430 protein-coding genes, 4 tRNA genes, 4 pseudogenes and 1 riboswitch (1 of these 439 only partly in view) are annotated in these 461,373 nt (G+C 68.6%); of the genes and pseudogenes, 285 read left to right on the top strand and 153 right to left on the bottom strand.

Annotated features, from left to right (window positions below; translation table 11 throughout):
- The 3 genes from J2X34_RS02190 to J2X34_RS02180 all read left to right on the top strand — a co-directional run.
- Positions 1-247, top strand: partial view of an acetate kinase gene (locus tag J2X34_RS02190; protein WP_174912878.1) — the end only. 944 nt of this gene lie to the left of the window's left edge; 247 of the gene's 1,191 nt are visible here — the last part of the coding sequence; its start codon lies beyond the left edge, outside the window; its stop codon occupies positions 245-247.
- 86 nt (positions 248-333) lie between these two features.
- The gene (gene ctaD / locus J2X34_RS02185) at positions 334-2,103 is read left to right on the top strand and encodes an aa3-type cytochrome oxidase subunit I (protein WP_429516017.1); all 1,770 of its coding nucleotides are present in this window, start codon (positions 334-336) and stop codon (positions 2,101-2,103) included.
- A 2-nt stretch (positions 2,104-2,105) separates the two neighbouring features.
- Positions 2,106-2,399 (top strand): hypothetical protein, encoded by a 294-nt coding sequence (locus tag J2X34_RS02180; protein ID WP_114721716.1) that lies wholly within the window; start codon positions 2,106-2,108, stop codon positions 2,397-2,399.
- Here J2X34_RS02180 and J2X34_RS02175 read toward each other — a convergent pair.
- Genes J2X34_RS02175 through J2X34_RS02165 form a run of 3 tightly spaced genes read right to left on the bottom strand, consistent with a single transcriptional unit; the run spans position 2,332 to position 6,935 of the window.
- A complete protein-coding gene (locus J2X34_RS02175; protein ID WP_429516016.1) occupies positions 2,332-4,581 on the bottom strand; it encodes a tetratricopeptide repeat protein in 2,250 nt (749 codons plus the stop codon). The genes J2X34_RS02180 and J2X34_RS02175 overlap by 68 nt on opposite strands.
- A 24-nt stretch (positions 4,582-4,605) precedes the next feature.
- Complete coding sequence (locus tag J2X34_RS02170) at positions 4,606-5,586, bottom strand: glutamate ABC transporter substrate-binding protein (RefSeq protein ID WP_114721720.1); 981 nt, start codon at positions 5,584-5,586, stop codon at positions 4,606-4,608.
- Entirely contained in the window at positions 5,586-6,935 is a 1,350-nt protein-coding gene (locus tag J2X34_RS02165) for a hypothetical protein (RefSeq protein ID WP_181818766.1), read from the bottom strand. Before J2X34_RS02165 ends, J2X34_RS02170 begins: the two co-directional genes overlap by 1 nt.
- Positions 6,936-7,092: 157 nt before the next feature.
- Here J2X34_RS02165 and J2X34_RS02160 point away from each other — a divergent pair, with 157 nt between their 5' ends.
- Positions 7,093-7,932, top strand: coding sequence for an NUDIX hydrolase (locus J2X34_RS02160; RefSeq protein WP_114721722.1), 840 nt, complete (start codon positions 7,093-7,095; stop codon positions 7,930-7,932).
- Between the two features lie 24 nt (positions 7,933-7,956).
- Here J2X34_RS02160 and J2X34_RS02155 read toward each other — a convergent pair whose 3' ends face one another.
- The 3 genes from J2X34_RS02155 to J2X34_RS02145 form a co-directional block, all read right to left on the bottom strand.
- The gene (locus J2X34_RS02155; protein ID WP_114721724.1) at positions 7,957-8,367 is read right to left on the bottom strand and encodes a pyridoxamine 5'-phosphate oxidase family protein; all 411 of its coding nucleotides are present in this window, start codon (positions 8,365-8,367) and stop codon (positions 7,957-7,959) included.
- An 87-nt stretch (positions 8,368-8,454) separates the two neighbouring features.
- On the bottom strand, positions 8,455-9,198 hold the full coding sequence (locus J2X34_RS02150) for an acyl-CoA thioesterase (RefSeq protein ID WP_114721726.1): 744 nt from the start codon (positions 9,196-9,198) through the stop codon (positions 8,455-8,457).
- Positions 9,195-10,583: an MFS transporter gene (locus J2X34_RS02145; protein WP_429516015.1), complete on the bottom strand. Its 1,389-nt coding sequence runs from the start codon at positions 10,581-10,583 to the stop codon at positions 9,195-9,197. Before J2X34_RS02145 ends, J2X34_RS02150 begins: the two co-directional genes overlap by 4 nt.
- Positions 10,584-10,641: 58 nt before the next feature.
- Between J2X34_RS02145 and J2X34_RS02140 the strand changes: the two genes are divergently transcribed.
- Positions 10,642-11,163 (top strand): winged helix-turn-helix transcriptional regulator, encoded by a 522-nt coding sequence (locus J2X34_RS02140; RefSeq protein ID WP_429516014.1) that lies wholly within the window; start codon positions 10,642-10,644, stop codon positions 11,161-11,163.
- A 9-nt stretch (positions 11,164-11,172) separates the two neighbouring features.
- Here the strand turns inward: J2X34_RS02140 and J2X34_RS02135 are convergent, their stop codons facing one another.
- Entirely contained in the window at positions 11,173-11,562 is a 390-nt protein-coding gene (locus J2X34_RS02135; RefSeq protein ID WP_114721732.1) for a phage holin family protein, read from the bottom strand.
- A gap of 207 nt (positions 11,563-11,769) precedes the next feature.
- Here J2X34_RS02135 and J2X34_RS02130 point away from each other — a divergent pair, with 207 nt between their 5' ends.
- Positions 11,770-13,017 carry a glycosyltransferase 87 family protein gene (locus J2X34_RS02130; RefSeq protein WP_429516013.1) on the top strand — a complete coding sequence of 416 codons (1,248 nt, stop codon included), beginning with the start codon at positions 11,770-11,772 and terminating at the stop codon, positions 13,015-13,017.
- Between the two features lie 16 nt (positions 13,018-13,033).
- Complete coding sequence (locus tag J2X34_RS02125) at positions 13,034-13,468, top strand: hypothetical protein (protein ID WP_114721830.1); 435 nt, start codon at positions 13,034-13,036, stop codon at positions 13,466-13,468.
- Positions 13,469-13,487: 19 nt separating this feature from the next.
- Here J2X34_RS02125 and thiE read toward each other — a convergent pair whose 3' ends face one another.
- Positions 13,488-14,180, bottom strand: coding sequence for a thiamine phosphate synthase (thiE, locus tag J2X34_RS02120; RefSeq protein WP_114721736.1), 693 nt, complete (start codon positions 14,178-14,180; stop codon positions 13,488-13,490).
- Between the two features lie 26 nt (positions 14,181-14,206).
- Positions 14,207-14,328, top strand: a riboswitch (TPP riboswitch).
- Between thiE and thiO the strand changes: the two genes are divergently transcribed.
- From thiO to J2X34_RS02075, 9 genes are all read left to right on the top strand, one after another.
- Positions 14,328-15,404, top strand: a complete 1,077-nt coding sequence (gene thiO, locus J2X34_RS02115; protein WP_429516012.1) for a glycine oxidase ThiO — start codon at positions 14,328-14,330, stop codon at positions 15,402-15,404. It overlaps the preceding riboswitch by 1 nt.
- Positions 15,405-15,415: 11 nt before the next feature.
- Positions 15,416-15,625 carry a sulfur carrier protein ThiS gene (gene thiS / locus J2X34_RS02110; RefSeq protein WP_114721831.1) on the top strand — a complete coding sequence of 70 codons (210 nt, stop codon included), beginning with the start codon at positions 15,416-15,418 and terminating at the stop codon, positions 15,623-15,625.
- 1 nt (position 15,626) lies between these two features.
- Positions 15,627-16,376 carry a thiazole synthase gene (locus J2X34_RS02105; protein ID WP_302675465.1) on the top strand — a complete coding sequence of 250 codons (750 nt, stop codon included), beginning with the start codon at positions 15,627-15,629 and terminating at the stop codon, positions 16,374-16,376.
- 184 nt (positions 16,377-16,560) lie between these two features.
- Positions 16,561-17,025: a pentapeptide repeat-containing protein gene (locus J2X34_RS02100; protein WP_254622633.1), complete on the top strand. Its 465-nt coding sequence runs from the start codon at positions 16,561-16,563 to the stop codon at positions 17,023-17,025.
- Positions 17,026-17,135: 110 nt separating this feature from the next.
- Positions 17,136-18,101, top strand: a complete 966-nt coding sequence (locus tag J2X34_RS02095) for an ABC transporter ATP-binding protein (RefSeq protein ID WP_429516011.1) — start codon at positions 17,136-17,138, stop codon at positions 18,099-18,101.
- Positions 18,098-18,850: an ABC transporter permease gene (locus J2X34_RS02090; RefSeq protein WP_429516010.1), complete on the top strand. Its 753-nt coding sequence runs from the start codon at positions 18,098-18,100 to the stop codon at positions 18,848-18,850. Before J2X34_RS02095 ends, J2X34_RS02090 begins: the two co-directional genes overlap by 4 nt.
- A 98-nt stretch (positions 18,851-18,948) precedes the next feature.
- Positions 18,949-20,406, top strand: a complete 1,458-nt coding sequence (locus J2X34_RS02085; protein ID WP_429516009.1) for a M20/M25/M40 family metallo-hydrolase — start codon at positions 18,949-18,951, stop codon at positions 20,404-20,406.
- A gap of 64 nt (positions 20,407-20,470) precedes the next feature.
- Positions 20,471-21,340 (top strand): adenylate/guanylate cyclase domain-containing protein, encoded by an 870-nt coding sequence (locus J2X34_RS02080; protein WP_429516008.1) that lies wholly within the window; start codon positions 20,471-20,473, stop codon positions 21,338-21,340.
- 74 nt (positions 21,341-21,414) lie between these two features.
- On the top strand, positions 21,415-21,600 hold the full coding sequence (locus J2X34_RS02075; RefSeq protein ID WP_429516007.1) for a hypothetical protein: 186 nt from the start codon (positions 21,415-21,417) through the stop codon (positions 21,598-21,600).
- On the opposite strand, the gene thiD is transcribed toward J2X34_RS02075, so the two are convergent.
- The 3 genes from thiD to J2X34_RS02060 form a co-directional block, all read right to left on the bottom strand.
- Positions 21,601-22,452, bottom strand: coding sequence for a bifunctional hydroxymethylpyrimidine kinase/phosphomethylpyrimidine kinase (gene thiD / locus J2X34_RS02070; RefSeq protein ID WP_114718589.1), 852 nt, complete (start codon positions 22,450-22,452; stop codon positions 21,601-21,603).
- A gap of 381 nt (positions 22,453-22,833) precedes the next feature.
- Positions 22,834-23,817, bottom strand: a complete 984-nt coding sequence (gene pip, locus J2X34_RS02065; protein ID WP_429516006.1) for a prolyl aminopeptidase — start codon at positions 23,815-23,817, stop codon at positions 22,834-22,836.
- Positions 23,818-23,864: 47 nt separating this feature from the next.
- Positions 23,865-24,821 (bottom strand): alpha/beta hydrolase, encoded by a 957-nt coding sequence (locus J2X34_RS02060; RefSeq protein ID WP_174912830.1) that lies wholly within the window; start codon positions 24,819-24,821, stop codon positions 23,865-23,867.
- Between the two features lie 190 nt (positions 24,822-25,011).
- Here J2X34_RS02060 and J2X34_RS02055 point away from each other — a divergent pair, with 190 nt between their 5' ends.
- Both J2X34_RS02055 and J2X34_RS02050 read left to right on the top strand, forming a co-directional pair.
- A complete protein-coding gene (locus tag J2X34_RS02055; protein WP_429516005.1) occupies positions 25,012-25,371 on the top strand; it encodes a GNAT family N-acetyltransferase in 360 nt (119 codons plus the stop codon).
- A gap of 91 nt (positions 25,372-25,462) precedes the next feature.
- A complete protein-coding gene (locus tag J2X34_RS02050) occupies positions 25,463-25,816 on the top strand; it encodes a GNAT family N-acetyltransferase (protein ID WP_114718592.1) in 354 nt (117 codons plus the stop codon).
- Here J2X34_RS02050 and J2X34_RS02045 read toward each other — a convergent pair whose 3' ends face one another.
- From J2X34_RS02045 to J2X34_RS02035, 3 genes are read right to left on the bottom strand one after another with little or no spacing between them, the layout of a single operon-like run.
- Entirely contained in the window at positions 25,817-26,617 is an 801-nt protein-coding gene (locus J2X34_RS02045) for an exodeoxyribonuclease III (protein ID WP_429516004.1), read from the bottom strand.
- 14 nt (positions 26,618-26,631) lie between these two features.
- Positions 26,632-26,892, bottom strand: coding sequence for a GNAT family acetyltransferase (locus J2X34_RS02040; protein WP_174912824.1), 261 nt, complete (start codon positions 26,890-26,892; stop codon positions 26,632-26,634).
- Positions 26,879-27,484 (bottom strand): peptide deformylase, encoded by a 606-nt coding sequence (locus J2X34_RS02035; protein ID WP_114718595.1) that lies wholly within the window; start codon positions 27,482-27,484, stop codon positions 26,879-26,881. Before J2X34_RS02035 ends, J2X34_RS02040 begins: the two co-directional genes overlap by 14 nt.
- Before the next feature lie 223 nt (positions 27,485-27,707).
- On the opposite strand from J2X34_RS02035, the gene J2X34_RS02030 reads away from it, so the two are divergent.
- The 5 genes from J2X34_RS02030 to J2X34_RS02010 all read left to right on the top strand — a co-directional run bounded on the left by J2X34_RS02030 (position 27,708) and on the right by J2X34_RS02010 (position 32,041).
- On the top strand, positions 27,708-28,034 hold the full coding sequence (locus J2X34_RS02030; RefSeq protein ID WP_114718596.1) for a DUF3263 domain-containing protein: 327 nt from the start codon (positions 27,708-27,710) through the stop codon (positions 28,032-28,034).
- Positions 28,035-28,106: 72 nt separating this feature from the next.
- Positions 28,107-28,694 carry a LytR C-terminal domain-containing protein gene (locus tag J2X34_RS02025; RefSeq protein WP_429516003.1) on the top strand — a complete coding sequence of 196 codons (588 nt, stop codon included), beginning with the start codon at positions 28,107-28,109 and terminating at the stop codon, positions 28,692-28,694.
- Positions 28,695-28,756: 62 nt separating this feature from the next.
- On the top strand, positions 28,757-29,467 hold the full coding sequence (sodC, locus tag J2X34_RS02020) for a superoxide dismutase[Cu-Zn] (protein ID WP_174912812.1): 711 nt from the start codon (positions 28,757-28,759) through the stop codon (positions 29,465-29,467).
- Positions 29,468-29,566: 99 nt separating this feature from the next.
- Positions 29,567-30,685 carry a glutamate--cysteine ligase gene (locus J2X34_RS02015; protein ID WP_114718599.1) on the top strand — a complete coding sequence of 373 codons (1,119 nt, stop codon included), beginning with the start codon at positions 29,567-29,569 and terminating at the stop codon, positions 30,683-30,685.
- 24 nt (positions 30,686-30,709) lie between these two features.
- Entirely contained in the window at positions 30,710-32,041 is a 1,332-nt protein-coding gene (locus J2X34_RS02010; protein ID WP_429516002.1) for a DUF5933 domain-containing protein, read from the top strand.
- A gap of 16 nt (positions 32,042-32,057) precedes the next feature.
- Here J2X34_RS02010 and mnhG read toward each other — a convergent pair whose 3' ends face one another.
- The 6 genes from mnhG to J2X34_RS01980 are packed head-to-tail and all read right to left on the bottom strand — an operon-like array spanning position 32,058 to position 38,217.
- Positions 32,058-32,396, bottom strand: a complete 339-nt coding sequence (gene mnhG, locus J2X34_RS02005; RefSeq protein WP_114718601.1) for a monovalent cation/H(+) antiporter subunit G — start codon at positions 32,394-32,396, stop codon at positions 32,058-32,060.
- Positions 32,393-32,653, bottom strand: coding sequence for a monovalent cation/H+ antiporter complex subunit F (locus tag J2X34_RS02000; protein ID WP_114718602.1), 261 nt, complete (start codon positions 32,651-32,653; stop codon positions 32,393-32,395). Before J2X34_RS02000 ends, mnhG begins: the two co-directional genes overlap by 4 nt.
- A complete protein-coding gene (locus J2X34_RS01995; protein WP_114718603.1) occupies positions 32,650-33,222 on the bottom strand; it encodes a Na+/H+ antiporter subunit E in 573 nt (190 codons plus the stop codon). Before J2X34_RS01995 ends, J2X34_RS02000 begins: the two co-directional genes overlap by 4 nt.
- Positions 33,219-34,820, bottom strand: a complete 1,602-nt coding sequence (locus tag J2X34_RS01990; RefSeq protein ID WP_114718604.1) for a Na+/H+ antiporter subunit D — start codon at positions 34,818-34,820, stop codon at positions 33,219-33,221. The genes J2X34_RS01995 and J2X34_RS01990 overlap by 4 nt, the downstream gene beginning before the upstream one ends.
- Positions 34,817-35,383, bottom strand: a complete 567-nt coding sequence (locus J2X34_RS01985; RefSeq protein ID WP_114718605.1) for a Na(+)/H(+) antiporter subunit C — start codon at positions 35,381-35,383, stop codon at positions 34,817-34,819. The genes J2X34_RS01990 and J2X34_RS01985 overlap by 4 nt, the downstream gene beginning before the upstream one ends.
- A complete protein-coding gene (locus J2X34_RS01980) occupies positions 35,380-38,217 on the bottom strand; it encodes a Na+/H+ antiporter subunit A (RefSeq protein WP_429516001.1) in 2,838 nt (945 codons plus the stop codon). The genes J2X34_RS01985 and J2X34_RS01980 overlap by 4 nt, the downstream gene beginning before the upstream one ends.
- A 260-nt stretch (positions 38,218-38,477) precedes the next feature.
- Here J2X34_RS01980 and J2X34_RS01975 point away from each other — a divergent pair, with 260 nt between their 5' ends.
- Positions 38,478-38,837 carry an NUDIX hydrolase gene (locus J2X34_RS01975; protein WP_429516174.1) on the top strand — a complete coding sequence of 120 codons (360 nt, stop codon included), beginning with the start codon at positions 38,478-38,480 and terminating at the stop codon, positions 38,835-38,837.
- Here the strand turns inward: J2X34_RS01975 and J2X34_RS01970 are convergent.
- The 3 genes from J2X34_RS01970 to J2X34_RS01960 all read right to left on the bottom strand — a co-directional run bounded on the left by J2X34_RS01970 (position 38,790) and on the right by J2X34_RS01960 (position 43,786).
- Positions 38,790-40,172: a hypothetical protein gene (locus J2X34_RS01970; RefSeq protein WP_114718607.1), complete on the bottom strand. Its 1,383-nt coding sequence runs from the start codon at positions 40,170-40,172 to the stop codon at positions 38,790-38,792. The two genes, J2X34_RS01975 and J2X34_RS01970, sit on opposite strands and share 48 nt — an antisense overlap.
- 96 nt (positions 40,173-40,268) lie before the next feature.
- A complete protein-coding gene (locus J2X34_RS01965; protein WP_429516000.1) occupies positions 40,269-41,582 on the bottom strand; it encodes a hypothetical protein in 1,314 nt (437 codons plus the stop codon).
- A gap of 17 nt (positions 41,583-41,599) precedes the next feature.
- Positions 41,600-43,786, bottom strand: a complete 2,187-nt coding sequence (locus J2X34_RS01960; RefSeq protein WP_114718609.1) for an AAA family ATPase — start codon at positions 43,784-43,786, stop codon at positions 41,600-41,602.
- Between the two features lie 175 nt (positions 43,787-43,961).
- On the opposite strand from J2X34_RS01960, the gene J2X34_RS01955 reads away from it, so the two are divergent.
- Positions 43,962-44,831 (top strand): endonuclease domain-containing protein, encoded by an 870-nt coding sequence (locus J2X34_RS01955; protein ID WP_114718610.1) that lies wholly within the window; start codon positions 43,962-43,964, stop codon positions 44,829-44,831.
- 76 nt (positions 44,832-44,907) lie between these two features.
- Here J2X34_RS01955 and J2X34_RS01950 read toward each other — a convergent pair whose 3' ends face one another.
- The 3 genes from J2X34_RS01950 to J2X34_RS01940 form a co-directional block, all read right to left on the bottom strand.
- Positions 44,908-45,696: a CDP-alcohol phosphatidyltransferase family protein gene (locus J2X34_RS01950; protein ID WP_114718611.1), complete on the bottom strand. Its 789-nt coding sequence runs from the start codon at positions 45,694-45,696 to the stop codon at positions 44,908-44,910.
- A 47-nt stretch (positions 45,697-45,743) separates the two neighbouring features.
- The gene (locus J2X34_RS01945; protein ID WP_429515999.1) at positions 45,744-46,457 is read right to left on the bottom strand and encodes a phosphatidylserine decarboxylase; all 714 of its coding nucleotides are present in this window, start codon (positions 46,455-46,457) and stop codon (positions 45,744-45,746) included.
- Between the two features lie 91 nt (positions 46,458-46,548).
- Positions 46,549-47,016: an SRPBCC family protein gene (locus J2X34_RS01940; protein WP_429515998.1), complete on the bottom strand. Its 468-nt coding sequence runs from the start codon at positions 47,014-47,016 to the stop codon at positions 46,549-46,551.
- Between the two features lie 155 nt (positions 47,017-47,171).
- Here J2X34_RS01940 and J2X34_RS01935 point away from each other — a divergent pair, with 155 nt between their 5' ends.
- The 3 genes from J2X34_RS01935 to groL all read left to right on the top strand — a co-directional run bounded on the left by J2X34_RS01935 (position 47,172) and on the right by groL (position 50,489).
- Positions 47,172-47,951, top strand: coding sequence for an HAD-IIA family hydrolase (locus J2X34_RS01935; RefSeq protein WP_114718614.1), 780 nt, complete (start codon positions 47,172-47,174; stop codon positions 47,949-47,951).
- Positions 47,952-48,083: 132 nt separating this feature from the next.
- On the top strand, positions 48,084-48,605 hold the full coding sequence (locus tag J2X34_RS01930; protein WP_114718615.1) for a DUF6764 family protein: 522 nt from the start codon (positions 48,084-48,086) through the stop codon (positions 48,603-48,605).
- Between the two features lie 258 nt (positions 48,606-48,863).
- The gene (gene groL / locus J2X34_RS01925) at positions 48,864-50,489 is read left to right on the top strand and encodes a chaperonin GroEL (protein ID WP_114718616.1); all 1,626 of its coding nucleotides are present in this window, start codon (positions 48,864-48,866) and stop codon (positions 50,487-50,489) included.
- Between the two features lie 85 nt (positions 50,490-50,574).
- Here groL and J2X34_RS01920 read toward each other — a convergent pair whose 3' ends face one another.
- Positions 50,575-50,775: a PspC domain-containing protein gene (locus J2X34_RS01920; protein WP_114718617.1), complete on the bottom strand. Its 201-nt coding sequence runs from the start codon at positions 50,773-50,775 to the stop codon at positions 50,575-50,577.
- Between the two features lie 79 nt (positions 50,776-50,854).
- Positions 50,855-51,805, bottom strand: a complete 951-nt coding sequence (locus tag J2X34_RS01915; RefSeq protein ID WP_114718618.1) for an LLM class F420-dependent oxidoreductase — start codon at positions 51,803-51,805, stop codon at positions 50,855-50,857.
- Positions 51,806-51,925: 120 nt separating this feature from the next.
- On the opposite strand from J2X34_RS01915, the gene J2X34_RS01910 reads away from it, so the two are divergent.
- Together J2X34_RS01910 and J2X34_RS01905 are read left to right on the top strand one after the other, a co-directional pair.
- Complete coding sequence (locus J2X34_RS01910) at positions 51,926-52,738, top strand: alpha/beta hydrolase family protein (RefSeq protein WP_114718952.1); 813 nt, start codon at positions 51,926-51,928, stop codon at positions 52,736-52,738.
- Between the two features lie 126 nt (positions 52,739-52,864).
- Positions 52,865-53,008, top strand: a complete 144-nt coding sequence (locus tag J2X34_RS01905) for a hypothetical protein (protein WP_174912773.1) — start codon at positions 52,865-52,867, stop codon at positions 53,006-53,008.
- 83 nt (positions 53,009-53,091) lie between these two features.
- On the opposite strand, the gene J2X34_RS01900 is transcribed toward J2X34_RS01905, so the two are convergent.
- On the bottom strand, positions 53,092-54,144 hold the full coding sequence (locus J2X34_RS01900) for an alpha/beta hydrolase (protein WP_429515997.1): 1,053 nt from the start codon (positions 54,142-54,144) through the stop codon (positions 53,092-53,094).
- Between the two features lie 67 nt (positions 54,145-54,211).
- Complete coding sequence (locus J2X34_RS01895; protein WP_429515996.1) at positions 54,212-56,254, bottom strand: prolyl oligopeptidase family serine peptidase; 2,043 nt, start codon at positions 56,252-56,254, stop codon at positions 54,212-54,214.
- Positions 56,255-56,992: 738 nt separating this feature from the next.
- On the opposite strand from J2X34_RS01895, the gene J2X34_RS01890 reads away from it, so the two are divergent.
- Positions 56,993-57,145, top strand: a complete 153-nt coding sequence (locus J2X34_RS01890) for a hypothetical protein (protein WP_174912764.1) — start codon at positions 56,993-56,995, stop codon at positions 57,143-57,145.
- Between the two features lie 141 nt (positions 57,146-57,286).
- Complete coding sequence (lpdA, locus tag J2X34_RS01885; RefSeq protein WP_174912762.1) at positions 57,287-58,690, top strand: dihydrolipoyl dehydrogenase; 1,404 nt, start codon at positions 57,287-57,289, stop codon at positions 58,688-58,690.
- 20 nt (positions 58,691-58,710) lie between these two features.
- Here lpdA and J2X34_RS01880 read toward each other — a convergent pair whose 3' ends face one another.
- Together J2X34_RS01880 and J2X34_RS01875 are read right to left on the bottom strand one after the other, a co-directional pair.
- Entirely contained in the window at positions 58,711-59,595 is an 885-nt protein-coding gene (locus J2X34_RS01880; RefSeq protein WP_429515995.1) for an alpha/beta hydrolase fold domain-containing protein, read from the bottom strand.
- 36 nt (positions 59,596-59,631) lie between these two features.
- Positions 59,632-60,021, bottom strand: coding sequence for a winged helix-turn-helix transcriptional regulator (locus J2X34_RS01875; RefSeq protein ID WP_114718623.1), 390 nt, complete (start codon positions 60,019-60,021; stop codon positions 59,632-59,634).
- Positions 60,022-60,139: 118 nt separating this feature from the next.
- Here J2X34_RS01875 and J2X34_RS01870 point away from each other — a divergent pair, with 118 nt between their 5' ends.
- Positions 60,140-60,997 carry an SDR family oxidoreductase gene (locus J2X34_RS01870; RefSeq protein ID WP_429515994.1) on the top strand — a complete coding sequence of 286 codons (858 nt, stop codon included), beginning with the start codon at positions 60,140-60,142 and terminating at the stop codon, positions 60,995-60,997.
- 79 nt (positions 60,998-61,076) lie between these two features.
- Here J2X34_RS01870 and J2X34_RS01865 read toward each other — a convergent pair whose 3' ends face one another.
- A complete protein-coding gene (locus J2X34_RS01865) occupies positions 61,077-62,696 on the bottom strand; it encodes an MFS transporter (RefSeq protein WP_429515993.1) in 1,620 nt (539 codons plus the stop codon).
- 207 nt (positions 62,697-62,903) lie between these two features.
- Between J2X34_RS01865 and J2X34_RS01860 the strand changes: the two genes are divergently transcribed.
- Positions 62,904-63,464, top strand: a complete 561-nt coding sequence (locus J2X34_RS01860) for a sugar O-acetyltransferase (protein ID WP_114718626.1) — start codon at positions 62,904-62,906, stop codon at positions 63,462-63,464.
- Positions 63,465-63,472: 8 nt separating this feature from the next.
- Here J2X34_RS01860 and J2X34_RS01855 read toward each other — a convergent pair whose 3' ends face one another.
- From J2X34_RS01855 to J2X34_RS01845, 3 genes are read right to left on the bottom strand one after another with little or no spacing between them, the layout of a single operon-like run.
- Positions 63,473-64,174 (bottom strand): GTP pyrophosphokinase, encoded by a 702-nt coding sequence (locus J2X34_RS01855; protein ID WP_114718953.1) that lies wholly within the window; start codon positions 64,172-64,174, stop codon positions 63,473-63,475.
- A 28-nt stretch (positions 64,175-64,202) separates the two neighbouring features.
- A complete protein-coding gene (locus tag J2X34_RS01850) occupies positions 64,203-64,772 on the bottom strand; it encodes a carboxymuconolactone decarboxylase family protein (protein ID WP_429515992.1) in 570 nt (189 codons plus the stop codon).
- The gene (locus tag J2X34_RS01845) at positions 64,769-65,653 is read right to left on the bottom strand and encodes an SDR family NAD(P)-dependent oxidoreductase (RefSeq protein ID WP_114718628.1); all 885 of its coding nucleotides are present in this window, start codon (positions 65,651-65,653) and stop codon (positions 64,769-64,771) included. Before J2X34_RS01845 ends, J2X34_RS01850 begins: the two co-directional genes overlap by 4 nt.
- Before the next feature lie 169 nt (positions 65,654-65,822).
- Between J2X34_RS01845 and J2X34_RS01840 the strand changes: the two genes are divergently transcribed.
- From J2X34_RS01840 to J2X34_RS01810, 7 genes are all read left to right on the top strand, one after another.
- On the top strand, positions 65,823-66,623 hold the full coding sequence (locus J2X34_RS01840) for a TetR/AcrR family transcriptional regulator (RefSeq protein ID WP_114718629.1): 801 nt from the start codon (positions 65,823-65,825) through the stop codon (positions 66,621-66,623).
- A gap of 140 nt (positions 66,624-66,763) precedes the next feature.
- On the top strand, positions 66,764-67,957 hold the full coding sequence (locus tag J2X34_RS01835; protein ID WP_429515991.1) for an ABC transporter substrate-binding protein: 1,194 nt from the start codon (positions 66,764-66,766) through the stop codon (positions 67,955-67,957).
- 16 nt (positions 67,958-67,973) lie between these two features.
- Complete coding sequence (locus J2X34_RS01830) at positions 67,974-68,849, top strand: branched-chain amino acid ABC transporter permease (protein ID WP_429515990.1); 876 nt, start codon at positions 67,974-67,976, stop codon at positions 68,847-68,849.
- On the top strand, positions 68,849-69,895 hold the full coding sequence (locus J2X34_RS01825; protein WP_429515989.1) for a branched-chain amino acid ABC transporter permease: 1,047 nt from the start codon (positions 68,849-68,851) through the stop codon (positions 69,893-69,895). Before J2X34_RS01830 ends, J2X34_RS01825 begins: the two co-directional genes overlap by 1 nt.
- Positions 69,892-70,668: an ABC transporter ATP-binding protein gene (locus tag J2X34_RS01820; RefSeq protein WP_429515988.1), complete on the top strand. Its 777-nt coding sequence runs from the start codon at positions 69,892-69,894 to the stop codon at positions 70,666-70,668. The genes J2X34_RS01825 and J2X34_RS01820 overlap by 4 nt, the downstream gene beginning before the upstream one ends.
- A complete protein-coding gene (locus tag J2X34_RS01815) occupies positions 70,665-71,378 on the top strand; it encodes an ABC transporter ATP-binding protein (protein ID WP_429515987.1) in 714 nt (237 codons plus the stop codon). The genes J2X34_RS01820 and J2X34_RS01815 overlap by 4 nt, the downstream gene beginning before the upstream one ends.
- A gap of 5 nt (positions 71,379-71,383) precedes the next feature.
- Complete coding sequence (locus J2X34_RS01810; RefSeq protein ID WP_429515986.1) at positions 71,384-73,030, top strand: class I adenylate-forming enzyme family protein; 1,647 nt, start codon at positions 71,384-71,386, stop codon at positions 73,028-73,030.
- Here the strand turns inward: J2X34_RS01810 and uca are convergent.
- From uca to ramB, 7 genes are all read right to left on the bottom strand, one after another.
- The gene (gene uca, locus J2X34_RS01805) at positions 73,020-76,607 is read right to left on the bottom strand and encodes an urea carboxylase (RefSeq protein WP_429515985.1); all 3,588 of its coding nucleotides are present in this window, start codon (positions 76,605-76,607) and stop codon (positions 73,020-73,022) included. The two genes, J2X34_RS01810 and uca, sit on opposite strands and share 11 nt — an antisense overlap.
- Before the next feature lie 48 nt (positions 76,608-76,655).
- On the bottom strand, positions 76,656-77,348 hold the full coding sequence (urtE, locus tag J2X34_RS01800) for an urea ABC transporter ATP-binding subunit UrtE (protein ID WP_429515984.1): 693 nt from the start codon (positions 77,346-77,348) through the stop codon (positions 76,656-76,658).
- 2 nt (positions 77,349-77,350) lie between these two features.
- Complete coding sequence (gene urtD, locus J2X34_RS01795) at positions 77,351-78,178, bottom strand: urea ABC transporter ATP-binding protein UrtD (protein WP_114718637.1); 828 nt, start codon at positions 78,176-78,178, stop codon at positions 77,351-77,353.
- Positions 78,175-79,272, bottom strand: a complete 1,098-nt coding sequence (urtC, locus tag J2X34_RS01790; protein WP_429515983.1) for an urea ABC transporter permease subunit UrtC — start codon at positions 79,270-79,272, stop codon at positions 78,175-78,177. Before urtC ends, urtD begins: the two co-directional genes overlap by 4 nt.
- Entirely contained in the window at positions 79,269-80,153 is an 885-nt protein-coding gene (gene urtB / locus J2X34_RS01785) for an urea ABC transporter permease subunit UrtB (RefSeq protein WP_429515982.1), read from the bottom strand. The genes urtC and urtB overlap by 4 nt, the downstream gene beginning before the upstream one ends.
- Positions 80,154-80,192: 39 nt before the next feature.
- On the bottom strand, positions 80,193-81,461 hold the full coding sequence (urtA, locus tag J2X34_RS01780) for an urea ABC transporter substrate-binding protein (protein ID WP_429515981.1): 1,269 nt from the start codon (positions 81,459-81,461) through the stop codon (positions 80,193-80,195).
- A gap of 209 nt (positions 81,462-81,670) precedes the next feature.
- Complete coding sequence (gene ramB / locus J2X34_RS01775) at positions 81,671-83,080, bottom strand: acetate metabolism transcriptional regulator RamB (RefSeq protein ID WP_114718641.1); 1,410 nt, start codon at positions 83,078-83,080, stop codon at positions 81,671-81,673.
- Positions 83,081-83,209: 129 nt separating this feature from the next.
- Here ramB and J2X34_RS01770 point away from each other — a divergent pair, with 129 nt between their 5' ends.
- From J2X34_RS01770 to metE, 5 genes are all read left to right on the top strand, one after another.
- Positions 83,210-83,779 (top strand): DUF6188 family protein, encoded by a 570-nt coding sequence (locus J2X34_RS01770; RefSeq protein WP_429515980.1) that lies wholly within the window; start codon positions 83,210-83,212, stop codon positions 83,777-83,779.
- Positions 83,780-84,098: 319 nt separating this feature from the next.
- Complete coding sequence (locus J2X34_RS01765) at positions 84,099-84,938, top strand: hypothetical protein (protein ID WP_114718645.1); 840 nt, start codon at positions 84,099-84,101, stop codon at positions 84,936-84,938.
- Between the two features lie 469 nt (positions 84,939-85,407).
- The gene (gene aceA / locus J2X34_RS01760; RefSeq protein WP_114718956.1) at positions 85,408-86,697 is read left to right on the top strand and encodes an isocitrate lyase; all 1,290 of its coding nucleotides are present in this window, start codon (positions 85,408-85,410) and stop codon (positions 86,695-86,697) included.
- Between the two features lie 90 nt (positions 86,698-86,787).
- Positions 86,788-87,684, top strand: coding sequence for a 3-hydroxybutyryl-CoA dehydrogenase (locus J2X34_RS01755; RefSeq protein WP_114718647.1), 897 nt, complete (start codon positions 86,788-86,790; stop codon positions 87,682-87,684).
- A 115-nt stretch (positions 87,685-87,799) separates the two neighbouring features.
- The gene (gene metE, locus J2X34_RS01750; RefSeq protein ID WP_114718648.1) at positions 87,800-90,088 is read left to right on the top strand and encodes a 5-methyltetrahydropteroyltriglutamate--homocysteine S-methyltransferase; all 2,289 of its coding nucleotides are present in this window, start codon (positions 87,800-87,802) and stop codon (positions 90,086-90,088) included.
- 84 nt (positions 90,089-90,172) lie between these two features.
- Here metE and J2X34_RS01745 read toward each other — a convergent pair whose 3' ends face one another.
- Entirely contained in the window at positions 90,173-91,705 is a 1,533-nt protein-coding gene (locus tag J2X34_RS01745) for a cellulase family glycosylhydrolase (RefSeq protein ID WP_429515979.1), read from the bottom strand.
- Between the two features lie 197 nt (positions 91,706-91,902).
- Between J2X34_RS01745 and J2X34_RS01740 the strand changes: the two genes are divergently transcribed.
- Positions 91,903-92,943, top strand: a complete 1,041-nt coding sequence (locus J2X34_RS01740; protein ID WP_429515978.1) for an NAD(P)-dependent alcohol dehydrogenase — start codon at positions 91,903-91,905, stop codon at positions 92,941-92,943.
- Between the two features lie 86 nt (positions 92,944-93,029).
- Positions 93,030-93,251: a hypothetical protein gene (locus J2X34_RS01735; RefSeq protein ID WP_114718651.1), complete on the top strand. Its 222-nt coding sequence runs from the start codon at positions 93,030-93,032 to the stop codon at positions 93,249-93,251.
- A gap of 7 nt (positions 93,252-93,258) precedes the next feature.
- Here the strand turns inward: J2X34_RS01735 and J2X34_RS01730 are convergent, their stop codons facing one another.
- The 10 genes from J2X34_RS01730 to J2X34_RS01685 all read right to left on the bottom strand — a co-directional run bounded on the left by J2X34_RS01730 (position 93,259) and on the right by J2X34_RS01685 (position 103,802).
- A complete protein-coding gene (locus J2X34_RS01730) occupies positions 93,259-94,122 on the bottom strand; it encodes a polyphosphate kinase 2 family protein (RefSeq protein WP_429516173.1) in 864 nt (287 codons plus the stop codon).
- Between the two features lie 35 nt (positions 94,123-94,157).
- The gene (locus tag J2X34_RS01725) at positions 94,158-94,718 is read right to left on the bottom strand and encodes a histidine phosphatase family protein (protein WP_174912692.1); all 561 of its coding nucleotides are present in this window, start codon (positions 94,716-94,718) and stop codon (positions 94,158-94,160) included.
- The gene (locus J2X34_RS01720; protein WP_174912689.1) at positions 94,715-95,821 is read right to left on the bottom strand and encodes an ABC transporter ATP-binding protein; all 1,107 of its coding nucleotides are present in this window, start codon (positions 95,819-95,821) and stop codon (positions 94,715-94,717) included. Before J2X34_RS01720 ends, J2X34_RS01725 begins: the two co-directional genes overlap by 4 nt.
- A 32-nt stretch (positions 95,822-95,853) precedes the next feature.
- A complete protein-coding gene (locus tag J2X34_RS01715; RefSeq protein WP_114718654.1) occupies positions 95,854-97,518 on the bottom strand; it encodes an ABC transporter permease in 1,665 nt (554 codons plus the stop codon).
- The gene (locus J2X34_RS01710; RefSeq protein ID WP_114718655.1) at positions 97,502-98,530 is read right to left on the bottom strand and encodes an ABC transporter substrate-binding protein; all 1,029 of its coding nucleotides are present in this window, start codon (positions 98,528-98,530) and stop codon (positions 97,502-97,504) included. Before J2X34_RS01710 ends, J2X34_RS01715 begins: the two co-directional genes overlap by 17 nt.
- Positions 98,527-100,095 (bottom strand): tyrosine-protein phosphatase, encoded by a 1,569-nt coding sequence (locus tag J2X34_RS01705; RefSeq protein ID WP_429515977.1) that lies wholly within the window; start codon positions 100,093-100,095, stop codon positions 98,527-98,529. The genes J2X34_RS01710 and J2X34_RS01705 overlap by 4 nt, the downstream gene beginning before the upstream one ends.
- Before the next feature lie 122 nt (positions 100,096-100,217).
- Positions 100,218-101,078, bottom strand: a complete 861-nt coding sequence (locus tag J2X34_RS01700) for a MurR/RpiR family transcriptional regulator (protein ID WP_217487154.1) — start codon at positions 101,076-101,078, stop codon at positions 100,218-100,220.
- Between the two features lie 131 nt (positions 101,079-101,209).
- Positions 101,210-102,583 carry an ABC1 kinase family protein gene (locus tag J2X34_RS01695; protein WP_429515976.1) on the bottom strand — a complete coding sequence of 458 codons (1,374 nt, stop codon included), beginning with the start codon at positions 102,581-102,583 and terminating at the stop codon, positions 101,210-101,212.
- 77 nt (positions 102,584-102,660) lie between these two features.
- The gene (locus J2X34_RS01690; protein WP_114718658.1) at positions 102,661-103,014 is read right to left on the bottom strand and encodes a DUF4873 domain-containing protein; all 354 of its coding nucleotides are present in this window, start codon (positions 103,012-103,014) and stop codon (positions 102,661-102,663) included.
- A 41-nt stretch (positions 103,015-103,055) separates the two neighbouring features.
- On the bottom strand, positions 103,056-103,802 hold the full coding sequence (locus J2X34_RS01685) for a TetR/AcrR family transcriptional regulator (RefSeq protein WP_114718659.1): 747 nt from the start codon (positions 103,800-103,802) through the stop codon (positions 103,056-103,058).
- A gap of 234 nt (positions 103,803-104,036) precedes the next feature.
- Between J2X34_RS01685 and J2X34_RS01680 the strand changes: the two genes are divergently transcribed.
- The 3 genes from J2X34_RS01680 (at position 104,037) to J2X34_RS01670 (ending at position 106,707) form a co-directional block, all read left to right on the top strand.
- Positions 104,037-105,248, top strand: coding sequence for a DUF445 domain-containing protein (locus J2X34_RS01680; RefSeq protein ID WP_429516172.1), 1,212 nt, complete (start codon positions 104,037-104,039; stop codon positions 105,246-105,248).
- 105 nt (positions 105,249-105,353) lie between these two features.
- A complete protein-coding gene (locus J2X34_RS01675) occupies positions 105,354-105,836 on the top strand; it encodes a helix-turn-helix domain-containing protein (protein ID WP_254622631.1) in 483 nt (160 codons plus the stop codon).
- On the top strand, positions 105,829-106,707 hold the full coding sequence (locus J2X34_RS01670; RefSeq protein WP_114718660.1) for a heparin-binding hemagglutinin: 879 nt from the start codon (positions 105,829-105,831) through the stop codon (positions 106,705-106,707). Before J2X34_RS01675 ends, J2X34_RS01670 begins: the two co-directional genes overlap by 8 nt.
- Positions 106,708-106,788: 81 nt before the next feature.
- Here J2X34_RS01670 and J2X34_RS01665 read toward each other — a convergent pair whose 3' ends face one another.
- On the bottom strand, positions 106,789-108,186 hold the full coding sequence (locus J2X34_RS01665; protein WP_429515975.1) for a flavin-containing monooxygenase: 1,398 nt from the start codon (positions 108,184-108,186) through the stop codon (positions 106,789-106,791).
- A 155-nt stretch (positions 108,187-108,341) separates the two neighbouring features.
- Here J2X34_RS01665 and J2X34_RS01660 point away from each other — a divergent pair, with 155 nt between their 5' ends.
- The 4 genes from J2X34_RS01660 to J2X34_RS01645 all read left to right on the top strand — a co-directional run bounded on the left by J2X34_RS01660 (position 108,342) and on the right by J2X34_RS01645 (position 111,649).
- On the top strand, positions 108,342-108,635 hold the full coding sequence (locus J2X34_RS01660) for a DUF2516 family protein (protein ID WP_114718662.1): 294 nt from the start codon (positions 108,342-108,344) through the stop codon (positions 108,633-108,635).
- A gap of 180 nt (positions 108,636-108,815) precedes the next feature.
- Positions 108,816-109,751 carry an AurF N-oxygenase family protein gene (locus J2X34_RS01655; RefSeq protein WP_429515974.1) on the top strand — a complete coding sequence of 312 codons (936 nt, stop codon included), beginning with the start codon at positions 108,816-108,818 and terminating at the stop codon, positions 109,749-109,751.
- Positions 109,752-109,840: 89 nt separating this feature from the next.
- Positions 109,841-110,602 carry a MerR family transcriptional regulator gene (locus tag J2X34_RS01650; RefSeq protein WP_114718960.1) on the top strand — a complete coding sequence of 254 codons (762 nt, stop codon included), beginning with the start codon at positions 109,841-109,843 and terminating at the stop codon, positions 110,600-110,602.
- A gap of 12 nt (positions 110,603-110,614) precedes the next feature.
- Complete coding sequence (locus J2X34_RS01645; protein WP_114718664.1) at positions 110,615-111,649, top strand: alpha/beta fold hydrolase; 1,035 nt, start codon at positions 110,615-110,617, stop codon at positions 111,647-111,649.
- 22 nt (positions 111,650-111,671) lie between these two features.
- Here the strand turns inward: J2X34_RS01645 and purU are convergent, their stop codons facing one another.
- Both purU and J2X34_RS01635 read right to left on the bottom strand, forming a co-directional pair.
- Positions 111,672-112,559 carry a formyltetrahydrofolate deformylase gene (gene purU / locus J2X34_RS01640; protein ID WP_114718665.1) on the bottom strand — a complete coding sequence of 296 codons (888 nt, stop codon included), beginning with the start codon at positions 112,557-112,559 and terminating at the stop codon, positions 111,672-111,674.
- A 17-nt stretch (positions 112,560-112,576) separates the two neighbouring features.
- Positions 112,577-113,419: a class I SAM-dependent methyltransferase gene (locus J2X34_RS01635; RefSeq protein ID WP_114718666.1), complete on the bottom strand. Its 843-nt coding sequence runs from the start codon at positions 113,417-113,419 to the stop codon at positions 112,577-112,579.
- A 37-nt stretch (positions 113,420-113,456) separates the two neighbouring features.
- Here J2X34_RS01635 and deoC point away from each other — a divergent pair, with 37 nt between their 5' ends.
- The gene (gene deoC, locus J2X34_RS01630) at positions 113,457-114,137 is read left to right on the top strand and encodes a deoxyribose-phosphate aldolase (RefSeq protein ID WP_429515973.1); all 681 of its coding nucleotides are present in this window, start codon (positions 113,457-113,459) and stop codon (positions 114,135-114,137) included.
- Positions 114,138-114,144: 7 nt separating this feature from the next.
- Here the strand turns inward: deoC and J2X34_RS01625 are convergent, their stop codons facing one another.
- The gene (locus tag J2X34_RS01625) at positions 114,145-114,888 is read right to left on the bottom strand and encodes an LmeA family phospholipid-binding protein (protein ID WP_429516171.1); all 744 of its coding nucleotides are present in this window, start codon (positions 114,886-114,888) and stop codon (positions 114,145-114,147) included.
- Between the two features lie 140 nt (positions 114,889-115,028).
- Between J2X34_RS01625 and J2X34_RS01620 the strand changes: the two genes are divergently transcribed.
- Complete coding sequence (locus J2X34_RS01620) at positions 115,029-115,640, top strand: type IV toxin-antitoxin system AbiEi family antitoxin domain-containing protein (RefSeq protein WP_174912665.1); 612 nt, start codon at positions 115,029-115,031, stop codon at positions 115,638-115,640.
- 89 nt (positions 115,641-115,729) lie between these two features.
- Here the strand turns inward: J2X34_RS01620 and J2X34_RS01615 are convergent, their stop codons facing one another.
- Genes J2X34_RS01615 through J2X34_RS01605 form a run of 3 tightly spaced genes read right to left on the bottom strand, consistent with a single transcriptional unit; the run spans position 115,730 to position 117,570 of the window.
- The gene (locus tag J2X34_RS01615) at positions 115,730-116,509 is read right to left on the bottom strand and encodes a class I SAM-dependent methyltransferase (RefSeq protein ID WP_114718669.1); all 780 of its coding nucleotides are present in this window, start codon (positions 116,507-116,509) and stop codon (positions 115,730-115,732) included.
- A gap of 5 nt (positions 116,510-116,514) precedes the next feature.
- Positions 116,515-117,021 carry a DUF2505 domain-containing protein gene (locus J2X34_RS01610; protein ID WP_114718670.1) on the bottom strand — a complete coding sequence of 169 codons (507 nt, stop codon included), beginning with the start codon at positions 117,019-117,021 and terminating at the stop codon, positions 116,515-116,517.
- Positions 117,022-117,066: 45 nt separating this feature from the next.
- Positions 117,067-117,570, bottom strand: a complete 504-nt coding sequence (locus tag J2X34_RS01605; RefSeq protein ID WP_429515972.1) for a DUF2505 domain-containing protein — start codon at positions 117,568-117,570, stop codon at positions 117,067-117,069.
- A 23-nt stretch (positions 117,571-117,593) separates the two neighbouring features.
- On the opposite strand from J2X34_RS01605, the gene J2X34_RS01600 reads away from it, so the two are divergent.
- The 8 genes from J2X34_RS01600 (at position 117,594) to J2X34_RS01565 (ending at position 123,776) form a co-directional block, all read left to right on the top strand.
- Positions 117,594-118,697, top strand: a complete 1,104-nt coding sequence (locus tag J2X34_RS01600; protein ID WP_114718672.1) for a UDP-N-acetylmuramate dehydrogenase — start codon at positions 117,594-117,596, stop codon at positions 118,695-118,697.
- A gap of 52 nt (positions 118,698-118,749) precedes the next feature.
- A complete protein-coding gene (locus tag J2X34_RS01595) occupies positions 118,750-119,934 on the top strand; it encodes a L,D-transpeptidase (protein WP_114718673.1) in 1,185 nt (394 codons plus the stop codon).
- Positions 119,935-120,036: 102 nt separating this feature from the next.
- Entirely contained in the window at positions 120,037-120,849 is an 813-nt protein-coding gene (locus tag J2X34_RS01590; protein WP_429515971.1) for an alpha/beta fold hydrolase, read from the top strand.
- Positions 120,850-121,015: 166 nt separating this feature from the next.
- Positions 121,016-121,807, top strand: coding sequence for an ESX secretion-associated protein EspG (locus J2X34_RS01585; protein ID WP_114718675.1), 792 nt, complete (start codon positions 121,016-121,018; stop codon positions 121,805-121,807).
- A gap of 78 nt (positions 121,808-121,885) precedes the next feature.
- Positions 121,886-122,425: a YbaB/EbfC family nucleoid-associated protein gene (locus tag J2X34_RS01580; protein WP_114718676.1), complete on the top strand. Its 540-nt coding sequence runs from the start codon at positions 121,886-121,888 to the stop codon at positions 122,423-122,425.
- Positions 122,418-122,732, top strand: a complete 315-nt coding sequence (locus J2X34_RS01575; RefSeq protein ID WP_258557614.1) for a WXG100 family type VII secretion target — start codon at positions 122,418-122,420, stop codon at positions 122,730-122,732. The genes J2X34_RS01580 and J2X34_RS01575 overlap by 8 nt, the downstream gene beginning before the upstream one ends.
- Positions 122,732-123,559 (top strand): hypothetical protein, encoded by an 828-nt coding sequence (locus J2X34_RS01570; RefSeq protein WP_114718677.1) that lies wholly within the window; start codon positions 122,732-122,734, stop codon positions 123,557-123,559. The genes J2X34_RS01575 and J2X34_RS01570 overlap by 1 nt, the downstream gene beginning before the upstream one ends.
- Positions 123,560-123,569: 10 nt before the next feature.
- Positions 123,570-123,776 (top strand): hypothetical protein, encoded by a 207-nt coding sequence (locus tag J2X34_RS01565; protein ID WP_114718678.1) that lies wholly within the window; start codon positions 123,570-123,572, stop codon positions 123,774-123,776.
- Between the two features lie 10 nt (positions 123,777-123,786).
- Here J2X34_RS01565 and J2X34_RS01560 read toward each other — a convergent pair whose 3' ends face one another.
- Positions 123,787-124,806: a DUF2804 domain-containing protein gene (locus tag J2X34_RS01560; RefSeq protein ID WP_429515970.1), complete on the bottom strand. Its 1,020-nt coding sequence runs from the start codon at positions 124,804-124,806 to the stop codon at positions 123,787-123,789.
- An 18-nt stretch (positions 124,807-124,824) separates the two neighbouring features.
- Positions 124,825-125,574, bottom strand: coding sequence for an SDR family NAD(P)-dependent oxidoreductase (locus tag J2X34_RS01555; RefSeq protein WP_114718680.1), 750 nt, complete (start codon positions 125,572-125,574; stop codon positions 124,825-124,827).
- A gap of 322 nt (positions 125,575-125,896) precedes the next feature.
- Here J2X34_RS01555 and J2X34_RS01550 point away from each other — a divergent pair, with 322 nt between their 5' ends.
- Positions 125,897-127,201 carry an ROK family protein gene (locus tag J2X34_RS01550; RefSeq protein ID WP_114718681.1) on the top strand — a complete coding sequence of 435 codons (1,305 nt, stop codon included), beginning with the start codon at positions 125,897-125,899 and terminating at the stop codon, positions 127,199-127,201.
- Between the two features lie 61 nt (positions 127,202-127,262).
- On the opposite strand, the gene J2X34_RS01545 is transcribed toward J2X34_RS01550, so the two are convergent.
- The 3 genes from J2X34_RS01545 to J2X34_RS01535 all read right to left on the bottom strand — a co-directional run bounded on the left by J2X34_RS01545 (position 127,263) and on the right by J2X34_RS01535 (position 130,457).
- A complete protein-coding gene (locus tag J2X34_RS01545) occupies positions 127,263-128,576 on the bottom strand; it encodes a lipase family protein (RefSeq protein ID WP_114718682.1) in 1,314 nt (437 codons plus the stop codon).
- 32 nt (positions 128,577-128,608) lie between these two features.
- Positions 128,609-129,616 carry a tocopherol cyclase family protein gene (locus J2X34_RS01540; protein WP_114718683.1) on the bottom strand — a complete coding sequence of 336 codons (1,008 nt, stop codon included), beginning with the start codon at positions 129,614-129,616 and terminating at the stop codon, positions 128,609-128,611.
- Positions 129,617-129,683: 67 nt separating this feature from the next.
- Positions 129,684-130,457, bottom strand: coding sequence for a PIG-L family deacetylase (locus tag J2X34_RS01535; protein ID WP_114718684.1), 774 nt, complete (start codon positions 130,455-130,457; stop codon positions 129,684-129,686).
- A gap of 94 nt (positions 130,458-130,551) precedes the next feature.
- Here J2X34_RS01535 and J2X34_RS01530 point away from each other — a divergent pair, with 94 nt between their 5' ends.
- The 9 genes and pseudogenes from J2X34_RS01530 to J2X34_RS01490 all read left to right on the top strand — a co-directional run bounded on the left by J2X34_RS01530 (position 130,552) and on the right by J2X34_RS01490 (position 139,471).
- Positions 130,552-131,730, top strand: coding sequence for an MFS transporter (locus tag J2X34_RS01530; RefSeq protein WP_114718685.1), 1,179 nt, complete (start codon positions 130,552-130,554; stop codon positions 131,728-131,730).
- Positions 131,731-131,752: 22 nt separating this feature from the next.
- Entirely contained in the window at positions 131,753-132,661 is a 909-nt protein-coding gene (locus tag J2X34_RS01525) for an alpha/beta fold hydrolase (RefSeq protein WP_429515968.1), read from the top strand.
- Between the two features lie 25 nt (positions 132,662-132,686).
- Positions 132,687-134,024, top strand: a complete 1,338-nt coding sequence (gene mshA / locus J2X34_RS01520; protein WP_429515966.1) for a D-inositol-3-phosphate glycosyltransferase — start codon at positions 132,687-132,689, stop codon at positions 134,022-134,024.
- On the top strand, positions 134,021-134,563 hold the full coding sequence (locus tag J2X34_RS01515) for a YbjN domain-containing protein (RefSeq protein WP_114718688.1): 543 nt from the start codon (positions 134,021-134,023) through the stop codon (positions 134,561-134,563). The genes mshA and J2X34_RS01515 overlap by 4 nt, the downstream gene beginning before the upstream one ends.
- Positions 134,564-134,987: 424 nt before the next feature.
- Positions 134,988-135,317, top strand: coding sequence for a transglycosylase family protein (locus J2X34_RS01510; protein ID WP_114718689.1), 330 nt, complete (start codon positions 134,988-134,990; stop codon positions 135,315-135,317).
- 152 nt (positions 135,318-135,469) lie between these two features.
- Positions 135,470-136,465 (top strand): annotated as a pseudogene (locus J2X34_RS01505) (AMP-binding protein); the annotation flags it as partial.
- A gap of 150 nt (positions 136,466-136,615) precedes the next feature.
- Positions 136,616-137,371, top strand: coding sequence for a phosphoglyceromutase (locus J2X34_RS01500; RefSeq protein ID WP_174914940.1), 756 nt, complete (start codon positions 136,616-136,618; stop codon positions 137,369-137,371).
- A gap of 173 nt (positions 137,372-137,544) precedes the next feature.
- Positions 137,545-138,750 (top strand): sensor histidine kinase, encoded by a 1,206-nt coding sequence (locus J2X34_RS01495; RefSeq protein ID WP_114718691.1) that lies wholly within the window; start codon positions 137,545-137,547, stop codon positions 138,748-138,750.
- A gap of 31 nt (positions 138,751-138,781) precedes the next feature.
- On the top strand, positions 138,782-139,471 hold the full coding sequence (locus J2X34_RS01490) for a response regulator transcription factor (protein ID WP_174912641.1): 690 nt from the start codon (positions 138,782-138,784) through the stop codon (positions 139,469-139,471).
- An 85-nt stretch (positions 139,472-139,556) separates the two neighbouring features.
- Here J2X34_RS01490 and J2X34_RS01485 read toward each other — a convergent pair whose 3' ends face one another.
- Positions 139,557-140,339, bottom strand: a complete 783-nt coding sequence (locus tag J2X34_RS01485) for a hypothetical protein (protein WP_174914936.1) — start codon at positions 140,337-140,339, stop codon at positions 139,557-139,559.
- A gap of 66 nt (positions 140,340-140,405) precedes the next feature.
- Here J2X34_RS01485 and J2X34_RS01480 point away from each other — a divergent pair, with 66 nt between their 5' ends.
- The 3 genes from J2X34_RS01480 to J2X34_RS01470 are packed head-to-tail and all read left to right on the top strand — an operon-like array spanning position 140,406 to position 143,374.
- Complete coding sequence (locus J2X34_RS01480) at positions 140,406-141,359, top strand: Ppx/GppA phosphatase family protein (protein ID WP_114718693.1); 954 nt, start codon at positions 140,406-140,408, stop codon at positions 141,357-141,359.
- Positions 141,356-142,489 (top strand): hypothetical protein, encoded by a 1,134-nt coding sequence (locus J2X34_RS01475; RefSeq protein WP_429515963.1) that lies wholly within the window; start codon positions 141,356-141,358, stop codon positions 142,487-142,489. Before J2X34_RS01480 ends, J2X34_RS01475 begins: the two co-directional genes overlap by 4 nt.
- A gap of 39 nt (positions 142,490-142,528) precedes the next feature.
- Positions 142,529-143,374, top strand: a complete 846-nt coding sequence (locus J2X34_RS01470) for a sugar phosphate isomerase/epimerase family protein (RefSeq protein WP_114718695.1) — start codon at positions 142,529-142,531, stop codon at positions 143,372-143,374.
- A gap of 13 nt (positions 143,375-143,387) precedes the next feature.
- Here the strand turns inward: J2X34_RS01470 and J2X34_RS01465 are convergent, their stop codons facing one another.
- Positions 143,388-143,804, bottom strand: coding sequence for a hypothetical protein (locus J2X34_RS01465; protein WP_114718696.1), 417 nt, complete (start codon positions 143,802-143,804; stop codon positions 143,388-143,390).
- A 122-nt stretch (positions 143,805-143,926) separates the two neighbouring features.
- On the opposite strand from J2X34_RS01465, the gene J2X34_RS01460 reads away from it, so the two are divergent.
- The 7 genes from J2X34_RS01460 to J2X34_RS01430 all read left to right on the top strand — a co-directional run bounded on the left by J2X34_RS01460 (position 143,927) and on the right by J2X34_RS01430 (position 149,408).
- Positions 143,927-144,586, top strand: coding sequence for a MerR family transcriptional regulator (locus tag J2X34_RS01460; protein ID WP_114718697.1), 660 nt, complete (start codon positions 143,927-143,929; stop codon positions 144,584-144,586).
- 14 nt (positions 144,587-144,600) lie between these two features.
- A complete protein-coding gene (locus J2X34_RS01455; RefSeq protein ID WP_114718964.1) occupies positions 144,601-145,467 on the top strand; it encodes a thioesterase family protein in 867 nt (288 codons plus the stop codon).
- A gap of 81 nt (positions 145,468-145,548) precedes the next feature.
- Positions 145,549-146,364, top strand: coding sequence for a pyrroline-5-carboxylate reductase (gene proC, locus J2X34_RS01450; RefSeq protein WP_114718698.1), 816 nt, complete (start codon positions 145,549-145,551; stop codon positions 146,362-146,364).
- A gap of 137 nt (positions 146,365-146,501) precedes the next feature.
- Positions 146,502-146,762, top strand: a complete 261-nt coding sequence (locus J2X34_RS01445) for a helix-turn-helix domain-containing protein (protein WP_114718699.1) — start codon at positions 146,502-146,504, stop codon at positions 146,760-146,762.
- A gap of 210 nt (positions 146,763-146,972) precedes the next feature.
- On the top strand, positions 146,973-147,074 hold the full coding sequence (locus tag J2X34_RS01440) for a 30S ribosomal protein bS22 (protein WP_003402602.1): 102 nt from the start codon (positions 146,973-146,975) through the stop codon (positions 147,072-147,074).
- Between the two features lie 193 nt (positions 147,075-147,267).
- Positions 147,268-148,329: an NAD-dependent epimerase/dehydratase family protein gene (locus J2X34_RS01435; RefSeq protein ID WP_397484246.1), complete on the top strand. Its 1,062-nt coding sequence runs from the start codon at positions 147,268-147,270 to the stop codon at positions 148,327-148,329.
- Between the two features lie 29 nt (positions 148,330-148,358).
- On the top strand, positions 148,359-149,408 hold the full coding sequence (locus J2X34_RS01430) for a lysophospholipid acyltransferase family protein (RefSeq protein WP_114718701.1): 1,050 nt from the start codon (positions 148,359-148,361) through the stop codon (positions 149,406-149,408).
- Here the strand turns inward: J2X34_RS01430 and J2X34_RS01425 are convergent.
- Positions 149,366-150,511: an HAD family hydrolase gene (locus tag J2X34_RS01425; protein ID WP_429515956.1), complete on the bottom strand. Its 1,146-nt coding sequence runs from the start codon at positions 150,509-150,511 to the stop codon at positions 149,366-149,368. The two genes, J2X34_RS01430 and J2X34_RS01425, sit on opposite strands and share 43 nt — an antisense overlap.
- A gap of 180 nt (positions 150,512-150,691) precedes the next feature.
- Here J2X34_RS01425 and J2X34_RS01420 point away from each other — a divergent pair, with 180 nt between their 5' ends.
- From J2X34_RS01420 to J2X34_RS01360, 13 genes are all read left to right on the top strand, one after another.
- On the top strand, positions 150,692-150,955 hold the full coding sequence (locus tag J2X34_RS01420) for a glutaredoxin family protein (RefSeq protein WP_429515954.1): 264 nt from the start codon (positions 150,692-150,694) through the stop codon (positions 150,953-150,955).
- 208 nt (positions 150,956-151,163) lie between these two features.
- Positions 151,164-151,961, top strand: a complete 798-nt coding sequence (locus J2X34_RS01415; RefSeq protein WP_174912621.1) for a redox-sensing transcriptional repressor Rex — start codon at positions 151,164-151,166, stop codon at positions 151,959-151,961.
- A complete protein-coding gene (locus tag J2X34_RS01410) occupies positions 151,958-153,331 on the top strand; it encodes a glutamyl-tRNA reductase (protein ID WP_114718704.1) in 1,374 nt (457 codons plus the stop codon). The genes J2X34_RS01415 and J2X34_RS01410 overlap by 4 nt, the downstream gene beginning before the upstream one ends.
- A complete protein-coding gene (hemC, locus tag J2X34_RS01405) occupies positions 153,328-154,344 on the top strand; it encodes a hydroxymethylbilane synthase (protein WP_254622626.1) in 1,017 nt (338 codons plus the stop codon). Before J2X34_RS01410 ends, hemC begins: the two co-directional genes overlap by 4 nt.
- An 84-nt stretch (positions 154,345-154,428) precedes the next feature.
- Positions 154,429-155,994, top strand: a complete 1,566-nt coding sequence (locus J2X34_RS01400) for a uroporphyrinogen-III synthase (protein ID WP_114718705.1) — start codon at positions 154,429-154,431, stop codon at positions 155,992-155,994.
- A 29-nt stretch (positions 155,995-156,023) separates the two neighbouring features.
- Positions 156,024-157,049 (top strand): porphobilinogen synthase, encoded by a 1,026-nt coding sequence (hemB, locus tag J2X34_RS01395; RefSeq protein ID WP_429515952.1) that lies wholly within the window; start codon positions 156,024-156,026, stop codon positions 157,047-157,049.
- Positions 157,046-157,630, top strand: a complete 585-nt coding sequence (locus J2X34_RS01390) for a hypothetical protein (RefSeq protein ID WP_429515950.1) — start codon at positions 157,046-157,048, stop codon at positions 157,628-157,630. The genes hemB and J2X34_RS01390 overlap by 4 nt, the downstream gene beginning before the upstream one ends.
- Positions 157,631-157,679: 49 nt before the next feature.
- Entirely contained in the window at positions 157,680-158,096 is a 417-nt protein-coding gene (locus J2X34_RS01385; protein ID WP_114718967.1) for a hypothetical protein, read from the top strand.
- A 4-nt stretch (positions 158,097-158,100) separates the two neighbouring features.
- Positions 158,101-158,619: a hypothetical protein gene (locus J2X34_RS01380; protein ID WP_397484293.1), complete on the top strand. Its 519-nt coding sequence runs from the start codon at positions 158,101-158,103 to the stop codon at positions 158,617-158,619.
- Positions 158,616-158,870, top strand: a complete 255-nt coding sequence (locus J2X34_RS01375) for a hypothetical protein (protein ID WP_429515948.1) — start codon at positions 158,616-158,618, stop codon at positions 158,868-158,870. Before J2X34_RS01380 ends, J2X34_RS01375 begins: the two co-directional genes overlap by 4 nt.
- 5 nt (positions 158,871-158,875) lie before the next feature.
- Positions 158,876-159,157 (top strand): metal-sensitive transcriptional regulator, encoded by a 282-nt coding sequence (locus J2X34_RS01370; protein WP_031940195.1) that lies wholly within the window; start codon positions 158,876-158,878, stop codon positions 159,155-159,157.
- A gap of 37 nt (positions 159,158-159,194) precedes the next feature.
- Positions 159,195-159,398: a heavy-metal-associated domain-containing protein gene (locus J2X34_RS01365; protein ID WP_114718708.1), complete on the top strand. Its 204-nt coding sequence runs from the start codon at positions 159,195-159,197 to the stop codon at positions 159,396-159,398.
- Positions 159,395-161,557, top strand: coding sequence for a heavy metal translocating P-type ATPase (locus J2X34_RS01360; RefSeq protein ID WP_429515946.1), 2,163 nt, complete (start codon positions 159,395-159,397; stop codon positions 161,555-161,557). Before J2X34_RS01365 ends, J2X34_RS01360 begins: the two co-directional genes overlap by 4 nt.
- A gap of 22 nt (positions 161,558-161,579) precedes the next feature.
- Here the strand turns inward: J2X34_RS01360 and J2X34_RS01355 are convergent, their stop codons facing one another.
- Positions 161,580-162,569, bottom strand: coding sequence for a LolA family protein (locus J2X34_RS01355; protein WP_429515944.1), 990 nt, complete (start codon positions 162,567-162,569; stop codon positions 161,580-161,582).
- 107 nt (positions 162,570-162,676) lie between these two features.
- Between J2X34_RS01355 and J2X34_RS01350 the strand changes: the two genes are divergently transcribed.
- Entirely contained in the window at positions 162,677-163,075 is a 399-nt protein-coding gene (locus tag J2X34_RS01350; RefSeq protein WP_114718710.1) for a nitroreductase family deazaflavin-dependent oxidoreductase, read from the top strand.
- Positions 163,076-163,084: 9 nt separating this feature from the next.
- On the top strand, positions 163,085-164,233 hold the full coding sequence (locus J2X34_RS01345) for a PQQ-dependent sugar dehydrogenase (protein WP_429515942.1): 1,149 nt from the start codon (positions 163,085-163,087) through the stop codon (positions 164,231-164,233).
- Between the two features lie 34 nt (positions 164,234-164,267).
- Here the strand turns inward: J2X34_RS01345 and J2X34_RS01340 are convergent, their stop codons facing one another.
- Complete coding sequence (locus tag J2X34_RS01340) at positions 164,268-164,780, bottom strand: SRPBCC family protein (RefSeq protein WP_429515940.1); 513 nt, start codon at positions 164,778-164,780, stop codon at positions 164,268-164,270.
- A gap of 189 nt (positions 164,781-164,969) precedes the next feature.
- Between J2X34_RS01340 and J2X34_RS01335 the strand changes: the two genes are divergently transcribed.
- The gene (locus J2X34_RS01335; protein WP_114718713.1) at positions 164,970-165,776 is read left to right on the top strand and encodes a putative protein N(5)-glutamine methyltransferase; all 807 of its coding nucleotides are present in this window, start codon (positions 164,970-164,972) and stop codon (positions 165,774-165,776) included.
- Here J2X34_RS01335 and J2X34_RS01330 read toward each other — a convergent pair.
- Positions 165,770-167,698 carry an acyl-CoA dehydrogenase gene (locus J2X34_RS01330; RefSeq protein WP_429515938.1) on the bottom strand — a complete coding sequence of 643 codons (1,929 nt, stop codon included), beginning with the start codon at positions 167,696-167,698 and terminating at the stop codon, positions 165,770-165,772. The two genes, J2X34_RS01335 and J2X34_RS01330, sit on opposite strands and share 7 nt — an antisense overlap.
- Before the next feature lie 159 nt (positions 167,699-167,857).
- Between J2X34_RS01330 and hemL the strand changes: the two genes are divergently transcribed.
- The 6 genes from hemL to ccsB are packed head-to-tail and all read left to right on the top strand — an operon-like array spanning position 167,858 to position 174,059.
- Complete coding sequence (gene hemL, locus J2X34_RS01325) at positions 167,858-169,180, top strand: glutamate-1-semialdehyde 2,1-aminomutase (RefSeq protein ID WP_114718715.1); 1,323 nt, start codon at positions 167,858-167,860, stop codon at positions 169,178-169,180.
- Between the two features lie 56 nt (positions 169,181-169,236).
- Positions 169,237-169,917: a histidine phosphatase family protein gene (locus J2X34_RS01320; protein ID WP_254622624.1), complete on the top strand. Its 681-nt coding sequence runs from the start codon at positions 169,237-169,239 to the stop codon at positions 169,915-169,917.
- Positions 169,914-170,528 carry a TlpA disulfide reductase family protein gene (locus J2X34_RS01315; RefSeq protein WP_174912597.1) on the top strand — a complete coding sequence of 205 codons (615 nt, stop codon included), beginning with the start codon at positions 169,914-169,916 and terminating at the stop codon, positions 170,526-170,528. The genes J2X34_RS01320 and J2X34_RS01315 overlap by 4 nt, the downstream gene beginning before the upstream one ends.
- On the top strand, positions 170,525-171,352 hold the full coding sequence (locus J2X34_RS01310) for a cytochrome c biogenesis CcdA family protein (RefSeq protein WP_114718717.1): 828 nt from the start codon (positions 170,525-170,527) through the stop codon (positions 171,350-171,352). The genes J2X34_RS01315 and J2X34_RS01310 overlap by 4 nt, the downstream gene beginning before the upstream one ends.
- Positions 171,349-173,094, top strand: coding sequence for a cytochrome c biogenesis protein ResB (gene resB / locus J2X34_RS01305; protein ID WP_429515935.1), 1,746 nt, complete (start codon positions 171,349-171,351; stop codon positions 173,092-173,094). Before J2X34_RS01310 ends, resB begins: the two co-directional genes overlap by 4 nt.
- A complete protein-coding gene (gene ccsB / locus J2X34_RS01300) occupies positions 173,091-174,059 on the top strand; it encodes a c-type cytochrome biogenesis protein CcsB (RefSeq protein WP_114718719.1) in 969 nt (322 codons plus the stop codon). The genes resB and ccsB overlap by 4 nt, the downstream gene beginning before the upstream one ends.
- Before the next feature lie 208 nt (positions 174,060-174,267).
- On the opposite strand, the gene J2X34_RS01295 is transcribed toward ccsB, so the two are convergent.
- Together J2X34_RS01295 and J2X34_RS01290 are read right to left on the bottom strand one after the other, a co-directional pair.
- Entirely contained in the window at positions 174,268-174,504 is a 237-nt protein-coding gene (locus tag J2X34_RS01295; protein ID WP_114718720.1) for a hypothetical protein, read from the bottom strand.
- A gap of 69 nt (positions 174,505-174,573) precedes the next feature.
- Positions 174,574-174,786: a BldC family transcriptional regulator gene (locus tag J2X34_RS01290; RefSeq protein WP_114718721.1), complete on the bottom strand. Its 213-nt coding sequence runs from the start codon at positions 174,784-174,786 to the stop codon at positions 174,574-174,576.
- Positions 174,787-175,091: 305 nt separating this feature from the next.
- Here J2X34_RS01290 and J2X34_RS01285 point away from each other — a divergent pair, with 305 nt between their 5' ends.
- The 3 genes from J2X34_RS01285 to J2X34_RS01275 all read left to right on the top strand — a co-directional run bounded on the left by J2X34_RS01285 (position 175,092) and on the right by J2X34_RS01275 (position 176,789).
- Positions 175,092-175,238, top strand: a complete 147-nt coding sequence (locus J2X34_RS01285) for a hypothetical protein (RefSeq protein WP_429515933.1) — start codon at positions 175,092-175,094, stop codon at positions 175,236-175,238.
- A gap of 106 nt (positions 175,239-175,344) precedes the next feature.
- Complete coding sequence (locus J2X34_RS01280) at positions 175,345-175,701, top strand: DUF4229 domain-containing protein (RefSeq protein WP_114718722.1); 357 nt, start codon at positions 175,345-175,347, stop codon at positions 175,699-175,701.
- Complete coding sequence (locus tag J2X34_RS01275) at positions 175,698-176,789, top strand: PLP-dependent cysteine synthase family protein (protein WP_429515931.1); 1,092 nt, start codon at positions 175,698-175,700, stop codon at positions 176,787-176,789. Before J2X34_RS01280 ends, J2X34_RS01275 begins: the two co-directional genes overlap by 4 nt.
- Here the strand turns inward: J2X34_RS01275 and J2X34_RS01270 are convergent.
- Both J2X34_RS01270 and J2X34_RS01265 read right to left on the bottom strand, forming a co-directional pair.
- Entirely contained in the window at positions 176,758-177,306 is a 549-nt protein-coding gene (locus tag J2X34_RS01270; RefSeq protein ID WP_174912586.1) for a GNAT family N-acetyltransferase, read from the bottom strand. The two genes, J2X34_RS01275 and J2X34_RS01270, sit on opposite strands and share 32 nt — an antisense overlap.
- A 3-nt stretch (positions 177,307-177,309) precedes the next feature.
- On the bottom strand, positions 177,310-177,609 hold the full coding sequence (locus tag J2X34_RS01265) for a hypothetical protein (protein WP_114718725.1): 300 nt from the start codon (positions 177,607-177,609) through the stop codon (positions 177,310-177,312).
- Between the two features lie 226 nt (positions 177,610-177,835).
- On the opposite strand from J2X34_RS01265, the gene J2X34_RS01260 reads away from it, so the two are divergent.
- The 3 genes and pseudogenes from J2X34_RS01260 (at position 177,836) to J2X34_RS01250 (ending at position 179,891) form a co-directional block, all read left to right on the top strand.
- Complete coding sequence (locus tag J2X34_RS01260; RefSeq protein WP_429515928.1) at positions 177,836-178,675, top strand: SDR family NAD(P)-dependent oxidoreductase; 840 nt, start codon at positions 177,836-177,838, stop codon at positions 178,673-178,675.
- A gap of 85 nt (positions 178,676-178,760) precedes the next feature.
- A pseudogene (locus J2X34_RS01255) lies at positions 178,761-179,009 on the top strand (LLM class flavin-dependent oxidoreductase); the annotation flags it as partial.
- Positions 179,010-179,141: 132 nt separating this feature from the next.
- The gene (locus J2X34_RS01250; RefSeq protein WP_174912584.1) at positions 179,142-179,891 is read left to right on the top strand and encodes a lysophospholipid acyltransferase family protein; all 750 of its coding nucleotides are present in this window, start codon (positions 179,142-179,144) and stop codon (positions 179,889-179,891) included.
- On the opposite strand, the gene J2X34_RS01245 is transcribed toward J2X34_RS01250, so the two are convergent.
- Complete coding sequence (locus tag J2X34_RS01245) at positions 179,870-180,199, bottom strand: succinate dehydrogenase (RefSeq protein WP_114718727.1); 330 nt, start codon at positions 180,197-180,199, stop codon at positions 179,870-179,872. The genes J2X34_RS01250 and J2X34_RS01245 overlap by 22 nt on opposite strands.
- Before the next feature lie 70 nt (positions 180,200-180,269).
- Between J2X34_RS01245 and J2X34_RS01240 the strand changes: the two genes are divergently transcribed.
- From J2X34_RS01240 to J2X34_RS01230, 3 genes are read left to right on the top strand one after another with little or no spacing between them, the layout of a single operon-like run.
- Positions 180,270-180,623, top strand: a complete 354-nt coding sequence (locus J2X34_RS01240; RefSeq protein ID WP_114718728.1) for an inorganic pyrophosphatase — start codon at positions 180,270-180,272, stop codon at positions 180,621-180,623.
- 52 nt (positions 180,624-180,675) lie between these two features.
- Positions 180,676-181,056: a phage holin family protein gene (locus tag J2X34_RS01235; protein WP_429515926.1), complete on the top strand. Its 381-nt coding sequence runs from the start codon at positions 180,676-180,678 to the stop codon at positions 181,054-181,056.
- 1 nt (position 181,057) lies between these two features.
- Positions 181,058-181,417: a VOC family protein gene (locus J2X34_RS01230; protein ID WP_429515924.1), complete on the top strand. Its 360-nt coding sequence runs from the start codon at positions 181,058-181,060 to the stop codon at positions 181,415-181,417.
- 11 nt (positions 181,418-181,428) lie between these two features.
- Here J2X34_RS01230 and J2X34_RS01225 read toward each other — a convergent pair whose 3' ends face one another.
- Entirely contained in the window at positions 181,429-182,298 is an 870-nt protein-coding gene (locus J2X34_RS01225) for a 1,4-dihydroxy-2-naphthoate polyprenyltransferase (protein ID WP_429515922.1), read from the bottom strand.
- A gap of 69 nt (positions 182,299-182,367) precedes the next feature.
- On the opposite strand from J2X34_RS01225, the gene J2X34_RS01220 reads away from it, so the two are divergent.
- Positions 182,368-185,718, top strand: coding sequence for a BTAD domain-containing putative transcriptional regulator (locus J2X34_RS01220; protein WP_429515920.1), 3,351 nt, complete (start codon positions 182,368-182,370; stop codon positions 185,716-185,718).
- Positions 185,719-185,722: 4 nt separating this feature from the next.
- Here J2X34_RS01220 and J2X34_RS01215 read toward each other — a convergent pair whose 3' ends face one another.
- From J2X34_RS01215 to J2X34_RS01170, 10 genes are all read right to left on the bottom strand, one after another.
- Positions 185,723-186,553: an ABC transporter permease gene (locus J2X34_RS01215; RefSeq protein WP_114718731.1), complete on the bottom strand. Its 831-nt coding sequence runs from the start codon at positions 186,551-186,553 to the stop codon at positions 185,723-185,725.
- On the bottom strand, positions 186,550-187,524 hold the full coding sequence (locus J2X34_RS01210) for an ATP-binding cassette domain-containing protein (protein ID WP_114718732.1): 975 nt from the start codon (positions 187,522-187,524) through the stop codon (positions 186,550-186,552). The genes J2X34_RS01215 and J2X34_RS01210 overlap by 4 nt, the downstream gene beginning before the upstream one ends.
- 113 nt (positions 187,525-187,637) lie before the next feature.
- Positions 187,638-188,162: a hypothetical protein gene (locus tag J2X34_RS01205; protein WP_114718733.1), complete on the bottom strand. Its 525-nt coding sequence runs from the start codon at positions 188,160-188,162 to the stop codon at positions 187,638-187,640.
- A 146-nt stretch (positions 188,163-188,308) separates the two neighbouring features.
- On the bottom strand, positions 188,309-188,863 hold the full coding sequence (locus tag J2X34_RS01200; RefSeq protein WP_429515917.1) for a hypothetical protein: 555 nt from the start codon (positions 188,861-188,863) through the stop codon (positions 188,309-188,311).
- 368 nt (positions 188,864-189,231) lie between these two features.
- Complete coding sequence (locus J2X34_RS01195; protein ID WP_147283449.1) at positions 189,232-189,765, bottom strand: hypothetical protein; 534 nt, start codon at positions 189,763-189,765, stop codon at positions 189,232-189,234.
- A gap of 257 nt (positions 189,766-190,022) precedes the next feature.
- On the bottom strand, positions 190,023-191,198 hold the full coding sequence (gene menE / locus J2X34_RS01190; protein ID WP_114718736.1) for an o-succinylbenzoate--CoA ligase: 1,176 nt from the start codon (positions 191,196-191,198) through the stop codon (positions 190,023-190,025).
- A gap of 41 nt (positions 191,199-191,239) precedes the next feature.
- Complete coding sequence (locus J2X34_RS01185) at positions 191,240-191,542, bottom strand: DUF3349 domain-containing protein (RefSeq protein ID WP_429515915.1); 303 nt, start codon at positions 191,540-191,542, stop codon at positions 191,240-191,242.
- A gap of 22 nt (positions 191,543-191,564) precedes the next feature.
- Positions 191,565-191,840, bottom strand: a complete 276-nt coding sequence (locus tag J2X34_RS01180) for a DUF3349 domain-containing protein (protein WP_254623033.1) — start codon at positions 191,838-191,840, stop codon at positions 191,565-191,567.
- A 237-nt stretch (positions 191,841-192,077) separates the two neighbouring features.
- Entirely contained in the window at positions 192,078-192,344 is a 267-nt protein-coding gene (locus tag J2X34_RS01175; protein WP_114718738.1) for a hypothetical protein, read from the bottom strand.
- A gap of 13 nt (positions 192,345-192,357) precedes the next feature.
- Positions 192,358-193,593: an inorganic phosphate transporter gene (locus J2X34_RS01170; protein WP_254622623.1), complete on the bottom strand. Its 1,236-nt coding sequence runs from the start codon at positions 193,591-193,593 to the stop codon at positions 192,358-192,360.
- A gap of 452 nt (positions 193,594-194,045) precedes the next feature.
- On the opposite strand from J2X34_RS01170, the gene J2X34_RS01165 reads away from it, so the two are divergent.
- From J2X34_RS01165 to J2X34_RS01145, 5 genes are all read left to right on the top strand, one after another.
- Entirely contained in the window at positions 194,046-195,458 is a 1,413-nt protein-coding gene (locus tag J2X34_RS01165) for an ABC transporter substrate-binding protein (RefSeq protein ID WP_114718739.1), read from the top strand.
- Between the two features lie 145 nt (positions 195,459-195,603).
- Positions 195,604-197,895 carry an ABC transporter permease gene (locus J2X34_RS01160; RefSeq protein ID WP_114718740.1) on the top strand — a complete coding sequence of 764 codons (2,292 nt, stop codon included), beginning with the start codon at positions 195,604-195,606 and terminating at the stop codon, positions 197,893-197,895.
- Complete coding sequence (locus J2X34_RS01155) at positions 197,888-198,631, top strand: ABC transporter ATP-binding protein (protein ID WP_114718741.1); 744 nt, start codon at positions 197,888-197,890, stop codon at positions 198,629-198,631. Before J2X34_RS01160 ends, J2X34_RS01155 begins: the two co-directional genes overlap by 8 nt.
- An 8-nt stretch (positions 198,632-198,639) precedes the next feature.
- Positions 198,640-199,392 carry an ABC transporter ATP-binding protein gene (locus J2X34_RS01150; RefSeq protein ID WP_114718973.1) on the top strand — a complete coding sequence of 251 codons (753 nt, stop codon included), beginning with the start codon at positions 198,640-198,642 and terminating at the stop codon, positions 199,390-199,392.
- 2 nt (positions 199,393-199,394) lie between these two features.
- A complete protein-coding gene (locus J2X34_RS01145; protein WP_114718974.1) occupies positions 199,395-199,748 on the top strand; it encodes a hypothetical protein in 354 nt (117 codons plus the stop codon).
- Between the two features lie 46 nt (positions 199,749-199,794).
- Here the strand turns inward: J2X34_RS01145 and J2X34_RS01140 are convergent, their stop codons facing one another.
- The 4 genes from J2X34_RS01140 to J2X34_RS01125 form a co-directional block, all read right to left on the bottom strand.
- The gene (locus J2X34_RS01140; protein WP_114718975.1) at positions 199,795-200,175 is read right to left on the bottom strand and encodes a VOC family protein; all 381 of its coding nucleotides are present in this window, start codon (positions 200,173-200,175) and stop codon (positions 199,795-199,797) included.
- Between the two features lie 43 nt (positions 200,176-200,218).
- Positions 200,219-200,668, bottom strand: coding sequence for a hypothetical protein (locus tag J2X34_RS01135; protein ID WP_429515911.1), 450 nt, complete (start codon positions 200,666-200,668; stop codon positions 200,219-200,221).
- 41 nt (positions 200,669-200,709) lie between these two features.
- Entirely contained in the window at positions 200,710-201,333 is a 624-nt protein-coding gene (locus J2X34_RS01130; RefSeq protein WP_114718742.1) for a dienelactone hydrolase family protein, read from the bottom strand.
- 121 nt (positions 201,334-201,454) lie between these two features.
- Complete coding sequence (locus J2X34_RS01125) at positions 201,455-202,348, bottom strand: 1,4-dihydroxy-2-naphthoyl-CoA synthase (protein WP_114718743.1); 894 nt, start codon at positions 202,346-202,348, stop codon at positions 201,455-201,457.
- Positions 202,349-202,432: 84 nt separating this feature from the next.
- Between J2X34_RS01125 and J2X34_RS01120 the strand changes: the two genes are divergently transcribed.
- The 3 genes from J2X34_RS01120 to J2X34_RS01110 are packed head-to-tail and all read left to right on the top strand — an operon-like array spanning position 202,433 to position 204,571.
- Positions 202,433-203,080, top strand: a complete 648-nt coding sequence (locus J2X34_RS01120; protein ID WP_114718744.1) for a PaaI family thioesterase — start codon at positions 202,433-202,435, stop codon at positions 203,078-203,080.
- A complete protein-coding gene (locus J2X34_RS01115) occupies positions 203,080-204,078 on the top strand; it encodes an o-succinylbenzoate synthase (protein ID WP_429516170.1) in 999 nt (332 codons plus the stop codon). The genes J2X34_RS01120 and J2X34_RS01115 overlap by 1 nt, the downstream gene beginning before the upstream one ends.
- A 46-nt stretch (positions 204,079-204,124) precedes the next feature.
- Positions 204,125-204,571 carry a DUF6918 family protein gene (locus J2X34_RS01110; RefSeq protein ID WP_114718745.1) on the top strand — a complete coding sequence of 149 codons (447 nt, stop codon included), beginning with the start codon at positions 204,125-204,127 and terminating at the stop codon, positions 204,569-204,571.
- A gap of 62 nt (positions 204,572-204,633) precedes the next feature.
- On the opposite strand, the gene J2X34_RS01105 is transcribed toward J2X34_RS01110, so the two are convergent.
- Both J2X34_RS01105 and J2X34_RS01100 read right to left on the bottom strand, forming a co-directional pair.
- On the bottom strand, positions 204,634-205,476 hold the full coding sequence (locus tag J2X34_RS01105; protein WP_174912541.1) for a siderophore-interacting protein: 843 nt from the start codon (positions 205,474-205,476) through the stop codon (positions 204,634-204,636).
- Positions 205,477-205,540: 64 nt separating this feature from the next.
- The gene (locus J2X34_RS01100) at positions 205,541-206,137 is read right to left on the bottom strand and encodes a flavin reductase family protein (RefSeq protein WP_429516169.1); all 597 of its coding nucleotides are present in this window, start codon (positions 206,135-206,137) and stop codon (positions 205,541-205,543) included.
- Between the two features lie 77 nt (positions 206,138-206,214).
- On the opposite strand from J2X34_RS01100, the gene menD reads away from it, so the two are divergent.
- The 4 genes from menD to J2X34_RS01080 are packed head-to-tail and all read left to right on the top strand — an operon-like array spanning position 206,215 to position 209,714.
- The gene (gene menD, locus J2X34_RS01095) at positions 206,215-207,831 is read left to right on the top strand and encodes a 2-succinyl-5-enolpyruvyl-6-hydroxy-3-cyclohexene-1-carboxylic-acid synthase (protein ID WP_429515908.1); all 1,617 of its coding nucleotides are present in this window, start codon (positions 206,215-206,217) and stop codon (positions 207,829-207,831) included.
- Positions 207,832-207,838: 7 nt separating this feature from the next.
- The gene (locus tag J2X34_RS01090) at positions 207,839-208,261 is read left to right on the top strand and encodes a DUF3592 domain-containing protein (protein WP_114718748.1); all 423 of its coding nucleotides are present in this window, start codon (positions 207,839-207,841) and stop codon (positions 208,259-208,261) included.
- Positions 208,262-208,296: 35 nt separating this feature from the next.
- Positions 208,297-208,992, top strand: coding sequence for a phosphatase PAP2 family protein (locus J2X34_RS01085; protein ID WP_254622622.1), 696 nt, complete (start codon positions 208,297-208,299; stop codon positions 208,990-208,992).
- A 23-nt stretch (positions 208,993-209,015) separates the two neighbouring features.
- Positions 209,016-209,714 carry a demethylmenaquinone methyltransferase gene (locus J2X34_RS01080; RefSeq protein ID WP_429515906.1) on the top strand — a complete coding sequence of 233 codons (699 nt, stop codon included), beginning with the start codon at positions 209,016-209,018 and terminating at the stop codon, positions 209,712-209,714.
- A gap of 54 nt (positions 209,715-209,768) precedes the next feature.
- Here the strand turns inward: J2X34_RS01080 and J2X34_RS01075 are convergent, their stop codons facing one another.
- Positions 209,769-211,019, bottom strand: a complete 1,251-nt coding sequence (locus J2X34_RS01075) for a geranylgeranyl reductase family protein (RefSeq protein ID WP_429516168.1) — start codon at positions 211,017-211,019, stop codon at positions 209,769-209,771.
- A 161-nt stretch (positions 211,020-211,180) separates the two neighbouring features.
- Here J2X34_RS01075 and J2X34_RS01070 point away from each other — a divergent pair, with 161 nt between their 5' ends.
- Both J2X34_RS01070 and htpX read left to right on the top strand, forming a co-directional pair.
- Positions 211,181-212,227, top strand: a complete 1,047-nt coding sequence (locus J2X34_RS01070) for a polyprenyl synthetase family protein (RefSeq protein ID WP_174912536.1) — start codon at positions 211,181-211,183, stop codon at positions 212,225-212,227.
- Positions 212,228-212,342: 115 nt separating this feature from the next.
- A complete protein-coding gene (gene htpX, locus J2X34_RS01065) occupies positions 212,343-213,248 on the top strand; it encodes a zinc metalloprotease HtpX (RefSeq protein WP_114718752.1) in 906 nt (301 codons plus the stop codon).
- A 132-nt stretch (positions 213,249-213,380) separates the two neighbouring features.
- Here the strand turns inward: htpX and J2X34_RS01060 are convergent, their stop codons facing one another.
- Complete coding sequence (locus J2X34_RS01060) at positions 213,381-213,872, bottom strand: YajQ family cyclic di-GMP-binding protein (protein WP_114718753.1); 492 nt, start codon at positions 213,870-213,872, stop codon at positions 213,381-213,383.
- A gap of 167 nt (positions 213,873-214,039) precedes the next feature.
- On the opposite strand from J2X34_RS01060, the gene J2X34_RS01055 reads away from it, so the two are divergent.
- The 12 genes from J2X34_RS01055 (at position 214,040) to rplA (ending at position 220,623) form a co-directional block, all read left to right on the top strand.
- Positions 214,040-214,122: transfer RNA gene (locus J2X34_RS01055), tRNA-Tyr, on the top strand.
- A 217-nt stretch (positions 214,123-214,339) separates the two neighbouring features.
- Entirely contained in the window at positions 214,340-215,845 is a 1,506-nt protein-coding gene (locus J2X34_RS01050) for an aldehyde dehydrogenase (protein ID WP_114718980.1), read from the top strand.
- Between the two features lie 242 nt (positions 215,846-216,087).
- Positions 216,088-216,160, top strand: a tRNA-Thr gene (locus J2X34_RS01045).
- Positions 216,161-216,205: 45 nt separating this feature from the next.
- Positions 216,206-216,278: transfer RNA gene (locus J2X34_RS01040), tRNA-Met, on the top strand.
- Positions 216,279-216,341: 63 nt separating this feature from the next.
- Positions 216,342-216,509 carry a 50S ribosomal protein L33 gene (gene rpmG, locus J2X34_RS01035; RefSeq protein ID WP_031937658.1) on the top strand — a complete coding sequence of 56 codons (168 nt, stop codon included), beginning with the start codon at positions 216,342-216,344 and terminating at the stop codon, positions 216,507-216,509.
- A gap of 153 nt (positions 216,510-216,662) precedes the next feature.
- Positions 216,663-217,148, top strand: a complete 486-nt coding sequence (gene hadA, locus J2X34_RS01030) for a (3R)-hydroxyacyl-ACP dehydratase subunit HadA (RefSeq protein ID WP_254623030.1) — start codon at positions 216,663-216,665, stop codon at positions 217,146-217,148.
- Entirely contained in the window at positions 217,135-217,560 is a 426-nt protein-coding gene (hadB, locus tag J2X34_RS01025) for a (3R)-hydroxyacyl-ACP dehydratase subunit HadB (protein WP_114718755.1), read from the top strand. Before hadA ends, hadB begins: the two co-directional genes overlap by 14 nt.
- A 186-nt stretch (positions 217,561-217,746) precedes the next feature.
- A tRNA-Trp gene (locus J2X34_RS01020) sits at positions 217,747-217,819 on the top strand.
- A gap of 34 nt (positions 217,820-217,853) precedes the next feature.
- Positions 217,854-218,384, top strand: coding sequence for a preprotein translocase subunit SecE (secE, locus tag J2X34_RS01015; RefSeq protein WP_147283450.1), 531 nt, complete (start codon positions 217,854-217,856; stop codon positions 218,382-218,384).
- A gap of 59 nt (positions 218,385-218,443) precedes the next feature.
- A complete protein-coding gene (gene nusG / locus J2X34_RS01010; RefSeq protein WP_114718757.1) occupies positions 218,444-219,247 on the top strand; it encodes a transcription termination/antitermination protein NusG in 804 nt (267 codons plus the stop codon).
- A gap of 98 nt (positions 219,248-219,345) precedes the next feature.
- On the top strand, positions 219,346-219,780 hold the full coding sequence (gene rplK, locus J2X34_RS01005) for a 50S ribosomal protein L11 (protein WP_031937663.1): 435 nt from the start codon (positions 219,346-219,348) through the stop codon (positions 219,778-219,780).
- Positions 219,781-219,909: 129 nt separating this feature from the next.
- Positions 219,910-220,623 (top strand): 50S ribosomal protein L1, encoded by a 714-nt coding sequence (rplA, locus tag J2X34_RS01000; protein ID WP_114718758.1) that lies wholly within the window; start codon positions 219,910-219,912, stop codon positions 220,621-220,623.
- 219 nt (positions 220,624-220,842) lie between these two features.
- Here the strand turns inward: rplA and J2X34_RS00995 are convergent.
- Positions 220,843-221,123: pseudogene (locus J2X34_RS00995) on the bottom strand (MFS transporter); the annotation flags it as partial.
- A 403-nt stretch (positions 221,124-221,526) separates the two neighbouring features.
- Here J2X34_RS00995 and rplJ point away from each other — a divergent pair.
- The 16 genes from rplJ (at position 221,527) to J2X34_RS00915 (ending at position 242,446) form a co-directional block, all read left to right on the top strand.
- A complete protein-coding gene (rplJ, locus tag J2X34_RS00990) occupies positions 221,527-222,084 on the top strand; it encodes a 50S ribosomal protein L10 (RefSeq protein WP_114718759.1) in 558 nt (185 codons plus the stop codon).
- A gap of 85 nt (positions 222,085-222,169) precedes the next feature.
- Complete coding sequence (rplL, locus tag J2X34_RS00985; RefSeq protein WP_114718760.1) at positions 222,170-222,556, top strand: 50S ribosomal protein L7/L12; 387 nt, start codon at positions 222,170-222,172, stop codon at positions 222,554-222,556.
- Positions 222,557-222,786: 230 nt separating this feature from the next.
- Entirely contained in the window at positions 222,787-223,836 is a 1,050-nt protein-coding gene (locus tag J2X34_RS00980; RefSeq protein ID WP_429516167.1) for an ABC transporter ATP-binding protein, read from the top strand.
- 11 nt (positions 223,837-223,847) lie between these two features.
- Positions 223,848-224,642, top strand: coding sequence for an MlaE family ABC transporter permease (locus tag J2X34_RS00975; protein WP_114718762.1), 795 nt, complete (start codon positions 223,848-223,850; stop codon positions 224,640-224,642).
- Positions 224,643-224,646: 4 nt separating this feature from the next.
- Positions 224,647-225,507 carry an MlaE family ABC transporter permease gene (locus J2X34_RS00970; protein WP_114718763.1) on the top strand — a complete coding sequence of 287 codons (861 nt, stop codon included), beginning with the start codon at positions 224,647-224,649 and terminating at the stop codon, positions 225,505-225,507.
- Positions 225,504-226,841 carry an MCE family protein gene (locus J2X34_RS00965; protein ID WP_114718764.1) on the top strand — a complete coding sequence of 446 codons (1,338 nt, stop codon included), beginning with the start codon at positions 225,504-225,506 and terminating at the stop codon, positions 226,839-226,841. Before J2X34_RS00970 ends, J2X34_RS00965 begins: the two co-directional genes overlap by 4 nt.
- Before the next feature lie 8 nt (positions 226,842-226,849).
- A complete protein-coding gene (locus J2X34_RS00960; protein ID WP_429516166.1) occupies positions 226,850-227,914 on the top strand; it encodes an MCE family protein in 1,065 nt (354 codons plus the stop codon).
- Positions 227,911-228,918, top strand: coding sequence for an MCE family protein (locus tag J2X34_RS00955; RefSeq protein WP_114718765.1), 1,008 nt, complete (start codon positions 227,911-227,913; stop codon positions 228,916-228,918). The genes J2X34_RS00960 and J2X34_RS00955 overlap by 4 nt, the downstream gene beginning before the upstream one ends.
- A 1-nt stretch (position 228,919) precedes the next feature.
- A complete protein-coding gene (locus J2X34_RS00950) occupies positions 228,920-230,167 on the top strand; it encodes an MCE family protein (RefSeq protein WP_429515899.1) in 1,248 nt (415 codons plus the stop codon).
- Between the two features lie 11 nt (positions 230,168-230,178).
- Positions 230,179-231,417, top strand: a complete 1,239-nt coding sequence (locus J2X34_RS00945; protein ID WP_114718767.1) for an MCE family protein — start codon at positions 230,179-230,181, stop codon at positions 231,415-231,417.
- A complete protein-coding gene (locus J2X34_RS00940; RefSeq protein WP_429515897.1) occupies positions 231,417-232,667 on the top strand; it encodes an MlaD family protein in 1,251 nt (416 codons plus the stop codon). The genes J2X34_RS00945 and J2X34_RS00940 overlap by 1 nt, the downstream gene beginning before the upstream one ends.
- Before the next feature lie 40 nt (positions 232,668-232,707).
- Entirely contained in the window at positions 232,708-233,340 is a 633-nt protein-coding gene (locus J2X34_RS00935; RefSeq protein WP_429515895.1) for a mammalian cell entry protein, read from the top strand.
- Between the two features lie 57 nt (positions 233,341-233,397).
- Positions 233,398-234,195: a mammalian cell entry protein gene (locus tag J2X34_RS00930; RefSeq protein WP_429515894.1), complete on the top strand. Its 798-nt coding sequence runs from the start codon at positions 233,398-233,400 to the stop codon at positions 234,193-234,195.
- A 342-nt stretch (positions 234,196-234,537) separates the two neighbouring features.
- Positions 234,538-238,044 (top strand): DNA-directed RNA polymerase subunit beta, encoded by a 3,507-nt coding sequence (gene rpoB, locus J2X34_RS00925; protein WP_114718771.1) that lies wholly within the window; start codon positions 234,538-234,540, stop codon positions 238,042-238,044.
- Positions 238,045-238,165: 121 nt separating this feature from the next.
- Positions 238,166-242,125, top strand: a complete 3,960-nt coding sequence (locus J2X34_RS00920; protein WP_114718772.1) for a DNA-directed RNA polymerase subunit beta' — start codon at positions 238,166-238,168, stop codon at positions 242,123-242,125.
- 120 nt (positions 242,126-242,245) lie between these two features.
- Positions 242,246-242,446 carry a hypothetical protein gene (locus tag J2X34_RS00915; protein ID WP_174912506.1) on the top strand — a complete coding sequence of 67 codons (201 nt, stop codon included), beginning with the start codon at positions 242,246-242,248 and terminating at the stop codon, positions 242,444-242,446.
- On the opposite strand, the gene J2X34_RS00910 is transcribed toward J2X34_RS00915, so the two are convergent.
- Positions 242,447-243,235 carry an acyl-[acyl-carrier-protein] thioesterase gene (locus tag J2X34_RS00910; protein ID WP_397484294.1) on the bottom strand — a complete coding sequence of 263 codons (789 nt, stop codon included), beginning with the start codon at positions 243,233-243,235 and terminating at the stop codon, positions 242,447-242,449.
- 224 nt (positions 243,236-243,459) lie between these two features.
- Between J2X34_RS00910 and J2X34_RS00905 the strand changes: the two genes are divergently transcribed.
- From J2X34_RS00905 to J2X34_RS00850, 12 genes are all read left to right on the top strand, one after another.
- Positions 243,460-245,154 (top strand): FAD-dependent oxidoreductase, encoded by a 1,695-nt coding sequence (locus J2X34_RS00905; protein ID WP_429515892.1) that lies wholly within the window; start codon positions 243,460-243,462, stop codon positions 245,152-245,154.
- A gap of 83 nt (positions 245,155-245,237) precedes the next feature.
- A complete protein-coding gene (locus tag J2X34_RS00900; RefSeq protein ID WP_114718776.1) occupies positions 245,238-246,203 on the top strand; it encodes an NADPH:quinone oxidoreductase family protein in 966 nt (321 codons plus the stop codon).
- 152 nt (positions 246,204-246,355) lie between these two features.
- The gene (locus tag J2X34_RS00895; RefSeq protein ID WP_254622620.1) at positions 246,356-246,826 is read left to right on the top strand and encodes a MarR family winged helix-turn-helix transcriptional regulator; all 471 of its coding nucleotides are present in this window, start codon (positions 246,356-246,358) and stop codon (positions 246,824-246,826) included.
- Positions 246,823-248,334 carry a DHA2 family efflux MFS transporter permease subunit gene (locus J2X34_RS00890; RefSeq protein ID WP_429515891.1) on the top strand — a complete coding sequence of 504 codons (1,512 nt, stop codon included), beginning with the start codon at positions 246,823-246,825 and terminating at the stop codon, positions 248,332-248,334. The genes J2X34_RS00895 and J2X34_RS00890 overlap by 4 nt, the downstream gene beginning before the upstream one ends.
- A 161-nt stretch (positions 248,335-248,495) precedes the next feature.
- Positions 248,496-248,852, top strand: coding sequence for a hypothetical protein (locus tag J2X34_RS00885; protein ID WP_114718778.1), 357 nt, complete (start codon positions 248,496-248,498; stop codon positions 248,850-248,852).
- Between the two features lie 110 nt (positions 248,853-248,962).
- Entirely contained in the window at positions 248,963-249,772 is an 810-nt protein-coding gene (locus tag J2X34_RS00880; RefSeq protein ID WP_429515890.1) for a TIGR03084 family metal-binding protein, read from the top strand.
- Positions 249,769-251,508, top strand: coding sequence for an acyclic terpene utilization AtuA family protein (locus J2X34_RS00875; RefSeq protein WP_429515888.1), 1,740 nt, complete (start codon positions 249,769-249,771; stop codon positions 251,506-251,508). The genes J2X34_RS00880 and J2X34_RS00875 overlap by 4 nt, the downstream gene beginning before the upstream one ends.
- Positions 251,505-252,653, top strand: a complete 1,149-nt coding sequence (locus J2X34_RS00870) for an acyl-CoA dehydrogenase family protein (RefSeq protein WP_429515887.1) — start codon at positions 251,505-251,507, stop codon at positions 252,651-252,653. Before J2X34_RS00875 ends, J2X34_RS00870 begins: the two co-directional genes overlap by 4 nt.
- Positions 252,650-254,248 (top strand): acyl-CoA carboxylase subunit beta, encoded by a 1,599-nt coding sequence (locus J2X34_RS00865; RefSeq protein ID WP_429515886.1) that lies wholly within the window; start codon positions 252,650-252,652, stop codon positions 254,246-254,248. The genes J2X34_RS00870 and J2X34_RS00865 overlap by 4 nt, the downstream gene beginning before the upstream one ends.
- A 26-nt stretch (positions 254,249-254,274) precedes the next feature.
- Positions 254,275-256,263 carry an acetyl/propionyl/methylcrotonyl-CoA carboxylase subunit alpha gene (locus J2X34_RS00860; protein ID WP_114718783.1) on the top strand — a complete coding sequence of 663 codons (1,989 nt, stop codon included), beginning with the start codon at positions 254,275-254,277 and terminating at the stop codon, positions 256,261-256,263.
- Positions 256,260-257,423 carry an acyl-CoA dehydrogenase family protein gene (locus tag J2X34_RS00855; protein WP_114718784.1) on the top strand — a complete coding sequence of 388 codons (1,164 nt, stop codon included), beginning with the start codon at positions 256,260-256,262 and terminating at the stop codon, positions 257,421-257,423. Before J2X34_RS00860 ends, J2X34_RS00855 begins: the two co-directional genes overlap by 4 nt.
- Positions 257,424-257,433: 10 nt before the next feature.
- On the top strand, positions 257,434-258,228 hold the full coding sequence (locus J2X34_RS00850) for an enoyl-CoA hydratase family protein (protein ID WP_429515884.1): 795 nt from the start codon (positions 257,434-257,436) through the stop codon (positions 258,226-258,228).
- Positions 258,229-258,286: 58 nt separating this feature from the next.
- Here J2X34_RS00850 and J2X34_RS00845 read toward each other — a convergent pair whose 3' ends face one another.
- Positions 258,287-258,415 carry a hypothetical protein gene (locus tag J2X34_RS00845; protein WP_258557615.1) on the bottom strand — a complete coding sequence of 43 codons (129 nt, stop codon included), beginning with the start codon at positions 258,413-258,415 and terminating at the stop codon, positions 258,287-258,289.
- Between the two features lie 175 nt (positions 258,416-258,590).
- Between J2X34_RS00845 and J2X34_RS00840 the strand changes: the two genes are divergently transcribed.
- From J2X34_RS00840 to J2X34_RS00805, 8 genes are all read left to right on the top strand, one after another.
- Positions 258,591-259,229: a TetR/AcrR family transcriptional regulator gene (locus tag J2X34_RS00840; RefSeq protein ID WP_429515883.1), complete on the top strand. Its 639-nt coding sequence runs from the start codon at positions 258,591-258,593 to the stop codon at positions 259,227-259,229.
- Between the two features lie 18 nt (positions 259,230-259,247).
- The gene (locus J2X34_RS00835; RefSeq protein WP_114718787.1) at positions 259,248-259,775 is read left to right on the top strand and encodes a DUF3558 domain-containing protein; all 528 of its coding nucleotides are present in this window, start codon (positions 259,248-259,250) and stop codon (positions 259,773-259,775) included.
- A 2-nt stretch (positions 259,776-259,777) separates the two neighbouring features.
- Positions 259,778-260,320 (top strand): DUF3558 domain-containing protein, encoded by a 543-nt coding sequence (locus J2X34_RS00830; RefSeq protein WP_114718983.1) that lies wholly within the window; start codon positions 259,778-259,780, stop codon positions 260,318-260,320.
- Between the two features lie 402 nt (positions 260,321-260,722).
- Positions 260,723-261,097 (top strand): 30S ribosomal protein S12, encoded by a 375-nt coding sequence (gene rpsL, locus J2X34_RS00825; protein WP_107982750.1) that lies wholly within the window; start codon positions 260,723-260,725, stop codon positions 261,095-261,097.
- The gene (gene rpsG, locus J2X34_RS00820) at positions 261,097-261,567 is read left to right on the top strand and encodes a 30S ribosomal protein S7 (RefSeq protein ID WP_114718789.1); all 471 of its coding nucleotides are present in this window, start codon (positions 261,097-261,099) and stop codon (positions 261,565-261,567) included. Before rpsL ends, rpsG begins: the two co-directional genes overlap by 1 nt.
- A 151-nt stretch (positions 261,568-261,718) precedes the next feature.
- Positions 261,719-263,821, top strand: a complete 2,103-nt coding sequence (fusA, locus tag J2X34_RS00815) for an elongation factor G (protein WP_114718790.1) — start codon at positions 261,719-261,721, stop codon at positions 263,819-263,821.
- Positions 263,822-263,910: 89 nt separating this feature from the next.
- The gene (gene tuf / locus J2X34_RS00810; RefSeq protein WP_114718791.1) at positions 263,911-265,101 is read left to right on the top strand and encodes an elongation factor Tu; all 1,191 of its coding nucleotides are present in this window, start codon (positions 263,911-263,913) and stop codon (positions 265,099-265,101) included.
- A gap of 261 nt (positions 265,102-265,362) precedes the next feature.
- Entirely contained in the window at positions 265,363-265,809 is a 447-nt protein-coding gene (locus tag J2X34_RS00805) for an FAD-dependent monooxygenase (RefSeq protein WP_429515881.1), read from the top strand.
- Between the two features lie 110 nt (positions 265,810-265,919).
- Here J2X34_RS00805 and J2X34_RS00800 read toward each other — a convergent pair whose 3' ends face one another.
- Both J2X34_RS00800 and J2X34_RS00795 read right to left on the bottom strand, forming a co-directional pair.
- Positions 265,920-266,387, bottom strand: a complete 468-nt coding sequence (locus J2X34_RS00800; protein WP_429516165.1) for an ester cyclase — start codon at positions 266,385-266,387, stop codon at positions 265,920-265,922.
- A 78-nt stretch (positions 266,388-266,465) separates the two neighbouring features.
- A complete protein-coding gene (locus J2X34_RS00795) occupies positions 266,466-267,347 on the bottom strand; it encodes a LysR family transcriptional regulator (RefSeq protein ID WP_174912475.1) in 882 nt (293 codons plus the stop codon).
- 99 nt (positions 267,348-267,446) lie between these two features.
- Between J2X34_RS00795 and J2X34_RS00790 the strand changes: the two genes are divergently transcribed.
- Positions 267,447-267,857: a YybH family protein gene (locus tag J2X34_RS00790; RefSeq protein ID WP_429515879.1), complete on the top strand. Its 411-nt coding sequence runs from the start codon at positions 267,447-267,449 to the stop codon at positions 267,855-267,857.
- 4 nt (positions 267,858-267,861) lie between these two features.
- Here J2X34_RS00790 and J2X34_RS00785 read toward each other — a convergent pair whose 3' ends face one another.
- From J2X34_RS00785 to J2X34_RS00760, 6 genes are read right to left on the bottom strand one after another with little or no spacing between them, the layout of a single operon-like run.
- On the bottom strand, positions 267,862-268,506 hold the full coding sequence (locus J2X34_RS00785) for a pentapeptide repeat-containing protein (RefSeq protein ID WP_429515877.1): 645 nt from the start codon (positions 268,504-268,506) through the stop codon (positions 267,862-267,864).
- Between the two features lie 4 nt (positions 268,507-268,510).
- On the bottom strand, positions 268,511-269,137 hold the full coding sequence (locus tag J2X34_RS00780) for a hypothetical protein (protein WP_174912467.1): 627 nt from the start codon (positions 269,135-269,137) through the stop codon (positions 268,511-268,513).
- Complete coding sequence (locus J2X34_RS00775; protein ID WP_429515874.1) at positions 269,134-270,123, bottom strand: DUF6286 domain-containing Asp23/Gls24 family envelope stress response protein; 990 nt, start codon at positions 270,121-270,123, stop codon at positions 269,134-269,136. Before J2X34_RS00775 ends, J2X34_RS00780 begins: the two co-directional genes overlap by 4 nt.
- Entirely contained in the window at positions 270,116-270,295 is a 180-nt protein-coding gene (locus J2X34_RS00770; protein WP_114718796.1) for a DUF2273 domain-containing protein, read from the bottom strand. The genes J2X34_RS00775 and J2X34_RS00770 overlap by 8 nt, the downstream gene beginning before the upstream one ends.
- Entirely contained in the window at positions 270,292-270,609 is a 318-nt protein-coding gene (locus J2X34_RS00765; RefSeq protein WP_429515872.1) for a hypothetical protein, read from the bottom strand. Before J2X34_RS00765 ends, J2X34_RS00770 begins: the two co-directional genes overlap by 4 nt.
- Positions 270,606-271,082 carry an Asp23/Gls24 family envelope stress response protein gene (locus J2X34_RS00760; protein ID WP_114718798.1) on the bottom strand — a complete coding sequence of 159 codons (477 nt, stop codon included), beginning with the start codon at positions 271,080-271,082 and terminating at the stop codon, positions 270,606-270,608. Before J2X34_RS00760 ends, J2X34_RS00765 begins: the two co-directional genes overlap by 4 nt.
- A gap of 155 nt (positions 271,083-271,237) precedes the next feature.
- Here J2X34_RS00760 and J2X34_RS00755 point away from each other — a divergent pair, with 155 nt between their 5' ends.
- From J2X34_RS00755 to J2X34_RS00745, 3 genes are all read left to right on the top strand, one after another.
- Positions 271,238-271,936: an SDR family NAD(P)-dependent oxidoreductase gene (locus tag J2X34_RS00755; protein ID WP_429515870.1), complete on the top strand. Its 699-nt coding sequence runs from the start codon at positions 271,238-271,240 to the stop codon at positions 271,934-271,936.
- Between the two features lie 101 nt (positions 271,937-272,037).
- Positions 272,038-273,240 (top strand): NAD(P)/FAD-dependent oxidoreductase, encoded by a 1,203-nt coding sequence (locus tag J2X34_RS00750; protein ID WP_429515869.1) that lies wholly within the window; start codon positions 272,038-272,040, stop codon positions 273,238-273,240.
- Between the two features lie 18 nt (positions 273,241-273,258).
- Entirely contained in the window at positions 273,259-274,026 is a 768-nt protein-coding gene (locus tag J2X34_RS00745; RefSeq protein ID WP_114718800.1) for a glutamate racemase, read from the top strand.
- A gap of 10 nt (positions 274,027-274,036) precedes the next feature.
- Here J2X34_RS00745 and J2X34_RS00740 read toward each other — a convergent pair whose 3' ends face one another.
- The 5 genes from J2X34_RS00740 to mftR form a co-directional block, all read right to left on the bottom strand.
- Positions 274,037-274,645 carry a TetR/AcrR family transcriptional regulator gene (locus J2X34_RS00740; RefSeq protein ID WP_114718801.1) on the bottom strand — a complete coding sequence of 203 codons (609 nt, stop codon included), beginning with the start codon at positions 274,643-274,645 and terminating at the stop codon, positions 274,037-274,039.
- 155 nt (positions 274,646-274,800) lie between these two features.
- Positions 274,801-275,163, bottom strand: a complete 363-nt coding sequence (locus J2X34_RS00735; protein ID WP_429515867.1) for an SPW repeat protein — start codon at positions 275,161-275,163, stop codon at positions 274,801-274,803.
- Positions 275,164-275,428: 265 nt separating this feature from the next.
- Positions 275,429-276,484 (bottom strand): ferredoxin--NADP reductase, encoded by a 1,056-nt coding sequence (locus J2X34_RS00730; protein WP_114718803.1) that lies wholly within the window; start codon positions 276,482-276,484, stop codon positions 275,429-275,431.
- A gap of 151 nt (positions 276,485-276,635) precedes the next feature.
- Positions 276,636-277,439, bottom strand: a complete 804-nt coding sequence (gene mftM, locus J2X34_RS00725; RefSeq protein ID WP_429515865.1) for a mycofactocin oligosaccharide methyltransferase MftM — start codon at positions 277,437-277,439, stop codon at positions 276,636-276,638.
- Entirely contained in the window at positions 277,429-278,070 is a 642-nt protein-coding gene (gene mftR, locus J2X34_RS00720) for a mycofactocin system transcriptional regulator (RefSeq protein ID WP_174912438.1), read from the bottom strand. The genes mftM and mftR overlap by 11 nt, the downstream gene beginning before the upstream one ends.
- Before the next feature lie 124 nt (positions 278,071-278,194).
- Here mftR and mftA point away from each other — a divergent pair, with 124 nt between their 5' ends.
- From mftA to J2X34_RS00660, 12 genes are all read left to right on the top strand, one after another.
- On the top strand, positions 278,195-278,296 hold the full coding sequence (gene mftA / locus J2X34_RS00715) for a mycofactocin precursor MftA (protein WP_103143061.1): 102 nt from the start codon (positions 278,195-278,197) through the stop codon (positions 278,294-278,296).
- Positions 278,281-278,601, top strand: a complete 321-nt coding sequence (gene mftB / locus J2X34_RS00710; protein WP_397484269.1) for a mycofactocin biosynthesis chaperone MftB — start codon at positions 278,281-278,283, stop codon at positions 278,599-278,601. Before mftA ends, mftB begins: the two co-directional genes overlap by 16 nt.
- A 61-nt stretch (positions 278,602-278,662) precedes the next feature.
- A complete protein-coding gene (gene mftC, locus J2X34_RS00705) occupies positions 278,663-279,883 on the top strand; it encodes a mycofactocin radical SAM maturase (RefSeq protein WP_174912435.1) in 1,221 nt (406 codons plus the stop codon).
- A gap of 35 nt (positions 279,884-279,918) precedes the next feature.
- Positions 279,919-281,097, top strand: coding sequence for a pre-mycofactocin synthase MftD (gene mftD / locus J2X34_RS00700; RefSeq protein ID WP_429515864.1), 1,179 nt, complete (start codon positions 279,919-279,921; stop codon positions 281,095-281,097).
- A gap of 24 nt (positions 281,098-281,121) precedes the next feature.
- Positions 281,122-283,062, top strand: a complete 1,941-nt coding sequence (locus J2X34_RS00695) for a mycofactocin system FadH/OYE family oxidoreductase 1 (RefSeq protein WP_114718808.1) — start codon at positions 281,122-281,124, stop codon at positions 283,060-283,062.
- Between the two features lie 9 nt (positions 283,063-283,071).
- The gene (locus tag J2X34_RS00690) at positions 283,072-283,884 is read left to right on the top strand and encodes a mycofactocin-coupled SDR family oxidoreductase (protein WP_114718809.1); all 813 of its coding nucleotides are present in this window, start codon (positions 283,072-283,074) and stop codon (positions 283,882-283,884) included.
- A gap of 14 nt (positions 283,885-283,898) precedes the next feature.
- The gene (locus J2X34_RS00685) at positions 283,899-285,845 is read left to right on the top strand and encodes a mycofactocin system FadH/OYE family oxidoreductase 2 (protein ID WP_114718810.1); all 1,947 of its coding nucleotides are present in this window, start codon (positions 283,899-283,901) and stop codon (positions 285,843-285,845) included.
- Between the two features lie 569 nt (positions 285,846-286,414).
- Positions 286,415-286,906: a hypothetical protein gene (locus tag J2X34_RS00680; RefSeq protein WP_429515862.1), complete on the top strand. Its 492-nt coding sequence runs from the start codon at positions 286,415-286,417 to the stop codon at positions 286,904-286,906.
- Between the two features lie 290 nt (positions 286,907-287,196).
- Entirely contained in the window at positions 287,197-287,877 is a 681-nt protein-coding gene (gene mftE / locus J2X34_RS00675; RefSeq protein ID WP_114718813.1) for a mycofactocin biosynthesis peptidyl-dipeptidase MftE, read from the top strand.
- A 73-nt stretch (positions 287,878-287,950) separates the two neighbouring features.
- Positions 287,951-289,348 (top strand): mycofactocin biosynthesis glycosyltransferase MftF, encoded by a 1,398-nt coding sequence (gene mftF / locus J2X34_RS00670; protein ID WP_174912421.1) that lies wholly within the window; start codon positions 287,951-287,953, stop codon positions 289,346-289,348.
- A gap of 2 nt (positions 289,349-289,350) precedes the next feature.
- Complete coding sequence (gene mftG / locus J2X34_RS00665; RefSeq protein ID WP_258557617.1) at positions 289,351-290,841, top strand: mycofactocin dehydrogenase MftG; 1,491 nt, start codon at positions 289,351-289,353, stop codon at positions 290,839-290,841.
- Positions 290,842-290,881: 40 nt separating this feature from the next.
- Complete coding sequence (locus J2X34_RS00660; protein ID WP_114718815.1) at positions 290,882-292,201, top strand: GAF domain-containing protein; 1,320 nt, start codon at positions 290,882-290,884, stop codon at positions 292,199-292,201.
- Here J2X34_RS00660 and J2X34_RS00655 read toward each other — a convergent pair.
- Entirely contained in the window at positions 292,198-293,826 is a 1,629-nt protein-coding gene (locus J2X34_RS00655) for an AMP-binding protein (protein ID WP_429515861.1), read from the bottom strand. The genes J2X34_RS00660 and J2X34_RS00655 overlap by 4 nt on opposite strands.
- A 259-nt stretch (positions 293,827-294,085) precedes the next feature.
- On the opposite strand from J2X34_RS00655, the gene exaC reads away from it, so the two are divergent.
- The 13 genes from exaC to J2X34_RS00590 all read left to right on the top strand — a co-directional run bounded on the left by exaC (position 294,086) and on the right by J2X34_RS00590 (position 308,791).
- Positions 294,086-295,609 (top strand): acetaldehyde dehydrogenase ExaC, encoded by a 1,524-nt coding sequence (gene exaC / locus J2X34_RS00650; RefSeq protein WP_429515860.1) that lies wholly within the window; start codon positions 294,086-294,088, stop codon positions 295,607-295,609.
- An 85-nt stretch (positions 295,610-295,694) separates the two neighbouring features.
- On the top strand, positions 295,695-296,720 hold the full coding sequence (gene adhP / locus J2X34_RS00645; RefSeq protein ID WP_429515859.1) for an alcohol dehydrogenase AdhP: 1,026 nt from the start codon (positions 295,695-295,697) through the stop codon (positions 296,718-296,720).
- Positions 296,717-297,229, top strand: a complete 513-nt coding sequence (locus tag J2X34_RS00640) for a DUF779 domain-containing protein (RefSeq protein WP_114718818.1) — start codon at positions 296,717-296,719, stop codon at positions 297,227-297,229. Before adhP ends, J2X34_RS00640 begins: the two co-directional genes overlap by 4 nt.
- A 59-nt stretch (positions 297,230-297,288) precedes the next feature.
- Positions 297,289-298,638: an ethanolamine ammonia-lyase subunit EutB gene (locus J2X34_RS00635; RefSeq protein WP_429516164.1), complete on the top strand. Its 1,350-nt coding sequence runs from the start codon at positions 297,289-297,291 to the stop codon at positions 298,636-298,638.
- The gene (eutC, locus tag J2X34_RS00630) at positions 298,635-299,387 is read left to right on the top strand and encodes an ethanolamine ammonia-lyase subunit EutC (protein WP_429515857.1); all 753 of its coding nucleotides are present in this window, start codon (positions 298,635-298,637) and stop codon (positions 299,385-299,387) included. Before J2X34_RS00635 ends, eutC begins: the two co-directional genes overlap by 4 nt.
- 38 nt (positions 299,388-299,425) lie before the next feature.
- Complete coding sequence (locus tag J2X34_RS00625; protein WP_114718821.1) at positions 299,426-299,986, top strand: hypothetical protein; 561 nt, start codon at positions 299,426-299,428, stop codon at positions 299,984-299,986.
- Between the two features lie 72 nt (positions 299,987-300,058).
- Entirely contained in the window at positions 300,059-300,715 is a 657-nt protein-coding gene (locus J2X34_RS00620) for a YoaK family protein (protein ID WP_114718822.1), read from the top strand.
- A 116-nt stretch (positions 300,716-300,831) separates the two neighbouring features.
- Positions 300,832-302,157 (top strand): MFS transporter, encoded by a 1,326-nt coding sequence (locus J2X34_RS00615; protein WP_114718823.1) that lies wholly within the window; start codon positions 300,832-300,834, stop codon positions 302,155-302,157.
- Positions 302,158-302,326: 169 nt separating this feature from the next.
- Positions 302,327-303,979: an AMP-binding protein gene (locus tag J2X34_RS00610; protein ID WP_429515856.1), complete on the top strand. Its 1,653-nt coding sequence runs from the start codon at positions 302,327-302,329 to the stop codon at positions 303,977-303,979.
- An 18-nt stretch (positions 303,980-303,997) separates the two neighbouring features.
- Positions 303,998-305,647, top strand: coding sequence for a sigma-54-dependent Fis family transcriptional regulator (locus J2X34_RS00605; RefSeq protein ID WP_114718989.1), 1,650 nt, complete (start codon positions 303,998-304,000; stop codon positions 305,645-305,647).
- A gap of 106 nt (positions 305,648-305,753) precedes the next feature.
- Positions 305,754-307,253: an aldehyde dehydrogenase family protein gene (locus tag J2X34_RS00600; RefSeq protein WP_174912394.1), complete on the top strand. Its 1,500-nt coding sequence runs from the start codon at positions 305,754-305,756 to the stop codon at positions 307,251-307,253.
- A gap of 47 nt (positions 307,254-307,300) precedes the next feature.
- Entirely contained in the window at positions 307,301-308,413 is a 1,113-nt protein-coding gene (locus tag J2X34_RS00595; RefSeq protein WP_114718826.1) for an NDMA-dependent alcohol dehydrogenase, read from the top strand.
- A 117-nt stretch (positions 308,414-308,530) separates the two neighbouring features.
- Complete coding sequence (locus J2X34_RS00590) at positions 308,531-308,791, top strand: GlsB/YeaQ/YmgE family stress response membrane protein (protein WP_114718827.1); 261 nt, start codon at positions 308,531-308,533, stop codon at positions 308,789-308,791.
- Positions 308,792-308,806: 15 nt separating this feature from the next.
- Here the strand turns inward: J2X34_RS00590 and J2X34_RS00585 are convergent, their stop codons facing one another.
- On the bottom strand, positions 308,807-309,439 hold the full coding sequence (locus J2X34_RS00585; protein WP_114718828.1) for an SACE_7040 family transcriptional regulator: 633 nt from the start codon (positions 309,437-309,439) through the stop codon (positions 308,807-308,809).
- 118 nt (positions 309,440-309,557) lie between these two features.
- Between J2X34_RS00585 and J2X34_RS00580 the strand changes: the two genes are divergently transcribed.
- The 14 genes from J2X34_RS00580 to J2X34_RS00515 all read left to right on the top strand — a co-directional run bounded on the left by J2X34_RS00580 (position 309,558) and on the right by J2X34_RS00515 (position 371,235).
- On the top strand, positions 309,558-311,129 hold the full coding sequence (locus tag J2X34_RS00580; RefSeq protein ID WP_114718829.1) for a carboxyl transferase domain-containing protein: 1,572 nt from the start codon (positions 309,558-309,560) through the stop codon (positions 311,127-311,129).
- A gap of 8 nt (positions 311,130-311,137) precedes the next feature.
- A complete protein-coding gene (locus tag J2X34_RS00575) occupies positions 311,138-313,183 on the top strand; it encodes an acetyl/propionyl/methylcrotonyl-CoA carboxylase subunit alpha (protein ID WP_114718830.1) in 2,046 nt (681 codons plus the stop codon).
- Positions 313,180-314,343, top strand: coding sequence for an acyl-CoA dehydrogenase family protein (locus tag J2X34_RS00570; RefSeq protein ID WP_114718831.1), 1,164 nt, complete (start codon positions 313,180-313,182; stop codon positions 314,341-314,343). Before J2X34_RS00575 ends, J2X34_RS00570 begins: the two co-directional genes overlap by 4 nt.
- Before the next feature lie 38 nt (positions 314,344-314,381).
- A complete protein-coding gene (locus J2X34_RS00565; protein WP_114718990.1) occupies positions 314,382-314,849 on the top strand; it encodes a MaoC family dehydratase in 468 nt (155 codons plus the stop codon).
- Positions 314,846-315,700 (top strand): HpcH/HpaI aldolase/citrate lyase family protein, encoded by an 855-nt coding sequence (locus J2X34_RS00560; RefSeq protein ID WP_114718832.1) that lies wholly within the window; start codon positions 314,846-314,848, stop codon positions 315,698-315,700. Before J2X34_RS00565 ends, J2X34_RS00560 begins: the two co-directional genes overlap by 4 nt.
- Positions 315,701-315,704: 4 nt before the next feature.
- Positions 315,705-317,657: an acetoacetate--CoA ligase gene (locus J2X34_RS00555; RefSeq protein WP_429515854.1), complete on the top strand. Its 1,953-nt coding sequence runs from the start codon at positions 315,705-315,707 to the stop codon at positions 317,655-317,657.
- Positions 317,658-317,820: 163 nt separating this feature from the next.
- Entirely contained in the window at positions 317,821-319,044 is a 1,224-nt protein-coding gene (locus J2X34_RS00550; RefSeq protein WP_429515853.1) for an ABC transporter substrate-binding protein, read from the top strand.
- Between the two features lie 26 nt (positions 319,045-319,070).
- Positions 319,071-321,794, top strand: coding sequence for a branched-chain amino acid ABC transporter permease/ATP-binding protein (locus J2X34_RS00545; protein WP_114718835.1), 2,724 nt, complete (start codon positions 319,071-319,073; stop codon positions 321,792-321,794).
- Positions 321,791-322,552 carry an ABC transporter ATP-binding protein gene (locus J2X34_RS00540; RefSeq protein ID WP_114718836.1) on the top strand — a complete coding sequence of 254 codons (762 nt, stop codon included), beginning with the start codon at positions 321,791-321,793 and terminating at the stop codon, positions 322,550-322,552. Before J2X34_RS00545 ends, J2X34_RS00540 begins: the two co-directional genes overlap by 4 nt.
- A 69-nt stretch (positions 322,553-322,621) precedes the next feature.
- Positions 322,622-323,377, top strand: a complete 756-nt coding sequence (locus J2X34_RS00535; RefSeq protein ID WP_114718837.1) for a FadR/GntR family transcriptional regulator — start codon at positions 322,622-322,624, stop codon at positions 323,375-323,377.
- A gap of 61 nt (positions 323,378-323,438) precedes the next feature.
- Positions 323,439-323,855, top strand: a complete 417-nt coding sequence (locus J2X34_RS00530; RefSeq protein ID WP_429516163.1) for a PPOX class F420-dependent oxidoreductase — start codon at positions 323,439-323,441, stop codon at positions 323,853-323,855.
- A gap of 379 nt (positions 323,856-324,234) precedes the next feature.
- Positions 324,235-344,934 (top strand): non-ribosomal peptide synthase/polyketide synthase, encoded by a 20,700-nt coding sequence (locus tag J2X34_RS00525; RefSeq protein ID WP_429515851.1) that lies wholly within the window; start codon positions 324,235-324,237, stop codon positions 344,932-344,934.
- Positions 344,935-345,026: 92 nt separating this feature from the next.
- On the top strand, positions 345,027-355,721 hold the full coding sequence (locus tag J2X34_RS00520; RefSeq protein WP_429515849.1) for an amino acid adenylation domain-containing protein: 10,695 nt from the start codon (positions 345,027-345,029) through the stop codon (positions 355,719-355,721).
- 130 nt (positions 355,722-355,851) lie between these two features.
- Entirely contained in the window at positions 355,852-371,235 is a 15,384-nt protein-coding gene (locus J2X34_RS00515) for a non-ribosomal peptide synthase/polyketide synthase (protein WP_429515847.1), read from the top strand.
- Positions 371,236-371,328: 93 nt separating this feature from the next.
- On the opposite strand, the gene J2X34_RS00510 is transcribed toward J2X34_RS00515, so the two are convergent.
- The 6 genes from J2X34_RS00510 to J2X34_RS00485 all read right to left on the bottom strand — a co-directional run bounded on the left by J2X34_RS00510 (position 371,329) and on the right by J2X34_RS00485 (position 376,755).
- Positions 371,329-372,294: an esterase/lipase family protein gene (locus tag J2X34_RS00510; protein WP_429515845.1), complete on the bottom strand. Its 966-nt coding sequence runs from the start codon at positions 372,292-372,294 to the stop codon at positions 371,329-371,331.
- Positions 372,295-372,487: 193 nt separating this feature from the next.
- Positions 372,488-373,375 carry an ABC transporter permease gene (locus tag J2X34_RS00505; RefSeq protein WP_114718841.1) on the bottom strand — a complete coding sequence of 296 codons (888 nt, stop codon included), beginning with the start codon at positions 373,373-373,375 and terminating at the stop codon, positions 372,488-372,490.
- Positions 373,372-374,235 carry an ABC transporter permease gene (locus J2X34_RS00500; protein WP_114718842.1) on the bottom strand — a complete coding sequence of 288 codons (864 nt, stop codon included), beginning with the start codon at positions 374,233-374,235 and terminating at the stop codon, positions 373,372-373,374. The genes J2X34_RS00505 and J2X34_RS00500 overlap by 4 nt, the downstream gene beginning before the upstream one ends.
- Entirely contained in the window at positions 374,232-375,203 is a 972-nt protein-coding gene (locus J2X34_RS00495; RefSeq protein ID WP_114718993.1) for an ATP-binding cassette domain-containing protein, read from the bottom strand. The genes J2X34_RS00500 and J2X34_RS00495 overlap by 4 nt, the downstream gene beginning before the upstream one ends.
- Before the next feature lie 195 nt (positions 375,204-375,398).
- A complete protein-coding gene (locus tag J2X34_RS00490; protein WP_429515843.1) occupies positions 375,399-376,094 on the bottom strand; it encodes a GntR family transcriptional regulator in 696 nt (231 codons plus the stop codon).
- A gap of 184 nt (positions 376,095-376,278) precedes the next feature.
- Positions 376,279-376,755: a hotdog fold domain-containing protein gene (locus tag J2X34_RS00485; RefSeq protein WP_429515841.1), complete on the bottom strand. Its 477-nt coding sequence runs from the start codon at positions 376,753-376,755 to the stop codon at positions 376,279-376,281.
- 510 nt (positions 376,756-377,265) lie between these two features.
- On the opposite strand from J2X34_RS00485, the gene rpsJ reads away from it, so the two are divergent.
- From rpsJ to map, 24 genes are all read left to right on the top strand, one after another.
- Complete coding sequence (rpsJ, locus tag J2X34_RS00480; protein WP_003938093.1) at positions 377,266-377,571, top strand: 30S ribosomal protein S10; 306 nt, start codon at positions 377,266-377,268, stop codon at positions 377,569-377,571.
- Positions 377,572-377,599: 28 nt separating this feature from the next.
- Positions 377,600-378,253: a 50S ribosomal protein L3 gene (rplC, locus tag J2X34_RS00475; RefSeq protein WP_114718844.1), complete on the top strand. Its 654-nt coding sequence runs from the start codon at positions 377,600-377,602 to the stop codon at positions 378,251-378,253.
- A complete protein-coding gene (gene rplD / locus J2X34_RS00470; protein ID WP_114718845.1) occupies positions 378,250-378,915 on the top strand; it encodes a 50S ribosomal protein L4 in 666 nt (221 codons plus the stop codon). Before rplC ends, rplD begins: the two co-directional genes overlap by 4 nt.
- A complete protein-coding gene (rplW, locus tag J2X34_RS00465) occupies positions 378,912-379,217 on the top strand; it encodes a 50S ribosomal protein L23 (protein ID WP_005518367.1) in 306 nt (101 codons plus the stop codon). The genes rplD and rplW overlap by 4 nt, the downstream gene beginning before the upstream one ends.
- A 40-nt stretch (positions 379,218-379,257) precedes the next feature.
- Positions 379,258-380,091, top strand: coding sequence for a 50S ribosomal protein L2 (rplB, locus tag J2X34_RS00460; protein WP_114718846.1), 834 nt, complete (start codon positions 379,258-379,260; stop codon positions 380,089-380,091).
- Between the two features lie 18 nt (positions 380,092-380,109).
- On the top strand, positions 380,110-380,391 hold the full coding sequence (gene rpsS, locus J2X34_RS00455; protein ID WP_005518370.1) for a 30S ribosomal protein S19: 282 nt from the start codon (positions 380,110-380,112) through the stop codon (positions 380,389-380,391).
- Positions 380,388-380,792: a 50S ribosomal protein L22 gene (gene rplV / locus J2X34_RS00450; RefSeq protein WP_114718847.1), complete on the top strand. Its 405-nt coding sequence runs from the start codon at positions 380,388-380,390 to the stop codon at positions 380,790-380,792. Before rpsS ends, rplV begins: the two co-directional genes overlap by 4 nt.
- Positions 380,792-381,595, top strand: coding sequence for a 30S ribosomal protein S3 (rpsC, locus tag J2X34_RS00445; RefSeq protein WP_114718848.1), 804 nt, complete (start codon positions 380,792-380,794; stop codon positions 381,593-381,595). Before rplV ends, rpsC begins: the two co-directional genes overlap by 1 nt.
- A gap of 3 nt (positions 381,596-381,598) precedes the next feature.
- Entirely contained in the window at positions 381,599-382,015 is a 417-nt protein-coding gene (rplP, locus tag J2X34_RS00440; RefSeq protein WP_114718849.1) for a 50S ribosomal protein L16, read from the top strand.
- Positions 382,015-382,251: a 50S ribosomal protein L29 gene (gene rpmC, locus J2X34_RS00435; RefSeq protein ID WP_114718850.1), complete on the top strand. Its 237-nt coding sequence runs from the start codon at positions 382,015-382,017 to the stop codon at positions 382,249-382,251. Before rplP ends, rpmC begins: the two co-directional genes overlap by 1 nt.
- Positions 382,248-382,538, top strand: a complete 291-nt coding sequence (gene rpsQ, locus J2X34_RS00430) for a 30S ribosomal protein S17 (protein ID WP_114718851.1) — start codon at positions 382,248-382,250, stop codon at positions 382,536-382,538. The genes rpmC and rpsQ overlap by 4 nt, the downstream gene beginning before the upstream one ends.
- 171 nt (positions 382,539-382,709) lie before the next feature.
- Positions 382,710-383,078 (top strand): 50S ribosomal protein L14, encoded by a 369-nt coding sequence (gene rplN / locus J2X34_RS00425; RefSeq protein WP_114718852.1) that lies wholly within the window; start codon positions 382,710-382,712, stop codon positions 383,076-383,078.
- Positions 383,078-383,395, top strand: coding sequence for a 50S ribosomal protein L24 (gene rplX / locus J2X34_RS00420; RefSeq protein WP_114718853.1), 318 nt, complete (start codon positions 383,078-383,080; stop codon positions 383,393-383,395). The genes rplN and rplX overlap by 1 nt, the downstream gene beginning before the upstream one ends.
- Position 383,396: 1 nt before the next feature.
- On the top strand, positions 383,397-383,963 hold the full coding sequence (gene rplE, locus J2X34_RS00415) for a 50S ribosomal protein L5 (protein ID WP_114718854.1): 567 nt from the start codon (positions 383,397-383,399) through the stop codon (positions 383,961-383,963).
- Positions 383,964-383,967: 4 nt separating this feature from the next.
- Complete coding sequence (locus J2X34_RS00410; RefSeq protein WP_107982812.1) at positions 383,968-384,153, top strand: type Z 30S ribosomal protein S14; 186 nt, start codon at positions 383,968-383,970, stop codon at positions 384,151-384,153.
- Positions 384,154-384,327: 174 nt separating this feature from the next.
- Complete coding sequence (gene rpsH, locus J2X34_RS00405) at positions 384,328-384,726, top strand: 30S ribosomal protein S8 (RefSeq protein WP_031937772.1); 399 nt, start codon at positions 384,328-384,330, stop codon at positions 384,724-384,726.
- 14 nt (positions 384,727-384,740) lie between these two features.
- On the top strand, positions 384,741-385,277 hold the full coding sequence (gene rplF / locus J2X34_RS00400) for a 50S ribosomal protein L6 (protein WP_114718855.1): 537 nt from the start codon (positions 384,741-384,743) through the stop codon (positions 385,275-385,277).
- A 1-nt stretch (position 385,278) separates the two neighbouring features.
- On the top strand, positions 385,279-385,686 hold the full coding sequence (rplR, locus tag J2X34_RS00395; protein ID WP_114718856.1) for a 50S ribosomal protein L18: 408 nt from the start codon (positions 385,279-385,281) through the stop codon (positions 385,684-385,686).
- A gap of 31 nt (positions 385,687-385,717) precedes the next feature.
- On the top strand, positions 385,718-386,365 hold the full coding sequence (gene rpsE, locus J2X34_RS00390; protein WP_114718857.1) for a 30S ribosomal protein S5: 648 nt from the start codon (positions 385,718-385,720) through the stop codon (positions 386,363-386,365).
- On the top strand, positions 386,365-386,544 hold the full coding sequence (gene rpmD / locus J2X34_RS00385; RefSeq protein ID WP_114718858.1) for a 50S ribosomal protein L30: 180 nt from the start codon (positions 386,365-386,367) through the stop codon (positions 386,542-386,544). The genes rpsE and rpmD overlap by 1 nt, the downstream gene beginning before the upstream one ends.
- A gap of 2 nt (positions 386,545-386,546) precedes the next feature.
- Positions 386,547-386,987 carry a 50S ribosomal protein L15 gene (rplO, locus tag J2X34_RS00380; protein WP_114718859.1) on the top strand — a complete coding sequence of 147 codons (441 nt, stop codon included), beginning with the start codon at positions 386,547-386,549 and terminating at the stop codon, positions 386,985-386,987.
- A 221-nt stretch (positions 386,988-387,208) separates the two neighbouring features.
- Entirely contained in the window at positions 387,209-388,531 is a 1,323-nt protein-coding gene (gene secY, locus J2X34_RS00375; protein ID WP_429515835.1) for a preprotein translocase subunit SecY, read from the top strand.
- Positions 388,528-389,073 (top strand): adenylate kinase, encoded by a 546-nt coding sequence (locus J2X34_RS00370; RefSeq protein ID WP_114718861.1) that lies wholly within the window; start codon positions 388,528-388,530, stop codon positions 389,071-389,073. Before secY ends, J2X34_RS00370 begins: the two co-directional genes overlap by 4 nt.
- Positions 389,073-389,876: a type I methionyl aminopeptidase gene (gene map, locus J2X34_RS00365; RefSeq protein ID WP_429515834.1), complete on the top strand. Its 804-nt coding sequence runs from the start codon at positions 389,073-389,075 to the stop codon at positions 389,874-389,876. Before J2X34_RS00370 ends, map begins: the two co-directional genes overlap by 1 nt.
- A gap of 81 nt (positions 389,877-389,957) precedes the next feature.
- Here the strand turns inward: map and dtd are convergent, their stop codons facing one another.
- Positions 389,958-390,395 (bottom strand): D-aminoacyl-tRNA deacylase, encoded by a 438-nt coding sequence (dtd, locus tag J2X34_RS00360; RefSeq protein ID WP_114718863.1) that lies wholly within the window; start codon positions 390,393-390,395, stop codon positions 389,958-389,960.
- Between the two features lie 282 nt (positions 390,396-390,677).
- Here dtd and infA point away from each other — a divergent pair, with 282 nt between their 5' ends.
- The 8 genes from infA to truA all read left to right on the top strand — a co-directional run bounded on the left by infA (position 390,678) and on the right by truA (position 395,384).
- The gene (gene infA / locus J2X34_RS00355) at positions 390,678-390,899 is read left to right on the top strand and encodes a translation initiation factor IF-1 (protein WP_003418601.1); all 222 of its coding nucleotides are present in this window, start codon (positions 390,678-390,680) and stop codon (positions 390,897-390,899) included.
- Between the two features lie 78 nt (positions 390,900-390,977).
- On the top strand, positions 390,978-391,091 hold the full coding sequence (gene rpmJ, locus J2X34_RS00350) for a 50S ribosomal protein L36 (protein ID WP_003938068.1): 114 nt from the start codon (positions 390,978-390,980) through the stop codon (positions 391,089-391,091).
- 215 nt (positions 391,092-391,306) lie between these two features.
- Positions 391,307-391,675 (top strand): 30S ribosomal protein S13, encoded by a 369-nt coding sequence (gene rpsM, locus J2X34_RS00345; RefSeq protein WP_114718864.1) that lies wholly within the window; start codon positions 391,307-391,309, stop codon positions 391,673-391,675.
- On the top strand, positions 391,675-392,088 hold the full coding sequence (gene rpsK / locus J2X34_RS00340) for a 30S ribosomal protein S11 (protein WP_005239680.1): 414 nt from the start codon (positions 391,675-391,677) through the stop codon (positions 392,086-392,088). Before rpsM ends, rpsK begins: the two co-directional genes overlap by 1 nt.
- A gap of 26 nt (positions 392,089-392,114) precedes the next feature.
- Positions 392,115-392,720 (top strand): 30S ribosomal protein S4, encoded by a 606-nt coding sequence (gene rpsD / locus J2X34_RS00335; RefSeq protein WP_114718865.1) that lies wholly within the window; start codon positions 392,115-392,117, stop codon positions 392,718-392,720.
- 102 nt (positions 392,721-392,822) lie between these two features.
- Positions 392,823-393,887 carry a DNA-directed RNA polymerase subunit alpha gene (locus tag J2X34_RS00330; RefSeq protein ID WP_114718866.1) on the top strand — a complete coding sequence of 355 codons (1,065 nt, stop codon included), beginning with the start codon at positions 392,823-392,825 and terminating at the stop codon, positions 393,885-393,887.
- A gap of 55 nt (positions 393,888-393,942) precedes the next feature.
- A complete protein-coding gene (gene rplQ / locus J2X34_RS00325) occupies positions 393,943-394,488 on the top strand; it encodes a 50S ribosomal protein L17 (RefSeq protein ID WP_114718867.1) in 546 nt (181 codons plus the stop codon).
- A gap of 5 nt (positions 394,489-394,493) precedes the next feature.
- The gene (gene truA, locus J2X34_RS00320; protein ID WP_429515826.1) at positions 394,494-395,384 is read left to right on the top strand and encodes a tRNA pseudouridine(38-40) synthase TruA; all 891 of its coding nucleotides are present in this window, start codon (positions 394,494-394,496) and stop codon (positions 395,382-395,384) included.
- A gap of 3 nt (positions 395,385-395,387) precedes the next feature.
- On the opposite strand, the gene J2X34_RS00315 is transcribed toward truA, so the two are convergent.
- On the bottom strand, positions 395,388-396,530 hold the full coding sequence (locus J2X34_RS00315) for an acyl-CoA dehydrogenase family protein (RefSeq protein WP_429515824.1): 1,143 nt from the start codon (positions 396,528-396,530) through the stop codon (positions 395,388-395,390).
- Positions 396,531-396,600: 70 nt separating this feature from the next.
- On the opposite strand from J2X34_RS00315, the gene J2X34_RS00310 reads away from it, so the two are divergent.
- Together J2X34_RS00310 and J2X34_RS00305 are read left to right on the top strand one after the other, a co-directional pair.
- Complete coding sequence (locus tag J2X34_RS00310; RefSeq protein WP_114718870.1) at positions 396,601-397,170, top strand: TetR/AcrR family transcriptional regulator; 570 nt, start codon at positions 396,601-396,603, stop codon at positions 397,168-397,170.
- Between the two features lie 39 nt (positions 397,171-397,209).
- Entirely contained in the window at positions 397,210-397,767 is a 558-nt protein-coding gene (locus J2X34_RS00305) for an NADPH-dependent FMN reductase (protein WP_114718871.1), read from the top strand.
- A gap of 3 nt (positions 397,768-397,770) precedes the next feature.
- Here the strand turns inward: J2X34_RS00305 and eccE are convergent, their stop codons facing one another.
- Entirely contained in the window at positions 397,771-399,411 is a 1,641-nt protein-coding gene (gene eccE / locus J2X34_RS00300) for a type VII secretion protein EccE (protein ID WP_429515822.1), read from the bottom strand.
- Between the two features lie 112 nt (positions 399,412-399,523).
- Here eccE and eccB point away from each other — a divergent pair, with 112 nt between their 5' ends.
- Positions 399,524-400,999, top strand: coding sequence for a type VII secretion protein EccB (eccB, locus tag J2X34_RS00295; protein ID WP_114718873.1), 1,476 nt, complete (start codon positions 399,524-399,526; stop codon positions 400,997-400,999).
- A gap of 72 nt (positions 401,000-401,071) precedes the next feature.
- On the opposite strand, the gene mycP is transcribed toward eccB, so the two are convergent.
- Positions 401,072-402,406 carry a type VII secretion-associated serine protease mycosin gene (gene mycP, locus J2X34_RS00290; RefSeq protein ID WP_429515821.1) on the bottom strand — a complete coding sequence of 445 codons (1,335 nt, stop codon included), beginning with the start codon at positions 402,404-402,406 and terminating at the stop codon, positions 401,072-401,074.
- Positions 402,407-402,465: 59 nt separating this feature from the next.
- Positions 402,466-403,947, bottom strand: a complete 1,482-nt coding sequence (gene eccD, locus J2X34_RS00285) for a type VII secretion integral membrane protein EccD (protein WP_429515819.1) — start codon at positions 403,945-403,947, stop codon at positions 402,466-402,468.
- Positions 403,948-404,157: 210 nt separating this feature from the next.
- Here eccD and eccCa point away from each other — a divergent pair, with 210 nt between their 5' ends.
- The 10 genes from eccCa to J2X34_RS00235 all read left to right on the top strand — a co-directional run bounded on the left by eccCa (position 404,158) and on the right by J2X34_RS00235 (position 416,287).
- A complete protein-coding gene (gene eccCa, locus J2X34_RS00280; RefSeq protein WP_429515817.1) occupies positions 404,158-408,180 on the top strand; it encodes a type VII secretion protein EccCa in 4,023 nt (1,340 codons plus the stop codon).
- On the top strand, positions 408,177-409,493 hold the full coding sequence (locus tag J2X34_RS00275; protein WP_429515816.1) for a type VII secretion-associated protein: 1,317 nt from the start codon (positions 408,177-408,179) through the stop codon (positions 409,491-409,493). Before eccCa ends, J2X34_RS00275 begins: the two co-directional genes overlap by 4 nt.
- Positions 409,494-409,678: 185 nt before the next feature.
- Positions 409,679-410,002, top strand: coding sequence for a WXG100 family type VII secretion target (locus tag J2X34_RS00270; protein ID WP_254622616.1), 324 nt, complete (start codon positions 409,679-409,681; stop codon positions 410,000-410,002).
- A gap of 47 nt (positions 410,003-410,049) precedes the next feature.
- Positions 410,050-410,340 (top strand): WXG100 family type VII secretion target, encoded by a 291-nt coding sequence (locus J2X34_RS00265; protein WP_114718877.1) that lies wholly within the window; start codon positions 410,050-410,052, stop codon positions 410,338-410,340.
- Positions 410,341-410,493: 153 nt separating this feature from the next.
- Positions 410,494-411,738, top strand: a complete 1,245-nt coding sequence (gene rocD, locus J2X34_RS00260) for an ornithine--oxo-acid transaminase (protein ID WP_429515814.1) — start codon at positions 410,494-410,496, stop codon at positions 411,736-411,738.
- A gap of 171 nt (positions 411,739-411,909) precedes the next feature.
- Complete coding sequence (gene rplM, locus J2X34_RS00255) at positions 411,910-412,353, top strand: 50S ribosomal protein L13 (RefSeq protein ID WP_114718879.1); 444 nt, start codon at positions 411,910-411,912, stop codon at positions 412,351-412,353.
- The gene (gene rpsI, locus J2X34_RS00250; RefSeq protein WP_114718880.1) at positions 412,350-412,865 is read left to right on the top strand and encodes a 30S ribosomal protein S9; all 516 of its coding nucleotides are present in this window, start codon (positions 412,350-412,352) and stop codon (positions 412,863-412,865) included. The genes rplM and rpsI overlap by 4 nt, the downstream gene beginning before the upstream one ends.
- Positions 412,866-413,018: 153 nt before the next feature.
- On the top strand, positions 413,019-414,356 hold the full coding sequence (gene glmM / locus J2X34_RS00245) for a phosphoglucosamine mutase (RefSeq protein ID WP_429515812.1): 1,338 nt from the start codon (positions 413,019-413,021) through the stop codon (positions 414,354-414,356).
- 114 nt (positions 414,357-414,470) lie between these two features.
- Complete coding sequence (locus tag J2X34_RS00240; protein WP_429515810.1) at positions 414,471-414,773, top strand: N-acyl-D-amino-acid deacylase; 303 nt, start codon at positions 414,471-414,473, stop codon at positions 414,771-414,773.
- Positions 414,773-416,287, top strand: coding sequence for a hypothetical protein (locus J2X34_RS00235; protein ID WP_429515808.1), 1,515 nt, complete (start codon positions 414,773-414,775; stop codon positions 416,285-416,287). The genes J2X34_RS00240 and J2X34_RS00235 overlap by 1 nt, the downstream gene beginning before the upstream one ends.
- A gap of 1 nt (position 416,288) precedes the next feature.
- Here J2X34_RS00235 and J2X34_RS00230 read toward each other — a convergent pair whose 3' ends face one another.
- Entirely contained in the window at positions 416,289-417,164 is an 876-nt protein-coding gene (locus tag J2X34_RS00230) for a dienelactone hydrolase family protein (protein ID WP_429515806.1), read from the bottom strand.
- Between the two features lie 98 nt (positions 417,165-417,262).
- Here J2X34_RS00230 and glmS point away from each other — a divergent pair, with 98 nt between their 5' ends.
- The gene (gene glmS, locus J2X34_RS00225) at positions 417,263-419,125 is read left to right on the top strand and encodes a glutamine--fructose-6-phosphate transaminase (isomerizing) (RefSeq protein WP_429515804.1); all 1,863 of its coding nucleotides are present in this window, start codon (positions 417,263-417,265) and stop codon (positions 419,123-419,125) included.
- Between the two features lie 28 nt (positions 419,126-419,153).
- Here glmS and J2X34_RS00220 read toward each other — a convergent pair whose 3' ends face one another.
- Positions 419,154-419,504, bottom strand: coding sequence for a cupredoxin domain-containing protein (locus tag J2X34_RS00220; protein ID WP_429515803.1), 351 nt, complete (start codon positions 419,502-419,504; stop codon positions 419,154-419,156).
- 73 nt (positions 419,505-419,577) lie between these two features.
- Between J2X34_RS00220 and J2X34_RS00215 the strand changes: the two genes are divergently transcribed.
- From J2X34_RS00215 to tsaD, 8 genes are all read left to right on the top strand, one after another.
- Positions 419,578-420,357: a VOC family protein gene (locus J2X34_RS00215; RefSeq protein ID WP_429515802.1), complete on the top strand. Its 780-nt coding sequence runs from the start codon at positions 419,578-419,580 to the stop codon at positions 420,355-420,357.
- A 2-nt stretch (positions 420,358-420,359) separates the two neighbouring features.
- Positions 420,360-421,811, top strand: a complete 1,452-nt coding sequence (locus J2X34_RS00210; RefSeq protein WP_429515800.1) for an NAD(P)H-hydrate dehydratase — start codon at positions 420,360-420,362, stop codon at positions 421,809-421,811.
- 100 nt (positions 421,812-421,911) lie between these two features.
- Positions 421,912-423,090, top strand: coding sequence for an alanine racemase (gene alr, locus J2X34_RS00205; RefSeq protein WP_254623025.1), 1,179 nt, complete (start codon positions 421,912-421,914; stop codon positions 423,088-423,090).
- A complete protein-coding gene (locus tag J2X34_RS00200) occupies positions 423,087-424,181 on the top strand; it encodes an alpha/beta fold hydrolase (protein WP_429515799.1) in 1,095 nt (364 codons plus the stop codon). The genes alr and J2X34_RS00200 overlap by 4 nt, the downstream gene beginning before the upstream one ends.
- A complete protein-coding gene (gene tsaE / locus J2X34_RS00195; protein WP_114718998.1) occupies positions 424,171-424,671 on the top strand; it encodes a tRNA (adenosine(37)-N6)-threonylcarbamoyltransferase complex ATPase subunit type 1 TsaE in 501 nt (166 codons plus the stop codon). Before J2X34_RS00200 ends, tsaE begins: the two co-directional genes overlap by 11 nt.
- 26 nt (positions 424,672-424,697) lie before the next feature.
- Positions 424,698-425,354 (top strand): tRNA (adenosine(37)-N6)-threonylcarbamoyltransferase complex dimerization subunit type 1 TsaB, encoded by a 657-nt coding sequence (gene tsaB / locus J2X34_RS00190; RefSeq protein ID WP_174912275.1) that lies wholly within the window; start codon positions 424,698-424,700, stop codon positions 425,352-425,354.
- Positions 425,351-425,848: a ribosomal protein S18-alanine N-acetyltransferase gene (gene rimI / locus J2X34_RS00185; protein ID WP_114718891.1), complete on the top strand. Its 498-nt coding sequence runs from the start codon at positions 425,351-425,353 to the stop codon at positions 425,846-425,848. The genes tsaB and rimI overlap by 4 nt, the downstream gene beginning before the upstream one ends.
- 5 nt (positions 425,849-425,853) lie before the next feature.
- On the top strand, positions 425,854-426,894 hold the full coding sequence (tsaD, locus tag J2X34_RS00180) for a tRNA (adenosine(37)-N6)-threonylcarbamoyltransferase complex transferase subunit TsaD (RefSeq protein ID WP_174912272.1): 1,041 nt from the start codon (positions 425,854-425,856) through the stop codon (positions 426,892-426,894).
- Here the strand turns inward: tsaD and J2X34_RS00175 are convergent.
- On the bottom strand, positions 426,839-428,236 hold the full coding sequence (locus J2X34_RS00175) for an exopolyphosphatase (RefSeq protein WP_114718892.1): 1,398 nt from the start codon (positions 428,234-428,236) through the stop codon (positions 426,839-426,841). The two genes, tsaD and J2X34_RS00175, sit on opposite strands and share 56 nt — an antisense overlap.
- A 207-nt stretch (positions 428,237-428,443) precedes the next feature.
- Between J2X34_RS00175 and J2X34_RS00170 the strand changes: the two genes are divergently transcribed.
- A complete protein-coding gene (locus J2X34_RS00170) occupies positions 428,444-429,025 on the top strand; it encodes a potassium channel family protein (RefSeq protein WP_114718893.1) in 582 nt (193 codons plus the stop codon).
- On the opposite strand, the gene J2X34_RS00165 is transcribed toward J2X34_RS00170, so the two are convergent.
- Both J2X34_RS00165 and J2X34_RS00160 read right to left on the bottom strand, forming a co-directional pair.
- Positions 429,022-430,755, bottom strand: a complete 1,734-nt coding sequence (locus tag J2X34_RS00165) for a TIGR03767 family metallophosphoesterase (protein WP_429516162.1) — start codon at positions 430,753-430,755, stop codon at positions 429,022-429,024. The genes J2X34_RS00170 and J2X34_RS00165 overlap by 4 nt on opposite strands.
- Positions 430,756-430,837: 82 nt before the next feature.
- The gene (locus J2X34_RS00160; RefSeq protein ID WP_429515796.1) at positions 430,838-431,437 is read right to left on the bottom strand and encodes a helix-turn-helix domain-containing protein; all 600 of its coding nucleotides are present in this window, start codon (positions 431,435-431,437) and stop codon (positions 430,838-430,840) included.
- 199 nt (positions 431,438-431,636) lie between these two features.
- Between J2X34_RS00160 and J2X34_RS00155 the strand changes: the two genes are divergently transcribed.
- From J2X34_RS00155 to J2X34_RS00145, 3 genes are all read left to right on the top strand, one after another.
- The gene (locus J2X34_RS00155; protein ID WP_114718895.1) at positions 431,637-432,443 is read left to right on the top strand and encodes an IclR family transcriptional regulator; all 807 of its coding nucleotides are present in this window, start codon (positions 431,637-431,639) and stop codon (positions 432,441-432,443) included.
- A 63-nt stretch (positions 432,444-432,506) separates the two neighbouring features.
- Entirely contained in the window at positions 432,507-433,439 is a 933-nt protein-coding gene (locus tag J2X34_RS00150; RefSeq protein ID WP_429515794.1) for a 3-carboxyethylcatechol 2,3-dioxygenase, read from the top strand.
- An 86-nt stretch (positions 433,440-433,525) separates the two neighbouring features.
- Positions 433,526-434,344: an alpha/beta fold hydrolase gene (locus J2X34_RS00145; RefSeq protein ID WP_429515793.1), complete on the top strand. Its 819-nt coding sequence runs from the start codon at positions 433,526-433,528 to the stop codon at positions 434,342-434,344.
- A 4-nt stretch (positions 434,345-434,348) separates the two neighbouring features.
- On the opposite strand, the gene J2X34_RS00140 is transcribed toward J2X34_RS00145, so the two are convergent.
- Both J2X34_RS00140 and J2X34_RS00135 read right to left on the bottom strand, forming a co-directional pair.
- Positions 434,349-434,507, bottom strand: a complete 159-nt coding sequence (locus J2X34_RS00140; RefSeq protein ID WP_174912260.1) for a hypothetical protein — start codon at positions 434,505-434,507, stop codon at positions 434,349-434,351.
- A 72-nt stretch (positions 434,508-434,579) separates the two neighbouring features.
- Positions 434,580-434,963: a hypothetical protein gene (locus J2X34_RS00135; protein ID WP_429515791.1), complete on the bottom strand. Its 384-nt coding sequence runs from the start codon at positions 434,961-434,963 to the stop codon at positions 434,580-434,582.
- A gap of 158 nt (positions 434,964-435,121) precedes the next feature.
- Between J2X34_RS00135 and J2X34_RS00130 the strand changes: the two genes are divergently transcribed.
- Positions 435,122-435,331 carry a hypothetical protein gene (locus J2X34_RS00130; RefSeq protein WP_114718899.1) on the top strand — a complete coding sequence of 70 codons (210 nt, stop codon included), beginning with the start codon at positions 435,122-435,124 and terminating at the stop codon, positions 435,329-435,331.
- 38 nt (positions 435,332-435,369) lie between these two features.
- Complete coding sequence (locus tag J2X34_RS00125) at positions 435,370-437,079, top strand: DUF222 domain-containing protein (RefSeq protein WP_429515789.1); 1,710 nt, start codon at positions 435,370-435,372, stop codon at positions 437,077-437,079.
- A 16-nt stretch (positions 437,080-437,095) separates the two neighbouring features.
- Here J2X34_RS00125 and J2X34_RS00120 read toward each other — a convergent pair whose 3' ends face one another.
- From J2X34_RS00120 to J2X34_RS00065, 12 genes and pseudogenes are all read right to left on the bottom strand, one after another.
- Positions 437,096-438,079, bottom strand: coding sequence for an endonuclease/exonuclease/phosphatase family protein (locus tag J2X34_RS00120; protein ID WP_429515787.1), 984 nt, complete (start codon positions 438,077-438,079; stop codon positions 437,096-437,098).
- Positions 438,080-438,198: 119 nt separating this feature from the next.
- A complete protein-coding gene (locus J2X34_RS00115) occupies positions 438,199-439,677 on the bottom strand; it encodes an aldehyde dehydrogenase (RefSeq protein WP_114718902.1) in 1,479 nt (492 codons plus the stop codon).
- Positions 439,674-440,321 (bottom strand): HD domain-containing protein, encoded by a 648-nt coding sequence (locus J2X34_RS00110; RefSeq protein WP_114718903.1) that lies wholly within the window; start codon positions 440,319-440,321, stop codon positions 439,674-439,676. Before J2X34_RS00110 ends, J2X34_RS00115 begins: the two co-directional genes overlap by 4 nt.
- Before the next feature lie 6 nt (positions 440,322-440,327).
- A complete protein-coding gene (locus J2X34_RS00105; RefSeq protein WP_114718904.1) occupies positions 440,328-441,635 on the bottom strand; it encodes an NAD(P)/FAD-dependent oxidoreductase in 1,308 nt (435 codons plus the stop codon).
- Between the two features lie 2 nt (positions 441,636-441,637).
- Positions 441,638-441,958: a 2Fe-2S iron-sulfur cluster-binding protein gene (locus J2X34_RS00100; RefSeq protein WP_114718905.1), complete on the bottom strand. Its 321-nt coding sequence runs from the start codon at positions 441,956-441,958 to the stop codon at positions 441,638-441,640.
- 11 nt (positions 441,959-441,969) lie between these two features.
- A complete protein-coding gene (locus J2X34_RS00095; protein ID WP_114718906.1) occupies positions 441,970-442,707 on the bottom strand; it encodes an SDR family NAD(P)-dependent oxidoreductase in 738 nt (245 codons plus the stop codon).
- A gap of 1 nt (position 442,708) precedes the next feature.
- Positions 442,709-444,523: a PEP-utilizing enzyme gene (locus J2X34_RS00090; protein WP_429515784.1), complete on the bottom strand. Its 1,815-nt coding sequence runs from the start codon at positions 444,521-444,523 to the stop codon at positions 442,709-442,711.
- 68 nt (positions 444,524-444,591) lie between these two features.
- Positions 444,592-445,665: a PEP/pyruvate-binding domain-containing protein gene (locus J2X34_RS00085; protein ID WP_114719001.1), complete on the bottom strand. Its 1,074-nt coding sequence runs from the start codon at positions 445,663-445,665 to the stop codon at positions 444,592-444,594.
- Between the two features lie 57 nt (positions 445,666-445,722).
- Positions 445,723-446,991, bottom strand: a pseudogene (locus J2X34_RS00080) (cytochrome P450); the annotation flags it as partial.
- 2 nt (positions 446,992-446,993) lie between these two features.
- Positions 446,994-447,761, bottom strand: coding sequence for an HD domain-containing protein (locus tag J2X34_RS00075; RefSeq protein WP_114718908.1), 768 nt, complete (start codon positions 447,759-447,761; stop codon positions 446,994-446,996).
- A gap of 76 nt (positions 447,762-447,837) precedes the next feature.
- Positions 447,838-448,590 carry an IclR family transcriptional regulator gene (locus J2X34_RS00070; RefSeq protein ID WP_254622615.1) on the bottom strand — a complete coding sequence of 251 codons (753 nt, stop codon included), beginning with the start codon at positions 448,588-448,590 and terminating at the stop codon, positions 447,838-447,840.
- Positions 448,591-449,055: 465 nt separating this feature from the next.
- Positions 449,056-449,505 carry a hypothetical protein gene (locus tag J2X34_RS00065; protein ID WP_429515783.1) on the bottom strand — a complete coding sequence of 150 codons (450 nt, stop codon included), beginning with the start codon at positions 449,503-449,505 and terminating at the stop codon, positions 449,056-449,058.
- A 237-nt stretch (positions 449,506-449,742) separates the two neighbouring features.
- Here J2X34_RS00065 and J2X34_RS00060 point away from each other — a divergent pair, with 237 nt between their 5' ends.
- Positions 449,743-451,038, top strand: a complete 1,296-nt coding sequence (locus tag J2X34_RS00060) for a helix-turn-helix transcriptional regulator (RefSeq protein ID WP_114718911.1) — start codon at positions 449,743-449,745, stop codon at positions 451,036-451,038.
- Positions 451,039-451,577: 539 nt separating this feature from the next.
- Here J2X34_RS00060 and J2X34_RS00055 read toward each other — a convergent pair.
- From J2X34_RS00055 to J2X34_RS00015, 9 genes are all read right to left on the bottom strand, one after another.
- The gene (locus J2X34_RS00055) at positions 451,578-451,976 is read right to left on the bottom strand and encodes a hypothetical protein (protein ID WP_114718912.1); all 399 of its coding nucleotides are present in this window, start codon (positions 451,974-451,976) and stop codon (positions 451,578-451,580) included.
- Positions 451,973-453,574 carry an acyl-CoA synthetase gene (locus J2X34_RS00050; protein ID WP_114718913.1) on the bottom strand — a complete coding sequence of 534 codons (1,602 nt, stop codon included), beginning with the start codon at positions 453,572-453,574 and terminating at the stop codon, positions 451,973-451,975. The genes J2X34_RS00055 and J2X34_RS00050 overlap by 4 nt, the downstream gene beginning before the upstream one ends.
- Positions 453,571-454,407, bottom strand: coding sequence for a 3-(cis-5,6-dihydroxycyclohexa-1,3-dien-1-yl)propanoate dehydrogenase (gene hcaB, locus J2X34_RS00045; protein WP_114718914.1), 837 nt, complete (start codon positions 454,405-454,407; stop codon positions 453,571-453,573). Before hcaB ends, J2X34_RS00050 begins: the two co-directional genes overlap by 4 nt.
- Positions 454,404-455,285, bottom strand: coding sequence for an alpha/beta fold hydrolase (locus tag J2X34_RS00040; protein ID WP_114718915.1), 882 nt, complete (start codon positions 455,283-455,285; stop codon positions 454,404-454,406). The genes hcaB and J2X34_RS00040 overlap by 4 nt, the downstream gene beginning before the upstream one ends.
- 64 nt (positions 455,286-455,349) lie before the next feature.
- Positions 455,350-455,922, bottom strand: a complete 573-nt coding sequence (locus J2X34_RS00035) for an aromatic-ring-hydroxylating dioxygenase subunit beta (protein ID WP_114718916.1) — start codon at positions 455,920-455,922, stop codon at positions 455,350-455,352.
- Between the two features lie 7 nt (positions 455,923-455,929).
- Entirely contained in the window at positions 455,930-457,159 is a 1,230-nt protein-coding gene (locus J2X34_RS00030) for an NAD(P)/FAD-dependent oxidoreductase (protein WP_114718917.1), read from the bottom strand.
- Entirely contained in the window at positions 457,156-457,506 is a 351-nt protein-coding gene (locus tag J2X34_RS00025; RefSeq protein ID WP_114718918.1) for a bifunctional 3-phenylpropionate/cinnamic acid dioxygenase ferredoxin subunit, read from the bottom strand. The genes J2X34_RS00030 and J2X34_RS00025 overlap by 4 nt, the downstream gene beginning before the upstream one ends.
- Positions 457,503-458,840, bottom strand: a complete 1,338-nt coding sequence (locus J2X34_RS00020; RefSeq protein WP_114718919.1) for an aromatic ring-hydroxylating dioxygenase subunit alpha — start codon at positions 458,838-458,840, stop codon at positions 457,503-457,505. Before J2X34_RS00020 ends, J2X34_RS00025 begins: the two co-directional genes overlap by 4 nt.
- Positions 458,841-458,858: 18 nt before the next feature.
- Positions 458,859-459,674, bottom strand: a complete 816-nt coding sequence (locus J2X34_RS00015; RefSeq protein ID WP_429515780.1) for a 2-keto-4-pentenoate hydratase — start codon at positions 459,672-459,674, stop codon at positions 458,859-458,861.
- Between the two features lie 162 nt (positions 459,675-459,836).
- On the opposite strand from J2X34_RS00015, the gene J2X34_RS00010 reads away from it, so the two are divergent.
- Positions 459,837-460,808: a zinc-binding dehydrogenase gene (locus J2X34_RS00010; protein ID WP_429515779.1), complete on the top strand. Its 972-nt coding sequence runs from the start codon at positions 459,837-459,839 to the stop codon at positions 460,806-460,808.
- Positions 460,805-461,239, top strand: a complete 435-nt coding sequence (locus J2X34_RS00005) for a PaaI family thioesterase (RefSeq protein ID WP_429515777.1) — start codon at positions 460,805-460,807, stop codon at positions 461,237-461,239. The genes J2X34_RS00010 and J2X34_RS00005 overlap by 4 nt, the downstream gene beginning before the upstream one ends.
- Positions 461,240-461,373: the final 134 nt, after the last annotated feature.

The following is a 461,373-nucleotide window of genomic DNA, read 5'->3' as shown; positions in this document are numbered from 1 at the left end:
CCTCGTCGAACTCGGCGGCGTCGACGTCATCACGTTCACCGGTGGGGTGGGGGAGAACAACGTCGACGTCCGGCGCGACGCCCTTGCGGGTCTCGACCGTCTCGGTATCGTGGTCGACGAGACCCTCAACCAGTCGCCCGATCGGGGCGAGCGCCGCATCAGCACAGAGGGTTCCTCGGTCGAGGTGCTCGTCGTTCCCACCAACGAGGAGCTCGCGATTGCACGGAAGGCGATCGCGTTGACCTGAATCGGGAAGATCGGTGTCCGTCGGCGGGAACTGTCGGGACCTTCGACCCTCGTGGCGGAACCCTCGGACGTCCGACTATGTCCGGTATGGTTGCCAACCCCGAGATCGACACAGCTCCACCACGCACGCTGACACCGTCGCGGCCGACGACGGCAGGTCGTGCGGCAACAGGTTCCAAGGGGTCGTTCATCTACAAGATGATCACGACCACCGATCCCAAGGTGCTCGGGATCATGTACCTCGTCACCGCGTTCGCGTTCTTCCTCATCGGTGGCCTCATGGCGCTGCTGATGCGGAGCGAGTTGGCGATCCCGGGTCTGCAGTTCCTGTCGAACGAGCAGTTCAACCAGCTGTTCACGATGCACGGCACGATCATGCTGCTGCTGTACGCGACCCCGGTCGTGTTCGGCTTCGCCAACTACATCGTTCCGCTGCAGATCGGCGCGCCGGATGTCAGCTTCCCGCGCCTGAACGCGCTGAGCTACTGGTTCTACCTGTTCGGTGGCCTGATCGCGACGGCCGGTTTCATCACCCCGGGTGGTGCCGCCGACTTCGGCTGGACGGCCTACGTGCCGCTGTCGAATGCGGTGCACACACCGGGGGTCGGCGCGGACCTGTGGATCATCGGATTGGCGCTCGGTGGTGTCGGCACCATCCTCGGTGGCGTCAACTTCATCACCACCATCGTGTGCCTGCGTGCCCCCGGTATGACCATGTTCCGGATGCCGATCTTCACGTGGAACATCCTCATCACGTCGCTGCTGATCCTGCTGGTGTTCCCGCTGCTCGCTGCCGCGCTGATCGGTCTGTGGGTGGATCGTCACCTCGGTGCGCACCTGTTCGACCCGGCGACCGGCGGAGTGATGTTGTGGCAGCACCTGTTCTGGTTCTTCGGTCACCCCGAGGTGTACGTGATCGCGCTGCCGTTCTTCGGCATCGTCTCGGAGATCTTCCCGGTCTTCTCGCGTAAGCCGATCTTCGGTTACAGCGGCCTGGTGTACGCGACCATGGGCATCGCGGCCCTGTCGATCGCGGTGTGGGCGCACCACATGTACGCCACCGGTGCGGTGCTGCTGCCGTTCTTCTCCTTCATGACGTTCCTCATCGCGGTCCCGACCGGTGTGAAGTTCTTCAACTGGATCGGCACCATGTGGCGTGGACAGCTCACGTTCGAGTCGCCGATGCTGTTCTCGGTCGGCTTCCTCGTGACCTTCCTCTTCGGCGGCCTGTCGGGCGTCCTGCTGGCGAGCCCGCCGCTCGACTTCCACGTCACCGACACGTATTTCGTCGTCGCGCACTTCCACTACGTGCTCTTCGGCACCATCGTGTTCGCGACCTATGCCGGCATCTACTTCTGGTTCCCGAAGATGACCGGCCGCATGATGGACGAGCGCCTCGCGAAGTGGCACTTCTGGACCACGCTGGTCGGCTTTCACCTCACCTTCCTGGTCCAGCACTGGCTCGGTGCGTCGGGCATGCCGCGTCGCTACGCGGACTACCTGCCCACCGACGGCTTCACCACGCTGAACACGATCTCGACGGTCGGCTCGTTCATCCTCGGTGCCTCGACGCTGCCGTTCCTGTGGAACGTCTTCAAGAGCTACCGCTACGGGCAGATAGTCACCGTCGACGACCCGTGGGGCTACGGCAACTCGCTCGAGTGGGCCACCACCTGCCCGCCGCCGCGCCACAACTTCACCGAGCTGCCCCGGATCCGTTCGGAGCGTCCGGCGTTCGAGCTGCACTACCCGCACATGGTCGACCGCATGCGCGACGAGGCCCACGTGGGACTGGGGCACGGCAAGGACAAGAACGCGGACACGGTCGCCGAACTGCAGCACGAGGCGAGGGTCTGACGGTGGACGACGGCACGAGGTACCGCAACTGGATGGTCGAGCCGGCTCCGGCCGAGACGCGGCCCGAACCGCGCCGACTGCTGGCACCGCTGCTCACCGTGGTGCTGGCGCTGGCGACTCCGCTCGTCCTGCCGATCCCCGTCGCCGTCGTCCTCGTCCTCGCGGCGCTGTCCTGGTTCGGTGCGCGAATCCAGGAGTCCGGCAGTTCGAGCCGGGCCGACGGGGCGCTCAGAACAGGCTTCGCGGACGGACGGCGTTCGCAAGATCCACGAGCGTATAGCGGTGAGTGGGCGTAGGCGCACTGCGCGCCATCGCTCGCAGTGAGGACTCCGTCCCCGCGCGCAGGCCGCGTTCGGTGAAGGGAACACCGAGCAGCGGCTCGCGCGCGGTGGTGGGGGTGTGCCCCTCGAGGAGCCATTGGAGCGCGGTGCCGAGCACCACGGTCCGCATCTGCGGCCCGCGGCTCTCGGCCCGCGGCAGGGCCTGCACGCGCCGAGCCGATTCTCGCAACGTGGCTTCGGTGATCTTGCGGATCGGCCGCACCGCGAGGTACGTCAGGACCGCCGTCATCCGGGCGAGGCCGTAGCTGCGCGAGCCGGTCGGCACCTGGTCGAGGGCGGTGACCGCGCCGTGGACGTCGCCGTCGGCGGCGCGGCGTCGGGCCGATCCGAAGGCGGCACTGACGACGTTGCGATCGATCCGCCACACCGTCTCGTAGTAGGAGACGGCCGGAATCCGCCAGCGGTCGACTCCCTCCTCGTCGCTGTGATCGAGCAGCAGCTCGGCGGTCGCACCGAGGGCGAGTTTGGGCGCCACCTCGCCGGGCAGTGCCGAGTACACGGCGTCGAAAGATGCGTAGGCGGAGGTCAGTTCGTTCGACAACAACGACGCGAGCCCTCGGTACCACTCGATGCGCCAGTCGTGCGGGTGCGTCAGGGCCAGCGGCCGCAGCAGTTGCCGGGCCCGGCTCGCCTCGCCGAGATCGAGGTACGAGCGCACCTCCGCGAGCGGCAGTTCCACCGACTTCAGCACCTCGCCGGAGCGGCCTTCCCGGGCCCGATCGAGGACGTCCAGCATCAACTGCGGATCGCTGTGCGCCGCGGCGTTGACCAGTGCGGCACCGGGATCGTCGGAGTCCACCAGCGGCACCGCGAGAGCCTGGGCAACCTTGTGGGCGTCGAGTTTTCGTGCGCGCTCGACGCCGTCGACGAACACGTCGGTCTGTTCCACGAACCCGTCCGCGCCGAACGTCGCGCGTTGGCGGCTGAAGACGGTGGACAGGGCGGGATGCTCCTGGTCGTCCTGGCGGGAGACGATCTCTCGCAGGACCCCGGTGAGCTGAGCGGACAACTCGCGGGCGGAACCGAATCGACGGTCCGGGTCGGGATCGATCGCGCGCAGCAGCAGCCGTCGGTACGAGTCGTACTCGGCGAGCAGCGGGGCCCGCTCGGGGGACGGCAGTCCGTCCACGTAGCGGCCGTTCTCGGACGGCAGATCGAGCGTGAGTGCGGCGAGAGTGCGGCCGACGGTGTAGATGTCGGACGCGACGGTGGGCCCGGTCTCGGTGATCTCGGGTGCCTGGAAACCGGGGGTGCCGTACAGGTAGCCGTAGCTCTCGAGGGGTGCGACGGCGCCCAGGTCGATCAGCTTGACCTGTTCGTCGGTGACCATGACGTTGTCTGGCTTGAGGTCGTTGTACGCCAGGCCGATGGAGTGCAGGTACTCGAGGGCAGGCAGGATCTCGAGGATGTACGCGACGGCCTGATCGACGGGCAACCGGTCGGGTCGCCGGTAGGTGGACAGGATGTCGCGCAACGAGTTACCGCCCACGTACTCCATCACCAGGTATCCGGCCGGCGGGGAGCCTTCCTTCTGGAATTCGACGAAGTTGTAGATCTTGACGATGCTCGGGTGCTCCACCTCGGCGAGGAACTGTCGTTCGGATGCGGCGACGGCGCGGGACTCGGCGTCGCCGAGTTGGAGAAGACCCTTGAGGACCACCCACCGGTCGTCGACGTTGCGGTCGATCGCGAGGTAGATCCACCCGAGGCCGCCGTGGGCGATACACCCCTGCACCTCGTACTGGCCGGCGATCACCATGCCGGGGGCGAGTAGTGGCGCGAACTCGAAGCGGGACCCGCAGTTGGCGCAGATACCGGACGTCGGGCCCGGTTCGCCGTCGGTGGACCGTCCCACCGGCTTGTTGCATTTCCAGCAGAACCGTTTGCGCTCCGGGACGTGCGGATCGGTGAGGACTGCGGACGCGGGACCGCGCAGCGGGACCGGTGGCACCTCCACCAGTCCGTCTCCGAGTCGACGTCGTGAGACCGTCCGGGTGCGTTGCGTGCGGGCCCGGCGCCCGGTGGTGGGTGCGCTCTCCTGGGTCGACATCGGCTCGTCCGCGTGCTGTGTGGCGCGCGTCTGCGCGATCTCGCCCGTGTCGACCGTATGCTCTTCTGCCGCATCCTTTCCCGCCATCTATCCTCCGTTCTCGCTGCCTCGTCAGTCCCGGTAGGTGGGGGGTGGTGGTCCCGGTGAGGGGCCCAGTCCGGAGAGCCATCTCTGATAGATCCTCTCCCACGTGCCGTCGTTGCGGATCCTTTCCAGTGTGCCGTTGACGAATCGCACCAGATCATCATTGCCCTTGGTGATTCCGATGCCGTAGGGTTCCGGCCCCAGACTCGGTCCGACCATCCGCAGATACGGATCCTGCGTCGACATCCCGGCCAGCAGCGTGTCGTCGGTGCTGATCGCGTCGACCTGGCGTTGCTGCAGCATCACCAGGCAGTCCGACCACGTCGGGACCGTGACGACGGTGGCGTCGGGTTGCGCCCGGACGATGCGTTCGAGGGAGCGGGTGCCGGCGACCGCGCACACCCGTTTGCCGGCGAGGTCCGCGACGTCGGTGACGGGGGAGCCCGCCATCACCAGGATCCGCTGCTGCGCTTGGTAGTACACCGTGGAGAAGTCCACCCGCTGCCGCCGGTCGCACGTGATGCTCATCGTCCGGGCGACGATATCGACTCTCGAATCCTTCAGGGCCTGTTCACGTTCGGATGAGGTGAGGATGCGGAACTCCACCTTGTCGGGGCTGCCCAGCAGGTCGCGGGCGATCTCCCGAGCGACGTCGACGTCGAAGCCCTCGATGTCCCCGGTCGCGGGATTGCGGAAGCTCATCAGGTTGCTGCCGGTGTCCAGCCCGACGACGAGCCGACCGCGTTCGCGGATGGCGTCGAGCGACGCGCTGGGCGGTATCTCGCCGGCCGGGAACGGTCGCAGGCTGGCGGTCGGGTCTCCGCAGTCCACCGGCGGTGTCGGGGTCGGCGCCGAGGTCACGATCGACGCCCCCTCCGGTAGCGGCGCAACGCTGTACGTCTCGGTGGGCGGGAGGGTGTACGGGTCGGGTGGCGTCGAGCACCCGGCGGCGATCGCGGCCACCACCCCGACGACCACGACGGTTGTCGCAAGGTGCCGAAGCGGCATCACTGGTATTCCCGCAGGCGGGGCCACAGGCCCACCGGTATACCGATGGCCGCGACCACCGTGAGCACCAGCGCGCCGGGCCCGAGAGCCGACAGCACCGTCGACGAACGGGAGATGTCGCCTCTCAGTTCGGCGCGGGCGGCCTCGGCGCCGTCCGACAGAGCGGCGTCGACGATGTCGAACTGCGAGGCCGCCGTCGCGGGATCGGTACCGACCGTCGTCATGGCGGCGGCCGTCCAGTCGCCCACCGTGAGCGCGTCGATCATGCGTTGGTGCGACGCGGTCCAGCCGTCCAGCGCCTGCACCGCCCGGTCGGCGTCGTCGCGTCCGACGTCCACCGAGTAGTTGTCCAGCAGATTGCGCAGTTGGTCGGTGTCGTCGACGAACACCTGCGCGTGCTCGGCCTTCTCGTCGCGGCGGACCAGTTGCAGGATCTCCTGGGTGCGGGCCTGCTGCGCGAGGATGCGCGCCGCCGCGAACGTCGAGAGCGGCTCGGAGCCCTGCCGGACCGCTTCGTGCGCCGACACCGCGGAGATGATCCCCGCGACCAGCATCCACACCAGCAGCGCAGCCATGGCCGTGGTCGTCAACAGGAGCCCGGCGTTGAACGTGCGCCTGGTCCGCCTCGACAGCACCACCTGCGTCGCCACCAGCGCGGCCAGCAATGCCACGAGCAGCCCGATCGCGAACCACGGCGGGCGGGCGAACCCGGACTGCGGCGCCAGCGATGCGGCCGCACGTTCGGTGTGCAGGGCCTGTGCCAACGGCAGCAGGTCCGTCTGCATCAGCGCCGACGCCTCCGCCAGGTACGCGGTGCCGACCGGGTTGCCGGCGCGGTTGTTGGTGCGTGCGGTCTCGACCAGCCCCGTGTACACCGGGAGCTTCGTCGCGATCTCGGTGAGCAGCCGTCGGCCCTGGTCGTCGCCCGGCAGCCCGTCCGACGTCGCGACCAACTCCGCGGCCGCGGTCCCGATGGCCTGCGAATAGCGGTCCCTGTCCTCGCTCGGTTCCACGCCACCGGACAGGAAGGCGGTGGCCGCGGCGGCATCGGCGACCGACAGCGACGCGTACAGGTTCTGTGACGATCGGGCCAGCGGCTCGGTGGTGGACAACAGGGTGTCGATGTCCTGCTTGCGCTCGCCGGCCACCATGGAGGCGATCAGACCCGCCGCCACGGTGCCGAGCAGCAGTGCGACGCCGACGGCGAGCAGGCGGGCGGGTGTCGATCGCAGCAGGTCACGCGCGGCGTGTGGGCGCACGTGGACGCGGGCGGCGCGGTTCGGCGGCGCGTCCTCCCACCTCGCGTCCGCCGCGTGCGTCGACTCCGTCGTCGTCTCCGGCACTGCCACGGCTCATACCTCGGTTCGCCGTCCGTTTGGTTCGCCGTTCCGTAGTGCCGAGCATATAAGCAGCACCGGCAGGTTGTTCCGCCGATTCGTGATGCGGCGGGGAATACTGTGGGGACAGGTGAGCGGCTCGGCGGACAGGGCAGGTGAGAGGCACTCCATGCGCGGTGACGGAGACGGTTGGGCGACGACCCCCGACGGGGTACGGCATTGGGGCCGGCACGGTGCGGCGGGGCTGTTGCTGCGTGCCCCGTTGGCCGACGGTTCGGCCGGGGTGCTGTTGCAACACCGTGCCGCGTGGAGTCACCAGGGCGGGACGTGGGCGCTGCCGGGCGGCGCGCGGGACAGCCACGAGACTACGATCCACGCCGCGGTGCGCGAGGCGCAGGAGGAGACCGGTATCGACGTCGGTGCGGTCCATGTGCGCACCGAGCGGGTGACGGCGAGTGTCGCCGGCGGCTGGACGTACACGACGGTGATCGCCGACGCCGACAAGACGCTGGCACTGGTCCCGAACGGGGAGAGCACCGAGCTGCGCTGGGTGCCCGAGGCCCAGGTGGAGCACATGCCGCTGCATCCGGGTTTCGCCACCGCGTGGCCGGGCCTGCGGACCACCGAGGTGCGGGTGCTGCTCGACACCGCGAACGTGCTCGGATCCCGGCCCACCGGTTGGTGGCGCGATCGGCCGGGCGCCACGACGGAGTTGCTGGACCGGATCGCCCAGGTCCTGCCCCGCACGATCGAACTGCCCGACGGCGGATTCGGGTGGCTGCCGCGCATCGAGGCGGTGCTCGAGGGGCAGGCCCGCGCCGCCGGCTACGTCGACACGCGGATCCCGGTGCACACCGCCGCCGGCAGCGGCGACGACGAACTGGCGCGGCTCGCGGCCGGCGGCGGGGCACTCACCGCCGTCGTGACCGCCGACCGCGGACTGCGCGACCGGCTGCCCGAGTCGGTGCTCGCACTGTCGCCGTCGGCCGTGCTGAACTGGCTGGACTGACGGCCGGCCGCGGCCCGGCCTGCCTCAGCCGCGGTCGAGCACGAAACGGCGGCCGTGGATCTCCGTCGGACGGATCTCGACGAAGTTGTACTTCGCGGTCGGCACCCACGACTGCAGAGCGAACTCCTCGGCGGCGTTGATCTCGTCGAACCGCACGAGGGTGCGCGCGATGCCGTGGACCACGATGCTCCACGCCGACGTCGCGTCGGCGTGATCGACCTGGAACGTGGTCATCGGCTTGAGTGTGAGCTCGGTGAGCTTGTCGCCCTCGGCGGTACGGAAGTAGATCTTGCCGTCGTGCACCACGTAGTTGACCGGGTAAACATCCGGCCGGTCGTCGGTGACGAGGATGAGCCGACCGAGGCGTTCGGTGGACAACAGGTCCAGCGCGTCCTGTTCGGTGAGAGCGGCGACGGGGTTTGTCCGGTCCTGCATGTCTGCTCCGATCCTCGGTGAGCCTTCACCCTCGACTCTGCCCGCTGCGGCACGCTCGTGCCACCAGGTCCGGGTGTGAGCTGTGCATCACCGTGAGGTGTCCAGAATGCGGCGCAGCTGTCGCGCCTGGGCGGCGAGTTCGCCGTCGGTGGTGAACAGTTCGGTTTCGTCGACGCACTCGTCGGATGTCCACCACACCGTGCGGTGGCGCAGTCGATGCCACGGTCCGGTGGCAGACCCGGCGGCGGGAGCGAAGTGCGCCGTCAACTCGACGGTCGGGATCGGTGCCGGCGCAGTGCGTATCGCGAACAGTCCCGGAGGAAGCGCGTCGAGCAGGATCGCGGCGCGCTCGACACCGGTGAACTCCAACCCCGGGCGCAGCCGGATCCACACGTCGAACTCCGGGTCCGGTCCGCCCGCGAAGGGACGTGCGGCGTTGATCGGACGGATGTCGAGGTGCTGCGAGAAAGGCACGAAGTCGATCGGGATATCCAGTCCCGCAAGACTGTCCGGGTCGACGGCCGTCTCTATCGACGGTGCGTGCCGGGCGGCAGCAGCACCTCGCGACAGACGGACCAGTGCCGTCGCGGCGGTGCCGGCGCGCACCTGCACGCCCGGTGACCGGCCTGCCGGTCCTCGCTGCACCGTCATGTCGATCGGGCCGGGGCGCACCGGGGCGTAGAAGTGCGCGGTGGCGGCGGCGGGGACGGCGCCGGTCTCGACGGAAGCGGCCCGCAGCATCGCCGCGAGCACCATGCCGCCGTGGATGCCGTCGAAAGCGCGCCAGGTGTCGTCGAATCGGGTGGGGAAAGGATCGAAGGTCGTGGTCATGACGAGAACTCCTGTGCGGTAACGGTTTGCGGGGGAATCTGTGCGGTCGGCCGGGGCGACATCGCGAGCGCGGTGACGGCCCCGAGCGCGGCGAGGGCGGCGATGGTCCACCACGCGGCGGTGAAGTCGGACGCCGCGAGAACGGCGACGAGGATCGCGATACCCAGGACGCTGCCGAGTTGGCGGCTGGTATTGACGACCGCGCTGCCGGTGGCGCCCTGGGCGGGCGGCAGCGTCGCGGTGGCGGTCGAGAGAATCGTCGGCAGGGCGAGTCCGACACCGGCGCCGGCGATCAGCCACCCGGGAAGCAGGCCCGTCGCGTAGTTCGGTTCGGTGTGGACGCTCGCGAGGATGAGCACGGTGCCGGCGCCCCACAGTGCACTGCCGAGACCGGCGACGACGCCGGATGGCAGGCGCCGGCCGAGGACCTGGCCGACGATCGCGAAGACCGGGACCAGCAGCGGGCCGGGCGCCACCGCGAGACCGGTGCGCAGTGCCGAGTAGCCCCACTCGGTCTGCATCCACAGGATGTTCGCGAGCAGGCCGGCGGCGAACGACGCGCTGAACGCGACCGCGGTGACGTTGGACCACGCGAACGGGCGCACCCGCAGCAACGCCGGGTCGACCAACGGATTGCGGTGACGCACCGTGCGCCGAGCGAACCAGGCCAGCGCGAGGACTCCGACGGCGGCGGCGACCAGGGTGCCGGCGTGCGTCCATCCCCAGTCGGGGCCCTGTACCAACGCCAGCGACACCGCGCCGAGACCGGCCGCGAGCAGACCCGCGCCGGGAAGGTCGACATCGGTGGGGTGCGGATCGCGGGACTCGGGCACGATGCGCGCGGCCGCCCACAGCAGCACCACGCCGATCGGCACGTTGATCAGGAAGATCCAGCGCCACGACGCGGACACCAGCAGTCCGCCGAGTACGGGGCCGAGGGCCGACGCGGCGGCGCCGGTCGCGGCCCACAGGCGCACCCCGAGCGCGCGTCGGGCATCGGGCAGGGCCGCGATGAGCAGGCCCAGGCTGGCAGGGGTGAGCGCGGCGGCGCCCGCGGCCTGCGCCAGGCGGAACAGGACGAGCAGCCACAGTGACGGGGCGAGGGCGCACGCGGCGCTCGCGATCGTGAACAGCGCCAGGCCTGCCAGGAACGCGCGTCGGCGTCCGACGCGGTCGGCCCAGCGGCCGGCCGGGATCAGCAGGGCCGCGTAGACGATCGCGTAGGCGCTGAGGACCCAGCTGAGCTGGGAGAGCGATGTGCCGGCGAAGTCGGTGGCGATGTCGTCGAGGGCGACGTTGACGACGAACAGGTCCAGGGCCGCGACGAACGGCGCCCCGGACAGGATGGCGATGAGCGCACCCGGATTCTGACTTTTGTTTTGCATAGTCAGGGAGTGTGGACCCTGGCTATGGATTTAGCAAGCCAGGGGGTAATCTGGGTGCATGGAGACGGCACGGCTCGACGGGTTTCTCGCGGACCGCGACGCGTGGCGGGCCACGCAGTGTTCGATCGCGAAGGCGATGGACGTGATCGGTACGCGCTCGGCGATGCTGATCTTGCGCGAGGCGTACTACGGCACAACCCGTTTCGACCACTTCGCGGAACGTGTCGGGATCACCGAGGCGGTGGCGGCCGCACGGTTGCGGGAACTCACCGCCGAGGGACTGTTCGAGCGGCAGCCCTACAAGGAGCCGGGGCAGCGCACCCGGCACGAGTACGTCCTGACCGAGAAGGGGCGGGATGTGCTGCCCGCTGTGCTGGCGCTGATGCAGTGGGGGGACAAGTACCTGCAGGGCGAGCGCGGTGGGCCGCTGGACCTCGCGGACGACACCTCCGGCGAACCCGTCCACGTCGAGGTGCGCAGCGAATCCGGGCGTCGGGTCCCACTGGGCGAGCTGCGGGTGGTCCCGAACGTCACCGCCGAACAGGCGCGGAGGGCGATGGAACGGGACAGGGAGCGGTAGGGCGGGGCGTCAGCCCTCGGCCTTCTTCTCTTCCCGCCGGTTGCGGAGGAAGACCAGCGGCAGAACGAGCGTGGCGAGGGCGGTCACCAGCCACACGACGAGCGTCGCGAGAACCCACGTGCGCCAACCGGAGATCGACAGGCCGCCGAAGGCGGACGCGATCACCAGGGCGACGAAGGTCGACACCAGTCCGATCCCGCCCAGGAATGCGGGTGCATTCTTGGCCGCGATCTTCGTGATGAACGGTGACAGCACGCTCTGCGCGATCGCGAAGAGCACGACGGCGGTCACGAACCCGGCGGCGCTGACCGACACCTCGGGCAGCAACCACACGGCGGCCAGGATCCCGACCGCGGCCGAGCCCAGGAAGAACGCACACCTGATCAGAAGGCGAATCATGTTCCGGCCCTTTCGTGTAGTTCGGGCGAGTGTATCGATCAGCGGCGCCGTGCGGCGGGTAACGTGGCCGAACGTCCGTGGCGACCTCTCAGGGGAGGGGGGTGGCCGGTAAGAACGGATGCGGGATCGAGACGCTTCATTGCTTAGGCTTGGTATGTAGATCAATCCGGGCAGATCGGTGAGGGGGCCAGGCGGGTGTTGCGGAGAATGTGGCCCGAGGCAGGTGAACTACCGCGTCGGCGGGGCCATCTCGCGGTGCTCGTCCTGTGGGCGATCGCGTCGGTGGTGTTGGTGTTCACGACCGTGCGTCCGTGGATGCCGACGATCGGAATCTTCGCCGGCGGAGCCGACCTGGACGTTTACCGCGACGGCGCGCGGCACGTCATGGAGGATCTGCCGCTCTACACCGAACCGGTGATCCACGGCCTGCTCTACACGTACACGCCGTTCTCGACGCTGATGTTCATCCCGTTCGGACTGTTGCCGGGCGGGATCGACAAGTACATCTGGATGGGGGCCAACCTAGTCCTGCTGGTTGCCATCGTCGCGCTGTGCTGGCGGATGCTCGGGTATCGGATCACGCCGTACCTGGTGGGTGTCTCGGCGCTGCTGGCGGTGGCGTGTACGTTCCTCGAACCGGTCCGCACGACCCTGTTCTACGGCCAGATCAACCTGGTCCTGATGGCACTGGTGCTGTGGGACGTCTCGCGCGGCGAGAACAGCAAGCTCAAGGGCGTCGGTGTCGGTATCGCCGCCGGGATCAAGCTGACGCCGGCGTACTTCGTCCTCTACTACCTGGTGCTGCGGCAGTGGCGGGCCGCGGCCGTGGCCGTGGGGACCATCGCGGCCACCATCGGCGTGAGTTGGCTGGTGCTCCCGAACGATTCGTGGCAGTACTGGACCAAGACGTTCTTCGAGTCCACCCGCATCGCGCAGGACGAGCACCCGTCGAACCAGTCGATCCGCGGCGTGATCGCGCACCTGACCGGGAAGCCCGCGCCGACGGTGCTGTGGGTGGTGCTCGCGGCGATCGTCGTGGTGGTCAGCATGTGGATCGTGCTGCGTCTGCACCGCGGCGGCGAGCATCTCCTCGCGGTCACGGTCGCGGGGCTGAGCGCCGCGGCAGTCTCGCCGTTCTCGTGGAGCCACCACTGGGTGTGGTTCGTGCCGCTGCTCGTCTACATCGTGCACCGGGCACTGACGAACTGGTGGTGGTGGCTCGCGGCGCTCGTGATCGCGGTCGCGACCGGGGCCTGGCCCTACCGGTGGGACGAGTACGTCGTGGTGGTGGGGCTGTTCCTGTTCCCGCCGTGGTGGACCGTCGCCGACGTCCTGATGAACATCTACATCCTCCTCTACGTCGGAGTGTTGATCGGGGCCGGCATCGTCGCGGCCCGATGCACACCCGACGGAGTGCACGACCATGTACCGGCCGCCGATGCGAACCGGACATAGTGTCACCATGTCGGGCATGCGTATTCGACATGTGATCGCCCTCGTCCCCGCCGCACTGCTGCTCCTGACGGGTTGCAGTGACAGCGAGGAGACCTCCGCGTCCGGCCCGTCGGCGACCACCTCCGTGCAGGGGACGGCCGCTCAGGACGACTCTGCCGCGCTCGACGCCGCGGTCAAGGAGATGTGCAGCCAGGTGACCGCCTTCCTCGACAGTTCCGAGGCCCAGGCGAAGGGGACGGGCGAGTCGTTCGACCGTGCGGCCCAGGGGCAGGCGTTCCTCGATCAGCTGAAGGCGAACTCGGCCGTCTGGGTCGCCTCCTACAACATGCAGGCCGAAGCGGTGGGCGCGCCGCCGCTCGACCCGAGTACCGCCACCTGGGAGGACATGCCCGAGGCGAGCCGCGCAATGATCGAGGACTCGGTCGACGGGGCCGTCTCCGGAACCTGCTGACCGAGGCGCCGAGCGGTGGTCAGCCGCGCAGCGCGTCGGACAGCGCCCGCGCGGCGGCCTCCGGGTCGTCGGCGGCAGTGATGGCGCGCACGACGACGATCCGGGTGGCGCCGGCTTCGAGGATCTGCGGCAGCCGCTCCTGGTCGACGCCGCCGATGGCGAACCACGGCCGCGTCGGAGCGGCGTCGGCGGTGCTGCGGACCAGTTCGATGCCGGACGCCGTCCGGCCCGGCTTGGTGGGGGTGGCCCACACCGGCCCGGTGCAGAAGTAGTCGACGTCCTCTTCGATCGCGGCGAGGCTGGCCTGCGCGCGGTTGTTGGTGGAGCGTCCGATCACGACGTCGGGGCCGACGATCCGGCGCGCGTAGTGCACCGGCAGGTCGTTCTGGCCCAGGTGCAGGACGTCGGCGCCCGCGGCGAGCGCGAGGTCGGCGCGGTCGTTGACGGCGAGCAGCGCGCCGTGCCGGCGGGCCGCGGCACCGATCACCGCGAGCGCGGCCAGCTCCTCCTTGACCTCCATCGGCCCGAGTTCGCGTTCGCCCGCCGAGCCCTTGTCGCGGAGCTGGACGATGTCGACGCCGCCGGCGAGTGCCGCTTCGACGAAGTGGGCCAGATCGCCCTTGTCGCGGCGGGCGTCGGTGCAGAGATAGAGGCGCGCGTCTGCGAGTCGCTCGCGGGGCGTCAGGCGCTTGACGGACTGGGAGGCATGCACACCTGGAACGGTAGTCTCTAATGCGGACGAATCAACACGGGAGTCCCAGGAGCGCAGACTGTGCGCGGGGCTGAGAGGGGGCCTGCCGGCCCCGACCGTCATACCTGACCCGGATCATGCCGGCGCAGGGAGTGAGGTGGAGAAAAGTTGACCCGATCGGTTTCCGTCGTGGGTGGCGGTGTCATCGGCCTGTCGATCGCCTGGCGTGCGGCGCAGCGCGGCTGGACGGTGAAGCTGTACGACCCGGCACCGGGAAGCGGTGCGTCGTGGGTGGCCGGCGGCATGCTGGCCCCGCTGTCGGAGGGCTGGCCCGGTGAGGAGAAGGCGCTGGCGCTGGGGGCGTCGTCGCTGCAGCGGTGGCCGGACTTCGGCGCCGAACTGGAAGCCGTCGCGGGGGTGACACTGTTCACGTCCGACGACTCGCTGACCGTCGCGCTGGACGCCGCCGACGCCGCGGACCTGCACACCATCGCCGAGTGGGTGGCAACGCAGGGGCACGAGCTGAAGATCTTGAACCGCGCGCAGATCCGGGAGTTGGAGCCGTCGCTGGGCCGCGGCATCCGCCTGGCGCTGCAGGCGCCCACCGAGTTGGCCGTCGACAACCGGCTACTGGTGCAGGCGCTGCGGACGGCCGCCGTCGCGGCCGGTGTGGAGCTGATCGAGCAGTCGGTGACCGACCTGGAAACGCTCACCACCGATCAGGTGGTGCTGTCGGCGGGATCGAACTCGGCGCAGCTGTGGCCGGATCTGCCGGTGCGTCCGGTGAAGGGCGAGATCCTGCGTCTTCGGTCCCGGCCGGGCGTGACGCCGGCGCCCCGGCGCACCATCCGCGGCAGTGTGCACGGCCGGCCGTCGTACCTGGTGCCGCGCGCCGACGGCATCGTCGTCGGTGCGACGCAGTACGAGTCGGGCCACGACACCCAGGTCACCGTCGCCGGGGTGCGGGACCTCATCGCCGATGCGGAGGCACTGATGCCCGCGATCGGCGAGTACGAGCTGTACGAGGCGAAAGCCGGTCTGCGCCCGATGAGTCCGGACAACATGCCGATCATCGGCCGCGTCTCGGATCGGGTGGTGCTCGCGACCGGGCACGGGCGCAACGGCATCCTGATGACCCCGGTCACCGCGGACGCGACCGTCGCGATTCTCGACGGCAACCCCCTGGCGGAGGCGGAAAGTGCCGCCGCCGAACGATTTTCACAGCAGACGTATGAGCGGGCATGAGTGAGGTTTGGATGAGTGAGTTGATCGGTATCACCGTCAACGGTGAGGACCACGAATTCGACGGGCCGCTGACGGTGGCCGAGTTGCTGGATCGGCTGGAACTGCCGCAGCGCGGCATCGCGGTCGCGGTGGACGGTGCGGTGTTCCCGCGCGGCCGGTGGACCGAGTCGGTGGGCCGCGGCTGGGAGATCGAGATCCTCACGGCGGTGCAGGGTGGCTGAGATGGGCAAGCTGACGATCGCCGACCGCACGTTCGGCTCCCGCCTGATCATGGGCACCGGCGGCGCCGCGAACCTCGCGGTGCTCGAGGAGGCGTTGGTGGCGTCGGGCACGGAACTGACCACCGTCGCGATGCGCCGCGTCGATGCCGCGGGCGGCACCGGGGTGCTGGACCTGCTGCGCCGCCTCGACATCGCGCTACTGCCGAACACCGCCGGCTGCCGCGGCGCGGCCGAGGCCGTGCTCACCGCGCAGCTCGCGCGCGAGGCGCTCGAGACCGATTGGGTGAAGCTCGAGGTGATCGCCGACGAGCGCACACTGCTGCCCGACGCTATCGAGTTGGTCAGCGCGGCAGAGCAATTGGTGGACGATGGCTTCACCGTGCTGCCGTACACCACGGACGACCCGGTGCTCGCGAAGCGCCTCGAGGACGTGGGCTGTGCCGCGGTGATGCCGCTGGGCTCGCCGATCGGCACCGGTCTGGGCATCTCGAACCCGCACAACATCGAGATGATCGTCGATGCCGCGAACGTGCCGGTGATCCTGGACGCCGGCATCGGCACCGCGAGCGACGCGGTGCTCGCGATGGAGCTGGGCTGTGACGCGGTGCTGCTCGCGACGGCCGTCACGCGCGCGAAGGACCCGGCGCTGATGGCGTCGGCGATGCGCGGCGCGGTCACCGCCGGCTACGAGGCCCGGCACGCCGGCCGCATTCCGAAGCGGTTCTGGGCGCAGGCGTCGTCGCCGATGTAGGGAGACACGCGGATCACGGATTGGTCGAAATACCTGGCCGAACGCGCGCGGGCGACATAGGCTCGGCAGCGACTGCTCCGTTGGTTCCAGTGCCGGGATAGGACATGCCATGTCGACGCTGAATGCAGATCTTCTTCAACTCCTCCGTTCGGATGTCGTGGCGTGGAACGCCCGACGTGACAAAATGCCCGACGCTCCGGACCTTCACGGGATGGACCTGTCGGGTGCCGACCTCGCCGGTGCCAACCTGACGGGCGCCAACATGGCGGGTATCGACCTGTCGGGAGCGGACCTCACGTCCGCGGAACTCGGCGGCGCCAACCTGACGGGAGCCAATCTCGCCGGCGCCGTCGCCGCGGACGCCGACTTCAGCAAGGCGTATCTGACGAACGCCAACCTGTCGGGTGCGGTGCTGACGCTCTCGTTCCTCACGTCGACGTACCTGGCGCACGCGATCCTCGCCGGGGCGGACCTCTCGGGCGCGTACATGACGGGGGCGCACCTCGAGGACGCCGACCTGACGGGAGCCAGATTGGCGGGCGCGTACCTCGCGCACGCGGATCTGACCGGCGCGGTGCTCGCCACGGCCGACGTGAGTGGCGCAGATCTCACCGACGTGACGATGCCGGACGGCGCCGTCCGGGCCTGATCCGGGTGGTCCCCGACTCTGTCTCAGGGTTCGTGTCATCCCTGGGTATGACACGGATGTAGACCTGCGACCGATGCGCGGAGGTCCCCTCATCGGGCATTGTGGTCCCCATGATTGAAGTGAGGGGACTGACGAAGACCTACGGGTCGACGAAAGCGGTGGACGATCTCACGTTCTCCGTGAAGCCGGGCATCGTCACCGGCTTCCTCGGCCCGAACGGTGCCGGCAAGTCGACGACCATGCGGATGATCCTGGGCCTCGACACGCCGACGTCGGGCACCGCACTGATCGAGGGGGTGCCGTACCACCAGCTGAAGCAGCCGCTGCGCACCGTCGGCGCGCTGCTCGACGCCAAGTGGGTGCACCCCAACCGGTCGGCCAAGGCACACCTGCAGTGGATGGCGGCGGCCAACTCGCTGCCCGCGTCGCGCGTCGACGAGGTGCTGCGCCTGGTGGGCCTGAGCGAGGTCGCGAACAAGAAGGCCGGCGGATTCTCGCTCGGCATGTCGCAGCGGCTCGGCCTGGCCGGCGCGCTGCTGGGCGACCCGAAGGTGCTGCTGTTCGACGAGCCGGTCAACGGTCTCGACCCCGAGGGCATCGTGTGGATCCGCAAGTTCATGCAGAGCCTCGCGGCGGAGGGGCGCACCGTTCTGGTGTCGAGCCACCTGCTGTCCGAGATGTCGCTCACCGCAGAGCATCTGGTGGTGATCGGCCGCGGACGGCTGATCGCGGACACCAGCGTCCGGGACTTCGTCGACCGCTCGTCGGATGCGTCCGTGCGGGTGCGCAGCCCGCAGCTCGACGCGCTGCGCAGCCTGCTCACCGCGCAGGGGTTCGCGGTCCGCGAGGACGCCGGTCTCGATCACCAGCCGGCACTGCTGGTGTCGGGCGTCAAGACCGACGACATCGGTGTGCTCGCCGGCTCCAACGGAATCGTCCTGCACGAGCTGTCGTCTCAGCAGGGCTCGCTCGAGGACGCGTTCATGAAGCTCACCGGTGACGACGTGCAGTACCACGCTCAGGTCGCCGGACAGCCCGTCGACGCTGCGCAGAACATGGGAGGTGCGCTCCGATGAGCGTGTTGAATGCAGAACGCATCAAGCTGACGACCACGAAGTCACCGATGTGGTGCAGCCTCATCGCGGTCGTCGTCAGTGTCGGGTTCGCGGCCATCATGGGCACGGCGTACAAGTCGCTGGTCTCGTCGGGCGACACGTCGATGGGCGAGTTCACGGTCGCGTACACGCAGGCCGGCGCTGCCCAGTTCGGCGCCATGCTGGTGATGATCATGGCGGCGCTCGCGGTCACCACCGAGTACCGCTTCGGTGTCATCCGCACCACGTTCCAGGCGATCCCTAACCGGACGCAGGTGATCGGTGGCAAGGCGCTGCTGCTGGCGATCGTCGCCGCGGTACTGGGTCTGATCATCTCGCTGGTGTCGTTCTACCTGGGACAGGCGACCTCGGGCGTGAGCCTGTCGATCGGTTCGGGTGACAACGCCCGCGAACTGTTCGGCATCCCGATCTACTACGCGCTGTTGGCGGTGCTCGCGGTCGGCGTGGGCACATTGATCCGTCAGTCGGCGGGTGCCATCTCGCTGCTGCTGCTGTGGCCGCTGGTGATCGAGAGCCTCGCGACCATGATCCCCAAGGTCGGCAAGTACATCGGCGAGTTCGGCCCGTTCAACAACATCTCCTACTTCCTCGGAAGCGGTGCCAACTTCGACTTCCACTGGGGTCCGTGGGGTGCACTGCTCTACTTCGCGGCGTTCGTCGCGATCGTGTTCGGCGCGGCCCTGTTCCTGGTGAACAAGCGCGACGCCTGACCGTTCCCGCCTACGAGGAGGGTCCCGCACCGATACCGGTGCGGGACCCTCCTCGCGTTCAGCGGCACGGGGCTGCCGCGGCGGTTACGCTTCGCCGCATGCGAATGAGGGCGGCGTTCGTGACGGGCCTGGCCGGTGTGCTGATGCTGTCGGGGTGCAGCGATCCCGACGACCTGAGCCCTCCGATCGACGGCCCCGGGCTGGCGGCAGCGATCGACACCGACGCGGTGATCGGCGACCTCGAACAGCTCGAGCTCATCGCCACCGAGAACGGCGGCAACCGCGCGGCCGGCACACCCGGCTACGACGCGAGCGTCGACTACGTGGTGGGGCAGCTCGAGCAGGCCGGATTAGATGTGGAGACATCGGAATTCGACGTCGACATCTTTCAGGTGACCACGCAGACACTGCAGGTGTCGGGCCGGGACGTGCCGGTGAAGGCGCTGACGTACTCGCCGGCCACCCCGCCCGGGGGACTGCAGGCCCGGCTGGTGCCGGTGCCGTCGGACGACACCCCGGGCTGTGAGGCCACCGACTACGACGGCCTCGATGTCACGGGCGCGGTGGCGCTGGTGGATCGCGGGTCGTGCCCGTTCGCGCAGAAGCAGCAGGTGGCGGCCGATCGGGGTGCGGCGGCGATCCTGGTGGTCAACAACGAGGACGGCCCGCTGACCGGTGGCACGTTGGGCGACAAGGACGCCGCGCGGATCCCCGCCGGTGGCATCGACAAGGCCGACGGGGCGGCAGTGCGTCAGGGCGGCGACGCGACGCTGACGATCGACGCCACCGTCGAATCCTCCAAGTCCCGCAACGTGATTGCGCAGACGAAGACCGGCGCCGACGACAACGTCGTCATGGTGGGGGCGCACCTGGACAGCGTCCGGGAGGGGCCGGGTGTCAACGACAACGGTTCGGGCGTCGCGGCGCTGCTCGAGACGGCGCGGCAGCTCGGCGCGACGCCGAACGTCGACAACGCGGTGCGGTTCGCGTTCTGGGGCGGTGAGGAGATCGGACTGCTCGGCTCGGAGGCGTACGTGAACGGTCTCGACGCCGCCGCACGCGGCGACATCGCGATGTACTTGAACTTCGACATGGTCGGCTCGCACAATGCCGGCTACCTCGCGTACGACGGCGACAACTCCGACAAGGCGGGCGAGGGCCCGGGGCCGGAGGGGTCGGCGGGCATCGAGCGCACGTTCGACGCGATCCTGCTGCAACTGGGCATCTCGCCGGACGGCACCGACTTCGACGGCCGCTCCGACTACGGGCCGTTCATCGCTGTCGGAATCCCGGCGGGCGGGTTGTTCACGGGCGCCGACGAGAACAAGACCACAACTCAGGCCGAGAAGTGGGGCGGTGAGGCCGACACTATGTTCGACCCGAACTACCATACGTCACAGGACACGCTCGCGAACGTCGATCGTCGGGCGCTGGCCCTCAACGCCGAGGCCGTGGGGTACGGCGTCGGGCACTACGCACAGTCGATCGACGGTCCGAACGGGGTGCCGGCGGCCGGTGACGCGCGGACGGCGGCCCGTGCCGATGCCGGGAAGTAGGCGCCGAAAGCGGCGTCACGCGGCAGTTCTGCGAGATGACCGGCCCGCGATTATTCTTGCCGGGGTGAGTGACGACCCGCAGGGAGACGGCGCCACACCGGAACCGGTCGAGACCGATTCCGGCGCCGTGAGTGGGCATGCCAACGTGACGGGCTCGGTCGCGAAATGGGTCCGTGACGCCGACCGGCAGCCCCAGCTGGTCGATGCCGTCCGGCGGATCCGGCAGGCGCTTCCCGGGGATCCCGCGTTCGGTGATCCGCTGTCGACGGCCGGTCCGGGCGGGGCCCGGGCGGCGGCCCGCATGATCGACACCGGGCCGGGTGCGTCCCGCGAGGTGAGCATGGCGGCACTCCAGGTGCTGCAGGCGATGCTCGAGAAGGCATGGGGCGGTCCGGCGAACGGCGAGGTCACGATCGTCTTCACGGATCTGGTGGGGTTCTCGAGCTGGTCGCTGGGCGCCGGTGACGGCGCCACCCTGGGTCTGCTGCGGGAAGTGGCGGCGACGGTGGAGCCGCCGATGATCGAACGCGGCGGCCAGGTGGTCAAGCGGCTCGGCGACGGGCTGATGGTGGTGTTCGACCATCCGGACAAGGCGATGGAGGCGGTGTTCGCGGCCCGCGCGGCGCTCGCGACGCTGGACCACCACGGTTACCGCCCGCGCATGCGCGTCGGCCTGCACACCGGGCTGCCGCAGCCCATCGGCGCGGACTGGTTCGGCGTGGACGTCAATGTCGCAGCCCGGATGATGGAGCTCGGCGGCAACGGGAACGTCGTGATGTCCGGAAACACGTACGACGCGATCGGGGAGGAGCGGCTCGCCGAGCTGGGCCTGGTGGCCAAGCGGTACCGCCGCGGTCTGCTGGCGGCGCCGCAGCGTGGGGTGCCGGAGGACCTGCGGGTGTTCGTGCTGCGACCGGCGCCCGCACCGCGGTGACGCCGCAGCCGGACGATTCCGACGAGTTCGGGAAACGGTTGCCGCCCCCGTCACCCGGCGCGCACACTGAGGACGTGGCCGAGTCCGAGCATCCACAGCGAACACCCTTCTACGGGGTGCTGATGATCATCGCGGCGTTAGCGGCGGCGATCGCGGTGAGCTACTACGGGCCCACGTGGTTCCGGATTGCCGTCTACATCCTCGCGGTGCCGGTGGTGGCGGTCGGTTTCGTCATGACTTTGCGCGACTATTCGCGCTGATCAGGCGTTTTCTGGATCCAGTCGCCACAGCGGCGAGACCGGACCGTGTCCGGCGCCGAGGTCGTACGACGCCTCGAGGCACTTGGTGACCCACTCCTTGCCGAATGCGACCGCGTCGGGCATCGCGTAGCCGTTGGCGAGCGCGCACGCGACGGCCGCGGCGAGGGTGTCGCCGCCACCGTGGTCGTTGCCGGTATCGATCCGCGGGCTGGTGAACTCGTGGAAGGTGTCGCCGTCGAACAGCAGGTCGGTGCTCGACGTCGACGAGCGCAGGTGCCCGCCCTTGACCATCGACCACTGCGCGCCGAGCGCGTGCAGGGCCTCGGCGGCGCGGCGGGCGCTGGCGTCGTCGACCACCTCGATGCCGGTGATGAGGCGCACCTCGTCGAGATTCGGTGTCACGAGCGACGCGATGGGGATGAGGGTGTTGCGGACGGCGTCGAGCGCCTCGGCGTGCAGCAGCGGATCGCCGTGCATGGACGCGCACACCGGGTCCACCACCAGCGGGATGGAGCCGTCGCGGCCGATGCCGACCTCGGCGCACACCTGCGCGACGGCCTCGATGATCGCGGTGGACGCGAGCATGCCGGTCTTGGCGGCGGAGACGCCGATGTCCTCGACGACGCAGCGCACCTGCGCGGCCACCGTCTCGGGCGGGATCTCGTGAAATCCGCTGACGCCCACCGAGTTCTGCACCGTGACCGCGGCGACCGCGACGCACGCGTGTACCCCGCACATCGCCATGGTGCGCGAATCGGCCTGGATGCCCGCGCCGCCGCCGGAGTCGGTGCCGGCGATGGTGAGGGCGCGGATCGGGGTCTGGCCGGTCGGCGTCAGGGGCAGGTAGTTCACGGCCTCGAGCCTACCCATGTGACCGGGTGCGACGGACGGTGGTGTGAGGGGCGCGGTGAAGCTCGAGTGCTGGGACGTCCACGACGTGACTCGTCCCGGTGCCGGAGGGATGCCGGCACCGGGACGAGGTCAGCGGTGGATCAGATGATGCGGGTGGATCAGGGTTCGACCAGCTCCCAGCCGGCCACGTTGTAGACGGCGCTCGTGGTGGACAGGGAGTTGCCCGTACCAGCGGAGGGCAGACCCGCCCGCAGGTTGACGGCCCAGTTCAGCGAGCCGAGCGGTCCGCAACCGGTGGCGCCGGGAACGGCGAAGTCGGTGATGGTTTCGGCGGGGATTTGGGGTCGCTCGGGTCAGGCTCAAAAATGAACTGCAGTACAACTATTGGAGCGGATCGGCATACGTGTGTGCCCGGGCGAATCGGTCCGTGCCGGCCACGGCCAGGTCTGTCATGCCCGGATCGCCGGAGAAGTGGCCGGCCTCGTCCACGAGATGCAACTCGGCATCGGGCCACGCTGCGGCCAGCGCGCGGACGCTGTCCGCGGGGCAGCTGATATCGCGCATGCCGTGCACCAGGACGCCGGGGATGCCGTGCAGTCGGTGCGCGTCGCGCAGGATCTGCCCGTCGGGGAGAAACGCCGCATTGCTCCAGTAGTGGGTGACCAGGCGCGCGAAGCACATTCGGAACGTCGGGTCGTCGTAGCGCGGGTCGGCGCGGTGCTCGGGACGCACCCGCACATGGGCATCCTCCCACGCGCACCAGTCCCGTGCCGCCTGCTCGCGCACGGCCGGATCGGAGCTCTCGAGCAGCCGGCTGTAGGCGGCGGCGAGGTCGCCGTCACGCCACTCGGCGGGCACGCCGTCGCGATAGCGCGCCCACTGCTCCGGAAAGTGCACGCCTACACCGCGGGTGACCCATTCGACCTCCGTGTGCGAGGTGGTGGCGACGGCACCGAGGACGATCGCACGGACATGTCCGGGGTGACTCTGGGCGTACGTCAATCCCAGCGTCGAACCCCACGACCAGCCGAACACCAGCCAGCGGTCGATGCCGAGGTGGGTCCGCAACCGCTCGATATCGGCGATCAGATGCTGGGTCGTGTTGCCGTGCAGACTCGTTGCGGGGTCGCTCGCGTGCGGAAGGCTGCGGCCGCAACCTCGCTGGTCGAACAACACGATCCGGTAGGCCGACGGATCGAAGAAGCGCCGCCACCCCGGTGCACATCCCGAACCGGGGCCGCCGTGCAGGACCACCGCCGGAATGCCGTCCGGATTGCCGCAGCACTCCCAGTAGATCCGGTTGCCGTCACCGACCTCGAGCATGCCGTGCACGTACGGTTCGATCCGTGGATACAGGGCCGTCATGCCTCTGAAGGTACAGGGCCACTGCGTGTTCGGGACTCCGTGTTTCTTCAGGCGCCGTAGAGGGCACGCTCGAGAGCCGTGGTCGCGAGTAGCAGTGCGGTCCGCGCGGCGTGGGTGTCGGCGAGGGCGTTGAGCATCATGAAGTCGTGGATCATCCCCTGGAACCGCACCGCGGTCACCGGGACGCCCGCGGCGCGTAGCTTGTTCGCGTACGCCTCGCCCTCGTCGCGCAGCACGTCGGCCTCGCCGTTGATCACCAGAGCCGGGGGCAGCCCCGCCAACTGCTCGGTGGTGGCCCGCAGCGGCGAGCAGGTGATCTCGGCCCGATGCGCCGGGTCGGTGGTGTACTGATCCCAGAACCAGCGCATCGCCTCCACGGTGAGGAAGTAGCCGTGCGCGAACTGGCGGTACGAGTCGGTGTCGAACTCGGCGTTGGTGACCGGATAGAACAGCACCTGGTGGCGGAACTGCGGGCCGCCGCGCTGCTTGGCCAGCAGCGTCAGCGCGATCGTCATGTTCCCACCCACGCTGTCGCCGGCCACCGCGATCCGCGTCGGGTCCAGGTCGGCGTCCGTGCCGTGGTCCGCGATCCAGATCGAGGTGGCGTAGAGCTCCTCGATCGCCGTCGGATACTTCGCCTCCGGTGAGCGGGTGAAACTCGGAAACACCACGGCTGCATTGGATCCCACGGCCAGCTCGCGGATCAGCCGGTCGTAGATGTCGGCATCGCCGAACACCCACCCGGCCCCGTGGTTGTACTGGATCACCGGCAGCGGGCCGGCCGCGGCGCGCGGGCGCACGATCCGGATCGGGATCTGCCCGGACGGACCGCCGTCCACCACCCGGTCCTCGATCTCCACGGACGGCTTGGCGATGTCGCCGGACTGCACCTCGTCGAACTGGGCCCGGCCCTCCTCGACCGGGAGCTCGTACAGGAACGGGGGTTCGGCGGTGGCGTCGGCGAACTCCTGCGCGGCGGGTTCGAGGACCGGTTCGAGCGGCATCGGAACATCCCTTCCGGCGTGCAACGCGGTGTCCCTCGATTGTCTGCCCGGGCGCACCGGCGGCCAACGGCATTTGCCGGGAATCCGATCGCAAAACATTCGGTCAAACGCCTGACAGGTGGGCCCGGCCGCCTGTACTAATAGTGGCGTGGATCACATTATTGCACCGAAAGCGTCCCGAGGAGGTGTCGTGTTCGCGGATTCGCCCCGTGCCGACGTGACCGACAATGCCGACCAGAACCGTTTCGAGCTGTGGCTCAACGGGGATCTGGTGGGAATCGTCGGCTACTACGACACCTCGCCGGTCGCCAAGAAACGCGCCGGCGGACGCCGCGCCATCTCCCCGGTCGTGTCGTTCATGCACACCGTCGTCGTGGAGGACTTCGGTCACCGCGGCCTCGCCGCCGTCATGGTCCGGCGCGCGCTCGACCAGGCGCGGAACTACGGCTGGCAGGTCCGGCCGGTGTGCACGTACGTGCAGAGGTTCGTCGAGGCCAACCCCGAGTATCGGGACCTCATGGTTCCGCTCGACTCGATCTCCCTCAACTGATCGACCTCCGGCCACGGCGCGGTCAAGGAACTGCATCGAACCGCCACACCCGTCCCGAAACGGACCCGGTGCCGGCGGTTCGGCCGGTTTCATGGGGAACGTGAACACCGAATCCCCACGAACTGCGGGTGCCGTCGCCGACGCCGTCCGCATCGTCGACAGCCCGCCACACGAGCGCTACGAGCTGTGGGTGCGCGACGACCTCGTCGGCATCCTCGGCTATCACCGCGACAGTGCCGGGCCGTCCGGTGACGTGCTCACCCTGCTGCACACCGTCGTCCGAGAGGATCGAAGCGGTCGCGGCTGGGCGGCGGTACTGGTGCGGGCCGTGCTCGACCGGGCCCGCAGTGAGGGCACCCGGATCCGACCGGTGTGCACCTACGTCACGCGGTTCCTCGGCACCCACACCGAGTACCTGGACCTGCTCGACGAGCGGCCAGCCTGATCAGTCCAGGTCGACCACGACCGGCGCGTGATCGCTCGCGCCCTTGCCCTTGCGCTCGTCCCGATCGATGTGCGCGCCGGTGACCCGCGCCGCGAACGCCGGCGAACCCAGCACGTAGTCGATGCGCATGCCCTGACGCTTCGGGAACCGCAACTGCGTGTAATCCCAGTACGTGTAGACGCCCGGACCGGGCGCGTGCGGGCGCACCACATCCGCGAACCCGGCCTCGTCGAACGCGTCGAACGCGTCCCGCTCCGGCTGCGACGTGTGCGTCTTGCCCTCGAAGAACGCCGGGTCCCACACGTCCTCGTCGGTGGGCGCGACATTCCAGTCGCCGACCAGGGCGATCTGCGCGTCCGGGTTGCCGGCCAGCCAGCCTTCCGCGTCCGCGCGCAGCTTCGCCAGCCACTCCAGCTTGTAGACGTAGTGCGGATCCGTCAGCTCACGGCCGTTGGGCACGTACAGGCTCCACACCCGCACCCCGCCCACCGTCGCACCGATCGCGCGCGCCTCCTGCGCGGCCTCCGCCTCCGGATCCTTGTTGAACCCGGGCTGGTCCGCGAACCCGATCTGCACGTCCTCGAGCCCGATGCGCGACGCGATCGCGACGCCGTTCCACTGGCTCAACCCGACGTGCGCCACCTCGTAGCCGGCCTCGGTGAACCGCTCGTACGGGAACTGCTCGTCCTTGCACTTGGTTTCCTGCATCGCCAACACGTCGGTGTCGGTGCGGGCCAGCCAGTCCACGATCCGGTCGGTTCGGGCACGGACCGAGTTCACATTCCACGTCGCGAGTCGCACACCCGTGAGGGTAGTCAGCTGCCCCGACAGTCGTCGGACCCGGTCCCGGACCGGCGCACCGGCTTGGGGCCGAGGGCCTTCAGGCGCACCACATCGCCCCGATCCACCTCGACGACCCGGTCGTCGGCGGTGCGGACCACCACCGTCGGCTCGAGCTGCTCGAGGGTGCCGATCACGTCGGTGAGCGGGTGGGTGCCACCGGGTGGCAGGCGATACCGCACCACCACCCGGCCTCCGAGCGTCGGCTGACCCCGAGGTGGGTCAGTCCTCGTCATCGTCCTCGTCGTGACCGAACGGGTCGTCCACCGTGCCCGGCGTCCAGCTCAGGTCCGGCACACCCCAGCCCGCGCGCTTGATCGTCTTCTTCGCGGCCCGGGCGTTGCGGCCGATCAGCACGTCCACGTACAGGAAGCCGTCCAGGTGTCCGGTCTCGTGCTGCAGCATGCGCGCGAAGAAACCGTGGCCCTCGATCTCGATGGGGTTGCCCTCGGCGTCCGTGCCGGTGACCTTCGCCCAGTCGGCGCGGCCCGTCGGGAACTGCTCGCCGGGCACCGACAGACAGCCCTCGACGTCGTCGTCCTCGTCCGGCATGGTCTCCGGAATCTCCGACGTCTCGAGCACCGGGTTGATCACCTCGCCGCGGCGGCGGATCGCCTTGCCGGTCGCGTCGACGTCGGGGCAGTCGTAGACGAACAGGCGCAGAGGCACACCCACCTGGTTCGCGGCCAGGCCGACGCCGTTGGCGGCGTCCATCGTGTCGTACATGTCGCCGATGAGTTCGGCGAGTTCGGCCGGCGACTGGGTCACCGGCTTGGTCGGCTCGTGCAGTACCGGGTCGCCGACGATCCGGATCGGAAGAATTGCCATGGTCACCAAGGATAATGGGCGTGCGAATAGCGGCGCGCCCCGGCGGAACCCGGCCGCCGCCGCCGCGATCGTGGTTCAATGACCAGGAAGAACATCGGTGTAATTCGTGATCGGGGGGTCGTTCGGCCGAGCGCCCGAACACGACGTTCGGCCTGATCCGATCGGGCCCACCAGGGGGCACGAGGTTCGCCGAGGCCGGGCGAGACAGCAGTCGAGGAGTGAGATGGACGGCGCAGCAGCCCGGAACCAGTCTGAACGCAGCGACGGCGCGTCGAGCAACGAGGTCGGCGAGGACGGCCTCACCCGACGCGAGCACGACATTCTCTCCTTCGAGCGGCAGTGGTGGAAGTACGCCGGCGCCAAAGAAGAAGCCATCAAGGAGCTCTTCTCCATGTCGGCCACTCGCTACTACCAGGTGCTCAACGCGCTCGTCGATCGTCCCGAGGCTCTCGCGGCCGACCCGATGCTGGTCAAGCGCCTGCGTCGCCTGCGGGCCAGCCGACAGAAGGCCCGCGCCGCCCGCCGCCTGGGCTTCGACATCTCCACGTAAGCCGCCATTCAACCCCCGGTCGTCGTCACCTCGTTACGAGAACAGTCCGACGTGCCGATTAAGGTCGGAACAGTGACCACCCCGAACCCAGAGTCGTCAGGCCCCCCGCTGCGAGCCCTCGCGATGGTGCTGATCGCCCTCGCGATCCTCTTCGCCGGGCTGGGCGCCGCCTCCCTGGGTGGCTCGGACTCCGACGAGGCCGCACCCGAGACCGCGGCCACCACGACCTCTGCGCCCGCCGCGGCCCCCGCCGCCGCGCGCACCACCACCGCCGCGCCCCCCACCACCTCGGCGGCCGAGGCCACGACGACGACGGCCACCAGTTCCGCGCCGTCCGGGTCCGCCACCACCTCCGCGTCGGCCGCCACGTCCGCCCGCGTCGACAAGTCGATTCCGGTGCGGGTGTTCAACAACAGCACCGTCTCCGGTCTCGCCGGCCAGACCGCGAGCGAACTCACATCGAGCGGCTGGAACGTCTCCGAGACCGGCAACTACAGCTACGGCCTGATCCAGAACACCACCGTCTACTACGGCGACACCGCCGCCGAGAAGCAGGCCGCACAGGCCATCGCGGCGGAACTGGGTGTCACCGCGGAACCGCGTTTCGCCGGCATCTCCAGCGCCTCGCCCGGCGTGATCGTGATCGTCACCTCCAACTAGCCCGCGAAAACCCGCTGGTTATGATCATCGGCAGATTTCAACCATCTCGAAGGAGCGGTTCGATGGCCTCGCATTCCACCCGTCGCAAGTCCTGGCGCGTCGTGACCCCGTTGGTCGCGATCGCCGCTCTGGGGCTGACCGCGTGCTCCAACAACGAGGAGCCCACCGACGTCCCCGGCACCACCCCGCCGGTGTGGACCGGTTCCGCTGCCCCCAGCGGCTCGCACGCCGAGAGCGGCTCCGAGAACACCTCCGGCCCCGCCGTGTCCGACACCGTCTCGGTGCAGCTCAAGGACGCGAAGGGCACCTCGGTCGGCACCGCCACCCTCGCGGAGACCGCCGGCTACGTCGAGATCACCGTCGACGCGCAGGGCCTCGAGCCCGGCTTCCACGGCCTGCACGTGCACTCGGTCGGCAAGTGCGAGCCCAACTCCGTCGCCCCCACCGGCGGCGAGCCCGGCAACTTCCTGTCCGCCGGCGGCCACTTCCAGGTCGAGGGCCACACCGGGCACCCGGCCAGCGGCGATCTCACCTCCCTCGAGGTCCGCGAGGACGGCAAGGGCTACCTCGTCACCACCACCAACGCCTTCACCCTCGCGGACCTGAAGAACGGCGGCAAGGGCACCGCGCTGATGATCCACGCGGGCGCCGACAACTTCGCCAACATCCCCACCCGCTACACGCTGCCCGACAACGCTCCGGTGCCGGACCAGGCCACCCTGGCGACCGGCGACGCCGGCGGCCGCGTCGCCTGCGGCGTCATCGGCGGCTGATCACGTCCGACCGACGCGAGAACTGACAACGGCGGGGCCATCACGGCCCCGCCGTTTCGCGTCCTGCGGGCGCTCGGACGCTGTGGTTGGATCGGTGATGTGGGAGTCCCTTTCGCCGGTTCGCCGCGTCCGACCCTCGGGGTGGAATGGGAAATCGCGCTGGTCGACCGGACCACTCGCGATCTGTCCAACACCGCCGCAGCCGTCCTCGACGGCGTCGGTGAACTCGCCGAGAAACCTCGGGTCACCAAGGAGTTGCTGCGCAACACCGTCGAGTTCGTGACCGGCATCTGCGACAACGTCGGCGAGGCCATGGACGACCTGTCCGAGACCATGTCGCTGGTGCGCCGGGCCGCTGATCCGCTCGGGGTCGACCTGATGTGCGCAGGCACCCATCCGTTCGCACAGTGGTCCACGCAGTTGCTCACCCGCACCCCCCACTACGACGAGCTGATCGAACGCACGCAGTGGTGGGGCCGGCAGATGCTCATCTGGGGTGTGCACGTGCACGTCGGGATCTCGACGAAGGAGAAGGTTTTCCCCATCCTCAACGCGCTGCTGCTGAAATATCCTCACCTGCTTGCTCTTTCGTCGTCGTCGCCGATGTGGACCGGCGTCGACACCGGCTACGCCAGCAACCGCGCGCTGATGTTCCAGCAGCTGCCCACCGCCGGCCTGCCGTTCCAGTTCGACGACTGGACGCAGTTCGAGGGCTACGTCCACGACCAGCTCACCACCGGCGTCATCGAGAACCTCGGCGGCCTGCACTGGGACATCCGGCCCGCGCCGCGCTGGGGCACCATCGAGGTCCGCGTGTGCGACGGCGTCTCCTCCCGCACCGAACTGAGCGCCCTCGTCGCGCTCATCCACTGCCTCATCGTCGATCTCGACACCCGTCTCGAGGCGGGGGAGACGCTGCCGTCGATGCCGCCGTGGCACGTGCAGGAGAACAAGTGGCGCGCAGCCCGATACGGCCTCGACGCCGAAGTGATCCTCGGCGCCGACAACCGTGAACGGCTCGTCACCGACGACCTCGACGACCTGCTCGAGCAACTCACCCCCACCGCGGTGAGGCTCGGCTGCGCCGACGAACTGGCCCGCGTCGCCGACATCCCGCGCCGCGGGGCGTCGTACCAGCGGCAGCGCAAGGTGGCCGCCGCGACCGGTGGCGACCTGCGCGCCGTGGTCCGCTCGCTCGTCGAGGAACTGGACACGTAAGCGCGAATTCACCCGCCGTTTACTATGAACGGCGTGTTAGTGGACGGTGGCGCGCGGACGGAGCCGAGACGGCTCGACGGACGAACCCGAAGTCTCCTGCTCGGCGGCGTCGTTGCGGCAGGTCTCGCCATCCTGATCGCGCTGCAGATCTTCGCGTCGTCACGCGGCTTCGAGGGGCCGCTGACGAGCCTCTTCAACGATTTTGCGGGCACCCCCAAGTCGGCGTCCGTGCCGTGGGCCGGGCTCGCCCTCGCGATGGTGGGGCTGACCAACCGGCAGCGGGTGCTGGCGCTGTCGAGCGCCGTGGCTCTCGACGTCGTGATCGCCGCGATCCGCTACCTCGCCGGCGGGCCCCTCACCGTCGGCAACGGCGCGGTGATCGTGCTGACCGCGATCGGCGTGTACGCCGGTGCGAAGTGGCAGGGCGAACAGCGCCGCAGCGCTCTCATGGGCGTCGGCCTCGGCGCACTGCTGATCGTCGCCACCAAGTTCGGCGACGTGTGGCTGCACATCACCATCCTCGCCGGACCTCAGGTCCTCGACCAGTACGTCCAGCTCGCCGACCACGCCCTCGGCAACCCGTCCTGGGTGATGGGTGAGGTGGTCGACGCCCTCGGCTCCGTCGGCTACGGCGTCCTGCACTGGGTGTACATCGAACTGCCCGTCGCCGCGATCGTCGTCGCGCTGTACCAGCTGCGCAAGGGCTGGCCGTCACACCACCTGGTCCGGACGTTCCTGCTGATCGGACTCGTCGGGCCGGTCTTCTACATCCTGTTCCCCGTCGTCGGACCGATCTTCGCGTTCGGCGCCGACGGCAACGGCTTCCAGGTCGGCGATTTCTGGCCGTCCGTCGTCCCGTTCGACCTGACGCCGTCGGCGATGCCGTTCGACGACGCCACCCCGCGCAACTGCATGCCCAGCCTGCACACCGCGTGGGCGCTCGCCATCTTCCTGCACTCCCGGCAGGGCCCGTGGTGGCTGCGCTGGGGCGGCATGTTCTGGCTGCTGTGCACCCTCACCGCGACCCTCGGCTTCGGCTACCACTACGGCGTCGACCTCATCGCCGGCGCCGTCCTGACCCTCACCCTCGAATCCGCGCTGCGCGCCCCCGAACGCGGCTGGGGCTGGTTCCGGCTGCGGCTCGTCGCGTCCGGCGCCGTCCTGATCGCCGCCCTGCTGCTCAGCTACCGATTCCTGGCCGTGGAGATCGCGGAGTACCCGGCCGTCTCGGCGCCGCTGCTCCTCGGCGTCCCCGCGCTCTTCGCCTACGGCTACTGGCGCACGTTCTACCGGGACCCCTCCTCCCCGCGTTCTGCGCACTTGTCGCTGTCGGAGGACGGCCCGTCCGCGCGATAAGTGCGCAAAACGCGAGCTAGCGGAAGGTGCCCGGATCCTCGTCGCGGTTGATCAGCAGCCCGTCGCGCCCGCGCTGTTCGCGGTAGGCGACACGGCCGACACTGTGCGCGATCACCGGGGCCGTCAGCAGCGTGAACAGGCCGATGAGCACGAGCATCCAGATGTCGACGTTGCCGTGCAGCCGGATCACCGCGCCGACGAGCACCAGCACCAGGCCGACGACCTGCGGTTTGGTGGCCGCGTGCATGCGGGAGAGGGTGTCGGGGAAGCGGACGATGCCGATCGCGGCGGTGAGCGCCAGGAACGATCCGGTGAGGATGCAGATCGCCGCGAGGACGTCGAGGAAGGTGTTCACGAGTCGTCACTCACCCGGAATCGGGCCACGCTGACCGAGCCGACGAAGCCGACCAGGGCGAGCGCGACGATGGCGGGCACGATCGTGGTGTCGCCGCTGTAGGCCGCCCACACCGACAGCCCGCAGATCGCGGTGGCGATGAGGGTGTCCATCGCGACCAGGCGGTCGAGGCTGCCGGGCCCGGCGAGCAGTCGGTAGGTGGTGAGCAACGCCGCCACCACCAGCATCACTCCGGCGATGATCATCACGGCTGTCATGCTCGATCCTCCCTGCCCTCTTCGTGGTACTCGTAGTCCCGCAGGTGCCACGGAGCCGGCTGCCATTCCGAATCACGCTCGAACGACGCGATGAACAACCGCTCGAGCTCCCGCACCGATCGGTAGAACTGGTCGACGGCCTTGGTGGTGCCGACGTCGAGCACGTGCACGTACACCGCGCGCCGGGCCTGGTCCACCTCGAGCACCATCGTGCCGGGGATCAGGTTGAGCACGTCGACGCACAGCGTCAGCACCAGGTCGGACTTGATGCCGAGCTTGCAGCGCAGCACGCCGGTCACCGGCGGCGGCCCCGGCCGGATCGCCAGCCATGCCACCTGCGCGCTCGACTGCGCGGCATAGAAGATGATCATCCAGACCAGCTTGATCATCGACAGCAGATGCACCCGGCCCTCGACGGGTACCCGGGGAAGCGGCAGCAGCCACATGATCAGCAGCCCCACCACGAGCCCGCCGAGCACGTTCGCGATGCTGAACGTGCCCCACAGCAGGATCCACACCACCGTCAGCCACGCGAGGACGCCGACGCGGAGTACGCGTTCGCGGGTCATCGGTCACCTCCCTCGCCCAGTACGGCGGTGATGTAGACATCCCGATTCTGCAGGTCCTGCGCCGCGCGGTCACTGATCCCGATCATCGGGCCGGCGAAGAGCGTCAGCGCCAGACCGACGCAGACCAGTCCGATCGTCGGCACCAGCATGAACACCGGCATCCGGCCCACGTCCTCGCGGTCGACGAACGCGATGTCCTCCTCGGACTCGTCGATCAGTGCCGACGGGCTCACGTCGGCGAGCTCGCCCTCGGGGGCGTCGGCGCGGGCCCGCCAGAACGCCTTGGTCCACACGCGGCCCACGACGTACAGCGTCAGGAGGCTGGTGACCGTGCCACCGGCGACCAGCAGCCACGACAGCACACTCGGGTGCGCGACACCGGCCTGCAGCAGCGCGATCTTGCCGATGAACCCGGAGAACGGCGGGATGCCGCCGAGGTTCAGCGCCGGCACCAGGAACACGATCGCGAGCACCGGGCTGGCGGCGGCGAGACCGCCGAGGCGGCGCAGCGACGACGACCCGGCCTGTCGTTCGATCAGACCCACCACCAGGAACAGCGTGGTCTGCACGATGATGTGGTGCGCCACGTAGTACACCGCCCCGGACAGACCCGACTGGGTGGACAGCGCGACACCGAAGATCATGTAACCGATGTGGCTGACCAGGGTGAACGAGAGCAGACGTTTGATGTCGCTCTGCGCGATGGCGCCGAGGATGCCGACGATCATCGTCAACAGGCCGCACACCATCAGGACCTTGTCGAGCTCGCCCTGCGGGAACAGCAGCGTGTGCGCGCGGATGATCGCGTACACACCGACCTTGGTGAGCAGGCCCGCGAACACCGCGGTGACCGGGGCCGGGGCGGTGGGGTAGGAGTCGGGCAGCCACGTCGACAGCGGGAACACCGCCGCCTTGATGCCGAACGCCACCAGCAGCACACCGAAGATCGCCATCCGGGTGCCGGCGGGGATGTCGTCGAACCGCAACGCCATCTGCGCGAGGTTGAGGGTGCCCGTCGCGGCGTACGCGAACGCGATACCGCACAGGAAGATCAGCGACGACACCATCGACACCATGACGTACGAGACGCCCGCCCGGACGCGGTCGGCGCTGGCACCGAGCGTCAGCAGCACGAAACTCGCGGCCAGCAGCACCTCGAATCCGACGTACAGATTGAACAGGTCGCCCGCGAGGAACGCGTTGCACACACCGGCCGTCAGCGCCAGGTACGTGGGCAGGAAGATCGACACCGGCTGGTGTTCGTGCCCGTCCCGGATGCCCTGACCGATCGAATAGATCATGACGGCGAGCAGCACGATCGACGACACCAGCAGCATCAGCGCCGACAACCGGTCCACGACCAGCGTGATACCGATCGGGGTGTCCCAGCCGCCCACCTGGATCGCGGTGGTGCCGTGCCGGTCGGCGAGATACAGCAGCATCGCCGAGACGCCGGTGACCGCGGTGAGCGCGGCCAGGGTGACCCAGCGCTGCGCGGTGGGCCGGCGGCCGAGGATGAGCGTGACCGCCGCGGCGATCATCGGGATGAGGACCGGCAGTGGGGCGAGGGTGCCGATGAGTGCGGGGGAGAGCGTCATCGCCGACCTCCCGGCGTCTCGGCGTCCACGGTCTCGGCGTCGCCGTCCCCTTCGAGAAGGTCCTCGAACGACTCGTAGTCCTCGGGATCCTCGAGCTGGTCGACGGGGATCGGGTTGCCTTCCGAGTCGAAGGCGTCGCCGCTCTTGCTGGGCGCGCCGGTGATCGGGTCGTCGGAGCGGTCGCGGTCCGGCGCCTCGGCCGGGGTGCGCCGCTTGGAGACCTTGGTGTCCTCGGGGTCGTCCTCGACCCGGTCCGCGGTATTGATCTTGAACGATCGGTAGGCGAGGGCCAGCACGAACGCGGCGATGCCCATCGTGATGACGATCGCGGTCAGGATCATCGCCTGCGCCAGCGGGTCGGCCATCTCCTCGTGCACCGACTCGCGACCCACGATCGGCGGGTTGCCGGAGCGTCCGCCGACCGTGAGGATCAGCAGGTTGACGGCGTTGCCGACCAGCAGCAGACCCAGCAGCATCCGCATGATGCTGCGTTCGATCAGCAGGTACACACCGGCGGCGGTCAGCACGCCGATGACGATCAGGGTGGCGAGGTCGGCGCTCATCGGGCGTTCACCTCGACCTGTGCGTCGAGTCGGGCTCCGAGGCTGCGGAGCACGTCGAGCACGAGACCCACCACGATCAGGTACACCCCCAGGTCGAAGAACAGTGCGGTGACGATTTTGATGTGGCCGAGCAGCGGCAGCGTCACCTCGAACACTGCCGACGACAGCGGCGGCGCGCCCAGGAACAGCGACGTCAGCGCGGTACCGGCGGCGAGCGCGAGGCCCAGGCCGAGGATCTTGCCGGCGTCGATGGGCATGGTCTCACCGAGTTCGTAGCGGCCGCCGGCGAGATAACGCAGCACCAGCGCCAGGCCCGCGGTCAGACCGCCCGCGAACCCGCCGCCGGGGGCGTTGTGGCCGGAGAAGAAGAAGTACACCGACAGCACCATGATCGTCGGGAAGATCAGGCGCGTGGTCACCTCGAGCACCAGCGAACGGTGTCGCGGATCGATGAGGTCGCCGCCGCGCAGCCACGTCGTCTCCGTGCTCGCCGACGCGGCGTCGAGCACGATGGACGGGGCGTCGGCGACCCGCGGTGCGGTACCGAACCGGCGGTGCCGGAACACCAGGCTCGCGACGCCGGTTGCCGCGACCAGCAGCACCGAGATCTCGCCCAGGGTGTCCCACGCGCGGATGTCGACGAGCAGCACGTTGACCACGTTGCGGCCGTTGCCGAGCAGGTACGCGGCGTCGGGCAGTTGGTGGTAGATCGGCACCGAATTCCGGGCGTTCATCGCGTACGCGGCGATGGTGGTGACCGCGGCGCCGACGCCCACCGCGAGGATCGCGCGCGGCAGCTTGAAGCCGATGGCCTGCCGCTCGTCCACCTCGGCGGGCAGCTTGCGCAGCACCAGCACGAAGATCACCAGGGTGAGGGTCTCGACGAGGAACTGGGTGAGCGCGAGGTCGGGGGCGCCGTGCAGCGCGAAGATGACGCCGCAGCCGTAGCCGCTGAGCCCGACGAGGATCACCGCGGCCAGGCGGTTGCGCAGCACGGTGGCGGCCAGCGCGGCCGCCATCATCATCAGGCCGACGGTGAGCTGCAGCGGCGATTCCCACAGCCGGATGTCCGCCCACACATCGGTGCGCAGGGCCAGCAGGATCACCGGCAGCAGCACCAGCGTCGCGAGGATCGTCGACTGCGTCAGCGGCAGCGAACCGCGCTGGGTGAAACCGGTCAGACGCATCGACAGCGTGTCCATGCCACGCAGGGTGGCGTCGTACACGCGGTCGGCGTTGCCGAGCGGCGGATGCTGGAACCGCAGCCGCGCGACGGCCCAGCGGTGCGCCACGAACAGCAGGGCACCGACCACGATCACGACACACGTCAGCAGCAGCGGCAGGTTGAAGCCGTGCCACAGCGCGAGGTGGTAGTCGGCGTGCGGGCCGGCGGGCAGCGTCGTCGAGTACGGCGTGAGCAGCTTCTCGAGCTGCGGCGACAGCGGACCGGCGGCCAGACCCGCGACCGCGAGCAGCGCGGGCGGCGCCAGGAACAGGGCGCCCGGGGCGTGCATGTTCGCGACCGCGGCGCTGGGCTTGCGCAGCCGCTTGCGACCGAACGCGCCCCACACGAATCGGATGCTGTACGCGACGGTGAGGATCGAGCCGAGCACCATCGCGACCACGATCGTGGTGCTTGCCCACGGCTCGAGCACGCTCGCGTCGAGGATCGATTCGAGGGCGGCTTCCTTGCCGACGAAGCCGAGGAACGGTGGCAGGCCGGCCATCGACGCCGCCGCCAGCGCCGCGATCGTCGCCAGCCACGGCGCGCTGGGGCCGAGCCGGGCGAGCTTGCGGATGTCGCGGGTGCCGGTGGTGTGGTCGATGATGCCGACCACCATGAACAGTGCGGCCTTGAACATCGCGTGCGCGACGACCATCGTCATGCCGGCCAGCGCGGCGTCGCGGGAGCCGACGCCGACGAGCACCATGAGGAAGCCGAGCTGGCTGACGGTGCCGAACGCGAGCACGAGTTTGAGGTCGAACGAGCGGAGCGCGCGCCAGCCGGCGAGCAGCATCGACGCCAGCCCGAGCGTGATGATCGTGACCCGCCACGGCGGCGAGTCCGCGTAGCCGGGGGCCAGGCGGGCCACCAGGTAGATGCCGGCCTTGACCATCGCGGCCGCGTGCAAGTACCCGCTGACCGGGGTGGGTGCGGCCATCGCACCGGGCAGCCAGAAGTGCAGCGGCAAGATCGCCGACTTCGACAGCGCGCCGATCAGCACCAGCACGATCGCGACGCTCGCAAGCCAGCCGCTCGCCGGGTTCGCGACCACGTCGGACAGGTTGTAGCTGCCCACCTGCTGGCCGAGCATGATGATGCCGACCAGCATCGCCAGTCCGCCCGCCGTGGTCACCAGCAGCGCCTGGGTCGCCGCGCGGCGACTGGTGGCGCGCTCGGCGTAGTGGCCGACGAGCAGGAACGACAGGACCGTCGTCAGTTCCCAGAACGTGTAGAGGATCAGCATGTTGTCGCTGGTCACGAGGCCGAACATGGCGCCGGCGAAGGCGACCATCTCCGCGGCGAAGATGCCGAGGCGGGGTTCGTCGTCCTTGAAGTACCGCGCGCAGTAGACCAGGATCAGTGCGCCGACACCCAGGACCAGCACCGACATGATGGCGGCCAGCGAATCGAACCGCATGTCGATGTCCATGGACAGGCCGGGCGCCCACTGGATGTGCAGGGACTGCTCGGTGCCCCAGTTCGCGATGACCCAGCCGAGGCTCGCGAGCGGTACCAGCGCGAGCGGGAAGAACGCGTTGCGTCCTATTGATCGCACGACGAGCGGAGCCAGAACGGCGGCTATCGCGTGGGCGATCAATACGACTAGCAAATGGCACTCCGTCGGGTTGTCGGGCGGCGGGGTGACGAATCGGTAGAACCGAGAGTCGGGTAGACCGTTCGCTTAGCTAGCGAAGGGGACTACGGGGTCTATCTTACTAAGTGTCCAAATCGAAGTTTCAATCGGTACAAAGCGGACAAACCGTGGTAGATGGGTGGTCGAACCCAGACGGGGGTACGTTGCGACAGGTGTCCGACGAGAACCCCACCGTGATCCGAACCGCCGCTCTCGCGCATATCCGGGACCGCCGCATGCTGCAGGCCAGATCCGCCGGCAAGACCGCCTTCTACATGGCCGGCGGCAAGATCGACCCGGGTGAGACCCCGGAACAGGCCCTGCACCGGGAGGTCCGTGAGGAACTCGACGCGGGGATCGTGGACGGGACGCTCATTCGGTTGGGTGTGTTCGAGGCGGAGGCCTTCGGGCACCAGCCCGGTACCCGCCTGCACATGACGTGCTTCCTCGCCGACCTCGCCGACGAGCCGCAGGCCACCAGCGAGGTCGCCGAGATCCGCTGGTTCACGGAGGCCGAGTACGCCGCGATGCCCGAGACCGCGCCCGGTTCACGGCTCGTCTTCGCGCGGCTCCGGGAACTGGACCTGGTCGACTAGTCGTGCCCGGAGTCCCCGAATCGCGAGCGCGCAGAACACCACGACCAGCAGCAGCGCGACGCCGGCGCCGCGGTCGAAAGTGACGTTCGACGGCCACGGATCGCTGTCGACGAAAATCTCGATTGCCTCCGACGTGGACAACCCGTTGGGCATGTTGAACGGGACGTCCGGCAGCGGCTCGTAGCTTCCGCTGTAGACCACGAACGAGGTCGTGACGCCCACCAGCGTCGTGAACACCAGCGACAGCAGCGGCACGACCAGGCCCAGCGCGGCGACGGCTCCGCCGTCGGGCAGGGTCGAGCCGAGGGCGAGTCCGATCCCGACACCGAGGACCGCGAGTTCGACGAGGAACCACGCTCGGCTGTCGGTCGCCGTCGGGTCGACGGCGGTCCACAGCGGGATCACCGCGAGCAGGCATAGGCCGATCAGCGGCGACGGTCGGCGCAGCGCGATCGCGACGCCCGCGGCCACCGCCGTGACTCCGACGGCTACTGGCAGCCAGGGCTGCAGCCGGAGATGATCGTCGGCGAGGAGCGTCGTGACCATCGGTGCGGTCGCCGCGACGGCGGTGGCGGCGAGCAGGAACGGCGAGTCGAGGCGCCGCGCCCAGAACTCGGTGAGCGCGACGACCAGCACGAGGCACAGCCCGACGACGATCCACAGCCGGAACCGTGACCCGCTCTGGCCGTCGATCCACGCGCTGAGGAGGCGGTGCCCGACGGCGAGCGTCGACACCGCCGCGATCGCCTCGCGCACAGTCCCGGCGTCGGCGCGTGCGGGTGTGTCGGTGTCGACCGCCGCGCACACGGCCGCGAGGACGATCGCGGGAACCAGCACCCACCAGAACGGCTCGCCGAGCATCGACGTGCTCGGTGTCCAGTCGGAGTGCGCGGTGTGGGCGACGACGAACGTCGCGGCGACGGCGATCGTGAGGGCAAGCCGGGGGAGGGCCCGCGACCACGCCGCGGCCACGACGGCACCCAGCAGGACGCCGCCGGCCACGCACTTGGTGTAGTACAGCACCGTCAGCTGGTCGAGATCGCTCACGCCCGACACCGCCAGGCGCGCCGCGATCAGGACAGCCGTCGCCACGACCGCCGTGATCCACGGGGGTCGAGCCGAACCGGCGCGCTGGAGCGCCCCGTACGCGAGTACGGCGACGACGCAGCCGACGGCGACACCGGTCGGCAGGGCGGCGTTCCAGTCGTCCAACTGGCGCTCGGACGCACTGAACAGCGGTCCCCACTGGGGGCGGCTGATGAGGACGAACGTCCCCAGCACTCCCGCGAACGCGGTGGCGACGGCCGTCAGCGACAAGCGGGCGTTCGTGGTCATCGGCCCGACGTTACCTGCAGCTCAGCGGTTCTCGGTGCAGGCCTTCGGGTGCCCACCCGGTCCGGCGGCGACCGCCTCGTGGACTGACGCGCGGCGTCATTCCGCTCGGGAGGCGGGACGGGTGCGCAGCCTGCGGATCGCGACGGCGCAGTAGAGCACGACGATCAGGAGCGCGACTCCGGCGAGGTGGCTGACGGGCGCGTAGGGCTCGACGGCTCCGAACAGGCCGCCCTCGGTGTGCGGGGGCCGTTCGTGCGTGCCGCTGTAGATCGCGATCGCGCCGTCGGACTGTGCGACGTACGTGAACACCAGCGACAGGAGCGGCACCGCGAGACCGAGCGATGCGAGGGCACCGTCGTCGGGCAGGGTCGAGCCGAGGGTGAGGCCGATGCCGAGTCCGAGAACCGCAAGTCGTGCCAGGAGCCAGGCGCGGCCGTCGCCGACGTCCGGATCGATCGCGGTCGAGAGCGGGATCAGCGCGAGCAGCGCGAACCCGAGTGGGGGCGACGAACGTCGCACCGCGACCGCCAACCCGCCGGCTACCGCTGCGACGCCGACCGAGACCATCAGCCACGGTTCGAGCGTGAACTGTCGAGCAATCTGCGGTGTGACCAGCGCGGCGGCCGCGGCCACCGCGGTCGCCGCGAGCAGGAACGGGCTGTCGACGCGTCGTGCCCAGAATTCGGTGAGGGCCGTCACCAGCACGAGGCAGACACCGATGAAGACCCACACCAGCAGTTCGGAGTTGGTGGTCTGACCGTCGATCCATGCCCCGAGCGTTCGGTGGGCGAACGCGAGGGTGGTGGCGGCGGCGATCGCCTGGATCATGATCCGGTCGGTCCCGGCGGTCGTTACGTGGGCCGTATCGATCACCACGCACACCGCGGCGAGGACGAGCGCCGGGATGAGCAACCACCAGAACGGCGGACCCAGTGTCGACACGCTGGGTTCATTGGTGGCGTGCGCGGTGTGTGCGACGACGAGTGTCGAGGCGACCGCGGTGGCGAGGACGAATCGTGCGAAGGGGCGCATCCACACTGCGGCGACGGCCGCACCGAGCAGCAGCCCAGCGGCTACGCACTTGGCGTAGTGCAGGGTCGTCACCTCGACCAACCCGCGTACGCCCGGGACCGCGATCCGGGCCGCGATCAGCATGCTCGCTGCTACGACGGCCGCGGCCCAGGCCGGCCGCAGCGAATGCGCGCGTCGCAGGGCCACGTATGCCGGTACCGCGAGGGCCGCGCCGATCACGGATCCGGTGGGCAGGGCGTCGAGCCACCACTCCAGCTGGCGGCCGGTCACGTTGATCGTCCCGCGCCACTCGGGCGGGTTTGCGAGCACGAACGTGGCCAGGGTGCCCGCGAACCATGCGGCTACGGCGGGCACCCACACGCGGACGGTCGGGGCCACGCCTCGACGCTAGCCCCTCACCGGTTCTCCGCGTAGGCCTTGAGGTGCGCGACCTGATCGGGATCGAGGGACGGCCGCACCTTCTCCCGCGCCGCCGCGACGTCGTCGGCGGTCACGTCGGCGGCATCGACACTGCGTCGCATGGCCGCGAGGGCGGCCTCGCGCAGTAGCGCCGCACAGTCGGCGGCCGAGTAGCCGTCGAGGTCCTGTGCCAGCGCGTCCAGGTCGACATCGTCCGCGAGCGGCACCGACTTGCCCGACGTCCGCAGAATCTCCTTGCGCGCGTCCGCGTCCGGCGGCGGCACGAACACCAGCCGCTCGAGCCGGCCGGGGCGAAGCAGGGCGGGGTCGATCAGGTCGGGACGGTTGGTGGCACCGAGCACCACGACGTCGCGGAGCGGTTCGACGCCGTCGAGTTCGGTGAGCAGCGCGGCCACGACCCGGTCGGAGACACCCGAGTCGGAACTCTGCCCGCGGCGTGGGGCGAGGGCGTCCACCTCGTCGAGGAAGATCAGCGACGGCGCCGAATCGCGTGCGCGCTGGAACAATTCGCGCACCGCCTTCTCCGACGAGCCCACCCACTTGTCCATCAGCTCGGCGCCCTTGACGGCGTGAACGCTGAGTTGACCCGAACTGGCAAGGGCGCGAACGAGATACGTCTTGCCGCAGCCGGGCGGCCCGTACAGCAGGACGCCGCGCGGCGGGTCGACGCCCAGGCGTGCGAACGAATCCGGGTGCTGCAGCGGCCACAGCACAGCCTCGGTGAGGGCCTGCTTGGTCTCGACCATGTCGCCGACGTCGTCGAGGGTGACGCTGCCGATCGCGAGTTCCTCGGTGCCCGAGCGCGACAGCGGCCGGATCACCTCGAGGGCGCCCACCAGGTCGTCCTGCGTCAGCCGGGGCTCGGCCTTGGCGCTGCTCGCCCGCGACGCCGCGCGCAGTGCCGCCTCCCGACACAGGGCGGCCAGATCCGCGACGACGAAACCTGGAGTGCGTGATGCTATCTCGGTGAGATCGAGATCGGCGGTGGGAACCTTGCGGAGCAGCAGTTCCAGCAGTTGCCGGCGCCCGGCACCGTCGGGCAGTGACAGCGACAGCTCGCGGTCGCACAGGTCCGGTCCGCGCAGTCGGTCGTCGAGGCTCTCGGGGTGTGCGGTGGTGGCGACGAACGCGACCGACTCGGTGTCGACGGCGCGGCGCAGTTGGTCGATGATCATCGTCGAGACCGGTTCGCGCACGGCGGGCAGCAGCGCATCGATGTCGGTGATGAGCAGCACGCCACCGGACCGGACGGTGTCGACTGCCGCCGTGACCTGCTGGAGCCGCGACTGCGCTTCGGCCGCACCGGCTCCCGGACCGTCGAGTTCCACGACCCGACGCGACGCCAGCACCGAGCGGGCCAACATCGACTTGCCGACCCCGGCCGGTCCGGTGACGAGGACCCCGAGGTGCGGTGAGGCGCCGAGGGTGTGGAGAAGTTCGGGCTCGTCGAGTGCGAGTCCCAGCCACTCGGTGAGCTTCGCGGCCTGGGCGTGGGCGCCCACCAGGTCCTCGACGGGGACCGTCGAGCCGGTCCGCGGTTCGGTGACGGTCGGCGCCGCGGTCGGCGTGCCCGAGACCGGCGCCGGTGTCGCGTCCGGCACCCCGGAGCCCCAGCTCACCGCCGAATTCGGTTGCACGCTCACCGGTCCGCCCGACGGGTCGACGCCGGTGACCGTCAGCAGCTCCGACGTCCACGTCACCGCGAACGTGCGCGACAGCGCCTGTGTCGCCGACGCGGTGCTGGTGCCGGGGCCCAGGTCGCGCGGCAGCAGCGACACGGCGTCACCCACGGTGAGGACCTTGCCGAGCAGCGCCTGTCGCAGTGTGGTGTCGGAGACGGAATGCTGCGCCATCGAGGAACCGCTGACGGTGACCGTCCGTGCGCCGTACACCGTGACGGGGGTGACCACCACCGTCGCGTTCTCGCGTAGCCCGACGTTGGAGAGCGTGACGTCGTCGAGTAACGCGGTGCCGGTGGGTGTTCCGGCCGGTGCTCGTCCCGCGACCGCGGCCGTGCGCCGGGCCCCGACGAGGGCGATCGCGTCCCACTCCCGCAGCCCCAGCGCCGCGAGGGCCTCGGGGTGCAGTCGCACCACACCGCGTCGGGCGTCCGCGGCGGACGTGTTGAGTCGGACCGTGAGCGTCAGTTCGGGGGAGGTCACGTCTGCCAGCCTAGTGCGGCCCGACGCGTCCCCTCCCTCCCCGCGATTTGCGCACTTATCGGTGCCGGCGGGGCCCCGGGAACACCGATAAGTGCGCGAATCGCGGGACGGCGGTTGTGGATAAGTCGGTGCGAGGACGGATTCGGGCCCGGTCGGTCCGGCAGGGTGTCCGAACATGAGGAGACCGGAACTGCCCGAGGTGTTCCTGGGTGTGGACGCGGTCCGCGACGGGGCACTGACGGCGATGGAGCTTCGCGGCCCGCGCGTGCGGCGGCTGTTTCGCGGCGTGTACTGCCCGAGCGTCGTCCGCGACAGCCACGAGCTCCGGTGCCGGGCGGCCGCGCTCACCGGGGAGGGGGCGCTGGTGCTGACCGGACGGTCCGCTGCGGTCGTGCGGGGCGTGCCGCTCGCCTCGACGTGGGACCCGGTGGAGGTGATCGCGCTGCCGGGGCACCGTGTCAACCGGCGTCCGGGGCTGCAGGTGCGCCGCGTCGCCATCGATCCGTCCGACCACGAACCGTGGGATCGCATCGCGATCGCCCGGCCCGAGCGGATGACGTTCGACGTCCTCGCGACCGGTGCGCTGGTCCGTGCGGTGGCGGACGCGGACCGGATCCTGGGCGCCGGGCTGACGTCCCGCACGGGCATGGAGCGCTACCTGGACGGCCGACGCGACCACGGCGTCGTCCGAGCGCGTGAGGCGCTGGCCCTCACCGACCCGCGCGCCGAGTCGCCCAAGGAATCGGAGTTGCGGGTCCGCCTGTGTCTGGCCGGTCTGACACCGACTCCGCAGGTGGAGATCCACGTCGACGGGCGGTTCGTCGCGCGTGTCGATCTCGGCTTCGAGGAGGAGCGGGTGGCCGTCGAGTACGACGGGCGCTGGCACGGTGAGAAGTTCGCCCTCGCCCGGGATCGCGACCGTCAGAACCGGCTGCGCGCGGCCGGATGGGAGATCGTGTTCGTCACCGCCGAGATGCTCGTGGATCCGGTCGCGGTCGTCGACCTCGTCGACGGCGCCCTGCGTCGTGCACGTCGGCGGCACTGACGGCCTACGTTTTGCGCACTTATCGGTCTTCCCGGGGCCTGCCCGAGACCGATAAGTGCGCAAAACGCGGAGGCGACTACCGCGGCCGGCGCAGGCCCAGGCGGGCGGCGGAGCGGCGGTTGCCGCCGGGGGCGCGGCGGATGGCGCGGCGCTCGGACGGCTTGATGTCCCAGGTTTCGGGGCGCGCGGCGACCCAGCGCTTGGACCGGACCGCGAAGGGGATGTGCACGAGGTAGACGGCGACGAGGACCATCAGCAGCATGTACGGGTAGGTGACCAGGGCGGCCGCGGCGAGGGCGACGAGCGCGAGCAGTCCGGCGGCCATGCGGCCCGGCACCGATACGGACTTCATCGCCAGGGTGGGGATGCGGCTGACGATCAGGGCCGCCGACAACAGGGTCCACACCGTGACGACACCGATCGACGACCACCAGCCGTCGCCCCACTGGATGTAGGCGGCGAGGGGGGTGAGGGCGATCAGCGCACCGGCCGGTGCGGGGACGCCGACGAAGAAGTCCTTCGTGTACGCGGGCACGGTGTCGTCGTCGAGCAGGGTGTTGAACCGTGCCAGGCGCAGCACGATGCTCACCGCGTACAGCAGCGCGATGATCCAGCCGAAGTTGTTGCCGTCGAGCAGCGTCACGTACAGCACCAGGGCGGGGGCGACGCCGAAGGAGATGGCGTCGGCCAGCGAGTCCAGTTCGGCGCCGATCTTGCTGGTGGCGTCGAGCATCCGGGCGATGCGTCCGTCGAGCGAGTCGAGGACGGCGGCCGCCCCGATCATCGCGAGCGCGGTGCCGAGTTCGCCGTCGAGCGCGAACTTGACCGCGGACAATCCGCTGCAGAGCGCGAGGATCGTGATCATGCTCGGCAGTAATCGGACCGCGTTCCGTCCGCTGGGGCGGGGCGGTCTCACGACAGTTGCGCGAGGACGGTCTCGGCGCCCACGGTGCGCTGGCCGCGCTCGACGAGCAGCGCGGTGCCGGCCGGGAAGTACGTGTCGACCCGCGAACCGAAACGGATGAGTCCGTACGTGTCGCCGATGGTGAGCTTGTCGCCTTCCTTGGCGTCGCACACGATGCGGCGGGCGAGCAGGCCGGCGATCTGCACGACGGCGACGTCGTGGCCGTCGGCGGTCCCGAGGAGCATGCTGTTGCGCTCGTTGACCTCGCTGGCGTCGGCCAGGTCCGCGGACAGGAACTGTCCGGGCTGGTGGACGACCTTCTTCACGAGTCCGGCGACGGGCGTGCGCTGGACGTGGACGTCGAGCACCGACAGGAAGATGCTGACGCGGGGCAGCGGCTGGTCACCCATGCCGAGTTCGGCGGGCGGAACCGCGCTGTCGACGAGCGCGACCTCACCGTCGGCGGGGGCGACGACGACACCGGGCCGGTTGGGCGGCACTCGGTGCGGGTGACGGAAGAACGTGGCGCACGCTGCCGCGGAGGCGAGGCCGGCGCGGCGCACCCACTTGCGGTTGCGTCCCACCGCTGCGACCGCGAGCGGGGCGAGCACGAACGGCAGGCCGGCGGGGTGCAGCGGCGGGACGGCAGCCTTGACGAGGCCGATGACGTGGCCGACGCCGGTGGGCTGGGGGGTACCAGGGGGTGTCGGTCGACGTGCCACGAGCTCCTCTTACCTGTTCGGGTGATGCGGCGTTCGCCGCACGTGCTGGTACAGGCTACGTGAGTGCCGCGAACCGGTGGGTCGCGATGTGCTAGCGGGGCCCGACGGCGATTGCCTCGGCCTCGCTCTTGATGCGCGCGAGCGTGGTGTTCATGCCGACGATCATGTCGGCCTCGAAGGCCTCCGCGCCGCCGAGGACGGTCTTGATCAGGAACTGCGACAGCTGGCTCGTGCCGGTGGGGGCTTCGCGGCGCTCGACGACGCGGGTGCCGGTCTCGGTGGCCTCGAGGGTGTACGACCAGATGGTGCGGTTCTCGGCGATCCGGAACGCGATGGCCTTGTTGGGCTCGAACCGGATGACCTTGGCGGTGGTGGGCCACACCAGGAAGCCCTTGCGGTTGAGGTTGAACGTCTTGGTGCCCTCGCGGACCTCGCCGGAGACGCGCATCTTGCAGCACTGCGGGCTCCACTCGCCCATGCGCTTCAGGTCGGAGACGATCGTCCACACGTCCTGCGGGGTGGCGGCGATCTCGATGGTTGCTTCGAGGGTGTTCGTCACGGTCCGGCTCTCCAGTTCGAATTAGGTGGTACAGGAGGTCACGCGTACCCGTGGATCCTAGGCCCTGACACCGGCGGTGTGTGCGGCAGGTCACTCACGGGCCTGGATTTCGCATCCCCGGCGCGGCCCGGCGCTCGGCCGATACCCTCGAATCCATGAGCCGTGTCGAGGGCGTCCTGTTCGACATCGACGGTGTGCTCGTCACCTCGTGGCAACCGGTGCCCGGTGCCGTCGAGGCGCTCGACGAGCTGCGTCGCCGCGGAGGTGTTCGTGCCTTCCTCACGAACACCACGTCGAGGACGTGCGACGAGATCGCGTCCGAGCTCGCGACCGCGGGGTTCGACGTGCGGCCCGACGAGATCGTGACCGCGGTCCGGCTCACGACGGAGTACCTGCGGTCGACCTATCCGGGTGCCCGCGTGATGCTGCTCAATCACGGCGACATCCGTGCCGACATGGAAGGCGTCGAGTTCGACGACGTCGATCCCGAGGTGATCGTCCTCGGCGGGGCCGGAGCCGAATTCACGCACGAGGCCCTCAGTCGGGTGCTGGACTTCATGGTCGCGGGCGTGCCGGTCGTGGCGATGCATCGCGCGCTGATGTGGTCGGAGTCCGACGGCCTGCGGCTGGACACGGGCGCGTATCTGCCGGGGCTGGAGGAGGCGTCGGGCTCGCGGATCGTGGCGGTCGGCAAGCCGTCGCTCACGGGCTTCCTCACCGCGGCGGAACTGATGGGTGCGGATCCGGCGGCGACGGTGATGGTCGGTGACGACTTCCGCGGCGACGTGCTGCCGGCGCAGCGGGTGGGCATGGCTGGGGTGTTGGTGCGGACGGGGAAGTTTCGGCAGCCGGTCCTCGATCTGGCGGTCGATCGGCCCGACCATGTGATCGATTCGGTGGCCGATCTGCCGGCGCTGCTGACCGAATTCGGGTGACGCGCCGACCTACTTCGGTTCGCTATCGAAATCCCTGGCATCCGGGACGTGAACGGGTACTGTCTCGGGCACGCCCGGCGGCACTCCCGGAGCCTGCCCGGCGCTCCCTTTTCCGTTCGTGAAGGAGTCTCGATGTCGACCGTTTCCCGCCTGCGTGCAATTTCCGATCTCGGTCGCCGGATGACCCGGGCTGCGGTGATCGCTGCAGCGGGAATCGGTGTGGCAGTGGGTGTTTCGATGATCGGCACGGGTACGGCTGCGGCGGCGCCGGTGGCATGCCTGTCGCCGGGCACGCCCAACGACATCCAGGTCTCGGACTACGCGAGCTGTGGCGCCCAGGCGTTCGAGCAGGGCGTGGCCCGCTCCGCCGCGATGGACAGCGGCACGGCGGTCTCCGTCGCGCAGGACCTCGGTTCGTCGAACAGCCTCGCGACCGGTTTCGGCACCGCGCTCAGCGCCTCGCGCGGCAACGGTCAGTCGCTTGCGCTGGCGATCGGCGGCGGCATCGCGCACTCGTGGGCCGACGACGGCTACGCGACCTTCGCGGTCGCCGGTTGGGGCTCGGGCGCGACGGCCGAACAGGGCGGCGTCAACTGCGTCGGACCGCTGTCGTTCGCGTGGAATCTGAAGACCGGCCAGACCTGCCTGGGGTAGACGCGGCGCAGGGGTGACGGGCGGGTGGTGTTCGCCGTCGGCGGAGACCTCCCCGCGACGTTGCACTCACCCCCCTCGAGTGCTAAGAATGCACTTGGCACTCGCGACTCGTGAGTGCCAGGTCGGGACGGTGAGACCGGGAACCTAGACACCCCTGGTCGTCCGTCGCGGGCACCGAGCCTGGCCGGAAGCGTAAATAGGGCGATCCGACGAGCGATCGTCCTGTGTGTCACCCCCAATCCGGAGGATCACTTCGCAATGGCCAAGATCATCGCGTTCGACGAAGAGGCACGTCGCGGCCTCGAGCGTGGCCTGAACAGCCTCGCTGACGCCGTCAAGGTGACGCTGGGACCCAAGGGTCGCAACGTCGTGCTCGAGAAGAAGTGGGGCGCCCCCACGATCACCAACGACGGTGTTTCCATCGCCAAGGAGATCGAGCTCGAGGACCCCTACGAGAAGATCGGCGCCGAGCTGGTCAAGGAGGTCGCCAAGAAGACCGACGACGTCGCTGGCGACGGCACCACCACCGCCACCGTCCTCGCTCAGGCGCTCGTCCGTGAGGGTCTGCGCAACGTCGCTGCCGGCGCCAACCCGCTGGGTCTGAAGCGCGGCATCGAGAAGGCCGTCGAGGCCGTCACCGCCAAGCTGCTCGACACCGCCAAGGAGGTCGAGACCAAGGAGCAGATCGCTGCCACCGCCGGTATCTCGGCTGGCGACTCCACCATCGGTGAGCTCATCGCCGAGGCCATGGACAAGGTCGGCAAGGAAGGCGTCATCACGGTCGAGGAGTCCAACTCCTTCGGCCTGCAGCTCGAGCTCACCGAGGGTATGCGCTTCGACAAGGGCTACATCTCGCTGTACTTCGCGACCGACGCCGAGCGTCAGGAAGCGGTCCTCGAGGATCCGTACATCCTGCTGGTCAGCTCCAAGATCTCCACGGTCAAGGACCTGCTGCCGCTGCTGGAGAAGGTCATCCAGGCCGGTAAGCCGCTGCTGATCATCGCCGAGGACGTCGAGGGCGAGGCCCTGTCGACCCTGGTCGTCAACAAGATCCGTGGCACCTTCAAGTCCGTCGCCGTCAAGGCTCCGGGCTTCGGTGACCGCCGCAAGGCGCAGCTCGCCGACATCGCCATCCTCACCGGTGGCGAGGTCGTCAGCGAAGAGGTCGGCCTGTCCCTGGAGACCGCCGGCATCGAGCTGCTGGGCCGCGCCCGCAAGGTCGTCGTCACCAAGGACGAGACCACCATCGTCGAGGGTGCCGGCGACGCCGACGCCATCGCCGGTCGCGTCAACCAGATCCGCGCCGAGATCGAGGCGTCGGATTCGGATTACGACCGCGAGAAGCTGCAGGAGCGCCTGGCCAAGCTGGCCGGTGGCGTTGCAGTCATCAAGGCCGGCGCTGCGACCGAGGTCGAGCTCAAGGAGCGCAAGCACCGCATCGAGGACGCCGTCCGCAACGCGAAGGCTGCTGTCGAGGAGGGCATCGTCGCCGGTGGTGGCGTGGCTCTGCTGCAGTCCGCTCCGGTCCTGGACGACCTGAAGCTGGAGGGCGACGAGGCCACCGGTGCCAACATCGTCAAGGTTGCCCTCGAGGCTCCGCTCAAGCAGATCGCGTTCAACGCCGGCCTCGAGCCCGGCGTCGTCGCGGAGAAGGTCCGCAACCTGCCCGCCGGCAGCGGCCTGAACGCCGCCACCGGTGAGTACGAGGACCTGCTCGCTGCGGGCATCAACGACCCGGTCAAGGTCACCCGCTCGGCGCTGCAGAACGCTGCGTCGATCGCGGCTCTGTTCCTGACCACCGAGGCTGTCGTCGCCGACAAGCCGGAGAAGGCCGCTGCTCCCATGGGCGACCCGACCGGTGGCATGGGCGGCATGGACTTCTGATCTGACGATCGGAAAGCCTGAGCTCAGGTAAGACGAAGAGGCCCGGGACACCTTCACGGTGTCCCGGGCTTCTCGCATTTCTCGATCACTCGCTCGGCATGAGCATCCACGCCGCGAGGTAGATCAGGGCGACGGTGCCGAACGAGATGAACGCGCCGACGACGGCGGCAACGCGGACGAGGTTGACGTCGATGCCGAAGTACTCGGCAACGCCGCCGCACACGCCGGAGAGCATGCGCTGGCTGCTGGAACGGACGAACTGTCGGGGCGAGTCGCTGTAGGTCATGACATCGAGTCTGGTTCGCGCAGGCGCCGGAAACCATCGGGATTCCCCCGGATCTGCACCCTGATCTTTGCTCTCGGGGTCACCCCCGGTGGGCCCGGATCGCGGCGATGACCGGTGCGAACGTGTCGGCGTGGGGTTCGTGGACGGTGAAGTGGGTGAAGCCGTAGCGGTCGCGGTTCGCCGCGACCTGCCGGGCCATCTCGTCGACGGTCCCCAGCAGGACGAACGGCGTCTCGAGGATGTCCTCCACCGCCATGACGTCACCGAACCTCCGGGCGAGTTCGGCTGCGGCCGAGGCCCGGTCGTCGGTCTCGATCACCGCCTGCACCAGGATCTGCCATTCGATCCGGGCAGCCCGGTCGCCGGCGCATCCACGCGCGTAGCGGACGCGCTCGTCGGTCTCGGCGGCGGTCGCGATCCGGAACGTGCCGGGTGGTTGCCCGGCGATCTGGAAGGCCCCGGCGACCCCGACGACGTCGGCCTGCTGCGCCGCCAGGCGCAAGACACGATCGCCGGTACCTCCGACGATCAGCGGTGGCCCGGAGCCGTCGAATCCGCGGCGCTGCACGGGCCGCAGCACGGGCATGCCGAAGTTCGCCCGCATCGCGGCCTGCTGCTCGAAGCCGTCGGACCGGAACCGGCGACGCAGTTCCTCGACCGTGCCGGCCAGCCGTTCGGTGCGGACTCCGAACGGCTCCCACGCGATGCCAGCCTCGTCGAACTCCCACTTCATGTGCCCGGCCCCGAGCCCCACCTCGAGCCGGCCACCGGTGAGGATGTCGGTGGTCGCGATCTCGCGTGCGAGCAACGTGGGATTCCAGAAGCCGACATTGAGCACGAGGGTGCCCACCCGGAGCCGGTCGGTGGCGGCAGCGGCGGCGACCAGGAGCGGGAACGGTGACGGCGCCCCCAGATGGTCCGCGGCGAAGATGGCGTCGTAGCCGTTGTGCTCGGCGCGCCGGCACGTGGCCACGAACTCGTCCCGTGAAGCGATGCCGAAGACGTTGTGCGAAAACCGAAACCCGGTCATCTCGTCAGGATGCCAGCGCGCGGTCGTTCGCGGGCCGGACCCGCGGGAGATCCGTTTGCCGGGCCCCGCGGGCCAAGGGGGCATAGGCTCGGACTCGTGGCGGAGACCGTGCCGATCCAGATGCCCGATGGGACGACGACGCCGGTGCGGCTGTTTCCCGGACCGGAGGGCGCGCCGGTGGTGGTGATCGTGCCGGGTCTCGGCATTCCCGGCGCGTTCTACGACCGGTTTGCGAATTCTCTGGTGGAGCAGGGCTTCTGCGCCGCGACGTGCGAGCTGCGGGGTCAGGGCGACAGTCGGCCGCGGCCGAGCGCGTCGAGCACGTTCGGTTACCAGGAATTGGTGGCGGTCGATCTGCCGGCGATGTTCGAGGTGGTGCGCGAGCGGTTCGACGAGAGCACGCCGTTCCTGTTGGGCCACAGCATGGGCGGGCAGCTCGGGGTGATGTATGCGGCGCGGATACGGGGACGCCTCGGCGGGCTGATCCTCGTGGCGTCCGGTTCGCCCTACTATCGGGGATTTCCCGGAACCCGGTCGCCGGGTGTGCTGCTGGGGTCGACGGCCATGTCCCTCACCGCGAGCGTGGCCGGGTTCTGGCCCGGCGACCGCTTGGACGTCGGCGGGTTCGGGCGGCAGTCGCGGGTGCTGATCTCGGACTGGTCACGCTTCGCGCGCACCGGACGAATCGAACCGTCGGGGTCGGATATCGACTACGAGGAACGTATCGGACGATTGAAGCTGCCGGTGCTGTCCATTTCGATCGAGGGTGACGAACTGGCGCCGCGCAGTTCCTCGAAGAACCTGTTGGACAAACTGTCCGGCTCCGACGTCACGACCTGGCACCAGCCGGAAGAACTGGGACATAACGGGTGGATTCGGACGCCGGACAGCACTTCCGAGCGGATCGCGCGGTGGATTCGGGATCACTCTTGATTTCACCCTCATATTTCATCCCGGGTATGTGTCAATGTGGTGCTGTTGCCGTGTCCCGACCGTTATATTGACCGCAGCGCTTTCGCTCCGGGGGCGCCACACCACAAGAACCGCAGGGAGTTTTCCATGGGCTCGACTGAGATCCTCACCGTCCTCAATGCCGTCACCTCGATCGTGAAGGCTCTGAACTCGCTCGGCACGGCCAGCTCCTCTGGCACCGGCGCCTCCGGCTCGCTCGACACCGCCTCGCTCAGCTCGCTCAGCGCCTGAGTTTCGCTCTCGAACGTCGAGAAGGCGGCGACGGTGCATACGCATCGTCGCCGCCTTCTTCGTGTTCGGAGTGTCGCGGCGGCTCAGACCCCGAGCGAGGCCGCGAGCGTCGGCCACGACTTGGGTAGTTCGTCGCGCCAGTACGCCCAGGTGTGGACTCCCACCGGGTTGTAGACGAAGGTGGCCGGGATCCCGAGGGAACGCAGCCGGTCGTCGAGTTGGTGGGTACAGAAGTTGGTGACCGCCTCGATCGGTCCGCCCTGTGTGACGAGCGGGATCAGGTCGGGGTTGCCCAGGTTCTCGTTGGGGCCGGGCAGCCCGGTGGCCGTCGAGACGTACATCGTGGTGCCACGCAGCTTCTCGGCATTGATGACGACGTCGTGCTCGGCCCACTTCGGATCGGTGAACGGGCCCCACATGTTCGTGATGTCGCCGCCGTAGCTGGAGACGACGAGCCTCATCTGGGTCTGGCCGAGATCACCGGTGGTCTCGTAGCAACCGCTGTAGGCGGCCACTCCGCGGTACAGGCCGGGCGATCGCATCGCGAGCATCATCGCGGACTGCGCACCCATCGACAGTCCGGCGATGGACTGGATGCCGTTGCCGTCGAACCGATCGTCGATCAGTGGGGGAAGTTCCTCGGTCAGGAACGTCTCCCACTTGTAGTTGCCGAGGGCGGGGTCGGGCCGGTCCCAGTCGGTGAAGTAGCTGGCGCGGCCGCCGGTGGTCAGGACGACGTTCACCGGCTTGTCCTCGAAGAACTCGACCGCGTTGCCCTGTGTGGTCCAGTTGCTCGTTCCGGGTGCGGCGGACCGTCCGTCGAGCATGTACAGGGTGGGCCGGGACGCGGAGGTATCGCGGGGCAACAGCACCTGCACCTCCTGCTCGGACTGCATCGCCGGGGAGTACACGAACACCCGCACCCAGCGATCGGTGATGTTCTCGATGCGGGTGATGTAGGCGCCGTCGGACCGATCGGCGGACGATGGATCCGTCTGCGCCGCAGCCGGATTCGGAATGCCTCCGGCCGTCGCGGTCGGCGCGACGCCCAGCAGTGCGCCCACGACCGTAGCGGTGACGAGGGCCCCTGCTCCCAGTTGCCGCAGCGACGGGCGTGTGATCGCGTCGGATCTCATGTGGCAGCTCACTTCCGGTTGTTCGATTCCGGGCGCATGGTAGCCGAGGAAGGGAAACGTTCGGAGGTCATCGGGCAAGCTTGTCCCACAGGAACGTGTACGTGAGGGCCGACTTGAATGCGGCCTGCGCGTTGTCGGCGGCGCCGCCGTGTCCGCCCTCGATGTTCTCGTAGTAGTGGACGTCGTGGCCCTCCGCCTCGAGTCGGGCCGTCATCTTGCGGGCGTGCCCGGGATGGACGCGGTCGTCGCGGGTGGAGGTGGCGATGAGGGTCGGCGGGTACGACCGGTCGGCGTCGGTGTTCTGGTACGGCGAGTAGTCGGAGATGAAGGCCCAGTCGTCCGGGTTGTCGGGGTCGCCGTACTCGGCCATCCACGACGCGCCCGCGAGCAGCAGGTGGTAGCGCTTCATGTCCAGCAGCGGCACCTGGCAGACGATGGCGCCGAACAGCTCCGGGTACTTGGTGAGCATGATGCCCATCAGTAGTCCGCCGTTGCTGCCGCCCTGCGCGCCGAGCCGGTCGGCGGTGGTGATGCCCCGAGCGACGAGGTCGCGGGCCACCGCGGCGAAGTCCTCGTGCACCTTGTGCCGGCCGTCGCGCACCGCCTGGGTGTGCCACTGCGGTCCGTACTCGCCGCCGCCGCGAATGTTCGCGACCACGTATGTCCCACCGCGCTGGAGCCACGCGGTGCCGTTGATGCCGCTGTAGCCGGGTGTCATGGAGTTCTCGAAGCCGCCGTAGCCGTACAGCAGTGTCGGGCCGGCGGGCGTCCCGTCGCGGCGCACCACGAAGTAGGGGATGCGGGTGCCGTCGGCGGACTCGGCGAAGTGCTGCGCGACAGTCAGTCCGGTGGGGTCGAAGAACGCGGGCGCCGACTTGAGAGCCTCGAGCGGGCCGCCGACGGTGCCGGAGAACAGGGTGGCGGGGGTGAGATAGCCGCTGGAGTTGAGGAAGAAGTCGTCACTCTCGCGCGGGTCGGTGTCGATGATCTCAGTGGACGTGAGCTCCGGGAGACCTTCGAGCGGGGTGTTCACCCAACCGCTCTCGCCCGGGGTGAGCACGTACACGTGCGACTGGACGTCGGAGAGCGTCACCATCAGCAGGTGGTGCCGCGTCCATGCGTACTGCTCGAGCGACGTGTGGTCGTCGGGCAGGAACAGCGTGGTGAGCTCACGCGAGCCGGCGAGATAGTCGTCGTACTTCGCGGCCAGTAGTGCGCCGGCCGGGTAGGTGACATCGCCGACGGTCCACTCGGAGCGGGTACGGATCAGCAGCCACTCCCGGTACGCCGAGATCCGCGCGTCCTCGGGGGTGTCGATGCGGACGAGGGTGTCGTCGCCGCGCACCTGGAAGCGCTGCGACGTGTAGAAGTCGATCGCCCGCTCGACGAAGCTGCGCTCGAATCCCGGCGTGCTGTCGTGCCACGCGGAGACCGCGACGTCGGACTGCTCACCCTCGAAGATCGTGACGGCGTCGGCCAGGGGGGTGCCGCGGTGCCACCGCTTCGCGAGGCGGGGGTAGCCGGAATCGGTGAGGGTTCCGTCACCGAAGTCGGTTCCGACGTAGACGCGCTCGGCGTCGATCCACCCGATGTCGGTCTTGGCCTCCTCCACCCGGAATCCGTCGGCGGTGTCGAAGGCGAGGGTGGTGAGGTCGAATTCGCGGACGACGACGGCGTCGGCGCCGCCGCGGGACAGACTGATCAGTGCCAGGTTCTGTTCGGGCCGCAGCACCTGCGCACCGGACCACACCCAGTTCTCACCCTCTCGCTCGGCGAGTTCGTCGACATCGACGAGGATCTCCCATTCCGTTGTGTCGCTGCGGTATCGGTCCATCGTCGTGCGGCGCCACAGGCCACGGACGTGTTCGGCGTCGCGCCAGAAGTTGTAGAGGTACTCGCCGCGTCGGCGGGAATACGGAATGCGCGCATCGGTGTCGAGAATTGATCGAATGTTTGATTCGAGTTGCTCGAATTCGGTGGTGCCGGAGAATTCGGCGACGGTCTTGTCGTTGTGTTCGCGGACCCACGAGAGTGCGTCGTCGCCGGTGACGTCCTCGAGCCACAGGTTGGGGTCGTCGGCCGGCTCGGGCGTGGAGGGGGAGTGCGTCATGGGTCCATTGTGATCGGTACTGCGACGTGCTCTGCGCGACGACGAGCGGTCGCTCCCGAAGTGCCTGCCACCGGCCTTGTCGGTGGACCGGTGGCGGGTCGGACGGCGGCTCGGAGCTGGTCGGATTACGACGTGACCGCAGCTGGCGGACGTCCTGGACCTGGCACGCCCGGGGGGTGACCGTGGGGGGTGAATTTTCAGACATCCTGGACGGCTGACCAGATGAGGTAACGAAAACGCGTACAGAACGATGCCTCCTAGTTTATCTTTCGATCACGGTCGAATAAAAGCGATCGTCTTCCCGGCCAGACGCCAGGAGGGGCGGCACACCACGGCCGCGCCACCGACGGAGTCGCAATGGGCGGGTTGTCTTGGGAGTTCGAACGTCCGGGGTAGCGGGGTCCTCCGGAGCCGGCGAAGTCCCAGCCCGGGCTGAACAAGATCACATGGCAATAACACCGCACGACCAAACTCCCTCGAAAGGCAGTGCAATGAACGCTGACGCCATCATCGCCGCTCTCATCGGCGTGATCGGAAACCTGATCAACTTCGGTAGCGTCACCGAGATCAGCTAGTTCGTCTCACCTGTCACAAATCCACCACGAAAGTAAGGAAACACAATGAACCTCGATGCAATCATCGCCGCCCTGATCGGTGTCATCGGCAACGTCGTCAACTTCGGTTCGGTCACCGAGCTCTCCTGATCCGGAACACGAAGTAGTAGGAAAGGCGACTGCAATGAATCTGGACGCAATCGACCTCGGCTCGCTGGCCGGGGCGGCAACGGGTTCCATGTCGGGCCTGCTCGACGTTCTCCTCAGCCTCAGCCGGGGCAGTGTCTTCGGCGGAAGCACGATCGGGGACCTCGGGAGCGCTATCTCGTTCAGCTGAGCATTCGCATCTTCGACCCCAGTCGCCACCGGCGGCTGGGGTCGCAGGTGTGTTCGGGGTCATCCCTGCAGATTGTGAACTTACTTCGGAGTAAGCACCATTCCGGGACACGGATTCGGGGCGGGACTAGGCTAGGGCCTCGTGACCTCACACTATGACGTCGTTGTCCTCGGAGCCGGTCCCGGTGGGTACGTCGCTGCTATCCGCGCGGCACAACTGGGCCTCAAGACCGCCATCATCGAAGAGAAGTACTGGGGCGGTGTCTGCCTGAACGTGGGCTGCATCCCGTCCAAGGCGCTCCTCCGCAACGCGGAGCTGGCACACATCTTCCATAACGATGCCAAGACCTTCGGCATCTCGGGAGACGTGACCTTCGACTTCGGCGCTGCGTTCGACCGCAGCCGCCAGGTCGCGGACGGCCGCGTCAAGGGCGTTCACTTCCTGATGAAGAAGAACAAGATCACCGAGTACGAGGGTCGCGGCAGCTTCACCGACGCCAAGACCATCGTGGTGAGCAAGGCCGACGGGTCCACCGACACCGTCACCTTCGACAACGTCATCATCGCCACCGGCACCAAGACCCGGCTGCTGCCGGGCACCTCGCTCAGCGAGAACGTCGTCACCTACGAAGAGCAGATCCTCACCAAGGACCTGCCGGGCTCGATCCTCATCGTCGGTGCCGGCGCCATCGGCATGGAGTTCGCCTACGTCCTGCACAACTACGGCGTCAAGGTGACCATCGTCGAGTTCCTCGACCGGGCCCTGCCCAACGAGGACGAGGACGTCTCCAAGGAGATCGCCAAGCGCTACAAGAAGTACGGGATCGACATCAAGACCTCCACCGGGGTCCAGACGATCACCGACAACGGCGCCGCCGGCGTCACCGTCACCATGGCCAAGAACGGCAGCGACCAGGTCGAGACCGTCGTCGTCGACAAGGTCCTGCAGGCCATCGGCTTCGCCCCGCAGATCGAGGGCTTCGGCCTCGAGAACACCGGCGTCCAGCTCGAGCGCGGTGCCATCGCGATCGACGAGCGCATGCGCACCAACGTCCCCGGCGTCTACGCCATCGGTGACGTCACCGCCAAGCTGCAGCTCGCGCACGTCGCCGAGGCGCAGGGCGTCGTCGCCGCCGAGACCATCGGCAACGCCGAGACGATGGAACTGGGCGACTACCGGATGATGCCGCGCGCCACGTTCTGCCAGCCGCAGGTCGCCAGCTTCGGTCTCACCGAGGCGCAGGCCAAGGCCGAGGGCTACGACGTCAAGGTCGCCACCTTCCCGTTCACCGCGAACGGCAAGGCGCACGGCCTGGCCGATCCCAACGGCTTCGTCAAGCTGATCGCCGACAAGAAGTACGGCGAGCTGCTCGGCGGCCACCTCATCGGCCCCGACGTCTCCGAGCTGCTGCCCGAGCTGACCCTGGCCCAGAAGTGGGACCTCACGGTCAACGAGCTCGCGCGCAACGTGCACACGCACCCCACGCTCAGCGAGGCGCTGCAGGAGGCCATCCACGGCCTCGCCGGCCACATGATCAACTTCTGACGGTTCACCCGCCGCAGAAGCTAGTCCGCGAGAAGCCCGCACAGGATTGTGCGGGCTTTCTTGCCCTCCGGGATCGGGAGCAGCGGGTAGACGTGGATCATCTCCGGCTCCTCGTGGAAGTCCAGTGACAGCCCGGCGCTCGCAGCGAGCGGGGCGAAGCGTCGCGCGTCGACGTTGAGGATGTCGCGGGTGCCGGTGAACAGCGTGATCGGGCCGAGCCCGGTGAGGTCCCCGCCCAGCGGGCTCACCCACGGATGCTCGCGGTCGAGGTCGCCGCGGTAGGCGTCGGCGGCAACGGTGAGCCCGCTCGGATGCAGCCACGGGTCCCGCGGCGCCACCTCGAGGATCGCCGGGTGGGCGCCGGTGGCGTCGAGCCACGGGGAGATCAGCGCGGTGTGGGCGGGGAAATCCACGCCGCGGTCGCGCAGCGCGAGGGCCACCGCCAACGTGAGTCCGCCGCCCGCCGAGTCGCCGGCCACGATCACCGGCTCGCCCCGCGCCGCGAGCAGTTCGGCCAGGTCCGCCGACGCCGACACCACGTGCTCCGCTGTCCCCCGCGGCGCGAGCGGGTAGATCGGCACCGTCACCGACGCACCCGCGGACGCCAACTGTCCCACCAGTTTCCAGTGGTGCCGGGTGATCTCCCGGATGTAGGCGCCGCCGTGCAGATACAGCACCCGCGCCGACGGCGCCCGGCCGCGCGGCGCCACCGTGAACATCGGCCAGCCCGCCATCGAGGTGGAGGCGGCGACGTCGAGTGTGCGTCCCAGCGACGACGGGGGCGCGAACGGCTTCGGCTGGGCCTGCAGCGCCGCGATCTCCCGGCGGATGTCGTCGGCGCTCGGGCGACGTCGGCCCAGCAGCGCGATCGCCAGCGGCATGGCCCTGCTGGTCAGGCTGGGCATCGGCCACCCCTTGGTCTCGAGCTCAGTGTCGTCGAATCAGCGCGCGTCGTACCGATTCTGGGCCGCGGTGATGTCCGGCAAGTGCGATTCGAGCAGATCGATGAGGCCGGTGAGGCGTTCGGCGATCTGCTCGCCCAGGGGGGTGAGGCTGTATTCGACGTTCGGGGGGATGGTTTCGCGTACCTCCCGGTGCACCAGGCCGTCGCGCTCGAGCTGTTGCAGCGTCTGCGCCAGCATCCGTTCGCTCACCCCGTCCACCCGGCGGCGCAGGGCCCCGAACCGGTACGGACCCTCCGCGAGCGCGGCCAGCGCGAGCGTTCCCCACCGCCCGGTGACGTTGAGCAGTGCGCCGCGCGAATGGCAGCCGCGCGCGAAGACGTCGGCCTCGAGGGTCGGGTCGTCGAAGGGCTGGTCGGCGGTACTCACGACGTCGAGGTTACTACCAGCCCGAACATCAGTGCTGACGTAAACGCTTGCACTTACGAAAAATAAGTGCATCATGGTGGGTGAACGAATTATTGAAGGTTCAACCCTGGGAGTTCGCATGACCATTGCCGTCACAGGCGCCACCGGACACCTCGGCCGGCTGACCATCGACGCCCTTCTGCGCCGCGGCGTCCCGGCGTCCGACGTCGTCGCCGTCGTCCGTAATCCGGCCAAGGCCGCCGAAATCGCCGGACAGGGAGTGCAGGTCCGGACCGCCGACTACGCCGACCGTGCCGCGCTCGAGACCGCACTCGCCGGCGTCGACAAGCTGCTGATGATCTCGGGCAGCGAGGTGGGCAGCCGCGTGCCTCAACACATCAACATCATCGACGCGGCGAAGGCCGCCGGTGTCGGCCTCGTCGCGTACACCTCCATCCCGGACGCGCCGAACAACACGCTCCAGCTGGCGCAGGAGCATCAGGTCACCGAGCGTCTGCTCGCCGAGTCGGGTCTGAACCACGTGCTGCTCCGCAACGGCTGGTACTGGGAGAACTACACCAACGATCTCGCCGGCACCGCCGAGCGCGGTGTCCTCGCCGGCAGCGCGGGAGACGGCCGGGTGGCGGGTGCCGCGCGTGCCGACTATGCCGACGCCGCCGCGGCCATCCTCACGTCCGACGAGAACCAGGCCGGCAAGGTGTACGAGCTGGGCGGCGACGAGCACCTGACGTATCCCGAACTGGCCCGGGCCATCTCGGACGTCACCGGCAAGCCCGTCGAGTACCGGGACCTGCCTGTGGAGCAGTACCGGGGGATCCTCGAGTCGGCCGGGCTGCCCGCACCCGTCGCGGCGGTCCTCGCCGACGCCGACGCCGGCGTCGCGACCGGTGTCCTCGATGTCACCGGCGGCGACCTGCAGCGGCTCATCGGCCGCGCCTCCACCCCGCTCGAGACCGTGCTGCGCGCGGCGCTCTGAGCCGCCCGCTCAACGGCTGAAGCGTCCCTTCACGCGCCGGCGGCGCGTGAAGGGACCCTTCAGCTTCGGGGCGGGGAGGTCAGTGCATCCCGACGGCGCCCTCGGTGGGCAGGTCGCCCTTCTTGGCGCGCACCAGGATCACGACCAGCGGGCTGATGATCGCGATCAGCACAGCGGCCCAGCCGAAGGCGTGCGCGTAGCCCGACACCTCGGTGCCGAACACCCAGTCGATCACCTTGCCGACGAAGTCCTGCGCGGGCTGCGGCAGGGCCGCGATCTGCTCGGGCGTGAGCGGCGTCGCGTTCGACAGGTCCGTCGGGATCGCGTCGGCCGGGAAGCCGGGCGGCGGAGTGGGTGCCGGGTTGTCGGCCTGGAACGCACTCTTCGCCGACGCGTACACCGTGGTGAACAGGGCCGTGCCCAGCGCGCCACCCACCTGCAGCGTCGCGTTCGCCAGGGCGCTGGCGGCACCGGCGTCGTGGTTGGGGACGCCGAGCAGCGCCAGGTTCTGCATCGGCACCATCAGCAGGCCCAGGCCGAAGCCGAAGATCGCCAGACCGGGGAACACGTGGGTCCAGTACGAGGTGTGCACCTCGATCTGGGTGAGCATCAGCAGGCCGACAGCCGCGACCAGCGGGCCGACGGTCATCAGCGGCTTGGGGCCGATGCGGGTGGTGAGCTGAGCCGCAATGGTGGACGCGATGACGATGAAGACGGCCATCGGCAGCGAGCCGACACCTGCCATCACCGGACTCAGACCCATCACGATCTGCAGGTAGAACGTGAGGTACAGCGTGCCGCCGAGGAGTGCAGACCCCACCAGCGCCGATCCGATGAACGCGGCGCCGCGGTCCCGGTGCCACGGAACACTCAGCGGCAGCAGCGGATTCGCGGTGCGCCGCTCGACCAGTACGAACGCGACGAGCGCGACCAGGCCGATGCCGATGAACAGCAGGGTCTGGGTCTCGAGCCAGCCGTGCTCGGCCTTGGTGAAGCCGTACACCAGCGAGCCCAGGCCGATCGCGACCAGGACGGTGCCCGGCAGGTCGTAGCTGGTGTCGCCGTGCGCCTTGGTCTCCTTGACGATCGGCAGCGTGACCGCGATCGCGAAGAGCGCGACGGGCACGTTCACCAGCAGGCACCAGCGCCAGTCGACGTACTGGGTGAGCACGCCGCCGAGCAGCAGGCCGATCGCGGCGCCGCCGCCGGAGATGGCACCGAACACCGCGAACGCCTTGGCGCGTTCCTTCTCCCCGACGAACGTCGTGGTGAGGATCGCCAGCGCGGCCGGCGCGAGGAGAGCCGCGAAGACTCCCTGACCGGCGCGCGCGGCGAACAGCTGCATCCCGTTCTGCGCGAAACCGCCGACGGCCGACGCCACCGCGAAGCCGGCCATGCCGACCATGAACGAACGCTTGCGACCCCAGTAGTCGGCGATGCGTCCGCCGAGGAGCAGCAGCGCGCCGAACGCGAGCGCGTAGCCGGTGACGACCCACTGCCGGTCGAGGTTGCTGATGCCCAGTTCCTTCTGGGCGTCGGGCAGTGCGATGCTGACGATCGTGCCGTCGAGGACGACGGTCAGCTGCGCCAGCGCGACGATGCACAGCACGAGCCAACGGCGCTCGTGATTGGGGTTGTCAGTCGGATTGCTGCTGAGGGGTGCGTCGGGACTCGAGGTCACCTGGACGTCTTGGGACATGCGGTTCCTACCGGATCGGGGCACGGACGACTGTCACGGCCGAACGGGGCGACGTTACCGGCGTCCGCGGGCCGGCGGCAATCGAGTTCGCGACCATCGTCGGAATCATCACAACGAGAGGTCAGCGGCTTGCCGCGGCCGCGGATCTGTGAGCCCGACGGGAGTTTCGTCCGCCGGTCGCAGTCGCGATCGGTACCGTCGGCCACCATGAGCGAACAGCGTGAACGAATGCTGCGGGGAGACCTGTACCGGGACAACGACATCGACCTGGTCGAGAGCCGCAAGTCCTGTCAACGACTCCTCGATCGGTTCAACGCGACCCTGGCGGACGACGACGTGGTGCGTCGTGACCTGTTGGACGAGCTCCTCGGGGGACTGGGCGAGGGATCGTGGATCATGCCGCGGTTCCAGTGCGACTACGGGACCTACATCCGCATCGGATCGAACAGCTTCCTCAACTACGACGCGATTCTGATGGACTGCGCACCGATCACGATCGGCGACGACGTCTCGATCGGTCCCCGCGCGCAGCTCCTGACCGCGCTGCACCCGATGGCCGACCATGAGGCGCGTCGACAGCGTTGGGAGACCGCGGCACCCATCACGATCGGCAACAACGTCTGGATGGGAGGCGGTGTCATCGTGTGTCCCGGTGTGACGATCGGCGACAACACGGTGATCGGCGCCGGGAGTGTCGTGACCAAGGACGTGCCGGCACACGTCTTCGCCGCCGGGAACCCCTGTCGAGTCGTACGGCCGCTGCCGTAGGGCGGACGCTAGTTCTGCAGTCGCAGATCGAGTGCGTCGAGCAACTGTGGTGGCACGGTCAGCTCCGGGGGCTCGTCGGCGACACCCTGCTGGGCCCGGAGGTTGGCGAACTCGTCGTTGAGCCGTTCCATCTTCACGTCGAGCCGGTGCGCGGTCTCGGCGGCCTCGGTGAGCTCGGCGAGCAGTTCGGCCGGCACCTCGCGGTTGAACTTGTAGTAGATCTTGTGCTCGAGGCTGGCCCAGAAATCCATCGCGATCGTCCGGATCTGAAGTTCGATCGGAACCGTCTGCACCCGGTCGCTCAGATACACCGGCACCTCGACGATGAGATGCAGGCTCTTGTAGCCGTTGGGCTTGGGGTTGGCGATGTAGTCCTCGACCTCGCGCACCTCGATGTCCGGCTGGCTCGTGATCATGTCGGCGATCCGGTAGGTGTCGGAGATGAAGCTGCACGTGATCCGCACCCCCGCGATGTCGAGGATGTTCGCGCGGACGTCGTCGAGGGTGAGCGGGCACTCGATGCGCTGCGCCTTGCGGATGATGCTCTCCGGCGTCTTGACGCGGGACGTGACGTGCTCGATGGGGTTGTATCGATTGATGTGGGTGAACTCGTCCTCGAGAACCTTGACCCTCGTCATCAGCTGAGCGATACCGAATCGGTACGACATCATGAAGCGGGAGAAATCGGTCCGTAGTTGCTCAGGGTCCACGGACACCAGTGTGCCACCGGTCGGGTGGTCAGAAGTCTGGTTGGATCCGCAGGGCGTCGATCGTGGTGGCCAGGCCGTCGTACTGCGTCACGAGCAGACAGAACTCGACGAGCCGGCGGTCGTCGAGGTGCGCGGCCAGCGCCGCCCAGGTCGGCTCGTCCAGGTTCCTGCTGGTCAGGAGCTGATCTGTGGCCGCGAGCATTGCTCGGTACCGCGGCGACCAGTCCGGGTCGGTGGGGCCGACGAGGATGCGGTCGAGGATCTGCGGGGTGATCCCGGCCTTGCGGCCGAGCCGGATGTGGTGATCCATCTCGTACCGGGACTCCCGCAGGTGTGCGACGCGCAGCACCACCAACTCGATCTCGAACCGCGACAGTTTGGTGCCGGGCAGCAGCATCAGGACACCCGAGTAGTGCAGCCAGCCGCGGAACAGCCCGCCGGTTCGGCCGAGGGTGCTGAAGAGCTTGGCGTCCTTCGTGCCGGAGCCGAGCGACAGGACTCGCCACACCGCCCAGTTGGCCGGCCCGAGTTCCCGGAACCGTCCCGGCGGTACCCGCGGTGCGGTGTTCTTGCCCGTCTTCTCGTCGTATGCGGTCACTCGGCCTCCCCGGCTCGGTCCGGTAGTTCGGTGGTCAGCCGTGCGTGCTCGGTGCGGGCCACGTCCAGGGCCTGCGCGATCCGCGGCTGGGGGCGCAGTTCGATCAATCTCTGGACGAGCATACGAAGCCGCATCGTCGTCGCCACCCAACGCGGCGCGTAGACGCGGCGGCGACGCCCGGCGATGCCGCGCTCGAACGCGTCGACCGCCACCGACAGAGGCACCACGCGGGTGAACGGACCCAGCTGTCCGACGCTGCGGGCGGCCTCGGTGCCGAACCCGATCGCCGTCATGTCGGTGTCGATCTCGGCGAGATACGCGACGCCGACCCGCATCCCGAGGTGTCGCGTCTCGATCCGCAGCGTGTTGCCGAGCGCCTCCACCGCCGCCTTCGAGGCCGCGTACGCGCCCATCATCGGCAGTTGCACGCCGGCGGCGGCGGACGCGACCAACAGGGCATACCCGCCGGGATGCGCGACGTGCGGGCCGGCGGCACGCACCGTGTTGTACGCGCCCAGCAGATTGACCTCGACGGTCCGGTCCATGACGGCGGGATCGCCGCCGAGCAGGGGGAGTTGCGCCGCGACACCGGCGTTGACGACGACGACGTCCAGTCCGCCCAGCTCGTCGACGAGCGCGGCGACGGACGCCTCCATCTGCTCGCGGTCGCGGACGTCGCAGACCCGCCACGGCGCCCCGCCGCACATGGTCGCGACCTGTTCGAGGAGTTCGGGTTCCAGGCCCAGGAGTGCGACGCGGGCGCCGCGCCCGTGCAGCCGCCGGGCCAGGGACGCCCCGATGCCGCGGGCCGCGCCGGTGATGAGCACCCGACGACCCGTCAGCTGCTCTTCCAGTCCCCGCCGCTCACCTGCACTGATCATCGTGACCGCCCAACCCCACCCTCGGTTACTGCTCGGTAGGAAAAAGCTAACATCGCCGGTCGGATCTGTTCGGCAATACGACCGGCCGTGTACCATACCGGCGTCAAGCAAGCGTTCGATCGGTGTCGGATGAAGACTGCATCCGTGCCGCGAAGAGGGGAGACGTCAGGTGGCATCGACCCGACGGGAAGAGATTCTGTTCCACGCGGCGAAGCTGTTCAGCGAGCGTGGCGTCGCGGGAACCACCGTACGGGACATCGCCGACGAGGTCGGCATCCTCTCCGGCAGCCTCTACCACTACTTCGGCTCCAAGGACGCGATCGTCTTCGAGATCGTGATCGCGTTCGTCGACGACCTCAACGAACGCTACGAGGCGGCGATGGTTCCAGGCGAGACCGGACGTGAGCGCCTCGACCACATGGTCGCGGTCTCGTTCGAGGCCGCCGCCGACCACCCGTTCGCCACGGAGATCTACCAGAACGAGAGCGCGCTGTCGTCGCAGCCGGCGGACAGTCCGATCTCCACCGCGGTGCGCCGCGCCCACAACTACTGGGCCGAGGCCATCGCGTTCGGCGTGGAGTCCGGGGAGTTCCGCACCGACATCGACCCCCGGCATTTCCATCGCATGCTCCGCGAATCCGTGTGGTCCACGGTGCGATTCAACCGCGCCTCGCTGGCGCAGGATGCCGAGCGGTTGCGCCACGACCTGATCGCGGTGTTCCTCGACGGCTTCGCCGCCGGCGGGCCCGCCGGTTCGGCGTCGGCCAAGGCCGCCCCGGGCCCGGTCCGCTCGTCGGAGGTTGCGGAGCGGGCTGCGGTGGCCTCGGCGGGGGCTGCGGGCACCGCGGCCGCCGTCGATGCGGTGGATGCGGTGGATGCGGTGAACGTCTCGGAGCTGGCCGACCTGCAGCGCGACGTCGACGAGCTCAAGGAAGCGATCCGCGAACTGCGTCTGCTGCGGGGCAACTGACCTCGGTCTCCATCAGGGGGATCTCCCCGCATTGACTTCCGAATGTGACCCGGGGCATACTTCTGCCCCGAATCGTCAATCAAGCACTTGCTTGATTGACCAAACGCTTGAAGGTCTGGCGGGCGAGACGGGAGTCGGTTGTGAGAATCGGAAGGGTCGTCGCGTTGGCGGTGGCCGCCGCAGTGGGAACGCTGGGCGTGGCGGGGTGCGCGTCCGCGGGTGAGATGTCGCCCGACGAGATCGTGATCGGCCTCGACGAGGATTCGACGGGTCCGGGTGCGTCGTACAGCACCATCGCCGGCAGCACGGTCCGGCTCACCGTCGACCTCATCAATGCCGCAGGCGGCATCAACGGCAAGCCGGTCCGGCTGGTGGTCGAGAACGACGAGTCCAGCCCCACCAAGACGCCGTCGATCATCCGCAAGCTGGTCGACCAGGGCGCGAGCGCGGTGCTCCTCGCCACCGGCTCCGGCTCGGTGATCCAGGCCAAGTCGGTGCTGCAGCAGTCCGAGATCCCGGCCATCGCGCCCGTCGTCCTGTCCGACGCGTTCGCGAACGCGCCGGACAACGGCTACGCGTTCATGATCCCGAACTCCCTCAAGCAGTACGCCGAGGTGTACTGCGGCGCGTTCGAGAAGATGGGCTACAAGACGCTCGGCATCCTCGGCGACGCCAGCGCCTCGATCGACGGCATCATCAAGACGCTGCGGCCCGCGCTCGAGAAGTGCGCCGACGTCACCGCCGTCGAGAAGGCGCCGGTCGACGCCGCCGACCTCACCGCACAAGCCTCGCGCGTGACCGGGACCAAGCCCGACGCGATCCTCGTCGCCAGCATCGGCGGGCACTTCGAGATCCTCGCGCACAACACGCTCGCGAAGATCTATCCGCAGGCGCAGCGCTTCTCGCTCGCGTCGATCGGCAACCAGCCCAAGTCGTGGGCGCTGGCCGACCCCGGTGCGCTCACTGGCATGGTCTACATGGGCAGCCTCAGCGAGAACAACACGCGCACAGCCGCGTTCACCGAGCAGGTGCGCAGGGTCAAGGGCGCCGACTATCAGCTCACCGCGTACGACGCACAGGCGTACGACGCCGTGATGATGCTCAAGAGCGCGTTCGAGATCGCCGGCGACCACACCGACCGCAACAAGGTGCGCGACGCACTGCAGCAGGTGTCGGGGATCCCCGCGACGTTCGGCCAGGAGGGCCTGACGCTGTCGTACAGCCCCGACGACCACCTCGCGCCCGACAGCCTGTGCGGCCTGGTGCTCGTCGAGTTCGGGCCCGACAACAAGCCCGACGGGCCGTGGGCGTCCTACCAGCCTCCGTGTGGCTGACGAAGGAGACACAAGCATGACTGACGCACAACTCTGGCTCGCCGCTCTCGAGATCGGCGCGTTCTTCTCACTCATCGCCCTGGGTATGTATCTCGTGGTGGTGGGGGCGGACTTCTTCAACTTCGCGATGGGCCCGTACGCGATGGCCGCCGCCATGGCCTGCAGCTTCGTGGTGGTCGACTACGGTGTCCCGCTGTGGCTCGCGCTGCTGCTCGGCCTCGCAGTCGGCATGGCGCTGTCGGTGATCACCGAGAAGCTCGTGGTCCAGCAGGTCCAGAAGCGGTCCGGCCGAGGTGAACTGCCCGCACTGGTCGCTGTCACCGCGGTGCTGTTCGCGGTGCAGCAGCTGGCCGGCACCATCTTCGGCCGCACCCCGCTGCCGGGGCAGAAGCTCTTCGACTTCCAGGCCGTCACCGTCGCCGGCGCCACCGTCGACGGCTCGTCGATCGTGCTGATCGCCGGCACCGCGATCGTGTTCGTCGCGGTCGGTGTGTGGCTGCAGACCTCGCAGACCGGACGGCTGCTGCGCGCGGTGGGCGACAACCCGGAGGCGGCTCGCGTGCTGGGGCTGCCGGTCAACCGGGTGCGTCTGGTGGCGTTCACCGTCGCGGGCCTGATCGCTGCGATCGCCGGACTGTTGTTCGCGTCCAAGGCCGGTGTGCAGTTCACCAGCGGTCTGTCGTGGACGCTGACGGCGTTCATCGCCCTGGTGATCGGCGGTACGGGCCGCAGTTGGGCGCCGCTGATCGGCGGCATCCTGCTGGGCTTCGTCCAGGTGTTCGCGCCGTACTACTTCGGTGCCAGCGCCGCACAGACCGCGATCCTGCTGATCGCGTTGGTGTTCTTCGCCTTCCGGCCGGAGGGCATGCTCTCGAGGAAGGTGCGCGTCTGATGCTGACCGACACGTCACGGAGGTCGGAATCGGCCGCGTCGGCCCGATCCGCGCGGACCAACCGCTCACTGAAGAACATTGCCGTCGAAGTGGGCATCACCCTCGCGGTGGTCGCCGGCGTCCTGCTGTGGATGGGCCCGAGCCTGTACCGGCAGGACCTCGTGTTCCTCGCCGCGACGTACTCGCTGATCGCACTGGGCATGTACATCCCGTTCGTGATGGCCGGCTCGCTGTCGATGGCCTACAGCGCGTACGCCGCGATCGGCGCGTACGCCGTCGCGCTGATCTCGGTGAAGACCGGGCTGTCGATGTGGTGGGGCTGGGTGATCGGGTCCCTGGTGGCCGCGGTGGTCGCGGTGATCCTGGCGCTCGCGACGCAGAAGCTGTCCGGCTTCTACCTCGCCGCCGTGACGCTGCTGTTCGGAATCGCGTTCGAGCACTGGCTGATCGACGGGCCCAGCTTCACCGGCGGCTCCGCCGGCATCTCGGGTGTCGAGGCGGTCACCCTGTTCGGCTGGCAGCCGCCGCGGTACACCCTGGTGGTGCTCGCGATCCTGTTCGTATGCGCGATCGCGGTGATCGTCGACCGACTTCGCAAGTCGGTGTGGGGTCTGACGCTGCGCGCGGCGCGCGACAACAAGAACGCCGCGCGCTCGTCCGGCGTCAATCCGGCACACCTGACGGTGATCGCGCTGGCGATCGGTGCCGCCATCGCGTCGACCGGCGGCTCGCTGTTCACCGTCTCGGTGCAGGCGGTCACGCCCGAGACGTTCACGCTGAGCATCGTGTTCCTCGCGATCTTCATGCCGATCATCGGCGGTCGCAACAGCGCGTGGGGTGCCCCGCTCGGTGCGCTGATCGTGGTGATCGTGACCCTCAACATGCCCGGCTACCAGGGCAGTGGCGAGCTGCTGCTGGCAATCGCGGTGCTGCTGATCCTCGTCATCGCCCCCGGCGGCGTGATCGGTTGGGTCTCCGCTGCATTCGGTCGTCTCACCGGTTCCACGAAGTCCGGCTCGGTCGAGGAAGGAAGTGATCGCTCATGACCGGCAGCGCGCTGCTCGAGGTCTCCGGGCTCACCAAGAACTACGGCGGCGTCCGCGCCGTCGACAACGTCTCGTTCACCGTCGCGCCCGGTGAGGTCGTCGGACTCGTCGGCCCCAACGGCGCCGGCAAGACCACGCTGGTGGACTGCATCTGCGGCACGCAGAGGGCCGACGCCGGCACCGTCACGCTGGCAGGTCGGACGCTGACCGGTGCCAGTGAGAAGCGGGCGCGGCAGGGACTGTCGCGCACCTTCCAGCACCCGCAGTTGGCCCTGGAGTTGAGCGCGGTCGAGAACATCGTGCCCGCGCTGTACGGGCGGCGGATGCGCACGCCGCTGCACTCGCTGTGGTGGGCGCTCAAGGGTCCGTTCGAGAACTGGGACGCCACCGCCGACCGTGCCCGCGCCGTTGCGCACGAATACGCGATCGACGACACCACCAGTGCGTGCGGCGAACTGAGCCTGGGCGGCCAGCGTCTGGTCGAGGTGGCACGCGCGATGGCGACCGACCCGCAGGTCCTGCTGCTCGACGAGCCGTTCGCGGGTGCAGACCACACCGGTATCGCCGCGATCGCCGGCGCGGTGCGCAAGATCCAGGCGCAGGGCCGCGGCGTGGTGCTGGTCGACCACAACGTCGATCTCATCGCCGAACTCGCGACCACCGTCGTGCTGCTGGACTTCGGCTCGGTCGCCTTCCACGGCGCACCCGCCGAATGTCTCGCGAGCGACGCGATGCGTGAGGTGTACTTCGGGGCAGGAGAGGAAAACTCATGACCACGCTCGACGTGAAGGACCTGCGGGTCCGGTACGGGTCGGCCGTCGCGGTCGACGGCGTCTCGTTCACGGCCACGCCCGGCACGGTGACCGCGATCGTCGGACCCAACGGTGCCGGCAAGTCCAGCCTGTTCGGGGCCGTCTACGGCTCGGTGCGCGGGACCGGCGAGGTGTCGGTGGACGGTCGTCGGGTCGACTCGATGTCGGCGCTGCAGCGGGTGCGGGAGGGCTTCGCGTACGTCCCGCAGGGCCGGCAGCTGTTCATGAAGATGTCGGTGCTCGAGAACCTCCAGGTGGGCGCCGACCTGCAGGGCCTGAAGAAGGACGCGATCGAGTCGGCGTTCGAGCGGTTCCCGGTGCTGCGCGAACGTGCGCGCAGCTACGCGGGTGTGCTCAGCGGCGGCGAGCAGCAGATGCTGGTGCTCGGCCGGGCACTGCTGTCGACGCCGAAGGTCCTGCTGCTCGACGAGATGATGACCGGTCTCGCTCCGAAGATCGTCGCCGAACTGCGTGCGCTCGTCGGCGATCTCGCCGCGGAGGGCGTCACGGTGCTGGTCGCCGAGCCCGCGCTCGCCGCGCTCGAGTCGGTGGTGCAGCGCGGCTACGTGATGCAGCGCGGCCGGATCATCGACACCCGGTCCGATGCCGACTCGCTCGACGCCGCCTACAAGCAGTCGATGGGCCTCCTGGAAACGACGGTGGGAAAGTGAGTCCGATGGGGAACATCACCACGACACTCGACATCGCGGTCGGCGACTTCGCCACCGCTCCCGAGAAGTTCGCCGACCTCAGCGTCAGTGAGCTCGTGCGGCACTGGGCGCTCACCATCCCCGACCACCTCGCGTTCATTACACCCGACGCCCGCATCTCGTGGGCCAGCTACGACGCGACGGCCGACCGGATCGCGTCCGCGCTGGCGGCGCTGGCCGACCGTGACGGCGACGGCGAACCCGGCGCGGTCGCGCTGTACCTGCCCGACACCATGGTGTTCCACGCCGCGCTGTGCGCCGCGTACCGGACCGGCCGGATCGCCGTGGGCATCGGATCGCGTTCGGGGATCAAGGAAGTGGCGCACCTGACGACCCGCGCCGACTGCCGGGTCCTCGTCACCGCGCGCACGATGCGCGGCCAGGACATCGCCCCGCTCGTCACCGAACTGCGCGAGCGCACCGGCGGGCCCGAGTATGTCGTCTACGTCGACGATCTGGGATCGGTGGTGGTCGAGGACGCCGCCGGGCGCCCGATCGCGGTGGGCGAACGCCGGTTCGACGCCACCAGTCCGCGTTTCGGCATCCGGGACGTGTCGATGCTCAACTCCACGTCCGGCACGACCGGTCTGCCCAAGCTGGTGACGCAGACCGAACACCGCTGGATCGCGTTCTCGGAGGTGGCGGGGCGCGCCGGCAACATCACCGGCGACGACGTCTTCTTCGGGGCGGTCCCGGCGCCGTTCGGATTCGGACTGTGGACGTCGCACTTCCTGCCGACGCTGCTCGGCGCACCCAACGTGGTGCTCGAACGGTTCAACGCGGACACCATGATCGACCTGCTCGAGCGGGAACGGGTGACCGTCTTGAACTGTGTCAGTACGCAGTTCAAGATGCTGCTGCGCTCCGACCGCGGCCGCGAGGCGGACCTGAGCGCACTGCGGGCGATGTTCACCGGCGGTGAGGCGGTGCCGTACTCGGAGGCCCTCGCGTTCGAGGAGCGCACCGGGGCGGCGGTACTGCAGTTCTACGGCTCCAACGAGACCGGCGCGGTGAGCGTCACCACCGTCGACGACGACGCCGACACCCGCCTGCGCACCTGCGGGCACCTGCTTGCCAACATGCAGGTGCGGGTGTTCGACGACGCCGGCGTCGAGGTGCTGGGCGACGAGCGACGCGGCCAGCCCGGCGTGAACGGTCCGCTCATGTGCCACGGCTACTGGGACGACGACGCGGCCAACACCGAGCTGTACACCGACGACGGCTGGATGCTGCTGGGCGACATCGTCGAGATCGATGCCACCGGACGGGTCCGGGTCGTGGGTCGCAAGGCGGACATCATCATCCGCGGCGGCAAGAACATCTCGGCGGTCGAGGTCGAGGAGTTCGTGCGCGCCCACCCGGCGATCGTGATGGTGGCCGTGGTCGGTGTGCACGACGCGCTGTTCGGCGAGAAGGTGTGTGCCGTGGTGGTCACCGCCGACGGCAGCGCGCTCGCCGCGACCGAGCTGTCGTCCTGGCTCGCCGAGCAGGGCGTGACCCGCGAGTACATCCCCGAGCACGTCGTCACCGTCGACCATCTCCCCTTGGCGCCCGGCGGAAAGGTCGCCAAGGGGGAGGTCAAGGTGCTGGCCGAGGAGCAGCTCAGCCGATGACGGCCAGCGGTGTCCCGGGCGCCACCTTGGCGCCCGGCACCGTGAGCACCTGCAGGACGGTGCCCGACCCGGGGCAGGGGACCGGCATCTCCAGCTTCATCGCTTCGAGGATCACCGCCGGCTGACCGGCCGAGACCTGCTGTCCGGGTGACAGTTCCACCCGCCAAACGTTGCCGACCATCGGCGCCTCCACCACCACCGCACCCGGTGGGACGTCGACGGTGGCCGGTTCCGGCGCGGGCGCCGGCGCGGTCTCGGTCCGGTCGAACTCGCCGGCCGCGTGCCACGCACGCTTCTCCGTCTCGAAGGCCGCGCTCTGCCGCGCCTCGAACTGCGCGATCGAGTCGGCGTTCGCCTCCAGGAATCGCAGATGGTCGGCGAGCGCGAACGTGCCCTCGCTGATGTCGGCGTCGAACCGGCCCGCTCGCGACTCGGCCCGGGCCTCCGTGAGCTGTTCGGATGTGACCGGCTCCCACACGATCCGGTCGAAGAACCGGAACAGCCACGGCTTGCCCGCCTCGAACGGCGCGCGCTGCCGGTAGCCCGACCAGATCGGGACGGTCCGCCCGATGAGCTGATAGCCGCCGGGCGACTCCATGCCGTACACGCACAGATACTTGCCGCCGATGCCCACCGCGTCCGACGGCGTCCACGTGCGGGCCGGGTTGTACTTGGTGGTCACCAGGCGGTGCCGTGGATCGAGCGGGACCGCCAGCGGGGCACCGAGATACACGTCGCCGAGGCCGAGTATCAGGTACTCGGCGTCGAACACGGCGTCGCGCACGGCGTCGACGCTGTCGAGTCCGTTGATCCGCCGGATGAACTCGGTGTTCGACGGCAACCACGGAGCGCTCTCACGCACCCCGCTGCGGTAGCGGTCGAGGGCCTCGGCGATGGAAGGGTCGTCGAACGACAACGGCAGTCGCACCGTCCTGCTCGGGACCACCAGGTCGTGCGTCGCGGGCAGTTGCTCCTCGAGTTCCCGGAGCAGCCCGAGGACCCGGTACTGCGGCAGCACATCGGGATCGAAGTGCAGGTGCAGCGACCGCACGCCCGGGGTGACGTCGATCAGGCCCGACACCTTCAGCTGCGCCAGCGCCTCCGACAGCGCGTGCACCCGCATCCGCAGTCCCAGGTCGAGCGTCATCGGGCCGTACTCGACGAGGATGTTGTCGTCGCCGCCCCGCAGATACGCCACGGCAGGGCGATCCTCGCCCTCCGGCGCGCGACCGAGGACGCCGCCGTCGCCGCGCGAGATACGCACGGCGGGAACATCCTTCGACCGATCCGCATCCGACCGCCGCAGCGCATCGGCGGCCTCGTCGGGTACCGGCACGAAGCGCACCGCGTCGCCCGGCCGGATCTGGCCCATCTTCCAGCGGTGCGCGCTCACCACGGTGAGCGGGCACGCGAACCCGCCGAGACTGGGTCCGTCCGGGCCCAGCAGGATCGGGGTGTCGCCCGAGACGTTGAGGGCGCCGACGCTGTACGGGTTGTCGTGGAGGTTCGACGGGTGCAGCCCGGCCTCGCCGCCGTCGGGGCGCGACCACGTGGGCTTGGGGCCGTCGAGACGGATACCGGTGCGGTTCGCGTGACTCGCGACGGTCCAGGTGGTCCCGTAGAACTGGGTCATGTCCGCGTCGGTGAAGTACGACGGCGACGGCTGCGGCCCCTCGGTGACCGCGAGGTGCCACGTGTGGGCGAACTCGGGGCGGGAGTCGGACGGTACCGGTGCCGGGTCGGCGAGGACATCGGTGGCATCGAGGATGCCCAGCACGTCCCCGGTCGCGACGGCCTTGCCGGTGATGCCGCCGAACCCGCCGAGCGTGAACGTCGAGGCGCTGCCGTGGAACAGCGGGGCGTCCAGGCCACCGCGCACCGCGAGGTAGGTGCGCAGGCCGGTTTCCGCGGGCGAGCCGATGTCGAGCGTCGCGCCCGCCGTGATCGTCACGGGCTCCCACATCGGCACGGCAAGCCCGTCGACGGTCACCGGGACGTCGGCGCCGGTGACACACACCGTCGCCGGAGCGGAGAACACCAGACGCGGACCCCGCAGCGTGCACTCGAGGCCCGGCGCGCCGACCGGATTGCCGACCGCGGTGTTGGCGAGCCGCAGCGACAGGTCGTCCATCGGACCCGACGGCGGAATACCGACCTCCCACAGGCCGATCCGGCCCGGCAGGTCCTGCACGGTGGTCATCGTCCCGGCGCGCAGCACGTCGATGCGCGGCCCGGTCGACGGCAGGTCCGCGAGGGATGCGGTGGTGTACTCGGTGACCGGCCCCGCACAGACGTGGCGCAGTTGCGGCAGATTGGTCTGCACGCCGTACAGATGGGTCTCGGTCAACGCGGCGCCCAGGTTCGCGAAGGCGTCCTCGCGGGTGGCTCCCCGGGTGACGATCTTCGCGATCATCGGGTCGTAGTGCGCGCTCACCTCGGTGCCGGTGTCGACCCACGTCTCGATCCGCGCGGCGGCGGGGAACCGGACGGCGGTGAGCGTGCCGGCGCTCGGGCGGTAGTCGTGACCGGGATCCTCGGCGTACACGCGGGCCTCGACGGCGTGCCCGGTGACTGCGGGGCCCGAGTCGGGCAGGCCGTCGAGCATCCGGGTGTCGCCGGCCGCCAGCCGCAGCATCCACTCCACCAGGTCGATGCCGGTGACCTCCTCGGTGACCGGGTGTTCCACCTGTAGACGGGTGTTCATCTCCAGGAACGATGCCTCGCCGCGGTCCACGTCGTACACGAACTCGACGGTGCCCGCGGACCGGTAGTGCACCGACGACGCGAGCTCGCGCGACGAGCGCAGCAGGTGGTCCACCACGGGATCGGGCAGGCCCGACGCCGGCGCCTCCTCGACCACCTTCTGGTGGCGTCGCTGCAGCGAGCAGTCGCGGGTGCCGAGGCTCAGCGTGCGGCCGCCGCCGTCGCCGAACACCTGGACCTCGACGTGCCGGGCACGGGCGACGAAGCGCTCCAGGAACACTCCCGACGACGAGAAGTTCGCCGCGGCCAGGCGCTGCACCGTCTCGTACGCCCCGCGGAGTGCGGCCGGGGTGAAACACGCCTGCATTCCGATGCCGCCGCCCCCGCCGACGGCCTTGAGCATCACCGGGTATCCGATGCGGTCGGCCTCGGCCAGTGCGTCGTCCATCGTCGCGAGCAGTCCACTGCCCGGCACCAGGGGGACGCCCACGGCCCGCGCCGCCTCCCGGGCGGTGTGCTTGTTGCCGAACACCCGCAACTGCTCCGGGGTGGGGCCGACGAATGCGATTCCGGCCTGTTCGGCGGCGGCCGCGAATTCGGCGTTCTCCGAGAGGAACCCGTAGCCGGGGTGGATGGCGCCGGCGCCGCTCGCGAGCGCGGCGTCGATCACCAGATCGGTGCGCAGGTAGGACTCCGCGGCGGGTGCCGGGCCGAGTCGGACGGCGGCGTCGGCCATCTCGACGTGCATCGCGGACGCATCGGCGTCGGAGTACACGGCCACGGTCTTGAGGCCGAGCGTGCGTGCGGATCGCATGATGCGGCACGCGATCTCGCCGCGGTTGGCGACGAGAAGGGTGTCGAAGCCGTGGGACACGGGAGGGCTCCTTCGATCGGTTCGGGAGAGTGGCTCCGGGTGGGCTCGTCAGATAGCCATGGCGGTGCGCACGACGGATTCGGCGCCGGCACCGCCGACGCCGGTGGAGGTGATGCGGCCGGACTCGAGGATGTAGTAGCGCTCGGCGGACTGCAGCGCGAACCCGATGTGCTGCTCCACCAGCAGGACTCCGAGGTTGCCCCGCCGGGTGAGTTCGACGATCGCGGCCTCGATCTCGGCGACCACCGACGGCTGGATGCCCTCGGTCGGCTCGTCGAGCACCAGCACCCGCGGCTCGGTGATGAGGGACCGGGCGATCGCGAGCTGCTGTCGCTGGCCGCCGGACAGCAGACCGGCCCGGCGGCCCAGGAGCGATTCGAGCGCCGGGAACAGCGCGAGCTGCTCGTCGATCAGGGTCTTGCCCCGTTTGCGGCCGTCCGCCACCACCTGCAGGTTCTCCGCGCACGTGAGCTCTCCGAACGACTGCTGGCCCTGCGGGACGTAGGCGAGCCCGCGCGCCACCCGGGCGCTCGGACGCAGCCTCGTGATGTCCTCGCCGTCCAGCAGGACCTTGCCCGACGCGATCTTCGCGAGCCCGACGGCGGCCCGCAGCAGCGTCGTCTTGCCGGCGCCGTTGTGCCCCATCACGGCGGCCACGCCGTCGGCGGGCACCGACACCGAGGCGCCGAGGATGATCTCGGTGCGGCCGTACCCGGTGTGGATGTCGATGAGCTCCAGCATGATCAGGCCTCCTCGAGGACACTCGCGGCAGCGGACGCGGTTTGGGCTGCGGCAGCGGTGGTACCCAGGTACACCTGCTGCACCATGGGATCGGCCTGGATCTCCTCGACGCTGCCGTCGGCGATCACCTTGCCTCGGGCCAGCACCGTTACCGATGTCGCGAACGCCCGCATGAAGTCCATGTCGTGCTCGACGACCACGACGGTCCGTTCACCGCCGATGCGGCGCAGCAGATTTCCGGTCTCCTCACGCTCGTCGTGGCTCATTCCGGCGACCGGTTCGTCGAGCAGCAGCACGTCGGCGTCCTGCACCAGCAGCATGCCGATCTCGAGCCACTGCTTCTGGCCGTGCGCGAGGATCCCGGCCTTGCGGTCACGCAGCTGGGTCAGGCCGATCGTCTCGAGAGCCTCCTCGATCTGCGGCAGGACGGACTTGCGGCGGCGCAGCAGCGTCAGCGCCGAACGTCCGGCCCCGGCGGCGATGTCGAGGTTCTGCAGCACCGTGAGTTCCTCGAACACCGATGCTGTCTGGAAGGTTCGGCCCACTCCCAGCCGTGCGATCTTGTGCACCTTCTGCCCGAGCAACTCGACGCCGGACTTGGTGACCGAACCGGAGGCCGGGACCAGCCCGGTGACGGCGTCGACCAGGGTGGTCTTGCCGGCACCGTTGGGGCCGATGAGGAAGCGCAGATCACCCTGCAGGAGGGTGAGATCCACGCCGTCGACGGCGGTGAACCCGTCGAACGTGACCCGCAGGTCGCGGATCTCGAGGTACTGGCTGGACATTCCGGCGTTGCCGCCGAGTGCCGGCTGGTGGCGGGTGAGGTTCATCGCGCGGCCTCCATCTCGCGGGCGGGTTCGGATTCGGGGTCCGGTGGCGGTGTGGTGACGAGGGTGCGGCGCCGCAGCAACGTCGCGATACCGGCGATCCCGGCGGGGAAGAAGCCGATCACGACGATGAACAGCAGGCCCTGCGCGTACGTCCATGCCGACGGGAAGTTCTCGGACAGCGTCGTCTGGGCCCACGCGACGCCGATCGCGCCGAGCACCGGGCCGAGCAGCGTGGTGCGACCGCCGATCGCGACGCCGATGAGGAACGCGATCGAGGGCACGATGCCGACATCAGCGGGGGAGATGATGCCGACGATCGGCACGAACAGCGCGCCGGCGATACCTGCGAAGAACGCGGCGACCGTGTACGCGACGACCTTGATGTTGGCGGGGTCGTAGCCGAGGAACCGGACCCGCTCCTCCTGGTCGCGGACGGCGACCAGCAGTTCGCCGTAGCGCGAGTTCATCAGCTGCCGGGTGAGGGCGACCACCGCCAGGAGCACGGCGGCCGCGATGAAGAACAGCATCCGCTTGTTCGCCGGATCGGCCAGATTGAAGCCGAAGAACGTGCGGAAACGGTTGAGTCCGTTGGAACCGCCGATCGACTGCTGTCCGATCAGCAGGATCGCGAACGCCGCCGCGAGGGCCTGCGACAGGATCGCGAAGTACGCACCCTTGACCCGGCGCTTGAACACCCCGATCCCCAGCAGGAACGCGACCAGGGCGGGGACGACGAGGATCGCGGCGATGGTGGTGAGCGGCGACGTGAACGGCAGCCAGTAGCCGGGCAGTTCGCGGATGCCCGCGATCTGCATGAAGTCCGGTACCGCATCGCCGCGCAGTTCGGCGTCGGCGATCTTGAGGTGCATCGCCATGATGTACGCACCGAGACCGAAGAACACGCCCTGTCCCAGGGTGAGCATTCCGCCACGGCCCCAAGCCAATCCGATTCCGACCGCGACGATCGCGAAGCACAGGAACTTGGCCAGCAGGTTGAGCCTGAAGTCGGAGAGCAGGGCCGGCGCGACGGCGAACAGTGCCACCGCCGCGACGGCGAACCCTGCCCAGGCCCGATAACGACTGAGCACGGTCATACGAGGCTCCTAGTCTTGGCCACGAACAGCCCCTGCGGGCGGACCTGCAGGAAGATGACGATGAGCACGAACACGATCACCTTCGCGATCGACGCGGTGGTGGAGTATTCGATGAACGAGTTGAGGATGCCCAGCACGAACGCCGCGACCACCGCGCCCGCGATCCGGCCGAGCCCGCCGATCACGACCACGAGGAACGCGTCGATCAGGTACGACTGGCCGATGGTCGGGCTCGTGGAGCCGATGAGCGTCAACGCCACACCGGCGACGCCGGCCAGGCCGGAGCCGATGAAGAAGGTCGTGACATCGGTTCGGCGTGAGGAGATTCCGCTGGTCTCCGCGAGGTCGCGGTTCTGAACCACCGCGCGGATCCGCCGCCCCATCGACGTCTTCGCCAACGCGAACGACAGGACCGCGACCGCGACGATCGCGAGGACCAGGATGAAGATGCGGGTCTTGGGTACCACCGCCCCGAGGATCTCGACGCCACCGGACAGCCACGACGGCGCCACCACATTGACGGCGGGGGCGCCGAAGATGTCCCGCGCCAGTTGCTGCAACACCAGCCCGACGCCGAACGTCACCAGCAGCGTGTCCAGTGGACGGTGGTACATCCGCCGGATCAGCGTGGCCTCGAGCAGGACACCCATCAGGCCGCCCACCACGAAGCCGACCGCCAGCGAGATCAGCAGTGAGGCTCCGGCGCTCGAAATGACCTGCTGCACCACGTAAGCGGTGTAAGAGCCGGCCATGATGAACTCGCCGTGGGCCATATTGATCACGCCCATCTGGCCGAACGTCAGCGACAGCCCCAGTGCCGCCAGTAGCAGGATCGACCCGATACTCAGGCCGGTGAACAGCTGCCCGATAACGACATCCATCGGTGCCCGCCCTCCCTCGTCGTCGTTGTACGTTGCGAGCTAGCTACCGGCGCCGGACAGGCTCTTCGCCCAGTCGTAGTTCGCGAGGTACGGGTCGGGCTGGATCGGGCCGTCGGACTCCCAGACGGTGTAGATCAGACCGTCGTCGCGGATCTCGCCGATGCGGGCGGTCTTGGTGATGTGATGGTTGTCGCCGTCGATGGTGACGAGACCCTCGGGCGCCTGGAAGGTGACGCCGTCAGCGGCGGCCTGGACGTCGGCCACACCGAACGAATTCGCCTTCTCCACGGTGTTCTTCCACAGGTACACCGACGTGTAGGCCGCCTCCATCGGATCGGACGTCGGCTTGTTCGCGCCGTACTTGGCCTTGTAGGCGTCGACGAACTTCTTGTTCTCCGGCGAGTCCACCGTCTGGTAGTAGTTCCACGCCGTCAGCTGGCCCTCGACGTTCGCGACGCCGATGCCGCCCACTTCCTCCTCGGCGATGGACACCGAGACCACCGGCATGTCAGCGGCTTTCAGGCCCACATTGGAGTACTCGCGGAAGAACGCGACGTTGGAGTCGCCGTTGAGGGTGTTGAACACTGCGTCGGCGTTCGCGGTGCGGACCTTGTTGACGATGGTGGAGAAGTCGGTGGAGCCGAGCGGGGTGTAGTCCTCGCCCTTGATCTCGATGCCGTTGGCCGCGGCGTGGGCCTTGATGATGCGATTCGCGGTCTGCGGGAACACGTAGTCGCTGCCCACGAGGTAGAGGGACTTGACGCCCTTCTCCTTCAGGTAGTCCAGCGCCGGCACGATCTGCTGGTTGGTGGTGGCGCCGGTGTAGAAGATGTTGGGGGAGTCCTCGAGGCCCTCGTACTGGACGGGGTAGTAGAGCAGCGCGTTGTTGTCCTCGAACACCGGCAGCATCGCCTTGCGGCTCGACGACGTCCAACCGCCGAAAACCGCTGCGACACAGTCGCTGATGATGAGCTTCTCGGCCTTCTCGGCGAACACGGTCGGCTCCGACGCGCCGTCCTCGGCGACGATCTGGATCTTCTTGCCCAGTACGCCGCCGGCGTTGTTGATCTCCTCCACGGCGAGGGCGATCGAGTCGCGGACAGTGACCTCGCTGATCGCCATGGTGCCCGACAGTGAATTCAGCGACCCGACCTTGACCGTGTTGCCGGAGGTGTCCACGCAGGAGGCCGCGGAGGTGCTGCCGCCGGCGGAGGTGTCCGACGCCTTGCTGCCACAGCCGGTCAGAACCAGACCGAACGCCGCGAGTGCAGCGGGGGCGGCGAGGGTGCGCTTGGAGAACGTAGGCATGAACGAGCCTTTCCGTCGATGATGTGACGCCGAGCTGTCCCGAAGAAGTGCGAATACAACGCTGTATCCGTGATCGCACACGGTATGCGGAAGTTATTGCGCCGGAATGTCTGTCGGTGACGAGTTCGTGTCGGTTGTTACACCCGCATGAACAGCTGCTCACACGGCCTGACGGAAGCGGCCGTGCTGCCGGGAAGTGCGCTGGTAGATCAGCGAATCGTGTACGGCGACACCGAGCTACGGTGCTCGTTGATGTCGAGATCCTTGCCGAGCGGAGGGAACGCCCGCTGCGGGCAGTTCATCCGCTCGCACACGCGGCAGCCCGCGCCGATCGGTGTCGCGGTTTCGCCACCGAGGTCGAGGCCGTCCGCGTAGACGACGCGCGGCGCGTGCCGCAGTTCGCAGCCGAGGCCGATCGCGAACGTCTTGCCCGGCTGGCCGTAGCGCGACGCGCGACGCTCCACCGTGCGTGCCACCCACAGGTAGTTGCGGCCGTCGGGCATCTGGGCGATCTGCGTCATGATCTTGCCGGGATACGCGAAGGTCTCGTACACGTTCCACAGCGGGCACGTGCCGCCACTGGAGGAGAAGTGGAAACCGGTGGCGGACTGGCGCTTCGACATGTTTCCGGCGCGATCCACCCGGACGAACGACCAGGGCACCCCACGCTGCTTGGGTCGCTGCAGCGTCGACAGGCGGTGGCAGATCGTCTCGTAGCTGATCGCGTAGAACGCCGACAGCCGCTCGATGTCGTAGCGGAAGTCCTCCGCGATCTCGTGGAACTGGCCGTACGGCAGTACCGTCGCGGCCGCGAAGTAGTTCGCCAGGCCCAGCATCGCGAGCGAGCGGGCCTCGTCGGAGGTGAAGTTGCCCTCGTCCACCAGCTTGCGCAGCAGGTCGCCGCACTCGAGATACGCGAGTTCGGTCGCGAACTTGAACACCTGCTGCCCGCCCGACAGGGCGGGGGAGATCTCGAGCAGCCGGGTCTCGGGGTCGTACCGGTGCAGCACGTTCTCGCCGAGATCGATGCGGCGCACGATCTGGACGTCGTGGATGTTCTCGAGCCGGCGGGCGATGCCCTCGGCGATGTCGCCGCGGTGGAACCGCATCCGGGCGGTCAGCTCCTCGGCCGCGGTGTCGAGGTCGTGGATGTAGTTCTGCCGTTGGTAGAAGTAGTCGCGCACCTCCTCGTGCGGCATCGTGATCGAGCCGCTGCCGCTACCGTCGCTGTACCGGTCCTCGGTCGCCGCGGCCAGCTGCGCGGTGGTGTTGCGGTATCGGCGGTGCATGTTGACCATCGCCTTCGCCAGGCCCGGGTGCGACGAGACCATCTCCGCGATCTCCTGCGCGTCCGCGTCGATGCCCATGTCGTCATCGAGCGCCACCTCCCGCAGCTCGGCGATCAGACGGGTGTCGTCCTGCGACGAGAAGAACGTGGTGTCGACCCCGAACACCTCACTGATCCGCAGCAGCACCGGCACCGTCAGCGGGCGGACGTCGTGCTCGATCTGGTTGAGGTAGCTGGCCGAGATGTCCAGGGTCTTCGCGAGCGCGGCTTGGCTGAGCCCGCGCTCGGTCCGGAGCTGTCGCAGACGGGCGCCGACGAAGGTCTTGGACATGACGCCAGGGTACGAGCGTGCTGCTAATCGTGCAAAGGGTTGGGTTAGCAGTGCCGGATTCCGGTCGCCGACCCGGTGCACGTTCGGTCGGTTCTTGGCTGAATCGCACATTCGCGAGAAGCTGACGCCATGAGTGGGGTGGGAGCGATCATTCTGGGTGTCGGCGTCGGGATCGCGGCGTGGTCGGTATTCGCGGGCCTGACGTGTGTGGGGGCGCGTCGCCGGGGTGCTCGGTGGCCGATGGCGGTGCTGAGCGGCGCACTCTTCCTGGCAGCGTGGGTGGTTTGGTACATACGCGACGAACATCCGTTCGGGGCGGCCGGCGGAGTTGAGGATCGACCCGATTCGATTCCGCGAGACGGCTCGATCGATCTGGGTCTGGCAGGTCGGCGGCTGGTAAGAGTCGAGCGAGTAGAGGCCGATGCCGATCTCACACTCGAGTTCTCCGGCGGCGATCGCGTGGCGATCGGCCCCGGGAACATCGCACCGGGCTCTGCCCCGGTACCGGGACTGATCGGGGAGCGCTGCGCCGCGGCGACGTGCACGGAGGAGGGCTCGTTGGAGATCCGGTTCACCAATGACGGTCGGATCCGGGTGTCCCACGACGACGATGTGGAGGCGTGGGAGTTGAGCGGAGCAGACGGTCGACGGGTGATCTCGCTACCCGGCGGAGGCGTGGCGCGGTGGTCGCCGCGGTGAGATCGCGCGACGCCGTGGTCGCGACAGTCGACAGACCGTTTATGACGTTTCAGGAACAAGTCTTGACATCTCGGTGATCCTGGAAAATGCTGGGCGACAGCCAAATGCACGTTTTCGTAAAGCATTGGTTGCGAGGCAGTTTGGGTCGCGCGGCGAGGGCCTGCACGTCCCGAGCGGAACGATGTGGACGCCTGCCGCACGACGGGCGTCGCCGGCTCACGTTCGCCCCCGTTGAACAGGGCGTGTGCTGCTCCCTGTCCGGAGGCCGAGGTTCCACAGATGCGGGACCGCCACTCGACCAGGTTCGTCTGAGGTCACGATGATCTTTACCTCGAAGCGCCGTTCGCCGAGCGGGCTCGCCCAGCCGACGCTCCTTGCCCCGCCGTTCTGCGAGGACGACATCACGCCGACAGACTCTGCGGCGGGAGCGGGCGACGAGGCGGGGGAGCTCATCGCGGCGTCGGTGACGGCCCGCTGGCTCGTTCTGACCACTGACATCAACCGGCGTTTCGCACGGGCGCTGCTGCCCGAGCCGTTGATCGTCCCGGAGCGGCCTCGGATCGCGGTGTGGATCGTCGATCCGCTGTCCACCGATTCGAACGACGTCGAGGACCCGTTCGGTCGTCTGTTCGCCGGGCTGTCGTGCAGCTGTCTCCACCCCGGGAGCCGGGAGGGGAGCGCCTACACGTCCGACATCCTCGCCGGCACGCCGATCGAGGATCAGGCGGGCCAGGACATCTTCCGGCTGCCGAGCATTCCGCAGGCCCAACTCGAGCTCGTCAACGGTGTCGGCGGGATGGGTTTCGCGATCGCTCCGGCTGACGGCGGCGGCCGAGGAATCGTCGGCACCGTCGATCTCGCCGACTGCGGATCGCAGAGGACGCAGTTGACGCCCGATTGGCTCGCCCACCAGAGCTGGAACGAACAGTTGATTCTGCGGAACGCCGCGGCCTCCGGCGCCGACACGGCGGATACCGGCGAACTCGTCCACACCCGGTGGAAGGTGACCCGCCTGTCGCCGATCGTGTCGGGGTCGGCCGTCATCGAATGTGCCGAGTTCGGACCCCACGCCTACGAGATGACGCCGTCGGCGAGGCCGCTCGACGCCCGCTACGGCTTCGCAAGAGTTGCGATCGTCGGCGGCGAACCGGGTCGCTAGGGCCTCGAGGGCTCCCCACTGGCCCCACCGACCCCACGGACCCCCTCGGAAAGTATCTGTAACCCTCGTTTTCGATCGTTCCGACGTACGGAACATCTTCGCAACCCTGTGATTGCCCTCACAGGATCCTTCGCAACCCGGCCGGGGACGTCCGTCTGTGTCGGTGCCCACGTGTCCGATTTCACGTTCCGCTTGCCGCCGGGAATCGCCGGCGAACCCCGAGGTAGATGCCTACTTGCGGGTAACTTTCGGTACCTACTCGGCGGTAACCCAAGCAACTGCTTGGCTCTGCAAAAATTAGCAAGCTTTGCAGATTGAAATGAAAAGCTAGCGAAGATTGGCATTAGCAACAGGTAGACGGCGGTTTTCGTCTGTGCCATTGTCGGTTTGTACATCCGAACGGCCTGGCAACGATGTGAAGCAGTACATCCGTACCGGGCAAAGCAGCAGAGAAGAAGTGGAGCTTTCGATGTCGACGACCGGTACTCCGAAGACCGCCGAGCAGATCCAGCAGGACTGGGACACCAACCCGCGCTGGAAGGGCGTCACCCGCAACTACACCGCGGAGCAGGTCGTCAAGCTCCAGGGCACCGTGGTCGAAGAGGCCACCCTCGCCCGCCGCGGCTCCGAGATCCTCTGGGATCTCGTGAACAACGAGGACTACATCAACTCGCTGGGCGCCCTCACCGGCAACCAGGCGGTCCAGCAGGTCCGTGCGGGCCTCAAGGCCATCTACCTCTCCGGGTGGCAGGTCGCCGGCGACGCGAACCTCTCCGGCCACACCTACCCGGACCAGAGCCTGTACCCGGCCAACTCCGTGCCGCAGGTCGTCCGCCGCATCAACAACGCGCTGCTGCGCGCCGACGAGATCGCCAAGGTCGAGGGTGACACCTCGGTCGACAACTGGCTCGCTCCGATCGTCGCGGACGGCGAGGCCGGCTTCGGTGGCGCGCTCAACGTCTACGAGCTGCAGAAGGCCATGATCGCGGCCGGTGTCGCCGGTTCGCACTGGGAGGACCAGCTCGCGTCGGAGAAGAAGTGCGGCCACCTCGGTGGCAAGGTGCTCATCCCCACCCAGCAGCACATCCGCACCCTGACCTCGGCTCGTCTCGCGGCCGACGTCGCCGACGTCCCGACGGTCGTCATCGCCCGCACCGACGCCGAGGCCGCCACGCTGCTGACCTCCGACGTCGACGAGCGTGACCGCGAGTTCCTCGACGGCACCCGCACGGCCGAGGGCTTCTACGGCGTCAAGAACGGCATCGAGCCCTGCATCGCTCGCGCCAAGGCCTACGCCCCGTACTCCGACCTCATCTGGATGGAGACCGGTGTGCCGGACCTCGAGGTCGCGAAGAAGTTCGCCGAGGCCGTCCGCAGCGAGTTCCCGGACCAGCTGCTCGCCTACAACTGCTCGCCGTCTTTCAACTGGAAGGCGCACCTGGACGACTCGACCATCGCGAAGTTCCAGAAGGAGCTCGGCGCGATGGGCTTCAAGTTCCAGTTCATCACGCTGGCCGGCTTCCACTCGCTCAACTACGGCATGTTCGACCTGGCTCACGGCTACGCCCGCGAGGGCATGACCGCCTTCGTCGACCTGCAGGAGCGCGAGTTCAAGGCTGCCGAGGAGCGCGGCTTCACCGCCATCAAGCACCAGCGTGAGGTCGGCGCCGGCTACTTCGACAGCATCGCCACCACGGTCGACCCGAACACCTCCACGGCTGCCCTGAAGGGCTCCACCGAAGAGGGCCAGTTCCACTAGGCCCTCGCCCCGAGGGAGGGATCGGCGGGGTGTCCTCCACGCTGATCCCTCCCGAGGGACCCGACCTCCACTATCCGAAAAGGAGCTGACGTGACCAGCGAAAAGATTCAGCGCGTCGGCGTGATCGGCGCCGGCATCATGGGTTCCGGAATCGCCGAGGTGTGCGCCCGTGCACACGTCGACGTGCTGGTGTTCGAGCAGACCCGCGAACTCGCGGCGGCAGGACGCTCGCGCATCCTGCGCTCGCTCGATCGCGGAGTGAGCAGTGGCAAGATCACCGAGCGGGAGCGGGAGCAGGCCGCCTGGCGGCTGCGCTTCACCTCCGATCTCGGCGACTTCGCCGACCGGCAGCTCGTAGTGGAGGCCGTCGTCGAGGACGAGAAGATCAAGAGTGAGATCTTCACCGAACTCGACTCGATCGTGACGGACCCGGACGCGGTGCTCGCGTCGAACACGTCGTCCATCCCGATCATGAAGCTGGGTATCGCCACCAAGGCGCCGGAGCGTGTGATCGGCATGCACTTCTTCAACCCGGTGCCCGTCCTTCCGCTCGTCGAGCTGGTCACCACGCTCAAGACCAGCCCCGCGGTGTCGGAGCGAGCGGAGGCGTTCGCGAGTGAGCTGCTCGGCAAGCAGGTCGTGCGTTCGGCGGACCGTTCCGGTTTCGTCGTCAACGCCCTGCTGGTGCCGTACCTGCTCTCCGCGATCCGCATGGTGGAGTCCGGCTTCGCCACCAAGGAAGACGTCGACAAGGCGATGGTGCTCGGATGTGCGCACCCGATGGGTCCGCTCGCGCTGACCGATCTGGTGGGACTTGACACCGTCAAGTCGATCGCCGACTCGATGTACGAGGAGTTCAAGGAGCCGCTGTACTCGGCCCCGCCACTGCTGCTGCGGATGGTCGAGGCAGGGCTCGTCGGCAAGAAGTCGGGTGCCGGCTTCTACGAATACGCCGACAACGGCCGTGTCACCAAAAAGGCAAGCTAGACAGCACTTTACGGCAACACCAGCCCGCTCCTCGGCGCCCGTGCGCCTTCTCCGCACTCTCGGCAGCGGAAAAGGCGTACGGGCGCAAGGTGCTTGAAGGGAAAGGTCGATCCGCATGTCCGCCGCAAACACCGCCGGGTACGGATCCAGCGTCCTCGGATACCCCCGCATCGGGCCCCGTCGCGAGCTCAAGCGGGCCCTCGAGGCCTACTGGCACGGGACCGGCACCAAGGCCGAACTCGTCTCCGTCGCACAGGAACTGCAGGAGCAGACGTGGAGCGAGCTGGCCGCCACCGGGCTGACGCAGGTTCCCGGCAACACGTTCTCGTACTACGACCACGTGCTCGACAACGCGCTGCTGTTCGGTGCGGTCCCGGAGCGTTTCGCCCCGCTGCAGGGTGAGCTCGACCCACTCGACTTCTACTTCACGATGGCTCGCGGCCGGCCCGACTTCCCGCCGCTCGAGCTGGTGCGCTTCTTCGGCACCAACTACCACTACCGTCAGCCCGAGCTGGACGAGCGCACCACCTTCGAACTGCATTCGGAGACGCTGTTCGACGAGTTCGAGCGGGCCAAGGCGCTCGGTATCGAGCTGCGACCGGTGGTTCTCGGGCCGATCTCGCTGCTGCTGCTGTCGAAGATCGCACCCGGATCCACCCAGGAGGGGTTCACGACCCTCGATCTGCTCGATCAGCTCCTGCCGCAGTACGAGAAGCTGTTCGCGCAGCTCGCCAAGGCCGGTGCCACGTGCATCCAGCTCGACGAGCCGTGCTTCACCGAGGACCGGTCCCCCGAGGAGTTGGCAGCGCTCGGCCGCACGTACGAGACGCTCGCACACGCCCCGCTGCGTCCGCGCATCCTCGTCACCGGACCGTACGGACACCTCGGCGACGCGCTGCCGATCCTGGCTGCCACCCCCGTCGAGGCGCTCGGCCTGGACCTGATCAACGGCCGCATCACCGCCGAGGAACTCGCGAAGATCCCCGGCATCAGGCGCAAGCGGATCTACGCCGGCATCGTCGACGGCCGCAACGTGTGGCGCGTCGACCGGTTCAACACCCTGACCTACCTCAACCAGATCAAGGACGTCGTCCCGGATCTGGTCGTGTCGACGTCGTGCTCGCTGCTGCACGTCCCGTACGACGTGCTCATGGAGTACGACATGCCCGGTGACGTCGCCGACCGCCTCGCCTTCGCGAAGCAGAAGGTCGGCGAGGTGGTCTCGCTCGCGAAGGCGCTCACCGAGGGTCCGTCGGACCGTTGGCGCAAGAAGCCGACGTCGGTGCACTTCAAGCAGAAGCACGACGTCCGGGCGCGGGTCAATGCGATCACGTCCGCGCACCGCGTCCGCGCACCATACGAGGAGCGTCGCGTCGCGCAGCAGGCCCGGCTGAACCTGCCGTCGGTGCCGGCGACCACACTGGGCTCGTTCCCGCAGACCGATGCGATCCGTCAGGCCCGCTACGACCTGGGCCAGGGGCGTCTCGGCTGGGACGAGTACTACAAGCGCATCCAGGACGAGATCGCCCGCACCATCGCGTTGCAGGAGGACATCGGCCTGGACGTGTTCGTGCACGGCGAGCACGAGCGCAACGACATGATCCAGTACTTCGCGGAGTTGCTCGACGGCTACGCGTTCACCCACAACGGCTGGGTGCAGGCGTACGGTTCGCGGTGCACGCGCCCGCCGGTGCTGTACGGCGACGTCCGGCGGCCCGAGCCGATGACGGTGGAGTGGATCTCGTACGCGCAGTCGCTCACCGACAAGCCGGTCAAGGGCATGCTCACCGGTCCGGTCACGATGCTGGCGCGCTCGTTCGTGCGCCAGGACCAGCCGCTGCACGAGACCGCGGACCAGTTGGCGCTCGCGATCCGGGACGAGATCGCCGACCTCGAGGCCGCGGGCATCGCGATCATCCAGGTCGACGAGCCGGCCATCCGGGAACTGTTGCCGCTGCGGGAAACCGGGCGCAAGGAGTACCTGGACTGGGCGGTCGACGCGTTCCGTCTCGCGACGGGCGGTGCCAAGCCGGAAACGCAGATCCACACGCACCTGACGTACTCGGGCCAGCGGTCGGTGGTCGACGCGATCGAGCGACTCGACGCCGACGTCACCGCGATCGTCGCGACGCGTTCGATCGGCTGGGTACTCGACGCGATCAAGGAGAAGGCGCTCACGCACGGCGTCGGACCCGGTGTGTACGAGAGCCGTTCGGCGCGGATCCCCGACATCGACGAACTCGACGCCCTGCTCACCGAGGCCGCCGAATCGGTGGACCTCGACCGGCTGTGGGCGAACCCCGACGGCGGGCTCAAGACCCGCCACTACTGGCAGCTCGAGCCGTCGCTGCGCAACCTGGTTGCGGCGGCCCGGCGCTTGCGGCGGCGTGCCGCGCAGGGGTAGGCGCGCCGATCGAGCAGTGCACCGGGACCGGACCGTCTGCGGGTCCGGTCCCGGTGCGCTGTCTTCTCTGCGGTGACGCTGCGGCTAGGACCCGGCGCTGCTGGATGACCCGGCGCTGCCGGATGACCCGGAACTACCGAGTGACCCGGTGCTGCCCGACGATCCCGTGCTGATCGGCCCGTCCGGCACCTCGGCCCCCGGCGACCCGGGCCGGTGGACCTTCACGGTCACCGGTCCACTGCCGTCGGCGGCGACGGTGACGATGCGGGCACCGGCCGCGGACGTCACGTGTCCGCCGTCCACCTGCACCTCGTAGCCGTCGGGGTAGTGCAGGTCGGAGACGTAGATCTCGGTGGGCCGCGTCGCCACCCGCGGCGTGTACCGGTAGGCGAAGTCGCCGTTGTCGGCGTCGAAGATCATCCGACCGGGATCGCCCGCCGTGGCCTGCGGGTAGGTCCGAACGAGCTGCCGGCCGACGTCGCCGAGGAACGGGTCGGTGACGTTGTTCGACCCGAAATGCCAGTACTGCCAGCCGATGAAGCGTTCGTCGGCGCGCGCGAGGGTGTTCCGGAGGACGGTCGCGTCGCCGTCGCCGAACTCGGTGACCACGGTCGGGATGTCGGCGCGCGCAGTGATCGCGTCGATGTGGGACCACGTGAGGTCCTGTTGTGGGACGCAGAGGCTGCGCAGGGCCTCGGGCAGCCCGAGATAGATGGCAAGTTGGCTGGGGATGCAGTAGTCGTGCGGCGCGAAGACGATGTCCGGATCACTCAGGGCCGGGGTCCTGGGTGGGTTGGCGAGATTGGACGGCATCATCTGGTTCCACGTGACGTTCGGCTCCCAGTACACGGGGATCGTCGGATTCTCGGCGCGGACGGCATCCGTCAGCTTCTGCATCGCGCCCTGGTACTTGCGGTCGAAGTCGGGGCACCCGTTGGGGAAGCAGGTCAGGAACGGCGAGCCGGGCCAGGGTTCGTTCATGAGTTCTATGCCCATCACGCCCGGTTTGCCCTCCACTCGCGCGGCCAGTGCGCCGAGCGCGGTGCCGAGATAGTCGAGCGCGCCGTGCGTGTTGTTCCAGACCTCGTCCCAGCCGGCATTCATGCTCGGCATCACGTAGTACAGCGGGAAGCCGGGATTCGGTTCCCATGCCTCCGGCCGCGACTCGATCGCCCACGCGGGGAATCCGTTGCCGCCCCACGGCTTCGAGAGCCCGTCCTGATGATTGTCGAGCAGAACGTGGATGCCGCGCGCGGTGAGTGCGTCGACCACTCCGGTGATCCGGTCGAGGTAGGCGTCGTCGATCTGCCCCCGGGCGGGCATGAGCGCGTCGAATGAGGTCCCGAGCCTTACCGTGTTGAAGCCGTGCTCGACGAGCATGTCCACGTCTCGGGACGTGAGGGTCTCACCCGGCGGCAGGTACGGGGCATCCTTGTCGACGTTGTTGACACCGTGCAGCAGCACCGTCCGGCCGTAGCCGTCGACGAGTTGCGTCCCCTCGGCGTGCAATGCGGTCGCGGGCGTGGACGGTGGTTGCGCGGCGGCCGTGCCGCCCGTGGTGAGGAAGAGCGCGGACGCCGCGATGACCGCTGCGAACGCTGAGCCAGGTTTACACATTCGATCCCTCGGTTCACGTTGGGTGAGAAACTCTCGGGCAAGATGTGGACAACTGTTCAGTTGTGGCGATGCTAGAGCGGCGGAAGTCGCGTGCGGGGCGTTTCGGTGGAATTGGTCCCGGGGTATCGGCGCAGGTCAGTGGATTTCCGGCGGCGCCCGTTGTGTGTCACTCCCCGATGACGGGTAGGCATGTACGCATGCTTACCGTCTCCGCCTACGCCGCGAACTCTGCCGACGCGCCCCTCGAGAAGACCACCATCGAACGTCGTGACGTCGGTCCGCACGACGTCCTCATCGAGATCAAGTACGCGGGTATCTGTCACTCGGACATCCACACCGCGCGCAACGAGTGGGGTGCGACCAGCTATCCCGTCGTGCCGGGCCACGAGATCGCCGGCATCGTCACCGAGGTCGGATCCGAGGTGACCCGGCACGCCGTCGGTGACCGCGTCGGCGTCGGCTGCTTCGTCGACTCGTGCCGCGCCTGCGCCAGCTGTGAGGCCGGTGAGGAGCAGTACTGCGAGAACGGCGTCGTCGACACCTACAACACCGTCGGTCGTGACGGAAAGCGCACGGCCGGTGGATATTCCACGCACGTCGTCGTGAACGAAGAGTTCGTTCTGTCGATCCCCGACGGCCTCGCGCTCGATGTCGCGGCACCGCTGCTGTGCGCCGGCATCACGCTGTACTCGCCGCTCGCCCACTGGGGTGCCGGCCCGGGTAAGAAGGTCGCGATCGTCGGCCTGGGCGGTCTCGGCCACATCGGCGTCAAGATCGCGCACGCGATGGGCGCCGAGGTGACCGTGCTCAGTCAGTCGCTGAGCAAGAAGGACGACGGCGTGCGCTTCGGCGCCGACCACTACTACGCGACTGCGGAGAAGGAGACCTTCAAGACGCTGCGCGGCCGGTTCGACCTGATCCTCAACACCGTGTCGGTGAACCTCGACATGGACCGGTACCTGTCGATGCTCGCGGTCGACGGCACCCTCGTCGAGCTGGGGCTGCCCGAGAATCCGATCAGCGTCCGCGGATTCTCGCTGCTCAAGAACCGGCGCAGCCTCGCGGGCTCGCTCGTCGGCGGCATCCCGCAGACGCAGGAGATGCTCGACTTCTGCGCCGCGCACGGCATCGGTGCGGAGATCGAGGTGATCCCGGCCGAGAAGATCAACGAGGCCTACGACCGCGTCGTCGCCAGCGATGTGCGATACCGGTTCGTGATCGACGCGGCCACTTTCTGATATTTGCCGTACCTGTTGCCCCTCCTCGATGCGGCGTAGTTTCGTGTCACAGGCCTCGAAGCCCGACATCGAGGAGGGAGCATCAAATGACTCTGAACGACTTCGCAGGGTGGGCCGGATACGCACTGGCCCTGGTCGGCATCGCCACGCTCGGACTGTTCCTCGTTGCCGCAGGCGGCGGATTCGCGGGATGGGCCCTGATCGCCGGGCTGGTCAGCTTCCTGTGCCTGGCCGGATCGGCATTGATCTTCGGCGGGGTCACCCACCACGACCACAAGGTGCACCACAGCACGCCGCACATGCTGTAGACGGTCGTCAGGAGCGCGCCAGGCGCTCCTTCTCGACGTCGATGTCGAACTCGGCCTCGGGCCAGTCCAGGTCGAGCCGGGACAGTGCGTCGATCAACAGTTCCGTCACCGCAATTCTGCTGTACCACTTGCGATCACATGGCACGACGTACCACGGTGCGTACTCGGTGGACGTCTTGTCCAGCATCGCCTGATATGCCTGCTGGTACTGCGGCCACAGCGCACGCTCGGTGACGTCGCCCGGGTTGTACTTCCAGTACTTGTCGCGACGCTCCAGGCGCTCGGCGAGTCGCGCCTTCTGCTCGTCGAGCGAGACGAACATCGCGACCTTCACCAACGTCGTGCCGCTGTAGACCAGTTCGCGCTCGAACTGGTTGATCTCGTCGTAGCGTCCGCGCCACACCTCCGGTGGCACGAGGTCGTGGACACGAACCACCAGGACGTCCTCGTAGTGGGACCGGTCGAACACCCCCAACTGGCCGCCGCGGGGGAGGGCCTTGTTGATCCGCCACAGGTAGTGGTGGCGCTTCTCCTCCGGCGTCGGCACCCCGAACGCGGCATGGTCGACGCCCTGCGGATCGACATGGCCGATGACGTGCCGGACCATGCCGCCCTTGCCCGCGGTGTCCATGCCCTGCAGGATCAGCAGCACCGAACGCTTGTCTCCTAAGCGGCCGTTGGCGTACAGCTTCTCCTGCAGCGCCGACAGCGCCGCGCCGCGTTCCTCGAGCATCCGCTCGCCGTCGGCCTTGTTGCCAGTGAAGCCCGGGGTGGTCTTGGCGTCGATCTTCGCGACCTTCGTGTGCGGTCCGGCGCGAAGCGCCTCGGCCGCCGGTGTGGTCCACAGTGCGCTCTGCGAGTCCGCTCCCATGAATCCGAACTGTGCCACAGGCAGGGGTGTGCGGCTCACGCTTCGACGAGGTTGATCTCGCGCACGGCCCATCGGCCCTCGGTGTGGGCCAGGGTGGTCACCGAACCGTTGAGGATCCGCGGTGCCGGGGCCGGCATCAGGGCGGTGAGCGTCGCACGGATGAGCGCGCCGTGCGCAACGACGATCACCGGCTCGCCCCGCTGCGTGCGCGCGATCGCGTCGAGCGCGGACAGGCCTCGGGCGGTGAGCGACTCCGTCGACTCCTGGCCGGGGAACACGCCGTCCGGCCACGCTCTCAGCGCCTGCTCCCGGGTGAGGCCCTCGGCGAGACCGTAGGTTCGCTCGACGAGGAGTTCGCTCGTTTCGGCCCGTCCCAGCCCGAGTTCGAGCCCGATGATCGCGGCGGTCTCGGCCGCCCGGCGCAGGGGCGACGCGAGTATCGCGCCCCAACCGTCGGCGCCGAGCACGCGCGCGGCGGAGCGTGCCTGCTGCCGGCCGACATCGTCGAGTGGGACATTGCTCGACCCCTGCAGTCTGTCGGTGCGGTTCCAGTCCGTGCGGCCGTGCCGCACCAGCGCGACGGCGGTGCCGCTCATCCCGAGACCTTCAGAGCGTCGGCGCACGACATGTCGGTGGGGCGCTCGCCGTCGACCTCCGACGGTGCCGGGTAGAACAACGCGCGTCGTACCGCGAGCGACACCCGATCGCCCACCGCCGGCCGGATACCCCGGACCGAGCAACGGAAGTCCTTGCCGTGCTGGGTGACGATGACATCGGAGCTGTCCCGCCCGAACAGTGAGGACATCACGATGCCCGCGCCGTCCGTGGTTGCGGGGGTGAGATCGATGTCGCCGGGTAGGACGGCAAGGGTGCCGCGCCCGGGAGTTGTGGGCCCGAGTCTGGTGAGATCCACCCGGAACGGGAACTCGTCGGCGTCGAAGCATCCGTCGCCGACCCGTCCGTCGACGAGGTTGGCGTCGGACAGGAAACGCGCGACGAACGTCGAGGCCGGCTGCGAGACCAACTCCTCGGGTGTCCCGACCTGCGCGATGGCGCCACCGTCGAGGACGACGACTCGATCGGCGAGCGCCAGGGCCTCGGCGCGGTCGTGGGTCACGTGCACGACCGTGAGCGAGGCCGCCCGGGTCAGGGTCCGCAGCTCCAGTCGAAGGCGGTCCCGCAGCGGCTCGTCCAGCGCCGACAGTGCCTCGTCGAGCAGCAGGGCGTGAGGCTCGGACGCCAGCGCCCGCGCGAGTGCCACCCGCTGCCGCTGTCCACCGGAAAGTGTTGCCGGATTACGATTCTCGTATCCGGAGAGTCCCACCATGTCCAGCACGCCCGCCACCTTCCGGGACCGGTCGGACCGCGGCACGCCGGCCATCTCGAGAGGGTAGGAGACGTTGCGGCCGACGCTGCGGTGCGGCCAGATCGCGTGCTGCTGGAAGACCATGCCCAGCCCACGTCCTTCCGGGGGCACCGAACGACCGGCGCCGGCGACGACCTGCGAACCCAATCGCACCGTGCCTGCAGTGGGACGGAGGAATCCGGCGATCGTCCGCAACAGCGTGGTCTTTCCGGAGCCGGACGGCCCGACCAGCGCGACGAACTCGCCGTCCTCGACGTCGAGGTCGACGCCGCGCAGTCCTACGGTGCCGTTCGGGTACGCCAGTTCGACGCCCTTCAGTGAGATCGCGGACATGGTTGTGGGGCCTCCGTTTTCGTCGGTCGGGGTCAGTGGGAATGGCGGGTGGACGCCGCGATACCGAGGGCCGCGGTACCGACGGCCACCACGATCAGGGACAGCGCGGACGCGGCGTTGTAGTCGCCGGCCTGCTGCAGGTTGAAGATCGACACTCCGAGTGTCTGGGTTCCTGGCGCGACGAGCAGGACCGACATGGTGAGTTCACGGACCGCGGTCAACGCCACCAGGACGCCACCGGTCATCGCGGCCGGCACCGCCATCTTCCACGGCACGTCGTGCAGCGCCCGCACCTGGGATGCCCCCGAGATCCGGGCGGCCTCCTCCAGCGCGGTGGGGGTCGACGTCAACGGCCCCCGGACCGCCTGGACCACGATCGCGACGAACGCTGTCACGTAGGCGCACAGGATCACCCAGACGGTGTCGAAGAGGCCGGTGTAGCGGCCGATGATCAGCCAGCCGACCGCGATGACGAGTCCCGGCATAGCCTGCGGCAGCATCACGACGAGGTCGAGGCCGACGTTGCTCCGGTTGCGGGTCCGCGTCGTGAGCACTCCGACGGCCAGTCCGGCGACCGCGCACACGACACCCGCTCCCACTGCCAGCATCACCGAGTTCTGCACCCCTACCAACGTTCCCGGCGCGGTGACGGCGTTGACGAGGTTGTCGATCGTGAGGTTGTCCCAGGTCAGTGGGACTCCCGGTGCGGGCAGGAGGGCCTGGGTCGCGAGCGCCGCGATCGGCAGCAGTGTCAGGGCGAGGCCCGCCACCCACACGGCGACGGTGGTCGGGATCCGGGCGGCGCCCAACGGCAGCAACTGTCCCTCGGTCACGGGGCCGTCGAGCTGTTGCGCGCGCCGCGAGAGCAGGCGGTCGATGCAGACGGCAGCGGCGGCGAGCACGAGCAGCGCGATCCCGATGGTCGACACCACCTCGAGGGGACTGTCGACGGTGCCGGACTGGATGTAGCGGTACACCATCGTCGAGAGGGTGACATAGCGCTCGGGCAGGCCGACGAGGGCCGGGATGCCGAAATCGGCCAGGTTCGACACGGCGGTGAGGGTGAACGCCGCGAGAAGCGCGGGGCGGAGCAACGGCAGCGTCACCGTGAGCGCTGCCCGCCACGGCGAGGCGCCGGCGATGCGGGCGGCCTGCTCGAGGTCGCCCGGCACCTTGCGCAGCGCCGCGGAAATGATCAGGTAGGCCATGGGATACGAGTGCACGGTCAGCAGGAACACCACCCCGTCGCCGCCGTAGATGTTCCACAGCGGACCACCGAACGCACCGGTCCACAACTTGTTGATCGTGCCACTGGGCCCGAACAGGCCGGTCCACGCGATCGCACCCACGAAGGGAGGAATGAGCAACGGGCTCAACAGGATCAGGCGCAGCACCCGGCGGCCGGGCAGGTCCGTGCGATCCAGCGACAGTGCCATCGCCGTCGCGACCAGCACGGCGAGCACCGCAGAGAGGCCGGCGGAAACGACACTGTTGCGGGCCGCGGTGACGATGCCGCCGTCGACGAGTTCACCGACGTGGTTGCCGCCGAGACCGAGAGCGACGACAGCGACGAGCGGCGCAACGATGAGGGCGCCCGCGAACAGCCACAGGACTATCCGCGGTACCGTCGTCGAATCGAACCGTTGCCCGGGACGGGTCCGGGCAACGGCATTGGTCGAACTACTTGACGAGGGCATTGAACTTCTTGACGGCGTCGGCCTGGATCTCGGTGATCTGCTGCAGGTTCGGGGTCAGCAGCGTGAGGCTGTCCAGGCTCGGAGCGTTCGCGGGCGTGCCGACGTCACCGCGGACCGGCAGGTACTGCTGGGAGACGGCGAGTTCCTGGCCCTTCTTGCCGACCAGGAAGTCCACGAACTTTTTCGCCGCGGCCGCGTTGTCGGAGTCCTTGAAGATGCCGGCCGGCTGCGTGATGTACGGGACACCGTCGGTGGGGTAGGACACAGCGATGGGGGAGCCCTTCGCCGCGAGTTCACGCACCAGGTAGTCGACGACGACACCGATCGGTTGGGTGCCGGCCGCGACGGCCTGAGCCACCGGGCCGTTGCTCTCGGCCACCACCGGATCGTTGGCGGTGAGGCCCTCGATCCAGGCCTCGCCGAGGGAGTCGGTGCTCATCCAGACCGCGGTGTTGAACGCCGCGGCTCCCGAGACGTCCGGATTGGGGAGAGTGATCTTGCCGGCGTACTGCGGATCGGCCAGCTCCTTCCACGAGGTGGGTGGGGCGGACACCGCACCGGTGTTGTACGCGATCACCGTCGGAATGATGCGGGTACCCACGTAGAAGCCGTCGGGATCGACGACGTTCGGGTCGAGCGACGACGCGTCCGCCGGTGTGTACTGCAGCAGAAGGTCGTCCTTCTTGAACCCCTCGAAGGTGGGGGCGTCGGCGGCGAGGAGCACGTCCGCGCCGATCTTGCCGGTGGCGCGTTCGGACGAGATCCGGGCGTTCAGGTCGCCCGTCCCGGCGCGGTAGATCTGGACGTCGATGCCCGGGTTCTCCTCTTCGAACGCCGCGGCGATCGCGTCGATCTTGGCCTGAGGCTCGGAAGTGTAGACAGTGAGCGATCCACTGCCCGAACCGGACTCGGACGGCGCGGCGGCGGGCGCCTCGGGCTCCGAGCAGGCGGCGACGGAGGCGACGGTCGCACCGAGGGCGACGCCGGCGAGAACTTTACGAAGACGGGTCATTTCGAACTCCTGATCGGCTGTTTCTGGAACGGTGGGTCGTAGGGCAGTGCAGCGGGAACGGGGCGACGGCGACGCTCGGGGACGACGGTCGTTCCGGGTGCGGCCCGGAACAGCACGTCCGGGTCGGTCAGGGGAATCGGCACGCAACTCGAACCCTGGTCGTCGAGACGCAGAACCGAGAACGACGGCGAGTCCAGGCCGACCACCGTGCCTGCGCTGGCGCCGGTGTCCTGCAGGTAGGCCAGGGAACCTCCCACCCAGACCGGGATGTCGCCGAGGGCCCCGCTCATCGGGTGGTGGAAGTGCCCGGCGAGGATCACCCGGACGTCGGTGCCGCGCAGGGCGCATGCGAGTCGCTCGGGTGCGGCGAGTTCGCGGCCCACGAGCGCGGCCGCGGCGGCCCGGATCGGGGGATGGTGCATCGCGAGGACCGTCCCCGCGGCAGTGGGTTCAGCGAGAGTGGCGACGAGCCAGTCGATCTCGCTGTCCGGAAGCGACCCGGTGCTGGTGTCGAGACCCACGATTCGATATCCGCGGGCCTCGACGACGCGGTCGGCGCCGAACGTGGCTGCGAACAGATCGGGGTGATCGTGGTTTCCGGGTACCGGCAGGACCGGGCAGCCGAGTCGTGCGCGCATGTCCTCGACGGCCTCGGCCAGTCGTGGATAGGCGTCGAATTCTCCTGACTGACAGAGATCTCCGGTGATCACGACCGCGTCGGGCCGAAGAGCCGAGCCCAGGACGGTGTCCGTCACCTGCCGGAGACGGTCGGTGCCGTCGACGCGCCGGTACAGCGCACCGCTCGCGGTCGCGTGTACGTCGGAGACGTGAAGCACGGTCAGCCGTTGCCCGCCGCACAGGCGATCCCGCAGCGCCGCGAGATCGGTGTCCGTGAAGCCGTGGGCGCGCAGGTAGTCGTCCACCGAGCCGTACACGTCGCGGAGTTCGGCCAGCGCGCGTTCGAGTGCGGGGGCAGGTGACTCGAGATGCAGTTCCAGGCTCTGCTGCCGTTCGTGCTCGTCGAGTTCCCGCTGCGCCAGCAACTGCCGCGCGGCCTTCTCGCGGTGCGGACGAACCTGGTTGCCGGACAACGCGTAATCGGCGAGGACGTCCGCCTCGGGTGAGCCGACCGCGGTGAGAGCGACGGCCACCACCAGACCGGTGCGATCCTTGCCGGCCGTGCAGTGGACCAGAACGGGCCCGGGTGACTGGGCGATCGCCCGCAGCGCGTCGACGATCCGGTGACCGCGGTCGTGGAGAAGTCCGCGATACACCGAATCGATGTCCCCGTGCGACGGGGCGCCGAACGCCGGGTCGTACAACGGGATCCCGACGACGTTCCAGGACCGTGCGGTCGAGCTCGGGTTCTTCTCGGATTCGTCACGCAGATCCACGACGGTGCGGATGCCCGTCGACAGCAGGGCGTCCACGCCGGCCGGCTCGAGTCGGTCGAGCGCTGCGGAGCGGAAAAGCCTGCCGGATCCCACCGGGCCGCAAGCGGCGTCGCGCACGTTGTACGTGCCCGGCGCATCGATCGGAATCAATGTCCACCCTTCCTCTTTCATCGCTCCAACAGGTTTGGAACGACGTTTCACGGAAGGTGATGTTGGTCGGCGGGGCTGAACGCTCGACGCGCGTCGTGCGACGAGACGGAGTCGGCTCGATTAACAATGGGCCGCGGCCCCCGTCACGCCGACGGCAGATCTTCGCTCAGTGCGTCGGCGACCACCTCACGCGCCGCGGAGTCCAGTGGCCTCGACTCGGGGTGGCACAGGATCGCGCGGTGCAGCGCGTACAGGATGACGGACTGGCTGATCCGGCTGGCGAACGAATCGGCGTCGTTCTCGCGCAGACCGGCTCCGGCCCATAGGACGGGGTCGGCGAGACGTGTCAAGGGGGAATGCGCGTAGCTGGTCACCGCGATCACCGTCGCGCCGCGGTCGGCTGCCGCCGTGCAGGCCCGCAGCGTGTGCGTGTTCGCGCCGGAGTAGCTCACCGCGAGGCAGGTGTCACCGGCCGCGAGGAGTCGAGCCGAGAACTGTTGGGCCAGAATGTCGACGGGTGCCTCGACACTGCGACCCGCGGTGACGAAGCGCAGTGCCGCGTCCTGGATGGGAGGGGAGGAGAACCCGTTTCCGAGCATGAGAACCCGGTCGGCGCGAATCAGCGACGTGACGGCCCGGTCGAAGGCGTCGCCGTCGACGTTCGCGCGAGTTGCCACCAGAGCGTCGCTCGCCGCCGAGAAGGCCTCGTCCAACGGTGTCGACGGAGTCCCCGACTCGCTGGACGACACCCGCGCCAGTTCGAGGCGCAGGTGCTGGAATCCGCGGAACCCCAGACGCTGACACCCGCGGATCACCGTCGCCGGCGACGTCCCCGACAGCGCGGCCAACTCGGCTGTCGACATGTCCACCACGGCCTGCGGTCGGGACAGGATCGCCCGGGCCACGAGTTGCTCGCGCGGGCCGAGGGTCGTCAGACCTGCCCGGATCCGTGCGAGGGTGGGACTCTGCGGCGTCTCCACGCCACCCGACATGTGTTGCAGCATTGGGCCTCCCGTGTGTCCGGCTGCGAGCGACTGGTCACGCTAGTGGACGCCGTGGGGCCGCGGAGCAGCGGTGGACGGACTTCACAGGAAGGCAATCTTCCGTTCGTGCTACGTTCGTCCGCCGGGACGCGTCAGAGGGTGAGTCTCCACTGCTCCTCGGCCGCACCGAGTTCGGTGGCCGCCGGATCGTCGTACACCCACTCCCGGCCGATGCGGTGCCAGTTGGCGCTCGCGTCGAGTTGGCCCAGAACCCCGAACGTGAGGAAATCGGCCCGCCTCGAGAACAGATGCTCGGGAGGCAGGCTCTGGGTCTTCATGCCCGAGAACTCCGACGCGCGCGGGTCGATCGCCAGCAGGAAGCCCGTGCTCGCCATTTCCGGGGTGATCGCGATGTCGGCGTCCACCAGGTTCCATTCCGCGGCGGCGTAGACGTAGTCGAGGCACTCGTCCGGCGTCACCTCCGCCGCAGGAGAGATGACACCGCGCTGCACCATCAGCGCGTGCAGGTCGTCCTTGCGGCCCTCGGTCGCCGCGCGCAGGCAGCTCTTCTCGAACTCGACGTGCTCGGCGTCCATGCTGTTGAACAGTCCGAAGTCCACGAACCCCACACGGCCGTCGTCCCCGAGCAGCACGTTTCCGGGATGCGGGTCTCCGCAGAACTCGTGATAGCGGTACAGCGAACCGATGTAGAAGCGAAAGATGATCTCGCCGATCCGGTTTCGCTCCCGCTGGGGGAGTTCGCGGATGCCGGCGAAACCGGTGCCGCCGAAGAACTCGCTCACCAGCACGCGGTGGGTGCTCAGCTCCGGAATGCTGTCCGGGACCGCGATGAAGGGGTGGTTCGCGTACAACTGCGCGATCTTGCGCTGGGTGAGTGCCTCGCGCTCGTAGTCCAGCTCGCCCTCGAAATTGAGGCGCAACTCGTTCAGCAGCGCGGGCGTCGACAACGTCGGAACCGTCGACTTCCAGATCTTGAGGAACATCGTGAGGTTCTTCATGTCGGCGCGGATCGCGGCGTCGATGCCCGGGTACTGCACCTTGACCGCGACGTCGCGGCCGTCGTGCAGCCGGGCCCGGTAGACCTGACCGATCGACGCGGCGGCCACCGCCTCGGGGTCGAACTCCGCGAAGACGTCGCCGAGGGGGCGTCCGTAGTCGGCCTCGATCACATCGCGCATCGTCTCGAACGACGTCGTCGGCGCCTGATCCCGCAGTGCCGCGAGCTTGCGCTGGAACTCCTCCCGGTGCTCCTCGGGAACGAGGTCGAGATCGAGGATCGACAGCATCTGTCCCAGCTTCATCGCCACGCCCTTCATGCTCCCGAGGACCGTGACGAGCTGGTCGGCGGCGGCGATCGCGGACTTCTCCGCCAGGCGCGCGCGGACCTCCTCGGACCGGCCGACCATCGACACCCGGGTGCCGGCGCTACGGATGGCGCGACCGGCGGCGACCTGGCCTAACTTCGATCCCCGCACGAGGCGGGACGTGGGAACCTTGTCGGCCAACGAAGACCTCCGGATGCGAGAAGCGACGGCGGAAGGGGTGCCTCGGCGGGTGCTGTGCCTGCGTGCAACAGGTCACACTAGAGCAGCCCCTCGGTGTCCTCCATGACGGGGAAAGGGGGCCGGGTCAGCCCGTCGACCATGTGGCTGCCCCACAGGTCCAGGTCGCTGACCGCGGCCACGCCGGTGCCCTCCGCGGTGCCGATCGTCAATTCCGTCCCGGCGGGCACGGCGACGTCGCCACCGAGCGCGGCCGTCAGTTCGCGGACGCGCCCGCGCCACACGAACCGACCGCTGATGGGCTCGAAGTTGCCCGAGAGTTCGACGTCGACGATGACGGGACGATGCCCGCCGACGGTGACCTGGGCGGGGCCCCGGTAGCCGGCCGGTTCGTCGTCGTGGTGCTCGTCGCGCGGGTCGGTGAAGTCGGTCACACCGCCAGAATACTTGTTACCGGCGGTAACACAAGATCTGATCAGTCGGTCTGGTCCGGCTTCTCGCGTAGCGGATGCGGCACCGACTTGAACCGCGCCGGCGACCCGTTGGACGCCGCGATGCCCGCGATGCCGCCCCACGTCATCATCACCAGGTAGTCGATGAGGTCGTCCGTCGACATCGACTTGTTCGAGATCCACCAGTGCGTCGCCAGCTGGACCGCACCCACCACGCCGTACGCCCACGGCACGGATCCGCCGGAGTCCATGTCCATGCTCCGCAGCCGCTCGCCGAGCACCGTCGCGAGCAGCTCCGCGATCATCCGCTCGGAGTCGGCGACCACATCGCGATTGGGCCCCGAGCTGTTGGCCATCACGTACAGATAGACGTCCGGGTCCGCCGCGACCGTCTCGACGTAGGCCGAGATCGCGACACGAGTGAGGTCGTACTCGTCGAGATCCTCGCCGATCGCCTCGTACATGCGCGGCGCGAGAATCGTCTCGACGTATCGCATCATGGTCGCGCTGGTGAGGTCGTTCTTGTCGGTGAAGTAGCGGTACAGCACCGTCTTGGAGACGCCGATCTCCGACGCGATGTCGTCCATGCCGATGTCGCGGCCCCGGGAGCGGATGGCCGCGATCGTGCCGTCCACGAGTTCCTCGCGGCGCGCGATCTTGTGTTCGCGCCAACGACGCTTGCGCCCGTCGGGCTTCTCGCTCTTGCCGGTCGTCTCGGATTCGGTTGTCTGTAGATCTGCGGTTTGCTTCGGCACTGGGTTTCGCCACATCCGTTCGGGGTTGATCCAGAAGGTCAGCTTAATGTGCCGACAGGTAGGAGTGACGTCTATCTCCGCGGTGTGATCACGGATTTCGGCACAATGACGAGTGTGCAGCCCGTGCAGCCCGTGCAGTCGCCCCCGGCCCCGCTTCCGTCCGAGAAGCGGCCGCGGCCGGTGCCGTCATCCGCGTCCACGTTCGCCGGCGTCTTCGACGACGACGCCAAACGTCGCGACCTCCGGAAGATGAAGGCGATCGCGACCGGATTCCTGGTGTTCGCGACCGTCGTCTACCTCTTCTGCCGATGGCAGGAGTCCCGCGGTGCGGGCGCGTGGGTCGGGTACGTCAGGGCGGCGTCCGAGGCCGGTATGGTCGGCGCGCTCGCCGACTGGTTCGCGGTGACCGCGCTGTTCCGGCATCCGCTGGGGCTGAAGATCCCGCACACCGCGATCATCAAACGGAAGAAGGATCAGCTGGGGGAGAGCCTCAGCAACTTCGTCGGCGACAACTTCCTGGCCCCCGAGGTGGTGTCGGCGAAGGTCGAGAACGCGCAGATCCCGCTGCGGGTCGGCACGTGGATGGCCGAGCCCGCGCACGCACAGCGCGTCGCGGCCGAAACCGCGACCCTGCTGCGCGGCGTGGTCGAGGTCCTCAACGACGACGACGTCACCGCGATCATCGACAACACCATCGTCCGACGGATCGCCGAGCCCGACTGGGGGCCGCCGATCGGCAAGGTCCTCGCCGAGCTGCTGCGCGAGAACCGGCAGATGCCGCTGCTGGACCTGCTGGCCGAGCGCGCGCACCAGTGGGCGTTGAACAGCCAGGAGACGATCGACCGCATCATCAGCCGGGATTCGCCGTCGTGGTCGCCCAAGTTCGTCGACGCGATGCTCGGCGAGAAGATCTACCGCGAGCTCGTCGAGTTCACGTGGAAGGTCCGGTCCAACCCCGAACACGAGGTGCGGCTGGCGGCCAACCGCTTCCTGATCGACTTCGCGGACGACCTCCAGAACGACCCGGCCACGATCGCGAAGGCCGAGTCGATCAAGGCCGAGATCATGGGCCGCGAGGAGATCACCGGACTCGCCGCCGCGACATGGCGGGTCGCCAAGCGGCTCATCATGGAATCCGTCGACGACCCCGACAGCACGCTGCGCCGCAAGGTCGCCGAGAACGTCGCGAGCCTGGGTGAGCGCCTCCGGGACGACGCCACGCTGCGCGCCAAGGTCGACGGCTGGTTGCTCTCCGGCACCCGGTACGTCGCCGAGAACTACACCGACGAGATCACCGCGATCATCACCGAGACCGTGCAGCGGTGGGATGCCGAGGAGGCGAGCCGCAAGATCGAGCTGCAGGTCGGTCGGGATCTGCAGTTCATCCGCATCAACGGCACCGTGGTCGGTGCCCTCGCGGGCCTGGCGATCTACACGATCTCGCAGCTCATGTTCGGCTGATCGGGGCCGCTCTCCGGCACACCTCGAGGCAAGTGCTAGCAAAGTGCTTGCAATTGTTAGCACCCTGTTCTACCGTGGGGTTTGCGCACAGAACAGGGAGTACTGATGGCCGACGAGCCCGACGACATGAGTGGTGCCGCGCGAGTCGTGAGCAACGCTGCTCAGGACATCGGCAGCTTCATCCGTTCACAGCGGGAAGCGGCGCAGGTGTCCTTACGTCAGCTCGCACAACTCGCCGGCGTCAGCAATCCCTATCTGAGTCAGATCGAACGCGGACTGCGAAAGCCGTCCGCCGACGTCCTCGCTCAGATCGCGAAGGGTTTGCGGGTGTCGTCCGAGGTCCTGTACATGCAGGCCGGATTCCTCGAACAACGCCCACACAGCCCGGTCCGGGACGCGCTACTGGCCGACGGTGCCATCACCGAGCGGCAGAAGCAGGTGCTCCTCGAGATCTACGAGTCGTTCTGTCGCGAGAACGACCCGAAACAGTCCGAATCCGCCGATCAGGCTCCGGGGGGTGTGGCCGACTCGGACGACGAAGAGCACGAGATCGCAGATCCACTCGACAGGAGATCCGAGAATGACTGATCCGAAGATCATCGAAAACGTGAAGACCCCGTTCTACGCCGCCGTCGGTACCGGTGACCTCGTGGTCCAGGCCGTCGCCGACGTCGTGTCCCAGGTGCGCTCGCGCGCCGAGAACACCAACACCGACATGTCCGAGCGCATCGAGGAGGCCCGCGAGCGCTGGGCCAACCTGCCCGGCGAGGTGTCCGAGGGCGTCGAGCAGCTGCGCGAGCGGCTCGCCGCGCTGCCGTCCGAGCTGCCCGAGGAGCTCGCCGAGCTGCGCGAGCGCTTCACCGCCGACGAGCTGCGCAAGGTCGCCGAGGCGTACCTGAAGGTGGCGTCCGACCTATACGTCTCCCTGGCCGAGCGCGGCGAGGAGACTGTCGACCGCATCCGCAAGCAGCCGGCCGTCGAGGAGCAGCTGGGGCGCGCCGAGGCCGTCTTCGGCGACGCCGTCGAACTGACCGAGGAAGCACTCGGCACCGTGGCTCGTCAGACCCGCGAACTCGGAGAGCAGGCCGCCAAGCTCGCCGGTCGCGCGGCCGGCCGCATCAGCGACGCCGCCGACGAGGCTGCCGTGGTGCTGTCGGAGACCAGCGACAGCGTCGCGGAACGCCTGTCCGAGACCGGCGACTCGGTCGCCAGCCGCGTCGTGGGCGCCGGTGAGCGTGCGGAGGCCACGTCGGAGGCTGCCGCCGGGCGGGTCGAGGCCGCAGCACCGAAGGCCACCCCGGCCCCCGCGAAGAAGGCCACGCCCGCACCCGCGGCGAAGAAGGCTGCGCCGGCCAAGGCTGCGGCTCCCAAGCCTGCCCCTGCCAAGACCACCCCGGCTGCCGCCGCGAAGAAGGCCCCGGCCGCCAAGAAGGCTCCGACGAAGAAGACCACGGACTGATATTTCTCCGGGGGTCGTCGCGCCCTCCGGACTCTCGCAACGAACCCGGGGCGCCTCTGTCGAGGCGCCCCGGGTTCGTCGTCAACGCAGGCCGAGGAGCGGGCGGGTGAGACGTTCGACCAGCGTCGGGTTCTTCTTCCGGGACCGGGCTTCCTTCAGCGCGCGCCGATAGCGCCAGAAATCGACCTGCATCGTGTGGCGCTCGGACCGGACGTATCGGTGCGCGAGCGCGGCCTGATCGGTAGCGATCCAGTCCCGCATCTCGGCGTCGGACGGGAGCTGCGAGGCTCCCGTGATCAGATCGCCCACCCAGTCCGACTGGAGCTCTACCAGCGAAATGTTCGATCCCACCGTCTGGATGAAGCCGATGAAGAACAGGCCGGGCCGATCCGGCGTCAGCACCCGTTGATACAGCGGCATCGAGTTTCCGGCGGGGTCGTACACGTCCGGGGCGAGGAACGGCAACGACACCCGGTAACCGGTCGCGTACACGACGACGTCGACGTGCTCGCGACTGCCGTCGACGAAACGAACGCTGTCGCCGTCGAGACGGTCGACGTCGGGCTTGATCGTGATGTCGCCGTGCCCGACCCGGTCGTACAGCTCCGAGGACACCGTGGGGTGCGCGCTCAGTAGCCGGTGGTCCGGCTTCGGGAGCCCGCGGTCCTGCGGCCGGCCGGTGCTGAGCCGGATGAGCATCTCGTAGAGCTTGCGTTCCACGGGAAAGGGGATGTACGCGAAGAGCGGGGACGTGAACTGGTCGATGGGCCGACCGAAGGCGTACTTCGGGATCACATGAACCCCGTGCCGCGTCGACAGGTACACGTTGCGGGCCACCCGCGACGCCTCGCACGAGATGTCCATCCCTGAGTTGCCGACGCCGACGACGAGGACGTCCCTGCCCTCGAACATCGACGGTTCCACGTACTCGTGCGCGTGCAGGGACCGGCCCGAGAACGAGCCGGCGAACTGCGGTTGCTTGGGCACACCGTGGTGTCCGGTCGCCACCAACACGGAGCGGTAGGTGCGGGTCCGACCGCCGTCGGTCGTGACCGCCCACCCCTGACGGCCAGGGAGTCCGTCACCGGGCAGCGGTTCGATCCGCGTCACCGGCGATCGGAACGTGATGCGCTCCACGAGTCCGTTGTCCTCGGCGAACTTCTGGAAGTACTGCGCCATCAGGGTGTGGTGCGGGAAGTCGGGCCAGTGCTCGGGCATCGGGTACGACGGGTACTGGGTCAGCGGCCGCGAACTGTTGAGGTGCAGGGTCTCGTACGCCGCCGAGCCGTCGTTGTCGTTGTCGATGCGCCACAGGCCGCCGACCATCGACCCCTTCTCGAACCAGTCGAATGTGATGCCTCGGTCGGCCATCGCCTTGCCTGCGGCCAGGCCCGCGGGACCCGCCCCGACGACGCAGGCGTCCGCGTCGAAGGTCTGTGCGGAGTTGTCGGTGGCCGCGCTGCGTGGAGTGGGTGCCATGACGCCTGCCGATCCTGTTGGTCGCGCCGGTACCCATCAGTGTGTCATGTGCCACAGCATCCGGCGGGCGCCTTCGTCATCGGCCGGCCGTCTCCCGCGATTTCGTACCTCACGGTGCGGAGGACGGCGCGGCGACGGCTCCGTAGAATGGAATCGTGACTATCGCTGGCGGTCTCATCGGGCTGATCCTGTTCGCGCTGAAGCTGGTTGCCTTGGCCGGGGCTGCTTTCGCGATTTTTCATGCGGCGCGGCAGCGCAAGGACGCGTTCACTGCGGTGGACAAGTTGAGTAAGCCGATCTGGCTCGGCATCCTGGTGGCCGCCCTGCTCGTGGTGTTCCTGTTCGGCCCGGTCAACATGCTCGGACTCATCGGAGTGGTCGCCATCTGCGTGTACCTCGTCGACGTCCGCCCGCGGGTCGACGACATCCAGCGTGGACCTCGCTGGTAGCCGTCCGCTCCCGCTCCAACCATCTGTTGACGATAAGTTACAGATAAACCTTGACAATGCTCATTGTGACAGTGTTATCGTCGATTCGTGCCCGGATGCGGGCGTGTCCCGCCTCTTTTCCCAGCGTATGACCTGCGTGAACGCGACGAGTGCGAACGCCGGCCCGAGCAGGAGTTGACGATGTCGATCACTCATCACCGGGAGTCCACCGAAGCCCGGCAGTCTCGTCACATGCGGGTGGGGGATCGGCAGGACACCGCGGCGCGACTGCTCGCGTCGGCCGCGCGCAAGTCGTACGATCCGCTCGTCGAGGTCGACTGGCAAGCGCCCGTCCCCGAGGATCTCTACGGCATGACCCCCGAGTGGTGCAGCCTGTACGGCACCGAATTGTGGGAGCGGATGACCGAGGAGCAGCGGATCACCCTCACCCAGCACGAGGCGGCGAGCGTCGCCGGCACCGGGATCTGGTTCGAGATGATCCTCATGCAGATGCTGCTGCGTGACATCTACTCGCACGATCCGTCCACCCCGCACGTGCAGTTCGCGCTCAACGAGATCGCCGACGAGTGCCGCCACTCCACGATGTTCGCGCGCTCGGCGCAGCGTTTCGGTATCCCGTCGTACCGGCCGAAGCGGTGGATCCTCAACTCCGCCCGGCTGTTCAAGTCGACGGCCTCGGGATCACTCGCCTACGGCGGCACGCTGTTCGCCGAGGAGATCCTCGACATGATGCAGCGCGACTTCATGAAGGACGAGCGGGTGCAGCCGATCACGCGGACCGTGAGCAAGATTCATGTGCTCGAGGAGGCCCGGCACATCAAGTTCGCGCGCGAGGAGACCGTCCGACGAGTCAGGACGTTGTCGCGTCCCAAGCGCGCCTATCAGCGTCTGGTGCTGGGTGTCACCGCGTACTTCATCGTCACGTGCCTCGTGAACGAGCAGGTCTACGCGGCGGCCGGACTCGACGTCGACGAAGCCGAGCTGGCGGCGAGGAACAACGCGCACTACCACGAGATGATCCGCGAGGGTTCCCGCAAGACCGTCGAGTTCCTCGACGAGTGCGGGCTGATCGGCGGACCGTCGAAGGCGCTGCTGCGCCGGGCGCACGTCATCTAGTGCCCACGCTCACCGCGATAGAATTTCCCACACCGTCGACCGCGCCGGAACCGCTGACGCCGTCGCGGTCCCAGTGGGGAAGGCGGAACATGAAGGAATACCGCATCGACGACCTCGCTCGCGAGGCCGGTGTCAGCGTGCGGAATGTGCGGGTCTACCAGGATCGTGGTCTGCTGCCGCCGCCGCGCAAGGAGGGGCGCGCCGGTTGGTACAACGAGTCGCACCTGGCGCGGCTCAATCTCATCAGCCGGATGCTCGACCGTGGATACACGTTCGCCACCATCAGCGAACTGCTCACCGCCGCCCAGTACGGACTGCAGGTCCGCGACGTTCTCGAGACCGACGACCCGGGCGGACGGTGGAAGAAGTACCGTCGAGCCGCGAAACTGACGATGTCGGAACTGCGCCGGATGTTCGGCGAGCAGACCACCGAGGCCAACATCGCGCTCGGCACCCAGTTGGGTGTCCTCGCGAAGGCCGGCAAGGACTACTCCGTCGCCAACCCGCGGCTCATGGAGGCCGCCCAGGTCCTCGTCGACGCCGGGGTCCCACTCGCCGACATTCTCGAGCAGACCGAGGCGGTCCGCCGCGATCTCGGTGATGTCGCGGCCCGGTTCGTCGAACTGGTCTCCGACCGGTACCTCGCCCCCGAGGGCGGCACGCTCGACCTCGACCCGGCAACGGTCTCGGAGGTTGCGGCCCTGGTGAACCAGGTGCGCCCGCTCGCGCACGACGCGGTGCACGCGCTGTTCGCCGAGGCGATGGAGGAACAGATCTCGAAGGCGCTCGCGAAAGCCGCGAGTCAGCTCGAACAGGTTGCGCCCGAGTCGGACTCGACGCGCGCCGGCTAGAGGAACAGGGGAGTGGAAGTGGCTGCACGGAAGTCGCACAAGGCGCTGTGGACGTCGATCGGTGCCGTGGGAGCGGTAGCACTCGCGGGTGGTGCCGTGGTTGCGGCGCGGGCGCGGAACGCGTCGGCGACGGCAGATCCCGGAGACGAGGCAGCGCTGTTCGCCACTCCGGGGATCGAACCGGAGATCATCCCGGTCACCAGTGCCGACGGCACCGAGCTGCACGTGCGGGCCTACGGATCGCCCGACGCCGATCCGATCGTGCTCAGCCACGGCTGGACGTGTTCGTCCGACTTCTGGAATCCGCAGATCAACGCGCTGGCCGAGAAGTACCGCGTCATCGCCTACGACCAGCGCGGTCACGGCCGCAGTGACATCGGTCGGATTCCGCTGAGCCCCGACGTCCTCGCCGACGACCTGGCCGCCGTCCTCGCCGCCACGGTGCGCGACGGACGCAAGGCCGAGATCGTCGGGCACAGCATGGGTGGCATGAGCATCGTCGCATGGGCCGGCAAGTACCCCGAGCAGGTGGATCGGTACGCCAGTTCCGTGCTGCTGGCCAGCACCGGCACCGACAGCCTGGTCGCCGAGACCACGGTCATCCCACTGCCGCAACGCTTTCCGCGGATGCCGGTGCCCGTGGGCCGGGCGGTCCTCGGATCGGCCATGCCGATGCCGGCGTCCCCGATGACCACGCGCGCGATCAAGTACGTCGCGATGGCGCCCGGCGCGACACCCGCCGAGGTGGCGTTCTGCGAACGCATCGTCACCGGGTGTCATCCCCGCACCCGCGGTGGATGGGGCGCGGCGCTGAGCACCCTCGACATCAAGGACGGCCTGAAGAACCTGACGGTGCCGACCACGGTCATGGTCGGCACCGCGGACCGGCTCACACCGCCGTCACACGCCCGCCGCCTGGCGCAGGCCCTCGACGACGCCGAGCACCTCGACCGGCTGATCGTGCTCGAGGGCATCGGTCACATGACGTCGGTCGAGGCCGTCGCCGACTTCAACGCCGAGGTCGAGCGCCTGCGCAGCTCGAACTGACTGCGGCGTCAACCGACGTCCGTCAGCTGAAGACGACGGTCTTGCGGCCGTGCACCTGGACGCGGTCCTCCAGGTGCCACCGCAGGCCGCGGGCGAGGACCAGCTTCTCGATGTCGCGGCCCTGACGCACCATGTCCGCCACCTCGTCGGTGTGATCGACGCGGATGACGTCCTGCTCGATGATCGGGCCGGCGTCGAGCTCTGCCGTCACGTAGTGGCACGTGGCGCCGATCAGCTTGACGCCGCGCGTGAACGCCTGGTGGTACGGGCGGGCGCCGACGAACGACGGCAGGAAGCTGTGATGGATGTTGATCGCGCGGCCGGCCCAGTGCTCGCACAGCTCCGCGGGCAGCACCTGCATGAATCGGGCCAACACCACCGCGTGCGGGTCGTGCTCGTCGACCAGCTTGCGCACCTGCTCGAACGCGGGACCGCGCTCGGCCGGATCCTTCGGGAACGACACGTAGTGGAAGTCGACGCCGTGGCGCTTGGTGACCCGCTCGAGGTCCGGGTGGTTGCCGATCACAGCAGCGATCTCGCACTGCAGCTCACCGGCGGCGACGCGGCCGAGGATGTCGTGCAGGCAGTGGCCCTCCTTGCTGACCAGCAGCACGACGCGCTTGCGCTCGCCGGTGTCGGTGAGCGTCCACTCGGTCTCGGGACCCAGCTCGGCGGCCACCGCCGCGAACTTCTCGCGCATCTCCTCGAGGCTCAGGCTGATCGACGACGCACGCACCGCCTGCCGGGTGAAGAACCAACCGGTATCGGCGTCCGCGTGGTATGCGGCCTCGACGATCCAGCCGCCGATCTCGGCGAGGAACGCGGAGATGCGGGCCACGATGCCGGTGCGGTCGGGGCAACCCAGAGACAAGACGTAACGACGGTCGTCGGTCGAGGCAGCTGAACTCATGGGCCCAGTCTCTCAGGTCAGGGAAACCCGACGACCTTCGCCGTACCGACCAGCGTCGTGGCGTCCACGGTGTGCAGTTCGCGGTCGGTGATCAGGTTCATGAACTCGCGTCGCACCCGGTCGACCACGTCGGGCGCCAGGCCGGTGAGCGTTGCGCGTAACCCGCTGCCCAGCACGAAGTTCCAACAGAACTCCTCGGTCGCCGGGATCAGGTTCGACAGTGCGCGCACCTCGACCGCCTCGGTTCCGGCGTCGGTGAGCCACGCGCCCAGCTTGTCGGTGCTGTCGATCCGCTGCGCCGGCTCCATCTCGGTGGTGCGGTCGGGGAGCGGCTCGGGCAGGTGCCGTCCGAGCGCGTCGAGGAACGTCGTCGCGTACTCGCGCAGCGCGGTGTCCTGCCAGGCCGTGACGCCGACGGTGCCCCCGGGACGCACCAGACCGCACAGCCGTGCGAACGCCTGATCCATCTCGGGCAGGAAGAACACCGCGTACGAGCTGAGCAGGGCGTCGTAGCCGACGTCGGGGACGGTGCTCGGCGGCTCCCACGTGGTGGCGTCGGCGCACACGAACTCGATGTTGAGCAGCGCCCGGTCCGACGCCTTCACCCGGCCGCGCTCGAGCATCTCGTCGGAGAGGTCGACCGCGTGGACCAGCCCGGTGGGGCCGACGGCGAGGGCCGCGGGCAGCGCGGAGGCACCGGTGCCGCTACCGACGTCGAGGACCGTGTCACCCGGACTCAGTCGGGCCTGGAACACCAGCGCCTGCCCCGCCGGACCCCACACATCGGGGGCCACCAGGTCGAAGTCGGCGGCGGCCGCGTCGAACGTCGCGGCTATCTCCTCGGCGTGCGTGCCTGCCATACGACCGATGCTAACGAGCTGTGCCAAGCTTCGAGGCATGTCCGACATCGCGCTCAGCCGGTCCCGAGTCGCCGCCATGGTCGACCACACGCTGCTCAAACCGGAGGCGTCCGACGCCGATGTCCGGGCGCTGGTCGCGGAAGCCCGCGAACTGGGCGCGTACGCGGTGTGTGTGTCGCCGTCGATGCTGCCGCTGCGGACCGAGGGCGCGGGTGGACCGGCGGTCGCGACCGTCGTCGGATTCCCTTCCGGTAAGCATCATTCGCTGGTCAAGGGCGCCGAGGCGCGCCTCGCGGTCGAACAGGGCGCCGCAGAGGTCGACATGGTGATCGACATCGGGGCCGCCGTCGCCGGCGAGTACAACGCGGTCCTCGCGGACATCCTCACCGTTCGTGAGGCGATCGGCCCGGGACCCGTGCTGAAGGTGATCATCGAGTCGGCCGCCCTGTCGGACGAGGCGATCGTCGAAAGCTGCCGGGCCGCCCAGATGGCGGGCGCCGACTTCGTCAAGACGTCCACCGGATTCCACCCCGCGGGCGGTGCGAGCGTCGAGGCGGTGCGCCTGATGGCCGAGACGGTCGGAGGTCGGCTCGGCGTCAAGGCCAGCGGCGGCATCCGCACCGCCGAGGCGGCGCTGGCCATGATCGAGGCCGGCGCCACCCGGCTGGGACTGTCCGGTACCCGCGCCGTGCTCGACGGGCTGCCGGACCAGTCCTGACCGGACGTCAGAGTAGGCTGCAGCCGCTCTGCACGTTGGGGTCCTGCGGCGGCATCACGTACTGACCGCCCTCGAGGTTCAGGTCGACGGAGTTGTCCGTGACGGTCAGCGACGTGGGGGCCATGCCCAGCGGGTACTGCTGCAGGCTGTCCGTCAGGGTCTGCACGATCCCGTCGACGAGCGCCGTGGGCAGGCCGAGTCCGAGGATCTCCGCGCCTACCGTCTCGACGACGACCTCGCCGTTCTGCACCGACGGGCGCACCGTCAGGTCTGCCAGTCCCGCCGGACCGACGGCGAACTTCAGCGTCCCCGCTGTGGGATCGGAGGTCACCGAGCTGACCAGGTTGCCCAGCGATTGCGACTGCACGGTTGCCAGGATCCCAGCCGTCGACCACGTGACATCGGCGCTGGAACTGCCGATGGTGCCGCTGCTGTCGGGGGAGTCCGTGATCTTGATGTCGTTGGCGCGGGCGTGCACCTCCATCCCCTGAGCGGGGCCGAACGACGAGCCGGAGCTGTCGATCTTCACGTACGGAACGTCCTTGCCCACCATCTGCCACAGCACCGGCTTCCAGCTGAGGCTGACGTTCACGTCGGAGCCCAGCTGGCTCTGGAACTGCGACTCCATGCAACTGGTCGCGCGCTGCCTCAGGAACAGCTCACCGCCGACGAGTGCGACGACCAGCGCTGCGACCACGATCAGCGAGATCATGACCGCCTTGCGCCGCTTGGGCTTCGGGGGCGTGGGCATCTGGGGTGCGTTCACTGGTGCCGACATGAGAAGGATTCTCCCCGAAGACTCTGAACGGTTTCTGTGAATGGGGGATCGGTATGGACACCGGCTCCGCCAAAACTGTGATCCGCTGCATATCCGCGCAGTACTGTTGCTGCATGGCGGGCTGGACAGATCCGCGGCGAGAACCCACCCCTGAGGCGGGTGAGGATCTGCGTCGTCTTGCGCTCCGGCAAGCGGGGTATTTCACGACCGGGCAGGCGCTGCGTCTTGGTTGCACTGCCGAGGATATCGGCGGCCGCCTGGCCGAGGGGTCCTGGTTGCGGATCGAACGGGATCTGTTCCGGCTCGCCTCATTCCCGCGCACCGACCTCGAGGAGTACGCCAAGTGGTGTGCGTGGTTCGAGGGCGCCGCGGTGGTCTCGCATCAGAGCGCCGCAGAACTGCACGGCCTCGGCCATCTGCACCCCAGCTTCGTGCACCTGTCGACGACGGGCTCGGCACCCGCACCCACCCGCCGGCTTGCGCTGCACCGCCGGGAACTGCGACCCGAGGACACTGAACAGACCGGGACGTTCGGCATCACCACCCCGCTGTGCACCGCACTCGACCTCGCGACCGGCGGGATTGCGCAGGACCTGTTCGACGAGGTCGTCAGCGACGGCGTCGCGATCGGCCGCATCGACCCCGAACGCCTGCGCGCCGAATGCGACGGCCGGCCCGAACAGGTCGCCGAGCGGATCGAGCACGCGCTGGGGTCGTGCCGGTAGCGTCGCGGCATCGTGATCGGCGAGTTCCGTTGCGAGTCTGCATAGCTCGCGATCGGTGATGCCGGCGATCGGCGGGTGAACCGTACGCGCTACCGCCCGGGCCGGACGTAGCTCCACGGCACGGTGAGGACGCAGTCCCGCAGGCGGCGGCGCTGGGGTGCGACGGGGACGCCGAGGTCGGCGAGCAGATGCAGTGTCTCCCGCCACCGCACCCGTGGGCCGAACGGCGCCAGCCCGGCGGCGGTCGCCCAGGCGCGGTCGGCGGTGACGAGCAGGTCGTGGATGCGTTCGCCCGGGACGTTGCGGTGGATCAACGCCTTGGGCAGGCGCTCGGCGATGTCGCTGGGCCGGTCCACGCCGAACGGATCCCAGGCGAGCGTCAGCGAGCGCGGGCCGTCGCGGTCGAGCAGCACCCACGCGCAGCGGCGCCCGAGTTCGTCGCACGTGCCGTCCACGATCAGACCGCCGGGCGCGAGACCGGCGCGCAACCGGCCCCACGCCTCGTCGACGGCGTCCTCGGGGTACTGGCGCAGCACGTTGAACGCGCGGATCAGGGTGGGTCGAAGGCCGGCGAGTTCGAAGCCGCCGCGCGCGAAGCTCACGCCGTCGCGGCCCTCGACCACCCGGTCCGGGTCGATCTCGAGCCCCACGACGCGGACGTCGGGGCGCACCGTCCGCAGGCGGGACGCCATCTCGTACGTGGTGACCGGCATCGCGCCGTAGCCGAGGTCGACGATCAGCGGGTCGGGGGCGTCACGCAGCATCCTCGTGACGGCGGGGCTGTGCACGAGCCAGCGGTCGCTTCGGCGCAGCCGATTGATACCTGTGGTGCCGCGGGTGATGACGCCGACGGGTTTACCTTCACGCACGCCGGTTACTGCCGGGCGAGCCAGGTGGCCGTGACTTCGGCTTCCGTGCGGAACAGGTCGACCAGGTTCACCAGCATCAGCTGCTCGAGCTTGCCGCCGACGAACGGGATGAACACCTTCGCCTCCGACGACGTGCGCAGCGTGGACCCGGTGTCGGTGCCGAACAGTTCGATCGTGCCGGTGAGGCTGCCCGGTCCGCCCGGAATGGAGGCCTCGTAGGTGCCGGTCACGGGGTCACCGAACGGGGTGTACCGCTCCTTGCGGGTGATGATCAGGTCCTTCTTCAGCACGGTCTGCGCGATCTCCGGCAGGTCCTTGCGGGGCAGCACGTGGTGCAGCACCAGGTCGATGCCGCCGTCGTGGACCTCGTGTGAGACGAGGTTCCCTGCGTTGTCGGCGTACTTGCGCATCTCTTCCATCCGCGCTTCCCAGTAGTCCGGGTTGCCCAGCGCGGCGTACACCAGCTCGGCAGGGTGGTCGAACCTGGCGGAGTAGTCGATACGACGGGCCATGACCGGCAGATTACCGGCTGGTGCCCGGTCCGTTGGAGAAAGCGGCTACCCGGCCGAGGATGTCCACTGGCCGGTGAAGTCCTCCTCGGCGTCGAGGAGTTCGAGGATCTGACCGGCGATGACCGACTCGATCTTGCCGCCGATCAGCGGCATCTTGACCTCGACCTCACCCTCCATGACCAGCAGCGATCCACTGCCGTCCGCGGTGAGCGTCATGGTGCCGCGCAGCTGCCCGGGAGCGCCCTCGACCTCGGCGGAGAAGGTGCCCACGGCCCGGTCGCCCTGTAGTGCACCCCACGATTCGGTACGCGTGATGATCAGGTCACCGGGACGGATCTTGGTGACGACGGACGGCAGATGTTGGGCGGGGACGGCCTGCGTCATCGCCACGTCGATGGTGCCGTCACCGACGGTGACCTTGTCGAGCTTCGCGCCGGGCCCGCCCACCTGCTGCAGACGGGCATGCCAGTAGCCCTCGTCGGTGAGTGCGGCGTGCACCGTCGCGACGGGTTGGGGGTATTGCGCGGAATGCTCGATGTGTCGGGCCATGGACGGCACGCTACCGTTTCCACGTGTTGGATCCACTCATCCGGGGGCGCCTCGTCGACGCCGGCGCCCAGCTGTCCGAGCAGGTGCCGCTGTCGACCCTGACCACCCTGCGGCTCGGCGGCCCCGCCGCGGTACTGGCCGAATGCCCGTCCACCCGGACCCTCGTCGACGTCGTCCGCGCCCTCGACGACGCGCAGGTGCCGACGCTGATCCTCGGCGGCGGATCCAACCTGGTGATCGCCGACGACGGGTTCGCCGGCGTCGTGGTCCGTGTCGCCGACGCCGGGGTGGAGCTCGGTGACGAGACCGTGCTCGCGCAGGCCGGCGCCGCGTGGGACGACGTCGTCGCCAAGACCGTCGCCGCGGGCCTCGGCGGGCTCGAGTGCCTGTCCGGGATCCCCGGCTCGACCGGGGCGACCCCGGTGCAGAACGTCGGCGCGTACGGCGTCGAGGTGGGCTCGCTGCTGCGACGCGTGCAGCTGCTGGATCGCACCACCGGCGACGTGCACTGGGCGGAGCCGTCCGAGCTGGGCCTCGGGTACCGCACCAGCGTCCTCAAGCACCGCGACGACGCGCTGGTCCTGGCCGTCGAGATGACCGTCCGGCCCGACGGCTCGAGCGCACCGCTCGCGTACCGCGAACTGGCGTCGTCTCTCGGCGCCGAGGAGGGCGAGCGGCGGCCCACCGCCGAGGTGCGCGACGTGGTCCTCGGCCTGCGCCGCGGCAAGGGCATGGTGCTCGACGCCGACGACCACGACACGTGGAGCGCCGGGTCGTTCTTCACCAATCCGGTGGTCCCGGACGTGAGCCTGCCCACGATTCTCGACGCGATCCGGGCGAAGGTCGGTGCGGACGTGCGGATCCCGCAGTTCCCCGGGGAGGCCGGCACCAAGCTGACCAAGCTGTCCGCGGGTTGGCTCATCGAGCGTGCCGGGTTCGGCAAGGGCTACCCGGGTGCCGAGTCGCGGGTTCGCCTGTCCACCAAGCACACCCTGGCCCTGACGAACCGCGGGCAGGCCGTCACGGGTGACCTCGTGGACCTGGCCCGAACTGTCCGGGACGGTGTCGAGTCCGCGTTCGGGGTGCGCCTCGAACCGGAGCCCGTCACGGTGGGCGTCGTCATCTGATCGATGTCTGAGTGACGAAAGCCACTACCGTGCGGCGAGTACCGTTGAATCCGTGCATGATCAGGGGATTCGGTCAATTCGGACGCGTTTGCTGGCGGTGGTCGCCGTCCTGCTGGGTGTGACGCTGCTCGCGGGCTGCACCATCGCTACGGGTGGCGCCACGGACAGCAAGGCCGAGGCCGCCCCCGTTGCGGAGGTGGTCCAGACGCCGGCCGCCGGCGCGAAGGGCGTCAACCCCGTCGAACCGGTCTCGATCCGTGTCGACGGCGGCACGCTGCAGGGCGTCGCGCTCACCAATGCCACCGGCAAGGTGGTGCAGGGTGCGCTGAGCCCCGACGGTCAGTCGTTCACCGTGACCGAACCCCTCGGCTACGGCAGCACCTACACGTGGACTGGCACCGCAGTCGGTTCGGACGGTAAATCCGTGCCGGTCGCCGGCTCGTTCACGACCGTGGACCCGGTCACGACGACGTCGGTGCGCACCAACATCGCCGACGGTCAGGTCGTCGGCATCGGGGCCCCGATCATCCTCCAGTTCGACGGACCCATTGCGGACAAGGCCGCCGTCGAGAAGGCACTGAAGGTAACCACGAACCCGCCGACCCCCGGCGCGTGGGCGTGGCTGCCCGACGACCGTGGCGCGCGGGCGCACTGGCGGCCGGCGAACTACTGGGTACCCGGCACGACCGTCAACGTCGATGCCAATCTGTACGGCGTCGACTTCGGTGGGGGCGCCTACGGCGCGGGCGACGTGAGCCTGAACTTCTCCATCGGCCGCAGCCAGATCGTCAAGGCGAACGCCCCGAGCCATCGCATGCAGGTGGTCCGCGACGGTGTCACGATCATGGACATTCCCGTCAGTTACGGCGAGGGCAACGAGGACCGCAACGTCACCCGCAGCGGCGTCCACGTCGTCACCGAGAAGCACGAGGACTTCCTGATGTCCAACCCGCCGTACTACGAGAACGTCCGTGAGCGCTGGGCGGTGCGGATCTCCAACAACGGCGAGTTCATCCACGCGAATCCGGCCACGGTCGGGGTCCAGGGCGCATCGAACGTGACGAACGGGTGCATCAACCTGTCGCTGTCGGACGCCGAGGAGTACTTCGGCACAGCGATGTACGGCGATCCGGTGGAGGTCACCGGCACCCGCATCGACCTCTCGGCCGCGGACGGCGACGTCTACGACTGGGCGATCGACTGGCCGACGTGGCTGTCGATGTCGGCGCTCGCGTGAGTCTCGGGTGAGGCACGGCTGAGTCTCGGCTGGGCCGAACCGTCCTGACCTGTGTTGGCGGCGTGGGAAAGTCGACGGACTTCCGACGCGAGGAGATCCGCCGTGAGAATGCGCAGGATTCGGACGTTGACGGCGATGTGCGTGCTGGCACTCGCAGCGGTTCTGGCGGTGGGAGTGTCGCCGGCGACCGCCAAGCCCGTGCCGACCGTCGTGCTGGTGCACGGCGCGTTCGCGGACACCACGAGCTGGGATCCCGTCGCCGCCGAACTGCGAGGGCGCGGGTACAACGTCGTGGTGCCGTCGAATCCGCTGCGCGGACCGGCCTACGATTCGGCCGCGATCGAGAAGGCCCTCGCGGACATCCCGGGCCCGGTGCTGTTGGTCGGGCACTCGTACGGCGGTGCCGTCATCACCAACACCCATTCGCCCAACGTGGCCGGAATGGTCTACGTGGCCGGATTCATTCCGGCGCAGGGAGAACCGGCGATGGCAGCGCTCAACCCGCTCACGTTCCCCGGTAGCCAACTGGTGCCGCCGGTGCTGCAGGTGAAGGTGGTCGACGACACGACCAATCCCATCGGCAAGAACATCGACGGCTACATCGACCCGAGCCGCTTCCACGAGGCCTTCTGCCAGGATGTCTCCGACGCCACCGCAGCCGACATGATTGCCCACCAGCGGTCCATCGCACTGTCTGCGAACCTCGAGCCGACACAGGACCCGTCATGGCAGACCCTGCCGACCTGGGCGGTGATCCCCGGCCAGGACCGCGTGATCCCACCCGCGTCCGAGCGATTCATGGCCGCACGCGCGGGTGCACAGATCGCCGACATCCCCGGCGCCTCACACGCGGTGCTGGTGTCGCAGCCGGGACAGGTGTCGGACGCGATCGAGCGGGCCGCGGCGACGCTGTGAGCCTGAGCGCCCATTCCTCGGCCGATCCTGCGGATTCCCGCCCGGAACGAGAAGGAGTGGGCGCTCGTGCCGATCGCGTGGAACCGTCTCGGGTGCCGGCGCGTCTATTGTCGGTGGGCGACGTCTTCCGTGGGCGACGCTTGTGCACTCGGGGAGGGGTGACGGGGTGGGATTCGGCGAATCTGCCGGTGGTCGGACAGGGAGTGACTCGAGCTGGCGGTTCACCGGCCTCGAGTTCGAGGTCCTGTGGAGACAGTTGGGGCGGGACCGGCTGCCGTACCCGCTGCGGTTCCGGCCGACCGCGGACGACCGGGACGACCTGGATCGGCAGCGCCGCGCGGCCGCACAGTACTGGGCGCCGCGAGTCACCGAGACCCTTCACCACCACCTGACGGTGCTCGCCGAGCCCGACATCCGGCTCGAAGTGGCCGGTTTCGCCGGTGCCGGACTCGCGGCCCGGATACGCATGCACGCCGGAATTCGCGGCACCGGAGCAACACTGGCGATCCAGCTGCCGGGTGCCGACGCCGACACCGGCGGCGACGTGTTGATCCACGGGGTTCCGCCGATGCAGATCCCCCATGCCGTCGCGGCCGCCCTTCCCGCGGTCCCGGCCGGATCCCGCAGCGCACTGCGCTTCCGTCGCAGCGACCTCGATTCCGCCGGTGGTCCTCTACTCGTATCGGCCGGCGCCACCCGCCTTCGTGACGAGGCGCTGGGGCTGCTGCGGCGCCCCCGCACCGGCATCGGTGAGATCACCGCGTTTGCGGGCGTCGCATACGACGGTCGGCCCACGGCCGACGGAATCGGGCTGCACTGGCTCGACTTCGATGGCGACGGGCGCTACACGATGCGCGAAACCGGTGCCGTCGTCGTCGCACCGGCAGCCACCGTGGATCTGGCGGGAGAGATACAGCGCCTGGTGGAGGCGATCCGCACCCGCGTGCCCGTGCGCTGACGACTTCTCGGCCCGATGGAACCGATTCCCTCACGCCCGCGTCTATAGACAGCGAAGGGGAAGATCGGGAGGGACGCAATGACCGACAACGGTATTCGGGCCGACGCTCGAGACGCCGCGCGCGAGCAGTCGAGGGGTCGCAACGCCGCGCTGCAGGAGCAGATCGATGCTCTGCTCGCTGGGCTGCACGAGCAGACGGAGGCACTCGCGGTAGCGCAGGGGGCTGTCGCGAACACCACTGCCCAGGCGGAATCGCCGGACGGGCTGGTCCGGGTGACAGTCGACTCGTCCGGCGCGGTGGTGGCGGTGGACTTCGATCCGTCGACATTCACGCGAACGACGCCCGCACGGCTCGCCGATGTCGTTGCCGGCACGGCCCGGGCCGCGGTGGCCGAGGTACGCGCACGCATCGCGGAACTGATGGCGCCGGTCGCTGCACTGACCGCGAACCTCCCGGACCTGCCCGACCTGGTGGACGGGGCGCCGAGTATCCGGAACCTGGTCCCGACGGTGGCGACCGAGTTCGGCCCCGGCACCGAGCATCCGAGTACTCCGGCCCAGGACGACGACCTCCACGACTGGCGGGCACCGATCATGAGAGAGGCGCACCGTGGCTGACGAGATGCGGGTGGACCCGCAGCAGTTGCGAGGTGCCGCGCCGCACTTCGACGTCCTCGCCGACCGGCTCACCGATGCGCTGAGCGAGCTCGCCTCGACTCTCGACACGGAGGGCGCGAGCTGGGGAACGGATGCTCCCGGAACGGCATTCGCGTCCACGTACGTTCCGGGCGCCGACGGTGCCCGATCCGCGCTGCGGCACGTCGCGGAGGTGTTCGCGGGCGTCGCGGGCGGATTGCGGGACACCGCAGAGGTGTTCGAGCAGACCGATAGCGGACTCGCCGGCACGCTGGGGGGCGGTCACTGATGGGCATCGAGATCCCCGGTTCGCTGCGAACCGTCGCCTCGGTCGCGGTCGGGCAGGACTGGCCGGAGGCCGACGAGACGTCGCTGCGTCGACTGTCCGACGCGTGGGAGCTCGCCGCCGTCCGCCTCGATCGGGCCGGCGCCGACGGTGCTCGGTCCATCCAGCCGGCGTTGGACGCCCTGACCGGAGACGTGAACGACGCCGTCGCCGGTAGATGGCGCGAGGTCGGGGCCTCGGTCGAGGAACTCGCCGCCGCGTGCCGTCAACTCGCCGACTCGTGCGAGAGCACCGCCGCCGACGTCGAACACGCGAAGCTCTCGATCATCGCCGCATTGGGCCTGCTCGCGGTGGAGATCGCGTCGCTCCTCGCGGCCGCGGCCGGAACGTTCGGTGCGAGCGCGGCGGCCATCCCCGCAGCCGAGATAGCCACCCAGGTAACCGTGCGGATGATCCTGCAGGAACTCATCGGCAAACTCGGCCGCGAGATCGCGGTGGCCGTGCTCCGCGACGGGGGCCTGTCCGCCGGTATCCAGTTGATGCAGATGGCCGAGGGCAACCGGGACCGATTCGACATGGCCGCGCTCGGGAAGGACGTGTACGGAACCGTCGTGTCGACGGCGGTGTCCAGTCCGCTCGGAAGTTCGCAGGTCAACGATCTGCTCGTGGACGGGATCGCGAATGTCGCCGAGCGCAAGCTGGTCTCAGCGGGGCAGGACATGGCGGCCGGCATGATCGGTGCGCATGCCGGGGAGGATGCCAAGGCCGCACTCGGGCAGCAGCCTCCGGCCGAACCGCCCAGCGCCGCAAGCTCGTTGAATATGAACTAGGAGGTCTCGGGTGCAGACGACGCCGACGGTGGGCGTGGCTCCGGAACTGGTGATCGCGGTGTGCGTCGTCGCCGTGGTCTTCGTGGTGCTCCTCGTCCGAGAGATCCGCAGCTACACCGCGATGCAACGAAAGCATCAACGTCGGCTGTACGGCAAGGACGACGACGGCGGCCCGCAGGAGGAAGCGCCGGCCACACCGTCCTATCGGGAGTGGTGAGCGCGACCGTTCACCAGCGGTTGCGGACCTCCTCGGCGAATCCGAGGAGGTCGGTGACCTCGACCCGGCTGCCGTCGTCGAGCACGACATGCCCGGTGAACCGGCCGAACACCTGGTGCTGAATGGAGCGCAGCACCTTCAGGTCCGTCGACGCCGCCCGGTCGATGATCGGCTCGAACGTCATCTCGAAGCGCCCGTCGTTGCTGCTGAACTTCCAGGGGGCGCCGTCGAAGGTGCCCTCGGGCAGGTGGAACGTCACCCGGTCCAGCTTGTGCGCGACACCGTTCACGAACACCATGTTCTCGCTCGCCGCGGACGTGTCGCCGAACCCGTATCCGATGTTGAAGCCGAACGTGCGGTCGTCGACGACACCCGATGCGGACCCCCAGTACCAGACGTTGTCGTAGGTCCACACCCCACGACCCCAGTCGAACACACCGAAGGCGGTCTCCGGATCGAAGTCGAAAGTCTCTGTACCGACAGTGATCTCGCCACTCGCGGGCATGCAATTGATCTTCTGGTTGTAGTAGAACGCCTTGTAGTCCTTCGGGAACGGCGTCGCGATCACCATGCGGTCCATCGGCGGCTGCGTCAGATGCAGCTCGCCCCGCAGGCCGCGACCGCCGTCGAAACCGGGATGGTCGATGCTGAGCACCCGTCCGCCGTCGACGTGACGGAACGCGATCCGCATCTTCCGGCGGTCCACCACGACATCGCCGTCGTCGGCGCTCGCCGGCAGGCCCATCCGGCCCATCGGGAACGGCAGCATGACGTTCTCCGTGCACTCGCATCGGCCGCGGAAGTCGAGCCACGACACGCCCAACAGGCCCATGTAGCTGTTGTCGGCGACCGTCAGCGCCAGCCCGTAATCGGGGGTGAGGACGCAGTAGTAGTCCCACTCCTTGATCCGCCACGACGGCGCCGCGACGGCATCGCGGTCGTAGCGACGGGCCTCGGCGCTCGCCCACCCCGCCTCGGCGAGGCGCCCGCGCGCGTCGAGAAGCGGACCCGGCCGCAATCGGTGCTGCATGCCGCGAGGCTACCGGGACTAGCCGGTGGTGCGGTGGAAACGACCGGGTTCGGCCTGATCGCGCGGCTTGACGATGATCTGGTCCAGGTTCACGTGCGGCGGACGGGACGCGACGAATCCGATGATCTCGGCGATGTCCTCCGCCACCAGCGGGGTGATGCCCTCGTACACCTTCGCCGCGCGCTCGGCGTCGCCGTCGAATCGCACCAGCGAGAACTCGGTCTCCACCGCGCCCGGCGCGATCTCCGTCAGCCGCACCGGCTTGCCCAGCAACTCGCCGCGCAGGGTGCGGTGCAGGACCGCCTGCGCGTGCTTGGCCGAGGTGTAGCCCGAACCGTTGTCGTAGGCGGAGAACGCGGCCACCGACGTGATCGTGACGATCAGGCCGTCGCCCGAGTCGATCAGCTTGGGCAGCAGCGCTTTCGTGACGCGCAGCGTCCCGAGGACGTTGGTCTCCCACATCCAGCGCCAGTCGTCGAGGTCCGCCTCGAGGACCGGCGCGAGGCCCTTCGCGCCGCCGGCGTTGTTGACGAGCAGGTCGACACGGGGGAGCACCGCGCAGAATGCGTCCACCGAGTCCTCGTCGGTGACGTCCAACTCGAGTGCGGTGCCGCCGATCTCGGCGGCGATGGCCTCGAGCCGGTCCAGCCGGCGGGCGCCGAGGACGACGTGAAATCCCTGCTCGGCGAGGGTGCGGGCGGTGGCTTCCCCGATGCCGGAGCTCGCTCCGGTGACGACGGCGACGCGGGTGTCCGGTGACAGGCTCATGGCTCGATCGTAGTGCCGACACGAACCCGGGGTGGGGGACGGGCTGGGGGTATGCGCGCGCAGATGCTAGCTTGATCGTCATGTCGTCCGGTATTTCCTCCGCACCGCGGGTCACCTACGTGACCGCCGCGCTGGGGTCCCGGCTGCCGCTGGCTCGGGAACTCTGTTGTCCCTGCCGCGCTTCCCTCAGCTGACTCCGCGCTGCCGGCACCCCCGTTCGTGCTGATCGTCCGCCCCACCGGTCGGACCTGATCTCCGTCGCAGCGCGTCACCCGACCGCGTCGACAGCCGTCCCCTCCCGGGGCGGGGCAAGGACAGACTCATGCTCACTGCAGCGCCTCACGCCACCCGAACGAGACCCGTGACCGCTCGCACCACCACGTCGAGAACCCCACGTTCCGGGGCGGCCCGCCCCGCCACTCGACCTCGAATCGTGGCTCCCACCCTCGGGATCGCCGACAGCCCGGCCGCCGCGGTGTTCCGTGTCGCCGCCGGCGGCGGACCCCTGTCACGCGACGAGGCAACGCGCGCAACGGGTTCGAGCATCGCGACCGTCAACCGGCACGTGTCGGCGATGCTGGCGGTGGGACTCCTGCGCGAGCGGCCCGACCTCGCCCCGGCGGGCACCGTCGGCCGCCCCCGCATCCCGTTCGAGGTGGACCACGAGTCCTACCTCACCGTCGGCATCCACATCGGCGCCGTCGTCACCAGCGTGATCGCGTCGGACCTGCGGGGCAGGATTCTCGGCGCAGTCGAGATCCCGACGCCACGTGGGGCGTCGGGGTCGGCGCTGGCCACCATCACCGGCAGCGCACGCAGTTTCGCGGCCCGCTGGCACCGGCGGCGCCCCCTGTGGGTGGGGGTGGCACTCGGCGGTCGTGTGGACCCGGAGACCGGTGTGGTCGATCATCCCCGCCTCGGCTGGACCGACGCGCGCGTCGGTGACGTGGTCGGGGCCGGGTTCGGACTGCCCGTATCGGTCGCCGCCCACGTCGAGGCGATGGCCGCGTCCGAGTTGCTGCTGACGCCGCAGCGCGCCGACAACACCGAGGTGAGAGGTAGCGGGCTGTACTTCTATGCACGCGAAACTGTCGGTCTGGCACTGACTCTCGATGGGAAGGTGCACACCCCGAGCGCGGGACCCGGGTCGATCGCGCACCTGCCCACCGGCTCGGATGCGCAGTGCGACTGCGGGGCCACCGGGTGCCTCGAGGCCGCCGTCAGTGATCGCGGCGTGCTGCTCGCGGCCCGCCGCGCCGGTGTCCTGCCCGGCGGCGACCCGCTGCCGCCGATCGCCGCGCTGTACCGCGCGGCGCGGGCGGGTTCGGCTCCGGCGCAGGAGATCCTGACCGATCGGGCGCGGACTCTCGGCCGGGCGGTCGCGATGCTGCGTGACCTGTTCAATCCGGACCGGGTGATCCTCGGCGGGCAGGCGTTCACCGACTATCCCGAGGCCGTACCGCAGGTGGCGCAGGCTCTGTCGAGCGCCTCCCGGGTGGGCGGGTCCGACGTGCGGATCACCGGATTCGGCAATCGGGTCCAGGAGCACGCGGCCGGCGTCGTCTCGCTCAGTTCGCTGTACTCGAGTCCTCTGACGGCCATGCGGAAGGCGACCGTGCAGATCTGATCCGGACGGCCCCGACCGGTCAGTAGTACTGCGCCTGCGTGGTTCGCGCCAATCGGCTTCCTCATCGCCGCGCCTCCTCGAACCTGCCGACGAACCAGTCGACGTTCTGCATGCCCAGCAGCTCGGTGCCCACCCGCCACGGGTCTGTCAGCACGTCCGACATTCCGCAGACGCTCGGGTCGACCGTGACCTCGGTGCCGCCGGCGCGGTACGCCGCGACGAGCTGCTCGACGTCCGAATAGGGCACCAGGAAGTCGTCGCGGCACGACGTCATCAGCACCGGCGCCTTCGGGGCCTGAAGACCCAACCGGTTCTCGGCGTACGCCCGGGCGAACACCGGATTGTCGGCGGGCCGGCCGTGCGTGTACAGCGCGGACAGCGGCACGAACGGCATGAGCAGGTACGTCTGCTGGCACGTGCGGTTGAAGACGTCGGCGATCTGCCGGCCGAGCGGTGTCAGCTCCTGGTCGAGATCGATCTCGGGGTAGCGGGCCGCGTAGCCCAGCGAGTTCGCGAACACGAAGCCCGCGCCGATGCCGCCGTCGGCCTTGCGTTCGAACGTCGCGCTGTCGACCACCATCGCCTGCAGCACGGTGCCGACGACATTGAGTTCGGGTGCGTACGTCGCCTGCTTCTCGGCCGCGAACCCGGCCGCGACACCACCACCGGCGATGCCGTAGATGCCGACCGGGGTGTCGGGGGAGAAGCCGGCCGCGGGTAGCGCGAGTGCTGCCCGCAGTCCGTCGAGCGTGGCGGCGCCGGAGAACTGTCCGATCGAGAAGCCGTTGGGGGTGGGGTCGCCGTCGTTGGCGGTGTCGCTCATCATCACGGCCCAGCCGTTGCCGAACATCTGCGCGACGGGCCCGAGCGCGGAGAACAACGAGGGGTCGTCCTGGTCACCGCCGGTCCACTGGGTGCTGGGCATGCAGCCGGGGCCGAGGCTGTCGTTGGCCTCGGAGTAGCCGATGAGCTTGCGGTCCTGCGGAGCGGTGCCGTCCTCGGGGATCATCAGCATGCCCGTGCTCACGGCCGCCGACCCATCGAAATCTGTTGTGACGTACATCAGCTGGTAGCCGCGCACGTGTCCCGGCTGCACCCCGTACACCTGGACCGTCGCGGGACGCGCCTTCAGCAACGTGCCCGCGGGTGCGTCGCCGACCGGTGGCGCCTGGTACCAGGGATCGGATACGGGATGGCGGGCCTGCCACTTCTCGAACGGGGCGATCCGGCCGTCGGTGAACGTGCTGACCACGAACGGGCTGAAGACCTCGTCGAGGCCGACCGGGTTCGGTGCGGCCGCCACCGCCGGCGCACCGGCGAGCAGGGCCGCCGCGGCCACTGCAGTCGCGAGCAGCGATGTTCGAAGCTTCTTCAAGATCCCCCCAGGAGGTAATTCGGTTCGGTTTGCTACTGCTGCGTCGACCCCCGACGCCGCGATTCCGCCTGTGCCCGAGCGATCCCACCGTGCTCGAGGCCTGCCAGGCGTGACTCACCCGACCAGGCACATCGATTGTTGTGACGGACCGTTACGGATAGATTGCCGGCGAGGTGCTCCAACGCGCCCGGGATGTTCCGGCGTTGCGCCGGTAGCGGCACCGGCAGGACGTGCGCGGCGCCCAGCGGTGCGTGCCCCTCGATCTCGACGGACCAGCGACGGTTTCCGCCGCTCAGCCGCCAGGTTTCGTCACCCATCTGCGCCCGGATCGGGGAAGTGAGCGGATTGCCGAGCCACACGAGGGTCCCGTCCGGCAGCAACACGACGACGGCCGTGATCGCGGTGCCCAGCGGTCCCGCATCGACCTGGCCGCCGGCGAACGCGACGCACGCCCGCGGATCGTCGAACGCCTGGGCCTGCCCCCACCACCAGGCCGCCGGGAAACCGCCACGGCCCCAGTTCTTCTCGCAATAGACCTGGGCGCCGTCGAGGTCCCACCGCTCGTCGCCGACCACCGCCCAGCCCTCGGCGCGGCCGCCGAGCAGCCACGGATGCCAGTACTGGTTGAGCGCGGGCACGGTGTGGAACACGCTCGATCCACCCAGACGACGGCGCGGCCACGGGACGGGAGCGGTGATGCGCACGTCGAGTTGCGCGTCGGGTCCGAGGTCGACGCGGAGCCGGTCCGCGGTGCCACGGAACACGTCACCCGCGACGGCACCGAGTCGGTCGGGGTCGGCACGGCCTTCGGGATGGGCCGCGGTGCGCAGGAACCCGCCGGGGTGCGCACCGAATCCGAGCGTGGCCCAGTGCCCGTCGTCGGCGCGGTTGATCCCGGCGAGCGCAATCAGCACCCGTCCCGTCTCGCGTTGCGTGAACCGCCAGAAGTAGCCCTCCATCGCGACGTCGTGCGCGGCCAGAGGGTTTCCGAACGGCAGGTCGGCGCCGGTGCTGCGGTACCGCGCGAGGAGACCGGGCATCCCGCGATGCTAGGTCCGTGTGACCCGTCGGCGCAGGAAGTTGTCGGTATTCGACTGCAGCATCCGACTACAGCGGAAGAGCGGTCTCCGTCAGTCCGGCCGGCGCACCCCGCCTCCGGAACCACTCCTGCCCGAACGCGGCCTGCAGTTGCTCTGCCGGCATCTGCAGGAACGGGCCGAAGTCGCCGATCTGCGTCTGGTGGGCATGCATCGCGGCACGCTTGGCGTCCAGCGCCGCGGTGACGTCGACGACCGTGGTGATCTCGTCGTCGGACAGGCCGAAGGTGTCGAAGTCGGGCGGGGTCGCTTCCTCGCTCCACTCCGGGTTCGCCGCCATCATGCGCCGGATGTGATCGCGGCTGACCGCGGCCTCATAGACGTGCGGGACGTGCGCGAGCTCGGCCGCGCGCACCCCGACATGGTGGACCTGAACGTGATCGGGGTGCCCGTACCCGCCGTTGGGGTCGTAGATCGTCAACACGTCCGCGGACTCCTCAGCGAGGATCTCCGCGAGCCGCGCCGCTGCGGTGTCGACGTCGACGTTGCAGAAGGCGTCCGGATTCGCGTTCTCCGGCGTGCCCGCCATCCCCGAATCGGCGTAGTGCAGCATCACCACCCGGTGCGCGCCCAGCACACTCGTCGAGGCCTCGAGCTCCCGGCGGCGGCGCTGCGCGAGCGTCTCCCCGTCCGCGAGTAGCCCGTCGGGCACCTCGCCGAGCGCGCCGTCGGTGGCGGTGACCACGACGACTCGGTGGCCGGCGTCCGCCGCCTGCCGCATCACCCCGCCCGTCACGAACACCTCGTCGTCGGGGTGGGCATGGAAACAGACCAGAACGCTCATGCGGAGAATGCTTACACGCTGGTCGCGCTGCGGGGCAAGGGTGCGAAACTCTCCTCGGACAACTGCTTACCGGCCGTCAGGAGACACACCGGCAATGATCGGCACCTACCGGGAGATCTTCTCCGCCCGCGGTTCCGCCGCGTTCTCCGCCGCCGGGTTCGTCGCCCGCCTGCCGATCGCGATGGTGGGCATCGGCATCGTGACGATGCTGTCGCAGCTGCGCGGCGACTACGGGCTCGCCGGCGCGCTGTCCGCGGTGTTCGCGCTCGCGTACGCCGCGATCACCCCGCTCGTGTCCCGTGCCGTCGACCGCTACGGGCAGCGTCGCGTGCTGCCGGCCGCCTCGGCGATCAGCGCGTGCGCCCTGGGCGTGATGCTGCTGTGCGTGCGATTCGAGGCACCCGATTTCGTGCTGTTCCTGCTCGCGATCCCCGCCGGGTGCATGCCGACGATCGGTGCGATGGTCCGCGCCCGCTGGACCGCGCTGTACCGCGGACAGCCGCAGCTGCGCACGGCGTTCGCGTTCGAATCCGTCCTCGACGAGGTGTGTTTCGTCGCCGGCCCGGTGATCTCGGTCGGTCTGTCGGTGGCGCTGTTCCCCGAGGCCGGACCACTGCTGGCGCTGATCCTGCTGGTGATCGGCACCTTCGCCCTGGTCGCGCAGCGCGGCACCGAACCGGCGGTGCGTGACCGCAGCGAGCATGTCGACGGCTCGGTGGTCCGCAACCCGGCGATGTGGGCGCTCGTGGCGGTGATGCTCGGGATGGGCACCATCTTCGGCACCGTCGACGTCGTGAGCATCGCGTTCGCGACCGAGCGCGGCACCCCCGCCGCCGCGACCGTCGCCCTGGCGCTGTTCGCGGGCGCATCCGCAGTCGCCGGCGTGGTGTTCGGGGCGCTGCGTCCGGGTGCGGCGCTGCGCCGCCAACTGGTGTTCGCGACCGCCGCCGTCGCGGTCCTGCTGTGGCCGCTGTTGCTGGTCGATTCGATCCTCACCCTCACCGGGGCGCTCGCGCTCGCCGGCATCAGCGTCGCTCCCACCATGATCGTGGCGACGACACTCGTCGAATCGGTGGTCCCGCACGACAAGCTCACCGAGGGCATCACCTGGACCGTGACCGGACTGGGTGTCGGCGTGGCCGTCGGATCCGCGCTCGCCGGGCAGATGATCGACCATTTCGGCACCCGCGCGGGCTTCGCGGTGGCCGTCGCGTCGGGCGCCGTCGCGTTCGTCGTCGCGCTCGGTGCGTACCTCCTGCGCCGCGCGAAGTGAGCGGTCCCCTTAGGGTGACCGCATGGCCATTCGTGAAACCGTCGGCGTCGACGGCACCACCCTCGTCTATCGAACGCTCGGTAGTCCGGATGCGCGCCCGCTGGTGCTGCTGCACGGCTGGGCGCAGTCGTCGCGCTGCTGGGGCGACGATGTCCTCGCCGCGCTGTCGGCGCAGTACCGGGTGATCGCCGTCGACCTGCGTGGCCACGGCTACTCCGATGCCCCGGCCGCCGGCTACGACGACTCCGCGAACTGGGCCGGCGACGTCGACGCGGTGCTGACGGCGGAGGGCGTCACCGCGGGCGCGGTCCTGCTGGGCTGGTCGTACGGCGGCCTGGTGATCTGCGACTACCTGGCCGCGCACGGCACCGCGGCCGTCGACGGCGTGGTGTTCGTCGGCGCGATCACAAGCATCGGCCGCGGCCAGGCGGGCGGCGCGGTCGGTTCTGCGATGAAGGCCGCGATCCCCGCGGCCATGGCCGAGGATCCGGGCACCGCGATCAAGGCGCTGGGCGGCTTCGGCACCGCGCTCACCGGCCCGATCGGCGATGACGACGGCGCCAAGGGTGCGTGGTCGCAGTCACTGTTCGGCGCGAGCCTGTCCACCCCGCCTCGGGTGCGGTCGGCGCTGTTCCGGCGGTCCGTGAGCCACGACGACGTGCTGCGCGGCCTCGACGTCCCCGCGCTGGTGTTGCACGGCACCGCGGACACCGTCGTCGACGTCTCCGCAGGTGAGCACGCCGTCGCGCTGATTCCGGACGCGACCGGGTCGTACTGGGAGGGCTGCGGGCACGGTCCGTTCGTGGAGGATCCGGCTCGGTTCGTCGGCGAGGTCCGGGCGTTCTGCGACGGGATCAGCGACGGGATCGGTGCCGGAAAACCGGGAGAGGTCCCGTTCTCCGAGAGCGCATCCGGGGCAATTACCTCATGACAGAGCGACAGGGCAGTATGGACGCGTGACACCCAAGCACAGCAGCGCGGGACCCAAGCGGGTCGCCGTTCTCTCGGTACACACGTCGCCGCTGGCACAGCCTGGCACCGGCGACGCGGGCGGAATGAACGTGTACGTGCTGCAGACTGCGATCCAGCTCGCGCGTCGTGGCGTGGAGGTCGACATCTTCACACGGGCGACGTCGTCGGCCGCTCCGGTGGTGCAGGACGCCGCGCCCGGTGTCCGCGTCCGCAACGTCGCTGCCGGCCCGTACGAGGGGCTCGACAAGCACGAGCTGCCCACGCAGCTGTGCGCGTTCGCGGCGGGGGTGCTGCGCGAGGAGGTGCGGCACGAGCCCGGCTACTACGACCTGGTGCACTCGCACTACTGGCTGTCCGGGCAGGTCGGATGGCTGGCTCGCGACCGGTGGGGCGTGCCGCTGGTGCACACCGCGCACACTCTCGCGGCGGTGAAGAACGCCTCGCTCGCCGACGGCGACACCCCCGAGCCGGCGGCCCGGCAGATCGGTGAGCAGCAGGTGGTGGCGGAGGCCGACCGGCTGATCGCGAACACCGCCGACGAGGCCGCGCAGCTCGCCTCGATCTACCGGGCGTCCCCGGACAAGGTCGACGTGGTCGCCCCGGGCGCCGATTTGTCGCGCTACCGGCCCGGCGACCGCCTGGCGGCCCGCGCCGCACTCGGACTCGACCCCGCCGAGACGATCGTGACGTTCGTCGGACGCATCCAGCCGCTCAAGGCCCCCGACGTCCTGCTGCGCGCCGCCGCCGAGGTCATCGCCCGCGAGCCGGACCTGCCGCTGCGGGTACTGGTGGTGGGCGGGCCGTCCGGCACGGGCCTCGAACGCCCCGATTCGCTGATCGAACTGGCCGAGGCGCTGGGCGTCCGGGCACGCGTGACCTTCATGCCGCCGCAGCCGCCGGACCGGCTGGCCGACGTGTACCGGGCATCGAATCTGGTTGCGGTGCCTAGCTATTCGGAGTCGTTCGGTCTGGTCGCGATCGAGGCCCAGGCCTGCGGGACGCCGGTGATCGCCGCCGACGTCGGCGGTCTGGGTGTCGCGGTCCGCAACCGTGAGACCGGTCTGCTGGTCGACGGTCACCGGACCGACGACTGGGCGTCGGCGCTGCAGTCCTTGGTGACCGTGCCCGACCTGTTGGACGAGCTGGCGGCGCGCGCGCCCCGGCACGCCGAGAACTTCTCGTGGGAGCACACCGCCGATGGGCTGCTCGCGAGCTACCGCGCCGCGCGTGCGATGTACGACCGGATCGAGGGCGGCGAGTTCTCGCCGCGCAGGTCGCGCGGGCTGTGGAAACTGCGTCGGACGAGTGGGGTGCGGGCATGAGTGAACTGGAACGGACGGCGGAGATCATCGATGCCGCGCTGAAGGAGCGCGAACTCGACTACAGCCGCCAGGGCGAGAACCAGTTCATCGTGGAGTTGCCCGGCGAACACAAGCTCAAGACGACGACCCTGCTCACGGTCGGCAACCACGGCGTGCGCGTCGAGGCCTTCGTGTGCCGCAAGCCGGACGAGAACTTCGAGGGCGTCTACAAGTACCTGCTGCGCCGTAACCGCAGGCTGTACGGGGTGCACTACACGATCGACAAGATCGGCGACATCTATCTGGTGGGCCGCATCTCCTCCCATGCGGTCAACGGCGACGAGTTGGACCGCGTCCTCGGCCAGGTCCTCGAGGCCGCCGACGGCGACTTCAACGTCCTGCTCGAACTCGGGTTCGCGACCTCGATCAGGCGGGAGTGGGCCTGGCGCGTGTCGCGGGGCGAGTCGCTCGCGAACCTGCAGCCGTTCAAGCACCTCGTGGAGGAGCAGGACTCTGCCGCGAACGGTCCCGGCTGGGGCGTCGACCCCGGGTCTCGCTGACGTAGCGCGAGGCCTCCCAGCCGTTATCCGGTCGAGATTTCGTGACCCCGTTCACCGATTTCGTGTGATCTGGATCACATAACGGATATGCAACGATGCGGGTAGTCATTCCCGATTCATGGCGGTTGAACTGCCACTTTTACCAGCTCATGGACCTTTTTGCGTACGGGCGTCTCACAAAATCGACCCGTGACCTTTCCGTGATCGGTGCCTACGGTTGTAACCAGCACGAGATGAACGAACTCGAGCAAGCAACACCGAGCAAGACACGTGAGACACCGACCCGCCGCCGCTGACTCTGCCCCGCGGGATCGGAACGAAAAGACCTTCGAGGGGCAGAGGCGAGGCCATCCAGAGCCCGGATCGATCAATCGGATCGTCCGACGGCCGCCTCGCCAGCAACATGGAGAGGATCCACCCCCCAATGGCAAAGTTCAACGTCAAGCGCACCCTCGGCACCGTCGCCGCCACCGCCGCTCTCGTCGCCGCCCCGTTCGCGATGAGCGCCGGCACCGCCAACGCCGCGTCCGGCAACTGGGACGCCGTCGCGCAGTGTGAGAGCAGCGGCAACTGGGCCGCGAACACCGGCAACGGCTTCTACGGCGGCCTGCAGTTCACGCAGAGCACCTGGAACTCCTTCGGTGGTTCGGGCATGGCTCACCAGAACTCCCGCGAGGAGCAGATTCGCGTCGCCGAGAAGGTTCTGGCCGGTCAGGGCCGCGGTGCATGGCCGGTGTGCGGTCAGTACCTCTGAGCCTGACGGCTCGCCGGGGTTGATCGCCCCCCCCGAGGATCGCTGAAGGGACCCTTCGAGCGCCACGAGCGCACGAAGGGTCCCTTCGTCCGTTTTGTCGGTAGGGTCGGGTCACTTGTGACTGGCGTCACAGACGTATATGTTTCTCCTCCGGGATCGACGACGAGCACCTGATTGTCCTCGACGGGGCCGACGGCCATCCGTCGCTGCGGGACCTGCTCACCGCCGGCGCCCCACCGCCGCAGGTGTCGTTCGACCCGGCCACACACCTGGCGGTGCTGCCGTACTCGTCGGGCACCACCGGCCGGCCCAAGGGCGTCATGCTCACGCACCGGAACCTCGTGGCCAACGTGTGCCAGATCCATCCACGGATGGGCATCTCCGCCGAGGACAAGATCCTCGCGGTGCTGCCGTTCTTCCACATCTACGGCATGACCGTGCTGCTCAACGCGGCCCTGTACGAGCGCGCGAGCCTGGTCACGATGCCGAGGTTCGACCTGGTGGAGTTCCTGCGGATCGTCGCCGAACAGAAGTGCACCTACATCTTTGTCGCGCCGCCCGTGGCGGTCGCGCTCGCCAAGCATCCGCTGGTGGACCAGTACGACGTGTCGAGCGTCCACACCATCTTCTCGGGTGCCGCGCCGCTCGACGAGGAACTCGGCAAGGCCGTCGCGAACCGGCTGTCGTGCCGGGTGCGGCAGGGCTACGGCATGTCGGAGATGAGCCCGGTGTCCCACGCCATCCCGTTCGACCGCGACGACATCGTCGACGCCGACGGCTACCTGCACACCGGCGACATCGCCACGGTCGACGCCGGCGGGGTGGTCACGATCGTCGACCGGCTCAAGGAACTCATCAAGTACAAGGGCTACCAGGTGCCGCCGGCGGAACTCGAGGCCCTGCTGCTCATCCACCCGCTCATCGCGGACGCCGCGGTCATCGGGGTGCTCGACGACGAGGGCGAGGAGGTGCCCAAGGCGTTCGTCGTGCGGCAGCCCGACACGGACCTCGACGAGGACGGCGTCATCGCGTTCGTCGCCGAGCGGGTGTCCCCGCACAAGAAGGTCCGCAAGGTCGAGTTCATCGACGTGGTCCCGAAGTCTGCCGCGGGCAAGATCCGGCCGTCGGGGCGGACCACCACCGCTGCCGGTGTCCGGCCCGTCCCGTATGCCTCGGCGAAGCGGCCGTCGCCGTCGATCCGCACGTCGAACTCACCGTCGGCGCCGCGGACCATCGGTGGTGGCGGAATCGGGGCCGAGTCGACGGCTCGCGCGACGGCGAAAAGGCGTCATGCCAGGATTGACGGCATGAGTACCGGAACACTTGTGCTGCTCCGCCACGGCGAGAGCGAATGGAACGCGCTGAACCTGTTCACCGGCTGGGTGGACGTGCACCTCACCGACAAGGGCATGGCCGAGGGCAAGCGTGCCGGTGAACTGCTCGCCGAGCACAACCTGCTCCCGGACGTCCTCTACACGTCGCTGCTGCGCCGCGCGATCAGCACCGCGAACCTCGCGCTCGACGCGTGCGACCGCCACTGGATCCCTGTCGTGCGCGACTGGCGTCTCAACGAGCGCCACTACGGCGCTCTGCAGGGCAAGAACAAGGCCCAGACCAAGGCCGAGTTCGGCGAGGACCAGTTCATGCTGTGGCGTCGTAGCTACGACACCCCGCCGCCCGCGATCGAGGCCGGCAGCGAGTACAGCCAGGACCAGGACGCGCGCTACGCCGACCTGCCCGAGGTTCCGCTGACCGAGTGCCTGCTCGACGTCGTCAAGCGCCTCATCCCGTACTGGGACGAGACCATCGCGGCCGACCTGAAGGCGGGCAAGACCGTCCTGGTCACCGCGCACGGCAACTCGCTGCGCGCCCTCGTCAAGCACCTCGACGGTATCTCTGACGAGGACATCGCGGGCCTGAACATCCCCACCGGCATCCCGCTGCGCTACGACCTGGACGAGAACCTCGAGCCGCTGAACCCGGGTGGCACCTACCTCGACCCGGCCGCCGCCGCTGCCGGCGCCGCGGCCGTCGCGAACCAGGGCGCCAAGTAGCCCCTGCGTAGTCGTTTGACCGAGGCCCCCGCCACTTCCGGAACGGAAGCGGCGGGGGCCTTTAGCAAACTCCGGGTGAACGGGTCGGAAACTCCAGCTCACGGGCCTGTGACGTGCGAGAAAACCGTCACACCCGGCTTCGGCGGCCGGTCTGCCGAACGTACGATTCACGTGTGACTGTTGTTCAGGCCGTAATGCTGGCCGTCGCGACCGCCATCGCCGGTTGCATCGTAGGCGGCGTGGTGGTTCCCCGGCTCGGCTCCCGTCACGCCCGGCGACAGCAAGCCCAGGCCGGGCTGACCATGTCGCAGGTCCTCGACCTCATCGTTCTCACCTCCGAGAGCGGCATCGCCGTCGTCGACAAGTTCAACGACGTCGTGCTGTTCAACCCGCGTGCCGAGGAACTCGGGCTGGTCCGCAACCGGATGATCGACGACCGCGCGTGGGTCGCGGCCACCGAGGTGTTCGAGACCGGCGAGGCCGTCGACATGGACCTCACGACCCGCACCACCCAGCGCGGTCGCGCCAAGATGGCCGTGCGCGGCGTCGCGCGGTTGCTGAGCGAGGAGGACCGCCGCTTCGTCGTGGTGTTCGCCGACGACGACTCGGAACAGGTCCGCATGGAGGCCACCCGCCGCGACTTCGTCGCGAACGTCAGCCACGAACTCAAGACGCCGGTCGGCGCCATGGGGCTGCTCGCGGAGGCACTACTCGAGTCGGCCGACGACCCCGACTCGGTGCGCTACTTCGGGCAACGCGTCCTGAGCGAATCCGCGCGGCTCGGCAACATGGTCACCGAACTGATCGCGCTTTCGCGGCTGCAGGGCGCCGAGAAGCTGCCCGATCTCGACGTGGTCGACGTCGACGACGTCATCGCCGAGGCGCTGCGCCGGTCCACCGTCGCCGCCGAGGCCGCCGAGATCACGGTTCATACCGACGCCCCCAGCGGGCTCGAGGTGATGGGGGACCGCACCCTCCTCGTGACGGCGCTGTCCAACCTCGTCGAGAACGCCATCGCGTACTCGCCGAAGGGCACCGCGGTGTCGGTCAGCCGCTCGGTACGCGGCGACAACGTGGCTGTCTCCGTCACCGACCGCGGCATCGGCATCGCCAAGGAGGATCAGGAGCGTGTCTTCGAACGCTTCTTCCGCGTCGACAAGGCCCGCTCCCGGGCCACCGGCGGCACCGGGTTGGGGCTGGCGATCGTCAAGCACGTCGCCGCCAACCACAACGGTGCGATCGACCTGTGGAGCCGGCCCGGCACCGGATCGACCTTCACACTGCAGATTCCCGCACACTTCGAGTCCGTGCCCGCCGACGCCCTCGAGCCCGGCGACACCCGCAAACCCGCAATGATCGAGAAGAAAGCCGCGTCGTGAATCGACGCGGCACAAGTCTGGAGGCCAACCGTTGACGAGTGTGCTGATCGTGGAGGACGAGGAGTCGCTGGCCGACCCGCTGGCGTTCCTGCTGCGCAAGGAAGGCTTCGAAACCACCGTCGTCGGTGACGGGCCGTCCGCGCTGGCCGAGTTCGAGCGCTCCGGCGCCGACATCGTCCTGCTCGACGTCATGCTGCCCGGCATGAGCGGAACCGACGTGTGCAAGCAGTTGCGCGCCAAGTCGTCGGTCCCGGTCATCATGGTCACCGCCCGTGACAGCGAGATCGACAAGGTGGTCGGGCTCGAACTCGGCGCCGACGACTACGTCACCAAGCCGTACTCGGCCCGAGAGCTGATCGCCCGAATCCGGGCCGTGCTGCGCCGTGGTACCGACGCGGAGGCCGACGCCGGCCCCGACGACGGTGTGCTCGAGGCCGGTCCGGTGCGGATGGACGTCGAACGGCACCTGGTCCACGTGGCCGGTGAACCGGTGGCGTTGCCGCTCAAGGAGTTCGACCTGCTCGAATACCTGCTGCGCAATTCGGGCCGGGTCCTCACCCGCGGACAGCTGATCGACCGGGTGTGGGGCGCCGACTACGTGGGCGACACCAAGACCCTCGACGTCCACGTCAAGCGGCTGCGCGCCAAGATCGAGGCCGACCCCGGCAAGCCGCAGCACCTGGTGACGGTCCGCGGACTCGGCTACAAGCTCGAGGAGTGATCCTGCGGCCCGCATGACGGCCGAATGTCACATCCGTTCAGTGGGACTGAACCGATGTGACATTCGGCCGGAAGGCCGGTACGTGTCAGGCCTTCTTCTGCTGCGCCGCGGTGGTCGCGGGATGGATCGCGATCAGGCCCAGGCCCTCGCGACGCCGGCACAGCGACGCCAGTTCGTCGTAAGCGGCCTTGCCGAGCAGTTCGGTGAGCTCCGGTGCGTACGACTGCCACACCGGCCTGGCGCCGACGTGGGCGTCGGGGGACCCCGAGCAGTACCACGCCAGGTCCTCGCCGCCCTCGCCCCAACCGCGTCGGTCGTACTCGGTGACGGTGGTCTCGAGGATCTGCTCGCCGTCCGGCCGGTCGACCCACTCCTGGGTCCGGCGGATCGGCAGCTGCCAGCACACGTCGGGCTTCACCTCGAGCGGCTCGATGCCCTTGCGCAGCGCCATCTTGTGCAGCGCGCACCCGATGCCGCCCTCGAAGCCCGGACGGTTGAGGAAAATGCAGGCGCCCTTGTAGCGGCGGGTCCGCAGCGCCGGCTCGTCCTCGAGGTCGTCCTCCTCGACGTAACCCTTCTTGCCGAGGCCCTTCTCCATGAACTGCCAGTCCTCCGGTGTGAGCATCCTCACGGAGGCGTCGAGCTTGTCCTTGTCCTCCTGGTCGGACAGGAAGGCGCCGTGCGAGCAGCACCCGTCGTCCGGGCGGCCCGCCACCGTGCCCTGGCACGCCGGGCTGCCGAAGACGCAGGTCCAGCGGGAAAGGAGCCACGTCAGGTCGGCTTTGATGGTGTGTTCGGAGTTTTCTGGGTCGACGAACTGCACCCATTCGCGGGGGAAGTCCAGATCCACTTCTGGTGCGGGCACCAGCTTGTCGGAGCCCGTGGTGCTGCCTGCTGTCACAGTGCCCGACGGTAGACCCAGTACCGTAACCGTGTGCGCCTTGGGGTACTCGATGTCGGAAGCAACACCGTCCACCTGCTCGTGGTGGACGCTCATCGTGGTGGGCACCCCACGCCGATGAGCTCCACGAAAGCGACTCTGCGGCTTGCCGAGAACACCGACGACCGTGGAGACATCACGGCCGTCGGTGCCGACCGGTTGGTCACGACAGTCAACGATTTCGCGGGTATCGCCAGGTCGTCGGGCTGCGGTGAGCTGATGGCCTTCGCGACGTCCGCGGTGCGCGACGCCAACAACTCGGAGGCGGTCCTGTCCCGGGTGCGTGCCGAGACCGGCGTGAGCCTCGAGGTTCTCTCGGGTGTCGACGAGGCCAGGCTGACGTTCCTGGCGGTGCGGCGCTGGTACGGGTGGAGCGCCGGGCGCATCCTCAACATCGACATCGGCGGCGGCTCGCTCGAGCTGACGTGCGGCGGTGACGAAGATCCCGATACCGCGTTCTCGCTCCAGTTGGGTGCCGGACGGCTGACCCGCGACTGGCTGCAGGAGGACCCGCCCGGCAAGCGCCGCGTCGCGGTGCTGCGCGACTGGCTCGACGCCGAACTGGTCGCCCCGGCCAAGCAGCTGCGCGCGGGCGGCGAGCCCGACCGCTGCGTCGGCACGTCCAAGACGTTCCGGTCACTGGCCCGACTCACCGGTGCCGCGCCGTCCGCCGCAGGTCCGCGCGTCACACGGACGCTCACATCGAGCGGCCTGCGCCAGCTGATCGCCTTCATATCGCGGATGACCGCGTCGGACCGTGCAGAATTGGAGGGCGTGAGTTCCGACCGCTCCCAGCAGATCGTGGCCGGAGCTCTTGTTGCGGAGGCCAGCATGCGCGCGCTCGGGGTCGACACGCTCGAAATTTGCCCGTGGGCACTGCGTGAGGGTCTGATTCTTCGCAAGCTCGATACGGACATGGGTGGAGAACTGGTGGTGAGCGCTCGATGACGGAGCCCGAAGGTGACAGCCAAGCAATCTCGGTTGCGGAGCTGTTGGCCCGTAACGGCCAGCGAGTCGGTGCCGGTGGTGGCGGCCGACGACGTCGCGGCGTCAAGGGCGGCATCTCCGTCGCCGAACTGACCGGCGAGTTCCCGGCGGTCCGCAATGGGCGCACGGCCGGCGAGTCCGACGACGATCCCGAGACCCCGGCTGCTGCGCAGATCCCGGCGCCGGAGGTGCCGGCGAAGGCGACCGCGGCCCCGGAGCCGGTGAAGGCGGCCGAGACTCCGGTCCCGGCGAGGCCCGAGGCTCCTGCAGCGCCCAAGGCGGCTCGGATTGCCCCGGCCCCCACAACGCCTCGAGCCCCCAAGGCTCCCGAAGCACCCAAGGCTCCCGCGAGACCCGCTGCAACCGCCAAGGCACCGGCCCCCGCGCCGGAGTCGGATGCGACGGCCGTGTTCACCCTCGCCGACGCCGACGCGCAGGACAAGCGCGATGCCCGGGCCGATGCGAAGGCGTCCGCGAACAGCGCGGCGAAGGGAGCGGCGGCCAAGGCCGACGACGCGCCCACCGTCGTCGCGCCGGCCGTGAAGGACGACGGGCCGACCGGGAGGGGAACGAACGCCGGCTGGCGATCCGTGGCGTCGACGACGGTGGGCGCGTCGGGCCCGGCCCCCGCGCGCGGCGGGGCGCCCGAGCCCAGGCTGCTGTCGGGGCAGACCCTGGCCGGCGACCTGATGCGTCAGGGGAACGAGCGTGCCGCCGCCGAGACGGACGGCGACGTGGACTCGGACGCCGATCTCGACAACGACGAGAATCTCGGGGACTTCGGGGACTTCGGGGATCTCGAGGACCTCGACGACGAGCCCGAGGCCAGCGGAGCCAAGCAGTGGGCGGTGTTGCTCGGACAGGGCGCGGTGGCCGTCGTCGCCGGTGCTCTGATGTTCAAGGGCTTCGAGAAGCTGTGGGACATGCTGCCGATGGTGGCGCTGGTGCTCGCGGTCCTGGTGATCGTCGGCCTGGTCGCGATGGTGCGGATCCTGCGCCGGACGGACGACATCACGAGCCTGGTGATCGCGGTCGTCGCGGGTGTGTTCGTCACCCTGGGCCCACTCGCCTTCCTGCTCGGCACGAGCTGACCGGACGCCGGCGAAGGGTACGTCGTGGGGAGACCAGCAATGCCGGATCGGAAGATCCTCGTCGGGTTGTCCACGGCCTCGGTGTATCCCGAGAACACCGAGGCCGCGTTCCGGTATGCGGCCGAGGTCGGCTACGACGGCGTCGAGTTGATGGTGTGGGCCGAATCGGTCAGCCAGGACGTCTCGGCGGTCCAGCGGCTGGTCCGCAAGTACGCGGTGCCCGTTCAGGCGGTGCACGTGCCGTGCCTGCTGATCTCGCAGCGCGTGTGGGGCGCCGACCCCGTCGCGAAGTTGGACCGCTCGGTCGCGACCGCGGAGGCGCTGGGTGCGTCGAACGTGGTGGTGCACCCGCCGTTCCGGTGGCAGCGCCGCTACGCCGACGGTTTCGCCGACCAGGTGGCGGGTCTCGAGGAGAAGACCGGCGCTGTGGTGGCGGTGGAGAACATGTTCCCGATGCGCGCTGACAGCTTCTTCGGCGGCCGGGAGAAGTCGGCCCAGCGGCTGCGACGACGCGGGGGGCCGGGTGCGGCGCTGTCCGCGTTCAGCCCGTCGTACGACCCCACCGACTCCGATCACCGGCACTACACGCTGGACCTGTCCCACACCGCGACCGCGGGCATGGATGCGCTGGATCTCGCGAACCGGATGGGCAGCGGTCTGGCCCACCTGCACCTGGCCGACGGGCGCGGCGCGTCGATCGACGAGCACCTCATTCCCGGGCACGGCAGCCAGCCCTGCGTCGAGGTGTGCCGACATCTCGTCGACAGCGGGTTCGCCGGGCAGGCCGTCATCGAGATCAACACCCAGAACGCCCGCACCCGGTCCGAGCGTGCGTCGATGCTGGGGCAGGCGCTGAGCTTCGCGCGCGAACACCTGCGCCGCTGATCCCGCCCCCGGTCTACAGCGCAGAGACCCCCGCACTGATCACGGTGATCCCCGAGATCACCAGCCCGACCGCGAGACACGCGGCGCCGACCCAGATCGACGCGAGCATCGGGCCCGGTTTCGCGGGGTCGCGTCCGAGGACGGACAGGAAGAACCCGGCGGGAATGAAGATCGCCGACACCAGCACGGCGATCGCGCCGGTCGCGGCCCAGCCGGGACTCGCATCGACCACCGTGGTCAGGGTGGCGAGCACGAGACCGAGGGTGACGAGGACGCCGGCGTGGGCGTGCCCTGCCCGGAAGAAACTCTTCTGTAGGTCGTTGGCGCCCTGATGTCCGGTGAGGATGCGGAGCAGGAACGCGCCGCCGGACGCGATGCCGACCACCGTGAGCACGGTGACGCCGACGACGATCGTGAGAACGGGATCCATGGTGAGTTCCTCGTGTGCGGTAGGCTCGAACCCGAAATTGGATAGTTGAGCTATCCAGTACGAGTTCATCGTCGACCCGATGACGGTGGGTGTCAATAGTCGGCACGGGCAGGAGCGGTGGGATGCGGGTCTCCGAACTGGTCTCCGCCAGCGGCGTGCCCCTCGCGACCGTCAAGTACTACCTGCGCGAGGGCCTGCTCATGCCCGGGGAGGCGAGCAGCGCGACGCAGGCCGAGTACGGCGAGCAGCACGTGCGGCGGCTCGCGCTCATCAAGGCACTCGCCGGCGTCGGGTTGCCGCTGGGCAAGATCCGCACCGTCGTCCGCCTCGTCGACCAGCCCGCCGACACGGTCTTCGACACCGTCGGACGCGCGCTCGCCGCGCTGCCGCCGTATCCGGTCGAATCGGCCGAGCAGTCGAACGACTACCCTCGCGCGCGGGCCGTGCTCGAACGCCTCGGCCAGGTCTACGAACCCTCGTATCCCGCTGTCGCGCAACTGGACCGGGCCCTCGCGGCCGCCGAGGACGTCGGCATCCCGATGACCGACGAACGCCTCGACGCGTACGGCCGGCACATCCGCGGGATCGCCGAGGTCGACCTCGAACTGATGCCTACCGACTCCGTCGAATCCGCGGTGGAGTACGCGGTCCTCGGCACCGCGATCTACGAACCCGTCCTCGCCGCACTGCGCCGGCTCGCACATCAGGACATCGGTGCCGCGAGCTTCGCGGGCCGCACCTTCGACGACTTCACCGACCCCCACAGACAGGACGAGCAGTGACTTCCGACAACGCAGTGTCCGCCCACCCGTTCCGGGATCTGACCGCCGTCACCCCGCAGGGCGGTGGTCCCGATGGTGTCGCCGGCCGGTACGGCGCCCACATCGACCCGATCTGGACCATCGGACCCAAGGTGCACGGCGGCTGCATGATGGCGCTGTGCGCGGCCGCCGCACGGCGCGAGCTGATCCGCACGGCGCCAGGTGGGATGCCCGTCGACCCGGCCGTCCAGCCACTGGCCGTCAGCGCCAACTACCTCGCCGCCCCGGACCCGGGCGACGTCGATCTCGTCGCGACCGTGCGCAAGCGGGGACGGCAGGTCTCGCTGGTCGACGTCGAGCTGTCGCAGGCCGGTCGGCCCGCGGTGCACGCGGCGGTGACGCTGGGTGTGCCGGACGCGGGGGAGCCGCACTACGCCGAGGTGCAGTCGCTCGCGCAACTGCCGGCCGAGCCGACAACCGAGGCGCACGTGCTCTCGAAGGACCATCCGATGGCCCAGATCGTGCACGTCTCGCAGGGCTGCGATCTGCGCGTAGACGGGTCGTCGGCCCACTTCCTCAGCGGGAAGCAGGGCGAGCCGCAGGTTCGCATGTGGGCGCGGCCGTGGGCTGCCGACGAGGAGGACCCGGCCACCGCGGCGCTGTTCGCGATCATGACCGGTGACATCTGCGCGCCGGTGACGATGAACCGCGGGATGTTCGGGTGGGCGCCCACCGTCCAGCTGACGACGTACCTGCGCCGACAGCCGGCCCCCGGCTGGTTGCGGGTGATGGCGAGCTCGACGGTGCTGGGCGACACGTGGTTCGAGGAGGACCACACCGTGCTCGACTCCACCGGCGCCGTCGTGGTGCAGAGCCGTCAGCTGGCCATGATTCCCCGCTGACCGCTCACCCGGGGACTGCTTCGTCACACCGCCCGGTACCGGGGGATTGCCCCGATCTCGGGCCGTGGCAGGCTGGGCGGTATGACGAGAATTGCGGTGATCGGTGGCGGCAAGATCGGTGAGGCCCTGATCTCTGGACTATTGCAGGGTGGTCACGCCACCCGGGACCTGGTTGTCGCCGAGCAGTACGAGCCGCGTGCCCAGGAACTGGCCGCGACGTACTCGATCCGCGTCACCACGATCGAGGACGCGGCCGAGGGCGCTGACGTGATCGTCGTCGCGGTCAAGCCCACGGACGTGGACTCGGTTCTGACGGCGATGAGCAAGGTGGATCTCGACGGCGAGCAGGAGCAGCTCCTGGTCTCCCTGGCCGCGGGCATCCCCACGGCGCGGTACGAGGCGAAGCTGCCCGCCGGGTTCCCGGTCGTCCGGGTCATGCCGAACACTCCGATGCTCGTCGGGCAGGGCGCCAGCGTCATCGCGCCCGGACGCCACGTCAAGGCAGGGCATCTGGACCTGGTGCGCAGCATCCTCGCATCCGTCGGCACGGTCACGACCGTTCCGGAGTCGCAGATCGATGCAGTGACCGCGGTGTCCGGTTCCGGTCCCGCGTACTTCTTCCTGGCTGTCGAGGCGATGATCGACGCCGGTGTCGCGTTGGGCCTCACCCGCGCGACGGCGCGTGAGCTCGTGGTGCAGACGATGGTCGGCTCGGCCGCCATGCTCGACCAGTCGGGCGAGAACGCCACCGAACTGCGGGCGGCCGTCACGTCGCCGGGGGGCACCACCGCCGCGGCGGTGCGGGAACTCGAGCGGTGCGGCCTCCGGACGGCCTTCTACGAAGCCCTCGCGGCCGCTCGTGACCGCTCGGCTGAACTCGGGGTGTCGCCCGAGTAGATCGCAATTAGCGATCTTGTTTGCAACACCCGTCGCACCAATCCCTCTGGTCCCGCTAAGCTCGTGTCAGCACGTGCGTGTCTGTTCCGCCGGAGGGGAAGCCGGCGGCGCGACATGTGCCGGAGGTAAGTGGACAGATGGGATCCCCTGAAAACCCAGCAAAGCCGGCTAAGCCAGACAAGTCCGGTAAGCAAGACAGCCCCGGTAACGCAAGCCTCGCCGGGACGCAGTTCCTCACCGTCGCGGAGGTCGCGACGCTGATGAGGGTTTCGAAGATGACCGTGTATCGGCTGGTGCACAGCGGTGAACTGCCCGCAGTTCGTGTGGGGCGGTCCTTCCGCGTGCACGCCAAGGCCGTGCACGACTATCTGGAGACCTCGTATTTCGACGCCGGCTGACCTGCCGGAATCGATAGGGTGAGCCTCGGTTTTCGTCGAGCTCACCCGCCCCGGTACGATCGTGAGTCGTCGTACCAGCCAGCCGGTGTCGTCAGGCGCTGGGGTCGTGAAAGCGACCAGTGGCAACGAGGCCTCAGCGCCAGAGGAAGACACAGGCGTACGTGACCGGCGTGCGCTGAACGCTATAGAAGACTGTGAGGAACACCCACCATGGGTTCAGTGATCAAGAAGCGCCGCAAGCGCATGTCGAAGAAGAAGCACCGCAAGCTGCTCCGTCGCACGCGCGTCCAGCGTCGGAAGCTCGGCAAGTAAGAACTTGCACCCGGATGCCCGTCACCGTCAGGTGGCGGGCATCCGCGCATTTCGGGTATTCGTAATCTTCTCCGTCGATCGTGTTGCCAGGGCGTAAAGGCTCGCGCGGAACCCTTGCCACCCGCCGCGGATTCGTTAGGCTCCCCGCAGGGGCGAATGGACGGGGGTACGGGTGAGTCCTGACGAGCGGGGTGTGCAGCCACCGAAGGTGGTGCTGGTGACGGGCGCGAGCCGGTTCCCGGGCGGGTTCCTGGTGGCGCGGCTGGCACAGGAGCCGGGCATCGAGCGGGTGATCGCGGTCGACGCCGTCTCGCCCAGCAAGGACATGATGCGCCGAATGGGCCGCGCCGAGTTCGTCCGCGCGGACATTCGAAACCCGCTCATCGGCAAGGTGATCCGCGGGGCCGATGTCGACACCGTCGTGCATGCCGCGACCGTCGCCCAGGCGCCGAAATCCGGCAGCCGAGCGGCGATGAAGGACATGAACGTCATCGGCGCCATGCAGCTGTTCGCGGTGTGCCAGAAGGCCCCCACCGTGCGCAAGGTGGTGCTGCGGTCCGCCTCGGCGGTCTACGGCGGCAGTCCCAAGGATCCGGCCAAGTTCACCGAGGAGATGGGCGCGCGGCGTCCACCGCAGGGCGCGTGGGCCCGCGACTGCATCGAGATCGAGGGCTATGCCCGGGGACTGGGTCGGCGACGCCCCGACATCGCCGTGTCGATCCTGCGCCTCGGACCACTGATGGGACCGCGGTTGCACGGCTGGGTGGCGCGGTACCTGTCGTCGCCGATCGTCCCGAGCATCCTGGGCCGCGACGCCCGCATGCAGCTGCTCCACGAGGAGGACGCACTGGCAGCGCTCAGCCGGGCCACCCTCACCGGTCCGGCGGGAACGTTCAACGTCGCGGGAGACGGCGCAGTGATGATGTCGCAGGCGATCCGGCGGGCCGGCCGCGTCGAGGTCCCGATGCCGTTCTCGCTGTTCCGCAGCGCCGGGCGCGCGCTGATGGGCTCGCAGATGCGTTCGTTCACGCGGGAACAACTCGACTACTTCCACTTCGGGTGCGGGCTCGACACCACCCGGATGCGGGCCGAACTCGGATTCGAGCCGCGATGGACGACGATGGAGGCACTCGACGACTTCGTGCGCGGTACCGGGCTGACGCCGGTGATCCGGCCCGAATGGATCGACCGGGCAGAATCGACGGTGCTCGCGCTCGCAGGCGCACCAGGCGGGGCCGGACAGCAGAACAGGTGAACCGCGGATCGAATGGGCAGGGGGCTCTTGTGAACGAGGTGGCGAAGGTGATCCCGCTGCACGGCGGCTCGGGTACACGTCCGTCGCCGGCCCGCGCGGCGAATCGGCGTCCGCCCGTGGATGGCGCCGATCGCGTGTTCACGGCATCGGACGAGCCGGTCGGTGAGGCGGATACCGCTGAGGGTGGTGCAGGTGCCACCGAGCGCGACGGCGGGTCACTGCTCGACGGGCTGCGCGATCGCCTGGTGGGTCAGGTGGCGGGTGCCGCAGGCTTCGTGCGCCGGCGTCTCGCGGGGGACTACGAGGTGGACGAGTTCGGTTACGACCCGCACTTCGCCGACGGTGTCTTCCTGCCCGCGCTCCGGCCGCTGTTCGAGAAGTGGTTCCGGGTCGAGGTCCGCGGCGTCGAGAACATCCCGGCCACAGGCGGTGCACTGGTGGTGGCCAACCACGCCGGGGTGGTCCCCATCGATGCGCTCATGACGTCGGTCGCGGTGCACGATCACCATCCGCAGCATCGCGCGCTGCGGATGCTCGCCGCCGATCTGGCGTTCGAGATGCCCGTCGTCGGCAACATCGCCCGCAAGGCTGGGCACACCCTGGCCTGCCACCCCGACGCCGAGCGCCTACTGCGCGGCGGTGAGGTGGCCGCGGTGTTCCCCGAGGGCTACAAGGGCATCGGCAAGCCGTTCTCCGAGCGCTACAAGCTGCAACGGTTCGGCCGCGGCGGATTCGTCTCCGCCGCGATGCGCGCCGGCGCGCCGATCATCCCGTGCTCGATCGTGGGATCGGAGGAGATCTACCCGAAGATCGGCGACATCGCCCCGCTCGCGCGTCTGCTGGACATGCCCTACTTCCCGGTGACGCCGCTGTTCCCGCACCTGGGGCCGCTGGGGCTCGTTCCGCTGCCGTCCAAGTGGTACATCGAGTTCGGGACGCCGATCGTCACCGACACCTACGACGCCGCCGAGGCCGACGATCCGATGGTGCTGTTCGAGGTCACCGACCACGTCCGCGAGACGATCCAGCAGACGCTCTACCGCCTGCTGGCGCAGCGCCGCAACGTCTTCATGGGCTGAACCCGCCCCGCGTCCTGGCGGGCCGCGAGTTCGGCGATCAGGGCCCGGTCGCGTCGACGGCTGAGGATCGCGCCCACCGCACCGCCCACCGCACCCAGCAGCAGGGCGGTCGGCACGCCGATCTTCGCGGCCTTGCGTCCGGTCCGGAAGTCGCGCACCTCCCAGCCGCGGTTCCGCGCGAGCTCGCGCAGGTCGGCGTCGGGGTTGACGGCGATGGCGGTGCCGACGAGCGAGAGCATCGGGACGTCGTTGTAGCTGTCGGAGTATGCGGTGCAGCGCTTGAGGTTGAGACCCTCCCGCACGGCGAGCGTGCGCACCGCGTGCGCCTTGCCGAGCCCGTGCAGGATGTCGCCGACGAGGCGGCCCGTGAACACGCCGTCCTTGCTCTCGGCGACCGTGCCCAGGGCGCCGGTGAGTCCGAGACGTTTGGCGATCACCTGCGCCAGCTCGACGGGGGTGGCCGTCACGAGCCACACCTGCTGACCGGCGTCGAGGTGCATCTGTGCGAGCGCGCGGGTGCCGTCCCAGATCTTGTCGGCGATCACCTCGTCGTAGATCTCCTCGCCGAGGCGGGCGAGCTCGGCGGTGGAGCGGCCCGCGACGAACGACAGCGCCTTCTCCCGGCCCTCCGCGACGTCGTCGCTGTTCTCCTTGCCGGTGACCCGGAACTTGACCTGCTTCCACGCGAAGTCGACCAGGTCGGAGGTCCTGAGGTACTTCCGGGCCGCGAGGCCGCGGGCGAAGTGGATGATCGACGCGCCCTGCACCATCGTGTTGTCGACGTCGAAGAACGCGGCAGCGGTGAGGTCGCGGGGCACGGCGATCTCCGCCGGCGGTTCCGGCGCCTCGGGAATCTCGAGTGCCTCGGGGATTTCGAGCGTGGCCGCTTCGAGTGTGGCCGCCTCGAGGGCTTCGGCCTCCTGGAGGGCTTCGGCCTCCTGGAGGGCGAGGGCGGCGTCAGCGCTGGCCTCGCCGGCCAGATTGGCGCGTAGTTCGGCCTCGCTCGGACCCAGCAGATTCCGGATCCGGCGGCGGCCGGGGCGCAGAATCCCGGACAGGCCCACACCGAATCTCGCGCCGATCGGCAGTGATCGCCCAGGCACTCGCACCTCCCGCGTCGCAGACACCTCTGGCTCACCCTAGCCCGCGTGCATGCGTCGATCCCGTCGGATCGAGGCCGGGTCCGCGGCGTGTGATGTTCGTCTCGAAACGGAACGGTCTGCGGAACGGCATCGCGCAGGCTGTCCGGCCGGTCTCCCGGGCGGTGGGGAACACTGGTGCGTATGGATCAGTCGCGAAACCGGATCACACTTCTCACTCGCGTCGGCTGCGGCGCGTGCGCGCCCGCCCGCGAGTTGCTGGACGAGATCTGCCGCGAGTACGAACTCGAACTGACCTGCGTCGACGTCGACGAGGCCGCCGCCGACAATCCCGATCTGCGGGCGGAATACGGGGACCGGCTGCCCGTCGTCCTGCTCGACGGCAAGGAGCACAGCTACTGGGAGGTTGACGAGGAACGGCTCCGCGCCGACCTCTCCGCGGGCTGAGTTCACCCCGGCGGGCGCCGGGCATGCGGGGGAGTGGGAAGGGTCACCCTGGATCGAGGATTCCGGTCGCTTTGCAGGTGAGAGCACGTCCGGGGCCCGTCGAGCAACTTTGTGCATGGCTTCACAAGCGGTTACCGTGGTGTGAACAAACCCCCCGGACCTGTGCGAAGGCCGGGGTACACGGCCGGCCGGACGAGGAGCCATCGACGTGACCGAACAGCACCAGGCGCAGGGGGCAGTTGCCCGCGGCGTCGCCGGGGCTGCTCCGTCCGCTCCGCGGCGTGAAACGCCTCCGGCTCCGCAGTACCGGGACATTCCCCAGGCTACGGTGACGCGTCTCGCGACATACCTGCGGGTCCTCGGAGTGCTCGCCGACGAGGGTGCGCTCATCGTCTCGAGCGAGGAACTCGCCACGGCCTCCGGTGTCGGATCGGCCAAGCTGCGCAAGGATCTGTCGTTCCTGGGTCCCAACGGAGTTCGCGGTGTCGGCTACGACGTCACCCGGCTGCGGGCCCGCATCGAATCCGCGCTGGGCCTCGATCGTGGCCACCGCGTGGTGCTGGTGGGCATCGGCAATCTCGGTCGTGCGCTCGCCGGATACGGCGGCTTCGACCGCCGCGGCTTCTCGATGGTGGGCCTGTTTGACAAGGACGCCGACGTCGTCGGTGCCCGCGTCGGCGGTCTGACGGTTCGTGACGTCGCCGAGCTGGCCGACGCGTGCCGTGATCTCGAGGCCACCATCGGTGTCATCGCCACCCCGGACAGCGCGGCCCAGGACGTGTGCGACCTGCTCGTCGGCGCCGGCCTCCGCTGCATCCTCAGCTTCTCTCCGCTCGCGCTGGAGATCCCCGACCACGTCGAGATGCGTCGGGTCGATCTCGCCATGGAGATGCAGGTTCTGTCGTTCAATATGGCCCGCAACGAGGAGCAGTTTCCTCAGCAGGTTGCCGCCGCATCCGCGGCGGTCGGCGCTTCGACCAGAAACGGATCGGTGATCAGGCCGTGAGTGTGCTTCTCGTCGGGATTTCGCACCGTAGCGCTCCCGTCTCCGTCCTCGAGCGGATAGCGGTCACCGACACGGACCGCCCGAAGCTGACGGACAAGATGCTGGCCTCGGCCCACGTGTCGGAGGCGATGATCGTCTCGACGTGCAACCGCATCGAGATCTACGCGGTAGTGGACGCGTTCCACGGCGCGCTCACCGAGATCGCCGACCTGCTCAGCGAGCATTCCGGTCTCGATCTCGCCGAGCTGCACAAGCACGCGTACGTCCGCTACAGCGAGGCCGCCGCCGAGCACCTGTTCGCGGTCGCAAGCGGCCTCGACTCGATGGTCATCGGCGAGCAGCAGATCCTCGGACAGATCCGCGCCGCGTACGCCGCGTCCGACGCGCAGCAGGCCGCCGGGCGGGCGCTGCACGAACTGGCACAGCAGGCGCTCCGGGTCGGCAAGCGGGTCCACTCCGAGACCGGGATCGATGCCGCCGGTGCCTCCGTGGTGTCCGTCGCCCTCGACCGTGCCGCCGGGATCCTCGGTGACGGTGGTCTGGTGGGCCGCACCGCCGTCGTCCTCGGCGCCGGCGCGATGGGCAGCCTGTCGGTTGCACACCTCACCCGTGCCGGGATCGGCCGCATCCTCGTCGTCAACCGCACCCGTGAGCGGGCCGAGCACCTCGCGGCCACCGCGGTCGGTAACGGCATCGACGCGATCGCCATGGGCTTCGACGAGCTGCCCGACGCGATGGCACAGTCCGACGTCCTGGTCACCTGTACCGGCGCGGTCGGCTCCGTCGTCACGCTCGCCGACACCCACCTCGCGCTCGCTCGGCAGGGTCGTGAGGCGGGCCGCCCGCTCGTCATCTGCGACCTGGGTCTGCCCCGCGACGTCGAGGCCGCCGTCGCCGGCCTGCCCGAGGTGGTCGTGCTCGACATGGCCGCGTTGCAGCGTGACCCGGCCGCCGGCGCCGCCGCGTCCGACGCCGACGCCGCCCGCGGAATCGTGGCCTCCGAACTTGCCCAGTACCTGGCCTCCCAGCGTTTGGCCGAGGTCACCCCGACCGTCACCGCGCTGCGTCAGCGCGCCGCGGAGGTGGTCGAGGCGGAACTGATGCGCCTGGATTCGCGCCTGCCGGGTCTGGAGGATCCGCAGCGTGACGAGGTCGCGCGCACCGTCCGCCGTGTCGTCGACAAACTCCTCCATGCACCGACCGTGCGGGTCAAGCAGTTGGCCTCGACGCCGGGCGGTGATTCGTACGCCGCCGCGCTGCGCGAACTGTTCGAGCTGCGCCCGGGTGCGGCGGAGGCCGTCGCCGCGCCGATCGATCTCGGTGAATTCACCAGCGGCCCCGATGTTTCAGGAAAGGATGCGCAGGCATGAGCACCGACGCTGTCCAGTCGCCGGCCGTCGACCCGAGCATCGGCTCGCAGACCGACGCCACCACCCGCACCCTGCGGATCGGCACCCGCGGCAGCCTGCTGGCCACGACGCAGGCCGGGACCGTCCGGGATGCGCTGATCGCCGCGGGTCACCCGGCCGAGCTGGTGATCATCAAGACCAAGGGTGACGTCACCGCCGGACCGGTGCAGCGCATCGGCGTCGGCGTGTTCGTCGCCGAACTTCGCGAGGCGCTCGCGGCCGGCGAGGTGGACGTCGCCGTGCACTCGTACAAGGACCTGCCCACCGCGCAGCCCGACGAGCTGGTGATCGCCGCCGTGCCGCCGCGTGAGGATCCACGCGATGCGCTCGTCGCCCGCGACGGCCTGGTGCTCGGCGAGCTGCCGCCCGGTTCGAAGATCGGGACGTCCGCGCCGCGGCGCCGCGCCCAGCTGCGCGCCCTCGGCCTGGGACTCGAGATCGAGCCGCTGCGCGGGAACATCGACACCCGCCTCGGCAAGGTCGCCTCCGGCGAGCTGGACGCGATCGTCATCGCCCGCGCCGGCCTGTCCCGCATCGGCCGCACCGACGCGATCACCGAGTCGCTCGAGCCGGTGCAGATGCTGCCCGCGCCGTCGCAGGGTGCGCTCGCGGTCGAGTGCCGTGCCGACAACCCGGAGCTGATCGCGGTCCTCTCCGAGCTGGACGACGCGGCCACCCGCGCCGCCGTCGTCGCGGAACGGTCGCTGCTCGCCGAGCTGGAGGCGGGCTGCACCGCGCCGGTCGGCGCGATCGCCGAGGTCGTCGAGTCGATCGACGACGACGGCCACGTGTTCGAGGAACTGTCGGTGCGCGGCTGTGCCGCCGCGATCGACGGTTCCGACGTGATTCGGGCGTCCACGGTGGGATCGCCCGAGCGTGCCGACGAGTTGGGACGCGCGGTTGCGCGTGAACTCCTCGAGCTCGGTGCACGCGATTTGATGACGATTGCCGAGGACGGTGATGCGGATGCTTGACGTGGTTGTCCGTCCGGGGCCCGATTGCAGGCCCGATTTCGTACTTTTTTCCTATCGACATGAGACCGCACTGGAGAACTACCGATGAGCCGAGTCCGTAAGAACAGTCCCGGGCGAATCCTCTTTGTGGGATCGGGACCCGGTGATCCGGCGCTGCTCACCGTCCGGGCGCGCGACGTTCTCGCGTCGGCGGCGCTGGCGTTCACCGATCCCGACGTCGACAAGGGCGTGACCGCGCTGGTCGGTACCGCGCTCGGTCGCGACCCCGAGACCGACGAGCCGATCGCCGAGGTCCGGCCCGCACTCGGCGAGCCCGCCGAGGTGGCCAAGACGCTGGTCGCCGAGGCCAAGAACGGCCACGACGTGGTCCGTCTCGTCTCGGGTGATCCGCTGACCACCGATTCCGTGATCGCCGAGGTCTCGGCCGTCGCGCGCACCCAGGTGGTGTTCGAGGTGCTGCCCGGCCTGCCGTCGGGCTCCGCGGTTCCGAGCTACGCCGGCATGGCGCTGGGCTCCGCCCACACCGAGGCCGACGTGCGCGGTGAGGTCGACTGGGCGGCGCTGGCCGCGGCCCCCGGCCCGCTGGTGCTGCACGCGAGTGCCGCGCACCTCGCCGAGACCGCCAGCGCGCTCGTCGAGCACGGTCTGGCCCCGCAGACCCCGGCCGCGATCACCGTCCGCGGCACCACCCGCCAGCAGCGCACCGTCGAGGCCACCCTCGCGACCCTCAACGACGCCGGTTCCGAGCTGGTGGGCCCGCTGATCGTCACAGTCGGCAAGGTCGTCTCGCAGCGCAACAAGATGTCGTGGTGGGAGTCGCGCGCCCTGTACGGCTGGACCGTCCTGGTGCCGCGCACCAAGGAGCAGGCCGCCGACATGAGCGATCGCCTCGTCACGCACGGTGCGATCCCGATCGAGGTTCCGACCATCGCGGTCGAGCCGCCCCGCAGCCCCGCCCAGATGGAGCGTTCCGTCAAGGGTCTGGTCGACGGCCGCTACCAGTGGGTGGTGTTCACCTCCACCAACGCGGTGCGCGCGGTGTGGGAGAAGTTCGAGGCGTTCGGTCTGGACGCCCGCGCGTTCTCCGGCGTGAAGATCGCGTGCGTCGGTGAGGCCACCGCCGAGAAGGTGCGCTCGTTCGGCATCACCCCCGAGCTGGTGCCGTCGGGTGAGCAGTCCAGCGAGGGCCTGCTGGCCGACTTCCCGCCGTACGACGAGGTGTTCGACCCGGTCAACCGCGTCCTGCTGCCGCGTGCCGACATCGCCACCGAGACCCTCGCCGAGGGCCTGCGTGAGCGTGGCTGGGAGATCGACGACGTCACCGCGTACCGCACCGTGCGGGCCGCGCCGCCGCCGGCCGAGACTCGCGAGATGATCAAGACGGGTGGCTTCGACGCGGTGTGCTTCACGTCGTCGTCGACCGTGCGCAACCTCGTCGGCATCGCCGGCAAGCCGCACGCCCGCACGATCGTCGCGTGCATCGGACCCAAGACGGCCGAGACCGCGATCGAGTTCGGTCTGCGCGTCGACGTCCAGCCGGAGACGGCACAGATGGGTCCGCTGGTCGAGGCGCTCGCCGAGCACGCGGCCCGGCTGCGTGCCGAGGGTGCGCTGCCTCCGCCGCGCAAGAAGTCCCGCGCCCGCCGCTGACCCCTTCCGGTACAGGAGAAGCTGCACCCGTGTTTCCCACCCGCCGAGACGGTGACTTTCCCGCCCGCCGAGACGGCGACTTTCCCGCCCGCCGCCCGCGCCGACTGCGTGGTACCCCCGCGCTACGGCGTCTGGTCGCCGAGACATCGCTCGAGCCACGGCATCTCGTGTTTCCGATGTTCATCGCCGACGGCATCGACGAGCCGCGACCGATCTCGTCGATGCCGGGCGTCGTCCAGCACACGCTGGACTCGCTGCGCGGTGCCGCCACCGACGCGGTGGCCGCCGGTGTGGGCGGGGTGATGCTCTTCGGCGTCCCGCGGGCGGAGGACAAGGACGCCGACGGATCGGGTGCCACCGACCCGGACGGCATCCTCAACCGGGGCCTGGCAGCTCTGAAGGCCGAACTCGGTGACTCGACCGTGCTCATGGCCGACACGTGCCTGGACGAGTTCACCGACCACGGCCACTGCGGTGTGCTGACGGCGGACGGCCAGGTCGACAACGACGCGACGCTCGCGCGGTACGTCGACATGGCGGTCGCGCAGGCCGAGGCCGGCGCGCACCTGCTCGGCCCGAGCGGGATGATGGACGGCCAGGTCGCCGCGATCCGTGAGGGTCTCGACGCCGCCGGACACGTCGACGTCGGTCAGCTCGCGTACTCGGCGAAGTACGCGTCCGCGTTCTACGGACCGTTCCGGGAGGCCGTCGGCTCGTCGCTCGAGGGCGACCGCCGCACGTACCAGCAGGATCCGGCGAACCGCCGCGAGTCGCGGCTCGAGGTGGACCTCGACCTCGCCGAGGGCGCCGACCTGGTGATGGTCAAGCCGGCGATGTCGTACCTCGACGTGCTGCGTGAGGTCGCGGACCGCTCCACCGTGCCGGTTGCGGCCTACCAGATCTCGGGCGAGTACGCGATGATCACCGCCGCCGCCCAGAACGGCTGGATCGACCGCGACGCCGCGGTCCTCGAGTCCCTGCTCAGCATTCGCCGCGCGGGCGCCGACATCGTCCTCACCTACTGGGCCGCCGAGGCCGCGGGATGGCTCGGATGACCGGGCAGCCGGGGCCGCCGGACCCGTGGCCGGGCACCCCGCAGTACCCGGCGCCGATGCCTCCCGTGCAGCAGCAGGACGGAAAGAAGCCGGTTCCGGCGGACGTGATCACGGCGTTCCAGTTGTGGTTCGTGGTGGGGGCGCTCGGGATCGTGTATCTCGTGTCGGCGCTGGCCTTCGCGTACGGGGACCGGGACTCGTTCGTCGACCAGGTCGTCGACGAACTGGCCAAGCAGTCGGACACCGTGATGTCGCGTGCGGACGTCGAACAGCTCTTCGTCTTCGCGATCATCGGCACCGGTGTGTTCCTGAGCATCGTGCTCACCGGTCTGCTGGCATTGTTCGCCTTCAAGATGCGCAAGGGCAAGAACTGGGCGCGCATGCTGCTCACGATGATCGGCGTGTTCACGGTGTTCTCCGCCATTCCCACGATCTTCGGCATCACGGCCGGCACCGGCACCGCGGCGCTCATCATGGGCGGCGCCGGGATCCTCCAGGCGGTCGCGGCGATCGGTGCGATCGTGCTGATGCACCGCAAGGAATCCAACGAGTACTTCCTGAACCTGCCGCCTGCGCGCTGACGCGGGCCCTCCGCTCGTGTCGGGTCGATCCATGCCGCAGGATGAGGGTGTGAGTGAGTCGACCCCGCGCGTGGTCTCCGTTGCCTACTGGATCTGGGTGCTGTGCGCCGCGGCGATGGTGCTGTTCGGGCTGCTCGCCCTGACGACGTCCGCCGACGCGATCCGCGGGCAACTCGGGGCCGATGCCGATACGTTCGTGTGGCTGCTGCGCGGTGTCGGTGCGGCGTCGCTGATCTTCGGCCTCGTGATCGGGTTCCTGGCCGCGCCGGTGCGTGCCGGAAACCGGGGCCTGCGGACCGCCGTCGTGGCGCTCTCGTCGGTGTTCGCGCTGGCGACGATCGCCCTGTCGGCGGTCGGGGTGATCGCGCCGCTGCTGCTGGTCATTCCGCTGTTGCTGCTGCTGGCAAGCGTTCTGGTGTATCGGGAGGGTGCACGTGAGTGGTTCCGTGACGAACGGGCCGGCTGAGCCGGTGGCGGACGGGCCGGCTGAGCCGGAGGCGAACGGGCCGGACAGTCCCGAGGGTGCGCTGTTCTACGAGCCCGGCGCTCGCTGGCGCGCCGTCGCGTACGGTCCCGTCTTCTGCGTGATCGCGCTGGTGATCGAGTTGTTCACCGGTCCGGTGGTGCACTGGTTCGCGTTGACGCTGTTCGCGTTGATCCTCGCCGGCATCGTCTACGTGCAGGTCGCGGCCGCCCGTCGGCACGTGAGCGTGCTGTTGACCGAGACGGCGCTCCGGCAAGGGGCGGAGGAAGTGCCGCTCGACGAGATCGAGGAGGTCCTGCCCGAGGCCGATCCGTACGCCGACGAACCACAGCGCTGGGAGAGTGCGCGCAGCCTCGGTGAGCTGTCCGGGGTGCCGCGGCGCCGGCGGCCCATCGGGCTGCTCCTGCGTGACGGCTCCTTCGCGCAGGCGTGGGCGCGCGACGACGACGGTCTGCGGGAGGCTCTGACGGAGGCCGTCGCGCAGGTGCAGGGGAGGTCGGTGTGACGCGTCCGGTGGTACTGGTGAGCGAGGCGGCGGGGGTCGTCGCGGCGCTCCTGCTCACGGTGTGGTGCGCGGTTCGTGGGGTGAGCACTCACGTGTTCGAACCGGTCGCGCCCGGGGCACCGTCGTTCACGTCCGTCGACTATCACGGCGCGTGGATCACGGCGGCGTTCGCGTCGACGCTCGTCGCGGGCCTGCTGGTGCTCGACATCCGACGACGCCGCTCCGCCAGGTACCCGCAGGGGGTATCATGACGAGTATGAACGGATACAGCCCGCAGCAGGAGGACCTGCTCAAGCGTCTGCGGCGCATCGAGGGCCAGGTGCAGGGCATCTCGCGCATGATCGCGGACGACCGCTACTGCATCGACGTGCTCACCCAGGTGTCCGCGGCCACGTCCGCGCTGCAGTCGGTCTCGCTCAAGTTGCTCGAGGCGCATCTCGCGGGCTGCGTCGTCGAGGCGGCCAAGAAGGGCGGACCGGAGGCTGATGCCAAGGTCAAGGAAGCGTCCGACGCGATCGCACGCCTGGTGAAGTCCTAACGGGAGTGCGATCGACGAGAACAGGAGGTCTGTGAATATGGAGCACACCTACATCGTCAAGGGCATGACCTGCCAGCACTGCGCAGCCGCGGTCGCCGAGGAGATCAGCGAGCTGTCCGGGGTCACGGAGGTCGACGTCGACGTCGCGTCCGGCAGGGTCGTGGTCCGCAGTGATTCCCCCATGGACACCATTGCCGTCGCCGCCGCGGTATCCGAGGCAGGCTACGAGCTGGTCCAGTGACCACCATCGGGCTGCGCACCATCGACCTCGACATCGGCGGAATGACCTGCGCGTCGTGCGCAGCCCGGATCGAACGCAAGCTCGGCAAGCTCGACGGCGTCAGCGCGACCGTCAACTACGCCACCGAACAGGCCCGCATCCGGTTCCCGGAGTCGGTGCTGACGCAGGATCTGATCGACGTCGTCAAGAAGACCGGATACACCGCCGCGGTGGCCCGTCCGGTGCCGTCCGCCGACGAGACGCGGGATCTGCTCGGTGCGCGGCTGATCGTCGCGATCATCGCGTCGGTGCCGGTCGTGCTGGTGTCGATGATCCCGACGCTGCAGTTCGACTACTGGCAGTGGGTGGCGCTGGTGCTCACCACGATCGTCGTCTTCTGGTGCGGATACCCGTTCCACCGCGCCGCGGTCGTCACGGCCCGGCACGGCATGTCGACGATGGACACCCTCGTCTCGCTGGGCACACTCGCCGCCTACGGGTGGTCGCTGTGGGCACTGGTGTTCGGCACCGCCGGACACATCGGGATGAGCCACGAGTTCACGCTGCGCCCCGGCGCGCTCGACGCCTCGGGCCAGATCTATCTCGAGGTCGCGGCCGGGGTCACCACGTTCCTGCTCGCCGGCCGGTACGCCGAGTCCCGCGCCAAACGCCGCTCCGGGGCTGCGCTGCGGGCGCTGCTCGAGGTGGGCGCCAAGGACGTCTCGGTGCTCCGTGACGGTGTCGAACAGCGAATCCCCGTCGCCGCGTTGCACGTCGGTGACGAGTTCGTGGTGCGCCCGGGGGAGAAGATCGCCACCGACGGACGCGTCGTCGACGGCGCCTCCGCGGTGGACACGTCGATGCTCACGGGCGAGTCGGTTCCGGTGGAGGTGGGTGCGGGTGACGCCGTGGTCGGGGGCACCCTCAACACGGACCGGCTGCTGACGGTCCGAGCCGAACGAGTGGGCGCCGACACGCAATTGGCGCACATCGCCGAGCTCGTGACCGAGGCACAGAGCGGCAAGGCGCACGCGCAGCGGCTCGCGGACCGCGTCTCGGCGGTGTTCGTGCCCGTCGTGCTGGTGATCGCCGCCGTCACGCTCGCGGTGTGGCTGCTGCTGGGGCAGCCGGTCACCGAGGCCTTCACCGCGGCCGTGGCCGTGCTGATCGTCGCGTGCCCGTGCGCTCTCGGGCTGGCCACACCGACGGCGCTGCTCGTCGGGACGGGCCGGGGTGCGCAACTGGGCATCCTCATCAAGGGCCCCGAGGTGCTCGAACAGACCCGGCGCATCGAGACCGTCGTGCTGGACAAGACCGGCACCGTCACCACCGGGCAGATGGAACTCGACGACGTCGTCGCCGTGGACGGCGAGGACCGTGACCGGGTCCTGGCGCTGGCCGCCGCGGTGGAGTCCGGGTCGGAACATCCCGTGGCGCGGGCGATCGTGCGCGCAGTACCGCGGCCGCTGCCGGTGACCGGATTCGTCAACCGCCCGGGCATCGGCGTCGAGGGTGTCGTGGACGGGCACGCGGTGCGCGTGGGCCGGGTGCAGGGGCCGATGCCCGTACAGCTGCGGGGACTGCTGCCGGAGGGCCGGACCTCGGTGATCGTCTCGTGGGACGACAAGGTGCGCGGCGCGGTGGCCGTGGCGGACGCCGTGAAGTCGACCAGCGCCGAGGCGATCGGGGAGATTCGGGCGCTCGGCATGACCCCGGTGCTGCTCACCGGCGACGCCCAGGCCGTGGCGACCGCCGTCGCCCGCGAGGTCGGTATCGACCGGGTGATCGCGGAGGTGCTCCCGGACCAGAAGGCCGACACCATCGCGCGCCTGCGGGAGGAGGGCGCCGTCGCGATGGTGGGCGACGGCGTCAACGACGCGGCCGCGCTCGCGACCGCCGACGTCGGCATCGCGATGGGCACCGGCACCGATGCCGCCATCGAGGCGAGCGACCTGACCCTGGTCCGCGGCGACCTGCGATCGGTGCCCGACGCGATCCGACTGTCCCGCCGCACCCTGGCGACCATCAAGGGAAACCTGTTCTGGGCGTTCGCGTACAACGTCGCGGCCATACCGCTGGCGGCGACGGGACTGCTCAACCCGATGATCGCGGGCGCCGCCATGGCGTTGTCGTCGCTGTTCGTGGTGGGGAACAGCCTGCGGCTGCGGCGCTTTCGCTGATCCTTGCGGTTGCCGCGGTAGTTCAGTAGGTGGTGTCGTTGATCGCGGTTTCGCCGGGATGCAGCGTGGCCTGCAACGCTGTGAGGGCGTCGGGGTCGAGTTCAGCCTGGTGCAGGACTACGGCCCAGTCGAACTTGTCGGTCGACCAGCGATGAATGGTGCCCTGCCAGCGGAGGTTCCACGGCTGATCCGAACGGGGTCGTCGCGCCAGTATTCCGGTCGCGAGCCCGCCGTCGAGGGATGCCTCGAATGCCCCGGTCTCCGGGTCCACTGCGTGCGTCTCCACGACACTCAGGTCGACGAGCACGCGGGCGGTCAACGGTCGGTCGGTCACGTTGTTGCGGAACCACTCCGTCCGGCTCGAACGCTCGGCCTCGCGCTCCGCCGCGTACTCGCGCTGTCGATCCTCGAAAGTGCACACGGGGCCGGACCACGTGAAGAGGTCCGGATCGACGGGTTCGCCGACGGAGAGTTCGACGTACGACACGTTCGAGCCGACGGCGTCGTTGCCCTGCGCGAGCACCGCGCCGGTCTCGGCATCGACGACCATTCTCAGCAACCCCTCCTTGTACCGTCCCGGAGCCAGATCAACTGTCCAGCAGCGTCTTCCGAGAAACTTGGTGGTGCCGATGAGCCCAGCGGGTCGGGTGTAGTCGCTGCCCACCCAATCCTGCGCAGGCCGGCTGAACAGCAGGTCGCTGCCCGTGCCGAGGTAGCGGACGCGTCCGGCACTGCCCTCCAGTGGCGGCTCACCGGGTTGCTCGAACTGCCAGACAGTGGTGCCGTCGGTGATGAACAGGGGCTGTCCGTCGAGGGTCTCGACTCGGACCTTGGAGCGGTCGCGCCAGATTCGCACATCGCCGCCGCCGACCCCGACGATCATCGGCATGCGGTCGCCGGCTGTGAAGATCCTGACCCGCTCGGGTGCGTCGGGCATCTTCCGGATCACGCCCCGGATCGGCGCGCTGGGTCCGTCGGCCATCGTCACCAGAACCTGCACCCACGCCGTCATCGATCCCCCTCGAAATGTCCCGTTCGTTCGAAGCTACCCGCGAGGTCGGCCCGCACCGTGGCATCTTTGTCGGTGACATGAGCGCCCGGGGCGCTCATACTTCGGTTATGGCATACCTGAAACCGCCGCTGCTGGTCCGCGAGGTGTTCAACCGTATCGCCCTCGCGACCGGCGTCAGCGGCACCGAGAAGATCACCGTCACCGGCCGGCGCAGTCACGAACCCCGCTCGGTTCCCGTCGTCCCCGTCGACGTCGACGGGGTGCGGTACCTGGTCTCCACCCGCGGCGAATCGGAGTGGGTGCGCAATCTCCGCGCCACCCCGGAGGTGGACGTGAGCCGACGCGGTCATACCGCGCACTTCACCGCCACCGAGGTCCCCGTCGGCGACCGGGAACCCATCATCGCGGCCTACCGCGTGAAGGCGGGCAAGACGGTGCAGGGCTACTGGGAGAAACTGCCCGATCCCGTCGACCATCCGGTGTTCGCGCTCACGACCGCGGGCTAGCGGGCACGCGTGCGTAAACCGCTCTCGGGATCGGGAGCCGTCCTGGTGGCGGCGGTCATCGGACTGGGCGCCGCGCCGACGGCATGCGCGCGACCCGAAGAACCTGCCGCGCCGTTTCCTGATCTCGCCGTCACCACCGTGATGGAGGACCTCGCCAATCCGTGGGATGTGGTCGTTGCGCCCGACGGCGCGGTGCTCACCGGTGAGCGCGCCGGCCGATTCGTCGTGAAACGGTCCGACAACAGCGTCGGAGAGGTGACCGCGGATCTTTCCGATCTGTACGCCCGAGGCGAGACCGGGCTGATGGGCATCGCGCTCGACCGGGGCTTCGCGGCCAATCGCACGCTCTACACGTGCCAGGGACACCGCGGCGGCGAGAACAACGACATCCGCGTCGTGTCGTGGACGGTCGATCCGGGGTGGACCACGATGACCCGCACCGGCGACGTCGTGACCGGGATGCCGGTGGGCGACAACGGACGCCACGGCGGTTGCCGCATCCTCGCGCATCCCGACGGCACGCTGTACATCGGGACCGGTGACTCCGCGCGGCCGAAAGTGCCGCAGGATCGGAATTCGTTGGGCGGCAAAGTGTTGCACGTCGATCGTGACGGCTCGCCCGCCGTCGGCAATCCGGATCCGAACAGCCCGGTGTTCACCCTCGGGCACCGCAATGTGCAGGGATTGGCGCTGCAGCCGGGCAGCGGCAGGATCTACGACATCGAGCAGGGCACGAGTCGGGACGACGAGGTGAACCTGCTCGCCGCCGGGAACAACTACGGTTACCGCCCCGACCGGCGACCGGACATCTACGACGAGAGCGTTCCGATGACCGATCCCGTCCGCGTACCGGGTGCCGTGGCGGCCGTGTGGAGTTCGGGCGCCCCCACCATCGCGACACCGGGAGGGACCTTCGTGTCGGGTGCCGGGTGGGGTGACTGGGACGGCGCGCTGGCTGTCACCAGCCAGCAAGGCGAGAAGTTGGTGTTGCTGAAACTGTCCGCCGACGGCACCGGCGTCATCGATACGTCGACGGCGTTGGCCGGTCGGTACGGACGGCTGCGATCGGCGACGTCGATGCCCGACGGCAGCCTGCTGATCACCACCGACAACGGCTCCGGCGACACGGTCCTCCGCGTGACGCCGTCCGTGGAATGAGGTCTGTCGCACGAGCCGTGCCGGCGTTCGTCGGTCAGCCGGAGGCGATACGTCCGAGATGTGTCTCGGTCTCGGCCACGACGCGGCGCAGTCCGGCGGTGACCGCCGGCGCGCCGAGCCGCAGCGGCACACGCAGCGCGGGGCCCGGCTCGATCGCGAACGTCCAGGTGAGTCGCGACCCCGACGCGCGCGGTTCGACGAGCGTGTCCTCGGCGAAACGACGGAGGCCCGGCACGGTGAACCCGCTGACGTAGAAGGTGTTCCGGTACCGGAGGCCCGGGACTTCCTCCCAGCGGAAGTACTCCTCGGTGGCCTTCACCGCGGACGGACGCATCGACAGTTCGCGCCGGGTACCCGCCCCGAAGGGGCGTGGGGTGAGAAAGTGAGACCCCGCGATGAACGTGCACCAGGAGAGGGTGTTGTCGCGGGTCAGTTCGGCCCACGCCGTTTCCGCGGAGACCGGCAGCGGGACCGAGAAGCGCCGTACGAACGGTGCCGTCTCCAGGAAGGTCTCGTCGCACGCAGACAACTCGAACCATTTCGGCATCGGATAATCCTAGGGACTACCGCGCCGATCCGCGGTAGTGTCGCGGTGTTCGTGATCGATTGGGAATGCAGACCGAGGAGGTGAGACCCATTACCGCTCTTGCAGGCAGGGTGCTCCCGCCTCGGGGTCGCGCGGACTAGTCCGCCCAGCCGGCCGCGAGAGCCCCTTCGGTATCCCGAAAGGCTCGTCGTGCGATCTCCCGAGAATTCCGGCTCACCCTTCGCATTTCCGTCGATCGTCACCACTCTGCGCGCCGCCGGCTGCGTCTTCGCGGAGGACGAGGCGCACCTGCTGATCGCCGCGGCCTCCACCCCCGACAGGCTGTCGGCGATGGTCGAGCGCCGGGTCGCGGGGCTACCCCTCGAACATGTCCTCGGCTGGGCCGAGTTCTGCGGTGTGCGAATAGAAGTCGGCGCCGGTGTGTTCGTGCCGCGACGGCGCAGCGAGCTGCTCGTCCGGCAGGCCGCCACCCTCCTGCGGCCGGACGATGTCGTGGTCGATCTGTGCTGCGGGTCCGGTGCGTTGGGTGTCGCCCTCGCCGGTGAAGCCCCGGGCATCGAACTGCATGCCGCCGACGTCGACCCTGCCGCGGTCCGGTGCGCGCGGCGCAACGTCGAACCGATCGGCGGGCACGTGTACGAGGGCGACCTGTTCGACGCCCTGCCCGACACCCTGCTCGGACTCGTCGACGTCGTGGTCGCGAACGTCCCGTACGTGCCGAGCGGAGCCATCGCGCTGATGCCGCCCGAGGCCCGCGACCACGAACCGCGCGCGGCCCTCGACGGCGGCCCCGACGGCCTCGACTTCCAGCGGGCGGTGGCCGCCGAGGCGCCGCGATGGCTGCGCCCCGGCAGTCGTCTGCTGGTCGAGACCAGTGTCCGCCAGGCGCCCACGACGGTCGACATCTTCACGCGCGCAGGACTACTCGCGCGGATCGTCCACTCCGACGAACTCGACGCCACCGCGGTGGTGGGCGCGTGGCCGGGGACTTACTGACGTCCGCCGTCCAGCATCGCAGCACCCGCGAGCGCGTCCGGCACACCGAGACCCTCGACGAGGGTCGCAGCGTGGGGGCGCAGCGTGCGGCAGCGCTCGTTGATGCCGCGCCGCACGGCCTTGGCGCGCTCGACGGACAGGTGGCGGTGTTCCATGAACCACGCCTTGTCCTCGTCGATCACGGTGAGCGCGTACAGGTCGCAGAGGTCGCTGAGCAGGTCCCGGGCCGTCTCGTCCTCGCACGCGTCGATGCCCGCGATGAACGCCTCGAGTACCACCCGGTCGATGTGCGCGCGGGCGGCGTGCAGGACGTGGTCCTGCACGAAATTGAAGGCGTCGAACGGATCGTCCTCGCGCTTGCGTGCTCCCTGCAGGCGGCGGGCGGCGGTGGAGAGAAGGTACTCCTCGCGGTCCTCGAACATCGTCAGCTGGGTGCCGCGGTTGAACAGGCTGCCGTCCTCCTCGTTGTCCTGCCGGGTGTCGAGGATGGTCTGGATGATCTGCTGCGCCGCGGTGCGGGTGCGGACCGCGTCACCGAAGGCGTTGGCGGCGAACGCCATCCACTCGACAGGACTCATGCCGCGGACCTCGTCGGCGTACTTGGTGAGCAGCTCCTTCGCGACCAACTGAGTCAGCACGGTGTTGTCGCCCTCGAACGTGGTGAACACGTCGGTGTCGGCCTTGAGCGCCGTGAGCCGGTTCTCGGCGAGATAGCCGGCGCCGCCGCACGCCTCACGGCACTCCTGGATCGCGCGCGTCGCGTGCCACGTGTTGGCGGCCTTGAGTCCGGCGGCGCGGGACTCGAGTTCGCGTTGTCCGCTGGGATCGATCTCGTCGGAGGTCTGGATGTCGTGCATCGTGGTGACGAGTTCGTTCTGCGCGAAGCCCAGCGCGTACGTGCGGGCGATGTGGGGCAGCAGGCGCTGCTGGTGGACCAGGTAGTCCATGATCAGCACCTCGGGATCCGGGGTGCCCTCGTCGCCGCTGGGCGCGCTGAACTGTCTGCGCTGCAGCGCGTATCGGGTGGCGATCGTCAGCGCGACGCGGGCAGCGGCGGCCGCGGACCCGCCGACGGTGACGCGTCCGCGTACCAGCGTTCCGAGCATGGTGAAGAAGCGGCGGTTCTTGTTCTCGATCGGCGACGAGTACACGCCGTCGGCGTCCACCGAGCCGTACCGGTTCAACAGGTTCGTCCGCGGCACACGCACGTGGTCGAACACGATGCGGCCGTTGTCGACTCCGGGCAGTCCACCCTTGTAACCGCAGTCTGACGTCGTGACGCCGGGCAGATCGTTGCCGTCCGCGTCGCGGATCGGCACCAGCAGGCAGTGCACGCCGTGCGAGTTGTCGCCGACGACCAACTGCGCGAACACCGCGGCCATCCGGGCGTGCTCTGCGGCCCCGCCGATGTAGTCCTTGCGCGCCGACGGGGTGGGGGAGTGGACGACGAACTCGTCGGTCGCCGGGTCGTACGTCGCGGTGGTCTCGAGTTCCTGCACGTCGCTGCCGTGGCCGGTCTCCGTCATCGCGAAGCAGCCGAGGAGTTCGAGGTCGATCATCGGCCGCAGGTATTCGGCGTGGTGGCGGTCGGTGCCGAGGTTCTCGATCGCACCGCCGAACAGGCCCCACTGCACGCCCGCCTTCACCATCAGCGACAGGTCCGACATCGCGAGCATCTCGATCGCGGTCACCGCCGCGCCGGGATCGGAGCCGGCACCGACCTCGACGCCGAACCCGCGATCGACGAAGCCGCCCGACGCCAGCACCCGCAACTGCTCGAGCGTCTTAGCGCGGGCCCGGTCCAGGTCGGGGGTGTTGTGCGGCCGGAACTCGTCGGAGGAGAGGTCGACGCGGGCCTTCTCGCGCACCTCCGCCCACCGTCCGTCGAGGGTTGCCCGTAGAAACTCCGCCGTGGTCGCCATGATCCGACGGTAATGCGGTGCGCGGAGTCCTGCCGGGGAACTCCGGTGTGCCGGACCTGCTCCGGACCTGCACGGATGGACACGCCGAGGTGATGTGATTCCGGCCACCTCCTACACCCTGTCGTTGGCAAATTCGACAGAACTGGGACACTGGAATCCGTGACTGCTGCCTCCACAGGACCCGACCTTCGCGATACCCGTTCCGCTCAGCTCTTCGAGCGGGCGAGCCAGGTCATCCCCGGCGGGGTCAACTCCCCGGTCCGCGCGTTCGGTTCCGTCGGCGGCGCCCCCCGTTTCATCGCCGAGGCGAAGGGTTGCACGCTCACCGACGTGGACGGCAACAACTACGTCGACCTGGTGTGTTCGTGGGGCCCGATGATCCTCGGCCACGCGCACCCCGCCGTCGTCGAGGCCGTGCGGAAGGCCGCCACCACCGGGCTGTCGTTCGGTGCGCCCACCGAGGGCGAGATCGCCCTCGCGGAGGAGATCGTCTCCCGCGTCGCGCCCGTCGAGCGGGTGCGCCTGGTCAACTCCGGCACCGAGGCCACGATGAGCGCGGTGCGTCTGGCCCGCGGCTTCACCGGCCGTTCCAAGATCATCAAGTTCTCCGGCTGCTACCACGGTCACGTCGACGCGCTGCTCGCCGACGCCGGCTCGGGTCTGGCCACGTTCGGCCTGCCCACCTCGCCCGGTGTGACCGGCGCGCAGGCCGAGGACACCATCGTGGTGCCGTACAACGACCTCGAGGCCGTCCGGTCCGCGTTCGCCGCGAACCCCGGCGAGATCGCGTGCGTCATCACCGAGGCCGCCGCCGGCAACATGGGCGCCGTCGCGCCGCTGCCCGGCTTCAACGAGGGCCTGCGCGCGCTCACCACCGAGCACGGCGCGCTGCTGATCATGGACGAGGTCATGACGGGCTTTCGCGTCAGCCGCTCCGGTTGGTTCGGCCGCGAGGGGGTCGCCGGCGACCTCTACACGTTCGGCAAGGTCATGAGCGGTGGCCTGCCCGCCGCCGCGTTCGGCGGCCGCGCCGACGTCATGAGCAAGCTCGCGCCGACCGGCCCCGTCTACCAGGCCGGCACGCTCTCCGGTAACCCCGTTGCCGTCGCGGCGGGCCTGGCGAACCTGCAGGCCGCCGACGACGCCGTGTACGCCGCGCTCGAGCGCAACGCGCAGACGCTGGGCACGCTGCTGGGCGACGCGCTCACCGCGGAGGGTGTCGCGCACCGCGTCCAGTACGCGGGCACGCTCGTGAGCGTCTTCTTCAGCGAGAACCCCGTCACCAACTACGCCGAGGCCAAGGCCGCCGACACGTGGCGGTTCCCCGACTTCTTCCACGCCCTGCTCTCGCGCGGCATCTACGCGCCGCCGAGCGCGTTCGAGGCGTGGTTCGTGTCGTCTGCGCTCGACGACGACGCCTTCTCGAAGATCGCCGACGCCGCACCGCACGCGGCCAGGGCCGCCGCCGCAGCCCGACACTGACCGCAGAACAGAACCGCAGAAGCACCGCCTGACCACCGAACGCAGGGACCACCACCGTGACCGACGCCCCGACCGGCGCTGACAACTCCATCGCCGCCGACCACTCCGACACCCGGACCATCGTCCACGTGCTGCGACACGGTGAGGTGCACAACCCCAGCGGCATCCTCTACGGGCGCCTGCCGAACTTCCGGCTGTCGGAGAACGGTGAGTCGCAGGCCCGCGCCGTCGCGTCGGCGCTCGCCGACCACGACATCACGCACGTCGTCGCGTCGCCGCTGCAGCGCGCGCAGGAGACGGCCGGTCCGATCGCGGAGAAGCACGGCCTGCAGATCGCGACCGATGCCAATCTCATCGAGGCGGCCAACGACTTCGAGGGCCTCAAGGTGGCTGTCGGTGACGGCGCGCTGCGCCGCCCCCGGCACTGGTGGAAGCTGCGCGACCCGTTCACGCCGTCGTGGGGCGAGCCGTACCTGCAGATCGCGCACCGCATGCTCGCGGCCGTCAACACCGCCCGCGTCGCCGCGGTCGGTCACGAGGCCGTGTGCGTCAGCCACCAGTTGCCGGTGTGGACGCTGCGCCGCTTCCTGCAGGGCGAGCGGCTGTGGCACGACCCGCGGCACCGTCAGTGCGGTCTGGCGTCGTTGACGTCGCTGGTCTACGAGGGCGACACCCTCGTCGACATCGTCTACTCCGAGCCGGCCGGCGCGTCGGATCCGAGGGTGACAGGCGCATGAGGTTTCCGTCCCTGCGGTTGGCGGCCGCGGCATGTTCGCTGGTCGTCGTCGCCGCACTGTCCGGCTGCGCCACCGGTGACGACGCCGTCGCGCAGGGCGGCACGTTCGTGTTCGTCTCGCCGGGCGGCCAGACCGAGCTGTTCTACGACACCCCGTCCGAACGCGGCAAGGCCGGCAACGTCTCGGGTCCGGACCTGATGGTCGACGGCAAGACCACCTCGTTGTCCGACTACGAGGGGCAGGTCGTGGTGCTCAACGTGTGGGGCCAGTGGTGCGGTCCGTGCCGCGGTGAGGCCGACGACCTCGAGAAGGTCTACGAGAACACCAAGGACCAGGGCGTCCAGTTCCTCGGCATCAACGTGCGCGACTACACCAAGGACAAGGCGCAGGACTTCGTGGTCAACAACAACGTGGGCTACCCGTCCATCTACGACCCCGAGATGCGCACGCTGTTCACCCTCGGCAAGAACTACCCGACCAGCGTCGTCCCGACGACCATCGTGCTGGACCGTCAGCACCGGGTCGCCGCCGTCTTCCTCAAGGAACTGCTGGTCGAGGACCTGCAGCCGGTGGTCGAACGGGTCGCCCAGGAACCGCAGGACCAGGGATGACGGCCGACACGGTCGTCCTCGCGAGCGTCGGCGAGAGCTTCCAATCGGCGGCTGCGACCGGCCCCCTGCTGCTCGCGCTCGGCGCGTGCCTGCTCGCGGGTCTGGTGTCGTTCGCGTCGCCGTGTGTGGTCCCGCTCGTCCCCGGCTACCTGTCGTACCTGGCCGGTGTGGTCGGGGCCGACGCGCCCGCCGTCTCGGCCTCCGAGGCGAGCACCCGCACGAAGACGCTGCGGGACGGGCGTCTGCGGGTCGCGGGCGCTGCCGGGCTGTTCGTCGCCGGATTCACGGTCGTGTTCGTGCTGGCCACGGTGTCGGTGTTCGGCGCGATCGAGGCGCTCGCACTCAACCGCCAGGTGCTCCAGCGCGTCGGCGGTGTCGTGACCATCGCGATGGGCCTGGTGTTCATCGGCCTGGTCCCGGCGCTGCAGCGGGACACTCGGATGGCCCCGCGTCGCATCTCGAGCCTCGCGGGGGCTCCGCTGCTCGGTGCGGTCTTCGCGCTCGGCTGGACGCCGTGCCTCGGCCCGACGCTGGCCGGGGTCATCTCGGTCGCCTCCGGCACCGAGGGGGCGACCGCGGTCCGTGGTGTGGCGCTGATCGTCGCGTACTGCCTGGGGCTCGGACTACCGTTCGTGATCGTCGCGCTCGGCTCGGCCCGCGCACTGCGCGGCGTCGGCTGGCTGCGCGAGCACACCCGGACTATTCAGATCATCGGTGGAATCATGTTGGTGGCTGTCGGCCTCGCACTGGTCACCGGCGCGTGGGACCAGTTCGTCGGCTGGGTCCGTGACGCATTTATCTCGGAGGTGACCCTGCCGATATGACGGTTCGAGACACAGTGAACGCCGGCGGTACGCCCGCCGACGCTCCCACACCCCGCCCGCCGCGGCAGTCCGTGCCCGGCCGCATCGTCGCGCTGGGCCGCAACACGTGGCGCGGCCTGACGTCGATGCGGACCGCGCTGGTCCTGTTGTTCCTGCTCGCGCTCGCCGCGATCCCGGGAGCCTTGCTGCCGCAGCGCAGCCTCAACGAGGGCAAGGTCAACGAGTACATCGCGTCCCGGCCCACGCTCGGGCCCATCATGGACAAGCTCGAACTGTTCGACGTGTTCGGCAGTTTCTGGTTCACCGCGATCTACGCGTTGCTGTTCATCTCGCTGGTCGGCTGCATCGTGCCGCGTTGTGTCGAGTACGCGAAGGCGCTGCGTGCGCGGCCCGTCGCGGCGCCGCGCAACCTCGCGCGGCTGCCGCACCACCACATCGAGGCGGTCGACGAGGATCCCGAGGCCGTCGCCGAGCGGGTCCGCAAGCAGCTGCGTGGCTGGCGTGTCATCCAACGGGTCGGGGGTCCGCGTGCCAACCACCCCGACGAGATCACGTTGTCCGCGGAGAAGGGCTTCCTCCGAGAGGCCGGCAACCTCGTCTTCCACCTGTCGCTCGTCGCGCTGCTGATCTCGATCGCCGTCGGCAAGCTGTACTACTACGAGGGAAATCGGATCCTGGTGGCGACAGGGGACGAGAGTTTCTGCACGATCTCGCCCGCGGCCTTCGACTCGTTCCGGGTAGGAGCACAGGTCGACGGCACGGGATTGACGCCCCTGTGTCTCAAGGTCAAGGACTTCACCGCCGACTATCTCGAGAACGGTCAGGCCGAGATGTTCACGTCGAACATCTCGTACCAGGCGGGCGACGATCTGACGTCGAACACGTGGCAGGACGGTCAGCTCAAGGTCAACCACCCGCTGCGTATCTCCGGCGACCGTGTGTACCTACAGGGCCACGGCTACGCGCCCACGTTCACCGTGACGTTCCCCAACGGGGAGACCCGCACCGAGACGCTGCAGTGGCGCCCGGACGACGCGACGACGTTCCTGTCGAGTGGTGCGATGCGCTTCGACCCGCCCGGCGGCATGTACCCGAACGAGGACGATCGGCGGAAGAACCAGATCGCGATCGAGGGCCTGTTCGCGCCGACCGCACTGTTCCACGGCAACCTGCTGTCGTCGAGTTACCCGGCGATGAACGACCCGGCCGTCGCGATCGACATCTACAAGGGCGACACCGGCCTCGACACCGGCCTCCCGCAGAGCCTGTTCTCGCTCAACAAGGAGTTGATCAACCAGGGCCGGCTCGTCAAGCAGGAACGGGTCAACCTGTTCCCCGGCGAGAGCAAGACCCTCGCCGACGGGACGCAGGTGCGCTTCGACGGCGCGGTCGACTTCGTGAACCTGCAGGTCTCGCACGACCCGGCGCAGCAGTGGGTGCTGGTGTCGGCGCTGGTCATGATGGGCGGCCTGCTGACCTCGCTGGTGATCAGGCGGCGCCGTATCTGGGTCCGGATCTACCCGGCGACCGGCCCGGGAGCGGTCCCCGCCAAGGATGCCGACATCGTGTCGGCTACATTGAGCGAGGGTGAACGACATACCGTAGTAGAGCTCGGCGGACTTGCCCGGACCGATCAGGCCGGATGGGGCGACGAGTTCGATCGGCTCACCACCCGACTGCTGGGTGACGCCACGTCATCGCGGACAACACGAGCGCGCGACGCGCAGGAGATGAATTCATGACGATCAACGAGACACTCGCTCGCTACAGCGACTGGTCGTTCGAGTCGGCGTTTGCGATCTACGTCCTGGCGACGGTGCTGCTGATCGCGCGCTACGCCTCGATGCGGGCCCGCGTGGTCCAGGAACGCGAACTCGTGGCGGCCGGCGGCGGCACCGTCGCGGCGGGCGAGCAGGTGCCCGGACGCGTCGTCGAACAGTCCGGCAAGACCTGGTCGGAGAAGCTCGGCGGCATGGGTTACGCCCTGCTGGTCGTCGGCGTCGTGCTGCACCTCGCGTCGATCGTGCTGCGCGGGTTCGCCACCGAGCGGTTCCCGCTCGGCAACATGTACGAGTTCGTCTCGATGGCGTGTGCCGCCGCGGTCATCGCGGGCATCGTGGCTTTGCGCAAGACCGCGGACCTGTGGGTGTTCCTGCTGGTGCCCGTGCTGATCCTGATGTTCCTCGCGGCGACCGTGCTCTACGCCGACGCGGCCCCGGTCGTTCCCGCGCTGCGCTCGTTCTGGCTGCCGATCCACGTGACGATCATCAGCGTCGGCAGCGGCATCTTCATGGTCTCCGGCATCGCCAGCATCCTGTTCCTGTACCGCATGAAGTTCCCCGGCGGTGAGGAGGGGAACGGCGTCTTCGGCAAGATCGCGCAGCGCCTGCCCGACGCCGAGACCCTCGACCGTCTCGCGTACAAGACCACGATCGTCGCCTTCCCGCTGTTCGGCGCCGGCATCATTCTGGGTGCGATCTGGGCCGAGGCGGCATGGGGCCGGTTCTGGGGCTGGGACCCCAAGGAGACGGTCTCGTTCATCGCCTGGGTCATCTACGCGGCGTACCTGCACGCGCGTGCGACGTCGGGCTGGCGGGACACCAAGGCGGCCTGGATCAACGTCGCCGGTTTCGTGGCGATGCTGTTCAACCTCTTCATCATCAACATGGTGGTGTCGGGCCTGCACTCGTACGCCGGCCTGACCTGACCTGGTCCGACCCGGAAGCGCGACCCAGCAACGCGAAACGGTCGCCGTGCACTGCACGGCGACCGTTTTCGGTTCTGCGTCCCACCAGGACGGACGTTCTGCGTTCCCGGGGAACCCAGGGACCGGGTCGCTGACTCTGAGGGCTCCGGAGGGGCCTTGGCGGGGCTCCGGAGCGACTCGAGCAGGTTTCAGTCGGGGCCCGGCCCGGTCAGTTGTCCGGGTCGGTGGGCGAGTCTGTGCCCGGACGGTGGTCCGACTGTCGGCGGTGGTTCTCACGCTCCACCCGCCACAGGAACTCGGGGTCGTCGTCAGGTCCCACTGCTCTGCCCGACCTGCCAACCGGTCTGCCGCCACCTCGAGCGGCGGTGGTGGCGGTCGGACCGAACGCCTTCCAGAACAGGACTGCGAGCGTTATCAGGCCGATGAACGCCAATAGGTAGATCACGGTGCACCTCCTGCTACGAGGGTAGCCGCGTCCGGGTCGTCCGGGTATCTACCTGCCGGACGATGCGTTCTACGAGTGATGGGCCTCGGTCGTCAGCGACGTCAGGAGCGCCAGCACCTCGGCCTCTCGGAACCTCCGGTGCCCGCCGGGGGTGCGCAGAGATCCGAGCCGGCCGGCGTGCGCCCAACGCGTGACGGTCTTGGGGTCGACGTGGAACAGTGCGGCGACCTGGCCCGGGGTCAGCAGGGCTTCCTTGGCGCCGTTGTAGGTGGGTGCGCTCATCGATCCTCCAACTGTCGGGGCCTACCCGTCGGGGTCGGCCGGGGGATTCGGGACCGGTTCGTTTGTCTACCGGCTCCGACATCGTGGCACCACACCCCCCAGGTACTCGAACGATCTAAAGTTGGTAAAGGGGAGGTAATGGACAAATCGGACTACTCGGGCTGGGGTGTTGTGGGGTGTGCACAGGAATCGGCAATCCCGGTACGAAGGGGGCGGACGGCCCTTAGGGTGGGCCTGTCTGCTCAGGCGCACCGAGGCCGACAGAAGCCGATTACGGGGGGCGGAACGCCGAGGTGCCCGGGTGGTTGACCGCCAATCAGTCCCACACCCCCCGTCGGCCGTGGCCTGGTGTCGGACATCCGGGTCAGGAGGGGGCGTGCATGCTCGCCGACGCCATCGGCCCCAACGCCGGAACGAACATCTTCGTCGGCGTCTACTGGACGTTCCAGTAGTGTGCCATCGACAACCTCGGTCCCGGTGTCGTCCCGCTGGTGTTCTGACAGGTTCCGAGGGCGTTCCCGGGGAATCGCGCCACCAGGCGATAGGTAGGCTGGCACTGTGAGTGATGCAGCGCAGAATCGTCCCGAGAAGGCCAGTGAACAGGGCGCCGACGCCGCCCCCACCGTGACGACGGGTCACCTTGTCCGCGACGTCGTCCTCTACTCGGTGGCCCGGCTCGGCCTGGTCGTGATCCTCCTGGCGGTCATCCTCCTCGGCGGGAAGCTGATCGGCGTCGAGGTTCCGTGGATCGTGGCCGCGCTGTTCGCCGTCCTGATCGCGCTGCCGTTGTCGCTGGTGTTGTTCTCGAAGCTGCGCAAGCGGGTCAACGAGGACATCGCCTCGGTCGACGCGCGCCGCCGGGCCGACAAGGCCGACCTGCATGCGAAGCTGCGGGGCGAGGACCGCAAGCAGTGACGACCGTCCTCGACCGTCGCGGTTCCCGCGCCTGGGTCGACAATTCGGTCCGCCTCATCGAGGCCGACGCCCAGCGCAGTGCCGACACCCACCTGCTGCGTTATCCGCTGCCGCCGTCGTGGAACGTGCAGCTGTATCTCAAGGACGAGTCCACGCACATCACCGGCAGCCTCAAGCATCGGCTGGCGCGCTCACTGTTCCTGTACTCGATCTGCAACGGCTGGGTCACCGAGAACACCACGGTGATCGAGGCGTCGTCCGGCTCGACGGCCGTCAGCGAGGCGTACTTCGCGAACCTGCTGGGCCTCGACTTCGTCGCCGTGATGCCCGCGAGCACCAGCCCCGCCAAGATCGCACTGATCGAGGCGCAGGGCGGCCGCTGCCATTTCGTCACCGATCCGTCGCGCATCTACGACGAGTCGTACCGTCTGGCCGCCGAGACCGGCGGGCACTACATGGACCAGTTCACGCACGCCGAGCGTGCGACCGACTGGCGGGGCAACAACAACATCGCCGAGTCGATCTTCACGCAGCTGCAGCAGGAGGATCATCCGATCCCCGAGTGGATCGTGGTGGGCGCCGGCACCGGCGGCACGGGCGCGACCATCGGCCGGTTCCTGCGGTACCGCAAGCTCGACACCGGCCTGTGTGTCGTCGACCCGGAACACTCGGTGTTCTTCGACGCGTGGCGGGCGGGCGATCCGACCGTCACGGGGGAGCGGGGCTCCCGGATCGAGGGCATCGGGCGGCCGCGTGTGGAACCGTCGTTCATCGGTCAGGTCGTCGACCGCATGGTCAAGGTGCCCGACGCCGGCTCCATCGCGGCGATGCGGCACGCGAGCGACACGCTGGGCCGCAAGGTGGGCGGTTCCACCGGAACCAACCTGTGGGGTGCGTTCGGCCTCGTGGGCGAGATGCTCGCGGCCGGCCGCAGCGGCAGCGTCGTGACGCTGCTGTGCGACGGCGGCGAACGCTACTCCGGCACGTACTTCGACGACGCCTGGGTCGCATCCGAGGGGATCGACCTCACCGGTCCCGCGGCGGTGCTCGACGAGTTCACGAAGACCGGGCGCTGGACGGCGTCGTAGGTCCCGGGTCGATCGGCACGTGCCGGGTCATGGCGATCCGGGGCCAACGGTCCAGGCCGCGTTCGGACTCCGCGTCGAGGACGGCACGCAGGCCCGGTCCCAGGTCGTCGTCCGCGATCGCCGTGAATCCGAGGCGCCGGTAGTACGGGCCGTTCCACGGCACGTCGACGAACGTGGTGAGCGTCAGCTCGGGAAGCCCGCGGTCGCGCGCCCACTCGTCGAGGTGATCGATCAGGGCCGCGCCGATGGCGCGCCGGGCGTGGCTCGGGTGCACCGAGATCTGCTCGATGTGCGCGTTGCCGTCGACGACGTCGACGAGGCAGAACGCCACCGGCCGCTGCGCGTGCTCCGCCCACACCCAGAGGCGGCCCTCGGCGAAGTGCGTCTCGAACAGTGCGAGCGGGGGCGGATCGTCGTCGGCGATCGCGTCCATCCCCACGTCGCGGAACGCCGAGCCCGCCGCGACGTCGATCTCCGGGAGATGCGGCAGGTCGGCGGGCTCGGCGAGGCGGATCATCGCTCAGCCCTTGGAGACGACCTGCGACGCGATCGCGGTGCCGGCGGCGACGACACCGACGGACGGCCACGCGCCGATCTTCTTGGCGAGCGGGTGCGAGCCACCGAATGCGCCGACGTAGGTGCCCAGCAGCGCCGCGGCGCGGCCCGCACCGGAGCTCTTGGCCCAGTTGTAGGTGCACACGCCACCGACCGCGGCCAGCACGGCGCCGCCCAGCTGACGGTTCCCGGTCTGCCGCGCGACGGCGTATCCGCCGACCAGTCCGGCTGCGGCGAGAGCGGAGGTGGCGGTCTTGTTCAGCATCGTGGAGTTCTCCCGTTCCGAGTGTGTGTCAGTCGATTCGAGGCTACCGACAGGCTCGCGCGTGCGGACATGAGAACCCTCACGCGTGCCGTTTCTCGTTAACCGGGAAAACGTCTGCGCCTCCATCGACGAGCGACGGATCATGGCCGAATGTCACATGCGTTCAGTCCGACCGAACGCATGTGACATCGGGCCAGGGGTCCGATCCGCAGACCTAGGAGGAACCGTGTCGTCACAGCCTGCACCCACCCGCCCGGCGTTCAGCCCCGGAGCACTGCTCCCGGGTAAGCGCGCGATCGTCACGGGCGGCTCCCACGGGATCGGCGGCGCGATCGCGCGGTCCTTCGCGGCCCACGGCGCGCACGTCCTGGTGGTCGACATCGACGCCGATGCCGCTCGCGCGCTGGAGTTCAACACCGCGGCGGGCGGTGCGATTGACGTCCTCGAGTACGACGTCCTGGACGCCACGGTCCCCGGCGAGATCGTCGAGTTCGCGCCCGACGTCCTGGTGAACAATGCCGGCCACTTCCTGCGTCCGCCGCGTCCCTTCGCGGAGACCGAGCCGGCGTTCTGGTCGGAGATCGGCGGGATCAACCTCGACCACGTCCTGCGGCTCACCCATGCGGTGCTGCCGGGCATGGCCGAGCGCGGCCGGGGCGGCTCGATCATCAGCCTCACGACCGTCGAGGCGCATCGGGCCATCCCCGGGCATTCCGTGTACGCGGCGTACAAGGCGGCCGTCACGCAGTTCAGCCGCAGCCTGGCCGTCGAGGTCGGACGGTCCGGTGTCCGGGTCAACGTGATCGCACCCGACCTGATCGAGTCCGTGCAGGTGCCGTACACCGAGTGGCTGTCGGAGGAGGAGTGGGCGAAGTGGCCGACATGGGCGCCGCTGGGCGGCCCCGGTCAGCCGGACGACGTCGCCGGCGCCGCGTTGTTCCTGGCGTCCGATCTGGGCCGCTACACGACGGGCACCACCGTGCACGTCGACGGCGGCACGTTCGCGGCCGGCGGCTGGTTCCCGAAGCCCGAGGGCGGCTGGACCAACCGTCCGCGCAACCCGTGACCTGCCTTTCATTCTCCGGAAGGTTCATCGTGTCTGTCGACAAGCCCACCCTCGGTCTCAACGTCCCCAACGCAAGACCGAGCGGGTGCGTCTGGGCGCCGGGATCGTGATCGCGGCCCTGCGCGGCGGCGCGGTCCTGGCGAGGACCGCCGCGACGCTCGACCTGATCTCGGGTGGGCGTCTCGATCTCGGGGTCGGGACCGGTTGGCGGGAAAGGGAGTACGAGGCGGCCGGACTGGACTTCGCCGACCGGGGACCGTTGCTCGACGACACGCTCGCCGCGTGCCGCGCGTTGTGGGCGGGCGGCCCGGCGTCGGTGTCCACGCCGGGCCTGTCGTTCGACGACGCCTACTGCTCGCCGCGTCCGGCGCCGGGGCGCAGCATCCCGATCATGGGCGCAAACCTACGGTCCCGTAGGTTGTGTACCGTGGGATCGGGTGGGGGCATCCGATCGAGAGGCTCGCACATGACCCGGCCCGACGTGACGCTCGAGAACTACGAGGACGTCTACCGCTTCTATCTGGATCATCAGCAGAATCGGCTCGTCGCGAATGCCGCCTACGCTGCGCTCAGCGCACGCTTCCGGCCGCGGACCCGCTACGCGGACGGTGCCCGTCGGCAGTTGCAGGAGTTGCTCGGCAGCGGCACGCGACTGATCGTCGCAGCCAATCACGTGACGGACCGGGACCAGTACACGCTCGCCGCGACCGCGTGGCAGTCGCCGCTGCGCCGCGCGATCGGGCGGACCCGCGTGCTCGCGAAGGACGAACTGTTCGTGGATCCGAAGCTGCGCCGGAAGATCGACATGATGGGGTCGATTCCGGTGTTCCGTGGCAAGGACCACGGGATGCGGGCGGTCGCGGATGCGGGCCGCCGGATGATGGAGATCTCGGCACAGCGACTGCACCGCGGCGACGTGCTCGCGATCTTCCCCGAGGGGACCTGCAACGACGTCGACCCCAGCCGCGTCCAGAAGATCAACAGCGGCATCGGGCACATCGCGGTGAAGGCGCGCAAGCTCGGCTCCGCTCCGGCGCTGCTGAGCCTCGGCATCCGCTACCGTCCCGGCGGCGTGGCCGATGTCTACATCTCGTCCCCGGTTCTCGACCTCCCGACGACACCCATGGACATCACCCGGGTGGTGGCCGCCGACATGCAGGCCGCGGTGGACGGGGCGTTCGACACCGTCGACGGTCAGCGGACTCCGTCGCGGTAGCTCTCGAAACAGCCTTCCGCGAAACGCGTCCGGTCGAGTTCGCCGACCTGGATGACGCCGCCGTCGTACCAGACCTGCATGCCCGCGGACAGTTCCGCGCCCTGCCTGCACCACTGGTGCAACTGCTCGTCCGTCGGGTCGACCGGATTGAACTGCATGTACATCACGGCCTGGTTGGCGCCGTATTGACGACCGGCCGCCACGGAGGCGTCGTCGGCGAGCGGGAACCGGCCGGCGGCGATGCCGACCACGGCGAGCAAGATCCCCGCGCCGAGGGCCGTCCACCAATTGACTCGGCACACGGGCATGCGCAGATGCTAGTGCGGCAATGCGCGGAATGCCGTCGTTCTCCGGGTTTTTGCGTGGCAGGCTGGCGTCATGGACACGAACATGGCCTCGTTCCTCGCGGCCCTCGACGAGCTGATCCGCCGGGCCACGCTGCGGATCGACCGTCCCCGAGGCAGTGCGCACCCGCGGTTCCCCGAGGTGGTCTATCCCGTCGACTACGGGTTCCTCGAGGACACCGGCGGTGGTGACGCCGAGGGCGTCGACGTGTTTCGCGGCTCGGCCGCCGGCGCCGGACTGGTGGGTGTCGCTCTCACCGCGGATCTGACGAAGCGGGACGTCGAGGTGAAACTGCTGTTGGACTGTTCGGACGACGAGATCGAACTCGTCGAGCACTTCCTGCAAGAGCGTCTGCGCCTCAACGCCGCCGTCATCCGTCGCGCATGAGCGCGCATTCGCCCGTTACGTCCGGCGGTCCGGTTCGTGCCAGCATGTGGACATGACATTTCTGATACGCCTGGTGATCAACGCGGTCGCCATCTGGCTGGCCTCGCAATGGGTCGACGGCATCACGATCGCCGACTCGGGCGAGGGCACCGGAAACGACGTGCTGATCATCCTCGGGATCGCGCTGCTGTTCACGGTCGTGAACGCGTTCGTCAAGCCGATCGTGCAGTTGCTGTCGCTGCCGCTGCTGATCCTCACCCTCGGCCTGTTCACTCTCGTGATCAACGCGCTGATGCTGATGCTCACGTCGTGGATCAGTTCGCAGACCGAGTGGGGCCTGAGCATCGACGGCTTCTGGACGGCGGTGTGGGGTGCGCTGATCATCTCGCTCGTGAACTTCGTGCTCAGCGCACTGGTTCCGGACAAGAAGTGACATGACGATCCGCCGGGTCGTTCCCGACATCCACGCGAAATCGCTCGACGACAGCCGCGACTTCTATGCCGCGCTGGGCTTCGCCGAGGTGATGAATCAAGGGTGGGTGATGACGATGGCGTCACCGTCGAATCCCACCGCCCAGGTGACGCTGATGGGCGACGACGCGACGGCGCCGGTCCACCCCGACATGAGCGTCGAGGTGGACGATGTGGACGCGGTGTACGAGGCGATGGTCGCGCGCGGCGCGACCATCGTCCATCCGCTGCAGGACGAGGAGTGGGGTGTCCGACGGTTCTTCGTCCGTGATCCGGACGGGACGGTCGTCAACGTTCTCGGGCACCGTACCGCGACCGACTAGCTGCGTACGGCTCAGCCGAGACCGAGTGCGAGTCCGGTGGCCGTGGCCCACACCAGCATCGACATGCCGGTGACCGCGAGGGCCGGGATCAGTGCGGGCCCCCGGCCACCGGTCCGCACGGGCGCGTTGGCCTTGATCGCGAGCGGAAGCGCGATCAGACCGACGAGCGCCCACGGCGTGCGCGCGACGAGCGCGAGGGTCACCACGAACGGCACCACCAGCAGCACCAGGTGCAGGGTGCGGGTGCGGGCGTCCCCCAATTTCACTGCGAGGGTGATCTTCCCGGACTCGGTGTCGGTCGGGATGTCGCGCAGGTTGTTCGCCACCAACACCGCGCTCGAGTACGAGCCGACCGCGATCGCGGCCAGCAGACCCGCCCAGTCGACACGCTCGGCCTGTACGAACTCGGTGCCGAGCACCGCGACCAGACCGAAGAACACGAACACCGCGATCTCGCCGAAACCGCTGTAGCCGTAGGGCTTCTTGCCGCCCGTGTAGAACCAGGCGCCCAGGATGCAGACTGCGCCGATCAGGATCAGCCACCACGCCGAGACCAGGGCGAGGGCGATGCCCGCGACCGCGGCCACCGCGAAACAGCCCATCGCGGCGCCCTTGACCGCACCGGGCGAGGCCAGCCCGGACCCGACGAGGCGCAGCGGGCCCACCCGCTCGTCGTCGGTGCCGCGGATGCCGTCCGAGTAGTCGTTCGCGAAGTTGACGCCGACGATCAACGCCAGCGAGACCACCAGCGCCAGCAGCGCCTTCCACCACACCGCGCCGTCGAGGGACGCCGCCGCGCCGGTACCGGCGAACACCGGAGCGATCGCATTGGGCAGGGTGCGCGGTCGGGCGCCCTCGATCCACTGGGACACAGAAGCCATGCGCCGATCCTTTCACCCTCGTCGAATCGGGTGGCCGCACGGTCGGGTACTCCCATAGGCTTGTCGCCGGTGCAAACCGTGACGAGCGATCCCCAGTCCCCGGCACCCACGGAGCCGCCGGTCGAGGTGGTGCTGTTGGGTGGCGTTGCCACACGCCGAGACGGTGTCCTGATTCCGTTGCCCGGGCCGCGCGCCCGCGCTCTGTTGGTGGCGCTCGCGCGGCGGCCCGGACACAGCCGCAGCGCCGCGGCGCTGGTCGAGGACGTCTGGGGTGACGCCCCGCCGAAGTCCCCGGCCAACGCCCTGCACACACAGATCTCCCGGCTGCGCTCGGCGCTGCCGGACGGGGCGATCGAGGCCGGTCCGGCCGGCTACCGGCTTGCCCTTGCACCGGAACAGGTCGATCTGACGCGCGCGCGTCTGCTCGCGCGGGAAGCGGGACAGCGTCACGCCGACGGGGACCAGCGGGGCGCGCTGGACGCGGTGCGCCGGGCCCGGGCGCTGTGGCGCGGCGAGCCGGGGGCGGACCTGCCCGGCGGCGACCTCGCCGACGACCTGGCGACCGAGGCCGCGTCGCATCGCGGCGCGCTCGACGCGGTGGAACTCGCTGCGCTGCTGGCGTCCGGCGAGTTCGCCGTCGCGCTGCCGATCGCGCGTGCCGCGGCGGGTGCGTCGCCGCTCGACGAGGGCGCGCACGCGCTGCTCATGGAGTGCCTGCACGGCTCGGGTCGATCCAACGAGGCGCTCGAGGTGTTCGCAGGGTTGCGCGGCCGGTTGGCCGATCGCCTGGGCGTGGACCCGTCCGCCCGGCTCGTCGACCTCAATGCCGCCATCCTGAGCGGCGATCGGACCGATCGCGCGGCGCGGAAGGAGTCGAGCGGTGCGGTGGAGACAGCGGAGGCAGCGGAGGCAGCGGGGTTTTCGGAGGCGGCAACCCGGATGCTGCCCAACGTGATCGGGCTCCGCGCCGCGCCCAACCCGCTGCTCGGACGGAAGACCGATCTGGCGGCGCTCGAACTGCTGCTGGCGTCGTCGCGGGTGGTGACCGTCCTGGGGCCCGGTGGCACCGGCAAGACGCGGGTCGCGCACGCGGTGGGGGCCGAGGTCTCGGGCCGGATGCCGGTTGCGCTCGTCGAACTCGCGCCGCTGCGCAGCGGCGAGGACCTGATCGCCGCGATCAGCGGCACCCTCGGTCTGAGCGAGGCCGACCTCACGCCGGGCGCGCTCACCCGCACCCGGATCCACGACGCGCGCCAGCGGTTGCGCGACGCACTGTCGGCCCGACCGTCGCTGCTGATTCTCGACAACTGCGAGCACCTGATCGACGACGCCGCCGACGCGGTGTCCGACCTGATCGCCGCGAGCCCGCACCTGACGGTCCTCGCGACCAGCCGGTCGCCGATGTCGATCACCGCGGAGGCGGTGTATCCGCTGGCGCCGTTGGCGATCGACGACGACGGATCGCCCGCCACCGAACTGTTCCGGGCACGGGCGCTCGCGGTGCGCCCCTCGGTGCGTCTGGACGACGGTGAGGTCGAGCGCCTGTGCCGGACGCTGGACGGGCTGCCGCTCGCGATCGAGCTCGCCGCGGCACGGGTCCGCACACTCAGCGTCGAGGAGATCAACGCCCGACTGGTGGACCGGTTCGCGCTGCTGCGTTCGGGGGACCGGACGTCGCCGGAACGGCACCGCACGCTCCGTGCCGTGATCGACTGGAGTTGGAACCTGCTCGAGGAGCCGGAGCGGGCGGCGTTGCGTCGAATATGCCGATTCCCGGCAGGATTCACGGCCGACGCCGCAGTCGCCGTGGCGCAGTGGGGCGAGGTCGTCGACGTCGCCGATGCACTCGAGGGCCTGGTGAACCAGTCGATGCTGTCGGTGGTCGAACCGCCCGACGGCGCCGATGCCGTGGGGCTTCGGTACCACATGCTCGAGACCGTGCGGGAGTTCGGCGAGGAGCAGTCGGACGGTGACGAGGACGCCGAGGTGCGTCGTCGGACGGTCGAGTGGGCAGAGTGCTTCTCGCGGGAGGTGTTCCACGACTTCATGTCCGGCCGTCAGATCGCGGCGGCGCACCGTGTCGAGGCCGAGCACGACAACCTGCTCGCGGTGCTGCGATATGCGCTGTCGGAGAAGCTCGTTCGCGCAGTCTTCACGATCTTCCCCGTGCTCGGCGGCATGTGGGCCTTTCGCGGCGCGCACTCCGAGGTCTTCGCGTGGGCACCGCGAGTGCTCGAACTCGACGATTCCGGCCTCCCCGCCGAGGACGTACCCGCGGATCACCTCGCGGCGGCGTACGTGCTGGCCGCCGCCCACATGGCGATGGGAGGCAATCTGCGCGTGGTCGCGATTGCCCGCACTCGTCTGCGACGACTGCTCGCCGCCCGCACGGACATCAGCGGGTCGTCGCGGGTGAACGCCACACTGATGTTGGTGCCCGGATCGGGGCGCGGCCTGGCGCGGACGCTCGCGACGGCGGTGCGGTCGACCGACCCGGGGGCGCGCAGCTCCGCGTTGATCGCGCGCGCCAACCTCCGGGAGAACATCGGGGACCTGTTCGGTTCGGAGTCCGACGCACGGCAGGCGCTCGCCCTGGCGGAGGAACTGAACGACAGCTGGGGCCTGGCGATGGTGTGTCAGCACCTCGGCGGCCTGTACTCCCAGTCCGCGCGCTACGGCGAAGCGGTCGAGTTCTACCGGCGGTCCGCCGAAGTCCTGTGGACGATGCACCTGTACGACGAGAGCCTGCAGGTGCGCGGTTTCATGGTGGCTGCTCTCGTCGGTGCCGACCGGATCGCCGACGCGCGCACCGAACTCGCGGCGCTCGTCCCGCTGCACGCGAGCGCGCAGGGCAGCGGCGCGAACAGCGATCACGACACGAACAACCAGGCAGCGTTGTCGGCGAGTACCGCGGAGGCCGATCTGGCCACCGGTGTCGTCGATCGGGGACTGGCCGAATACCGCCGGGCGGCCGAACAGGCCGGCGACCTCGCGGGCGAGCTTCCGGCCGATCCGTTCGAGATCATGGTCGTGTCCGCCGTCGTGGACGCGCACGTACTCGCCGGACGCTCGGAACTTGTCGCAGATCTGGCACTTCGTCTCGGAGCCGTTGCGATGCAGCGCCTCGGTTCCCGCGGATACCCGGATCTACCGCAGACCGGGGCGGTCGCGTGCGCTGTCGGTAGCTTCGCCGTCGCCACCGGCCGCGCCGTCGAACGCGGGGTGCGGTTGCTTGCGCTCGCAGCGAAAGTCAAAGCACGCCAGGACTATCCGTCGATGAGGCTGGAAAGGCATCTGGAGCTGGCGAAGGATCTGCTCGGTGACGATGCCGTTGCGGCGGCGCTGGCGTCCGTGGAGGGGACGCCGCGCGCCGCCGCGCGTCGCGAGATACTCGGCCTTCTCTCCGAGACGGAGGCGTGAGGCCTCAGGTCCTGCGCATGTAGGTCCGCACCGTGAGCGGGGCCATGATCGCGACGATCACGGCGGCACCAACCAGTGCATACACCGCGTGGATGCCGAAGTGGCCGTCGTTGGCGAGTTCGCGGACCGCGGTCACCAGGTGCGAGACGGGGTTGACGTTCACGAACGCCTGCATCCAGCCCGGCATCGTGTCGGACGGCACGAACGCGTTCGACATGAACGTGAGCGGGAACAGGATCATCATCGAGACGCCCTGCACGGCGGAGGCCTTGCTCATCAGCACGCCCATGAGTGCGAAGATCCAGCTGATCGCGAACGCGCACACCATGATCAGCAGCGCCGCGCACACCACGCCGACGAATCCGCCACCCGGGCGGTAACCCATGGCGATGCCGACGACGATCGTGATGGTGGTCGCGATCGCGTACCGCACGACGTCGGCGAGCAGGGCCCCGGACAGCGGGGCTATCCGGGCTATCGGCAGCGATTTGAACCGGTCGAACACCCCCTTGTCCATGTCCTCGCGCAACTGGGTGCCGGTGACGATCGATGCCGTGATCACCGTCTGGACGAGGATGCCGGGGATGATGATGGGCAGGTACGACTTCACGTCGCCGGAGATCGCGCCGCCGAAGATGTACGTGAACATGAACGTGAAGATCACCGGCTGGATCACGACGTCGAACAGTTGCTCGGGGTTGTGCTTGATCTTCAGGATGCCGCGGTACGCCATCGTGAAGGTGTGGGCGATCGCGTCCCGGAGGTCGATGCGGTCGGTGGCGTCGATCGTCCGCGTGTCTCCCTGTCGTGCAGGCGAGGTGAGTGTGGTGGTCATGCGGCGTCTCCTTCGGACTCGGCAGTGTCGTGCCCGGTGATGGTGAGGAAGACCTCGTCGAGGCTCGGCTTCGACACGGTGATCTCGTCCACCGCGATGGACCGGTCGCGCAGGTGCACGAGAAGATCCGCGGTGATCGACGGATCGGTCAGCGGCGCGGTGATACGTCCGGACTCCGGCGTGACCGCTGCCTCGATGCCGAGCATCGCGGAGATCACGGACCGGGCTTCCTCGGTCTGCGTGCGATCGGCGAGGGTCAACTGCAGTGCCGACACTCCGACCGACGCCTTCAGTTCGTCGGCGGTGCCGTCGGCGATCACACGACCGTGGTCGATCACCGCGATCCGGTCCGCCAGTTGGTCGGCCTCGTCGAGGTACTGCGTGGTGAGCAGTACCGTCGAGCCCTCGGCGACGAGCCTGCGGATGGTGTCCCACATCTGCGCGCGGGTGCGCGGGTCGAGGCCCGTGGTGGGCTCGTCGAGGAACAGCAGCGGGGGACGGGCGATGAGGCTGGCCGCGAGGTCGAGTCTCCGGCGCATGCCGCCGGAGAAGTTCTTCAGCGGCTTCGACGCCGCCTCGGTGAGTCCGAACTCTTCGAGGAGTTCGACGGCCTTGCGCTTGGCGTCGGCGCGGCCGAGGCCGAGCAGCCGCGAGAAGATCACGAGGTTCTCGGTGGCGGTGAGGTCTTCGTCCACCGACGCGTACTGGCCGGTGACGCCGACGAGGGAACGGACGGCCGTCGATTCGCGGACGACGTCACGGCCGAAGATGCGGGCCTCGCCGCCGTCGGGCCGCAGCAGGGTCGCGAGCATCCGGACTGTCGTCGTCTTGCCGGCGCCGTTGGGGCCGAGCACGCCGTACACCGAACCGGTCGGGACGGTGAGGCTGACGCCGTCCACGGCCCGCTGCTGCCCGAAGGTCTTGACGAGCCCGACGGCCTCGATGGCCGGGGGTGAGGTATCGAGGTTCATGGCACAACCATGACGGTGCCCTCTTGCACCGCCCTTGCACCGTCCTTGCGTCCGGACACGGGCCGGGCCCGCGGTGCAATGCACCGCGGGCCCGTGTCTTCGTGCGAGTCGAGCTACTTCAGTAGGCCACCGATCAGGTCGCCGATGTTCGGGATGAAGTCACCGAGGCTGCCGGTGATCGTCCCGAGGCTGCCGAAGGTGTCACCGACACCGACAAGGACCGGCTCGCCCAGCTCGGGAACGGGATTGGCCAGCGACACACACGCGCCCACGACGGCGTACATGCCACCGGTGAGGGCCGGTGTCGTGTACGCCTTGGTGACACCCGCGCCGACGCTGTCGAGACCACTGGTCCAAGCAACGAATCCGGGCTCGAGCAGCTTGAGCGGGTCGTCGACCGCCTCGGGCACCTTGACGGAGTCGATCGCGACGGCACCGCACGTGCTCGTCGGGAAGTCGACGTTGGGGTTGGTGATGGAGACGGCGATCGCATCTCCGGCGGCCTCCGCCGTCACGGTCGGCCCCGTGAAGGTGGCGGGCGCGGCGGACGCGAGCGCGGGAGCAGCGATCAGGGCCGCGGCGGCGACGGCACTCCCTGCCGCCAGACGGGTGACGAGTGAGGTGGAACGTAAGCGCATGGTGTGGACCTTTCGACAGTGGCCGGCTCGGCGCGAGGAACCGCGAGGCGGACACGGCGAGCGGATCAGGAAAGGATGCGCGGCGGCCCGGGCATCCCCGACTGGTGTCCGGACCGCCGCGCACGTTCTGTGGTGCGGGTGGTCTGTCAGGCGGGCTGAGACGATCCGGCCGAGATGGCCTTGATCAGTCCGTCGATGTTGCCCTCCAGGACGAAGTCGAGGACGTTCTCGAGTGCGCCGTTGCGCAGGCTGCCGAAGATCGCGTCCTCGGGCAGGCTGACGACCTGGGGCTTGCCCAGCACCGGCGTGCCGCCGTTGGCCGAAGTGCATTCGCCGACAACGGCAAACACGCCGTCGTTGAACTCCGGCGTGGTGAAGGACTTGGTGTCGGACGCGCCGACGCGGGCCTTGTCGGAGACCTTCCAGAACGTGAATCCGGGCTCGAAGAGCTTGGAGGGATCCTTCTCCAGTTCACTCGCGCGCGACGCGGCGAAGGCGTGGGCGCCACACGTGACGGAAGGATCGGTATTGGGGTTCGCCACCGTCACCGTGATGGTGCTGCTCGCGGCGGCCGCGGTGACCGTCGGCGCCTTGACCGCGGGTGCGGCCGACGCGAGGGCAGGGGCGGCGAGAGCGGCTGCGCCGGCAATCGCGACACCGGCCACACTGCGGGTGAACAGATTTCGAGTACGCACGTGCATGGACAACTCCTGTTGAGTACGAGTGTTCGAAACACGTGATCGCGGCGCCCGGCTCCCCGAAACCAAGACCCGAAACCAAGATCACTGGGGAAAAGCATCGGGGTTGGGTCAAGTTCCCGCAAGGTGAACCTCTCGGGGCCGTAACGAAATGCGGTCCTCGGTGCGAGGAATGTTCCGTTCCTACCGCCCGGTAACGATGTTTGATCAGCGGAAATCCCCACCGTACGAGCCGGTTTGGGACCTATGTAACAATCTTGTTTCAGTGGTCGTTAGGTATTCAATTGCTTGTTCAACTACTTGAATTTCGGGGCGGTCGGTTCGCATCGGCCGGGCAGGGGTTTCCTGCCCGGCCGATGCTCCGACTCGGGCTACCCTGCGGCGAGCGAGCCGCCGGAGAAGAGGCCGCGGGCGATGCCCGCGATGTTTGCGGGGGCTGCGCTCGAACTGCCTGTGTACTGGCTGCGCGGAACCGACACCACCTGCGGATCGCTCGCGGACGGCTTCGGTTGTGTGGGCGAAACACATTCGCCCACAACGGCATAGAATCCGCGCGGGACGTCGAAGGTGTAGGTCCGGGACGAGTCGGCCGCGACGCGCTCGCTGCGTGCGGTCCGCCATGTCAGGAAGCCGGGTTCGTTGATCCTCGACGGATCCTCCTCGAGTGCGGAGAGCTTCGAGGCCTGGACCACGAACGCCCCGCAACTGCTGGTCGGATCGCTGTTGGGATTCTCGAGCGTCAGGTCGAAAGTGCTGTCGGTGACGGTGAACGTCACTGTGGGGCGGGTGAGCTCCACGGTTTCCGCGCCCGCAACTGCGGGTGCGGTGAGTGCCGACACGCCGACGAGGACGGCCCCGACGGTCGTGCGGCGTAACAGCTGAGATGTAGACGGACGTGTTTGCATGATCAACCCCTGTCGATGGAGTGTCGGTGGACAGGCGATCGCGGTGCTCGGTTCCCCGAAACCAAGATCACAGGCGAAGCATGGCCCGTTTACGTTTTCGGGCAAGGGTTTTCGGCGGAATCGGCCGCGCCCGCGGGTGGCGCCGAATCGTTTACCTCCCCGCTGCACTCCCTTTGATCAGGGAGAACCGTCGCGCCGAACCCGCCGCGCCGAAGAGTAACAATCGTGTCTCGGCCGGCAGATACTGATCAACTGGATCAATTATTCGTTCGAATCCAGGCTGTCTGCAGGGCCTTGCGGTCCACCTTGCCCGGCCCCCGCAGCGGGAGTGAGCGGACGAATTTCACCTCCCGCGGTGCCGCGGTCGCGTCGAGCGAGGCGCCGACATGGGCCCGCAGGTCGTCGACGGTGGGGGCGGTCCCGTCCTCCGGCACGATCGCCGCCACCACCCGCTGGCCGAGTCGTTCGTCGGGGACACCGAGCACCGCGCATTCGCGAACGTCCGGGTGCTCCATCAGGACGGCTTCGACCACCTGCGGCACCACCGTCAGACCGCCGGTGGAGATCGCCTCGTCCAACCGCCCGCGGATCGTCAGGACGCCGTCGGTGACGGTTCCGGCATCGTCGGTGCGGAACCATCCGGGCTCGCTGAAGGCCGGGTGATCCGGAATCCCGCGGTACCCCGATGCGAGCGTGTCTCCACCGAGCAGGACGCGGGAGTCGTCCGCGATGCGGACCCGCACACCGTCGAGGGGTGTGCCGTCGTAGACGCACCCGCCGCACGTCTCGCTCATCCCGTAGGTGCGCACGATCGTCAGTCCGGCGTCGACGGCCCGGCGCAGGAGCGGCGGAGGTGTCGCGGCGCCACCGAGGAGGACGGCGTCGAGTTCGGCGAGTGCGGCGGCCGCCGCGGCGTCGTCGAGGGCCTTGACCAGTTGGGTGGGCACCAGCGAGGTGTAGCGACGTGGCCCCGCCATCGCGTCGACGGCTGCCGGCAGGGTCGCCGGATCGAATCCGCGTGTGACGTCGACGACGACGGGCGCGGCGCCGGCCAGCACGCTCCGCAGCAGCACCTGCATGCCCGCGATGTGGTGTGCCGGCAGTGCCAGCAACCACGACCCGGGCCCGCCGAGCCTGCGGTGTGTCGCGTCGCCGCTGGCCCGCAGCGCGCGCGAGGTCAGCATGGCGCCCTTGGGGACCCCGGTGGTGCCCGAGGTCGCCATCACGAGCGCGATGTCGTCGGCGCCGGGCACATCGTCGATCGCCTCACCCGGACGCAGGGCGTCGCACAGGCGTCTCGTCTCCTGCTGGTCCTGCTCCGGTACCGGTAGGAGGGGTGGGCCGTCGCCGTCGAGGAGTCGCTCGAGCCGGGGCAGGAGGGCCGTCGCCGCGGTACCGGCGGGAATCGGAAGGGTGTGCAGGACCGGGCTCACTCCTCGATGGTTTCACGGGGAGCGTCCCGGTCGGACACGGGTCAGGTCGCCGGTGGACCGGCGAGCGGCCATCCCCCGGACGACAGGTGCGACCGCACGCGGTCCACGTCGGATTCGAGCGGCATCTCGTTGGTGATCTTGGTGATGAGCACCTGGATGTCGGTCTTGGAGATCGGCAGGTCGCCGTCGTCGACCAGGGCTGCGGTCACGACGTCGACCTCGTCCTCCGACAGTCGGCGGGTGAGGAGAGCGAACAGCGGGACATAGTCCTGCTCGGGAACGCCGTTGGGGTAGCCGGCGCGCAGCCAGTCGATGATCGAGGAGAGGAACGGAGGCAGGCTCAATGGTGCTCCTGAACTTGGTCCGTCAGCGGTATTGGTGTTCTCTCGACGCTTCCTGCTCGTCGGAGACGACGGGCCAACCACCCGCGGCGAGGCGCTCGGTGACGCGGGCGATGTCCTCTTCGGTCGGCTGCTCGCGGATGACGCCGGCGATGATGCTCTTCAGCGCGTCGTAGTCGACGTGCCGGTCGGGATGCTCGTGGGCGGTTTCGATCGACAGTTCGACGATCTGCCCGATCTCCTCGTCGGTCAGTCGGCGTCCCAGGACGGCGAGCAGCGCGAAATGGTCCTTGGCGGGAATCCCCTCCGGATAGCCGGCGCGGAGCCAGTCGAGTACCGAGCGAAGCGCGCTCTTGTGTTCCGCCGAGCGGGGCGAGTCATCGGTCGCCGAGCGGTGCGAGTCATCAGTCGCCGAGCGGTGCGAGTCATCAGTCGCCGAGCGGTGCGAGTCATCGGTCGCCGAGCGGTGCGAGTCATCAGTCACGGATGCGATCACTTTCACGAAGGAGTGGGGACGCGGGTCGGTGCGTTACCTCACTCAGAAGACGTGGATGCCGAAACTGCTGGCCAGGAAGTTCTGCATCAACATCAGTATCCCAGCAATGATCGCGATCAGCACGACGGCGAAGCAGAGGGCGGCTCCGAGCTTGCCGAGCGTCGACGCCTGTCCATCGGGACCCGGCTGTGCGCCCATGGACAGTGACTTGAGGCCCAGCGCGAAGATGGCGGGCAGTCCTGCCCCGAGCAGTAGTCCGACGAGGACGACCTGCCACAGCGAGTTGGCGGTCTGTACGAGTAGATCCATCGGTCGTCTCCTTTCAGATCTTGCGGGTGGTGGGCTCGACCTCGGAGGTCTGGTCGGTCACGGCAGCGGCCGTGGCTGTGGTCGTGGCCGAAGCAGCGTCCGCGTCGTTCGTGGGGGCCAGGCCCCCCTCCCACTCGGCGTTGACGTTGCTGGGGTCGATCGGTTCGCGGCGCGACCGGATGTACATGAACGCCGACAGTGCGACCAGCAGGGCGAACACGACGATGACGCCTGGCAGGCCGCCGATCACGTGTGCGAGGGCCCAGCAGATCGCGCCGGCGATACCGGCGGACGGCAGCGTGATCAGCCAGGCGACCGCCATGCGGCCGGCGACGCCCCACCGCACCTCGGCACCCTTGCGGCCGAGTCCCGTACCGAGGATCGAGCCGGTCGCGACGTGGGTGGTCGACAGCGGCAGACCGAGGTGGCTCGAGGTCAGGATGATCGCGGCAGACGACGACTCTGCCGCCATGCCCTGCGGGGCAGCGATCTCGACGAGGCCCTTGCCGAGGGTTCGGATGATGCGCCAGCCGCCGAGGTAGGTGCCGAGGGCGATCGCCACCGCGCAGCTGAGCTTGACCCAGAAGGGCATCTCGCTGTCTGCAGTGATGGAGCCGTGGGCGACCAGGGCCAGGAAGATGACGCCCATCGTCTTCTGGGCGTCGTTCGTGCCGTGCGCGAGTGAGACGAGGGATGCCGTGCCGACCTGGCCGATGCGGAAGCCCTTGCTCTTGTTGTCGTCCGGGACGTCCCGGGTGATGCGGTAGATCAGCTTGGTGCCGACCGCGGCGACCAGCGCGGCGACCACGGGAGCCAGCAGGGCGGGGATGATGACCTTGCCGAGCACACCGCCCCACTCGACGCCGCTCATGCCGATCGAGGCGATGGCCGCGCCGATGAGGCCGCCGAACAGGGCGTGCGACGAGCTGGACGGCATGCCGAACAGCCAGGTCGCGAGATTCCAGAGGATGCCGCCCACGAGGCCGGCGAACACGATCAGCAGCAGGTCCTCACCGCTGACGGTCCCGAGATTGACCACGCCCTTGGCGACGGTCGCGGCGACCTCCACGGACAGGAAGGCGCCTACCAGATTGAGGGTTGCAGAGAGTGCCACTGCGACCTTCGGTCGGAGTGCGCCGGTGGCGATGGAGGTGGCCATCGCGTTCCCGGTGTCGTGGAAGCCGTTCGTGAAATCGAATGCGAGGGCAGTGACGACCACTACCAAGAGAACGACGAGCTCTGCGGTCACAAGCGAATTGTGCGTATCGAAAGCGTAAAAGTACAGCGAGCATCCGGTGAACAAGCCGTGATCCCGGTTGCATCGTCCCATCACCTCGCACGACGGTTCCGGTGGTGTGTGGACACTCACGTTTTTCGGCTGCCTGTGGCCCGCCTCACTACGAAGTCTCACTCACCGGGATGGGCCCTCGGCGTGGGTGTGATCCTCATTACGGTCCTCCGCATCGGGGCTCATGAAGCCTCGGGTAGCGGGGCGAAGGAGTGGGTGGCGCGATGAGAAAAGCGGTCTGGGACATCACTCGACCTCGTGTCTTTACCTAAAGAAACGAAATCGATTACTTGACCTTTACTTGTCGATCCACGTGCTCGGAGCGGCAGCCCTGTAGGGCGTGACCGCACCACCGAGCACGCCCGTTCGTCCCCGGCCCGGTTCCGGGCACTCGAGAAGGAGATTCACAGATCGTGAAGCGAAACAAGACAGCCAAGCTGGTTGTGGCACTCGCCGCAACCGCGGCACTGGTCTCGGCCTGTGCCGGCGAGCGCTCCGGCGACTCGGGCGTCCCGAGCAGCGGCTCGGGCGACACCAAGTCGGCATCCGCGTCGGTCGACAAGTTCGGCACGCTCGCCTCCCCGTGCGGTGAGGGCGACGCCAAGGGCGCTACCGATCAGGGCGTCAGCGACACCGAGATCAAGATCGGCTTCGGTGACGACCGCGGCTACGCCAAGGCTCCGGGCCTCAACAAGGAGATGTCCGACGCCGTCTCCGCGATGATCGAGTGGTGCAACGATCAGGGCGGCATCAACGGCCGCAAGATCGTCGGCACCGACTACGACGCCGCGATGACGCAGGCCAACGCCGTCATGCAGGACGCGTGCCGCTCCGAGTTCATGATGGTCGGCCACGGCTTCGCGATGGACCAGACCTCCGAGCAGACCCGCGTGGCCTGCAATCTGGCGGCTGTCCCCGGCTTCACGGTCTCCCCGGACGCGGCCAACGGCCCCATGACCTACCAGGGCGTGCCGTTCCCCGTCGACATCGCGAACGCGTCGGCGTGGTTCCAGATGGGGGAGATGCACCCCGACCTCAAGAACGACTTCGCGCTGATCGGCTCCACGATGCCGACCATCATCACGTCGCTCACCAAGACCAAGTCCATGGCCGAGGCCGCCGGCTTCAAGCTCAAGGACTGTGGCGTCACCATCAACTACGACGGTGAAGCCAGCTACGTGCCGTTCGCCGAGAAGTTCAAGCAGTGCGGTGCCAAGGGCCTGTGGACCTCGCGTTCGCCGGTTCCGGCCGAGTTCAACCTCATCAAGGCGATCGATCAGGTCGGCCTCGACCCGATCCTGCTCGGTGAGGCCACGTGGTACGCCAACGCCGTCCAGGGCTTCAACAAGGACAGCGGTCTGCTCGACAACCTCAATGCCGGCATGACCTTCCAGATGCTGGAGAACGACGACAACGCCGCCGTCAAGCAGTACAAGGACCTCGTCACGGCCAAGGGTGGCAAGACCGCGCTCCTGGGCATGCAGGCCACGTCCTCGTTCCTGCTGTGGGCCACCGCCGCCGACGAATGCGGTTCGGACCTGACGCGTCAGTGCATGATCGACGAGCTCTCGCAGATCCACGAGTGGGACGGTGGCGGACTGCACGCCGTCAGCGACCCGGGTGCGAACATCCCGGCGCAGTGCGGCCTGATGGTCTCGCTGAAGGGCGCGGACTACTCGCAGGCGTTCCCCGCCGATGCCGGCGAGTTCAAGTGCGACCCGAACTACCTGGTCAAGACCGACAAGTCGACGTGGGGCACCGAGCTGGGTGCCGATCGCATCTCGACCAAGTACCTGAACCCGAACGTGATCACGCCCAAGGCATGATCGCCCGCCGCGCGGCGTAGGACCCACAGGTCCCGCCGTCCGGCTCCCTCGATCCACCCAACGATCCACCGATGAATGCGGCGCCCCGGGCCACCGCCCCGGGGCGCCGCCTCCATCCTGACTGGAGAACTCAGAGGGTTTCCAGATGGACACATTCGTGACATTCACGATCCTGGGTCTCGTCCTGGGCTCGGTGTACGCAATCGCAGCCTCAGGGCTGGTGCTCACCTACAACTCGTCCGGCATCTTCAACTTCGCGCACGGCGCGCAGGCGATGCTCGGCGCCTTTCTCTACTGGCAGCTCCGCTACGGTTGGGGTCTGCCGACACCCGTGGCGTTGATCATCACGCTCGGCATCGCCGGACCGCTCATGGGGCTGCTGCTGTACGCGCTGATCATGCGCGGCCTGCGGGACACCTCCGAGGTCACCAAGATCGTCGTCACGGTGTCGATCATGCTCGGCATGCTGTCGCTGTCGACCTGGTTCTGGCACCCCGAAGAAGCGCGCACCATGAAGATGTTCTTCGGTGACGACAGCCGGTTCTCGTTCTTCGGCGCGACGATCCACACCCACGAGATCATCTGCCTGGTCGCCGCGGTCCTCATCGCCGTCGGCCTGCGCTTCCTGTTCACCCGCACCCGCATCGGCGTCTCGATGCGCGGCGTCGTGGACGACCCTGATCTGCTCCGCCTCAACGGGCACAACCCCGAGCGCATCGCCGCGTTCTCGTGGGCACTCGGTTCCACGCTGGCCGTCCTCGCCGGCATCCTGGTCACCCCGATCAGTGGTGGCACGCTCGAGGCCAACCTGTTGACGCTGCTCGTGATCGACGCGTTCGCCGCCGCGATGTTCGGCCGCCTGCGCAGCATCCCGCGCACGTTCGTCGGCGCCATCGTGCTGGGTCTGGCCGGCACCTACGTGCTCGGCTACTTCCCGTCCGAGTGGACGTGGACCTCGAACCTGCGCGTGTCGCTGCCGATGATCGCGCTGTTCGTCGTCCTGATCGTGCTGCCGCAGGATCGGCTGCGCGGCGCCGCGGTCCGTACCCGTGAGCGGTACTCGGTCCCGAGCGTGCGCAAGGCCGTCGCGTGGGGCGTCGCCCTGATCGTGATCGTCTACCTGATCCGTCTGCTCATGGTCGAGTCCGCGATCACCACCCTGACCCTGGGTGTCTCGTTCGCGATCATCGCGCTCTCGTTGACCCTGCTCACCGGATACGCCGGCGAGATGAACCTGGCGTCGGTGTCCTTCGGTGCGATCGCGACCATCGTCGCGTTCCACTTCGGTGTCTCCGGAACCGGCCTCGCGGCCCGCATGACCATCTGGGGGCTGATCTTCGGGACCCTCGCGGCCGCGGTCATCGGCGGCCTCGTCGCACTGCCGGCGCTGCGCCTGCGCGGCCTGTACCTCGCGCTGGCGACGATGGCATTCGGCGTGTTCCTCAGCAACATGGTGCTGCGCGACACCACCGAGCACGAACTGTTCGGCGTCAAGTTCTCGATCTTCCCCGGCGGCTCCCTCGTGATGCCTCCGATCAAGATCGGCCCGCTGGACCTGAGCAACCAGACGGCGTTCCTCATGACCGCCACCGCCCTGTTCGTGATCCTCGCTGTCGGCGTCATCGCACTGCGCAACAGCGGCTACGGCCGCCGGCTCGCCGCGATGAAGGACAGCCCGGCCGCCTCGGCGATGCTCGGACAGAACCTCGTCAAGCTCAAGCTCAGCGTGTTCATGCTCTCTGCCGGCATCGCCGGACTCGGCGGCATCCTGATGTCGACCGCGATCGGTGCGGTCTCGAACGAGAACTTCTCGATCATGATCAGCCTCACGATCCTGATGCTCACGGTCGTCGCCGGCATCGGCTACGTCACCGGCGCGTTCTTCGGCGGCATCATGGCCGGCATCGGATTCGCGGTCATCATGGTCTCGTTCGGCAACCTGGCCTCCAGCCAGCCCGAGATCGAGGGACTGTGGACCTTCCTGGGTCACCTCGCGGCCGTCAGCCCCGCGCTGATCGGTATGGGCGTCGGCAAGAACCCGTCGGGCACGGTGCACGACGTGATCGAGGGCTACCGCCACCTGCGCAACGCCAAGCCGGTGCTGATCGGCGGCGCGGCCGTCGTCGCACTGTCGTACGTCCTCGCGCTCACCGGCGTGCTGGGCAACTGGTGGTTCGCGACGATCACGATCGTCACGGTGTTCATGCTCCCGGTCATCGGAAAGATGGTCATGCCGGAAGCGGTCCTCGGCAAGGAGGCCGCCGACGCCGCCAAGGGCATCGCGCCCGAGGAGATCGGCATCGACGCGCCCTACACGGAAGAGGGCCTGACGCAGCTCGACCGCGAGCTCGGACTGCCCGCCACGGTCACGGCCCACACCGCTGCGGCCACGGAGCACTTCGCCTCGAAGCCGAAGGAGTTGAGCGTCCATGCCTGACACCCCGATCCTCGAAACCCGGGGCATCACTGTCCGATTCGGTGGCCACGTCGCGGTCAACGACGTCAGCATCACGGTCGAACGCGGATCCATCACCGGACTGATCGGACCGAACGGCGCCGGTAAGACGACGCTGTTCAACACGATCACCGGCCTGCAGAAGCCGGCATCGGGCAAGATCCTGCTCGACGGCCAGGACGTCACCCGGCTCTCGCCCGCCAAGCGGGCGAACAAGGGACTGGCCCGCACCTTCCAGCGGCTGGAGCTGTTCCTGTCGCTGTCGGTGCGGGACAACATCCGGGTCGCCGGCGACATCCACAAGTCCAACACGCGCAGCAAGATCGACGTGGACGCCGAGACGGACCGGATCCTCGAGCTGACCAAACTCACCGATGTCGCCGACAAGGACGTCTCGGACATCCCGACCGGACGGGCTCGCGTCGTCGAGGCCGCCCGGGCACTGATGACATCGCCGCGGCTGCTGCTGCTCGACGAGCCCGCGTCGGGCCAGACCGAGCAGGAGACCGAGGACTTCGCGGACCTGCTGCAGTCCCTGGCGGCGGACGGTCTGGCGATCTGCCTCGTCGAGCACGACATCCCACTGGTGATGAAGCTGTGCAAGCAGATTCACGTGCTCGACTACGGCGCCGTCCTGGCGTCGGGCAGCGCGGCGCAGGTGCGCGACGACCCGGCGGTGATCGCCGCCTACATCGGCACGGCAGAGGAGGCAGTGTGATGGCTGTGATGTCGACTGGGGCCACGAACGTGACGGAGACGCTGGACGGGCCGCAGGACGGACCCACCCCGCTGCTCGAATTGGTCGGTGTCCGTGCGAGTTACGGCCCCATCGAGGTGCTGCACGGGGTGGACCTGACGCTCGCCCCGGGCACCGTCATGGCCCTCCTCGGGCCGAACGGCGGCGGCAAGACCAGCACCCTGAAGATCTGCTCGGGCATCCTGCCGATCACCCACGGCGAGCTGCGGATGGCGGGCCGGGTCGTCAACGGCGCCGAGGCGTCGGACCTGGCGAAGCTCGGTGTCTGCTCGATCCCCGAGGGGCGCGGCATCTTCGCCAACCTCACCGTCCGCGAAAACCTGTGGATCGCGACCGGCACGGGCACCGACCTCGCCAAGCTCGAGGAGATCGCCTACACCCGGTTCCCGATCCTCGGGAAACGCAAGAACCAGTTGGCCGGCTCCATGTCCGGCGGTGAACAGCAGATGCTGGCGCTGTCCCGGGCCCTGGGTACCGACCCGACCCTGCTGCTGCTCGACGAGCTGTCGATGGGTCTGGCGCCGCGGATCGTCTCGCAGATGTACGACATCGTCGGCCAGTTGGTCGAGGAGGGTCTGACGATCCTGGTTGCCGAACAGTTCGCCCGCGCCGTGCTGCCGATCGCCGATCGCGCGGCGCTCATGCTCCACGGACGAGTGGTCCGAGTCGGGGCGCCCGACGAAATCGAGAACGACCTTTCCAACAGTTACCTAGGAGGATGACGATGACCACTCTCGCAGATGAGCGTCGTGCCCAGTTCAAGACCGACGTCGCCGACCTCGAGCTCAAGACCGGCCAGTCGCGCGGCGACAGCGTGGCGCGCGTGTCCGGTCTGGTGCTCATGGTCGTCGGTGCCGTGGCGGCCTTCGTCGTGTACGTCTCGTCGCTGACCCAGAACGACCTGCGCGACATCGCGTCGTACCAGATCCTCGCGACCGCGTTCCTCGCGGTGACGGTGATCGGTGCCGCCCTGTACCTGGCCGGTGCGATCGCCAAGGTGCTGCGCCTGTGGCTGCTGCGTCAGCTGCACGAGGGTCAGGCGCAGGCCGACCAGATCGCCGCTGCACTGTCGAAGTAGGCGCTCCGCGCCCGTGCGCCGTTCCGAAGTAGGCGCACGGGCGTGTTCAGCGCAGGTCGCGGCGGATCGGATGGTCTGCAGGGATCTGCACCAGCACGATGGGCACACCGTCGGGGTCGGCGATCCACATCTCGTGCAGGCCCCACGGCTCCTGTCGGGCCTCCCGCACGATCGGCACCTCCGCCCGGACCAGGTCGTCCTGGGCGACGGCCAGGTCTCGCACCTGCATCCACAGCGCGCCCGAGAACCGCGTGTCCAGCTCGGTGCCGCCGTGCGAGGTCACCTCGACCAGCCCCTGTCCGACGAAGAACACTGTGCCGCCGGGGTATTCGCGCGCGATCGCCAGGCCCAGCGTGTCGCGGTAGAACGCGAGGGTCACCTCGTAGTCGTGGGGTCGCAGAATGATCCGGCTGCTGAGAATTTCCACGCTCATGTCCTCCTGATGCTGTTGCCGGGCAATTCTTCCCGAGTCACTCGTCCGGGGCCGGACGGGCCTCGTGCCCCGGGCGGCCGTGCGTACGCCGCGCTTCCTTCATCTCGGCCTCGTACAGGTGCCGGCGACCGCCGAGCAGCACGTCGCGCACCGCCTTCTCGTGATCGCGGAACTCGGACCAGTAGCCGTCGTCGAACTCCTCGACGATCTGGAACGTCCACCGCCCCTCGAGGACGTTGCGTCCCAGCATCGACGTCTGCAGGCGTTCGGCGCACGCGGGGTGGCCCGACGCGATCAACTGCTCCACCGCGTCCCCGAGCTGCCGATCCGCCCGGCCCAGCAACTGGTGGAACGCATACAGGTGGCCGCGGGCCTGCTCGACGGTCTCGAGCGCCTCGGACAGCTTGCCGACCGCCTCGACGGTGGCGTCCGTGACGCCGTCCGGGCGGCGATGTTCAGGCGCGGGTTGCTCGCGGTCGACGGACATGGGTCCAGTCTGCCTGCTGCCGCGCCACTTCCCGTGATCCTTCACGATCGGGGCCCGTGCGCGACGAACCACTCGCGGGCCCGCTCGGCGACCACGTCCAGCGTGCCGGGCTCCTCGAACAGATGCGTCGCGCCGGGCACGATCTCCAGCTCGTGTTCGCACTCGAGCAGGGCGGCGGCCTGCCGGTTCAGCTCGATCACCGCGGTGTCGAGCGAGCCGACGAGCAGCAACGTCGGCGCCCGGACCATCGACAGGCGTGATCCGGCCAGGTCCGGGCGGCCGCCGCGGGAGACGATCGCGCAGATGTCGGCGTGTGGTTCGGCGGCGGCGTGCAGGGCCGCGGCGGCGCCGGTGCTCGCGCCGAAGTACGCGACCGCCGCCGCCCGCTCCTGCACCCGCGCGGTCACCTCGATGAGCCGGCACGACAGCAGCGGGATGTCGAACACGAGCCGACGGTCGCCCTCCTCGTGCGGGGCGAGCAGGTCGAACAGCAGCGTGCCCAGGCCCACGTCCTGCAGCAGTTCGGCGACGAACCGATTGCGTGGGCTGAACCGCCCGCTGCCGCTGCCGTGCGCGAACACGACCACTGGCAGCGCGCCGACCGGATCGGTCAGCGCACCCGACAGGCGCACACCGTCAACCGTGAACGAGACCTCGGTGCTCACCTGTCCATTGCACACCCGATCACGGCCCGGCCCAACCCCCGCGCCGCTCCGGAAACGGGCGTGCCGCGCCCCCGATCGGGGACGCGGCACGACGAAAACCTCCGCGGCAGCCGGAAGTGGCTCAGAAGTACCAGGGGTAGGGCGACCAGTCCGGGTCGCGCTTCTCGAGGAACGAGTCGCGGCCCTCGACGGCCTCGTCGGTCATGTACGCCATCCGGGTGGCCTCGCCGGCGAACAACTGCTGGCCGACCAGGCCGTCGTCCTGCAGGTTGAACGCGTACTTGAGCATGCGCTGGGCCTGCGGCGACTTGCCGTTGATCTTGGTGCCCCACTCGATCGCGACGTTCTCGAGCTCGTCGTGATCGACGACCCGGTTGACCGCGCCCATCCGGTGCATCTCCTCGGCCGTGTAGGTGTCGCCGAGGAAGAAGATCTCGCGGGCGAACTTCTGGCCCACCATCTTCGCGAGGTAGGCGCTGCCGTAGCCGCCGTCGAAGCTGCCCACGTCGGCGTCGGTCTGCTTGAAGCGGGCGTGCTCACGCGACGCCAGCGTCAGGTCGCACGTGACGTGCAGGCTGTGCCCGCCGCCGGCGGCCCAGCCGTTGACGAGCGCGATCACGACCTTCGGCATGAATCGGATCAGGCGCTGCACCTCGAGGATGTGCAGGCGTCCGGCGCGCGCCTTGTCGACGGTCTCGGCAGTCTCACCGGAGGCGTACTGGTAGCCGCTGCGGCCGCGGATGCGCTGGTCGCCGCCCGAGCAGAACGCCCAGCCGCCGTCCTTCTCGCTGGGGCCGTTGCCGGTGAGCAGCACGCAGCCGACGTCGGAGGTCATGCGCGCGTGGTCGAGCGTGCGGTACAGCTCGTCGACGGTGTGCGGGCGGAAGGCATTTCGGACCTCGGGGCGATCGAACGCGATGCGGACGATGCCCTCGCTGACATGACGGTGGTACGTGATGTCGGTGAGATCCTCGAAACCGGGGACGGGACGCCAGAGCTGCGGATTGAAGGTCACGGAAGCGAGGATAGGCCCCGGGCTCCGGTGTGTCGGGGCACACCTCGCACCGGAACGACTCCACCCCGGCGATACCGTGCAGGGATGAGCGAGCAACTGCGGTCCGACGACCGGCCCGACGCCGACGTCCACGAGCACCACGGCGGGTTCCCGGTGTTCACGCCCGTCCCGGCGGGGCCGAACTTCGGGAGGTTCGTCGAATCGCTGCGGCGGCTGCAGGACCTCGCGGTGTCGACACACATCCCCGACGACGTGGTCGAGGAGGCCATCGCCCGCGCCGACGCCCTGAGCGACATGCTCGAGCAGTACCGGGTTCCCGAGGGCAAGTCGCCGGCGGGCTTCAACTCGCAGCTGCCCGGCCGTGGCAGCCTGCTGCTCCTGCCGTGGCTGTTCGACAAGGTCGACACCGACGGGGTCCGCGCCCGCGGCGTCTTCCGGATGTACCACCGCGGCGGCAACAACGCCGCGCACGGCGGCACGATCGCGCTGCTGTTCGACGACATGCTCGGCATGATCGTGCACGCGTCCGGACACCCGATCGCGCGCACCGGCTATCTGCACGTCAACTACCGCAAGGTCACCCCCATCGAGACCGAGCTGGTGGTCGAGGGCCGCGTCGACCGGGTCGAGGGCCGCAAGCTGTTCTGCACCGTCGATCTGCGCGACCTGGACGGCAATGTCCTGGCCGACTGCGAGGCCCTGATGATTCAGCTGCTGCCGGGCCAGCCGTGATCTTCCCGTCCCTCGACGACGTCCTGGCCGGGGCCCGCGTGGTGAGCCTGCCGATGCGGGTTCGCTTCCGCGGCATCACCACTCGTGAGGCGCTGCTGCTCGAGGGGCCCGCCGGGTGGGGCGAGTTCGCGCCGTTCCCCGAGTACGACGACGCGGAGGCAGCGCACTGGCTGCGCGCCGGTATCGAGGCCGCGTGGGCGGGGCCGCCGACGCCGGTGCGCCGGCGGGTACCGATCAACGCGACCGTCCCGGCGATCGATCCGGCGCGGGTCCCCGAGATCCTCGCCCGCTTCCCCGGCGCGCGGACCGCGAAGGTCAAGGTCGCGGAGAAGGGGCAGACCCTCGCGCAGGACGTCGCGCGGGTCGACGCGGTGCGCGAGCTGATCCCGAATGTGCGCGTCGACGCAAACGGCGGCTGGAACGTCGACGACGCCGTCGCCGCGCTGACCGCGCTGACCGCGGACGGCCCCCTCGAGTACGCCGAACAGCCGTGCGCCACCGTGCCGGAACTGGTGGAGGTGCGCCGTCGCCTGCCGGGTGTCCCGATCGCCGCCGACGAGAGCATCCGCCGCGCCGAGGACCCGCTCAAGGTGGTGCGGGCCGGCGGCGCCGACGTCGCGGTGGTCAAGGTGCCGCCGCTCGGCGGGATGCGGCGACTGCTCGCACTGGCCGACGAACTCGCAGGTCACGGTGTGCCGGTGGTGGTCTCGAGTGCGCTGGACACCGCCGTCGGAATGAACGCCGGCCTGGCCGCGGCGGCCGCGCTGCCCGGGCTACAGCACGCGTGCGGCCTCGGGACCGGGGGACTGTTCGACGCCGACGTCACGGCCGAACCGCGCGAGATGTCGGACGGCACACTCGACGCGAGCCCGGTGTTCCCGGACCCCGACCGGCTCGCCGAATTGGCCGCGCCGGACCCGCGCGCCGACTGGTGGCGCGACCGGCTGCGGCGGTGCCACGAACTGCTCCTCACCGGTGCAGATACCCGCCTCGTATAGTGTCGTGCCCGCCAGAAATGGACCAGTCGATACGGAGGCTTTGAAAGTGGTTGCAGCTCTGAACGAAACCCTGCTGGACGATGCCCGGTTGCCCGCGGTACTCGCGGACGTCCAGGCGCTCGTCGACGCAGAGGTTTCGGACAAGAAGGGTGCGTCCGGCCTGGCGCTCAAGGGCGGATACTCGGCGGTCAAGAAGGTCGGTCCGTCGATCGTGCCCGACGCCATCGAGGGTTTGCTCCCGGCGTTCGTCGCGCGGCTCGAGCCGTTCTGGCAGGAGTTCGTCGCGAGTGGTGAGGGCAGCTTCTCGGCGTTCCTGACCGCGCGCAGCGATGCCGCCGCCGACGCCCTGCTGGGCGTCACGGACGAGCGCATCGAAGGCACCGACAAGGGCGCGATCAAGAAGGTCTACTCGACCCTGCGTCCGTCGGCGAAGAAGCACGTGATCGAGGCGCTGCCGCGCCTGGGTGATCTGGTGCAGAAGCACGCGGCCTAGTCGGCCGAGACAGTGGGCCCGTCCGGTGCATACCGGGCGGGCCCACTGTCGCTTCGGCGGTGTCAGTACGCGGCGTGGCCGTGGCGCCAGTACCCGGTGAAGGCGATGTCGCTCTTGGGCACGTGCCGGTCGTTGACGAGGTGTCGGCGCACGCCGGTCGCGAGTTCGCTCTCGCCGGCGACGAACGCGTAGAACGGCCCCTCGGGCAGGTCCGACAGGTCGGCCGAGCGCAGTGTCGCGAGCGCCAGCTCACCCGGCCGCGCCGAGGCGTCCTCGCGCACCAGCCAGTGCACGTCCAGGCCGTCGCGCACGGGAACGTCCTGCTTGTCCGGAATGTCACCGGCGTGCGGGATCTCGACGTACGCGCGAACCCGCACGCCCGGGTCCACCGAACGCAGGATCCCGACGATCGCCGGCAGCGCGGACTCGTCGCCCACCAGCAGCTGCCAGCGGGCATCCGGAGTGGGGTTGTAGATCAGGCCCTCGTCGAGCAGGCCGATCCGATCGCCGGGCGCGCACGAGTTGGCCCAGGCCGACGCGGGACCGAGGTCGCCGTGCGAGGCGAAGTCGATGTCGAGTTCGGGGCCGCCCCCGAAAACCCCGCCGGTGGCACGGAACTCGCGGACCGTGTAATTGCGCAGCACCGGACGTACGTCCTTGGGGATCAGCTTGAACTGCGCGAACCACAGGCTGCCACTGGAACCCGGCAGCCGGATGCTCGTCTGCCCGGCTTCCGGGATGAACATGCGGAACCACTGGTCGAAGCCCATCGGGACGAAGCCGCGGAGGTCGTCGCCGCCGATCGTCACGCGGACGAACGACGGGCTGATCTGCTTCGTGCCCAGCACGTGCGCCGAGATGACGGCGCGCTGTTCGGGTTTGACGTACTTGGAGCGTGTGGCCATGACATCCCGTCCCGCGGATCGACAATAGTTTAGCCAACCCTAATGTGAGACTCGTCCTCTTGTGTCAGTCAGGCCGACCGGGCCGCTCGATCCGCCGCACCGGCGGCGTCATGCCCCACTCGTCGCGGCCGAGCCGGCTCAGCGGGGCGATCTTCGCGAACTCCGGCAGGCCGTCGTCGGCCAGCATCTCCGGGCGCACCGCGACCGCGAGGACGTCGCCCATCACGACGAACGAGTTGCCCACCTCGATCACCCGGCGCAGCGTGCACTCGATCGCGACGGGCGCGGCGGCCACACGGCGCGGGCGCACCCGCTCGCTCGGCTCGCTCGCGATGCCGAGGGTCGCGAACTCGTCGGTGCCCGGCCGGTAGGGCGCCGAGCTGGCGTTCACCTCGTCGACGAGCGACTCCGTGGCCAGATTGATCACGAACTCGCCGGTCTCCTCGACGTTGCGGAGGCTGTCCTTGCGGGTGACCGACGTGAACTGGACAACCGGCGGATTCGAACTCGACACCGTGAAGAAGCTGTACGGCGCCAGATTCGGAACCCCGTCGGCCGACAACGTCGAGACCCAGGCGATGGGTCGAGGGACCACCGACGCGGTGAGGACGCTGTAGAAGCGGCCCGGATCGACTCGAGCGGGATCGAAGACTGTACGCACCATCAATCCATCCTGGCAGGACGAGCGTCGGGGTGCCGCGCGGGACGACGGCCGTCGCATCTGCCAATCTTGAAGGCGTGAATCCGTCCACTGCACAAGCCACCGCCGTCGTCGACGAACTGGTTCGCGGCGGGGTACGTGAGGTCGTGCTCTGCCCGGGTTCGCGTAACGCGCCGCTCGCCTTCGCGCTGCAGGCCGCCGACGCCGCCGGGCGACTCCGGCTGCACATGCGGATCGACGAGCGCACCGCCGGGTTCCTCGCGGTGGGTCTCGCGGTCGCGGGCGGGCGGCCCGTGCCGATCGTCATGACGTCCGGCACCGCGGTCGCGAACCTCGCGCCCGCCGTGCTCGAGGCCAACTACGCGCGTGTCCCGTTGGTCGTGCTCAGCGCCAACAGGCCCTACGAGATGCTCGGCACCGGCGCCAACCAGACCGTCGAGCAGCTGGGGTTGTTCGGCAGCCAGGTCCGCGCGACCATCAGCCTCGGCCTCGCCGAGGAGGGTGAGGACCAGAACAGCCAGTGGCGCAGCGCGGTCTGCCGCGTCCTCGCCGCCGCCCGCGGCACCCGCTCCGGCAACGCCGGCCCCGTGCACTTCGACATCCCGCTGCGCGAGCCCCTCGTACCCGACGTCCACACGCAGGGCCCGGTCCCCGAGGGACGCCCGGACGGCGCCGCGTGGACCACCACGATGCACGCCACTCTCGACGTCCCGATGGACCTCGACATCACCCCGGACACGGTCGTGATCTCCGGGCACGGCTCCGCGTATCGGCCCGAACTCGCGCACCTGCCGACCGTTGCCGAGCCCACCGCGCCGCTGCACGGCATCCCGCTGCACCCGCTCGCGCTGCCGCAGCTCAAGCCGCGCCAGGCGATCATCACGGGCCGGCCCACGCTGCACCGTCCGGTGTCGAAGCTGCTCGCCGACCCGTCCGTCGCGGTGTACGCACTCACGACCGGCCCGCGCTGGCCCGACGTCTCCGGCAACGTCCTTGCCACCGGCACCCGGGCCGTCGTGTCCGGTGAGCCCGACCCGGCGTGGATCGCGCGTTGCCGGACGCTGTCGGAGCACGCCGACAAGGCGGTGCGCTCGCAGCTCGCGGCGCACCCGAAGGCCACCGGCCTGCACGTCGCGGCCGCGGTGATGGATGCGCTGTCCGACGGCGACCAGTTGCTGCTCGGGGCGTCGAACCCCGTGCGCGACGCCGCGCTCGTCAGCTACCCGCGACCGGGCGTGAAGGTGCTGTCCAACCGCGGTGTCGCCGGCATCGACGGCACCGTCTCGACGGCCGTCGGCGCGGCACTCGCGTACGAGAGCGAGGGCCGGACGGTCGCGCTGCTCGGCGACCTGACGTTCCTGCACGACGCGTCGGGCCTGCTGATCGGCACCGGCGAGCCGCGGCCCGCCGACCTGACCATCGTGGTCGCCAACGACGACGGCGGCGGCATCTTCGAGCTGCTCGAGCAGGGCGACCCGCAGTACGCGGGCGTGTTCGAGCGGGTCTTCGGCACCCCGCACGGCATGGACCTGGCCGCGCTGTGCGCCGCCTACCGCGTCCCGCACCGCCGGGTGGAACTGCCGGACCTGACGGCCACACTGACGACCCCGGGGGAGGGCGTCCGGGTGCTCGAGGTGACCACCGAACGATCCGGTCTCCGCGAGCTGCACGGCGCCGTCCGGGCACAACTGTGAGGCGGGCGTGAGTCCCCGCATCGCACACCGCGTGCAGGTCGGCATCGTCGCCGTGGCCGCCGGGATCTCGGTGCTCGCGGTCCTGCTCGTGCTCGCGGCGTGGCGCAACGACCGGACCATCGAGTCCGACATGGGCACCGCCACAGCCGAGGTGCTGTCGGCCGGATCGCTGCGCTCCGCGGTCAGCTTCGTCACCCCCGACGGCGTCACCCACAACCCCAAGCTGGGCGTGCTCTACCCGACCAAGCTCACCGCGGGACAGCGCATCGACGTCGAATACGCGCGCAGCGATCCCGACCTGGTGCGGGTCGCAGGTCGCGACGCCAGCGTCGCGATCGTGCCCGCCGGTTCGGTGATCGTCGTGACCTGGATCGTGGCGCTTCCCGTCCTGCTCGTGGTGCGCCGGAAGGTCGACACCGAGGGTTCCTGAGAAGTTCACTCAGGAAGGGTTTCTAAGCTCGACCGATGCGGAGAAGTTCGGAACGGGCCGGGATGATGCTGATCGCCGCCGCGGTGCTGGTGGTGGCGCTCTACCTACTGCGCGACGTCAGTGCGGCGATCTACCGTGCGATCGTCCCGCACACGTCCGAGATACCGGGCGTCGGGCTGATCGCCGACGTCGGGCTGCTCGCGCTCGTCGCGCTGTTCGCGGTCCTCGCGGTGCAGATGTGGCGCACCCGGTCCGTGTACCTCGGGGACCTGCTGATGGGCGGCTTCGGCGTCGTGGTCGCCTACGCACTCAGCGAAGTGATCAAGGTGTTCGTCAGCGAGGAACGTCCCTGCCGGGTCGAACTCGCGCTGACCGACTGCCCGGCCGCCGGCGACTGGTCCTTCCCGAGCAACCACACCGTCATCGCGGTCGGCCTCGCGACGGCGATCGTCCTCGCCTCCGAGCGCGCGTTGTCGTCGCTGCAGCGGGGTCTCGTGATCGCCCTGGCTGCCCTCATCGGCCTGGCCCGCGTCCTGCAGGGCGTGCACTACCCGCACGACGTCCTCGCCGGCGCGATCGTCGGTTCCTCCGTCACCATCGCGGTCGTCGTGATGCTGGTGCCGTGGGCGCGGAACAAGGCGCGCATGCTCACTCGACGGGTACCCGCTGCGGAGGACCAAGCGCAGGAGAGCCCGACGGGGGAGAGCCCGGCGGCGGACATCGGGGCATGAGCGGGTTGGTAGCGTCTTCCGTCGTGGCAGAAACACACGGATCGCGGGCCTCGCTCGAGAAGGATCCGCACGAGGTCGCATCCATGTTCGACGGTGTCGCGAAGCGCTACGACCTGACGAACACGATCCTGTCGTTCGGGCAGGACCGCAGCTGGCGGAAGGCGACGCGCGCGGCGCTCGACCTGAAGCCGGGGGAGCGGGTCCTCGACCTCGCCGCCGGCACCGGAGTCTCGACCGTCGAACTCGGGCGCTCCGGCGCGTGGGTGGTGGCCACCGACTTCTCGAAGGGCATGCTGCACGCCGGACGCGGGCGCCGGGTCCCGATGGTCGCGGGCGACGCGATGCACCTGCCGTACGCCGACGCGGTGTTCGACGCCGCCACCATCTCGTTCGGGCTGCGCAACGTGTCCGACTTCGACGCCGGCCTGCGCGAGATCGCCCGCGTCACCAAGCCAGGCGGACGCCTCGTCGTCAGCGAGTTCTCGACGCCGGTGTTCGGGCCGTTCCGCACCGTCTACATGGAATACCTGATGAAGGCGCTGCCGCAGGTCGCCCGCGCCATCAGTAGCAACCCCGACGCCTACGTCTACCTCGCCGAGTCGATCCGGGCGTGGCCGACCCAGGAACAGCTCGCGAAGCGCATCGAGGACGCCGGCTGGCGGAACGTGCAGTGGCGCAACCTCACCGGTGGCGTCGTGGCGCTGCACCGCGCTATTCGGTGAGCCCGCTCACGCGCCATTCGGTGAGCCCGCTCCCGCGCCACCCGCTGGTACAGCTCAGCTGAACGGCGGGCGCGGGTCCAGCCGCAGCGACGCGGCACCCGACGTCCGCCACGCACGGGCCGTGAAATCGGCGTCCTCGTCGGTGACGAGGTTGCCCATCACCCGCACCGCGACGGTCATCATCGCGCGCGAGCGCATCGCGACCGGGCCCGACGCCGGCAGAAAGCGGGCCAGCGTCAGCAGTCCGGCGAGCCGCCGCGCGATCGAGAACGCGCGGCCGTACCGGTCCCGCAGGATCGTCGGCCACGCGTCGGTCAGGTCGTCGTGGTCGAGCACCTGCGCCACCAGGCGCCCGCCCTCGAGCCCGTAGTCGATGCCCTCGCCGTTGAGCGGGTTCACGCACGCCGCGGCGTCGCCGATCAGCGCCCAGTTGCGCCCGGCCACCCCGGACACCGCGCCACCCATCGGCAGCAGCGCCGACGCGACGGAACGCACCTGGCCGTCGAGTTGCCACTCGGCGCGGCGCTGGCCGGCGTACAGCTCGAGCAGGGGCCGCAGCGCGCCCGGAGCGGGGCGCTTGGCCGTCGCGAGGGTGCCGACACCGATGTTGACCTCGCCGGTCCCGAGCGGGAACACCCAGCCGTAGCCGGGCTGCAGCGTGCCGGTGTCGTCGCGCAGTTCGAGATGTGACGTGATCCACGGGTCGTCGCTGCGCGAGGACGTCACGTACGCGCGTGCCGCCACCCCGTACGCGGTGTCGCGGTGCCACTGCCGGCCCAGCTGTTTGCCCAGCGTCGACCGGACGCCGTCGGCGACGATCAGCTTCTCGCACGTGACGGTGTGTGTGCCGTCCGCTGTCTTCACCGTCACCGCGCTCACCCGGTCGCCGCGGCGCTCGACCCCGACCGCCTTGGCGCCCTGGACCATTCGAGCGCCTGCCTCGACGGCCGTGAGTCGCAGCCGGTCGTCGAGCTCGGTGCGCCGTACCGCGCTGCCGACCGCGGGCAGGGTGCCGCCGGGCCACGGCAGCTCCAGTTCGCGGCCCCACCCCGTCAGGCGCAGGCCCCGATTGGTGGTGTGCCCGCGGACCCAGTCGCCCAGACCCAGGTGATCGAGTTCGGCGACCGCACGCGGGGTCAGTCCGTCACCGCAGGTCTTGTCTCGGGGGAAGGTCGCCGCATCGACGAGAAGCACGCCGCGCCCGTCGCGCGCGGCCCACGTGGCCGCCGCCGAGCCCGCCGGACCGGCGCCGACGACCAGGACTTCGGTGCTCGAGGGGAGATGCCGTGAGGAGTGCTCGGGCAGGTTCCGGGCATCGCTGGACCCAGCGGTCGGGAAATGTTCGGCCACCACCCCAGTATCTTCTCAGGCTGAGGTAGCGCAACGCGATGAGGGCAGGTGTGGTGACAGCCGGTGATACCGCTAGGTTCACTACCGTGGTTACCGAGGCGTCACCGACTACAGGAATGAGTACTGACATCGTGAGCACTGAGGGGTCGGAGCGGGCGGCAGGTTCGGGCACCGTCGTGGCCGGGGTTGACCTCGGCGACCAGCAGCTGGCCGACGTGGTGCGCGACGGTCTCCACCGTGTCGAAGAGCTCCTGGTCAGCGAACTGTCCGACGGCGAGGACTTCCTCACCGAGGCGGCGCTGCACCTCGCGAAGGCCGGCGGCAAGCGGTTCCGTCCGCTGTTCACCGTGCTGACCGCGCAGCTCGGACCCAAGGCATCCGATCCTGCCGTGGTCACGGCGGCCACCGTCGTCGAGCTCGTCCACCTCGCGACGCTGTATCACGACGACGTCATGGACGAGGCGACCATGCGCCGCGGAGCGCCCAGTGCCAACGCCCGCTGGGGCAACAGCATCGCGATCCTCGCCGGCGACTACCTCTTCGCGCACGCGTCGCGCCTGGTGTCCACGCTCGGCCCGGATGCCGTGCGGATCATCGCCGAGACGTTTGCCGAGCTCGTCACCGGCCAGATGCGCGAGACCATCGGCGTCAAGGAACAGCAGGACCCGGTCGACCACTACCTCAAGGTCGTGTGGGAGAAGACCGGCTCGCTGATCGCCGCGAGCGGACGTTTCGGCGGCACGTTCTCGGGCGCCGACGCCGACCAGATCGAGCGGCTCGAGCGCCTCGGCGACGCCGTCGGGATCGCGTTCCAGATCTCCGACGACATCATCGACATCTCCTCGGTGTCGGACCAGTCCGGCAAGACGCCGGGTACCGATCTCCGCGAGGGCGTCCACACGCTGCCCGTGCTGTATGCATTGCGTGAGGAGGGCGCCGACGCAGACCGGCTGCGCGAGTTGCTCGACGGACCCGTCACCGACGACGCCGAGATCGCGGAGTCGCTCGCGCTGCTCGAGCGTTCCCCGGGCATGGCCGCGGCCAAGGCCAAGCTCGGCGAGTACGCCGACCGGGCCCGCGCCGAGTTGGCTCAGCTGCCGCAGGGACCGGCGAACGAAGCTCTTCTGCGACTCGTCGAGTACACCATCGAACGCGTCGGATGACGCTTCGCTGACGTAGTCTTCGACCAGCCCGGGAACCGTCTCCCCGGGCTGGTTCGTTGTTCAGGTCAGGAAGCCACGCGGACGTCGCGGCGGTGGAACAGGGAAGAGGCGAGTCGTGCACGGTTATGCAAACGGTGCCAAGACGTTCGGCCTGCTGGTCGGAATGTCGGCACTGATCATCTTCATCGGCTCGTTGTTCGGCAACCGGAACATCCTGATCTTCTCGATCTTCCTGGCCGTCGCGACCAACGCGTGGGCCTACTTCAACAGCGACAAGCTGGCGCTGCGGGCGATGCACGCCCAACCCATCACCGAGGTCCAGGCCCCGGTCATCTACAAGATCGTCCGTGAGCTGGCGACGGCCGCGCACCAGCCGATGCCGCGGCTCTACATCAGCCCCACCGCGGCGCCCAACGCGTTCGCGACGGGACGCAACCCGCGCCACGCGGCGGTGTGCTGCACCAGCGGGATCCTCGACATCCTCGACGAGCGCGAACTGCGCGCGGTGCTCGGGCACGAACTGTCGCACGTCTACAACCGCGACATCCTGATCTCGTCGGTCGCCGGCGCGATGGCCGCGGTCATCTCGGGTCTGGCGAACATGGCGATCTTCGCGAACATGTTCGGGGGCCGCGGCAACGGGCAGGGGGCCAATCCGATTGCGCTGCTGCTGGTCTCGCTGCTGGGGCCGATCGCGGCCACCGTCGTCAAGCTGGCCGTGTCGCGGTCGCGGGAGTACCAGGCCGACCAGTCCGGTGCCGAACTGACCGGCGATCCGCTGGCGCTGGCGTCGGCGCTGCGGAAGCTCGAGCGCGGCACGCAGGCCGCGCCGCTGCCGCCGGAGCCGAAGATCGCCGCGCAGTCGCACATGATGATCGCCAACCCGTTCCGCGCCGGCGACCGGGTCAGCAAGATGTTCTCCACGCACCCGCCCATGGCCGACCGGATCGCCCGTCTGGAGAAGATGGCCGGTGGCGGCTCGCCCGACGGCGGGCTGCCCCCCACCCATCGCGAGTACTGAGTCCTCGGCCGGTCCGCCGTGCAGGCGGGGGGGGACGGCTCGGATCCGACGGAAACGGGCCGCACGCCTCCGCGTGTGCGGAAGGTGTGCGGCCCGTTCGACGGTCCGGTACCGGCGCGGGGCCGGGCGGCGTCAGCGGTAGTTCACGAACTGCAGGGCGATTCCGAAGTCCTCACCCTTGAGCAGCGAGATGACGGCCTGCAGGTCGTCACGCTTCTTGCTGCTCACCCGGAGTTCTTCGCCCTGGATCTGCGCCTTGACGCCTTTGGGGCCCTCGTCGCGGATCTTCTTCGAGATCTTCTTGGCGTTCTCGCTGCTGATGCCCTGCACCAGGGATCCGCTGAGCTTGTAGATCTTGCCGGACTGCGCGGGCTCACCGGCGTCGAACGCCTTGAGTGAGATGTCACGGCGGATCAGCTTCTCCTTGAAGACGTCGAGCGCCGCATTGAGGCGCTCCTCCGTCTCGGCCGTCAGCGTGATGGTCTCCTCGCCGGACCACTCGATGCTCGCCCCGGTGTTGCGGAAATCGAACCGGGTGCCCAGCTCCTTCGCAGCCTGATGCAGAGCGTTGTCCACCTCTTGACGATCAACCTTGCTCACCACATCGAAGGACGAATCAGCCACTGCACACTCCCAAATCCATAGCGGTCGACCCCACCCGGACAGTGGGGGGTTGCCCTGACGCTATCGGGTCGAGACCACCCCTATCCACCCGGTTTGCATATCTGGGGGGGCTTCGTTGTATTCTTCGATACGCGCCAGAGAGCCTGTGCACTCCGGTCGCGAAACCAGGCAGGTTGCCCGAGCGGCCAATGGGAGCGGACTGTAAATCCGTCGGCTTATGCCTACGTAGGTTCGAATCCTACACCTGCCACACAAGTTCAGCCCCGACCCGAAAAGGGTCGGGGCTGAACTGCTTTCGGGGTCCTCTCGTGCCGTCCGGCCCGGCGCCCGGGGCGTATGCCTGTGATCCATCCCACTCAACGGGACCGCGCGGTCCCATCGCATCGGGCGCGCTCTAGCGTCCGGGAGCGAGAGTGGCGCTCGTCACAGGGCGGGTGCCCGAGATGCGCGAAGGAGCCCGATCCTCGATGACAGGTCTGATCAACGCGAACGAGACGTCCGTGGCAGTGCAGCACCCCGGGAAGCTGTTCATCGGTGGCAACTGGGTCGAGCCGTCGACGGGCGCACGGTTCGACGTCGTCAACCCGGCCACCGAGGACGTGTTCCTCACCGTCGCCGAGGCCGACGCGCAGGACATGGCGCGAGCCGTCGACGCCGCCCGGGAGGCATTCGACCGCGGACCGTGGTCGCGTATGACCCACGCCGAGCGCGCGCCCTACCTCCAAGCGATCGGTGCCGGCATCCGCGAGCGCAGCGGCGAACTCGGGCGGATCTGGACCAGCGAGATGGGCATCCTCGCCGCGGTGTCGAGCTATGCGTCGGCGCAGTCCGGTGACGTCTTCGACTACTACGCGAGCCTCGCCGACAGCTACGAGTTCGTCGAGCAGCACCAGCCCGGCTCGGGGGTCGGCGTGGGCCTGCTGGTCCGCGAACCCGTCGGCGTCGTCGCCGCGATCATCCCGTGGAACAGCCCCCTCGGCCTGATCGCCAACAAGGTCGCACCGGCGCTCATCGCGGGCTGCACCGTCGTCGTCAAGGCCTCGCCGGAGGCTCCGGGTGCGGCGTACCTGTTCGCGGAGATCGTGGAGGCGGCCGGACTTCCGGCGGGTGTCGTCAACGTCGTCACCGCCGAACGGGAGGTGTCGGAGCTGCTGGTGCGCAACCCCGGCGTCGACAAGGTCACCTTCACCGGCTCCACCGCGGCCGGACGCCGCATCGCGTCGCTGTGCGGGGAGCGGATCGCGCGCTGCACGCTCGAGCTCGGCGGCAAGTCCGCCGGCGTGATCCTCGACGACTACGACCTCGCGACCGCGGCGGCGTCCATCGCGCAGTCCGCACGCCTCATGACCGGCCAGGTGTGCGCGTCGCTGACCCGCATCGTCGTCAGCCGGCACCGGCACGACGAGTTCGCCGAGGCCCTGGGTGTCGCGATGTCGGCGATCCGCGTCGGTGACCCGTTCGATCCCGCGACCGAGATGGGGCCGCTCGCGATGTCGCGTCAGCGCGACAAGGTGGAGGGTCTGATCGCGAAGGGCTGTGAGGAGGGTGCCCGCCTGGTCACCGGCGGTGGTCGTCCCGGCCACCTCGACCGCGGCTTCTTCATCGAACCGACGGTGTTCGGCAACGTCGACAACGCCTCGACCATCGCCCGGGAGGAGATCTTCGGCCCGGTGGTGAGCGTCATCGCCGCCGATGACGAGAACCACGCGGTCGAGATCGCGAACGACACCATCTACGGCCTGAACGCGTCGGTGTTCACCGACGACGTCGAACGGGCGTGGGCGGTGTCCCGGCAGCTGCGATCCGGCACCGTCGGGCACAACGGCTTCAAGACCGACTTCGGGATCGCGTTCGGCGGGTTCAAGCAGTCCGGCATCGGCCGTGAGGGCGGGCTCGACGGCCTGCAGCCGTACTTGGAGGCCAAGACCGTCCTGCTCGACGCGCTGCCCGCGAGCGTGGCCGACAGGCGGTGAGCAGGGCCGACTACCCTCGGGTGCAGGTTCGCGGACCTGTTTGACGAGGTCGTCGACCACGCCGAACGGCTCGTCCCGGACTCCCTCGTGCGGCGCGCGGGGGAGTCCGTTCGTGTCCGGAGCGCGTGAATGCCGCGCCTTGCCCCCGATTTACCCGCTCTGACCTGCAAATTTGGCACTGGCGCGAAGGTCTGTGTAATCTTCTGGAGGCTTCAGCGCGCAGAGATGCGCAGGACAGCCACGCCCCCTTAGCTCAGTCGGCAGAGCGTTTCCATGGTAAGGAAAAGGTCGACGGTTCGATTCCGTCAGGGGGCTCGCTGGATTGTGGTGTCGCCGGCTTCGCGCGACACTCGACACCGAGGCGGTGTAGCTCAGTTGGTAGAGCAAACGACTCATAATCGTTGTGTCGCCGGTTCAAGTCCGGCCATCGCTACACAAGACGAATGATCCACCCTGATCTATCTATGATCAGATTCACGCGAAAGAAGGCATCCCCGTGGCCTCCTCGACTGACGTTCGGCCCAAGATCACCTTGGCCTGTGAGGTGTGCAAGCACCGTAACTACATCACCAAGAAGAATCGCCGCAACGATCCCGATCGCCTCGAGCTGAAGAAGTTCTGCCCGAACTGCGGAACTCACCAGGCGCATCGCGAGTCCAAGTAAGTTTCTTCTCGGAGTCGACGCTCGCGCGTTAGGTTCACTGTCAGACTGCCCTAACGATATTGCGTCCACAGGGCAGATGGGTGATTCGCTGTGACAGAGACAGTCGTGAGAGAGGCCGAAGTGACCTTCGACCCCGCCGCGCATGCGGCAGCGATGGTCGGACATCACTACCGCGTGAGCGACTTCTACGAGATCGGCCGGGAAAAGGTTCGCGAGTACGCACGTGCGGTGCTCGACGACCACCCCGCCCATCACGATGAGGATGCGGCACGGGGCCTCGGATACGACGGCCTTCTTGCTCCCCTCACGTTCGTGTCGATCGTAGGCATGATTGCGCAGCGCAAGCTGTTCGACGAGGTCGTGACCGGTTACGACCTCAGCCAGATCATGCAGACCGACCAGCGGCTCGTGTTCCACAGGCCGCTCGAGGCCGGCGACCGATTGATCTGCGACGTCTACCTGGAATCGTTCCGCCAGGCTGCGGGCAGTGACATCATCGTCACCAAGAACATCATCTCGGACGTGAACGGTGAACTGGTCCAGACCACCTGGACCACGCTCGTCGCTCGGTCCGGTGGTGAGGTCGACGAGAATATCGCGCACGCGGTCAAGGATGTGATGATGCATGTCGCTCCGTAGGTTCGAGGACGTCACTGTCGGTGACGAACTGCCCGAGCGCGTCGTCACGTTGACCCGTGGCAATCTCGTCAACTACGCCGGCGTGTCGGGCGATCCCAACCCGATCCACTGGAGCGACCATGTGGCCCGACTGGCCGGCTTGCCGGACGTCGTGGCGCACGGCATGCTCACGATGGGTCTGGGTGGCGGGTTCGTCTCGTCATGGCTCGGCGACCCGGGTGCCGTGACCGAATACAACGTTCGGTTCACGAGTCCGGTGTATGTGGCGGCCGACAAGGCTGCCGAAGTGGAGTTCACCGGCAAGATCAAGTCGGTGGACGCCGAAAGCAAGACCGCAGTAGTCGCGATCGTGGCTCGCTCGGAGGGTCGTAAGATCTTCGGTCGGGCCACCGCAACGGTCCGTTTGGCCTGAGTGCCGGGCGGATTGGGTTTGTTCCGGTGCATTGAAGTACACTAGAGTTTCTGGGGTTACTCAGGCGCTGCGCGCTGCCCTACGGGGAAGTCACAGGCTGTTGCTACAGGCTGTAACTAGTCCGCATGGGGTGGCGCGCATGTCATGTGAATCCAGATAGGTCGATCAGTTCGATCGGTCGACCAAAGGGGCGTAGCTCAACTGGCAGAGCAGCGGTCTCCAAAACCGCAGGTTGCAGGTTCAAGTCCTGTCGCCCCTGCACCCGGACTGGCCAGCGACTGAGAGGAACGACGGTGAGCGACGAGCGCGATAAGCGCGACGACGGCACTACCGGGTCTACGGACTCCGGCCATGTCGACGATTCTGCAGCCGACGCGAGCTCTCGCGCTGAGGCCCCTTCCGATCACGCCCGTGAGGGCGAGGTCTCTGCTGATGAGAGCCCCACGAGTGCGGCCCCAGCAGGAAAGCCCACCGGTAAGCGTTCCGCGCGCCGTACGGGAACCTCGGAATCGACCGAGCCGGCCAAGACGGTCCAGATGGCCAAGACCGCCAAGGCGGCCAAGGCTGTGTCGTCTGCTACTTCCGTGAAGTCTCCGGAAGCGAAGTCCCGCAAGGCCGACAAGCCGCAGACGGAGAACATCTTCAAGCGGATTCGACGCTTCCTGCGCGAAGTGATTGCCGAGCTCCGTAAGGTCATCTGGCCCAATCGCAAGCAGATGATCACCTACACCAGTGTGGTGCTTGTGTTCGTCGCCTTCATGGTGGCGTTCATCTTCGTCCTCGACCTTGGTTTCGCCAAGGGCATTACCTGGTTGTTCGGCTAGCCGGGAACGCCCGTCGGCGTTTCCGAACGATGTGATTGACGAGAGGAAGAGTGCCTCCAGTGAGCACCCCCGAGAACGACTCTGACGAGGCCATGGCCGAGGAGCGTGTTTCGGCCGAGGCGGTATCCGACGAAGACGGCGTGTCTGCCGAGCTCGAGGTCGAAGACGACGCCGACGTTGCTGGCGACGAGGCCGAGGACGGTGCCATCGCGGAGCAGGCTCCGGAGGTCGCTGAGGAAGCTGCCGATCCTGTCGCCGAGCTGAAGGCCGCGCTCCGCCGGGCACCCGGTGACTGGTACGTCATCCACTCCTACGCCGGGTACGAGAACAAGGTGAAGGCCAACCTCGAGACCCGCGTCCAGAACCTCGACGTCGGTGACTACATCTTCCAGGTGGAAGTTCCCACCGAAGAGGTCACCGAGATCAAGAACGGCCAGCGCAAGCAGGTCAACCGGAAGATCCTGCCCGGCTACATCCTCGTTCGCATGGAGTTGAACGACGAGTCGTGGGGCGCGGTCCGCAACACCCCCGGTGTGACCGGTTTCGTCGGCGCCACGTCGCGTCCGTCGCCGCTGACCCTCAACGAGGTCGTCAAGTTCCTGATGCCCCAGCAGGGCCAGAAGAAGCCTGCCGCGGCTGCTGCCGCTGCCGGTGAGTCGGCCGCCGAGACCGCCGCCAAGCCGACCATCGAGGTCGACTTCGAGGTCGGCGAGTCGGTCACCGTCATGGACGGCCCGTTCGCGACGCTGCCCGCCAGCATCAGCGAGGTCAACGCGGAGCAGCAGAAGCTCAAGGTCCTCGTCTCGATCTTCGGTCGCGAGACCCCGGTGGAGTTGTCCTTCAACCAGGTCTCGAAGATCTAGCTCGGTCCCGAGTGCCAGGCTCGCGCCTGGCACTGTAGGACCCACACACTTGCACGCAGTACGCAAGAAACACACCCAGTAGGAAACAAGGAACGAAGATGCCCCCCAAGAAGAAGAAGCTCGCCGGGCTCATCAAGCTTCAGATCCAGGCTGGTCAGGCTAACCCTGCACCGCCCGTGGGTCCTGCGCTCGGTCAGCACGGCGTGAACATCATGGAGTTCTGCAAGGCTTACAACGCGGCGACTGAGTCCCAGCGCGGCAACGTGATCCCTGTCGAGATCTCCGTCTATGAAGACCGGACCTTCGACTTCAAGCTGAAGACCCCGCCGGCCGCCAAGCTGCTGCTCAAGGCTGCTGGTGTCCAGAAGGGCTCCGGCGAGCCGCACAAGACCAAGGTTGCCACCGTGACCATGGATCAGGTGCGCGAGATCGCGAAGACCAAGCAGGAAGACCTCAACGCGAACGACATCGACGCAGCCGCGAAGATCATCGCCGGCACCGCGCGTTCGATGGGTATCACCGTCGAGGGCTGAGCACAGCGATGCCCTGCACTGACACTGCAGGGTTGATCCTCCACTGTGGGAGGGCCGGCCAGGCCCGCAACCACAACTGAACCATTCACCCGGGTCGAGAGCCCAGGGTGAGAAGTAAGGACAGAAGAAATGGCAAAGCGCAGCAAGGCGTACCTCGCCGCCGCTGAGAAGATCGACGCGGACACGCTCTACAGCCCCCTGCAGGCTGCGAAGCTGGCCAAGGAGACCTCGTCGAGCAAGATGGACGCGACCGTCGAGGTTGCCGTCCGTCTGGGCGTCGACCCCCGCAAGGCGGACCAGATGGTTCGTGGCACGGTCAACCTGCCGCACGGCACCGGTAAGACCGCCCGCGTCGTCGTGTTCGCCGTTGGCGAGAAGGCCGCCGAGGCCGAGGCCGCCGGTGCGGACGCAGTGGGCTCCGAGGACCTGATCGAGCGTATCCAGGGCGGTTGGACCGACTTCGACGCCGCGATCGCCACCCCTGACCAGATGGCCAAGGTCGGCCGCATCGCTCGCGTCCTCGGACCGCGTGGCCTGATGCCGAACCCGAAGACCGGCACGGTCACCCCCGATGTCGCGAAGGCTGTCGCGGACATCAAGGGCGGCAAGATCAACTTCCGCGTCGACAAGCAGGCCAACCTGCACTTCGTGATCGGCAAGGCGTCGTTCGACGACACCAAGCTGGTCGAGAACTACGGTGCGGCGCTGGACGAGATCCTGCGTGCGAAGCCGTCGTCGGCGAAGGGCCGCTACGTCAAGAAGGTCACGGTTTCGACCACCACCGGACCGGGCATCCCGGTGGATCCGAACCGTACCCGCAACCTCCTCGAGGATGGCGAGTAAGTCGCGACTTTCCGCGATCTGATCGACACCGAAGGCCGGCACAGAGAATTCTCTGTGCCGGCCTTCGGCGTTTCAGTGGTCGACTCGCTCCTGGTCTCGGCGCCAGGCCAGCATGGTCGAGCGGCCACGGGCCGGTGCCCACGGCAGGAAGATCGCGACGACGACCGCACACAGCACGACGGAGGCGGTCGCCACGAGGGGCGCTGCATGTGCGCCCTGGAGGACCGCGGTCTTCATCGCGGTGATGAGCTGCTCGCGCCACGAGAAGTGCTCGAGGAGCCATCCGCCCGAGATGGGACCGATGGCGATGGCGAATCCGGCCATTGCCGTCCACGCCGCGACTGCGAGCGCTTTCTCTCGGACGTCGGTGAAGATGTTGATGATCAGTGCGAGCGTCGCCGGGAACACGGCGGCGGCGAACCCCCCCTCGCCGCGCGTGCCGCGATCACCTGTTCGAGGGAACCGGCACATGCTCCGGCGACCGACATCACTGCGACGCCGCTCATTACATGTAACTGTCGGCAACGGTCAATTGTGAGCGCTCCGGCACGTTCGGCACCGAATGTGAAGTAGCGCACAGAATGCACCCTGCTGGGTGTCCGCGTTTTGTGTCGGAGTCGCGACTCCGTTAGGCTGCTCGTTGGAGTTCGGTGCTCGATGCGAATTCCGCCCCGAAACATGTTCTACCAAAGACCGTTGGTCACCGAGTTCAGCAATGGAATCGGTTGAAGGTCCGGGATAGCCCGGCGGCCCACGCAGGAGGACGAGGTGGGGGATGATTGTTGCGCTCGGCCTGGCCGGGTGGATGGATCTCCTCGTGTACGCCCCGTGTGCCCTGCACCGGGGCGTTTTGCATGTCACGGCCCGAAGTGGAACAACGACTGTCACGAGAGGAGGCGAAGTATGGCAAAGCCTGAGAAGGTTTCCGCAGTTGCGGAGATCACCGAGCAGTTCAAGGACTCGTCCGCCGCCGTGATCACGGAATACCGTGGTCTGTCGGTTACGAGTCTGACGCAGCTGCGACGCGCTCTCGGAGAGGGTGCCACCTACTCCGTCGCCAAGAACACCCTGGTCAAGCGTGCCGCCGCTGAGGCGGGCGTCGAGGGCCTTGACGACCTGTTCGTCGGACCGACCGCCATTGCATTCATCAAGGGCGAGCCGGTCGACGCTGCGAAGGCCCTGAAGGCTTTCGCGAAGGACAACAAGGCACTCGTCATCAAGGGCGGGTACATGGACGGCGCTGCGCTGTCCGTGGATCAGGTCAACCAGATCGCGGACCTCGAGTCCCGCGAGATCCTGTTGGCCAAGCTCGCCGGCGCGATGAAGGGCAACTTGGCAAAGGCCGCTGGCCTGTTCAACGCTCCCGCTTCGCAGGTGGCCCGTCTGGCCGCCGCGCTGCAGGAGAAGAAGGCTGCGGAAGGTGGGGCCGCTGAGGCTCCCGCCGACGCCGCTGCCGAATAGCTGATCCGCACCTGCGCATCACAACCATCACCACCTGTCCGGTCGCGGATCGGCGACACAGGACTTAAGAGGAAGGACCGCCACCATGGCGAAGCTCACCACCGAAGAGTTGCTGGACCAGTTCAAGGAGCTCACCCTGCTCGAGCTCTCGGAGTTCGTGAAGGCGTTCGAGGAGACCTTCGAGGTCACCGCTGCTGCTCCGGTCGCCGTTGCCGCTGCCGGCGCTCCGGCTGCTGCCGCTGAGGCTGCCGAGGAGCAGGACGAGTTCGACGTTATCCTCGAGTCGGCTGGCGACAAGAAGATCCAGGTCATCAAGGTCGTCCGTGAGGTCGTCTCCGGCCTGGGCCTGAAGGAAGCCAAGGACCTCGTCGAGGGCGCTCCGAAGGCGATCCTGGAGAAGGTTGCCAAGGACGCGGCCGACGCCGCCAAGGAGAAGCTCGAGGCTGCCGGCGCGAAGATCACCGTCAAGTAAGACGGCTGTCAGCGCTGCTTCCTGACGAAGCATCCAGAAAGAGGGTCGCCCCGTTTCGGGGCGGCCCTCTTTCGTTGCTTCGCCCGATGCCGGAGAATTCGCAATCGCCGGGTTGTGGACCTTACTTACTCGTTAGTAGGATTCGCCGTAACGTATAACACTTCGATGCGATAGAGTGACGCAACCCACAGTGGGCCCACGGTGGGGGGACATGCTTGACGCAGGAGGTAATGGTGGGAGTCGAGGTAGCGGTCGAGGGACTCACGAAGTCGTTCGGCTCACAGAAGATTTGGCAGGACGTGAGTCTCACGCTGCCGGCCGGAGAGGTGAGCGCACTGCTCGGGCCTTCCGGCACCGGTAAGTCCGTGTTCCTGAAGTCGCTGATCGGTCTGCTGCGGCCCGAAGAGGGCTCGATCGTCATCGACGGGACCGACATCCTCCAGTGCTCGTCGCGTGAGCTCTACGAGATCCGCAAGCTGTTCGGTGTCCTCTTCCAGGACGGCGCGCTGTTCGGGTCGATGAACCTGTACGACAACGTCGCGTTCCCGCTGCGCGAGCACACCAAGAAGTCCGAGTCCGAGATCCGCAAGATCGTCATGGAGAAGCTCGAGCTCAACGGACTCGTCGGTGCCGAGGGAAAGCTGCCGGGCGAGATCTCCGGCGGTATGCGCAAGCGTGCCGGCCTCGCCCGCGCGCTCGTGCTCGATCCGCAGATCATCCTCGTCGACGAGCCGGACTCGGGCCTGGACCCCGTCCGCACCACCTACCTCAGCCAGCTGCTGATCGACATCAACGCACAGATCGACGCCACGATTCTGATCGTGACGCACAACATCAACCTGGCCCGCACGGTCCCGGACAACCTGGGCATGCTCTTCCGCAAGCAGCTCGTGATGTTCGGTCCCCGCGAGGTGCTGCTCACCAGTGACGAGCCCGTGGTCCACCAGTTCCTCAACGGCAGCAAGATCGGTCCGATCGGCATGTCGGAGGAGAAGGACGACGCGCAGATGGCGCACGAGCAGGCGCTCGTCGACGCCGGCCACCACCACGGCGGCACCGACGACGTCTACGGTGTCGTGCCGCAGATGCAGGCCACGCCGGGTCTGCCCTTCCGCCAGGCCGTTGCACGCCGTCAGGCCCGCGTCCGCGAGATCCTCCATACCCTGCCGGCCGAGGCGCAGCAGAGCATCATTGCCAGCATGGAAGATGACGCCGCTACCCAGGTGATTCCCGCGTACGACGACGGAGGTCTGGGACAGACCACGTACGAGCGCGGATAGGGGAGCGGCGGATGGGGGGCACCCGAACTTCGATGATGAAGCCGGTCACCGGGGCACTGACGCAGGCCGGCAACATCGTCCAGCTGTTCGTCGACGTGGTTCGCAACACGTTCAAGCGGCCGTTCCAGTTCAAGGAATTCATCGAACAGGCCTGGTTCATCGCCAGTGTGACGATCCTGCCGACCGCGTTGGTCGCCATCCCGTTCGGTGCCGTCGTGTCTCTCCAGACGGGCTCGCTCATCAAACAGCTCGGAGCCGAAGCGTTCACGGGTGCCGCCAGTGTGCTCGCGGTCATCCAGCAGGGCAGTCCGATCGTGACCGCACTGCTGATCGCGGGTGCCGCCGGTTCCGCCGTCACCGCCGATCTCGGTTCACGGACCATCCGTGAGGAGATCGACGCGATGGAAGTGCTCGGCATCAATCCCGTCCAGCGACTCGTCGTGCCACGCGTTCTCGCGATGGTCCTGGTCGCGGTGCTCCTCAACGGGCTCGTGTCCGTCGTCGGTATCGCCGGCGGCTACTTCTTCAACGTCATCCTCCAAGGTGGCACTCCGGGCGCGTACCTGGCGTCGTTCTCGGCGCTGGCCCAGCTTCCCGACCTCTATATCGCGGAGGTCAAGGCGGCCATCTTCGGCGTCATCGCCGGCGTGATCGCCGCCTACAAGGGACTGACGCCGAAGGGCGGCCCCAAGGGCGTCGGCGAGGCGGTGAACCAGGCGGTCGTCATCACCTTCCTGGTCCTGTTCTTCGCGAACCTGATTCTGACGATGGTGTACCTGCAGATTGTTCCGGCGAAGGGGGCATGACCGGATGACGATCGCGAGGGGACGCGGCGACTACGCGCTGATTCGTGCGCGCCGCTGGGCGCGCAAACCGCTCGACGTGCTCGACAACGCCGGCGAGCAGATGTCGTTCTATTCACGGGCCATTGCGTGGACGCCGCGGACGTTGCGTCGCTACCGCAAGGAGATGCTGCGGCTGCTGGCCGAGGTCACGTTCGGCAGCGGCGCGCTCGCGGTGATCGGCGGCACCATCGGCGTGATCGTGATGATGTCGGGCTTCACCGGCGTCGTCGTCGGCCTGCAGGGGTTCGCCGCGCTCGACCAGATCGGCAGCTCGGTGCTGACCGGCTTCCTGTCGGCGTATGTCAACACCCGTGAGATCGCGCCGATCGTCGCGGCGCTGGCACTGTCGGCCACGGTCGGCTGTGGTTTCACCGCGCAGCTCGGCGCGATGCGCATCTCGGAGGAGATCGATGCGCTCGAGGTGATGGCCGTGCCCAGTGTGCCTTTCCTCGTCACCACCCGGATGATCGCCGGCTTCATCGCGGTGATTCCGCTGTACATCGTCGGCCTGCTCGCCGCCTACCTGGCTTCGCGGGTGGTCTCGACCGTGTTCAACGGGCAGTCGTCCGGCTCGTACGACCACTACTTCAATCTGTTCCTGCCTCCCGAGGACGTTCTGTGGTCCTTCGGCAAGGTGCTCGTGTTCGCGTTCGTCCTGATCCTCATCCACTGCTACTACGGCTTCCATGCCCGCGGCGGCCCGGCCGGCGTCGGTGTCGCGGTCGGCCACGCGGTGCGTACCGCCATCGTCACCATCGCCGTCCTGGACTTCTTCCTGAGCCTCGCCATCTGGGGCACGACGACCACGGTGAGGGTGGCCGGATGATCGAGAGCACGTCGAAGCTGCGCCGCAGGGTCCTGGGAGTTGCCTTCTTCCTGGTCCTGGCTCTGTTCGTCGGCGGGACCATCGCCAGCTACAACAAGACCTTCACACCCGTCGTCAAGGTCGACCTGGTCACCGACACCGTCGGCAACGCGCTCCCGCGCAACGCCGATGTCAAGGTGCGCGGTCTGATCGTCGGTGAGGTGCGTGGCGCGTCGACCGAGAACGGCAAGGTCACCTCGGTGATGGCGATCGACCCGGACAAGGCCGAGCTGATCCCGTCCAACACCACCGCTCGTCTGCTGCCCAAGACGCTGTTCGGCGAGCGGTACGTCGACCTCGTCATCCCGGAGAACCCGAGTCCCGACTCGATCGCGGCCGGCGAGACCATCTACCAGGACAAGAGCGGCAACGCCGTCGAGCTCGGCAAGATGCTCGACGGTCTGCTGCCGCTGCTGCAGGCCATCCCGCCGGAGAGCCTGGCCTCGACCCTCGGTGCGCTGTCGCAGGCGCTGGACGGCCGCGGCGAACAGCTCGGGGTCACGCTCGACCAGCTCGACACGATCTTCGCCGGCGTCAACACCCGGATGCCGGACCTGACCGCCGGACTGCAGAGCTTCGCGACGTTCACCCAGACCTACTCGGATGCGGCGCCGCAGCTGATCGACGCGCTCGACAACCTGCGCACCACGAACGCCACGGTGGTGCAGGAACGCAGCTCCATCGATGCGTTGATGGCGTCGGTGACGGCGACGGGATCGAGCACCGCGGACCTGTTGACGACCAACCGGGATTCGCTGATCTCCATCGCCGGCGACTCGCGGGAGGCGCTGGAGATCCTGGCGAGGTTCTCGGGGACCTTCGGCTGCACGTTCGCGAACTTTGCCGACGTGATGGCGCGCTCCGGTGCGATCACCGGCGAGCACTCGCCCAACCCGGGTGCCCGCGCCACGATCGAGCTCGTCAATCCCCGTGGCCGGTACCTGCCCAACCAGGACGAGCCGCGCCTGATCGATACCCGCGGTCCGCGCTGCTACGAGGCGCCGCCGCTGGGCACCGACATCGGGCAGTACCCCGGTGGTTCGATCCACGACGGCTCGTACCAGGTGCCGACCCGCAACGCGGGTGACCAGAACCTTCCCGATGTGGCGGTTCCGCAGTTCTCGGTGCTGCCCGCGACGACCGCTCCGGCCACGTTCGCCGGGTCACCGCTCGAACGCCAGACGTTGGCCGTCGTGTACGGCGAGGCCGCCGGCATCGCGCCGGAGGACGTGCCGTCCTGGACGACCATGATCGGTGCCCCCGCGCTCCGTGGAAAAGAGGTGAGCATCAAGTGAAGCGACAGCTGCGAGGGGTGGCTGCCCCGCTCACCAAGCTCGTGATCTTCGCGCTCGTGACGATTCTCGCGACCGGCGTGCTCGCGCTGACCATCGCGAACACCAGTTCCAGCGGGGGAACCAAGTTCAGCGCGCGGTTCACCGATGTCACGTCGCTCAACAAGGGCGACGAGGTCCGCATCGCCGGCGTCCGGGTCGGCCAGGTGACCAAGATCGAGATCGTCGACGACCGTGAGGCGCAGGTCGAGTTCGCGGTGACGGACCGTGACTGGTTGCCCGCGAGCACGACCGCGACCATCCGGTTCCGGAACCTGGTCGGACAGCGCTACATCGCGCTCGAACAGGGGACCGGACAGCAGGGCTACAAGATGACGGCCGGGGACACGATCCCACTCGATCGCACCAAGCCCGCAGTGAACCTGACGACGCTGTTCAACGGGTTCCGGCCGCTGTTCCAGACGCTCAGCGCCGATGACGTCAACAAGCTGTCGTACCAGATCATCCAGGTGTTCCAGGGGGAGGGCGGCACCATCGAGGAGCTAGTGGCGAACACCGCGTCGTTGACGAACACGATCGCGGACAAGGACAAGGTGATCGGCGACCTGATCACCAACCTCAATGTCGTGCTCGACACCGTCAACAAGCGGGACGAACAGGTCGATCAGTTGATCGTCAACACTGAGCGTCTGGTGAGCGGGCTGTCCGCGGACCGCGGCGTGATCGGACAGTCGGTGCAGTCGCTGGCGGACCTGACCAGCGCAACCTCCGACCTGCTGGTGCCCACCCGACCGTCGATCCAGGGCTCGATCGCGGGCCTCAACACGCTCGCCGGGCACATCAACGAGAGATCCGACGACGTGAACAAGGTGCTCACGAACCTGCCGATCAAGATGGAGAAGCTCGGTCGAGCCGGCAGCTACGGTTCGTGGTTCCAGTTCTATCTGTGTGGCATCGACGTCGTCGCCGGTCCCGGTACAGCTCCCCAGCTGAACATCCCGTCGAACCTGCCGACGATCAACCAGCCGATCTACACCAACGCGGCTCCCCGGTGCTACGCGGACGGTGGCCAGTGACGAGCTACGAGACCAGGAAGCGCAATCCGGCGGTCACCGGTGCCCTGGGCATCGTCGTCATCCTGCTCGCGACCATGTCGGCGTTCTTCCTCGACAGCCTGCCGATCATCGGGGCCGCGAACCGGTACACCGCGGAGTTCTCCGAGGCGGCCGGGCTCAAGCCCGGCAACGAGGTGCGGGTCGCGGGTGTGAAGGTCGGCAAGGTGTCGAGCGTCGAACTCGACGGTGACCGCGTGCTCGTGTCGTTCCAGACGAAGGACGCCTGGATCGGCGACCAGACCACCGCGTCGATCCAGATCAAGACGATCCTCGGCCAGAAGTATCTCGCGCTCGACCCGCGGGGCACCGAGGTCGCCGATCCGCGTGTGCGGATCCCGCTCGAGCGCACCACGTCGCCGTACGACGTGATCGATGCGTTCGGCGACGCCGCGACGACGCTCGCCGAGATCGACACGACGCAGCTGGCGTCGAGTTTCGAGGTGCTGTCGCAGTCGTTCGCGGGCACGCCCGACGAGATCCGCGGCTCGCTCGACGGCGTGACGCGGCTGTCGGAGACCGTCGCGAAGCGCGACCAGGAGCTCAAGCAGCTGTTCGAGGCGACGAAGCAGACGTCGCAGATCCTCGCGGACCGCAATCAGGAGTTCGAGAAGGTGCTCGCGAACGGTGGCACGCTGCTCGCCGAGCTCAACACCCGCCAGCAGGCGATCGGTCGGCTGCTCACCAGCACCCAGACGCTGTCGCGGGAACTCACCGGTCTGGTTGCCGACAACGAGGCTCAGATCACCCCGGCGCTCACGCAGTTGCAGGGTGCGATCGACATCCTCAACCAGAACCAGCAGAACGTGAGCAAGGCGCTCGAACTGGCGGCGCCGTTCTACCGGATCTACGCGAACGTGCTCGGCAACGGACGATGGTTCGACTCGGTCGTGACCAACCTGACCCCGCCGGGCCTGCCGGACATCCCCGGATACCGTGAGCCGCTGCGCACCCTGGGGGGCAACTGAGATGAGTGAGGCGCGGGCTCGGACCCGCAAGTGGATCCCGGTGGCGCTGATCGCGGCGGTCGCCGTCGTCGCGGTCGGTGCCCTGTGGTGGCTGTTCCAGAACGCCGGCACCACCAGGATCACCGCGTACTTCGACAAGTCCGTCGGCATCTACGAGGGCTCCGACGTCCGGGTCCTCGGAGTGAAGGTCGGCTCGGTCGACTCGGTGGTGCCGCAGGGCGAGCAGGTGCAGGTGGTCGTGACTGTCGACCGCGGGGTCGACATCCCGGCCGATGTGAAGGCCGCCCAGGTGACGCCGTCGGTGGTCTCCGACCGGTACATCCAGCTGACCCCCGCCTACACGGGCGGCGAGAAGCTGGCCCGCGACGCGACGATCGAGCGTGACCGGACGACCACGCCGGTCGAGGTCGACGAGCTGTACGCGAGCGTGACCGAACTGTCGGAGGCGCTGGGACCGAACGGCGCCAACAAGGACGGCGCGCTGTCGAACCTCGTGGACACCGCTGCCGCGAACCTCGACGGCAACGGTGACGCGCTCGGCAACACGTTCACGCAGCTGTCGGCGGCGGCACGCACGTTGTCCGACTCGCGTGCCGACATCTTCGACACCGTCAAGAACCTGCAGGTGTTCGTCAGTGCCCTCGCCGCCAACGACGCGCAGGTGCGCCAATTCAACACCCAGCTCGCGGACTTCAGCGGCTTCCTGGCGGGGGAGAAGGAGAACCTGGGCCTGGCGCTCAATCAGGTCTCGCTCGCGCTCGGCGACGTCGCGCGGTTCGTCGAGAACAACCGGGAACTGCTGCAGGGCAACATCGAGGGCCTGACCACGGTCACCCAGACCGTCGCCGACCAGCGCGATTCGCTCGCGGAGGCGCTGGTGACGATTCCGCTCGCCATCAGCAACCTGGTCAACACGCACGACGCGGAGTCGGGCACGCTGCAGATGCGCGTGGACCTGCCGGACCTGCAGGACCCGTTCGGCCTGGGCTGCAAGCTCATCGACGTCGCCAAGCTCAAGCCCGGGGACCCGGAGTTCGAGGCGCTCGGCCGGCAGATGAAGCCGCTGATCGACAACTGCAAGGCCATCACCGATCAGATGACCGCCGGCGTAAAGACACCGACGCTGAACCTGCCGCTCGGCATCCTCAGCGGCGACAATCTGCAGCGTGGCGCGGCTCCCGGGACGGTTCCGGGCACGCCGTCGCCGCGGCTGGGTGGCGGAACGCAACTGCAGGGGGGCACGCCGTGAGAATCGGGCGGATGAGGGCCGCGGCGGTGGCTGCAGGAGCGTGTGTCGTCGCGCTGACGGTGAGTGCATGCGGTTCGGGCGGTATCTACTCGATCCCGTTGCCCGGTGGCGCCGACATCGGCAGCGACCCGATGCGACTGAAGATCGAGTTCGACGACGTCCTCGATCTGGTGCCGCAGTCGACCGTGAAGGTCGACGGCGTCCCGGTCGGACGCGTCGAGAACATCGAGGTGGCGTCGGACGGCTGGACCGCGCAGGTGGACACCCTCGTGAACAGCTCGGTGAATCTGCCGGCCAATGCGGTCGCCGAGGTTCAGCAGTCGAATCTGTTGGGCGAGAAATTCATTGCGATCTCGGCCCCGACGCAGAATCCGTCGCCGGAGCGGCTGGCGAGCGGCGCCACGATCCCGGTGGACCGCACCCGCCACGCCACCGACATCGAGCAGGTGCTCGGTGCCATGTCGCTGCTGCTCAACGGTGGCGGCGTCGCGCAGTTGCAGCCCATCATCTCGGAGATGGAGAAGGCGCTCGACGGCCGCGAGACGAAGGTTCGGGGACTCCTGGAGCAGGCGAACACGTTGATCGCCGGTCTCGAGGAGCAGCGCGACTCGATCACGACCGCGCTCGACGGCCTCGACACCCTCAGCGCGCGGGTCGGGGATCAGACGACGAAGCTCGAGAAGATCCTCGACGAGCTGCCGCAGGGTGTCGAGATCCTCGCCGAGCAGCGTCCGCAACTGGTGGACATGCTCGGCCAGGTCGACCGGCTCGGTCAGGTCGGCGCGGACGTCATCAACCGTTCCAAGGACGACCTGATCACGGACCTGCGCGCGCTGCGTCCCACGTTGCAGCAGCTGGGTGAGGCGGCCCCCGACATCATCACGTCGGCGCCGCTCGTCCCGACGTTCCCCTTCCCGGACACGATCATCCCGTCGATCCACGGCGGCCAGGCCAACGTGTTCCTGTCGATCGATCTGCAGATCGGTGACACCTTGTCGAACCTCGGTGTCGGGAAGCCGGACCCCGTCTACTACCCGCCCCAGTACGGCCCGCCGGTTCCCGTCGATCCGAGCAACCCGTACTACAACGGCAACGGGCCGCGCCCGGGATGGCCGACGGTGTCGATCGTGCCGTTGCCGCCGATCGTGCCGAATCCGGTCCCCGCGCCGGTCCCCGCGGTGTCGGCGCCGGCGAATGCTCCGGTCAATCCGTTCGATGCGTTCCTGAAGCAGCTGGGGGTGGGTGAGTAATGGTCTCGCGTCTGGCCAGGTGGCAGTTGGTGGCGTTCATCGTCGTCGCCGTGCTCGGTATCGGTTACGTCGGCGCCAAGTACGTGCGGCTCGACACGCTGCTGGGCTTCGGTGAGTACCAGGTGGACGCGGAACTCGCGCACTCCGGTGGCATCTTCACCAACGCCGAGGTGACCTACCGCGGTGTGCCGGTCGGCCGGGTCGGGGACCTCACGCTGACCGAGAAGGGCGTGTCCGTCGCGCTGATGATCGACAACGCGGCCCCGAAGATCCCGGCATCGGCGAAGGCTGTCGTCGCGAATCGGTCGGCGATCGGCGAGCAGTACGTGGATCTGCAGCCCGACACCGACGAGGGCCCGTTCCTCACCGACGGCTCGAAGATCCTCGAGCCCAACACGGCGACGCCCATCCCGGTCGAGGACCTGATCGGCAGTGTGGACCGGTTGGCCCGTTCGGTGCCCACCGACTCGCTGCACACGGCCGTCGTCGAACTGGGGAACGCGTTCAGCGGGAAGGGCGGCGACCTGCAGGTGCTGGTCGACTCGCTCGGCCGGTTCACCGAGACCGCGACCGAGGCGCTGCCGCAGACGTTGACATTCATCAGCGACGGCCGGACGGTGCTCGACACGCAGGCGGAGCAGGCGAGTTCGATCCGAGCCTTCAGTGACGGCCTCGAACAGATCGCCGCCCAGCTGAAGTCGAGCGATCCCGACATGCGACGGCTCATCGGCACCGGCACGGACGCGACGGACACGGTCGGGAAGCTCGTCGCGAACAGTGGCGACGCCCTGACCGCGAACCTCACGAACCTCTCGACGACCCTCACGACGGTCTCGCCGACGTTCATCGCGCTGCAGCCCTTCTTCCAGTTCCTGCCGGCGCTGTCGGCGGGTGCGTCGGCGGTGGCACCGGGCGACGGCACGATCCACTTCGGTCTGGTCCTCGAGACCAACAATCCGGTGCCGTGCACCCAGGGCTACGAGGGCACGCAGGAGATCCTCGCGCAGATGCGCGCGCAGAACCCGAACTTCGACGACACCGTCGACAACTTCCCGTTCAACGCGAACGCGCGATGCGCCGTCGAACAGGGCAATCCGACGGGTGTCCGCAGCGCCGAACGCATCATCTACGCCGACCCGCAGACCCCGCAGCCGTGGGACAGCACGCCTAAGGTCGACCCCGACAAGCTGAATCTGAACCCGATCGCCACGCAGATCGCGACCCTCATGGGCGTCGTGCCGGCGCGGTAGCCTCGGGCAAGCATTCGTTACCCAAGAGTAAGGTTGCCGTGTGACGGAGACCACGACCGCGCCCACGAAGAACAACACGCTCGTCGCTGCCACTGTGGTGGTGTGCGTGCTCCTCGTCGGCGCGCTGGCAGCAGCGATCTTCTTCGGAATCGGGTGGGCGAAGGCCGCGTCCGGCAGGTCGACCGCCGATGAGCGCGACACGGCCCTGTCCGATGCCCGGCAGGCGGCGGTCAACCTCAACTCGTACGACGCCGCCGACATGGAGAAGTCGTTCGCCGACCTCGAGTCGTCGATCACCGGGTCGCTCATGGACGATCTCGCGAAGACGCGGGAGGACATGAGCACGGCCGCCGCCGCGTCGGGGGCCAAGAGTGAGGGGCGGGTCCTGCGGGCCGCCCTGACGTCGCTCAATGTGGACGACGGCACGGCGGACGCGATGCTCGTCGTCGAGACCTCGACCGCGATGCCGAATCTCGAGACGCCGGTGAAGCGGCAGATCACGATGCGGATGAGTCTCGTGCGCGACGGCGACACCTGGAAGGCGTCCGACGCCGGCAACCTCGGTGAGCCCGTGGTGATCGATCCGGGGACGCCGCGCCCGGCCGCGCCCGCGCCCGCACCGGCGCCCACGCAGGAAGATCAGGCGACCGATCCGCAGAGCGGCGGACAGTAGACCGTCTCAGCAGCCGTGCCGACGTTTCTCGTTCGGTCGCTGGAAGGAGTTCCATCAGTGCCTCCCATTCGTCGTAATCCGAAGGTGTCCCCGTCGGCCGCGCGTCGTCCCAAGGTCGCGGGCAGTTCGGCGCCCCGGCCGGCGTCCCCGGCGGCCCCGATCGAGGATGCGGTGAAGGAACCGGATGCGAGCGTGTTGCTCGTGAAGGAGCCTGCCGAGCCTGCTCTCGAGGAATCTGCTGTCGAAGCACCCGCGCCCGCGTCGTCCGCGTCTTCCGGGCCTGCCGGTAGCGAACCCGAGGAGGACGGTCCCGAGCCCGAGACGGGCGGTGCATCCGACGCCGGTGGGCGTCGGTGGACGGACCGGCTGCGCTGGCGCTCGGTCGTGATCATGGGTGTCGCGGCGGCGGTGCTGGCGGCGTTCGCGGGCGTCGCCGCGATGATGACCCGCGACGGCGGAACGTCCAATCGCGCGTTCCTCGACGTCGGCGCGACGTCGGAGGTCGCGGCCGCGGCGGAGAAGGCGCTGACGGCCGTGACCGTCTATAGTGCTGATTCGATCGACCAGTTCCCCGACACGGCGCGCGCAGTGATGACGGACGGGATGAAGGCAGAGTTCGATCGGACAATCGGCACGACGATCGACATCGTCAAGCAGGCTCGGTCGGACACAGCAGCGCAGGTCACGAACGTGGGAGTCATGCTTCTCGACGAGAATCGGGCCGAGGTGCTGGCCAACTTGATCGTGAGCGTCGAGAACAACGGCGTGGCGGCGGGCAGCACATCCGGGCCGGTGATTCTGAGGATGGAGAAGGTAGACGGTCAGTGGCTGCTGTCCGGTGTCGAGAACTCGTGACTCCGCGGGCGCTCCCCGCAGTCGGAGATCGAAACGCCGAGATCTGGGCTTGACGCGGCGATGATCACGCGTCACTCTATGCGTGAACATTCACGCGGTATCACGCGTGCGGCGCCCGCGACGGGTGTCCTTTCTGCTGCCCGGCTCGACATCTACTGAGTTTGGGTGTACTTTTGGACGTTGCGCTGGCTGCCTCCTGTCCACCTCTCATCCTCACTGTGGCGAAGTGTTCCACTTCCTGCTCCTGTGGCGAGGTTTCGTTCGGGTTGTAACCAGCGAATTCGCCCCACATGAAGAAGCAGATACAGCGGCGGTCGCACCAGCAAGAGCGGCCCGCGTGAGGTGCTGGAAGGACGCATCTTGGCAGTCTCTAGCCAGACCAAGGCAGTTGCCGGAATCCCCGGAGCCCCGAAGAGGGTCTCGTTCGCGAAAATTCGCGAGCCCCTCGAAGTCCCAGGGCTCCTCGATCTACAGACCGATTCGTTCGAATGGTTGATCGGCTCGCAGGGCTGGCGTGAGCGCGCAGCCGCTCGCGGCGACGGTGCAGTCACGGGTGGCCTCGAAGAAATTCTGGCCGAGCTCTCGCCCATCGAGGACTTCTCGGGGTCCATGTCCCTGTCCTTCTCGGACCCGCGCTTCGACGAGGTCAAGGCCTCGGTCGACGAGTGCAAAGACAAGGACATGACCTACGCGGCGCCGCTGTTCGTCACCGCGGAGTTCATCAACAACAACACCGGTGAGATCAAGAGCCAGACGGTCTTCATGGGTGATTTCCCGATGATGACCGACAAGGGCACGTTCATCATCAACGGCACCGAGCGTGTCGTCGTGTCGCAGCTGGTCCGCTCGCCGGGCGTCTACTTCGACGACACCATCGACAAGAGCACCGAGAAGACCCTGCACAGCGTCAAGGTCATCCCGGGCCGTGGTGCCTGGCTCGAGTTCGACGTCGACAAGCGCGACACCGTCGGTGTCCGTATCGACCGCAAGCGCCGTCAGCCGGTCACCGTGCTGCTGAAGGCACTGGGTTGGACCACCGAGCAGATCACCGAGCGTTTCGGTTTCTCCGAGATCCTCATGGCGACGCTCGAGAAGGACAACACCGCCGGCACCGACGAGGCGCTGCTCGACATCTACCGCAAGCTGCGTCCGGGCGAGCCGCCGACGAAGGAGAGCGCGCAGACCCTCCTGGAGAACCTGTTCTTCAAGGACAAGCGCTACGACCTCGCTCGCGTGGGCCGTTACAAGATCAACAAGAAGCTGGGCCTGAACACCGGCCTGCCCGTCGAGGCGTCGACCCTCACCGAGGAAGACATCGTCGCCACGATCGAGTACCTGGTGCGCCTGCACGCCGGTGACACCACGATGACCGCCCCCGGCGGCGTCGAGGTTCCCGTCGAGGTCGACGACATCGACCACTTCGGCAACCGTCGTCTGCGTACCGTGGGCGAGCTCATCCAGAACCAGATCCGCGTGGGCCTGTCCCGCATGGAGCGCGTCGTCCGCGAGCGCATGACGACTCAGGACGTCGAGGCGATCACGCCGCAGACCCTGATCAACATCCGCCCGGTCGTCGCCGCGATCAAGGAGTTCTTCGGAACCTCCCAGCTGTCGCAGTTCATGGACCAGAACAACCCGCTGTCGGGCCTGACCCACAAGCGTCGTCTGTCGGCGCTGGGCCCCGGTGGTCTGTCCCGTGAGCGCGCCGGCCTCGAGGTGCGAGACGTCCACCCGTCGCACTACGGCCGCATGTGCCCGATCGAGACCCCTGAGGGTCCGAACATCGGTCTGATCGGTTCGCTGTCGGTGTACGCGCGGGTCAACCCGTTCGGCTTCATCGAGACCCCGTACCGCAAGGTCGTCGACGGCCAGGTCACCGACCAGGTCGACTACCTGACCGCGGACGAGGAGGACCGCCACGTCGTGGCGCAGGCCAACTCGCCCGTCAACTCGGCCGGACACTTCACCGAGGACCGCGTCCTCGTCCGCCGTAAGGGTGGCGAGGTCGAGTACGTGTCCTCGTCGGACGTCGACTACATGGACGTCTCGCCGCGTCAGATGGTTTCCGTCGCGACCGCGATGATTCCGTTCCTCGAGCACGACGACGCCAACCGTGCCCTCATGGGCGCGAACATGCAGCGTCAGGCCGTGCCGCTGGTCCGCAGCGAGTCCCCGCTGGTCGGTACCGGCATGGAGCTGCGTGCCGCGGTCGACGCGGGCGACGTCATCGTCACCGAGAAGGCCGGTGTGGTCGAGGAGGTCTCCTCCGACTACGTCACCGTGATGGCCGACGACGGCAGCCGCAAGACCTACCGTCTGCGCAAGTTCGCGCGCTCCAACCAGGGCACGTGCGCCAACCAGCGTCCGATCGTGGACGAGGGCCAGCGGGTCGAGACCGGTCAGGTCCTGGCCGACGGCCCCTGCACCGAGAACGGTGAGATGGCGCTCGGCAAGAACCTGCTCGTGGCGATCATGCCGTGGGAGGGCCACAACTACGAGGACGCGATCATCCTGTCGCAGCGCCTCGTGGAGGAGGACGTGCTCACCTCGATCCACATCGAGGAGCACGAGATCGATGCCCGCGACACCAAGCTCGGTGCCGAGGAGATCACCCGGGACATCCCGAACGTCTCCGACGAGGTCCTCGCCGATCTCGACGAGCGCGGCATCGTCCGCATCGGTGCCGAGGTCCGTGACGGCGACATCCTGGTCGGCAAGGTCACCCCGAAGGGCGAGACCGAGCTGACCCCGGAGGAGCGCCTGCTGCGCGCGATCTTCGGTGAGAAGGCCCGCGAGGTTCGCGACACGTCCCTCAAGGTTCCCCACGGTGAGTCCGGCAAGGTCATCGGCATCCGCGTGTTCTCGCGCGAGGACGACGACGATCTACCTCCGGGCGTCAACGAGCTGGTCCGCGTGTACGTGGCTCAGAAGCGCAAGATCCAGGACGGCGACAAGCTCGCCGGCCGCCACGGCAACAAGGGCGTCATCGGCAAGATCCTCCCGCAGGAGGACATGCCGTTCCTGCCCGACGGCACCCCGGTCGACATCATCCTGAACACCCACGGTGTTCCGCGTCGTATGAACATCGGTCAGGTGCTCGAGACGCACCTCGGCTGGATCGGCAAGACCGGCTGGAACGTGCAGATCGCCGCCGACGGCTCTCGCCCCGACTGGGCCGAGAACCTGCCGGAGGAGATGCTGTCCGCACCGGCCGACTCGAACATCGCCACCCCGGTGTTCGACGGTGCCAAGGAGGACGAGCTCACCGGTCTGCTCGGTGCCACGCTGCCCAACCGTGACGGTGAGCAGATGGTCGGGTCGGACGGCAAGGCGACGCTGTTCGACGGTCGCTCCGGCGAGCCGTTCCCGTACCCGGTGTCGGTCGGCTACATGTACATCATCAAGCTGCACCACCTGGTCGACGACAAGATCCACGCGCGTTCGACCGGTCCGTACTCGATGATCACCCAGCAGCCGCTCGGCGGTAAGGCCCAGTTCGGTGGCCAGCGCTTCGGTGAAATGGAGTGCTGGGCGATGCAGGCGTACGGCGCCGCCTACACCCTGCAGGAGCTGCTCACCATCAAGTCGGACGACGTTGTCGGCCGCGTGAAGGTGTACGAGGCCATCGTCAAGGGCGAGAACATCCCCGAGCCGGGCATCCCCGAGTCCTTCAAGGTGCTCCTCAAGGAGCTCCAGTCGCTGTGCCTCAACGTGGAGGTGCTGTCCTCGGACGGCGCAGCCATCGCGATGGCCGACGGCGACGACGAGGACCTCGAGCGTGCCGCCGCGAACCTGGGCATCAACCTGTCCCGGAACGAGGCCGCGACCGTGGACGATCTCGCGAACTAGTTTTCGGTCCCCGGGCCGTGTGTGAGCACGGCCCGGGGGCGCTAGAGCACATTTGAATTGGCAGTCAGGAAAAGCGGATCTCACCCGCTGATCCACAATCCCTCTGGGGAAAGGAAGTTACGTGCTCGACGTCAACTTCTTCGATGAACTCCGCATCGGTCTGGCGACCGCGGAGGACATCCGCAACTGGTCCTACGGCGAGGTCAAGAAGCCGGAGACCATCAACTACCGCACGCTCAAGCCTGAGAAGGACGGCCTCTTCTGCGAGAAGATCTTCGGCCCCACCCGGGACTGGGAGTGCTACTGCGGTAAGTACAAGCGTGTCCGCTTCAAGGGCATCATCTGCGAGCGCTGCGGCGTCGAGGTGACCCGCGCGAAGGTGCGCCGTGAGCGCATGGGCCACATCGAGCTTGCCGCTCCGGTGACCCACATCTGGTACTTCAAGGGTGTTCCGAGCCGTCTCGGTTACCTGCTGGACCTGGCTCCGAAGGATCTCGAGAAGATCATCTACTTCGCTGCCTACGTCATCGTCGGTGTCGACGAGGAGCTGCGTCACAACGAGCTCTCCACGCTCGAGGCCGAGATGGAGGTCGAGAAGAAGACCGTCGCCGACCAGCGGGACGCCGACCTGGAGGCCCGCGCGCAGAAGCTCGAGGCCGACATCGCCGAGCTCGAGGCCGAGGGTGCCAAGTCCGACGTGCGCCGCAAGGTCAAGGACGGCGGCGAGCGCGAGATGCGTCAGCTCCGTGACCGCGCGCAGCGCGAGCTGGACCGCCTCGACGAGATCTGGACCACGTTCACCAAGCTGAGCGTCAAGCAGCTCATCGTGGACGAGGGCCTGTATCGCGAGCTGGTCGACCGCTACGGCGAGTACTTCACGGGCGCGATGGGCGCAGAGTCCATCCAGATCCTGATGCGCAACTTCGACATCCAGGCCGAGGCGGAGTCTCTGCGCGAGACCATCCGCAGCGGCAAGGGCCAGAAGAAGCTGCGTGCGCTCAAGCGACTCAAGGTCGTCGCGGCGTTCCAGATGTCCGGCAACTCGCCCATGGGCATGGTGCTCGACGCTGTCCCGGTTATCCCGCCGGAGCTGCGTCCGATGGTTCAGCTCGACGGTGGCCGTTTCGCGACGTCCGACCTGAACGACCTGTACCGCCGCGTCATCAACCGCAACAACCGCCTCAAGCGACTGATCGACCTCGGTGCCCCCGAGATCATCGTCAACAACGAGAAGCGGATGCTGCAGGAGTCCGTGGACGCGCTGTTCGACAACGGCCGTCGTGGCCGGCCCGTCACGGGTCCGGGCAACCGTCCGCTGAAGTCGCTGTCCGATCTGCTCAAGGGCAAGCAGGGCCGCTTCCGCCAGAACCTGCTCGGTAAGCGCGTCGACTACTCCGGCCGTTCGGTCATCGTCGTCGGTCCGCAGCTCAAGCTGCACCAGTGTGGTCTGCCGAAGCTGATGGCGCTCGAGCTGTTCAAGCCGTTCGTCATGAAGCGTCTGGTCGACCTGAACCACGCGCAGAACATCAAGTCCGCGAAGCGCATGGTCGAGCGTCAGCGCCCGCAGGTGTGGGATGTCCTCGAAGAGGTCATCAACGAGCACCCCGTGCTGCTCAACCGTGCACCTACGCTGCACCGTCTGGGCATCCAGGCGTTCGAGCCGCAGCTCGTCGAGGGCAAGGCCATCCAGCTGCACCCGCTGGTGTGTGAGGCGTTCAACGCCGACTTCGACGGTGACCAGATGGCAGTCCACCTGCCGCTGTCGGCGGAGGCACAGGCCGAGGCCCGCATCCTGATGCTGTCCTCGAACAACATCCTGTCGCCCGCGTCGGGTCGCCCGCTCGCCATGCCGCGTCTGGACATGGTGACCGGTCTGTTCCACCTGACCCGCGAGGTCGAGGGTGCGATCGGCGAGTACCAGCCGGCCACCACCGATCAGGCGGAGCAGGGCGTGTACTCGTCGCCGGCCGAGGCTCAGATGGCCGTCGATCGTGGCGTGCTGTCCGTGCAGGCGAAGATCAAGGTGCGTCTGACGCATCAGCGTCCGTCGCGCGAGGCCGAGGCGGAGCTGTTCCCCGAGGGCTGGAGCTACGGCGACGCCTGGACCACCGAGACGACTCTCGGCCGCGTCATGTTCAACGATCTGCTGCCGGCGGACTACCCGTTCGTCAACGAGCAGATGCCGAAGAAGCGTCAGGCGACGATCATCAACGATCTCGCCGAGCGCTACCCGATGATCGTGGTCGCGCAGACCGTCGACAAGCTCAAGGACACCGGCTTCTACTGGGCCACCCGTTCCGGCGTGACGGTCTCGATCTCCGACGTCCTCGTGCCGCCGGAGAAGCCCCAGATCATGGAGCAGTTCGAGGCGCAGGCCGATCAGATCGAGAAGAAGTACCAGCGCGGTGCTCTCAACCACGCCGAGCGCAACAGCGCTCTCGTGAAGATCTGGTCCGAGGCCACCGACGAGGTCGGTAAGGCCATGGAGGCGCACTTCCCCGACGACAACCCGATCCCGATGATCGTGAAGTCCGGCGCGGCCGGCAACATGACTCAGGTTCGCTCGCTCGCCGGTATGAAGGGCCTGGTGACGAACCCGAAGGGTGAGTTCATCCCGCGTCCGATCAAGTCCTCCTTCAAGGAGGGCCTGACGGTTCTCGAGTACTTCATCAACACGCACGGTGCTCGTAAGGGTCTGGCCGATACCGCGCTCCGTACCGCCGACTCGGGTTACCTGACCCGTCGTCTGGTGGACGTCTCGCAGGACGTCATCGTCCGCGAGGTCGACTGTGGCACCGAGCGCGGCATCATCACGCACATCGCCGAGAAGCAGGCCGACGGCGCGATCATCCGCGATGCGCACGTCGAGACCTCGACGTACGCCCGCACCCTCGCCGCGGACGCGGTCGACGAGAACGGCAACGTCGTCGTCGAGCGTGGCCACGACCTGGGCGATCCGGCGATCGACGCGCTGCTCGCGGCAGGCATCACGCAGGTCAAGGTTCGCTCGGTGCTCACCTGCACCACGGCGACCGGCGTCTGCGCCACCTGCTACGGCCGCTCGATGGCGACCGGCAAGCTCGTCGACATCGGCGAGGCCGTCGGTATCGTCGCCGCGCAGTCGATCGGTGAGCCCGGTACCCAGCTGACCATGCGTACGTTCCACCAGGGTGGTGCGGCGGGCGCCGCCGACATCACCGGTGGTCTGCCGCGTGTCCAGGAGCTGTTCGAGGCTCGTGTCCCGAAGGGCAAGGCGCCCATCGCGGACGTCACCGGTCGGGTGCAGCTCGAGGACGGCGATCGCTTCTACAAGATCACCATCGTTCCGGACGACGGTGGCGAAGAGGTTGTCTACGACAAGCTCTCGAAGCGTCAGCGTCTGCGCGTGTTCAAGCACGACGACGGCAGCGAGCGTCTGCTGGCGGACGGCGACCACGTGGACGTCGGACAGCAGCTCATGGAAGGTGCTGCCGACCCGCACGAGGTGCTGCGTGTCATGGGCCCCCGTCAGGTGCAGATCCACCTCGTCAACGAGGTCCAGGAGGTGTACCGGAGCCAGGGTGTGTCGATCCACGACAAGCACATCGAGGTCATCGTGCGCCAGATGCTGCGTCGCGTCACGATCATCGACTCGGGTGCGACGGAGTTCCTGCCGGGCTCGCTCGTCGAGCGCGCGGAGTTCGAGGCGTCCAACCGTCGCGTCGTCGCCGAGGGGGGCGAGCCCGCGGCCGGCCGTCCGGTGCTGATGGGTATCACCAAGGCATCGCTGGCGACCGACTCGTGGCTGTCCGCCGCGTCGTTCCAGGAGACCACTCGCGTGCTGACCGATGCGGCCATCAACTGCCGCTCGGACAAGCTGATCGGTCTGAAGGAGAACGTGATCATCGGCAAGCTGATCCCGGCCGGCACCGGCATCAACCGGTACCGGAACATCCAGGTTCAGCCCACCGAAGAGGCACGGGCTGCCGCCTACGCGGTTCCGTCGTACGACGATCAGTACTACAGCCCGGAAGGCTTCGGCACCGGGACTGGCGCTGCTGTTCCGCTGGACGACTACGGTTTCGGCACCGACTACCGCTAGCCGGTAGGAACGTCTGACTCGAAGGTCCCGTCCCCGATGCAGGGGGCGGGACCTTCGTGCATTCTGGGGAGGAGAGATCGCGCCGCACAATCGGACCGATCAGACCCTTCGGAGGACGACATGGCTGGCAAGAAGATCGACCGAGTGAAGGCCGAGTCGGCTCTCGAGGTCGTCAGGGAGAGCCCCACCATCGCGCTGATCGTCGCGGCGCCCGCGATCGTCGTGTTCGGCGTGCTGTGGTGGCTCACCGGATTCGGCACCGCGCTGCTCGTGACGCTGGTTCTGGCCGGCCTCGCGGTGGTCGCGAAGAAGGTGTTCTAGCTACAGCTTCTCCACGCGGGCCACGGCCCGCACCTCGTCCGCGACGAGGAACCACAGTGACAGGGTGGTGCCGTCGTCGCGGGTGCGGATACGGACGTGGTCGCGGGCGAGGATCGGGCTCAGGTGCTCGACGACGGCACGGTACGGGGGCTCGAGCAGATCGGGGCGGTCGGTGAGGTACTCCTCGACCACGTGCCAGTAGGTGGTGTTGTTGACGTGGTTGAACGGGTCGATGTCGGTTGCCCGCAGGTGGAACGTGCGGTCGTCCTCGTCGGTGTCGGGCGGGGTGGCGGACAGCCACGGCTTCCACTTGAGCCGGTGTTCGTCGGTGGTGCGGCTGAGGTCGGCGAGTAGCTGCTCGCTGATGCGGGCCGGCATGCCGGTGTCGGTCCCGATGTTGATCCAGAATCCCTCGGTCTCGATCAGTGCGTCCTTGTCGTTGGTCATCTGCACGCGCATCGCCGACCATCTGGTGGAGTGTGCGGCGCACCAACGCCGCAGGTGGATCCGGTCGGGCCAGACCGCCGGCCGGCGCACGTCGATCACGGTTCGGCGCACGATCCACAGGGGGTCGGTCCGGTCGAATCCGTGGGCGGCGAGGTTGTCGGTGCCGATGTCCTGCAGGTAGCGGGCGATCCCGTCCAGTCTGAGTCGGTAGGCGGTGTCGACGTCCCCGGTCCGGATGGGCCGCGATGTCGCGAACCCCTGTCCGTGCGGAGGGGCGGGCGCGAGGCTGTGCGCTGCGGTGACGGGCTGCGCTGTGGTGACGGGCTGCGCGGTGGGGACGATCTGCTCGGAAGGCACGTTGGTTCCCTCGGTTCGGCGGGTGTCGCCAGCGATTCTGGCAGGTCGTCGGCGGGGCGTCACACGATTCGCGTGGTGATGCTTGTTCGGCATCATCGGTCCTAGTACAGTCCTGTAGCTGTAACTCTACGTCACATGAAGGCCGTCACATCGGCGACGGCAGCGGGCGTGCATCACGTCTGGTGTGGCACGAAGAACGGGAATCGAACATGGCCTACGTCATCACCCAGGCGTGCTGCAACGACGCGAGCTGCGTCTCGGCGTGCCCCGTGAACTGCATCCACCCGACGCCCGAGCAAGCAGAGTTCGCGACCACCGAGATGCTCTACATCGAGCCGCAGGCCTGCATCGACTGCGGTGCCTGCGTCGATGCGTGCCCGGTCAACGCGATCTTCCCCGAGGACCAGCTGACCGAGTCGCTGTCCCGCTACCGGGAGATCAACGCCGACTACTACACGCGGCACCCGCTGCCGTCGGGATGGATCCCGCTCACGCCGGCCACCCCGCCGGTACGCGACCTGGGCACGCTGCGGGTCGCGATCGTCGGAGCCGGTCCGGCCGCGTGCTACGCCGCCGAGGAGCTGTTGAAGCGCTCCGACGTCGAGGTGGAGATGTTCGAGAAGCTGCCGACGCCGTGGGGCCTGGTCCGCGCCGGTGTTGCACCGGACCATCCGGGGACCAAGGTCGTCACCGAGATGTTCGACTGGTCGCTCGGTCGCGACGCATTCCAGTTCCACCTCAACGTGGAGGTCGGCAACCATGTCACCCACGCCGATCTGTTGGCCCATCACCACGCGGTGATCTACGCGGTCGGCGCCTCGAGCGATCGCGCACTCGGGATTCCCGGCGAGGACCTGTCCGGCAGCCACGCCGCCACCGAATTCGTGGCCTGGTACAACGGGCACCCGGACTACGCGGACCGGGCGTTCGATCTGTCGGGGGAGCGGGCGGTGATTGTCGGGAACGGCAACGTCGCAGTCGACGTCGCACGCATCCTCACGATGGATCCCGACGATCTCGCCAGGACGGACATCGCCGACCACGCGCTGGCGGCGCTGCGTAAGAGCAATATTCGCGAGGTCGTGCTCCTCGGTCGCCGTGGACCGGCGCAGGCCGCGTACACCACCCCGGAGTTCCTGGCGCTCGGTGACCTGCCGGGTGTCGACGTCGTGATCGATCCGACCGAGGTCGAACTGGACGACAAGTCGCAGGCGCTGATCGATGCGGGCGCGGTGGAACCCGCGGTCGCGATGAAGGTGCGTCTGGCGCAGGAGTTCGCGCAGCGGACCGCGAATCCGGACAACAAGCGGATCGTTTTCCGATACCTGCTCTCTCCCAACGAGATTCACGGCACCGAGCGTGCGGACGGCGTGACGGTCGTGGCCAACGAGCTCGTCGAGGACGCATCCGGTGCGCTCGCGGCCCGCCCGACGGATCGGACGGAACGGATCGAGGCGGCGCTGGTGCTACGTTCGATCGGCTACCGCGGACGGCCGCTCGCGGGAGTGCCGTTCGACGAGCGCCGCGGGGTGATCCCCAACGATCGCGGCCGCGTGGTCGTCGGAGCCGGCGAGACGCTCGACGGCGTGTACGTGACCGGGTGGATCAAGCGTGGTCCGAGCGGCGTCATCGGCACCAACAAGACGTGCGCCAAGGAGACGGTCGCGCGGATCGTCGAGGACTTCGAGGCGAAGCGCCTGCCCGCACCGGCATTGGGCCGGAAGGATCTGTCCAAGTTGCTGGCGCGCCGCCGGCCGGAGCGGATCTCGCGCCGTGGGTGGGAGGCCATCGACGAGGCGGAACGCCGCCGGGGCCTGGCCTCGGGGAGGCCCCGGGTGAAGATGACCGACACCGCGGAGATGGTGGCGGTCGGGCGCAAGCGGCGGGGTCTGTTCGGTAACTGACCGTCGTCGCCCCGACGCGGGTAGCTTCGTCGGGAGGGCGTACGCGCCCGGTTGACGATGCTCGAAGATCTCGGAGGTGGGAAGTGCGCGCAGTGGTGGTCACGGATCTGGCAGGTCCGTCGGCGATGGCGGTTCGAGATGTGCCCGAACCGGATTCGACCGGACTGGTCCTCATCGACGTCAAGGCCAGCGGTGTGTGCTTCCCCGATCTGCTGATCAGCTACGGCAAGTACCAGCTCCGTGCGGAGCCGCCGTTCGTGCCGGGCACCGAGGTCGCGGGCGTCGTGATCAGTGCGCCCGAGGACAGCGGGTTCGAGCCCGGTCAGCGCGTGCTGGCGATCCCGAGCCTGGGAGGTTACGCCGAGCAGGTCGCCGTCCACCCGAATCTGGTGCTGCCGGTCCCGGAGGAGCTGACCTTCGAGGAGGCGGCGTCGCTGATCATCAACTATCAGACGATGGAATTCGCCCTCGGGCGACGTGCGCGTCTGCAGCCGGGTGAGGCCGTCGTGATCCTGGGCGCCGCCGGCGGTGTCGGGACGTCGGCGATCCAGTTGGCGAAGGCGCACGGTGCGCGCGTGATCGCGGTGGTGCGACGCGACGGTGCGGACGACTTCCTGCGTGAGATCGGTGCCGACGAGGTGGTGCGGCTGACCGACGGCTGGGCGGCACGGGTGCGGGACCTCACCGGCGGGCGGGGCGCCGACGTCCTGGTGGATCCGGTCGGTGGCGACGCGTTCGACGATGCCGTCCGCGCGCTGGCGCCGGAGGGCCGGCTGGTGGTGATCGGCTTCGCCGGTGGAGGAATTCCGTCGGTGAAGGTCAACCGAGTGCTGTTCCGGAACATCAGCATCGTGGGCGCCGCGTGGGGTGAGTTCCTGCGGACCGAGCCGTCGGCGCTCGCCGAGACGCATGCGGCGCTGGTGAAGCACGTACGTGCGGGTCTGCGGCCCATTGTGAAAGCGCGCTATCCGCTGGCGTCGGCGGCCGAGGCGCTCGCCGATCTCGAGGCCGGTCGGGTGCTCGGAAAGGCCGTCCTGATCCAGGAATAACTGTGTTCCTGATCACCTAGCCCCCTCCTGCCCGGAAAATCTGTTGCCGCAGGTAGGGGGCTCGTGGTGTCGTGGATGGGTCGCAATTTCGGGCGGCGGCCGGGCTTCCTTGCGTTGTTGCAATAGTTGCGGGGTCGCTACTATCGACGCTCGTGGCAGATGTGACTCCAGATGAGGTCTACGACGTGCTCGAGGAGTTCATCATGCGCCTTCTCGGCATGGGGGAGTCCGAGTCGATGGACACCCTTGTCGCGATGGACCTGTCGTTCTCACAGGTCCGCGCGCTCTTCGTGCTGGCGCAGCACGGGGAGCCGATCGCGATCAACGAGGTCGCCGAATGTCTTCGGATGTCGGTGGCCGCTGCCGGTCGCAACATCGATCAGCTCGTGTGCCAGGAGTTGGTGCTGCGCCGCGAGGACCCCGAGGATCGCCGGATCAAACGGGTCTCGCTGACGGAGGCCGGGCGAACCCTGGCCTCCCGTCATCTCGAGGACAAGCGTGACGAGCTGCGCGCGTTCGCGGGACGGCTGGATCAGCCGGACCGCAGCCGGTTGCTCGAGGCCCTTAAACCCATACTCGCAGGCGACGCCCTGCGGGCCCGAAGTCAGGAATTCTGCACATGACGACGCCCAACTCGCCGGCGGCGCCCCCAACCGGGGCGCCCGAGTCGGACAAGATCGACGGCGCGGTCCTCAAGATCGCCTCCGTGGTGGTGCTCGGCGCCATCATGTCCATCCTCGACGTCACCGTGGTCAGCGTTGCGCTGCCGACGTTCGCCCAGGAGTTCGACACCAGCTACGCGGTCGTCGCCTGGACCATGACCGCGTACACACTTGCGCTCGCCACCGTCATCCCGGTCACCGGCTGGGCGGCCGATCGGTTCGGCACCAAGCGGCTGTACATCGGCGCCCTGGTGCTGTTCGTCATCGGATCGGTGGCCTGTGCGTTCGCGTGGGACATCACGTCGCTGATCGGGTTCCGAGTCCTGCAGGGCCTCGGCGGCGGCATGCTGATGCCGCTCGGTATGACGATCATGACGCGTGCTGCCGGCCCGGAGCGCGTCGGCCGGGTCATGGCGGTGCTGGGTATCCCGATGCTGCTCGGTCCCATCGGCGGACCGATCCTCGGTGGCTGGCTGATCGACGCCGCCAGCTGGCACTGGATCTTCCTGATCAACCTGCCCGTCGGCATCATCGCGCTGGTGGCCGCTTTCAAGCTGCTGCCCAAGGACGAGCCGAGCCCGTCGCAGCCCTTCGACCTTGTCGGCATGGTCCTGCTCTCGCCGGGTCTGGCGCTGTTCCTGTACGGGGTCTCGTCGATTCCCGAACACAGCAAGGGCCTGTCGCCCGACGTGCTGATCCCCGTCGGTATCGGTCTCGCGCTCATCATCGGCTTCGTCTTCCATGCGCTGCGCAAGACGGATCCGCTGATCGATCTGCACCTGTTCAAGAACCGTCAGCTCACGGTGGCCGTCCTCACCACGACCGTCTTCATCATCGCGTTCATGGGTGCCGGGCTGCTGTTCCCGAGTTACTTCATCCAGGTGCGCGGTGAGTCTGCGATGGCGGCGGGTCTGCTGCTCGCGCCGCAGGGCATCGGTGCGATGGTCACGATGCCGATCGCCGGCCGACTGGTCGACAAGCTCGGACCGGGCAAGATCGTTCTGACGGGTATTCCGCTGATCGCGCTGGGCATGTTCACGTTCACCCAGTTGACCGCGACGTCGCCGTACCCGCTCCTGCTCGGTTCGCTGTTCGTGATGGGCACGGGCATGGGCTGCACCATGATGCCGCTGATGACCGCCGCGATGGTGACGCTCAAGCACGAGATGATCGCCCGCGGCTCGACGCTGATGAACATCGTGCAGCAGGTTGCCGGCTCGATCGGTACCGCGACGATGTCGGTGGTTCTCACCAGCCAGATGACGTCCCACGGGCTGGACAAGGAGGCTGCGCCGCCGACCGATCCGGCAGGCATCGCGCAGATGCTCGACGCGTCCGCGGAGTCGTTCGGTGGCACCTTCATGGTGGCGTTCGTGCTCGTCCTCGTCACCCTGATCCCGGCGTTCTTCCTGCCGCGCAAGCGGGTCGTGGCGACGACGGAGGACGTCCAGCCGGTGATGATGCACTGAGCCTTCCGGCACCCGGCGTGCCATGGGTTGAGCCCCCGAGCGATGCGAATCGCTCGGGGGCTCTTCGCGTTTCTCGGGGGCATCTCGGCGCGTCGCCCCGGACTTGTCGGGGTGCAGTCCTATCGTCACGACAGGAGCCTCGAGTAGGGAAGGGGCGCATCATGGCTGTAGAGCCTGGCGTCGCGCACAACCCGGACAACACTTCGAACTGGCACTACTACGCGGTCGTGGGAACCACGGTCGGGGGCGGTCACACGCTCGCCGAATTCGGGCCCCACTCCACGGCACTGACGGCGCTGCAGGTCGCCGTCCATTCGGTCAATCACACGGCGTATTCGCTTTTCGAGCAGGGGATGACCGGGAGCATGCTCGCCGAGCAGCAACTGGTGGAGCGTCTTCCGATCACGAACTTCGCGATCGAGCGGCTTCATCCGGTCACCCGTACCCCGGATCTCGGGTGGTCGCTCAACGGCGGACGTCGACGGTCGTGGGACAGCGCGGCACATTTGAGTGCCTGAGCGGTGAGGGTTCTCCTCTGATTCGGATCGGCATCCCCGATAAACAAGCATGCGTGCTTGATTTTTAATCTCTTCGGTGTGATGCTGGTCTCAGGATTCGAGGAGGGTATGTGGCTGACCTGAACAAGATCGTCGACGACCTGCGGGCGGAGGGTGCCGCCCTCGACGCGCTCGTTGCGGATCTGCCCGAGTCGGAGTGGGCGACGCCCACTCCGGCCGAGGGCTGGACCGTCGCGCACCAGATAGGCCACCTCGCGTGGACCGACCGCGCCGCGCTGTCGGCGGCCACCGACGAGGACGCCTTCACCGCCCAACTGGCGGAGGCGTGGAAGAACCCGTACGGCTTCGTGGACGAGGGCGCCGAGATCGAGGCGCGGCGCCCACCGCAGGAGCTGCTGGCCGACTGGCGCGAAACCCGGGACAAGCTCGCGGCGGTGCTGCGGGAGGTTCCGGTCGGCACCAAACTGCCGTGGTACGGGCCGCCGATGAGCGCGGCGTCGATGGCGACCGCTCGGCTGATGGAGACATGGGCGCACGGCCGCGACGTCGCCGAGGCACTCGGCGCGGTGTCCGTCGCGACGGACCGGTTGCAGCACATCGCACGGCTGGGGGTGCGCACCCGCGACTTCGCGTACGGCGTCAACCAGCTCACCCCGCCGGCCGAGGAGTTCCGCGTGGAACTGGTCGCACCGGACGGCGCCGTCTGGGCGTGGGGCCCCGCGGATGCCGCGCAGCGAGTGAGCGGCTCCGCCGAGGACTTCTGCCTGCTGGTCACGCAGCGCGTGCACCGCGGCGACACGGCGCTGCGGACCACCGGTGACGACGCAGAACAGTGGCTCGGCATCGCGCAGGCGTTCGCGGGGCCGTCGGGCACAGGACGTGAGTCCAGTGACTCCGCGGCGGCGGAGACGGTCCAGTGACGGCCCCGGTCCGGATCGGGAACTGCTCCGGCTTCTACGGCGACCGCATCTCGGCGATGCGGGAGATGCTCGAGGGCGGCGACCTGGACTATCTCACCGGTGACTATCTCGCCGAGTTGACGATGCTCATCCTGGGCCGCGATCGGATGAAGGACCCGACGCGCGGCTACGCGAAGACCTTCCTCCGCCAGGCCGAGGACTGCCTCGGGCTCGCACTGGACCGCGGCGTGAAGATCGTCGCCAACGCCGGCGGACTCAACCCGGCCGGACTCGTCGACGCGCTGCGCGAGGTGAACGACCGGCTGGGGCTGAACGCCCGCATCGCGCACGTCGAGGGCGACGACCTCATCGCGCGGGCCGCCGAACTCGGGCTCGACCGCGAGACCACGCCGCTGACCGCCAACGCGTACCTGGGGGCATGGGGGATCGTCGAGTGCCTGAACGGGGGAGCGGACGTCGTGGTGACCGGGCGCGTCACCGACGCGTCGGTGATCGTGGGGCCGGCCGCCGCGCACTTCGGCTGGGCCCGGGACGATTTCGACCGCCTCGCGGGTGCGGTGGTGGCCGGTCACGTGATCGAGTGCGGCACGCAGGCAACCGGTGGCAACTACTCGTGGTTCACCGAGATCGCCGACCTGGGACGTCCCGGCTTCCCGATCACGGAGATCCACGACGACGGTTCGTCGGTCATCACCAAACACGCCGGTACCGGCGGAGCCGTGAGCCGGGGGACCGTGACGGCGCAGTTGCTGTACGAGATCACCGGCGGCCGTTATGCGAACCCGGACGTCACGGCGCGCATGAATTCCGCCGTGCTCTCCGACGACGGCCCGGACCGTGTCCGTATCTCCGGTGTCACCGGCGAGGCGCCGCCCCCGCAGTACAAGGTGTCGCTCAACGCGCTCGCCGGTTTCCGGAACGAGGCCACCTTCGTGCTCACCGGACTCGACATCGATGCCAAGGCGAATCTTGTTCGGCAGCAACTGGATGCGTGGCTGACGGTGCGGCCGCAGGAACTCGAGTGGACGCTCGCGCGGACGGACCACCCCGACGCCGACACCGAGGAGGCCGCGAGCGCACTGCTGCGCTGCACGGTTCGCGACACCGACCCGAACGTCGTCGGTCGGGCCTTCTCGTCGGTCGCGGTCGAACTGGCGCTCGCGAGCTACCCCGGCTTCACGCTGACGGCGCCGCCGTCGAACGGGCAGCCCTACGCGGTGTTCACCCCGGGCTACGTCGACGCGGGCGAGGTGCCGCACGTCGCGGTGCTGCCGGACGGTACGCGCATCGACATCCCCCCGAGCGGCGTCACCCGAGGGCTCGAGGAACTCCCGGAACCGGCTCTGCCGGAGCCGCTTCCGCAGACCGAGACGGTGAGTGCACCCCTCGGCGCGATCGCAGCCGCCCGCAGCGGCGACAAGGGCGGCAACGCCAATGTCGGCGTGTGGGTCCGCACCGACGACCAGTGGCGCTGGCTGGTGCACGCCCTCACCGTCGACGAGGTCAAACGGATGCTGCCGGAGACAAAGGCCCTGAACGTGACCCGGCACGTGCTGCCGCACCTGCGGGCGGTCAACTTCGTGATCGAGGGCATCCTCGGCCGCGGCGTCGCGTCGCAGGCCCGCTTCGACCCGCAGGCCAAGGGGCTCGGCGAGTGGCTGCGGTCCCGGCACATCGAGATCCCCATCGACCTGGTTCCCTCTTACGCCGATGAACTTCAGGAAGGGCACGCATGAGTGTGTGGGACACACCCGAACGGCAACAGCTACGTAAGACGGTCCGCGGCTTCGTCGAGCAGGAGATCCTGCCGCACCTGAACCACTGGGAGCGCGACGGCGAGATCCCGCGCGAGTTGCATCGGAAGGCCGCGGCCCTCGGTCTGCTCGGCGCCGGCTTCCCCGAGGAGGGCGGCGGCGACGGCGGCGACCTGGTGGACGCGGTCGTGATCTGCGAGGAGATGCACCAGGCCGGGGCATCGGGCGGGCTGTTCGCCTCGCTGTTCACGTGCGGGATCGCCTTGCCGCACCTTGTCGCGGCGGGCGATCCCGCGCAGATCGATCGCTGGGTGCGGCCGACGCTCGCGGGCGAGAAGATCGGCTCGCTGGCGATCACCGAGCCCGGCGGCGGCTCCGACGTCGGACACCTGCGCACCACGGCCGTCCGCGACGGCGACCACTACATCGTCAACGGGTCCAAGACGTTCATCACCTCCGCGGTGCGTGCCGACTTCGTCGTCACCGCGGTGCGTACGGGTGGTCCGGGTGCCGGTGGGGTGTCGCTGCTCGTGATCGAGAAGGGCACACCGGGATTCGAGGTGGCCCGCAAGCTCGACAAGATGGGCTGGCGCGCGTCGGACACCGCCGAACTGTCGTTCGTGGATGCCCGCGTTCCGGTGGAAAACCTGGTGGGCGAGGAGAACTCGGGGTTCGTGCAGATCGCGCAGGCGTTCCTCACCGAGCGGATCGCGCTGGCCGCGCAGGCGTACGCGAGTGCGCAGCGCTGCCTCGACCTCACGCTGCAGTGGTGCCGCGACCGCGAGACGTTCGGCCGTCCGCTGATCTCGCGGCAGGCCGTGCAGAACACGGTCACCGAGATGACCCGCCGCATCGACGTCGCCCGCGTCTACACGCGCACGCTCGTCGAGCGGTCGCTCACATCGGACGAGGATTTCGTCGCCGAGGTGTGTTTCGCGAAGAACACCGCCGTCGAGGCCGGCGAATGGGTGGCCAACCAGGCCGTGCAGCTGTTCGGCGGCATGGGCTACATGCAGGAGAGCGAAGTGGAGAGGCAGTACCGGGACATGCGGATTCTGGGCATCGGGGGCGGGACCACGGAGATCCTGACCTCCCTGGCGGCGAAGCGATTGGGGTACCAGGCATGACGATCCTGAAGTCGACACTGGACACCGACTCGCCGGAGTACACGGCTGCGGCCGAGTCGATGACGACCAAGCTCGCCGAGATCGAGGCCGAGCACGCGAAGGCGCTCGCCGGGGGTGGCGAGAAGTACGTGGAGCGGCACCACAAGCGGGGCAAACTGCTCGCCCGCGAGCGGATCGAACTGCTGCTGGACCCGGATTCGGCGTTCCTCGAGCTGTCGCCGCTCGCGGCGTGGGGCACCGAGTTCCCGGTGGGTGCGTCGACGATCGTCGGCATCGGTGTCGTCAGCGGCGTCGAGTGCCTCATCGTCGCGAACGATCCGACGGTCCGTGGTGGCACGTCCAACCCGTGGACCCTCAAGAAGGGTTTCCGCGCCAACGACATCGCGGTGCAGAACCGGCTCCCGGTGATCTCGCTCGTCGAGTCCGGCGGCGCCGACCTGCCGACGCAGAAGGAGGTCTTCATCCCGGGCGGACGGATGTTCCGTGACCTCACCAAGCTGTCGGCGGCCGGCATTCCCACGATCGCGCTGGTGTTCGGTAACTCCACCGCCGGCGGTGCCTACATCCCCGGCATGTCCGACCACGTCGTGATGATCAAGGAACGCTCCAAGGTGTTCCTGGCCGGGCCGCCGCTGGTGAAGATGGCCACCGGCGAGGAGTCCGACGACGAGGCGCTCGGTGGTGCCGAGATGCACGCCCGCACATCGGGTCTCGCGGACTACTTCGCGGTGGACGAGCACGACGCGATTCGCATCGGTCGCAGCATCGTCAATCGGCTGAACTGGCGCAAGCAGGGTCCGGCGCCGCGCGCCGAGGTGATCGAGCCGCTCGAGGATCCCGAGGAGCTGCTGGGTATCGTCCCGGCCGATCTGAAGATTCCGTTCGATCCGCGCGAGGTGATCGCCCGCATCGTCGACGGTTCCGACTTCGACGAGTTCAAGCCGATGTACGGCTCGTCCCTCGTCACCGGCTGGGCCGAACTCCACGGCTACCCGATCGGCATCCTCGCCAACGCGCGTGGCGTGCTCTTCAGCGAGGAGTCCCAGAAGGCCACCCAGTTCATTCAGCTCGCGAACCGGTCGAACACTCCACTTCTGTTCCTGCACAACACCACCGGCTACATGGTGGGCAAGGAGTACGAGGAGGGCGGCATGATCAAGCACGGTTCGATGATGATCAACGCCGTCTCGAACTCCACGGTCCCGCACATCTCGATCCTGCTGGGGGCGTCGTACGGCGCCGGTCACTACGGCATGTGCGGCCGCGCGTTCGACCCGCGGTTTCTGTTCGCATGGCCCAGTTCCAAGTCGGCGGTGATGGGCGGCGCCCAGCTGGCGGGCGTCATCTCCATCGTCGGCAGGGCCGCCGCCGAGGCCCGCGGGCAGGCGTTCGACGCGGAGGCCGACGCCGGGATGCGCGCGATGATCGAGAACCAGATCGAAGCCGAGTCGCTGCCGATGTTCCTGTCCGGACGGCTCTACGACGACGGCGTCATCGACCCCCGCGACACCCGCACGGTGGTGGGAATGTGCCTGTCGGCCATTGCCACCGCCCCGATCGAGGGCACCGCGAACTTCGGTGTCTTCCGGATGTGAGGAACCGAGTGAGTAGCACTGTGAGTATGTCCCCCGTCACGTCCGTCCTGGTCGCCAACCGCGGCGAGATCGCCCGACGCGTCTTCGCGACGTGCCGCCGCACCGGTGTCGGCACGGTCGCGGTGTTCTCCGATCCGGACGCCGCCAGCCCGCACGTCGCCGAGGCCGACGCCGCGGTCCGGCTGCCGGGTTCGACGCCCGCCGAGACCTACCTGCGCGGCGACGCGCTCATCGCTGCGGCCCGCGCCGCCGGCGCCGACGCGATCCATCCCGGCTACGGGTTCCTGTCGGAGAACGCCGATTTCGCGCAGGCCGTGGAGGCCGCCGGCCTCACGTGGATCGGCCCGCCGGTCAAGTCCATCGAGCTGATGGGCTCCAAGGTCGAGTCCAAGCGGATCATGGCCGACGCCGGCGTCCCCGTCCTCGCCGAGCTGGACCCGGCGGCGGTCACCGAGGCCGATCTGCCGGTGCTCGTCAAGGCGTCCGCCGGTGGCGGCGGCCGCGGCATGCGGGTGGTGCGCGAGCTGGCGGCGCTGCCCCGCGAGATCGAGGCGGCCGCGCGGGAGGCGCAGTCGGCGTTCGGCGATCCGACGGTGTTCTGCGAGCGCTACCTCGAGACCGGACGGCACATCGAGGTGCAGGTGATGGCCGACCGGCACGGCACGGTGTGGGCGGTGGGGGAGCGAGAGTGCTCCATCCAGCGCCGCCACCAGAAGGTGGTGGAGGAGGCCCCGTCGCCGCTCGTCGAACGCCTCCCCGCCATGCGCGCCAGGCTGTTCGAGGCGGCCCGTCTCGCCGCGAACGCGATCGGGTACGAGGGCGCCGGCACCGTCGAGTTCCTCGCCGACGAACAGGGCGAGTTCTTCTTCCTGGAGATGAACACCCGCCTGCAGGTGGAACACCCGGTCACCGAGTGCACCACGGGGCTCGACCTCGTCGAGCTGCAGCTGCAGGTGGCCGCGGGCGCCGCACTGCCCGCCGAACCGCCTGCCCTGCGCGGACACTCGATCGAGGTCCGGCTGTATGCCGAGGATCCCGCCCACAACTGGCGACCGCAGAGCGGCACCGTCGAGCGCATCGAACTGCCCGGCAGCACTGCGGAGTTCGAGGTCCTCGACCGGGCCGGGGTGCGCCTGGACTCGGGTGTCGAGGACGGCTCCGTGGTGAGCGTCTTCTACGACCCGATGCTCGCGAAGGTCATCTCGTTCGCACCCACCCGCACGCAGGCCGCGCAGGTGCTGGCGTCCGCACTGGCCCGCACCCGGCTGCACGGACTGCAGACCAACCGCGACCTGCTGGTGAACGTCCTGCGGCACCCCGCGTTCCTCGCGGGCGACACCGACACCGCGTTCTTCGACACCCACGGGCTCGACCGGCTGGCGCGTCCCCTCGCCGACGAGCAGGCCGAGAAGCTGTCCGCGCTCGCGGCCGCGCTCGCCGACGCCGCCGTCAATCGTGTCGCGGCGCCGGTGAATGCGGGTCTGCCCAGCGGCTGGCGGAACCTGCCGTCGCAGCCGCAGAGCAAGCAGTACACGGGAGCTCACGGCGAGTACGACGTCCGCTACCTGCAGACCCGGTCGGGACTGATCGCGGAGGACTTCGAGGACGTCGCCCTGATTTCCTCCGGGCCGGACCACGTCGTGCTCGACGTCTCCGGTCTGCGGCGCGGTTTCGACGTCGCCCGCTACGGCGACCGGGTGTATGTCGACTCGGCGCTGGGACCGGTATCGCTCACGGCGATACCGAGATTCGTCGACCCGTCGACCGTCCTCGCGGAGGGGTCGCTGCTGGCACCCATGCCGGGCGCGGTGATCAGGCTGGGGGCGGCAGCGGGTGATCACGTGGCGGCCGGACAGCCGATCCTGTGGCTCGAGGCCATGAAGATGGAGCACACCGTCAAGGCGCCCGCCGCCGGTGTGCTCACCGAACTACCCGTCGTCGTCGGCCAGCAGGTCGACGTCGGATCGGTCCTGGCAATCGTGGAAGCAGAAGTCGCAGAAGGAGAAACCGCATGAGCAGCTTCATCGAGACGGACGAGCAGAAGGAGCTGCGGGCGGCGGTCTCCAAGCTCGCGCAGCGCTTCAACTACGTCGACTACGTACTTCCCAAGGCACGCAAGGGCGAGCCGCTCACGGAGCTGTGGAACGAGGCCGGCAAGCTCGGGTTCCTCGGCGTCAACCTCCCCGAGGAGTACGGCGGCGGGGGAGCGGGCATCTACGAACTCGCCCTGGTGCAGGAGGAACTCGCGGCGCAGGGCGCCGGACTGCTGCTGGTCGTGGTCTCGCCCGCGATCTGCGGCACCATCATCGGCAAGTACGGCACCGATGCGCAGAAGCAGGAATGGCTGACCGCGCTCGCGGACGGCTCCAAGATCATGGCGTTCGGCATCACCGAACCCGATGCCGGTTCCAACTCGCACCAGATCACCACCACCGCCCGGCGCGACGGCGAGGACTGGGTCCTGCGCGGCAACAAGGTCTACATCTCCGGCGTCGACCAGGCCGACGCCGTGCTGATCGTGGCCCGCACCGAGGACCACAAGACGGGCAAGCTCAAGCCCGCGCTGTTCATCGTGCCCACCGACGCCGAGAACTTCGTCGCGCAGCGCATGGACATGGACATCATCGAGCCGGATCACCAGTTCACGCTGTTCCTCGACGACGTCCGGCTGCCCGCCGACGCGCTCGTCGGATCGGAGGACGCCGCGCTGATGCAGTTGTTCGCGGGCCTCAACCCCGAGCGCATCCTCGGTGCGGCCATGGCGATCGGTATGGGTCGGTGGGCCCTCGAAGCCGGTGTGAAGTTCGCGAAGGAGCGGACCGTCTGGAAGACGCCGATCGGCGCCCACCAGGGGCTGGCGCATCCGCTGGCGCAGTGCAAGATCGAACTCGAACTGGCCAAGCTGATGATGCAGAAGGCCGCCGTCCTCTACGACAGCGGCGACGACTTCGGTGCGGCGGAGGCCGCGAACATGGCCAAGTACGCGGCGGCCGAGGCCAGCATCAGGGCCCTCGATCAGGCGATCCAGACGCACGGCGGCGCGGGTCTCACCAAGGAATACGGGCTGTCGGCGATGCTCGGCGCGGCGCGGATCGCGCGGGTGGCGCCGGTGAGTCGCGAGATGATCCTCAACTTCGTCTCCCAGCACTCGCTGGGCCTGCCGAAGTCGTACTGAGGCGGTGCGTATGACGGATCGTTTCGTTCGATACGACGTCGCGGACGGCTGTGCCACGCTCACCCTCGACTCACCGCACAACCGCAACGCGATCTCGAGCAGGCTGGTCGCCGAACTGCTGCAGGGGTTGGCCGACGCCGCGGCCGACGATGCCGCCCGCACGGTCGTGCTCACCCACACCGGGGGCACGTTCTGTGCGGGTGCGGATCTGTCGGAAGCGTCCGGGGCCTCCGGGGTGGTCGATGCGAGCCCGGCGGAACTCGCGGCCGAGCGGACCCGGCAGATGGTCAAGCTGTTGAGGGCGATCGTCGAACTGCCCAAGCCCGTGATCGCCCGAGTGGACGGACACGTCCGTGCCGGCGGGATGGGACTGGTCGGGGCGTGCGACGTCGTCGTCGCCGGGCCGGACAGCACGTTCGCCCTGACGGAGGCGCGTCTCGGGCTGGCGGCGTCGATCATCTCGCTCACCGTGATTCCGCGGCTCACGGCGCGCGCGGCGGGGCGCTACTTCCTCACGGGCGAGAAGTTCGGCCCGCACGAGGCGGAGGCGATCGGGCTGATCAGCGAGGCCGTGCAGGATTCGGAGGACACCGTTCGGGAGCTGGTCTCGGCACTGCGGAAGTGCTCGCCGCTGGGGCTGGCCGAATCCAAGAAGCTCACGACGATGCGGATGCTCGAGGACTTCGACCGCTACGGGGAGGTGCTCGCCGCACAGTCGGCGGCCCTGTTCGGGTCGGCGGATGCGGTCGAGGGGATCACCGCGTTCATGCAGAAGCGGCCGCCGAGGTGGGCCGTCGACGGCTGAAACGAGCGCGGGGTTCCTTCCGTGATGGACGGGACCACGCGCTCGTCGGGGCGTCGGATCAGCCGAAGATGCCCGAGACGGTCTCGAGCGAGCCCGCGAAGAAGCTGAGGGCGCCGAAGAGGTCGCTGGCAGCGCCGGCGAAGTCGGTCACGAAGTCGAAGAAGTCGAGGATCTCGGCAGAACCCATGGTGATGCTCCTGTGGATGTGGTGTTAGTAGGGAAGGCAATCCTTCCTCAGGGAAGATTGATAACGTGCCCGAGTCTGGTTCGCAATGAGAATGTGACGTAGGTAACCCTAACTTTCACGGTGTTAACTTCGGATGCACATATCGGTAGGGCGGGTAGGAGAGGACAGCGACGACATGCGCGCACCCCAGCAGGACCGGAGCAGGCTGACCCGGCACAGGCTCCTTGAAGCCACGGTCGACTGTCTGACCGATTTCGGGTGGTCCGCGACAACGGTCGCGGTCGTTGCGCAGCGCGCCGGCGTCTCCCGCGGTGCCGCGCAGCACCACTTCCCGACCCGCGAGGATCTCATCACCGCGGCGCTCGAGTTCATGTTCGACCGCCGGATGGAACAGGCGCGGCGTGAGGTCACCGAGCTGCCCGAAGGGGCGGGCCGGACGGAGGCGGTCGTGGCCCGGCTCGTCGACTACTACTCGGGTTCGCTGTTCAAGGCGGCGCTGCAGGTGTGGACGGCGGCGGCCGCTGACCCCGAACTACGGGCACGGGTGCTGCCGCTCGAGGAGCGGTTCGGTCGCATCGCTCACCGCACGGCCGTCGAGAGCCTCGGCGTCGACGATTCGAACCCCACGGTCCGGCGGCTCGTCCAGGCCACCCTCGACCTCGCCCGCGGTCTCGGGCTCGCGGACGTCCTCACCGACGACTCGCGCCGTCGCGCCGAGATCGTGCGGTGCTGGGCGGTCCAGCTCGACGCCGCGCTGCGGCCACTCGACGCGCAGCGCGTGGACGCGACGGCACCCGCCTCGCCGGTGTCGTAGCCGGTACAGTTCCGCTCCATGTCGAACAAGCTGGTGGGGGTGCTGGCGGGTGTCGCGGTGCTGGTCACCGGATGCGGCGCGGCGGCGGGCGGTTCTGACGAATCCAGCGGTTCGTCGGCGTCGACCGCACGCACGTCCGGTCCCTTCTTCGGGGAGTGCGGATCGGTCACCGACGAGGAGGTGGCCGCGGCCTTCGGCGTCCCGAGTTTCGGGTCGGTGGTCCGCAACTCGGTGGGCTGCGAGTGGCAGGTGTCGCCGGCGGCCGGGCAGCCCGGACCGCATGTGTCGTTCTCCTGGTATCGAGGAAGCCCGATCGGTCGCGAGCGGGCCGGCAGTGAGCTGATCGGGCGTCCGGCCACCGACATCGAGATCGAGGGGCGTCCCGGTTTCGAGGCGTCCGTGTCGAGCCGGCTGTGCGAGCTGGGGGTCGAGTTCGACGACGACTTCGTGCACTGGTCGGTCGCATACGTCGACTCGGTGCCGTCGGCCGATCCGTGCACCGCGGCACGACATCTCGCGGAGCTCACCGCGTCGAGGGGGAAGTGACGTTGACCCGGACCTCGACACTCGCCGCCGTCCCCACCGCTGTCCTGGCCGGTGTGCTCCTGCTCGCGGGCTGTGCCTCGACCGTCGCCGGCACGCCGACCCCGGTCGGTGCGACCGAGCCCGGTGCGTCGTCGCGGTTCGCGGCGCTGCTCACCGAGTGCGACGTCGTCGCGCCCGAGAAGATCGCCGAGGCGGTCGGCGGTGACTCGATCGAGCGGGGCTTCTTCGGCGCGATCTGCCGCTGGACCGTCGGCGGCCCGAGCGGTCCGGTCCGGGTGACGTTCAACTGGTTCGAGACCGGCGGGCTCGACATCGAGCGCCGGACGTCCGAGCAGTTGGGGTATGCGGTGCAGGACATCACCGTCGAGGGGCGGCGTGCGGTGCTGTCGCGACCCCCGCAGGATCCGGGCAGTTGTGGGATCTCGGCCGGTGGCCCGGCCGGGGGCGTCGTGGGCTGGTGGGTGCAGTTCCAGTCGGCCGGACACCCCGATCCGTGTGACGCCGCGGTCGCGCTGGCAAAGCTGACGTTGAACCTGAGCGCGTGAGGTCGGACCGGTCCGACTCGCCCGGAGATTTCCGGACTCACATACCACGCCGGGCATACCATGTTCGGCCCGCTTTGACCTCGAACGGAGCCGCCGGGTATCGTTGGGGGTCGTGTCCGACCGTGGGGGTCGCTACGCAGGCAACTCTCCCTCGTGCTCGGGCCGATCTGTGTGCCTATGCGAGGCATTGCCGTGCGCGAGTTTCTGCTGTTTCTGCAGGTACGAGCATCCGGTTGCCTGTGTAGGGGTGCGCGACACGCCCGACCTCGTGTGCACATGAGGGCCGGGTGAGGGGCAGCAGCTCTCTTGCCCCAACCGATGGATCCCTAATTTCAGAACAGCCAAGGTTGCTTGAACGGGTTCCTGTACGAGCAGTCCGAAACCGAAGAAGAAAGCCGGTAAATGCCAACCATCAACCAGCTGGTCCGCAAGGGCCGCCGCGACAAGACCGCCAAGGTCAAGACCGCGGCCCTCAAGGGCAGCCCGCAGCGTCGTGGTGTGTGCACTCGCGTGTACACCACCACCCCGAAGAAGCCGAACTCCGCGCTGCGAAAGGTCGCCCGTGTGCGCCTGACCAGCTCCGTCGAGGTCACCGCTTACATCCCGGGTGAGGGCCACAACCTGCAGGAGCACTCGATGGTGCTCGTTCGCGGCGGTCGTGTGAAGGACCTCCCGGGTGTGCGCTACAAGATCATCCGCGGCTCGCTCGACACCCAGGGCGTCAAGAACCGCAAGCAGGCACGCAGCCGCTACGGCGCCAAGAAGGAGAAGAGCTAATGCCACGTAAGGGCCCCGCTCCCAAGCGCCCGCTGATCGCCGACCCGGTCTACGGTTCGCCGCTGGTCACGCAGCTCGTCAACAAGATCCTGCTGGACGGCAAGAAGTCCACCGCCGAGCGCATCGTCTACGAAGCACTCGAGCAGGCTCGCGAGAAGACCGGCACCGATCCGGTCGTCACCCTCAAGCGCGCGCTCGACAACGTCAAGCCCGCCCTCGAGGTCCGCAGCCGTCGCGTCGGTGGCGCCACCTACCAGGTGCCGGTCGAGGTTCGCCCCGGCCGCTCCACCACGCTGGCCCTGCGCTGGCTGGTGACCTTCTCGCGTGCACGTCGTGAGAAGACCATGGTCGAGCGTCTCGCCAACGAGCTCATGGATGCCAGCAATGGCCTCGGTGCAGCCGTGAAGCGTCGCGAGGACACCCACAAGATGGCTGAAGCCAACAAGGCGTTCGCGCACTACCGCTGGTGACACCACGCCAGGCCGGGGGAGCCTCACGGCACCGAATCCCTCGGCCTGGCGTTGGTCACTACTGTGTCGGTTCCGTCACCCGGGCCGGCTGACAACACAAGAACGTGGTCCCGACAAGGACCGACACGAGCAACGAGCGGGGAAGAATCCTGTGGCACAGGAAGTGCTGACCGACCTGAACAAGGTCCGCAACATCGGCATCATGGCGCACATCGATGCCGGTAAGACCACCACCACCGAGCGCATCCTCTTCTACACCGGTGTGAACTACAAGATCGGTGAGACCCACGACGGTGCGTCGACCACCGACTGGATGGAGCAGGAGAAGGAGCGTGGTATCACCATCACCTCCGCTGCTGTCACCTGTTTCTGGAACAACAACCAGATCAACATCATCGACACCCCCGGCCACGTCGACTTCACGGTCGAGGTCGAGCGCTCCCTCCGTGTTCTTGATGGCGCCGTTGCCGTGTTCGACGGCAAGGAGGGCGTCGAGCCCCAGTCCGAGCAGGTCTGGCGCCAGGCTGCCAAGTACGACGTTCCGCGCATCTGCTTCGTCAACAAGATGGACAAGATGGGCGCGGACTTCTACTTCACCGTGCAGACCATCATCGATCGCCTCGGCGCGAAGCCGCTGGTCCTGCAGCTGCCGATCGGCGCTGAGGACGACTTCGACGGCGTCGTCGACCTCGTCGAGATGAAGGCCATCACCTGGCGCGGCGTCGTGCCGACCGGTACCGAGCCCACCATCGAGGAGATCCCCGCGGATCTGGCCGACAAGGCTGCCGAGTACCGCGAGAAGCTGCTCGAGACCGTTGCCGAGTCCGACGAAGCTCTCATGGAGAAGTACTTCGGCGGCGAGGAGCTCACGGTCGAGGAGATCAAGGGCGCCATCCGCAAGATGACGGTCGCCTCCGAGCTGTACCCGGTTCTGTGTGGTTCCGCGTTCAAGAACAAGGGCGTTCAGCCCATGCTCGACGCGGTCATCGACTACCTGCCGAACCCGCTGGACATCGGCGAGGTCGAGGGTCACAAGCTGAACGACGAGGAGACCATCCTCAAGCGCAAGCCGAGCAAGGACGAGCCGTTCTCGGCTCTGGCCTTCAAGATCGCTGCGCACCCGTTCTTCGGCAAGCTCACCTTCGTGCGCGTCTACTCGGGTCGTATCGAGCCGGGTGCCCAGGTCCTCAACGCGACCAAGGGCAAGAAGGAGCGCATCGGCAAGCTCTTCCAGATGCATGCCAACAAGGAGAACCCGGTCGACGAGGCCGTGGCCGGCCACATCTACGCGATGATCGGCCTGAAGGACACCACGACCGGTGACACCCTGTGCGACCAGGCGAACCCGATCGTCCTCGAGTCCATGACCTTCCCGGATCCGGTCATCCAGGTCTCCATCGAGCCCAAGACCAAGTCCGACCAGGAGAAGCTGGGCACCGCGATCCAGAAGCTGGCCGAAGAGGACCCGACCTTCTCGGTCGAGCTCGACGAGGAGACCGGCCAGACCGTCATCGGCGGCATGGGCGAGCTCCACCTCGACATCCTCGTCGACCGTATGCGTCGTGAGTTCAAGGTCGAGGCCAACGTCGGCAAGCCGCAGGTCGCGTACCGCGAGACCATCACCCGGCCGGTCGAGAAGCACGAGTTCACCCACAAGAAGCAGACCGGTGGCTCGGGCCAGTTCGCAAAGGTCATCATCGCCCTCGAGCCGTTCATCGGCGAGGACGGCGCGAGCTACGAGTTCGAGAACAAGGTCTCCGGTGGCCGCGTTCCGCGCGAGTACATCCCGTCGGTCGACGCCGGTGCACAGGATGCGATGCAGTACGGTGTTCTCGCCGGCTACCCGCTCGTGAACCTCAAGCTGACCCTGCTCGACGGCGCTTACCACGACGTCGACTCCTCGGAAATGGCCTTCAAGGTCGCCGGTTCGCAGGCGCTGAAGGAAGCCGCCCGCAAGGCCGGCCCGGTCATTCTCGAGCCCATCATGGCTGTCGAGGTCACCACGCCCGAGGATTACATGGGTGAAGTGATCGGCGACCTCAACTCCCGCCGTGGCCAGATCCAGGCCATGGAGGAACGCAGTGGTGCCCGTGTCGTGAAGGCGCTGGTTCCGCTCTCGGAGATGTTCGGTTACATCGGTGATCTGCGGTCGAAGACCCAGGGCCGAGCGAACTTCTCCATGGTGTTCGATTCCTACGCAGAGGTTCCCTCGAACGTCTCGAAGGAAATCATCGCCAAGGCGACCGGCGAGTAACCTCGGTTTCGTCGGCCGAAGCACGACCAACGTAATAACCAACCGCACTGCTGCATACCGCAAGCACAATCAGTCCAGGAGGACATCCAGTGGCGAAGGCGAAGTTCGAGCGGACCAAGCCGCACGTGAACATCGGCACCATCGGTCACGTCGACCACGGCAAGACCACGACCACCGCGGCCATCACCAAGGTGCTCGCCGACAAGTTCCCGGATCTGAACGAGAGCTTCGCTTTCGATCAGATCGACAAGGCGCCGGAGGAGAAGGCTCGTGGTATCACGATCAACATCTCCCACGTCGAGTACCAGACGGAGAAGCGCCACTACGCGCACGTCGACGCTCCGGGTCACGCGGACTACATCAAGAACATGATCACCGGTGCCGCCCAGATGGACGGCGCGATCCTGGTCGTGGCCGCCACCGACGGCCCGATGCCGCAGACGCGTGAGCACGTGCTGCTCGCCCGCCAGGTCGGCGTGCCCTACATCCTCGTCGCCCTGAACAAGGCCGACATGGTCGACGACGAGGAAATCCTCGAGCTCGTCGAGATGGAGGTCCGCGAGCTGCTGGCCGGCCAGGAGTTCGACGAGAACGCTCCGGTCATCCCGATCTCGGCGCTCAAGGCGCTCGAGGGTGACGAGAAGTGGGTTCAGTCGATCGTCGACCTCATGCAGGCCGTCGACGACTCCATCCCGGACCCGGTTCGTGAGACGGACAAGCCGTTCCTGATGCCGGTCGAGGACGTCTTCACGATCACCGGTCGTGGCACCGTCGTTACCGGTCGTATCGAGCGTGGCGTTGTCAACGTGAACGAGGAAGTCGAGATCGTCGGCATCCGTCCCGATGTCACCAAGACCACGGTCACGGGCATCGAGATGTTCCGCAAGCTGCTCGACCAGGGCCAGGCCGGCGACAACGTCGGTCTGCTGGTTCGTGGCATCAAGCGCGAGGACGTCGAGCGTGGCCAGGTTGTGGTCAAGCCCGGCACCACCACCCCGCACACCGAGTTCGAGGGCCAGGCGTACATCCTGTCCAAGGACGAGGGCGGCCGCCACACGCCGTTCTTCAACAACTACCGTCCGCAGTTCTACTTCCGTACGACTGACGTGACGGGCGTTGTGACCCTGCCCGAGGGCACCGAGATGGTCATGCCCGGTGACAACACCGAGATGTCCGTCGTGCTGATCCAGCCGGTCGCTATGGACGAGGGCCTGCGTTTCGCGATCCGTGAGGGTGGCCGCACCGTCGGCGCCGGTCGCGTCACCAAGATCATCAAGTGATTCTCTGATCACTGACGGTTGATCCCGTCTGATCCAGTCAATGGCGCTCACTCCTTCGGGAGTGGGCGCCATTGCGCGTTTCCGGGCCTGTTTCGGGGCCTGTTTCAGGCCCGTTCTCAGGGCCGGAATCGGTCCTGGCCGACAAGCCGCGCCGGTCGACCATAGGCTGGTCGGATACCGTCCCGATTCTTCGACCGGTCGGCTGCGGCGGAGACCGGGACCGCGAACGCGCGGTCTTCCGGTGTCGGACAAGGAGCGGCGATGCCCTCTCGGGAATCCCTGACCGGGCACGACACCGAGGTGCTGGTCGTCGGGGGCGGGCCCACCGGCATGACCGTCGCGGGGGACCTCGCTCGTGCCGGCCGTCAAGTCGTGGTCCTGGAGCGTTGGTCGTCGATCAATCCGGCCAGTCGGGCCTTCATCACGATGCCCCGCACCCTCGAGGTGCTCGACAGCCGCGGTCTGGCCGACGACTTGCTGGCGGACGGCGGCGTGACGCTGCACTATCCCCGGGACAGGGGCCAGCACCGTCTCGTCGGCAAGCACGCCACCGAGGTGCCCCTGCACGAGGGTCGGCTGACCGCGATACAGCGAGAACACCCGGGATTCGTCCTGGTCCACGAGAACGGCGCCACCCCGGTACCCACCCATCTCACGCAGACCCGACGCAGTGACGGTGGTCCGGCCCTGCTCGTGCGCCCGGACTGATACATCGCGTGGGCCGGTCCGAGCCTGCAGGGCAGCGGGCCGTCGGGCTGGGAGACCGCATACCGGGCCTGGACAGGCACCCCCTGACGCCGTCGGCCACGGCGGGTTCCCTACCGGGGACAACGTCGCGAGGAGTCGTCGTCGTGCGCCCGCACGACCGCGCCGAGTTGCTCCAGGAGGGAGAGTTCGTCCGCGAGGGCCCAGACTTCGGTGATCCTGCCGGCGGAGACCCGCATGATCAGAACCTCGTCGAATTCGATCCTGCGGCCGGTCGCGGGGATGCCGAGGAACTCGCCCGTGTGCGTGGCCACGAAGGTGGCGCGGGAATCCGGCTTCGGACCCCTCCGGGGCCGGCGGCCAGCAGGTGGCGGACCGCTGCCTGAACACCCATCCGGCGGATTTTCATCTGCGGATGGAACACAACAGGCGCCGGATCGTGTCGACGATTGTCGACAACCTCCTCGAACTGGAAGTTGACCACGTCCTCGGGGTCCGCAGAAGCGGGGGTGTCCGTCGTGGATCTGCTCCTCACAGAGGCCTCGAGCCGATCGAGATCCGCACGACGAGCGAGTCGGCACGCGCTGCTGCACCTCGACCCCGACCGGTGACGGCAAGCCACTCCCACCCTGAGGCGAACAGGCCGCGGTCGGCCGGTGTCAGACGGTGGCGCCGAACGCGCGCCGGGCGTGAACCAGGAGTTCGCGCAGTGCCGGGGACGGATCCGGCTTCCACACCAGGGCCAGGACGGCATCGACAGCGACGTCGGAGACCACCCGCGATTCCAGGTCCGGATACGACGCGGCCATCGATTCGCTGAGGATCGCGACGCCCAGTCCGCGGGCCGCGAGGTCGGCCACGGTGTCGGGGGCGCTGGCCTGCAGCGCGATGTCGGGCCGGCGCCGCAGTTCCGCGCACCCCTGCTCGAGGACGGTGCGGATACCGGTGCCCATCGGCAGCGTGATCAGGGGATGTGCGCACGCGTCGGCCAGCGTCACCGACGGCAGCCGGGTCAGCGGATGACCGGTGGGCACTGCGGCGACCAGGCGCTCACTCACCAGCGTGAACGAGGCCAGATCGGCGGGCGCGCTGCCGGCAACCCCGACGAGGGCCAGCTCGATCGTGCCGCCGCGCACGCCGTCGACGAGCCGATCGGAGTTGTTCTCGGTCAGGCTCACCTCGACGCCCGGATGCGCGCGATGAAACGCGGACAGTGCGTCGAACAGTGGCGTCACGGTGCACGCCGTGACCATTCCGACCTCGAGTCGACCCCGGACCAGGTGATTGACGTCGTCGACCGCCTCACGGACGGCGCTGGCTGCGGCCAGCGCGGCGCGGGCGTGTGTGAGCGCCGCCTCGCCGGCGACGGTGAGGGTGGCAGTGCGCGTCGAGCGGTCGAACAGGGGTGCGCCGAGGTCGTTCTCGAGTTGCCGGATCTGCGCGCTGATTCCCGACTGGCTGACGTGGACGCGGGCAGCGGCGCGCGTGAAGTTGGCTTCCTCGGCGACCGCGACGAAGTATTCGAGCTGGCGCAGTTCCATGACTGATAATTCTAGTCCTGAGAACAACTATCTGTTGGACTTCTCGATCGCGCCGTCGGATGCTCGATGTACCGAATCCGGTGCACGAGAGGAACAGGCATGACGAAGGCGCACACAGAGAAGGCAGTGAAGGCGGAGAAGGCAGAGAAGGCACGGACACCCGAGGACCTCACCCGACTGTTCGTCGAACGGTCCAACGCGGGCGATGCCGACGGGGTCGCCGCGCTGTACGCGGAGGACGCGGTGATGGCGTATCCGCCCGGATCGGTGACGGTGGGCCGGGACGCGATCCGCGAGCTGTGGGCGCAGGTGCTGGCGCACGCGCCTCGTTTCGAGCCGGAACCGCCGTTGCCGACGCTCGTGAGCGGCGATCTCGCGTTGACGTCGACGCCGCCCCGGGACGGGGCGGGCGCGCGGGCGCAGGTGGTCCGCCGGCAGGCGGACGGCAGTTGGTTGCGGGTGCTTGATCAGCCGGAGTTCGTCCGGCCCACCGAATGTTCGGGCGAGTGAGCGGCTAGTGGCCGGCCACCCGCAGGCCGTTCGCGGCCGCGTAGCTCACTGCCTGGTGCATCTCGATGCGCGCGCCGGTGAGCCTCGCGGAGGTCCATAGGGCGGCGTCGACGCGGGCACCTTCCAGGTCGGCGTCGTCGAGGCGCAGGTCCCCGGTGCGTGCGCCGGTCAGGTCGGCGCCGCGCAGGATCGCCTTGCGCAGGTCGGCCTTGACGAGATTGGCCTCTCGCAACCGGCAGCCCGACAGGTCGACGCCGCGCAGGTCGATCTCACCGAGCGAGGCGAGGGTGAAGTCCACCTCCTCGAGCGTGAGCGGACGGATCCGGGACTCCCGGATGACCGAACCCATGAAGCTCGAATGCCGAAAGGTGCTGTCCCACATGCGGGTGTACTCGAAGTGGCAGTTCCGGAACGCCGATCCGCTGTGCTGTGAGCCGGTGAGATCGGCGCCGGTGAAGTCGCAGTCGGTGAACGTCACCGATTCGGTGACGAGGTTCGACATGTCGGTGTCCCGGAACGTGCAGCCGGTGTAGTTGCGGTGCTGCCAGGTCTCGCCGGCGAAGGTCGCATCGGAGAAGTCCTCGCCGTCGAAATCCGTGCCCTCGAAGTCGGAGTCGGTGTTCGAGAGGTCGGGGCCCGTGTCACGCATGGTGTCAGTCTGCTCCACTGCCGGCGGTGGACTGCGGGCCGGGTGTGGCGGGTGCGGCCACCGGGGGGTGGTCGGCGCGGTCGAGGTGCAGCAGGATGCGAATCGCGACGTCGGCGACAGCGGTGCCGCCGAGTGCGGATGTCGTGGTGGCGGCGATCCGCTCGGACGCGCGGGTGAGCGCGGCGACGTCGGAGTGCGGATCGGCTTCGACGGTCACCTGGATCGTCGCGAGCCCACGATCCGACAGCGCACGACCCCGCGCCCGCCGCACCCCGGGCAGCTGCGCGAGTTCGGTGGCGACACCGTTCGCGATCGGGCCGAGGTCGATGGAAACGGGTGTGTCCGTCCGCGACTCGAGGAACTGGCTGGGAGAGGCGCGCCGACGGGTGAGGTCGACGGCGAGGACGACGACCGCCAGGACGAGGGAGACGCCGATGGTCACGGCGAGCGCCGCATGCCACCAGCTCTGGTCGGGGACCTCGATCAGCCGGTCACGGTCGAAATTGGCGACCGCGTCTCGGATCGCGGTCACGCCGCGGTCCCATGCGAGTGCCGTCGCTCCGGCCGCGGCGAGTGCGAGGCCGACGACGAGGACCAGGAGGCGGTTCAGTGCGGCCGCGCTGCGCTTCACGACCGTGCCTGCTTGCGGTCTGTGCGCGTCTTGACGCGCAGCTTCAGCGGGCGTCCGAGGAGTGAGAGTCCGTCTCCGACGGCGCCGACGACCGCTTCTCGCAGGTTGTCGGCATCGGGTCCGGTGACGGCGGCGTCGGTGATCGCGTGAACGGTGGCGCGGCGGCGGTCCACGGTGGTGTGCGCGGACACCACGCCGGGCACGGTGCCGGCGCGCGCACTGCACATGCGGGCGACGTCGACGGGCCGCATCCACACCGTGGCGACGCCGTCGTCGGCGCGCAGCGGAACGTGGGTGCGGGTGCGCGGGGCGAGCGCGAGCAGCACGAACAGGATGCCGACGACGAGGCCGGCGAGCGCGACCGGGACCAGCCACTGCTCCCAGTGCAGGCGTCCGAGCCATTCGAACGTGTTCCGCAGCCAGGGTGCACCCGAGATGGTGCCGCGGGATATGAGCAGTTCGCGGGCGGCGACGGCGGCCAACCCGAGCAGGCCCAGCGCGATCAGGATCGCCGCGGGGACGGCGGCGGGTGCGGCGGCCGGTGGCCGCGGCGCGGTGACGGTGTCGGCGGGGGAGGGCGTCGGGCAGGCGATGTCCGAATCGCCCGGGGTGTCGGGGCCGGTGCCGGCGACGAGGACACCGAGTTGGTGCAGCGGCATTCCGGTGAGGTTCTCGACCTGTTCGCCCACCTCGTGGTGGACGCGCCGGGTCAGCTCCGCGACGTCGCACGGCCAGTGCACGCCGAGATACAGGTTGACCGCCACCGACCGGGTCCCGGTGGAGACGTCGGCGCGGGGCAGTTCGCGCCCGGTGAAGCGGGTGAGCCCGCCGCCCTGCGACACGACACCGGGCACCTGGAGCGCGGCGGTGGTCGCGATCTTCGCGATCGCCCGGTCCTTGATGACCAAGCTGCCGCGTGACCCCGGTTCGTCGATCGCTGTCTGAGCCGGCGGGGCGTCGCTCGGTTCGGTGTCCGGTTCAGCCACGGCCGCGGGATCGGAGCAGGGCGCCGAGGTCGAGGTGGCCGTCGCGGTGGGCGCCGATCGCCATCCCGACCGCGCCGAGGAGCACCGCGAAGACGAAACCGCTGAAGCCGCCGAGGATTCCGGCCAGGGCCAGGAGGAGTCCCGCGATCAGTCCCATGCTTGTACTACTCATAGTTCGGGTCCTGTCTCGTCGTCGGGGATGTCGGTCAGGTCCTCGATCGTCACGTCCACCGGAATGCCCACGACCGCGTGGACGGCGTCGCGCACCCGTTCGGCGGTGGCGAACAGGTCGGCCGGGTACCGCACGGTGACGTGCACCGAGCAGTGGTCGTCGCCGAGCCTGACGCCGGTCACGCGGCGGCCGGGCAGATATGTGGCGATCTCGCCGAACTCGCCGCCGTGCAGTCCCGCCACCTCGGGCACCGCCAGTGCCGCCCGTGCGGCCAGCTCCGCCGGTGAGAGTGTTTGTGCGACAGGCTCGGTCACTGCACCCTCGGTTTGGCGTCGGACTCGGCGCCGGTGTCGGTCTCGTCGAAGAGCACGACGTCGAAGACGGTGATGTTGACTTCGGTGACCTCGAGGCCGGTCATGTTCTCGACCGCGGCGATGACGTTCCGGCGGATCCCGGCGGCGAGTTCGTGCAGCGCCACGCCGTACTCGGCGACGATGCCGATGTCGATCGCGGCCTGCTTCTCGCCGACCTCGACCGCGACGCCCTGCCGGTGGTCGACGCGTGCGCCGGGGATGCGGTCGCGCAGCGCCCCGACGACGCGTGCGGTGCCGCCACCCACGTCGTAGACGCCGTTGATCTCGCGGGTGGCGATGCCCGCGATCTTCGCGACCACCGCGTCCGCGATGATCGTCCTGCCTTGCGAGCTGATCAGGTCGGGCGTCCCGCTTGCCCCGAACGGGATTCGCCCGCCGCCCGCGTTCGAACCTGCACCCGGATCAGTGGTCATCGTCGCTCCTCTTACGGTGCCGTTCCCGCGTCGGCTCCGGTTCCGGTTCAACTGTAGTGACTTCTGCGTTCTCTCGGGTGCCGCGACGGGCTACGGTTCGAGCGACAGGGCATTCGAGCAGCGACGGCCGTCGCATGTCGAGAGGTGAGGGACGAATGAGCGCAACGGTATTGGTGACGGGTGGGACGGGTGGGCTGGGTGTCGCGGTGACGCGCACGCTCGCGGACGCCGGCTGGCGCGTCGTCGTGCCGTGGCACTCGGCGGGCGCGGCGGAGCGGCTCGGCAGTCATCCGGCCGTCGTGCCGGTTCGTGCGGACCTGCTCGATGCGGACAGCGTCGCCGAGGTGGTCGGTGTCGCGACCTCCGACGCGGACGCGCCGCTGACGGCCGTTGCGAACCTGGTCGGCGGTTTCGCGATGGGCAAGCGATTGCACGAGACGCCGGTCGAGGACTTCGAGTCGATGTTGCGCCTGAATCTGCGGCCGCTCTATCTCACGACGCAGGCCGCGGTGCCGCATCTGATCGAGGCCGGGGGTGGCTCGATCGTGACGGTGTCGAGCAAGGCGGCGTTCGCGCCGTTCTCCGGCGCCTCGGCCTATGTGACGTCGAAGGCCGCGGTGTGGGCGTTGACCAGCGCTCTGGCGGTCGAGTACGCCCGCGACGGGATCCGCGCCAACGCGGTCCTGCCGTCGATGATCGACACCCCGGCGAACCGGGCGGATCAGCCCGGCGCCGACCGCGGCGGCTGGGTCTCGCCCGAGCGGATCGCGGAGGTCGTCGCGTTCCTGTGCAGCGACGCATCGGCGGCGATCACCGGTGCACAGGTGCCGGTGCCGGGTGTCGCGGAGCGCTGAGGCCCGTGAACGGCGGGTACCCGTCCGCGGCTCGGATTTGGTAAGAACATGTTCTAGTTTGGTGGGTAGGTCCCGCACCGGGTGATGGAGGGTTGGCAGGCATGTCCAGTAACGAGAACACCGTGGGTCCGGTCGTGATCGTCGGGGCCGGTCTGGCCGCCGTCCGCGCCGCCGAGGAACTGCGTCAGTCGGGCTACGGCGGTGAGCTGGTGATCGTCGGCGACGAGCCGCACCTGCCGTACGACCGGCCGCCGCTGTCGAAGGAAGTGGTGCGTGGCGAGAACGACGACACAACGCTGCGGCCGCGCGAGTTCTTCGACGAGCAACGGATCGACCTGCGTCTCGGCGCCGCCGCGACGGGCCTCGACCGGGAGAACCGCACGGTCTCGCTGTCGGACGGTACCGAGATTGCGTACGGCGACCTGGTGATCGCGACCGGCCTGACCCCGCGCCGCATTCCGGGCCTGCCGGAACTGGACGGCGTCCACGTCCTGCGTTCGGTCGACGAGAGCCGCGCGCTGCGTGCCGACCTGCGCGAGGGGGCCCGGGCCCTGGTCGTCGGCGCCGGCTTCATCGGGTGCGAGCTGGCCGCGAGCATGCGCGGCCTCGGGTTGGACGTCGTGCTGGTCGAGCCGCAGCCCGCGCCGCTCGCGTCGGTGCTGGGGGAGCAGGTGGGCGCGCTGGTCGGGCGCATGCACCGCGACGAGGGCGTCGACGTCCGCGCCGGCGTGGGGCTCGCGTCCCTCACCGGCGACGGGCGGGTCAGCGGTGCGGTGCTGTCCGACGGCACGGAACTCGACGTCGACGTCGTCGCGATCGGTATCGGCTCGGTGCCGGTCACCGGTTGGCTCGAGGGCTCGGGGGTCGCGCTCGGCAACGGCGTGCTGTGCGACGAGGTGGGCCGGACCGACGATCCGCACGTGTGGGCCATCGGTGACGTCGCCGCGTGGCGTCACGAGACGGGCGGTCACAAGCGCGTCGAACACTGGAGCAACGCCGGTGACCAGGCGAAAATCCTCGCGGGTGCGCTCACCGGTACCGGCGACCCGGACGCGCCGGCGCAGGTTCCGTACTTCTGGAGCGACCAGTACGGGCTCAAGATCCAGGCCCTGGGCACCGTCTCGGCCGACGACGACGTCCACGTGATCAAGGACGACGGGCGCAAGTTCGTCGTGTACTACTCGCGCGGCGGCGCGCTGACCGCGGTCGTCGGTGCCGGATCGGCCGGCGCGGTGATGAAGATGCGCGCGAAGATTGCGTCGGGCGTACCGATCGGGGAACTGCTCGAGTCCGCTCCTGCCTGACCCGGCTAGATTTGTCGGGTGATCGTTGCGCTCATCGACTCGGGTCTCGGACTGCTTCCGACGTCTGCGTGGCTGCGTCGGTTGCGGCCGGATCTGGATCTGATGCTGTCGCTCGACCCGGAGAACGCGCCGTGGGGACCGCGGGACGAGCAGTGGGTGATCGACCGGGTGGTCGGCACCGCGCGCCGGGCGGTCGACCGGGGTGCCGAGGTGGTGGTGCTGCCGTGCAACACCGCGAGCGTCACCGCGCTCGACCATGTGCGCGCCGACCTCGGCGACGGCATCCCCGTCATCGGCACGGTGCCGGCGATCAAGCCGGCGGCCGCGGTGTGCGATTCGGTCGCCATCTGGGCCACCGCCGCGACCACGGCGAGCGCCTACCAGGCGAATCTGGTCGAGGAGTTCGCGAACGGCAGCTCGGTGGTGGGCGTCGCGTGCCACGGTCTGGCCGACGCGATCGATCTCGGTGACGTCGAGGCCGCGCGGGCGGCCATCGCGTCCGCGGCGGCCCGCACGCCAGACGACGTCAGCGGTGTCGTGCTCGGGTGTACCCACTATCCGCTCGTCGCGGACGAGATCGCCGCACACCTGCCCGACGGGGTCGTGCTGTTCGACAGCGCCGAGGCTGTCGCGGCACAGACACTGCGTCGCATCGATGCGCTCGGACGCGACACGACCGGGCAGGGAACCGTCGAAGTCCTACTGAGTGGGACCAGGGGCGAGCTGCCGGTCAGTGCCGCCGCGTTCGATGCCGGACGGCTCCTGCTCGCCGCGCCCTCGCGCTGATCCGGTCGCGTCAGCCGAGCTGGACCATCCCGGCTGCCACCACCCGGGCAACGCTGCCCAACTCGTCGCCCGGGCGCCGCGGGACGTCGTCGAGGTCGCGCGTCCGGTCATTGCGGGCGGCCGAGAACATCGCCGCGACCCACGCGTTCGCGCAGGCCCGCAGGGTTCCCGGCTGCACCGGGCCGGCGGCACTGGCCTGCAACACGCGGACCGTCGCGTCGTGCAGATACGAGCGGAATCGTCGCAGGTGGTCACGGATGTCCGGGTGCGTCTCGGCCTCCCGCAAGATGATCACCCGCATCAGCGACGAGTGATCGTCACGCAGGTTGAGAGCGTTGTCGAGGTTGACCAGGCTGGTCGCCGGGTCGCCGGGCGCGACGAGGGGGTCGACGTCTTCGAGTGGCTCGGCGGGCAACCGTTCGGCCAGCAGCGCGGTGAGGATGTCGGCCTTGGTTGCGAAGTAGTAGAAGATCAGGCCCTTGGGCACCCCGGCGGCCGCGGCCACTGCGGCGGTCGAGGTGGCGTCGAATCCACGCTCCGCGATCAGCGATTCCGCGGCGTCGAGGATCTTCTCGCGTGCGTCACCGTCGATCTTGGCGCTGCGCCGTCGCTGCGGCATCGGGGGTCTCCGGTAGAACGTCGGTGGGGTGAGGGCTTCGGCCCCCACCCCACCGACGTTTCGTGAGGTTGTCGGATGTGCGTTCGTTTCGTTTGTCGGTGCCTGTCGGTGCCTGTCGGTGCCTGTCGGTGCTTGTCGGTGCTTGTCGGCGTCTCTCAGTGCGCGGCGACACCGCCGTGCCCGTGCATCCGGGCACTCATCGCCGGCAACCCGGCGACGGCGACCACCACGGTCAGTGCTCCCACCACCCAGGCTGTCCACGATGCCCCGGTCATCGAGCTGAAGTTCATGACCCACGGGGAGATGAACATCAGCACGCCGAACACGCCCATCGCGTAGTCGACCGCGGCCATCCCGGGCCGCGCCATGCTCGCCAGGCCGGCCAGGGCGACGAGCACGCCGAGCACGATCAGCGACCACCGGGCGCCGCTGTCGGTGGCGAGCCACAACGGTGAGAGGGCGGCGTAGGCGCCGATGATGACAGCCGCGTAGTCCTGCCAACGAGTTGATGCCTTCATGTCCAGCCTCCTCGGAAAGGATTGTGTCCTCACCTCAGTGTCACGCTGACTGACCGGCCGATCAATATGTCCGGATTGCACTCTTGTTGCAGGATTGTGCAGTTCAGGGCACGAAACGGTGACCGAATGTCACATGGGTCCAGTTGGACTGAACCGATCTGACATTCGGCCCCGAGCAGGACGGCGCCGGACACCGCCGGAAAGCGAGAGGCCCGACCCCACCGGACGGTGGAATCGGGCCTCTCGGAAGGACTCGAACCGAGTATCAGAACTCGATCTTGAGGTGATCGCTCACCGGCTTGGCCTGGCAGCCCAGGATGTAGCCGTTGTCGATGTCCTCCTGGTCGAGGACACCGGCGTGATCCATGGACACCTCGCCCTCGCGGACGGTACAGGCGCACGAACCGCACTCGCCCTCCTGGCAGGAGTACGGCACGTCCAGGCCCTTCGACAGCATGACGTCGACGAGGGTCTGCTTGCGCGGCCACGCGAAGCTGTGGGTCTCGCCGTCCAGCTCGATCTCGACGGTCGCGGCGTCGGCGGCCTCCTCCTCGGAGACCTCCTCGAGCTCGACGTCCTTGAACGGGTCGCCGGCGAGGGAGTTGAACACCTCGGCGTGGACCTGCGCGCGCGGCATTCCGGCGTCGGCCAGGGCGGCGTGGATGGTGTCCATGAACGGGCCGGGGCCGCACATGAAGGCCTCGTGCGACGTGAACGGGGCCGCCAGCGTCGCGAACTGCGCGGCCGACGGCAGGCCCTGCAGGCTCACGATCCAGTGGATGATCGTGAGGCGGTCGGCGTACTTGGCGGCCAGCTCGCGCAGCTCGGCCGCGAAGATCACCGAGCTCTCGTCGTTGTTGGCGTAGACGAGGACGACCTTGCCCTTGCCCTCGGTCAGCGCCGACTTGAGGATCGACATCACCGGGGTGATGCCGCTGCCCGCGCCGAACAGCAGGAAGTCGTGGTCGAGCGACTTCGGGGTGAAGACGCCCGACGGCGGCAGCACCTCGATCTGGTCACCGACGGAGACGTTGTCGCAGAGCCAGTTGGAGCCGTAGCCCTCGGCGGTCCGCTTGACGGTGACCTTGGGCGCGTCGTCGGTGAACGGCGAGCTCGCGAGGGAGTAGCAGCGGGCGACCGAGCCGGTCAGGTCGCTCGGGATGCGCAGCGTCAGGAACTGGCCGGGCTTGTACTGGAACTTGCTCTTCATGTCCGCGGGGACGTCGAAGACCAGCGACCGCGAATCGGGGGTCTCCTCGATCACCCCGGACACGGTGAGCACCGCGGATCGAGAGCTGTGCGGCACGTCGATAGTGGTCATGCGAACTCTGGTCCTCTCGTGGATCAGTTTAGAACGTGTTCTAGTTTCAGCGTAGCAGCGTAGCGACGCTACCGGGGCGATGGTAATTCTCTGCTTCCGGCTCCCGCTGATCGGGAGCGTTCTCGAGCGCGATGTCGGGGCTCTCGAGAAATCAGGCCTCGAGGACCAGCCACCCACCGTGGTGGTCGAAGACCTCGAAGGGGCGACCCGTGGATCTGCCGAGTTCGCGGAGGGTGTCGGCGTCGAACGTGCGGACGTGGCCGTGGCAGGCGGTGGCCTCGTCCTCGTACGGGACCGCGACCACGACGCGCTCACGGGCGATGCGCAGGGCCTCGGTGAGCACGGCGGCGCCCGTCGTGGGATCGACGTGCTCGAGCAGGTGGACTGCGGTGACGGTGTCGGCGCTGTCGTCGGGCACCGGGACGTTCGCGGCGTCGCACACGAGGGTGGAGATCGGGATGCCGAGGCGGGGCGCGACCGCGTCGAGCAGCGTCATGGTGCCCGGCAGGATGTCCGTCGCGGTGACCGGGACGCCCGCGCGGGCCAGGCGCAGCGGCAGGAACCCGAAGCAGGAGCCCAGGTCGAGGACGCTCCCGCGGACCAGTTCGGCCGCCATGTCGTGGATCGGCGCGAAGTCCGCGGTGCCGTCGAGGAGTTCCTCGAGCGAGTTGCGGTAGTAGACGGTCCACGACTCGAGGGCGTCCGGCACGGTGGAGCGGACCAGGCCCACCATCGTGAGCTCGAACTCCGTCTGGCCGAAGTCGGCGTCCCCGATCGATGTGGTGACCTCGGCGACCAGTCGTTCGCTGAGGGCCTCGGGGCCCAGTGCGTGCCGGACGTGCAGGGAATCCCCGCTCCGGGTCAGTGTGATCGGCCCGCTCGGGATGCGTTCGACGGTGACGTGGTCGTGCGACCACCGGCCCGGGGCGCAGGGGGCGAGCGAATCAAGCGTCATGGTGGGCGGCCCCGTTCAGGAGTGGTTCGTGCAGGTCGGCGAGGCCGGTGTAGAGCACCCGGCTGCCCTGGGCGATGAGGTCGATCAGGTCGAGCGACTCGTCGGTCAGCCACGTCTCGTACGCCCCGAGTGCGACGCCGAGCAGCAGGTAGCCGACCGTCTTGGGGAGCTGATCGGTGGGCGCGAGCCCCAGTCTCCCGGCGACGTACTCGGCGATCACCTTGCGCCAGCCGTCGTACATCACCACCGAGTACGCCTGCAGCGCCGGCACGACGAAGATCAGTTCCATGCGCCGACGGTGACCGGCCGCGACCTCGGGCGGAAAGGTGTTGAACGCCAGCACGGCCGAGACGAGGCTGTCGAGGATGGACATGTCGTCGGGCATTTCCGCGAGCAGGGTGCGCATCTCCGACATGTGCGCGTCGAAGTCGCCCCACGGCACCGCGTTCTTGGACGGGAAGTACCGGAAGAACGTGCGTCGCGCGATTCCCGCCGCTTCGGCGATGTCGTCGACGCTGGTGTCGTCGAACCCGCGGGCAGCGAACAGGTCGATGCCGACCGCCGCGATGCGGTCACGTGTCGTGGTCGGTCTCCTACCGATCCGCGACGACGGGCTCCTGCGAGTTCGCACCTGTGTGGCCTCCTTCACTAGTCATTGTGCACCCGATGCCATTACAGTGGTGAGTCGAGTCACAGTGAAGACGTCACTATGACCGCAGACTCCGCTCCTGGGGTCCGAATTGGAGGAGGAATCGATGTCCGATCGCGACAGTGTCATTTCTGCCAACGAGAGCTCGCTCGTCGAGGAGTCCCTCGTCGAAGAGGTTTCCATCGACGGTATGTGCGGCGTGTACTGATCGTGTCCACACCAGCCGCCGGCAATAGCTCGTCGGCCGGCACGATCGATCTCGACGCGGCATGGAAGCTTCACCCGCAGGTGGCGCTGCGCCCCGAACCTTTCGGGGCGCTGCTCTACCACTTCGGAACGCGCAAGCTCTCGTTCCTGAAGAACCGGACCATCGTCGCGATCGTCGAATCCCTGCCGGAGCACCCGGACGTCCGGGCCGCTCTGTCGGCTCAGGGCATCGAGGAGGATGCGGCCCGGCCGTACCTGCGCGCCCTCGAGACCCTGGCCGACTCGCACATGATCGTGCCGTCCTGATCTCTGCCTCATCTCCACACATGCACCCAACCAGACATCCCCGATGTGAGGACGCAGCCCCATGACCTCAGTTCTCGAGCCGCCCGCCCCTGCCGTGGGTCGACTAGTCGACCAGTTCGAACTCGGTCTCGACGCGCCGATCTGCCTCACGTGGGAACTCACCTACGCCTGCAACCTGTCCTGTGTGCACTGCCTGTCGTCCTCGGGGCGCCGGGATCCGCGTGAGCTGTCCACGGAGCAGTGCAAGTCGATCATCGACGAACTGCAGCGCATGCAGGTGTTCTACGTCAACATCGGTGGCGGTGAGCCCACCGTGCGTTCCGACTTCTGGGAGCTCGTCGACTACGCGACCGAGCACCAGGTGGGCGTGAAGTTCTCCACCAACGGCGTCAAGATCGACAAGAAGGTGGCACAGCGCCTCGCGTCGAGCGACTACGTCGACGTCCAGATCTCCCTCGACGGTGCGACCGCCGAGGTGAACGACGCGGTGCGCGGCCCGGGTTCGTTCGCGATGGCGGTCCGTGCGCTGGAGAACCTGGCCGAGGCCGGGTTCAAGGACGCGAAGATCTCGGTCGTCGTCACGCGCCAGAACGTGAGCCAGCTCGACGACTTCAAGGCGCTCGCCGACAAGTACGGTGCGACGCTGCGCATTACGCGACTTCGTCCGTCCGGCCGTGGCGCCGACGTGTGGGACGAGTTGCATCCCACCCAGGAGCAGCAGCGCGAGCTGTACAACTGGCTGGTCGCGAACGGCGAGGGCGTGCTCACGGGTGACTCGTTCTTCCACCTGTCCGCGTACGGTGACGCACTGCCGGGGCTGAACCTGTGCGGCGCCGGCCGTGTCGTGTGCCTGATCGATCCGATCGGCGACGTCTACGCGTGCCCGTTCGCGATCCACGACCAGTTCCTCGCCGGAAACATCGTCTCCGACGGCGGTTTCCAGCAGGTGTGGCAGCACTCGGAGCTGTTCCAGGATCTGCGGTCGCCGCAGACCGGGGGCGCATGCGCCAAGTGCGACCACTACGACTCCTGCCGCGGCGGCTGCATGGCGGCCAAGTTCTTCACGGGCCTGCCGATGGACGGCCCGGACCCCGAGTGCGTCCAGGGCTACGGAGAGTCGGCACTCGCGGCCGACCGCAGCGTGCCCAAGTCCAGCCAGGACCATTCGCGGACCGGAAAACGCGCCGAGCGTCGCACGCCGAAGGCACCGGTTCCGCTCACCCTGCTCATGCGTCCGCCGGCCAAGATCTGTGATGAAAACCCGCTTGCCGGAATGGAATAGACGAACAATATCTACCGCAGTACGAGAGGTTTGACATGGCCAAGAGTGCCTGGTTCGAGACGGTCGCAGAGGCGCAGCGGCGGGCGAAGAAGCGCCTGCCGAAGTCGGTGTATGCGGCGCTCGTCGCCGGATCCGAGAAGGGTCTGACCGTCGATGACAACATTGCGGCATTCACCGAACTGGGGTTCGCGCCGCACGTCGCCGGGCTGAGCGGTGAGCGAGATCTGTCGACCACCGTTATGGGCCAGCCCATTTCGATGCCTGTCATGATCTCGCCCACCGGTGTACAGGCAGTGCACCCGGACGGCGAGGTCGCGGTCGCGCGCGCCGCGGCGGCCCGGGGCACCGCGATCGGGCTCAGCTCGTTCGCGAGCAAGTCCATCGAGGAGGTGGCCGCGGCCAACCCGCAGACCTTCTTCCAGATGTACTGGGTGGGCGACCGCGACACTCTGCTCCAGCGTATGGAGCGCGCCCGCGCCGCGGGTGCGACCGGCCTGATCATCACGCTCGACTGGTCCTTCTCCAACGGGCGCGACTGGGGCAGCCCGTCGATCCCCGAGAAGATGGATCTCAAGGCGATGTTCCAGTTCGCGCCCGAGGGCATCACCCGCCCGAAGTGGCTGTGGGAGTTCGCCAAGACGGGCAAGGTCCCGGATCTGACGACGCCCAACCTGGCGGCGCCGGGCCAGCAGCCGCCCACCTTCTTCGGCGCGTACGGCCAGTGGATGGGCACGCCGCTGCCGACGTGGGACGACGTCGCGTGGCTGTGTGAGCAGTGGGGCGGACCGTTCATGCTCAAGGGCGTCATGCGCGTCGACGACGCCAAGCGCGCCCTCGACGCCGGTTGCTCGGCGATCTCGGTGTCGAACCACGGCGGCAACAATCTCGACGGCACCCCGGCCCCGATCCGCGCGCTGCCGGCCATCGCCGAGGCGGTCGGTGACCAGATGGAGGTCGTGCTCGACGGCGGCATCCGCCGCGGCAGTGACGTCGTCAAGGCGCTCGCGCTCGGTGCCCGCGCAGTCATGATCGGTCGCGCGTACCTGTGGGGCCTCTCGGCCAACGGTCAGGCCGGTGTCGAGAACGTTCTCGACATCCTGCGCGGCGGCATCGATTCCGCCGTGCTGGGCTTGGGTCACAAGTCGATTCAGGATCTGAGCCCCGCCGACCTGGTGGTGCCCGAGGGATTCCGTCGCGACCTGGGCGTCGGCTAGAACCCTCGCGTCGGACACGACCCGATGCGCGGCAACCTCACCGAGCAGTTCACCCTGGCCGGGCACGATGTCCCGTCCAGGGTGCTGTTCGGCCCGCACGAGACCAATCTGGGTGACGGCCGTGCGCTGTCGCCGCGCCACGGCGCGTACTACGAGCGGCGGGCCCGCGGCGGCGCCGGAGTGATCGTCACCGAGACCGCGTCCGTGCACGAGTCCGACTGGCCGTACGAGCGCGCCCCGCTGGCGGCCCGATGCGGATCAGGTTGGGCCGACGTGGTCGCCGCGTGCAGGCCGCACGGAACGCTGGTGCTGGCGGGTCTCGGGCACACCGGCCTGCAGGGGTCCAGCGCGTGGTCGCAGGCCGCGTTGTGGGCGCCGTCCCGGTTCCCGGACCCGATCTCGCGTGAGCTGCCGATGGAGATGGAACAGGCTCAGATCGAGTCGCTCGTCGAGGGTTTCGGGGCGGCAGCGCGAGTCGCAGCAGCCGCAGGGGTGGACGGGGTCGAACTCGACGCCGGCCCCTTCTCCCTGCTGCGCCAGTTCCATTCGGGACTCACCAACCGTCGCGCCGACCCGTACGGCGCCGACCGGCTGCGCCTCACCCGCGAAGTGATCTCCGCGGTGCGCGCCGAACTCGGCGACGGTCGGATCCTGTCGCTGCGACTCTGCTGCGACGAACTCGCTCCCTGGGCCGGTGTCACCCCCGACGAGGCTGCCGAACAGGTTGGTGCGCTGTCCGATTCAGTGGACCTGCTGGTGGTCGTGCGCGGCGGTCCGTTCACCACCGCCGCCTACCGGCCGGACATGCAGAGCGAGCCCGGATTCAACGTCGAGCTGTGCCGGGCGATGCGCGAGGCCGCAGGCGGACGCGTCCCGGTGGTGCTGCAGGGCAGCGTCGTCGGTGCCGATCAGGCGCAGGGCGCCCTCGACGACGGCGTCGCCGATCTGGTCGAGATGACCCGTGCGCAGATCGCGGACCCGGACCTTGTGGCGCGGGTTCGGGACGGCCTCGTGCCGCGCCCGTGCGTGCTGTGCAATCAGACGTGCCTCGTCCGCGATCCGCGCAATCCGATCGTCACGTGTATCGGTAACCCGTCGGCCGGACACGAGACGGTCGATCCCGAGCCTGTCGTCGCCGTGGAGTCGGCGCTCGTGGTGGGTGGTGGTCCGGCGGGCCTCGAGGCGGCGCGCGCGCTCGCACAGCGCGGCGTCCGGGTGACGTTGACGGAGAAAGCTGCTCGAACCGGCGGCATGCTGCGCACGGCGGCCGTCGGGGCCGGGCGCGTGCGGCTGGCGATGTTGGTCGACTGGCTCGAGGCGGAATGCCGTCGGCTCGGGGTGGACATCCGGACGGACATCGAGCTGGGCGCCGCGGAACTGGCCGAGGCCCGTGCCGCCGGGACGCTGGTCGTACTCGCGACCGGCGGCAGCCCGCGACCCGCGCCGTGCCCCGTCGGTGCCGGGGTGCAGGCGGTGACCGCGGCGGATGTGCTGGCGGGCGCGGTGCTCGAACCCGGGCCCGTCGTGCTGTTCGACCCCGTCGGTGGCCCCGTCGCGGTGTCGGTGGCGCTGTGGCTGGCCGAGCAGGACCGCGAGGTGGCGATCGCGACGCCCGATCAGCTGATCGGATCCCGGCTTGGGCCCACCGGTGATCTGGTCGGCGCGAACGCGCGCGTGCAGCGGGCGGGTGTCGCGCGGCATCTCGCGGCGATCCCGGTGTCGGCCGCCGCGGGAGAAGTGCTGCTGGAGAACCGGTTCACGGGCGTGCGGACCCGCGTACCGTGCGCAGTATTCGTGGACTGCTCGCATCGACTGCCGAACGAGTCGGTGGGCGCGGGTGGTCCGCAGGACGAGCGGATCGGCGACTGCGTCGCGCCCCGGTCCGTGCTCGAAGCTGTCCGCGAGGGTCACCTCGCGGAGTTGTCAGGGGCGTCTCGGCGCCGGTTCACGTTAGTCGACCGTTAGGAGAACACTGTGGGGCAGTTCGACGGCAAGGTTGCTTTCATCACGGGTGCGGCGCGCGGCCAGGGTCGCACGCACGCCGTGCGACTGGCGCGTGAGGGCGCATCCATCATTGCGGTGGACGTGTGCAAGTCCGTCACGGACGACAACACGTACGACGCGGCGACGTCCGAGGACCTCGCGGAGACCGTTCGCCTCGTCGAGGCCGAGGGCGCCAAGATCTTCGCCCGCGAGGCCGACGTCCGTGACAGCGCGGCGCTGAAGGCCGTCGTCGACGCGGGTGTGGAGCAGTTCGGCCGGCTCGACATCGTCGTCGCCAACGCCGGCATCTGCAACTGGAACCGCTTCTGGGAGATGTCGGACGAGCAGTGGGAGACGCTGATCGACATCAACCTCACCGGCTCCTTCAAGACCCTCAAGGCGGCGGTGCCGGCGATGATCGAGGCGGGCAACGGTGGCTCCATCATCGTCGTCAGCTCCGTCGCCGGCATGAAGGCGCTTCCCGGGCAGGCGCACTATGCGGCGTCGAAGTTCGGTCTCGTCGGCCTGACTCAGGCTGCTGCGAAGGAGCTGGGCGAGTACAGGATTCGCGTCAACTCGATCCACCCGTACGGCGTCAACACGCACATGGGTACCGATCAGGGCAGCCTCGTGATCCTGCAGCAGTACCCGCACTACGGGCCGAACTTCGCGCCGATTCTCACCGAGAAGCCGATCGCCGACCCGGACGACATCTCGGATGCGGTGCTGTGGCTCGCGGGTGACGGCTCCAAGACCGTCACGGCCAGTCAGGTGGCTCTGGACCAGGGCAACACCAAGGTCTGACCGGGCAGTATCCGATGTTGTTCTCCCCGCTCCGCCTGGGCTCGCGAACGCTGGCCAATCGGGTCGTGTTCACCGCGCACCTGACGAACTACGCGTGCGCCGGCCTGCCCACCGAGCAGCACGCCGCGTACTACGCGGCCCGGGCTGCCGGCGGAGCGGGGATGATCGTCACCGAGGAGCAGTGCGTCCACCCCTCGGACTGGCCGTACGAGAAGGTGATTCACGGGTACCGCCCCGAGGTGGTCGAGGGATACCGCAGGATCACCGATGCCGTGCACGGACACGGCACGGTGATCCTCGCGCAGCTCAATCACAACGGCGGTCAGGGGTCGGGCATGTATTCCCGCCGCCCGCTGTGGGCGCCGAGCCCGGTGCCGGACCCGTTGTTCCGGGAGGTGCCCAAGGCTCTCGCAGCAGACGAGATCGCCGAGCTGGTCGCCGGCTACGCCACCGTTGCCGGGCACTGCCGCGATGGTGGATTCGACGGTGTCGAACTGCAGGGGTCGCAGTCGTCGCTGATCCGCGGATTCCTCGCTCGGCAGACGAATCTGCGGACCGATGACTACGGCGGTGTGGTGGAGAACCGTGCGCGGTTCCTGCTCGACGTGATCGCGGCGGTGCGTGCGGCGATCGGGCCGGATCTCATTCTCGGCGTGCGGCTCTCGGGCGACGAGCAGGTTTCCGGTGGCATCGTGCTGGACGAGGCGGTGACCGTGGCGCGACTGGTGGAGGCGACGGGCGCCGTCGACTACATCAACACCACGATGGGCGTGGCGACCGAGACTCTGCATCTGGTGGAGCCGTCCATGGCGACACCACGCGGGTATGCGCTGCACATCTCCGACGCGATCCGGCGCGGTGTCTCGCTGCCGGTGGTCGGGGTAGGGCGGCTGAAGGAACCGGCGGAGGCCGAGCGGGCCCTGGTCGAGGGGCGCTGCGATCTGATCGGTGTGGTGCGCGGCCAGATCGCCGACCCGGACTTCGTGGCGAAGGCGCGGCGGGGTGCCGCCGACGAGATCCGCACCTGCCTGTCGTGCAATCAGGAATGCGTCGGACGTATGGGGCTGGGGCGGTGGCTCGGATGCGTCGAGAATCCGCGTGCCGGTAGGGAATCGGTGCCGCTGCCGCGACCGCGCATGCCCGGACGTCGCGTCGTGGTGGTGGGCGGTGGCCCGGCCGGGTTGTCTGCCGCAGCGACCGCGGCCGAGCGTGGGCACAGCGTGACGCTGTACGAGCGGTCGGGCGTGCTGGGTGGGCAGATGCGAGTGGCGGCCTCGGCGGCCGGCCGCGGTGAACTCGGCGATCTGGTGTGGAACCTGGCGGGGGAGTGCGAGCGCCGCGGCGTGCGGATCGAGACGGGGGTCGACGTCGGCGTGGACATGCTCGGCGAACTGGCGCCGGATGTCGTCGTCGTGGCGACGGGCGCGCGTCCGGTCCGGCCGTGGTGGGCGGGAGAGTGCACACGCGTCGTCCATGCCCGCGATGTCCTCGAGGGGCGGGCCGATCCGCACGGCCGTGTTCTCGTGGTGGACGAACTCGGTTTCCAGCAGGGGCCGTCGGTGGCGGAGACCTTGGCAGCGCGCGGGTGCGCGGTGACGATCGCGTCGCCCGGCATGAGCGTCGCGCAGGACCTCGGTGTCACCCTGGACATGGAGGGGTGGCAGCGGCGCGCGCACCGCGCCGGCATCGAACAGTGGACCGACGTCGGGGTCGTCGGTGTCGTCGGGGAATCGGGCCGGCTGCGGGTGGCGATGGAGTACCACCTGACCGGAGACTCGCGCACGGACGGATTCGACTGGGTGGTGTGTGCGATCCACCAGGAACCCGACGAAGGTCTGTGGAAAGCATTGTCGCGCAGCAATTCCGTCCCGTTCGAGGTGCATCGCATCGGGGACGCCGTCACACCGCGGCGCTCGCACGCCGCGGTGCTCGAGGGGTATCAGGTGGCGGTGTCGCTGTAGATCCCGTGTTCAGGCAGCCTGAGGGCCCGCTCTGTTGTGCGCCGGGATCGGCTTCTTGTGGGGGTCGATCGAACTCGGTGGTGTGAACCTGGGTGGCGACCTTCGTGGTGTGCGGGTGGTGCGGCCGAGGTCGAGTGGGGCGCCATCGTCCATGAGGACGGGTGTAAGAGTGCAGTCGCAGGCGATGCGGCGGGCGGTATCGATGGTGAGCGGCCCCACCCACGGCATCCAGGCGACGTCGGCGTCGTCGAGGAGTTCGCGGTAGGCGTGGCGATCTGTGGGCGTGGTGTCAGCCTGGACGGGCTGTGTGCGAGGGGCTCGATCCGCTCAAAGGAGGTATCCGATGAGCCGTAGCCGCCTGGTGGCCGGTTGCCATCGTCCTCGGGACCACATGGCTGGTTGTCGAACTGACTCGGCGGCTCGAGCAGCGTCAATGGTCGCCAGCCGATCTCCACCAACGCGTTGGGCGGGCGCGTATATCGTCAATGCTGCAGGTGTCCAAGTCATTTACGAAATCATAGGTGTGTTGCCAAACCTGTATTGGTGCCCCGCTGGTTACCATGTAACGCATGAGTGTGCCCGGTTTCCCGCGTATCACCTCCGTGGACGAGGACGGGTTCATATGCCTTGTCGCCGCAGGCCCCTACGACGGATTCGTCGGTACAGACTGGGGGTTGGACGAGCTCCTGACGCGGTTCGCCGAACAGATGAGCCGCGGTGCACTGTTCGTCGCCTACGCGGGTCCCGATGCCGCAGGCGGAGAGCTGCGGATCGTCGCGGAGGGGTCGTCGCAGCGGGCCGAGCGGGAAGCGGCAGGAGTGATCGACGCGGCCGACGGCGTCTGGCTGACTGACTACACGCAACTCACGATGGCCGCGCAGTTCGACGATGAACGACCGGAGCCCGACGATCCCGACTCCCGACTCTCGGTCCCCGCAGGACGATATCGGATCCTGCTCCGCGAGTTCGCGTCCGACGACGACCCGGTCTTCGAGCTCGTTGTCTCTCCGGCCGGTGTCGACGACACGGTGACGCACGCCGTGGTCCCGTGGTTTGAGTAGGAACCGCAGTGCCCGCCGAAAAGTGCTGACCTGCAATCTGTCCCGAGCACTCGACGATCGCTCCCGGAGGGTGTTGCGAATGGTCGGTGGTGAGCCAGTGCAGGATGGCGGCGAGGCGGCGGCGGAGTGGTAGTTGCGCTTCTGCGCCGAGGTGTTCGCGCCACCACCGTCGCAGGCGCAGCCGAAGCTCTCGTGTCCACACGCCGCCTGAACCCTGCCAACTTCTTGGCGCAAGACAGAACGGTGGGTGGATCGGGTTCGCGTGCAAACGAGCCGCCTACGATCGACCGATGGACCTCGCCTCCACCCCGTGGCCGGACGTCGCCCGGGACGCGCTCACCGTCGCGGTGCCGGTCGGCTCGTTCGAGCAGCACGGCCCGCATCTGCCGCTGGACACCGACACCCGGATCGCGTCGGCGGTGACTCGTTCCCTCACCGACGTCGTCGCGGCGCCCGCGATCGAGTACGGCGCGAGCGGGGAGCACGAGGGGTTTCCCGGCACCGTCTCCATCGGCTCGGGCGCGCTCGAGACCCTCCTCGTGGAGTACGGCCGGTCGGTGTGTCGGTGGGCGCGGCGCGTCGTGTTCGTCAATGGGCACGGCGGTAACGGTCCTGCGCTGGTGAAGGCCGTCGAGCTGCTGCGCTACGAGGGCCGCGACGTGGCCTGGCTGCCGTGCGCGATACCCGGCGCCGACGCGCACGCGGGTCGAACCGAAACATCCCTGCTGCTGCACCTTTCACCGCGCGACGTCGCGATGGACCGGGCCGAGTCGGGAAACACTGCACCGATCGTCGAGTTGATGCCGCAGCTGCGGTCCGGTGGCATGCTCGCCGCGACCCCCAACGGCATCCTCGGGGACCCCGCCGGAGCGTCCGCCGAGGAGGGCGAGCGGCTGTTCGCCGATCTCGTTCGCCGGGCTGACGAGGCAATCGAGGGCTGGTCCCTGCGACCCGACGGGCGGCTCGTGTGACGGGTGTGGCGATTCGTCCGGGTTTTTTGCAGCAAGTTCTGCCCGTTACCGCATCGAGCCTTACCATCGTCTGATGCAGCATGCTCGCCTGCCCGACGGGTTCGGGATCCGTATCGATCCCAAGGTGCGCGCCTACTCGGGAGGCAGGGTCCTGATCGGCGGCTCACCGATGCGAATGCTCAAGCTCGCGCCGGCCGCTGCCGCGATGATCGGGGACGGCTACCTCGAGGTCGTCGACTCGCAGACCGCGGTGGTCGCGCGGCGTCTCCTCGACTCCGGCGTCGCGAACCCGCGTCCCATGGCCACTCCGTCGCCGAGCGACGTCACCGTCGTGGTGCCGCTGCGGGACAACGTCGACGGCATCGCCCGGCTCGTTCCGGCGCTGAAGGGGCTCAACGTCGTCGTCGTGGACGACGGCTCGCGCACCCCGCTCGAGCTGCCGGACCTCTCGGGGTGCACGGCGCACGTGACGCTGCTGCGGCACGAGACCTCTCGCGGTCCTGCCGCGGCCCGCAATACCGGATTGCGCTCCGCCGAAACGCCTTTCGTGGCGTTTCTGGATTCGGACGTGCTGCCGAAGACGGGGTGGCTCGAACGGATGCTCGGTCACTTCAGCGATCCTGCGGTCGCGCTCGTCGCGCCGCGGATCGTCGCTCTCGAACCCGAGGGGTCGATGCTGGCCCGCTACGAGCACGCGAGGTCGTCGCTGGACCTCGGGCGGAAGGAGGCGGCGGTCCGCTCCGGCAGCCCGGTGTCGTACGTGCCGAGCGCCGCGATGCTGGTGCGACGGGACGTCCTCGTCGAGGTGGGCGGCTTCGACGAGTCGATGCACGTCGCCGAGGACGTCGACCTGTGCTGGCGGCTCCAGGAGGGCGGTTGGCGCCTGCGCTACGAGCCCGTGGCGCACGTCGCCCACGACCACCGGGTCTCGTTCGGGAAGTGGTTCACCCGCAAGCTGTTCTACGGGACCGGGGCGGCGCCGCTCGCGGCCCGGCACGAGGGCATGGTGCCGCCGGTCTCGATGTCGAAGTGGACGCTGTTCGCGGTCCTCGCGGCGGCGACATGCACCCGGATCGGGCTGCTCGGCAGCATCGCCACCCTGCTGGTGACGATGCTGCGTCTGCGCCGCACGTTCCGCGAGCTGGATCAGCCCACACGCATCGCCGCGATCCTCGCCGCCCGTGGGTTCGTCGGTGGCGTGTGGCAGCTCGCGTCCGCGATGTGCCGGCACTACTGGCCGGTGACGCTGCTCGCGGTCCTGCTGTCCCGGCGGATCCGGCGACTGGCATTCGTCGTCGCCGTCACCGAGGGCGTCGTGGACTGGTCGACGCACCGCGAGCCCGGCGGGCTGGGGCCGGTGCGGCACACCGCGTTCAAACGTCTCGACGACGTCGCGTACGGCGCTGGGCTGTGGCAGGGTGCCGCCCGTGCCCGTGACCTGCGGGCGCTGACGCCGCGTATCGGCAGCTGACGGTGGACCGGGGCAGCCCGGAGATCCGGGAGATTCCAGCGTCGGCGGATGTCGTCGTGATCGGCGGCGGTTCGTGCGGAAGCGTGGTTGCCGGACGGCTCAGCGAGGACCCCGACCGTCGGATTCTGCTCGTCGAATCCGGTCCGGGCCATCGGATTCCCGCCGAGTTCCCGCCCGAACTCGTCGACGCGGGTGTGCTTCCGGTGGGGCCCGACAGTCGTTGGATCTGGCCGTACCCGGTGGAGTTGACGAGAGGCCGCACGGGCTGGATCGCGCGTGGACGCGTGCTCGGCGGTTCGGGCGCTGTCAACGGGGGGTACTTCGTGCGGGCGCAGGTGGACGACTTCGCGAACTGGCCGGCGTCGTGGTCGTACGAACACGTGCTGCCGTACTTCAGGACGATCGAGTCCGACGCCGACTTCGACGGTCCGTGGCACGGCACGACGGGCCCCATTCCGGTGCGTCGCGAGCCCGCCGATCGCTGGCATCCGGTGAGCGCGGCGTTCGCCGACGTCGCGCACGCCGCGGGACATCCTGACGACCCCGACAAGAACGCGCCCGGGTCGCACGGCATCGGCCCGGTGCCGCTGAACATCCGCGACGGCGTCAGGGTGGGCCCGGCGTCGGCCTACCTGCTGCCGAATCTGGACCGGCCGAACCTCACCGTCCGATCCGACACCACCGTCACCCGGGTGTTGTTCTCCGGTACACGGGTAGTGGGACTCGAGGTCACCACCGACGGGCGCGTGGGGACGATTCGGGCGTCGACGGTGGTGCTCACCGCCGGCGCCGTCGCGACGCCGCACCTGTTGATGCTGTCCGGGATCGGCGACGCGGAACATCTGACGACGCTGGGAATTCCGGTGGTCGCGAATCTACCGGCGGTCGGTTCGGAGTTCAGTGACCATCCCGAGGTGGTGCTGCCGTACCGGTACCGGCGCCCGGTCTCCCGAACCACGCGGACTCCGGTCCTGCAGGTGACGCTCAACACCGAGGACATCGAAATGCGGCCCTACACGGCGGCATTCGGTGATCTGATTCCCGGATCGGGAATCGGTAAGCCCTGTCTGGGAGTGGTGCTGATGAAGCCGCGCAGCCGTGGCGAGATCCGCCTCGTGTCGGCCGACCCCGGCGATGCGCCGACCGTGTCGTACCGGTATCTCGAATCGGAGCGGGACCGGGAGGCGCTGCGATCGGGGGTGGCCCACGCCGCCGACCTCATGCACTCCGGGCCGATGAGCAGGCTGCTCGAACCCGAGCGGATCGAGACGTCCGACGACTGGCTGGCCGACCATCTCGGCACGTCGCTGCACCTGTCGGGGAGCTGCCGGATGGGCGTCGACGAGGAGTCGTCGGTGGTGGACGAGCGGTGTCGCGTCCACGGAATCGACGGTTTGTACGTCGTCGATACGTCGATCCTGCCGTCGGTGCCGAGCCGTGGGCCGCACGCCACCGCCGTCATGGTTGCCGAACGCGCCCATACCTTCATGTGAGTGGCGTTACAGTAGCGTCTGGTGTTGATGGAGGGAGTCGATGACAGGTCAGGAGTTCGGCCCACGCAATCCGTGGATTGCGTTGCGCCCCGGCGACGATTTCGCGGTGCTCGCGGAACGGACGTCATCGGCGCATCAACTGTTTGTTGAATCGGTCGACGCCGAAACCGAAACCGAAACCGAAACCGATGCCGTCCGGTCGGTCGTCCGAGAGTCGTGGCTGCGTAGCCGTGGGAGCGGAGTGAGTCCGGACGTCGTCGACGACGCGGTGGCACTCGACGGTGCCGCACTCGCGCAGCACCGGGCCGCGCATCCGCTGTCCGCGATCCGTCCGGTGGTGCGACAGTTGCTGGTCGAGGACACCGCGGACACCGGTCTGCTCGTCGCGCTCAGCGACGCCCGTGGCCGGTTGCTGTGGGTCGACGGCGACTCGTGGGCGAAGGACCGCGCGCTGAGCATCAACTTCGTCGAGGGCGCCGACTGGAGCGAGGACCGCGTGGGTACCAACGCGCCCGGCACCGCACTCGCGCTCGACCACGTCGTCCAGATCTACGCGGCCGAACACTTCAACCGCGCGTGCCACGAGTGGAGTTGCTCGGCGGCCCCGATCCACGACCCGGTGACGGGGCGGGTGATCGGTGCGCTCGACATCACCGGCGGACCCCGGGTGGCGGTGCCGGAGGCGCTCGCCCTCGTCCGTGCCACGGTTGCGGCGGCAGAGGCGGAAATGCGGTTGCAGGCCTTGGCGGCCCCGCGACCGCCGTCGACGTCGGTGCCCCGCCTCGAGGTGCTCGGGTCGGGGCGCCCGGCCTTGGTCCTCGACGGTGAGCGGCACGATCTGTCGCGCCGGCACGCGGAGATCCTGCTGTTGCTCGCGGAACACCCCGAGGGTCTCGCTGCGGATCATCTCGCGGTGCTGCTCGACGAGACCGAACTCGATTCGGTCACCGTGCGGGTCGAGATGTCGCGTCTACGTAAGGTTTTCGGTGCCAACCGGCTGGGTTCACGACCGTACCGCCTGCTCGCGCCGCTCGAGTCCGACGTCGGCGACGTGCGGTCGATGCTCGATCGTGGCGATCTCGAGTCGGCGCTGCGCCTGTACGACGGCCCGGTGTTGACGGGCTCGGATGCGCCCGGCATCGAGGACGTCCGCGAGGAACTGCGCATGCGCGTGCAGGCGACGGTCCTGCGTGGTGGTGATGCGCGTCTGCTCGCCTCGTGGACCAGTTCGATCCACGGTCGTCACGACCGCGACGCGTGGGTGGCCTACCTGTCCACACTCGATCACGGCTCGCCGCAGCATACGCAGGTGGAGGCCCTCCTGCGTATGCTCGACCGACGGTTCGGTGCGGGCTACTAGCCCTGTGCCCCTATCGATTCCGACGACGCGATCGCGGTGGCCCACCGGTAGTCGGCCTTCCCCGCAGGGGTCCGCTTGACCTCGTCGACGGACACCATGGCGCGCGGGACCTTGTATCCGGCGAGCGTCTTGCGGCAGTGCTCCTGGACGTCGTCGAGCGTCAGCTCCGCGGCGTCGGGGTACACCGCGATCACTGCCGCGACCCGTTGCCCCATCCGCTCGTCGGGCACCGGTACGACGAGGGCGTCGGCGACCGAGGGGTGCGCGTGGAGGGCGGCCTCGACCTCCTCCGCGAAGACCTTCTCGCCGCCCGTGTTGATGCACTGCGATCCGCGTCCGAGGAAGACGATGGTGCCGTCCGCCTCGATCGTGCCCATGTCTCCCAGCACCGAGATGCGGGTGCCGTCGGCGCGGGTCGGGAAGGTGCGTGCCGTCTTCTCCTCGTCCTTGTAGTAACCGAGCGGGACGTTGCCGATACGGGCGATGTACCCCACCTGGTCGGACCCCGCGGGGATCTGGTTCAGGCCCTCGTCGACCAGGATCATGTTGGGGGACGGTGCCATACGTAGGGTGCCGTTCTCGTCGATGGTGAACGAGCCGTCGTTGCCGGATTCGGAGGCCCCGAAGTTGTCGCGCAGGAGCAGGTCCGGCTTGATCGCGAGCATCCGTTCCCGCACGCTGACCGACCAGACCGCTCCGCCGGACGTGATCGAGGCCAGCGAACTGAAGTCGATCTCACCCTGGCGGCGTTCCATCTCGTCGACCAGGGGCAGGCCCATCCCGTCGCCGACGATGAGGATCACCTGGAGTGATTCCTTCTCGATCGCCTCGACCATCTTGCGAGGGTCGAAGTTCTGCATGAGTACCACCCGCGCGCCGAGGGTGAAGAACGTGAACAGTGAGTTCAGTGCGGCGCCGTGCATAAGGGGTGCGGCGATCAGGTAGGCGCGGTCGGGGAACTCCTTTGCCGCAGCGGCGATCTCGGCATGGTCCTTACGGGGCTCCGGACCGTAGGGATTGCCACAGGACAGTGGCCTGCGGAAGAAGTCGTCCTGGCGCCACATGACGCCCTTGGGGTATCCGGTGGTGCCTCCCGTGTAGAGGACGAACTGGTCGTCGCCGCTTCGCGTGTCGAACTCCGCGGTGGGCGGTAGGTCGTGGATGTCGGAGAACGGAACCACTGCGATCGACCGCGCGTCGGTTGCCGCTCGCAGTTCGTCGGTGGTCTCACCGACGACGATCACGGTCCGCACCTGCGGGCAGGCACCGAGGAGTTCGGCGAGGTTGCGCTGATGCTCAGGGAGTTCGACGACCACCGCGACCGAGTCCGAGTTGGTGAAGATGTACTCGAGTTCGGCGGAGGTGTACCGGTAGTTGACGTTGATCGGCACCGCGCGGATCTTGATCAGTCCCAGGAGTGACGTGACGTGCTCGACGCTGTTCTTCATGAACAGCGACACGTGCTCGCCCGGCCCGATGCCGGACTGTGCGAATAGCTGTGCCGTCCGGTTCGCCTCGGCATCCAACTCTGCGTACGTCCGGTGTTCGCCCTCGTATGTGAGCGCGACGCGGTCGGGGACTGCCGCCGCGACCGTTTCGAAGACATCCGCCAGATTGAACTGCATCAGCATTCCTTTCAGAACCACGCGACTCGGCCGGTGAAACGTATTTCATTTCATTCGCACATTAGCCAGAGGAATGCCGGGTTGGGCGCGGTTTCCGACATCGCGATTCCGGCAGCTTCCGGGGGACGGCTCGGACGTCCGCGCACCCGTCCGCCGCGCAGTTGTGACCTTTGATCCGGCGTGGTCGCAACGTCGGCGTGTCTAGTGTCCTATATCACACCCCGGCGTGGGGAGGTGACAGCACAGACAGGAGTCTTCGATGAGCGTATATGCCCGCCCGGGTTCGCCCGACGCCCTGATGTCCTTCGAATCGCGGTACGACAACTGGATCGGTGGCGAGTGGGTGGCGCCGGCGAAGGGGCAGTACTTCGAGAATCCGACCCCGGTCACCGGAAGGTCCTTCTGTGAGGTCGCGAGGTCGACGGCCGAGGACATCGACCTCGCGCTCGATGCCGCCCACGCCGCCGCGCCCGCCTGGGGTAAGACGTCGGTGGCCGAGCGGGCAGTGGTCCTGAACAAGATCGCCGACCGGATGGAGCAGAACCTCGAGAAGATCGCGCTCGCGGAGTCGTGGGACAACGGCAAGCCGATCCGCGAGACCCTCAATGCCGACATTCCGCTCGCGATCGACCACTTCCGCTACTTCGCGGGCGCGATCCGCGCGCAGGAGGGCTCGCTCTCGGAGATCGACTCCGACACCGTCGCGTACCACTTCCACGAGCCGCTCGGCGTGGTCGGGCAGATCATTCCGTGGAACTTCCCGATCCTCATGGCGACGTGGAAGCTAGCCCCCGCCCTGGCTGCCGGGAACGCCGTCGTCCTCAAGCCCGCCGAGCAGACGCCGGCTTCGATCCTGTACCTGTTCTCGCTCATCGGCGACCTGCTCCCCGCGGGTGTCGTCAACATCGTCAACGGTTTCGGCACCGAGGCCGGGAAGCCGCTCGCGTCGAGCCCGCGGATCAGGAAGATCGCGTTCACTGGCGAGACCACCACCGGCCGGCTGATCATGCAGTACGCGTCGCAGAACCTGATCCCGGTGACACTCGAACTGGGCGGGAAGAGCCCCAATGTCTTCTTCTCCGACGTCCTCGCCGCCGACGACGACTTCCAGGACAAGGCGCTCGAGGGCTTCACGATGTTCGCGCTCAACCAGGGCGAGGTGTGCACGTGCCCGTCGCGTGCACTGATCCAGAAGGACATATTCGACGACTTTCTCGCGCTCGCCGCGGTGCGCACGAAGGCTGTTCGTCAGGGCGATCCTCTCGACACCGAGATGATGATCGGCGCGCAGGCGTCGAACGATCAGCTCGAGAAGATCCTGTCGTACATCGAGATCGGCACGAACGAGGGCGCCCGGCTGATCACCGGCGGTGAGCGGGCCGAACTGGGCGGCGACCTGGCGGACGGCTACTACGTGCAGCCGACGATCTTCACCGGCGACAACGGCATGCGGATCTTCCAGGAGGAGATCTTCGGCCCGGTCGTGTCGGTGACGTCGTTCGCCGATTACGACGACGCCATCGCGATCGCGAACGACACCCTCTACGGTCTCGGTGCCGGCGTGTGGTCGCGTGACGGCGGCGTCGCGTACCGGGCCGGACGCGACATCCAGGCAGGCCGGGTGTGGACCAACACCTACCACCAGTATCCGGCGCACGCGGCGTTCGGCGGTTACAAGCAGTCCGGAATCGGCCGCGAGAACCACCACATGATGCTCGACCACTACCAGCAGACCAAGAACCTGCTCGTCAGCTACGCGCCCGGGGCGCAGGGCTTCTTCTGATCCGATTCCGATCCGACAGCACAGCGCGCGTCGCCCGCAGGTGTTGTCCGCGCGGGCGCCGCGCCCCACACCATCGGAGGTTCTCATGACCGAGACGATGAAGGCCGCGGTCGTCCGCGAGTTCGGAAAGCCCCTGTCCATCGAGGAGGTGCCGATACCGCGGCCCGGCCGCGACCAGGCGCTCGTGAAGGTCCGCTCGAGCGGTGTCTGTCACACGGATCTGCACGCGGCCAAGGGCGATTGGCCGGTCAAACCGGAGCCACCGTTCATCCCGGGACACGAGGGCTACGGCGAGGTGGTGGAACTGGGGGAGGGCGCGACCGAACTCGCGGTCGGTGATCTCGTCGGCAACGCGTGGCTGTGGTCGTCGTGCCTCGAGTGCCGGTACTGCCGCACCGGCTGGGAGACGCTGTGCGAGAAGCAGATCAACGGCGGCTACACCGTGGACGGTTCATTCGCGGAGTACATGCTGGTCGACTCCCGCTTCGCGGCACGGGTTCCGGCGGGCGCCGATCCCATCGAGGTCGCTCCGGTCCTGTGCGCCGGGGTCACCGTCTACAAGGGGCTCAAGGTCAGTGACGTCATACCGGGTCAGTGGGTGACGATCTCCGGCATCGGCGGGCTCGGCCATGTCGCGGTGCAGTATGCGACGGCGATGGGGCTGCGGGTCGCCGCGGTCGACGTCGCCGATTCCAAGCTCGCGCTCGCGGCCCGCTACGGCGCCGAGGTGCTCGTCAACGCGTTCGAGGAGGACCCGGTCGAGCGGGTTCGGCAGGCCACCGGCGGAACCGACGCGGTGCTGGTGACCGCGGTCAATCCGGCCGCGTTCAGGCAGGCGATCGGCATGGCCCGACGCGGCGGCACCATCACGTTCATGGGACTGCCTCCCGGGGACTTCCCGACCCCGATCTTCGACACCGTCCTGGGAGGACTCACCCTGCGCGGGTCGATCGTCGGTACCCGCCAGGACATGGCCGAGGCGCTCGACTTCTACGCTCGCGGGTCGATCCACCCCACCGTGCACACCCGTCGGCTCGAAGACATCAACGACATCTTCGACGAACTCGATCGCGGAATGGTCGACGGCCGCATCGTTCTGGACTTCGCGTGAGTCCCGCGCCTGCCCGGGCGGTCGTGACAGCGGCCGCGGCCGCCTTGCTGCGACACCTCGCCGACGTCCACGGACCGCTGATGCTGCACCAGTCCGGCGGCTGCTGCGACGGATCGGCGCCGATGTGTTTCCCGTTGGGGGAGTTCGTGGTCGGCGACCGGGACGTGCTGCTCGGTGTCCTCGACCTGGGGGCCGGTGTCGGCGAGACGTCGGCGTCCGACCCCGAGGACGACGACGCGGTCCCGGTGTGGATCTCCGGCCCCCAGTTCGACGCGTGGAAACACACACAGTTGGTGCTCGACGTCGTGCCCGGCCGCGGCGCCGGATTCAGCCTCGAAGCACCCGAGGGGGTGCGGCTGCTCAGCCGCGGCAGGGTGTTCGGCGCCGACGAACTCACCGTCCTCGCGGGGGTGGCACCGATCCTCGGAATCGACTGGGAGCGGGGCGCCCGCCCCGGTCCGTCGCCGGTGCCGCTCGTCGTCGCGAAGGCGGGGGAGGACGTCGGGTGACCGTATACAGCCGGCAGATCTCCGGGACCACCCACACGTTCGACGGGCTGGTCGACCTCATGGCGAGGGCGACCCCACTACGTTCGGGTGACGAGTTGGCCGGGTGCGCAGCAGGATCCGATGCCGAGCGTGCCGCCGCGCAGTGGCTCCTCGCGGACCTGCCGCTCGAGACGTTCCTGAACGACCTGGTGGTGCCGTACGAGGACGACGAGGTGACCCGCCTCATCGTCGACTCCCACGACCGGATCGCCTTCGGCCCGCTCTCGCACCTGACGGTCGGCGGCTTCCGGGACTGGTTGCTGGCGACCACCGCGACACCCGACGCGGCCGCGACCCTCGCCGCCGTCTCGCGGGGTCTGACCCCGGAGATGGTGGCCGCGGTCAGCAAGATCATGCGCAACCAGGACCTGATCGCCGTGGCACGCGCGATCACGGTGACGTCCGGCTTCCGGACCACGATCGGGCGGCCGGGCACTCTCGCGACGCGACTGCAGCCCAACCATCCCACCGACGATCCGCGTGGTATCGCGGCCGCGATGCTCGACGGATTGTTGCTGGGCTGTGGGGATGCGGTGATCGGCATCAACCCGGCCACCGATTCGCCGCACGCGACGTCCGACCTGCTGCACCTGCTCGACGACATCCGTCGGCGCTTCGACATCCCGGCGCAGTCGTGCGTGCTCTCGCACGTCACGACCACGCTCGACCTCGTGAACTCCGGTGCGCCGGTCGATCTCGTCTTCCAGTCGGTGGCGGGAACCGAGGGCGCCAATTCCGGTTTCGGCGTGAACATCTCGCTGCTGCGGGAGGCGAACGAGGCGGGGCGGGCCCTGGGCCGCGGCACCGTCGGCAACAACGTCATGTATCTCGAGACCGGTCAGGGCTCGGCCCTGTCCGCGGGCGCCCATCTCGGGACCGGCGGGCGTCCCGTCGACCAGCAGACGCTCGAGGCCCGCGCGTACGCCGTCGCGCGCGATCTCGAGCCGTTGCTGGTGAACACCGTCGTCGGCTTCATCGGGCCGGAGTACCTGTACGACGGCAAGCAGATCGTCCGGGCCGGACTCGAGGACCACTTCTGCGGAAAGCTGCTGGGTCTGCCGATGGGTGTCGATGTCTGCTACACCAACCATGCCGAGGCCGATCAGGACGACATGGACACCCTGCTCACCCTGCTCGGCGCCGCCGGGACGGCCTTCGTCATCACCGTCCCCGGCGCCGACGACGTCATGCTCGGATATCAGAGCCTGTCGTTCCACGACGCGCTGTACGTCCGGCGCGTGCTCGGACTGCGACCGGCGCCCGAGTTCGAGGCGTGGCTGCAACGCCTGGGCATGGCGGACGCGGACGGCCGGATCCTGCCCGCCGACGTGGACTCGTCGCCGCTACGCGAACTGGTGACCGGCCGATGACGGACTTCTGGGACGAACTGCGGCGCAGCACCCAGGCGAGGATCGGCCTCGGCCGCGCCGGCGATTCGCTGCCCACCGAGCGGGTGCTCGAGTTCCGGGTCGCACACGCCGCCGCCCGGGACGCGGTGCACGAACCGCTCGACGTCGACGCCTTCGCCGCGGGGGTCGCCGGAGTCGGGCTCGGCGCACCGGCCGTCGTGCGCAGTCGCGTGCGCGACCGCGGCGAGTACCTGCGTCGCCCCGACCTGGGCCGCGTGCCGGAGACGCTCGAGCCGGTGGCCCGGACTGACGCGGACATCGGCGTCGTCCTCGCCGACGGGTTGTCCCCACGTGCCCTCACCGACCACGGCGTGCCACTGCTGGGGGCACTGGCCGAGGCCTTGTCCGACCGGTACCGCATCGCACCGCCCGTGGTGGCGACCGGCGCGCGCGTCGCGCTCGGGGACCACATCGGGAAGGCGCTGGGCGTGCGCACCCTCGTCGTCGTGATCGGCGAGCGTCCCGGGTTGTCGGTGGCCGACAGCCTCGGGATCTACCTCACGCACCGGCCCCGACCGGGTCGCGCCGACTCCGACCGGAACTGTGTGTCCAACATCCACCCGCCCGACGGCCTCGGGTACCGGGACGCGGCGCGGGTGGTGTCGGTGCTGGTCGACGGCGCGCACCGGCTGGGACGTTCGGGGGTCGCGCTCAAGGACACCTCGCGTTCGGACCCGCTGACGTCCCCGCCCACGATTCTCGAGTTGTAGGTTTCTCCTGGACTTATCGCACACACGAGGAGAACACGATGGCCTTCGCTGGCAACGTCGACGAACTGGCACTGCTGCAGACGATCCGGTTGAAGGGGCAGGTGACGGCCGACGTCCTGGCTGCGCAGCTCGGCGTCGCCGCCGCGTCGGCGGCGGCAGCGCGTGACGCGCTGCTCGCACAGGGCAAGGCGGAGGAGACCGGTGACGGCGCGTTCACGCTGACCGATGCCGGTCTGGCCGAGCTCGGCGACCAGCTCGACGCCGAGCGGGTGTCCATCGACGAGGACTCGATCGCCGAGATCCACGAGCGTTTCCTCGAGCTCGACGGCCCGCTGCGCGAACTCGTCTCCGGCGCCGACCTCGATTCGCTCGCTGCCCTCGACAAGAAGGCGCAGGACGTGTTCGACGACGTGTCCGCGTTCGTGCCGCGTCTGTCGCGCTACCAGGATCTGTTCGCCGAGGCGTTGCAGAAGGCGCAGGCCGGAGACGCCGAATGGATCGCCGCTCCCGGGATCGCCTCCTACGCCACGGTGTGGGGCGAGATCGCGCGGGAACTGCGTGGTGCGTGCGGCCTGGACGAAGACACGGTCACCGCCTGACGGACCGACGTACCGACGCACTGACGACCGAACCCACCCGGGTGCCGCCCGGGTGGGTTTATCGTCGGAGGGGTGGTCGTCCACTACCCACGGGGCGTGCTCGTCGTCGCGGTATTCCTTTCCGGTCTGGCCGGATTCGTGGACGCGATGGGTTTCATCATGCTCGGCGGATTCTTCGTTTCCTTCATGAGCGGCAATTCCACCAAGCTCTCGGTCTCCGCGGCCGACGGTCTGGTGACCACCGCGCTGACCGGCGCCGGGATCGTCGCGCTGTTCGTCGTCGGTGTGATGATCGGATCGGTCACCGGCCGCCGATTCGGTATCCGCCACAGGTCGGCCGTCCTGACGCTCGTGACCATGTTGCTGATCCTCGCCGCCACCGCGCACCTGGCCGGGTGGACGCCTGTCGCGATCTCGCTGATGATCACCGCGATGGGCGCGGAGAACACTACGTTCGAGCGGGAGGGCGAGGTGAGTATCAGTCTCACCTACATGACCGGCAGTCTCGTGAAGATGGGGCAGCGCCTGGTCACCGCGTTCTCCGGCGGGGATCGGTGGGGGTGGGTGCGGCATTTCCTGCTGTGGGCGGCGATGGTCGTCGGCGCCTTCCTGGGGGCCACCGCGCACCGGTTGGTCGGGCTGGAGGCGCTGTGGTTCGCGGCGCTCTGGGGCGGCATCCTCGCGGTGGTGATCGCCCGGAGACCACCCGTGGCGACGGCGGCTGAGTGACGGGCGTCACTCCACCCCCTTTTCGGGGGTAGTTGGCCAGTGACCCGGATCACTACCTTTCCTCGCAGTTGCTGACGCCAATCGGGGCGTCGCGCACGGCTCGAGAAGAGGGATCCATGACGACTGTGTCGCCATCGGTCGGCTCGGCGAACGCCACACCTCCGCGCACCGGCGTGGGCAGGGTGGCGATCGCGAGTTGCATCGGAACGACGATCGAGTTCTACGACTTCTTCATCTACGGAACCGCTGCCGCACTGGTCTTTCCGACGGTGTTCTTCCCAGCGCTCGGTTCCACCGCCGGCACGGTCGCGTCGTTCGCGACCTTCGCGGTGGCGTTCATCGCCCGGCCCGTGGGCGCAATGTTGTTCGGGCACTACGGTGACCGGATCGGCCGCAAGAAGACCCTCGTCTCGACCCTGTTGCTGATGGGCATCTCGACGCTCCTCATCGGCCTGCTGCCGGGCGCCGAGACGATCGGTGTCGCCGCGCCGATCATCCTCGTGCTGCTCCGATTCGGCCAGGGCTTCGCGGTCGGCGGGGAGTGGGCGGGCGCAACTCTGCTCACCGCCGAGTACGCGCCGCCGGACAAGCGCGGCTTGTACGCGATGTTCCCCCAGTTGGGCCCGGCGATCGCTTTCGTGCTGTCGAGCAGCACGTTCCTCATCACCGGCGCCGTGCTCGGTGATGCGAACGAGGCCTTCCTCACGTGGGGCTGGCGGGTGCCGTTCGTGTTCTCCATCGTGCTCGTCGGCATCGGGCTGTACATGCGCCTGGCCATCGAGGAGACCCCGGTGTTCCGGGCCAACCAGAAGATCGACGCGGCCGACGCCGGTCCCCGGACGCTTCCGTTCCTCGACGCGTGGCGATACCAGACCAAGGAGATCCTGCTCTCGGCGGGCGCGCTCGCGACCCTGTTCGCGTTCTTCTACATGGGCACCGCGTTCCTCACCAGCTACGGAACCAAGACCCTCGGCTTCAGCCGCCCGTTCGTGCTCGTGGTCGGCATCGTCGCTGCCGTCGTGTTCGGTGCGGCGATCGTCGTCTCGGCGCTGTACTCGGACCGGATCGGCCGCCGCCGGGTCATCATGCTGTCCTGCGTCCTCGCGGTCGGGTGGGCGCTGGTCCTGTTCCCGCTCCTCGACTCGGGGTCCCCGGTGGCCTTCGTGATCGGGATGTGCGTCACGCTCGCGATCTTCGGGATGGCCTACGGACCGTGCGGTGCGCTCCTGCCGGAGATGTTCCACACCCGCTACCGCTACACCGGCGCCGGACTCGGCTACAACCTGGCCGGCGTGCTCGGTGGCGCCGTCCCGCCGCTGATCGCGGCGCCGCTCGCCTCTGCCTTCGGCAGCTTCGCGATCGGCCTCATGCTCGCGGTGCTCGGCATCGTCAGCTTCGTGTGCACCAAGGCGCTGGTCGAGACGAAGGACCGCGCGCTCTGAACCGGGCCCCGACCGGGGTCGACATCGGGGGTGTTCGAACTCTGAACAGTTGTCGGCACCCCCGACAGTCGACTATGTCCTACATCACAGTCGAGCGAGTACGTTGGGGAAGCCCGCACCGCCGGGATTCCCCAGTGGGCGCCGGGGCGGCGCCCGGAGAGGAAACGCGATGACCACAACTTCGCTGTCAGGATCCCTGCCGAGCTACGCCTCGGGAGTGTGGGACGCGCCCATGCTGGGCGACACCATCGGCGACAACTTCGACCGCACGGTCGCGGCGCACGGCGACCGTGACGCGTTGATCGATCGCGGTTCGGGACGACGATGGACCTACAGCGAACTGGCGGCGGATGTGGACGCGGTCGCGGCGGGGCTGCTCGGTCGCGGAGTGGTGAAGGGCGACCGCGTCGGCATCTGGGCTCCCAACTGCGCCGAGTGGACCCTGGTGCAGTACGCGACCGCGAAGATCGGCGCGATCCTCGTCAACATCAACCCCGCGTACCGCTCCCACGAGCTGCAGTACGTGCTGAACCAGGCGGGGATCCGGATGTTGGTCGCCGCGCCGTCGTTCAAGACCTCCGACTACGCGGCGATGATCGATCAGGTCCGGCCAGAGTGTGCCCGCCTGGAGCATGTGCTGTTGCTGGGCGGCCCGGACTGGGACACTCTGGTCGCCGACGGGCGGGTCGCACACGCCGGCAGTCCCGAGACACTCGTCCGGGCACAGGCGGCACTGTCCGCCGACGAGCCCATCAATATCCAGTACACGTCCGGGACAACGGGATTCCCGAAGGGTGCAACGCTCAGTCACCACAACATCCTCAACAACGGCTACTTCGTCGGTGAACTGTGCGGCTACACCGAGCGCGACCGGGTGTGCATCCCGGTGCCCTTCTACCACTGCTTCGGCATGGTGATGGGAAACCTCGCGTGCACCAGCCACGGCGCCGCGATGGTGATCCCCGGACCGGCGTTCGACCCGGCTGCAACACTGGCGGCGGTACAGGCCGAGCGGTGCACGTCGCTGTACGGCGTGCCGACGATGTTCATCGCCGAACTCGCCGACCCGCACTTCGAGTCCTACGACCTGTCGAGCCTGCGCACCGGGATCATGGCGGGTTCGCCGTGCCCGGTCGAGGTGATGAAGCAGGTCATCGAGCGGATGGGCATGGCGGAGGTGTCGATCTGCTACGGCATGACGGAGACGTCACCGGTGTCGCTGCAGACCCGTCGCGACGACAGCATCGACCAGCGGGTCTCCACCGTCGGCCGGGTCGGCCCGCATCTCGAGGTCAAGATCGTCGACCCGGCGACGGGGCTGACGGTGCCGCGCGGAGAACCCGGCGAGCTGTGCACCCGCGGATACTCGGTGATGCTGGGCTACTGGCAGAACCCGGAGAAGACTGCCGAGGCAATCGATCCCGCACGCTGGATGCACACCGGCGATATCGGGGTGATGGACGCGGACGGCTACGTCGCGATCACCGGCCGGATCAAGGACATGGTGATCCGCGGCGGCGAGAACGTCTACCCGCGCGAGATCGAGGAGTTCCTCTACACCCATCCCGACATCCTCGACGCGCAGGTGATCGGGGTGCCCGATCCGAAGTACGGCGAGGAACTGATGGTGTGGGTCCGGCTGCGCGACGGTGCCGAACCGCTCGACGCGGAGAAGATCCGGGCGTTCTGTACCGGACGCCTGGCACATTACAAGATCCCGCGGTACGTCCACCTCGTCGACGAGTTCCCGATGACGGTCACCGGGAAGATCCGCAAGGTGGAGATGCGGGAGCTGTCGCTCGAACTGATCGATCGCGTCTGATCGGAGGAAGTAGCAGTGGTGCACGGTTTACGGCCGGAGATCGAATTATCCTGGAAGCGTTCGAAGCTCAGCGGAATCGACCCCGCCCGGGTGCCCGAACCGGCGCTGCTCGACCCGTCGGACTCGGCGGGCCGACTGCTGCGGGCGGCCCGCCCGGTCCTCGACGAGATCGGGGTGCAACTGTCGGGGACGGGATGCGGAATCCTGCTCGTGGACCGGGACTGCCGTGTCGTGTCCCGCGTGTTCGACTCCGATGCGATGCGGTTCGCGATGGAGGGCGTCGGGGTGCTGCCCGGCGTCGTGCTCAGCGAGGAGAACTACGGCACCAACGCGCTCGGCACGCCGCTCGAGGTGCGCCAGGGCCTCGTGGTCCACGGGCACGAGCACTTCCTCGAGTCGTTCCGCCAGTTCAGTTGTTACGGGCACCCGATCGTCCACCCCGTGACCCGCCGGATCGAGGGCATCCTCGACATCACCGCGACCGAGAAGACCGCGAACCCGCTGTTCGCGCCGTTCCTGGCCCGTGCGGCCGGGGACATCGAGGCCCGGTTGCTCGAGGGGGCGCGCGAGTCGGACCGCCGCGTGGTGGACGCCTTCCAGCGCGCGGCGCGGCAGCGCGGACTCGCGGTCGCGGCGATGGGGCAGGACATCATGCTCACCAACAAGGCGGCCGTCGAGATGCTCGGACCGAGCGACCATGCCGCGCTGCGTGCGCTCGCCGCGGATGTCCCGGCAGGGGAGACCCGGACGCTGGACTTCGTGCTGTCCGCGGGCGGGAGTACCGGACTGCGGATCGATCGGGTCGCCGGCGCCGACAGCGGAGCGCTGTTCCTGCTCGACATCGGCGACACGAGGACGCCGGTGCGGCGCACCGCGACCCCGCAGGACGCGACGTCGCGACTGCGGCGCCGGCTGCGCGAGTTACGCTCCGGCACCGGTTCACTCGCCCTCGTCGGCGAGCCGGGCAGCGGTCGGACGTGGGCGGCGCGGCAGTTCGTCGACGGCGCCGTCGACGTGCTCGAGGTGGTCGATGCGGCCCAGATCGTCGGCCAGGGAGAACACGAGTGGTCGGCGAGCCTGCTCGCGGTCGTCGCGCGCAAACCCGCGTTCGTTCTGATCGAGCACGTGCACCTGGCGCCCGAACCGGTACTGGCGTTGGTCGCGTCCCTAGTGGCGAACCCGAGCGGCCCGCGGATCGTGCTCACGAGCGACCCGGTCGACGGCGGGCAACCGGCCGTGCGGGATCTGCTCGCGCGGTGCGGTGCCCAGGTCGCGATTCCAGCTCTGCGGCAGCGGATCCGGGAGCTCGACCGCCTGGTTGCGGCGCTCGCGGGCGAGCTCGGCCGCGCGGATCTCCGGGTGGGGCCGAGCGTGCTGGCGGCGCTGTCCGAGCACACGTGGCCGGGCAACCTCGTCGAACTTCGCGCCGTGCTCGCGGGCCTTCCCGACAAGCTGGACGGCACCCCGATCCGGGCCCTGGACCTCCCCGAGGACTACCGAGCGTCGGGCAAGGTGGCGCGACTCGGCGGCCGGGAGCGGGCCGAACGCGACGCGATCGTCGAAGCGCTGAATGAGAGCGGCGGTAACAAGGTGCACGCTGCGGCCCGCCTCGGGATCAGCCGCACCACGCTCTACAGCCGCATCCGCGCGCTGGACATCACCGTCTGACGGTGTGCCCCACGCGCGCTGTCCAAAGCTTGAACAGTTGACGATCGCCCTCCCGAAGCACGATGACTGTGTTGCACGTCACACGTCAGATTTAGGAGGTTCGAGCATGACTGTCGTTGCCGAGCAGGCGGTTTCACCGCGAGTTCGCGAGTTTCTCTCCGGCACCAAGCAGCTCTACATCGGCGGCGAGTTCGTCGACGCGGCGTCGGGCCGCACGTTCGTGACGCACGATCCCGCGACTGGTGATCGCCTCGCCGATGTCGCGTACGGCGAGGCGGCCGACATCGACCGCGCCGTCCAGGCAGCGCGTCGCGCGTTCGACGAGGGGCCGTGGGCGTCGATGAAGCCCAACGAGCGGGAGCGGCTGATCTGGCGGGTGGGGGATCTGCTCACCGAACGGGCCTCCGAGTTCGGTCAGCTCGAGGCGCTCGACAACGGTAAGTCCGTCGCGATCGCGTCCGCCGTCGACGTCGCCTGGGCAGCGGACGTATTCCGCTACTACGCAGGCTGGGCCACCAAGATCGAGGGCAGCACGGTCAACGTGTCGATGCCGTTCGTGCCCGGCGGCGAATTCCACGCGTACACGTTGCGCGAGCCCGTCGGGGTGTGCGGGCTGATCGTTCCGTGGAACTTCCCGCTGCTGATGGCGTCGTGGAAGCTCGCGCCCGCACTCGCCGCCGGCAACACCGTCATCCTCAAGCCCGCCGAGCAGACCCCGCTCACCGCGCTCATGCTGGCCGAGATCTTCGAGGAGGCCGGATTCCCGCCCGGCGTCGTCAACATCGTGCCCGGCTTCGGTGATGCCGGCGCCGCGCTGTCCGCGCACGACGATGTCGACAAGATCGCCTTCACCGGTTCCACGGAGGTGGGCAAGAAGATCGTCGACGCCGCCAGGGGCAACCTCAAGAAGGTCTCCCTCGAGCTCGGCGGCAAGAGCCCCAACATCGTGTTCGCCGATGCGGACTTCGATGCGGCCGTGGCGGGTTCGCTCAACGCCTGGCTGTTCAACCACGGTCAGTGCTGCGTCGCCGGCACCCGCCTGTACGTCGAGGACAGCATCTTCGAGCGTTTCACCGAGGCCGTCGCCGACGCCGCGAGCAAGGTCAAGATCGGTCCCGGGCTCGACCCCACCACCGAACTGGGGCCGCTCGTGTCGCAGGAACAGTTCGACCGCGTCACCGGCTACTTGCGCGACGGCCTCGCGGACGGTGCCCGCGCGCTGACCGGCGGCAAGCGCTGGGGCGAGACGGGCTACTTCGTCGAGCCGACCGTCCTGGTCGACGTCGAGCCCGATTTCAGTGTCGTCCGCGAGGAGATCTTCGGACCGGTCGTCGCGGCGATGCCGTTCGATGCGGACGAGGGCATCGTCACCGCCGCCAACGACTCCATCTACGGACTCGCCGCCGGAATCTGGACCCGGGACATCTCCAAGGCGCACCGCACCGCGCGCCGGCTGAAGGCGGGTTCGGTGTGGGTCAACCAGTACAACGGCTTCGACACCGCGATGCCGTTCGGCGGCTACAAGCAGTCCGGCTGGGGACGCGAACTGGGCGCGTCGGGCATCGACGCCTTCACCCAGACCAAGGCCGTCAACATCGCGCTCTGACAGCAGCAACCTCTCACAACGACACCGACATCGATCAAGGAGAACCCATGAAGACCAAGGCCGCCGTTCTGCTCGAGGCCGGAAAGCCTTTCGAGATCATGGAACTCGACCTGGACGGTCCCGGTCCCGGCGAGGTCCTGATCAAGTACACCGCCGCCGGACTGTGCCATTCGGACCTGCACCTCACCGACGGTGACCTGCCACCGCGCTATCCCATCGTGGGCGGGCACGAGGGCTCCGGCATCGTCGAGGAGGTCGGCCCCGGCGTCACCAAGGTCAAGCCCGGCGATCACGTGGTGTGCAGCTTCATCCCCAACTGCGGCACGTGCCGCTACTGCGCCACCGGGCGGCAGAACCTGTGCGACATGGGCGCGACGATCCTCGAGGGCTCGATGCCCGACGGCTCCTTCCGCTTCCATTCGGGCGGAAAGGACTTCGGCGCCATGTGCATGCTCGGCACGTTCGCCGAACGCGCCACCATCTCGCAGCACTCGGTCGTCAAGGTCGACGAGTGGCTGCCGCTCGAGACCGCCGTCCTCGTCGGGTGCGGTGTCCCGTCCGGATGGGGGACCGCGGTCTATGCGGGCGACGTCCGCGCCGGCGACATCGTCGTGATCTACGGCGTCGGTGGCCTGGGTATCAACGCGGTCCAGGGCGCGGTGCACTCCGGTGCCAAGTACGTGGTCGTGGTCGACCCGGTCGAGTTCAAGCGCGAGACGGCACTGAAGTTCGGGGCGAGCCACGCATACGCGTCCGCGGCCGAGGCCGCCGAGAAGGTCAACGAGCTCAGCTGGGGGCAGGGCGCCGACGCCGCCCTGATCCTGGTCGGCACCGTCGACGAGGACGTCGTCTCCGCGGCGACCGCCGTGATCGGCAAGGGCGGCACCGTCGTCATCACCGGTCTCGCGGATCCGACGAAGCTCACCGTCCACGTCTCGGGCACCGATCTGACGCTCAACGAGAAGACGATCAAGGGCACGCTGTTCGGCTCCGCCAACCCGCAGTACGACATCGTCCGGCTGCTCCGCCTGTACGACGCCGGCCAGCTCGCGCTCGACGAACTGGTCACCACTCGCTACTCACTCGAAGATGTCAACCAGGGCTACCAGGACCTTCGGGACGGCAAGAACATCCGCGGCGTCATCATGCACGCGCCGTAGGGCGCGCTCACGCAACGATTTGTGCAATGCCCTGCCCTGGCTCGACGGAGGTCGTACCTTCGAGCCAGGGCGGGGGCGTGTTCCGCGCGTGGCGGGGGCGGACGGAAGGAGCCAGTCATGGGCGAGATCATCGGCACGATCATCTTCGGCGCAGTCATCGGTGTGCTGGCGCGGCTTGTTCTTCCTGGCAAGCAGCCGATGGGATGGATCATCACGGTGGTGATCGGCATCGCCGGAGCGCTCATCGGATACTGGCTGTGGGGTGCCCTGGGAGGCACCGACACACCCGGAATCGATTGGTGGCGTTGGGTGATCAGCATCGCCGCAGCGGCCGTGCTGGCCCTCGGCTACACGGCGATCGCCGCCCGGAGGAAGTAACAGGGCTCCGCGTTGCTACGCGGAATCCGCCAGCAGCGCGGCGAGCGCCATTCTCCGCAGCACCCCGCGCGTCGGGTCCCCGTTCGTCGCATCGACGGACGGGGATACCGCGCTGTACGGGGTGGAGTTGATCAGGCCGAACGTCGCGTGCGCGGCGATTCGGGCGCGGGTGGCGTCGAGTCCCGGATCGATCCTCCGCAGCACATCCACCCAGATCTCCACGTACCGGCGCTGGGTCTGGCGCACGCGGTGGCGGGCGTCGTCGGGCAGTGAGTGCAGGTCGCGATCCTGCACTCGGATCAGCTCCGGCTCGCCCAGCGCGAAGTCGAGATGGAAGTCGACGAGTTGCCCGAGCGCCTCGGCGGGGTCCGACACCCGATCCAGGACCGCGGTGCCGCCGGCCAGCAGTCGCTCGCTGATGTCGGTGAGCAACTCGACGAGCAGCGCGTCCTTGTTGGGGAAGTGCCGATACACGGCGGGGCCGCTGATACCCACCGCGGAGCCAAGGTCTTCGAGGCGAACCCCGGGGAAGCCGCGCTCGGCGATGAGCCGAGCGGCGGCGCGCAACAACTCTCGGCGACGGTCGGCTTTGGCCTGGCTGCGCCTGCTGGGGGCCGTCGGCCCCGCATCACGGTCGACGTCGGTCATCGGTCACATTTTCCTGTTCGTGTGATCTGGACAACTCAGTTAATCACGGATAACCTGATTTCAGTTATTCGGAATTAACCGAATCTCATCGTATCTATCGAACTGCGAGGACGGTGACGTGACAACCGCTCGAACCGCATCAACCACCTCCCATCGGGAACAGCACCTCGCCCTCGTGTCCGAGCTGCGCGACAAGCTGGCCGCGGCGGCGCTCGGTGGCAGCGAGAGGTCCCGTGAGCGCCACGTCGCTCGCGGCAAGCTGCTGCCGCGGGATCGGGTGGACGCCCTGCTCGATCCGGGCAGCCCGTTCCTCGAACTGGCTCCGCTCGCCGCGAACGGCATGTACGGCGACGAGTGCCCCGGCGCCGGTGTGATCGGAGGTGTCGGACGCATCTCCGGGCGTGAGTGCGTGATCGTCGCCAACGACGCGACGGTCAAGGGCGGCACCTACTACCCGATGACGGTCAAGAAGCACCTGCGGGCGCAGGAGATCGCGCTGCAGAACAACCTGCCGTGCATCTACCTCGTCGACTCCGGTGGCGCGTTCCTGCCGATGCAGGACGAGGTCTTCCCGGATCGCGAACACTTCGGCCGGATCTTCTACAACCAGGCGACCATGAGTGCCAAGGGGATTCCGCAGATCGCCGCAGTGCTCGGCTCGTGCACCGCGGGCGGCGCGTACGTCCCGGCCATGAGCGACGAGGCGGTGATCGTCCGCAACCAGGGCACGATCTTCCTCGGTGGTCCGCCGCTCGTGAAGGCCGCGACCGGCGAGGTGGTCACCGCGGAGGAGCTCGGCGGGGGCGACCTGCACTCCAAGGTCTCGGGCGTCACCGACCATCTCGCCGAGGACGACCGGGACGCGCTGCGAATCGTCCGCAACATCGTCGCGACGTTCGGTCCCCGTGCGCCGCGTCCGTGGGACGTCGCGGAGACCGTGGCGCCCGCGGCGGACCAGAGCGAGCTGTACGACGTGGTGCCCACCGATCCGCGCACCCCGTACGACGTGCGCGAGGTCATCACCCGTCTGGTCGACGGCGCCCCTGCGGGCGGCACCGACTTCCAGGAGTTCAAGGCCGAGTACGGCAAGACCCTGGTCACCGGGTTCGCCCGGATCCACGGGCACCCCGTCGGCATCGTCGCCAACAACGGTGTGCTGTTCGCCGAGTCCGCCATGAAGGGTGCGCACTTCATCGAGCTGTGCGACAAGCGCAACATTCCGCTGCTGTTCCTGCAGAACATCACCGGATTCATGGTCGGACGCGAGTACGAGGCCGGCGGCATCGCCAAGCACGGCGCCAAGATGGTCACCGCCGTCGCGTGCGCGCGGGTGCCGAAACTGACGGTGGTGATCGGCGGTTCGTACGGCGCCGGCAACTACTCGATGTGCGGGCGCGCGTACTCGCCCCGCTTCCTGTGGATGTGGCCCAACGCCCGCATCTCGGTGATGGGCGGCGAGCAGGCCGCCTCGGTGCTCGGCGCCGTCGGGTCCGGGCGAGATTCGGGACGAGACCCCGACTCGATCAGGGCCCAGTACGAGGCGCAGGGCAACCCCTACTACTCGACGGCCCGACTGTGGGACGACGGCATCATCGACCCTGCGGACACCAGAACCGTTGTCGGGCTGGCCCTGTCGGCGTGCGCCAACGCGCCGCTCGAGCCGGTGTCCTACGGCGTCTTCCGGATGTGAGGACACACATGACTACTCAGTTCGACGCCGGCGGTGCCGGCACATTCGACACGATCCTGGTGGCCAACCGCGGCGAGATCGCGGTCCGGGTCATGCGTACTTTGCGGCAGCTGGGCATCCGCTCGGTCGCGGTCTACAGCGAGGCCGACGCCGACGCTCGCCACGTCCGTGAGGCGGACGTCGCGGTGCTGATCGGCCCCGCCGCGGCGCGCGAGAGCTACCTCGACATCGACCGGGTACTCGACGCCGCGAAGCGGACCGGTGCGCAGGCGATCCACCCCGGATACGGATTCCTTTCGGAGAACTCGGCATTCGCGGCCGCCTGCGACGCAGCGGGTATCGTTTTCCTGGGGCCGTCGGCGCGGGCCATCGAGGTGATGGGAGACAAGATCACCGCGAAGAACGCGGTGGCCGCGTTCGATGTCCCGGTCGTCCCGGGCATCGCGCGGCCGGGTCTGTCCGACGCCGACCTGATCGCTGCGGCCGACGACATCGGCTATCCGGTGCTCGTGAAGCCGTCCGCCGGCGGTGGCGGCAAGGGCATGCGGCTCGTCGAAGCCGCGGACGATCTTCCGTCCGCGCTCGCCAGTGCCCGCCGCGAGGCGGCGTCGGCGTTCGGCGACGACACCCTGTTCCTGGAACGGTTCGTGTTGCGCCCCCGGCACATCGAGGTCCAGATCCTGGCCGACAGCCACGGCAACGTCGTGCATCTCGGCGAGCGCGAGTGCAGTCTGCAACGCCGGCACCAGAAGGTGATCGAGGAGGCGCCGTCGCCGCTGCTCGACGCGCAGACCCGGGCACGGATCGGCACCGCGGCGTGCAACACCGCCCGCAGCGTCGACTACACCGGCGCCGGCACCGTCGAGTTCATCGTGTCCGCGGACCGGCCCGACGAGTTCTTCTTCATGGAGATGAACACCCGCCTGCAGGTGGAGCACCCGGTCACCGAGATGGTCACCGGCCTCGACCTGGTCGAGTGGCAGGTCCGGATCGCGGCGGGGGAGAAGTTGGCCCTGCACCAGGACGACATCACCCTCACCGGGCACGCGGTCGAGGCCCGGATCTACGCGGAGGACCCCGGACGCGGCTTCCTGCCGACCGGCGGAACCGTGCTCGGTCTGCGCGAGCCCGACGGCATCGGGGTGCGCGTGGACTCGGGACTGCTCGCGGGCACCACGGTCGGCAGCGACTACGACCCCATGCTGGCGAAGGTGATCGCGTACGGCGCCGATCGCGGCGAGGCGTTGCGCCGACTCGACCGTGCGCTCGCCGACACCGCAGTGCTCGGTGTCGGCACCAACGTCGACTTCCTGCGGTTCCTGCTCGCCGACGACGACGTCCGCGCCGGACACCTCGACACGGGGCTGCTGGATCGCCGCGTCGTCGGCTACGGAGTACCGGATCCCGACGACGAGGTCCTCTTCGCTGCGGCCGCCTACCGCTGGCTCGGGCTGTGGGCCGACGGATCCGGCGCCGACCCGTGGGACGCACCCACCGGCTGGAGGGTCGGCGGACCGCATCCGCTCTCGTTCCGGCTTCGCTCGGGCGCCCGGATCGACCACGTCCTGATCACCGGCACGCCCGACGATGCCCGGGTCCGCATCGAACACGGTGAGGACCACACGCTCGCAGCACGACTCGACGGCGATGTGCTCACGGTCGTCTCCGACGGGCGCTGCGATACCTATCGGGTCGCCGACGAGGACGGCACGCTGTGGCTCGCCGGCGCCGATGCGACATGGGTGGTCTCGCAGATCCGCGAGGCGAGTGTCCGCGGCGCGGATGCCCACACCGGTGACGCCGAACTGACCAGCCCCATGCCGGGGACCGTGATCGCGGTCGCCGTCGCGACCGGCGACACCGTCTCCGCCGGGACCGCGGTCGTCGTCGTCGAGGCCATGAAGATGGAACACACCCTCACCGCACCGATCGACGGCGTCACGGAGGTTCTCGTCGCCGTCGGCGACCAGGTGAAGGTCGATCAACTGCTGGCGCGAATCAGCCCGGCACGCACTGAAACACTTGAACTCGCAACGGAGGAAGACGCGTCATGACCGACTACCTGTCCACCGGATCGCTGCCCGACGAGTACCAGCAGCTCGCGAAGACCGTCCGGGACTTCGCACAGAACGTGGTGGCCCCGGTGTCCGCCGAACACGATGCCAACCACACGTTCCCGTACGAGGTGGTCGACGGCATGGCCGACATGGGCCTGTTCGGTCTGCCGTTCCCCGAGGAGTACGGCGGCATGGGCGGCGACTACTTCGCCCTGTGCCTCGCACTCGAGGAACTCGGCAAGGTCGACCAGTCCGTCGCGATCACCCTCGAAGCCGGTGTGTCGCTCGGTGCGATGCCGGTGTACCGCTTCGGCAACGAGGCGCAGAAGCAGGAATGGCTGCCGCAGCTCACGAGCGGCAAGTCCCTCGCCGCGTTCGGGCTCACCGAGCCGGGGGCAGGCAGTGATGCCGGCGGGACCAGGACCACCGCGAAAATGGACGGTGGCGACTGGATCATCAACGGCAACAAGCAGTTCATCACCAACTCCGGCACCGACATCACCAAGCTGGTGACGGTCACCGCGGTCACCGGGACCAAGGAGAACGGCGCCAAGGAGATCTCCACGATCCTGGTACCGACGTCGACGCCCGGCTTCACCGCCGAGCCCGCGTACAACAAGGTCGGCTGGAACGCCTCCGACACGCACCCGCTGACCTTCCAGGACGTGCGGGTACCGCAGGAGAATCTGTTGGGCGAACGCGGCCGTGGCTACGCGAACTTCCTGCGCATCCTCGACGAGGGCCGCATCGCGATCGCGGCTCTGTCTGTCGGAGCCGCGCAGGGCTGCGTCGACGAATCGGTCAAGTACGCCAAGGAACGCGAGGCGTTCGGCCGGCCGATCGGCGCCAACCAGGCCATCGCCTTCAAGATCGCCCGCATGGAGGCGCGCGCCCACGTCGCCCGGACCGCGTATTACGACGCCGCGGCACTCATGCTGTCGGGCAAGCCGTTCAAGAAGCAGGCGTCGATCGCGAAGCTGATCGCGAGCGAGGCCGCGATGGACAATGCGCGCGATGCCACCCAGATCTTCGGTGGATACGGTTTCATGAACGAGTACCCGGTGGCCCGCCACTACCGAGACAGCAAGATCCTCGAGATCGGTGAGGGCACCACCGAGGTGCAGTTGATGCTGATCGCGCGCGAGCTGGGGGTGTGACGGGTGGGGAGGATACGGGAGGGAGCGGCACAGTGACGATGCGCAAGATCGTCCAACGCGGGCTGTGGTTCGAGGAGTTCGAGACCGGAGTCGTCTACGCGCACCGCCCCGGGCGCACCATCACCGAGGCCGACAACGTCCTGTTCACCACGCTGACCATGAACACGCAGGCTCTGCACCTCGATGCCGCGTTCGCCGCCGAGACCCAGTTCGGTGAGCGGCTGGTCAACTCGATGTTCACACTGTCCACGTTGGTCGGGCTGTCGGTGACGCAGTTGACGCAGGGGACCATCGTCGCGAACCTCGGATTCTCCGAGATCGCGTTCCCCAAGCCGCTGTTCCACGGCGACACGCTCTACGCCGAGACCGTCGTCACCGATCTACGCGAGTCCCGCAGCAGACCGGGGGAGGGCATCGTGACGTTCGAGCACACCGGACGCAATCAGCACGGTGACGTGGTCGCCACCGCGATCCGCAAGACGCTCGTGCGGAAGAAGCCGGCATGAACGGCGATCCGCTCGACCTCTGGGCCGGTGCGGTCCCCGGTCCGGCGTGGCTGTTCTGCCCGGCCGACCGTCCCGAGAGGTTCGCGAAGGCGGCCGATGCCGCCGACGTCGTGATCCTCGATCTCGAGGACGGGGTGGCCCCTGCCGACAAGGAGACTGCGCGCCGCGCGCTGGTGGACGTACCGCTCGATCCCGCGCGGACCGTGGTGCGCGTCAATGCGCACGGCACCGACGACTACGCACGCGACTGCGCGGTCCTCGATCGCACGCCCTACACCGCGGTGATGCTGCCCAAGTGTGAATCCGTGGACCAGGTACTCGATCTCGCACCGCTGTCGGTGGTCGTGCTGATCGAGTCGCCGTTGGGTGCATTGGCGGTGCCGCAGACCGTGCAGGCCGCGAACGCCGTGGGCGTGATGTGGGGCGCCGAGGACCTGGTCGCAGGTCTCGGCGGGGCATCGAGCCGCAAGGCCGACGGCAGCTACCGCGATATCGCGCGGCACGTGCGGTCCACGGCGCTGCTCGCGGCGAAGGCGTACGGGCGGTTCGCGCTGGACTCGGTGTTCCTCGACATCCCCGACCTGGACGGGCTCGCGGACGAGTGCGACGACGCGGTCGCCGTCGGGTTCGACGGCAAGGTCGCGATTCACCCCCGACAGCTCGACATCATCCGCCACGCGTATGCGCCCACGTCGGAGCAGTTGGGTTGGGCCGAACAGGTTCTCGCGGCCGCATCCCGCGAGCGGGGTGTGTTCACGTTCGAGGGTCGCATGGTCGATGCGCCCGTCCTGCGGCATGCGGAGGAGATCGTGCGAAGGTCCGGTATCGCCCGCGCCGGCGGAGAAGAGTGAACGCATGACGAGCGAGGTGCGACCCCGACCGCAGTGGGTGCCGACCGACGCCGACATCGAGAAGGCACGGATCACCGACTTCGCCCGGTGGGTGGAGCGGCGCACCGGGCTCTCGCTGCCGGACTACGCCGCGTTGTGGCAGTGGTCGGTGGACCACATCGGCGACTTCTGGCAGGCGGTGTGGGACTACTTCGAGGTGCGGTCCATCACCGATCCGGGTCCGGCGCTGGCGAACGATGCGATGCCCGGCGCGGTGTGGTTCCCGGACGCCCGGCTCAACTACGTCGACCACGTGACCCGGAGCGCCCGCACCGATCGGCCCGCCGTCGTCTACGAGGCCGAGGACGGCCATCCGGTGGTCCTGAGCTGGGCGGAGCTGCTCCGGCAGGCGGGCGCGCTCGCGGCCACCCTGCGATCGCTCGGCGTCGGTGAGGGCGATCGGGTGGTGGGCTACCTGCCGAACGTGCCCGAGGCGGTCGTGGCGTTTCTCGCGACCGCCGGCCTGGGAGCGGTGTGGGCCGCATGCGGTCAGGACTACTCGGCGCCCGCCGCGCTCGACAGGCTCGGCCAGCTCGAGCCCAAGGTGCTGATCGCCGCCGACGGCTACAGCTTCGGTGGCCGGACCCACCCGCGGCACGAGGAGATCGCACACCTGCGCGGCAGCATGCCCTCGCTCGTCGGCACCGTTCTGGTGCCGAAGCTCGGCACCGAACCGGTGACCGACGCGATCGCATGGGCGGATGCCACCGCGGGCGACGCGCCGCTCGAGCCGGTGCCGGTACCGTTCGATCACCCGCTGTGGGTGGTGTTCTCCTCGGGCACCACGGGTCTGCCCAAGGGCATCGTGCACGGCCACGGCGGCGTGCTCCTCGAACACGTCAAATCCCTTGCGCTGCAGATGGACATCGGGACCGACGACACGTTCCTGTGGTACACCAGCCCGAGTTGGATGATGTGGAACTTCCAGGTCGCCGGCCTGCTGGTCGGCGCCACGATCGTCTGCTACGACGGTAGTCCCGGCTATCCCGACACGGACTCGTTGTGGGCGCTGGCCGCCCGGCACCGGGTCACCGTGCTCGGCACCAGCCCCGGCTACGTGCTGGCTTGCTCGAAGGCCGGCGTCGTCCCGCGCCGTGACCACGACCTGAGCGCGCTCCGCGCAGTCGGGATCACCGGGTCGACGCTGCCGGCGTCGTCGTCGACATGGTTGGCGGACAACGTCGGGGAGTCGGTTCCGGTCTTCTCGATCACCGGTGGCACCGATGTCGTGTCGGCCTTCATCGGCGGGGCTCGCACGGTGCCGGTGTGGCCCGGCGAGCTGTCCGCGCCGTGTCTGGGCGTCGCGCTCGATTCCTTCGGGCCGGACGGGCATTCGGTCCGCGGAGAGGTGGGAGAGCTGGTCGTCACTGCGCCGATGCCCTCGATGCCGGTCAGATTCTGGAACGATCCCGACGGAAAGCGTTATCACGAGGCGTATTTCGACGACTTTCCCGGGGTGTGGCGGCACGGCGACTGGATCACCGTCACCGAGCGTGGCAGCGTCGAGATGCACGGACGATCCGACTCCACTCTCAACCGCAACGGCATCAGGATGGGTAGCGCCGACATCTACCAGGCTGTCGAACGGCTGCCCGAGGTCGTCGAGGCGCTCGTCATCGGAGCCGAGCAACCGGACGGCGGGTACTGGATGCCGCTGTTCGTGGTGCTCGCGGACGGGGCGGTGCTCGACGCCGATCTCGAGGATCGCATCAAGTCCGTCATCCGGGAGCAGGCATCGCCGCGGCACGTCCCGGACGAGGTCATCGCGGCACCCGGGATTCCACACACCCGTACCGGGAAGAAGCTCGAGGTCCCGATCAAACGGATGTTCCAGGGTGCCGATGCCGCGCGGATCATGGATCGGAGCGCGATGGACGCCCCGGAGCTCATCGATTGGTACCTCGCCCAGAAGCGGTGACGGCCGCTGACGAGGCATTTCGGAGCGCATCGCAACGAAAATCGCGAACTTTGCAAAAACCTGCATTCCGTTCCCATACGCTGCTGCCGAGGTTGGGCGGGAGTGCGGGACACGGCTCCCGGGAATAACGAGATGTAGCTGCCCCATACGCAAAGGACGCGCCGTGAACCTGAAGAGATTTACTCCCGCAATCGCCGCTATTGCCGCCGCCGGTCTGCTCGCCTCGGGCTGCAGCAGCAACGACAGCGGTGCGGACCCGGCCGAGAACGCGGCCACCGGGGCGCCGATCAAGGTCGGTCAGATCATTCCCATCGAGGCGCCGGGGCTCGCATCCATCAACTCTGCTGAGGGCGCGATCGCCTCGGTCGACGCCTTCAATGCCCGCGGCGGCGTGAACGGACGCCCGCTCGAACTGGTGCAGTGCGACTCCATGGGGGATCCCAACAAGGAGGTCGACTGCGCCAACAAGATGATCACGGAGGGTGTCGTCGCGACGATCGCGGACTTCACGCCCGCCAACAACGAAGGGACGTCCCAGGTCCTGCAGAACGCGGGTATCCCGCGAATCGGGTTGAACCCGCTGAACATCTCGGACTTCTCCGCCACGAACGTGTTCACCCCGTTCTCCGGCTCGCTGCTCAACCTGTACGGGATGATCGACATCCTGGTGGCCGACGGCAAGACCAAGCTCACCCTCATGCGTCCCGACGTCCCGGTCGCCGCGATGCTGATCCAGCTGCTCGGCCCGGCCGTGCAGGCGAAGGGCGCCGAGATCGTCAACGAGGTTGCGGTGGGCGCGGGCGCGACCGACTACACCCAGTTCATCGCCGCCGCTGAGCGCAACGGAGCGCAGGGCGTGATCATGGCGCTGGGCCCGACCGAGGCCAACCCGATCGCCCAGTCGTTCGAGCAGCTCGGGTCGAAGCTGAGCTTTGCGCTGGGATCGGTCGGGTTCTCCCAGGCCGACCTGCAGGACCTGGGGACCTTCGCGACCTCCTCGAAGTACACCGGCGTGGTTCCCGCGCCCTCGTCGAGCACCGACGACTTCCCGGGACTGAAGGACTTCCTGGCGGACATGGAGAAGTCCGGCAAGAAGGAGCTCGAGCTGGAGAACCTCACCGGCGACGAGATGAACCCGTGGCTGGCGGTGCGCGCGTTCGGTGAGGTCGCGAACGGGTTGACGGACATCAACAAGAGCACGGTCCAGATGGGATTCGAGAACGCCAAGGATCTCGACATGGCCGGCCTGGTCCCGGCCTGGACACCGGGTGCGGTCGAGCCGTTCGGGATCTTCCAGCGCGTCTCGAACACGATGATGTACCGGATGACGTTCGACGGCGACGTGGTGGTCACTGATCCGACGCAGTACGACCTGCGCACCTCCTGACCCGAGCACACCCTGGAGTTTGACGAATGACTGAGTTACTGCAGTTCGCGATCCTGGGCCTGGGAGCGGGCTCCGCCTACGCGCTCCTTGCGCACGGCATCGTGCTGGTCTACCGCGGCTCCGGGGTGGTGAACTTCGCGCAGGGCGCGATAGCCATGGTGGCCGCCTATGTGTGTCTGGAAACCTTGCAGCGCGAACATGATTGGGCGCTGCTGCCGGCCTTCGTCGTGGCGGTCGTGGTCGCCGCACTGATCGGACTGGCGTTCCAGCTGCTGGTGTTGCGCTGGTTGATGAACGCTGCGCCGATCGTTCGGCTGGCCGCCACTCTCGGCCTGATGGTGCTCCTGCAGGCGGGGGTACAGCAGTACTACGGGGCCAAGTCGATCCGGGTGCGAGCCTTCCTGCCCGACGACGCCTATCACTGGGGAAGCATTGTGGTGCAGCAGGATCGGCTGATCCTGCTGGGGATCGCGGTGGGAATGACTGCCGTGCTCTGGGGGCTGGCCCGGTTCACCCGGGTCGGTCTCGCCATCACCGCGGCGGCCGAGAACGAGCGCGCCGCCGCCGCACTCGGTTGGTCGCCCCAGCGGCTGGCCGCGCTGACGTGGACCGTCGGCGGTGCACTGGCCGGCACCGCCGGCATCCTGGTGGCACCGTTGACGGGACTCACGCCGTCGGCGTTCGTCGTGATCGTCACCGTCTCGGCGCTGGCGGCTGCACTGCTCGGCAACTTCCGCTCGTTCCCGCTCACCCTGCTCGGCGGGCTGTTGCTCGGTGTGGGTGAGAGCGTGGTCGTCCTGTACCAGGACGACCTGCGGGATCTGCTCGGGATGGAGACACTCACCGGCATCAACCGGGCAGTGCCGTTCCTGGTCATCCTCATCGTGCTGGTGGTGCGGGGGAAGGGGCTGCCGCTACGCAGCCACGTCTCGGAGCGGCTGCCCCGACTCGGCTCCGGGGAGATCCGTTGGGCGGGTCTCGTTCTCGCAGTGGTCGCGGCGGGCGTGGTCATCGCGATCGGCGGCGATTGGCTGCGGTCGCTGACGCTGACCCTGGCTGCCGCGGTCTTCCTGCTCTCGATCGTGGTGCTGACCGGTTTCGCCGGTCAGCTCTCGCTCGCCCAGTACACCGTCGGCGGGTTGGGTGCGCTGTTCGCCGCGCGACTCGTCGGCCAGGCCGGCTGGCCGCTGATCCCGGCGGCGGTAGTCAGCGTGGTCGCCGTCATCGCCTTCGGCGTGGTGTTCGCGCTGCCCGCACTGCGGACACGGGGCGTGAACCTGGCGGTGGTCACCCTGGGGCTCGGATTCACGGTCCAGGAGATGGTGTTCAACAACCCGACCCTCACCGGCGACAAGCTCGAGGGTTCGGTCAAGATCTCCGAGCTGAACCTGTTCGGGCTGGAGGTGACGGCTTCGCGTTACCCCGAACGGTGGGCACTGCTGTGTCTCGTCGCGCTGGTCGTGTGCGGCCTGATGGTGGCGAATCTGCGTCGCTCGCGTACCGGCCGGCGGCTCATCGCGGTGCGCACCAACGAGCGGGCCGCGGCCTCGCTCGGGATCAGCGTGTTCGCGGTCAAGATCTATGCCTTCGCTCTCGCAGCGGGGTTGGCCGCGGTGGCGGGAATTCTGCTCGGCCTGCGCAACACCGCCGTCACCTACCTCGAGTTCAACGTATTCGCCTCGATCAACGCGGTGGTCCAGTCGGTGATCGGCGGGCTCGGGTTCGTGGTGGGCAGCGTCATCGGCGCACTGATGGCGCCCGGGGCGCTCGTCAGTCGCCTGGTGGACGGTCTGGCCATTGCCAGCCTGCTCGCCGGAGTGATCCTCATCGTCACCCTGCTCACCAACCAGAACGGAATCGCGGACGTGGTCTCCCGCCAGCTCCGGGCGATCGGCAGGCTCCCCGGGCTTGCCGCGTTGCGGCCGCGGGACACGCGGCGGGCTCACGAACTCTCGGACGAACTGCCGTCCAGCACCGTCGCACCGACGCCGTTGTCGGTTCGCGGGCTGACGGTGCGGTTCGGTGGCGTCACCGCCGTCGACGGGGTCGACCTCGACGTCGCGCCCGGACAGGTCGTGGGTCTGATCGGGCCGAACGGGGCCGGCAAGACCACCGTGATCGACGCGATCACCGGATTCGTCAGTCCCGCGGCGGGACAGCTGACGCTGGGGGACCACGACATCACCGGCTGGTCGACGGCACGGCGGTCCAAGGGCGGACTCCGTCGCTCCTTCCAGTCGCTGGAACTGTTCGAGGACGTCACGGTCGGCGAGAACATCCACGCGGGTGCCGACGAGGCCACCTGGAGTACGTGGTTCACCGATCTGATCCGCCCGGGCCGCCATCCACTCTCACCCAGTGCGTCGACCGTCGTGCGGGACTTCGAACTCGAGGACGACCTGGGCGCACTGCCGGGTGAACTGTCGTACGGCCGGCGCCGGCTGGTGGGTATCGCCAGAGCCGTCGCGTCCGCGCCGTCCGTCATCCTCCTCGACGAGCCCGCGGCCGGGCTGGACGACGCCGAGAGCCGTGAGCTCGCGGTGGCCATCCGGCATCTGGCGGTGCAGCGCGGGGCGGGGGTGCTCCTCGTCGAGCACGACATGGGTCTGGTGATGTCCACCTGTGACCGGATCGTGGTGCTCGAGGCAGGCCGGGTGATCGCCGCCGGCACGCCGGACGAGATCTCCGCCAGCGCGGCGGTCCGCGATGCATACCTGGGTACCGACGACGAGACGGAGGCGGCGCGATGACCGTGACCACCACGAGCGAGAAGACCGTGGCGTCCGACACGGTGCTGGAATGTCGCGGCTTGGGCGCGGGCTACGCCGGCGCCGTGGTCTGCCGCGACCTCGACATCACCGTGCGCTCGGGCGAGGTCGTGGCGCTCATCGGCGCCAACGGGGCGGGCAAGTCCACGACGATGTTGACGGTGGCGGGGGAGCTGGCGCCGATATCGGGCTCACTGTCGGTGCTCGGCTCGGACCGGCGCGCATCGTTGTCGGCACTGGCACGGCGTGGGCTGAGCTACGTCACCGAGGAGCGATCGGTGATCATGGGCCTGACCGCCGCCGAGAATCTCCGGCTGGCAGGCGTCTCGGCCGACGACGCGTGTGCCGTGTTCCCGGAGCTACGGGCGCTGCTCCGGCGGCCCGCCGGACTGATGTCCGGTGGCGAGCAGCAGATGCTCACTCTGGCCCGGGCGTTGGCACGGAACCCCAAGCTGCTGCTGGCGGACGAGCTGTCGCTGGGCCTGGCGCCGCAGATCGTGCAACGCCTGCTCGCGGTGGTGCGGTCCGCGGCCGACGAGCGCGGTGTCGGTGTCCTGCTGGTCGAACAGCACGTCCGCCAGGTGCTGACCGTCGCGGACAGGGTGTATGTGATGCGGCGCGGCCAGGTGATGCTCGAGGGGACGGCCGCCGAGATCGGCGCCGATCTGGACGCGGTGCAGCGTGCCTACCTGTCGGGTGGGGGAGACACCGGCAGCGCCGGTACCGGCCAAATCGGTTAACAGTTGTACCCTTGGTCGTTCGTCGGGCCTGCTCAGGCGGGCTTCGATTCAACGGAGTGAAGGGGCGTCGTGGCAGCCGGAGCGAAATCGTCGGTGGTTCGGGTACCGAAGGCTGGTGAGTTGGTCGCTGCGAACTTGCGTCGGCGGATCATCACCGGTGAGCTCGGCGCGGGCGATCCCTTGCCGAACGAGTCGGTGCTCATGGAGCAGTTCGGGGTGTCCCGGCCCACGCTCCGCGAGGCGTTCCGGATCCTCGAATCGGAGTCCATCATCACCGTGCTGCGCGGTGCCCGGGGCGGTGCCCGGGTCATGGCCCCGGACGCGTCGGTCGCCGCGCGCTACACGGGTCTGCTGCTGCAGTACCAGGGGACACCGCTGGTGGACGTCTACCGGGCCCGGGCCTCGCTCGAGGTGTCAGCTGTCGGTGTCCTCGCCGGTCCCGGCCACGCGGAGGCGCTCGACCGTCTCGCCGCGATGATCGCGGAGGGGGCGCAACTGGTGGACGACGCCGCCGGCTTCGCGCACCACGACGTGCAGTTGCACCAGAGCCTGGTGGATCTGGCCGGCAACGAGACCCTCGCGGTGCTCGCCGGCATGCTCGTCCACATCATCGAGGCCCACAACGCGCTGTTCATCGCCGCGCACGGGAACGAGCACGAGCAGCCGGCTGCTCGTGCCGCGCAGCGCGCCTACACCAAACTGCTGGATCATCTGCGCCGCGGCGATGCGATCGCGGCCCAGGACTTCTGGCGCAAACACCTGGACGGAATCGAGAAGTACATGGTGGGCGATTCGGCGACGACGCTCGTCGAAGTTCTGTCCTGACAGATTCCGTCGAGCCCGGCACCTCCGCGGCAACTCGCGTACTGTGCGGTCTGTGAGCACTCTGCGTGACGCGAAGGTCCGGGAATTTCTCACACACGGAACTCGGACCGGCAAACTGGGCTATCTCTCCGGAGACGGTCGACCTCTCGTCGCCCCGGTCTGGTTCGTGTTGGACGGCGACGAGGTGGTGTTCAACACGGGCGCGGACACGGCCAAGGGCCGGTACCTCGCCCGCGATCCCCAGGTGGTGTTGTGCGTCGACCTCGAGGAGCCGCCGTACGCATTTGTGCAGATCCAGGGTGACGCCGTCCTGTCGACGGATCCCGACGAGCTGCTGCGTGTCGCGACCGATGTCGGCCGGCGGTACATGGGCGCCGATCGAGCCGAGGAGTTCGGGCGGCGCAACGGTGTGCCCGGCGAACTCGTGGTGCGAGTCCGCCCGACCCGGGTGATCGCCGCGCTCGACGTCACCGGGTGACGGTGCGAACGGGCGTCCGGAAATGCGTTGTGGAGGGGTGAGCCTGTAAGTTCATCCGAGTGCTCAACCCAGGAATTTCGGTGGTCGACCGCCGCACGTGACCCCCTCGGATGGACCGGGGCGCTGCGAGTGTGATCGAGCACCATCCAGGTGGTTGGCCGTCTCTCCCTCAACTCGGTGACCGGCGTCCGCCGGTGCTTCCCTGCTGTAACGAACCAGGTCCGATCAGCAGATATACACCCGAGTGCGTGCCGTGCCGGCAGATCGTTCCGGTCCTGTGTCGGGCTCGGTTGGGCAGTTGTGTACTCGGTGTCCGTTCGCTCGTCGCTCCGGCGGCGTGCGGACGGGGGCGCGTGATGGTGGAAGAGAGGCTCTGGGTTTGAACTCGCTAGGCGTCGGTGGACTAGAGGGTGGCGGCTCGATCGGGAACGGCTCCGACGGTGAGCCCTTTCCGCTGTCTCAGGCACAGCTCGGCATGTGGTTCGCGCAGCATGTCGATCCGTCTGTGCCCGCGAACATCGCCCAGTACGTCGAACTACGCGGCGACTTCGATATCGACCTCCTGCACCGGGCCAGTGCCCGAGCGGCAGGGGAGACCGGATCCGGTTACGTCCGGCTCCTGGAGATCGACGCGCAGCCGTATCAGGTGGTCGACCCGACCCTCGACGATTCCCCCGAGTACGTCGATCTGCGGGCGGAGGCCGATCCGCGCGCCGCGGCGCTGGAGTGGATGCGGTCCGACTACAGCGCACCCGTCGACCTCCTGCGAGATCGGCTCGTCGTCGCGGCGGTCCTGCGGATCGAGGACAACGTCTACTTCTGGTACAACCGCGCCCACCACGTCGTCCTGGACGGGTTCGGCGCCACCACCTTCGTCAATCGGGTCGCCGAGCTCTATACGGCGTTCGCCGAGGGCGCGGAGCCGTCGGCGAACCTGTCGTCCCCGCTGGAGAAGGTGTACGACGCCGACCGCACGTACCGGGCGTCGACGCGTTTCGCCTCGGACCGCGAGTACTGGCTCGAACGGCTGTCGGGTGTCGGGGAGTCGACCAGCCTGGCCGGCCGCTCGGCTCCGCCCGCGCCGCTGAGCAGAATCGACAGCGCTGCGCTGTCGGACGGCGCCGCGGCGCGCATGGAGGCGTTCCTGGGCCGCGAGGACACCACGATCGCGACGGTGGTGATCGCGGCCTTCGCGGCGTACCTCGCGCACATGACCGGACGCGAGGACGTCGTCCTCAGTCTGCCGGTGACGGGCCGTACCAACGCGGTCCTGCGCCGCTCCGGCGGGATGGCGTCCAACGTGGTTCCGCTGCGTCTGACGGTGTCCGCCGACACCACCGTCTCGGAGCTGCTGGCCCGCGTCGCCACCGAGGTTTCCGGAGCCCTGCGGCACCAGCGCTACCGCCACGAGGACATCCGGCGCGACGTCAGCGGTTCCGCCGGACAGGCGTCGTTCTTCGGTCCGTGGGTCAACATCATGATGTTCCACACGGAACTGCGGTTCGGCGACATGGTGGGCGAACTCAACATCCTGTCGACCGGCCTCATCGAGGACCTCGGCGTCAATCTGTACCAGAGCGTCGCCGGCACCAGGACCCACGTGGACTTCGAGTCCAACCCCAATCTGTACGGAGACGAGGAATCGCGCCGCAACCACGAGCGGTTCGTCGAGTTCCTCGACCGCTACGTCGGTTCGGCGTCGGACCGGCCGGTGTGGGGCATTCCGCTCGGCACCGAACTGGAACGCCGAACCGTTCTGGGCGACTGGGTCCGGACCGAACACAGCTTCCGGACACGCGATCTCGCCGAGGCGTTCGACGAGCAGGTCGCCCGAACACCCGGCGCGACGGCCCTCGTGTACGAGGGTCGGTCGCTGACCTACGCCGAACTCGACGCTCGCGTCAACGGACTCGCCCGCATCCTGATCGACATGGGGGTGGGTCCGGAATCGCTTGTGGGCCTGTCTATCCGGCGCTCGCTGGATCTCATCGTCGGTCTGTACGCGATCGTGAAGGCCGGTGGTGCCTGGGTTCCGATCGATCCCGACCACCCGGTGGACCGCACCTCCTACATCCTCGAATCGGCGCGACCGGCGGCGGTGCTGACCACCGCGCGGGACCGCGTGGAACTGCCGCCGGGCACTGTCACGGTCGAGATCGACTCGCTCGATCTCGACACGCTCGACACCCGGCCGGTGACGGACGCGGACCGGCTGGCTCCGTTGCGTCCGGACAACACGGCGTACGTGATCTACACGTCCGGCTCGACGGGACGCCCCAAGGGTGTCGCGGTGTCGCACGGCGCGATCGACAACCAGCTCGAATGGATGCTCCACGAGTATCCGATGGCCGAAACCGACGTCTACCTGCAGAAGACCGCCACCACGTTCGACGTGTCGCTGTGGGGCTTCTTCATGCCGTTGCGTGTCGGCGCGTCGATGGTCGTCGCCACTCCGGACGGTCACCGCGATCCGGTGTACGTCGCGAACAAGATCGCCGAGCACTCGGTCACCGTGACGGACTTCGTGCCGTCGATGCTGACGGTGTTCGTCGCCAACGCCCCTGCCGGAACGTGTGATTCGCTGCGCGACGTGTTCGTCATCGGCGAGGCGCTGCCGCCCGAGACCGCGGCCGAGTTCCGGGAACTGTGCGGCGCCGGGCTGCACAACCTGTACGGCCCCACCGAGGCGGCCGTGTCGGTCACCTACTACGAGTCCGGCCCGCAGGACGTGGTGAGTGTCCCGATCGGTCTGGCCGAATGGAACACCCGGGCCTACGTGCTCGACCACCGGCTGCGACCGGCCCCGATCGGTCAGCCGGGCGAGCTCTACCTCGCCGGTGACCAGCTCGCTCGCGGCTACGTCGGCCGCCCCGACATCACGTCGGACCGCTTCGTCGCCAATCCGTTCGGCGGCGTCGACGGCATCGGCGTCGCAGGCGAGCGCATGTACCGCACCGGTGACCTGGTGCGGTGGCGTGCGGACGGCACGCTGGATTACATCGGTCGCACCGATTTCCAGGTGAAGTTCCGCGGCCAGCGCATCGAGCTCGGCGAGATCGAGACGGTCCTGCTGGCGCACGACGACGTCTCGCAGACCGTGGTCCTCGTGGTGGCGACGGCGACCGGCGACCAGCTGGTCGCCTACGTCGTCCCCGCTCGCGGGTGCTCGATCGTCCCGACGGATCTGGCCGAGTTCGCGGGCCGCTCGCTGCCCGCTTACATGGTGCCGGCGTCGGTGACGGTGCTCGACGCGTTCCCGCTCAACACCAGCGGCAAGCTCGATCGCAAGGCGCTTCCGGAACCGATGTTCCTGAGTAGCAAGGAGTTCCGGTCCCCGCGCACCGACTCCGAGAAGACCGTTGCCGCGGTGTATTCCGAGGTGCTCGGCATCGAGAAGGTCGGTCTCGACGACGACTTCTTCGATCTCGGCGGCAACTCGCTCGTCGCGACCCAGGTCGTGACGCGGGTGGGTGCCGCGCTGGGCGTCCAGCTCGGAGTGCGGGAACTGTTCGAGGCGTCGACGGTCGCGGCGCTCGCCGCTCGCGCCGGCGCGACGGTGTCCCGATCCGCCGGTACACCGGTGCTGGGGGCGGTGACGCGGCCCGAGCAGATCCCGCTGTCCCTCGCGCAGCAGCGGATGTGGTTCCTCAACCGGTTCGACGCCACCACTGCGGTGTACAACCTGCCGTTCGCGGTGCGACTGTCCGGATCGGTCGACCTGCAGGCATTCTCGGCAGCCTTCGCGGACGTGGTCGAGCGGCACGAGTCGCTGCGCACGGTCTACCCGGAGGTCGACGGCGGTGCCCGTCAGGTGATCCTGCCTGCCGGTGAGGTGGTCCGGGCGCTCGAGCCCGTCGTGATCACCGAGGGGGAGCTCGAAGCGACGTTGCTCCGTCTGGCCTCCCGTGGCTTCGACGTGACCACCGAGCCGCCGTTCCGCATCGAGCTGCTGCAGCTGTCGGACACCGAGTTCGTGGTCGCGATGGTGCTCCACCACATCGCCGCGGACGGGTCGTCGTTCGGCCCGCTCGCCGGTGACCTCATGATCGCCTATGCCGCGCGGGCCGAGGGTTCGGCCCCGCAGTGGGCCGCGCTGCCGATCCAGTACGCCGACTACGCGGTGTGGCAGCACGAGATGCTCGGGTCGGAGACCGACACGAACTCGCTTGCGGGTCGGCAGCTCTCGTACTGGACCCGTGCGCTCGCCGGGCTGCCGGACCAGCTTCATCTCCCGGCCGACCGGCCCCGTCCCGCGGTGGCCTCCAATGCGGGCGCCAAACTCCGCTTCGACATCCCCGCCGAGACCCACTCGCGCTTGCTCGACATCGCACGCGAGCACGGCGCGACCCTGTTCATGGTGGTGCACGCCGCGTACGCCGTCCTGCTGTCGCGGCTGAGCGGCACGTCGGACATCGCGGTCGGCACCCCCGTCGCCGGTCGCGGTGACGAGGCTCTGGACGGCCTGATCGGCATGTTCGTCAACACCCTCGTGCTGCGGACCCAGGTCGATCCGGCGCTGTCGTTCGCGGATCTGCTGGTGGCAGTCAAGGAATCCGACCTCGAGGCGTACGGCAACGCGGACGTCCCGTTCGAGTGGCTGGTGCAGGCGCTCGAGCCGACCCGCTCGCCGGCGCGGCACCCGCTGTTCCAGGCGATGCTGTCGGCCGAGGTGACCGGCGTGCGAGACCTCAGCTTCGCGGGTGTGCGAGCCAGTGCTGCCGAGTTGGATGTTCCCATCGCGAAGTTCGATCTGCAGCTGCAGATCTCGCAGAACTACGACGACTCCGGTGCCCCCGCGGCGGTCGCGGGAGTCTTCGAGTACGCGACGGACCTGTTCGACGCGTCGACGATCGCATCCTTCGCCCAGCGCTTCGTCCGTATCCTCGACGCGATCGTGGAGGACGCCTCGGTTCCGGTGGGCGACGTCGAGATCCTCGGCGTCGGCGAGATCGACACGTTGACCGCGGTGCACGGCGGTCCGGTCGGACGCGAGTGCCTCCTGGCGGAGATCCTCACCGGCGCCGTGGCATCGCACCCGGATGCGCCTGCGGTCGGCTGCGAGGGGACCGTGCTGACCTATCGGGAGATCGACGAGCGGTCGAGTCGTCTCGCGCGTCGTCTTGTCGCGGCCGGCGTCGGTCCGGAATCGGTTGTGGCTCTGGGATTCCCGCGATCGTGGGAAATGGTGCTCTGCGTCTGGGCGGTGGCCAAGACCGGAGCGGCCTACGTCCCGGTCGATCCGACCTATCCGGTCGACCGGATCGCACACATGCTGTCCGACTCGGGAGCGCTGCTGGGCATCACGTCCGGCGCCGACCTGGCGGACCTCCCGCGGGAGACGGCGTGGCACGCCCTCGACGTCCTCGAGTCGCAGGCGCAGGACCTCGGCGCCGCGCCGATGCGCGACGCCGAGCGGACGGCACCGCTGCACCTCGACCACGTCGCGTACGTGATCTACACGTCCGGATCGACCGGACGCCCCAAGGGCGTCGCGGTCACCCATCGGGGCCTGTCGGGTCTCGTGGACCGCACTCGCGAGTTGTACCGCGTCGGCCCCGCCGACCGGGTGCTCCACATCTGTTCGCCGAGCTTCGACCCGTCGGTGCTCGAGTGGACCCTCGCGGCGTCCGCGGGCGCCGAGATCGTGGTCGTGCCGCCGACGATCATCGGTGGCACGGAACTGCACTCGCTGCTCTCCGAAGCTCGGGTGACGCACGCGATCATCACGCCCGCGGTGCTCGGTTCCGTGAATCCGCGCGATCTCGACGACCTGCGGGTGGTCTCGGTCGGCGGCGACGCCTCCACGACCCAGTTGGTGGACCGCTGGGCCCCCGGACGCCAGTTCTTCAACGCGTACGGCCCCACCGAGACCACCATCGTGTCGACCCGTGCCGAGCTGTTCCCGGGCCGGCCGATCACCATCGGTGGACCCGTCCCCGGTGTCGGCGCACTGATCCTCGACGCGCGACTGCGACCCGTCCCGGTGGGTGTGGCAGGTGAGCTGTATCTGACGGGTGGTGCTCTCGCCCGTGGCTACCACGACCGGCCGGGGCTGTCCGCGGATCGGTTCGTCGCGAGCCCGTTCGGTGGCGCCGGTGAACGCATGTACCGCACCGGCGACGTCGTCCGCTGGACGGCGCGCGCGAGCGAAGCGACGGGGGATGCGTCGCAGTACGCCATCGAGTACGTCGGCCGCTCGGACTTCCAGGTGAAGGTGCGCGGTTTCCGGATCGAACTCGGCGAGATCGACGCTGCCCTCACCAGTCACCCCGACGTCTCGTTCGCTGCGACGATCGGCCACCGCCTGCCGTCGGACCAGGTCGCGCTCGTCTCGTACATCTCGGCAACCGACGGTGTCGATGTCGACTCGGTGTCGGATCACGTTGCGGCGCTGCTGCCGTCGTACATGGCGCCCGCATCGATCATCGTGCTCGACGAGGTGCCCCTGACGCCGGTCGGCAAACTGGACCGCGCCGCGTTGCCCGCCCCGGTGTTCGAGGCGCGAGAGTTCCGGGCACCGACGACGCCGATCGAGGAGATCGTCGCCGACGTGTTCGCCGACGTCCTCGGTGTGGACCGGGTCGGACTCGACGACGATTTCTTCGCGCTCGGCGGTAACTCGCTGATCGCGACCCAGGTGATGTCGCGGTTGGGTGCGCTGCTGGACACGCGGGTTCCCGTCCGCGTCCTGTTCGAGGTCTCCACGGTGGCCGCGCTGGCCGCCCGGGTCGAGCAGCATGCTGGTGCCGGTGCCCGCAAGGCCCTCGTCGCCGCCCCCCGCCCGGACCGCGTGCCGCTCTCGCTCGCGCAGCAGCGCATGTGGTTCCTCAACCGGCTCGACCCCGAATCACCCACGTACAACCTGGCTTTCGGACTCCGCTTGACCGGCGCCCTCGACGTCAGCGGCCTCCAGGTTGCGGTCGTGGACGTCCTGGACCGACACGAATCGTTGCGCACGATCTTCCCGGACTCGCCGGAAGGACCCCACCAGGTGGTGGTCGACGCGGTTCGTACCGTGCCGAACCTGACCCCCGAGGACGTGTCCCGGGAGGGGCTGCAGCGCGCGGCGCTGGCGCTGGCCGCCCGCGGCTTCGACGTGACGACCGAGTCCCCGGTTCGGGCCGGCCTCTTCCGCATCGACCCGACCGAGCACGTGCTCGTGATCGTGGCGCACCACATCAGTGCGGACGGCTGGTCGATGGGTCCCATGGCCCGCGACATCATGGCGGCGTACGCGGCCCGGACCCAGTGGGATCAGCCCACCTGGCCCCAGCTGCCCGTGCAGTACGCGGACTACGCGCTGTGGCAGCGGGAAATCCTCGGCTCCGAGGACGACCCGCGTTCGGTGATCTCGACTCAGGCCAAGTACTGGATCGGGCAGCTCGACGGGCTGGCCGATCAGCTCGACCTGCCTGCCGACCGTCCGCGACCTGCCCAGCAGTCGTTCCGCGGCGCACGGGTCCAGTTCGATGTGTCCCCGGAGATCCACCGCGCGCTCGTCGACCTGGCACACGCCCACAACGCATCCCTGTTCATGGTCGTGCACGCCGCGCTGTCGGTGCTGCTGTCGCGGCTCGCCGGAACGTCGGACGTCGCGATGGGGACACCGGTCGCCGGCCGCGGCGAGCAGGCGCTCGACGATCTCGTCGGCATGTTCGTCAACACCCTGGTGCTGCGGACCGAGATCGATCCGGGTGCACGATTCGTCGACGTCCTGGGCCACGCACGCGACGTCGCACTCGGCGCCTTCGCGCACTCGGACATCCCGTTCGAGCGGCTCGTGGACGTACTCAACCCGGCACGGTCGACCGCCCGGCATCCGCTGGTCCAGGTGATGCTGTCGTTCGAGAATCTGGGTGCGACACACCTCGACCTGCACGGGCTGACGATCGACAAGCTGGACCTCGACGCCGAGGTTGCGAAGTTCGACCTGCAATTCACCTTCCGGGAATCCATCGGGAACGACGGTGTCGCCGAGGGCATGGCCGGTGAATTCACCTATGCGACAGACCTGTTCGACGAGTCGACGGTGCGGACGTTCACCACTCGTTTCGTCCGGGTGCTGCAGGAGATCGTCGCGGAGCCCGAAGCGGTCGTCGGTGACATCGATCTGCTCAGCCCTACCGAGATCGCGCAGCTGACACTCCCCGCCGGCCCCGCGGCACCCGAGCAGCTCCCGTTGGCGGACCTGATGGCCGCGGCCGCGGCGGCGGATCCGTCGGCGATCGCCCTCGTCTCGGGCGCAGAGGAGATCAGCTACCGCGAGCTCGACGAGCGGTCGTCCCGCCTGGCCCGCCTGCTGGTCTCGCGGGGCGCCGGACCCGAGGATGTCATCGCCGTCGCGCTGACCCGGTCCATCGAGTCGGTGACCGCGGTGTGGGCCGTGGCGAAGTCCGGTGCGGCATTCGTCCCGGTCGACCCGACCTATCCCGGTGATCGCGTCGCGCACATGGTTTCGGACTCCGGTGCGCTCCTGGGCGTCACCGTGGCCGAGCACGCGGCGGGCCTGCCGGAAGGCATCCCGTGGTTGGTGCTCGACGACGCGGCGGTATCCGCGGCCGTCGACCGCCAATCGGCCGCCGCACTGTCGGACTCGGATCGGGTGCGCCGGCTCGAGACGCGCCACCCCGCGTATCTGATCTACACGTCGGGATCCACGGGCGTCCCGAAGGGCGTCGTCGTCACGCACACCGGCCTCGCCGCCTTCGCCGAGGAGCAGGTGGCCCGGTACGGGCTGGCGCAGGACTCCCGGACGCTGCACTTCGCGTCGCCCAGTTTCGACGCGTCCATTCTCGAACTGCTCATGGCCGTCGGTGCGGCCGCGACGATGGTGATCGCGCCGACGTCGGTCTACGGTGGCCTCGAACTGACGGAACTGCTGGCGGCACAGAAGGTCACGCACGCATTCGTCACGCCCGCCGCGCTGGCGTCGGCCGATCCGGCGGGCCTGGCCGCACTGCGCGTCGTCGTGGTCGGCGGCGAGGCGTGCTCGACCGACCTGGTCGCGCGCTGGGCCACCGGTGGGCGCCGGATGTTCAACGCGTACGGCCCCACCGAGGCCACCGTCGCGTCCAACATCTCGGACGCGCTGGTGCCGGGTACGCCGGTCACGATCGGACGCGCGATCCGCGGCGCGAACACCTATGTCCTGGACACGCGGCTGCGTCCGGTCCCGGCCGGTGTCGTGGGCGACCTGTATCTCGAGGGTCCCGGTCTGGCCCGTGGCTACCACGAGCGGGCGGGACTGACCGCCGAGCGATTCGTCGCGAATCCGTTCGGGGCGCCCGGATCTCGCCTGTACCGCACCGGTGACGTCGTGCGGACGGGTGCGGACCGGGTGATCGAGTACGTCGGCCGCGCCGACGACCAGGTCAAGCTGCGCGGCTTCCGCATCGAACTCGGTGAGATCGAGGCCGTCCTGTTGGGGCTGGACGCGGTCGCCCAGGCCGTGGTGGTCGTCAGACATGACCAGCTGGTCGCGTATCTCGTTGCGGCGTCGGGCGTATCGATCGATGCCGCCGAGGTCAAGGAGGCCGTCGGGCGCGCGTTGCCGTCGTACATGGTTCCGGCCGCGGTCGTCGTGCTCGACGAACTGCCGATGAGCGCGAGCGGCAAGCTCAACCGTCAGGCGCTGCCGGAGCCCGAGTTCGAGGCCCGCGAGTTCCGCGCCCCCACGACGCCGATCGAGGAGATCGTCGCCGACGTCTTCGCCGAGCTGCTCGGTGTCGGACGGGTGGGACGCGACGACGACTTCTTCGAGCTGGGCGGAAACTCGCTGATCGCCACCCGGGCGGTGGCGCGTCTCGGCGAGGCCCTGGACGCGAAGGTGCCGGTGCGGGTGCTGTTCGAGGCGTCGAGCGTGGTTGCCCTGGCAGCGCGGATCGAGCAGCTCTCCGGCACGGGCGGACGCAAGGCCCTCACGGCCGGCCCTCGGCCGGAACGGATTCCGCTCTCGCCCGCGCAGCAGCGGATGTGGTTCCTCAACCGATTCGACGGTGCATCGGCCGCGAACAACATTCCGGTCGCGGTCCGGCTGTCCGGGCTGCTCGACCGTCGGGCCATGCAGGCCGCGATCACCGACGTGGTCTCCCGGCACGAAGTGCTGCGCACGGTCTACCCCGAGGTGGACGGCACCGGGCGTCAGGTGATTCTGCCGATCGAGCGCGTCGACATCGCGGTCGAACCCATCACGGTCTCGCCGGAACAGCTGGCGGCCGAGCTGCCGGCGCTGGCGGCCACCGCGTTCGACGTCACCCGTGAGGTGCCGCTCGTGGCGCGGTTGTACGAGGTGCGGCCCACCGAGCACGTCCTCGTCCTGGTGGTCCACCACATCGCGGCGGACGGCTTCTCGATGGGACCGCTGACGCGCGACATCATGACGGCGTACGCGGCCCGCAGCGGGGGATTCGCACCCGGATGGCCGCGACTGGCGGTCCAGTACGCGGACTACAGCCTGTGGCAGCAGGACGTCCTGGGATCGGAGGACGATCCGGAATCGGTCGCGGCCCAGCAGATCGGCTACTGGACGTCCGTGCTGGCGGATCTGCCCGACCAGCTGGAGCTGCCCACCGACCGGCCGCGGCCCGCGGTTGCGTCGAATCGGGGTGCGGCACATCGGTTCCAGATCACTCCGGAGCTGCATCAGGCGCTGACGGAACTCGCGCACCGGCAGAACGCGACGCTGTTCATGGTCGTGCACGCGGCGCTGTCGGTGCTGTTGGCGCGGCTGGCCGCCACCTCGGACGTCGCGGTCGGCACGCCGGTCGCGGGTCGTGGCGAAGCGGCGCTCGACGACGTCGTCGGAATGTTCGTCAACACGCTCGTGCTGCGATCGGATGTCCAGGGCGCGGAGTCCTTCGCGGACCTGCTGGGGCGCACCCGCGAGGGCGACCTCGGGGCCTTCGCGCACGCGGACGTTCCGTTCGAGCGGTTGGTCGATGTGCTCTCGCCGGTTCGATCCCAGTCGCGCAACCCGCTCTTCCAGGTGATGCTGGCCTTCCAGAACCTGGGGCAGACCACCCTCGAACTGCAGGGGCTGTCGGTATCGGCGGTCGAGTTCGACGAGGTCTTCTCGAAGTTCGACATGCAGGTCACGCTGTCCGAGTCGATCGAACACGACGGTTCCGCTGCCGGCATGGCGGTCGAGATCACGTACGCGACGGATCTGTTCGACGCCTCGTCGATGCGCGCGTTCGGGGAGCGGTTCGAGCGGCTCCTGGAGTCCGTGAGTGCGGACGAGTCGATCCTCGTCGGTGACCTCGAGATCCTCGACGACGCCGAGCGAACCCTGATCGTCGAGGACTGGAACGACACGGACCGGGCGGTCGACGGTTCGACGCTCGTCGGATTGTTCGATGCGCAGGCGGCGGCGACGCCGGATGCTCCGGCTGTCCTGTCCGCGGGCGAGTCGCTGTCCTACGGCGAGTTCGCGGTCCGGGTGAATCGTCTGGCACGGCTGCTGGTGTCGGAGGGCGTGGGCCCCGAGTCGCTGGTTGCGGTGGCGATGGGTCGTTCGGTGGAGCAGTTGGTGGCCGTGTACGCGGTGTCGGCTGCCGGCGGCGGGTACGTGCCGGTGGATCCGGATCAGCCGGTCGAGCGGAATCGGTATGTGCTGGAGACGGCGAATCCCGTTCTGGTGCTGACCACGTCGGGTGACGCCCGCGATCTGCCCCCGGTCGACCGCGTGCTGGATCTCGACACCGTGGATGTGTCCGGGTTCTCGGGCGCGCCCGTCACCGACGCGGACCGGATCGCTCCGCTGCGTTCGGAGAACGTGGCGTACGTGATCTTCACGTCGGGTTCGACGGGTCGGCCGAAGGGCGTGGCGGTCTCGCACGGTTCGGTCGTCAACCAGCTCTGCTGGATGCAGGGTGCCTACGGTCTCGGCGGGTCCGATCGGGTGCTGCTGAAGACGGTGTTCACCTTCGACGCATCGGTGTGGGAGTTGTTCTGGCCGTTGCAGGTCGGTGCGTCCGTCGTGGTTGCGGGTCGCGACGACCACCGCGATCCGGAGGCCCTCGCACGGGTACTGGTCGACGAGTCGGTGACGGTGGCGCAGTTCGTGCCGTCGGTGCTCGGCGCGGTGCTCGATCATCTCGGCGACGCGGCCACGTTGTCGCGGGTGTTCTGTGGTGGCGAGGCCCTGACGCCGGTGTTGGTGGCGCGGCTGTCGCAGGTCAGCGGTGCGTCGGTGCACAACCTGTACGGGCCCACCGAGGTCGCGGTGCAGGCGACCAGCCACGACGTGGCTGGGGACGAGGTGTCGGTGCCGATCGGTGCACCGGTGTGGAACACGCGGGCATTCGTGCTCGACGGACGCTTCCGGCCGGTGCCGGTCGGTGTCGCGGGCGAGTTGTATCTGTCGGGCGCACAGGTGGCGCGCGGCTACTTCGGTCGGGCCGACCTGTCGGCGGAGCGGTTCGTGGCGAACCCGTTCGTCGACACCGGTGCGCGGATGTATCGCACCGGCGACCTGGTGCGCTGGACTGCCGACGGCGAGCTCGAATACCTGGGCCGCAGCGACTTCCAGGTCAAGCTGCGTGGCCTGCGGATCGAGCTCGGCGAGATCGAGAGCGTGCTGCTCGATCGGCCCGAGATCGCGCAGGCCGCGGTGCTGGTGAAATCGGATCAGCTCGTCGCGTACGTGGTCCCGTCGGCCGGGGCCGCCATCGACGCCGTGAACATCAAGGCCGCGTTGTCGACGTCGCTGGCGTCGTACATGGTGCCCGCGGTGTTCGTGACGTTGGATGCGTTGCCGCTGGGCGCGTCCGGCAAGCTCGATCGCCGGGCCCTGCCGGAGCCGGTGGTGGCGGCGGCGGAGTTCCGGGCGCCGGCCACGCCGGTGGAGGAGATCGTCGCGGGTGTGTTCGCCGACGTGCTCGGCGCCGACCGCGTCGGTCGCGACGACGACTTCTTCGCGCTCGGCGGCAACTCGCTGATCGCGACGCAGGTGGTGTCGCGGCTGGGTGCGGCGCTGGACACCCAGGTGCCGGTCCGCGTGCTGTTCGAGGTGTCCACGGTCGAGGAACTGTCGGCACGGTTGGCCGATCTGGCCGGCGTCGGTGGCCGGAAGGCTCTGACGGCCGGCCCACGGCCCGATCGGATTCCGCTGTCGCTGGCACAGCAGCGGATGTGGTTCCTCAATCGGTTCGAACCGGAGTCGGCCGTCAACAACGTCCCCGTGGCGATCCGACTGACCGGCACACTCGACGTGTCGGCGTTGCGGGCCGCGTTCGGTGACGTTCTTGCCCGACACGAGTCGCTGCGCACGGTGTTCCCGGACAACGGCGGAGTGGGCTACCAGTCGATCGTTCCCGTGGACCGGGCAGTCGTGGACCTCGATGTCGAGCGGGTCGACGCGGAGAGCCTGGTCCCGGGTATTGCCGCGCTGGCGGGCGCCGGTTTCGATCTGTCGACCGAACTTCCCGTGCGCGCCCGGCTGTTCGAACTGTCGCCCTCCGAACACGTGCTGGTGCTCGTCGCGCACCACATCGCGTCGGACGGGTTCTCGATGGTCCCGTTGGCGCGCGATGTGATGACCGCGTATGCGGCCCGTTCGGCCGGCGTCGCCCCGGGATGGGCTCCGCTCGCGGTGCAGTACGCGGACTACGCCCTGTGGCAGCGTGAGGTGCTCGGCTCGGAGGACGATCCGCAGTCCGTGATCTCCAGCCAGGTCGACTACTGGACGTCCGTGCTGTCCGGGCTTCCGGCGCAGCTGGATCTGCCGGCGGATCGTCCGCGACCCGCGGTGGCAACCAATCATGGTGCGTCGTACCGCTTCTCGGTCGGCGCAGACCTGAACGGTGCGATCGAGTCCGTCGCCCGCGCACACGGTGCCACCCCGTTCATGGTCGTGCACGCGGCACTGTCGGTGCTGCTGGCACGGCTCAGCGGCACCTCCGACATCGCGATCGGCACCCCGGTCGCCGGTCGTGGCGAGCAGGCACTCGACGACGTGATCGGCATGTTCGTCAACAGCCTCGTGCTGCGCACCGAGGTCGACGGCGGGCAGTCGTTCGCCGAACTCCTCGCGGCAGTTCGGGCGGCGGACCTCGACGCGTTCGGGAACGCCGACGTGCCGTTCGAGCGGTTGGTGGAGATCCTCGACCCGGAGCGGTCGCAGGCCCGGCACCCGCTGTTCCAGGTGATGCTGGCGTTCCAGAACCTGGACCGCGCGTCTCTCGAACTCCCGGGGCTGAGCGTTGCCGGCGTCGACTTCGACGTCGCGGTCGCCAAGTTCGACCTGCAGGTGACGGTCGAGCCCGCCGAGAACGGTCTCGCCGTCGAACTCACGTACGCGACCGACCTGTTCGACGAGCCGTCGATGCGCACGTTCGGTGAGCGCTTCCTCCGGATCCTGGAATCGGTGACCACTGATGCGTCCACGCGCGTCGGTGACGTGGATCTGCTGGACGACTCGGAACGCGCACTGGTACTGGAGAACTGGAACGACACCGGCCACGGTGTCGAGGGATCCACGCTGGTCGAGCTGTTCGAGGAGCAGGCCGCACGGACCCCCGATGCGACGGCCCTGGTGTTCGAGGGGCAGTCGCTGAGCTACGGCGAGTTCGCGGCTCGGGTGAATCGGGTGGCGCGGGCGCTGATCGCGCAGGGGGTGGGCCCGGACACGTTCGTCGGCCTCGGGATGCGGCGTTCGCCGGATCTGCTGGTAGGCATGTACGCCGTGCTGAGCGCCGGTGGCGGGTACGTCCCGGTGGATCCGGATCAGCCGGCCGAGCGCAACGGGTACATCCTCGACACCGCGAATCCTGTTCTGGTCCTGACCACCTCGCGCGATGCAGCGGACCTGCCGACGTCGGCGCGGGCGGTCGACCTCGACACCCTGGACGTGTCCGGCCTCTCGGATGCGCCCGTGCGCGACGGCGAGCGCGTGCGTCCGTTGCGGGCCGAGAACGCCGCGTACGTGATCTTCACGTCCGGTTCGACGGGGCGTCCGAAGGGCGTCGCCGTCGGGCACGGCGCGATCGTCAACCAGGTGCGGTGGCTGGTCTCGGAGTACGGACTGTCGGCCGACGATGTGGTGTTGCAGAAGACCCCGTTCACGTTCGACGTGTCGCTGTGGGAGCTGTTCGGCACCCTGGCGGTCGGCGCTCGCCTGGTGATCGCCGCCCCCGACGGGCATCGGGACCCGGGCTACCTGAAGCAGGTGATCGAGGAGCAGGCGGTCACGGCGACCTCCTTCGTGCCGTCGATGCTGTCGGCGTTCACCGCGGAACTGGCGTCGGGGGAGTGCGGTTCGCTGCGCACCGTGCTGGTCGCGGGCGAGGCGTTCCCGACCGCGGCGGCGGCCGCATTCGCTCGAGTCAACGGCGCCGAACTGCACAACCTGTACGGGCCCACCGAGTTCGCGGTGCACGCGACGGCGCGTCCGGTGGCCGGTGTCGTCGGCGCGAGCGTCCCGATGGGCGGTCCGGTCTGGAACAGCCGCGCGTTCGTCCTCGACGGTCGACTGAACCCGGTGCCGGCGGGTGTCGCGGGTGAGCTGTATCTGGCGGGTGCACAGTTGGCGCGCGGCTACTTCGGGCGCAGCGATCTGACAGCGGACCGGTTCGTGGCGAACCCGTTCTCCGACCACGGCGAACGGATGTACCGCACGGGCGACCTCGTGAAGTGGACCGCCGGAGGCGAGCTGGAGTACCTGGGCCGCACCGACTTCCAGGTGAAGCTGCGTGGTCTTCGAATCGAGCTGGGCGAGATCGAGACCGCACTCCTCGCGCAGGAGTCGATCGCACAGTCGGTGGTCCTGGTGAAGTCGGACCAACTGGTGGCCTACGTCGTTCCGGCGCCGGGTGCAACCGTCGACTCCGGCACCGTCAAGGTTGCGCTCGCGACATCGCTGGCGTCGTACATGGTGCCGTCGACGTTCGTGTTCCTCGACGAGTTGCCGTTGGGAGCCTCCGGAAAGCTGGATCGGAAGGCGTTGCCGGAACCGGTGTTCGAGGCCCGCGAGTTCCGCGCACCGACCACTCCGATCCAGGAGATCGTCGCCGGAGTCTTCGCCGAGGTCCTGGACCTCGGGCGTGCCGGTCTGGACGACGACTTCTTCGCCCTCGGCGGCAACTCGCTGCTCGCGACGCAGGTGGTGTCGCGTCTGGGCGCCGCGCTCGACTCGCGCGTTCCCGTGCGGGAGCTGTTCGAGGCGTCCACGGTCGAGGCGCTCGCGGCGCGGCTGTCGGAACAGTCGGGCGACGACCGCCGGGCACTGGTGGCCCGTCCCCGGCCGGACCGGATTCCGCTGTCGCTCGCGCAGCAGCGGATGTGGTTCCTCAACCGCTTCGACACCGAGTCGACCGCCTACAACATCCCGATGGCCCTGCGGTTGTCCGGCGACCTCGACGTGGTCGCCCTCGAGCGGGCCGTCGCCGACGTCACGGCGCGGCACGAGTCGCTGCGCACGGTCTTCCCGTCCACTGACGACGGCCCGCAGCAGGTGATCCTGTCGGCCGACCGCGTCGTGCTCGAGATGACGCCGATCGACGTCGATCCGGCCGAGGTGGCCGATCGGCTGCGGGCACTCGCCGGGACGCGCTTCGACGTCACGGCGGACGTCCCCATCCGGGTGGAGTTGTACCGCGTGGGCGCCGGCGAGTTCGTGCTCGGCATGGTGGTCCACCACATCAGCGCGGACGGTGTGTCCCTCGCCCCGCTGACCCGCGACATCATGACGGCGTACGGGTCGCGCGTCGCCGGTCGGGCTCCCGGGTGGGCGCCGCTGACGGTGCAGTACGCCGACTACGCGCTGTGGCAGCGCGACGTCCTCGGCGACGAGGACGATCCGGAATCGGTGTCGGCGCAGCAGCTCGCCTACTGGAGCGAGGCGCTCGCGGACCTGCCCGATCAACTGAACCTGCCCACCGACCACCCGCGGCCGGCGGTCCAGACGTTCCGCGGCGGGCTGGTCGAGTTCGAGGTCGACGCACAGACCCACCGCGGGCTGCGCGACCTCGCCCGCGAGCAGAACGCGACGCTGTTCATGGCGGTGCACTCCGCCTTCGCGGTGTTGCTGTCGCGGCTGTCCGGCAGCGATGACATCGCCGTCGGCACCCCGATCGCCGGCCGCGGCGAGGCAGCGCTCGACGACCTCGTCGGCATGTTCGTCAACACGCTGGTGTTCCGCACGCACGTCGACCGGACAGGATCCTTCACCGACACGCTCGGCCGGGTTCGCGAGACGGACCTGCAGGCGTTCGCGAATGCGGACGTGCCGTTCGAGCGACTGGTCGAGGTGCTCAACCCGACCCGGTCCACCGCGCGTCATCCGCTGTTCCAGGTGGGCTTCTCGTTCCAGAACCACGAGCGCGGCAACCTCGAGCTGCCCGGACTCACGGTCGAGGCAGCCGAGGTGGAATCCGGTGTGGCGCAGTTCGACCTGCACCTGATCATCGAGGATCGGTACGACGGCGGCGGCGACCCGGTCGGCATGCGGGCGTCCATGACGTACGCGGCCGACCTGTTCGACGAGCCGACCGTCCGCTCGTTCGCGGATCGGTTCGGCCGGTTGCTCACCGCGCTGGTCGTCAAGCCCGAGATGCCGGTCGGCGACGTGGACCTGCTCGACGTCGGCGAGCGGGCACACCTGCTGGCCGGGCGGAATGCCACCGCACACCGGACCGAGCCGGCCACGCTGGTGGACCTCTTCGACGCGCAGGTCGCCGCGACGCCCGACGCGGTCGCGCTGGTGTCCGGTGACGAGCGCCTCACGTATGCCGAGTTCGACGCCCGCGTGAACCGCCTGGCCCGACACCTGATCGGCCGCGGTGTCGGTCCGGAATCGTTGGTGGGTCTGGCGATTCGACGGTCCGTGGACCTGCTGGTCGGCATGTACGCGATCGCCAAGACCGGTGGCGCGTACGTGCCGGTCGACCCCGATCAGCCGGCCGAACGCATCGGGTACGTCCTGGACGCCGCGGCGCCGGTGTGCGTCCTGAGCACATCGCGGGACGGCTTCGCCGACACAGATTCGTGGCCCGTGCTCGAGATCGACACGCTCGACCTCGCGGCGTACCCCGGTGCGCCGGTGGCCGACACCGAACGGCTCGCCCCCCTGCGACCCGAGAGCACCGCGTACGTGATCTTCACGTCCGGATCGACGGGCCGCCCCAAGGGCGTGGCCGTGGCGCACACCGCGATCGTCAACCAGTTGCGGTGGATGCGGCACGAATACGCCCTCGACGGCACGGACGCAGCGCTCCTCAAGACCGCGGCCACCTTCGACCTGTCGGTGTGGGAGTTCTGGTCGATGGCGACGTGCGGTGGCCGCCTGGTGATCGCGGCGCCCGACGGGCACCGGGATCCGGGCTACCTGCTGGACGTGCTGCGCGGCGAGCAGATCACCACGCTGCACGTCGTCCCGTCGATGCTGTCGATGCTGCTGACGACCGCCGACGGCGGGCTGCCGGACTCGCTGCGCCGGATCTTCGCTATCGGTGAGGCGCTGCCGGCGGCCACCGCGCAGGCGTTCCGGAGCCGCAACACCGCGACCCTGCACAACCTGTACGGACCCACCGAGGCCGCGGTGTCGGTGACCCATCACGAGGTGACCGCCGCCGACACCGGCACGGTGCCGATCGGTGTGCCCGAGTGGAACACCCAGGTGTACGTGCTGGATTCGCGTCTGGGCCCGGTGCCCGCCGGGGTCACCGGCGAGCTGTACCTGGCCGGCGACCAGTTGGCCCGCGGCTACCACGGCCGCCCCGACCTCACGGCCGACCGGTTCGTGGCGAACCCGTGGGGCAGCGGCGAGCGCATGTACCGCACCGGTGACATCGTCCGGTGGAATGCGCAGGGCGAACTCGAGTACGTGGAACGCGCCGACTTCCAGGTGAAGGTTCGCGGCTTCCGGATCGAGCTCGGCGAGATCGAAGCCGCGCTGCGGGAGATGCCGGCGGTGCGTGAGGCTGCGGTCACCGCTCACACCGACAATCACACGGGCACGCGACTCGTGGCGTATCTGGTGGCTGTGACCGATCTGGACGTCGACGAGGTGCGCGACGAACTGTCGCGGACACTGCCGTCGTACATGGTGCCGTCGGCGTTCGTGGTGCTGGAGGCGTTGCCGCTCAATGTGAACGGCAAGCTCGACCGCAAGGCACTGCCGGCGCCGGTGTTCGAGGCCCGCGACTTCCGGGCGCCGACGATGCCGCTCGAGGAGATCGTGGCCGGTGTGTTCGCGGACGTGCTCGGTGTGGAACGGGCCGGCCTGGACGACGACTTCTTCGAACTGGGTGGCAACTCGCTGGTCGCGACGCAGCTGGTGTCCCGACTCGGCGTCGCGCTCGACACCCAGGTGCCGGTGCGCCTGGTGTTCGAGGACTCCACTGTCGCCGGCGTGGTGGCGGGGGTGACGCCGCTCGTGGGTCGGGGCGCCCGGGCCGCACTGACCGCCGGGCCGCGCCCGGAGCGGATTCCGTTGTCGCTTGCGCAGCAGCGGATGTGGACTCTGAACCAGGTCGATCCGAGTTCGTCCGCCTACAACATCCCGGTCGCGGTGCGGCTGTCCGGTGCACTGGACATCGCTGTCCTGCGGGCTGCGGTGGCCGACGTGATCGCGCGGCACGAGGTGCTGCACACGATGTACCCGGACACCCCGGAAGGTCCCACGCAGGTACTGGTGCCGGCCTCCGACGTGGCACCGGACCTCGCCCCGGTGGCGGCCACCGAGGCCGAGATCGTCGACCGCCTCGTCGGGTTCGTCGGACGCGGATTCGACGTCACTGCCGAGGTTCCCGTCCGCGCGGCGCTGTTCACGCTGGGCGAGACCGAGCACGTGCTCGCGTTCGTCGCCCACCACATCAGCGCAGACGGCTTCTCGATGGGTCCGCTGATCCGGGACGTGATGTTCGCGTACGTCGCGCGGGTGGACGGTGGTGTGCCGCAGTGGCAGCCGCTGGACGTGCAGTACGCGGACTTCAGTCTGTGGCAGCGCGCGGTTGTCGGTTCCGGGGCCGACCCGGACAGCGTGGTGTCGCGTCAGATCGCGTACTGGACGGACGAGTTGCGCGGCGCTCCGGAGCTGTCGGCGCTGCCGACGGACCGGCCACGTCCGGCCCGTCCGTCGATGGCCGGTGCCACCGTCGAGTTCGACATCGACGCGGATCTCGTGGCGCGCGTGGAGAACACGGCCCGCGAGCAGGGTGCGACGACGTTCATGGTGTTCCATGCGGCGCTGGCGGTGCTGCTGTCCCGGCTCGGCGGCTCGAACGACGTCACGGTCGGTACGCCGGTCGCCGGTCGCGGCGAGGCCGCTCTCGACGACCTGATCGGCATGTTCGTCAACACCCTGGCGCTGCGCACGCGGGTCGAGCCGGGTGCGCCGTTCACGGACCTGCTGGCGCAGGCCCGCGAGAAGGACCTTGCGGCGTTCGGCAACGCCGACGTCCCGTTCGAACAGGTGGTGGACGCCGCCGGGGTGCGCCGCTCGAGCGCGTACACACCGCTGTTCCAGGTGATGCTCACGTTCCAGAACATGGAGACGGGAACCTTCGCCCTGCCGGGCCTCGAGGTGTCGGCGCTGGATCTCGGCGGCGATCAGGCCAAGTTCGACCTCCAGCTCACTGTGGTCGAGCAGTACCACACCGACGGTGGTCTCGCCGGTGTCCGTGCGCTGTTCACCTACGCCACGGAGCTGTTCGACCGGGACACCGTCGCGGTGTTCGCGGATCGGTTCGTGCGGATCCTCGATGCCGTCACCGGTGATCCGGCGATCGTGTTGCGGGCGATCGACGTGACGACCGATGCCGAGCGGGACGCGCTCGAGCCGAAGAAGGCGAAGACGGTCGAGGACCTGCCGGAGTTGGTGGCCGGAGCCGCCGAGGTGTCACCGGACACGGTCGCCATCTCGCACGCCGGCACCGACGTCACGTTCGGCCAGTTGCACGCCAAGCTGGACGCGACGGCCACCGCGATGGGCGGGGCGTTGAAGCCCGAGGCCCTGACGACAGTCGCGCTGTCGGGTCTGCTGCCGGGGATCCTGCCCGCCCTGGGCGCCGACGGATACCAGTCGGCCATCGCGGGCATGATCGCCGACGCATCGGCGATCATCGAGGGCGGACACGAGTGATCGCAGTCGGATGATCTCGGGGGGAGCCGGCAGTTCGGCTCCCCCCCGAATCGGGCGATCGAAGTTTTCAGATGTCGGGAAGGACAAAGAACATGGCGGCCCAGCAGCCCGGAGTCGACTCGTTGACGGTCGAGGATCTGCCTCGACTCCTCGCCGGGGTGGTCGAGGTCGATCCCGAGCGGATCGCCCTGACCGCTGGTGACATCACCGTCACGTACGCACAGCTGAAGCAGGAGATCGAGACCCTCGACGCCGCGATGGGCGGGGTGCTCGGCATCGATGCGCTCGTGCCGGTCGTGCTGTCCACCGTGGCGCCGGGTCTGCTCGAGGCGCCCGAGACCGGGGGACTGCCCGGGCTGCTGAGTGCCCTGTTCAGCGATGCCGCCGAGGTGCTCGGGGACGACGCAGCGGCGTCCGCTGAGCCCGCAACCACGCTCGCCTCACTGTTCGACGAGCAGGTCGCCGCCACCCCGGACGCCGTCGCGCTCGAGTTCGACGGCGCGACGCTGACGTATGCCGAGTTCGATGCCCGCGCCAACCGCCTCGCGCGCCACCTGATCTCGCTCGGTGTCGGTCCGGACACCCTGGTGGGTCTCGGCATCCGGCGATCGATCGACCTGCTGATCGGGATGTACGCAATCGTCAAGGCGGGCGGCGCGTACGTCCCGCTGGACCCGGACCATCCGGCCGACCGCCTCGGCTATGTGCTCGACATCGCTCGTCCGGCCGCGATCCTCACGACGACTCGGGACGGTCTCACGCTCGACACCGACACCCCGGTCCTCGCGATCGACACCCTCGATCTGCACGCACTGTCGGCCGATCCGGTCACCGACGTGGACCGTCTCACACCGCTGACGGGCGAGAACCTCGCGTACGTCATCTTCACGTCCGGGTCCACCGGCCGCCCGAAGGGTGTGGCAGTCGGGCACGGTGCGATCGTCGCGAACCTGCGCTGGCGTCAGCACATGTACCCGATGACGGCAGCCGACGTGGTGCTGCAGAAGACGCCGTTCACGTTCGACGTGTCGGTGTGGGAGTTCTTCTGGCCGCTGCAGGCCGGTGCGCGTCTGACGATCGCGCTGCCGGACGGCCACCGCGACCCCGCGTACCTGGCCCGCACGATGGTCGAGCGCGGCGTCACCGTCGCGCACTTCGTGCCGTCGATGCTGTCGGTGTTCGTGGTCGAACCGAGTGCGGCGACAGTCACGACACTGCGGAACGTGTTCGCGTCGGGTGAGGCGCTACCGCCGCAGACCGCAGCCCGCTTCCGTGACATCTCGGGAGCGGCGCTGCACAACCTGTACGGCCCCACCGAGGCCGCCGTGGACGTCACTTTCCACGAGGTCACCGCGGCCGACACCGCCACGGTGCCGATCGGCGCCGCGGTGGCCGACACCGGCCTGTACGTGCTCGACGACGGACTGCGCCGCGTTCCGGCCGGGACCGAGGGCGAGCTGTATCTGGCGGGCGTCCAGTTGGCACGGGGTTACCTGCAGCGTCCCGACCTGACGGCCGACCGGTTCGTCGCCGACCCGTACGGCGGCCCGGGCGAGCGCATGTACCGCACCGGTGACCTCGTCAAGCTCGGCGGTTCCGGTGAGCTGGAGTACGTGGGCCGCACCGACTTCCAGGTGAAGCTGCGCGGTCTGCGCATCGAGCTCGGCGAGATCGAGTCGGCCCTGCTGGACCACGATGCGGTGTCGCAGTCCGTCGTGGTCGTGCACGCCGACCCCGAGCTGGGCGACCACCTCGTGGCCTATGTCGTCACCGACGGCGGCGCGCCCGTGGACCGCGAGGAGATGGCCGCCACGGTGAGCGCGCGGCTGCCCGAGTACATGGTGCCGTCCCTGTTCGTCGCGATGGCCGAGTTCCCGCTGAACGCGAGCGGCAAGCTCGACCGCAAGGCCCTTCCCGCACCGGACTTCTCGTCGCTGGCGAGCGAGTACCGCGCGCCGAGCACCCCCACCGAGGAGATGCTGGCGGCCACGTTCGCGGAGGTCCTGGGCGCCGAGCGGATGGGCGTCGACGATGACTACTTCGCCCTCGGCGGCAACTCGCTGAGCGCGACCCGCGTCGTCGCGCGGATCAACGCCGAACGCGGCATCCGCATCGACGTGCGCGACTTCTTCGACGCGCCGACCGTCGCCCGGCTCGCGGCCCTGGTGGACGCACAGGTCGCCGCGGGCGGCGACACCCGCGCCCCGCTGGTCGCGCAGCCGCGCCCGGAGACCGTGCCGCTGTCGCTCGCACAGCAGCGGATGTGGTTCCTCAACCGCTTCGACACCGACTCCGCGGTCAACAACATCGTCGTCGCGATCCGATTGTCGGGCTCGCTCGACGTCGCTGCGCTGCGCGGCGCGGTGAACGATGTCGTCGCCCGGCACGAGTCGCTGCGCACGGTCTTCCCGGAACGGGACGGCGCCGCGAGCCAGGTGATCCTGCCCGCGGACCGGGTCACCGTCGATCTGGACGCCGAGTCGATCACCGAATCCGACATCGTCGGTGCGGTCACCGAGACGATCTCCCGTGGATTCGATGTCACGGCCGCGGTCCCGATCCGGATGCGGCTGCTCGCGGTGTCCGCCACCGAGCACGTGCTCGTGGTGGTGGTCCACCACATCAGCGCCGACGGCTTCTCGATGGGACCGCTGACCCGTGACATCGTCATGGCGTATGCGGCCCGCTCGGCCGGTGTCGCCCCGGGCTGGACGCCGCTCGACGTGCAGTACGCCGACTACGCGCTGTGGCAGCGTGAGGTTCTCGGCAGCGAGGACGACCCGGAGTCGCTCATCGCGCGGCAGGTGGACCACTGGCGCGCCGCTCTCGCCGACCTGCCCGATCGGCTGGATCTGCCCGCGGACCGCCCGCGCCCCGCGATCGCGTCGAATGCCGGCGCATCGCATCGATTCGGGATCGACGCGGCACTCGCGGCGCGACTCGACGCCGTCGCGCGTGAGGCCGGCACGACCCCGTTCATGGTGGTGCACGCCGCGCTGTCGGTGCTGCTCGCCCGGCTCAGCGGCACCACCGACATCGCGATCGGCACCCCCGTCGCCGGTCGTGGCGAGGCCGCGCTCGACGACCTCGTCGGCATGTTCGTCAACACGCTCGTGCTGCGCGCCGACGTCCGGGAAGATCGCCCGTTCACCGAACTGCTCGCCCAGGTTCGCGCGTCGGATCTCGAGGCGTTCGGTCACGCCGATGTCCCGTTCGAGCGGTTGGTCGAGGTTCTGAGCCCGGCCCGCTCGCAGGCGCGGCATCCGCTGTTCCAGGTGGTGCTCTCGTTCCAGAACATGGACCGGACCGAACTCGCCCTCGGTGACCTGACCGTTTCGGGCGTCGACTTCGATGCCGCCGTCGCGAAGTTCGACCTGGCGGTGACGCTCGCCGAGGCCGATTCGGGCGCAGCAGGATTCGATGTCGACCTCACCTACGCGACGGACCTGTTCGATGCGTCGACGATGCGTGCGTTCGCGGAACGGTTCCTGCGGGTACTGGGGGCGGTCACGGCCGATCCGTCCGTGGTGGTCGGCGACATCGAGATCCTCGACGGCGCCGAGATGTCCGCGCTGACGGCGGCCGACGGCCGTGTCACCGAACCGCTCCTGCTGCCACGGATCCTCGAATCCGCGGCGAGCACCGATCCGTCCGCGATCGCCCTCGTGGCGGGGGAGCGGACCGTCAGCTACCGCGAACTCGACGAGAGCTCGTCGAGGTTGGCGCGCGTGCTGATCGACCGCGGTGCGGGACCCGGCGATGTCGTCGCGATCGCGCTGACCCGCTCGATCGATTCGGTGACCGCCGTGTGGGCGGTCGCCAAGTCCGGTGCCGCGTTCGTACCGGTGGACCCGAACTACCCGGCCGATCGCGTGACGCACATGGTGTCGGATTCTCGTGCGGTGCTGGGTATCACGCATGCCGAGCATGCCGACGCGCTGCCGTCCGGGCTGCCGTTGCTCGTGCTCGACGACGCAGCAACGGAACAGCAGATCGCGAGCGCGTCCGCGCTGGCGGTCTCCGATGCCGACCGGCGGCGCCCCCTGCACCTCGCCGACGCCGTGTACGTCATCTACACGTCGGGGTCGACCGGCGTGCCGAAGGGCGTCGTCGTCACCCACACCGGGCTGTCGGCCTTCGCCGACGAGCAGGTGGAGCGCTACCGACTCGGATCGGGTTCGCGCACGCTGCACTTCGCGTCACCGAGCTTCGACGCGTCGGTCCTGGAACTGCTCATGGCCTTCGGTGCCGGCGCGACGATGGTCATCGCGCCGACGACCATCTACGGCGGGCACGAACTTGCCGAACTGCTGCGGCAGCAGCGCGTGACGCACGCCTTCGTCACGCCGGCCGCTCTCGCGTCGGTCGATCCGGCGGGCCTGGACGCGCTGGGTGTAGTCGTGGTCGGCGGCGAGGCCTGCCCGGCCGACCTGGTGTCCCGCTGGGCGCCGGGCCGGGCGATGTTCAACGCGTACGGCCCCACCGAGGCGACCGTGGCGTCGAACATCTCCGACGCGCTGGTGCCGGGGGAGCCGGTCACGATCGGCCGCGCCATCCGCGGCGCGACCGCCTACGTGCTGGACGCGCGGCTGCGGCCCGTGCCCGCCGGGGTTCCCGGAGAGCTCTACCTCGACGGCGTCGGCGTCGCCCGCGGCTACCTCGGCCGTCCCGGCCTGACCGCGGAGCGGTTCGTCGCGAACCCGTTCGTCGGCCCGGGAAGCCGGCTGTACCGCACCGGCGACGTTGTGCGCACCGGTACCGACCGCGTGATCGACTACGTGGGCCGCGCCGACGACCAGGTGAAGCTGCGCGGCTTCCGGATCGAGCTCGGCGAGATCGAATCGGTACTGGCCGCACACGAATCCGTCGCGCAGGCCGCCGTGCTCGTGATCCGCGACCAGCTCGTTGCGTACGTGACCGCGGCCGACGGTCGCACGATCGACGTCGCGGCGTTGAAGGAGCACGCGGCCCGGTCACTGACGGCCTACATGGTGCCCGCTGCCGTGCTGGTGCTCGACCGGTTGCCGCTCACCGGCAGCGGCAAGCTCGACCGCAAGGCGCTGCCCGAGCCCGAGTTCGCGACGGCGGTGTTCCGGGCCCCGGCGACGCCGGTCGAGGAAACCGTGGCAGGGGTGTTCGCCGACGTCCTCGGCGTCGACCGGGTGGGGCAGGGCGACGACTTCTTCGCGCTCGGCGGCAACTCGCTGCTTGCGACGCAGGTGGCCTCCCGCTTGGGCGCCGCACTGGACACGACCGTCCCGGTCCGGCTGCTGTTCGAGGTCTCCACCGTGGAGGCACTCGCGGCCCGCGTGATGGAATCCGACGCCGGCGCCCGGACGGCGCTCGTCGCGCGGCCGCGTCCCGACCGGATCCCACTGTCACTGGCGCAGCAGCGGTTGTGGTTCCTCAACCGCTTCGAGCCGGAGTCGGCGGTGAACAACATCCCGCTCGCGATCCGACTGTCCGGAGCGCTGGACGTCGACGCCCTCGCTGCCGCGATGGGCGACGTGCTCGACCGGCACGAATCGCTGCGTACCGTGTTCCCCGACATCGACGGCGTCGGATACCAGCAGATCCGGCCCGCGGTCGAGGTGTCGGCGCCGCTTTCGGCGGAACCGATCTCGGATGTGGACCTGCCCGCGATCGTCGATTCGATGGTGACGGCCGGGTTCGATCTGACTACCGACCTGCCCGTGCGGATGCGACTGTTCTCGGTGTCGGAGACCGAACACGTCCTGGTGCTCGTCGTGCATCACATTGCGGCGGACGGTTTCTCGATGGGCCCATTGACCCGCGACGTCATGATCGCGTACGCGGCGCGATCCGCCGGGACCGTGCCGGGCTGGGCGCCGCTGGGTGTGCAGTACGCCGACTACACGCTGTGGCAGCGTGAGGTTCTCGGCAGTGAGGACGACCCGGAGTCACTGCTCGCCCAGCAGCAGAACTACTGGACATCCGCGCTCGCTGGTCTGCCCGACCAGCTGGATCTGCCGTCGGACCGTCCCCGTCCCGCCGTGTCGTCGTATCGGGGGGCACGGCTGTCCGTCCCGCTGAGCGGAGAGTTGCAGACCGCGCTCGCCGAACTGGCCCGCGCACGCGGCGTCACCTCGTTCATGGTGGTGCACGCGGCGCTGGCGGTGCTGTTGGCGCGGTCGAGTGGCACCTCCGACATCGCCGTCGGCACGCCGATCGCGGGCCGCGGCGAGCAGGCGCTCGACGACCTCGTCGGCATGTTCGTGGGCACCCTCGTGCTGCGCAGTGACGTCGACACCGCCCGCTCGTTCGACGATCTCCTGGCCGCGGTGCGTGAGACCGACCTGCAGGCGTTCGGACATGCCGACGTGCCGTTCGAGCGGTTGGTGGAGATCCTCGACCCGGCGCGTTCGCAGTCGCGGCACCCGCTGTTCCAGGTGATGCTGACGTTCCAGAATCTCGGACGCACCGACCTCGCGCTGGGCGGGTTGACCGTCTCCGAGGTGGAGTTCGACTCCGCCACAGCGAAGTTCGACCTCCAGGTCACCTTCGCCGAATCGACCGGCGAGACGCCCGACCTGACGATGGATCTGACGTACGCGACCGATCTGTTCGACGAGGCGACGGTCCGCGCCTTCGGCGACCGGTACCTGCGGATCCTGTCCGCCGCGACGGCCGACCCGGGAGTACCCGTCGGCGAGATCGACCTGCTCGACGACTCCGAACGCGACCTGGTGCTGCGGCAGTGGATCGACACCGACCACGACGTGCCGCGGGCGACGCTGGTCGACCTGTTCGAGGCACAGGTGGTGCGGACTCCGGATGCGACGGCGTTGGTGTTCGGGGGCGAGTCGCTGAGTTACGGGGAGTTCGCTGCGCGGGTGAATCGCACGGCGCGCCTGTTGATCTCGGAAGGTGTGGGTCCGGACTCGTTGGTGGGTCTGAGGATGCGGCGTTCGCTGGATCTGCTGGTGGGCATGTATGCCGTGCTCGCCGCGGGCGGCGCCTACGTTCCGGTGGACCCGGATCAACCGGCGGAACGCAACGCCTACATCCTCGACACCGCGAAGCCGGTACTGGTCCTGACGACCTCGCGCGACGGCGGTGATCTGCCCGGTGCCGCAGCGGTGGTCGAACTCGACACGACCGATGTGTCCGGTTTCTCGGACGCGCCGATCGTGGACGCGGAGCGGCGGGCACCGCTGCGGCCGGAGAACACCGCGTACGTGATCTTCACGTCGGGGTCGACGGGTCGGCCGAAGGGTGTGGCGGTCGAGCACGGCGCGATCGTGAATCGTCTGGTGTGGATGCAGGCCGAGTACGGGCTGACTGCGGGCGATGTGGTGTTGCAGAAGACGCCGTTCACGTTCGATGTGTCGGTGTGGGAGTTCTTCTGGCCGTTGCAGGTGGGTGCGCGTCTGGTGGTGGCGGCGCCGGATGGTCATCGGGATCCGGGTTATCTGGTGCGGGTGATGGCCGATCGTGGTGTGACGGTGGCGCATTTCGTGCCGTCGATGTTGTCGGTGTTCGTGGCGGAGTGGTCAGCGAGCGGTGATGCGGAACCGTCTGTGTCCCGGGCGGATTCGTTGCGTCTGGTGTTCGCGTCGGGTGAGGCGCTGCCGGCTCGGACGGCGGAGCGGTTCCGGGCGATTTCGTCGGCTTCGCTGCACAATCTGTACGGGCCGACCGAGGCCGCGGTGGATGTGACGTTCCACGAGGTGACGGTGGCGGACACTGCCGGGGTGCCGATCGGTGCGCCGGTGTGGAATACGCAGGTGTTCGTGCTCGATGCGCGGCTGCGTCCGGTGCCGGTGGGTGTGCCGGGTGAGCTGTATCTGGCGGGCGTGCAGTTGGCGCGTGGGTATGTCTCGCGCGCGGATCTGACGGCGGACCGGTTCGTGGCGAATCCGTTCGGTGACGGCGGCGAGCGGATGTATCGCACGGGCGATCTGGTGAAGTGGAATGCGTCGGGCGAGCTGGAGTACATCGGGCGTACGGACTTCCAGGTGAAGTTGCGTGGTCTGCGGATCGAGTTGGGGGAGATCGAGACCGCACTGCTGGCGCAGGAGTCGATCGCGCAGTCCGTGGTGTTGGTGAAGAACGATCAGCTCGTCGCCTATGTCGTCCCCACTGTGGGTGGCACGGTCGACACCGAGGTCGTGAAGGCCGCACTTGCGACGTCGTTGGCGTCGTACATGGTGCCGGCGGTGTTCGTGGTGCTGGATGCGTTCCCGTTGAATGTGTCGGGCAAGCTGGATCGGAAGGCGTTGCCGGAGCCGAGTTTCGAGGCCACGGCGTTCCGTGCCCCGACCACCCCGGTCGAGGGGATCGTGGCCGGCGTGTTCGCCGAGGTTCTGGGGATCGAGCGGGTGGGCCTGGACGACGACTTCTTCGGTCTCGGTGGCAATTCGCTGCTGGGTACGCAGGTGGTGTCGCGGCTGGGTGTCGCGCTCGATGCGCAGGTGCCCGTGCGGACCCTGTTCGAGGCGTCGACCGTCGGTGCGCTGGCGGCGCAGGTACAGAGCCTTGCGGGTGCGGGTGCGCGCAAGGTGCTCACCGCCGGGCCCCGGCCGGACCGGATCCCGCTCTCGCTCGCGCAGCAGCGCATGTGGTTCCTGAACCGGCTCGAGCCCGAATCCACCACGTACAACATCCCGCTGGCGATGCACCTCACCGGCGACCTGGACGACGGTGCGCTGCGTGCAGCCCTGCAGGACGTCCTCGTCCGCCACGAGGCGTTGCGCACGTACTACCCGGAGGACGCGGACGGCCCGTACCAGGTGATCCTGCCGACCGATCGGGTCGAGTTCGATCTCACGCCCGTCTCCGTGAACGCGGACGAACTGCTCTCCCACGTGAGCGGTCTGCTCGGCCAGGGCTTCGACGTGACCAGCGGTGTGCCGGCGCGGGCGGGACTGTTCCGGATCGACGACCGCACCCACGTCTTCGCGTTCGTCGTCCACCACATCGGCGCGGACGGTGTCTCGATGGCGCCGATGGCCCGGGACCTGGTCGCCGCGTATGCCGCTCGCAGCCGGGGCGAGGCACCGCAGTGGTCCCCGCTCGCGGTGCAGTACGCGGACTTCGCGCTGTGGCAGCGCGAGGTGGTGGGCTCGGCGGACGAGCCCGGCACGGTGGCCGCCGACCAGCTCGAGTACTGGGTGCGGACGCTGTCGGGCGCGCCGGATCTGCTCGACCTCCCCACCGACCGTCCCCGCCCGCCGGTGGCGTCGATGCGCGGAGCCGAAACAGGTTTCACGATCCCGGCCGCACTGCACACCGCACTCGATTCCCTCGCGCGGGCCGAGGGCGCATCGCTGTTCATGGTGGCGCACAGCGCGTTGGCCGTTCTGCTCGCGAGGCTCAGCGGAACCTGGGACGTCACGGTGGGCACCCCGATCGCCGGACGCGGGGACGCCGCGCTCGACGATCTCGTGGGCATGTTCGTCAACACGCTCGCGCTGCGGACGGAACTGACGTCGTCGATGACGTTCACGGATGTCCTCGCTCGCACCCGTGAGACGGATCTGGCGGCGTTCGGCAACGCGGACCTGCCGTTCGAGCGCGTGGTCGAGGCAGTGTCGCCGTCCCGCTCGACGGCGCGGCACCCGCTGTTCCAGACCGTGCTGTCGTTCCAGAACCAGCAGCAGGCCGCACTCGAACTTCCCGGTCTGACGGTGGGCGCGGTGCCGGATCAGGAGCGGGCCGCCAAGTTCGACCTGCAGCTGACACTGGTGCCCGCGCCCTCCGGAGATCTCGAGGCGCTGTTGACCTATGCGACGGACCTGTTCGACGAGTCGACGGTCGCGATGCTGGGGCAGCGGTTCGTCCGCATCCTCGAGGCCGTCGCCACCGATGCCCGCGCCGTCGTCGGTGACATCGACATCGTGTCCGACGCGGAGCGCGCACAGCTGCGCAGTGCCGCAACGGTCGGACGATCGGCGAACGTCGAGTCGGACGCAGTCGTCGTGCCCAGCGGCAGCACGGTGCCGCAGATCCTCTCCGCGGTGGTGGAGGCCGATCCGGAGGCCCCCGCGATCTCGGACGACGGTGAGGAGATCACCTACGGTGACCTCGACGAGCAGTCGTCCAGGCTGGCGCGGCTGCTGATCGGCGAGGGCGTCGGCCCGGGTCACCAGGTGCCGATCGTGCTGCCGCGCTCGGCGGACGCGGTGGTCGCGGCGTGGGCGGTGCTCAAGAGCGGTGCCGCGCTGACACCGATCGACGCAGCGGACGCGGATCGGATGCCGTCCGGCATGCCGGCCAAGGTCGGCATCACGACGTCCGCACACGTCGACGCCCTTCCCGACAGCATGGAATGGGTCGTGTTGGACGGCGACGCGGACCGGATCCACATCGACGAGCAGTCGGGCCGACCGGTCACCTACACCGAGCGGATCCGCCGACTGGGCTCCGAGGATCCCGCAATCGTGGCGGCAGACGGATCGTTCTCGCTCACCCACGGAAACGTGGTGGCGTTCGCGGAACGGGACCGCGCCCGCTACGACATCACCTACGAGTCCCGGACCGCGTGTACCGAGCCCCTGAGCAGCGTGTGGTCCGCGATCGAGCTGATCGTCGCGTCCACCGCAGGTGCGGTGACCGTCGTCACGGCACTACCGGACGGTAACGTCACCGACCTTCTGGCCGACGAATGGGTGACCCATGCGTTCGTGTCGGCGGCCTGCGCGCAGGCCCTCGACGTGGAGGAACTCGAGGATCTCGAGGTCCTCGTGCTCACCGACGGCGCACTGCCGGAGGAACGGCCGGACGTCCGGCGGGTCGTCGCCGATGCGGAGGCATGGTCCGCGTGAGGCGATAATGATGGTTTGTCCCGGGCGATGTATGTAAGGAATGAGTCACTGTGCTGCGTTGTGAGATGCCGAGTCGGCAGAAGCCGAGTCTTCGGGTGCCGGCGATCGACGCACGAGGTGTTCTGAACGCATGAGCGAGCAGGGTCGGGAGCTGCACGGGAATGACGGAGACGAGCGCAAGCGCACCAGGCGCCCGCGCCGGGAACGTCCGGCGCGCCGGAGCCGTCCCCGTTCGACGACGCTGCCGCAGCTGCTGGCGGCCGCTGTCGAGCGTGACCCGTCGGCCACCGCCCTCGTGTGCGGCGACCGCTCTCGCACCTACGAGGACCTCGACGCGTGGTCCTCGCGTCTCGCCCGGGTCCTGATCGAACGGGGCATCGGTCCCGGCGACTCGGTCGCGGTGGCCGTGCCGCGGTCCATCGAGTCGGTGTCGTGCGTGTGGGGTGTCGCGAAGTCGGGTGCGGCCTTCGTGCCCGTCGATCCGAACTATCCCGCCGACCGTGTCGAGCACATGGTGACCGACTCGGGCGTCGTGGTGGGACTGACGACAGCCGAGTCCCGCGATTCGCTCCCGGACTCCGTCGAATGGCTCGTCCTCGGCGACGACCTCGAACGTGTACTGGCCGAGCATTCCCCGGAGCCGATCTCCTTCGCCGACCGCAGCCGGGTGCTGGCGGACGCCGATCCGGCGTACGTGATCTACACATCCGGTTCGACCGGCCGCCCGAAGGGTGTCGTCGTCACACAGGCCGGCCTGGGCGACTTCTGCGCCGAACAGGTCCGTCGTTACAACCTCACCGCACAGGCCCGTACCCTGCACTTCGCGTCGCCCAGCTTCGACGCCTCGGTTCTCGAACTACTCCTGTCCGTGGGCGCCGGTTCGACGATGGTGATCGCACCCCCGACGGTGTACGGCGGTGACGATCTCGCCGAACTGATTGCGACGCAACGCGTCACGCATGGCTTCGTCACCCCCGCGGCGCTCGCGTCGGTGAACCCCGAGGGGCTGGATACCTTCCTCGACGTCGTCGTCGGAGGCGAGGCGTGCCCGCCCGATCTGGTGACGCGCTGGGCCACATCCGGCCGCAGGTTCTTCAACGGTTACGGCCCCACCGAGACCACGATCATGACCGCGATCTCGGATCCGCTCGTCCCCGGCGAACCGATCACGATCGGCGGTCCCACGCAGGGCATGTCGCTCGTGGTGCTCGACGACCGGCTGCGGCCCACCCCGGTGGGCGTCGCGGGTGAGCTCTACGTGCAGGGCCCGGGCGTCGCCCGCGGGTACCACGACCGGTTCGCGCTCACCGCGGAGCGATTCGTCGCGTGCCCGTTCGGTGAGCCCGGGACCCGGATGTACCGCACCGGCGACGTCGTCCGGTGGAACGCGAACCAGCAGATCGAGTACGTCGGCCGCTCCGACTTCCAGGTCAAGATCCGTGGCTTCCGCATCGAGCTGGGGGAGATCGACGCCGCGCTGGCCGAGCACGACGATGTGGACTTCGCCGCCACCGTGGCGCACGAAGCCACCACGGGCAGCAAGGTTCTCGTGTCCTACGTGCGTCCGGTCTCCGGCCGCCAGATCGACACCGCGGCGTTGCTCGAGTTCGTCGGACGTTCCCTGCCGCGGCACATGGTGCCGTCGACCGTCATGGTCCTCGATGACATCCCTCTCACGCCGGTGGGCAAGCTCGATCGGCAGGCGCTGCCGGCGCCGGTGTTCGAGGCGCGCGAGTTCCGGGCCCCGGTCACCCCGGCGGAGGAACTCGTCGCGTCGGTGTTCGCCGACGTCCTCGACGTCCCGCAGGTGGGGCTGGACGACGATTTCTTCGAACTCGGCGGGAACTCGCTGATCGCGACGCAGGTGGTGTCGAGGTTGGCTGCCGCGGTCGACGCGCAGATTCCGGTGCGTGCAGTGTTCGAGGCGTCCACCGTCGAGGCGCTCGCGGCCCAGGTAGCCGATGCCGTCGGCGGCGAGGCCCGCAAGGCTCTGGTCGCCGGTCCACGGCCGGAACGCATTCCGCTGTCCCTCGCGCAGCAGCGGATGTGGTTCCTGAACCGTTTCGAGCCCGACTCCACGGTCAACAACATTCCGGTCGCTATCCGACTGTCGGGCACCCTCGACGTGCCCGCGCTGCAGACCGCCGTGGCCGACGTCGTGGACCGCCACGAGTCGCTGCGCACGGTGTTCCCGGACTTCGACGGTGTCGGGCACCAGGTGGTCCGCGCATCGAGCGAGATCGGCGAACTGCTTCCCGTGGAGGCGGTGTCGGCCGAGTCGATCCTCGACCGCGTCGGTGCGCTGGTCGGCGCCGGCTTCGATCTGTCCCGTGACATCCCGGTGCGGGCGCAGCTGTTCGAGGTGTCGCAGAACGAGCACGTGCTGGTGTTCGTGGTGCATCACATTGCCGCCGACGGCTTCTCGATCGGACCGCTCACGCGCGACGTCATGCTCGCGTACGCGGCACGGTCGGCCGGTTCGGATCCGGCCTGGACTCCGCTCGAGGTGCAGTACCCCGACTTCACGTTGTGGCAGCGCGACGTCCTCGGCACGGACGACGATCCGGAATCGCTGCTGTCGCAGCAGGTCGACTACTGGCGGACGGCGCTCGCCGGGCTGCCCGACCAGTTGGATCTGCCGACGGACCGGCCGCGCCCCGCGGTGGCGTCCGACCACGGTGCCACCCACCGGTTCGAACTCGACGCGGATCTGTCCACGGCGATCGACGAACTGGCCCGGCAGCGTGGCGCCACCCCGTTCATGGTGGTGCACGCGGCCCTGTCGGTGCTGCTGGCACGGCTGAGCGGCACGACCGACATCGCGGTCGGCACGCCGGTCGCCGGACGCGGCGAGCAGGTGCTCGACGACGTGATCGGAATGTTCGTCAACACCCTGGTCCTGCGGGCCGAGGTCGACGGCGCGCAGTCGTTCGACCAGTTGCTCTCTCGCGTGCGCGGTACCGACCTCGCGGCGTTCGGCCACGCCGACGTGCCGTTCGAGCGGTTGGTCGAGGTGCTGAATCCGGAGCGATCGCAGGGCCGCCATCCGCTGTTCCAGGTGATGCTGACGTTCCAGAATCTCGGGCGTGCGGATCTCACCCTCGGTGACCTCGCGGTGTCGGAGGTCGAGTTCGACTCCGCCACAGCCAAGTTCGATCTTCAGGTGACGGTGCTCGAGGCGGGCGACGAGTCCGGATACTCCGTGGCCCTGACGTACGCGACCGATCTGTTCGACGACGCGACGATGACGTCGTTCGGGGACCGGTTCGTGCGGATACTCGAGTCGGTCGTGACGGATCCGGCAGCGGTCGTCGGCGACGTCGCATTGCTGGACGCATCCGAGCGCGATCAGGTACTCGGCACATGGAATGCCACCGATCACGAGGTGCCGCGGGCGACGCTGGTCGACCTGTTCGAGGCGCAGGTGGCGCGGACTCCGGATGCGACGGCGCTGGAGTTCGAGGGCGAGTCGCTGAGTTACGGGGAGTTCGCTGCGCGGGTGAATCGCACGGCGCGCCTGTTGATCTCGGAGGGTGTGGGTCCGGACTCGTTGGTGGGTCTGGGGATGCGGCGTTCGCTGGATCTGCTGGTGGGGATGTACGCGGTGCTGGCTGCCGGTGGCGGGTATGTGCCGGTGGACCCGGATCAGCCGGTCGAGCGAAACGCCTACATCCTGGGCACAGCGGACCCGGTGTTGGTGTTGTCGACGTCGCGGGACGGTTTCGAGGCGTCGGGGGAGGGGTCCGTCCGGATCCTGAATCTCGACGAGGCGGATGTATCCGGGTTCTCGGCTGCGGCGGTGACGGATGCGGATCGGGTTGCTGCCCTTCGTGTTTCGAACACAGCGTACGTGATCTTCACGTCGGGGTCGACGGGTCGGCCGAAGGGTGTGGCGGTCGAGCACGGCGCGATCGTGAATCGTCTGGTGTGGATGCAGGCCGAGTACGGGCTGACTGCGGGCGATGTGGTGTTGCAGAAGACGCCGTTCACGTTCGATGTGTCGGTGTGGGAGTTCTTCTGGCCGTTGCAGGTGGGTGCGCGTCTGGTGGTGGCGGCGCCGGATGGTCATCGGGATCCGGGTTATCTGGTGCGGGTGATGGCCGATCGTGGTGTGACGGTGGCGCATTTCGTGCCGTCGATGTTGTCGGTGTTCGTGGCGGAGTGGTCAGCGAGCGGTGATGCGGAATCGTCTGTGTCCCGGGCGGATTCGTTGCGTCTGGTGTTCGCGTCGGGTGAGGCGCTGCCGGCTCGGACGGCGGAGCGGTTCCGGGCGATTTCGTCGGCTTCGTTGCACAATCTGTACGGGCCGACCGAGGCCGCGGTGGATGTGACGTTCCACGAGGTGACGGTGGCGGACACTGCGGGTGTGCCGATCGGTGCGCCGGTGTGGAATACGCAGGTGTTCGTGCTCGATGCGCGGCTGCGTCCGGTGCCGGTGGGTGTGCCGGGTGAGCTGTATCTGGCGGGTGTGCAGTTGGCGCGTGGGTATGTCTCGCGCGCGGATCTGACGTCGGACCGGTTCGTGGCGAATCCGTTCGGTGACGGCGGCGAGCGGATGTATCGCACGGGCGATCTGGTGAAGTGGAATGCGTCGGGCGAGCTGGAGTACATCGGGCGTACGGACTTCCAGGTGAAGTTGCGTGGTCTGCGGATCGAGTTGGGGGAGATCGAGACCGCACTGCTGGCGCAGGAGTCGATCGCGCAGTCCGTGGTGTTGGTGAAGAACGATCAGCTCGTCGCCTATGTCGTCCCCACTGTGGGTGGCACGGTCGACACCGAGGTCGTGAAGGCCACACTTGCGACGTCGTTGGCGTCGTACATGGTGCCGGCGGTGTTCGTGGTGCTGGATGCGTTCCCGTTGAATGTGTCGGGCAAGCTGGATCGGAAGGCGTTGCCGGAGCCGAGTTTCGAGGCCACGGCGTTCCGTGCCCCGACGACGCCGGTCGAGGGGATCGTGGCCGGCGTGTTCGCCGAGGTTCTGGGGATCGAGCGGGTGGGCCTGGACGACGACTTCTTCGGTCTCGGTGGCAATTCGCTGCTGGGTACGCAGGTGGTGTCGCGGCTGGGTGTCGCGCTCGATGCGCAGGTGCCCGTGCGGACCCTGTTCGAGGCGTCGACGGTCGGTGCGCTTGCCGCGCACGTTGCCGCGCTGACGGGTTCGGGTTCACGCCGCCCGCTCACCGCGCGGCCGCGCCCCGAGCGGATCCCACTCTCGCTCGCGCAGCAGCGCATGTGGTTCCTGAACCGGCTCGATCCCGAGTCCGCCGTCAACAACATTCCGCTCGCGATCCGGCTGTCCGGCGAGCTGGACACCGAGGCCCTGCAGGCAGCGGTGCGGGACGTCCTGGCGCGGCACGAGTCGCTGCGCACGGTGTTCCCCGACACGGACGGGGTGGGCCACCAGTCGATCCTGTCCGCCGACGAGGTGGACTTCGGCCTCGGGATCGAACCGCTCACCGACGACGCACTCGTCGCGCGGATCGAGGATTGGGCACTGGCGGGCTTCGACCTGACCACCGAACTCCCGGTCCGTGCACGGGTTTTCGCCCTGTCGTCGACCGAGCACGTTCTTGTCCTGGTGCTGCACCACATCGCATCGGACGGCGTGTCGATGGGCCCGCTCACCCGGGACGTGATGACGGCCTACGCGGCGCGCGCGGCGGGGCAGGCACCGAGTTGGGCTCCGCTCGACGTGCAGTACGCCGACTACGCGCTGTGGCAGCGTGAGGTACTCGGCTCCGAGGACGATCCGGGCGCCGTGATCTCGCAGCAGGTCGAGTACTGGAAGACGGCCCTGGCCGGTCTGCCCGACCAGCTCGATCTGCCGTCGGACCGACCTCGACCCGCAGTGGCCTCCAACAGCGGTGCCACGCATCGGTTCTCGATCGGCGCCGAGCTGCAGGCCGGCATCGACAGCGTGGCCCGCGCGCACGGTGCGACCCCGTTCATGGTGGTCCACGCCGCGCTCGCGGTGCTGCTGTCCCGGCTCGGCGGCACCTCCGACATTGCCGTCGGCACGCCGGTCGCGGGCCGCGGCGAGGCGGCCCTGGACGACCTCATCGGCATGTTCGTCAACACGCTGGTCCTACGCACCGAGGTCGACGGGGGACAGTCGTTCGCCGACCTCCTCGCGCAGGTCCGATCCGCCGATCTGGCAGCGTTCGAGCGCGCCGATGTGCCGTTCGAGCGGCTCGTGGAGATCCTCGACCCGGAGCGGTCTCAGGCACGTCACCCGCTGTTCCAGGTGGCACTGGCCTTCCAGAGCGGGGTGGCCCGGCAGTCCCTCGAACTGCCCGGACTGACGGTCTCCGGTGTCGACTTCGACATCGCCCTCGCGAAGTTCGACCTGCAGGTGACGGTCGCCGACCTGTCCGTCGAGATGACCTATGCGACAGACCTGTTCGACGAGCCGACCATTCAGGCCGTCGGCAGGCGTTTCCGCGCGGTGCTCGAATCGGTGGTCGCGGATCCGTCGGCCGCAGTGGCCGACGCGATCCTGCTCGACGCGTCGGAACTCGACACCCTGACCCGCGTCGCGGGACCGGACGTGGCCTGCCGCGAGACGTTGACCGAGATCCTCGGGCGCCACGTGGACACGAACCCGGCGGCACCCGCACTGAGTTGCGGTGACACGACGCTCACCTATCGCGACCTCGACGAGCGGTCGAGCGCGCTGGCCCGTGAACTGATCGCCCGCGGGCTCGGTCCGGAGAGCGTCGTCGCGCTGTCGTTCCCGCGTTCGTGGGAGATGGTGCTGTGCGTGTGGGCCGTCGCGAAGACCGGCGCCGCCTTCGTCCCGGTGGACCCGACGTACCCCGACGATCGCATCGAGCACATGGTCACCGACTCCGCTGCCGCACTGGGTATCGCGGCGGCGGACGCAATCGACGACCTGCCCGAGGCCGTCTCGTGGTGGTCGCTGGGTGAGCTCGAGCGCGCGGCGGCCGACGCCGGCCGCGCGGTGACGCCCGTCGGCGACACCGACCGGACGAGTCCGCTGCGCCTGGACCACACCGCCTACGTGATCTACACGTCCGGATCGACGGGCAAACCGAAGGGCGTCGTCGTGACGCACCGCGGGCTGTCCGGCCTGGTGGATCAGTCCGTCGAGCTGTACGACGTGGATGCCTCCGATCGCGTGCTGCACATCTGCTCGCCCAGCTTCGATCCGTCGGTGTTCGAATGGGCGCTGGCCGCTGCTGCCGGCGCGGAGCTGGTGGTGGTTCCGCCGTCGATACTCGGCGGCGAGGAACTGCACGCGCTCCTGGCGCAGCGCCGTGTGACCGTCTCGATCATCACCCCGGCCGTGCTCGGATCGATGGACCCCGCGGGTCTCGACGACCTGCGCCTGCTGTCGGTCGGCGGTGACGCGTCGACCACGGAACTGGTGGGACGCTGGGCGCCGGATCGGCAGTTCTTCAACGCATACGGGCCCACCGAGACGACGATCGTGTCGACCCGTGGCGAGCTGTTCGCGGGCAAGCCGATCACGGTCGGCGGACCGGTACCCGGGGTCGGGGCGCTGATCCTCGACACCCGACTGCGGCCCGTCCCGGTGGGTGTCGCGGGTGAGCTCTATCTGTCGGGCGGTGCTCTCGCGCGCGGCTACCACGGCCGTCCGGCGCTCACGGCGGACCGCTTCGTCGCGAACCCGTTCGGGGAGGCCGGTGAGCGGATGTACCGCACCGGCGACGTCGTGCGGTGGACCGCATCGGCGAGCGGAGCGACGGGGGGTGTCTCGGCGAGCGGAGCGACGGGGGGTGTCTCGGCGAGCGGAGCGACGGGGGATGCCACCGACCTGTCGATCGAGTACGTCGGCCGGTCCGACTTCCAGGTCAAGGTACGCGGGTTCCGCATCGAACTCGGCGAGATCGACTCGGCGCTCACCGACTGCCCGGGCGTGTCGTTCGCGACCACCGTCGGGCATCGGATGCCTTCCGGGCAGACGGCGCTCGTGTCCTACGTCCTCGCAGACGACGGTGTCGACACCGACACGATGACGCGGCACGTGGAATCGCTGTTGCCGTCGTACATGGTCCCGGCGTCCATCGTCATCCTCGACGAGGTTCCGTTGACCGCGGTGGGCAAGTTGGACCGGCAGGCGCTGCCGGAACCGGTCTTCGAGGCCAAGGCATTCCGCGCGCCGGTGACCCGTGCGCAGGTGCTCGTCGCGGACGCCTTCGCCGACGTCCTCGGCGTCCATCCGGTCGGGCTCGACGACGACTTCTTCGACCTCGGCGGCAACTCGCTCGTCGCCACGCAGTTGGTGTCACGTCTCGGTGCGGTGCTCGAGACCCGTGTACCGGTGCGGGAACTGTTCGAGGCCTCGACGGTGGAGACCCTCGCCGCCCGACTGGGTTCGCAGTCCGGCGGCGGCCGCAAGGCTCTCTCGCCGCAGCCTCGGCCCGACCGCATCCCGCTCTCCCTCGCGCAGCGGCGTATGTGGTTCCTCAACCGGCTCGAGCCCGGATCGGCGGCCGACAACATCCCCACGGCGGTCCGCCTGTCCGGCAACCTGAACGTCGATGCGCTGCGTTCGGCGGTCGTGGACGTGGTGAGCCGGCACGAATCGCTGCGTACCCGGTACCCGGAGGAGGCCGGCGTCGGCTATCAGGTGGTGCTCCCGGTCGAGGAGGCGCTGTCGGGGTGGGACTTCGGTCCCGAGCGGGTCACCGCCGACGACGTGCGTGACCGCGTGGTCGCGATCGCATCGACCAGTTTCGATGTCACCGCCGAGGTGCCCCTGCGCATCCGGCTGTTCGAGTTGTCTCCGTCCGAGTACGTGCTCGTCGTCGTGGTGCACCACATCTCTGCCGACGGCGTCTCGATGGGTCCGCTGATCCGCGACGTGATGACGGCCTACACCGCGCGGTCGGCGGCGACGGCCCGGACCTGGGCGCCGCTGGACATCCAGTACGCGGACTACGCTCTGTGGCAGCATGATTCGCTCGGTGACGAGGACGACCCGACGTCCGTCATCGCCCAGCAGATCGCATTCTGGCGCGGTCGCCTCGCCGGCATTCCCGATCAGCTCGATCTCCCGACGGATCATCCGCGGCCCGCGCAGCAGACGTATGCCGGCGCGACGGTCGGCGCCGAGGTCGACGCACAGACCCACCGCGGCCTCGTCGAGCTCGGGCGGGCACACAACGCCAGCTCGTTCATGGTCATGCATGCCGCGCTCGCGGTGCTCCTCGCACGACTGTCGCGGTCGCAGGACATCGTGGTCGGCACCCCGATCGCAGGCCGCGGCGATGCCGCTCTCGACGATCTCATCGGCATGTTCGTCAACACGCTGGCACTGCGGGTCCAGGTGGATCCCGCGGAGACCTTCGTGGATCTGTTGGCGCGGGTGCGCGGCTCGGATCTGGACGCATACGCTCACGACGACCTGCCGTTCGAGCGGCTGGTGGAGGTCCTCAACCCGGTCCGGTCCACGGCCAGGCATCCGCTGTTCCAGGTCGGATTCTCGTTCCAGAACATGCGGATCGGGTCGCTCGCCCTGCCCGATCTCGAGATCGCGCCGCTCGAGATCGACTCCGATCTCGCAAAGTTCGACCTGCACGTGACCATCGTCGACAGCACCGACGAGGACGGGAACCCGGCGGACTTCACCGTCCAGTTCACGTACGCGACCGATCTGTTCACCGAGACCACCGCCCGGCGTTTCGCGCAGATGTATGCGCGCATCCTTCGGGCCGTGGTCACGAATTCGTCGGCGCCGGTCGGTGACCTCGAAATGATCGACACCGACGAGCGTGAGCAGGTGCTCGGACGGTGGAACACGACGCAGCGTCCTGTCGGTGCGGACCTCACGTTGGTCGATCTCTTCGACACGCAGGTCGCCGATGCTCCGGACGCGCCGGCGATCGTGGCTGCGGCCGAACGACTCTCGTACGCGGAGTTCGACGCACGGGTGAACCGCCTGGCCCGCCGTCTCATCGAGATGGGCGTCGGACCGGAATCTCGTGTCGCGCTGGCGATGCGGCGGTCGGTGGAGCTGCTCGTCGGCATGTACGCCGTCGCGAAGGCCGGTGGCGCGTACGTACCGATCGATCCGGACCATCCCGCGGACCGCACGGCCTACATTCTCGACACGGCGCAGCCCGCCTGCGTGCTGTCCACCACCCGAGAGGGTGTCGAGGTCGCCGCGCACATCCCGGTGCTGCACGTCGACACGTTCGACGGCGCAGAGTTCGACGCAGGCCCGATCGTCGGTGACGAGCGCACGTCGCCGCTGCGACCGACCAACACCGCGTACGTAATCTTCACGTCCGGTTCGACGGGACGGCCGAAGGGCGTCGCCGTCAGCCACGCCGCGATCGTCAACCAGCTCGAATGGAAGCGTGCCGAGTACGGTCTCGACTCGTCGGACGCCGCGCTGCTCAAGACCGCGGCCACGTTCGACCTGTCGGTGTGGGAGTTCTGGTCCGCGCTGACGTCCGGCGGACGGCTCGTCGTCGCCACGGCAGACGGCCACCGCGATCCCGGCTATCTCAACGCACTGATGCGCAGCGAGTCCGTCACCACGCTGCACGTCGTGCCGTCGATGTTGCAGGCGCTGCTCGTCGAATCCGGGGACCGGCTTCCCGAGTCGCTGCGCCGGGTCCTCGCGATCGGTGAGGTGCTGCCTGCCGACACCGCGGCGCGCTTCGCATCCGCGGGAACCGCAGACCTGTTCAACCTCTACGGTCCCACCGAGGCCGCGGTGTCGGTCACGGCGCAGCGCGTCGAGGACACCGACGGATCCGCGGTGCCCATCGGCGGCCCGGAATGGAACACGCGCTTGCTCGTCCTCGACGATCGGCTCCGCCCCGTCCCGGTCGGTGTGCCCGGCGAGCTGTACCTCGCCGGTGCGCAATTGGCCCGAGGCTACTTCGGCCGTCCGGCGCTGACGGCCGACCGTTTCGTCGCCGACCCGTACGGGCCGGCGGGGGAGCGGATGTACCGCACCGGCGACGTCGTCGCGTGGCGCACCGACGGCACGCTCGACTACGTGGGACGAGCCGACTTCCAGGTCAAGGTGCGCGGCTTCCGCATCGAGCTGGGTGAGATCGAGGCCGCGCTGCGGTCGTCGGACCGCGTGAAGGACGCGGCGGTCACGGTGTGGGCCGACGCCCGGGTGGGTGACCGGCTCGTGGCCTACGTGGTCCCGACGGACTTCGCGACCTTGGATGCTGCTGCGCTCGAATCGGAACTGTCGCAGTCACTCCCGTCGTACATGGTGCCCTCCGCCTTCGTCGGACTCGAGGCGCTGCCGCTCAACCTCAACGGCAAGATCGACCGCAAGGCGCTGCCGGCACCGGTTCTCGAGGCCCGGCAGTTCCGGGCACCGGTCACCCCGATCGAACAGACCGTGGCGATCGTGCTGTCCGAGGTCCTCGGTGTCGACCGCGTCGGTCTCGACGACGACTTCTTCGAACTGGGCGGCAACTCGCTGATCGCAACCCAGGTGGTGTCCCGGCTGGGCTCCGCCCTCGACACCCGGGTGCCCGTGCGCGTGATGTTCGAGGCGTCGACCGTCGAGCGCCTCGCGGCGGCGGTGGGTTCGCTGACCCAGGATCGAACCCGTCGGCCGCTCACGGCTTCCCCGCGGCCGGAGCGGATTCCGCTGTCACTGGCGCAGCAGCGGATGTGGTTCCTGAACCAGTTCGATCCGGCATCCGCCGTCAACAACATTCCGGTCGCGGTGCGGCTGTCGGGTTCGTTGGACCTGCCGGCGCTGCAGCATGCGGTGCGGGACGTCGTCGCCCGGCACGAGGCGCTGCGAACCGTGTTCCCCGGGCAGGACGGTGTTGCCTACCAGCAGGTCCTGTCCCCGTCGCAGGTGGATCTCGACCTCGCGCCCGTTGCGATCGAGGACGCGCAGGTCCTGGCCGCCGTGACCGAACTGGTGTCCACCGGCTTCGACGTGACGAGCGAGGTCCCGCTGCGGGTTCGCCTGTTCGCGCTGTCCCCGGTCGACCACGTGCTCGTGTTCGTCATCCATCACATCAGCGCGGACGGCTGGTCACTCGGACCCCTCACCCGAGATGTGGTGTCCGCGTACCTCGCCCGCTCTACGGGTGACGTACCGGCGTGGGCGCCGCTCGAGGTTCAGTACGCGGACTACGCGCTGTGGCAGCGTGAGGTCCTCGGTTCCGAGGACGACCCGGAGTCGATCATCTCGCGTCAGGTCGACTACTGGGAGACGGCGCTGTCGGGTCTGCCCGAGCAGTTGGATCTGCCGACGGACCGTCCACGTCCAGCGGTGGCGTCCGGTGCGGGTCGCTTGCACCGCTTCGAGATCGGTGCCGGTCTGCATCGCGGGGTGACCGAGTTGGCACGGCGCTGCGGCACGACGCCGTTCATGGTGGTCCACGCCGCGTTGTCGGTGTTGCTGGCTCGACTGAGCGGCACCTGCGACATCGCGATCGGCACGCCGGTCGCCGGTCGTGGTGAGCGGGCGCTGGACGACCTGGTGGGCATGTTCGTCAACACGCTCGTGCTCCGGACCGAGGTCGACGGCGGCCGGTCGTTCGCTGATCTGCTGGCATCGGTGCGGGAGAACGACCTGGCGGCATTCGGGAACGCCGATGTGCCGTTCGAGCGGCTCGTCGAGGTGTTGAACCCCGAGCGGTCGCAGCGGCGCCACCCGCTGTTCCAGGTGATGCTCGCGTTCCAGAACATGTCGCGTGCGCAGATCAGTACCGGCGAGCTGTCGATCGCGGAGCTTCCGTTCGACGCCGTTTCCGCGAAGTTCGACCTGTCGGTGACGCTCAGCGAAACGGCTCCGGGCCAGGCTGATTCGGCGTTGTCGGTGGAGCTGAGCTATGCGACGGACCTGTTCGACGAGCCGACCATGGTCCGGTTCGGGGAAAGGTTCGTGCGGGTACTCGAGTCGGTGACGGCAGACCCGTCGCTGCCGGTCGGTGAGATCGAACTGCTCGACGGTGCCGAGCGGGATCGGGTGCTCGTCGAATGGAATTCCACCGATCACCCGGTGCCGGACGCCACGCTGCTCGAGTTGTTCGACGCGCAGGTCGCATCGACGCCGGACGCGGTGGCCGTGGTGTGCGCGGGCGAGTCGCTGTCGTACGGCGAGTTCGCGGCCCGGGTGCATCGCCTGGCGCGGTTGTTGATTGCGCAGGGTGTGGGCCCGGACGTTCTCGTCGGCCTCGGTATGCGTCGTTCACTGGATCTGCTGGTCGGCATGTACGCGGTGCTCGCCGCGGGTGGTGGATATGTGCCGGTGGATCCGGACCAGCCCGCCGATCGCAACGACTACGTTCTCCGGCTGGCCGAACCCGCGTTGGTGCTGACCACGTCTCGTGACGGTTTCGCGACCACTCTGGCGAACGTCACGGACCTGAGCACACTGGACCTGTCGACGTTCTCGGACGCGCCGGTCACCGATACCGATCGGATCGCTCCGCTGCGTTCGGAGAACGTGGCGTATGTGATCTTCACGTCGGGTTCGACGGGTCGGCCGAAGGGCGTGGCGGTCTCGCACGGCTCGGTCGTCAACCAGTTGCGGTGGATGCAGTCCGAGTACGAGTTGAGCTCGTCGGATCGGGTGCTGCTGAAGACGCCCGCGACGTTCGATGCGTCGGTGTGGGAGTTGTTCTGGCCGTTGCAGGTCGGAGCGCAGCTGATCGTCGCCGCACCGGATGGCCATCGTGATCCGGTGTACCTGGCGACGACGATCGCAGAGCAGTCGGTGACGGTGGTGCAGTTCGTGCCGTCGATGCTGGCGGTGGTCGCCGACGAACTCGACGGCCGGCCCGTCGCGTTGACCCGGGTGTTCTGTGGTGGCGAGGCGCTCACCGCCGGCACTGTGGAGCGGCTCCGTCGCGTCAGTGGTGCTGCGGTGCACAACCTGTACGGCCCGACCGAGGTGACGGTGCAGGCGGCGCGTCACGCCGTGACCACGGACGACGTGGCGGGTGTGCCGATCGGTGCGCCGGTGTGGAACACACGGGCCTACGTGTTGGATTCGCGTCTGAAACCGGTTTCCGCCGGCGTCGCAGGCGAGCTGTACCTGGCGGGTGCTCAGGTGGCGCGCGGCTACTTCGGCCGCGGTGACCTCACCGCGGAGCGATTCGTGGCGAACCCGTTCGGGGACAACGGTGCACGGATGTATCGCACGGGCGACCTCGTGAAGTGGAATGCCTCGGGCGAGCTCGAGTACCTGGGCCGCACCGACTTCCAGGTGAAACTGCGCGGTCTGCGGATCGAGCTCGGCGAGATCGAGGCGGCGCTTCTCGACCGGCAGACCATCGCACAGGCTGTGGTCCTGGTGAAGAGCGAGCAACTCGTCGCCTACGTGGTCCCGGCGGTCGACGCGGTGGTCGACACCGATGCGGTGAGATCCGAGCTGTCGACGTCGCTGGCGTCGTACATGGTGCCGGCAGCGTTCGTGGTCCTCGACGAGTTCCCGCTGGGTGCGTCGGGCAAGCTCGATCGCCTGGCCCTGCCGGAACCGACCTTCGAGGCCACGGTGTTCCGGGCACCGGCCACGCCGGTGGAGGAGATCGTCGCGGGTGTGTTCGCCGACGTCCTCCGTGTGGAGCAGGTGGGTCTGGACGACGACTTCTTCGCCCTCGGCGGCAACTCGCTGATCGCGGTGAGGATGATCGCCAGGCTTCGGAAGGCGTTCGGCGCGCAACCCCAGTTGCACTGGCTGTTCGAGGATTCCACCGTGGGGGCACTCGCCGACCGGATCGAGGCCACCTACTCGACGCCGGACACCGAGCGCGGGCTCGGCGTCGTTCTCCCGCTGCGGTCGCGTGGAGACGAGAGCCCGCTCTTCTGCGTCCATCCGGTGACGGGACTGTCGTGGGGCTTCGCCGGCCTCGCCGCGAACGTCGATTCGGATCGTCCGATCTACGGGCTGCAGTCACCTGCGCTCGGCGACGGAGGTGAGCTTCCCGCGTCGATCGAGGACTGGGCGGCGCTGTACATCGACCAGATTCGCCGGATCCAGCCGAACGGTCCGTACCACTTGTTGGGATGGTCGATGGGCGGCGCGATCGCGCATGCGATGGCGGTGCAACTGGCCGCTGTCGGCGAGGAGGTTCGCACGCTCGTGATGCTGGACAGCCACGTCGCGGACGAGACGGCTGCATCCGTCGCCGGGCCCGCGCCGTCGCTCGCCGACATGCTCGGCGGTCTCGTCGCGGAGACGGGGGAGACCCGGTCCCTGGACGATCTCGATCAGGAGACCGCGGTGGAGATGCTGCGCGAGATGCTCGCCCCGATCGGTGACTTCACCGCCGAGCAGATGGACCGCATCGTCTCCGGTGTGGTCCACGCCTCCGCGGTGGCCGCGTCCTACCGGCCGACCGCCCGGTTCGACGGGAGCCTGCTCTACTTCAGCGCGGATCTCGACGGTTCCCGCGGCGCCGATGCGTGGCGCGAGGTCGTCGAGGGTGAGGTGGAGGTGGTGGCGGTTCCGGTCACCCACTGGGACATGACGACCCCCGAGGCGATCGACGTGATCGGCCCGATCCTGAACCGACGCCTGCAGTCCTGACGCGGGCCGACGCACAGGGCCCCTCCCCGGACCTCGCGGCCGGGGAGGGCCCTTACTTCTCGGCACTGCTCGATGTGGCGGGGGAAGGCCTTGTCAGCAGGGCGCCGCGCTGCGCGCCCCGTAGGTCGGGTCGAGGGCGCTCTGCACCCGGAAGACCGAGCGGGGGTCGTTCAGTAGGCCCACATGCGAGACTGCCGCGCCCGGGCAGGTGTCCTGGATCCACTCGTTGCGCACCGAGGTTCCCGGATCCGCTGCGAGGAAAGCCCCCTCGGGGGGAGTGACGATGTCGTCGCTGCGGGAGGCGATCACCGTGTAGTCGATACCTGGGAAGCTCTCACGACCGGTGTTGAGCTGGGTCAGGAAATCGGATCCGATCAGCTGCTGGTACGACGCCAGGCCGAATGCGAACTCGACGATCTTCTGATTGGTCGGTTCGTCGGTGATCCGGAGCGACGTGAACACCGAGTAGAGGTCCTGCATCCCGTTGAACGTGGTGCCGTGATTGGTCGGGCCGAGCATCACGAGGTGGCGCACCTTGTTGCGCGACGGATCGACCTGGTCGGCCCCGCCCTCGAAACGCAGGTACTGGCGCGCCATGGTTCCGCCCTGGGAGTGGCCGACGATGTCGACCTGGGCCGATCCGGTGCGAGTACGGACCGTGTCCACGAACGATGCGAGTTCGCGGGCGGAACCGCGGATGTCGCCGGTGCCCCACGAATGCGCCGCGGCGCCGTAGTTCAGTGCGTAGACGCAGTAGCCCGCGTTCCGCAGCGCCGGCGAGATCACATTCCAGCTCTGCAGCATGCTCATGCCGGTGCCGTGCACCAGGACCACCGGCCGGGGGTGTTGCGTGCTCGGGCGGCACGACCAGTCGTTGGCGCCCTCCGGCGCGGCGTCGGGTGGTGTCAGCGAGCGCGCGGCGGGGGCCGCCGACGGTAGGACGAGGCTGCCCGGAGCAGGCTCGGCGGTCGCGGCGGCCGGGTGAAGCCCCATTGCGCCGAGAAAGACCGCTGCCGTGGTGGCGAGGACTCTCGCCACCGAGCGTTGCCGAAGGGCCATTCTTGTGCTCCTGTAAACCTGCGGACGGGCAGTGATTCGCTGAATTGATATCAGACGAAAAGGGCATTCACCCTGGTATTCGGATGAACAATCGGGGGTGTTCCGGAGGCGCCGGGACAGAACCGATTCAGCGGCTCGTCTTCGGCTCGTCTTCGGCTAGTTTTCGGCCCGATCTTCGGGCCCGTCTTCGACGTCAGCCGGTGGCAGCAGCGCGCCGGTAGCCGCGGATCGCCGGGTAGATGAACACGGCCATCATCCCGAACGACCATGCCAGCGTCTGCAACACCGGTTCGAGGATGGGGCCGCCGACCGCGAGACCACGCATGGCGTCGATTGCACACGACATCGGCTGGGCCGCGACCACGGGCTGAAGCCATGTCGGATAGGCCATCACCGGGACGAACCCGGAGTTGAAGAACATCAGCAGTGTGCAGGCGATCGACACCAACTCGACGAGGGGGGCGTCGCCGGCCACCGTGGCCAACGCGGTGACCATCATTGCGAAGCCCATGCCGAAGATCACCGGGATCACCAGCAGCATGATGCTCGGGAGGAAGCCCTGCGTCATCCGGAACCCGAGGGCGAACCCGACTGCCAGGATGACGACGGTCGTCACCAGAACACGGACGGCCTCCGCCATCATGCGGCCGACGAGGCCGGCGGCGCGGTGGATCGGCAGCGTCCAGAACCGCGACAGCAGACCCGATTTTCGTTCGCCACGCAGACCCACGGCGCTCACGATCGAGCCGAACATCGCGCCGACGAGGATGATCATCGGAACCTGCCCGTAGATGGCGGGCATGCCCGTCGCGGCCGTCACGGTGTTGCCGATGACGACTCGGAACATGATCAGTGTCAGAGCCGGATACAGCAGCGCCTGGATCATCGTGGAGGGGTCGCGTGCCCACCGCGTCAGCAGTCGCTTGCACTGGATCAGACTGTGCGTCCACAACGCCTGCATCGAATTCTCGCCCCACACGTTCACGGGGAGCGGGAAGTCGAAGCCGCCTTCGTCGACCCTGCGTTCGGACGAGACCAGGGCGGACCGGGCTGGCCGGGTGGACTGGGAGTGCTCGCTCATTGGCGCCTCATACTTGCCCACCAGGCGAGCGGTGCGAACACCGCGGCCAATCCGACGCACCATGCGGTTGCGGGGAACAACGTCGATGCCGACAGCCCGCCCTCGGCCATGTCGCGCATGGCGTAGGAGAACTGGGAGATCGGTTGATTTCGGACGAACGGCCGGATCCACTCGGGGAACCCGGACTCCGGCACGAAACCACACGACAGCATGCCCAGGATCAGCTGCGGAAGGGCGAGTGCCTGCGCGGTCGCCTCGGGAGACTTCGAGAGCGTGCCGATCGCGTCGGCCCCGAGTGACAGGGCGAGGCTGATGGCGAGGGCCATCACGCAGAAGAGAACTGCCGGGGCGAATCCCGCACTGAACCGGAACCCGATCGCATAGCCGTATGCGAGTGCCGCCGCGAGCGCGATCGTCGACCTGACCAGCGCACTGGTCATGCGGGACAGCAAGGGAACCGGACCCGACACCGGCATCGTCTTGAGCCTGGTCGTCAGACCGTGCAGCGCCTCGACCGACGCCAGCTGCGACGCCGAGATCGCGGTGAAGGCCATCGCCTGCAACACGATGATCGGCATCAGGAACTGCGCGTAGTCGATGCCCTGCAGTTTCATGACGAACCGCAGAGGCAGATAGAAACCGATGGTGAAGATCAGCGGTGCAACGATGGCGACCGCGAGTTCACCCGTCTTCACCATTGTCTTGAGGGTGCGGCCGGTCAGCGCCATCCACTGCTGGAATGCGTTGGGGTCCGGACGTCGGTGCGAGCCGATCCTCTTCGCGGGCACACTCAGCGCGGCCTGTTTCGACGCCGCGGACACCGAGAGACTATTCGCGGCGCTCTTCGCCGAGGTCGTCATGGCTGCTTCTCCGGTGCGGAGTGACCGGTCAACGACAGGAAGACGTCGTCGAGGGAGGGGCGACGCAACGCGATGTCGGCCAGTTCGATTCCCGCGGCGTCGAGTCGCCGCAGCGCCTCTGACAGCGTGCCGGCCCCGTCGGGCGCCGGAATCGCAACCCGATCGCTCCCCTCGGAGATCTCGGCCCGGATCTCGATCGGAACGAGGTTGCCGAGCGCGTGCACGGCCCATGGCAGTTGCTGCGGATCGAGCGGGACGATCTCGCAGTAGCTGCCGCCGGTCCGCGCCTTCAGTTGGTCGGCGGTGCCCTCCGCGATCACGGTGCCGCGATCGATGACGATTATGTTGTCGCTGAGCAGGTCGGCCTCCTCGAGATACTGCGTGGTCAGCAATACCGTGATGCCCTGCGCCTTGAGCGAGCTGACGAGCGACCACACGCCTTGTCGACTGCGCGGGTCGAGCCCGGTGGTCGGCTCGTCGAGGAACACCACCTCGGGGCGGACCACCAGACCGCAGGCGATGTCGATACGGCGTCGCATGCCGCCCGAGTAGTGCCGCACCGCGCGCTTACCGGCATCGAGGAGATCGAACTCGGTGAGCAGGGCCTGGGCGCGCTGCCGGGCCGACGCGCGGTCGAGCCCCATCAGCCGGCCGAACAGTTCGATGTTCTCGCGGCCCGACAACGTTTCGTCGAGCGCGGCGTACTGGCCGGTCATCATGATCGAGCGCCGGACGTCGGCGGCGTGACTGACCACGTCGTGACCGGCGACCATCGCGCGGCCGCTGTCGGGTCGGATGAGCGTGGACAGCACCTTGACCGTCGTGGTCTTCCCGGCGCCGTTGGGCCCGAGAATGCCCAGGACAGTCCCGCGCTCGGCCTGGAAACTGACGCCCCGCAAGGCCTTCACATCGCCGAAGGATTTGTGGACATCGTCGACCAGCACCGCTGTGTCCTGGAATATGGGCATCGACACTCCGCTGTTTCACCTGGGTTCGGATGGGTGACCACTCTCAGGGTCCACGCGTCCATCCGTCGACGTGTAATCCCTCCGCTCCCGCCAAATGTTACCCGGCGGTGTGACGCGGGTCGTTCTGTGAGGTTTGCCCCGACCGCCGTCCCGCCGCGCGCGATCCGGCGATTTCCGGGTCGGTCGTTTGTTTGGTCAGTCCCAGATTCCGACGGTCTCCAGGTGTCGCACCAGGCGTTTTGCACCATCCTCGAAGTGGGCGCGGGTCTCCGTCGCCACGGCCACGGTGTCACGCGCGGCGAGGGCCGACAGCAGACGTGTGTGACTCGCCACCGCTTCGTGGCCCCAGTCCAGGTCCGATGAATAGAAGTGCACCAGGGTGTAGCGCGTCGCATTGAGGAGGAACCACGACAACTTCCGTGCTCCCGCGAGTCGATTGAGAATTCGGTGGAAGCCGAACTCGAGCTCCTCGATGCGGTCGGCATCACCGAGCTCGACGGCACGTCGCAACTGCTCGTTCATCGCCCCGAGTTCCGCGAGGGCGTCGTCGTCGACCAGCGCGGTGGCCCGAATCGCCAGTTCTTCGGCGATCCGCCCCTGCAGCCAGAAGAGGTCGTTGACGTCGTCGCGACTGAGTGGGGCGACGACGTACCCGCGGTGGGGGACCAGTTCCACGAGGCCCTCGCCGCGCAGCGTGAGCAGCGCTTCGCGAACCGGGGTGACACTGACTCCCAGCTCGGCGGCGGTCTCGTCCAGACGGATGTAGTCCCCGGGCCGCACGCCGCCCGACATGATCAGGTTTCGCACGTGCACCGCGACATCGTCGGAGAGCTGCGGACGGCGACGCAACGCGCGGGCAGAACTGGGGCGAGAGGCGGCGGACGGGGTCATGAGCACTCCTTCACGGGACAGGAATCCCGCTGTCGTCTGCAGCCACCACATCGGGTTCGCGATCCGAACCGGCCGCTGTGACGCATGCAACAACTGATCCGGCCGAATATATCGGGTGGCCCACCTCGGCCGGCATCTCCGACCGCCCCGTCTCGCCCAGGCTGTCGCGCTCAGCCTGTCGCGCTCAGGCAGGGGTCACCCACACGGTGATGTCGGCGTGGACGACCTCGACACCGCCCCGGTCGGTGATCGTGATGGGGATCGCCAGTTCGGCGCCGCTGGTGATCGTCGGGAAGTCCGGTATTTCGGGCAGCATCGCGGTCGCGCGAAGCCGTGACTGCGCCTTCGCGAGGTATCGGACGTTCATCGCTTTGGGGATCCAGCGATGCGTGGTCGGCACGGTCGCCTCGGCCAGCATCCCCATCGCGGCCTCTGCGAGATTGCAGGCGGCGATCGCGTGGAAGGTCTTGATGTGGTTGTGGACTCCCCACCATTTGGGGGCGGAGATCACGCACAGTCGGGGCGCCAACTGCTCCACACTCGGCAGCACGGTCGCGAAGTAGGGGACACGGGCGCACATGCCGATCGAGAACAGTGCGCGGCCGAATCGGTTGGCGGGCAGTCGTTGCCAGCTGCGGTAGGTGGCGGTCGCGGGCGTCATGCAACGCAACCTTACTTGTCGGTAAGATACTGGACGGCGATTCGGGTGGGCGACATGGGCTGACCTCGGGCTTGTCGGTGAGCGTGGCTGGGGGTGCGATTTGAACTCTCGGGTCCGCTACGGCATACTGATCGGGTTGCCTTGACTGAGACGTGATCCGTCGCGACTCGAGTCGGGCGGGATGAACGTCGAAGATCGTGTCGAAAGACCTGGTCACGGCGAATGCAAGACGGAAGCAGTACCCAGCTTTGTACCCATTACGGGTGCATCCGGTTCGAGTTTCCGAGGCTCCTGGAGAGAGATTTCCGGGGCCCGGGAATGAGTGGCAGGGCGACACGCCCGACCGCGTGGACCGGAGAACCATGACAGATGAACAGCGGCAGCGGATCGAGTGATGTCTCGATCGCCATTCCAATGTTCGTGTCGTGTTTCAGTCCGGGGACTGTGCAGACGAGGTAGTCCCCGGCTCGTTCGGGTTCTACGAAACGCGGCAAGAAAAGGACACTAAGCGTGGCGGGACAGAAGATCCGCATCAGGCTCAAGGCCTATGACCATGAGGCGATCGACGCGTCAGCGCGCAAGATCGTCGAGACGGTGACCCGTACCGGGGCCCGCGTGGTCGGCCCGGTGCCGTTGCCTACCGAGAAGAACGTGTACTGCGTCATCCGCTCGCCGCACAAGTACAAGGACTCGCGCGAGCACTTCGAGATGCGTACTCACAAGCGGCTGATCGACATCCTCGACCCGACGCCGAAGACGGTCGACGCGCTCATGCGCATCGACCTTCCGGCCAGCGTCGACGTGAACATCCAGTGAGCTTGGGAAGACGCAGCGGAGATATCAAATGACTAATCAGATCAAGGGAATCCTGGGCACCAAGCTCGGCATGACCCAGGTCTTCGACGAGAACAACCGGGTCGTCCCGGTCACCGTCGTCAAGGCCGGACCGAACGTGGTTACCCAGATCCGGACCGAAGAGCGTGACGGCTACAGCGCTGTGCAGCTGGCCTTCGGCGCCATCGACCCGCGCAAGGTGAACAAGCCGGTCTCCGGCCAGTTCGCCAAGGCCGGCGTCACCCCGCGCCGCCACATCGTCGAGCTCCGCGTTGCCGACGCCTCCGAGTACGAGGTCGGCCAGGAGCTCACGGCTGAGGTCTTCGAGGACGGCGCATACGTCGACGTCACCGGCACCAGCAAGGGCAAGGGCTTCGCCGGCACCATGAAGCGTCACGGCTTCGCCGGTCAGGGTGCTTCCCACGGTGCGCAGGCCGTTCACCGTCGCCCGGGTTCCATCGGTGGCTGTGCCACCCCCGGTCGCGTGTTCAAGGGCATGCGCATGTCGGGCCGCATGGGCTCCGACCGCATCACGACGCAGAACCTCTCGGTCCACAAGGTGGATGCCGAGAACGGTCTGCTGCTGATCAAGGGTGCGATCCCCGGCCGCAAGGGTGGCCTCGTGATCGTCAAGACCGCAGTGAAGGGTGGTGCGTCGGCATGACCGAGACCGCAACCAAGCTGACCCTGGACGTCAAGGCTGCCGGTGGCAAGACCAACGGCACTGTCGATCTCCCCTCGGAGATCTTCGACGCGACCGCGAACATCGCTCTGATGCATCAGGTCGTTGTCGCGCAGCTCGCCGCCGCACGTCAGGGCACCCACTCCACCAAGACCCGCGGCGAGGTCCGCGGTGGTGGCAAGAAGCCGTACCGCCAGAAGGGCACCGGCCGCGCACGTCAGGGCTCGACCCGTGCGCCGCAGTTCGCCGGCGGTGGCATCGTCCACGGCCCGCAGCCCCGTGACTACAGCCAGCGCACCCCCAAGAAGATGAAGGCTGCCGCTCTCCGTGGCGCCCTCTCCGATCGGGCCCGCAACGAGCGCATCCACGTCATCACCGAGCTGGTCGCCGGGCAGGTCCCGTCCACCAAGTCGGCGAAGTCGTTCCTGGGTGAGATCTCGGATCGCAAGAAGCTTCTGCTGGTCGTCGGGCGCGAGGACATCGCCGCCTGGAAGAGCGTGCAGAACCTGGAAGGCGTGCACCCCATCGCACCCGACCAGCTCAACACCTACGACGTGCTCAACAGCGATGACGTCGTGTTCAGCCTCGAGGCTCTGAACACCTTCATCGCGGGCCCGGCCAAGAACGAGGAGGAGAGCAAGTGACCACCATCGCCGACCCCCGCGACATCTTGCTGGCCCCGGTCATCTCCGAGAAGTCCTACGGACTGATCGAGGAAGGCACCTACACCTTCCTGGTGCACCCGGACTCGAACAAGACGCAGATCAAGATCGCCGTCGAGAAGGTCTTCGGCGTCACGGTGACCAGCGTCAACACCGCCAACCGTCAGGGCAAGCGCAAGCGGACCCGTTTCGGTTACGGCAAGCGCAAGGACACCAAGCGTGCGCTCGTGACCCTCTCGGCCGACAGCAAGCCCATCGAGATCTTCGGAGGCCCGGTCGCGTAAGCGGGCGGGACTTGACGAGATATAGAGGACGAGAAGACTCATGGCAATCCGTAAGTACAAGCCGACTACCCCGGGCCGCCGCGGCTCGAGCGTCTCGGACTTCGCCGAGATCACTCGGTCGACGCCCGAGAAGTCGCTGGTTCGCCCGCTGCACGGTCGCGGTGGTCGTAACGCCCACGGTCGCATCACCACCCGTCACAAGGGTGGCGGTCACAAGCGCGCCTACCGGTTGATCGACTTCCGTCGCAACGACAAGGACGGCGTGCCGGCCAAGGTCGCTCACATCGAGTACGACCCCAACCGCACCGCTCGCATCGCGCTGCTGCACTACGCGGACGGCGAGAAGCGCTACATCATCGCCCCCAAGGGCCTGGTGCAGGGCGCCCCGATCGAGTCCGGCGCTACCGCCGACATCAAGCCGGGCAACAACCTGCCGCTGCGCAACATCCCCACCGGTACCACCATCCACGCAGTCGAGCTGCGTCCGGGTGGCGGCGCCAAGATGGCCCGTTCCGCCGGCGCCAGCATCCAGCTGCTGGGCAAGGAAGGCACCTACGCCACGCTGCGTATGCCGTCCGGTGAAATCCGTCGCGTCGACGTGCGCTGCCGCGCAACCGTCGGCGAGGTCGGCAACGCCGAGCAGTCGAACATCAACTGGGGCAAGGCCGGCCGCATGCGCTGGAAGGGCAAGCGCCCGACCGTCCGTGGTGTGGTCATGAACCCGGTCGACCACCCGCACGGTGGTGGTGAGGGTAAGACCTCCGGTGGTCGCCACCCGGTCAGCCCCTGGGGCAAGCCCGAGGGCCGCACCCGCAAGAACAAGGCGAGCGACAAGCTCATCGTCCGTCGTCGCCGTACCGGCAAGAAGCGCTAGTCAAGGAGGGAGTGAAGGATGCCACGCAGCCTTAAGAAGGGCCCGTTCGTCGATGACCACCTCCTTGCGAAGGTGGACGTGCAGAACGAGAAGGGCACCAAGCAGGTCATCAAGACCTGGAGCCGTCGTTCCACGATCATTCCGGACTTCATCGGTCACACGTTTGCCGTCCACGACGGACGCAAGCACGTTCCGGTGTTCGTCTCGGACTCGATGGTTGGCCACAAGCTCGGAGAGTTTGCACCGACCAGGACGTTCAAGGGCCACATCAAGGACGACCGGAAGAGCAAGCGTCGATGAGTACTGAAACACAGAACCCCACTGCGAAGGCGGTCGCGCGCCACGTGCGCGTGACCCCCATGAAGGCGCGCCGTGTCGTGGACCTGGTCCGCGGCCGCTCGGTCGAGGACGCACTGTCGATCCTCAAGTTCGCGCCGCAGGCCGCCAGCGAGCCGGTCGCCAAGGTGATCGCCAGCGCAGCTGCCAACGCCCAGAACAACCTGAACCTCGATCCCTCCACGCTGGTCGTCGCGACCGCGTACGTGGACGAGGGTGCGACCCTCAAGCGGTTCCAGCCGCGCGCACAGGGCCGGGCCTTCCGGATCCGTAAGCGTTCGAGCCACATCACGGTCATCGTGGAGAGCCGGGCCAACGTGTCCGGTGCCTCGGGCCGTAACCGCCGGAAGGGAAGTGGTCAGTAGTGGGCCAGAAGATCAACCCGCACGGCTTCCGTCTCGGCATCACGACCGACTGGAAGTCGCGCTGGTACGCAGACAAGCAGTACGCGGAGTACGTCAAGGAAGACGTCGCGATCCGTAAGCTCCTCGCCACGGGCATGGAGCGGGCCGGCATCGCGAAGGTCGAGATCGAGCGCACCCGTGACCGTGTGCGTGTGGACATCCACACCGCACGCCCGGGCATCGTCATCGGCCGCCGCGGCGCCGAGGCCGATCGCATCCGCGCCGAGCTCGAGAAGCTGACCGGCAAGCAGGTCCAGCTGAACATCCTCGAGGTCAAGAACGCAGAGGCCGAGGCCCAGCTGGTGGCACAGGGTGTCGCCGAGCAGCTCTCGAACCGTGTCGCGTTCCGTCGCGCCATGCGCAAGGCCATCCAGTCGGCCATGCGTCAGCCGAACGTCAAGGGCATCCGCGTGCAGTGCTCGGGTCGCCTCGGCGGCGCCGAGATGAGCCGCTCGGAGTTCTACCGTGAGGGTCGCGTTCCGCTGCACACGCTGCGTGCGGACATCGACTACGGCCTCTACGAGGCCAAGACCACCTTCGGTCGCATCGGCGTGAAGGTCTGGATCTACAAGGGCGACATCGTCGGTGGCAAGCGTGAGCTGGCCGCAGGCGCTGCTGCACCGTCGGACCGCCCGCGCCGCGAGCGTCCGAGCCGTCCGCGTCGCTCCGGTGCCGCAGGCACCACCGCGACCAGCACCGAGGCCGGTCGCGCTGCGACCGCCACCGCCGATGCACCCGCTTCGACTGAACAGAAGGAGGGCTGACGCATGTTGATCCCCCGGCGGGTCAAGCACCGCAAGCAGCACCATCCGAGCCGTTCGGGTGCCGCCAAGGGTGGGACCCAGGTGACCTTCGGTGAGTACGGCATCCAGGCTCTCGAGCCGGCCTACATCACCAACCGGCAGATCGAGTCCGCTCGTATCGCCATGACCCGGCACATCAAGCGTGGCGGCAAGATCTGGATCAACATCTTCCCGGATCGCCCGCTCACCAAGAAGCCTGCCGAGACCCGCATGGGTTCCGGTAAGGGTTCGCCGGAGTGGTGGATCGCGAACGTCAAGCCCGGACGGGTGATGTTCGAGATGAGCTACCCGAACGAGGAGATCGCTCGTGAGGCCCTGCGCCGCGCGATGCACAAGCTCCCCTGCAAGTGCCGGATCGTGACGAGGGAGGAGCAGTTCTGATGGCAACCGCAAGCCCTGCTACAGAGCTCCGCGAGCTGACCGAAGAAGAATTGGTCACCAAGCTCCGCGAGTCGAAGGAAGAGCTGTTCAACCTTCGCTTCCAGATGGCCACCGGTCAGCTGGACAACAACCGCCGGCTGCGCACGGTCCGTCACGAGATTGCGCGCATCTACACCGTCCTGCGTGAGCGTGAGCTCGGCCTGGCCGCTGGTCCGGACGCAGGTGACGCGGCATGAGTGAGGAAAAGGCAGTGAGCACCAACAGCACCGAAGAGCGCGGCAGCCGCAAGGTCCGCACCGGTTACGTGGTCTCCGACAAGATGGAAAAGACCATCGTGGTCGAGCTCGAGGACCGGGTGAAGCACCCGCTCTACGGCAAGATCATCCGTCGGACCACGAAGGTCAAGGCGCACGACGAGAACGGCGTCGCCGGCATCGGCGACCGCGTGCAGCTGATGGAGACCCGCCCGTTGTCGGCCACCAAGCGCTGGCGTCTGGTCGAGGTCCTCGAGAAGGCCAAGTAAGAGCCGAAGAGTGTATCCAGTACGATGGTGGGGTTGCCCTGCGAAAGCAGTGGTGGCCCCACCATCGGCGGGTACAGACCGCGCGCGTCGGGTCGGAAATCTGCCGCGCATGATCAGCGCGAGCCACTGTGGTTCGTTCTGGTCGAAACAAGCCAGGTCAAGGAGAAGTTAGTGATTCAGCAGGAGTCGCGACTGCGCGTCGCCGACAACACGGGTGCCAAGGAGATTCTCTGCATCCGCGTTCTCGGTGGCTCGTCTCGTCGCTACGCCGGGATCGGCGACATCATTGTCGCCACCGTCAAGGACGCCGTCCCGGGTGGAAACGTGAAGAAGGGCGAGGTCGTCAAGGCCGTCATCGTCCGCACCGCCAAGGAGCGTCGTCGTCCGGACGGCTCGTACATCAAGTTCGACGAGAACGCTGCCGTCATCATCAAGGCGGACAACGATCCTCGCGGTACCCGCATCTTCGGCCCCGTCGGCCGTGAGCTGCGCGAGAAGAAGTTCATGAAGATCGTCTCGCTCGCCCCGGAGGTGCTGTGATGAAGGTGCACAAGGGTGACACCGTGCTGGTCATCTCCGGCAAGGACAAGGGCGCGAAGGGCAAGGTCATTCAGGCCTTCCCCGCGACCAACAAGGTCCTGGTCGAGGGCGTGAACCGCATCAAGAAGCACACCGCGGTCTCTGCGAACGAGCGTGGCGCCTCCTCGGGCGGCATCGTGACGCAGGAAGCCCCGATCCACGTTTCCAACGTCGCGGTCGTCGACTCGGACGGTAACCCCACTCGCGTGGGCTACCGCACCGATGAGGAGACCGGCAAGAACGTTCGTATTTCCCGGAAGAACGGGAAGGACATCTGACATGACCTCCACTGAGAACAAGACCCAGCCGCGCCTGAAGGCCCGCTACCGTGCGGAGATCAAGGACGCGCTGAACGCGGAGTTCGACTACGCGAACGTCATGCAGATCCCCGGCGTCGTCAAGGTCGTCGTCAACATGGGTGTCGGCGACGCCGCCCGTGACGCGAAGCTGATCAACGGCGCGGTTGCCGATCTCGCTCTGATCACCGGTCAGAAGCCCGAGATCCGCAAGGCCCGCAAGTCCATCGCGCAGTTCAAGCTGCGTGAAGGCATGCCGATCGGCGCGCGCGTCACGCTGCGTGGCGACCGCATGTGGGAGTTCCTGGATCGCCTGGTGTCGATCGCGCTGCCCCGTATCAGGGACTTCCGCGGTCTGTCGGGCACCCAGTTCGACGGCAACGGCAACTACACGTTCGGCCTCAACGAGCAGTCGATGTTCCACGAGATCGACGTGGACAAGATCGATCGTCCGCGCGGTATGGACATCACCGTCGTGACCACCGCCACCAACAACGAAGAAGGCCGTGCGCTGCTCAAGCACCTCGGCTTCCCGTTCAAGGAGAACTGAGCCCATGGCTAAGAAGGCACTGGTCAACAAGGCCAACAAGAAGCCGAAGTTCGCGGTGCGCGCGTACACCCGCTGCCAGAAGTGCGGCCGTCCGCACGCGGTGTTCCGCAAGTTCGGCCTGTGCCGTATCTGCGTTCGCGAGATGGCACACGCCGGCGAACTGCCGGGCGTTCACAAGAGCTCCTGGTAACCCACTCCGGGTTACACAGACTTCCGTTCCGCACCCGCGGAACGGTGAAGGTAAGAACCACTTCGTTGTAGGCCCACGACCGGGCCGGCCCCGCTCCCTCCGATTCGTCGGGGGAGCGGGGCCGGGACCGGTGTTGCATGGGAACCCCAACGAGAAAGGTGCACAGGTCAACTCATGACCATGACTGATCCGATCGCAGACTTCTTGACGCGTCTGCGTAATGCCAACTCGGCGTACCACGACGAGGTGAAGCTGCCGCACTCGAAGATCAAGGCGAACATCGCCGAGATCCTCAAGCGCGAGGGCTACATCGCGGACTACCGCACCGAGGATGCCGAGGTCGGCAAGACGCTGATCGTCGACCTCAAGTACGGCCCGAGCCGCGAGCGCAGCCTCGCCGGCGTCCGCCGTGTTTCCAAGCCCGGTCTGCGCGTGTACGCGAAGTCCACCAACCTGCCCAAGGTCCTGGGCGGCCTCGGCGTGGCGATCATCTCCACGTCTTCCGGCCTGCTCACCGATCGTCAGGCGGCCAATCAGGGAGTGGGCGGGGAAGTCCTCGCCTACGTCTGGTAAGGGAGGCCACCACTATGTCGCGTATTGGAAAGATTCCGGTCGCCGTCCCCGCGGGCGTCGACGTGACCATCACCGGACAGGACGTCGCGGTCAAGGGCCCCAAGGGCACCCTGACGATGACCGTCTCGGAGCCGATCTCGGTCGCACAGGAGGACGGTGCCCTTCAGGTCACCCGTCCCGACGACGAGCGTCGCAGCCGCGCGCTGCACGGTCTGTCGCGCACCCTGGTGCAGAACATGATCATCGGTGTTACCGCTGGTTACACCACCAAGATGGAGATCCACGGCGTCGGTTACCGTGTGGCACTGAAGGGCCAGGACCTCGAGTTCTCGCTCGGCTACAGCCACCCGGTCCCGATCGAGGCTCCGGAGGGCATCACCTTCGCTGTCGAGTCGCCGACCCGGTTCTCGATCACCGGCATCGACAAGCAGAAGGTCGGCCAGATCGCGGCCAACATCCGTCGTCTGCGCAAGTCCGACCCGTACAAGGGCAAGGGCATCCGCTACGAGGGTGAGCAGGTCCGTCGCAAGGTCGGAAAGACGGGTAAGTGATATGAGCCAGACTGCAAATCAGAAAGCCAAGCGGATTCCGCTCGGCAAGGACGCGTCCACGACGCGTCGTCTGTCGAAGGCGCGTCGTCACTTCCGTCTCCGCAAGAAGGTCTCCGGCACCCCGGAGCGTCCCCGTCTGGTGGTGAACCGCTCCGCGCGGCACATCCACGTGCAGCTGGTGGACGATCTGGCCGGCAAGACCCTCGCTGCTGCGTCGACCATCGAGGCCGACGTGCGTGCGCTGGACGGCGACAAGAGCGCCCGTGGCGCGAAGGTCGGTCAGCTGATCGCCGAGCGTGCCAAGGCAGCCGGCGTGGAGACCGTGGTCTTCGACCGCGGTGGCCACACCTACACGGGTCGCATCGCGGCCCTGGCCGACGCCGCTCGCGAAGGCGGGTTGAAGTTCTGATGACCAACGTTACTAACGGAAGGAATGCCTGATGCCGGGACGTCAAAGGCGTGACGGCGGAAGCGGACCCGCCGGACAGAATGGGCCGAACAGCGGCAGTGGCGACAACCGTGGCGGCCGTGACCGTCGCGACAACCGCCGCGACAACGCTGCCGAGAAGTCGAACTTCATCGAGCGGGTTGTCTCCATCAACCGCGTCTCGAAGGTCGTCAAGGGTGGTCGTCGCTTCAGCTTCACCGCTCTGGTGATCGTGGGCGACGGCAACGGACTCGTCGGCGTCGGCTACGGAAAGGCCAAGGAAGTTCCCGCGGCCATCCAGAAGGGTGTCGAGGAGGCTCGCAAGAGCTTCTTCCGCGTGCCGCTCATCGGCAGCACCATCACGCACCCGGTGCAGGGCGAGGCCGCTGCCGGCGTCGTCATGCTGCGTCCGGCAAGCCCCGGTACCGGTGTTATCGCCGGTGGCGCGGTGCGTGCCGTGCTCGAGTGCGCGGGTGTCTCCGACATCCTGGCCAAGTCGCTCGGTAGCGACAACGCCATCAACGTCGTGCACGCGACCGTTGCTGCCCTCAAGGGTCTGCAGCGTCCGGAAGAGGTTGCGGCTCGCCGTGGCCTGCCCATCGAGGACGTTGCCCCCGCCGGCATGCTGCGCGCTCGTGCACAGGCTGGGAGCGTGAAGTAATGGCACAGCTCAAGGTCACTCAGGTCAAGAGCACCATCGGCACCAAGCAGAACCAGCGGGACAGCCTGCGCACCCTCGGACTGAAGGGCATCCGCCAGTCGGTCGTTCGTGAGGACAACGCGCAGAACCGCGGTCTGATCAACGTGGTGCGCCACCTCGTCACAGTTGAGGAGGTCTAACCATGACCATCAAGTTGCACCACCTGCGCCCCGCGCCCGGCGCCAAGACCGACAAGACTCGCGTCGGTCGCGGTGAGGGCTCGAAGGGTAAGACCGCCGGTCGCGGTACGAAGGGCACCAAGGCCCGGAAGAACGTGTCGGCCGCCTTCGAGGGTGGACAGATGCCGCTGCACATGCGTCTGCCCAAGCTCAAGGGCTTCACCAACCCGTTCCGCACCGAGTACCAGGTCGTCAACGTCGGCGACATCGCTCGTCTGTTCCCCGAGGGTGGACAGATCGGCGTTGCCGAGCTCGTTGCCGCTGGTGCGGTTCGCAAGAACCAGCTCGTGAAGGTTCTCGCCGAGGGTGAGCTCACGGTCGCCGTTCAGGTCACCGCGAACAAGTTCTCCGGCGCTGCCAAGGAGAAGATCGCCGCTGCCGGTGGTACCACCACCGAGCTGTGATTTCGCTCAGCTAGCTGTCGAATGGCCGCAACTCTGCCCAATCGGGTCGAGTTGCGGCCATTCGCCGCTCTGCAGGGTGTCTTGTCGGCATACTGTTGAGCAGCCGGCCCCAGGCAACGGGGCTGTGATTTCATGTGTCACTGTTAGAGTTCTAGAGTTCTGCAATCCATGGGACGGGTCATTCGACTTGGCTCCCCGTATGTCGTGCGCCAGGAGGATCTTTGCTTTCCGCCTTTGTCTCGGCCCTCAGGACGCCTGACCTGAGGCGGAAGATCCTCTTCACTCTCGGTCTCGTCGCCCTGTATCGCCTCGGCGCGACACTGCCCTCTCCCGGTGTCGACTACGGCAATGTCCGTGCATGTATCGACCAGGTGTCGGGTGGCGAGTCCGCCGGCATCTACTCGCTGATCAACCTGTTCTCCGGCGGTGCGCTACTGCAGCTGTCGGTGTTCGCGATCGGCATCATGCCGTACATCACGGCCAGCATCATCGTGCAGCTGCTCACCGTCGTCATCCCGAAGTTCGAGGAACTCCGCAAGGAGGGCCAATCGGGCCAGGCGAAGATGACGCAGTACACGCGTTACCTGTCGATCGCGCTCGCGATCCTGCAGTCCACCGGCATCGTCGCGCTCGCTGCGCGAGGGCAGCTGTTGCAGGGCTGTACGCAGTCGATCATCGCGGACGAGAGCGTCTTCGGTCTGATCATCATCGTCCTCGTCATGACCGCCGGCGCGGCGCTCGTGATGTGGTTCGGTGAGCTGATCACCGAGCGCGGTGTCGGCAACGGCATGTCGCTGCTGATCTTCGCCGGTATCGCCTCGCGTATCCCGTCCGAGGGCAAGACGATCCTCGACAGCCGCGGCGGACTGACGTTCGCGCTCGTGTGTGTGGCCGCGCTGGCCATCATCGCCGGTGTCGTCTTCGTCGAGCAGGGCCAGCGGCGCATCCCGGTGCAGTACGCGAAGCGGATGGTCGGCCGCAAGATGTACGGCGGTTCGTCGACCTACCTGCCCCTGAAGGTCAACCAGGCCGGCGTCATCCCGGTGATCTTCGCGTCGTCCCTGCTGTACCTGCCGAACCTGGTCGCGCAGCTCACCGGTGCCAACACGAGCCCCGATCCGAGCTGGTGGCAGCGTTTCATCAACGAGTACCTGGTGAACCCGGCCAACCCGGTCTACATCCTGATCTACTTCGGCATGATCGTCTTCTTCACGTACTTCTACGTCGCGATCACCTTCAATCCGGAGGAACGCGCGGACGAGATGAAGAAGTTCGGTGGCTTCATCCCGGGCATCCGTCCCGGCCGGCCGACCGCCGACTACCTGAACTACGTACTGAGCCGTATCACCTTGCCGGGCGCCATCTACCTCGGCACCATCGCAGTCCTGCCGAATCTGTTCCTCGATATCGGCAATTCGGGCGGCGCAGCGAACCTGCCGTTCGGTGGCACCGCGGTGCTGATTATGGTCAGTGTGGGCCTCGATACCGTTAAGCAGATCGAGAGCCAGCTTATGCAGCGAAACTATGAAGGGTTCCTCAAGTGAGACTTGTCCTCCTTGGTCCTCCCGGTGCCGGTAAAGGCACCCAGGCCGCGATCCTGTCCGAGAAGCTGGGCGTTCCGCACATCTCCACCGGAGATCTGTTCCGCGCCAACATCGGGCAGGAGACCCCGCTGGGGCTCGAGGCCAAGAAGTACCTCGACGCAGGTGACCTGGTTCCCAGCGAGATCACGAACAACATGGTGAAGGCCCGCGTGGCCGAGCCCGACGCCGCCAACGGCTTCCTGCTCGACGGGTTCCCGCGCACGGTGGATCAGGCGAAGGCGCTGGAGGGCATCCTCGAGGGCCTGGACGCCAAGCTCGACGGTGTGCTCGCGTTCGACGTCGACGACGATGTCGTGGTCGAGCGGATGCTCGCCCGTGGTCGCGCCGACGACACCGAGGACGTCATCCGTAACCGCATGCGCGTCTACCGCGAGGAGACCGCACCCCTGCTCGACTACTACGCCGGCCATATCGTCACCGTCGACGCTGTCGGCGCTGTCGAAGAGGTCAACGCCCGCGCCCTGGCCGCGCTGGGGAAGTAATGGCATTCGGCCGCAAGCGCAAGGTCGTTCCGTTCCGCACGGCGGGTGAGCTCGACGCCATGGCGGCTGCGGGCGCGATCGTCGGGGCCGCCCTCGTGGCGGTGCGGGACGCGGCCAGGCCGGGTGTCAGCACGCTCGAGCTCGACCGGGTCGCCGAATCCGTCATCCGGGACGCCGGCGCGGTGCCGTCGTTCCTCGGATACCACGGGTTCACCGGATCCATCTGCTCGTCGGTCAACGATCGGGTCGTGCACGGTATCCCGTCCGCCGACGACATCCTGGTCGAGGGCGATCTGGTGTCGATCGACTGCGGGGCGATTCTCGACGGTTGGCACGGCGACTCCGCGTGGACGTTCGGCGTCGGCACTCTCAGCGAAGCGGACACCCAGCTGAGCGAGGCGACCCGGCTCTCGATGGAGGCCGGTATCGCCGCCATGATCGACGGCAACCGGCTCACCGACGTCTCGCACGCCATCGAGTTGGGCACGCATGCAGCGGAGAAACTGCACGGCAGGGCGTACGGAATCGTCGACGGCTACGGCGGTCACGCGATCGGCCGTGAGATGCACATGGATCCGTTCCTGCCGAACGAGGGTGCCCCCGGTAAGGGCCCGCACCTGGTTGTCGGGTCGGTCCTCGCGATCGAGCCGATGCTCACGCTCGGTACGTACGAGACCGAGGTGTTGGGCGACGACTGGACCGTGGTGACCACCGACGGAAGCCGTGCCGCCCACTGGGAGCACACCGTCGCGGTGACCGAGGACGGTCCGCGGATCCTCACCCTGCGTCCCGGGGACAACTGAAGATCTCGAAGACGCCGAACGGGCAGTGGGTCACCCGCTGCCCGTTCGGCGTTTCTGCGTTTTCCTCGGACGGGCCGCGCGTCAGCCGTCGAGCAGGACGGTGACCGGTCCGTCGTTGACGAGGCTGACCCGCATGTCTGCGCCGAACCGGCCGGCCTCGACGGTGGCCCCCAGTTCCCGGAGCGCTTCGGCGAAGGCGTCGACGAGTGGTTCGGCCACGGCGCGGGGCGCGGCGGGGGACCACGACGGTCGGCGGCTGCGGCGGGTGTCGGCCATGAGTGTGAACTGGCTGACGACGAGGATCGGCGCGTCGACATCGGACGCGGACTTCTCGTCGTCGAGGATGCGCAGTCGCCACACTCGTCGCGCGAGGTTCGATGCTGCGGTGGGGTCGTCGTCGTGTCCGACGCCGAGAAGGACGAGCAGTCCCTGCCCTCCGTCGCCCGGCTCGATCCGGCCGACCTCCTCGCCGTCGACCTCGACGGCTGCCGAAGTGACGCGTTGGACGAGTGCGCGCATGTGCGGTGCGTATCCCTTCTCGGAGGTTTCTCGGAGGCTCCGGCGAGGCTTCGTGGCGCTTCCGGGTGGCGGCCGGTCGTACCGACTCGAGGCCTCATTTGGCCTGGTTGGGAAATGTCGGTAAGATGGATCAACGGTGCGCCCTGCGTATCGGTTGTCTGCCTGTCCGGCCTCGTGCCGGGGAGTCGTTCTCGACCGATAACGCCTGCAGGGCCGCCCTGTAGCGGATACCGGTGACGGTAGCCGATGCATCCAAACGCCACTCAACGGATCGCGGAGGATATGGCTAAGAAGGACGGGGCCATCGAGGTCGAGGGACGAGTTGTCGAGCCGCTGCCCAATGCGATGTTCCGCATTGAGCTGGAAAACGGCCACAAGGTCCTCGCACACATCAGCGGCAAGATGCGGCAGCACTACATTCGCATCCTTCCCGAGGACCGCGTGGTCGTGGAGCTGTCGCCCTACGACCTGTCGCGTGGACGCATCGTTTACCGCTACAAGTAGAAGCTTCCCCGGCCACACCCGGCCGGGGAAAACTGTGTCCGCCGTCCGGCGGACAGACAACAGGAGATCAGACGCAACGTGAAGGTTCAGCCTAGCGTCAAGAAGATCTGCGAGAAGTGCAAGGTGATTCGCCGTAACGGGCGCGTCATGGTGATCTGCGAGAACCTGCGTCACAAGCAGCGTCAGGGTTAATCCCAGCAGTTCACGGCTTCTTCGAGATCTGCTTGGCAACAAGCGCAAAGAAGACCTCTCAGCACCAACCGCTACCCGGGCCCAGGGAGATATCCCAAAGGCAGGTAACGGTCTACCCCCGGCACGGAGGCCGGGGCCCCACTGCGATTCGAACGCAGAGTCTTACGCAGGGGACGGACTGGGAGCAGACCTCCGCACACCGATAGGAATGCCACATGGCACGTCTCGCAGGTGTCGATCTTCCTCGCGAAAAGCGCATGGAGATCGCACTGACCTACATCTACGGCATCGGCCGTACCACCTCCAAGGAGATCCTGTCTGCCACGGGTGTCAACCCGGACCTGCGCAGCAAGGACCTGACCGACGAGGACCTCGCCAAGCTCCGCGAGTACATCGAGGAGTCGGTGAAGGTTGAGGGCGACCTGCGCCGCGAGGTGCAGGCCGACATCCGTCGCAAGATCGAGATCGGCTGCTACCAGGGCCTGCGCCACCGTCGTGGTCTGCCCGTGCGTGGTCAGCGCACCAAGACCAACGCGCGCACCCGTAAGGGTCCGAAGCGCACCGTCGCAGGGAAGAAGAAGTAATGCCTCCTAAGTCACGTAGCACCGGTCCGAAGAAGACCCAGAAGGCGCGTCGCAGGGACAAGAAGAACGTCCCGCACGGTGCCGCTCACATCAAGAGCACCTTCAACAACACGATCGTGTCGATCACCGACCCGGCCGGCAACGTCATCTCCTGGGCGTCGTCGGGCCACGTGGGCTTCAAGGGCTCGCGTAAGTCGACGCCGTTCGCTGCTCAGCTCGCTGCTGAGAACGCTGCCCGCAAGGCGCAGGAGCACGGCGTGAAGAAGGTCGACGTCTTCGTCAAGGGTCCGGGTTCGGGCCGCGAGACCGCGATCCGCTCGCTGCAGGCTGCAGGCCTCGAGGTCGGCACCATCTCCGATGTCACCCCCCAGCCGCACAACGGCTGCCGTCCGCCCAAGCGGCGTCGGGTTTAAGTAGCGGGAAGGATAGGTAAAAGAACATGGCACGTTATACCGGACCCATCACCCGCAAGTCGCGTCGTCTGCGCGTCGACCTCGTCGGAGGCGACCAGGCGTTCGAGCGGCGCCCGTACCCGCCGGGACAGCACGGCCGCGCGCGGATCAAGGAGAGCGAGTACCTGCTCCAGCTGCAGGAGAAGCAGAAGGCTCGCTTCACCTACGGCGTCATGGAGAAGCAGTTCCGTCGCTACTACCAGGAGGCGGTCAACCGCCCCGGTAAGACCGGTGAGAACCTGCTCCAGATCCTGGAGTCGCGTCTCGACAACGTCGTGTACCGCGCAGGCCTCGCTCGCACCCGCCGCCAGGCGCGTCAGCTGGTCACGCACGGTCACCTTCTCGTGAACAACAAGAAGGTCGACATCCCCAGCTACCGCGTCTCGCAGTACGACATCATCGATGTCCGCGAGAAGTCGCTGGCGACGCTGCCCTTCCAGATCGCCCGCGAGACCCAGGGCGACCGCCCGATCCCGGGTTGGCTGCAGGTGGTCGGTGGACGTCTTCGCATCCTGGTGCACCAGCTCCCCGAGCGTGCGCAGATCGAGGTTCCGCTGCAGGAACAGCTGATCGTCGAGTACTACTCGAAGTAAGGCGTAATGCCTGTGAGTGGCCGGTTCGCCGGCCACTCACAGGCCCCAAGCCTTTCCCATCGTGGGCGTCATATAGCGGACGCCCGTACAGGAGGAAATCCAATGCTCATTTCTCAGCGACCCACGCTGACCGAAGAGGTCATCGCTGAAAACCGCTCGAAGTTCGTCATCGAGCCCCTCGAGCCAGGCTTCGGGTACACCCTCGGCAATTCGCTGCGCCGCACCCTGCTGTCGTCGATCCCCGGCGCTGCTGTCACCAGCATCCGTATCGACGGCGTCCTGCACGAGTTCACCACCGTCCCGGGTGTGAAGGAAGATGTCACCGACATCATCCTGAACCTCAAGGGCCTGGTCGTGAGCTCCGAAGAGGACGAGCCGGTCACCATGTACGTCCGCAAGCAGGGCCCCGGTGCCGTGACTGCAGGCGACATCGTTCCGCCGGCAGGTGTCACGGTCAACAACCCGGATCTGCACATCGCCACCCTGAACGACAAGGGCAAGCTGGAGATCGAGCTCGTTGTCGAGCGCGGTCGCGGCTACGTCCCCGCCGTCCAGAACAAGGCGTCCGGCGCCGAGATCGGCCGTATCCCGGTCGACTCGATCTACTCGCCGGTGCTCAAGGTCACCTACAAGGTGGAGGCCACTCGCGTCGAGCAGCGCACCGACTTCGATCGGTTGATTCTCGACGTCGAGACCAAGAATTCCATCACCGCTCGGGATGCGCTCGCTTCGGCGGGCAAGACCCTGGTTGAGCTCTTCGGCCTGGCCCGTGAGCTGAACGTCGAAGCAGAAGGCATCGAGATCGGACCCTCGCCCGCCGAGGCCGATCACATCGCTTCCTTCGGACTCCCCATCGAGGATCTGGACCTCACGGTCCGTTCCTACAACTGCCTCAAGCGCGAGGGTGTTCACACCGTCGGCGAGCTGGTTGGTCGTACCGAGTCCGATCTGCTGGACATCCGCAATTTCGGACAGAAGTCCATCGACGAGGTGAAGGTCAAGCTCCATTCGCTCGGCCTCGCCCTCAAGGACAGCCCTGCGTCCTTCGACCCCACCACCGTTGCCGGCTACGACGCCGCCACCGGGACGTGGAGCGACACGGATGCCGGTTCCTTCAGCGACGCTGACGGGACCGAGCAGGACTACGCCGAGACCGAACAGCTTTAACCCGTAGCCCCCGGCACATGGGCAAATGTGCTGGGCGAGCCCTAGAGGAGCTCCAATGCCCAAGCCCAAGAAGGGTGCCCGCTTCGGCGGGTCGGCGTCGCACCAGAAGGCGATCTTCGCCAACCTGGCGACTGCTCTTTTCGAGCACGGCCGAATCACCACCACGGAGGCCAAGGCCAAGGCCCTGCGTCCGTACGCCGAGAAGCTCGTGACGCATGCCAAGGCTGGAACCCTGGCGCACCGTCGTGAGGTTCTCAAGGTGATCCGCAACAAGGATGTCGTGCACACCCTGTTCGCGGAGATCGGTCCGTTCTACGCCGACCGCAATGGCGGATACACCCGCATCATCAAGACCATTCCCCGTAAGGGCGACAACGCTCCGATGGCAATCATCGAGCTCGTCCAGGAGAAGACGGTCACCTCCGAGGCCGACCGCGCTCGTCGCGTTGCGGCTTCGCAGGCCCCCGCCGAGGAGAACGTGGTGGAGGCCGTCGAGGCCGACGCCACCGAGGCAGAGGTCGAGAACGCAGACGCAGTGATCGAGGCCGTCGAAGACGAGACCGCGACCGCAGCCGACGCCGACGAGGCCAAGAAGGACTAGTCCACTTGGTTTCGGCACATGCTGAATCGAACGAACCCGTCGTTCCCTCTGGGGACGGCGGGTTCGTTCGATTGCGGCTCGACATCTCGTACGACGGCACCGACTTCTCCGGGTGGGCGCGTCAGCCCGGCCGCCGCACGGTGTGCGGCGAGATCGAGGAGAAGCTCAGTGCGATCGTGCGCACCCCTGTTCTGCTCACGGTCGCCGGTCGCACCGACGCCGGCGTGCACGCGAGCGGCCAGGTCGCGCACGTCGACGTGCCGGCCGACATGATTCCGGACGATCCGTCGCGACTTGTCCGGCGCCTGGCCCGTTTCCTCCCGCGCGACGTGCGGGTCAAGAACGTCTCCTTTGCGCCAGAGCACTTCGATGCGCGGTTCTCCGCGATCCGCCGACACTACGAGTACCGCCTCACGACGGCACCGTACGGCGTCGATCCGTTGCGGGCCCGCGATACGGTCGCGTGGCCGAAGAATGTGGACGTCGACGCGATGCGGGCGGCCTCGTCGCGGCTGCTCGGGCTGCACGACTTCGCCGCGTTCTGCAAGCGGCGGGAGGGCGCGACAACGGTGCGCGAACTCCAGCGCTTCGATTGGGAACAATCAGGTCACGAGTTGACGGCGTTCGTCACCGCCGACGCTTTCTGCTGGTCGATGGTGCGCAGTCTGGTCGGCGCCGCGCTGGCAGTCGGCGAGGGCCGTCGCACGGTCGACTGGATGACGGGTCTGCTCTCCGAGCGTGAACGTGCCAGCGCCGTGGCCGTCGCTCCGGCACACGGACTTTCGCTGGTCCGGGTCGACTATCCCGCCGACGAGGATCTCGCCGCACGCAACGAGGCCACCCGGGAGACGCGCAGTGCGATCGATCCGGGCAGCCTCGGATGTTGCGGCGGCTGAGCGTCAGCCCGCGAGCTGGCGGGCGATGACCAGTCGCTGAATCTGGTTGGTGCCCTCGAAGATCTGCGTGATCTTCGCTTCGCGCATGTACCGCTCGACGGGGAAGTCCTGGGTGTAGCCGTAGCCGCCGAACACCTGGACCGCGTCGGTTGCGACCTTCATGGCCGCATCGGTCGCGATGAGCTTCGCGACGGAGGCATTCCGGGAGTAGGGCAGACCAGCGTCGCGGCGGCGGGCGGCGTCGATGTAGGTGGCGCGCGCCGAGTCGACGGCGGCCGCCATGTCGGCGAGCACGAAGCCCAGACCCTGGTGGTCGATGATCCGCTTGCCGAAAGCCTTGCGCTCCTTGGCGTATGCGACGGCGTCGTCGAGGGCGCCCTGTGCGAGTCCGACCGCCACCGCAGCGATGCCGAGGCGGCCCGAGTCCAGCGCGCTGAACGCGATGGGCAGGCCCTGTCCGGTCTTGCCGATCAGTCGCTCGCCAGGGACGAAGGCGTCGTCGTAGTGTGCGGCGGTGGTGGGGACCGCGCGCAGGCCCATCTTCTCCTCCGGCTTGCCGAAGCTCAGTCCCTCGGTGCCCTTCGGAACGAGGAAGCACGAGATGCCGCGGGCGCCTTCGTCGCTCGTGCGGGCGAACAGGGTGTAGAAGTCCGCCCGACCGCCGTTGGTGATCCACGCCTTGCTGCCGTTGATCCGGAATCCGCCGTCCACTTCGGTTGCCCGGCACGTCAGCGCCGCGGCGTCGGAGCCGGCCTGGGGTTCGGAGAGACTGTAGGCGCCGATGGTCTCGCCGCCGAGCATGTCGGGCAGCCACTTCGCCTTCTGGTCGTCGGTGCCGTGGGTGGCGAGCGCGAAGCACGACAGGCTGTGCACGCTCGTCGCGACGGCCACGGCCGCCCATCGGGCCGCGATCTCCTCGAGGACCTGCAGGTACACCTCGTAGGGTTGGTCGCCGCCGCCGAACTCCTCGGGGTACGGCAGGCTCAGCAGTCCGGCACGGCCGAGGGCGGGGAAGACGCCGTCGGGGAACGTCTCGTTCTTCTCGTGTTCGTCGACGATCGGCGCCAGCACCTTGTCGGCGACCTCGCGGGTGAGGTCGATCAGGTCGTGGGCTTCCTGGGTGGGCAGCAGGCGTTCGACGGGCACGGTGGTCTCCTCATGGTGGACCGAGAGCGGAAAGTAGTACTGAGATCGATACTGCAGTACTGTTTCGCGTATGGCAACCCCGGTGAAGATGACGGCGCGACGCCTCGCGCTGTTCGACGCGCTCGTGGATCTCATCCTCGTGGAGGGGTTCGCGCACCTCACGCTCGACGATCTCGCGGCACGCCTGCACTGCTCCAAGTCCACGTTGTATCGGCTTGCCGACAGCAAGGAACAGCTGGTGCGGGCGGCTACGGTGCACTTCTTCCGAGGCGCTACAGACCGGGTCGAGGCGAGCCTCGCCGGTGCAGTCGGTGCCCGCGAACGGATCCGGATGTACCTGGAGGCGGTGGGGGAACAGCTGCGGCCGGCGTCGGCGCGGTTCATGGAGGATCTCGCGGGTGACTCGGCGGCGCGCGAGGTGTACGAGCGCAACACGCGGTTCGCGGCGCGTCGGGTGCAGGAACTCATCACCGAGGGCGTCGCCGCCGCCGAACTTCGCGACGCGCACGCGGCGTTCGTCGGCGACATCGCGGCGGCCGCGATGGTGCGGATCCAGCAGCGTCAGGTGGCGGCCTCGACCGGCCTCGACGACGCCCAGGCCTACCAGGAGCTGGCGATCCTGCTGACCCGCGGACTCTGACCGCGCGCTCTAGGATCGGACCGGGAAGGGAGTGTGCCGATGACCGAACCGATCCGGCCGCTGCGACTGGAAGTGATCGTGGGCAGTGTCCGCGCCGGGCGGTTCGCGCCGGTGGTCGTGGACTGGTTCGTCGAGCGGGCCCGTGTGCGCGACGCCTTCGACACCTCCGTCCTCGATCTCGCAGATGCGGCTCTGCCCCAGGATCTTTCGCACACGTCCGACGTCGAGCGGTTCACCGAACGTATCGGGAACGCCGATGCGTTCGTGGTGGTGACGAGCGAGTACAACCACGGATACCCGGCGGCGCTCAAGACCGCGCTGGACACCGTCAAGTACGAGTGGCGGGCCAAACCGATCGGGTTCGTCGCGTACGGCGGAATGTCGGGCGGGCTGCGCGCAGTGGAGCAACTTCGTCAGGTCGTGGCCGAAGTGCACATGGTGTCGATCCGGGAGGCCGTCAGTTTTCACCAGGCCCGCAAACATTTCGACCCGGACGACGGCGCCGCGAACGATGCCGCCGAGCGGATGCTCACGCAGCTGGAGTGGTGGGCCGACGCCCTCCGGTCACAGCGCGAGCGGAGACCGTATCCGGGCTGACGTTCAACGGGCGGCGGCCAGTCCCGCGGGGGTGCGTCCGCGCCCGATGAATGCGGTCTCGGACGAGATCGTTACCAACGCCAGTTCGACGTGGCGGTCGCCGGTGGTCAGCACCACCCGATCGCCGGCCGCTCCCGGCTGCACGATCGTCAGGTGCGGGGCCGTCGACGGCCACTGCTGCGGATGGCTGTGGAGATGGATGGTCGTGACGCCGGCCCGCGTAGGCGGGGCCGGGACGCCGTCCACGATGATCGTGTCGAATCCCGTATCGGACCACGAGGATTCGGCCGCCGCGCGTAGTCGGGTCGGGGTTGCGACGGTACCGATCAGCGTCGCCCACGCGTGTGGGCGATCGGTGTGGACCAGGACGCGGGCGCCGGTCGCGACCGCCCGGAAGACCATTTGCTGAGCCAGATACAGCTCGCCGGCGATGTACACGTCGCCGACGCCGCGTCCGGTGACTCGGGCCGTCACCGCGTGCCCGTGTGCGTCGGAGCCCACGAGCTGGCCGCAGCCCGCGACGGGCAGTGCGAGTGCGTCGAGATCCGCCCGGTCGAACTCGGACATCGGCGTCAGGCCGTCGAGTTCGGGCGAGGACGTGGGTAGGTGCGACAACAGGGCGTCGCGGTGGCGACCCTGCATCGAGATCGTGCCGGGAATGCCGAGACGTTCCGGTGCGCTCCGTACCGTTCGCCGGAAGGCTGCGCCGGCCCGCACGGATCCCGGTCGGCCCGACGGGCGCAGGCGAACTGCCACGGTGGTCCCGAGACTCGGCGCCGCCCACACGGCGGTGAGCACCTCCCGTGAGAGATGTCCGGGATCGACTGCGTTGCCGACGTTGAACACCCCCGGCAACGGCACGTGGGACCAGTCCTGGTCCATCGCGACCGGATGGACACCGCGGCAGATGCGTGCCGCGGCCGACTCGATCTCGGACGCCGTCAGGATGCGTGAGCGGCACCCGGCGTCGGCGAGCGCCCGGACCACCCGACGTGCCGCGACGGCCACGGTGCGCGACGCACCCTCCTCGCCGCCGCCCCTGCGGGCGATCGATTCCACGTGGTCGGCCGCATCGAAGCGCAGGACGATCCACACGCTGCGCTGCGCGGCGGCGGGCAGTGGTCCGACGAGGCTGTCGTACACGTCGGCAGCCGGAGTGCCGGAGACCGCGCGACTGCCGTGGCTGACGATGTCGATTCCGCTCAGGCTGACGTCGTGCTGCTCGAGGCAGTCGGCGAGGGCCGAAACCGGAACGTGCTCGCCCGAATCGAACGCCTCGCGCGTGATCCGGGTCCAGCCCCGCTGCGGTGGGAGCAGTTCCACGACCGCCTGGACCTGGCCGTCGACCCAGTGCAACCCCACGGACTCGCCGGGCGAACGGAAGTCCGCGGAGTGCCCCGCGGCGGGCCGCCGGTTGCGCACGAAGAGCCACGCCGCCTCGGCCCAGGACAACGTCATGCGGCCACCGACCCGCACGAACATCATGGCGCCGGCGACGACGGCTGTGACGACCGCGGCCCACAGCGGCAGCCCGGCGAGCAGCGCGAGCAGGCACGCGACGGCCGCGAGAACCTGTGCGACGATCACGGTCGCCACCAGTACGGCGGGCGTGTGCCGACGGCGTCGGGCACGGAATTGGTCCACGGATCCTCCCCGATACCTGAACCAGACGGACCGAGTAGTCGACCGCCGAAGTGTGTTTTCACGCGAACTGTACTGTGTGGGTCCGTAGCGTGCGCCTCATGGGGGAGGGAACATGGCAGCACAGCCGACTACGCGATGGCAGGTCAGCGGGTATCGATTCCTGGTTCGTCGCATGGAACACGCGCTCGTCCGGCGGGACGTGCGCATGCTGCACGACCCGATGCGCTCGCAGTCGCGGGCGCTCGCGGTCGGTGTGGTCGTGGCGTGCCTCGGCCTTGCGGCGTGCGCGGCTCTCGCGCTGATCCGGCCGCAGGACAAGATCGGCGACGCCTCGATCGTCGTCGGAAAGAGTTCGGGTGCAATGTTTGTCGTCATGAACGGCACGCTGCACCCCGTGTTGAATCTGGCGTCGGCGCGGCTCGTGATCGGCGAGTCGGCCCGCCCGGTGATGATCAAGGAATCCGAGATCGACACGCGCCCTCGTGGTGCCCTCGTCGGGATTCCCGGGGCACCGTCCGCGCTACCCGACGGCGGCGGTGCCGACGGACAGTCCTGGACGGTGTGCGACACGGTGGCGCCGGGCGGAAGCCGTTCCGTCACAACCACGGTGGCTGTCGGCGAACCGACATGGAGTGAGCGCGCGGGTCGACTCGACACGGACGAGGCGCTGCTGGTATCCCACTCCGACGAGACGTTCCTGGTGTACGACGGCCGCCGCGCTCCGATCGACCTGAACGACCAGGCGGTGGCCCGGGCCCTGGGACTCGAAGGTGCGCGGCCACGCCCGGTCAGCCGGGGCATGCTCAACGCGATCCCCGAGGCGCTGCCGATCACGCCGCCCCACATCGAGGACGCTGGGAACACCCCGTCATTCGGAATGGCCGGACGGACAATAGGTTCCGTCGTCAAAGTCATGCGCGGCGACGACGCCCACTATTACGTGGTGTTGCGCGACGGTGTGCAGGAGATCAGCGCCGCGACCGCGTTCCTCATCCAGTTCTCCGACTCGCAGGGACAGTCGGAGATGGCCGCGGTCACGCCCGATGCCCTCGCCGACGTACCCACCGTGCACGGCCTCGACGTCTCGACCTTCCCGAGCGTCCCGCCGCGGCTCGTGGAGGCGGCCGACGACCCGGTCAGCTGCCTCACCTGGACTCCCCAGGGCGCCGCCGCGGGTGACGAGTCCGGCCGGGTCGACGCGGTGCTCACGGTCTCGGCCGGCCGCGCCCTGCCGATCCCGGACCAGGCGCGGACCGTCCGATTGGCACAGGCGGACGGGCCCGGTGACAACGCCGACGAGGTGTACGTGAGCCCCGGCAGTAGCGGATTCGTGCAGACGACCGGCCTCGAATCCGGCAGCTCCCGCAAGGGCGGCATGTTCTTCGTGGCGGACACCGGCGTCCGGTACGGCGTGAAGAACGCCGACGCGGCCAAGGCACTCGGCTTCGACACCCCGGGCGCCCCGGCGCCGTGGCGGATCGTCGAACTCCTCGCCCCCGGACCGACACTCGGCCGCGAGGAAGCCCTCGTCGCCCACGACGGCATCGCACCCGACAGCAACCCTGCACCGGTCGCGGCGGGGAACTGACCGGCGCCGCAGTTACTTGCGGTTACTTGCGCCGCCGGCGCAGGAATCTACTTGCGCCGCCGGCGCCGGAATCTACTTGCGCCGCCGGCGCAGTGGAAACGAGGCGAGTACGCCGAGCATCGCCACCGCGACGATCCCACCGGTCGCGGCCAGCGCCACCGTGCGCGGCCGCGTGTCCTCCTCGACCGGTTGCGGGGCCGCCACCGGGACCGAGACGGGTCCGCCGGCCGCGCCGCCGTCGAGCGGAAGATCGGCACTGACGGCGGCGGCCGGGTCGACGACGCCGTGCCCGACGAAGGGATTCCACCCCTCGGCCGGTGCGTGCGCGGTGGCCTCGATCCGCTCGATCACCTGCTGTGCGGTGAGCTGCGGGAAGCGGGCCCGGACGAGGGCGACGGTGGCCGAGACCAGTGGTGCGGCGAAACTCGTTCCGGCGAAGGGACTCTGCTGTCCCTGTGAGGTCAACCATGCGCTGGTCTGACCGCGCCCGTCCGGGCTGAGCGAGACGATGCCGGTACCGGGGGCCGCAATGTCCACCCAGGGCCCGCCGAGGCTGAAGCTCGATGCCGACCCGTCCGGATCCGCCGATCCGACGGTCAGCACATAGTCGTCGTACCACGCCGGGGTCGCGATGGTGGATACCGAATCCCACGGATCGGCGTTCGGATCGAGGGGGTCGGCCGGCGGGTTCTGGGCGGTGCACCCGCCGGATTGGTAGTTTCCGGCGGCCGCGACGACGACCGCGTTCTTCACGGTCGCCGCGTACTGGACCGCGGCGCCGAGGGATTGATCGCCGATGCCGTCCGCCGCCGAACGGCACGCCACTTCCGAGATGTTGATGACGGTCGCGCCCGCGTCCGCGGCCTCACGCACGGCCATCGCCATGGTCTGGGTGTTGCCGTAGCCACTCGAGTTCTGCACGTCGTTCGGGTCCTCGTTGCGGCGGACCTCAGAGAAGTTGGCGCTGGACTGGCGGATGGTGACGATCCGCGCGTCCGGTGCGCCTCCGGCGAAACCGGAGCCGGGAACGGGCGCGGCCGCGATCAGCCCGGCCACGATGGTGCCGTGGGCATCGCAGTCGCCGGCCCCGTCGCCGTTCGAGACGTAGTCGCCGCCCGCCGTCAGCTGTGGCAGCCGGGGGTGTCGTGACACTCCGGTGTCGATGACCGCGATCACCTGGCCGGCGCCGCGGGTCAGCGGCCACACCGACGCGAAGTCCATGGTGCGCTGCGGCAGCGGCACCTCGGGGCTCTCCTTCATCGGCAGTGCCGTCGCGCACGCGTTGCGCTGCTCGGTCGGTGCCAACGGTGCCGGTCGCGTACGCGCCGGCAGCTTGCCGGGATCGATCGGAGCCGGGACGGCGGCCCCGCCCACACCCGTGCCGATCGTCGCCGTCAGGGCAACCATCGCGGTCACCGCGGAGGCGCCCGACCACCGACGTCGTCGGCCCCGGTTCACGGCCGGGCTCACAGTCCCCGGACGGCGGCGAAGAGCCCGGACACCCAGCAGACCAGTGGGACAACGGTGGCGATCACGGCGTAGTCGACCAACTCGGCGACGCGCCGTTGGACGGGCGAGAAGTTCCGTTGTGGCGCGACGATTCCCAGGGCGAGGGCCGCGGTGACGACCATCACCGAGACGGCGAACAGTCCCAGCGCCGCGGCGGGGACGGCGAACGCCGTGCCGGCACACAGCAGGACGACGATCGCGCCGCCGCCGCCGACCAACGGCACCGCCTGCTCCGCGGAGGTGTAGGTCCGTCCGCGGAACATCAGCACGGTCGCCGCGGCCAGGGCCAGTCCGGTCCCCGGCCAGTAGATCCCGGACGCCGACGTCGGGACGGAGGCCAGCAGTGCACCGGACGCCGTGAGCAGGGTCATCGCGCAGACCAACCCGGTGAGGTAACGCCGCGCGCGGTCCGCTCGGGTGGCGACGGACTCGAACGACGGGACCTTGCGGGCATCGTCGGGGTCGTCCTCCGCCGGGTCGACCGACGTACCGGGGGCGGGCACCGGCGGCAGTGGGAGCTTGGCGAGCAGCATCGCCACCCGCGCCGCGAACACGAGACCGATCAGTGCGGCGCCGACGAGCATCGATCCGACCGCGCGCGGCGACTGGTCGGTCAGCGTCGCCACCAGCGCGGTGCCGGACCCGATCAGCGAGACCGTCGCGGCCGCGGTGAACACGCCGTACCCGACCCCCGCGGTGCGCAGAGCGAGTACCGCGGTGGCACCGACCATGACCAGCCCCAGGAGAACATGGGGCGCACCGCGGTCGCCGGGAACGAGCAGCGCACCGGCCGCGAATGCCGTCGGCAGCGCGGCGGTGCTCAGCGTCAGGGCCGCGGCCGTGTCACCGTAGACCCTGCTCACGACCGCCCCGGCGACCACGAACAGGACCATCGTCACCAGTGCACACACCGCGCCCACGAGGGATTCGGTGGCGCCGTCGGTCTGCAGCAGCGCGAACGACCCGGCGACCGTCGCGGCGATCGCGAGGGCGGACCCGGTCAGGCGTGCGATCCGCGGAGTCCAGGCGCGGGTGTGGCCGGTGTCGGCGACCGCCACGTTGTACATGATGTCGTCGAACAGCGGTGGGGGAGACCCGGCCTCGATGCTGTCGAACACGAGGAGTTCGCCGTCGAGCACCCCGTGCTCGCGCAGGCTCAGCGCCGGCGAGAGCGGTGGCTGCCCCAGTCGCGCGAGGGTCCACCGCGCCGGTTCCGTGCGTTCGCCGGCGACATCGAAGTCGTTTGCGGCACTGTGGCGATCGACGAGGTCGGCGATGCCCGGGATCAGCAGTTCGACGGGAACCGTGTTCGGGAGGGCGAGATCGATCTGTGTGTGCGGCGCCAGAATCGTCAGTCGACACAGGTCGGCCGCTCCCCGCGGCCGTGAACCGGTAGCTGCACCGGCCGAGTGCCCGGCATGCAGAACTGTCACGCTCATCCCCCCGGATTCCGCGGTCCGGATCCCCACCCGAACCGCTCGTTTCGAAACATCGGCACTGTACCGCTACTCGACGTCGGGCCTCTACCACGCGTTGTCGGCGCCGTACTGTAGCTTCACAGATCGCGAGTCCGGAGCCCGTGGGGGGTGACTCGGTCCGGTCGAATCGGCCGACCGCGCGAGGACTGGCATTTCACTGGGGGTGGAAGCATGGGCACCGCGCATTTCGTGCGGAAGGCACGTCGTGAGGCGCCGCGTACGCCGGGTGGCGAGGTGAGCCTGCAGACTCCGCCCGAGATCCCCCGGATCACCCCCGGCAACCTGGTGACGAAGCTGCTCCCGCTCGTGATGGTCGCCGCCATGGTGGGCATGGTGGCATTGATGTTCACGTCCGGGATGTCGGCGAATCCGATGTCGCTCCTGTTCCCCGTGATGATGATGGTGTCGATGCTCGGCATGCTCGCGGGATCCGGGCGCGGCGGGGGAGCGAAGGCGGCCGAGGCCAACGAGGAGCGCAAGGACTACCTGCGGTATCTCGATCAGCTTCGACGCGACGCCCTCGATACCGGGCGGCAACAGCGCAAGGCCCTCGAATGGAGCCATCCCGACCCGCAGGCGTTGTGGACGCTCTCGGGAACCGGCCGGATGTGGGAGCGCCGGATCACCGATCCCGACTACGGCCACGTGCGGGTGGGGCGGGGGAGTCAACGACTGGCGACACGGTTGATCCCACCGGAGACCGGTCCCGTCGAGGACCTCGAGCCGGTTTCGGCGGTGTCGCTGCGCCGGTTCGTCCGCGCGCACTCCGTGGTTCCGGAGCTGCCGACAGCGGTCTCGCTCCGCGGATTCGCGGCGATCTCGATCGACGGCGACCGGGACGACGCGCGAGGACTGGTCCGCGCGATGCTGCTCCAGCTGTGCACGTTCCACGGACCCGACCACCTGCAGATCGCGATCGTGTGCGGCCCGGACACCGCCCCGGAATGGGAGTGGGCGAAGTGGCTGCCCCACGCCCAGCATCCGGATTCGCTCGACGGGGTGGGTTCCGCTCGCATGGTCTACGGATCGGTGATCGAGCTGGAATCGGCCCTCGGCCCGCAGTTCTCGATGCGCGGACGATTCTCGCGGAGTGCGCCGCCGACCGCGGGGGTGCCGCAGATCGTCGTCGTGATCGACGGGGGAATCCTCGACGGCGACAGCGGTGCGGTCACCGACGGAGGCCTCGACTCGGTGACGCTGCTGGACCTCAGCGGCTACTGTCCCCGGCTCACCGCGACCCGCGGACTGCAGTTGGTGGCCGCAGACGGTTCCCTCGGTGCCCGCGGCGGGGCGGGGACCGAGACGTTTGCCGCGGTGGACACGCTCACCCCGCAGCAGGCACTGTCCGCGGCCCGTCGGCTGGCGCCGTACCGGATCGCGAGTCGGGCCGCGGCCGACGTCGGCGACGACGGTGGCGCTCCGGTCGCTGCGGGATGGAGCCATCTGCTCGGGCTCGGGGACATCGGGCAGTTCGACCCCGCCCGCGCGTGGGTGCCCAGGCAAGGCCGGGACCGGCTCCGGGTGCCCATCGGCGTCGGGGTGGACGGCAGCCCCGTCGAACTCGACCTCAAGGAGGCCGCCGAGAACGGCATGGGGCCGCACGGCCTGTGCATCGGCGCGACAGGGTCGGGCAAGTCGGAGTTCCTGCGGACGCTGGTTCTCGGGTTGCTCGCGACGCACTCGCCAGAGGCGCTCAATCTGGTCCTCGTCGACTTCAAGGGCGGCGCGACGTTCCTCGGGCTCGACGAGGCCCCACACGTCGCGGCGGTCATCACGAACCTCGCCGAGGAACTGGCGATGGTCGATCGGATGAAGGATGCGCTCGCGGGTGAGATGAACCGGCGACAGGAAGTGTTGCGGGCCGCGGGCAATTTCGCGAACGTCACCGACTACGAGAAGGCCCGCAGCGCCGGCGCAGACCTCGCGCCGCTGCCGGCCCTGTTCATCGTCGTCGACGAGTTCTCCGAGTTGCTCAGTCAGCAGCCCGAGTTCGCCGACCTGTTCGTCGCGATCGGGCGGCTCGGCCGATCGCTGCACATGCACCTGCTGTTGGCGAGTCAGCGGCTCGAGGAGGGCAAGCTGCGCGGCCTCGACAGCCACCTGTCGTACCGGATCGGTCTGAAGACGTTCTCGGCCAACGAGTCCCGGACAGTCCTCGGTGTGCCCGACGCCTACCACCTCCCGGCCTCGCCGGGCGCCGGGTATCTCAAGTGCGATTCGGCGGAGATCGTTCGGTTCGCCGCGTCCTACGTGTCGGGTCCGTACGAGTCCGAGCGCGTGCGCCGATCGGCGCACGCGGTGGCGTCCACGGCGGACCTGCGCCCGCGGGTGTTCACCGCCGCACCGGTCGCCGTGCCCGTCGTCGACGAACCGATCGTTCCGATCGAGCCCGACCCCGTGTGGGAGGGCGAGACCGATCCACGTTCGGTCCTCGAGGTTCTCGTCGACCGCATTCGCGGCCGCGGTCCGTCCGCACACGAGGTGTGGTTGCCGCCGCTGGACATCGCGCCCACCCTCGACCGGATCCTGCCGCCGTCCGCGCTGACCGACCCGGTCCCCGACGTCAGTTCGCTGCGCACACCGATCGGCGTGATCGATCGGCCGTTCGACCAGCGGCGGGATCTGCTGGTTGCCGACCTGTCCGGAGCGACCGGCAACGTCGCGGTGGTCGGCGGTCCGCAGTCCGGTAAGTCGACCCTGCTGCGGACCCTGATCATGTCGATGGCGGCGACGCACTCGCCGCGGCAGGTGCAGTTCTACTGCCTGGACTTCGGCGGTGGCACGCTCTCCGGTCTGGCGGGGCTCCCGCACGTCGGATCCGTCGCCAACCGGCTCGACGTCGATCTGGTCCGACGCACGGTCGCGGAGATGGCGACCCTCGTGCGTCAACGCGAACGCCGTTTCCGGGAACTCGGCATCGAGTCGATGGCGGAATTCCGGCGACTGCGTGGCTCGGCCGAGACCGGCGCGGCCGCAGTGGGCGCCGCGCAGGACCCGTTCGGGGACGTCTTCCTCGTCGTCGACGGATGGCCGAGTATCCGCCAGGACTTCGAGGCCCTCGAGGCGCAGATCAGTGCACTGGCCGGGCAGGGACTCTCGTTCGGCGTCCACGTCGTGCTCGCGACCCCGCGCTGGGCCGACATCCGCCCGGCCCTCAAGGACCAGCTCGGCACGAGAATCGAGCTGCGCCTGGGAGATCCGACCGACTCCGACGTCGGCCGCGCCAAGGCGATGCTGGTGCCCGCAGGCCGACCCGGTCGAGGTATCACCCGTGACGGCCTGCACCTGCTCACCGCCCTTCCCAGACTCGACGGCGCCTCCCGTAGTGACGATCTCGGCGCGGGCGTCGCGAATGCGGTCGCGCGGCTCGGCGTGCGCCCCGGTGCGGGCTCGGGTCCCGCTGCGCCGCGGGTGCGGATGCTGCCGGACCGGCTGTCCCGGGAGGATCTCCTCGCCGCCGCGGCCGGACGATGGCCGGAGGGCAGCGCGCGCAGCGGGGCGTGCCTGGCGGTACCGATCGGGATCGACGAGGCGGAACTCGCACCCGTGTACCTCGACTTCGCCGATCAACCGCACTTCCTGATGTTCGGTGACAGCGCGTGCGGCAAGACGACGTTGCTGCGCGGCATCTGTCTGGGCCTGATGGAGTCGAACACGTCGCAGCAGGCGAAGCTGATCATCGGCGACTACCGACGCACCATGCTCGGCGTAGTGGAGGGCGATCACCTCGCCGGATATGCCGCTTCGGCAACCACTTTCACGACCATGATGAATGATCTGGCAGGGATCCTGGCGAGCCGTATGCCTGGGCCCGATACTACGCAGCAGCAGCTCCGCGAACGGTCGTGGTGGTCGGGGCCCGAGATCTACGTCGTCGTCGACGACTACGATCTCGTCGCGACGTCCAGCGGCAATCCGCTGACGCCGCTCATCGACTACCTCGCACACGCGAAGGACCTCGGCCTGCACCTGATCATCGCTCGGCGGTCCGGCGGTGCGTCGCGCGCGCTGTACGAACCGGTGATCGCGAGGATGCGTGACCTGGTGCCGGCGGGCATGGTGATGAGTGGCAGCCGTGACGAGGGCAATCTCCTCGGTACCGTACGCCCGAGCGAGCAACCCCAGGGCCGAGGCACTTTCGTTGCGCGCAGCGGGACGTCGCTGATGCAGGTCGCCTGGCTTCCGCCGCTGTGACCGGCCCGGGTGCCGTCGTTCGTGTCCACCTCACGGACGGCGCCGTGTGGGTGGGATCCGCACGCGGGGCCGTCAGGGTCCCCGACGATTCGGTTCAGGGCGTCGTCGAGTGCATCGACGACGATTACATGTCGGTGGGTGGCCACACGGTCGCGACCGTGGACGTGGCGGCCGCCGCTATTCGACGAGCGTTCGAAGCCGCGCTCGGCGGAATGGGATTCGTCGCGACGGCCACCGTGTTCCATCCCTCGCACTGGGGAGCCACCCGGTGTGCGGTCCTGGAATCGGCGACCCGTCGGTCCGCCCACGAGGTGCAGATGCTTCCCCTCGCGTTCTCGGCGCCGTGTCCCGACGCCGTCCGACGATGGAGTGTCGTCGAGTGCGGCCCGTTGTCGACGACGGTCGTGCTGGTCGAGCGCGACGAGCGTGGTGAACCGAGGATCGTTGCCTGCGAGCTGCTGTCGGACATCGGGATTCTCGATCTGCTCGAGGACTCCGATCGGGTCCGCGCGATCGGCCACGCGGTCCGCGCGATCGGTGGGGACCGCGCGCCCGATGTGGTCCTGGTGATTGGTGCGGACGAACAGGCGGCGGTTGCCGAAACAGTCTGCACAGGAATCGAATCAGAGGTGTCGGCGGTGTCCGACGCGGTCCTGGTGTCGGTTCCGGTCACCGAACCAGGAAGCGTTGCACCCGGCCCCGCACCGGACGCCGTGGTGTGGCAGCAGGTGGCTTCGACGCCGTCGCCGGGGCGGCCCCGGCCGCACGGTTGGAGGGGACGACGCATCATCATCATCGTCGCCGCAGCGGTAGCGCTGGTACTGGGCCTCGGTGCCGGTGCGGCCGCGCTCTGGCAGGCGCGGGAGCCTGGGGCGTCCGCCTCGGCGGAATCCCTGCAGCGCTTCGAGGTCGGTCGGGTGAGTGTCGCGGTGCCGGATTCGTGGCGGGCGCGGGCGGGACAGCCGGGGCGGCTCGATCTGGTGCCCGACGGCGAGGCTGACCGCCGTGTCATCGTGATGCCCACCGAGTTGGCGGCGGGGTCCGATCTGGTGGCAGTGGCGCACTCTCTCGAGCAACGGATGGCCGAGCGCGGCCCGGACAGTCCGTTCTCGCAGTTCGTCTCCGAGATCGAGTTCGCCGGCCGCCCTGTCATCTCGTACCTGGAGTCGCCGGATGAACGAACCGGGGTGCGGTGGTACGTGCTCGTCGAGAACGACGCCCAGGTCAGTGTCGGCTGCCGGTTCCTCGACGGCGATTGGGACGCGGCCGCCGGGTCGTGCGAGCAGGCCGTCGGCGGTGTCACGGTCGGGTAGGCCTGAGAGGCGCCCCGCGAGAGTGAGGGTCACGGAAAAAGTTTCGGGACGAATGGAACCGAATCGGCGCACGCATGCGTCCAACCAGATGTAGGCGCGAACTGGCTGCGACGAGTCCCTGGGGGGATCGGTGGCCGGACGCGGAAGTGGGACAACGATGCCGAGCGCATCCGAAGGAGTTCGAAGTGGGCGGACAGGATCAGTTGAAGGCCACAACCGAGACGATGGAGGCCACCTCTCGTCGTGTCGGCGAGATGAAGGGCGACCTCGACGGATTGCTCGGACGCATTCGGGCCGAGGTCGACGGGATCCGTGGTAGCTGGGGTGGCGGCGCTGCGGGCGCGTTCCAGAACCTCATGGAGCAGTGGGACGGCAGCTCCAAGAAGCTCAATGATGCGCTGCAGTCGATCAGCGAGAACATCAAGGCGAACAGCGTGCAGTTCGATACGACGCAGCAGGATCACACCGCGGCGATCAACAACGTCGCGAGCAGCCTGAACATGTCTTGAGTATCTCGATCGCCTGAATTCGCAGACCTTTACCGACAGGAGCAGTCATGAGCACCCCCATCCATTATTCGTTCGGCGAGATCGAGGCGCTTCAGCAGCGGATCGACGGCCTTCAGAGTGAGATGAACGGGAAGCTGGAGGATCTCAAGAAGGCCGTCGCCCAGATGGTTGTGGACTGGGACGCCTCTTCATCCGACGCGTACCAGGAGCACCAGGCCAAGTGGGACGGCGCGGCGCTCGAGCTCAACCAGGTTCTCGACGCCGTCGGCCGTGTCGTCGGCCAGGGCAACTCGGACATGCGGGACGTGAACAACGCCGCCGCCAAGAGCTGGGCGTAGTCCGCTACGTCTGACGCGTGTGCCCCGACGGAAGGAGAGCCGTCGGGGCACACGCATGTTCAGGTGAGAACGATTGCCGCCGACGGCCGGTCGGCGGATACTGGCCTGACCCGAAAGCAGTGGCGCCTGGCGCCGGGCCGGGAGGCGGACCTTATGACGACGGGACATCACCTCGACGCCGAACTCGTGCCGGTGACGGCGGCGACGAGGGCGGAACTCGCCCGCGCCGACATGCACAGTGCTCACAACTACAGCCCGCTCCCGGTGGTCATCGAGTCCGGGTCCGGTGCGTGGGTCCGGGGCATCGACGGAGTCGACTACCTCGATGTCCTGGCCGGATACTCGGCGCTGAACTTCGGGCATGCGCACCCCGAACTGGTCGAGATCGCGCGTGAACAGATCGGTCGGCTCACCCTGACCAGTCGCGCGTTCCAGCATGACCGGTTCGCGCAGTTCTGCGCCGACGTCGCGCGGCTGTGCCGCAAGGATGCGGTCCTGCCGATGAACACGGGCGCCGAGGCGGTGGAGACCGCACTGAAACTGGCCCGCAAGTGGGGATACGACGTCAAGGGCGTGCCGCACGATCGCGCCGAGATCATCACCTGTTCGGGGAACTTCCACGGCCGCACGATCGGCGTCGTCGGGTTCTCGTCGGATCCGGATGCCAGGGACGGTTTCGGGCCATTCCCGCCGGGGTTCCCGTCCGTCGAGTACGGCAGTGTCGATGCGGTGGCGGACGCGATCACCGAGAACACCGTCGCCATACTCGTCGAGCCGATCCAGGGGGAGGCGGGCGTGCTGGTGCCGCCGGACGGATACCTGGCCGGTGTGCGTCGGCTGTGCGACGCCCGCGGCATCCTGATGCTCGCCGACGAGATCCAGAGCGGCCTGGGCCGGACGGGGGAGACGTTCGCGTGCGATCACGAGGGGGTTGTCCCTGACGTTTACATCCTCGGCAAGGCGCTCGGCGGTGGACTGGTCCCGGTGTCCGCGGTGGTCGCCGACCGCGACGTCATGGATGTCATCCACCCCGGTCAGCACGGCAGCACGTTCGGCGGGAACGCGCTCGCCTGCGCCGTGGGAAGCGGTGTCGTGCGGTTGCTCGAGACCGGTGACTACCAGCGGCGCAGCCGTGAGCTCGGGCGACATCTGCACGCGCTGCTCGCGGAGCTGCCGGGGGACTGCGTCGCCGAGGTCCGGGGCCGTGGCCTGTGGGCCGGCGTCCAGCTGGCGTCCGGGCAGCCGTCGGCACGGGTGATCTGCGAGCGGCTGCTGGCCCGGAGGGTGCTGGCGAAGGACGCACACGAGGGCACGATCCGGATCGCGCCGCCGCTCGTCATCTCGCGTGAGGACGTGACCTGGGCGGTCGAGAAGCTGGCCGACGCCCTCGCCGAGTAACGGCACTTTGACCCTGGTCGGTCCCAGCCGGTATCGTTCTACGTCGGTGTGCCGTCTCTTACCGTGCCTTCGAGCGCGGGGAGGGGTGGTTCTCGGGTCTCAACTGGCCGCCGAGAACCGTCAGCGCAGCACACTCGGCCAGCAGCAGAAACGAACAGACGAGGAAGTTCTGTGCCTACGTATTCCCCGAAGGCCGGAGACGTGACCCGTACCTGGCACGTCATCGACGCCACAGACGTGGTGCTCGGTCGCCTTGCCGTGCAGGCAGCAAACCTGCTCCGCGGCAAGCACAAGCCCACCTTTGCACCGCACGTTGACGGCGGCGACTTCGTCGTCATCATCAATGCCGACAAGGTTGCCATCAGCGGCAACAAGCGTACGGACAAGTTCCTGTACCACCACTCCGGACACCCGGGTGGCCTCAAGTCCCGTTCGGTCGGCGAGGTTCTCGAGAAGAACCCCGATCGCCTGGTGGAGAAGGCCGTCACCGGCATGCTCCCGAAGAACAAGCTGGGCCGCGCCATCGCGGGCAAGCTGAAGGTCTACGCAGGCCCGACCCACCCCCACACCGCGCAGCAGCCGGTGCCGTTCGAGATCAAGCAGGTCGCCCAGTGAGCAACGAAGACTTCAACGAGGCCGTCGAGGCTGTCGAGGCCGTGGCAGACGACGTCTCGGAGTACACCACCGAGACCGAGGTCGTCGAGTCGTACGAGGCTGCTCCGCAGGCCCCGATCGTCATCGATCGTCCGGTCCAGACCGTCGGTCGCCGTAAGGAGGCGGTCGTCCGCGTCCGCCTGACCCCCGGCACCGGTGAGTTCAAGCTGAACGGCCGCACCCTCGAGGATTACTTCCCGAACAAGGTGCACCAGCAGCTGATCAAGGCTCCGCTGGTCATGGTCGAGCGCACGGAGTCGTTCGACATCACCGCTCTCCTGACCGGTGGCGGCCCCTCGGGCCAGGCAGGCGCCCTGCGTCTCGCCATCGCCCGCGCTCTGATCGAGGTCACCGCCGAGGATCGCCCCGCGCTCAAGCGTGCCGGCTTCCTGACGCGTGACGCTCGCGCCGTCGAGCGCAAGAAGTACGGCCTGAAGAAGGCCCGTAAGGCATCTCAGTACTCCAAGCGCTGATGTGTCGCCGGAGCCGGCATTCGTGTCGGCTCCGGCACCTGTTCGATCACGAGAGCAGGCGTTCGTAGAGTTCTTCGCTACCGGACGCCTGCTTTTGTGCTTTACCTGGATACTCACCCGGATTGCTCAACCGGAATGCGAGGGATCGGTTCTATGGGTCGTATGTTCGGCACGGACGGCGTGCGCGGCTTGGCGAATGCCGAGTTGACCGCGGAGTTGGCACTGAAGGTGGCCGCGGCCGCGGCCGAGGTGCTCGCACCGCCGGGATCCGAGTCGGCCCGGCCCGTGGCAGTGGTCGGTCGTGATCCGCGGGCGAGTGGCGAGATGCTCGAGGCAGCCGTGACGGCCGGACTCACCGCGGCCGGCGTCGACGTCGTCCTGGTCGGCATCCTGCCCACACCGGCGGTGGCGTACCTGACCGGCGCCTACGGGGCGGCGCTGGGCGTGATGATCTCCGCGTCGCACAACCCCATGCCCGACAACGGCATCAAGATCTTCGCGGCGGGCGGGCACAAGCTCGACGACGAGGCGGAGGACCGGATCGAGGCCGCGATCGCCGCGGGACCCGCGCGACGTCCCACCGGTGCCGGCATCGGGCGTGTCGACGTCGCCTTCGACGCGACGAGTCGATACCTGGCCCACCTGACGAGTGCCCTCGACACTCGGCTCGACGGGCTCACCGTTGTCGTCGACTGCGCGCACGGCGCCGCGTCGACGGTTGCGCCCGATGCCTACCGCAACGCCGGTGCGACGGTAATCGCGATCAATGCCGATCCGGACGGGCTCAACATCAACGACGGCTGCGGGTCGACGCATCTCGAGGCGCTGCAACGTGCCGTCGTCGAGCACGGCGCGGATATCGGTCTGGCGCACGACGGCGACGCCGACCGCTGCCTCGCGATCGACGCGACCGGTGCGGTCGTGGACGGCGACGCGATCATGACGGTCCTGGCGATCGCGATGCGCGACGCCGGTGAACTCGTCGACAACACTCTTGTCGCGACGGTGATGAGCAACCTCGGCCTCCACATCGCGATGCGCGAGGCCGGGATTGCGTTGCGCACCACCGCTGTCGGTGACCGGTATGTGCTCGAGGAACTGCGCTCGGGCGGGTTCAGCCTGGGCGGTGAACAGTCGGGCCACGTCGTGCTTCCCCGCTACGGCACCACGGGTGACGGCGTGCTCACCGGTCTGCGGCTGATGGCACGGATGGCCGACACCGGTGCGTCGATCGCCGATCTGGCGGGCGCGATGACCGCGCTGCCGCAGGTGTTGGTCAACGTCCGGGTCGCCGACAAGTCCGCTGTCGCGGCCGCGCCGCAGGTCCGGTCGGCGGTGAGCGAGGCGGAAGCGGAACTCGGCGACACCGGCCGGGTGCTGCTGCGTCCCTCCGGCACCGAGCAGTTGGTGCGGGTCATGGTCGAGGCGGCCGATCTCGAGATGGCGCAGCGCATCGCGGAGACGCTGGCGGAGAAGGTGGCGTCCGCCTAGCGCACCTGGCCCACCGAACCCGCACACCTAGCGGAACCGCGGGCCGTGCCGCTGCGTCGAACAGGACGAAGGATCCGAATCGACAGGCACCGACAGGTGCGGAAGGCGGAACCGATGGCGGACGTGGTCGCGATCGACGTTGCGGGGGTGCGGGCGACGGCGCAGGCGTTGCAGGCGGGAGCGGAGCTGCTGACCGGGGTCTCCCGGACGGTGAGCGAGTGCGGTTTCGGCTCCTCCGATGCCGGTACGACTGACACCGCTCGTGAGCAGGCCGTACGGGACGGCTATGCGCGGCTCGCGCGGGCTATCGGCGCGTGGGCTGCCGGTTCGGCCGATAGCGCCCATGCTCTCCGTGGTACCTCCGACGCGTACGAACGTCAGGAGTCGGCGAACGTCGTCGCGCTGGGTGGGCGGTAGTGGACGCGATCCTCGATGCCGGCGCAAGCGGTCTGCAGTACTTCGCGGTGTTCCTGCCCCGCGCCGCCCTCGTCGCGGACGGCACCGGCACCAGTGAGCTGTCGGCGACCCCCGAACAGGTCGAGGCGCGTTACTTCGAACAACGGGGCATCGACCTGACCGCGCTCGACGCCGACATCGAGGCGATCGGGCGGATCACCTGCAGTCTGGATCGGACGTTCGACGATGAGACCCGGGCGGTGCGGGCTCTGCCGGAGGCATGGCAGGGGCCCGACGCAGAGCTGGCCTGTCGGCATCTGTCCGGCAATCTCGAGCGGGCGGATCGGTTGCGGAGCTCCGCACATGACGTCCGGACCGCGCTGGTGGTTGCCGAGCGCGAGCTGCGCGAGGTCGTGACCCGGAAGTCCGAGTGGGTGCGCGATCGGGACGCGTCGCAGCTCGGCGGGCGTACCGTCGCCGAGATCGACACGATGCTCGGGACGTCCGGATACCTGTCCGGTGGCGCTTCGGCCGGTGTCGGACCGTTCGAGGAGTCGTGCCGCGAATGGCTCGCCGGGGTCTTCCTGCCGCACGTTCGGGACACGCTGCGCGAGTTCACCGCGCTCTGTGACGCGACGGAGACGGCGGTCGACGACATCTACTGCACGCTCGCCCGCGTCTTCGCCCAGATCGACGACAGCGCCTGTCCCGCCCCCGGCACGCTCGCGGTGGACTGTCGGACGCGCACCCCGGTCGCGACGGCGCAGTGCAGCGCCGCGCACGTGCAGGCGTCAGCAGCGACGGCAGCGACGGCAGCGACGGCTGCGACACCAGCGCCAGCGCCGACATCCGTGACCGCGGTGCCGGCAGCGACACCAGCGACGGCGCCGACACCGGTGACGGCAGAGTCGAGCCTGAGCGGTCTCGAACGTCCGCCCGTGCAACCCGGCGCCACATTGCAGGGGTCGCTGGCGCTCGACGGCGCAGTCCGCGCGGTGGGCGCCGTTGTCGGGATGGTGGCGGATGTTGCGCTCGACATCGTCGACGGCCTCGTTCGCGTGGCGGCGGAATCGACGCTGTCGGGCGGCAGTCTCGATCTCGAATCGGAGCGGGGCTGTGACTGCGACTGCGCATGCGACTGTGCCCGGCCAGCCGAGGCGGCACCCGCGCCGGAGGCGCCGGCCACCGAGCCGCCGCCCGCTCCCGAACCGGCACCCGCCCCAGAACCGTCGGTGACCGCGGTACCCGACTGCCCGGAGGACGAGGCGCCGGTTGTGGACGAGTCGGTGGAACAGCCCGCACCGCAGGCACCGCTGGTGGAGGAAGCGCCGGCCGACTACTGCGCTCCCGCGCCGGAACCGGCGGCGGGATCGGAGGTCGGGTCGACGGGCGCTCCGGCCGCGCATTCGGTCGTCGGAGCACCGCCGGGGTCGCCGCGCCGCCGGGCGGAGGAACCGGCGATCGCCGAGATGGGATCGCAGCCGTTGCCCGGTCAGGAGACCGGCGCCGTGCTCGCGGAAGCCGGTCCGCTGTGAGCTAGCGGCCGAGAAGCTGCCCGATCTGGGCGCTCGCGTGGTGCGCGGCGGCATCGCGGGCGTCGAGCGTGTCGTCGGTCTCGTCGCGCAAGGCCGGATGGGTGCCGGGGAAGTGCGCGTCGGCGTCGGCGAACGAGGCGTAGGCCTTGTCGCCGGTGAGGTGGTGCAGCAGGAACCCGGTCACGAGCGCCCGCGTCACGTGCTGGGTGCGGCGCTCGGACCCGCCGACGCCGAGGAAACCGAGGAGTCGCCGCCCCTCGACGACGCCGGCGCTCGAACCTTTGTCGACGACCCGCAGCAGGCTCTCGCCCTTCCACGCGTCGGCGAGGGCCAGCGCGTCGCTGTTCAGGGAGTCGACGTCGTTCGCCCCGGCGAGGACGAGTCCCGGCACGTCGATCCGCGCGGCCGCGACCGTCGCGGACGGTGCGGTGGGGGCGGGGAACAGTGCGGCGACGGCCTTGACGCGGGCCGTCCGGGCCGCCGCGAGCACGGCCACACCGGCACCCATGCCGTGTCCGGCGAAGGCCAGGCGCTCGGGGTGGACGCTGATCCGGCCGGGACCGAGGCGCACACCGGTGCAGATGTCGAGGGTGGTACCCAGGTCGGCGGCGAGCCCGAGGTGAGACGGCACCGGGCCGCGTTCGGTAGCCGGCGCCGCAGCGACGATGCCCCACGACGCGAGGTGTTCGAGCGTCGCGGCGTAGTTGACGGTGCTCGCCAGCCAGTCGTGCGCGAAGGCGACGGCGGGGAGATTGAACCCCTCGGCGGGGGTGTAGACCACGCCGGGTTGCCCCGCGAGCGCCAGGTCGCCGCGCAGCACCTTGTGTGGGCCACGCTTGGACAGCTTGGATACCAGGGACTTCGGTGTCTGCGCCACGGGGGAGACGTTATCCGATCGGGTGCGACCCCCGGGAGTTGCGCCGCATCGCCCGTCCGAGTTCGTTCCGGACTGTGGTCCAAGTACCCTGGTGAACCATGTGCGGAATCGTGGGTTACGTGGGCCACCGCCAGGCTTTGGGTGTTGTCGTCGAGGCGTTGCGGCGGATGGAATACCGCGGCTACGACTCCGCCGGGATCGCCGTGGCGGACGGTGTGAGCGGGCTGGCCACCGAGCGTAAGGCGGGGCGCCTCGCCAATCTCGAGGCGGAGCTCGCCGAGGTGGGCGCCGACAAGTTCGTCGGCACCACGGGAATGGGTCACACCCGCTGGGCCACCCACGGCAAGCCGACCGACCGCAACGCCCACCCGCACCGCGATGCGGGCGGCAAGCTCGCCGTCGTGCACAACGGCATCATCGAGAACTTCGCGCCGCTGCGCGCCGAGCTCGAGGCCGCCGGGGTGGACCTGCTCAGCGACACCGATTCCGAGGTCGCGGTGCACCTCGTCGCGCAGGCGTACGAGAGCGGTCCCACGGCGGGCGACTTCGTGGAGAGCGCGCTGTCGGTGCTGCGTCGGCTCGAGGGCGCGTTCACGCTCGTGTTCACGCACGCCGACCATCCGGACATGATCATCGCCGCGCGTCGTTCGACGCCGCTGGTCGTCGGTGTCGGTGAGGGCGAGACGTTCATCGGGTCGGACGTGGCGGCCTTCATCGAGCACACGCGCGATGCCGTCGAGCTCGGGCAGGACCAGGTGGTGGTCATCACCGCCGACGGTTACACGATCACCGACTTCGCCGGCAACGAGCAGCAGGGGCGCCCGTTCACGATCGACTGGGACCTGCAGGCCGCCGAGAAGGGCGGTCACGACTACTTCATGCTCAAGGAGATCCAGGAGCAGCCGCAGGCCGTCTCCGACACGCTCCTGGGCCATTTCGCCGACGGCAAGATCGTCCTCGACGAGCAGCGACTGTCGGATCAGGAGCTGCGCGACGTCGACAAGATCTTCGTCGTCGCGTGCGGCAGCGCCTACCACTCGGGCCTGCTCGCGAAGTACGCGATCGAGCACTGGACGCGGCTGCCCGTCGAGGTGGAACTGGCCAGCGAGTTCCGTTACCGCGACCCGGTGCTGGATCGGTCGACGCTCGTCGTCGCGATCTCGCAGTCCGGTGAGACCGCGGACACGCTCGAGGCCGTCAAGCATGCGAAGGACCAGAAGGCTCGGGTCCTCGCGATCTGCAACACCAACGGTGCACAGATTCCCCGTGAGGCCGACGCTGTCCTCTACACGCGGGCCGGTCCGGAGATCGCCGTGGCCTCCACCAAGGCCTTCCTCGCCCAGGTGACTGCGAACTACCTGGTGGGATTGGCCTTGGCGCAGGCGCGCGGCACGAAATACCCGGACGAGGTGGCGCGCGAGTACGCCGACCTGGCCGCGATGCCGGAGCTGGTCACCCGGGTGCTCGCGACCGTCGAACCGGTGCGCGCGCTCGCACGCGAGTTCGCGCAGTCGCCCGCGGTGCTGTTCCTGGGTCGCCACGTGGGTTACCCGGTGGCGCTCGAGGGTGCGCTCAAGCTCAAGGAGCTCGCGTACATGCACGCCGAGGGCTTCGCGGCCGGTGAGCTCAAGCACGGTCCGATCGCGCTGATCGAGGAGGGCCTGCCGGTCATCGTGATCATGCCGTCGCCGAAGGGCCGGGCGGTGCTGCACTCGAAGCTGGTCTCCAACATCCAGGAGATCAAGGCGCGCGGCGCGAAGACGATCGTCATCGCGGAGGAGGGTGACGAGGCGGTGCGGGCACACGCCGACCACCTCATCGAGATCCCGGCCGCGCCGACGCTGCTGCAGCCGTTGTTGTCGACGGTGCCGCTGCAGGTCTTCGCCGCCGAGGTGGCGCAGGCCCGTGGCCTGGACGTCGACAAGCCGCGCAACCTCGCGAAGTCCGTCACGGTCGAATAGCGAGACCGTCAGGACAGGCTCGGTGTCGTCACATCACGATGACGACACCGAGCATGTCCGGGTGCAGCGAGCACGTGTAGTCGTAGGTGCCGGGCTCGGTGAAGGTGAACTCCCACGTCCCGGTGGTCTTCAACGGGCTGCGCAACACCGATTTCGCGTCGCCGAGGCCCACGACGTCGTGTGGTGTGCCGCGATCGTCGAACACCCACGTCACCGTCTGTCCCGTGGAGATGGTGATCGACGAGGGCGAGTAGGTCATGTTCGAGACCTTGACCGTCGGCCCGCTGTCGGCGGGTTCGTCGGTCGAGGAGTTGGTGCAAGCGGAAAGGCTTGCAGCCAAGGCGATTCCGGCGATCATCGCAGTTGCCCGTGTCTTCATGGGATTCAGCGTAGTCTGGCGATGATTGTGCCTCGAGTTACATCTCCCGACCTCGAGTTCGCGAGGAGTAGTCATGCCAACCCGTGAATCCGCGCCGATCGGTGCGCCCTGCTGGATCGACCTGCAGACCTCGGATCCCGAACGCGCCGCCGCGTTCTACGACGCCATGTTCGGCTGGACCCACGAATCGTCCGGAGAGGAGTACGGCGGTTACGTGATGTTCTTCTCCGACGGGAAGCCCGTCGCCGGCATGATGGCCGGGCAGCCGGGGAACCCCTACGTGAACATCTGGACCACGTATCTGGCCACCGCCGACGCCGATGCCACCGCGAAGGCCGTCACGGAGTCCGGCGGTCAGGTGATGATGGAACCGATGACCGTGCCCGAGCAGGGCCGGATGGCGATGTTCCTCGATCCGTCCGGCGGGGTCGTCGGGGTGTGGCAGCCCGCCGAGCACAAGGGCTTCGGTGTCATGGGCGAACACGGTGCCCCCGCGTGGTTCGAACTGGTCAGCAAGAACTACGACGCCGCGTTGCCGTTCTATCGGGACGTCTTCGGCTGGAACCTGGCAACTCTCAGCGACACGGGCGAATTCCGGTACACCACAGGCCGGTTCGACGGTGAGGACCTGGCCGGGATCTTCGACGCGAGCACCGCGATGCCGGCGGACGTGCCGTCGCACTGGCAGATGTTCGTGGCAGTGGACGACACCGACGCCGCTGTCGCGCGGCTCACGGAACTCGGCGGGACGGTGCTGCGCGAGCCGTGGGATTCCGAGCACGGCCGGATGGCGAACGTCGCCGATCCGAACGGCGCGCAGTTCATGATCTCCGGTCCGGTGGCGGCCGGGTAGAGATGCGGAACTTCTACACGGCGCAGCAGGTCAAGGCCGCCGAGGCGCCGCTGCTGGCGCGCCTGCCCGAGGGCACGCTGATGCGGCGCGCCGCGTACGGCCTGGCGCGTGTCGCGGCCGACGAGCTGCGGGATCGAACGGGGGGCGTGTCGGGCCGCGACGTCACGCTACTGGTGGGCTCGGGTGACAACGGCGGTGACGCGCTGTGGGCGGGAACGCTGTTGCGCCGGCGTGGCGTGGCGGTCACCGCGGTCCTACTGAACCCCGAGCGCGCACACGCCGCCGGATTGGCGGCGCTGAAGGCCGCCGGTGGGCGCGTCTCGTCGGATCCGGGCAGCCCCGACCTGGTGCTCGACGGGATCGTCGGGATCTCCGGCAAGGGCCCGCTGCGCCCGGCCGCGGCCGCGATCGTCGCGGATCTCGATGCCCCGATCGTCGCGGTCGACCTGCCCAGTGGCGTGGACCCCGACACCGGTGCCGTCGACGGTCCCGCCGTGACCGCTGCCGTCACCGTGGCGTTCGGGGCGCTCAAACCGGTGCACGTCCTGGCCGCGCCGAGGTGTGGCCGGGTCGAACTGGTGCCGATCGGCCTGGACCTGCCGACGCCCGACCTGGTCGCGCTCGACGCGTGGGAGGTGGGCCGGTTGTGGCCCGTTCCGCGGCCGGCGGACGACAAGTACACGCAGGGCGTGGTGGGTGTCGTCGCGGGCAGCGGACGTTATCCGGGCGCTGCCGTGCTGTCCTCCGGCGCCGCGGTCACCGCCACCGCCGGGATGGTGCGGTATGCGGGTCGTGCCGTCGCGGAGGTGCTTGATCACTGGCCCGAGGTGGTCGCTGCCCCGTCGCCCGCCGATGCGGGCCGAGTGCAGGCGTGGGTCGTGGGCCCCGGCATCGGCACCGACGACGACGCCCTGACGGACCTGCGGACGGTGCTGGAAACCGACCTACCGGTCCTCGTCGACGCCGACGGGCTGAACCTGCTGGCCGAGCACCCGGATCTGGTGCGGGGGCGCGGTGCGCCGACGTTGCTGACCCCGCATGCGGGCGAGTTCGAGCGGCTCACCGCTGTCGCGCCGACGCCGGACCGCGTCGCCGCGACGCGGGCACTGGCCGCCGAGTGGGGCGTGACCGTGCTGCTGAAGGGCCGGGCCACCGTGATCGCGGACCCGCACGGCCGGGCGTACGTCAACGACGCGGGCAGTTCGTGGGCGGCCACGGCCGGGTCGGGTGACGTCCTGTCCGGCGTCATCGGTGCGCTGATGGCGACGGGTCTGGCACCGGCGGCCGCGGCCGCGGCGGGGGCCCGGGCCCATTCGCTCGCCGCCAACCTCGGGGCGCGGGAGGGTTCGGAGGACATCGGGGACGCCGGGCTCGCGCCGATCTCCGCGTCGACGCTGCTGGCGCACCTGCGGTCCGCGATTCGGATCCTTCGCTCACATGTGCCCGAATCGTGACTGGTCGGGTTGTACCCAGGAACTGGGCTGGTCCCGGTGAGTGGCAGGATCGAATTCTGTGACTACTAGCGCGCAGGAGACCGACACCGACCCGAACACCGTGAGCGCCACCTCGGCGGCGGACACACCCCCTCCGGCGGCGGCGCCGCAGGCTGAAGCGGTGATCGATCTCGACGCGGTAGCCCACAACGTGCGGATCCTGCGCGAGCACGCCGGCGATGCGGCGGTCATGGCCGTCGTGAAAGCGGACGCCTACAACCACGGCGCGGTTCCGGTCGCGCGGGCCGCACTCGCTGCCGGTGCCCGGGAACTGGGTGTCACCACCCTCGCCGAGGGCATCGAACTCAAGAACGCCGGGATCACCGCCCCGGTGCTGTCGTGGCTGCACACCGCGGACTCCGACTACGCCCCCGCGATCGCGCTGGGCGTCGAGGTGGGGCTGTCGTCGCCGCGGCATCTCGCGGCCGTCGTCGCGGCGGCGCGGGAGGTCGGCACGCCCGCGACCGTGACGATCAAGGTCGACACCGGCCTGAACCGGAACGGCGTCTCGCGTGAGGAGTGGACGGACTTCCTGAAGGACCTCGCTCGGGTCGAGGCCGAGGGGGCGGTTCGTTTCAAGGGTGTGTTCTCGCACCTCGCGCACGCCGACGAACCGCACCACCCCGCTATCGACGATCAGCGGGAACGTTTCACGGGTGCCCTCGCGGACGCCAAGCGGATCGGTTTGGCTCCGGAGGCGGCGCACCTGTCGAACTCGGCGGCCACCCTCACCCGTGCTGACCTGCAATTCGACATGGTTCGGCCCGGAATCGCGATATACGGACTGTCCCCGGTACCGGATCTGGGGACGTTCGGCCTGCGGCCGGTCATGACGTTCCGATCGAGGGTGGCGCTGGTGAAGAAAGTGGCAGCTGGTGAGGGTGTGTCCTACGGGCACACGTGGGTGGCCCCGCACGACACGACGGTCGCGTTGCTGCCGGTCGGGTACGCGGACGGTATTCCGCGCGCGCTGGGCGGACGGTTCGACGTGCGCCTGGGTGACGACCGGCGCCCGGGCATCGGACGGGTCTGCATGGACCAGGTCGTCGTCGATCTCGGTCCCGACGGTGCCGGTGTGCAGGAGGGCGACACCGCGGTGTTCTTCGGCAACGGCGAGCACGGTGAACCGCACGCACAGGAGTGGGCGGACGCGCTCGACACCATCCACTACGAGGTGGTGACCTCGGTGCGGGGCCGGACGGTGCGAACCTATGTCGGCGGTCCCGGCGGTCGTTCGTGAACGTCCTGAACAGGCTCGGCCTGTTCGGGGGAGTGCTGGGTGCCGCGGCGATCGGCGCGATCGCGGGGATCAACGTCGTCAAGTCTGCGGCGACGCGACGAGGACCGGAGATCTACGGGTCCGAGGACTTCGCGCTCATGACCGGCGACCGCAGCCGCGTCGTGGCGACCGAGGACGACGTGCCACTGCTGGTGCGGGAGGTGGGTCCACCGGATGCGCCCCTCACGGTGATCTTCGTGCACGGCTACTGCCTGCGGATGGAGTCGTGGCACTTCCAGCGCGCGCAGCTCGCGGAGCGGTGGGGCGATTCCGTCCGCATGGTGTTCTACGACCAGCGCGGGCACGGTGAGTCCGGCGTGCCCGCCGCCGAGAGCTGCACCATCGCCCAGCTCGGCCGCGACCTGGCGGCCGTCGTCGAGGACGTGGCGCCGTCGGGCCCGGTGGTGCTCGTCGGGCACTCGATGGGCGGCATGACGATCCTGGCGATGGCCCGGCAGTTCCCGGAGCTGTTCGACGACAGGGTGATCGGTGTGGGGCTGCTCGCGACGACCGCCGCCGGCCTGAACAAGTCGGGGCTCGGACGCAACCTCGACAACCCGGTCATCGACGGGTTCCGCCTCGCGGTGCGCACCGCCCCCGGCGCCGTGCAGCAGGCACGGGGCGCCGCGCGCGCGATCATCTCGCCGATCCTGCGGGCCGCGTCGTACGGCACCGAGGTCAGTCCGCGGCTGGTCGCGTTCTCGGAGGGCATGCTCAACGACATCTCGGTGGTGACGATCGTCAACTTCCTCGAATCGTTGGAGTTGCATGACGAGTCGGAGGCGCTGCCGGTGCTGTCGGACACACCGGCGCTGGTGCTGTGCGGTGACGCCGACATGATCATCCCGTTCACCAGCTCCAAGTCCCTCGCGGCCGCCCTGCCGCGCTCGGAACTGGTGCGGGTGCGCGATGCCGGCCATCTCGTGGAGCTCGAGTTCCCGCAGGTAACCTCCGATGCGATCGATCGGCTGGTCCGGCGTGCCGTGTCGAGTCGTGCGAACCACGAGAATGCTGTGCCGGCGGGTGAACTGGAGCGAACCGATGTCGGCTGACACACGTACCGGGGGCAACGCGACCCTGCCCACGACCGAGGACACCGAGGCTCTCGGGCGGGCGCTGGCCCGCGACCTCGTCGCGGGTGATCTCGTGGTGCTGGACGGCCCGCTGGGCGCCGGGAAGACCGCGCTGACCCGCGGTATCGCGGCGGGTCTGGGCGTCGAGGGCCGGGTGACGTCGCCGACGTTCATCATCGCGAGAGAGCACCGGCCGGGGACGCGTCCCGACGGTGGCGCGCCCGTCGGCCTGGTCCACGTCGACGCGTACCGCCTCGGCGGCGAGGGCGGTGACGCGGGCTCGCTCGATATGCACGATCAGCTCGACGCGCTCGATCTCGACACCGACCTGGGCGACGCCGTCGTCGTGGTCGAGTGGGGCGAGGGCGTGGTGGAACATCTGGCGGATCGGCACCTGCGGGTGCGGCTGCGTCGCGAGCCCGAGTCCGATGTCCGCACCGCGAGCTGGGAGTGGGTGCCGCGCGCGTAGTACGGAGCCGAGTAGCCTGGTCTACCGTGCTTGTCCTTGCCATCGACACCTCCACTCCCGCGGTCACCGCGGGCGTCGTGAGCTTCGACCCTGATTCGGACCCGGGCGTTCCTCGGACGCTGGCCGTCCGAGTCACCGTCGACGCCCGAGCGCATGCGGAGGTCCTGACCCCGCAGATTCTGGACTGCCTGGCCCAATCGGGCCACAGCCCCGCCGATCTGGACGCGGTCGTCGTCGGCGTGGGGCCCGGTCCGTTCACGGGTCTGCGCGTCGGTATGGCGACCGCCGCCGCGTTCGGCGATGCGCTGGGCATCCCGGTACACGGGGTGTGCAGCCTGGACGCGATCGCCGCCGATGTCTCCGGAGAGCGGGACCTGTTGGTGGTCACCGATGCTCGTCGCCGCGAGGTGTACTGGGCGCGCTACTCCGGCGGGGCGCGGGTCGAGGGGCCCGATGTCGTCAAGCCGTCCGATCTCGATCCGTCGCCGTCGCAGGTGATCGCGGGGTCGGCCTCGCACGTGGACATGTTCGACCTGCCGGTCGAGCCGGTCGAGACCCCCTCACCGGCCGGTCTGGTGAAGGTCGCGGCGCAGGCACTGCGGGTGGGCGTGGAGCCGGAACCGCTGGTGCCGTTGTACTTGCGGCGCCCGGATGCGGTGGAGTTGGCGGACCGCAGGAAATGAGCATCCGCATCGTTCCGATGGCCGACACCGACACCGACAGGTGCGCCGAGCTCGAGCAGGTGCTGTTCCCCGGTGACGACCCGTGGAGCGCGCAGGCGTTCCGGTCGGAACTCGCGGGCGGGCACAATCACTACTTCACGGCGCGCGACGACGCCGACACACTGATCGGCTACGCCGGGGTGGCACTGCTCGGCAACAGCGTGACGCCCGAGGCCGAGGTACACACCATCGGGGTGGATCCGTCGGCGCAGCGCGGCGGCATCGGCGGAGCGCTGCTGGCCGAACTGCTGCGCGTGGCGGACAAGTGGGGTGGGCCGGTGTTCCTCGAGGTCCGCACCGACAACGAGCCGGCGATCGCGCTGTACAAGCGTGAGGGCTTCGAGATCGTCGGCACCAGAAAGCGCTACTACCAGCCGAGCGGCGCGGACGCGTACACGATGCACCGCCCGGCGCGGATCGACGCGGAGGCCGCCGAGCGGCAGGGCAAGGAGTGACGGCCATGATCGTGATGGGTATCGAGAGTTCGTGCGACGAGACCGGGGTCGGGATCGTCCGCTGGCACGATGACGGGCGCTGCGAGCTGCTCGCCGACGAGGTGGCGTCGAGCGTCGACCAGCACGCCCGCTACGGCGGTGTGGTGCCCGAGGTGGCCTCGCGCGCGCATCTCGAGGCGATGGTTCCCACGATGCGTCGCGCCCTCGCGGCCGCGGGCATCGACAAGCCGGACGCGATCGCCGTGACGATCGGCCCCGGTCTCGCCGGCGCCCTGCTGGTCGGTGTCGCGGCGGCCAAGGCGTACGCGGCCGCGTGGGACGTGCCGTTCTACGCGATCAACCATCTCGGCGGGCATGTCGCGGTGGACACGATCGAGCACGGCCCGATGCCGCCGTGCGTCGCGCTGCTCGTCTCGGGTGGGCACACGCACCTGCTGCACGTGGAGGAACTGGGCCGCAAGCCGATCGTGGAACTCGGCACCACGGTCGACGATGCGGCCGGTGAGGCGTTCGACAAGGTCGCGCGCCTGCTGGATCTCGGATTTCCGGGCGGCCCGGCGCTCGATCGCCTGGCGCAGCAGGGCGACCGGGACGCCGTCGTGTTCCCGCGCGGCATGACCGGTCCCCGGGATGCCCGGCACGACTTCTCGTTCTCCGGGCTCAAGACTGCGGTGGCGCGGTTCGTGGAGGCCAAGGAGCGTGCGGGCGAACCGATTCCGGTCGCCGATGTCGCGGCCGGATTCCAGGAGTCCGTGGCGGACGTGCTGACGATGAAGGCGGTTCGCGCGGCGCAGGACGTCGGCGTCGACACCCTCGTTCTCGGCGGCGGCGCCACCGCGAACTCGCGGATCCGGTCGCTCGCGGAGGAGCGGTGTGCTGCGGCGGGATTGACGCTGCGGGTGCCCAGTCCGCGGCTGTGCACCGACAACGGCGTGATGATCGCGGCCCTCGGCGCGCACCTCATCGCGGGAGGCGCACAGCCGTCGGCGCTCACCTCGGCAACGAATCCGGGACTTCCGGTGTCGGTGAGCCAGATTCGGGACTGACCTCTGGCTGCGGCCCGGCCGGCTCGGTCCCCGGGGCGGGCGGCTCGGAGGTGGGGGTCTCGGAAGCCGGCGGCTCGGAGGTAGGCGGACCGGTGGTGGGCGGCTCGGTGGTGGGCGTGGTCGGATCGGCCGAGAGGCTCGGAGGGTCGCCGTCCGGAGTCGGAACCCCCGGTACGAGACCCGGGAGCCACGTGGGCAGTTCGGGCCACATCGGCGGAATCCACGGCCGACTCTGCGTGGTGCTCGGTGGCGGTGTCGTCGTGGTCGGCGCCTCGGTGGTGGTGGGCGTCGGGGGAGTCGTCGTGGGTGGGGGCGGTTCGACGGTGGTCGTGTACTGCGTCGTCCAGGCCGGACCGCTGTAGTCGTCGGTGGTCGGCAGTGGCACCTGCGAGGCGGGCGCCTGAACGGTCGAGGTCGGGGTCGGATCGCCCGACGGGATGTCGGTGTCGTCCGGATCGACAGTGGGGACATCGGGTTCGCCCGTGGGTGTCTCGATGACCTGGCTGCCGGTGGGTGCGTAGTTCTCCTCGCTCTGCGGGATCACTTCCTTGACGCCGTAGCCGAGCATCAGGCCACCGACGACGAGTGCGCCGACGATAGCACCCGTCCCACGTCCTCCACCCGACCCGGCGACCACCGGGAAATCCTGTCTGGCGTTCGATCCGGCCAGCAGCGCGGCGCCTTTGGCGGTCGCGGCCTCCGGTTCGGGCACGACGATCGTGACGCCGTCGAAGCCGGCGTCCAGTGCCGCCCCCACGTCGGTGATGTTTCCGCCGCCGCCGACGAGGACCGCGGCCTCGGGGGTGCGGAAGCTGCGAGCGCAGGTGCCGGTCACGAACTCGACGACGCGCGAGGCGATGTCGGCGTCCGGTTCATCGGCTGCACCGTCGCCGCTGACGGTCGTGGTGCGGTCACGGCACAAGATCGAGCCGCTGGCCTGGTCGACGACCGTGACGGTGAGTCCCGATGCGCCGAGATCGACGACCGCGATGCTCCCGTACTGCGCGACCAGCCCGGTGCTACGGAGATAGGCCAATGTGGCGGCCGTCTCGGGAATCAAGCGGATGGCCCGACGTTGGCGCTTGGCCGCGGACCGAACGGCTGCGGCGTGGCCCTCGGTGCGGTACGCCACCGCGATCGCGTCCGGCTCGATCTTGTGGTCGGGAACCTGGACGGTCATCAGGCCGATCGCGGAGAGGCTGAGGTCGCCGAGGTCGGTGTGGGTGCCGAGGTCCGAGGACAGCGTCCGGTACTCCATGGACTGCATGCCGGTGTCGTCGGTGGCGACGAGTGCAGTGCACACGCCGGCCGCTCCGGCAGAGATACCGAGTGAACTTCGCACTTGTCCACCTCCCACTTTCGGTGTTCGGATCTGTTCGCGTTCTCGACTCGCTCGCACCGGAAAGCTGGACTACTTCCCTTCCAGACGTCGACGTCGTTATCCGAACGTTACCGAAGATCGGTCCGCTCTGCTCGGTCAGGTGTGTCGTCGCAGGTCGGTGCCGACATTCGCGGTAGTACGGTGTGACGAATGCAGAAGCGAGAGCCTATGACCGACCCGGCCCGACTGCAGGAGCTCGACAAGCACGAGCGCCGTCGATTGCTGCGTCGGGCTCTGCTTCGTCCGCTCGGCACGGTTGTCGTTCTGGTCATCGCGTACTTCGCGCTGCCGATGGATCACCTGTCGAACGCGGGCATGGTCGCGATCCTCGTCGGCGGCCTGCTGTTCGTTGTGGCGTTGTGTATCTGGCAGGTTCGGCAGATCTTGCGCTCCCCGGTGCCCGCCATACGGTCGGCCGAGGCCCTGATGGTGACGCTGCCGGTGTACTTGCTGGGCTCGGCGGTGGCGAGCTTCCTCCTGTCCCAGATGAATCCGGAGTCGTTCACGGAGCCGCTGACCAGGATCGATGCGCTGTACTTCACGCTCACGGTCTTCGCGACGGTGGGCTTCGGCGACATCGCGGCGGTCGACCAGACTGCCCGTGCGGTGGTCACGGCGCAGATCGTCGGGAACCTCGTGATGCTTGCGGTCGGGGTACGACTGCTGACCGAGGCCGTGCGGTGGAGCAAGGCCCGGCGGGAGACCGACGGCGGCGCGGACGCCCCGAAGGACGCCCGCGCCGACGACTAGCGGAGTGTGGCCAGGACCAGTTCCACATTGTGGTCCGGGGAGCCGCCCAGCAGTTTCGGGTCGGCGTGGATGTCGTTGAACGAGAACTCGCGGTACAGCGATGCCAGGCCCGCCGGAGAGAAGTCGTCGTAGTCGACCTGGTACGGGCTGTCGGCCTCGATCAGCGTGGTCAGCAGCGACACCGTGCCGTCCTCGTTGTCGACCACCTCGATGATGCGTCCCTGCTGCGGGAAGTCGATGTGCGATGCCGTGTTGATCTCCCAGAATCCCTGTGCCGGAGTCTGGCCCACCTGTGCGGTGATGCGGTTCTCGTGGGTGTGGCCGTTGACCCAGGCGAGGACATTCGGGAAGCGGTGCAGCATATCCACCAGCTGGGCGCCCTTGTACCGGGGCTCGAGCGGGCGCTCCGGGTCGGGCAGGGTGTTCGCCATCGTGGTGCTCGTGTGGTGGCTGAACAGCACGAAGTAGGTATCGCTGCGGCTCTGCGTGACGAGCGCGCCGTTGGTGTCGTAGTACTTGCTGCTGCCCGCGAGCAGCGTCTGCTCGATCCACTTGAACTGCGCCTCGCCGAGCGAGCCGTCGACGAAGCCCGCGCGGTTGGTCGAGTCCATGCTGATGCCGATCACGCCGGGCGCGATCTCGAAGGTGTAGTAACCGATTCCGGTTTCGTCGGCGTCGGCCGCGAAGCCGTGGCCGACCGGGCCGGGGCCGGCGTTCGCCGGGTCGAGGTGGGCGGCGATGAACTCGCGCGGCGTGAAGGGGTGGCGCCGCGCGTCGGGGGTGACGATGCGCGGCGGGGTGGTGATCGCCGACAGCAGGTTCAGGACGGCGGTCGGATCGGAGCTCAGGGCGCTCGAGATGCGCGCGGCCTGGTCGGCGGAGTCCGGGACCTCGAACTTCTTGTCTCCCGTGTACATCTGCTCGAGGAACGGGATGCCGCTCGGGAGGGTGCCCTCGACGGAGTCGTCGTGGTTGCCGAAAACGCTGTACCACTTGGTGTTCAGGCCGGGGCTGGTGACCGGCTGCAGTGCCGCCGACAGCAGGCCGGGGACCTCCGGGAATCCGGTCTTCTTGTAGATGTCCTGGATCGACGACTCGGGATTCCAGTACAGGTCCGCGCCCGAGTTCTGCACGCCCTCGTAGCGGGTCGGATCGCCGGTGTTCGGAACGATCGTGCCACCGTTGAGTGCCTTGAGGAACCAGTCGAGTTCGACGTGCTCCTTGTTGTCGGTGTTGTCGCCCGTGGTGATCACGGCGTCGAAGTCGCGCTGTGTGTGCGGACCCTGGCGCAGCGAGTTGACCCGGTCGATGAGGGAGACGAGGCCCTGCGCGGTCATGGTCTCCTGCGGCCGGAACGCGGCACCCTGGAAGGGGTGGACGTACTCGAACCGAACGGGTGACTGGGCGTCGAGCACGTGCACGTCGGTGAGCTGAACCATGGACGCGAGGGCGGAGCGACGGTCCTCGCGACCGGACGTGGGCTCGGCCAGATCGGTGCGGACCACCAGCGGCCAGCCCGGACCGGCGGTGAGACGGCGGTATCCGCTGCTGCCCAGAGGGACGGCGACGGATTCGAGAGTGGTGCCTGCGATCGACGCGGGCAGCGGGGCCGCGGAGGCCTGTGCTGCGAGCGGATTCCACGACCGGCTGCCGATGAGAGGCAGTCCGGCGACTCCGAGCGCTCCGATGCCGGCCGCTCCGAGGAAGGACCGCCGATTCCAACCGTTCATCTGCTGTTCACACACGGCGCCCACTGTAGGGGACGGTTCGTGCCACAGACTCCCGTTCGCCCCCTTTGCGGCCCCGTGTCGCTCAGTGACGGCTCTCGTCGGAGAGCGGTCCGAACTGTGGGACCTGCGGCATCGTCGTCACGACGTGCACGGTCGCCTCGCTGCTCAGTGCGGCGAGGATCCAGGGCGCGTCGCTGGGGAACTGGACGAAGTCGCCGGTGGCGAGGTTCGTCAGTTCGTTCGTCGGGCCGACTCGCACCTTTCCGGAGACGACGTAGGCGTGGATCAGGGTCCCGGCGGAGTCGGCCGGGCGCACCATGCTCTCGACGTCGCCGCCCGGCGCCTGCCGCAGTCTGGTCAGGCTCGTGCGCACGTAGCCGGAGCCGTAGATCTGATCGAGCACCTTCGTCGAGGCGATATCGGACCGGTCGTTCCACGATCCCTCGCCGGAGCGGACGACGAACACCCGCGTCCCCCACTCGGTCACCAGGCGCCGCAGCGGAACGTCGAGCGCCTCGGCGATGGCGTCGATCGTCTCGACTGTGGGATTGCCGACACCCTGCTCGATCTTCGAGAGCGTCTGCTTGGACAGGTTCGCCCGCTTGGCGAGGTCGCCCATGCTCATCTGTCGTTCGTTACGGAACCGCTGCACGTTGCGTGCGATCAGGCCGTTGCTGTCCAACAGGGCCTCCTTTCGTCGATGACGCAATGCGCTCAATGTTCCACACGATTGAATCCCCGCTCGACCGTGTGTCACTTTTAATATCACTATCGTCCATCTTGACATCGAAACGGCAGGTGGGCACACTCGATCGCGAAGGCGCCGCCACGGGTCGTCGCGCCGGGAATGTCCTCTTTGCGTAGTGATTGGGTAGGGATCGATGGGTGTGCAGGAGTTGACCGATCTGTCGCATTCGGGGTCGACGCGGGACGGCCGTGCCGCCGTGGACAAGGCGATGAGCCTGCTCACCAGCTTCGGGCAGGAGGCGTACTCCGGCGTCGGTGTCAGCGAACTCGCGCGCCGATCCGGGCTCAGCAAGTCCACCGCGTTCCGCATCCTCGGGATGCTCGAGCGCAACCACGCCGTCGAGCGGGTCGGCAGCGACTACCGGCTCGGCGCCGAGCTCCACAACCTCGGTGGCCGGGTATACGCGCCGCAGCACTCCGTGATCCGCGACGTCCTGACTCCCTACCTGGCGGACCTGTACGAGGCGACCCGGCAGACGGTGCATCTCGCGGTCCTGCACGGTCCCGACATCCTCTACATCAACAAGCTCTACGGCCATCGTCACGTCGCGTCACCGTCGCGGGTCGGCGGGAAGGCGCCGGCGCACTGCACTGCGGTGGGCAAGGCGCTGCTCGCATACTCCGGTCAGGACGCCGAGGATCTGCTGGGCTCGGATCTCGCGGCCCGCACCGCTCGGACGGTGACCGACATCGGACAGTTGCGTGTCGAGTTGTCGCAGGTCCGGCGGTCCGGTGTCGCGTTCGACCGTGAGGAGACCCGCGAGGGCCTGGTGTGCATCGGGGGAGTCGTCAACGGCTCGGGTGCACGCCCTGTCGCAGCGTTCTCGGTGTCGGGTCCGGTTGCGAGCTTCTCGCCGGCGAGCGTGGAGCCCGCCCTGCGTCGGGTGAGTCTGGCCGCGTCGCGCGCGCTGTGCGCGTCCCAGATCGCACTCGCGTCGTAGCGACGCCACAACTTCCAGGAAAGAACCTCTCCCGGAATCTGATTCAGGCTGAAGGAGCCCTACATGCCAGTCGCACTGGTTGCGCTGTCCCATTCACCCCTGATCGGGCTGAACGATCCGGCTCAGGAGGTGCTCGACGAGGTCGACCACGCCGTCGCCGGGGCGCGAGCGTTCATCGAGGAGTTCGCTCCCGAGGTCGTCGTGCTGTTCGCGCCCGACCACTACAACGGCTTCTTCTACGAGAAGATGCCACCGTTCGCTATCGGCACCGGCGCAATCGCGGTGGGCGACTTCGGTTCCGCGGAAGGCGAGATCCTGGTCGACACCGATGCGGCCGACGCGATCGCCGAGGGTGTCCTCGAGCGTGACATCGACCTCACGATCTCGGCACGCATGGTCGTGGACCACGGATTCGTGCAGCCGCTCGAGATGCTGTTCGGCGGCATCCGGTCGGTGCCGGTCGTGCCGGTGTTCATCAACGGCGTCGCGGCCCCTCTCAGCCCGGTGCGCCGGATCCGGCAGTTCGGCAAGGCGCTCGGTGAGGCCGCGGCGCTGCTCGACAAGCGCGTGCTGTTCCTGGCGTCGGGCGGACTGTCGCACGATCCGCCGGTGCCGATCCTCGCCGGTGCGCCGCCGCGGGTCGCGGAGGCGCTGATCCTCGGCAACCCGCCCACCCCCGAGCAGCGTGCCCGCGGTGAGCAGCGGGTCGTGCAGTCCGGAATCGATCTGGCGGCAGGAACTTCCACGCGTAAGCCGTTGAATCCGGAGTGGGACAACGACGTTCTCGACATCGTCGCCGCGGGAGACATCGCGCAGTTCGACGGCTGGACCAACGAGTTCTTCGAGGCGAACGGTGGCGGGTCGTCGCACGAGGTGCGCACGTGGATCGCGGCCTACGCGGCACTCGCGGCGTCGGGTGCGTACGAGTTGCAGTCGCGGTACTACCGGCCGATCCCGGAGTGGGTTGCGGGCTTCGCGGTGACCACCGCGAAGTAGCGACTCTCGCCGACCTCTCTCGGCGACCCTGGACATCGCTGTCGCGCGGTGTTACTCATGACGTAGTGCTTCGGGGAGGGGGCGTCATGGTGACATCCGCGCGACGGGCGGGGGCCGGTGAACGTGTTTTGCTGCTGCACGGATTCACGCTGTCACACCACGTGTGGCATCGCGTGGTCGACGAACTTGCTTCGGACTGCGACGTCCTGGCGCTGACGATGCCCGGTCACTGGGGCGGTCCGCGGCTGCGATGGCGGGATCTCGGCATCTCCGGTATTGCCGACGGGATCGAACGCGAGCTCGACGTGATCGGTTGGGACACATGTCACGTCGTCGGGAACTCGCTCGGCGGCCAGGTGGGATTCGAGCTGGAGCGGCGGGGCCGGGCCGCATCGCTCGCCGCGATCAATCCCAGTGGAGGCTGGAAGCGCTTCTCGGCGACGGAGTTCCGGATGGGGAGCGGGTTCGTCGCCCAGTTCCCGCTCGCGGCGCTCGCCCGGATGCTCGGCGATCGCGCCGCGTCACATCCGCTGTTCCAGCGGCCGATCATCCGCAATTGCAGCCACGACATGTCGGCCGTCGACCCGGCAGACGCCACCGACGTGATCCGTGCCGTCTCCCGCTGTTCGGTCTACCTGCCGATCCTGCTCGCATTCCTGCGTGACGGCCCACTGACGGGTCTGGGCGCGGTGAGGGCGCCGACCTCGTTGATCATCTCCGAGTTCGATTCGTTCTTCCTGCGGGAGAAGTTCATCCAACGCTTCGTCGACGAGCTGCCCGACCATGTCCAGGAGGTCGCCCTCCCCGGAGTCGGCCACATACCTGCGCTCGAGAATCCGCAGCTGGTCGCCGCCGCCATCCGCGCACATCTCGAGGCGGTCGCCCACCGCGACGGCGTCGCCTGAGGGCCTACGAGTCGGACCTCGGCACGAAGAGGCCATGGCTGGTGCGATCGACCACGGTGAGTCGGGCGATCGCCTCGCGCGCATCGGGCTTGGGTCCTCCGGAACGGGTTTTCGGTATCGCGGGCCGGATCGCGCGACCGTCGGCATCGACGAGCCAGAGCATGGAGCATGGGATCCCCGGGGTGCAGTGTGCGCCGCCGGTGTAGTCGCGGGTCTTGCCGAACCACGCCTCGATTCACCAGCCCTGCGGGTCCGAATCCTCGGACAGCGCGGACAGGAGCGCGGTGAGATCGCCGGCGTGCCGAACCTCGTCGACCGTCACCTCCGTGCCCACAGGGTTCCCGTTCGCATCGAGGCGCGACCTGCCGAAGGTCGGTTCACAGGACACGACGGCAACGGGAATGAAGTTGTCGGGCACCGATCCCGTCGATGGAGGTGTGAAGGTCTGCGCCGTCGGCGGTGGGAAACGGCCGGGGAACATGCCCGGATCCAGGCAATCGACTCCCGCCGCGATCTCCGCGTCGCCGGGCGGATTCGGCGGGCGCTCGTGAAGATGGACGAGGCCCGCCACCGCAACCATGGCGACAACCGTGGCGGCAACGGGTCCGAGGATCCTCACAGCCTCGACGATGCCACGAAGTGGCGGGCTGCCGGTGGAGTTCGCTGACTTCGCGGGTGCTCGGAAGTAGCGTGTGTGGTTGACGGGAGGGGCGAGTCATGGGCTTTGCGTCGACACCGGACCGGCACAGGCGATATCGACGAATCGCCTCGTCGGCCGTGGAAGAGATCCTGAACTACTTCGGCAAATGCCCTGTCTGCGGTTATCCCGCGCGTGCCTCCACGATCACTGTGCAGTTCGACGATGGCACTACGGAGTCGCTGGTCGTCGGCACATGTGGCCGCCCCTGCGGTTGGAACGGTCCGGTTCCGGCGACGTTGATGACCTGCGACTATGCGGATCCTGCGCGGGTTGACGTGGTCGAGTGAGTGGGAAGTTGTCGGTGGCCACCTGTATTGTCGAAAGTATGTTCGATACCGGGGGTGGGGTCGGCGAGATACCGACAGACGGTGGTGTCGCGGGGGACGCGGCGCGGTTCGTGGTGTTGTCGGAGTTGGCGCGGATCGAGAATGCGCATGCGGCGCGGAAGGTTCTGCTGGCGGGCGAGTTGATGCTGTCGGCGCTCGAGCGGGATGTGGCGTTGCGGGGCGGCGATATTCGGGATTGTGGCAACGAGGCGGTCGCGGAGGTGTCGACGAGGTTGGGGTGTTCACACACGATGGCGTCGCATTTCTGCGATCTGGGGGTGGACCTGCGGTTGCGGCTGCCGTTGACGCGGGCGGCGTTCCTCGCCGGAGATCTGGACTACGCGCGGGCGTGGCGGATTCATCGTGAGACGGCCGGGCTACTGCCGGAGACGGTCTCGTTGTTGGAGGCGGAGATCGTGGCGTCGGCCCGCAGGTTGGCGCCGGCGGCGTTGGGTCGGGAGATCCGGGCGTTGATCCTGCGGGCCAGCCCCGGCGAGGCGGCGTCGGATCGGGAACTCGCGGAGGCGGAGTGTCGGGTGGGGGTCCGGCGCCTGGGTCCGTTGTCGGAGTTCTCGGCGGTGCTTCCCGCGGATCAGGGGCAGGCGGCCTGGCAGTTGGTGTGCGAGATGGCCGGCACGGTGTGCGGCAAGGATCGGCGTGGCCGGCAGGCGCTGCTGGTGGATGCGTTGATGGCGTCGCTGCATGGCGAATCCGCCCTGTCCTGCACGTGCGGAAGCGAGCGGTGCCCGAAGGTTGGTGTTGCGTCGATGCCGTCGCGGCGCACGCCGTTGGTGCAGATCACCGTCGATGTGGCGACCCTGCTGGGCTTGACGGCCTCGCCCGCATACCTGGACGGGCACGGTCCGATCGATCCGCACCTCGCCCGGCTGTTGGCCGAGGACGGGACGTGGCGGGCGATGCTCACGGAGATGCGCGATCTCGCAACAGAACTGGGGCTCACACCGTGGACGAAGCCCACCGAGACTGATACGGGTACAGGTCCGGATGCGGACACCATTTCGGCGGCGCCGGGCGGCCAAGGCAACGCAACCGAGTCCGCGCCACAGCGACGTCAGGGCCTGCAGGTGTTCCGCGCCCGGGGCCGCCGACACCGAGGGGGAAGGTTGCCGGAATCGCCGATCCCGTCGTCGTGGTGGGACCGGCCACCACCACTGCCGGGACCACCACCGGTCGGAGCGGGCACCACGATTGCGGACGTTCTGAACAGGCTCGACACCGACGCGACGTTGCGGCGCGGGCGATTCCCGGACGGGCACGGCGGACTGGCGCAGCCACCGCACGGCGCCCTCACGTACCGGCCGGACGCATCGACCACGAGCATGGTCCGCACCCGCGACGGGCACTGCCGGTTCCCGCGCTGCTCGGTGCCCGCGGCCCGCTGCCAACTCGACCACATCGTCGCCTTCACACACCGCAACCCGATTGCGGGTGGTTGGACCATTCCCGCGAACCTGCAGTGCCTGTGCCAGTTCCACCACAACCTCAAGACGATGGACCGCATCACCGCCACCATGTTGGCGGGCGGCATCCTCGTGTGGTCGAGCAGTTACGGCACCACCACGGTCACTCTTCCCGGCGGGGTCGCGATGACCGACCTCGACAACACGCTCGTCCCGCACCTCCCGCGACGCAGACACCGCCAAACGGCCGACGGCACGCACGAGACCGACGAACCGCCGCCGTTCTGATGCAACTCGTTCCGGCTCAGGATCCGGTCGTGAGCCGCACGTCCGCGACCAGTCCGTGGTGGTCGGATCCGGCAATGTCGATGCGCTCGAGCGACGTTGCCGTGGCGCCCTTCGTGAGGATGTGGTCGATCCCGACGACGGCGGGGTAGCGCTTGTCGGTGGGGTACGTCGGCAGGATCCCGGCGCCCAGTTGGTCGGCCGCATCGACGTACCCGCCGTGGCGCAGATCGCGGAACTTGCTGTGCGAGTAAGTGGCATTGAAGTCGCCACTGACGATGACGTTGTCGTGCGCGGCCGACGAATCCATATCGGCGCGCAACCGATCGAAATCTTCCGTCCAATGTGCTGCCGGCGCGATGTACGCGGGCACCGGATGCACGTCGTACAGGATTGCCGGCCGGCCGAGTCCGGCATCGACCTCGGCCACCAGATTGGTCAGTGCCATTCCCTCCACCTGGCGGCCGTTCGACAACGGCAGTCGGCTGTAGATGCCGCCGCCGCCGCCGCCGGTGGTGTGCGGGGCCAGAACCTGATGGGGCAGAAGGTCCTCGAGCCCGGCTTTCCGCAGGGCCTCGACGGACGGGTCGGTCAACTCCTGGATCGTGAGCACATCGATGTCACGTTCCCGCACCATCCGCACCAGGGCCTCCGGATCGGCGGAACCCACCATGATGTTGGACTGCATCACGCGAATCGACGGTCCGTTCTCGTCCACCACCGGTTCTCCGGACTCACCCGCGACGTACAACGGGCCGTACGCCCAGCCGCCGAGCCCGACGACGACCACGGCCGCGGCGAGCAGCAGCCACTGTCGTGCGACGGCCGAGACGATCGCGCCGACCACGGTGGCCAACAGCAGAAGCGGCGCCAACGATGCCAGCACGATCACGATGTTGTTGGAGGCACCCGAGCGGAATGCGGCCAGTGCCGCCACGCCCGCGACGAGTCCCGCCACCCCGACCGCACCCGCGATCAACCGCAGCGCCCTGGATCTCGTCATCGACTCTTCGCCCCCAGATGTTTCGTGCGTTCCGACCAGCGACGGCAGCCTATCCGTTCGGTCCGGAAACGGGACAGGACGTGGACGGGCCCGTGGGGTCGCGCACTACTAGTCGCGCACTACTGCCGGTGGTGGACGGACTGCGGTGTGAGGTAGGCGTTCAGACCCTCGATTCCGAACTCGACTCCCAGGCCGGAGTCTCCACGTCCTCCGAACGGCGCACTGTGGTTCGAGGCGAAGAAGTTGATGCCTACCGATCCGGTGTCGATCCGGCGTGCCACCTCGATGGCACGATCCTCGTTGGTGGAGAAGATGATTCCGCCGAGACCGAACGCGGTGTCGTTAGCGATCGCGACGGCGTCGTCGACGGTCTCGTACCGCATGACAGTGACGACCGGTCCGAAGATCTCCTCGCGGGCGATGGTCATCTCCGCAGTGACATCGGCGAAGACGGTGGGCTGCACGAAGTACCCGCGGTCCGTGTCAGCGCGGCCACCGCCGGTGGTGAGGCGGGCGCCCTCGGCACGAGCGCCCTCGATGTACCCGAGGACCTTCCCGTACTGCGCCTCGGTCGCCGATGGTCCGAAGACGGTGTCGCCGTCGAAGGGGTCCCCCTGCTTGGCCGCGGCGACGGTGCGCGTGACGGTGTCGACGACCTCGTCGTACCGCGCCGCAGGCGCGAGGATTCTGGTCGAGATGTAGCAGGTCTGGCCCGTGTTGCGCATGCAGGACCGGATCAACGCCTGGGCGAAGGCGTCCAGATCGGCATCCTCGAGCACGATCGCCGATGATTTGCCGCCCAGTTCGAGTGTGACCGGCCGCAGTAGTTCACCGCACGCCGCCGCGATCTTCCTGCCGACCGGGGTGGACCCGGTGAATGCAACCTTACGGACCAGAGGATGGCGCACGAGGTGGTCCCCGACGGCGCCCGTTCCGGTCACCAGGTTCACGATGCCGGGTGGGACGCCGGCGGCCGCGACCGCCTCGATGACGAACCGGATCGACAGAGGGGTGGTTTCGGCAGGTTTGATCACGACGGTGCAGCCGGCGATGAGTGCGGGCGCCAGCTTGGCGACGACGAGGTTGATCGGGAAGTTCCAGGGCGCGATGAGGACACACACGCCGACCGGGTCGCGAAAGACGGTGGTCGTGCCGAGCCCGTTCGGGTAGGGGCGCTCGTCGTCGCGCTCGAGATACGACGCCAGTGATGCGAAGTAGCGGAAGATCCCGGCGGCATTCGCCGCACTACCCGAGGTCTCGGCGACAGGGCTGCCGTTCTCTCGGGTGTTCGTCCACGACATCGGTTCGGCCCGCTTGTCGATCTCGTCCGCGATCCGCAGCAGGTACTCCGCGCGGTCGGACGGACGCAGATCCGACCAGCCCGGTCCGCGGAAGGCACGGTCGGCGGCGCCGACCGCGGCATCGACGTCGCGAGTGGAGGCGTTCGGTACCGAACCCCACACCTCCTCGGTGGCCGGGTCGACGACGTCGATGCGCGCGTTGCTCGTGGACGTGACCCAGGTGCCGTCGACGAAGAGATCGTCGACGTGTGTGTAGGGAAGCTCGACCCGGTCCCTGCTCGGCACGGCCCGTGTCATCGCAGCACGTCCGTCTTCAACAGCGCGCGGGACCGATCGAGGTCTGCCACGGCGATCCGGTATCCGGCTTCGGTTTTCAGTTCGGGCAGGATCTCGCTCTCGAGTCGGTCGCAGTACACCGAGGGCGTCATCCCGAACCAGGACGAGGCAAGTGCGATACCGACGGGAGCGAAGCGCCACAGACGGTCGGCGTCGCGCACGAGTTCGTCCTCGAGGGATTTGGCGTCGGGCCGTGTGTCGTGGCCGTCGATGATCTCGCAGACGCGCTCGACGAACTCGTCGTCGTAGCCGAGCGGCGGCAGTACCTCGCGAGCGATGATGCAGCCCTGACGTTCGTGTTCGTACCGGATCGCGGCCTTGCGCCAGTCGCCGCTGAAACCTTCGGAGATGATCCGTGATTCGTCGACACGCCCCCATCCGGTGTCGTGCAGCAGGATCGAGACGCGGACGATGAGCGAGTCTGCCTCGGGGTAGCAGTCGCACAGGCGCTCGGCGTATGCGAACGACGTGGGCAGGTGGATGTCGTTGCCGCGGGCCCGGGACTCGGGAACCACCGACTTCCAGATCGGATCCAAGTCGGTGTCGGCGTCGGGAGCCACGACGATCGGCGAGGTGTCGACGGGAAGGGCGGTAGGGGTACGCATTGCGCACTACCTCGATTCGGATGGAGTCGGAGCCGGGAGCGCGTCCGCGCTCTCGGCGGTGATCGTCTTGAGGGCCGTCGCAGGGTCGGCCGCGAGATCGGCGGGGATGTGGGCACCCTTCGCTAGGGCGCCCCGCACGGCCATGAAGTCGAGCGGGTTGTTGACGCAGTCGGCCGCGATGAGGCGTCCGCCGCGGTAGTACAGAACCGTGTACTTGCCTTTCGCCTCGTCCCTGCGCACGACCGTGGTGTCGTATCCGGTCGACAGGCCCGCGATCTGCAGCTTCAGATCGCCCTGGTTCGACCAGAACCACGGAATGCTGGTGTATTCGGTGCGGCGCCCGGTGAGCGAGTAGGCGGCGATCTTGGCGTGTTCGATGGCGTTGTTGACGCTCTCGACCCGGATCCGGTCGCCCGGGTCGGCGCCGGGCACGGGGTTGGGCATGTTTGCGCAGTCACCCACGGCGACCGTGGTGCCGTCGGAGGCCAGCGCGTACTCGTCGACGCGGACGCCGTCGTTGCAGACGAGTCCCATCGACTGCGCCAGTTCGACATTGGGCACGACGCCGATGCCGACGAGCACGATCTGCGCGGGCAGGACGCGTCCGTCGGTCAACTCGACGCCCGTCACCGCGCCGTCCGCTTCCACGATCCGGGAAACCTTGGCGTCCAACTCGATTCGCATTCCGCGTGTGCGGTGTGCCTCGAGGAGATACTCCGACGTCTCCGGCCCGACGGCCCGGCCGACCAGGCGCGGCCCGGCCTCGAGCACCGTAGCGCTCTTGCCCATCTTCAGGGCGCTCGCGGCCGCCTCGATCCCGATGAACCCGCCGCCGACGACAACGATGTCGGTGGCGTCCGGCATGCGCCGGCGCAACTCGAGGGCGTCGTCGGCATTGCGCAGGTACAGCACCCCGTCCAGGTGGTGGCCCGGTACGTCGATCGTTCGCGCGCGGGCACCGACGGTCAGCGCCAGACGATCGAAGGGGAACCTCGTGCCGGACGCCGCGACGGCGACGCCCGACCCGTCGGGCCCGCGCTCGACGCTGGTGATGCGCTCACCCTTGACCAGCGAAATGCGGTGCTCGTCCCAGTATTCCGCGCTGCGGAAGATCAGCGATTCGGCGGAAACCAGACCCTGCAGGAACTCCTTGGACAGTGCCGGCCGCTGGTAGGGGCGGTGGTTTTCGTCGCCCAGCAGGGTGATCGGCGGGGCGTACCCGAGGGCGCGGAGCGAGCCGGCCAGCTGGACGCCGGCCTGGCTCGACCCGATGACGAGTAGCCCGCTGCCGGCGGCGGAGTCGTCGGAAACCATTGTCACACCTGCGTTTCCGGGGTGCGCACGTGCAGATTCATGCCGTCCGTGAGTTTGACCTGGCAGGACAGGCGGGAGTTGTCCTGGCGGTCCACCGCCGTGCCGTAGAGCATCTCGTCTTCCATGTCGTCCATCGCCGACAGGTCTTCGAACTGGTCCGGCCGGACGAAGACATGGCACGTCGCGCAGGACAGCGAGCCTCCGCACTCGGCGATGATGCCGGCGACGCCGTTGCGCATCGCGACCTCCATGACGGAATCGCCGACACTGCCTTCGACGACGCGGGAGTTGCCGTCGTGATCGGTGTAGGTGACTGTGGGCATTGCTGCGCCTCCTAGATGAACTGTCGGCCGCCGTCGACGACGAGTGTCTGGCCGGTGATGTACTTGCTGTCCGGACCGGCCAGGAACAGTGCGGCTCCGACGATGTCGTCGGGCTGACTGGCCCGCTTGATCGCGCCGCGGTCGACACCGTAGGTCTCGGCCTGTTCCATCAGGCCGTAACTGGCCTCGGTGAGGGTGAAGCCGGGAGCGATCGCGTTGACGGTGATCGACCGCGAACCCAACTCCTTGGCCATGACCCGGGTCAGAGCGACCACGCCACCCTTCGATGCGACGTAGTGCATCCAATTCGCCGATCCGCTGAGAATCGTTGCGGAGGAGAGGTTCACGACAGATCCGCCCTCTGCCAGGTGCGGGCTGCAGGCCCGCGCACACATCCATGGCCCCTTCAGGTTCACCGCCATGACGCGATCCCATTCGCCCGGGTCGATCTCCTCGAAAGCTGACCGGGTCACGCCGGCGTAGATCGCGGCGTTGTTGACGAGGACGTCGATGTGGCCGCCCCCGAACTCGGCGACCGCGGTCGCCATCGCGTCGGTGGATTCCACCGAGGTCACGTCCACCGCCGTCGACAGCGCCTCGGCCCCGCGCTCGCGGAGCTGTCTCGCCGTCTCCTCGGCGCCCTCGGCGTCGATGTCGGCGACGGCCACCCGGTAGCCGCGGTCGGCGAATCCTTCCGCGAATGCGCGGCCGAGTCCTCCTGCGCCACCGGTGATCAGAACGGTTCGCATGTCACTCGCCCACGATCGTGACGACACCCTTGGTGCCGTCGACGTGCAGGCGTTGCCCGGTCTTGATCTGCGTCGACGCGGACCCGGTGCCGGTCACGGCCGGCAGACCGTACTCGCGGCACACGATCGCGGCGTGGCTCATCATGCCGCCGATGTCGGTCACCGTCGCCTTGATCTTCCCGAAGATCGGGCCCCAGGACGGAGCGGTGACCGGGGCGACGAGAATCTCGCCGTCCTGGACGAGAGCCAGTTCGTCTGAACTGGTGATCACGCGGGCGATGCCTTCCACGACACCCGGCGACGCGGCCATGCCACGGAGATTGTCGCCGGACTGGTCGTCGTCGTTGAGCCACTGCTGGACCTGCTCGGTGGTGATGCCGTAGAGCATGCTCGTGAACGGCTCGGTGATGAACTCCGGGGGCGTGTTGAGCGCCGGCTCGGGGCGGCGGGACTTCAGCGCGTCGACGATGCCTCGACGGCGTTCGATCTCGGCGGGCCAGTAGTGCGGTCCGGTCGGCTCGGCGCCGACGGCCCATGCGGTGGCGAGGTCGAACAGGGCTTCGCGCACCTCGCCGCGCTTGAGGTAGAGCAGGTCGTCCTGCTCGGGCCAGAACCCTTCCTCATGCAGCATGCGGGAGAGCTCGCGGACCTTGCGCCAGAAGACGCCCATCGTCCAGTGCTCGATGTAGAAGTTGTGGTTCTCGACGTACGGGTAGGCGGTGCGGGCCAGTCCGAGCTTGGCGTCGAACGACTCTCGCGTGTCGTCGTCGAGCAGGTCGCGGTACTCCTCGGCGATCCGGTCGCGCTCGGCGGCCAGTTCGGCGACCGGGCGCATGATGTCTTGCCCCTCGCCGAGGCGCCGGATGTAGTCGGCGATGTAGCCGAGCGGCAGTTCCTGGTGCTCGATCCAGTACTTGTCGTGGCCGTAGAAGCCGTTGCCGACGGTGAAGTTGAACCACGGATCCTGGGCGCCTTTGTACTGGGTGATCCACCGGGCGCCGTTCTCCGCCGCCGCGATCCGGGCCAGGGTGCCGTCCGGGTCGTCCGTGTTGTCGAACAGCCCGGTCAGCCCGAGCTCGACGGCCAGCTTCGCGAGGCCCTTGAGTTCGTCGTCGGGCCGGAACAGCTCCATGTCGACGCCCTGGACCATCGTCGCGATCGACTGGTCGGGGATGTTCGGGAACACCTCCTTACAGAAGCCGAAGAAGTCGAGGTACGCGATGTACCCGAGGTTGAGGAACTCGAAGTGGTACTGCCAGTTCTGGTAGCAGAGCTGGATCAGCCGGTCGTAGTTCTCGAGCAGAACCTCGGTGCCGTCCATGGCCTTCCCCGAGCGGATGTCCTCGATCGACACCATGTCGGGCAGCTTCGCGAACGACAGCGCGTTCATCTCGTCGATCGTCTGGCGGACCTTCTTGTGCCACTGCTCGAGCAGTGGCTCCCAGTTCTGGTAGTAGTACGCCGCGCGCTCCTCGAACTGCGGTGCGCGGGTGTCGAACTCCTCCTCGGGAGCGGGGATCGGCGACATGTACAGGTAGCCGAGGTGCATCTTGAACTCGATGCCGTTGGAGTTCGGGATGAGCAGGTGCCGGGTGTTGTACTGGCCCAGGCACTTGACGGCGAATTCACCGCCGATGGTCTCGAAGGGCTTGAAGACCGTGGGCCAGTGCTGGCTGTCGCAGAACCAGAACTTGGCGTCGTCGACTTCCTTGCGGTTCGGCTGGAAGACCATGTTGTACGGGTAGAGCTCCTCCCACCCCTCGGCGCCCGCGGGCGTCTCGAGGTCGAAGGGGCTCGGAAAGGACTTCATCGTCATGGGAGTTCCTCTGGAAGGAAAGCGGTGCGGGGCGGGTGCTGGATCTGTACGCGGAGTGCGCGGTCGGATCAGGCGGAGCGCGGCTTGGTCATTGCTCGGCTGATCGAGCTCATGTCGAAGCTCCGTCGAGCAGGCTTGGTGGTCTCGGTTGCCTTGTCCTGAGCGGGTTTTGCAGACCACACGGTTTCGGGGCGGGACTGCAGCAGCAGGAGGTTCTCGCCGTCCGGGAGGTCGGCGTCGAGTGCCCACTCGATGTCCTGCGGGCATCCGTAGTGCTTCTCGGCGCGTTTGGCGATCGCGGCGACGGCCTTCAGTTCCTCGTCGCTCAGGCTCCGGCAGGCGCGGCGGTCGGCGTCGACCTCACGCTCGACGAGGCGGTGGGAGACGGGATCGGGAACCAGTTCGGCGTGTTTGTCGCCGATCGTCTCGGACACCACGGTCAGCATCACCTTGTCGAGCACGATGTTGTCCGGGGTGACCTGACCGGAGACCACCATCTCGCCGACACCGTACGACGCGTCGACGGTGATCTTCGAGCGGTCCCCGTTGGTGGGGTCCATCGTCATCGCGACGCCGGCGACCCTGGCACTGACCATCTTCTGGACCGCCACGGCCATCGAGAGTCCAGCGTCGGGGATGTTGTTCTTCAGCCGGTACGTGATCGCGCGACTGGTGTAGAGCGATGCCCAGCAGTGCCGGATGTGCTCGAGTACCTCGTCGACCCCGTTGAGCCACAGGTAGGTGTCCTGCTGGCCGGCGAAGCTGGCGTCGGGCAGATCCTCCGCGGTCGCCGACGACCGCACAGCCACCGGCACGGGGTGCTCGAATCGTGACTGCAGGCGCTCGTATGCGTCGATCGTCAAGCGCCGCAGCGGCTCCGGGACCGGGCGCGAGGTGATCGCGTCCCTGATCCGGATGGAGATATCATCCACGCGGGTGACGTCCTCGGGATCGAGGCCGGCGAGCAGCTCACGGATCTCGTCGGCGATTCCGGCCGTCGCGATGAAATCGTCGTACAGCGTCGTGGTGAGTGCGAAGCCGGGTGGCACCGGCATGCCGGCCGCCGTCAGCGACACCAGCGACGCGCACTTGCCGCCCAACTGATCGTGCTGCGGTTCCCGCGGGCTGTCGAAGAACTGGATGTACCGTGCCGACGCGGTCTCGGTGGTGCCGTCGGTGTCGGCCCCGCTCTCGCCGAGTGCGTCCCACCGTACCGGTACCGACGTCGGGGCCCGGAACGACAGGTTCTCGCCGAACGTGATCGCGTCGGGATCTACGAGTTCGAGGAACGGCGCTGTTTTCAGTACCTCCTCGACGACGACGCGGGTCTGGAGCTTGGCGAGCATGTTGCCCAGGCAGTAGTGCAGGCCGAAGCCGAAGGCGAGGTGCTCGCGCGCATTGTCCCGAGTGATGTCGAACGTCTCGGGATCGGCGAAGTACGACTCGTCCCTGTTGGCGGAGCCCATCACGAGCAGGACGTTCGCCCCGGCGGGAATGGCCGTTTCGCCGATCATCGTGTCCTCGAGTGCCTTTCGGCGCCACGCGACGATCGAGGGGGAGAAGCGCAGCACCTCCTCGACGGCCTTCGGGATCTTCTTCGGATCCTCCCGCAGCGCCGCCCACTGCTCCCTGTGGGCCAGGAGCAGTCGCAGCGTATTGGAGATCAGTGTCGTGGTCGTCTCGTGCCCGGCGAACAGCAGGCTGTAGCAGACCGACGCGATCTCGTGGTCGGTGATCTCGGTGCCCTCTTGCTGGGCGCGCACCAGGTCGGCGACGAGGTTGTCCCCACCGTGCTCGTGGGCGTGGGCGACCAGTCGCCGGCACTCCTGCCAATACTCGACCAGGTTGTGCGCGTGCGGAATCTGCTGCTCGTCGCTCAGATTGCCCCACGTCATCGCGGCGCGGGAGTCGGACCAGCGCTTGTACTGGTCGACCTGGCTCGTGTCGGCGCCGATCAGTGTCAGGATCGTCACGGTCGGCACGTCGTAGGCGAGGTCGCGCAGCAGGTCACCGCGGCGGTCCTCGTGCGCGAGCAGGGCCCGCAGTTGCTGATCGACATTCGCGCGGACGAACGGCTCGAGTGCCTTGTAGCGGCGTGGAGTGAACGCCTTCGAGGTCGCCTTGCGGATGCGGGTGTGCTCCGGCGGCCTCCGGGCGGACAGTCCGGAGTAGGCGGTGAACCCGCCGTCGTTCATGATCTGCTTGGCCTGCGGCCCCCGTTCACGCACCGGTGCCTGGGCGTTCTCGCTGCTGAAGACCTCCCAGTTGTCGAAGACGGCCTTGATGTCCTCGTAGCGGGTGACCACCCAGCAGTCGATCCGCTCGTCGAACATGACGGGTTCCGCCGAGCGGAGTCGGGCGTAGGCCGAGAACGGATCGTTCATGTCGAACGGTTCGTAGCCATGGTGGGCGACGGGGCAACCACCCGTGGAGACGGTGTCGGTCGTCTTCTGTGTCGGCGCGGACATGTTCACTCCTGGAATCGGGGTGTCGGGTGCTCGTAGAGCGCGGTGTCTGAGGTATTCGTTGCGGCGGAAGACAGTTCGCGAAGCTGCGGTGACACGTCGGTCGACGCGATCGCGGCGAACGCGCGAGCCATCACTCGGGCCGGTTCGGTGCACAGGTGGGCGTGGGTTCGGGACCCCACGAGTCGGAGCGTCTCGGACTGGGCGAGCCCGAACCATCGGCCGACGGTGGCCAGTCCGTGCGGTGTGATCCGCCAGAGCTTGTCGGCATCCTTGACGACCGCGTCGCTGGGGCTTGTGGCCTCGCGGCGGCTGTCGTGACCGTCGATGATTGCGGCGATCTCGTCGATGTCGGTGTCGGGTGTGCCGAGGTCGCCGAGGATCGACCGCGCGATCGCGGCGCCCTCGATCTCGTGGACGCGGACCAGTTCCGGGTGCCGCGGCCGTGGCGCGATCGCCTCCAGCACCAGTTCCTCCGGGACCGTCGACCAGCCGACGTCGTGGAGCAGGATCGCCGGCAGCACGATCTCGGGCCGCGCCCCCGGTACCTGGTCGAGTAGCGCGCGGGCGATGCCGAAGGCATACAGGGTGTGGGCGTCGTTGTCCCGTACCCGTAGGTACGGAGCAGCGCGCCGCCAGATGCGATCCTGAGGCGGGTCCATGTCGATCAGGTGCGGAACGTCACCGGTCGCCGGAACGAGAGCCCGGATGTCCCTGCCGAGGAGGCCGGTGTCGTCAGCGTCGCCTCGGTGCCGTGTGGTGGCGGTCTCCATGTCGTCCTCCTTATGACGTGGACCACTCTTGCTTCCGCCCGCGACGCAGCCAAGCAGGATCTTCCGATGAACGGAATCAACCGAGCCAGAAGGTTCGTATTGCCTGTTCAACGGGCTGCGGCAAAGCCTTGAAGACCTTCTCCAGCCGCGCGCCGGTGCCGCGGAGTGGGGGAAGGAAGCGCGCAATGTCGGCCGATCGGCTGCTCGGGAGCACGATTCCGATCGCTGCGACGACTTCGTCGTTCGGCGCGCGGACCGGTATCGCCACCGAACAGGACCCGAGGGCCATCTCCTCCTGGGTCCTCGCGTAGCCCTGTTCACGGATGGTGTCGAGTTCGCGCGCGAGCCGCGCCGGTTCGGTGATCGTGAATCTCGAGCGACGCTCGAGAGTGTGGGCCAGGTACGTCTCCCTGAACCACGGGTCCTGGTATGCCAGGAGCACCTTGCCGACAGCGGTCGGGTGCAGGGGGAGTCGGCTGCCGACGCGCGCCAGTCGGGGGACGCGTCTGCTTCCGTAGATGCGATCGACGTAGATCACTTCGGTACCGCGGCGCACCACGAAGTGAACGGTCTCGTGGGTGAGATCGAAGAGGTCCTGGAGCGGCGGATGGACGATGTCGCGGAGCCGGAGCCCGGCGTTCTGACCGATTTCCCACAGCCGGATGCCGATCTGGTAGCGGCCGTCGGGTCCGCGCAGCAGTGCGCCCCACTGCTCGAGTTCGCCGACCAGGCGATGAACCGTCGTCAGCGGCATGCTCGTCGCGGCCGCGATGGTGCTCAACGCGTGTGGGCCAGGATCCTCCCCGAATACCTCCAGGATTGCGAGCACGCGCGATGCTGTGGTTCGGCCGGCTTCCCGGGGAGTACCTGCCATGTCGAACCGCCTTCCGACTCTAGGGCCCCCTCGTCCCCAGATCCTGCTCCATCGGGCCGATCGTCACTACATCGCCGGGGTGGAGATCGGTGAGCTCGTTAACCTGGCCGACTCGCATCCTGCCGCTGACGACGTACGCGTGGACGAGGGTTCCGGCGGAGTCGGGTGGCCGAACGGGCGAGCCTGACCCGGTTCCGCCGCGTCGAGTCGGTTCCTCCAGCGACCCATCATCGCAAACTGCAGCCACGGTGCTTCCAGCGTCGATCCCGGCGACGCCACGAACGTCATCCGGGCGGCATCGTGCAGGTGACAGTAATCACACTGGCCGGAAACGGACGGCTGGTGTCGACTACCTCGATGCGCCGCCGGTCCTCCGCTCCATCGGAGGGCATAGGACGCTCGGAGCCTGGTGATCCCGCGTCAGAACGGGGTGGACGTCATAGTGACGATGACAGCGGAAATGGTGGCCACTGCCATCGCGCCGAGCACTACCAGTCCTGCAGCAGCGGTGAGTTGGTTCCATCCGGCGACCATGAGCACGATCGCGACGACGGCGACGAGTGCATCGAGCACGACCGAGATGATCACGGCGGCGTCGATGTCGGTGAGCGCCCTCGCCAGCGCTGTCATGGCGATGCCTTGGATGACGAACCCGACCCCTATGGTCGCGAGTACTGCGGTCGCGATACCGGTACCTGCCGCGAATCCGTTGGCCAGGAGTGCCAGGGGGAGGATGCCGTAGAGGATCCGAGCGATTCCGACACCGCTGATCGTCCATCGGGTGACTGTCTGACGGGCCTGGTCATGGGTGGCCGGCAAATGGGCCTGGTCGGGAGTTGCCACATTTATGGGCACAGTGTCGTATGTCACAATTCTCACCTCGAGTGTAGTGGGTCACTTATGGACGCGATTTCGCGGCCTGAGGACCGCCATTAGTAATGGTTGACGACTGCGGTGCAAGCGACCGGATCGGATTCGAGTTTGGCGGCAGCGGTCGGTGTCCGACGTGAGGTGCACCAGCGAGATCCATCCGGAAGCATTGGCCAGTAAGGGTTTTCATCGGCTCCCATCGCGACTCCCTAAGCGCTTCAGGGTAGATGTGGGTCCATGATCGTCCCGAAAGCGGATGTAATTCGGATTCGTGCTCGAAGGCCCAGAACCAGAACATCACTCATTGCCGAATTCGACCTCGTGCAAACAGACGAAATCGGCGATAATCGAAGAACCCCGTGCTGTGCACCCGACCTCCACAAGGGGTGGTCGATGATCAGAGTCGATGAATTCTCCCGCCTTGTGTCCGCCATCTACGCGACGGCCCTCGCTCCCGAACAGTGGAATTCGGTACTCCGCGGTCTCGTACGCGCCTTCGACGGTCACGGTTCCGGCCTGCTGACGTCGTCGAGGAGCAAGCGACGAGCCGACTGGCAGGTCGGTGGTGAGCCTTCCGCGCAAGCCGCCTACAACGAGTACTACGGTCGACTCGACTATGTGGCAGAAGTCGTGGAAAGCGCTCCGATCGGCATCATTCACACCGGCACCGAGTTGATCTACCCCCACGTGAACACGGAGTTCTACGCCGACTGGTGCCGCCCCAATCATTTCGAGGACGGCCTGTTCGTCCGACTGACCAGCGGTAGCAACACCGCGTGGCTGGGAGTTGCCGCCGAGCGGGGCCCGGAACCGTTCGGAACCACCGATCGGCTTTCGTCGTTCCGACAGTTGATTCCGCACCTACAACAGGCAATTCACACCCAAGCGAGACTCGCGGACCTTGCGCAGAGTGAACGCGACCTGTCCGCGGCGCTCGAGCAGGTGTCGCGCGGCATCGTGATCATTGGACCGGACACACGGATTCTGCACCTCAACACCGCAGCCGAGAGAATCTTCGTTTCCGGCGACGGCCTTCACCTCGATCGGCAGGGATCTATTTCAGCGTCCCTCACGCGTTCTGATCGAGAACTCCGCTCTCTCATGTACCGCGCGCTGAACGCACACGGCGACGGTGTTTCCTCCGGAGGCTCAGTCTCCTGCCCCCGCCCGTCCGGACGATGCGAATATGCAGTTCACGTGGTCCCTCTCAGTGCGGAGACCGTCGAGGAAACCATCGGACTGGACGCATCGAAGGCCACCGCACTCGTGGTGATCGACGACCCCGATCGCGTACCCAAATTGGACACCGCCATGTTGCGCCGGCTGTACGCGCTCACCAGCACGGAGGCGGAGGTCGCGCTGCGGGTCGCTCAGGGCGATGGGTTGAGGCCGATCGCCGAGGAACTCTCCGTCTCGACCACCACCGTCAGAACCCATCTTCAGCACATCTTCGAGAAGACCACCACGCACCGCCAGGCCGAACTCGTCCGACTCCTTCTGTCCATCGGCCCGGCAGGCAACCCCGGGCCATAGCTTCGAACAGTGCCGGCCGCATACCGGGATTTCTGTGACTCGCTTCCGGATGAGCTTGGGCGAGCGCTTGTGTGAGGTAGTCGATAGGGCCCTGCCGTCAGGACACGGGAGCAGATCCTGCAGGTGTTCGCGGATGTGGCCCTGCACGCACGATTCTCGCGGATCGACAACTACGGGCAGTATCGGGGGATGCCGCTCAGTCGGTGTTTCGGGAAGGTGCGCTGACAGCGTCGGAAGGCGGGGCTGCGATGGGTTCGGAGTCGATTCCGGCGAGGAGACCACGACGAATCGTGTCGTCCGACGCGCAGGAGATCTTGAATGGGTACCGCGATGCGCTCGCAGGCGGATGGGCCGTAACGTCGAATCTGCAGTGCCAGTGCCCGTAAGAGTGCGTGACACCGATGAGTCGAGGCCGGCACCCGGGGCGACGCACTGACGGATGTACCGGAAGGTGTCTCGTATGGGGGCGCCGCGGGAGGCCCCGAAAACGTAAGCCGGGCGGTGGGATTCGGTGGAATCCCACCGCCCGTGCGGCGTGATCAGAGGGGGAGGTCGTCGACGGCGGTCGGCGCGTCGGCGACCCAGCCGGGCTCCATGACCAGGAGGGAGAGCTCCGTGATCCCCCGGCGCTCGCCCGGGACGTCGACGTCGACGACGTACCGGAACCCGGCGTCCTCCGCGAACGCGATCGCGGCCAGGTCGCCGGCCGGGACCGGCAGCACGATGCGTCGGCAGGCCGGGTTCTCTCGAAGGACCCGCTCCCCGAGCCCGCGCAGGGTCTCGGCGTCGCGCGGGCCACGGATGTCGAGCTCCAGGTCGGCGATGCCGGCCGGGTACGCGTTGCCGAGCGGCCCGCGCACGGCGTACCGCGCGCGGACCTCGACCGGAGCGTCACCGTCGGTGACGCTGTACGTGAGCGGCCAGCCCGGCGTGCTCATCGGCTCAGCGAGCCGTGGCCGTCGGCGGCCAGCTTGCGCAGCGAGACCTTGTCGAGCTTTCCGGATCCGTTGCGCGGCAGCGAGTCCAGCACCAGCAGCTCCTTGGGGAGCTTGTACCGCGCGAGGCGCTCGCTGGTGAACTCGCGGATCTCCTCGAGCGTCGGATCGGTGTCGGTCGACACGACGAGGACCGCGACGACGATCTCGCCCCACTTGGGGTCCGGGGCGCCGACGACGGCCGCGTCGGTCACGCCCGGGTACTCGACGAGCACCCGTTCGACCTCGGCCGGGTAGACGTTCTCGCCGCCCGTGATGACCATGTCCTTGATCCGGTCGACGATGTAGAGGAATCCCTCCTCGTCGAGGCAGCCGAGGTCACCCGAGTGGAACCAGTTCTCGGCATCGAACGCCGCGTCCGTGGCCTTCTGGTTGGCCCAGTAGCCCGGGGTGACGTTCGGTCCGCGCACGCAGATCTCGCCGGCCGCGTTGGGCTCGGTGAGCGTTGCACCGGTCACCGGATCGACGATCTTGATCTCCGTGAACGGCATCGGTAGACCCGCCGACGACGCCCGCTCGAGCGTGCGCTCGGGTGGCAGTGACGTCGCGAACGGCGCCGTCTCGGTCAGGCCCCACGCCTGCTGCAGTGCGACACCGTGGTGGCCGTATTCCTTGACCAGGCTGGGCGGCACCGGCGCGCCGGCAACGATCGCCGAGCGCAGGTGCGAGAGGTCAGCGTCCGCGAAGTGCGGCAACTGGGCGATCGCCGAGAACATGGCCGGCACCGCGAAGATCGTGTTGATCTTGTACTCCACCAGGTCGGCGAGCGTGCGGGCCGGGTCGAACGTGCGGCGCACCAGCGTCGCACCGCCGCGGGCGAGGCTGCGCAGTGTGAACGAGTTGAGGCACCCGATGTGGAACAGCGGCGCCACCGCGAGGTTCACGTCGCGGCGGTTGGTGTCCACGACGGAGTCCACGTTGAACGAGTTCCACCAGATGTTGCCGTGCGTGAGCATGACGCCCTTGGGGCGTCCGGTGGTACCCGACGTGTACATCAGCGCGGCCAGGTCGTCCGCGAAGCGGGGGAGCGGGGTGAGTTCCACCTCGAGTGCCGCGCCTCGTTCGAGTGCGGCCGTCAGCTTCTCCCAGCGCTCGGACGGCTCGTCGGTCAGCGGCACCGCGTCGTCGTTGTCGACCGCGATGAGCCGCGGCGGAAGCACCGCCGGGTCGATCTCGTCGACCAACGGCATGTGGCTGGGCTCGACGACCAGCACACGCGGTCCGAAATCGCTCAGCTGGTAGGCGATTTCGGCGGCAGCGAGCCGGAAGTTGACCGGCACGAAGACCGCGCCCACCCACGCCGACGCGAGGTAGCTCACGAGGAAGGTCGGGCTGTTGAGGCCGAGGTAGCCCACCCGGTCGCCCTTGCGGACGCCCGCCGCGTGCAGCGCCAGCGCCGCCGAGTGCACGCGCGCGGTGAGCTCACGGTAGTTCAGCTCCTGGCCCTCGTAGATGAGGGCGGTGTTGGCGCCGTGCAGCCGGCCCAGCGACTGCAGTGCACGGGCGGGGCTGATGTTCACAGGGGTCTTGTCGGTGCTCACAGATCGTCTCCGCCCGCTGCGGTGCGGAATCCGCGAGCGGCGATGCCGCCGTCGACGGGAATGATCGCACCGGTGATGTTGGAACTGTTGGCCGCGGAGGCCAGCAGCACGTACGGCGCCGTGAAATCGGCAGGTTCGACACTCGCGTCGTGCAGCGGCAGGAGCGGGTTGTCACCCGTCGTGGTGCCGCGCGCGAACGACGCCTCGATGGAACGGTCGGCCAGTCCGATCGACTCGGGGCCGCGCAGGTCGGTGCGCATGCCGCCGGCCGCGACACCGTTGACGCGAACCTTGGGAGCCAGCTCGTACGCCAGTTCCAGCACGAGTCCGCGGCAGGCGTGCTTGCTCGCGGTGTACAGCGGTCCGCCTCCGTTCGGATAGAAGGCCGAGTTCGACAGCGTCATCACGACGCTGCCGCGGGTCTTGACCAGCTCACGCCACCCCGCCTCGACGGCCAGCAGATAGCCCTTGACGTTGATGGCGAACAGCTCGTCGAACGCCGCGGACAACGCGTCGCCGTCCAGCCGGGTGATGCTGCGCTGGTAGTCCCAGATACCCGCGTTCGGCACCAGGGTGTCGAGTTTACCGAAGCGCGCGACGGCCTCGGTGACCGCGCGATGCTGGTCGGTGGTGGACCGGACGTCGGCCTCGACGGTGTGCACCCGGTCGGCGAGATCGCCGACCGACTCGATCAGGTCGTCCAGCTTGGCGGTGTCACGGTCGGCGACCACGACGGAGGCACCCTCGGCGAGGAAGCGCTCGGCGATCGCCCGGCCCAGCCCGGAGCCACCGCCGGTGATGAGGGCGACGTTGCCCTCGAGCCACCCGGTCATGCGTCCCCCGAACAGTCCGCCAGGAAGTCGGCCACGAGCCGCTCGAACTCCTTCTGACGCTCGACCTGGACCCAGTGGCCGCACTTGCTGAACGCGTGCAACTGCACGTCGGGGATCTGCTTGAGCATCAGCTGCGAGCCCTCGAACGTGATGGTGCGGTCCTCGGTGCCCCACAGCAGCAGCGTCGGAGCCTTGATCTTGTGGGCGTTGCGCCACAGCGGATCCATGCCGTGGCGGCGGGCGAACGCGGCGTTGTAGCGGTGGTAGAACTCGATGTGGCTCTCGTCGAGCGACGCCTCGTAGCGGGCCTCGATGTTCGCGTCGTCGAACTGCTTGGGATCGGCGACCATCGTGCGGACGAAGTCCTTCATCTTCTTCACGCTCGGGCCGCCGCCGTTGTAGTAGCGGAACATGGCCTTCTGGCCCTCAGTCGGCGTCGGGCCGAACGGCAGCCAGCCGCCGCCCGGCGCCATCAGCACCAGACGGGTCACCCGCTCGGGGACGGCGAGCGCGAGCGCGATCGCGGCGGCGCCGCCGAGGCTGTTGCCCATGAGATGGAACTTCTCGATGCCCATCGCATCGAGGGTCTGGATCAGTGCGTCGACGGTGATCTGCGTGATGCTGCGCTCGTGCAGGTCCCCGTCGGTGGGGCGGTAGCTGCCGCCGAAGCCCGGCTGGTCCGGCAGGACAACGCGGAAGTGCGGCGTCAGCGCCGGCAGGTTCTGGCTGTAGTTGGCGATCGCCGACGCGCCCGGGCCGCCGCCGTGCAGCATCACCAGGACGGGGCCACTGCCGGCCTCGCTCACCTTGATGGTGCCCAGCGAGGTTTCGACCTCGCGGGTGCTCAGGGCTGTCTCCGCCGCTGCATTCGTTGTCACTGTTTCACGCGCTCCTGTGTCTGGGAAGAGTCGGTGTCGGGATGGGATCGTCGCCGTGGCGCGATCAGAAGAAGGTGCTGATGTTCTTGGCCAGCAACACGTTCTGGTCGAGCAGGATCGTGCGGCGGGCGACGAGCAGCGAGCCGGGAGGGCCGTCGGGGTTCTCGCGGAGGATGTCCTCGCGTCCGCCCGAGTAGATGTCGACCTCGCGTTCGAGACGGTTGCGGTAGACGAGGAAGTTCGAGCGGACGTGCCATTGGCCGATCTCGCGCTCGTCCTCGTCGGCGTGGCGGACCACGACGTTGCTCACCAGGTGCCGGGTGCGCGACGGCGGATCCTCCGCCCACGCCATGCCGGAGTCGAAGCGGCGGATGCGCCACGCCAGGCTGGCGCGGGTCTCGTCGAAGAATGCGGCCTCACCGCGCGCGGCGACCGCGAGCGACTGCTGGCGCCGCAGGCGGTTGGTGCGGGTGGGAGCCCAGTAGTGCAGGTCCTCCGCCAGCAGGTCGAGCCAGTCGGTGAACCGGCCGTCGTCGATCAGCTCTGCTTCGTGGAAGTACAGCTGCTGCACCCGGAAGTGGGTGTCGGCGTCGGCGGTGGGGCGCTGCGTGGTCGGCTGGGTGGTGTCGGTTGCCATGAGTCAGTCATCCTTTGGCGAGCTTGCGCAGGTTCACGGTCGGGTCGGCCAGCGCGGCCGGATCGACGGGAAGTGCGCGGTCGATGATGATGCGCGCGGCCCGCACGGCGGGGCCGCCGTCGATGAACGCGGCGCCGACCAGGGTGTTGCCCCGGACCCGGAACGCCATCTGCGGTCGGGTGGCGTCGTCGGCGTACGGCCGGATCACGGTCTCGCCTTCGGCGGTCATCGATCCGACGCCCTGCACGTGGATGCCGTGCCGGTCGGACCAGAACCACCCCGCGCACTCGGGCTCGGGGTCTTCTCCCAGGACGCGGGCGGCCACCGCGCGTCCGTTGAGCTGCGCTGCCTCCCAGTGCTCCTCGCGACGATGGAGTGTGCCGTCGGCATCACGTCGGCGTGCCACGTCACCAGCGGCGTACACCGCGGGATGGCTCGTCCGCAGGTTCTCGTCCACCAGGACACCGCCGTCGACGTCGAGGCCCGCGGTTTCCGCGAGTTCGGTCGACGGGATCGAGCCGATGCCCACCAGGACCGCGTCGGCGGGGAGTTCGTCGCCGGTCGTGAGGACGACGACCACGCTGTCGTCGTCAGTCGAGCGGATCTCGGCGACGCCCGCCGTGTGCACGTCGATGCCGTTGGCGGCGTGCTGGTCGTGGAGGTAGCGCGCGAGCTCCGGGCCCACGGCGGGGGCGATGGGGGGATCGATCGGATCGACCAGGGTGACGGACGCTCCGAGCTGCAGTGCGGCGGAAGCGGTCTCGGCACCGATCAGGCCCGCGCCGATCACCACCAGGCGAGCGCCGGGTACCAGGCGGGCCTTGAGGGCGCGGGCATCGTCGATGGTGCGCAGCAGGTGGACCTGCGGCAGGCCACCGCCGGGCACCGGCAACGGGCGCGCGCCGGCGCCGGTGGTCAGGATCGTCACGTCGGCGTCCAGACGAGTGCCGTCCGCCAGTTCGACCACACCCTCGTCGGGCTTCAGTGCCGTCACGGCGACGCCGGTGCGCAGCGTGACCCTCTGTGCGAGATACCAATCCGGCTTGGCGAGAGCGAGATCTGCCTCGTCGGCGGTACCGAACATGAACGCCTTGCTCAGCGGCGGACGGTCGTACGGCGCGGGTCCGCCGTCGACGAGGGTGATCTCACCCTCGAAGCCGCGGGCCCGCAGTTCGCCGGCGGCGCTGACTCCCGCCAGACCGCCGCCGACCACGACGACTGCGGAGGGGGTACTCACTGCGCCTCTGCGTTCTGGCCGGGGTAGAGCCAGATCTCGTCGTCGGTGACCTCGACCTTGTGGGCCGCGACGTCCTCGGTGGCCGGCATCGAGAGCACCGAGCCGGTGCGCAGGCAGAACCTGCCCGAGTGCAGCGGGCATTCCACCTGGCCGCCCTCGATCCAGCCGTCGGCGAGCGACGCCTCGCCGTGGGTGCAGCGGTCGTTCAGGGCGAAGTACTCGCCGTCGTCGTGGAAGACGGCGATCGGCTCGCCGGTGCCGGTCTGCTCGGCGTCGACGACCAGCGCCTCGCCGTCCTCGATGTCGCCGACCGCGCCGACCTTGATCCTGGTGATGGTCTCGCTCACTTCGCGCCCTTTTCGTGCCATGCCGGTGTGTTCATCAGTTCTGCCCAGCGTCGGTAGAAACCGCGGCCGGCGGCGTCGCTGTACAGCTCGCTCGTCTTGCCGGGGTAGACGCCGTCCTCGCGCTCGCTGCCCAGGCCCATCTGGTAGTTGAGCGGCACACTGTTGGTGATGAAGCCGCCCGCGATGGCCTGGCACTCGCTCCAGTTCTCTCCGTCGTCCTGCTCGAAGATGCCGCTGGGACCGAACGTGCGCAGGTTGTACAGGCGCTGGGCCTCACGCACTTCCTCGGGCATGGACTTGTCGACGATCGTCCACGCCCAGACCTCCATCTTGTCCGGGCCCTTCGGGTGCCAGACGCGGATGCTGCCGTTGACCGGCAGGTACGAGAAGTTCGGGAAGACGGTCGCGTGGCCCGTGGTCATCGGGCCCTCGACGCGCTCGTCGCCGAGGCGCTCACGCAGCGCGTCGTAGTCGTAGTACTCGTGCACCGGCTGCGCGTCGAAGCGGCTGCGCGGATGCGTCGGGAACCCGGCGCCGTGCCCCATCGGATCGCTGAACTGGCGGCCCGGCGTGTTGACGATCTCGGCCTTCGGCCCACGGCCGGTGGGGGAGAGCACCATCAGCGCCGACGCGTGCGACATGTTGACGTGGTACCAGTCGGTGGCGAACTGCTCGGCCGCCAGCTTCCAGTTGCCGTCCAGCACCCACTTGTGGATACCGCCCACGGCGACCGTGCCCTCGGGATCGCGGTCGAGCATCGCGTCCATGTAGTAGGTCATCCCGCCGAGTGCTTCCTTCAGCGGCGGTGCGTCGGGGTTCCACGTCGCGAAGACCAGGCCGTGGTACGTGTCGAGCTGCGCGACCTCGACCAGGCCCCAGTCCTTCTTGTCGAAGCTCTCCGGGTAGCCCGCCTCGTTGGGGACGCTGACCAGCTTGCCGGCGGTGTCGAAGCTCCAGCCGTGGTACGTGCACGTGAAGTTCTTGGTGGCGCCGAAGTCGGCGCGGCACACGCGGGCGCCGCGGTGGCGGCAGGAGTTGAGGAACGCGCGGATCTTGCGGTCCTTGCCCATCGACACGATCACCGGATCCTCACCCATGAAGGTGGTGAGGAAGTCGCCCGGCTTGGCGAACTGCGACGTGTGGCCCAGGAACAGCCAGCTGGGCGCGAAGATGCGGCGCAACTCCTGCTGGTAGATCGCGTGGTCGGTGAAGACCGCACGGTCGACGTAGCCGTTGTCGCCGTCCACCATCGTGGACACGTCCACGAACTTGGTGAGGGCGGCCGGCCTCTGGATCGAACCCTGGGGAACGGCGTTGCCGTCGGAGGTACACATAGGTCGTCTTCCTTCGAGCTAGACGATGCGGACGGTGACGTCGGGCAGGCCCGGCGAGGTGACACCGAAGGTGGAGCCGGCGGCCAGCGGGACCGCGGCGTGGACGGCGCCGGCCAGGACGAGGTCCCCCGAGCGCAGGTGATCGCCGTACTGCGCGAGCGAATCTGCCAGCCAGACAATGGCGTTGAGCGGGTGATCGAGCACCGCGGACCCGGGCCCCTCACCGACGGTCTCGCCGTCGCGGGTGAGCGTGAGGATCCGTTCCGGGAGCGTGTCGAGGAGTTCCGGGGTGGCAGGAACACCCGGACCCGCGACCAGACGGGCGCTCGACGCGTTGTCGGCGACGGTGTCGACGAGGCCGATCTTCCAGTCGGCGATGCGGCTGTCGATGAGTTCGAGGCTGAGCATCACCTCGCCGACCGCATCGCGCACCTGCTCGAACGTGAATGCGGACTCGCCGGGCACCAGGTCGCTCGCGAGGCGGAACGTGAACTCCGCCTCGGCGCGCGCGGCCACGAGGTCGTCCAGGGCCTGCTCGCCCTCGTGCGGGACGACCATCGTGTCGAGGATCGCGCCGAAGTCGGGCTGGTCGACACCGAGTTGGCGCTGCATCGCGAGCGACGTCAGCCCGATCTTGCGGCCGACGACCCGTTCGCCGGCCTCGACCCGACGCGCGATGTTGCGGCGCTGGATCTCGTACGCGTCGGCCACGGTGAGGTTCGGGTGGGACGAGGTCGGTTGCGCGATCGGCCGCCGAGTGCGCTCCGCCTCGGCAAGCTCTGCGGCGAGCGAGGGGACTGCCGCATGCAGCGCGCCCCTGGTGTCAGTTGGCATGCGTACAGGAGACCGTCGGGGCGACACCGAGTGCCAGCGGTCGTGCCGAGGTACGGCACGGTCTCTCGCGCGAGGGCCCGGCGGGCGTCGACCATGGGTATCCGAACACGTATTTCACGACCGCTGCACCCTGCGGTTGTGTCCGACAGCACAGGAGAATCCATGCTCGCAGCCGTCGCCGTCGCCCAGAACGCGGACGATCCGCTGAGCGGTCTCGAACTCCGCGAGGTTCCCGACCCGGTCGTTCCGGACGGTTGGGCCAAGGTCGCGGTGCGGTCGTCCGCGCTCAACATGCACGACGTGTGGACGCTGCGCGGCGTCGGTCACCCGGCCGATCGGATCCCGATGATCCTGGGCTGCGACGCGGCCGGTGTGGACGAGGACGGCAACGAGGTGATCGTCTACCCGGTGATCGCCGATGCCGACGGTGGTGGCGGCGACGAGACGCTCGACCCCGGTCGTGCGTTGCTGTCCGAGCAGCACGACGGTGCGTTCGCCGAGTACCTCGTGGTGCCCCGGCGCAACCTGATCCCCAAGCCCGAGTGGCTGTCGTTCGACGAGGCGGCGTGCCTGCCGGTCGCGTGGACCACCGCGTACCGGATGCTGTTCACGCAGGCGCAGATCAAGGCCGGCGACCGCGTCCTGGTGCAGGGTGCCGGCGGTGGTGTCGCGACCGCCGCGATCAGTCTGGCGGCCGCCGCGGGCGCCAAGGTATACGCCGCGAGCCGCAGTGCCGAGAAGCGTGCGAGCGCGCTCGAGCTCGGTGCGCACACCGCGATCGAGGCCGGCGCCCGGCTGCCCGAGAAGGTCGACGTGGTGATCGAGACCGTCGGCGAGGCCACGTGGGCGCACTCGATGCGCGCGCTGCGTCCCGGGGGCACCATCGTCATCGCGGGTGCGACGTCCGGCTCCAACCCGTCGGCCGACCTCACCCGCATCTTCTACCTCCAGCAGCGCATCCTCGGGTCCACCGGTTGCACCCGGGCGGAGCTGGTGTCGATGCTGCGGATGATGGAAGCCACCGGACTGCGACCCAAGATCGACCGCGTGATTCTGTTGCAGGACATCCACTCCGGATTCCAGGCCATGATCGACGGCGACGTCAACGGCAAGGTCGTGGTGAAGGTCTCGTGAGCATCTGGATCGGCGATCCCACCATCGAGATCGCGAACGAGAAGGACGTCGACACCCTCAACCGCAACCTCGGCATCGAGCTGACGGAACTGACCGAGAACTCGCTCGAGGGCCGGATGCCGGTCGACGAGCGCACCAAGCAGCCCGCGGGCGTGCTGCACGGTGGCGCCTCGGTCGCGCTCGCCGAGACCCTCGCCAGCTGGGCGTCGATCTTCGCGGTGGATCGCAGCAAGTTCCATTGCGTCGGTATGGAGATCAACGCCAACCACGTCCGACCCGTGAGCTCGGGCTGGGTGCACGGCAAGGCGACGCCGCTGGCATTGGGCCGCAAGACGCACGTGTGGGAGATCAAGATCGTGAACGACGAGGGCAAGCTCGTGTGCATCTCGCGATGCACGATGGCCGTCCTGGAGACGCCGTCGCAGTACTGAATTCGTTCGCTGGAGGTGGGGGCCGGGCCCCCCCCCCCCCCCCCCCCCCGGGGTTGGGGGGGTGGGGGCGGGAGGGCCCCCCCCCAGAGCGCGGGCGCCAACAAATTTTAATTTATTTTTGGAAAAAAAGCAGT

This window comes from Rhodococcus sp. BE178 (assembly GCF_050433545.1).
Taxonomy (GTDB): domain Bacteria; phylum Actinomycetota; class Actinomycetes; order Mycobacteriales; family Mycobacteriaceae; genus Prescottella.
Note: the sequence above shows the minus strand (reverse complement) of the source record. Positions and strands in the feature narration are given on the sequence as shown.

Excerpts from the sequence above, each read along its gene's own strand:
- J2X34_RS00790 (WP_429515879.1), top strand. The coding sequence starts at position 267,447 with ATGACGAAGGCGCACACAGAGAAGGCAGTGAAGGCGGAGAAGGCAGAG.
- J2X34_RS02085 (WP_429516009.1), top strand. The coding sequence starts at position 18,949 with ATGCGAATGAGGGCGGCGTTCGTGACGGGCCTGGCCGGTGTGCTGATG.
- J2X34_RS00055 (WP_114718912.1), bottom strand. The coding sequence starts at position 451,976 with ATGAGCACGCCGGGCTGGCCGCTCACGTACAGCGTCACCGACGGTGAC.
- J2X34_RS01985 (WP_114718605.1), bottom strand. The coding sequence starts at position 35,383 with ATGAGCGCCGACCTCGCCACCCTGATCGTCATCGGCGTGCTGACCGCC.
- J2X34_RS00890 (WP_429515891.1), top strand. The coding sequence starts at position 246,823 with ATGACGACGCCCAACTCGCCGGCGGCGCCCCCAACCGGGGCGCCCGAG.
- rimI (WP_114718891.1), top strand. The coding sequence starts at position 425,351 with ATGAGCATCCGCATCGTTCCGATGGCCGACACCGACACCGACAGGTGC.
- J2X34_RS00140 (WP_174912260.1), bottom strand. The coding sequence starts at position 434,507 with ATGCTCTGGCTCGTCGATGCCGACGGTCGCGCGATCCGGCCCGCGATA.
- J2X34_RS02160 (WP_114721722.1), top strand. The coding sequence starts at position 7,093 with ATGCGCGGTGACGGAGACGGTTGGGCGACGACCCCCGACGGGGTACGG.
- J2X34_RS01725 (WP_174912692.1), bottom strand. The coding sequence starts at position 94,718 with ATGAGCGGCACCGCCGTCGCGCTGGTGCGGCACGGCCGCACGGACTGG.
- J2X34_RS01530 (WP_114718685.1), top strand. The coding sequence starts at position 130,552 with ATGATCGGCACCTACCGGGAGATCTTCTCCGCCCGCGGTTCCGCCGCG.
- J2X34_RS00560 (WP_114718832.1), top strand. The coding sequence starts at position 314,846 with ATGAACGGCGATCCGCTCGACCTCTGGGCCGGTGCGGTCCCCGGTCCG.
- J2X34_RS00410 (WP_107982812.1), top strand. The coding sequence starts at position 383,968 with ATGGCTAAGAAGGCACTGGTCAACAAGGCCAACAAGAAGCCGAAGTTC.
- J2X34_RS01815 (WP_429515987.1), top strand. The coding sequence starts at position 70,665 with ATGACCACGCTCGACGTGAAGGACCTGCGGGTCCGGTACGGGTCGGCC.
- J2X34_RS01535 (WP_114718684.1), bottom strand. The coding sequence starts at position 130,457 with ATGAGCGTTCTGGTCTGTTTCCATGCCCACCCCGACGACGAGGTGTTC.
- J2X34_RS01715 (WP_114718654.1), bottom strand. The coding sequence starts at position 97,518 with ATGCCCTCGTCAAGTAGTTCGACCAATGCCGTTGCCCGGACCCGTCCC.
- J2X34_RS02175 (WP_429516016.1), bottom strand. The coding sequence starts at position 4,581 with ATGGCGGGAAAGGATGCGGCAGAAGAGCATACGGTCGACACGGGCGAG.
- J2X34_RS01865 (WP_429515993.1), bottom strand. The coding sequence starts at position 62,696 with ATGTCCCAAGACGTCCAGGTGACCTCGAGTCCCGACGCACCCCTCAGC.
- J2X34_RS02140 (WP_429516014.1), top strand. The coding sequence starts at position 10,642 with ATGGAGACGGCACGGCTCGACGGGTTTCTCGCGGACCGCGACGCGTGG.
- ramB (WP_114718641.1), bottom strand. The coding sequence starts at position 83,080 with ATGTCCAAGACCTTCGTCGGCGCCCGTCTGCGACAGCTCCGGACCGAG.
- J2X34_RS00485 (WP_429515841.1), bottom strand. The coding sequence starts at position 376,755 with ATGACGCCCGCGACCGCCACCTACCGCAGCTGGCAACGACTGCCCGCC.
- hadA (WP_254623030.1), top strand. The coding sequence starts at position 216,663 with ATGGTCGGACATCACTACCGCGTGAGCGACTTCTACGAGATCGGCCGG.
- sodC (WP_174912812.1), top strand. The coding sequence starts at position 28,757 with ATGGCCTCGCATTCCACCCGTCGCAAGTCCTGGCGCGTCGTGACCCCG.
- rpmD (WP_114718858.1), top strand. The coding sequence starts at position 386,365 with ATGGCACAGCTCAAGGTCACTCAGGTCAAGAGCACCATCGGCACCAAG.
- J2X34_RS01510 (WP_114718689.1), top strand. The coding sequence starts at position 134,988 with ATGGCAAAGTTCAACGTCAAGCGCACCCTCGGCACCGTCGCCGCCACC.
- J2X34_RS00305 (WP_114718871.1), top strand. The coding sequence starts at position 397,210 with ATGACCGAACCGATCCGGCCGCTGCGACTGGAAGTGATCGTGGGCAGT.
- J2X34_RS00090 (WP_429515784.1), bottom strand. The coding sequence starts at position 444,523 with ATGACGATGAAGTCCTTTCCGAGCCCCTTCGACCTCGAGACGCCCGCG.
- J2X34_RS02150 (WP_114721726.1), bottom strand. The coding sequence starts at position 9,198 with ATGACCACGACCTTCGATCCTTTCCCCACCCGATTCGACGACACCTGG.
- J2X34_RS00740 (WP_114718801.1), bottom strand. The coding sequence starts at position 274,645 with ATGCCGCAGCGACGGCGCAGCGCCAAGATCGACGGTGACGCACGCGAG.
- mftD (WP_429515864.1), top strand. The coding sequence starts at position 279,919 with ATGGCCAAGAGTGCCTGGTTCGAGACGGTCGCAGAGGCGCAGCGGCGG.
- rpmC (WP_114718850.1), top strand. The coding sequence starts at position 382,015 with ATGGCAACCGCAAGCCCTGCTACAGAGCTCCGCGAGCTGACCGAAGAA.
- rplP (WP_114718849.1), top strand. The coding sequence starts at position 381,599 with ATGTTGATCCCCCGGCGGGTCAAGCACCGCAAGCAGCACCATCCGAGC.
- J2X34_RS00870 (WP_429515887.1), top strand. The coding sequence starts at position 251,505 with ATGAGTGTGTGGGACACACCCGAACGGCAACAGCTACGTAAGACGGTC.
- J2X34_RS00210 (WP_429515800.1), top strand. The coding sequence starts at position 420,360 with ATGCGGAACTTCTACACGGCGCAGCAGGTCAAGGCCGCCGAGGCGCCG.
- J2X34_RS01070 (WP_174912536.1), top strand. The coding sequence starts at position 211,181 with ATGAGTACTGACATCGTGAGCACTGAGGGGTCGGAGCGGGCGGCAGGT.
- groL (WP_114718616.1), top strand. The coding sequence starts at position 48,864 with ATGGCCAAGATCATCGCGTTCGACGAAGAGGCACGTCGCGGCCTCGAG.
- J2X34_RS00510 (WP_429515845.1), bottom strand. The coding sequence starts at position 372,294 with ATGGCCCTTCGGCAACGCTCGGTGGCGAGAGTCCTCGCCACCACGGCA.
- J2X34_RS01235 (WP_429515926.1), top strand. The coding sequence starts at position 180,676 with ATGACATTTCTGATACGCCTGGTGATCAACGCGGTCGCCATCTGGCTG.
- J2X34_RS01820 (WP_429515988.1), top strand. The coding sequence starts at position 69,892 with ATGACCGGCAGCGCGCTGCTCGAGGTCTCCGGGCTCACCAAGAACTAC.
- J2X34_RS01825 (WP_429515989.1), top strand. The coding sequence starts at position 68,849 with ATGCTGACCGACACGTCACGGAGGTCGGAATCGGCCGCGTCGGCCCGA.
- J2X34_RS00595 (WP_114718826.1), top strand. The coding sequence starts at position 307,301 with ATGAAGACCAAGGCCGCCGTTCTGCTCGAGGCCGGAAAGCCTTTCGAG.
- J2X34_RS01245 (WP_114718727.1), bottom strand. The coding sequence starts at position 180,199 with ATGCCCGTGTGCCGAGTCAATTGGTGGACGGCCCTCGGCGCGGGGATC.
- J2X34_RS00150 (WP_429515794.1), top strand. The coding sequence starts at position 432,507 with ATGCCAGTCGCACTGGTTGCGCTGTCCCATTCACCCCTGATCGGGCTG.
- J2X34_RS01680 (WP_429516172.1), top strand. The coding sequence starts at position 104,037 with ATGAAGGCGATCGCGACCGGATTCCTGGTGTTCGCGACCGTCGTCTAC.
- rpsL (WP_107982750.1), top strand. The coding sequence starts at position 260,723 with ATGCCAACCATCAACCAGCTGGTCCGCAAGGGCCGCCGCGACAAGACC.
- rpsD (WP_114718865.1), top strand. The coding sequence starts at position 392,115 with ATGGCACGTTATACCGGACCCATCACCCGCAAGTCGCGTCGTCTGCGC.
- rplK (WP_031937663.1), top strand. The coding sequence starts at position 219,346 with ATGCCCCCCAAGAAGAAGAAGCTCGCCGGGCTCATCAAGCTTCAGATC.
- J2X34_RS01250 (WP_174912584.1), top strand. The coding sequence starts at position 179,142 with ATGACCCGGCCCGACGTGACGCTCGAGAACTACGAGGACGTCTACCGC.
- J2X34_RS01370 (WP_031940195.1), top strand. The coding sequence starts at position 158,876 with ATGAACGGATACAGCCCGCAGCAGGAGGACCTGCTCAAGCGTCTGCGG.
- J2X34_RS01770 (WP_429515980.1), top strand. The coding sequence starts at position 83,210 with ATGAGTGGGGTGGGAGCGATCATTCTGGGTGTCGGCGTCGGGATCGCG.
- J2X34_RS01845 (WP_114718628.1), bottom strand. The coding sequence starts at position 65,653 with ATGATCAGTGCAGGTGAGCGGCGGGGACTGGAAGAGCAGCTGACGGGT.
- J2X34_RS01650 (WP_114718960.1), top strand. The coding sequence starts at position 109,841 with ATGAAGGAATACCGCATCGACGACCTCGCTCGCGAGGCCGGTGTCAGC.
- J2X34_RS00520 (WP_429515849.1), top strand. The coding sequence starts at position 345,027 with ATGGCGGCCCAGCAGCCCGGAGTCGACTCGTTGACGGTCGAGGATCTG.
- J2X34_RS02030 (WP_114718596.1), top strand. The coding sequence starts at position 27,708 with ATGGACGGCGCAGCAGCCCGGAACCAGTCTGAACGCAGCGACGGCGCG.
- J2X34_RS01890 (WP_174912764.1), top strand. The coding sequence starts at position 56,993 with ATGAATCTGGACGCAATCGACCTCGGCTCGCTGGCCGGGGCGGCAACG.
- J2X34_RS00155 (WP_114718895.1), top strand. The coding sequence starts at position 431,637 with ATGGGTGTGCAGGAGTTGACCGATCTGTCGCATTCGGGGTCGACGCGG.
- J2X34_RS01550 (WP_114718681.1), top strand. The coding sequence starts at position 125,897 with ATGCTCACTGCAGCGCCTCACGCCACCCGAACGAGACCCGTGACCGCT.
- rpsM (WP_114718864.1), top strand. The coding sequence starts at position 391,307 with ATGGCACGTCTCGCAGGTGTCGATCTTCCTCGCGAAAAGCGCATGGAG.
- J2X34_RS01475 (WP_429515963.1), top strand. The coding sequence starts at position 141,356 with ATGACGGAGCCCGAAGGTGACAGCCAAGCAATCTCGGTTGCGGAGCTG.
- J2X34_RS01995 (WP_114718603.1), bottom strand. The coding sequence starts at position 33,222 with ATGACCCGCGAACGCGTACTCCGCGTCGGCGTCCTCGCGTGGCTGACG.
- J2X34_RS01935 (WP_114718614.1), top strand. The coding sequence starts at position 47,172 with ATGAGCCGTGTCGAGGGCGTCCTGTTCGACATCGACGGTGTGCTCGTC.
- mftA (WP_103143061.1), top strand. The coding sequence starts at position 278,195 with ATGTCCGATCGCGACAGTGTCATTTCTGCCAACGAGAGCTCGCTCGTC.
- rplQ (WP_114718867.1), top strand. The coding sequence starts at position 393,943 with ATGCCCAAGCCCAAGAAGGGTGCCCGCTTCGGCGGGTCGGCGTCGCAC.
- eutC (WP_429515857.1), top strand. The coding sequence starts at position 298,635 with ATGACGGACTTCTGGGACGAACTGCGGCGCAGCACCCAGGCGAGGATC.
- J2X34_RS00730 (WP_114718803.1), bottom strand. The coding sequence starts at position 276,484 with ATGACCACTATCGACGTGCCGCACAGCTCTCGATCCGCGGTGCTCACC.
- J2X34_RS01605 (WP_429515972.1), bottom strand. The coding sequence starts at position 117,570 with ATGGCCCGACACATCGAGCATTCCGCGCAATACCCCCAACCCGTCGCG.
- J2X34_RS00655 (WP_429515861.1), bottom strand. The coding sequence starts at position 293,826 with ATGCAGTTCAATCTGGCGGATGTCTTCGAAACGGTCGCGGCGGCAGTC.
- J2X34_RS00265 (WP_114718877.1), top strand. The coding sequence starts at position 410,050 with ATGAGCACCCCCATCCATTATTCGTTCGGCGAGATCGAGGCGCTTCAG.
- J2X34_RS01975 (WP_429516174.1), top strand. The coding sequence starts at position 38,478 with ATGCTGCAGGCCAGATCCGCCGGCAAGACCGCCTTCTACATGGCCGGC.
- J2X34_RS01675 (WP_254622631.1), top strand. The coding sequence starts at position 105,354 with ATGGCCGACGAGCCCGACGACATGAGTGGTGCCGCGCGAGTCGTGAGC.
- J2X34_RS00660 (WP_114718815.1), top strand. The coding sequence starts at position 290,882 with ATGACAGGTCAGGAGTTCGGCCCACGCAATCCGTGGATTGCGTTGCGC.
- J2X34_RS02130 (WP_429516013.1), top strand. The coding sequence starts at position 11,770 with ATGTGGCCCGAGGCAGGTGAACTACCGCGTCGGCGGGGCCATCTCGCG.
- urtD (WP_114718637.1), bottom strand. The coding sequence starts at position 78,178 with ATGAACCTCACCCGCCACCAGCCGGCACTCGGCGGCAACGCCGGAATG.
- glmM (WP_429515812.1), top strand. The coding sequence starts at position 413,019 with ATGGGTCGTATGTTCGGCACGGACGGCGTGCGCGGCTTGGCGAATGCC.
- J2X34_RS01930 (WP_114718615.1), top strand. The coding sequence starts at position 48,084 with ATGTCGACCGTTTCCCGCCTGCGTGCAATTTCCGATCTCGGTCGCCGG.
- deoC (WP_429515973.1), top strand. The coding sequence starts at position 113,457 with ATGTCCGACATCGCGCTCAGCCGGTCCCGAGTCGCCGCCATGGTCGAC.
- tsaD (WP_174912272.1), top strand. The coding sequence starts at position 425,854 with ATGATCGTGATGGGTATCGAGAGTTCGTGCGACGAGACCGGGGTCGGG.
- J2X34_RS01290 (WP_114718721.1), bottom strand. The coding sequence starts at position 174,786 with ATGAGCGCACCCACCTACAACGGCGCCAAGGAAGCCCTGCTGACCCCG.
- rplA (WP_114718758.1), top strand. The coding sequence starts at position 219,910 with ATGGCAAAGCGCAGCAAGGCGTACCTCGCCGCCGCTGAGAAGATCGAC.
- J2X34_RS00170 (WP_114718893.1), top strand. The coding sequence starts at position 428,444 with ATGACCGACCCGGCCCGACTGCAGGAGCTCGACAAGCACGAGCGCCGT.
- J2X34_RS01145 (WP_114718974.1), top strand. The coding sequence starts at position 199,395 with ATGACCACTCTCGCAGATGAGCGTCGTGCCCAGTTCAAGACCGACGTC.
- J2X34_RS01870 (WP_429515994.1), top strand. The coding sequence starts at position 60,140 with ATGACCATTGCCGTCACAGGCGCCACCGGACACCTCGGCCGGCTGACC.
- J2X34_RS00680 (WP_429515862.1), top strand. The coding sequence starts at position 286,415 with ATGAGTGTGCCCGGTTTCCCGCGTATCACCTCCGTGGACGAGGACGGG.
- J2X34_RS00735 (WP_429515867.1), bottom strand. The coding sequence starts at position 275,163 with ATGAAGGCATCAACTCGTTGGCAGGACTACGCGGCTGTCATCATCGGC.
- dtd (WP_114718863.1), bottom strand. The coding sequence starts at position 390,395 with ATGCGCGCACTCGTCCAACGCGTCACTTCGGCAGCCGTCGAGGTCGAC.
- J2X34_RS00570 (WP_114718831.1), top strand. The coding sequence starts at position 313,180 with ATGACCGACTACCTGTCCACCGGATCGCTGCCCGACGAGTACCAGCAG.
- J2X34_RS01670 (WP_114718660.1), top strand. The coding sequence starts at position 105,829 with ATGACTGATCCGAAGATCATCGAAAACGTGAAGACCCCGTTCTACGCC.
- J2X34_RS02040 (WP_174912824.1), bottom strand. The coding sequence starts at position 26,892 with ATGACGAGGACTGACCCACCTCGGGGTCAGCCGACGCTCGGAGGCCGG.
- J2X34_RS01420 (WP_429515954.1), top strand. The coding sequence starts at position 150,692 with ATGGATCAGTCGCGAAACCGGATCACACTTCTCACTCGCGTCGGCTGC.
- J2X34_RS01470 (WP_114718695.1), top strand. The coding sequence starts at position 142,529 with ATGCCGGATCGGAAGATCCTCGTCGGGTTGTCCACGGCCTCGGTGTAT.
- J2X34_RS00685 (WP_114718810.1), top strand. The coding sequence starts at position 283,899 with ATGTTGTTCTCCCCGCTCCGCCTGGGCTCGCGAACGCTGGCCAATCGG.
- J2X34_RS00120 (WP_429515787.1), bottom strand. The coding sequence starts at position 438,079 with ATGACGAGATCCAGGGCGCTGCGGTTGATCGCGGGTGCGGTCGGGGTG.
- J2X34_RS00165 (WP_429516162.1), bottom strand. The coding sequence starts at position 430,755 with ATGAACGGTTGGAATCGGCGGTCCTTCCTCGGAGCGGCCGGCATCGGA.
- J2X34_RS00850 (WP_429515884.1), top strand. The coding sequence starts at position 257,434 with ATGACGGATCGTTTCGTTCGATACGACGTCGCGGACGGCTGTGCCACG.
- J2X34_RS01625 (WP_429516171.1), bottom strand. The coding sequence starts at position 114,888 with ATGCCCACGCCCCCGAAGCCCAAGCGGCGCAAGGCGGTCATGATCTCG.
- J2X34_RS00075 (WP_114718908.1), bottom strand. The coding sequence starts at position 447,761 with ATGGAGACCGCCACCACACGGCACCGAGGCGACGCTGACGACACCGGC.
- J2X34_RS01555 (WP_114718680.1), bottom strand. The coding sequence starts at position 125,574 with ATGAGCCTGTCACCGGACACCCGCGTCGCCGTCGTCACCGGAGCGAGC.
- J2X34_RS01225 (WP_429515922.1), bottom strand. The coding sequence starts at position 182,298 with ATGGCTTCTGTGTCCCAGTGGATCGAGGGCGCCCGACCGCGCACCCTG.
- eccD (WP_429515819.1), bottom strand. The coding sequence starts at position 403,947 with ATGAGCGTGACAGTTCTGCATGCCGGGCACTCGGCCGGTGCAGCTACC.
- J2X34_RS02000 (WP_114718602.1), bottom strand. The coding sequence starts at position 32,653 with ATGACAGCCGTGATGATCATCGCCGGAGTGATGCTGGTGGTGGCGGCG.
- J2X34_RS01195 (WP_147283449.1), bottom strand. The coding sequence starts at position 189,765 with ATGCAAACACGTCCGTCTACATCTCAGCTGTTACGCCGCACGACCGTC.
- J2X34_RS01340 (WP_429515940.1), bottom strand. The coding sequence starts at position 164,780 with ATGCCGAAATGGTTCGAGTTGTCTGCGTGCGACGAGACCTTCCTGGAG.
- ccsB (WP_114718719.1), top strand. The coding sequence starts at position 173,091 with ATGACGATCAACGAGACACTCGCTCGCTACAGCGACTGGTCGTTCGAG.
- J2X34_RS01200 (WP_429515917.1), bottom strand. The coding sequence starts at position 188,863 with ATGCACGTGCGTACTCGAAATCTGTTCACCCGCAGTGTGGCCGGTGTC.
- J2X34_RS01910 (WP_114718952.1), top strand. The coding sequence starts at position 51,926 with ATGCCCGATGGGACGACGACGCCGGTGCGGCTGTTTCCCGGACCGGAG.
- J2X34_RS01460 (WP_114718697.1), top strand. The coding sequence starts at position 143,927 with ATGCGGGTCTCCGAACTGGTCTCCGCCAGCGGCGTGCCCCTCGCGACC.
- rplX (WP_114718853.1), top strand. The coding sequence starts at position 383,078 with ATGAAGGTGCACAAGGGTGACACCGTGCTGGTCATCTCCGGCAAGGAC.
- J2X34_RS02105 (WP_302675465.1), top strand. The coding sequence starts at position 15,627 with ATGGGCAAGCTGACGATCGCCGACCGCACGTTCGGCTCCCGCCTGATC.
- J2X34_RS00145 (WP_429515793.1), top strand. The coding sequence starts at position 433,526 with ATGGTGACATCCGCGCGACGGGCGGGGGCCGGTGAACGTGTTTTGCTG.
- J2X34_RS00940 (WP_429515897.1), top strand. The coding sequence starts at position 231,417 with ATGGTCTCGCGTCTGGCCAGGTGGCAGTTGGTGGCGTTCATCGTCGTC.
- J2X34_RS00835 (WP_114718787.1), top strand. The coding sequence starts at position 259,248 with ATGTCGAACAAGCTGGTGGGGGTGCTGGCGGGTGTCGCGGTGCTGGTC.
- J2X34_RS01740 (WP_429515978.1), top strand. The coding sequence starts at position 91,903 with ATGCTTACCGTCTCCGCCTACGCCGCGAACTCTGCCGACGCGCCCCTC.
- J2X34_RS00575 (WP_114718830.1), top strand. The coding sequence starts at position 311,138 with ATGACTACTCAGTTCGACGCCGGCGGTGCCGGCACATTCGACACGATC.
- rplD (WP_114718845.1), top strand. The coding sequence starts at position 378,250 with ATGACCGAGACCGCAACCAAGCTGACCCTGGACGTCAAGGCTGCCGGT.
- J2X34_RS01390 (WP_429515950.1), top strand. The coding sequence starts at position 157,046 with ATGACCGGGCAGCCGGGGCCGCCGGACCCGTGGCCGGGCACCCCGCAG.
- J2X34_RS01465 (WP_114718696.1), bottom strand. The coding sequence starts at position 143,804 with ATGGATCCCGTTCTCACGATCGTCGTCGGCGTCACCGTGCTCACGGTG.
- mftM (WP_429515865.1), bottom strand. The coding sequence starts at position 277,439 with ATGACGCTTGATTCGCTCGCCCCCTGCGCCCCGGGCCGGTGGTCGCAC.
- J2X34_RS01160 (WP_114718740.1), top strand. The coding sequence starts at position 195,604 with ATGGACACATTCGTGACATTCACGATCCTGGGTCTCGTCCTGGGCTCG.
- hemC (WP_254622626.1), top strand. The coding sequence starts at position 153,328 with ATGAGCACCGACGCTGTCCAGTCGCCGGCCGTCGACCCGAGCATCGGC.
- J2X34_RS00015 (WP_429515780.1), bottom strand. The coding sequence starts at position 459,674 with ATGCCAACTGACACCAGGGGCGCGCTGCATGCGGCAGTCCCCTCGCTC.
- rplC (WP_114718844.1), top strand. The coding sequence starts at position 377,600 with ATGACTAATCAGATCAAGGGAATCCTGGGCACCAAGCTCGGCATGACC.
- J2X34_RS00330 (WP_114718866.1), top strand. The coding sequence starts at position 392,823 with ATGCTCATTTCTCAGCGACCCACGCTGACCGAAGAGGTCATCGCTGAA.
- J2X34_RS01685 (WP_114718659.1), bottom strand. The coding sequence starts at position 103,802 with ATGTGGCGAAACCCAGTGCCGAAGCAAACCGCAGATCTACAGACAACC.
- J2X34_RS00600 (WP_174912394.1), top strand. The coding sequence starts at position 305,754 with ATGACTGTCGTTGCCGAGCAGGCGGTTTCACCGCGAGTTCGCGAGTTT.
- J2X34_RS01175 (WP_114718738.1), bottom strand. The coding sequence starts at position 192,344 with ATGGATCTACTCGTACAGACCGCCAACTCGCTGTGGCAGGTCGTCCTC.
- J2X34_RS01315 (WP_174912597.1), top strand. The coding sequence starts at position 169,914 with ATGAGGTTTCCGTCCCTGCGGTTGGCGGCCGCGGCATGTTCGCTGGTC.
- J2X34_RS00565 (WP_114718990.1), top strand. The coding sequence starts at position 314,382 with ATGCGCAAGATCGTCCAACGCGGGCTGTGGTTCGAGGAGTTCGAGACC.
- rpsK (WP_005239680.1), top strand. The coding sequence starts at position 391,675 with ATGCCTCCTAAGTCACGTAGCACCGGTCCGAAGAAGACCCAGAAGGCG.
- J2X34_RS00915 (WP_174912506.1), top strand. The coding sequence starts at position 242,246 with ATGGCTGGCAAGAAGATCGACCGAGTGAAGGCCGAGTCGGCTCTCGAG.
- J2X34_RS00220 (WP_429515803.1), bottom strand. The coding sequence starts at position 419,504 with ATGAAGACACGGGCAACTGCGATGATCGCCGGAATCGCCTTGGCTGCA.
- J2X34_RS01540 (WP_114718683.1), bottom strand. The coding sequence starts at position 129,616 with ATGCCCGGTCTCCTCGCGCGGTACCGCAGCACCGGCGCCGACCTGCCG.
- J2X34_RS01240 (WP_114718728.1), top strand. The coding sequence starts at position 180,270 with ATGGACACGAACATGGCCTCGTTCCTCGCGGCCCTCGACGAGCTGATC.
- J2X34_RS00750 (WP_429515869.1), top strand. The coding sequence starts at position 272,038 with ATGTCCAGTAACGAGAACACCGTGGGTCCGGTCGTGATCGTCGGGGCC.
- J2X34_RS01705 (WP_429515977.1), bottom strand. The coding sequence starts at position 100,095 with ATGAAAGAGGAAGGGTGGACATTGATTCCGATCGATGCGCCGGGCACG.
- J2X34_RS00095 (WP_114718906.1), bottom strand. The coding sequence starts at position 442,707 with ATGCGAACCGTTCTGATCACCGGTGGCGCAGGAGGACTCGGCCGCGCA.
- J2X34_RS00010 (WP_429515779.1), top strand. The coding sequence starts at position 459,837 with ATGCTCGCAGCCGTCGCCGTCGCCCAGAACGCGGACGATCCGCTGAGC.
- J2X34_RS01150 (WP_114718973.1), top strand. The coding sequence starts at position 198,640 with ATGTCGACTGGGGCCACGAACGTGACGGAGACGCTGGACGGGCCGCAG.
- J2X34_RS01400 (WP_114718705.1), top strand. The coding sequence starts at position 154,429 with ATGAGCCGAGTCCGTAAGAACAGTCCCGGGCGAATCCTCTTTGTGGGA.
- J2X34_RS00125 (WP_429515789.1), top strand. The coding sequence starts at position 435,370 with ATGTTCGATACCGGGGGTGGGGTCGGCGAGATACCGACAGACGGTGGT.
- J2X34_RS01365 (WP_114718708.1), top strand. The coding sequence starts at position 159,195 with ATGGAGCACACCTACATCGTCAAGGGCATGACCTGCCAGCACTGCGCA.
- J2X34_RS01570 (WP_114718677.1), top strand. The coding sequence starts at position 122,732 with ATGGGCATCGAGATCCCCGGTTCGCTGCGAACCGTCGCCTCGGTCGCG.
- J2X34_RS01955 (WP_114718610.1), top strand. The coding sequence starts at position 43,962 with ATGAGGAGACCGGAACTGCCCGAGGTGTTCCTGGGTGTGGACGCGGTC.
- J2X34_RS01700 (WP_217487154.1), bottom strand. The coding sequence starts at position 101,078 with ATGCTGCAACACATGTCGGGTGGCGTGGAGACGCCGCAGAGTCCCACC.
- J2X34_RS02050 (WP_114718592.1), top strand. The coding sequence starts at position 25,463 with ATGGGGAACGTGAACACCGAATCCCCACGAACTGCGGGTGCCGTCGCC.
- J2X34_RS01900 (WP_429515997.1), bottom strand. The coding sequence starts at position 54,144 with ATGAGATCCGACGCGATCACACGCCCGTCGCTGCGGCAACTGGGAGCA.
- J2X34_RS00060 (WP_114718911.1), top strand. The coding sequence starts at position 449,743 with ATGATCGTCCCGAAAGCGGATGTAATTCGGATTCGTGCTCGAAGGCCC.
- J2X34_RS00035 (WP_114718916.1), bottom strand. The coding sequence starts at position 455,922 with ATGGCAACCGACACCACCCAGCCGACCACGCAGCGCCCCACCGCCGAC.
- J2X34_RS02170 (WP_114721720.1), bottom strand. The coding sequence starts at position 5,586 with ATGCCGCTTCGGCACCTTGCGACAACCGTCGTGGTCGTCGGGGTGGTG.
- metE (WP_114718648.1), top strand. The coding sequence starts at position 87,800 with ATGTCCGCCGCAAACACCGCCGGGTACGGATCCAGCGTCCTCGGATAC.
- hcaB (WP_114718914.1), bottom strand. The coding sequence starts at position 454,407 with ATGACCGGGTGGCTCGAGGGCAACGTCGCCCTCATCACCGGCGGTGGC.
- J2X34_RS01515 (WP_114718688.1), top strand. The coding sequence starts at position 134,021 with ATGAGTGAACTGGAACGGACGGCGGAGATCATCGATGCCGCGCTGAAG.
- resB (WP_429515935.1), top strand. The coding sequence starts at position 171,349 with ATGACGGTTCGAGACACAGTGAACGCCGGCGGTACGCCCGCCGACGCT.
- mftF (WP_174912421.1), top strand. The coding sequence starts at position 287,951 with ATGCAGCATGCTCGCCTGCCCGACGGGTTCGGGATCCGTATCGATCCC.
- J2X34_RS00855 (WP_114718784.1), top strand. The coding sequence starts at position 256,260 with ATGAGCAGCTTCATCGAGACGGACGAGCAGAAGGAGCTGCGGGCGGCG.
- J2X34_RS01120 (WP_114718744.1), top strand. The coding sequence starts at position 202,433 with ATGAGCGAGCAACTGCGGTCCGACGACCGGCCCGACGCCGACGTCCAC.
- J2X34_RS01905 (WP_174912773.1), top strand. The coding sequence starts at position 52,865 with ATGGGCTCGACTGAGATCCTCACCGTCCTCAATGCCGTCACCTCGATC.
- urtB (WP_429515982.1), bottom strand. The coding sequence starts at position 80,153 with ATGGATGTCGTTATCGGGCAGCTGTTCACCGGCCTGAGTATCGGGTCG.
- rplB (WP_114718846.1), top strand. The coding sequence starts at position 379,258 with ATGGCAATCCGTAAGTACAAGCCGACTACCCCGGGCCGCCGCGGCTCG.
- J2X34_RS01525 (WP_429515968.1), top strand. The coding sequence starts at position 131,753 with ATGGCCATTCGTGAAACCGTCGGCGTCGACGGCACCACCCTCGTCTAT.
- thiS (WP_114721831.1), top strand. The coding sequence starts at position 15,416 with ATGAGTGAGTTGATCGGTATCACCGTCAACGGTGAGGACCACGAATTC.
- J2X34_RS01155 (WP_114718741.1), top strand. The coding sequence starts at position 197,888 with ATGCCTGACACCCCGATCCTCGAAACCCGGGGCATCACTGTCCGATTC.
- J2X34_RS00635 (WP_429516164.1), top strand. The coding sequence starts at position 297,289 with ATGGCGAGGGCGACCCCACTACGTTCGGGTGACGAGTTGGCCGGGTGC.
- J2X34_RS01915 (WP_114718618.1), bottom strand. The coding sequence starts at position 51,805 with ATGACCGGGTTTCGGTTTTCGCACAACGTCTTCGGCATCGCTTCACGG.
- J2X34_RS00885 (WP_114718778.1), top strand. The coding sequence starts at position 248,496 with ATGGCTGTAGAGCCTGGCGTCGCGCACAACCCGGACAACACTTCGAAC.
- rpsH (WP_031937772.1), top strand. The coding sequence starts at position 384,328 with ATGACCATGACTGATCCGATCGCAGACTTCTTGACGCGTCTGCGTAAT.
- J2X34_RS01860 (WP_114718626.1), top strand. The coding sequence starts at position 62,904 with ATGAGCGAACAGCGTGAACGAATGCTGCGGGGAGACCTGTACCGGGAC.
- J2X34_RS00020 (WP_114718919.1), bottom strand. The coding sequence starts at position 458,840 with ATGTGTACCTCCGACGGCAACGCCGTTCCCCAGGGTTCGATCCAGAGG.
- J2X34_RS01745 (WP_429515979.1), bottom strand. The coding sequence starts at position 91,705 with ATGTGTAAACCTGGCTCAGCGTTCGCAGCGGTCATCGCGGCGTCCGCG.
- rplR (WP_114718856.1), top strand. The coding sequence starts at position 385,279 with ATGAGCCAGACTGCAAATCAGAAAGCCAAGCGGATTCCGCTCGGCAAG.
- J2X34_RS01765 (WP_114718645.1), top strand. The coding sequence starts at position 84,099 with ATGATCTTTACCTCGAAGCGCCGTTCGCCGAGCGGGCTCGCCCAGCCG.
- J2X34_RS01135 (WP_429515911.1), bottom strand. The coding sequence starts at position 200,668 with ATGTCCGTCGACCGCGAGCAACCCGCGCCTGAACATCGCCGCCCGGAC.
- urtA (WP_429515981.1), bottom strand. The coding sequence starts at position 81,461 with ATGCCTACGTTCTCCAAGCGCACCCTCGCCGCCCCCGCTGCACTCGCG.
- J2X34_RS00585 (WP_114718828.1), bottom strand. The coding sequence starts at position 309,439 with ATGACCGACGTCGACCGTGATGCGGGGCCGACGGCCCCCAGCAGGCGC.
- J2X34_RS00490 (WP_429515843.1), bottom strand. The coding sequence starts at position 376,094 with ATGACCCCGTCCGCCGCCTCTCGCCCCAGTTCTGCCCGCGCGTTGCGT.
- J2X34_RS01270 (WP_174912586.1), bottom strand. The coding sequence starts at position 177,306 with ATGATCCGCCTCGCCGAGCCCGCCGACCTGCCGCATCTCCCGGAGATC.
- J2X34_RS00975 (WP_114718762.1), top strand. The coding sequence starts at position 223,848 with ATGGGGGGCACCCGAACTTCGATGATGAAGCCGGTCACCGGGGCACTG.
- J2X34_RS00770 (WP_114718796.1), bottom strand. The coding sequence starts at position 270,295 with ATGAGTAGTACAAGCATGGGACTGATCGCGGGACTCCTCCTGGCCCTG.
- rpsS (WP_005518370.1), top strand. The coding sequence starts at position 380,110 with ATGCCACGCAGCCTTAAGAAGGGCCCGTTCGTCGATGACCACCTCCTT.
- exaC (WP_429515860.1), top strand. The coding sequence starts at position 294,086 with ATGAGCGTATATGCCCGCCCGGGTTCGCCCGACGCCCTGATGTCCTTC.
- rplO (WP_114718859.1), top strand. The coding sequence starts at position 386,547 with ATGACCATCAAGTTGCACCACCTGCGCCCCGCGCCCGGCGCCAAGACC.
- J2X34_RS02010 (WP_429516002.1), top strand. The coding sequence starts at position 30,710 with ATGAACGGCGTGTTAGTGGACGGTGGCGCGCGGACGGAGCCGAGACGG.
- J2X34_RS01920 (WP_114718617.1), bottom strand. The coding sequence starts at position 50,775 with ATGACCTACAGCGACTCGCCCCGACAGTTCGTCCGTTCCAGCAGCCAG.
- J2X34_RS01880 (WP_429515995.1), bottom strand. The coding sequence starts at position 59,595 with ATGCCCAGCCTGACCAGCAGGGCCATGCCGCTGGCGATCGCGCTGCTG.
- J2X34_RS00755 (WP_429515870.1), top strand. The coding sequence starts at position 271,238 with ATGAGCGCAACGGTATTGGTGACGGGTGGGACGGGTGGGCTGGGTGTC.
- J2X34_RS01230 (WP_429515924.1), top strand. The coding sequence starts at position 181,058 with ATGACGATCCGCCGGGTCGTTCCCGACATCCACGCGAAATCGCTCGAC.
- J2X34_RS00625 (WP_114718821.1), top strand. The coding sequence starts at position 299,426 with ATGGCCTTCGCTGGCAACGTCGACGAACTGGCACTGCTGCAGACGATC.
- J2X34_RS00980 (WP_429516167.1), top strand. The coding sequence starts at position 222,787 with ATGGTGGGAGTCGAGGTAGCGGTCGAGGGACTCACGAAGTCGTTCGGC.
- rpsE (WP_114718857.1), top strand. The coding sequence starts at position 385,718 with ATGCCGGGACGTCAAAGGCGTGACGGCGGAAGCGGACCCGCCGGACAG.
- purU (WP_114718665.1), bottom strand. The coding sequence starts at position 112,559 with ATGAGTTCAGCTGCCTCGACCGACGACCGTCGTTACGTCTTGTCTCTG.
- mftE (WP_114718813.1), top strand. The coding sequence starts at position 287,197 with ATGGACCTCGCCTCCACCCCGTGGCCGGACGTCGCCCGGGACGCGCTC.
- J2X34_RS00795 (WP_174912475.1), bottom strand. The coding sequence starts at position 267,347 with ATGGAACTGCGCCAGCTCGAATACTTCGTCGCGGTCGCCGAGGAAGCC.
- J2X34_RS00115 (WP_114718902.1), bottom strand. The coding sequence starts at position 439,677 with ATGACACGGGCCGTGCCGAGCAGGGACCGGGTCGAGCTTCCCTACACA.
- J2X34_RS01330 (WP_429515938.1), bottom strand. The coding sequence starts at position 167,698 with ATGGCGACCACGGCGGAGTTTCTACGGGCAACCCTCGACGGACGGTGG.
- J2X34_RS00555 (WP_429515854.1), top strand. The coding sequence starts at position 315,705 with ATGACGAGCGAGGTGCGACCCCGACCGCAGTGGGTGCCGACCGACGCC.
- mycP (WP_429515821.1), bottom strand. The coding sequence starts at position 402,406 with ATGGTTGCCCTGACGGCGACGATCGGCACGGGTGTGGGCGGGGCCGCC.
- J2X34_RS00105 (WP_114718904.1), bottom strand. The coding sequence starts at position 441,635 with ATGGTTTCCGACGACTCCGCCGCCGGCAGCGGGCTACTCGTCATCGGG.
- rplV (WP_114718847.1), top strand. The coding sequence starts at position 380,388 with ATGAGTACTGAAACACAGAACCCCACTGCGAAGGCGGTCGCGCGCCAC.
- J2X34_RS00505 (WP_114718841.1), bottom strand. The coding sequence starts at position 373,375 with ATGAGCGAGCACTCCCAGTCCACCCGGCCAGCCCGGTCCGCCCTGGTC.
- J2X34_RS02135 (WP_114721732.1), bottom strand. The coding sequence starts at position 11,562 with ATGATTCGCCTTCTGATCAGGTGTGCGTTCTTCCTGGGCTCGGCCGCG.
- J2X34_RS00945 (WP_114718767.1), top strand. The coding sequence starts at position 230,179 with ATGAGGGCCGCGGCGGTGGCTGCAGGAGCGTGTGTCGTCGCGCTGACG.
- J2X34_RS01560 (WP_429515970.1), bottom strand. The coding sequence starts at position 124,806 with ATGCAGCACCGATTGCGGCCGGGTCCGCTTCTCGACGCGCGCGGGCGC.
- J2X34_RS01205 (WP_114718733.1), bottom strand. The coding sequence starts at position 188,162 with ATGCGCTTACGTTCCACCTCACTCGTCACCCGTCTGGCGGCAGGGAGT.
- J2X34_RS01620 (WP_174912665.1), top strand. The coding sequence starts at position 115,029 with ATGGCGGGCTGGACAGATCCGCGGCGAGAACCCACCCCTGAGGCGGGT.
- J2X34_RS01730 (WP_429516173.1), bottom strand. The coding sequence starts at position 94,122 with ATGGGAGCGGACTCGCAGAGCGCACTGTGGACCACACCGGCGGCCGAG.
- J2X34_RS01810 (WP_429515986.1), top strand. The coding sequence starts at position 71,384 with ATGGGGAACATCACCACGACACTCGACATCGCGGTCGGCGACTTCGCC.
- J2X34_RS00865 (WP_429515886.1), top strand. The coding sequence starts at position 252,650 with ATGACGATCCTGAAGTCGACACTGGACACCGACTCGCCGGAGTACACG.
- J2X34_RS01990 (WP_114718604.1), bottom strand. The coding sequence starts at position 34,820 with ATGACGCTCTCCCCCGCACTCATCGGCACCCTCGCCCCACTGCCGGTC.
- rplL (WP_114718760.1), top strand. The coding sequence starts at position 222,170 with ATGGCGAAGCTCACCACCGAAGAGTTGCTGGACCAGTTCAAGGAGCTC.
- J2X34_RS00805 (WP_429515881.1), top strand. The coding sequence starts at position 265,363 with ATGCCCTCTCGGGAATCCCTGACCGGGCACGACACCGAGGTGCTGGTC.
- J2X34_RS00515 (WP_429515847.1), top strand. The coding sequence starts at position 355,852 with ATGAGCGAGCAGGGTCGGGAGCTGCACGGGAATGACGGAGACGAGCGC.
- J2X34_RS00610 (WP_429515856.1), top strand. The coding sequence starts at position 302,327 with ATGACCACAACTTCGCTGTCAGGATCCCTGCCGAGCTACGCCTCGGGA.
- J2X34_RS02090 (WP_429516010.1), top strand. The coding sequence starts at position 18,098 with ATGAGCGTGTTGAATGCAGAACGCATCAAGCTGACGACCACGAAGTCA.
- J2X34_RS01610 (WP_114718670.1), bottom strand. The coding sequence starts at position 117,021 with ATGGCCCGTCGTATCGACTACTCCGCCAGGTTCGACCACCCTGCCGAG.
- J2X34_RS01580 (WP_114718676.1), top strand. The coding sequence starts at position 121,886 with ATGACCGACAACGGTATTCGGGCCGACGCTCGAGACGCCGCGCGCGAG.
- aceA (WP_114718956.1), top strand. The coding sequence starts at position 85,408 with ATGTCGACGACCGGTACTCCGAAGACCGCCGAGCAGATCCAGCAGGAC.
- J2X34_RS01830 (WP_429515990.1), top strand. The coding sequence starts at position 67,974 with ATGACTGACGCACAACTCTGGCTCGCCGCTCTCGAGATCGGCGCGTTC.
- rocD (WP_429515814.1), top strand. The coding sequence starts at position 410,494 with ATGACGACGGGACATCACCTCGACGCCGAACTCGTGCCGGTGACGGCG.
- J2X34_RS02125 (WP_114721830.1), top strand. The coding sequence starts at position 13,034 with ATGCGTATTCGACATGTGATCGCCCTCGTCCCCGCCGCACTGCTGCTC.
- tsaE (WP_114718998.1), top strand. The coding sequence starts at position 424,171 with ATGTCGGCTGACACACGTACCGGGGGCAACGCGACCCTGCCCACGACC.
- eccCa (WP_429515817.1), top strand. The coding sequence starts at position 404,158 with ATGGGCACCGCGCATTTCGTGCGGAAGGCACGTCGTGAGGCGCCGCGT.
- J2X34_RS01635 (WP_114718666.1), bottom strand. The coding sequence starts at position 113,419 with ATGGCAGGCACGCACGCCGAGGAGATAGCCGCGACGTTCGACGCGGCC.
- J2X34_RS01215 (WP_114718731.1), bottom strand. The coding sequence starts at position 186,553 with ATGACCACCACACTCACCTCGCCTGCACGACAGGGAGACACGCGGACG.
- J2X34_RS02035 (WP_114718595.1), bottom strand. The coding sequence starts at position 27,484 with ATGGCAATTCTTCCGATCCGGATCGTCGGCGACCCGGTACTGCACGAG.
- J2X34_RS00495 (WP_114718993.1), bottom strand. The coding sequence starts at position 375,203 with ATGCCCATATTCCAGGACACAGCGGTGCTGGTCGACGATGTCCACAAA.
- J2X34_RS02100 (WP_254622633.1), top strand. The coding sequence starts at position 16,561 with ATGCCCGACGCTCCGGACCTTCACGGGATGGACCTGTCGGGTGCCGAC.
- J2X34_RS01265 (WP_114718725.1), bottom strand. The coding sequence starts at position 177,609 with ATGCTGAACAAGACCGCCACCTCCGCTCTCGCCGCAGCCGGACTGGTC.
- J2X34_RS00240 (WP_429515810.1), top strand. The coding sequence starts at position 414,471 with ATGGCGGACGTGGTCGCGATCGACGTTGCGGGGGTGCGGGCGACGGCG.
- adhP (WP_429515859.1), top strand. The coding sequence starts at position 295,695 with ATGACCGAGACGATGAAGGCCGCGGTCGTCCGCGAGTTCGGAAAGCCC.
- J2X34_RS00965 (WP_114718764.1), top strand. The coding sequence starts at position 225,504 with ATGATCGAGAGCACGTCGAAGCTGCGCCGCAGGGTCCTGGGAGTTGCC.
- hadB (WP_114718755.1), top strand. The coding sequence starts at position 217,135 with ATGTCGCTCCGTAGGTTCGAGGACGTCACTGTCGGTGACGAACTGCCC.
- rplE (WP_114718854.1), top strand. The coding sequence starts at position 383,397 with ATGACCTCCACTGAGAACAAGACCCAGCCGCGCCTGAAGGCCCGCTAC.
- J2X34_RS00545 (WP_114718835.1), top strand. The coding sequence starts at position 319,071 with ATGACTGAGTTACTGCAGTTCGCGATCCTGGGCCTGGGAGCGGGCTCC.
- J2X34_RS01310 (WP_114718717.1), top strand. The coding sequence starts at position 170,525 with ATGACGGCCGACACGGTCGTCCTCGCGAGCGTCGGCGAGAGCTTCCAA.
- J2X34_RS02060 (WP_174912830.1), bottom strand. The coding sequence starts at position 24,821 with ATGCCGCTCGAACCGGTCCTCGAACCCGCCGCGCAGGAGTTCGCCGAC.
- J2X34_RS01355 (WP_429515944.1), bottom strand. The coding sequence starts at position 162,569 with ATGACGGCGTGGGTGCAGGTTCTGGTGACGATGGCCGACGGACCCAGC.
- J2X34_RS01970 (WP_114718607.1), bottom strand. The coding sequence starts at position 40,172 with ATGACCACGAACGCCCGCTTGTCGCTGACGGCCGTCGCCACCGCGTTC.
- J2X34_RS00215 (WP_429515802.1), top strand. The coding sequence starts at position 419,578 with ATGCCAACCCGTGAATCCGCGCCGATCGGTGCGCCCTGCTGGATCGAC.
- J2X34_RS01950 (WP_114718611.1), bottom strand. The coding sequence starts at position 45,696 with ATGATCACGATCCTCGCGCTCTGCAGCGGATTGTCCGCGGTCAAGTTC.
- J2X34_RS02145 (WP_429516015.1), bottom strand. The coding sequence starts at position 10,583 with ATGCAAAACAAAAGTCAGAATCCGGGTGCGCTCATCGCCATCCTGTCC.
- J2X34_RS00860 (WP_114718783.1), top strand. The coding sequence starts at position 254,275 with ATGTCCCCCGTCACGTCCGTCCTGGTCGCCAACCGCGGCGAGATCGCC.
- J2X34_RS00540 (WP_114718836.1), top strand. The coding sequence starts at position 321,791 with ATGACCGTGACCACCACGAGCGAGAAGACCGTGGCGTCCGACACGGTG.
- rpsG (WP_114718789.1), top strand. The coding sequence starts at position 261,097 with ATGCCACGTAAGGGCCCCGCTCCCAAGCGCCCGCTGATCGCCGACCCG.
- pip (WP_429516006.1), bottom strand. The coding sequence starts at position 23,817 with ATGACGGCCCTGTATCCACGGATCGAACCGTACGTGCACGGCATGCTC.
- J2X34_RS01445 (WP_114718699.1), top strand. The coding sequence starts at position 146,502 with ATGGGATCCCCTGAAAACCCAGCAAAGCCGGCTAAGCCAGACAAGTCC.
- J2X34_RS00110 (WP_114718903.1), bottom strand. The coding sequence starts at position 440,321 with ATGCGTACCCCTACCGCCCTTCCCGTCGACACCTCGCCGATCGTCGTG.
- urtC (WP_429515983.1), bottom strand. The coding sequence starts at position 79,272 with ATGACCGTGCTCAGTCGTTATCGGGCCTGGGCAGGGTTCGCCGTCGCG.
- J2X34_RS00950 (WP_429515899.1), top strand. The coding sequence starts at position 228,920 with ATGAGTGAGGCGCGGGCTCGGACCCGCAAGTGGATCCCGGTGGCGCTG.
- J2X34_RS00760 (WP_114718798.1), bottom strand. The coding sequence starts at position 271,082 with ATGACCACTGATCCGGGTGCAGGTTCGAACGCGGGCGGCGGGCGAATC.
- J2X34_RS01720 (WP_174912689.1), bottom strand. The coding sequence starts at position 95,821 with ATGTCCGCGATCTCACTGAAGGGCGTCGAACTGGCGTACCCGAACGGC.
- J2X34_RS01735 (WP_114718651.1), top strand. The coding sequence starts at position 93,030 with ATGACTCTGAACGACTTCGCAGGGTGGGCCGGATACGCACTGGCCCTG.
- rplJ (WP_114718759.1), top strand. The coding sequence starts at position 221,527 with ATGGCAAAGCCTGAGAAGGTTTCCGCAGTTGCGGAGATCACCGAGCAG.
- J2X34_RS00100 (WP_114718905.1), bottom strand. The coding sequence starts at position 441,958 with ATGCCCACAGTCACCTACACCGATCACGACGGCAACTCCCGCGTCGTC.
- J2X34_RS00970 (WP_114718763.1), top strand. The coding sequence starts at position 224,647 with ATGACGATCGCGAGGGGACGCGGCGACTACGCGCTGATTCGTGCGCGC.
- J2X34_RS01105 (WP_174912541.1), bottom strand. The coding sequence starts at position 205,476 with ATGGCCACACGCTCCAAGTACGTCAAACCCGAACAGCGCGCCGTCATC.
- J2X34_RS01350 (WP_114718710.1), top strand. The coding sequence starts at position 162,677 with ATGGCATACCTGAAACCGCCGCTGCTGGTCCGCGAGGTGTTCAACCGT.
- urtE (WP_429515984.1), bottom strand. The coding sequence starts at position 77,348 with ATGCTGGAGCTCATCGACATCCACACCGGGTACGGCCGCACCGAGATC.
- mftC (WP_174912435.1), top strand. The coding sequence starts at position 278,663 with ATGACCTCAGTTCTCGAGCCGCCCGCCCCTGCCGTGGGTCGACTAGTC.
- J2X34_RS00615 (WP_114718823.1), top strand. The coding sequence starts at position 300,832 with ATGACGACTGTGTCGCCATCGGTCGGCTCGGCGAACGCCACACCTCCG.
- J2X34_RS00500 (WP_114718842.1), bottom strand. The coding sequence starts at position 374,235 with ATGACGACCTCGGCGAAGAGCGCCGCGAATAGTCTCTCGGTGTCCGCG.
- J2X34_RS00840 (WP_429515883.1), top strand. The coding sequence starts at position 258,591 with ATGCGCGCACCCCAGCAGGACCGGAGCAGGCTGACCCGGCACAGGCTC.
- infA (WP_003418601.1), top strand. The coding sequence starts at position 390,678 with ATGGCTAAGAAGGACGGGGCCATCGAGGTCGAGGGACGAGTTGTCGAG.
- J2X34_RS01085 (WP_254622622.1), top strand. The coding sequence starts at position 208,297 with ATGCGGAGAAGTTCGGAACGGGCCGGGATGATGCTGATCGCCGCCGCG.
- J2X34_RS01210 (WP_114718732.1), bottom strand. The coding sequence starts at position 187,524 with ATGAACCTCGATACCTCACCCCCGGCCATCGAGGCCGTCGGGCTCGTC.
- ctaD (WP_429516017.1), top strand. The coding sequence starts at position 334 with ATGGTTGCCAACCCCGAGATCGACACAGCTCCACCACGCACGCTGACA.
- eccB (WP_114718873.1), top strand. The coding sequence starts at position 399,524 with ATGGCAGCACAGCCGACTACGCGATGGCAGGTCAGCGGGTATCGATTC.
- J2X34_RS01655 (WP_429515974.1), top strand. The coding sequence starts at position 108,816 with ATGTCGATCACTCATCACCGGGAGTCCACCGAAGCCCGGCAGTCTCGT.
- rplF (WP_114718855.1), top strand. The coding sequence starts at position 384,741 with ATGTCGCGTATTGGAAAGATTCCGGTCGCCGTCCCCGCGGGCGTCGAC.
- proC (WP_114718698.1), top strand. The coding sequence starts at position 145,549 with ATGACGAGAATTGCGGTGATCGGTGGCGGCAAGATCGGTGAGGCCCTG.
- J2X34_RS00785 (WP_429515877.1), bottom strand. The coding sequence starts at position 268,506 with ATGCGTGACACGGGCCCCGACCTCTCGAACACCGACTCCGACTTCGAG.
- J2X34_RS01050 (WP_114718980.1), top strand. The coding sequence starts at position 214,340 with ATGACAGGTCTGATCAACGCGAACGAGACGTCCGTGGCAGTGCAGCAC.
- J2X34_RS00310 (WP_114718870.1), top strand. The coding sequence starts at position 396,601 with ATGGCAACCCCGGTGAAGATGACGGCGCGACGCCTCGCGCTGTTCGAC.
- glmS (WP_429515804.1), top strand. The coding sequence starts at position 417,263 with ATGTGCGGAATCGTGGGTTACGTGGGCCACCGCCAGGCTTTGGGTGTT.
- J2X34_RS02095 (WP_429516011.1), top strand. The coding sequence starts at position 17,136 with ATGATTGAAGTGAGGGGACTGACGAAGACCTACGGGTCGACGAAAGCG.
- map (WP_429515834.1), top strand. The coding sequence starts at position 389,073 with ATGGCATTCGGCCGCAAGCGCAAGGTCGTTCCGTTCCGCACGGCGGGT.
- J2X34_RS01895 (WP_429515996.1), bottom strand. The coding sequence starts at position 56,254 with ATGACGCACTCCCCCTCCACGCCCGAGCCGGCCGACGACCCCAACCTG.
- J2X34_RS00695 (WP_114718808.1), top strand. The coding sequence starts at position 281,122 with ATGCGCGGCAACCTCACCGAGCAGTTCACCCTGGCCGGGCACGATGTC.
- J2X34_RS00845 (WP_258557615.1), bottom strand. The coding sequence starts at position 258,415 with ATGGGTTCTGCCGAGATCCTCGACTTCTTCGACTTCGTGACCGACTTC.
- rpsQ (WP_114718851.1), top strand. The coding sequence starts at position 382,248 with ATGAGTGAGGAAAAGGCAGTGAGCACCAACAGCACCGAAGAGCGCGGC.
- J2X34_RS00590 (WP_114718827.1), top strand. The coding sequence starts at position 308,531 with ATGGGCGAGATCATCGGCACGATCATCTTCGGCGCAGTCATCGGTGTG.
- J2X34_RS00905 (WP_429515892.1), top strand. The coding sequence starts at position 243,460 with ATGGCCTACGTCATCACCCAGGCGTGCTGCAACGACGCGAGCTGCGTC.
- J2X34_RS02155 (WP_114721724.1), bottom strand. The coding sequence starts at position 8,367 with ATGCAGGACCGGACAAACCCCGTCGCCGCTCTCACCGAACAGGACGCG.
- J2X34_RS01440 (WP_003402602.1), top strand. The coding sequence starts at position 146,973 with ATGGGTTCAGTGATCAAGAAGCGCCGCAAGCGCATGTCGAAGAAGAAG.
- J2X34_RS01665 (WP_429515975.1), bottom strand. The coding sequence starts at position 108,186 with ATGGCACCCACTCCACGCAGCGCGGCCACCGACAACTCCGCACAGACC.
- J2X34_RS01710 (WP_114718655.1), bottom strand. The coding sequence starts at position 98,530 with ATGACCCGTCTTCGTAAAGTTCTCGCCGGCGTCGCCCTCGGTGCGACC.